At 68.6% G+C, this 447,085-nt stretch carries 445 protein-coding genes and 1 tRNA gene (1 of these 446 running past the window's edge); 159 read left to right on the forward strand and 287 right to left on the reverse strand.

The genetic code is table 11. The annotated features are described in order from the left end of the window. Together ABT313_RS25170 and ABT313_RS25175 are read left to right on the forward strand one after the other, a co-directional pair. Positions 1–787: the 3' portion of a polysaccharide lyase 6 family protein gene (locus ABT313_RS25170; RefSeq protein ID WP_350858526.1), read on the forward strand. It extends 644 nt beyond the left edge of the window; the window shows 787 of its 1,431 coding nt (coding positions 645–1,431); its start codon lies beyond the left edge, outside the window; the stop codon is at positions 785–787. A gap of 54 nt (positions 788–841) precedes the next feature. Beyond that, complete coding sequence (locus ABT313_RS25175; protein WP_350858529.1) at positions 842–1,381, forward strand: dihydrofolate reductase family protein; 540 nt, start codon at positions 842–844, stop codon at positions 1,379–1,381. Here the strand turns inward: ABT313_RS25175 and ABT313_RS25180 are convergent. After that, positions 1,378–1,671: a YciI family protein gene (locus ABT313_RS25180; protein ID WP_350858531.1), complete on the reverse strand. Its 294-nt coding sequence runs from the start codon at positions 1,669–1,671 to the stop codon at positions 1,378–1,380. The genes ABT313_RS25175 and ABT313_RS25180 overlap by 4 nt on opposite strands. Positions 1,672–1,731: 60 nt before the next feature. On the opposite strand from ABT313_RS25180, the gene ABT313_RS25185 reads away from it, so the two are divergent. Beyond that, positions 1,732–2,289, forward strand: a complete 558-nt coding sequence (locus ABT313_RS25185; RefSeq protein ID WP_350858534.1) for a GNAT family N-acetyltransferase — start codon at positions 1,732–1,734, stop codon at positions 2,287–2,289. On the opposite strand, the gene ABT313_RS25190 is transcribed toward ABT313_RS25185, so the two are convergent. Continuing rightward, positions 2,252–3,013: a methyltransferase domain-containing protein gene (locus tag ABT313_RS25190; protein WP_350858537.1), complete on the reverse strand. Its 762-nt coding sequence runs from the start codon at positions 3,011–3,013 to the stop codon at positions 2,252–2,254. The two genes, ABT313_RS25185 and ABT313_RS25190, sit on opposite strands and share 38 nt — an antisense overlap. Beyond that, positions 3,010–3,942, reverse strand: a complete 933-nt coding sequence (locus ABT313_RS25195) for an SDR family oxidoreductase (RefSeq protein ID WP_350858539.1) — start codon at positions 3,940–3,942, stop codon at positions 3,010–3,012. Before ABT313_RS25195 ends, ABT313_RS25190 begins: the two co-directional genes overlap by 4 nt. A 98-nt stretch (positions 3,943–4,040) precedes the next feature. Here ABT313_RS25195 and ABT313_RS25200 point away from each other — a divergent pair, with 98 nt between their 5' ends. Beyond that, positions 4,041–4,715 (forward strand): TetR family transcriptional regulator, encoded by a 675-nt coding sequence (locus tag ABT313_RS25200; RefSeq protein ID WP_350858542.1) that lies wholly within the window; start codon positions 4,041–4,043, stop codon positions 4,713–4,715. 21 nt (positions 4,716–4,736) lie between these two features. On the opposite strand, the gene ABT313_RS25205 is transcribed toward ABT313_RS25200, so the two are convergent. The 4 genes from ABT313_RS25205 to sigJ form a co-directional block, all read right to left on the reverse strand. Then, a complete protein-coding gene (locus ABT313_RS25205; RefSeq protein WP_350858545.1) occupies positions 4,737–5,588 on the reverse strand; it encodes an HAD family acid phosphatase in 852 nt (283 codons plus the stop codon). 104 nt (positions 5,589–5,692) lie between these two features. Further along, the gene (locus ABT313_RS25210) at positions 5,693–6,169 is read right to left on the reverse strand and encodes a GNAT family N-acetyltransferase (RefSeq protein ID WP_350858548.1); all 477 of its coding nucleotides are present in this window, start codon (positions 6,167–6,169) and stop codon (positions 5,693–5,695) included. Then, on the reverse strand, positions 6,166–6,528 hold the full coding sequence (locus ABT313_RS25215) for a DoxX family protein (protein WP_350858551.1): 363 nt from the start codon (positions 6,526–6,528) through the stop codon (positions 6,166–6,168). The genes ABT313_RS25210 and ABT313_RS25215 overlap by 4 nt, the downstream gene beginning before the upstream one ends. After that, on the reverse strand, positions 6,528–7,388 hold the full coding sequence (sigJ, locus tag ABT313_RS25220; RefSeq protein ID WP_350858554.1) for an RNA polymerase sigma factor SigJ: 861 nt from the start codon (positions 7,386–7,388) through the stop codon (positions 6,528–6,530). Before sigJ ends, ABT313_RS25215 begins: the two co-directional genes overlap by 1 nt. Positions 7,389–7,653: 265 nt before the next feature. Here sigJ and ABT313_RS25225 point away from each other — a divergent pair, with 265 nt between their 5' ends. Beyond that, entirely contained in the window at positions 7,654–8,313 is a 660-nt protein-coding gene (locus ABT313_RS25225) for a hypothetical protein (RefSeq protein ID WP_350858557.1), read from the forward strand. 47 nt (positions 8,314–8,360) lie between these two features. On the opposite strand, the gene metH is transcribed toward ABT313_RS25225, so the two are convergent. The 3 genes from metH to ABT313_RS25240 form a co-directional block, all read right to left on the reverse strand. Then, positions 8,361–11,975 carry a methionine synthase gene (gene metH, locus ABT313_RS25230; protein WP_350858560.1) on the reverse strand — a complete coding sequence of 1,205 codons (3,615 nt, stop codon included), beginning with the start codon at positions 11,973–11,975 and terminating at the stop codon, positions 8,361–8,363. Positions 11,976–12,164: 189 nt separating this feature from the next. Next, entirely contained in the window at positions 12,165–12,701 is a 537-nt protein-coding gene (locus tag ABT313_RS25235) for a TetR/AcrR family transcriptional regulator (RefSeq protein WP_350858563.1), read from the reverse strand. After that, positions 12,698–14,104, reverse strand: a complete 1,407-nt coding sequence (locus tag ABT313_RS25240; RefSeq protein ID WP_350858566.1) for an MFS transporter — start codon at positions 14,102–14,104, stop codon at positions 12,698–12,700. The genes ABT313_RS25235 and ABT313_RS25240 overlap by 4 nt, the downstream gene beginning before the upstream one ends. A gap of 134 nt (positions 14,105–14,238) precedes the next feature. Here ABT313_RS25240 and ABT313_RS25245 point away from each other — a divergent pair, with 134 nt between their 5' ends. Beyond that, entirely contained in the window at positions 14,239–15,252 is a 1,014-nt protein-coding gene (locus ABT313_RS25245) for an NAD-dependent epimerase/dehydratase family protein (RefSeq protein ID WP_350858570.1), read from the forward strand. Between the two features lie 477 nt (positions 15,253–15,729). On the opposite strand, the gene ABT313_RS25250 is transcribed toward ABT313_RS25245, so the two are convergent. Beyond that, a complete protein-coding gene (locus ABT313_RS25250) occupies positions 15,730–17,271 on the reverse strand; it encodes a S1C family serine protease (protein ID WP_350858572.1) in 1,542 nt (513 codons plus the stop codon). An 82-nt stretch (positions 17,272–17,353) separates the two neighbouring features. After that, positions 17,354–17,911 carry a TetR/AcrR family transcriptional regulator gene (locus tag ABT313_RS25255; RefSeq protein ID WP_350858575.1) on the reverse strand — a complete coding sequence of 186 codons (558 nt, stop codon included), beginning with the start codon at positions 17,909–17,911 and terminating at the stop codon, positions 17,354–17,356. A 91-nt stretch (positions 17,912–18,002) separates the two neighbouring features. Here ABT313_RS25255 and ABT313_RS25260 point away from each other — a divergent pair, with 91 nt between their 5' ends. Then, a complete protein-coding gene (locus tag ABT313_RS25260) occupies positions 18,003–18,833 on the forward strand; it encodes an oxidoreductase (protein WP_350858578.1) in 831 nt (276 codons plus the stop codon). A gap of 42 nt (positions 18,834–18,875) precedes the next feature. Here the strand turns inward: ABT313_RS25260 and ABT313_RS25265 are convergent, their stop codons facing one another. Then, positions 18,876–20,018, reverse strand: a complete 1,143-nt coding sequence (locus tag ABT313_RS25265) for an epoxide hydrolase family protein (protein WP_350858579.1) — start codon at positions 20,016–20,018, stop codon at positions 18,876–18,878. 63 nt (positions 20,019–20,081) lie between these two features. Here ABT313_RS25265 and ABT313_RS25270 point away from each other — a divergent pair, with 63 nt between their 5' ends. Both ABT313_RS25270 and ABT313_RS25275 read left to right on the forward strand, forming a co-directional pair. Continuing rightward, positions 20,082–21,038 carry a helix-turn-helix transcriptional regulator gene (locus tag ABT313_RS25270; RefSeq protein WP_350858582.1) on the forward strand — a complete coding sequence of 319 codons (957 nt, stop codon included), beginning with the start codon at positions 20,082–20,084 and terminating at the stop codon, positions 21,036–21,038. 16 nt (positions 21,039–21,054) lie between these two features. Then, entirely contained in the window at positions 21,055–21,873 is an 819-nt protein-coding gene (locus ABT313_RS25275; RefSeq protein WP_350858584.1) for an alpha/beta fold hydrolase, read from the forward strand. A gap of 7 nt (positions 21,874–21,880) precedes the next feature. Here ABT313_RS25275 and ABT313_RS25280 read toward each other — a convergent pair whose 3' ends face one another. The 16 genes from ABT313_RS25280 to ABT313_RS25355 all read right to left on the reverse strand — a co-directional run bounded on the left by ABT313_RS25280 (position 21,881) and on the right by ABT313_RS25355 (position 40,253). Next, positions 21,881–23,545: a phospholipase C gene (locus ABT313_RS25280; protein ID WP_350858587.1), complete on the reverse strand. Its 1,665-nt coding sequence runs from the start codon at positions 23,543–23,545 to the stop codon at positions 21,881–21,883. 20 nt (positions 23,546–23,565) lie between these two features. After that, a complete protein-coding gene (efeB, locus tag ABT313_RS25285) occupies positions 23,566–24,786 on the reverse strand; it encodes an iron uptake transporter deferrochelatase/peroxidase subunit (RefSeq protein WP_350858590.1) in 1,221 nt (406 codons plus the stop codon). After that, positions 24,783–25,907 (reverse strand): EfeM/EfeO family lipoprotein, encoded by a 1,125-nt coding sequence (locus tag ABT313_RS25290; protein WP_350858593.1) that lies wholly within the window; start codon positions 25,905–25,907, stop codon positions 24,783–24,785. The genes efeB (ABT313_RS25285) and ABT313_RS25290 overlap by 4 nt, the downstream gene beginning before the upstream one ends. A 104-nt stretch (positions 25,908–26,011) precedes the next feature. Next, complete coding sequence (locus ABT313_RS25295) at positions 26,012–26,920, reverse strand: ribonuclease Z (protein ID WP_350858596.1); 909 nt, start codon at positions 26,918–26,920, stop codon at positions 26,012–26,014. 14 nt (positions 26,921–26,934) lie between these two features. Further along, entirely contained in the window at positions 26,935–29,184 is a 2,250-nt protein-coding gene (locus tag ABT313_RS25300; protein WP_350858599.1) for an aminotransferase class III-fold pyridoxal phosphate-dependent enzyme, read from the reverse strand. Then, positions 29,181–29,897 carry an MBL fold metallo-hydrolase gene (locus ABT313_RS25305; RefSeq protein ID WP_350858602.1) on the reverse strand — a complete coding sequence of 239 codons (717 nt, stop codon included), beginning with the start codon at positions 29,895–29,897 and terminating at the stop codon, positions 29,181–29,183. The genes ABT313_RS25300 and ABT313_RS25305 overlap by 4 nt, the downstream gene beginning before the upstream one ends. A gap of 81 nt (positions 29,898–29,978) precedes the next feature. After that, on the reverse strand, positions 29,979–31,310 hold the full coding sequence (locus ABT313_RS25310) for a metallopeptidase TldD-related protein (RefSeq protein WP_350858605.1): 1,332 nt from the start codon (positions 31,308–31,310) through the stop codon (positions 29,979–29,981). Then, the gene (locus ABT313_RS25315) at positions 31,307–32,758 is read right to left on the reverse strand and encodes a TldD/PmbA family protein (protein WP_350858607.1); all 1,452 of its coding nucleotides are present in this window, start codon (positions 32,756–32,758) and stop codon (positions 31,307–31,309) included. Before ABT313_RS25315 ends, ABT313_RS25310 begins: the two co-directional genes overlap by 4 nt. Before the next feature lie 163 nt (positions 32,759–32,921). After that, positions 32,922–33,140 carry a hypothetical protein gene (locus ABT313_RS25320; RefSeq protein WP_350858610.1) on the reverse strand — a complete coding sequence of 73 codons (219 nt, stop codon included), beginning with the start codon at positions 33,138–33,140 and terminating at the stop codon, positions 32,922–32,924. Next, the gene (locus ABT313_RS25325; protein WP_350858613.1) at positions 33,137–33,937 is read right to left on the reverse strand and encodes a COG4280 domain-containing protein; all 801 of its coding nucleotides are present in this window, start codon (positions 33,935–33,937) and stop codon (positions 33,137–33,139) included. The genes ABT313_RS25320 and ABT313_RS25325 overlap by 4 nt, the downstream gene beginning before the upstream one ends. 154 nt (positions 33,938–34,091) lie before the next feature. After that, the gene (locus ABT313_RS25330; protein WP_350858616.1) at positions 34,092–35,066 is read right to left on the reverse strand and encodes a pyridoxal-phosphate dependent enzyme; all 975 of its coding nucleotides are present in this window, start codon (positions 35,064–35,066) and stop codon (positions 34,092–34,094) included. A 9-nt stretch (positions 35,067–35,075) separates the two neighbouring features. After that, on the reverse strand, positions 35,076–35,885 hold the full coding sequence (locus ABT313_RS25335; protein WP_350858619.1) for an ABC transporter ATP-binding protein: 810 nt from the start codon (positions 35,883–35,885) through the stop codon (positions 35,076–35,078). Positions 35,886–35,895: 10 nt separating this feature from the next. Next, positions 35,896–36,924, reverse strand: a complete 1,029-nt coding sequence (locus ABT313_RS25340) for a FecCD family ABC transporter permease (protein ID WP_350858622.1) — start codon at positions 36,922–36,924, stop codon at positions 35,896–35,898. After that, positions 36,921–37,982, reverse strand: a complete 1,062-nt coding sequence (locus tag ABT313_RS25345) for a FecCD family ABC transporter permease (protein ID WP_350858625.1) — start codon at positions 37,980–37,982, stop codon at positions 36,921–36,923. Before ABT313_RS25345 ends, ABT313_RS25340 begins: the two co-directional genes overlap by 4 nt. A 1-nt stretch (position 37,983) precedes the next feature. Further along, a complete protein-coding gene (locus tag ABT313_RS25350; RefSeq protein WP_350858628.1) occupies positions 37,984–39,006 on the reverse strand; it encodes an ABC transporter substrate-binding protein in 1,023 nt (340 codons plus the stop codon). Between the two features lie 44 nt (positions 39,007–39,050). After that, positions 39,051–40,253, reverse strand: a complete 1,203-nt coding sequence (locus tag ABT313_RS25355; protein ID WP_350858631.1) for a C45 family autoproteolytic acyltransferase/hydrolase — start codon at positions 40,251–40,253, stop codon at positions 39,051–39,053. A gap of 195 nt (positions 40,254–40,448) precedes the next feature. On the opposite strand from ABT313_RS25355, the gene ABT313_RS25360 reads away from it, so the two are divergent. After that, positions 40,449–41,375 carry a MurR/RpiR family transcriptional regulator gene (locus ABT313_RS25360; protein ID WP_350858634.1) on the forward strand — a complete coding sequence of 309 codons (927 nt, stop codon included), beginning with the start codon at positions 40,449–40,451 and terminating at the stop codon, positions 41,373–41,375. On the opposite strand, the gene ABT313_RS25365 is transcribed toward ABT313_RS25360, so the two are convergent. The 6 genes from ABT313_RS25365 to ABT313_RS25390 form a co-directional block, all read right to left on the reverse strand. Next, positions 41,372–41,941 (reverse strand): Chromate resistance protein ChrB, encoded by a 570-nt coding sequence (locus ABT313_RS25365; RefSeq protein ID WP_350858637.1) that lies wholly within the window; start codon positions 41,939–41,941, stop codon positions 41,372–41,374. The two genes, ABT313_RS25360 and ABT313_RS25365, sit on opposite strands and share 4 nt — an antisense overlap. A 10-nt stretch (positions 41,942–41,951) precedes the next feature. After that, entirely contained in the window at positions 41,952–43,712 is a 1,761-nt protein-coding gene (locus ABT313_RS25370; protein WP_350858640.1) for an FAD-binding protein, read from the reverse strand. Beyond that, positions 43,709–44,431 (reverse strand): VIT1/CCC1 transporter family protein, encoded by a 723-nt coding sequence (locus tag ABT313_RS25375; RefSeq protein ID WP_350858642.1) that lies wholly within the window; start codon positions 44,429–44,431, stop codon positions 43,709–43,711. The genes ABT313_RS25370 and ABT313_RS25375 overlap by 4 nt, the downstream gene beginning before the upstream one ends. A 95-nt stretch (positions 44,432–44,526) precedes the next feature. Further along, positions 44,527–46,299: an aldehyde dehydrogenase family protein gene (locus tag ABT313_RS25380; protein ID WP_350858645.1), complete on the reverse strand. Its 1,773-nt coding sequence runs from the start codon at positions 46,297–46,299 to the stop codon at positions 44,527–44,529. Next, positions 46,296–48,869 (reverse strand): aconitate hydratase AcnA, encoded by a 2,574-nt coding sequence (gene acnA, locus ABT313_RS25385; protein WP_350858647.1) that lies wholly within the window; start codon positions 48,867–48,869, stop codon positions 46,296–46,298. Before acnA ends, ABT313_RS25380 begins: the two co-directional genes overlap by 4 nt. Further along, the gene (locus ABT313_RS25390; protein WP_350858650.1) at positions 48,866–49,918 is read right to left on the reverse strand and encodes an isocitrate/isopropylmalate dehydrogenase family protein; all 1,053 of its coding nucleotides are present in this window, start codon (positions 49,916–49,918) and stop codon (positions 48,866–48,868) included. Before ABT313_RS25390 ends, acnA begins: the two co-directional genes overlap by 4 nt. 106 nt (positions 49,919–50,024) lie before the next feature. Here ABT313_RS25390 and ABT313_RS25395 point away from each other — a divergent pair, with 106 nt between their 5' ends. After that, positions 50,025–50,720, forward strand: coding sequence for a GntR family transcriptional regulator (locus tag ABT313_RS25395; protein ID WP_350858653.1), 696 nt, complete (start codon positions 50,025–50,027; stop codon positions 50,718–50,720). Beyond that, a complete protein-coding gene (locus tag ABT313_RS25400) occupies positions 50,717–51,739 on the forward strand; it encodes a GDSL-type esterase/lipase family protein (protein WP_350858656.1) in 1,023 nt (340 codons plus the stop codon). The genes ABT313_RS25395 and ABT313_RS25400 overlap by 4 nt, the downstream gene beginning before the upstream one ends. Here the strand turns inward: ABT313_RS25400 and ABT313_RS25405 are convergent, their stop codons facing one another. Continuing rightward, complete coding sequence (locus ABT313_RS25405) at positions 51,740–54,727, reverse strand: glycine--tRNA ligase (protein ID WP_350860201.1); 2,988 nt, start codon at positions 54,725–54,727, stop codon at positions 51,740–51,742. Between the two features lie 54 nt (positions 54,728–54,781). Further along, positions 54,782–55,315 carry a TetR/AcrR family transcriptional regulator gene (locus tag ABT313_RS25410; protein WP_350858659.1) on the reverse strand — a complete coding sequence of 178 codons (534 nt, stop codon included), beginning with the start codon at positions 55,313–55,315 and terminating at the stop codon, positions 54,782–54,784. A 97-nt stretch (positions 55,316–55,412) separates the two neighbouring features. Here ABT313_RS25410 and ABT313_RS25415 point away from each other — a divergent pair, with 97 nt between their 5' ends. Beyond that, positions 55,413–56,351, forward strand: coding sequence for a TIGR03564 family F420-dependent LLM class oxidoreductase (locus ABT313_RS25415; protein WP_350858662.1), 939 nt, complete (start codon positions 55,413–55,415; stop codon positions 56,349–56,351). 13 nt (positions 56,352–56,364) lie between these two features. Beyond that, a complete protein-coding gene (locus ABT313_RS25420; protein ID WP_350858665.1) occupies positions 56,365–57,621 on the forward strand; it encodes an RNA polymerase sigma factor in 1,257 nt (418 codons plus the stop codon). Here the strand turns inward: ABT313_RS25420 and ABT313_RS25425 are convergent, their stop codons facing one another. Then, positions 57,622–57,927 (reverse strand): DUF3618 domain-containing protein, encoded by a 306-nt coding sequence (locus tag ABT313_RS25425; RefSeq protein WP_350858668.1) that lies wholly within the window; start codon positions 57,925–57,927, stop codon positions 57,622–57,624. It lies immediately after the preceding gene. A 318-nt stretch (positions 57,928–58,245) separates the two neighbouring features. Beyond that, positions 58,246–60,546 carry a M4 family metallopeptidase gene (locus tag ABT313_RS25430; protein ID WP_350858671.1) on the reverse strand — a complete coding sequence of 767 codons (2,301 nt, stop codon included), beginning with the start codon at positions 60,544–60,546 and terminating at the stop codon, positions 58,246–58,248. A gap of 235 nt (positions 60,547–60,781) precedes the next feature. Here ABT313_RS25430 and ABT313_RS25435 point away from each other — a divergent pair, with 235 nt between their 5' ends. Next, entirely contained in the window at positions 60,782–61,564 is a 783-nt protein-coding gene (locus tag ABT313_RS25435) for an alpha/beta fold hydrolase (protein WP_350858674.1), read from the forward strand. A 54-nt stretch (positions 61,565–61,618) separates the two neighbouring features. Here the strand turns inward: ABT313_RS25435 and ABT313_RS25440 are convergent, their stop codons facing one another. From ABT313_RS25440 to ABT313_RS25460, 5 genes are all read right to left on the reverse strand, one after another. Then, complete coding sequence (locus tag ABT313_RS25440) at positions 61,619–62,245, reverse strand: superoxide dismutase (protein WP_350858677.1); 627 nt, start codon at positions 62,243–62,245, stop codon at positions 61,619–61,621. Positions 62,246–62,455: 210 nt separating this feature from the next. Further along, the gene (locus ABT313_RS25445) at positions 62,456–63,265 is read right to left on the reverse strand and encodes an alpha/beta fold hydrolase (protein ID WP_350858680.1); all 810 of its coding nucleotides are present in this window, start codon (positions 63,263–63,265) and stop codon (positions 62,456–62,458) included. A gap of 35 nt (positions 63,266–63,300) precedes the next feature. Beyond that, positions 63,301–63,669: a YciI family protein gene (locus ABT313_RS25450; protein ID WP_350858683.1), complete on the reverse strand. Its 369-nt coding sequence runs from the start codon at positions 63,667–63,669 to the stop codon at positions 63,301–63,303. 93 nt (positions 63,670–63,762) lie between these two features. Next, a complete protein-coding gene (locus ABT313_RS25455; RefSeq protein WP_350858686.1) occupies positions 63,763–64,119 on the reverse strand; it encodes a YciI family protein in 357 nt (118 codons plus the stop codon). A gap of 26 nt (positions 64,120–64,145) precedes the next feature. Next, on the reverse strand, positions 64,146–65,606 hold the full coding sequence (locus tag ABT313_RS25460; RefSeq protein ID WP_350858689.1) for an LCP family protein: 1,461 nt from the start codon (positions 65,604–65,606) through the stop codon (positions 64,146–64,148). A 166-nt stretch (positions 65,607–65,772) separates the two neighbouring features. Here ABT313_RS25460 and ABT313_RS25465 point away from each other — a divergent pair, with 166 nt between their 5' ends. Next, on the forward strand, positions 65,773–66,720 hold the full coding sequence (locus ABT313_RS25465; protein WP_350858691.1) for an NAD-dependent epimerase/dehydratase family protein: 948 nt from the start codon (positions 65,773–65,775) through the stop codon (positions 66,718–66,720). On the opposite strand, the gene ABT313_RS25470 is transcribed toward ABT313_RS25465, so the two are convergent. Next, on the reverse strand, positions 66,703–67,578 hold the full coding sequence (locus ABT313_RS25470; protein WP_350858694.1) for a hypothetical protein: 876 nt from the start codon (positions 67,576–67,578) through the stop codon (positions 66,703–66,705). The genes ABT313_RS25465 and ABT313_RS25470 overlap by 18 nt on opposite strands. A gap of 27 nt (positions 67,579–67,605) precedes the next feature. Continuing rightward, a complete protein-coding gene (locus tag ABT313_RS25475; RefSeq protein WP_350858696.1) occupies positions 67,606–68,490 on the reverse strand; it encodes a GntR family transcriptional regulator in 885 nt (294 codons plus the stop codon). A 200-nt stretch (positions 68,491–68,690) separates the two neighbouring features. On the opposite strand from ABT313_RS25475, the gene ABT313_RS25480 reads away from it, so the two are divergent. The 5 genes from ABT313_RS25480 to ABT313_RS25500 all read left to right on the forward strand — a co-directional run bounded on the left by ABT313_RS25480 (position 68,691) and on the right by ABT313_RS25500 (position 73,929). After that, positions 68,691–69,506: an ABC transporter ATP-binding protein gene (locus tag ABT313_RS25480; RefSeq protein ID WP_350858699.1), complete on the forward strand. Its 816-nt coding sequence runs from the start codon at positions 68,691–68,693 to the stop codon at positions 69,504–69,506. An 11-nt stretch (positions 69,507–69,517) separates the two neighbouring features. Beyond that, positions 69,518–70,492, forward strand: coding sequence for an ABC transporter substrate-binding protein (locus ABT313_RS25485; protein WP_350858701.1), 975 nt, complete (start codon positions 69,518–69,520; stop codon positions 70,490–70,492). Continuing rightward, a complete protein-coding gene (locus ABT313_RS25490) occupies positions 70,489–72,588 on the forward strand; it encodes an iron ABC transporter permease (protein ID WP_350858704.1) in 2,100 nt (699 codons plus the stop codon). The genes ABT313_RS25485 and ABT313_RS25490 overlap by 4 nt, the downstream gene beginning before the upstream one ends. Positions 72,589–72,609: 21 nt before the next feature. Next, a complete protein-coding gene (locus ABT313_RS25495; protein ID WP_350858706.1) occupies positions 72,610–73,200 on the forward strand; it encodes an HhH-GPD-type base excision DNA repair protein in 591 nt (196 codons plus the stop codon). Between the two features lie 138 nt (positions 73,201–73,338). Next, on the forward strand, positions 73,339–73,929 hold the full coding sequence (locus ABT313_RS25500; RefSeq protein WP_350858709.1) for a TIGR03086 family metal-binding protein: 591 nt from the start codon (positions 73,339–73,341) through the stop codon (positions 73,927–73,929). Here the strand turns inward: ABT313_RS25500 and ABT313_RS25505 are convergent. From ABT313_RS25505 to ABT313_RS25515, 3 genes are all read right to left on the reverse strand, one after another. Further along, positions 73,879–75,111, reverse strand: a complete 1,233-nt coding sequence (locus ABT313_RS25505; protein ID WP_350858712.1) for an FAD-dependent monooxygenase — start codon at positions 75,109–75,111, stop codon at positions 73,879–73,881. The genes ABT313_RS25500 and ABT313_RS25505 overlap by 51 nt on opposite strands. A gap of 196 nt (positions 75,112–75,307) precedes the next feature. Further along, the gene (locus tag ABT313_RS25510) at positions 75,308–77,323 is read right to left on the reverse strand and encodes an oxidoreductase (protein WP_350858715.1); all 2,016 of its coding nucleotides are present in this window, start codon (positions 77,321–77,323) and stop codon (positions 75,308–75,310) included. Next, positions 77,320–77,862, reverse strand: coding sequence for a PadR family transcriptional regulator (locus tag ABT313_RS25515; protein WP_350858718.1), 543 nt, complete (start codon positions 77,860–77,862; stop codon positions 77,320–77,322). The genes ABT313_RS25510 and ABT313_RS25515 overlap by 4 nt, the downstream gene beginning before the upstream one ends. Positions 77,863–77,989: 127 nt before the next feature. On the opposite strand from ABT313_RS25515, the gene ABT313_RS25520 reads away from it, so the two are divergent. After that, positions 77,990–78,466 (forward strand): cation:proton antiporter regulatory subunit, encoded by a 477-nt coding sequence (locus ABT313_RS25520; protein WP_350858721.1) that lies wholly within the window; start codon positions 77,990–77,992, stop codon positions 78,464–78,466. A 1-nt stretch (position 78,467) separates the two neighbouring features. Continuing rightward, positions 78,468–79,679: a cation:proton antiporter gene (locus tag ABT313_RS25525; protein ID WP_350858724.1), complete on the forward strand. Its 1,212-nt coding sequence runs from the start codon at positions 78,468–78,470 to the stop codon at positions 79,677–79,679. A gap of 16 nt (positions 79,680–79,695) precedes the next feature. On the opposite strand, the gene ABT313_RS25530 is transcribed toward ABT313_RS25525, so the two are convergent. From ABT313_RS25530 to ABT313_RS25540, 3 genes are read right to left on the reverse strand one after another with little or no spacing between them, the layout of a single operon-like run. Further along, a complete protein-coding gene (locus ABT313_RS25530) occupies positions 79,696–80,187 on the reverse strand; it encodes a methylated-DNA--[protein]-cysteine S-methyltransferase (protein ID WP_350858727.1) in 492 nt (163 codons plus the stop codon). Further along, positions 80,184–80,738 carry a GNAT family N-acetyltransferase gene (locus ABT313_RS25535; protein WP_350858730.1) on the reverse strand — a complete coding sequence of 185 codons (555 nt, stop codon included), beginning with the start codon at positions 80,736–80,738 and terminating at the stop codon, positions 80,184–80,186. The genes ABT313_RS25530 and ABT313_RS25535 overlap by 4 nt, the downstream gene beginning before the upstream one ends. Positions 80,739–80,741: 3 nt before the next feature. Further along, the gene (locus tag ABT313_RS25540; RefSeq protein ID WP_350858732.1) at positions 80,742–82,211 is read right to left on the reverse strand and encodes an AlkA N-terminal domain-containing protein; all 1,470 of its coding nucleotides are present in this window, start codon (positions 82,209–82,211) and stop codon (positions 80,742–80,744) included. 142 nt (positions 82,212–82,353) lie between these two features. Here ABT313_RS25540 and ABT313_RS25545 point away from each other — a divergent pair, with 142 nt between their 5' ends. The 4 genes from ABT313_RS25545 (at position 82,354) to ABT313_RS25560 (ending at position 87,808) form a co-directional block, all read left to right on the forward strand. Next, positions 82,354–83,094, forward strand: coding sequence for an SDR family NAD(P)-dependent oxidoreductase (locus ABT313_RS25545; RefSeq protein ID WP_350858735.1), 741 nt, complete (start codon positions 82,354–82,356; stop codon positions 83,092–83,094). 147 nt (positions 83,095–83,241) lie between these two features. Next, positions 83,242–84,027 (forward strand): LLM class flavin-dependent oxidoreductase, encoded by a 786-nt coding sequence (locus ABT313_RS25550; RefSeq protein ID WP_350858738.1) that lies wholly within the window; start codon positions 83,242–83,244, stop codon positions 84,025–84,027. Positions 84,028–84,094: 67 nt separating this feature from the next. Continuing rightward, the gene (locus ABT313_RS25555) at positions 84,095–85,099 is read left to right on the forward strand and encodes a LacI family DNA-binding transcriptional regulator (RefSeq protein ID WP_350858741.1); all 1,005 of its coding nucleotides are present in this window, start codon (positions 84,095–84,097) and stop codon (positions 85,097–85,099) included. A 42-nt stretch (positions 85,100–85,141) separates the two neighbouring features. Beyond that, on the forward strand, positions 85,142–87,808 hold the full coding sequence (locus ABT313_RS25560) for a glucosidase family protein (RefSeq protein ID WP_350858744.1): 2,667 nt from the start codon (positions 85,142–85,144) through the stop codon (positions 87,806–87,808). A 389-nt stretch (positions 87,809–88,197) separates the two neighbouring features. Here ABT313_RS25560 and ABT313_RS25565 read toward each other — a convergent pair whose 3' ends face one another. From ABT313_RS25565 to ABT313_RS25615, 11 genes are all read right to left on the reverse strand, one after another. Next, complete coding sequence (locus ABT313_RS25565) at positions 88,198–88,959, reverse strand: hypothetical protein (protein ID WP_350858747.1); 762 nt, start codon at positions 88,957–88,959, stop codon at positions 88,198–88,200. Then, complete coding sequence (locus ABT313_RS25570; RefSeq protein WP_350858750.1) at positions 88,956–89,849, reverse strand: ATP-binding cassette domain-containing protein; 894 nt, start codon at positions 89,847–89,849, stop codon at positions 88,956–88,958. The genes ABT313_RS25565 and ABT313_RS25570 overlap by 4 nt, the downstream gene beginning before the upstream one ends. After that, on the reverse strand, positions 89,849–90,208 hold the full coding sequence (locus ABT313_RS25575) for a GntR family transcriptional regulator (RefSeq protein WP_350858753.1): 360 nt from the start codon (positions 90,206–90,208) through the stop codon (positions 89,849–89,851). Before ABT313_RS25575 ends, ABT313_RS25570 begins: the two co-directional genes overlap by 1 nt. A gap of 59 nt (positions 90,209–90,267) precedes the next feature. Further along, positions 90,268–91,158, reverse strand: a complete 891-nt coding sequence (locus tag ABT313_RS25580) for a GOLPH3/VPS74 family protein (RefSeq protein ID WP_350858756.1) — start codon at positions 91,156–91,158, stop codon at positions 90,268–90,270. Next, positions 91,151–91,360, reverse strand: coding sequence for a type II toxin-antitoxin system antitoxin (locus tag ABT313_RS25585; protein WP_350858759.1), 210 nt, complete (start codon positions 91,358–91,360; stop codon positions 91,151–91,153). The genes ABT313_RS25580 and ABT313_RS25585 overlap by 8 nt, the downstream gene beginning before the upstream one ends. A gap of 13 nt (positions 91,361–91,373) precedes the next feature. Next, the gene (locus ABT313_RS25590) at positions 91,374–92,279 is read right to left on the reverse strand and encodes an SPFH domain-containing protein (protein WP_350858762.1); all 906 of its coding nucleotides are present in this window, start codon (positions 92,277–92,279) and stop codon (positions 91,374–91,376) included. 172 nt (positions 92,280–92,451) lie between these two features. Beyond that, a complete protein-coding gene (locus ABT313_RS25595) occupies positions 92,452–93,150 on the reverse strand; it encodes an aminotransferase class IV (protein WP_350858765.1) in 699 nt (232 codons plus the stop codon). Between the two features lie 12 nt (positions 93,151–93,162). After that, on the reverse strand, positions 93,163–94,515 hold the full coding sequence (gene pabB / locus ABT313_RS25600; protein ID WP_350858768.1) for an aminodeoxychorismate synthase component I: 1,353 nt from the start codon (positions 94,513–94,515) through the stop codon (positions 93,163–93,165). A 42-nt stretch (positions 94,516–94,557) separates the two neighbouring features. Next, complete coding sequence (locus ABT313_RS25605) at positions 94,558–94,779, reverse strand: hypothetical protein (RefSeq protein WP_350858771.1); 222 nt, start codon at positions 94,777–94,779, stop codon at positions 94,558–94,560. A 98-nt stretch (positions 94,780–94,877) separates the two neighbouring features. Then, complete coding sequence (locus ABT313_RS25610; protein WP_350858774.1) at positions 94,878–95,336, reverse strand: class I SAM-dependent methyltransferase; 459 nt, start codon at positions 95,334–95,336, stop codon at positions 94,878–94,880. A 70-nt stretch (positions 95,337–95,406) separates the two neighbouring features. Beyond that, positions 95,407–96,120, reverse strand: a complete 714-nt coding sequence (locus ABT313_RS25615) for an iron-dependent transcriptional repressor DtxR (RefSeq protein WP_502884025.1) — start codon at positions 96,118–96,120, stop codon at positions 95,407–95,409. A gap of 52 nt (positions 96,121–96,172) precedes the next feature. Here ABT313_RS25615 and ABT313_RS25620 point away from each other — a divergent pair, with 52 nt between their 5' ends. The 4 genes from ABT313_RS25620 to ABT313_RS25635 all read left to right on the forward strand — a co-directional run bounded on the left by ABT313_RS25620 (position 96,173) and on the right by ABT313_RS25635 (position 99,873). Continuing rightward, positions 96,173–97,480, forward strand: a complete 1,308-nt coding sequence (locus ABT313_RS25620; protein WP_350858779.1) for a cryptochrome/photolyase family protein — start codon at positions 96,173–96,175, stop codon at positions 97,478–97,480. Positions 97,481–97,553: 73 nt separating this feature from the next. Next, the gene (locus ABT313_RS25625; protein WP_350858782.1) at positions 97,554–97,946 is read left to right on the forward strand and encodes a GntR family transcriptional regulator; all 393 of its coding nucleotides are present in this window, start codon (positions 97,554–97,556) and stop codon (positions 97,944–97,946) included. Then, entirely contained in the window at positions 97,943–98,821 is an 879-nt protein-coding gene (locus tag ABT313_RS25630) for an ABC transporter ATP-binding protein (RefSeq protein ID WP_350858784.1), read from the forward strand. Before ABT313_RS25625 ends, ABT313_RS25630 begins: the two co-directional genes overlap by 4 nt. Beyond that, entirely contained in the window at positions 98,818–99,873 is a 1,056-nt protein-coding gene (locus ABT313_RS25635; protein ID WP_350858787.1) for an ABC-2 membrane transporter-related protein, read from the forward strand. Before ABT313_RS25630 ends, ABT313_RS25635 begins: the two co-directional genes overlap by 4 nt. Here ABT313_RS25635 and ABT313_RS25640 read toward each other — a convergent pair. The 3 genes from ABT313_RS25640 to ABT313_RS25650 all read right to left on the reverse strand — a co-directional run bounded on the left by ABT313_RS25640 (position 99,839) and on the right by ABT313_RS25650 (position 102,267). Continuing rightward, positions 99,839–101,128 carry an APC family permease gene (locus tag ABT313_RS25640; RefSeq protein ID WP_350858790.1) on the reverse strand — a complete coding sequence of 430 codons (1,290 nt, stop codon included), beginning with the start codon at positions 101,126–101,128 and terminating at the stop codon, positions 99,839–99,841. The genes ABT313_RS25635 and ABT313_RS25640 overlap by 35 nt on opposite strands. Position 101,129: 1 nt before the next feature. Then, a complete protein-coding gene (locus ABT313_RS25645; RefSeq protein WP_350858793.1) occupies positions 101,130–101,651 on the reverse strand; it encodes an HIT family protein in 522 nt (173 codons plus the stop codon). A 70-nt stretch (positions 101,652–101,721) separates the two neighbouring features. Then, positions 101,722–102,267 (reverse strand): TetR/AcrR family transcriptional regulator, encoded by a 546-nt coding sequence (locus tag ABT313_RS25650; protein WP_350858796.1) that lies wholly within the window; start codon positions 102,265–102,267, stop codon positions 101,722–101,724. A gap of 76 nt (positions 102,268–102,343) precedes the next feature. On the opposite strand from ABT313_RS25650, the gene ABT313_RS25655 reads away from it, so the two are divergent. Then, positions 102,344–102,598, forward strand: a complete 255-nt coding sequence (locus ABT313_RS25655; protein ID WP_350858799.1) for a hypothetical protein — start codon at positions 102,344–102,346, stop codon at positions 102,596–102,598. Here ABT313_RS25655 and ABT313_RS25660 read toward each other — a convergent pair. The 5 genes from ABT313_RS25660 to ABT313_RS25680 all read right to left on the reverse strand — a co-directional run bounded on the left by ABT313_RS25660 (position 102,595) and on the right by ABT313_RS25680 (position 107,184). Then, the gene (locus ABT313_RS25660) at positions 102,595–103,434 is read right to left on the reverse strand and encodes a class II fructose-bisphosphate aldolase (RefSeq protein ID WP_350858802.1); all 840 of its coding nucleotides are present in this window, start codon (positions 103,432–103,434) and stop codon (positions 102,595–102,597) included. The two genes, ABT313_RS25655 and ABT313_RS25660, sit on opposite strands and share 4 nt — an antisense overlap. A gap of 11 nt (positions 103,435–103,445) precedes the next feature. Further along, the gene (locus ABT313_RS25665) at positions 103,446–104,360 is read right to left on the reverse strand and encodes a 1-phosphofructokinase family hexose kinase (protein ID WP_350858805.1); all 915 of its coding nucleotides are present in this window, start codon (positions 104,358–104,360) and stop codon (positions 103,446–103,448) included. Beyond that, complete coding sequence (gene nagA / locus ABT313_RS25670) at positions 104,348–105,478, reverse strand: N-acetylglucosamine-6-phosphate deacetylase (RefSeq protein ID WP_350858808.1); 1,131 nt, start codon at positions 105,476–105,478, stop codon at positions 104,348–104,350. Before nagA ends, ABT313_RS25665 begins: the two co-directional genes overlap by 13 nt. Then, positions 105,475–106,422 (reverse strand): ROK family protein, encoded by a 948-nt coding sequence (locus tag ABT313_RS25675; protein ID WP_350858811.1) that lies wholly within the window; start codon positions 106,420–106,422, stop codon positions 105,475–105,477. The genes nagA and ABT313_RS25675 overlap by 4 nt, the downstream gene beginning before the upstream one ends. A 150-nt stretch (positions 106,423–106,572) precedes the next feature. Next, on the reverse strand, positions 106,573–107,184 hold the full coding sequence (locus ABT313_RS25680) for a TetR family transcriptional regulator (protein ID WP_350858814.1): 612 nt from the start codon (positions 107,182–107,184) through the stop codon (positions 106,573–106,575). 279 nt (positions 107,185–107,463) lie between these two features. Here ABT313_RS25680 and ABT313_RS25685 point away from each other — a divergent pair, with 279 nt between their 5' ends. Next, entirely contained in the window at positions 107,464–108,186 is a 723-nt protein-coding gene (locus ABT313_RS25685) for a hypothetical protein (protein ID WP_350858817.1), read from the forward strand. Here ABT313_RS25685 and ABT313_RS25690 read toward each other — a convergent pair. From ABT313_RS25690 to ABT313_RS25705, 4 genes are all read right to left on the reverse strand, one after another. Beyond that, entirely contained in the window at positions 108,183–108,788 is a 606-nt protein-coding gene (locus tag ABT313_RS25690; protein WP_350858820.1) for a CGNR zinc finger domain-containing protein, read from the reverse strand. The two genes, ABT313_RS25685 and ABT313_RS25690, sit on opposite strands and share 4 nt — an antisense overlap. A 4-nt stretch (positions 108,789–108,792) precedes the next feature. Continuing rightward, positions 108,793–109,770: an SPFH domain-containing protein gene (locus tag ABT313_RS25695; RefSeq protein WP_350858823.1), complete on the reverse strand. Its 978-nt coding sequence runs from the start codon at positions 109,768–109,770 to the stop codon at positions 108,793–108,795. Further along, positions 109,770–110,060, reverse strand: a complete 291-nt coding sequence (locus ABT313_RS25700; protein WP_350858826.1) for a hypothetical protein — start codon at positions 110,058–110,060, stop codon at positions 109,770–109,772. The genes ABT313_RS25695 and ABT313_RS25700 overlap by 1 nt, the downstream gene beginning before the upstream one ends. A gap of 269 nt (positions 110,061–110,329) precedes the next feature. Further along, entirely contained in the window at positions 110,330–111,046 is a 717-nt protein-coding gene (locus ABT313_RS25705) for a TetR/AcrR family transcriptional regulator (RefSeq protein ID WP_350858828.1), read from the reverse strand. A 103-nt stretch (positions 111,047–111,149) separates the two neighbouring features. Here ABT313_RS25705 and ABT313_RS25710 point away from each other — a divergent pair, with 103 nt between their 5' ends. Continuing rightward, complete coding sequence (locus ABT313_RS25710; RefSeq protein ID WP_350858831.1) at positions 111,150–113,330, forward strand: MMPL family transporter; 2,181 nt, start codon at positions 111,150–111,152, stop codon at positions 113,328–113,330. Here the strand turns inward: ABT313_RS25710 and pdxH are convergent. From pdxH to ABT313_RS25725, 3 genes are read right to left on the reverse strand one after another with little or no spacing between them, the layout of a single operon-like run. Continuing rightward, positions 113,279–113,920 carry a pyridoxamine 5'-phosphate oxidase gene (pdxH, locus tag ABT313_RS25715; protein WP_350858834.1) on the reverse strand — a complete coding sequence of 214 codons (642 nt, stop codon included), beginning with the start codon at positions 113,918–113,920 and terminating at the stop codon, positions 113,279–113,281. The two genes, ABT313_RS25710 and pdxH, sit on opposite strands and share 52 nt — an antisense overlap. A 9-nt stretch (positions 113,921–113,929) precedes the next feature. After that, positions 113,930–114,880, reverse strand: a complete 951-nt coding sequence (locus ABT313_RS25720; protein ID WP_350858837.1) for a hypothetical protein — start codon at positions 114,878–114,880, stop codon at positions 113,930–113,932. Positions 114,881–114,911: 31 nt separating this feature from the next. Next, on the reverse strand, positions 114,912–115,481 hold the full coding sequence (locus ABT313_RS25725; protein WP_350858840.1) for a hypothetical protein: 570 nt from the start codon (positions 115,479–115,481) through the stop codon (positions 114,912–114,914). Positions 115,482–115,608: 127 nt separating this feature from the next. Here ABT313_RS25725 and ABT313_RS25730 point away from each other — a divergent pair, with 127 nt between their 5' ends. Next, entirely contained in the window at positions 115,609–116,721 is a 1,113-nt protein-coding gene (locus ABT313_RS25730; RefSeq protein ID WP_350858843.1) for a citrate synthase 2, read from the forward strand. Here ABT313_RS25730 and ABT313_RS25735 read toward each other — a convergent pair whose 3' ends face one another. Then, positions 116,722–117,447, reverse strand: a complete 726-nt coding sequence (locus tag ABT313_RS25735) for a helix-turn-helix domain-containing protein (protein WP_350858847.1) — start codon at positions 117,445–117,447, stop codon at positions 116,722–116,724. Positions 117,448–117,575: 128 nt separating this feature from the next. Between ABT313_RS25735 and ABT313_RS25740 the strand changes: the two genes are divergently transcribed. Next, a complete protein-coding gene (locus ABT313_RS25740) occupies positions 117,576–118,427 on the forward strand; it encodes a phytanoyl-CoA dioxygenase family protein (protein ID WP_350858850.1) in 852 nt (283 codons plus the stop codon). 108 nt (positions 118,428–118,535) lie between these two features. After that, a complete protein-coding gene (serC, locus tag ABT313_RS25745; RefSeq protein WP_502884021.1) occupies positions 118,536–119,660 on the forward strand; it encodes a phosphoserine transaminase in 1,125 nt (374 codons plus the stop codon). Positions 119,661–119,716: 56 nt separating this feature from the next. Here the strand turns inward: serC and ABT313_RS25750 are convergent, their stop codons facing one another. From ABT313_RS25750 to ABT313_RS25765, 4 genes are all read right to left on the reverse strand, one after another. Further along, on the reverse strand, positions 119,717–120,661 hold the full coding sequence (locus tag ABT313_RS25750) for a GNAT family N-acetyltransferase (RefSeq protein WP_350858853.1): 945 nt from the start codon (positions 120,659–120,661) through the stop codon (positions 119,717–119,719). A gap of 49 nt (positions 120,662–120,710) precedes the next feature. Beyond that, the gene (locus ABT313_RS25755; RefSeq protein WP_350858856.1) at positions 120,711–121,811 is read right to left on the reverse strand and encodes an SdiA-regulated/phytase-like domain-containing protein; all 1,101 of its coding nucleotides are present in this window, start codon (positions 121,809–121,811) and stop codon (positions 120,711–120,713) included. Continuing rightward, positions 121,808–123,091: a class I SAM-dependent methyltransferase gene (locus ABT313_RS25760; RefSeq protein WP_350858859.1), complete on the reverse strand. Its 1,284-nt coding sequence runs from the start codon at positions 123,089–123,091 to the stop codon at positions 121,808–121,810. The genes ABT313_RS25755 and ABT313_RS25760 overlap by 4 nt, the downstream gene beginning before the upstream one ends. Before the next feature lie 83 nt (positions 123,092–123,174). After that, entirely contained in the window at positions 123,175–123,540 is a 366-nt protein-coding gene (locus ABT313_RS25765) for a hypothetical protein (RefSeq protein ID WP_350858862.1), read from the reverse strand. Between the two features lie 160 nt (positions 123,541–123,700). On the opposite strand from ABT313_RS25765, the gene ABT313_RS25770 reads away from it, so the two are divergent. Together ABT313_RS25770 and ABT313_RS25775 are read left to right on the forward strand one after the other, a co-directional pair. After that, positions 123,701–124,288, forward strand: a complete 588-nt coding sequence (locus tag ABT313_RS25770; protein ID WP_350858864.1) for a helix-turn-helix domain-containing protein — start codon at positions 123,701–123,703, stop codon at positions 124,286–124,288. Between the two features lie 20 nt (positions 124,289–124,308). Beyond that, positions 124,309–125,595, forward strand: coding sequence for an MFS transporter (locus ABT313_RS25775; protein WP_350858866.1), 1,287 nt, complete (start codon positions 124,309–124,311; stop codon positions 125,593–125,595). Here the strand turns inward: ABT313_RS25775 and ABT313_RS25780 are convergent. Continuing rightward, complete coding sequence (locus ABT313_RS25780; protein ID WP_350858869.1) at positions 125,525–126,628, reverse strand: hypothetical protein; 1,104 nt, start codon at positions 126,626–126,628, stop codon at positions 125,525–125,527. The genes ABT313_RS25775 and ABT313_RS25780 overlap by 71 nt on opposite strands. A 262-nt stretch (positions 126,629–126,890) precedes the next feature. Between ABT313_RS25780 and ABT313_RS25785 the strand changes: the two genes are divergently transcribed. Genes ABT313_RS25785 through ABT313_RS25800 form a run of 4 tightly spaced genes read left to right on the forward strand, consistent with a single transcriptional unit; the run spans position 126,891 to position 132,600 of the window. Then, positions 126,891–127,853, forward strand: coding sequence for a carbohydrate ABC transporter permease (locus tag ABT313_RS25785; RefSeq protein ID WP_350858871.1), 963 nt, complete (start codon positions 126,891–126,893; stop codon positions 127,851–127,853). Continuing rightward, positions 127,853–128,710 (forward strand): carbohydrate ABC transporter permease, encoded by an 858-nt coding sequence (locus ABT313_RS25790; RefSeq protein ID WP_350858873.1) that lies wholly within the window; start codon positions 127,853–127,855, stop codon positions 128,708–128,710. Before ABT313_RS25785 ends, ABT313_RS25790 begins: the two co-directional genes overlap by 1 nt. 19 nt (positions 128,711–128,729) lie before the next feature. After that, positions 128,730–130,040, forward strand: a complete 1,311-nt coding sequence (locus tag ABT313_RS25795; protein ID WP_350858876.1) for an ABC transporter substrate-binding protein — start codon at positions 128,730–128,732, stop codon at positions 130,038–130,040. A gap of 10 nt (positions 130,041–130,050) precedes the next feature. Next, positions 130,051–132,600 (forward strand): hypothetical protein, encoded by a 2,550-nt coding sequence (locus ABT313_RS25800; RefSeq protein ID WP_350858879.1) that lies wholly within the window; start codon positions 130,051–130,053, stop codon positions 132,598–132,600. A gap of 109 nt (positions 132,601–132,709) precedes the next feature. Here the strand turns inward: ABT313_RS25800 and ABT313_RS25805 are convergent, their stop codons facing one another. Continuing rightward, complete coding sequence (locus tag ABT313_RS25805; protein ID WP_350858882.1) at positions 132,710–134,044, reverse strand: FAD-binding oxidoreductase; 1,335 nt, start codon at positions 134,042–134,044, stop codon at positions 132,710–132,712. Positions 134,045–134,111: 67 nt separating this feature from the next. Next, positions 134,112–135,740 carry an acyltransferase gene (locus tag ABT313_RS25810; protein ID WP_350858885.1) on the reverse strand — a complete coding sequence of 543 codons (1,629 nt, stop codon included), beginning with the start codon at positions 135,738–135,740 and terminating at the stop codon, positions 134,112–134,114. A gap of 83 nt (positions 135,741–135,823) precedes the next feature. Here ABT313_RS25810 and ABT313_RS25815 point away from each other — a divergent pair, with 83 nt between their 5' ends. The 4 genes from ABT313_RS25815 (at position 135,824) to ABT313_RS25830 (ending at position 140,342) form a co-directional block, all read left to right on the forward strand. Beyond that, positions 135,824–136,909 (forward strand): LacI family DNA-binding transcriptional regulator, encoded by a 1,086-nt coding sequence (locus tag ABT313_RS25815; RefSeq protein ID WP_350858888.1) that lies wholly within the window; start codon positions 135,824–135,826, stop codon positions 136,907–136,909. A 212-nt stretch (positions 136,910–137,121) separates the two neighbouring features. Beyond that, a complete protein-coding gene (locus tag ABT313_RS25820) occupies positions 137,122–138,441 on the forward strand; it encodes an ABC transporter substrate-binding protein (protein ID WP_350858891.1) in 1,320 nt (439 codons plus the stop codon). An 88-nt stretch (positions 138,442–138,529) separates the two neighbouring features. Continuing rightward, the gene (locus ABT313_RS25825; protein WP_350858893.1) at positions 138,530–139,510 is read left to right on the forward strand and encodes a carbohydrate ABC transporter permease; all 981 of its coding nucleotides are present in this window, start codon (positions 138,530–138,532) and stop codon (positions 139,508–139,510) included. Next, entirely contained in the window at positions 139,503–140,342 is an 840-nt protein-coding gene (locus ABT313_RS25830) for a carbohydrate ABC transporter permease (RefSeq protein WP_130441026.1), read from the forward strand. Before ABT313_RS25825 ends, ABT313_RS25830 begins: the two co-directional genes overlap by 8 nt. Here the strand turns inward: ABT313_RS25830 and efeB (ABT313_RS25835) are convergent, their stop codons facing one another. Genes efeB (ABT313_RS25835) through thpR form a run of 4 tightly spaced genes read right to left on the reverse strand, consistent with a single transcriptional unit; the run spans position 140,343 to position 144,223 of the window. After that, complete coding sequence (efeB, locus tag ABT313_RS25835; RefSeq protein WP_350858897.1) at positions 140,343–141,593, reverse strand: iron uptake transporter deferrochelatase/peroxidase subunit; 1,251 nt, start codon at positions 141,591–141,593, stop codon at positions 140,343–140,345. Beyond that, a complete protein-coding gene (efeO, locus tag ABT313_RS25840; RefSeq protein WP_350858900.1) occupies positions 141,590–142,729 on the reverse strand; it encodes an iron uptake system protein EfeO in 1,140 nt (379 codons plus the stop codon). The genes efeB (ABT313_RS25835) and efeO overlap by 4 nt, the downstream gene beginning before the upstream one ends. 32 nt (positions 142,730–142,761) lie before the next feature. Then, positions 142,762–143,613 (reverse strand): iron uptake transporter permease EfeU, encoded by an 852-nt coding sequence (efeU, locus tag ABT313_RS25845; RefSeq protein WP_350858903.1) that lies wholly within the window; start codon positions 143,611–143,613, stop codon positions 142,762–142,764. Positions 143,614–143,659: 46 nt separating this feature from the next. After that, a complete protein-coding gene (gene thpR, locus ABT313_RS25850) occupies positions 143,660–144,223 on the reverse strand; it encodes an RNA 2',3'-cyclic phosphodiesterase (RefSeq protein ID WP_350858906.1) in 564 nt (187 codons plus the stop codon). Positions 144,224–144,427: 204 nt separating this feature from the next. On the opposite strand from thpR, the gene ABT313_RS25855 reads away from it, so the two are divergent. Both ABT313_RS25855 and ABT313_RS25860 read left to right on the forward strand, forming a co-directional pair. Continuing rightward, positions 144,428–145,597, forward strand: a complete 1,170-nt coding sequence (locus tag ABT313_RS25855; RefSeq protein ID WP_350858909.1) for an MFS transporter — start codon at positions 144,428–144,430, stop codon at positions 145,595–145,597. 20 nt (positions 145,598–145,617) lie between these two features. Continuing rightward, positions 145,618–147,069: an LLM class flavin-dependent oxidoreductase gene (locus tag ABT313_RS25860; protein ID WP_350858911.1), complete on the forward strand. Its 1,452-nt coding sequence runs from the start codon at positions 145,618–145,620 to the stop codon at positions 147,067–147,069. Here the strand turns inward: ABT313_RS25860 and ABT313_RS25865 are convergent. Then, on the reverse strand, positions 147,052–148,455 hold the full coding sequence (locus tag ABT313_RS25865) for a mycothione reductase (RefSeq protein WP_350858914.1): 1,404 nt from the start codon (positions 148,453–148,455) through the stop codon (positions 147,052–147,054). The genes ABT313_RS25860 and ABT313_RS25865 overlap by 18 nt on opposite strands. Before the next feature lie 144 nt (positions 148,456–148,599). Here ABT313_RS25865 and ABT313_RS25870 point away from each other — a divergent pair, with 144 nt between their 5' ends. After that, positions 148,600–149,313, forward strand: coding sequence for a DUF4429 domain-containing protein (locus tag ABT313_RS25870; protein WP_350858917.1), 714 nt, complete (start codon positions 148,600–148,602; stop codon positions 149,311–149,313). On the opposite strand, the gene ABT313_RS25875 is transcribed toward ABT313_RS25870, so the two are convergent. Continuing rightward, positions 149,310–150,656: an MFS transporter gene (locus ABT313_RS25875; RefSeq protein ID WP_350858920.1), complete on the reverse strand. Its 1,347-nt coding sequence runs from the start codon at positions 150,654–150,656 to the stop codon at positions 149,310–149,312. The two genes, ABT313_RS25870 and ABT313_RS25875, sit on opposite strands and share 4 nt — an antisense overlap. Continuing rightward, complete coding sequence (locus ABT313_RS25880) at positions 150,653–151,102, reverse strand: MarR family winged helix-turn-helix transcriptional regulator (protein ID WP_350858923.1); 450 nt, start codon at positions 151,100–151,102, stop codon at positions 150,653–150,655. The genes ABT313_RS25875 and ABT313_RS25880 overlap by 4 nt, the downstream gene beginning before the upstream one ends. An 82-nt stretch (positions 151,103–151,184) precedes the next feature. Here ABT313_RS25880 and ABT313_RS25885 point away from each other — a divergent pair, with 82 nt between their 5' ends. Further along, complete coding sequence (locus ABT313_RS25885; protein ID WP_350858925.1) at positions 151,185–152,270, forward strand: hypothetical protein; 1,086 nt, start codon at positions 151,185–151,187, stop codon at positions 152,268–152,270. On the opposite strand, the gene ABT313_RS25890 is transcribed toward ABT313_RS25885, so the two are convergent. Then, positions 152,241–152,741, reverse strand: coding sequence for a sugar O-acetyltransferase (locus ABT313_RS25890; protein ID WP_350858928.1), 501 nt, complete (start codon positions 152,739–152,741; stop codon positions 152,241–152,243). The genes ABT313_RS25885 and ABT313_RS25890 overlap by 30 nt on opposite strands. A 91-nt stretch (positions 152,742–152,832) precedes the next feature. Here ABT313_RS25890 and ABT313_RS25895 point away from each other — a divergent pair, with 91 nt between their 5' ends. After that, positions 152,833–153,783 (forward strand): LysR family transcriptional regulator, encoded by a 951-nt coding sequence (locus ABT313_RS25895; protein WP_350858930.1) that lies wholly within the window; start codon positions 152,833–152,835, stop codon positions 153,781–153,783. On the opposite strand, the gene ABT313_RS25900 is transcribed toward ABT313_RS25895, so the two are convergent. After that, complete coding sequence (locus ABT313_RS25900) at positions 153,744–155,216, reverse strand: NCS2 family permease (RefSeq protein ID WP_350858933.1); 1,473 nt, start codon at positions 155,214–155,216, stop codon at positions 153,744–153,746. The two genes, ABT313_RS25895 and ABT313_RS25900, sit on opposite strands and share 40 nt — an antisense overlap. Positions 155,217–155,289: 73 nt before the next feature. Here ABT313_RS25900 and ABT313_RS25905 point away from each other — a divergent pair, with 73 nt between their 5' ends. Then, entirely contained in the window at positions 155,290–155,601 is a 312-nt protein-coding gene (locus tag ABT313_RS25905) for a DUF2530 domain-containing protein (protein WP_350858936.1), read from the forward strand. A 39-nt stretch (positions 155,602–155,640) separates the two neighbouring features. On the opposite strand, the gene ABT313_RS25910 is transcribed toward ABT313_RS25905, so the two are convergent. Continuing rightward, a complete protein-coding gene (locus tag ABT313_RS25910; protein WP_350858939.1) occupies positions 155,641–156,417 on the reverse strand; it encodes a DUF3027 domain-containing protein in 777 nt (258 codons plus the stop codon). A 278-nt stretch (positions 156,418–156,695) separates the two neighbouring features. Here ABT313_RS25910 and ABT313_RS25915 point away from each other — a divergent pair, with 278 nt between their 5' ends. Further along, complete coding sequence (locus ABT313_RS25915) at positions 156,696–158,582, forward strand: MFS transporter (protein ID WP_350858942.1); 1,887 nt, start codon at positions 156,696–156,698, stop codon at positions 158,580–158,582. Positions 158,583–158,708: 126 nt separating this feature from the next. Here ABT313_RS25915 and ABT313_RS25920 read toward each other — a convergent pair whose 3' ends face one another. Next, on the reverse strand, positions 158,709–160,262 hold the full coding sequence (locus ABT313_RS25920; protein WP_350858945.1) for an MFS transporter: 1,554 nt from the start codon (positions 160,260–160,262) through the stop codon (positions 158,709–158,711). 185 nt (positions 160,263–160,447) lie between these two features. Here ABT313_RS25920 and ABT313_RS25925 point away from each other — a divergent pair, with 185 nt between their 5' ends. After that, positions 160,448–161,173, forward strand: a complete 726-nt coding sequence (locus ABT313_RS25925) for a TetR/AcrR family transcriptional regulator (protein WP_350858948.1) — start codon at positions 160,448–160,450, stop codon at positions 161,171–161,173. Here ABT313_RS25925 and ABT313_RS25930 read toward each other — a convergent pair. Together ABT313_RS25930 and larE are read right to left on the reverse strand one after the other, a co-directional pair. Further along, positions 161,170–161,553, reverse strand: coding sequence for a cold-shock protein (locus ABT313_RS25930; protein WP_130441062.1), 384 nt, complete (start codon positions 161,551–161,553; stop codon positions 161,170–161,172). The genes ABT313_RS25925 and ABT313_RS25930 overlap by 4 nt on opposite strands. 126 nt (positions 161,554–161,679) lie before the next feature. Then, positions 161,680–163,155, reverse strand: a complete 1,476-nt coding sequence (larE, locus tag ABT313_RS25935) for an ATP-dependent sacrificial sulfur transferase LarE (RefSeq protein WP_350858952.1) — start codon at positions 163,153–163,155, stop codon at positions 161,680–161,682. A gap of 112 nt (positions 163,156–163,267) precedes the next feature. On the opposite strand from larE, the gene ABT313_RS25940 reads away from it, so the two are divergent. The 4 genes from ABT313_RS25940 to ABT313_RS25955 are packed head-to-tail and all read left to right on the forward strand — an operon-like array spanning position 163,268 to position 165,789. Then, positions 163,268–163,798 (forward strand): TauD/TfdA dioxygenase family protein, encoded by a 531-nt coding sequence (locus tag ABT313_RS25940; protein ID WP_350858955.1) that lies wholly within the window; start codon positions 163,268–163,270, stop codon positions 163,796–163,798. Continuing rightward, entirely contained in the window at positions 163,732–164,196 is a 465-nt protein-coding gene (locus ABT313_RS25945; protein ID WP_350858958.1) for a TauD/TfdA dioxygenase family protein, read from the forward strand. Before ABT313_RS25940 ends, ABT313_RS25945 begins: the two co-directional genes overlap by 67 nt. Before the next feature lie 55 nt (positions 164,197–164,251). After that, positions 164,252–164,845 carry a TetR/AcrR family transcriptional regulator gene (locus ABT313_RS25950; protein WP_350858960.1) on the forward strand — a complete coding sequence of 198 codons (594 nt, stop codon included), beginning with the start codon at positions 164,252–164,254 and terminating at the stop codon, positions 164,843–164,845. Next, positions 164,842–165,789, forward strand: a complete 948-nt coding sequence (locus tag ABT313_RS25955) for a R2-like ligand-binding oxidase (RefSeq protein WP_350858963.1) — start codon at positions 164,842–164,844, stop codon at positions 165,787–165,789. Before ABT313_RS25950 ends, ABT313_RS25955 begins: the two co-directional genes overlap by 4 nt. Here ABT313_RS25955 and ABT313_RS25960 read toward each other — a convergent pair. Then, positions 165,763–166,920, reverse strand: coding sequence for an MFS transporter (locus tag ABT313_RS25960; protein WP_350858966.1), 1,158 nt, complete (start codon positions 166,918–166,920; stop codon positions 165,763–165,765). The genes ABT313_RS25955 and ABT313_RS25960 overlap by 27 nt on opposite strands. A gap of 88 nt (positions 166,921–167,008) precedes the next feature. Between ABT313_RS25960 and ABT313_RS25965 the strand changes: the two genes are divergently transcribed. Beyond that, the gene (locus tag ABT313_RS25965) at positions 167,009–167,887 is read left to right on the forward strand and encodes a LysR family transcriptional regulator (protein WP_350858970.1); all 879 of its coding nucleotides are present in this window, start codon (positions 167,009–167,011) and stop codon (positions 167,885–167,887) included. Here the strand turns inward: ABT313_RS25965 and ABT313_RS25970 are convergent. Continuing rightward, positions 167,884–168,306, reverse strand: coding sequence for a winged helix-turn-helix transcriptional regulator (locus ABT313_RS25970; RefSeq protein WP_350858972.1), 423 nt, complete (start codon positions 168,304–168,306; stop codon positions 167,884–167,886). The genes ABT313_RS25965 and ABT313_RS25970 overlap by 4 nt on opposite strands. A gap of 50 nt (positions 168,307–168,356) precedes the next feature. Between ABT313_RS25970 and ABT313_RS25975 the strand changes: the two genes are divergently transcribed. Next, positions 168,357–169,508 (forward strand): MFS transporter, encoded by a 1,152-nt coding sequence (locus ABT313_RS25975; RefSeq protein ID WP_350858973.1) that lies wholly within the window; start codon positions 168,357–168,359, stop codon positions 169,506–169,508. On the opposite strand, the gene ABT313_RS25980 is transcribed toward ABT313_RS25975, so the two are convergent. Beyond that, entirely contained in the window at positions 169,444–171,066 is a 1,623-nt protein-coding gene (locus tag ABT313_RS25980) for an AMP-binding protein (protein ID WP_350858974.1), read from the reverse strand. The two genes, ABT313_RS25975 and ABT313_RS25980, sit on opposite strands and share 65 nt — an antisense overlap. Positions 171,067–171,290: 224 nt before the next feature. Here ABT313_RS25980 and ABT313_RS25985 point away from each other — a divergent pair, with 224 nt between their 5' ends. Next, positions 171,291–172,748: a restriction endonuclease gene (locus tag ABT313_RS25985; RefSeq protein WP_350858977.1), complete on the forward strand. Its 1,458-nt coding sequence runs from the start codon at positions 171,291–171,293 to the stop codon at positions 172,746–172,748. Positions 172,749–172,752: 4 nt separating this feature from the next. On the opposite strand, the gene ABT313_RS25990 is transcribed toward ABT313_RS25985, so the two are convergent. Next, positions 172,753–173,562, reverse strand: a complete 810-nt coding sequence (locus ABT313_RS25990; protein WP_350858980.1) for a DUF6454 family protein — start codon at positions 173,560–173,562, stop codon at positions 172,753–172,755. Between the two features lie 63 nt (positions 173,563–173,625). Here ABT313_RS25990 and ABT313_RS25995 point away from each other — a divergent pair, with 63 nt between their 5' ends. Genes ABT313_RS25995 through ABT313_RS26005 form a run of 3 tightly spaced genes read left to right on the forward strand, consistent with a single transcriptional unit; the run spans position 173,626 to position 176,320 of the window. Further along, positions 173,626–174,228 (forward strand): SIMPL domain-containing protein, encoded by a 603-nt coding sequence (locus tag ABT313_RS25995; protein ID WP_350858982.1) that lies wholly within the window; start codon positions 173,626–173,628, stop codon positions 174,226–174,228. A 60-nt stretch (positions 174,229–174,288) separates the two neighbouring features. Further along, entirely contained in the window at positions 174,289–175,524 is a 1,236-nt protein-coding gene (locus ABT313_RS26000; protein ID WP_350858984.1) for an Nramp family divalent metal transporter, read from the forward strand. A gap of 19 nt (positions 175,525–175,543) precedes the next feature. Then, positions 175,544–176,320, forward strand: a complete 777-nt coding sequence (locus ABT313_RS26005; RefSeq protein ID WP_350858987.1) for a metallophosphoesterase — start codon at positions 175,544–175,546, stop codon at positions 176,318–176,320. Between the two features lie 26 nt (positions 176,321–176,346). Here ABT313_RS26005 and dmpI read toward each other — a convergent pair whose 3' ends face one another. Together dmpI and ABT313_RS26015 are read right to left on the reverse strand one after the other, a co-directional pair. Next, positions 176,347–176,568 carry a 4-oxalocrotonate tautomerase DmpI gene (gene dmpI / locus ABT313_RS26010; RefSeq protein ID WP_350860205.1) on the reverse strand — a complete coding sequence of 74 codons (222 nt, stop codon included), beginning with the start codon at positions 176,566–176,568 and terminating at the stop codon, positions 176,347–176,349. Positions 176,569–176,613: 45 nt separating this feature from the next. Then, positions 176,614–177,486, reverse strand: a complete 873-nt coding sequence (locus ABT313_RS26015; RefSeq protein WP_350858990.1) for a LysR family transcriptional regulator — start codon at positions 177,484–177,486, stop codon at positions 176,614–176,616. Between the two features lie 55 nt (positions 177,487–177,541). Between ABT313_RS26015 and ABT313_RS26020 the strand changes: the two genes are divergently transcribed. Then, entirely contained in the window at positions 177,542–177,919 is a 378-nt protein-coding gene (locus tag ABT313_RS26020; RefSeq protein ID WP_350858993.1) for a DUF427 domain-containing protein, read from the forward strand. Here ABT313_RS26020 and ABT313_RS26025 read toward each other — a convergent pair. Further along, a complete protein-coding gene (locus ABT313_RS26025; protein ID WP_350858996.1) occupies positions 177,906–178,673 on the reverse strand; it encodes an alpha/beta fold hydrolase in 768 nt (255 codons plus the stop codon). The genes ABT313_RS26020 and ABT313_RS26025 overlap by 14 nt on opposite strands. A gap of 104 nt (positions 178,674–178,777) precedes the next feature. Between ABT313_RS26025 and ABT313_RS26030 the strand changes: the two genes are divergently transcribed. Genes ABT313_RS26030 through ABT313_RS26050 form a run of 5 tightly spaced genes read left to right on the forward strand, consistent with a single transcriptional unit; the run spans position 178,778 to position 184,555 of the window. Further along, positions 178,778–179,560, forward strand: coding sequence for a GNAT family N-acetyltransferase (locus tag ABT313_RS26030; RefSeq protein ID WP_350858999.1), 783 nt, complete (start codon positions 178,778–178,780; stop codon positions 179,558–179,560). Next, positions 179,557–180,093: a P-loop NTPase family protein gene (locus ABT313_RS26035; RefSeq protein ID WP_350859001.1), complete on the forward strand. Its 537-nt coding sequence runs from the start codon at positions 179,557–179,559 to the stop codon at positions 180,091–180,093. Before ABT313_RS26030 ends, ABT313_RS26035 begins: the two co-directional genes overlap by 4 nt. Beyond that, positions 180,090–182,372, forward strand: coding sequence for a helicase-associated domain-containing protein (locus ABT313_RS26040; RefSeq protein WP_350859003.1), 2,283 nt, complete (start codon positions 180,090–180,092; stop codon positions 182,370–182,372). Before ABT313_RS26035 ends, ABT313_RS26040 begins: the two co-directional genes overlap by 4 nt. Next, a complete protein-coding gene (locus ABT313_RS26045) occupies positions 182,369–182,863 on the forward strand; it encodes a P-loop nucleotide/nucleoside kinase family protein (RefSeq protein ID WP_350859006.1) in 495 nt (164 codons plus the stop codon). Before ABT313_RS26040 ends, ABT313_RS26045 begins: the two co-directional genes overlap by 4 nt. A gap of 18 nt (positions 182,864–182,881) precedes the next feature. Then, positions 182,882–184,555: a DNA repair helicase XPB gene (locus tag ABT313_RS26050; RefSeq protein WP_350859008.1), complete on the forward strand. Its 1,674-nt coding sequence runs from the start codon at positions 182,882–182,884 to the stop codon at positions 184,553–184,555. A gap of 745 nt (positions 184,556–185,300) precedes the next feature. On the opposite strand, the gene ABT313_RS26055 is transcribed toward ABT313_RS26050, so the two are convergent. The 3 genes from ABT313_RS26055 to ABT313_RS26065 are packed head-to-tail and all read right to left on the reverse strand — an operon-like array spanning position 185,301 to position 188,054. Then, positions 185,301–186,011 (reverse strand): FadR/GntR family transcriptional regulator, encoded by a 711-nt coding sequence (locus ABT313_RS26055; protein ID WP_350859011.1) that lies wholly within the window; start codon positions 186,009–186,011, stop codon positions 185,301–185,303. 28 nt (positions 186,012–186,039) lie between these two features. After that, positions 186,040–186,975, reverse strand: coding sequence for a dihydrodipicolinate synthase family protein (locus tag ABT313_RS26060; protein ID WP_350859014.1), 936 nt, complete (start codon positions 186,973–186,975; stop codon positions 186,040–186,042). A gap of 14 nt (positions 186,976–186,989) precedes the next feature. After that, positions 186,990–188,054: a sialidase family protein gene (locus ABT313_RS26065; protein ID WP_350859017.1), complete on the reverse strand. Its 1,065-nt coding sequence runs from the start codon at positions 188,052–188,054 to the stop codon at positions 186,990–186,992. A 47-nt stretch (positions 188,055–188,101) separates the two neighbouring features. On the opposite strand from ABT313_RS26065, the gene ABT313_RS26070 reads away from it, so the two are divergent. The 5 genes from ABT313_RS26070 to ABT313_RS26090 all read left to right on the forward strand — a co-directional run bounded on the left by ABT313_RS26070 (position 188,102) and on the right by ABT313_RS26090 (position 194,654). Continuing rightward, the gene (locus tag ABT313_RS26070; protein ID WP_350859020.1) at positions 188,102–189,724 is read left to right on the forward strand and encodes an extracellular solute-binding protein; all 1,623 of its coding nucleotides are present in this window, start codon (positions 188,102–188,104) and stop codon (positions 189,722–189,724) included. Further along, a complete protein-coding gene (locus ABT313_RS26075) occupies positions 189,724–190,668 on the forward strand; it encodes an ABC transporter permease subunit (RefSeq protein ID WP_350859023.1) in 945 nt (314 codons plus the stop codon). The genes ABT313_RS26070 and ABT313_RS26075 overlap by 1 nt, the downstream gene beginning before the upstream one ends. Then, on the forward strand, positions 190,665–191,552 hold the full coding sequence (locus tag ABT313_RS26080; RefSeq protein WP_350859026.1) for a carbohydrate ABC transporter permease: 888 nt from the start codon (positions 190,665–190,667) through the stop codon (positions 191,550–191,552). The genes ABT313_RS26075 and ABT313_RS26080 overlap by 4 nt, the downstream gene beginning before the upstream one ends. Before the next feature lie 100 nt (positions 191,553–191,652). Next, entirely contained in the window at positions 191,653–192,441 is a 789-nt protein-coding gene (locus tag ABT313_RS26085) for a phosphatase PAP2 family protein (RefSeq protein ID WP_350859028.1), read from the forward strand. Between the two features lie 203 nt (positions 192,442–192,644). Continuing rightward, the gene (locus ABT313_RS26090; protein ID WP_350859031.1) at positions 192,645–194,654 is read left to right on the forward strand and encodes a HelD family protein; all 2,010 of its coding nucleotides are present in this window, start codon (positions 192,645–192,647) and stop codon (positions 194,652–194,654) included. On the opposite strand, the gene ABT313_RS26095 is transcribed toward ABT313_RS26090, so the two are convergent. From ABT313_RS26095 to ABT313_RS26105, 3 genes are read right to left on the reverse strand one after another with little or no spacing between them, the layout of a single operon-like run. Then, positions 194,640–196,058, reverse strand: coding sequence for a hypothetical protein (locus tag ABT313_RS26095; RefSeq protein WP_350859034.1), 1,419 nt, complete (start codon positions 196,056–196,058; stop codon positions 194,640–194,642). The genes ABT313_RS26090 and ABT313_RS26095 overlap by 15 nt on opposite strands. Further along, a complete protein-coding gene (locus ABT313_RS26100) occupies positions 196,055–197,068 on the reverse strand; it encodes a hypothetical protein (RefSeq protein ID WP_350859036.1) in 1,014 nt (337 codons plus the stop codon). The genes ABT313_RS26095 and ABT313_RS26100 overlap by 4 nt, the downstream gene beginning before the upstream one ends. A gap of 31 nt (positions 197,069–197,099) precedes the next feature. Continuing rightward, complete coding sequence (locus tag ABT313_RS26105; RefSeq protein WP_350859039.1) at positions 197,100–198,290, reverse strand: MFS transporter; 1,191 nt, start codon at positions 198,288–198,290, stop codon at positions 197,100–197,102. Between the two features lie 89 nt (positions 198,291–198,379). On the opposite strand from ABT313_RS26105, the gene ABT313_RS26110 reads away from it, so the two are divergent. Continuing rightward, entirely contained in the window at positions 198,380–198,691 is a 312-nt protein-coding gene (locus tag ABT313_RS26110) for an ArsR/SmtB family transcription factor (protein ID WP_350859042.1), read from the forward strand. 97 nt (positions 198,692–198,788) lie between these two features. After that, positions 198,789–201,035, forward strand: a complete 2,247-nt coding sequence (locus ABT313_RS26115) for an outer membrane protein assembly factor BamB family protein (RefSeq protein WP_350859045.1) — start codon at positions 198,789–198,791, stop codon at positions 201,033–201,035. Here the strand turns inward: ABT313_RS26115 and ABT313_RS26120 are convergent. Further along, positions 201,019–201,903: a Gfo/Idh/MocA family protein gene (locus tag ABT313_RS26120; protein WP_350859047.1), complete on the reverse strand. Its 885-nt coding sequence runs from the start codon at positions 201,901–201,903 to the stop codon at positions 201,019–201,021. The genes ABT313_RS26115 and ABT313_RS26120 overlap by 17 nt on opposite strands. A 176-nt stretch (positions 201,904–202,079) precedes the next feature. Between ABT313_RS26120 and ABT313_RS26125 the strand changes: the two genes are divergently transcribed. Next, a complete protein-coding gene (locus ABT313_RS26125) occupies positions 202,080–204,461 on the forward strand; it encodes an outer membrane protein assembly factor BamB family protein (protein WP_350859050.1) in 2,382 nt (793 codons plus the stop codon). A gap of 279 nt (positions 204,462–204,740) precedes the next feature. Further along, entirely contained in the window at positions 204,741–205,928 is a 1,188-nt protein-coding gene (tuf, locus tag ABT313_RS26130) for an elongation factor Tu (RefSeq protein ID WP_350859052.1), read from the forward strand. Positions 205,929–205,943: 15 nt separating this feature from the next. Here the strand turns inward: tuf (ABT313_RS26130) and ABT313_RS26135 are convergent, their stop codons facing one another. Both ABT313_RS26135 and ABT313_RS26140 read right to left on the reverse strand, forming a co-directional pair. Beyond that, positions 205,944–206,210, reverse strand: a complete 267-nt coding sequence (locus ABT313_RS26135) for a DUF4031 domain-containing protein (protein ID WP_350859055.1) — start codon at positions 206,208–206,210, stop codon at positions 205,944–205,946. Next, the gene (locus tag ABT313_RS26140) at positions 206,207–206,911 is read right to left on the reverse strand and encodes a copper homeostasis protein CutC (protein ID WP_350859058.1); all 705 of its coding nucleotides are present in this window, start codon (positions 206,909–206,911) and stop codon (positions 206,207–206,209) included. The genes ABT313_RS26135 and ABT313_RS26140 overlap by 4 nt, the downstream gene beginning before the upstream one ends. Before the next feature lie 102 nt (positions 206,912–207,013). Between ABT313_RS26140 and ABT313_RS26145 the strand changes: the two genes are divergently transcribed. The 6 genes from ABT313_RS26145 (at position 207,014) to ABT313_RS26170 (ending at position 211,124) form a co-directional block, all read left to right on the forward strand. Beyond that, a complete protein-coding gene (locus ABT313_RS26145; protein WP_350859061.1) occupies positions 207,014–208,051 on the forward strand; it encodes a LacI family DNA-binding transcriptional regulator in 1,038 nt (345 codons plus the stop codon). Positions 208,052–208,125: 74 nt separating this feature from the next. Further along, positions 208,126–208,332 (forward strand): hypothetical protein, encoded by a 207-nt coding sequence (locus tag ABT313_RS26150; protein ID WP_350859065.1) that lies wholly within the window; start codon positions 208,126–208,128, stop codon positions 208,330–208,332. Positions 208,333–208,411: 79 nt separating this feature from the next. Beyond that, positions 208,412–208,756, forward strand: coding sequence for a DUF8819 family protein (locus ABT313_RS26155; RefSeq protein WP_350859068.1), 345 nt, complete (start codon positions 208,412–208,414; stop codon positions 208,754–208,756). A gap of 57 nt (positions 208,757–208,813) precedes the next feature. Beyond that, positions 208,814–209,182: a hypothetical protein gene (locus tag ABT313_RS26160; protein ID WP_350859071.1), complete on the forward strand. Its 369-nt coding sequence runs from the start codon at positions 208,814–208,816 to the stop codon at positions 209,180–209,182. Further along, entirely contained in the window at positions 209,179–209,610 is a 432-nt protein-coding gene (locus ABT313_RS26165; protein WP_350859074.1) for a hypothetical protein, read from the forward strand. The genes ABT313_RS26160 and ABT313_RS26165 overlap by 4 nt, the downstream gene beginning before the upstream one ends. Next, on the forward strand, positions 209,607–211,124 hold the full coding sequence (locus ABT313_RS26170) for a multicopper oxidase family protein (protein ID WP_350859077.1): 1,518 nt from the start codon (positions 209,607–209,609) through the stop codon (positions 211,122–211,124). The genes ABT313_RS26165 and ABT313_RS26170 overlap by 4 nt, the downstream gene beginning before the upstream one ends. On the opposite strand, the gene ABT313_RS26175 is transcribed toward ABT313_RS26170, so the two are convergent. From ABT313_RS26175 to ABT313_RS26185, 3 genes are read right to left on the reverse strand one after another with little or no spacing between them, the layout of a single operon-like run. Further along, the gene (locus tag ABT313_RS26175) at positions 211,121–211,759 is read right to left on the reverse strand and encodes a DUF998 domain-containing protein (protein ID WP_350859080.1); all 639 of its coding nucleotides are present in this window, start codon (positions 211,757–211,759) and stop codon (positions 211,121–211,123) included. The two genes, ABT313_RS26170 and ABT313_RS26175, sit on opposite strands and share 4 nt — an antisense overlap. Beyond that, positions 211,759–212,241, reverse strand: coding sequence for a Clp protease N-terminal domain-containing protein (locus ABT313_RS26180; RefSeq protein ID WP_350859082.1), 483 nt, complete (start codon positions 212,239–212,241; stop codon positions 211,759–211,761). Before ABT313_RS26180 ends, ABT313_RS26175 begins: the two co-directional genes overlap by 1 nt. Beyond that, positions 212,241–212,465, reverse strand: coding sequence for a hypothetical protein (locus tag ABT313_RS26185; protein WP_130441176.1), 225 nt, complete (start codon positions 212,463–212,465; stop codon positions 212,241–212,243). The genes ABT313_RS26180 and ABT313_RS26185 overlap by 1 nt, the downstream gene beginning before the upstream one ends. A 125-nt stretch (positions 212,466–212,590) precedes the next feature. Between ABT313_RS26185 and ABT313_RS26190 the strand changes: the two genes are divergently transcribed. The 5 genes from ABT313_RS26190 to ABT313_RS26210 are packed head-to-tail and all read left to right on the forward strand — an operon-like array spanning position 212,591 to position 215,138. Next, positions 212,591–212,923, forward strand: coding sequence for an ArsR/SmtB family transcription factor (locus ABT313_RS26190; protein ID WP_350859086.1), 333 nt, complete (start codon positions 212,591–212,593; stop codon positions 212,921–212,923). Between the two features lie 41 nt (positions 212,924–212,964). Then, positions 212,965–213,432: an SRPBCC domain-containing protein gene (locus ABT313_RS26195; protein WP_350859088.1), complete on the forward strand. Its 468-nt coding sequence runs from the start codon at positions 212,965–212,967 to the stop codon at positions 213,430–213,432. Then, on the forward strand, positions 213,429–214,034 hold the full coding sequence (locus ABT313_RS26200) for a dihydrofolate reductase family protein (RefSeq protein WP_350859091.1): 606 nt from the start codon (positions 213,429–213,431) through the stop codon (positions 214,032–214,034). Before ABT313_RS26195 ends, ABT313_RS26200 begins: the two co-directional genes overlap by 4 nt. Before the next feature lie 2 nt (positions 214,035–214,036). Beyond that, on the forward strand, positions 214,037–214,624 hold the full coding sequence (locus tag ABT313_RS26205; RefSeq protein ID WP_350859094.1) for a dihydrofolate reductase family protein: 588 nt from the start codon (positions 214,037–214,039) through the stop codon (positions 214,622–214,624). 10 nt (positions 214,625–214,634) lie between these two features. After that, entirely contained in the window at positions 214,635–215,138 is a 504-nt protein-coding gene (locus ABT313_RS26210) for a DUF6928 family protein (RefSeq protein WP_350859096.1), read from the forward strand. On the opposite strand, the gene ABT313_RS26215 is transcribed toward ABT313_RS26210, so the two are convergent. Then, positions 215,123–215,818, reverse strand: coding sequence for a peptidyl-tRNA hydrolase (locus ABT313_RS26215; RefSeq protein ID WP_350859099.1), 696 nt, complete (start codon positions 215,816–215,818; stop codon positions 215,123–215,125). The genes ABT313_RS26210 and ABT313_RS26215 overlap by 16 nt on opposite strands. A gap of 50 nt (positions 215,819–215,868) precedes the next feature. On the opposite strand from ABT313_RS26215, the gene ABT313_RS26220 reads away from it, so the two are divergent. The 13 genes from ABT313_RS26220 (at position 215,869) to ABT313_RS26280 (ending at position 230,852) form a co-directional block, all read left to right on the forward strand. Next, positions 215,869–216,660 carry a thymidylate synthase gene (locus ABT313_RS26220; RefSeq protein ID WP_350859101.1) on the forward strand — a complete coding sequence of 264 codons (792 nt, stop codon included), beginning with the start codon at positions 215,869–215,871 and terminating at the stop codon, positions 216,658–216,660. After that, positions 216,657–217,112, forward strand: coding sequence for a dihydrofolate reductase (locus ABT313_RS26225; RefSeq protein WP_350859104.1), 456 nt, complete (start codon positions 216,657–216,659; stop codon positions 217,110–217,112). Before ABT313_RS26220 ends, ABT313_RS26225 begins: the two co-directional genes overlap by 4 nt. Positions 217,113–217,233: 121 nt before the next feature. After that, a complete protein-coding gene (locus ABT313_RS26230; RefSeq protein ID WP_350859107.1) occupies positions 217,234–218,493 on the forward strand; it encodes a toxic anion resistance protein in 1,260 nt (419 codons plus the stop codon). Positions 218,494–218,517: 24 nt separating this feature from the next. Continuing rightward, positions 218,518–219,114 (forward strand): hypothetical protein, encoded by a 597-nt coding sequence (locus tag ABT313_RS26235; protein ID WP_350859110.1) that lies wholly within the window; start codon positions 218,518–218,520, stop codon positions 219,112–219,114. After that, entirely contained in the window at positions 219,111–220,613 is a 1,503-nt protein-coding gene (locus ABT313_RS26240; RefSeq protein ID WP_350859113.1) for an AAA family ATPase, read from the forward strand. The genes ABT313_RS26235 and ABT313_RS26240 overlap by 4 nt, the downstream gene beginning before the upstream one ends. Further along, positions 220,610–221,935, forward strand: coding sequence for a GlnX family signal transduction membrane protein (locus ABT313_RS26245; protein ID WP_350859116.1), 1,326 nt, complete (start codon positions 220,610–220,612; stop codon positions 221,933–221,935). Before ABT313_RS26240 ends, ABT313_RS26245 begins: the two co-directional genes overlap by 4 nt. After that, positions 221,932–222,936 (forward strand): glutamate ABC transporter substrate-binding protein, encoded by a 1,005-nt coding sequence (locus tag ABT313_RS26250; protein WP_350859119.1) that lies wholly within the window; start codon positions 221,932–221,934, stop codon positions 222,934–222,936. Before ABT313_RS26245 ends, ABT313_RS26250 begins: the two co-directional genes overlap by 4 nt. A 44-nt stretch (positions 222,937–222,980) precedes the next feature. Then, positions 222,981–224,048: a hypothetical protein gene (locus ABT313_RS26255; RefSeq protein WP_350859122.1), complete on the forward strand. Its 1,068-nt coding sequence runs from the start codon at positions 222,981–222,983 to the stop codon at positions 224,046–224,048. Further along, positions 224,045–226,393 (forward strand): serine/threonine-protein kinase, encoded by a 2,349-nt coding sequence (locus tag ABT313_RS26260; RefSeq protein WP_350859125.1) that lies wholly within the window; start codon positions 224,045–224,047, stop codon positions 226,391–226,393. The genes ABT313_RS26255 and ABT313_RS26260 overlap by 4 nt, the downstream gene beginning before the upstream one ends. After that, positions 226,378–227,466 carry a protein phosphatase 2C domain-containing protein gene (locus tag ABT313_RS26265; protein WP_350859128.1) on the forward strand — a complete coding sequence of 363 codons (1,089 nt, stop codon included), beginning with the start codon at positions 226,378–226,380 and terminating at the stop codon, positions 227,464–227,466. Before ABT313_RS26260 ends, ABT313_RS26265 begins: the two co-directional genes overlap by 16 nt. A 15-nt stretch (positions 227,467–227,481) precedes the next feature. After that, positions 227,482–228,759 (forward strand): vWA domain-containing protein, encoded by a 1,278-nt coding sequence (locus tag ABT313_RS26270; RefSeq protein ID WP_350859131.1) that lies wholly within the window; start codon positions 227,482–227,484, stop codon positions 228,757–228,759. Continuing rightward, positions 228,756–229,490, forward strand: coding sequence for an FHA domain-containing protein (locus ABT313_RS26275; protein ID WP_350859134.1), 735 nt, complete (start codon positions 228,756–228,758; stop codon positions 229,488–229,490). The genes ABT313_RS26270 and ABT313_RS26275 overlap by 4 nt, the downstream gene beginning before the upstream one ends. Positions 229,491–229,664: 174 nt before the next feature. Further along, complete coding sequence (locus tag ABT313_RS26280; RefSeq protein ID WP_350859136.1) at positions 229,665–230,852, forward strand: Fic family protein; 1,188 nt, start codon at positions 229,665–229,667, stop codon at positions 230,850–230,852. 19 nt (positions 230,853–230,871) lie between these two features. On the opposite strand, the gene ABT313_RS26285 is transcribed toward ABT313_RS26280, so the two are convergent. Continuing rightward, entirely contained in the window at positions 230,872–231,324 is a 453-nt protein-coding gene (locus ABT313_RS26285) for a hypothetical protein (RefSeq protein ID WP_350859139.1), read from the reverse strand. Positions 231,325–231,424: 100 nt separating this feature from the next. Further along, a complete protein-coding gene (locus tag ABT313_RS26290; protein WP_350859142.1) occupies positions 231,425–232,363 on the reverse strand; it encodes a GNAT family N-acetyltransferase in 939 nt (312 codons plus the stop codon). A gap of 214 nt (positions 232,364–232,577) precedes the next feature. Here ABT313_RS26290 and ABT313_RS26295 point away from each other — a divergent pair, with 214 nt between their 5' ends. Together ABT313_RS26295 and ABT313_RS26300 are read left to right on the forward strand one after the other, a co-directional pair. Further along, the gene (locus tag ABT313_RS26295) at positions 232,578–232,982 is read left to right on the forward strand and encodes a guanyl-specific ribonuclease (RefSeq protein ID WP_350859145.1); all 405 of its coding nucleotides are present in this window, start codon (positions 232,578–232,580) and stop codon (positions 232,980–232,982) included. Between the two features lie 65 nt (positions 232,983–233,047). Continuing rightward, complete coding sequence (locus ABT313_RS26300; protein WP_350859148.1) at positions 233,048–234,043, forward strand: glycoside hydrolase family 6 protein; 996 nt, start codon at positions 233,048–233,050, stop codon at positions 234,041–234,043. Between the two features lie 76 nt (positions 234,044–234,119). On the opposite strand, the gene groL (ABT313_RS26305) is transcribed toward ABT313_RS26300, so the two are convergent. Next, positions 234,120–235,745, reverse strand: coding sequence for a chaperonin GroEL (groL, locus tag ABT313_RS26305; RefSeq protein ID WP_350859151.1), 1,626 nt, complete (start codon positions 235,743–235,745; stop codon positions 234,120–234,122). 232 nt (positions 235,746–235,977) lie between these two features. On the opposite strand from groL (ABT313_RS26305), the gene ABT313_RS26310 reads away from it, so the two are divergent. Beyond that, positions 235,978–236,562: a GNAT family N-acetyltransferase gene (locus ABT313_RS26310; RefSeq protein ID WP_350859154.1), complete on the forward strand. Its 585-nt coding sequence runs from the start codon at positions 235,978–235,980 to the stop codon at positions 236,560–236,562. Here the strand turns inward: ABT313_RS26310 and ABT313_RS26315 are convergent. Genes ABT313_RS26315 through ABT313_RS26330 form a run of 4 tightly spaced genes read right to left on the reverse strand, consistent with a single transcriptional unit; the run spans position 236,522 to position 238,508 of the window. Continuing rightward, the gene (locus ABT313_RS26315; protein WP_350859157.1) at positions 236,522–236,857 is read right to left on the reverse strand and encodes an MmcQ/YjbR family DNA-binding protein; all 336 of its coding nucleotides are present in this window, start codon (positions 236,855–236,857) and stop codon (positions 236,522–236,524) included. The two genes, ABT313_RS26310 and ABT313_RS26315, sit on opposite strands and share 41 nt — an antisense overlap. Before the next feature lie 34 nt (positions 236,858–236,891). Continuing rightward, positions 236,892–237,725 carry a PASTA domain-containing protein gene (locus tag ABT313_RS26320; RefSeq protein ID WP_350859159.1) on the reverse strand — a complete coding sequence of 278 codons (834 nt, stop codon included), beginning with the start codon at positions 237,723–237,725 and terminating at the stop codon, positions 236,892–236,894. Next, on the reverse strand, positions 237,722–238,213 hold the full coding sequence (locus ABT313_RS26325; protein WP_350859162.1) for a SigE family RNA polymerase sigma factor: 492 nt from the start codon (positions 238,211–238,213) through the stop codon (positions 237,722–237,724). Before ABT313_RS26325 ends, ABT313_RS26320 begins: the two co-directional genes overlap by 4 nt. A 49-nt stretch (positions 238,214–238,262) precedes the next feature. Then, entirely contained in the window at positions 238,263–238,508 is a 246-nt protein-coding gene (locus tag ABT313_RS26330; RefSeq protein ID WP_350859165.1) for a PASTA domain-containing protein, read from the reverse strand. Between the two features lie 290 nt (positions 238,509–238,798). Here ABT313_RS26330 and ABT313_RS26335 point away from each other — a divergent pair, with 290 nt between their 5' ends. Continuing rightward, complete coding sequence (locus ABT313_RS26335) at positions 238,799–239,149, forward strand: PspC domain-containing protein (protein ID WP_350859168.1); 351 nt, start codon at positions 238,799–238,801, stop codon at positions 239,147–239,149. Between the two features lie 75 nt (positions 239,150–239,224). On the opposite strand, the gene ABT313_RS26340 is transcribed toward ABT313_RS26335, so the two are convergent. Next, positions 239,225–240,190 carry a glycerophosphodiester phosphodiesterase gene (locus tag ABT313_RS26340; RefSeq protein ID WP_350859171.1) on the reverse strand — a complete coding sequence of 322 codons (966 nt, stop codon included), beginning with the start codon at positions 240,188–240,190 and terminating at the stop codon, positions 239,225–239,227. 169 nt (positions 240,191–240,359) lie between these two features. Here ABT313_RS26340 and ABT313_RS26345 point away from each other — a divergent pair, with 169 nt between their 5' ends. Together ABT313_RS26345 and ABT313_RS26350 are read left to right on the forward strand one after the other, a co-directional pair. Beyond that, the gene (locus ABT313_RS26345; RefSeq protein ID WP_350859174.1) at positions 240,360–242,081 is read left to right on the forward strand and encodes an ABC transporter ATP-binding protein; all 1,722 of its coding nucleotides are present in this window, start codon (positions 240,360–240,362) and stop codon (positions 242,079–242,081) included. Further along, positions 242,078–243,814, forward strand: coding sequence for an ABC transporter ATP-binding protein (locus ABT313_RS26350; RefSeq protein WP_350859177.1), 1,737 nt, complete (start codon positions 242,078–242,080; stop codon positions 243,812–243,814). Before ABT313_RS26345 ends, ABT313_RS26350 begins: the two co-directional genes overlap by 4 nt. A 32-nt stretch (positions 243,815–243,846) precedes the next feature. Here ABT313_RS26350 and ABT313_RS26355 read toward each other — a convergent pair whose 3' ends face one another. The 3 genes from ABT313_RS26355 to ABT313_RS26365 all read right to left on the reverse strand — a co-directional run bounded on the left by ABT313_RS26355 (position 243,847) and on the right by ABT313_RS26365 (position 245,965). Then, a complete protein-coding gene (locus ABT313_RS26355) occupies positions 243,847–244,389 on the reverse strand; it encodes a 23S rRNA (adenine(2058)-N(6))-methyltransferase Erm(C) (RefSeq protein ID WP_350859180.1) in 543 nt (180 codons plus the stop codon). Positions 244,390–244,450: 61 nt separating this feature from the next. Continuing rightward, complete coding sequence (locus ABT313_RS26360; protein ID WP_350859182.1) at positions 244,451–245,608, reverse strand: CapA family protein; 1,158 nt, start codon at positions 245,606–245,608, stop codon at positions 244,451–244,453. 72 nt (positions 245,609–245,680) lie between these two features. Continuing rightward, positions 245,681–245,965 (reverse strand): helix-turn-helix domain-containing protein, encoded by a 285-nt coding sequence (locus ABT313_RS26365; protein ID WP_350859185.1) that lies wholly within the window; start codon positions 245,963–245,965, stop codon positions 245,681–245,683. 64 nt (positions 245,966–246,029) lie between these two features. Here ABT313_RS26365 and map (ABT313_RS26370) point away from each other — a divergent pair, with 64 nt between their 5' ends. After that, positions 246,030–246,797: a type I methionyl aminopeptidase gene (gene map / locus ABT313_RS26370; protein ID WP_350859188.1), complete on the forward strand. Its 768-nt coding sequence runs from the start codon at positions 246,030–246,032 to the stop codon at positions 246,795–246,797. A 30-nt stretch (positions 246,798–246,827) separates the two neighbouring features. On the opposite strand, the gene ABT313_RS26375 is transcribed toward map (ABT313_RS26370), so the two are convergent. Both ABT313_RS26375 and ABT313_RS26380 read right to left on the reverse strand, forming a co-directional pair. Beyond that, on the reverse strand, positions 246,828–247,952 hold the full coding sequence (locus ABT313_RS26375) for an Rv2578c family radical SAM protein (RefSeq protein ID WP_350859190.1): 1,125 nt from the start codon (positions 247,950–247,952) through the stop codon (positions 246,828–246,830). 38 nt (positions 247,953–247,990) lie between these two features. Then, positions 247,991–248,824 (reverse strand): NmrA family NAD(P)-binding protein, encoded by an 834-nt coding sequence (locus ABT313_RS26380; protein WP_350859193.1) that lies wholly within the window; start codon positions 248,822–248,824, stop codon positions 247,991–247,993. Positions 248,825–248,894: 70 nt separating this feature from the next. Between ABT313_RS26380 and ABT313_RS26385 the strand changes: the two genes are divergently transcribed. Further along, the gene (locus tag ABT313_RS26385) at positions 248,895–249,686 is read left to right on the forward strand and encodes a TetR/AcrR family transcriptional regulator (protein WP_350859196.1); all 792 of its coding nucleotides are present in this window, start codon (positions 248,895–248,897) and stop codon (positions 249,684–249,686) included. Here ABT313_RS26385 and ABT313_RS26390 read toward each other — a convergent pair. The 10 genes from ABT313_RS26390 to ABT313_RS26435 all read right to left on the reverse strand — a co-directional run bounded on the left by ABT313_RS26390 (position 249,681) and on the right by ABT313_RS26435 (position 259,137). Further along, a complete protein-coding gene (locus ABT313_RS26390; RefSeq protein ID WP_350859200.1) occupies positions 249,681–250,652 on the reverse strand; it encodes an endonuclease/exonuclease/phosphatase family protein in 972 nt (323 codons plus the stop codon). The genes ABT313_RS26385 and ABT313_RS26390 overlap by 6 nt on opposite strands. Positions 250,653–250,699: 47 nt before the next feature. Further along, positions 250,700–251,686, reverse strand: coding sequence for an ArsR/SmtB family transcription factor (locus ABT313_RS26395; RefSeq protein ID WP_350859203.1), 987 nt, complete (start codon positions 251,684–251,686; stop codon positions 250,700–250,702). 87 nt (positions 251,687–251,773) lie between these two features. Next, on the reverse strand, positions 251,774–253,324 hold the full coding sequence (gene guaA, locus ABT313_RS26400; protein ID WP_350859206.1) for a glutamine-hydrolyzing GMP synthase: 1,551 nt from the start codon (positions 253,322–253,324) through the stop codon (positions 251,774–251,776). A 10-nt stretch (positions 253,325–253,334) separates the two neighbouring features. Further along, on the reverse strand, positions 253,335–253,532 hold the full coding sequence (locus tag ABT313_RS26405; RefSeq protein WP_350859209.1) for a hypothetical protein: 198 nt from the start codon (positions 253,530–253,532) through the stop codon (positions 253,335–253,337). A gap of 11 nt (positions 253,533–253,543) precedes the next feature. Then, complete coding sequence (locus tag ABT313_RS26410) at positions 253,544–254,629, reverse strand: cytochrome P450 family protein (RefSeq protein WP_350859212.1); 1,086 nt, start codon at positions 254,627–254,629, stop codon at positions 253,544–253,546. Further along, positions 254,626–255,282, reverse strand: coding sequence for a dethiobiotin synthase (bioD, locus tag ABT313_RS26415; protein WP_350859215.1), 657 nt, complete (start codon positions 255,280–255,282; stop codon positions 254,626–254,628). The genes ABT313_RS26410 and bioD overlap by 4 nt, the downstream gene beginning before the upstream one ends. Further along, complete coding sequence (locus ABT313_RS26420; protein ID WP_350859218.1) at positions 255,279–256,400, reverse strand: 8-amino-7-oxononanoate synthase; 1,122 nt, start codon at positions 256,398–256,400, stop codon at positions 255,279–255,281. The genes bioD and ABT313_RS26420 overlap by 4 nt, the downstream gene beginning before the upstream one ends. Further along, positions 256,400–257,671: an adenosylmethionine--8-amino-7-oxononanoate transaminase gene (gene bioA / locus ABT313_RS26425; protein ID WP_502884026.1), complete on the reverse strand. Its 1,272-nt coding sequence runs from the start codon at positions 257,669–257,671 to the stop codon at positions 256,400–256,402. The genes ABT313_RS26420 and bioA overlap by 1 nt, the downstream gene beginning before the upstream one ends. 132 nt (positions 257,672–257,803) lie before the next feature. Beyond that, entirely contained in the window at positions 257,804–258,745 is a 942-nt protein-coding gene (locus ABT313_RS26430; RefSeq protein ID WP_350859224.1) for a zeta toxin family protein, read from the reverse strand. A gap of 2 nt (positions 258,746–258,747) precedes the next feature. Beyond that, entirely contained in the window at positions 258,748–259,137 is a 390-nt protein-coding gene (locus ABT313_RS26435) for a hypothetical protein (RefSeq protein WP_350859227.1), read from the reverse strand. Positions 259,138–259,306: 169 nt separating this feature from the next. Here ABT313_RS26435 and ABT313_RS26440 point away from each other — a divergent pair, with 169 nt between their 5' ends. After that, positions 259,307–259,447, forward strand: a complete 141-nt coding sequence (locus ABT313_RS26440; RefSeq protein WP_350859230.1) for a hypothetical protein — start codon at positions 259,307–259,309, stop codon at positions 259,445–259,447. Positions 259,448–259,544: 97 nt separating this feature from the next. After that, positions 259,545–259,748 carry a hypothetical protein gene (locus ABT313_RS26445; protein ID WP_350859233.1) on the forward strand — a complete coding sequence of 68 codons (204 nt, stop codon included), beginning with the start codon at positions 259,545–259,547 and terminating at the stop codon, positions 259,746–259,748. Between the two features lie 81 nt (positions 259,749–259,829). Here the strand turns inward: ABT313_RS26445 and ABT313_RS26450 are convergent, their stop codons facing one another. The 5 genes from ABT313_RS26450 to ABT313_RS26470 all read right to left on the reverse strand — a co-directional run bounded on the left by ABT313_RS26450 (position 259,830) and on the right by ABT313_RS26470 (position 266,046). Continuing rightward, positions 259,830–260,993, reverse strand: a complete 1,164-nt coding sequence (locus tag ABT313_RS26450) for a tRNA (adenosine(37)-N6)-dimethylallyltransferase (protein WP_350859236.1) — start codon at positions 260,991–260,993, stop codon at positions 259,830–259,832. A 20-nt stretch (positions 260,994–261,013) separates the two neighbouring features. Then, a complete protein-coding gene (gene bsaP, locus ABT313_RS26455) occupies positions 261,014–261,202 on the reverse strand; it encodes a biotin synthase auxiliary protein BsaP (protein ID WP_350859239.1) in 189 nt (62 codons plus the stop codon). After that, entirely contained in the window at positions 261,199–262,194 is a 996-nt protein-coding gene (bioB, locus tag ABT313_RS26460) for a biotin synthase BioB (RefSeq protein ID WP_350859242.1), read from the reverse strand. Before bioB ends, bsaP begins: the two co-directional genes overlap by 4 nt. A gap of 562 nt (positions 262,195–262,756) precedes the next feature. Further along, a complete protein-coding gene (locus ABT313_RS26465; RefSeq protein WP_350859245.1) occupies positions 262,757–264,457 on the reverse strand; it encodes a GMC oxidoreductase in 1,701 nt (566 codons plus the stop codon). Then, complete coding sequence (locus ABT313_RS26470; protein ID WP_350859248.1) at positions 264,454–266,046, reverse strand: succinic semialdehyde dehydrogenase; 1,593 nt, start codon at positions 266,044–266,046, stop codon at positions 264,454–264,456. The genes ABT313_RS26465 and ABT313_RS26470 overlap by 4 nt, the downstream gene beginning before the upstream one ends. Before the next feature lie 93 nt (positions 266,047–266,139). Between ABT313_RS26470 and ABT313_RS26475 the strand changes: the two genes are divergently transcribed. Both ABT313_RS26475 and ABT313_RS26480 read left to right on the forward strand, forming a co-directional pair. After that, a complete protein-coding gene (locus tag ABT313_RS26475) occupies positions 266,140–267,588 on the forward strand; it encodes a hypothetical protein (protein WP_350859250.1) in 1,449 nt (482 codons plus the stop codon). A 73-nt stretch (positions 267,589–267,661) separates the two neighbouring features. Continuing rightward, the gene (locus ABT313_RS26480; RefSeq protein ID WP_350859253.1) at positions 267,662–268,570 is read left to right on the forward strand and encodes a TIGR03086 family metal-binding protein; all 909 of its coding nucleotides are present in this window, start codon (positions 267,662–267,664) and stop codon (positions 268,568–268,570) included. Here the strand turns inward: ABT313_RS26480 and ABT313_RS26485 are convergent. The 10 genes from ABT313_RS26485 to groES all read right to left on the reverse strand — a co-directional run bounded on the left by ABT313_RS26485 (position 268,567) and on the right by groES (position 277,722). Continuing rightward, positions 268,567–268,968 carry a hypothetical protein gene (locus tag ABT313_RS26485; protein ID WP_350859255.1) on the reverse strand — a complete coding sequence of 134 codons (402 nt, stop codon included), beginning with the start codon at positions 268,966–268,968 and terminating at the stop codon, positions 268,567–268,569. The two genes, ABT313_RS26480 and ABT313_RS26485, sit on opposite strands and share 4 nt — an antisense overlap. Positions 268,969–269,019: 51 nt before the next feature. Further along, entirely contained in the window at positions 269,020–269,733 is a 714-nt protein-coding gene (locus ABT313_RS26490) for an alpha/beta fold hydrolase (RefSeq protein WP_350859258.1), read from the reverse strand. After that, complete coding sequence (locus ABT313_RS26495; RefSeq protein ID WP_141854652.1) at positions 269,733–270,839, reverse strand: GuaB3 family IMP dehydrogenase-related protein; 1,107 nt, start codon at positions 270,837–270,839, stop codon at positions 269,733–269,735. Before ABT313_RS26495 ends, ABT313_RS26490 begins: the two co-directional genes overlap by 1 nt. Before the next feature lie 30 nt (positions 270,840–270,869). Beyond that, positions 270,870–272,381: an IMP dehydrogenase gene (guaB, locus tag ABT313_RS26500; RefSeq protein ID WP_350859261.1), complete on the reverse strand. Its 1,512-nt coding sequence runs from the start codon at positions 272,379–272,381 to the stop codon at positions 270,870–270,872. A 129-nt stretch (positions 272,382–272,510) separates the two neighbouring features. Continuing rightward, positions 272,511–273,887 (reverse strand): hypothetical protein, encoded by a 1,377-nt coding sequence (locus ABT313_RS26505; protein ID WP_350859264.1) that lies wholly within the window; start codon positions 273,885–273,887, stop codon positions 272,511–272,513. Continuing rightward, positions 273,880–274,503 carry an RNA polymerase sigma factor ShbA gene (shbA, locus tag ABT313_RS26510; protein WP_350859267.1) on the reverse strand — a complete coding sequence of 208 codons (624 nt, stop codon included), beginning with the start codon at positions 274,501–274,503 and terminating at the stop codon, positions 273,880–273,882. Before shbA ends, ABT313_RS26505 begins: the two co-directional genes overlap by 8 nt. A 100-nt stretch (positions 274,504–274,603) precedes the next feature. After that, positions 274,604–275,140, reverse strand: coding sequence for a TetR/AcrR family transcriptional regulator (locus ABT313_RS26515; protein WP_350859270.1), 537 nt, complete (start codon positions 275,138–275,140; stop codon positions 274,604–274,606). A gap of 12 nt (positions 275,141–275,152) precedes the next feature. Further along, complete coding sequence (locus ABT313_RS26520) at positions 275,153–275,602, reverse strand: GNAT family N-acetyltransferase (protein WP_350859273.1); 450 nt, start codon at positions 275,600–275,602, stop codon at positions 275,153–275,155. 74 nt (positions 275,603–275,676) lie between these two features. After that, positions 275,677–277,296 (reverse strand): chaperonin GroEL, encoded by a 1,620-nt coding sequence (groL, locus tag ABT313_RS26525; RefSeq protein WP_350859276.1) that lies wholly within the window; start codon positions 277,294–277,296, stop codon positions 275,677–275,679. Positions 277,297–277,425: 129 nt separating this feature from the next. After that, positions 277,426–277,722 (reverse strand): co-chaperone GroES, encoded by a 297-nt coding sequence (groES, locus tag ABT313_RS26530; protein ID WP_130384566.1) that lies wholly within the window; start codon positions 277,720–277,722, stop codon positions 277,426–277,428. A gap of 211 nt (positions 277,723–277,933) precedes the next feature. Between groES and ABT313_RS26535 the strand changes: the two genes are divergently transcribed. The 3 genes from ABT313_RS26535 to ABT313_RS26545 are packed head-to-tail and all read left to right on the forward strand — an operon-like array spanning position 277,934 to position 280,599. Then, the gene (locus ABT313_RS26535; RefSeq protein WP_350859281.1) at positions 277,934–278,524 is read left to right on the forward strand and encodes a peptidoglycan-binding domain-containing protein; all 591 of its coding nucleotides are present in this window, start codon (positions 277,934–277,936) and stop codon (positions 278,522–278,524) included. A gap of 9 nt (positions 278,525–278,533) precedes the next feature. Next, positions 278,534–279,694 carry a class I SAM-dependent methyltransferase gene (locus ABT313_RS26540; RefSeq protein WP_350859284.1) on the forward strand — a complete coding sequence of 387 codons (1,161 nt, stop codon included), beginning with the start codon at positions 278,534–278,536 and terminating at the stop codon, positions 279,692–279,694. 11 nt (positions 279,695–279,705) lie between these two features. Beyond that, the gene (locus tag ABT313_RS26545) at positions 279,706–280,599 is read left to right on the forward strand and encodes an AraC family transcriptional regulator (protein ID WP_350859287.1); all 894 of its coding nucleotides are present in this window, start codon (positions 279,706–279,708) and stop codon (positions 280,597–280,599) included. Positions 280,600–280,668: 69 nt separating this feature from the next. Here ABT313_RS26545 and ABT313_RS26550 read toward each other — a convergent pair whose 3' ends face one another. The 10 genes from ABT313_RS26550 to ABT313_RS26595 form a co-directional block, all read right to left on the reverse strand. Next, complete coding sequence (locus tag ABT313_RS26550; RefSeq protein ID WP_350859290.1) at positions 280,669–281,391, reverse strand: dienelactone hydrolase family protein; 723 nt, start codon at positions 281,389–281,391, stop codon at positions 280,669–280,671. After that, the gene (locus ABT313_RS26555) at positions 281,388–281,834 is read right to left on the reverse strand and encodes a GNAT family N-acetyltransferase (protein ID WP_350859293.1); all 447 of its coding nucleotides are present in this window, start codon (positions 281,832–281,834) and stop codon (positions 281,388–281,390) included. The genes ABT313_RS26550 and ABT313_RS26555 overlap by 4 nt, the downstream gene beginning before the upstream one ends. Then, positions 281,831–282,880, reverse strand: a complete 1,050-nt coding sequence (tsaD, locus tag ABT313_RS26560; RefSeq protein WP_350859296.1) for a tRNA (adenosine(37)-N6)-threonylcarbamoyltransferase complex transferase subunit TsaD — start codon at positions 282,878–282,880, stop codon at positions 281,831–281,833. The genes ABT313_RS26555 and tsaD overlap by 4 nt, the downstream gene beginning before the upstream one ends. Next, positions 282,873–283,322 carry a GNAT family N-acetyltransferase gene (locus ABT313_RS26565; protein WP_350859299.1) on the reverse strand — a complete coding sequence of 150 codons (450 nt, stop codon included), beginning with the start codon at positions 283,320–283,322 and terminating at the stop codon, positions 282,873–282,875. Before ABT313_RS26565 ends, tsaD begins: the two co-directional genes overlap by 8 nt. Further along, positions 283,319–283,978: a tRNA (adenosine(37)-N6)-threonylcarbamoyltransferase complex dimerization subunit type 1 TsaB gene (tsaB, locus tag ABT313_RS26570; RefSeq protein WP_350859302.1), complete on the reverse strand. Its 660-nt coding sequence runs from the start codon at positions 283,976–283,978 to the stop codon at positions 283,319–283,321. The genes ABT313_RS26565 and tsaB overlap by 4 nt, the downstream gene beginning before the upstream one ends. 1 nt (position 283,979) lies before the next feature. Continuing rightward, positions 283,980–284,906, reverse strand: a complete 927-nt coding sequence (gene tsaE / locus ABT313_RS26575) for a tRNA (adenosine(37)-N6)-threonylcarbamoyltransferase complex ATPase subunit type 1 TsaE (RefSeq protein ID WP_350859305.1) — start codon at positions 284,904–284,906, stop codon at positions 283,980–283,982. Then, positions 284,903–286,021 (reverse strand): alpha/beta fold hydrolase, encoded by a 1,119-nt coding sequence (locus tag ABT313_RS26580; protein ID WP_350859308.1) that lies wholly within the window; start codon positions 286,019–286,021, stop codon positions 284,903–284,905. Before ABT313_RS26580 ends, tsaE begins: the two co-directional genes overlap by 4 nt. Before the next feature lie 6 nt (positions 286,022–286,027). Then, the gene (gene alr, locus ABT313_RS26585) at positions 286,028–287,173 is read right to left on the reverse strand and encodes an alanine racemase (protein ID WP_350859311.1); all 1,146 of its coding nucleotides are present in this window, start codon (positions 287,171–287,173) and stop codon (positions 286,028–286,030) included. A gap of 15 nt (positions 287,174–287,188) precedes the next feature. After that, a complete protein-coding gene (locus ABT313_RS26590; RefSeq protein ID WP_350859314.1) occupies positions 287,189–287,830 on the reverse strand; it encodes an HAD family hydrolase in 642 nt (213 codons plus the stop codon). 68 nt (positions 287,831–287,898) lie between these two features. Further along, positions 287,899–289,116, reverse strand: coding sequence for a GH12 family glycosyl hydrolase domain-containing protein (locus ABT313_RS26595; protein ID WP_350859317.1), 1,218 nt, complete (start codon positions 289,114–289,116; stop codon positions 287,899–287,901). 222 nt (positions 289,117–289,338) lie between these two features. Between ABT313_RS26595 and ABT313_RS26600 the strand changes: the two genes are divergently transcribed. Further along, on the forward strand, positions 289,339–290,115 hold the full coding sequence (locus ABT313_RS26600) for an META domain-containing protein (RefSeq protein WP_350859319.1): 777 nt from the start codon (positions 289,339–289,341) through the stop codon (positions 290,113–290,115). On the opposite strand, the gene ABT313_RS26605 is transcribed toward ABT313_RS26600, so the two are convergent. From ABT313_RS26605 to ABT313_RS26620, 4 genes are all read right to left on the reverse strand, one after another. Further along, a complete protein-coding gene (locus ABT313_RS26605) occupies positions 290,116–293,043 on the reverse strand; it encodes a PIG-L family deacetylase (protein WP_350859322.1) in 2,928 nt (975 codons plus the stop codon). 101 nt (positions 293,044–293,144) lie between these two features. Beyond that, the gene (locus ABT313_RS26610) at positions 293,145–294,890 is read right to left on the reverse strand and encodes an ABC transporter ATP-binding protein (RefSeq protein ID WP_350859326.1); all 1,746 of its coding nucleotides are present in this window, start codon (positions 294,888–294,890) and stop codon (positions 293,145–293,147) included. Further along, the gene (locus ABT313_RS26615) at positions 294,887–296,584 is read right to left on the reverse strand and encodes an ABC transporter transmembrane domain-containing protein (RefSeq protein WP_350859327.1); all 1,698 of its coding nucleotides are present in this window, start codon (positions 296,582–296,584) and stop codon (positions 294,887–294,889) included. Before ABT313_RS26615 ends, ABT313_RS26610 begins: the two co-directional genes overlap by 4 nt. A 125-nt stretch (positions 296,585–296,709) precedes the next feature. Then, a complete protein-coding gene (locus ABT313_RS26620; protein ID WP_350859331.1) occupies positions 296,710–297,564 on the reverse strand; it encodes an alpha/beta fold hydrolase in 855 nt (284 codons plus the stop codon). A 71-nt stretch (positions 297,565–297,635) separates the two neighbouring features. Here ABT313_RS26620 and ABT313_RS26625 point away from each other — a divergent pair, with 71 nt between their 5' ends. Then, the gene (locus tag ABT313_RS26625) at positions 297,636–298,439 is read left to right on the forward strand and encodes a GNAT family N-acetyltransferase (protein WP_350859333.1); all 804 of its coding nucleotides are present in this window, start codon (positions 297,636–297,638) and stop codon (positions 298,437–298,439) included. Here the strand turns inward: ABT313_RS26625 and ABT313_RS26630 are convergent. Genes ABT313_RS26630 through ABT313_RS26645 form a run of 4 tightly spaced genes read right to left on the reverse strand, consistent with a single transcriptional unit; the run spans position 298,421 to position 303,108 of the window. Continuing rightward, positions 298,421–299,845, reverse strand: coding sequence for an NAD(P)H-hydrate dehydratase (locus ABT313_RS26630; protein WP_350859336.1), 1,425 nt, complete (start codon positions 299,843–299,845; stop codon positions 298,421–298,423). The genes ABT313_RS26625 and ABT313_RS26630 overlap by 19 nt on opposite strands. 2 nt (positions 299,846–299,847) lie before the next feature. Then, positions 299,848–300,198, reverse strand: a complete 351-nt coding sequence (locus tag ABT313_RS26635) for a holo-ACP synthase (protein WP_130441349.1) — start codon at positions 300,196–300,198, stop codon at positions 299,848–299,850. A 37-nt stretch (positions 300,199–300,235) separates the two neighbouring features. Next, entirely contained in the window at positions 300,236–301,240 is a 1,005-nt protein-coding gene (locus ABT313_RS26640) for a LacI family DNA-binding transcriptional regulator (protein ID WP_350859339.1), read from the reverse strand. A 32-nt stretch (positions 301,241–301,272) separates the two neighbouring features. Beyond that, the gene (locus ABT313_RS26645) at positions 301,273–303,108 is read right to left on the reverse strand and encodes an alpha-glucuronidase (RefSeq protein ID WP_350859342.1); all 1,836 of its coding nucleotides are present in this window, start codon (positions 303,106–303,108) and stop codon (positions 301,273–301,275) included. Positions 303,109–303,227: 119 nt separating this feature from the next. Here ABT313_RS26645 and coaA point away from each other — a divergent pair, with 119 nt between their 5' ends. Continuing rightward, a complete protein-coding gene (gene coaA, locus ABT313_RS26650) occupies positions 303,228–304,181 on the forward strand; it encodes a type I pantothenate kinase (protein ID WP_350859345.1) in 954 nt (317 codons plus the stop codon). Here the strand turns inward: coaA and ABT313_RS26655 are convergent. From ABT313_RS26655 to ABT313_RS26680, 6 genes are read right to left on the reverse strand one after another with little or no spacing between them, the layout of a single operon-like run. Then, positions 304,162–305,325, reverse strand: coding sequence for an MFS transporter (locus ABT313_RS26655; protein ID WP_350859348.1), 1,164 nt, complete (start codon positions 305,323–305,325; stop codon positions 304,162–304,164). The genes coaA and ABT313_RS26655 overlap by 20 nt on opposite strands. 31 nt (positions 305,326–305,356) lie before the next feature. Continuing rightward, positions 305,357–306,634: an aminotransferase-like domain-containing protein gene (locus ABT313_RS26660; protein ID WP_350859351.1), complete on the reverse strand. Its 1,278-nt coding sequence runs from the start codon at positions 306,632–306,634 to the stop codon at positions 305,357–305,359. Further along, positions 306,616–307,692, reverse strand: coding sequence for an alpha-hydroxy acid oxidase (locus ABT313_RS26665; RefSeq protein WP_350859354.1), 1,077 nt, complete (start codon positions 307,690–307,692; stop codon positions 306,616–306,618). The genes ABT313_RS26660 and ABT313_RS26665 overlap by 19 nt, the downstream gene beginning before the upstream one ends. Then, entirely contained in the window at positions 307,685–308,602 is a 918-nt protein-coding gene (gene lipP1, locus ABT313_RS26670) for a LipP1 family hormone-sensitive lipase (RefSeq protein WP_350859357.1), read from the reverse strand. The genes ABT313_RS26665 and lipP1 overlap by 8 nt, the downstream gene beginning before the upstream one ends. A gap of 4 nt (positions 308,603–308,606) precedes the next feature. Then, positions 308,607–309,806 carry a cytochrome P450 gene (locus tag ABT313_RS26675; protein ID WP_350859360.1) on the reverse strand — a complete coding sequence of 400 codons (1,200 nt, stop codon included), beginning with the start codon at positions 309,804–309,806 and terminating at the stop codon, positions 308,607–308,609. Between the two features lies 1 nt (position 309,807). Beyond that, on the reverse strand, positions 309,808–311,088 hold the full coding sequence (locus ABT313_RS26680; RefSeq protein ID WP_350859363.1) for an SGNH/GDSL hydrolase family protein: 1,281 nt from the start codon (positions 311,086–311,088) through the stop codon (positions 309,808–309,810). Positions 311,089–311,354: 266 nt separating this feature from the next. Between ABT313_RS26680 and ABT313_RS26685 the strand changes: the two genes are divergently transcribed. Genes ABT313_RS26685 through ABT313_RS26695 form a run of 3 tightly spaced genes read left to right on the forward strand, consistent with a single transcriptional unit; the run spans position 311,355 to position 314,739 of the window. Next, positions 311,355–312,824, forward strand: coding sequence for a class I adenylate-forming enzyme family protein (locus ABT313_RS26685; protein WP_350859366.1), 1,470 nt, complete (start codon positions 311,355–311,357; stop codon positions 312,822–312,824). After that, on the forward strand, positions 312,821–314,038 hold the full coding sequence (locus ABT313_RS26690; RefSeq protein WP_350859369.1) for an MFS transporter: 1,218 nt from the start codon (positions 312,821–312,823) through the stop codon (positions 314,036–314,038). The genes ABT313_RS26685 and ABT313_RS26690 overlap by 4 nt, the downstream gene beginning before the upstream one ends. Continuing rightward, positions 314,035–314,739, forward strand: a complete 705-nt coding sequence (locus tag ABT313_RS26695) for an SGNH/GDSL hydrolase family protein (protein WP_350859372.1) — start codon at positions 314,035–314,037, stop codon at positions 314,737–314,739. The genes ABT313_RS26690 and ABT313_RS26695 overlap by 4 nt, the downstream gene beginning before the upstream one ends. On the opposite strand, the gene ABT313_RS26700 is transcribed toward ABT313_RS26695, so the two are convergent. Genes ABT313_RS26700 through ABT313_RS26755 form a run of 12 tightly spaced genes read right to left on the reverse strand, consistent with a single transcriptional unit; the run spans position 314,690 to position 325,544 of the window. Next, positions 314,690–316,018: a hypothetical protein gene (locus tag ABT313_RS26700; RefSeq protein WP_350859374.1), complete on the reverse strand. Its 1,329-nt coding sequence runs from the start codon at positions 316,016–316,018 to the stop codon at positions 314,690–314,692. The two genes, ABT313_RS26695 and ABT313_RS26700, sit on opposite strands and share 50 nt — an antisense overlap. After that, positions 316,015–316,986, reverse strand: coding sequence for an alpha-ketoacid dehydrogenase subunit beta (locus ABT313_RS26705; protein ID WP_350859377.1), 972 nt, complete (start codon positions 316,984–316,986; stop codon positions 316,015–316,017). Before ABT313_RS26705 ends, ABT313_RS26700 begins: the two co-directional genes overlap by 4 nt. Then, positions 316,983–317,918 (reverse strand): thiamine pyrophosphate-dependent dehydrogenase E1 component subunit alpha, encoded by a 936-nt coding sequence (locus ABT313_RS26710; protein WP_350859380.1) that lies wholly within the window; start codon positions 317,916–317,918, stop codon positions 316,983–316,985. Before ABT313_RS26710 ends, ABT313_RS26705 begins: the two co-directional genes overlap by 4 nt. A gap of 5 nt (positions 317,919–317,923) precedes the next feature. Further along, complete coding sequence (locus ABT313_RS26715) at positions 317,924–318,709, reverse strand: DUF3050 domain-containing protein (protein ID WP_350859383.1); 786 nt, start codon at positions 318,707–318,709, stop codon at positions 317,924–317,926. Positions 318,710–318,720: 11 nt separating this feature from the next. Next, on the reverse strand, positions 318,721–319,626 hold the full coding sequence (locus tag ABT313_RS26720) for a phytanoyl-CoA dioxygenase family protein (protein WP_350859385.1): 906 nt from the start codon (positions 319,624–319,626) through the stop codon (positions 318,721–318,723). Further along, on the reverse strand, positions 319,623–320,690 hold the full coding sequence (gene hppD, locus ABT313_RS26725) for a 4-hydroxyphenylpyruvate dioxygenase (RefSeq protein WP_350859388.1): 1,068 nt from the start codon (positions 320,688–320,690) through the stop codon (positions 319,623–319,625). The genes ABT313_RS26720 and hppD overlap by 4 nt, the downstream gene beginning before the upstream one ends. Further along, positions 320,691–321,956: a beta-ketoacyl-[acyl-carrier-protein] synthase family protein gene (locus ABT313_RS26730; protein ID WP_350859391.1), complete on the reverse strand. Its 1,266-nt coding sequence runs from the start codon at positions 321,954–321,956 to the stop codon at positions 320,691–320,693. After that, positions 321,953–323,527, reverse strand: a complete 1,575-nt coding sequence (locus tag ABT313_RS26735) for a class I adenylate-forming enzyme family protein (protein WP_350859392.1) — start codon at positions 323,525–323,527, stop codon at positions 321,953–321,955. The genes ABT313_RS26730 and ABT313_RS26735 overlap by 4 nt, the downstream gene beginning before the upstream one ends. Next, a complete protein-coding gene (locus tag ABT313_RS26740; protein WP_350859394.1) occupies positions 323,524–323,955 on the reverse strand; it encodes a hypothetical protein in 432 nt (143 codons plus the stop codon). Before ABT313_RS26740 ends, ABT313_RS26735 begins: the two co-directional genes overlap by 4 nt. After that, on the reverse strand, positions 323,952–325,067 hold the full coding sequence (locus tag ABT313_RS26745) for a beta-ketoacyl synthase N-terminal-like domain-containing protein (protein ID WP_350859397.1): 1,116 nt from the start codon (positions 325,065–325,067) through the stop codon (positions 323,952–323,954). The genes ABT313_RS26740 and ABT313_RS26745 overlap by 4 nt, the downstream gene beginning before the upstream one ends. Beyond that, the gene (locus tag ABT313_RS26750; RefSeq protein ID WP_350859400.1) at positions 325,060–325,290 is read right to left on the reverse strand and encodes an acyl carrier protein; all 231 of its coding nucleotides are present in this window, start codon (positions 325,288–325,290) and stop codon (positions 325,060–325,062) included. Before ABT313_RS26750 ends, ABT313_RS26745 begins: the two co-directional genes overlap by 8 nt. Further along, positions 325,290–325,544, reverse strand: a complete 255-nt coding sequence (locus ABT313_RS26755) for an acyl carrier protein (RefSeq protein WP_350859403.1) — start codon at positions 325,542–325,544, stop codon at positions 325,290–325,292. Before ABT313_RS26755 ends, ABT313_RS26750 begins: the two co-directional genes overlap by 1 nt. 17 nt (positions 325,545–325,561) lie before the next feature. Here ABT313_RS26755 and ABT313_RS26760 point away from each other — a divergent pair, with 17 nt between their 5' ends. Beyond that, positions 325,562–326,155, forward strand: coding sequence for a 4'-phosphopantetheinyl transferase family protein (locus ABT313_RS26760; protein ID WP_350859406.1), 594 nt, complete (start codon positions 325,562–325,564; stop codon positions 326,153–326,155). Here ABT313_RS26760 and ABT313_RS26765 read toward each other — a convergent pair. Further along, complete coding sequence (locus ABT313_RS26765; protein WP_350859409.1) at positions 326,086–327,483, reverse strand: class I adenylate-forming enzyme family protein; 1,398 nt, start codon at positions 327,481–327,483, stop codon at positions 326,086–326,088. The genes ABT313_RS26760 and ABT313_RS26765 overlap by 70 nt on opposite strands. A gap of 411 nt (positions 327,484–327,894) precedes the next feature. Here ABT313_RS26765 and ABT313_RS26770 point away from each other — a divergent pair, with 411 nt between their 5' ends. The 5 genes from ABT313_RS26770 (at position 327,895) to murQ (ending at position 335,355) form a co-directional block, all read left to right on the forward strand. Beyond that, positions 327,895–330,456 carry a glycoside hydrolase family 3 N-terminal domain-containing protein gene (locus ABT313_RS26770; protein WP_350859412.1) on the forward strand — a complete coding sequence of 854 codons (2,562 nt, stop codon included), beginning with the start codon at positions 327,895–327,897 and terminating at the stop codon, positions 330,454–330,456. Positions 330,457–330,466: 10 nt separating this feature from the next. Continuing rightward, on the forward strand, positions 330,467–331,750 hold the full coding sequence (locus tag ABT313_RS26775; RefSeq protein ID WP_350859415.1) for an exo-beta-N-acetylmuramidase NamZ family protein: 1,284 nt from the start codon (positions 330,467–330,469) through the stop codon (positions 331,748–331,750). Further along, positions 331,747–333,471, forward strand: coding sequence for a serine hydrolase domain-containing protein (locus ABT313_RS26780; RefSeq protein WP_350859418.1), 1,725 nt, complete (start codon positions 331,747–331,749; stop codon positions 333,469–333,471). Before ABT313_RS26775 ends, ABT313_RS26780 begins: the two co-directional genes overlap by 4 nt. A 36-nt stretch (positions 333,472–333,507) precedes the next feature. Further along, the gene (locus ABT313_RS26785; RefSeq protein WP_350859421.1) at positions 333,508–334,395 is read left to right on the forward strand and encodes a MurR/RpiR family transcriptional regulator; all 888 of its coding nucleotides are present in this window, start codon (positions 333,508–333,510) and stop codon (positions 334,393–334,395) included. 66 nt (positions 334,396–334,461) lie between these two features. Beyond that, a complete protein-coding gene (murQ, locus tag ABT313_RS26790; RefSeq protein WP_350859424.1) occupies positions 334,462–335,355 on the forward strand; it encodes an N-acetylmuramic acid 6-phosphate etherase in 894 nt (297 codons plus the stop codon). On the opposite strand, the gene ABT313_RS26795 is transcribed toward murQ, so the two are convergent. From ABT313_RS26795 to ABT313_RS26825, 7 genes are all read right to left on the reverse strand, one after another. Further along, positions 335,329–336,504: a low temperature requirement protein A gene (locus ABT313_RS26795; RefSeq protein WP_350859427.1), complete on the reverse strand. Its 1,176-nt coding sequence runs from the start codon at positions 336,502–336,504 to the stop codon at positions 335,329–335,331. The two genes, murQ and ABT313_RS26795, sit on opposite strands and share 27 nt — an antisense overlap. A 10-nt stretch (positions 336,505–336,514) precedes the next feature. Further along, positions 336,515–337,960, reverse strand: a complete 1,446-nt coding sequence (locus tag ABT313_RS26800; protein WP_350859429.1) for a ketol-acid reductoisomerase — start codon at positions 337,958–337,960, stop codon at positions 336,515–336,517. A 75-nt stretch (positions 337,961–338,035) separates the two neighbouring features. Beyond that, positions 338,036–339,121 carry a Gfo/Idh/MocA family protein gene (locus ABT313_RS26805; RefSeq protein WP_350859432.1) on the reverse strand — a complete coding sequence of 362 codons (1,086 nt, stop codon included), beginning with the start codon at positions 339,119–339,121 and terminating at the stop codon, positions 338,036–338,038. Further along, a complete protein-coding gene (locus ABT313_RS26810) occupies positions 339,114–339,881 on the reverse strand; it encodes a ThuA domain-containing protein (protein ID WP_350859435.1) in 768 nt (255 codons plus the stop codon). Before ABT313_RS26810 ends, ABT313_RS26805 begins: the two co-directional genes overlap by 8 nt. Positions 339,882–339,909: 28 nt before the next feature. Beyond that, positions 339,910–340,710, reverse strand: coding sequence for a carbohydrate ABC transporter permease (locus ABT313_RS26815; RefSeq protein ID WP_350859438.1), 801 nt, complete (start codon positions 340,708–340,710; stop codon positions 339,910–339,912). Between the two features lie 20 nt (positions 340,711–340,730). After that, a complete protein-coding gene (locus ABT313_RS26820) occupies positions 340,731–341,669 on the reverse strand; it encodes a carbohydrate ABC transporter permease (protein WP_350859441.1) in 939 nt (312 codons plus the stop codon). A gap of 3 nt (positions 341,670–341,672) precedes the next feature. Continuing rightward, positions 341,673–342,908 (reverse strand): ABC transporter substrate-binding protein, encoded by a 1,236-nt coding sequence (locus ABT313_RS26825; RefSeq protein ID WP_350859444.1) that lies wholly within the window; start codon positions 342,906–342,908, stop codon positions 341,673–341,675. Positions 342,909–343,054: 146 nt separating this feature from the next. On the opposite strand from ABT313_RS26825, the gene ABT313_RS26830 reads away from it, so the two are divergent. Next, entirely contained in the window at positions 343,055–344,119 is a 1,065-nt protein-coding gene (locus ABT313_RS26830) for a LacI family DNA-binding transcriptional regulator (RefSeq protein ID WP_350859447.1), read from the forward strand. On the opposite strand, the gene ilvY is transcribed toward ABT313_RS26830, so the two are convergent. From ilvY to rplM, 4 genes are read right to left on the reverse strand one after another with little or no spacing between them, the layout of a single operon-like run. Next, positions 344,049–344,870, reverse strand: a complete 822-nt coding sequence (gene ilvY, locus ABT313_RS26835; RefSeq protein ID WP_350859450.1) for an HTH-type transcriptional activator IlvY — start codon at positions 344,868–344,870, stop codon at positions 344,049–344,051. The two genes, ABT313_RS26830 and ilvY, sit on opposite strands and share 71 nt — an antisense overlap. Next, positions 344,870–346,216, reverse strand: a complete 1,347-nt coding sequence (gene glmM / locus ABT313_RS26840; RefSeq protein WP_350859453.1) for a phosphoglucosamine mutase — start codon at positions 346,214–346,216, stop codon at positions 344,870–344,872. Before glmM ends, ilvY begins: the two co-directional genes overlap by 1 nt. A gap of 7 nt (positions 346,217–346,223) precedes the next feature. Further along, entirely contained in the window at positions 346,224–346,745 is a 522-nt protein-coding gene (rpsI, locus tag ABT313_RS26845; protein WP_141854750.1) for a 30S ribosomal protein S9, read from the reverse strand. A gap of 35 nt (positions 346,746–346,780) precedes the next feature. Then, positions 346,781–347,224, reverse strand: a complete 444-nt coding sequence (rplM, locus tag ABT313_RS26850; protein WP_350859456.1) for a 50S ribosomal protein L13 — start codon at positions 347,222–347,224, stop codon at positions 346,781–346,783. Between the two features lie 286 nt (positions 347,225–347,510). Here rplM and ABT313_RS26855 point away from each other — a divergent pair, with 286 nt between their 5' ends. From ABT313_RS26855 to ABT313_RS26885, 7 genes are all read left to right on the forward strand, one after another. After that, positions 347,511–348,797, forward strand: a complete 1,287-nt coding sequence (locus ABT313_RS26855; protein WP_350859459.1) for a citrate synthase — start codon at positions 347,511–347,513, stop codon at positions 348,795–348,797. Positions 348,798–349,519: 722 nt separating this feature from the next. Further along, complete coding sequence (locus ABT313_RS26860; protein ID WP_350859462.1) at positions 349,520–350,323, forward strand: SDR family NAD(P)-dependent oxidoreductase; 804 nt, start codon at positions 349,520–349,522, stop codon at positions 350,321–350,323. 1,135 nt (positions 350,324–351,458) lie between these two features. Next, positions 351,459–352,460 carry a LacI family DNA-binding transcriptional regulator gene (locus ABT313_RS26865; protein ID WP_350859465.1) on the forward strand — a complete coding sequence of 334 codons (1,002 nt, stop codon included), beginning with the start codon at positions 351,459–351,461 and terminating at the stop codon, positions 352,458–352,460. 70 nt (positions 352,461–352,530) lie between these two features. Continuing rightward, entirely contained in the window at positions 352,531–353,781 is a 1,251-nt protein-coding gene (locus ABT313_RS26870; RefSeq protein ID WP_350859467.1) for a sugar ABC transporter substrate-binding protein, read from the forward strand. Next, a complete protein-coding gene (locus ABT313_RS26875; RefSeq protein WP_350859470.1) occupies positions 353,778–354,629 on the forward strand; it encodes a carbohydrate ABC transporter permease in 852 nt (283 codons plus the stop codon). The genes ABT313_RS26870 and ABT313_RS26875 overlap by 4 nt, the downstream gene beginning before the upstream one ends. Further along, positions 354,622–355,449, forward strand: a complete 828-nt coding sequence (locus tag ABT313_RS26880; RefSeq protein WP_350859473.1) for a carbohydrate ABC transporter permease — start codon at positions 354,622–354,624, stop codon at positions 355,447–355,449. Before ABT313_RS26875 ends, ABT313_RS26880 begins: the two co-directional genes overlap by 8 nt. 9 nt (positions 355,450–355,458) lie before the next feature. Beyond that, positions 355,459–356,781, forward strand: coding sequence for a sulfatase-like hydrolase/transferase (locus tag ABT313_RS26885; RefSeq protein ID WP_350859476.1), 1,323 nt, complete (start codon positions 355,459–355,461; stop codon positions 356,779–356,781). A gap of 66 nt (positions 356,782–356,847) precedes the next feature. On the opposite strand, the gene ABT313_RS26890 is transcribed toward ABT313_RS26885, so the two are convergent. Beyond that, positions 356,848–357,303: a nuclear transport factor 2 family protein gene (locus tag ABT313_RS26890; protein ID WP_350859479.1), complete on the reverse strand. Its 456-nt coding sequence runs from the start codon at positions 357,301–357,303 to the stop codon at positions 356,848–356,850. A 121-nt stretch (positions 357,304–357,424) separates the two neighbouring features. Here ABT313_RS26890 and ABT313_RS26895 point away from each other — a divergent pair, with 121 nt between their 5' ends. Beyond that, on the forward strand, positions 357,425–357,973 hold the full coding sequence (locus ABT313_RS26895) for a TetR/AcrR family transcriptional regulator (protein WP_350859482.1): 549 nt from the start codon (positions 357,425–357,427) through the stop codon (positions 357,971–357,973). Continuing rightward, a complete protein-coding gene (locus ABT313_RS26900; protein WP_350859484.1) occupies positions 357,970–358,977 on the forward strand; it encodes a glycoside hydrolase family 18 protein in 1,008 nt (335 codons plus the stop codon). The genes ABT313_RS26895 and ABT313_RS26900 overlap by 4 nt, the downstream gene beginning before the upstream one ends. Here the strand turns inward: ABT313_RS26900 and ABT313_RS26905 are convergent. Beyond that, entirely contained in the window at positions 358,974–360,656 is a 1,683-nt protein-coding gene (locus tag ABT313_RS26905; protein ID WP_350859487.1) for an ABC-F family ATP-binding cassette domain-containing protein, read from the reverse strand. The two genes, ABT313_RS26900 and ABT313_RS26905, sit on opposite strands and share 4 nt — an antisense overlap. A 53-nt stretch (positions 360,657–360,709) precedes the next feature. Here ABT313_RS26905 and ABT313_RS26910 point away from each other — a divergent pair, with 53 nt between their 5' ends. The 3 genes from ABT313_RS26910 to ABT313_RS26920 are packed head-to-tail and all read left to right on the forward strand — an operon-like array spanning position 360,710 to position 363,220. Further along, a complete protein-coding gene (locus ABT313_RS26910; RefSeq protein WP_350859490.1) occupies positions 360,710–361,828 on the forward strand; it encodes a hypothetical protein in 1,119 nt (372 codons plus the stop codon). Positions 361,829–361,859: 31 nt separating this feature from the next. After that, positions 361,860–362,060, forward strand: a complete 201-nt coding sequence (locus ABT313_RS26915; RefSeq protein ID WP_350859492.1) for a hypothetical protein — start codon at positions 361,860–361,862, stop codon at positions 362,058–362,060. After that, complete coding sequence (locus ABT313_RS26920) at positions 362,057–363,220, forward strand: hypothetical protein (protein ID WP_350859494.1); 1,164 nt, start codon at positions 362,057–362,059, stop codon at positions 363,218–363,220. Before ABT313_RS26915 ends, ABT313_RS26920 begins: the two co-directional genes overlap by 4 nt. Here ABT313_RS26920 and ABT313_RS26925 read toward each other — a convergent pair whose 3' ends face one another. Both ABT313_RS26925 and ABT313_RS26930 read right to left on the reverse strand, forming a co-directional pair. Beyond that, entirely contained in the window at positions 363,221–363,988 is a 768-nt protein-coding gene (locus tag ABT313_RS26925) for a hypothetical protein (protein WP_350859497.1), read from the reverse strand. It lies immediately after the preceding gene. Next, positions 363,981–364,532 (reverse strand): RNA polymerase sigma factor, encoded by a 552-nt coding sequence (locus tag ABT313_RS26930; RefSeq protein WP_350859500.1) that lies wholly within the window; start codon positions 364,530–364,532, stop codon positions 363,981–363,983. Before ABT313_RS26930 ends, ABT313_RS26925 begins: the two co-directional genes overlap by 8 nt. A gap of 163 nt (positions 364,533–364,695) precedes the next feature. On the opposite strand from ABT313_RS26930, the gene ABT313_RS26935 reads away from it, so the two are divergent. After that, complete coding sequence (locus ABT313_RS26935) at positions 364,696–366,525, forward strand: hypothetical protein (protein WP_350859502.1); 1,830 nt, start codon at positions 364,696–364,698, stop codon at positions 366,523–366,525. Position 366,526: 1 nt separating this feature from the next. Here ABT313_RS26935 and ABT313_RS26940 read toward each other — a convergent pair whose 3' ends face one another. From ABT313_RS26940 to ABT313_RS26990, 10 genes are all read right to left on the reverse strand, one after another. Beyond that, a complete protein-coding gene (locus ABT313_RS26940; protein ID WP_350859504.1) occupies positions 366,527–367,123 on the reverse strand; it encodes a class I SAM-dependent methyltransferase in 597 nt (198 codons plus the stop codon). Continuing rightward, complete coding sequence (gene truA / locus ABT313_RS26945; RefSeq protein WP_350859506.1) at positions 367,116–367,928, reverse strand: tRNA pseudouridine(38-40) synthase TruA; 813 nt, start codon at positions 367,926–367,928, stop codon at positions 367,116–367,118. The genes ABT313_RS26940 and truA overlap by 8 nt, the downstream gene beginning before the upstream one ends. Positions 367,929–367,989: 61 nt before the next feature. Continuing rightward, on the reverse strand, positions 367,990–368,679 hold the full coding sequence (gene rplQ, locus ABT313_RS44760) for a 50S ribosomal protein L17, sunset domain variant (protein WP_502884022.1): 690 nt from the start codon (positions 368,677–368,679) through the stop codon (positions 367,990–367,992). A gap of 68 nt (positions 368,680–368,747) precedes the next feature. Next, positions 368,748–369,773, reverse strand: a complete 1,026-nt coding sequence (locus ABT313_RS26960; RefSeq protein ID WP_130384620.1) for a DNA-directed RNA polymerase subunit alpha — start codon at positions 369,771–369,773, stop codon at positions 368,748–368,750. Between the two features lie 103 nt (positions 369,774–369,876). Continuing rightward, positions 369,877–370,485 (reverse strand): 30S ribosomal protein S4, encoded by a 609-nt coding sequence (gene rpsD / locus ABT313_RS26965; protein ID WP_134107206.1) that lies wholly within the window; start codon positions 370,483–370,485, stop codon positions 369,877–369,879. 26 nt (positions 370,486–370,511) lie between these two features. Beyond that, positions 370,512–370,919 carry a 30S ribosomal protein S11 gene (gene rpsK / locus ABT313_RS26970; RefSeq protein WP_130384622.1) on the reverse strand — a complete coding sequence of 136 codons (408 nt, stop codon included), beginning with the start codon at positions 370,917–370,919 and terminating at the stop codon, positions 370,512–370,514. A 35-nt stretch (positions 370,920–370,954) separates the two neighbouring features. Then, positions 370,955–371,326 carry a 30S ribosomal protein S13 gene (gene rpsM, locus ABT313_RS26975; RefSeq protein ID WP_130441462.1) on the reverse strand — a complete coding sequence of 124 codons (372 nt, stop codon included), beginning with the start codon at positions 371,324–371,326 and terminating at the stop codon, positions 370,955–370,957. Positions 371,327–371,508: 182 nt separating this feature from the next. After that, positions 371,509–371,622, reverse strand: coding sequence for a 50S ribosomal protein L36 (gene rpmJ / locus ABT313_RS26980; RefSeq protein WP_008361054.1), 114 nt, complete (start codon positions 371,620–371,622; stop codon positions 371,509–371,511). Positions 371,623–371,655: 33 nt separating this feature from the next. Beyond that, complete coding sequence (gene infA, locus ABT313_RS26985; protein WP_012923661.1) at positions 371,656–371,877, reverse strand: translation initiation factor IF-1; 222 nt, start codon at positions 371,875–371,877, stop codon at positions 371,656–371,658. Between the two features lie 92 nt (positions 371,878–371,969). Then, positions 371,970–372,293: a winged helix-turn-helix transcriptional regulator gene (locus ABT313_RS26990; protein ID WP_350859514.1), complete on the reverse strand. Its 324-nt coding sequence runs from the start codon at positions 372,291–372,293 to the stop codon at positions 371,970–371,972. A gap of 76 nt (positions 372,294–372,369) precedes the next feature. Between ABT313_RS26990 and ABT313_RS26995 the strand changes: the two genes are divergently transcribed. Continuing rightward, positions 372,370–373,230, forward strand: a complete 861-nt coding sequence (locus ABT313_RS26995) for an NAD(P)-dependent oxidoreductase (RefSeq protein ID WP_350859517.1) — start codon at positions 372,370–372,372, stop codon at positions 373,228–373,230. On the opposite strand, the gene ABT313_RS27000 is transcribed toward ABT313_RS26995, so the two are convergent. The 52 genes from ABT313_RS27000 to ABT313_RS27255 all read right to left on the reverse strand — a co-directional run bounded on the left by ABT313_RS27000 (position 373,211) and on the right by ABT313_RS27255 (position 418,541). Next, the gene (locus ABT313_RS27000; protein WP_350859519.1) at positions 373,211–374,026 is read right to left on the reverse strand and encodes a hypothetical protein; all 816 of its coding nucleotides are present in this window, start codon (positions 374,024–374,026) and stop codon (positions 373,211–373,213) included. The two genes, ABT313_RS26995 and ABT313_RS27000, sit on opposite strands and share 20 nt — an antisense overlap. Next, a complete protein-coding gene (locus ABT313_RS27005) occupies positions 374,023–374,469 on the reverse strand; it encodes a DUF1707 SHOCT-like domain-containing protein (RefSeq protein ID WP_350859522.1) in 447 nt (148 codons plus the stop codon). Before ABT313_RS27005 ends, ABT313_RS27000 begins: the two co-directional genes overlap by 4 nt. A 64-nt stretch (positions 374,470–374,533) precedes the next feature. After that, complete coding sequence (map, locus tag ABT313_RS27010; protein ID WP_350859525.1) at positions 374,534–375,355, reverse strand: type I methionyl aminopeptidase; 822 nt, start codon at positions 375,353–375,355, stop codon at positions 374,534–374,536. Between the two features lie 26 nt (positions 375,356–375,381). Continuing rightward, the gene (locus ABT313_RS27015; RefSeq protein WP_198681520.1) at positions 375,382–375,954 is read right to left on the reverse strand and encodes an adenylate kinase; all 573 of its coding nucleotides are present in this window, start codon (positions 375,952–375,954) and stop codon (positions 375,382–375,384) included. Continuing rightward, positions 375,954–377,255 (reverse strand): preprotein translocase subunit SecY, encoded by a 1,302-nt coding sequence (gene secY, locus ABT313_RS27020; RefSeq protein WP_350859529.1) that lies wholly within the window; start codon positions 377,253–377,255, stop codon positions 375,954–375,956. The genes ABT313_RS27015 and secY overlap by 1 nt, the downstream gene beginning before the upstream one ends. A 135-nt stretch (positions 377,256–377,390) precedes the next feature. Next, on the reverse strand, positions 377,391–377,831 hold the full coding sequence (gene rplO, locus ABT313_RS27025) for a 50S ribosomal protein L15 (RefSeq protein WP_130441472.1): 441 nt from the start codon (positions 377,829–377,831) through the stop codon (positions 377,391–377,393). 1 nt (position 377,832) lies between these two features. Next, a complete protein-coding gene (gene rpmD, locus ABT313_RS27030; protein ID WP_350859532.1) occupies positions 377,833–378,015 on the reverse strand; it encodes a 50S ribosomal protein L30 in 183 nt (60 codons plus the stop codon). Further along, complete coding sequence (gene rpsE, locus ABT313_RS27035) at positions 378,015–378,614, reverse strand: 30S ribosomal protein S5 (protein WP_141854793.1); 600 nt, start codon at positions 378,612–378,614, stop codon at positions 378,015–378,017. Before rpsE ends, rpmD begins: the two co-directional genes overlap by 1 nt. Positions 378,615–378,647: 33 nt before the next feature. Beyond that, the gene (rplR, locus tag ABT313_RS27040; RefSeq protein ID WP_350859535.1) at positions 378,648–379,031 is read right to left on the reverse strand and encodes a 50S ribosomal protein L18; all 384 of its coding nucleotides are present in this window, start codon (positions 379,029–379,031) and stop codon (positions 378,648–378,650) included. Between the two features lie 3 nt (positions 379,032–379,034). Next, positions 379,035–379,577 (reverse strand): 50S ribosomal protein L6, encoded by a 543-nt coding sequence (rplF, locus tag ABT313_RS27045; RefSeq protein WP_350859538.1) that lies wholly within the window; start codon positions 379,575–379,577, stop codon positions 379,035–379,037. Between the two features lie 27 nt (positions 379,578–379,604). Next, positions 379,605–380,012 carry a 30S ribosomal protein S8 gene (gene rpsH / locus ABT313_RS27050; RefSeq protein WP_134107189.1) on the reverse strand — a complete coding sequence of 136 codons (408 nt, stop codon included), beginning with the start codon at positions 380,010–380,012 and terminating at the stop codon, positions 379,605–379,607. 91 nt (positions 380,013–380,103) lie between these two features. Further along, positions 380,104–380,289, reverse strand: coding sequence for a type Z 30S ribosomal protein S14 (locus tag ABT313_RS27055; RefSeq protein ID WP_012923674.1), 186 nt, complete (start codon positions 380,287–380,289; stop codon positions 380,104–380,106). A gap of 1 nt (position 380,290) precedes the next feature. Continuing rightward, the gene (gene rplE / locus ABT313_RS27060) at positions 380,291–380,863 is read right to left on the reverse strand and encodes a 50S ribosomal protein L5 (RefSeq protein WP_350859543.1); all 573 of its coding nucleotides are present in this window, start codon (positions 380,861–380,863) and stop codon (positions 380,291–380,293) included. Next, complete coding sequence (gene rplX, locus ABT313_RS27065) at positions 380,863–381,252, reverse strand: 50S ribosomal protein L24 (protein ID WP_134107184.1); 390 nt, start codon at positions 381,250–381,252, stop codon at positions 380,863–380,865. Before rplX ends, rplE begins: the two co-directional genes overlap by 1 nt. A 1-nt stretch (position 381,253) precedes the next feature. Then, on the reverse strand, positions 381,254–381,622 hold the full coding sequence (gene rplN / locus ABT313_RS27070; RefSeq protein WP_012923677.1) for a 50S ribosomal protein L14: 369 nt from the start codon (positions 381,620–381,622) through the stop codon (positions 381,254–381,256). Between the two features lie 110 nt (positions 381,623–381,732). Further along, on the reverse strand, positions 381,733–382,029 hold the full coding sequence (gene rpsQ / locus ABT313_RS27075) for a 30S ribosomal protein S17 (RefSeq protein WP_350859548.1): 297 nt from the start codon (positions 382,027–382,029) through the stop codon (positions 381,733–381,735). Next, positions 382,026–382,304, reverse strand: coding sequence for a 50S ribosomal protein L29 (gene rpmC, locus ABT313_RS27080; protein ID WP_130441488.1), 279 nt, complete (start codon positions 382,302–382,304; stop codon positions 382,026–382,028). The genes rpsQ and rpmC overlap by 4 nt, the downstream gene beginning before the upstream one ends. After that, on the reverse strand, positions 382,304–382,723 hold the full coding sequence (rplP, locus tag ABT313_RS27085) for a 50S ribosomal protein L16 (protein ID WP_350859551.1): 420 nt from the start codon (positions 382,721–382,723) through the stop codon (positions 382,304–382,306). Before rplP ends, rpmC begins: the two co-directional genes overlap by 1 nt. Positions 382,724–382,726: 3 nt before the next feature. Continuing rightward, positions 382,727–383,593 (reverse strand): 30S ribosomal protein S3, encoded by an 867-nt coding sequence (gene rpsC / locus ABT313_RS27090; RefSeq protein WP_350859554.1) that lies wholly within the window; start codon positions 383,591–383,593, stop codon positions 382,727–382,729. Position 383,594: 1 nt separating this feature from the next. Then, positions 383,595–384,194: a 50S ribosomal protein L22 gene (gene rplV, locus ABT313_RS27095; protein ID WP_350859557.1), complete on the reverse strand. Its 600-nt coding sequence runs from the start codon at positions 384,192–384,194 to the stop codon at positions 383,595–383,597. A 52-nt stretch (positions 384,195–384,246) separates the two neighbouring features. Then, the gene (rpsS, locus tag ABT313_RS27100) at positions 384,247–384,528 is read right to left on the reverse strand and encodes a 30S ribosomal protein S19 (protein ID WP_130441496.1); all 282 of its coding nucleotides are present in this window, start codon (positions 384,526–384,528) and stop codon (positions 384,247–384,249) included. Between the two features lie 15 nt (positions 384,529–384,543). Then, on the reverse strand, positions 384,544–385,377 hold the full coding sequence (gene rplB / locus ABT313_RS27105) for a 50S ribosomal protein L2 (protein ID WP_130441498.1): 834 nt from the start codon (positions 385,375–385,377) through the stop codon (positions 384,544–384,546). Next, positions 385,377–385,682, reverse strand: coding sequence for a 50S ribosomal protein L23 (gene rplW / locus ABT313_RS27110; protein ID WP_130441500.1), 306 nt, complete (start codon positions 385,680–385,682; stop codon positions 385,377–385,379). The genes rplB and rplW overlap by 1 nt, the downstream gene beginning before the upstream one ends. Further along, positions 385,679–386,371 (reverse strand): 50S ribosomal protein L4, encoded by a 693-nt coding sequence (gene rplD / locus ABT313_RS27115; RefSeq protein ID WP_350859562.1) that lies wholly within the window; start codon positions 386,369–386,371, stop codon positions 385,679–385,681. Before rplD ends, rplW begins: the two co-directional genes overlap by 4 nt. Beyond that, positions 386,368–387,024: a 50S ribosomal protein L3 gene (gene rplC / locus ABT313_RS27120; RefSeq protein WP_502884023.1), complete on the reverse strand. Its 657-nt coding sequence runs from the start codon at positions 387,022–387,024 to the stop codon at positions 386,368–386,370. The genes rplD and rplC overlap by 4 nt, the downstream gene beginning before the upstream one ends. A 16-nt stretch (positions 387,025–387,040) precedes the next feature. Continuing rightward, positions 387,041–387,349, reverse strand: a complete 309-nt coding sequence (gene rpsJ / locus ABT313_RS27125) for a 30S ribosomal protein S10 (protein ID WP_012923688.1) — start codon at positions 387,347–387,349, stop codon at positions 387,041–387,043. 359 nt (positions 387,350–387,708) lie between these two features. After that, positions 387,709–388,902 carry an elongation factor Tu gene (tuf, locus tag ABT313_RS27130; RefSeq protein WP_137258644.1) on the reverse strand — a complete coding sequence of 398 codons (1,194 nt, stop codon included), beginning with the start codon at positions 388,900–388,902 and terminating at the stop codon, positions 387,709–387,711. Positions 388,903–388,976: 74 nt separating this feature from the next. Then, a complete protein-coding gene (fusA, locus tag ABT313_RS27135; RefSeq protein WP_502884027.1) occupies positions 388,977–391,037 on the reverse strand; it encodes an elongation factor G in 2,061 nt (686 codons plus the stop codon). A gap of 122 nt (positions 391,038–391,159) precedes the next feature. After that, complete coding sequence (rpsG, locus tag ABT313_RS27140; protein ID WP_131286359.1) at positions 391,160–391,630, reverse strand: 30S ribosomal protein S7; 471 nt, start codon at positions 391,628–391,630, stop codon at positions 391,160–391,162. Beyond that, complete coding sequence (rpsL, locus tag ABT313_RS27145; protein ID WP_130384649.1) at positions 391,630–392,004, reverse strand: 30S ribosomal protein S12; 375 nt, start codon at positions 392,002–392,004, stop codon at positions 391,630–391,632. Before rpsL ends, rpsG begins: the two co-directional genes overlap by 1 nt. A gap of 279 nt (positions 392,005–392,283) precedes the next feature. Next, entirely contained in the window at positions 392,284–392,682 is a 399-nt protein-coding gene (locus ABT313_RS27150) for a hypothetical protein (protein ID WP_350859572.1), read from the reverse strand. 94 nt (positions 392,683–392,776) lie between these two features. Next, a complete protein-coding gene (locus ABT313_RS27155) occupies positions 392,777–393,901 on the reverse strand; it encodes a nuclear transport factor 2 family protein (protein ID WP_350859574.1) in 1,125 nt (374 codons plus the stop codon). Between the two features lie 309 nt (positions 393,902–394,210). Then, positions 394,211–398,071 carry a DNA-directed RNA polymerase subunit beta' gene (locus ABT313_RS27160; RefSeq protein WP_350859576.1) on the reverse strand — a complete coding sequence of 1,287 codons (3,861 nt, stop codon included), beginning with the start codon at positions 398,069–398,071 and terminating at the stop codon, positions 394,211–394,213. 68 nt (positions 398,072–398,139) lie between these two features. Then, on the reverse strand, positions 398,140–401,622 hold the full coding sequence (gene rpoB, locus ABT313_RS27165) for a DNA-directed RNA polymerase subunit beta (protein WP_350859579.1): 3,483 nt from the start codon (positions 401,620–401,622) through the stop codon (positions 398,140–398,142). A gap of 262 nt (positions 401,623–401,884) precedes the next feature. Beyond that, positions 401,885–402,571, reverse strand: coding sequence for a hypothetical protein (locus ABT313_RS27170; protein ID WP_350859581.1), 687 nt, complete (start codon positions 402,569–402,571; stop codon positions 401,885–401,887). Beyond that, on the reverse strand, positions 402,571–403,041 hold the full coding sequence (locus ABT313_RS27175) for an Rv1363c family protein (protein ID WP_350859583.1): 471 nt from the start codon (positions 403,039–403,041) through the stop codon (positions 402,571–402,573). The genes ABT313_RS27170 and ABT313_RS27175 overlap by 1 nt, the downstream gene beginning before the upstream one ends. A gap of 17 nt (positions 403,042–403,058) precedes the next feature. Further along, a complete protein-coding gene (locus ABT313_RS27180) occupies positions 403,059–404,348 on the reverse strand; it encodes an MCE family protein (RefSeq protein WP_350859586.1) in 1,290 nt (429 codons plus the stop codon). Further along, positions 404,345–405,574, reverse strand: a complete 1,230-nt coding sequence (locus ABT313_RS27185) for an MCE family protein (protein ID WP_350859589.1) — start codon at positions 405,572–405,574, stop codon at positions 404,345–404,347. Before ABT313_RS27185 ends, ABT313_RS27180 begins: the two co-directional genes overlap by 4 nt. Next, positions 405,571–406,761 (reverse strand): MCE family protein, encoded by a 1,191-nt coding sequence (locus ABT313_RS27190; protein ID WP_350859592.1) that lies wholly within the window; start codon positions 406,759–406,761, stop codon positions 405,571–405,573. The genes ABT313_RS27185 and ABT313_RS27190 overlap by 4 nt, the downstream gene beginning before the upstream one ends. Continuing rightward, positions 406,761–407,774 carry an MCE family protein gene (locus ABT313_RS27195; protein ID WP_350859595.1) on the reverse strand — a complete coding sequence of 338 codons (1,014 nt, stop codon included), beginning with the start codon at positions 407,772–407,774 and terminating at the stop codon, positions 406,761–406,763. The genes ABT313_RS27190 and ABT313_RS27195 overlap by 1 nt, the downstream gene beginning before the upstream one ends. After that, positions 407,771–408,802 carry an MCE family protein gene (locus tag ABT313_RS27200; protein WP_350859598.1) on the reverse strand — a complete coding sequence of 344 codons (1,032 nt, stop codon included), beginning with the start codon at positions 408,800–408,802 and terminating at the stop codon, positions 407,771–407,773. Before ABT313_RS27200 ends, ABT313_RS27195 begins: the two co-directional genes overlap by 4 nt. After that, complete coding sequence (locus tag ABT313_RS27205; protein WP_350859601.1) at positions 408,799–410,127, reverse strand: MCE family protein; 1,329 nt, start codon at positions 410,125–410,127, stop codon at positions 408,799–408,801. Before ABT313_RS27205 ends, ABT313_RS27200 begins: the two co-directional genes overlap by 4 nt. Continuing rightward, entirely contained in the window at positions 410,124–410,942 is an 819-nt protein-coding gene (locus ABT313_RS27210; RefSeq protein WP_350860209.1) for an MlaE family ABC transporter permease, read from the reverse strand. Before ABT313_RS27210 ends, ABT313_RS27205 begins: the two co-directional genes overlap by 4 nt. Before the next feature lie 13 nt (positions 410,943–410,955). After that, complete coding sequence (locus ABT313_RS27215) at positions 410,956–411,729, reverse strand: MlaE family ABC transporter permease (RefSeq protein ID WP_130441531.1); 774 nt, start codon at positions 411,727–411,729, stop codon at positions 410,956–410,958. After that, positions 411,726–412,673 carry an ABC transporter ATP-binding protein gene (locus ABT313_RS27220; RefSeq protein WP_350859605.1) on the reverse strand — a complete coding sequence of 316 codons (948 nt, stop codon included), beginning with the start codon at positions 412,671–412,673 and terminating at the stop codon, positions 411,726–411,728. The genes ABT313_RS27215 and ABT313_RS27220 overlap by 4 nt, the downstream gene beginning before the upstream one ends. A 387-nt stretch (positions 412,674–413,060) precedes the next feature. Next, positions 413,061–413,450: a 50S ribosomal protein L7/L12 gene (rplL, locus tag ABT313_RS27225; RefSeq protein WP_134107138.1), complete on the reverse strand. Its 390-nt coding sequence runs from the start codon at positions 413,448–413,450 to the stop codon at positions 413,061–413,063. Positions 413,451–413,517: 67 nt separating this feature from the next. After that, positions 413,518–414,141, reverse strand: coding sequence for a 50S ribosomal protein L10 (gene rplJ / locus ABT313_RS27230; RefSeq protein ID WP_350859608.1), 624 nt, complete (start codon positions 414,139–414,141; stop codon positions 413,518–413,520). 194 nt (positions 414,142–414,335) lie between these two features. After that, positions 414,336–415,523, reverse strand: a complete 1,188-nt coding sequence (locus ABT313_RS27235; protein ID WP_350859611.1) for an MFS transporter — start codon at positions 415,521–415,523, stop codon at positions 414,336–414,338. Then, positions 415,523–416,332, reverse strand: coding sequence for an IclR family transcriptional regulator (locus ABT313_RS27240; protein ID WP_350859614.1), 810 nt, complete (start codon positions 416,330–416,332; stop codon positions 415,523–415,525). The genes ABT313_RS27235 and ABT313_RS27240 overlap by 1 nt, the downstream gene beginning before the upstream one ends. 80 nt (positions 416,333–416,412) lie before the next feature. Continuing rightward, a complete protein-coding gene (locus ABT313_RS27245; protein WP_350859617.1) occupies positions 416,413–416,817 on the reverse strand; it encodes a RidA family protein in 405 nt (134 codons plus the stop codon). Between the two features lie 15 nt (positions 416,818–416,832). After that, positions 416,833–417,567 (reverse strand): IclR family transcriptional regulator, encoded by a 735-nt coding sequence (locus tag ABT313_RS27250; RefSeq protein WP_350859620.1) that lies wholly within the window; start codon positions 417,565–417,567, stop codon positions 416,833–416,835. Next, positions 417,564–418,541: a sugar kinase gene (locus ABT313_RS27255; protein ID WP_350859623.1), complete on the reverse strand. Its 978-nt coding sequence runs from the start codon at positions 418,539–418,541 to the stop codon at positions 417,564–417,566. Before ABT313_RS27255 ends, ABT313_RS27250 begins: the two co-directional genes overlap by 4 nt. Before the next feature lie 129 nt (positions 418,542–418,670). Here ABT313_RS27255 and ABT313_RS27260 point away from each other — a divergent pair, with 129 nt between their 5' ends. The 3 genes from ABT313_RS27260 to ABT313_RS27270 are packed head-to-tail and all read left to right on the forward strand — an operon-like array spanning position 418,671 to position 422,211. Further along, positions 418,671–419,975: a type III PLP-dependent enzyme domain-containing protein gene (locus ABT313_RS27260; RefSeq protein ID WP_350859626.1), complete on the forward strand. Its 1,305-nt coding sequence runs from the start codon at positions 418,671–418,673 to the stop codon at positions 419,973–419,975. A 1-nt stretch (position 419,976) separates the two neighbouring features. Then, a complete protein-coding gene (locus ABT313_RS27265) occupies positions 419,977–421,566 on the forward strand; it encodes an N-acyl-D-amino-acid deacylase family protein (protein WP_350859629.1) in 1,590 nt (529 codons plus the stop codon). A 12-nt stretch (positions 421,567–421,578) separates the two neighbouring features. Further along, the gene (locus ABT313_RS27270) at positions 421,579–422,211 is read left to right on the forward strand and encodes a bifunctional 4-hydroxy-2-oxoglutarate aldolase/2-dehydro-3-deoxy-phosphogluconate aldolase (protein ID WP_350859632.1); all 633 of its coding nucleotides are present in this window, start codon (positions 421,579–421,581) and stop codon (positions 422,209–422,211) included. On the opposite strand, the gene ABT313_RS27275 is transcribed toward ABT313_RS27270, so the two are convergent. From ABT313_RS27275 to ABT313_RS27285, 3 genes are read right to left on the reverse strand one after another with little or no spacing between them, the layout of a single operon-like run. Further along, positions 422,212–422,904: a DUF4097 family beta strand repeat-containing protein gene (locus ABT313_RS27275; protein WP_350859635.1), complete on the reverse strand. Its 693-nt coding sequence runs from the start codon at positions 422,902–422,904 to the stop codon at positions 422,212–422,214. Further along, complete coding sequence (locus ABT313_RS27280) at positions 422,904–423,557, reverse strand: response regulator transcription factor (RefSeq protein WP_350859637.1); 654 nt, start codon at positions 423,555–423,557, stop codon at positions 422,904–422,906. The genes ABT313_RS27275 and ABT313_RS27280 overlap by 1 nt, the downstream gene beginning before the upstream one ends. Positions 423,558–423,561: 4 nt before the next feature. Then, complete coding sequence (locus ABT313_RS27285) at positions 423,562–424,842, reverse strand: sensor histidine kinase (protein ID WP_350859640.1); 1,281 nt, start codon at positions 424,840–424,842, stop codon at positions 423,562–423,564. 166 nt (positions 424,843–425,008) lie between these two features. Here ABT313_RS27285 and ABT313_RS27290 point away from each other — a divergent pair, with 166 nt between their 5' ends. Then, positions 425,009–425,518, forward strand: a complete 510-nt coding sequence (locus tag ABT313_RS27290) for a hypothetical protein (RefSeq protein ID WP_350859642.1) — start codon at positions 425,009–425,011, stop codon at positions 425,516–425,518. Here ABT313_RS27290 and srmL read toward each other — a convergent pair. Continuing rightward, entirely contained in the window at positions 425,505–426,626 is a 1,122-nt protein-coding gene (gene srmL, locus ABT313_RS27295) for a PheS-related mystery ligase SrmL (protein ID WP_350859644.1), read from the reverse strand. The two genes, ABT313_RS27290 and srmL, sit on opposite strands and share 14 nt — an antisense overlap. 226 nt (positions 426,627–426,852) lie before the next feature. On the opposite strand from srmL, the gene ABT313_RS27300 reads away from it, so the two are divergent. Further along, positions 426,853–427,890, forward strand: coding sequence for an alpha-hydroxy acid oxidase (locus ABT313_RS27300; RefSeq protein ID WP_350859647.1), 1,038 nt, complete (start codon positions 426,853–426,855; stop codon positions 427,888–427,890). Continuing rightward, the gene (locus tag ABT313_RS27305; RefSeq protein ID WP_350859650.1) at positions 427,887–428,726 is read left to right on the forward strand and encodes a methionyl-tRNA formyltransferase; all 840 of its coding nucleotides are present in this window, start codon (positions 427,887–427,889) and stop codon (positions 428,724–428,726) included. The genes ABT313_RS27300 and ABT313_RS27305 overlap by 4 nt, the downstream gene beginning before the upstream one ends. A gap of 54 nt (positions 428,727–428,780) precedes the next feature. Here ABT313_RS27305 and rplA read toward each other — a convergent pair whose 3' ends face one another. The 5 genes from rplA to ABT313_RS27330 all read right to left on the reverse strand — a co-directional run bounded on the left by rplA (position 428,781) and on the right by ABT313_RS27330 (position 431,637). Continuing rightward, positions 428,781–429,503, reverse strand: a complete 723-nt coding sequence (gene rplA, locus ABT313_RS27310; protein WP_350859653.1) for a 50S ribosomal protein L1 — start codon at positions 429,501–429,503, stop codon at positions 428,781–428,783. Positions 429,504–429,579: 76 nt separating this feature from the next. Further along, entirely contained in the window at positions 429,580–430,011 is a 432-nt protein-coding gene (rplK, locus tag ABT313_RS27315) for a 50S ribosomal protein L11 (protein ID WP_350859656.1), read from the reverse strand. Positions 430,012–430,023: 12 nt separating this feature from the next. Then, positions 430,024–430,911: a transcription termination/antitermination protein NusG gene (gene nusG, locus ABT313_RS27320; protein ID WP_502884028.1), complete on the reverse strand. Its 888-nt coding sequence runs from the start codon at positions 430,909–430,911 to the stop codon at positions 430,024–430,026. 355 nt (positions 430,912–431,266) lie between these two features. Further along, positions 431,267–431,509, reverse strand: coding sequence for a preprotein translocase subunit SecE (gene secE, locus ABT313_RS27325; protein WP_134107100.1), 243 nt, complete (start codon positions 431,507–431,509; stop codon positions 431,267–431,269). Positions 431,510–431,564: 55 nt separating this feature from the next. Then, positions 431,565–431,637: transfer RNA gene (locus tag ABT313_RS27330), tRNA-Trp, on the reverse strand. 269 nt (positions 431,638–431,906) lie between these two features. Between ABT313_RS27330 and ABT313_RS27335 the strand changes: the two genes are divergently transcribed. The 4 genes from ABT313_RS27335 to ABT313_RS27350 all read left to right on the forward strand — a co-directional run bounded on the left by ABT313_RS27335 (position 431,907) and on the right by ABT313_RS27350 (position 436,183). Continuing rightward, entirely contained in the window at positions 431,907–433,100 is a 1,194-nt protein-coding gene (locus ABT313_RS27335) for a pyridoxal phosphate-dependent aminotransferase (protein WP_350859659.1), read from the forward strand. A 45-nt stretch (positions 433,101–433,145) separates the two neighbouring features. Then, positions 433,146–434,180, forward strand: a complete 1,035-nt coding sequence (locus ABT313_RS27340; RefSeq protein WP_350859662.1) for an adenosine deaminase — start codon at positions 433,146–433,148, stop codon at positions 434,178–434,180. Then, positions 434,147–434,749, forward strand: coding sequence for a histidine phosphatase family protein (locus ABT313_RS27345; RefSeq protein WP_350859665.1), 603 nt, complete (start codon positions 434,147–434,149; stop codon positions 434,747–434,749). Before ABT313_RS27340 ends, ABT313_RS27345 begins: the two co-directional genes overlap by 34 nt. Before the next feature lie 63 nt (positions 434,750–434,812). Continuing rightward, the gene (locus tag ABT313_RS27350) at positions 434,813–436,183 is read left to right on the forward strand and encodes a TrpB-like pyridoxal phosphate-dependent enzyme (RefSeq protein WP_350859668.1); all 1,371 of its coding nucleotides are present in this window, start codon (positions 434,813–434,815) and stop codon (positions 436,181–436,183) included. Positions 436,184–436,194: 11 nt separating this feature from the next. Here ABT313_RS27350 and ABT313_RS27355 read toward each other — a convergent pair whose 3' ends face one another. Next, a complete protein-coding gene (locus ABT313_RS27355; protein ID WP_350859671.1) occupies positions 436,195–436,698 on the reverse strand; it encodes a hypothetical protein in 504 nt (167 codons plus the stop codon). 279 nt (positions 436,699–436,977) lie between these two features. Here ABT313_RS27355 and ABT313_RS27360 point away from each other — a divergent pair, with 279 nt between their 5' ends. From ABT313_RS27360 to ABT313_RS27370, 3 genes are read left to right on the forward strand one after another with little or no spacing between them, the layout of a single operon-like run. Then, positions 436,978–438,288, forward strand: coding sequence for an NsdA family TPR-like regulatory protein (locus ABT313_RS27360; RefSeq protein WP_350859674.1), 1,311 nt, complete (start codon positions 436,978–436,980; stop codon positions 438,286–438,288). Beyond that, entirely contained in the window at positions 438,285–438,929 is a 645-nt protein-coding gene (locus ABT313_RS27365) for a 2'-5' RNA ligase family protein (RefSeq protein ID WP_350859676.1), read from the forward strand. The genes ABT313_RS27360 and ABT313_RS27365 overlap by 4 nt, the downstream gene beginning before the upstream one ends. Then, entirely contained in the window at positions 438,926–439,570 is a 645-nt protein-coding gene (locus ABT313_RS27370; protein WP_350859679.1) for a hypothetical protein, read from the forward strand. Before ABT313_RS27365 ends, ABT313_RS27370 begins: the two co-directional genes overlap by 4 nt. Here ABT313_RS27370 and ABT313_RS27375 read toward each other — a convergent pair. The 6 genes from ABT313_RS27375 to ABT313_RS27400 are packed head-to-tail and all read right to left on the reverse strand — an operon-like array spanning position 439,564 to position 447,023. Then, the gene (locus ABT313_RS27375; protein WP_350859682.1) at positions 439,564–441,783 is read right to left on the reverse strand and encodes an FAD-dependent oxidoreductase; all 2,220 of its coding nucleotides are present in this window, start codon (positions 441,781–441,783) and stop codon (positions 439,564–439,566) included. The genes ABT313_RS27370 and ABT313_RS27375 overlap by 7 nt on opposite strands. 11 nt (positions 441,784–441,794) lie before the next feature. Next, a complete protein-coding gene (locus tag ABT313_RS27380) occupies positions 441,795–442,715 on the reverse strand; it encodes a MurR/RpiR family transcriptional regulator (protein WP_350859684.1) in 921 nt (306 codons plus the stop codon). Between the two features lie 10 nt (positions 442,716–442,725). Continuing rightward, positions 442,726–444,102, reverse strand: coding sequence for a hypothetical protein (locus tag ABT313_RS27385; RefSeq protein ID WP_350859687.1), 1,377 nt, complete (start codon positions 444,100–444,102; stop codon positions 442,726–442,728). Further along, positions 444,099–444,929, reverse strand: coding sequence for a carbohydrate ABC transporter permease (locus tag ABT313_RS27390; protein WP_350859689.1), 831 nt, complete (start codon positions 444,927–444,929; stop codon positions 444,099–444,101). The genes ABT313_RS27385 and ABT313_RS27390 overlap by 4 nt, the downstream gene beginning before the upstream one ends. Then, on the reverse strand, positions 444,922–445,851 hold the full coding sequence (locus ABT313_RS27395) for a carbohydrate ABC transporter permease (RefSeq protein ID WP_350859692.1): 930 nt from the start codon (positions 445,849–445,851) through the stop codon (positions 444,922–444,924). The genes ABT313_RS27390 and ABT313_RS27395 overlap by 8 nt, the downstream gene beginning before the upstream one ends. Next, complete coding sequence (locus ABT313_RS27400; RefSeq protein ID WP_350859695.1) at positions 445,851–447,023, reverse strand: ABC transporter substrate-binding protein; 1,173 nt, start codon at positions 447,021–447,023, stop codon at positions 445,851–445,853. Before ABT313_RS27400 ends, ABT313_RS27395 begins: the two co-directional genes overlap by 1 nt. Positions 447,024–447,085: the final 62 nt, after the last annotated feature.

The following is a 447,085-nucleotide window of genomic DNA, read 5'->3' on the forward strand; positions in this document are numbered from 1 at the left end:
GAGCGACGCCGGCGCGTTCGTGGAGGAGAACCTGTTCGAGCGGTGCAACGGCGATCCGGAGGCGATCTCGGTCAAGTCGACCGGCAACACGATCCGCCACAACACGATCCGCGACAGCCTCGGCGGGATCGTGCTGCGGCACGGCAACAAGTCCCGCGTGGACGCGAACTTCATCCTTGCCGGAAGCAACGGAATCCGGATCTACGGCAACGATCACCTGATCGTGAACAACTACGTCGAGCAGGTCGCCGGCTCCGGGATCGTGCTCGGCAGCGGCAGCGTCCGCGACCACAAACCCGAGGACTCCCCGGAGAGCCGACGCGGCAACGACGCACCTGATCGGGTGACGATCGCGCTGAACACCATCCAGTCGTGCGGAACGGCGATCAGCGGCGAGTCACAACGGCCCTTGCCGCCGCTCGGCTGCTCGATCACCGACAACCTGCTCGTCGGAGATGCGGGCAAGCAACTGGTCTCGATGCCGTACCTGGACGGGATCGCGTTCTCAGGCAACCTCTGCTGGGGCGCCGCGTCCGACGGGACCATCCCCGCGGGCGGATCCGCCCGGAAGGACCCGAAGCTCGCGGCGGGCAGCGACGGCGTACGCCGGCTCACGGCGAGCAGCCCGGCGATCAACGCGGCCAGCAAGTCGTACCCGACTGTCACCCGCGACCTCGACGACCACCCGCGCACGGGCAGGGCGGACGTCGGTGCGGACGAGTACAGCAAGGCGACTCCGCACAACCGCCCACTCCAGCCCGCGGAGGTGGGACCGCAGGCGCGATGAGTTTTCTCCGGCTCCTTCGTCTCAACAGCTACCAACGAACGAGCAGGAGGATCCATGGCGAAGGTTCTGTACTCGGTGACGATGTCGGTGGACGGGTTCATCACCGGGCCGGACGGTGACATGCAGTGGATGCGCCCGTACCTCGGGCCCAACCCGGAGGTCGACGAGCTGATCCCGCGGATCGGATCGATCCTCGTCGGCCGCCGGTCCCACGACGGGGACGATCCGTTCAAGGGCGAGTCCGGTGAAGGCCAGGCGTTCGGCGGCGGCTGGAGCGGACCGCAGTACGTCGTCACGCACCACCCACCGGCCGAGGCGGAACCCGATGTCACGTACGTCGACGACTTCACCAAGGCTCTGGCCCAGGCGAAGGCGGCGGCCGGCGACAAGTACGTCAACGTGATCGGCGCGAACATCGCCAAGCAGTGCATCGAGGCCGGCGAACTGGACGAGGTCCTCCTCCTGTTCGCCCCGACGATGCTCGGCGACGGTACCCGCCTGTTCGACTACCCCGGCGGGCGAACAGTCCGGCTGGAACGAATGAGTGTCACCGAGACCGCCATGGCGACCAGCATGTGGTTCAAGGTCGTCTAGAAGTCCGCTGCTGTTGGGTGCATGACGGCTCGGATCTCTACGGAGCGACCGGCGGCTCGCGCGTCTGGGAGGAGGCGCGCGAGCTCGATCGCTCGGTCGCGGGTCTCCACGTCGACGACGTAGTAGCCGTCGATCCGGGTCGGCTCGGAGTCGGGGAGCCGGACGGACAACTGCGGATCGGCGAGTAGCTCACCGCCGACCAGTTCGCCGGCGTCATGGGCTACTCGCTCGAACTCGTCACGCTGCAGGCGCGGTTCACCGTCACCCTGCAGGATCAGTAGGAACTTCATCGGCGCACTCCTCTCACTCCTAGGACGGAGTCGAGCGCCCGGTTTTGACATGATGGCCGGATGTTCGTGCGTACCGAACGGCTGACGTTGCGCCGCTTCCTGCCCGCCGACGCCGAGCGGTTCGCGGCGTACCGCTCGGATCCTGAGGTCGCGCACTACCAGGGCTGGGAGGCGCCGGTGGCGCTGGCCGACGCCCAGGAGACGGTCGAGCGGTTCGGTCAGGGCGATCCCGAGGCGGCCGGCTGGTTCCAGTACGCGATCGATCTGGACGGCGTACTGATCGGGGACCTCGGGCTCAACCTGCACGAGAACCTGATGCAGGCCGAGCTCGGATTCACGCTCGCGACGGAGTACCAAGGGATGGGGTACGCGTCCGAGGCCGTACGTGGACTGCTCGAGCACCTCTTCGTCGAGCGGAAGCTGCACCGGATCTCCGCCGAGGCCGACGCGCGCAACACTGCGTCCGCACGGCTGCTGGAGCGGGTCGGGTTTACCCAGGAAGGCCTGCGGCTGTCGAACACGTGGTTCAAGGGTGAGTGGACCGACGACCTGCTGTTCGGCTACCTCCGCGACGACTACCTCAACCGACGGCGGCCCACGCCCGCGCCGTCAGCCTGATCGAGCCGTCCGCCTCGATCGGCAACCGCTCGCGGACACCCTCGCGCATCGCCTCCTGATCCGCCGGGTCGAGACTGCGCAGGTACGCCGGTGCAACGCCTGTCCCGCCGAGGAACGGCTTCCAGTAGTCGTCGAACGACGAGAACACCGTGGGTACGACGATCCCGCGCGTCCGCACGTCCGCGAACCCGGCCTCGCGGAACAAGGCTTCGAGACCATCCGCCGTACAGAAGGAGAATCGGCTGCCTTCGTCGTGGTCGCGGTCCTGCGGACGGAGGGCCAGCATCGTGTCGAAGAAGTAGCGGAGCAACTGCATGCCGGCGGCGTAGTCCCACACATAGACCGCGACCGTCGACCCGATCTCCCGCATCCGGCGCAGCGCCTCGACCCGCTCGGGAATGAAGTTGAGCACGAGTCCGGCAACCACCAGGTCGAACGGGCCGTCCGGCAGATCGGCTGCCGAGCGGACGTCGAAACTCACCCGCTCGTCCTGCACGGTCTGCCGCGCGTACTCGACGAAACCGGCCGACGGGTCCACCCCGAGCACGGCGGCCGGGTCAGCGGCGCGAAGGATCTCGCGGGTCAGAACGCCCGTACCGCAGCCGACATCCAGCCAGCGCAGGTCCGCCGACGGCTGCAGCCAGTCGACGAACTCTGCGGCGACCAGCTGGCTCCAGCGGCCGATGAACGACTCGTAGACTCCCCCGTCGGACCACAGACTCATTTGGGCAGGATAGACGGGAGCGATACGCCCGTCAGGCCCTCGGCAACCTTCCAGAGGCGGGCGCTGGTCTCAACGTCCAAAGCGGCCTTCGGCTGCTTGGCCACTGCGGTGGGACCGACGAGACCGAAGATGCCCGACGGACCGTAGTAGCCACCGGCCTCGGCGGCAGGGTCGGCGGCCGCGAACAGGAGCGGCTCGGCGCCGATCTCGACGTCCTGCTTCGGGAGCGGGTTGAAACGCATGCCGATCCGGTTGAGCAGCGACGGCCGCTCCCGGCCGAGCGCGGCACCGGCGGACTGCAGGTTGGTGCGGGTGTAGCCGGGGTGCGCGGCGACGCTGAGCAGACCCCAACCGCGATCGGCGGACAGCTTGGCCAGCTGGTTGCTCATCATCAGGTCGGCGAGCTTCGACTGCGAGTACGCCGCGGTCCGCCGGTACCGGTTGTCCCATTGCAGGTCGTCGAAGTGGATGCTGCCGAAATTCGCGGCACCGCTGGCCATGGTCGCGATCCGCGGGGCCGGCGCTGCCAGGACGAGCGGCAGCAACCGCACGGTGAGCGCGAACGGGCCGAGGAAGTTCGACCCGAACTGCAGCTCGAAGCCGTCCTTGGTAGAGATCCGGGTCGGCGGAACCATCACGCCGGCGTTGTTCACCAGCACGTCGAGATGCGACTCGTCGGCAGCGAGCTGCTCGGCGAACTCCTGCACCGAGGCCAGGTCGGCGAGATCCACCCGGCGCACCTCGAGCTGGGCATCCGGGTGCTCGGCGAGGATCTCCGCGCGAGCCGCCTCGCCCTTGGCCGGAGTCCGGACCGCCATCACCACCCGCGCACCCGCGGCGGCGAGCCGCTTGGTCGCCTCCTTGCCGGTGCCGCTGTTGGCGCCGGTGACGACAACGAGCTTGCCGGTCTGATCGGGAACGTCGTACATGATCCACACTCCATAAAAGACTGATGGTCTGTTATGGCTACGACGCTATCAGACCGCTGGTCCGATAACAACAGACCGATGGTCTGTAGAATGTGAGCGTGAAGACATTCCAGCGCGCCCGGAGCGACGAGCAGCGGGCCGAGCGGCGGCGGGCGATCCTCGCGAGGGCCGCCGCGATGCTCACCGAGATGCCGGTCGCGGACGTCAGCCTCAACGAGCTGAGCCGCCGGGTCGGCCTGGCGAAGTCCAACGTGCTGAACTACTTCGACTCCCGCGAGGCCGTTCTCCTCGAGCTGTCCAGCAGCGAGCTCGAGGCGTGGGTGAAGGATCTGGACGCCGCGGTCGGCGACGCGCTCCCCGAGCTGTCGATCGACGCCCGGGCCGAGCAGCTGATCAACGCCATCGTCGGCACGCTGTCGGAGCGTCCGGTGCTCTGCGACCTGGTCAGTGCGCAGGCAGGTGTCCTGGAGCGCAACATCTCGACGGAGACGGCGCTGGCGTTCAAGCGCGCGGCGGCGGTGTCGTACGAAGGCATGATCGCGGCGGTCGTCGGCGTACTGCCGGAGTTGGGCCGGGACGGGGCCGGCCGGTTCATCGCGACCGCAAGCCTGCTCGCGGGCGCGATCTGGTCCCACTCACATCCCGTCCCGGCCATCCTCGCCGCCTACGAGGCAGACCCGTCCCTCGCCGCCCTTCGGATGCAGTTCGAGCCGGCCCTCGCCGATTCCCTCCGCACCTTGCTGTACGGCGCCCTCCCCCGCGTCACGCGGTGAGGAGGACGCCGCCGCGCAGCATCAGGGCAGGTAGTAGTTCGGGTTCGGGAGCTTGAAGGTGCGGTCCGCGAAGCCGCCCTTCAGGTCGGAGAACTGGTCGCCGAAGTTCGCGACGATCTCGTAGCCGAGCGACTCGATGTGCGCGCGGGTCGCCGACTTGTAGTGGATCGTCGTACACGAGCCGTTCGGGTCGGCCGCGCAGGCGGTCTTCAGGTAGTCCGGGTAGTCGGCGACGGCCGGCTTGGTGAACAGGCCGTCCTCACCATTGCTCAGCTTGGTCGGGTCCGGGTAGCCGGCGTCGACGCCGATCCCGTCCGAGGTGAGGTTGCCCAGCGTGGCCTGCTCCTGCGCGGCACCGCGGCCGGTCAGGAAGAAGACCGCGTAGCCCTCACGCTTGGCCTTGTTCACCATGTCGACCATGCCCGGTACGGCCGGGAACCGCTGGTTCAGCACGTAGTCCGCGTTGGTGGTCGGGTTGAACGCCCAGTTGCTGAAGATCTCGTAGTTCCAGGTCGCCAGCGCGGTGTCGTCGACGTCCAGCAGAATCGCCTTGGTCTTGCGCGTGTGGTGCGGCGTGGCGAGGTAGCGCGAACCGGCGGCCGCGACCGAGCGGGCTTCCTTGGCGTAGTTGCTGTCGTCCGCGAACGTGCCGCTGCCGAGCGGATCGCCGTAGTAGTTGCGCAACTGCTGCCGCAGTACGTCGATGTTCGTGACCTGCTTCTCACTGCGCGGCGTCGACGTCTGGATGGCCGGCTGCGGGTTCGCGGCACCGGCCGAGTACGCGACCCCGCCGACGACCGATGTCATCGCGACTGCTGCGACGCTGGTCAGAACCATCCGGCGGGACGGCCGGCGCCAGGAACGGAATGCCATGGTGACCTTCTTCGGAGTACGGGAATGCTTGCCAAAGCAAACTAACCCGGTCCGGACCGGTTGACGGCGCGACAGCCTGAATTACAGGGGAATCCTGCGTCCGTTCAGACGGATTTCACGTAACGGTGGCACGGCACCGGTATGGTCCCGCCTTCCACTGCGGCCGGGTAGTCGAACGCGCCGGTGTCGGTCCAGCCGCTGCGCTCGTAGAACCGGCGGGCCCGCGCGTTCCCGGTCGCCACCGCAAGCCAGGCTTCCCCGTGTCCTCCTGCTTTCACCTGCCGTTCGGCTTCGGTGAGTAGCGTCCCGGCTACTCCCGATCCGCGGTGATCGCGCGACACGTACACCTGCTCGACCTCGTCCCCCACCACCATCACGAACCCGGCAACCTCGTCCCCGACCAGCGCAACGGTGGTGTCCGCAACCCGTTGCGCAGCACGTGTTCCGAACGATTCCTCGGTCCGGACCGAGACCAGCTCATCCGGCACATGCCCGAGATGCCCGTCCCGCCAACCGTCGTACCAGATCGCCGCCACAATCTCGGAGTCCCCGGCAACAGCGGGCCGCACGATCACAGTCATGCGGCCAGCGTAAGCACCAACGAGGCACACGCCATGCCCAGGAAGAACACCGCCAGGAAGAACTGTGCGGTGTAGTCCGCGGCGCGCACGTGGGTGTACAAGGCGCACACGAAGAACAACACCAGCCCGATCGCGGCGGCCACGACCAGTGCCGGTAGCTGGATCAGCAGCCCGGCAAGAAGCCCGGCCGCACCGGCCGTCTTCAACGTCCCGATCGGGAACGTCAACCACGATTCCGGTACGCCGGCCTTCACCATGCCGGGCAGGATCGGTTGCCAGTGCAGCAGCGCGGCGATCCCGGAGAACGCGTTGATCGCCACCGTCACCCCCACGATCGCCACGACCACGGTCGGCAGCATCAGTACACCTCCAGGCGGGTCAGCTTGTCCGGGTTCGTGACGGCGTAGATGCCGGTGATCTCGTCGCCGATGACGTCCAGCACGATCACCGCGAACACGGTGTCTCCGGACAGCAGGAGAGCTGACGGATCGCCGTTGATCCGGCGGTACCGCACCCCGAGCAGCTCGACCGGCCGGCGCTCGGCGTCGCCGACGATCAGTCGCGCGATCCGGTCCCGGCCGTGCACCGGACGCAGTCCGGCGGCCCGCGCCTTGCCGCCGCCGTCGGCCCACAGGGTGACGTCCGGCGCAAGCACCTGCAGCAGCGCGGCGAGATCTCCACCCACGATCGCGTCGACGAACCGCTGCGTAACCTCCTCACGCACCCGCGGATCCGCCTCGAACCGCGGTCGTCGCGCCTGCACATGCTCCCTGGCCCGGTGGGCGAGTTGCCGTACGGCGGCCGGCGTACGGCCGACCAACTCGGCGATCTCCGGGTGCGAATAGCCGAACACCTCGTGCAGGACGAAGACCGCACGCTCCAACGGTGTCAGAGTCTCGAGTACGACGAGGACCGCCAGCGACAGGGTCTCGGCCTGCTCGACCGGATCGACCGGCGTGATCAGCGGCTCCGGCAGCCACGGACCGACGTACTCCTCCTTCCGCCGGTTGATCGTCGTCCGTCGAGCCAGCGCGGCGTTGACCGCGACCCGCACGAGGTACGCCCGCGGGTTCTCGATACCGGACCGGCCCGACCAGGCCAGCCAGGTCTCCTGCAGCACGTCCTCGGTGTCGGCGACGCTGCCGAGAATGTTGTATCCGATCGAGAACAGCAACTCCCGGTGCTCGAGGAACACATCGGTCGAACTCAGCTCGTTCATACCCTCTTTGAGTCCTCCCTCCCCGGATGTGTGACATCGGCTCCCGTGGGCCGACTCGATCGTCGAAGCCGTCAGCGAGACCACGGATCGCCTCGTCCGTTGGCGCGGTATCGATCTCGTCGTCCGGGCGGACGACCGTCCGGGCAGGCTCGCCGTCGACTCGCTCCGGTCGAACGATAGTCCGCTGGTACTGCCGGAGAAGCTGGCCGATGCGGTCCGCCGGTACGGCGCGGGAGCGCCGGCGCCGGGCGACCCGGAGCGACTCGTGCAGGCCACCGGGTACACGACCTCCCAGTCGGCCGGTTTGAGCAGCCCGCTGTTCGACAACATCGGCGGACTGCACCAGCCGGAGGCCGATCTGGACGACGGACTGGCTGATGTCTGGGCCCAGGAGCGCCTGGCCGAGATCTGGCCGAAGACCGAGTCCGGCAGGTTCCTCCCGGCCGCGGAGGTGCCCGACTTCGCCTTCGCCGGGCGCAACCCGGCGGCAGCCGCGGCGGCGAGGGCGCTGATGACCGAGATCGTCCGCCAGCAGGGTGGTACGCCGGCCGAGCCCGCGGACTACGCCGCACTCTCCGAGTGGCTGATCTCGATCAAACCCGAGGAGCGGTACGGCGAGATCCTGTCGCTGCTGCCCGGCACCGAAGAACTGTCCCCGCGGGACCTGTTCCGCGCCGAAGTCGCCCTCCGGAACGGCTTCACCGAAGCCGTCGCGAAGAACGACCCGGCACTCGCAGCCGCCGCCGTGCAGACAGCGTCGGAGCGGATCGACCCTCAACTCCGCAGGCTGCTGGCGGACACCGCCCTGGCCCCTGCAACCGGCGCGATCACCACACGGGCCGGCGCAGAGACCGGCACAGCGACCGGCGCAGCCGGCCTCGCGACTACCCGCGCATCACGCGACCAAAGGGAACTCAGCAGCTAGCCCGGCCCCAAGACCACCCGGCCGGCACACCCGCGACGGAGGCCGGGTCAGTCCGGGTCATAGGACAGGTTCGGGCGGAGCCAGCGTTCGACCTCTTCGACCGAGAGGCCGCGCCGTACGGCGTAGTCCTCGATCTGGTCGCGGCCGAGCCGACCGACGCTGAAGTAGCGGGACGCCGGGTTCGCGAAGATCAGGCCGCTGACCGCGGCGGCCGGCGTCATCGCGAACGACTCCGTCAGCCCGAGACCGAGCTTGTCCGCCTCGAGCAGCTCGAACAGGTCCTTCTTCTCGGTGTGGTCCGGGCTCGCCGGGTACCCGAGGGCCGGTCGGATGCCGCGGAACCGCTCCGCGTGCAGATCCTCCAGCACCGGCTGTACGTCGGGCTCGAACCACGCCTTCCGCGCCTCCAGGTGGATCCACTCGGCGAACGCCTCCGCCAGCCGGTCGGCCAGCGCCTTCACCATGATCGCCCGGTAGTCGTCGTTCTTCTCCTCGTACGACTTCGCCAGCGCCTCGGCGCCGTGGATCGCGACGCCGAACCCGCCGAGGTGGTCACCGGCCGGCGCGACATAGTCCGCCAGGGAGCGATTGTGCCGCCCGGCCGGCTTCTCGGTCTGCTGCCGCAGCATCGGGAACGAGACGTCCAGACCGTCCAGGATGATGTCGTCACCGTCACTGTGCGCCGGCCAGAACCCGTACACGCCCTCGGCCTGGAACGACCCGTTGGCGATGATCTCGTCCAGCAACGTGTTCGCGTCGTCGAACAGCTCCCGCGCGACCGGATTGTCGAGGATCGCCGGGTACTTACCCTTCACTTCCCAGGCCAGGAAGAGGAACTGCCAGTCGATCATCGCGCGCAGCGTCTCCAGCGACGGCGTCTCCCGGCGCAGACCGGTGAACGCCGGCACCGGCAACTCGCCGTACTCGACGGGCTCCTTGTTGGCGCGCGCCTCGGCCAGCGTCAGCAACGGGCTGCGCTGCTTGTTCGCGTGCTGCTCACGCAGCCGCTCCTGCTCAATACTGTTGCTCTTGGCAAGCTCCTCGGCCCGCTCCGCGTCCAGCAGGTCGGACACCACGCCTACCACCCGGGACGCGTCCAGCACGTGCACCGTCGTCTTCTCGTACGCCGGTGCGATCCGGACCGCGGTGTGCTGTTTCGACGTGGTCGCACCGCCGATCAGCAGCGGCAGCTTCAGCCCGCGCCGCTGCATCTCGTCGGCCACGGCAACCATCTCGTCGAGCGACGGCGTGATCAGCCCGGACAGCCCGACCGCATCGGCGCCCTCGGCAACGGCCGTGTCCAGGATCCTTGCCGCCGGCACCATCACGCCGAGGTCGATCACCTCGTAGTTGTTGCAGCCGAGAACCACGCCGACGATGTTCTTGCCGATGTCGTGGACGTCGCCCTTCACGGTCGCCAGCACGACCTTGCCCTGACCGCGGACCATCTCCGCGCGGCCCTCGAGCCGGGCCTGCTCCTTCTCCGCCTCCATGAACGGCTCCAGGTAGGCGACCGAGCGCTTCATCACCCGCGCGCTCTTCACCACCTGCGGCAGGAACATCTTGCCGGCGCCGAACAGGTCGCCGACGATCTTCATACCGTCCATCAGCGGGCCCTCGATCACCTCGAGCGGACGCGGCAACTGCTTGCGCGCCTCCTCGGTGTCCTCCTCGATGTAATCGACGATCCCGTGCACCAGCGCATGCGACAGCCGCTCCTGCACCGTGCCCTCGCGCCAGGTCAGGTCGACCTCGCGCTTGGTGCCCTTGCCCTTCACGTTCTCCGCGAACGCGACCAGCCGATCGGTGGCGTCGTCCCGGCGGTCGAAGATGACGTCCTCGACCAGCTCGAGCAGGTCCTTCGGGATGTCCTCGTACACGGCCAACTGGCCGGCGTTGACGATTCCCATGTCCAGGCCGACCTTGCCCGCGTGGTACAGGAACGCCGAGTGCATCGCTTCGCGGACGACGTCGTTGCCGCGGAACGAGAACGACAGGTTCGAGATACCGCCGCTGATGTGCACGCCCGGACAGCGGGCCTTGATCAGCGGCAGCGCGTCGATGAAGTTCTTCGCGTAGCCGTTGTGCTCGGACATGCCGGTCGCGACGGCCAGCACGTTCGGGTCGAAGATGATGTCCTCGGCCGGGAAGCCGATCCCGGTCAGCAGGTCGTACGCGCGGCCGCAGATCGCGACCTTGCGCTCGACCGTGTCGGCCTGGCCCTGCTCGTCGAAGGCCATCACCACCGCGCCGGCGCCGTAGTCCATGATCTTGCGGGCATGGTCGAGGAACTGCTCCTCGCCCTCCTTCAGGCTGATCGAGTTGACCACGCCCTTGCCCTGCACGCATTTCAGCCCGGTCTCCAGCACCGACCACTTCGAGCTGTCGATCATGATCGGGATCCGGGCCACCTCGGGCTCGGTCGCGATCAGGTTCAGGAACGTGGTCATCGCCTGCTCGCTGTCGAGCAGGTCGGCATCCATGTTCACGTCCAGCAGGTTCGCGCCGCCGCGCACCTGCTCGAGGGCCACGTCGACCGCGGCCTGGTGGTCGTCACCCTCGATCAGCCGGCGGAACCGCGCCGACCCGGTGACATTGGTCCGCTCGCCGATCATCACGAACCCGGTGTCCGCGCTGATCTTGAACGGCTCCAGCCCGGAGAACCTGGTGGTGTGATCGGTCGGTACGACGGTGCGCGGGGCGAGCCCGTCGACCGCGGCCGCGATCTGCTTGATGTGGGCCGGCGTCGTACCGCAGCAGCCGCCGACGATGTTGACCAGCCCGGACTGCGCGAACTCCTCGAGCATCCCGGCGGTCTCCTCGGGCTGCTCGTCGTACCCGCCGAAGGCGTTCGGGAGGCCGGCGTTCGGGTGTGAGGCGACATACGTCCCGGCGAACCGGGCCAGGTCCGCGACGTGCGGCCGCATCTCCGCTGCGCCGAGCGAACAGTTGACGCCGACGACCAGCGGCTTGGCGTGCTCGACCGAGCTCCAGAATGCCTCGACGGTCTGGCCCGACAGCGTCCGGCCGCTCAGGTCGACGATCGTCACCGAGATCCACAGCGGCAGGTGCGGCGCGACCTCGCGGGCCGCGGCGACGGCGGCCTTGGCGTTCAGCGTGTCGAAGATCGTCTCGATCAGCAGCAGGTCGACGCCGCCCTCGGCGAGCGCGGCGATCTGCTCGGCGTACGTCGCCTTGACCTGCTCGAACGTCACCGCCCGGTACGCCGGGTCCTCCACGCGCGGGCTCAGGCTCAGCGTGACGTTGAGCGGGCCGATCGAACCGGCGACGAACCGCGGGCGGTCCGGCGTTGCGAACTCGTCAGCCGCCTGCCGGGCCAGGCGGGCGCCGGCCAGGTTCATCTCCCGCACGTACTGCTGCAGGCCGTAGTCCGCCTGGCCGATGCTGGACGCGGTGAACGTGTTCGTGGTGGTGATGTCGGCGCCGGCGGCCAGGTACTGCCGGTGGACGTCGAGGATCACGTCCGGTCTGGTCAGGTTGACCAGGTCCGGGTCGCCCGCGACGTCGTGGGTCTCGTCGTTGTAGCGCTCGGGCTGGAAGTCCTCGGGCTTGAGCTTGGCATTCTGCAGCATCGTGCCCCAGGCACCGTCGAGCACGACGATCCGCTGATCCAGCAGCTCGCGCAGCGCGGTCTCACTCATCTGCCGTCCCCTCCAGAAACGATCTCCGGAGGCGCCCTTGCAGGGTGCACGCAGGCCTTCGCCGTCTGTGCACTCAGGTCGAGCGTGGCGGACCCTCGGCCCGTTGCAGCGCCTCTCGGCCTGGATCGTCCATGTTAGCGGCGTCACTCCCTGCAGCCAGCACCCCAGATCACATTCTAAGACAGTGTCTCAAGGGGTGATCAGGTCTTGGAGGCTCGGGGCGTACAGCGCGGCGATCCGGTCCGGATCGGCGGCAGCGATCGGTCCGTCGTGGTCGATCGCGAGCGCGGCGCCGAGACCGAGCAGGTGGCCGGTGATCAGCGCGGCCCGCAGGTCGGCGTCCGGGCCCGTGAGCCGGGCAGCGAACGCGCGGGTGACCTGGTCGCGGAAGTGCTCGCGGATCTGGGCGCGCTCGTCACCCTTGCCGGCCGCGAACACGACCCGGACGAGCAGGTCCTGGTCGTTCTCGCGGCGGTACTTCACCAGGGTCCGGACGGCGTGCTCGCCGAGCCGCTCGTTCGGTGCGGCGAGCAGCAGCTGGGCGGCCTCGGTGAAGTCCGCGACCCGCTCGAACAGCGCTTCCTTGCCGCCGAAGTACTTGACGATCAGGGCAGCGCTGACGCCCGCGTCGGCGGCGACCCCGCGCAGCGTGACCGCGTTGTACGGCTCACGCGCGAACGCCTTCCGCGCGGCACGCAGGATCGAGGTCCGGCCCGGATCGGTCACGTAGCCACCTCGCGCTCCGGCTCGCGACGACGTACCGGGATCAGCAGGACCAGCCCCGCCGCCGCCAGGGCCGCCAGGCCGGCGATCACGAACACGATCAGGTACGCCGAGAGCGCGGGCGCGATCCGGCCGGCGCTGGCGATCGTGACGTTGGCCAGCACGGTCGCGACGATCGTGCTGCAGATCGCCTGCCCGACCGTGCGCATCAGCGTGTTGAGGCCGTTCGCGGCAGCCGTTTCGGTCACCGGCACAGCATGCATGATCAAGGCCGGAAGCGCCGAGTACGCAACGGCGGTGCCGGCAGAAACGACCGTCGCACCGATGACGATCCCCGCCACGTTGTGGCTGGTGAACAGCCGGACCACGTACCCAGCGGCCATCAGCACCGACGCGATCGTCAGCGTGAACCGCGGGCCGCGTGCGTTCGAGATCCGGGCGGACACGGGCGAAAGCAAGACCATCGCCACGCCGCCGGGCAGCAGACACAGACCGCTGACGACGATCGACTCACCCAGTCCGTAGCCGGTCCAGGTCGGCTCCTGCACGAGCTGCGCGGTCGACAACGAGTTGGCGTAGAACGCGAACCCGATCAGCAGCGCGCCGAGGTTGGTGAAGAGTACGGCGGGACGCGCGGAGACGCGGAGGTCGACGAGCGGGCTCTTCGTGCGCAGCTCGTACCAGCCCCACACCGGGATCAGCAGCACGGTAACGGCGTACAGGACGACGAGGGTCGGCGTACTCCAGGTTGTGGTCTTCGAGACCGCGAGGAGGAAGCAGACGAGGAATGCGCTGAGGCCGAGTGCGCCGACGATGTCGAAGCGGCCACTGGTCCGGATCGCCGACTCGGGGACGATCAGCAGCACCAGCACGATGTCGAGCAGACCGAGGCCGAGGTTGATCCAGAACATCGTGTGCCAGTTCGCGTACTCGACCACCAGCGTCGCGGCCGGGATGCCGAACGCCGCGCCGATCCCCAGCGTCGAGCTCATGATCGCGATGGACGGGATCACCCGGCGCGGGGGCAGCTCGTCGCGCAGGATGCTGATGCCGAGCGGGACCACCGCAACCGCGGCGCCCTGGAACGCCCGGCCCACGATCAGCACGGACAGGTTCGAACTGGTTGCGCAGAGCAACGAGCCGATGATCATCGAGGACAGCGCGATCAGCAGCACGCGGCGCTTGCCGTACATGTCGCCGGCGCGGCCGAGCAGCGGGGTGAAGACGGCACCGGTCAGCAGTGTGACGGTGATCAGCCAGCTCACGTCGGATGCGGGGCTGTGGGTGATCTCGGGGAGTTCGGGCAGGAGTGGAACGACGATGGTTTGGCTGATCGAGACCAGCACGCCGCAGAACGCGAGCGCGGCCAGAATCAGGCGTGGGTGAGCGGCAGGGCGGACGGTCACACGGAGTCCTCACGGGGTGAACAGTTGTTTACTCCGGAATGGTAAACGCACGTTCACCCCGGCGGGAAGTGGACCGGCGAACTGGCCCTGGATTGGACCAGCTCGCCGGCAGCGCCGCTGCCTAGGTTGGTTGCATGAGGATCTTCATCGCCGGTGCGACCGGCGTCATCGGCCGTCGTCTCGTACCGCAGCTGGTTGCCGAGGGCCATCAAGTGACCGCGTTGTCGCGGCGGTCGCAAGTCGCCGGCGTGACGACGGTGCAGGGTGACGTGTACGACGCTGCCGGGCTCCGCGAGGTGGTTGCCGCTGCCCGGCCGGATGTCGTCATGCATCAGCTGACCGACCTGACGTCGCGCGACTTCGCCGCGAACGGGCGGATCCGGCGTGAAGGCACCCGCAACCTCGTCGACGCCGCGCTCGCTGCAGGCGTACGGCGGGTGATCTCGCAGAGCGTCGCGTGGGCGTACGAGCCGGGCGAGACGCCGGCTGACGAGTCCACGCCGCTCGACCTGCACACCACGGACGAGCGCCGCCGCGGGACGGTCGACGCGATCGCCACGCTCGAAGCGATCACGGCCGAGGCTCCCGAGTGGGTCGTACTGCGCTACGGCATGCTCTACGGCCCCGACACCTGGTACACCAAGGGCGCACTGATGGCCGACCTGGCCACCTCCGGCCAACTCCCGGCCAACGCCGACGTCACCAGCTTCCTCCACGTAGACGACGCCGCCACCGCAGCCCAAGCATCCCTAACCTGGCCCTCCGGCCCCGTAAACATCGTCGACAACGACCCCGCCCCAGCCACCGCCTGGCTCCCGGTCTTCGCTGCATCCGTCGGCGCCCCAACTCCACCCGTCGACACGACGTCCACAGGTACGGCGACTCCCCCGAGCACCTCACCCGCCGGCGCCTCAACCTCGACCAGTACAACGACGCTCGGGACCACCGCGCCCGCCGGCGCCTCGACCTCCGCCAGTACAACGACGCCCGGGACCACCCCGCCCGCCGGCGCCTCGATCTCCGCCGGCACGGCGGCGCAGCCGAGCGCCCCACGTACACCCTGGGCTCGGGGCGCCACCAACGCCTATGCCAACTCCCTCGGCTGGGCTCCTGCTCACCCGACCTGGCGCACCGGCTTCCTCGCCTAACCCCACGCCGCCGCCCCCATCCCCCGGCACCTCAACCTCGACCGGTACAGCGACGTGCAGGAGCACCTCACCCACCCGCGCCTCAACCTCCGCCGGTACTGCCACGTCGCGGACGACCCCGCCCGCCGGCGCCTCGAACTCCACCGGCACGGCGCCGCAGCCGAACGCTCCGCGCACGCCCTGGGCTCGGGGCGCCACCAACGCCTATGCCAACTCCCTCGGCTGGGCTCCTGCTCACCCGACCTGGCGCACCGGCTTTCTCGCCTGACCCCACACCGCCAAGAACCCCACCACCATCGCCGAGTCGTGGCGATTGGTTGGTGGGGTGGAGCTCGAGTCGTGGATTCTGGCGAGATTTTTGCGCCTGAATCCACGACTCGGCGAAAAAGCCGATCGGGCCCGGGGCGCTCTGAGGGGGAGGAGAGCGTCGGGCCCGATCGGGGGCGGTCCGCCGGCAGCGGGGGGTAGCGCTGGGGTTTAGCGGACCGGGCCTGTGATCAGTTCGATGGTGGCCTTGTGGGTCTGGCCGGACTGGTCGACCCAGCCGACCTCGACCTTGTCGCCGGGGTGCTGCTTGTTGAGCAGCTCCGACAGCGTGTCGGGCGACTCGACGGTGTGACCGGCGAACGAGGTGATCACGTCACCGGGCTCGATGCCGGCGTCGTCCGCGTGCCCGTCGGCGAGTACGTCGCCGACGACCGCGCCGCTGGTGCCCTCACTCGTCACGACCGAGACTCCGAGCATCGGCGAGGCGCCGATGTGGACGCCGTCCGACGACTTGCCGTTCTCGATCTGCTTCGCGATGTCGAGCGCCTGGTTGATCGGGATCGCGTACCCCTCGGCCGTCGTCCCCGACCCGTTCGGCGAACCGCCCTGCCCGTTCCCGAACCCGTTGCCCGACCCGTCGCCCGAGCCGTTCTGCGAACCGGAGCCGTTGCCCGAGCCGTTCTGCGAACCGGAGCCGTTGCCCGACCCGTCGCCGAAGCCGTTACCGCCGAACGGGTTGCCGAAGCCGTTCCCGTCGCCGTACCCGGTGCCGTCGCCGGCCGCCGCCAGCGTCGCGGTCGAGGTCGCGCCGGAGGTGGCCGCCGTCTGACCCGGCCGGCCCTGGCCGCCGTTGTTCCCGTCGCCCCCGGCCACGTCCACGCCGACGACCTCGCCGTTCGCGTCCACCAGCGGGCCGCCGGAGTCGCCGGCCTGGATGTTCGCGTCGGTCTGGATCAGGTTCGTGAGGTTCTCCGGGTCCTGCCCGTTCTCGTCGGTCGCGGTGATCGCCTGGTTCAGTCCGGTGACCTTGCCGGCCGCGTAGCTCGGCGTACCGCCGACGCCGCCCGCGTTCCCGACGCCGACGACCTGGTCGCCCAGCTTCACCTGGTCGGAGTTACCGGTCTTCGCGGTCTGTAGCCCGGACGCGTCCTTCAGCTTCAGTACGGCGATGTCGTGCTGCTCGTCGTACCCGACGACGCTCGCGGTGTACGTCTTCCCGTTGCCGATGTCGGTCACGGTGATCGAGGTCGCACCCTCGACGACGTGGTGGTTGGTGAGCACCTCGCCGTCGGAGGTGAGCACGATCCCGGTCCCGGCCGCCCGGGCGTTCTCGTACCCGAGCACGGTGTTCACGTCGACCAGGCCCGGCGACACCTTGGCCGCCACGGCCGAGGCGTCGAATGCCTTCTGCGACAGCTCCGAGCTGTTCCCGGCGCTGTGCTGGTCGATGCCCCAGGCAACCGATCCGGCGACGACCACCGCGGCCAGCCCGAGCGCCCCGGCTCCCAGCAACCGCCGCCCGCGCTTCTTCGGCGGCTTCGGCGGGAACGGGTACTGCGGGTTGAACTGCGGCCCGTGCGGGTACTGCGGGTTGTACTGCCCACCCTGCTGGTACTGCGACCCCTGCTGGTACTGCGGACCCTGCGCACCCTGCTGGTGCTGCGGGGTGTACTGCGGGTACCCGCCATGCGCCGGCGGCCAATCTCCGTACTGCCCACCGTCGTACGGTCCACGTCCAGCGCTCTCGTTCATTTCCCGTGCCCTCCTCAGCCAGTTCCCTCTGCCTTCGAGTAGAGCGCGCCAGACTGAGAACTCCATCGGCCCAGCCAATGAATCAGCTGAGAATCTTCTGCACCGCCACCACCACGGCCCGGCGTCGCATGGTCGCGTTCGGTTCATCGGCGCCGTACTCCGGGTTCATCGACGACCAACTGGTCGCGATCGCCTGGATCAGCGACAACAGGCTGACCGGGGTGAACACCCGCGGGACCACGCGCCGCCGCATCCCCCGCTGCAGCTCGCCGAGCCGGCTCGCGTTGACCGCGACGATCGCCTCCAACGGCTGACCGTGCGGCCGCTCGAGCCGGTACCAGGTCGACAGCCGCAGCCGGTCCGGATGCGCCTCGAAGTAGTCGAACACCCGGCCCGCGTACGCCGGCAGATCGTCGGCGTCAAACCCGACCTCGTCGAGGTACTCCGCCACCGAAGCGCTGAACGCCGCGTCGAACAGCCCGTCCTTGTTGCCGAAGTACGCGTAGAGCATGGCCTTGTTGCAGCCTGCCACCTCGGCGATCCGGTCTACCCGCCCGCCGGCGATCCCGCGGGCGGCGAACTCGTCGATGGCGGCGGCCAGGATGCGCGCCTTGGTCCGCTCAGCGTTCCGTTCCTGCATGCAACCAGGCTAACCAACTGGTCAGTTGATTTCGACCAACTGGTTGGTTAGCTTGGGAATTAAGCAACCAACCAGTTGGTTAGGACCAAGCATGAACAAGATTTGGCTGATCACAGGCAGTTCCCGCGGGCTGGGCCGCGCCCTCACCGAGGCCGTGCTGGCCGCCGGCGAGCGGGTCGTCGCCACCGCGCGCAAACCCGAGCAACTCGACGACCTGGTCGCGAAGTACGGCGAGCAGATCCGCGCCGTCGCCCTCGACGTCACCGACACCGCGGCCGCCCAGGCCGCCGTACAGACCGCACTCGACGCGTTCGGCGGGCTGGACGTCGTGGCGAACAACGCCGGCTACGCGAACAGCGCGTCGATCGAGGAGACCCCCGACGACGACTTCCGGGCGCAGATCGAGACCAACCTCTTCGGCGTCGTCAACGTGACCAAGGCGGCGCTGCCGGTGTTCCGCGAGCAGAAGAGCGGACACTTCCTGCAGTTCTCGTCGGTCGGCGGGCGAGTCGGCGGGACCCCTGGCATGGGCGCCTACCAGACCGCGAAGTTCGCGGTCGAAGGCTTCTCCGAGGTGCTCAGCAACGAGGTCCGGCCGTTCGGCGTGAAGGTGACGATCGTCGAGCCGGGCGCTTTCCGCACCGACTGGGGCGGCTCGTCGATGCAGCTCGCGGAGGTGCACCCGGACTACGACTCCACCGTGGGCCAGATGAACCGCTACCGCCTGGAGACCGACGGCAAGCAGCCGGGCGACCCGGCGAAGGCTGCCGAGGCGATCCTGCACGTCGCGAACCTCGACAACCCGCCGCTGCGTCTCCTGCTCGGCAAGGACGCCCTCACCCACGCCGACCGCGCATCCAACTCCCGCGCCGAAGAAGCCGCCGCCTGGTCCCACCTCACAACCTCAACCGACTTCGACTGAACCCACGAAGGACTCCCGGACCACCGTCCGGCCGCCCGGCGGTCAGCGCAGGTCGCGGAAGAACTTGCGGACGTCGCCGACCAGGATCTCCGGCTCTTCCAGTGCCGCGAAGTGACCGCCGTGGTCGACGTCGGTCCAGCGGGTGATGTTGTTGTCCCGCTCGGCGTACCGGCGGATCGCGACGTCGTGGGCGAAGGCGAGCACAGCTGTCGGTACGCCGGAGTTCTCCAGCTTGGTCCCCCACGCCTCCTGCTGTGCGTACCCGACGTACGCCGCCGAGCCGGCGGTGCCGGTGAGCCAGTAGATCATCGCGTTCGTGAGCAACCGGTCCTTGCTGATGATTGCCTCCGGCAAGGTTTCGGCCGGCCACGTCCAGGCCCTGAACTTGTCCATGATCCAGGCCAGCTGCCCGACCGGCGAGTCGACGAGTCCGTACGCGAGCGTCTGCGGCCGGGTGGACTGGATGGAGATGTAGCCGAACTCCTTCTGCAGGAATTCGCCGATCCGCGCGATCCGGTCCTGCTCGAGCGGCGTCAGCGTCTTCAGCTCCTCCTCCGGCAGCGGGAACGGCGGCAGCGAGGGGCCGCCGTTCGTGTGGACGCCGACGACCCGGTCACGGGCCGCGCGCGCCACCGCCGGTGAGACGGCGCCGCCGATGTCGCCGCCCTGTACGCCGTACCGCTCGTACCCGAGCTCCTCCATCAGCAGCGCCCACACCTGCCCGACCCGCTCCCTGGACCATCCGTCGGTCGACACCGGCCCGGAGAACCCGAATCCGGGGAGCGAAGGAATCACCAGGTGGAACGCGTCCGAAGCCTGACCGCCGTGGGCGACCGGGTCGGTCAGCGGCCCGATCACGTCGAGGAACTCGACGATCGACCCGGGCCAGCCGTGGGTGAGGATCAGCGGCAGCGCGTCCGGCTCGGCCGACCGGACGTGCAGGAAGTGGATCCGCTGGCCCTCGATCTCGGTGGTGAACTGCGGGTACGAGTTCAGCTCCTTCTCGGCCGCGCGCCAGTCGTACGAGGTCCGCCAGTAGTCGACCAGCGTGGACAGCCAGGAGACCGGTACGCCGGTGTTCCAGTCGTCACCGGGTAGCGGCGCGGGGAGCCGGGTGCTCGCCAGCCTCGCGGCGAGGTCGTCGAGCGTGCTCTGCGGGATGTCGATCGTGAAGGGCTTGATCATGTCTAGAACTCTGTCATCTACTTAGGACAGCTTCAGTCCTAGCTGCGTGGCAGAATCCAAATCATGCTCGAAACCTCGGCCCGGCTCCTCAAACTCCTCTCGCTCCTGCAGCAGCCCAAGGAGTGGAGCGGTGCTGCGCTGGCCGACGAGCTCGGCGTCGGCGTCCGGACCGTACGGCGGGACGTCGACAAGCTCCGCAACCTCGGCTACCCGGTCGATGCCGTGCCGGGTGTGGCCGGCTATCGGCTCGGCTCCGGCGCGGCACTCCCGCCGCTGCTGTTGGACGACGAGGAGGCCGTCGCGGTGGCGATCGGACTGCGCGCGGCAGCGAGCGGCACCGTCGCCGGGACCGAGGAGTCGTCGGTCCGGGCCCTGACCAAGCTGGAGCAGGTCCTCCCGTCCAGGCTCCGGCACCGGGTCGCGCTCCTCCAGCAGGTCGCCGTCACGCCGGCGGGCGGGCCGTCGGTTCAACCCGACGTACTGCTCGCCGTCGCGGCCGCCTGTCGTGACCATCAGCGGCTCCGGTTCGACTACAGCAACCACGACGGTACGGCGACCACCCGGACGACCGAGCCGCATCGGCTCGTGCACACCGGGCGACGTTGGTACCTCGTCGCGTGGGACCTCGACCGGACCGACTGGCGCACGTTCCGCCTCGACCGGCTCGAGCCGCGGATCCCGACCGGCCCGCGCTTCACACCGCGCGACGAGGTGCCGGACATCGCAACCACGAACCGCGGCGTCGCGTACGGCGGCTACCGCTACCAGGCGCGCATCCTCGTCCACGCCCCCGCCGAACAGGTAGCCGACCGCTTCGGCCCCAGCGTCGCGACCGTGACACCAGTCGAGGGGGCAGAGGCCGGGGCGACTCTGGTTGAGACTGGGGCGAATACGCTCGACGAGATTGCGTTCTACCTCGGGCGGCTGGAGTACCCGTTCGAGATCTTGTCGCCGCCGGAGTTGATCGAGCGCGTCCGGGAGCTGGCGACGCGCCTGGCTGCGTCGCTCCCGCCGTCCTGACCGGTACCGTTCAGGCATGCAGGATCGGTACGTCGAGACCGTGCTTGGCCGAATCCGGCTCCGTGTCGGCGGTGAAGGGCCGGCCATGCTGTTCTGGCCGAGCCTGCTGATGGACGGCACGCTCTGGTCCGCCCAGGCCGCACACTTCGCCGGCCGCTTCCAGGTGATCCTCGTCGATCCACCTGGTCACGGCGGCAGCCAGCCGCTGACCGGCCCGTTCACGTTCGACCAATGCGCACAGGTGATCACCGAGATCCTGGACGACCTACAAGTCGGCAAGGCGCACCTGATCGGCAACAGCTGGGGCGGCATGATCGGCGGCACGTTCGCCGCGTTGCATCCGGACCGGATCGGCATCGCGGTCCTGATGAACGCCACCGCCTCACCCGCGGGCCGCCGGCAACGATTCGAGTACGGCGTACTGACCCGCTCCGCCCAGCTCCTCGGCGGGATCCGCGGACCGCTCAAAGCGCCGGTGCGGGACGCGTTCCTCGGCCCGACCACCAAACGCGAGAAACCAGAAGTCGTTGCCACGGTCAACGAACTGGCCGCAAAGGTGAACATCACCTCGGGCCGGCACGCGGTCACCAGCGTGGTCCCCCGTCGCCCCGACCAGCGCGAGCTGTTCGCAACGATCCGCACACCGGTCCTGGTCGTCGCGGGCGGCGAGGACTCCACGTTCCCGCCCAAGGAGACCGAGGAGATGGCGGATTCAATCCCCGGCGCCCGCTTCGTCGTACTCGAGCAGTCGGCGCATCTGGCCGCGCTCGAGTCCCCGAAAGAGGTGAACGCCCTGATCGACGATTTCCTCGCCGATCAGGGCGCTGCCTACTGACAGACGGTCAGTGGTTGCTGACGACCGCCCCGGTCTTCGGGTCGAGGATCAGCTTGTCGCGGTTCGGGCGCTGCCAGAAGTTGAACATGCCGTTCAGGCTGCCGGCGCGCTGGTCGAACGAGTGGTCGCCGATCCGGCCGGTGCGCCAGTTGTCCTCGATGAACTTCAGCACCGAGCTCTGGTCGGTCACCGCGTGGTCGACGTGGTTGGTCTTCGCGTACGGCGAGATCACCAGCAGCGGCAGCCGCGGACCGTAGCCGCAGCGGTCGGCGTACCCGCCGGCGACCGGGTCCTTGCCGCAGGTCGCGGCCTGGTCGAGCGCCGCGTCCTTGGAGCCGTTCACGGTCGGGGACTTCTGGTGGTCGTACCAGCCGTCGGAGTCGTCGTAGGCCAGGACGACCGCGGTCGACGACCATTCCTTCGACTTCTGCAGCTGGTTGATCTCCTTGACGATGAACGCCTGCTCGTCCAGCGGGTCGGAGTACCCGGCGTGCCCGTCCTGGTACTCACCGGCCTTCAAGAAGCTGACCGCCGGGAGGTTGTTCGCCGCAAGGGCCGCGTCGAAGTCCGAGGTGTCGTACTGGTGGTTGGCCTGGTCGGTGTGACCGATCGCCTTCACCGAGGTCGGCGGCAGGTGCTTCGGGTTCGACGTCGACTTGTAGTACTCGAACGGGTTGTGGTGCGGGCTGTAGTCGGTCGCCGCGATCCCGCCGACGTTGTTGTGCGTGGCGCCGCAGACGGACTTGCCGTCGACGGTGGCGGTCGGCTTGAAGCCGCCCTGGAACCAGCCCCAGGTGACGTGCTTGCTGTTCAGCAGGTCGCCGATGTTCTGCCCGTGCATCACGGCCAGGTTGTTCGTCGACTTGCCGTTGTTGTTCGCGCAGTCGTCGTAGTACGGGTCGGGGTCGTTGGTGATCGTCCCGATCCCGTTCTTGTCCGGCGACTGGACGGCGTACGCGTCGGTGGTCGGCTTGCCGGTCTTCGGGTCGACGGCCTGGCCCCCGTGGGTCTGGCCGGCGATCAGGTTCAGCGCGCCCGGGGTGGACGGGCCGTAGACCGTGTCGTACGAGTTGTCGCTCAGCGCGTAGTGCTGCGCGTAGTTCCACAGTGCGGTGACGGTGTTGCCGTCGTAGTAGTCCATCACCAGGCCCGGCTCACCGAACAGCACCGGCTGGCCGGTGCACTTGTCGGTCTCGGTGTTCTCGACAAACTTGTCCATCTTGCCGCCGTTGACGGCCTTCTGCTCCGGACCGTAGCCGTGGTTCTGGTCGCAGGTCATCGCCTGCGACGGCGTCAGCCGCTTCGGGTTGTACGCGTTCGGGTTGCTGGTCAGCAGCTTCTTCGACAGCCCGTTCACCTTCGGCGTGTTCCGGGCCGCCTTGAACGGCGTGCCGTCGGTGTTGGTCGCGTTCGGGTACGTACCGAAGTAGTGGTCGAACGAGATGTTCTCGCCGAAGATCACCACCAGGTGCTGGATCGGCGTCGACGGGTGGACCGTCGGGAACGAAAAGGCGGCGTCACTCACCTGTCCGCTACCGCCCTGACTGCTCACACTCCCCTTGCCGCCCCCACTGGCCACGCCCTGATTGGTGCCGCCGCCGCTACAGGCGACCAGCAACAGGCTCGTCGCGGCCACGCCGGCCGTGGCGAGCACACGGAGTCTTGCGCGCATGCCTTCTCCTCTTAGGTAAATCATGCGAGCAACGACCGCCCGAAGTGGTCGTTGCCGTCCCGAACACCGGGAAGCACAAAGAAGTAGCCGCCACCGACCGGCCGGATGTAGTCGACGAGTGGCTCGTCGATCAGCCGGGTCTGCACGGCCTCGAACTGCCGGGCGATGTCCTGCTGGTAGCAGCAGAACAGCAGCCCCATGTCCAGGTCACCGACCGCGTCGGTGCCTTTGTCGTAGTTGTAGCCGCGGCGCAGGAACTGGCTGGCCGCAGTACTGGCGGTGCGCGGGTTGGCCATCCGGATGTGGCTGGTCAACGGGATCGCGCCGCCGGTCGGATCGGCCGGGTAGTCCGGGAGATCGGTCTCGCGGTTGCCGTCCAGCGGTGCGCCGGAGTCGCGCCGGCGGCCGAACATGTTCTCCTGCTCACCGACCGACACCCGGTCCCAGAACTCGACCAGCATCCGGATCTGCCGCAGTACCTGGTAGCTGCCGCCCGCGGTCCAGGCCGGCTCGCCGGTACCCTTGCCGACCCAGACGAGCTTGTCGTGATCGGCGACCGCGGGCTTCACGATGCCGTCCTTGAAGCCCATCAGGTTGCGCTGCGTCCCGGATGGCCGCGGCGGGTTCTGGAAGCCGTCGACCCGCCAGCGCAACTGCATCGCGCCGCGGGTGTGCCGAGCGATGTCGCGCAGGGCGTGCAGCACGGTGTCGGTCTCGGTCGCGCACAACTGCAGGCTCAGATCCCCGTGACACAGGCTCTCGTCCAGGCTGTCGTTGGGGAATTCTTTCATCGGCGTCAGCTTCGCCGGCTTGCGATCCTTGAGGCCGTACCGCGCGTCGAACAGCGACGCCCCGACCCCGACGGTGACCGTCAGGTCGTCACCCGGCATATCCGGACCGAGCACGCCGGAATCGGCCGGCGGAGCAGTGATCCCCAGCGGTGGAAGCGCACCGCCCGCAGTCAGCAGCCTGGCCCGCTCGGTCACTGTCTGGAACAGCTCGGCGAGCTCGGCCTTGTTCGCCGCGATCACGTCGAACGACGCGAAGATCGCCTGCTTCTGCGGATCGTTGGTGATACCGGCCTGGTGCTCGCCGTGGAACGGTACGGCGGTCGCCGGGGCCGCGGCGGCCGTGGAACCGGCCAAGCCGGCCACTGCCGCGGTGCCGACACCGGTCACCGCTGCGGCGCCCGCTCCGGCCAGCGTGCCGCGAAGGAACGAGCGACGGTCGAAGCCGGTCATCCAGCCCTCCGAACTTCACAGATGGCAGCGACGGAGGCGAGCTTCTCCAGCAGTTCGCCGACCGCGCCGTTGAGCTGCTCGCGGGTCTTCTGGTCCAACCGGCCGACCGGCGTGTTCTGGTGCGCGGTCAGCAGCGTGCGGACCCTGGCTTCCCACTTCTGCACCTCGGGCAGGTCGGGGTCGCGGGGTTTGAGGACCGGATCGAGGATGGCCAGCACGGTCGCCGTACCGTTCAAGTTGGCCAGAGCGGTGTTCAGCGACGTACCGCTGCCCTGGTCGTTCTCGCCGGTCAGCTCGAACTGCAGCGCGTTCTCCATGATCTCGTGGGCGCGGAGCCCGAGATCGTTCGGATCGACCTGCTCGTTGGGCAGATCCTTCTGCAGGCCGTGGACGTCGGCCGCCAGTTGGTCCGCGATCGGCTTCAGGCTTGGAGCGGAGGCGTTGTGCCACAAACCCTTCTCCAATGGATGGAAGCCGCCGGATCCGTCGATCTTGTCCGCGAAGTCGCCGAACGCGTCGTACGCCGCACCGAGCGAGTTGTACGCCAGATGCGCGGCCAGCCAGTCGGCGCGAGCGGCGACCAGGTTGCCGGCGTCGACGTCGGCGCGGAGCTTGTCCGTCTTGACCACCAGACCGGCGACGCCGGTGGCGACCGCAGCCTGGTACTGCTTCACCAGCGGCAACATGTCGTTCTTGGTGACTGCGACCACGGCCGGGCCGGCCTTCCCGTCGCCCGTGACGCTGACCGTCGGTCCGGTGATCGTGTCGGTGTCCTCGATCAGGCAGCGGATCGCGTACCGGCCGGCGCCGAGCTGCACGTCCATCGGCGCGGACGTGTCCGGGCCTAGGCCCTCCACCTCGCCGTACACCAAGTTGTCGTCGACGTCGACGAGATCGACCTCGGCCGGTGCGTCACCGGTGTTGTGCAGGGTGATCGTCTGCCGGCCGGTCTTCGCATCGGTCCAGCCCTGGCCGCACGCGCTGCGGGACACCGTGACCTCTGGCGGGCCGCCGGCCGCGTCGGCGGGAGCGCCGTGCCAGGGCCGCCAGATCGCCAATGCGACAACCGCTCCTACGACTACCAGCGAGACGGCCGCCGGCAACGGACGAGGGGTGCGCACGAGATGTTGCTCCTGAGACTTGGGCAGATCCATTCGTCGCTGATATTAATCACGAGGTTGCCGGAGAAAGGGGTTGTTGGCCCGCTGGTCACCCAGTGTTCGCCCTAGCGGCGGGTGGGGACCGAGGTGCGAGACAGGTCCGAGGCGACGACGATCTCGCCGGAGAACTCGGCGGCGGCTTCGCTGAGAAAACGCTCAGGTTCCTGATAACGCTGGGAAAAGTGGGTCAGGACCAGCTTCCGTACGCCGCACTCCGCCGCGACGCGGGCTGCCTGCCGGGCGGTCAAATGCCCGAAACGACGGGCTAGATCGGCTTCCGCGGAGAGGTAGGTGGACTCGATGACGAGCAGGTCGGCGTCCTCGGCGAGGCGCAGTACGTTCTCGCACAACCGGGTGTCCATGATGAACGCGAACCGTTGCCCCGGCCGCGATTCGCTGACGTCCTCGATCCGTACGGTCCGGCCGTCCACCTCGAGGGATCCGGTCTGCTGGAGCCGACCGATGGCCGGGCCAACGATGCCGTGGGCAGCGAGTCTGTCCGGCAGCATCCGGCGGCCGTCGGGCTCGATCAACTGGTATCCGAACGAGTCCACCGAGTGCTCCAGGCGGCGCGCCCACAACTGCCCGAACGATCCGACCGACAGCAGCCCGTCCTCCTCGACCGGCTCCTCGAGCAGTTCGGCCCGCTCGTAGAACGACGCGGCGTACCGCAACCGGGTGAAGTACTTCTGGCCCGACGCCGGGTAGTGGGCACGGACCGGATGCGGTACGCCGTCCAGCGACAACCGCTGCACGATTCCCGGCATGCCCAGACAGTGGTCGCCGTGGAAATGCGTGATGCACAACCGCGTGATCGCGCCGGCCGCGACCCCGGCGTACAGCATCTGCCGCTGGGTGCCCTCACCCGGATCGAAGAGGAACCCGTCGTCGTCCCAGCGCAGGAAGTACCCGTTCTGCGTGCGTTCCCGCGACGGCACCTGGCTGCCGGTCCCGAGCACGACGAGTTCACGCACCCGCCCAACACTAGCTAACCGAGCGCCTGCCGGAACGCGACCAGGAACCGATCGACCTCTGCCGACGTCCAGATCAGCGGCGGCCGGATCTTCAGCACTCCCCCGCCCGGCCCGGTCGTCCCGACGAGTACGCCGTGAGCCCGCAACCGCTCGGCGAAGTCCGCCGCGTCGGGTACCTCGACCCCGACCATCAGGCCTTGGCCACGCACCGGCACCTCCGGCACCAGCGCCTTCAGCCCGTCCCGCAACTCCGCGCCGACCGCACCGGAACGCGCGACCAGCCCGGTCTGCTCGATCACGTCCAGCACCGTGAGCGCGGCAACACAGGACACCGGATTGCCGCCGAAGGTGCTGAAGTACTCGTCCACCTCGGTGAACGCCTGGGCGATCTCCCGCCGGGTGATCAGAGCTGCAACCGGATGACCGTTGCCCATCGGCTTGCCGAGGGTGACGAAGTCCGGTGTCAGCCCGAAGTCCTGGAACCGCCACAGGTTCCGCCCGCCGCGCCCGAAGCCGGCCTGTACTTCGTCCGCCAGGAACAACCCGCCGGCCGCCCGTGCCGCGTCCTGCAACCCTCGCATGAAATCGTCGCGTGGCGTCAGGATCCCAGCGCCGCTGAACACACTGTCCACCGCGAGCAAGGCCAGATCATGCCCGGCATGCTGCAGCTCGGTCCGGGCCGCGCCGACCCGCGCGATCGCAGCTGGTCCGTCGTCCCCGGGATCTCGCGGCGCCTGGAAGACCGCGACGTGCGGAGGCCGCGCCGAGGCCGGGTAGGTGTTGGTCGAGAACGCAGCCGTCGCCTCGCTGACCCCGTGGTACGCCAGGTCCGCGACGATCGCACCACCGCGTCCGGTCACGACCCTGGCCATCCGCCAGGCCAGATCGTTGGCCTCGCTGCCGGAGTTGGCGAACACACATGTGTCCAGTCCGTCCGGCATCGACGCGACCAGCCGCTCGGCGAGCTCGACCACGTTCGCGTGCAAGTACCGCGAGTTCAGATTCAGTACGGCGGCCTGCCGCGAGATCGCTTGTACGACGGCCGGATGGGTGTGTCCGACGACGGGAACGTTGTTGTAGGCATCGAGATACCGGCGTCCGTCGGCGGTGTGGATCCACGGACCTTCGGCGCTGACGACCTGCAACGGCTCGCGGTAGAACAGCGGTGACAGGTCGCCGCCGAGGGCTGCCTTACGGCGTACCAGCAATGTCGGGTCGGGTGCTGTGGCGACGCGTGACGTGCCACAGAGGCGATGGAAGCGGTTGGTCAGCTCACTCGGTTCGAGCTCGCCCAGCTGGTCGAGGATGCGCCAACTGCCGACGACGAGGCTGGTCAGGTACTCCTCGTTGTCGGGATAGAGCGGCGCGCGCCAGGCCGAGATGAGCACGCTGGCGGCGGAACGGGCCAGGACGAGTTCGCCGATCAGCTCGACCTCGGCGGGCTCGAGCGGCAGCACCCGTTGGTAGCCGTCGAGGAAGCGGCCGGCGTCGGCCCACAGATCGCCGGACTCCCGCAGCAACGAGGTGAGGCCGATCGCGAGGTCGGCGACGCGCGCGGTGTGGTGCATGTCGCCGAAGTCGATGACGCCCGAAATGCTGTCGTCGGCCAGCAGCAGATTGCTCAGGGTCACGTCGCCGTGCAGGGCTGATGCCGGGAGCTTGCGGGTGGCCTCGCCGAGCCCGGCGAAACGATCGAGCAGGCGCTGCATCGGGGCACGCCGCCGTACGTCCGGAAGGCTGTCCGCGTACGGGCGAAGGTCGGCGACGTGGCGTGGATCCCAGTCGAGCCTGCGATGGGCCGACGGGTGCCCGAAGCCCTGGAGAGCTCGGGCCAACCGGGCGCTGATCTCGCCGAAGCCGGTCGCGAACCAGTCCGGCAGAGCGGTCAGATCGGCCACCTCGCCGGGCAGGACGGTGATGACCCGGACCAGATGTGTTCGACCGTCGGCGGCCTGGACCTTCGTGACCGGCGCGCCGGTGGTGGCGGGGATCAGCCGCGGAATCGGCAGGTCCGGATCGACGCGCGCGACGTGCTCCATCGCGGCGCACTCCATCGCGATCTGGTCCGCATCGTCCCCCGAGTTCGACACCTTGACCACCAGCCGCCGGCTGCCGGCCTCGGCGAGGAAGTTCCGGTCACGCTCACTGCGCAACTCGGTCACCACGGCATCGAGGTCATACTCCGACCGCAGCAGCTCCGCCGCCGTCCGGGCGTCAACCTCGGGCGGATCCTCGACCATGCTCGCCGTCTGGCCCCCGGTCACGACGCCGGCTCCCAGATCACGCGACTACGTCCGACGAACGCCAGCTGTTCGGGGGTATCGAAGTACTGCGGAACGCCCTCCGCATCGAGCCTGAACGGCGCGTCGTGCCCCGGGTAGACCACGGCGGCGAGCTCCGCGACTCGCTTGATCGAAGCAACCGCTCGGGCCTCGTCGTACGGATGTCCCGGGGCGAGGTCGGTCTGCAGCGCCTCAGCAGTCGGAACGGCATCGGCGCTGAGCACGGCGGTCCCGTTCGGGGTACTCACGGCGAGGCCGATCGATCCCGGAGTGTGGCCGGGAAGGTCCAGCACCTGCACCCCGGGCAGCGGCTCGTCGCCGTCACCTGTCGTGTGGACGTCCATATCGTCGAGGATCCTCCTGGTCCACCGCGGTGTGCCCAGGTCGGCAGCCGGCGGGTCCGCCAGGTTGCGGACCTCGGCAGGGTGCACCAGCACCCGGGCCTCCCGGAAGAGGTCGACGTTCTGGACGTGGTCCCAGTGACCGTGCGACAGCACGACCGTGCCGATGTCGGCCGGCTCCAGGCCGCGCGCGGCCAAGGCCTCGAGCAACCACCGCCGCCGGCCCGCGTGGCCGCAGTCGAAGACCAGACGGCCGGCGTCAGTCTCGACCAGGTGGACGGAGCAGAATGCCGGGTTGCCCTGCGAGGTACGCAGCGAGTAGCCGCTCAGCAGAGTCGTGAGCGTCGGTTTCATCGGCCCCTCGGGGAAGATCGATGGGTGGAACGGCAGCGCCCCGCGCCGGTTATGAGCACGATGGCCCGGGGCGCTGCCGGCTCAGGTGAGGACGAGCGGGCCGGCGTCGATCAGCAACGACGGGACGACCACGCTGTCCATGAACGTCTGGTCGCCGATCTCCCGGACCGCGCCGACCGCCAGTACGGCGTTCAGCACCTCGTCCATCCGGAACGTGAAGCGCAGCTGCGGATGCCAGGCAACGAGCTTGCCGTCCTCGGCCCAGTACGTCGCGTCTCGTGTGGTGCCGGTGACCAGCGTCTGCTTCGGGTGCAGCACTCGCAGGTAGTCGAGCCGGTTGACCACCAGACCACTGCCGCAATCGGCGAGCAACTCGTCATCGCTTGCGTCACCGGCGTCCAGCAGCAGGTGGGACGGCACCGGGTCGCCGCCGAACCGCCAGCCGTCGGGTACGGCGTGACCGGTCGGGACACCACCGGTCAGCTCGGCCCGGCGCCGGTCGGACACCACCCCGGTCAGCACGCCGCGATCGATCAACGGCGTACGTCGTCGAACGTTGCCTTCAGCATCGAATCCGCTGAGCAGCCCGGCTGTGTCGGTCGCGTCGTCGACAAGGGTCAGTTGCTCACTGACCACCTGCTGCCCCATCCGGCCGGCCAGCACCGATCGGCCGCTCGCGTAGTGCTGGGCGCCGAGAGCCCAGTGCCCGAAGGTCGCGATCAGCGTGTTCACCGCGGACGGCTTGAGCAGCACCCGGCACGTGCCGCGAAAGGGCTCGCGCACCGGCAACGGGCGCAACGCGTCCCGCAGCCGGCCGGCAATGTCGCCTACCGGGATCAAGTCGGCGTCGCGATGGACCAGCTTCACACTCGCGGATTGGCCGTCCTGCTTGGCGATCGCCTGGATCGATGCCTTGGTCAACGTTTCGGAGCGGAACAGTCCGGCCGAGTCCGCGACGACGCGGTCCAGCACGTCGTACCGGATCGCGCCGCCGAGGCGGGCGGACTCGTCAAGGCCGTCGCGTACCGTGGTGAACCATTCGTGCCGGACGGCGGGATCGCAGTCCAGGATCGACTTCGCGGGCTCCACCACGACCTGCTCCAGCTCGGACGCCGCAACCGAAGGTGTCAGCTCGGGCTCACCGGCCGGGGCCGGGAGGTCGGCGAGAGCCGCGGTCAGCCGATCCGCAAGAACCTGTACGGCGGCCGGCTCGAGCGTCTCCAGGGTGCCGCCGGCGGTCCGGGCTCCCCGATTCACCTTGACCCGGACCCGGAGCCTGCGTTCGCTGTGCTGGGCGGTGATCTCGGATTCGGCGTACCGCAGCAGTTCCGCGTTCTCGCCGAGGACGTCCAGGCGGGTGCCCGGGCCGAGGATGTCCAGCGCCTGCTCGATGTCTGTCCGCTCGATGCTCATCGTCCCACCTGCACGTTCTGGAAACGTCCCGGCACGGTGCCGTGACCGACATGAGCCACCTGCAGCGGCTCGCCCTTGTTGCACGACGGGACGCCGTGCACCTTCCACTCGTCCGGACCGCCGAGCGCGTCGAGACCGGCCCAGAACTGCGGGGTGACGCTCTGGTAGCTGCAGTTCTTCAGCAACCGGCCGAGCTTGCCGTCGCGGATCTCCCAGCCGAGTTCGGTGGTGAACCGGAACGACATCCGCTGGTCGTCGATCGAGAAGCCGCGGTTGGTGTCGACCAGGATGCCGCGCTTGGTGCCGGCGATCATCTCCGCCAGCGAGGATTCCCCCGGCTCCAGGCAGATGTTGGTCATCCGGACCAGCGGCAGCCGCTGCCAGCCGTCGGCCCGGGACGCGCCGGTCGGCTGGTCGCCGAGCGCCGCCGCCGACTCACGGCCGGACATGTAGCCGAGGAAGATGCCGTCCTTGACCAACTGGGTCCGCTGGGCCGGCACCCCCTCGTCGTCGTACCCGAACGAACCCAGTCCGCCGGGGATGGTGGCATCGGCGTACGCCGAGACGATCGGCGAACCCCAGCGGAAGTTGCCGCGCCGCTCAGGCGTCGCGTACGTCCCGCCGGCCAGGCTGGCCTCGGTGCCCAGCGCCCGGTCGGCCTCCATCGGATGACCGGCGCACTCGTGCAGGACCATGGCCAGCTGGTTGCCGCCAGCAATCAGTGTGGTGACCTCGTCGGGGCACTGCGGCGCGGTCAGCAACGCGACCGCCTCGGCCGCGACCCGGGCCGCGTTCTCCACCAGGCCGAGCGATTCGACGTGCTCCCAGCCCGCGGTGGCGAAGTCGCCGCGCTGCCCGCGGATCTGCCGGGGAACGCCCTGCGGGAACGAGCGGCGCTGCAGGTCCTCGCCGTTGCCGGCGTTGACCATCAGGCCGCCGCCGCTCTCGGTCAGCGTCTGCTCGATCAGCGCGCCCTCGGTGTTCGCGAACACCTTCTCGTCGCGGTACAGGTCGATCGACGCCTCGATCTGCTGGACCAGCGGACCGGCCGTCGACGCCTCCTTGACGGCGGCGGACAGCAGGTCGAGCTTGGTGGACAGCGCAACCTCGAACGGGTCGACGCGCATCGGCGACGACCAGGTCGCCCGCGTCGTCACGGGATCGCCGAGCGCCACATGACCGCCGCCGCCGGCGGCGCGAGCTTGTCCGACCGCCTGCGCGATCACGCTGTCGAGGCCGTCCGGGTCCAGCCGGTGGGTGGCGGCGAAACCCCACTGCCCGCCGATCAGGACTCGCAGCCCGAGGCCGAGCGAGTCGTCGTACCCGACCTCCCCCGGGCCGTCGAGCTCGACCAGCACCTGCTCATGGGTACGCCGGACCACCCGGATGTCGCCGTACTGCACGTCCGCGGGCAACAGGGCCAGCACGGTCTCGGCAGTGTCTCGCATCACTCGGACCTCCGATTCGGGACGGGGTGAAGCCTCACCGTAGCAGACACTACGAGATTTTGAATAGAGGTCGTGAGTACTACAGAACTGGCTGACGGACAGCAGCCGGCCCCGGTCCGCACAGGGCGCGGACCGGGGCCGATCGTCAACAGGGGCAGGCGTTTCAGCGTTTCTTCGGCCGGACGTCGATCGCCAGGCTGATGCTGAACGCCACGACGATCAGCGCGCCGCCCAACAGGGTCAGCCCGGTGTCACCGAACAACTTGGCCGTCATCGCGGCGAACAGCACGAGCAGGGCGAGCACCACGGCGACCGCGATCTTCCAGTCGTCGCCGATGATGAAGTCGTACCAGAACTGCCCGAAGGCCTTGAGGAACTTCATTTCTTCACCTCCACCGCGATATCAGGGGCACCCACCGGCGCCGGAGCGGCCGGCTTGCGCAGGGCGGCCACGAAGATCCGGCTGAGCACCAGCCAGGCGGCGATCAGGACCAGGATCATCAGGTCGTGCCCGGGCCAGTTCAGGCTTTCGCGGCCGTCGCGGAAGATCCCGATCCCCTCGACCGCCCAGTACGTCCCGAACGAGGCGAGCAGCAGGCCGACGCCGTACTTGAGCAGGTTCTCGTTGATCATCGACAGCGGCCGGCGCAGCGCGATCGCGATACCGAGCACGATCACGACGGCCGCGGCGGCGCCGAGGCTGGCAGCCGGGATGTTGTTCGCGTTCAGGCCGAAGGTCAGCACGATGAAGACGACCTCCATCCCCTCCAGGAACACACCCTTGAACGAGACCATGAACGCGAACAGGTCCAGGCCGCCCTTGCTCTCACCGGCCGACTTGGCCGCCTCCACCTCCTCGCGGTAGATCGCGTCCTCGTCATGGACGGCCTTGCGTCCGGACGATCTGAGGATCGCCTTCCGCAGCCACTGCAGTCCGAAGATCAGCAGCAGACCGCCGATGGCGAGTTGCAGCGCAGACTCCGGGAGCCAGTTCGCCAGCGCGTAGCCGGCCGCGAGCGTCACCACCGCGAGCGCGCCGAGCGCCGCGAACGTTCCGATCAGCGCCGACTTCCAGCTCCGCGTGTAGCCCATCGCCATGACGATCGTGGTGGCTTCCACCATCTCCACGAAACACGCGACGAACGTCGCGACGATCAACCCCCACGTTGCCGCGTCCATCTCTCACATCCTCAGGTTGATGAAACATATGTTGCAAGCAACGATAGTTACGTCGTTCTAAGTGTGTCAATGCGTCGGCGTTCAGGACGGGTCCGGGCATGCCGAAGCACCCGAGGTGATCAGGGAGTCACCTCGGGTGCATCGACAGGGAGGGTCAGGCCAGGGCCGCTACCAACGTGCTCGCGGAGATGTTGCCGCCGCAGGACACCACGGCGACCCGCTTGCCCTCGAGTTCGGTACGGCGGGCCCGTGCGGCCGCGAACGCCATCGCGGCCGAGCCTTCGATCAGCTGGTGCTCGGTGTCGATCACGGTCCGCAGCGCGGCGCTGATCGCATCCTCGCTGACCAGCACCCACTCGTCGACCAGTTCACGGCAGAGGTCGAACGTGATGCTGCCCGGCTCGACGCTGCCCGCCGTACCGTCGGAGAGCGTCTGCTGGGCGTCGACCTGGATGATCTTCCCGGCCCGCACAGACGCCGCCATCGCGTCGTCACGCACGGGCGAGGCGCCGTACACCGTGATCCCCGGCAGGTGCTTCTTGAGCACGGACGCGACGCCGCTGATCAGCCCGCCGCCGCCGACCGCGACCACCACCGCGTCGAGCGGCGCACCGCCCAGCTGCTCGAGGATCTCGACGGCCACCGTGCCCTGGCCGGCGATGATGTCCGGGTCGTTGTACGGCGGCACGTAGGTCAGGTCGTGCTCGGCCGCATACGCCCGTGCCTTCGGCTCGAGTACGCCGGAATCGTTGCCCTCGGCCCGGATCTCCAGGCCGAGCCGGCGCAGCGCGGCGACCTTGCTCGGCGACGCGTTCTCCGGCAGGTAGACGATGCCGTGCCCACCTAGCGTTGCAAGCGCGTTGCCGACCCCGAGTCCGTGGTTCCCGGTCGAGGCGGTGACCACCCCAGCCTGCCGCTGCTCGTCGGTGAGGGTGAGGATCTTTGCCATCGAGCCGCGGGCCTTGAACGAGCCCGTGCGCTGCAGGTGCTCGCTCTTCACCAGCAGCTCGGCGCCGAGTTCGTCGCTCAACGCGCCGTACCGCACGAACGGCGTCGGCGGCAGGTGCTCACGCAGCCTCGGTGCGACCCGTTCCGAGCGCTCGGCGGCTTCCGCGGGGCTGAACGTCATGCAGTACTCCTATCCGGTTGCCACTGACAGCTGGGCCCGGAGCCCGGCGCGCAGCGGGATACACATCGGTTTACCACTCACCGGGTGAGGCACGACCTTGGACTCCACCCCGAAGACGTCCCGGATGGTGTCGCAGGTGAACACGTCCTCGGGAGATCCTTGCGTGACGAGGGCCCCGGACTTCATCACGAACACGTGGTCGGCGTACTCCGCGGCCATGTTGAAGTCGTGCAGCACCATCGCCACCGTCTTGCCCTGCTCCTGGTTCAGCTGGTGCAGCAGGTCCAGCACCTCGAGCTGATAGGCGACATCGAGGTACGTCGTGGGCTCGTCGAGCAGGATCAGGTCCGTGCCCTGGGCCAGGCAGAGCGCGATCCACACCCGCTGCCGCTGACCACCGGACAGTTGGTCGACGTGCTGGTGACGCAATTCTGCGGTGCTGGTCACGGTCATCGCCCACTCGACCGCCTCCTTGTCGGCCGCGCTGGGCACCTTCAGCGAGGTGCGGTGCGGGTGCCGGCCGAACCAGACCAGGTCCTCGACCGAGATCGACTCGGGCGTGACCAGGACCTGCGGCAGGATCGCCAGCAGCCGGGCCACCTCCTTCGTCGGAGTGTCGTGGATCGACTTGCCGTCCAGGATCACGCTGCCCTTGGCCGGCGGCAGCAACCGAGCCAGAGCCCGCAACGCGGTGCTCTTCCCGGAGCCGTTCGGTCCGATCAGCACACTGACCTTGCCGTCGGGGATGGTCAGGGTCAGGTCACGCGCGATGACGTTATGGTCATAGGCGAGTTGCACGCCTTGTGCCTGCAAGCGCATGGCAGGTCTCCTACTTTCCGGTCTTCACGAGCAGGTACAGGAAGTACGGGCCACCGACCACGGCCGTCACCAGCCCGGCCGGGATCTCCAGCGGCGGCGCGAGGCCGCGCCCGATCATGTCGGCGAACAGCATCAGCAGTACGCCGAACAACGCGGCCGCGGGGATCGACGCCAGGTGTCTGCCGCCGAACACACGCCGAGCCATATGCGGGGCGATCAACCCGACGAAGCCGATCGTGCCGGCCACCGCGACCGCGGCCGCGGCCAGCGCGACCGCGAACAGCAGCAACATCCGGCGGGTCTTCTCGACCGGCTCACCGAGTCCGGCGGCCAGGTCGTCGCCAAGCCCGAGTACGTCGAGCTTGCGCGCCCAGACCACGATCAGCGGCACCAGCACGAGCACCCAGGGCAGGATCTCCAGGACAGCACTCATCGACCGGCCGAACAGGCTTCCGGTCAACCAGATCAGCGCCGCACTGACATCAAGAGGTTTGCGAACCAGCAGGAACCGGATACCGGCCTCGAAGGCCGCGCTGACCGCGATACCGACCAGCGCGATCCGCACCGGTGTCGCACCACGCCGGTAGGCCAGCAAGTACACCAGCCCCGCAGCCAGCAACCCGCCGACGAAGGCCGCCGGCACGACGGCCAGCACCGGTACGCCGGGGATCGCGAGCAGCAGCAACATGCCGCCGAAGCCCGCACCCTTGGTGACGCCAATGATGTCCGGGGCCGCGAGCGGGTTGCGGATCACACCCTGCATCACGGCGCCCGACACCGCGAGCGCCGTACCGATCAACCAGCACAACAGGACCCGCGGCAGCTGGAAGTCGAACACGATCGCCGCCGCCTGGTCGGACCGGTCGCCGACGAGGGCGTGCAGGACGTTGCCGAACGACACCTCGGTCGCGCCGATCTTCAGGCTGTAGATGCTCAGCAGGACCGCCAGGACGCCGAGCGATCCCATCAGAGCTGCTGGATGCCGCTTGGCCAGCGACGTCCGCCGGACGTGCTGCGCGACGATGCTCGTGCTCGTCATGAGGTCACCTTCTGTCGCCGGGCCAGGTAGACGAAGATCGGGGCGCCGAGCAGGGCCGTGACCACGCCGGCGGGGACTTCGAACGGCGGCTTGACGTAGCGGGACACGATGTCGGAGTACAGCACCAGCACGCCGCCGCCCAGCGCACACAACGGCAGCAGCACCGTGTAGCTGGAACCGACCAGGCGGCGCATGATGTGCGGCACTACCAGGCCGATGAACGCGACCGGTCCGGCCACGGACACCGCCGCACCGCACAGCACGATCACCAGCGCCGACCCCAGCGTCCGGGTCCGTTCGACGTTCTGCCCCAGTCCGCGGGCCATGTCGTCACCCAGCGACAGCAGGTTCAGCGGCCGAGCCATGGCGAACGCACCGATCAGACCGAGGACGAGCCACGGGAGCATGTTGCGCACGTCCTGCCAGCCGGCGAAGTTGACGCCGCCGACCAGCCAGAACAGCACGCTGTCGGTGGAGTTCTCGTCGAAGATGATCAGCACCTGGGTCAACGAGATCAGCAGACTGCTCGCGGTCACACCGGCCAGCGCCATCCGCACCGGGCTGACCCGGCCGCGTCCGGAGCCGGCCAGCAGCATCACCGACACACCGGCCGCGGCCGCCCCGCCGAACGACAGCAGGATCGTCGGCGCACCCGACAGCGACGGCACGACGGTGATCGCCAGTACGACGACGAACACCGCTCCGGCGTTCACTCCCATGATCTCCGGCGCCGCCAGCGGGTTGGCCGCGACCGCCTGCATCAACGCACCGGCCACCGCCAGGGCGGCGCCGACGCAGAGCGCCAGCACCACCCGCGGCATCCGGATCGACTGCAGGATCAGCTCGTCGGAATCCTTGGCGTTGAAGATCGCTCCCGGCAGCCGCGACAACGAGATGTGCTGACTGCCGATCGACAAGCCCCACGCGATCCCGGCCACGAGCAGCACCAGGAGGACCAGCGACACCCAGGTGACCCGCTGCCTGCTGGTGACGATCTTCGGGCGCCGGTGGGCGGCGTCCTCGGTCGTTTCGGGCACAGTGCCCACGGACAGGCTCATGTCACTTCCCGTAGAGCATCTTGATGGCTTCTTTGGCGACCACTTCGGAGGCGATCAGACCCCGCGAACGGGACCACTCGTTCGGATCGACGTCGTAGCTCGCGTTGTTCTTCACCGCCGGGATCTCCTTCCACAGCGGACTCTTCGCCCACTGGTCGCGCAGCGTCGGTCCGTCGTTGGGGGCAATGAACATCACGTCCGGCTTGGTGGCGACCAGCGTCTCCAACGTGAGCGAGACCGACGCATCGCTCGAGCTGTCCGGCAGCGGCGACTTGATCCCGATGGCCGACAGCACCCCCGGGGTGTACGCCTTCGGCGGAAACCCGGTGAAGCCCTTGTCCGAGGCGCGCACGAACAGGGCCTTGCGGTTCTCGTCCGCGGGCGCCGTCGCCTTCAGGTCGGCCATCGTCTTGGCGTGCTCGGCCAGCCGGGTCTTCATCTGGTCGCACTTGTTCAGCGCGATGGCTGTGGACATCTCACTGTCCAGCACCTGCTGGTAGTTGCCGTTCAGGCTGGCGTAGGCGATCGTCGGTGCGATCTTCGACAGCTGCGCGTAGATGGCCTTGTGCCGGCCGCTGTCGGCCACGATCAGGTCCGGCTTCAGCGCAGTGATCACCTGGATGTTCGGCGTCGCTCGCAGGCCGACCGACTTGTAGGGTCCGACCTTGTCACGCAGCGCGGGGATGATCCGCTTCGGCTGGTCGTCGTCGGCAACGCCGACCGGCGACATCCCGACCGCGACGAGCGCGTCGACGAACGAGTACTCCAGCGCCACCACGCGGGTCGGCGTACCGGTGATCGTGGTGGTGCCGAGGTCGCTCTTGACTGTGCGGGTGGCCTTGCCGCACTGGTCCAGGTTCACGTCCGGGCTGACGCCTTCGGCGGCAGCGGCCCGGTCGGCGTTCGGCGCCGCGCCGGTGGAGGATGTGGAGGCGGAGCCGCCGCAGCCGGACAGGGCGACCGCGGCGGCGGTCAGGGTGACGGCGACGGCGAAACGCCGCAACCTCGAGGTTCGGTGGGACATGGCATTCGCTCCTGATGTCGACAATGCCTTGCAGGGGGTGGGTTTCAGCCAGCCGCTGTGAGGGACAGGGCTGGATCGTCGACGTCCGGGCGGTCGGACAGACCGGGGCCGTCGTAGAGGTTCCAGGGAGCCTGCCGGTAGCTGTTCGCGCAGGGCAGGCCGGGAGTCAGCCGGTAGGTGCCAGTGGTCAGATCGACCAGGCTGGACACGATCGTGGCGTAACGGTCGAGCTCGTGCCGGCGCGGATCGACGTGCTGGCAGACGGCGTTGGGATGACTGAAGTGGTCGCTCATCGTGTTCTGCACGATGGTCTCGACAGCCTTCTCGGTGGTGCCGTCGCGGCGGACCTGAGCCAGGCCCTCCTCGACGCGCGGCACCCGGTAGAGCGAATCCACCGAGAACGGCCGGTAGGTGTCGTTGATCTGCGGCGGGACGAACGCCTGGAAGTGGTTGCCGTGGACAAGTAGTCCGTCGGTCGGGTACATCCAGCCGTGACGTCCGGGCGTGGTCTCGACGTCGATGGCGAAACCGTCGCGGTGGGTCAGCAGCAGGTTGCTCGACAGGTTCTGGCGGGCTCCGAAGACGACCTGCAGGGCGTCGTACAGGTCCCAGCTCTCCAGCACCATCCGGCGGACGAACGTGCCCGGTACGGCGAGACCGCGGCCGAAGCCGGCGCCCAGACCGTTCGCGTTCAGGGACAGACCGGCCGAGTTCGCGCCGTGCCGGGCCAGCTGGCCGGCCTCGACGTGCCCGATCACGGTCGGCTTGCCCGGTTGCGAGATCCGCAGCAGCACGATCGTGTCGGCGACTCCGGCCCACAGGTCCCAGTTCTGTCCGGACCAGACGTGTCCGAGCGGATTGGCCGCCGGCAGGATCGCGAACGACGTACAGCCGTCGTCGCGCTGCTCGTCGTCCTGGTCGTCGTCCTGGTCTTCGGGTTCGAACGGGTTGCCGCGGGTCAGCTCGCCGCGGCTGTTCAGCGCGAGGATCTCGGCGAACGTGCGGCCGGAGCCGTCCGCGATCCCGCGGACCTCGTCCAGCAGCTCGGGAGCGTGCGGCTCGATCACCGGGACCCAGTGCGGCGCGCGCTCGAGGACCTCGCCCCAGCTCAGGCCGGTGGCGCGCGGGACGGACTCGGCGTAGAACGCCAGCGAGCGCTCGATCAGGGGCCGTGCGGCCTCGCCGTACTGGCGGCCGCGATCGCGGGCGTCGGCGCCGGAGATCTCGATGGTCGGAAGGTGTGCCACGGAAGTCGCTCCAGGGGCTCGGCGGAAACTGGACACGCGCCGTTCGTTGTGTTCACTACGAATATTCGTCTGACGGTAGTGATTGCTACAATCCCTGTCAACGGGTCGGCGCATCGTTTACCTGGCGGTCACACACCGGGCCGGATGACATGATCTGCGTACTGACAGGCACAACTGGGAGCCGGAGGAGCCGACGTGACCGAGACCAAGGCGCCCACCCTGCCGGAGCGGGTGGCGAGCCGGATCGACTCGCTGACCGCGACCGAGCGGAAGATCGCCGAGTACCTGTCGGCCCATCCGCAGGAGGCCGCGTTCTCCTCGGCCGAGGAGCTCGGCCGAGCCACCGGGACCAGCGATGCCAGCGTGGTCCGCACGGCCAAGGCGCTGGGATTCGACGGCCTGCCAGGCCTGAAGCGATCGCTACAGGGCGAGCTGCAGGCGCTGCTCAGCCCGGCGAACCGGCTCAGCAACAGCCTCGCGTCGTTCGAGGACGGCGCCGAGGGAATCCTCACCGCGACCCTGCGTGACCACGTGGAGCGGCTCCAGCAGGCCGAACGGACCATCGACCCGGAGGCCTTCGCGCACGCCGTCGAGCTGATCGACTCCGCCCGCGAGACGATCATCTGCGGATTCGCCGGCCTGGACGGGATCTCGGCGTACACCGCGACGCACCTGACCCGCATCGGCCGCCGGGCGCGGGCCGCGTCGGACACCGGCTACCGGTTGGCCGACCGGCTGCTCACGCTCGGTCCGGAGGACGTGGTCGTGGTGATCGCCCACAACCGGATCATCGTGGAGACGCGCGTGATCCTCGATCTGTGCGCGGAGGTCGGCGCCCGGGCCATCCTGATCACCGACACCCTCGGCGAGGCGTTGGGCGACCAGGTCGACGCCGTGCTGTCGGCGCCGACGAGCCGTCCGGGGACGTTCACCAGCCAGGCGACCGTGCTGATCCTGCTCGAGGCGCTGGTGATCGCGGTGGCCGCGCAGGACCAGGAGCGCTCGCTGCAGACGACCGACCGGATGAACCAGCTCCGGGAAGAACTGATGGGTTTCTCCCGCGCCGACGAAGTCGCCCTGAACCTGCCGGCCGCACGGCGCAAGCACAACCGCGACGCTTAGACCGTGCCTTCGGTGCGTTCGTAGACGTCGGCTTCGAACTCCTCCAGCAGGCGCTCGCAGTCGGCCACCTTGGCCCGTGCCAGCTCCTTGCCGTCGGCATCCATCCAGTCGCGGTCCTCCACCTTGGCGAGCCAGCGGCGGAGCTTCTCCAGGTCCTGGCGGATCTCCTCGGCCTCCTCGAAGGTGTAGTTCTCCCGGAACCGCTCGAACTCGATCTCCTTGACGAACTTGGTCTCGCACTCCTCGACGATCTCGGCGTACTCCTTGGCCGACTGGACCCGGAAGCCCTCGACGAACTGCTCGCGGGCGTCGTCGTCCAGATCGGTCAGGGTCAGGAACACGCTCGAGCCGCCCAGTTCGGTGACCCGCTCGCGGACCTTCTCCATCCCGGCCCGCAGATCGCCGCGGTCCGGGAGCACGCACACGGCCTGCTGCACGTAGAACCCGCCCAGGCGCTTGAGGTCCCGCCACACCGCGACCCGGGCCCGGGACGACTCGCTGGGCACCTTGTAGATGAGCAGCAGCCAGCTCTCGGGGCTCTTGGCCTTGGTACGTCGGGTCGCCATGCCGGACAGGTTATCCGCTGACACAGGACCGCAGCCCGTCGACAAGGTACGGCATCACCTCCTGCCAGTCCGCGACCAGCCCGACGTCGCAGTGCGCGAAGATCTCCGCGGCCGGGTCGGTGTTGATCGCCACGACGGTTCCGGCGCGTCCGGCCCCGGCCAGGTGGTTCAGGTTGCCGGACAGTCCGACGGCCAGGTACATGCGCGGGGCGACGCTGCGGCCGGTGATACCGATCTGGCGCCCGTGCGGGAGCCAGCCCTGGTCGGTCACCTTGCGGGTGGCCGCGAGCTCGGCGTTGAGGAGGACGCGGACCGGCTCCAGCTCGTCGTACTTCTCCGGCGGTACGCCGCGACCGACGCCGATAACGACCTCCGCACGGTCGAGCGCGTCGCCGTCGTCGCCGGTACGTCGTTCGGTCCGGGTGATCGCGGTATCGGGCTCGACATGGAGTGTGAGCTGCTCGAGCGGCCGGTCCGCCCGCGGAGTGCGCAGCGGGAGCAGACCGGTCCTCAGGGTGGCGATCTGCGGGGTCCCACGACTGAGGATCTCAGCCAGAGTGCCGCCGCCGGACGGCTTCAGCCCACTCAACCGCCCGTGCTTCGCAGACAAGCTGACAAGATCCGACATCAACCCGGCGTCAAACGCCACGGCCAGCCGCGCAAGCACTTCCCGATCCCAGGGCAATGCGGCTCCCAACACAGCCCATGGGCGGCCCTCCCCCATCCACTCCACCAACGCACGAGCCACAGCACGCGGTTCGTCCCCATCCAGCACCACAACAGAGTCAGCACCCCACCGAGCCAGGTCCTGATCTCCGGTGGTCGTGACAGCGACAACCGCCCCACCAACCTCACCTGCAAGCCCAGCCGCCGCGCCCAACAACGCCCGAGTCCCCTCAACAGACCCAGCCCCAACCAACACCACCACCGCCGCGCGGCGCCCGGAGGGCGGCGTGTGGACGGGCTCGGGTGAGGTTGCGGCGGTCTGGGGTTGGAAACAACCTCGGGCGGTTAGTTCGGCTAGGGCTCGGGTGGCTTGGGATTGGGGGTGGCCTCGGAAGATGACGGGGTTGCGGGTGAGAGGGGCCGGGTGGACCTGGGCGACCTTGGTAGGGCTGGCGGAGAGGCCCCAGGGGGCTTCGGGGAGGTCGGTGGTGGTGACCACGCGGACTGTGTCGGGTGACGGCCAGGTGTCGGCGGGGGCCTTGGCAGGGTCGCAGGAGCGTTCGGCTACTGCTACTACCGCGGGCAGGTCGATGGTGACCGACTCCGTGCCGGTGTCGTACTGGACTGTGGTGCGAAGCCGACCATCGACTGGCTCGAGAGACAAGACAGGCCCGGTGAAGGGCAGGCCGAGGAGTTCGGCGAGCATGGCGCCGACGGCTCCGGTGCTGCCGTCGACCGAGCTGTTGCCGACCAGGATCAGATCCGGCGGATCGTCCTGCAGCCGGATCGTGGCCGCCAGCGCCCGTGCGGTCACCAGACAGTCCGACCCGGCCAGCGCGGGATCCGACAACTGCACCGCGTCGTCGACACCCCAGGCCAGCGCCTCACGCAGTACGTCGACAGCCGCGGGCGGGCCCATCGTGATCGCCGTACTGCGACCGCCTGTCTCCCGCGCCAGCCGCACGGCCTGCGCCACGGCCCGGCGGCACCACGGGTTCATCTCCGCGACCGAACCGGCCCGCTCGAGCCGGCCGTCGGCGTCGAGACGCCCACTGTGATCACCCTTGGGCACCTGCTTCACCAAGGCCGTGACGACAAGATTCATGACAAGCCAGTTCCTACGGCTAGACCGATGGCGAAGGTGACGGCGGCCGACAGGCCACCGAGGAGCAGTTGGCGGCCGCCGCCGTACCAGAACGGGCGGGCGGTGATCTTGCCGACGATGCCGCCGGTGACGACCAGGCCGAGGGCGCTGAGCACCAACGCCGGCAGCACCGAGACGGCCCCGAAGATGAACGGGAGCAGCGGAATCACGGCGCCGATCGCGAACGCCGCGAACGACGAGCCGGCCGCGACCCACGGTGACGGGAGATCGTTGGGGTCGACACCGAGTTCTTCGCGCACGTGGACGTCGAGCGCGACCGCCGGGTCGGACGTCAGCTCCCGCGCCACCTCGGCCGCGAGCTCCGGACGCAGGCCCTTGGCCTCGTACATCATCGCGAGCTCGCGCTCTTCCTCGTCCGGGTGGATCTCGAGCTCGCGCCGTTCGATCGCGATCTCGGCCTTCATCAGCTCGGTCTGGGACGACACCGAGGTGAACTCGCCGGACGCCATCGAACAGGCACCGGCGACCAGGCCGGCCAGCCCGGTCATGATCACGACCTTGCCGGTCGCACCGCCGCCGACCACTCCGGCGACCAGTGCGAAGTTCGACACCAGGCCGTCCATCACGCCGAACGTCGCCGGCCGCAGCCAGCCGCCGGTCACGTCGCGATGGGAGTGGTGGAGCTCGGGGGTTTCGGTTTCCGCAACTTCCGCGGTCATGGGGGACATTCCTTCCGCAGGGTAGGTGAGCCTTCCCGCACTGAGGTTTGCGTAACCTCAGTTAATCTGCATCACCTGTTACAACAGTCTATTCGTTACTTCTCGTCAGCGCCAACGGCACCTCGGTCCGCGGCCGACAAGTGCTGCACGGTGACGCCGGTGGCGGTCATCGTGCGGGTCACCGCCCGGCCGCCGTACACCCAGTAGATGACCAGCTCATCCCTTCCACGGTTGATGAACTGGTGCGGTACGCCGGCCGGCACCCAGGTCGCGTCACCGGCCTCCAAGTCGACGCGCTCGCCGTCGATCACCGCGGTCGCCTGGCCCGCGAACACCAGCACCGACTCCTCGACGTTGTGCGAATGCATCGGGATTTCGGTGCCGACGGCAAACGTTGTGGTGCCGGTGGTGATCCGGTTCGCGTCGCAGTTCCAGGCGCCGACGTACGGGACGGTCCGGACGCCGCTGCCGCGGTCGAACACCTCGGTCTCGGCCGGCCGGATCACCAGTCGGGGTGCGGGCTCGGGTGACCAGACGGTCTTCACGTTCATGAACTCGCGCATGCCGTAGGCACCGAGCTCGCGCCCGTACCCGGACTGCTTGATCCCGCCGAACGGCAGGCGCGGGTCCGACGCGACGATCGCGTTCACGAAGACCGCGCCGGCCTCGATCCGCCGTACCAGGTCCGCCGATCGCTCGGGGGACGTCCAGAGCGAGGCGCCGAGGCCGAAGTCGGTCCGGTTCGCGAGCTGGATCGCCTCGTCGGCGTCAGCGGCCCGGACGACGGCCGCGACCGGACCGAAGGTCTCCTCGTCGAACGCCGCCATCCTCGGCAGCACGTGATCGAGCACTGTCGGCAGGTAGAAGAACCCCGGCCCGGCCGGAGATCCCCCGCAGACGAGCGTGGCTCCCGCTTTGACCGTACGGCGTACCTGGTCGTGCAACGTGTCCCGCAAACCGTCGCGAGCCAGCGGGCCGAGGGTCGTCTCGCGGCGGAGTGGATCGCCGACGACGAGCTTCTGGATCTCGACCGTGAACAGGTCGACGAACTCGTCGGCGACGGACTCCTCGACGATCAGCCGCTTCGCGTTCACACAGCTCTGGCCGGTGTTGAGGAAGCGAGCCTTCACCGCCGCCCGCGAGGCCGCTTCCAGATCGGCGTCGGCGAGGACGATGAACGGGTCGGATCCGCCGAGCTCGAGGACCTGCTTCTTCAGCGCCTGGCCGGCCTGGGTCGCGATGATCCGGCCGACCTCAGTGGAACCGGTGAACGTCACCGCGGCGATCCGGTGGTCGGTGATCAGGCCGGCGACCTGCTCGGTCTCGACCAGCGCGACCCCGATCAGACCGCTCGGCATGCCCGCGTCAGCGAGGACGGACTCGATCGCGAGCGCGCTCTGCGGCACGGTGTTCGCGTGCTTGAGGATCGCGCCGTTGCCGGCCGCGAGGGCAGGGGCGGCGAAACGGAAGAACTGCCAGAACGGGAAGTTCCACGGCATCACGGCCAGTACGACGCCGAGCGGCTCGACCTCGATCCGGCCCTGCGCGGTGACCTGTTCGGCGGCGAGGAAGCCGGCCGCGTTGGCCGCGTAGTACTCGCAGGTGATCGCGCACTTCTCGATCTCGGCCTCGGCCTCGGTGATCGGCTTGCCCATCTCGGTGCTGATCAGCTGCGCGAGACCGTCCTTGCGCGCGCGGAGGGTGTCGGCGATCGACTGCATGAGTGCGGCGCGTTCGTCGACGGATGTCAGACGCCAGTTGCTCTGGGCAAGCAGTGCGGCGCCGAGCAGGCGGTCGACGCGGTCCTCGTCGTACGGCTCGAAGGTCGCGAGTTGCTCGCCGGTGGCGGGGTTGATCGAGGCGATCACAGGGTGTGCCCTTCGGAGAGGCGGTGCAGGACATAAGGGAGGACGCCGCCGTGGCGGTAGTAGTCGTGTTCGCGGGGCGTGTCGAGGCGGACGCGGAGCCGGTAGGTGCGGCCGGCGGAACGTGCGGTGGCTGAATCGTCGTCGTGCAGTTCTATGTCGATCGGGGCCTCGCCGGTGAGGTCGTCGCCTTCGCCGGGGAGGAATTCGAGCGGGAGGATGCCGAGGCCGACCAGGTTCGAGCGGTGGATCCGCTCGAAGGACTGGGCCAGGACGGCGCGGACACCCAGCAGGGCAGGGCCTTTGGCGGCCCAGTCGCGGGACGAGCCGGTGCCGTATTCCTTGCCTGCGACAACGACGATCGGCACGCCGGCCTTTTGGTATGCCATCGCGGCGTCGAAGATCGAGGTAACTACGCCGTCGGGTCCACGGGTCAGTGGGCCTTCGACGTCGAGGAGTTGGTTGCGCAGGCGAACGTTGCCGAAGGCACCGCGCATCATCACCTCGTGGTTGCCTCGGCGGGAGGCGTAGGTGTTCAGCTCGGTCTCGCCGAGGTGTTTCAGGTAGCGTCCGGCGACGCTGTCGCGCGGGATCGCGCCGGCGGGCGAGAGGTGATCGGTCGTGACGGAGTCGCCCAGGCGGACCAGCGCGCGGGCGCCGTGGAGGTCGTTGGCCGGTTGGGTGAAGTAGTCCGGTCGCTGGAGGTACGTCGAGTTGCCCCAGGCAAACGTCTCACCCAGCGGCGCGTCGAGGTTCTGCCAGCGGTCGTCGCCGGTGAACAGGTCGTCGTACGCGTGTTTGAAAAGGTCCGGGTCGAGCACATCCCGCAGTACCGCGTCGATCTCGGCGGGGTCGGGCCAGATGTCGCGCAGGTAGACGTCACCGCTGAGCGGCTCGTTCAGCAGGTCGATGTCGATCCGCCCGGCGAGCGCGTACGCGATCACCAGCGGCGGCGAGGCCAGATAGTTGAGCTTTACGTCGGGCTGGATCCGGCCTTCGAAGTTCCGGTTGCCCGACAAGACGGCTGCCACCGTCAGATCCTGCTCGCGTACGGCGCGGGCGACGTCGTCGATCAACTCCCCCGACGCCCCGATACACGTCATACAACCGAACCCGGCCAGGTGAAACCCGAGCTTCTCCAGGTACGGCGTCAACCCCGCCGCCCCCAGGTAATCCATCACCACCCGAGACCCCGGCGACAACGTCGTCTTGACCCAAGCCCGACTGCCCAATCCCCGCTCCACAGCCTTCTTGGCCACCAACCCAGCCGCCACCATCACCGCCGGATTAGACGTATTCGTACACGACGTAATAGCCGCCACCACCACCGCCCCATGCCCCAGGCCAACGCCAGCCAACTCCCCCTTCCCCAGCGGGTCCGCCGCCTCCCCACGCTCCACCGCGTCAGCCGACTCCCCCTGCCCGAACAGGCCTACCGACCCCACTGGCTCCGGCTGCTGGTTACGTCCCGCCGCGCCGGTGCGGGGACCTTTGGGGAGTTCGGCTTCGGTGGCCTGCTTCGTGTGGGTCAAGGGGATTCGCTGGTTGGGGCGGCGGGGGCCGGCGATGGAGGGGACGATTGTGGAGAGGTCGAGAGTGACGTTCTCGTCGTACAGCAGGTTGGCGTCGGGGTCGTGCCAGAGGCCCTGGGTGCGGGCGTAGGACTCGACCAGGGCGACCTTGGCGGGTGGGCGGTTGGTGAAGCGGAGGTAGTCGAGGGTTTGGTGGTCGATGGGGAAGTACGCCGCGGTCGAGCCGAACTCGGGGCACATGTTGGCGATCGTGGCGCGGTCCGGGACCGGGAGATCGGCCAGCGCGGGCCCGGTGAACTCCACGAGCTTGCCGACGACGCCGTGCGCGCGCAGGGTTTCGGTGATCGTGAGGACCAGGTCCGTGGCTGTCGTCCCGGCCGGCAGCGAACCGGTCAGTGTCACACCGACGACGGGTGGCAGGACCATCGACACCGACTGGCCGAGCATCGCGGCCTCGGCCTCGATGCCGCCGATCCCCCAGCCGAGTACGCCGAGGCCGTTCACCATCGTGGTGTGCGAGTCGGTCCCGAGGCACAGATCCGGGAACACCCACCCGTCCCGCTCCTCGACCACCCGCGCCAGGTACTCCAGGTTGATCTGATGCATGATCCCGGCCCCGGGCGGCACGACCTTCAGCTGCCGGAACGTCTGCTGTCCCCAGCGCAGGAAGCGATACCGCTCGGCGTTCCGCTCGTACTCACGAGCCACGTTCAGCCGCAGCGCGTCAGGCCGGCCGAACACATCCACGATCACCGAATGATCCACCACCAGCTCCGCCGGGATCACCGGATCGACCAGCGCCGGGTCCTTGCCCAACGCAACCATCGCGTCCCGCATCGCCGCCAGGTCGACCAGCACGGGTACGCCGTTCGTGTCGTGCAGGAACACCCGCGACGGATACACCTCGAGCTCACCGGTCACCCCCGGCTCCCACGAACGCAACGCCTCGGACGAAGTCCCGTGCCGGAGTGCGTTCTCGAGCAGGATCCGCAGAGTCCGGGGCAGATGATCCGGCGCGACCCCTGCCAGCAGCTGGATCACGTCGCCGCACCGATGGTGGCGACGACCGCGTCGGTGAAGGCGACGGTACCGGCAGCGCCGCCGAGGTCCGCGGTCCGCGTCCCTCGCGCGACGGTGGTCCGCAGCGCCTGCTCGACGCGTTCGGCGGCCTCGCGGGCGCCGAGCCAGTCGAGCAGCATCGCGCCGGACGCGATCATCGCGGTCGGGTTCGCCAGGTCGCGGCCGGCGATGTCGGGCGCCGAGCCGTGGGCGGCCTGGGCCATCGCCCGCTCGTACGAAGCGTTGATCGACGGCGCGATGCCGAGCGATCCGGCCAGTTCGCCGGTGAGGTCGGACAGAATGTCGCCGAACATGTTCTCCGTCACGAGTACGTCGAAGTCCGCCCCGTGCCGGACCAGATGCACGGTCATCGCGTCGATGTGGAAGTCGTCGACCCCGAGCTGCGGATAGTCGGCCGCGATCTCGCGGCAGATCTCCAGGAAGAACCCGGTGGTGGTCCGCAGCACGTTCGCCTTGTGCACGATCGTCAGGTGCCGGCTCCGCCGCAGCGCCAGCTCGCACGCCTGCCGCGCGATCCGCTCGATTGCCGGCCGGGTGAAGATCCCCATCGCGATCGCCACGTCCTTGGTCGGCATGAACTCGCCGGTGCCGCGGTAGGTACTGCGATCCGCGTAGAACCCCTCGGTGTTCTCCCGCACCACGACCAGATCGAGCCCGGGCACCAGCGCCGGCGTCCCCTCGAACGCGCGCGCCGGCCGGATGTTCGCGAACAGGTCGAAGTGCTTGCGCAGGAACCCACTCGGGTTCAGCCGGGCCCGGTGTTCGGCCGGGTACGACGCACTGTCGTGCGGACCCAGCAACCATCCGTCGAGCTTGTCCAGCGTCTCGACCGTGACGTCGGGCAGTGCACTGCCGTGGGTCTCGATCGCGGCCGCACCGACCGGCAGCGGAACCCACTCGACCGGCTCGGCCCCGGCCGCGGCCAGGCCGGCGTCGAGGACCCGGACAGCCGCCGGAACGATCTCCGGCCCGATGCCGTCGCCGTCGAGAACTCCTAGTCGATGCGTCATAGCCAGGAGTTTGAGTCGTTATAACGACTCACGTCAAGACGTCACTCCATGATGTCTCGCGCCTTGATATGCTGCGATCCGGTGTTATAACCGAAAGGAGCCCGGGGTGACGAAGGCAGAAGCCGCCTACGACCTCGTCCGGGAGCAGGTGCTCCGGGGCGACCTCGTCCCGGGTGCGGTCATCCCGCAGGCCGCCCTCGCCCGCGAGCTCGGCGTGAGTACGACGCCGTTGCGCGAGGCACTGCGCCGGCTGATGACCGAGGGCCTGGTCGAGCTGGACGCGCACCGCGACGCCCGCGTCACCCGGTTGACGCTCGAGGAGGCTCGCGACCTGATCGAGGTACGCCGCTCGCTCGACCCGCTCGCTGCCGGCCTCGCAGCCGAACGCCGTACCCGCGAGGATCTCGCGCTGATCCGGCAGACGGCTGATGAGCTGCGCCCGCTGCGCACCGACCCCGGATCTGCCGAGCTGCTCACGCACCGGCGCTTCCACGTGGCGATCTACACCGCGTCGCACAACCAACTGCTGGTCCAGCACCTCGACGGGCTGTGGGACAAGGCCGACCGTTATCGCAGGCTGGCGCTCGAGGACGGCCGGACCGAGGAAGACCTGGACCGCACGCACTCCGAGCACCGCGCTCTGGTGGACGCGATCGCGGCCGGCGACTCCGCCACCGCGACGACGGTCATGCTCGCCCACGTCGAGGCGAGCCTCGGTGCCCGCGCGGTCGCTCGCCTGACGTCCGCCGCCGACCAACCCGCCGCCCGGTCGCTGCGGGGCATCCGAGGAGGCCGGTCATGAGCGACTTGTGGACCGGCTACCAGCACCGCGAGGTCGACGCCGACGGCTGGACGACGTTCTGGCGACTCGATCCCCGCGGCCGTGACCTCCAGGTGTCGGACTGGACCGGCTATCCGGACCGTGCCGGCCACCGGTTGTGGGAGCGTGCCGCGACACCGGCGGGCGTGCGCGGAGCCTGGCGTACCTCGGCGACCTCGGTGGAGCTGGAGCTCCGCGCAACGATGGGCATCTACACCAGGATCGCGCCCGTCGACGTGCTGGTCGACGGCGAGCTGCACCAGCGGTGCACGGTGCGGGAGGGCGAGCAACGACTGGTCGTCGACCTGCCGGGAAAGCCGGTCGAGGTCGAGATCTGGCTCCCGCAGGCCGGGCGGATCGCGCTGCGGGAGGTGTCCTTCGACCGCCCTGGCCGGAGCGGTGGGGTGGGAAACGAGTCGGCGACAGCCGAGCCGCTGGCGCCGACCGGGCCGCGGTGGATCAGCTACGGCAGCTCGATCACCCAGGCCGGCGGCGCGTACGGACCGTCGGAGACCTGGCCCGCGCTGGTCGCCCGGAAGAACGGCTGGGACGGCGTCAATCTCGGATTCGCCGGCGAGTGTCACCTCGACCCGATCGCGGCTCGCACGATCCGCCACCTGCCGGCCCGGCTGATCTCGCTGTGTCTCGGCATCAACATCTACGGCGGCGCGACGTACAGCGGCCGGACGCTTCCCGGCCAGGTCGAGTCGTTCATCGCCACCATTCGCGACGGCCATCCGCAGACTCCGCTGGTCGTCATCACCCCGCTGCCCGCCCCGGATCGCGAAGGCAAACCGAACGCGGTCGGCCTCACGCTCGACGACATCCGCGCCTGCGTCGAGTTCGGCGCCCGCACGGACCCCGGCGTACGCGTCATCGACGGCCGGACGATCCTCAGCTCGGACGAAGCCCGGGCCCTGTATGCCGATGAAGTGCATCCAGGGCCCGACGGCTACCGCCTGATCGGCGCCCGCCTCGCCGAACTGCTCACGCTCGACTGATCACTCGGTCGGGCTGAGGCTTGTGCCGAGGGCCTGCCAGTCGAGGACCGGCGCGGCGAGTTGGCTGATGGTGGCGAGGAGGCCCAGGCGGGCGGCCCGGATCTCGGGCTCCTTCGCCATCACGAGGATCTCGTCGAAGAAGGCGTTGACCGGCTCGACCAGGACCGACGCGGCGGCGACGAAGTCGGACAGGCCGGTCGGGGCCTGGCCGATCTTCTGCACTGCCTCGTGCAGCACGACCTCGGCCGGCTCGGTGAGCTTGCTCGAGTCGTACGACGCCTCGGTGCCCTCCGGCACGATCCGGCGTACCCGCTGGAGAACGGCGACCAGGTCGGCGAAGTCGCTGTTGCCGACCAGGCCCTGCAGCGACTTCAGCGTCTCGTCGGCCGCGGCCGGAGCAGTTGCCAACGGCAACACTGCGGCCACCTGGAGGTGGTCGTCGCCCCGGTCGAGCAGCTGCTGCTCGTACCGCCGGACGGTGAACTCGGCCACCTCGTGCAGCGACTCCGCCGGTACGTCGATGCCCTGGGCACCGATCTCCGCGGCCGCTGCCTGCAGCCCCGTCTCGAGCGTGATCGCCCGCAGCTCCGGGTGCTCACGCAGGATCGCGACCACACCGGCCGCCGCACGACGCAACGCGAACGGGTCCGAGCTACCTGTCGGCTTCGCACCGACACCGAACAACCCAGCCAGCAGATCGAACCGATCGGCCAGCGCGAGCAACGCACCCGGCGTCGTCGACGGCACCGGGTCACCAGCGGACCGCGGCAGCTCCATGTCGAACAGCGCCTGCGCGACACCCTCGGTCTCGCCGGCCCGGCGCGCGTACTCGCGGGCCATCGTGCCGGCCAGGCTGGTCAGCTCGACCACCATCTGCGAGCCCAGGTCGAACTTGGCCAGCTCGGCCGCCCGCTTCAGCGTGGTCAGGTCGTCGCCGTCGAGCTCCACCTTCCCGGCCAGGGCCAGCGCAATCCGGCCGATCCGGCCCGCGCGGTCGGCCATCGAGCCGAGCCGCTCCTCGAAGGCCAGCTTCTCCAGCTCGCCCTTCATCGACTCCAGCGGCGTATCCAGGTCGGCTCGCCAGAAGAACGCGGCGTCCTCGTAGCGGGCCCGCAGTACGCCCTCGTTGCCTGCGCGTACGACGTCCTCGTCCACCGAACCGTTGGCCACGGCAACGAAATGCGGGAGCAGCCTGCCGTCCGCGTCGCGCACCGGCAGGTAGCGCTGGTGCTTGCGCATCACCGTCGTCAGGATCTCGCTCGGCAGGTCGAGGTAGTCCGCGGCGAAACCGCCGAGGATCGCCGTCGGCTCCTCGATCAGGTTGACGATCTGGTCGACGAGCGCCGACTCACCCTCGAAGTCGACCGAGCCGTTCACACCCTTCGCCAGCTCGGTCGCCGCGGCGACGATCTGCGAGCGGCGCTTGGCCGGATCGGCCTCGATGCCGTGGATCCGGAGCAGATCGAGATACCCCTCGGCGGAGGCGATCTCGACCTTCGGCGGCGCGGCGGTCCGGTGCACCCGTGTGGTCCGGCCGGCAGCGAGCGTCGACACCGACACCGGTACGACCTGGTCGCCGAGCAGCGCGACGAGCCAGCGGATCGGCCGGGTGAACGACAGGTTGGCGTCGTTCCAGCGCATGTTCTTGTCGGAGCGGAGACCCTTGACGATCTCGCTCAGCACACCACTCAGGACCTCGGCCGCACCACGCCCCGGGTCGGGCTTGGTCACCGCGACGTACTCGACGCCGTCGACGTCCAGGTCGTGCAGCTCGCTCGGGTCGACCTTCTGACCGCGGGCGAACCCGGCGGCGGCCTTGGTGAGGTTGCCGTCGGCGTCGTACGCCGCGGCCTTCTTCGGCCCGCGGACAACTCGCTCGGCGTCCGGCTCACCGGCCTGCACGGAAGCGACGAACGCCACCACCCGGCGCGGCGTCGCGTACGTCGTGATCGCGCCGTGGCCGAGCCGGGTCGCGCCGAGTTTCTCCTCCAGCGCGGAACGCACGGCCTCGGCGGTCTTGGTGACCTCCGACGGCGGCATCTCCTCGGTGCCGATCTCGAACGTCAGCTGCCGCGTCCCGGTGATCGCCGGGAACTCGGTCGGCTCGGCCGCGGCGGGCGGAAGCTCGGCGTGACCCAGCGGGTACTCCAGCTCCTCGCGGCGCTCGGCCCACAGCCGCGAGACTTCGCGGGCCAGCGTGCGCATCCGGCCGAACGCCTTCGCGCGCTCCGTCGTACTCACGGCGCCGCGGGCGTCGAGGACGTTGAAGGTGTGCGAGCAGCGCAGTACCTGGATGTGTGCGGGCACCGGGAGCCGGTCGTCGATCATCCGGCGCGCCTCGTTCGCGTACTCCTCGAACAGCCGCTTCTGCGACTCCACGTCGGCGTCGTCGAGGTAGTACCGGCTCATCTCGTACTCCGCCTGGCCGAACGCCTCGCCGTACGAGATGCCGGGCGCGTAGGCGATGTCCTTGAAGTGCGAGACGCCCTGCAGCGCCATCATGATCCGCTCGATGCCGTAGGTGATCTCCACCGACACCGGGTCGAGCGTCATCCCACCGGCCTGCTGGAAGTACGTGAACTGGGTGATCTCGAGGCCGTCGAGCCAGACCTCCCAGCCCAGGCCCCAGGAGCCGGTCGCGGGGTTGGCCCAGTTGTCCTCGACGAACCGCACGTCGTGGGCGTGGATGTCGATCCCGAGCGCGGTCAGGCTCTCCAGGAACAGCTCCTGCGGGTTGCCCGGGTCCGGCTTCAGCACCACCTGGAACTGGGTGTGGGTCTGCAGGCGGTTCGGGTTCTCGCCGTACCGGCTGTCGTCCGGCCGGACACTCGGCTCGACGTACGCCACCCGCCACGGCTCGGGACCGAGCACGCGCAGGATGGTCGCCGGATTCAGCGTTCCGGCTCCGACCTCGGTGTTGAACGGCTGCACGACCATGCAGCCCCGGTCGGTCCAGTACTTCGTCAGCGCGAGCAGCGCGTCCTGCATGGTGAGCACAGCAAACCTCAAGCCATCTTCGGGGGCGTTTCGGAGCGAAGTCTATTAGCTCTGCGTAGGTGCTATGCCCCGCATTGCCAGGGTGAGCAATCGGTCGGCCTGGGCGGAGTCCTCGCAGCTGGCCAGTGAGATGCCGTTGACGAGCTTCAGCAGGTCCTCGATCCGGACATCCGCGGGTACGGCGCCGGCCCGCTGAGCGCGTTCCAGCAGCCTCCGGCCGGCCGTGATCACCCGGGCGTGCGCGTCCGAACCACAGGCCTCGCCCAGCACCAGCGCAGTCGCCAGACCGCGGCTACTGGTGGCGTGACCAACCATCGCGCGAAGCCAGATCTGCAACGCCTGCAAGGGATCCGGGTGATCGAGGAGCTCGTCGGCCCGCACGCAGACCGCGTCGACGCTGCTCCGGAACACCGCCTCGAGCAGAGTGACCCGGCCGCCGAAGTGCCGGTGCAAGGTCGCGGATCCGACCCCCGCCCGACGGGCGATCTCCTCCAGTGACGCATCCGCCCCCTGCTCGGCGACCACCTCGGCCGCGACCGCGACCATCCGCTCGCGGTTCCGCTGGGCATCGGCACGCATCTGTTCGCAGGTCCCTTGACTTAAGTGGGGTGGTCCCCCATATCGTAGCGGAGATTAACCGGGGGACCACCCCACTTAACCTCTCAGGAGACTCTTGATGCGCATTGGCATGGCGTTCGGCGACGTCCGTGGACCGGCCCCAGTGCCGGAGATCACCCGCCAGATCCAGGAGGCGGCCGCGGGCGGCGTGGGCTCCGCCTGGGTGACGCACGGCGTGGGCTGGGACGCGCTCACCACGCTCGCGGTCGCGGGTCCGGCAGCTCCTGGTGTGGAGCTCGGGACCGCGGTTGTGCCGTTCCCCCAGCGGCACCCGCTCGTGCTCGCGAAGCAGGCGCTGACCGTGCAAGCGGCGGTCGGCAACCGGCTCACGCTCGGCATCGGAGCCGGTATCGCCCGGATGGTCAGCACGATGTACGGACTGCCCACCGACCGGCCGGCCCGGCGGATGCGCGAGTACCTCGAAGTACTGCGGCCGCTGCTCCGCGGCGAGGTGGTCGAACATCACGGCGAGACGTACACCGCGGTCGGCTCGCTCGATCTGCCCGGGACCGAGGCCCCGTCGGTCCTGCTCGCGGCGCTGGGTCCGGCGATGCTCAAGGTCGCGGGCGAGCTGGCCGACGGCACGATCACCTGGATGACCGGACCCCAGACACTCAGTAAGCACGTCGTCCCGTCGATCACCCACGCTGCCGGGGGCCGTAATCCGCGGGTCGTGGCGGGGGTTGGTGTGTGTCTGACGTCCGCCGAGGACGCGGTCCGGGCGCGGTTCGCCGAACAGTTCGCGCTGGCCGGTCAGGTCCCGGAGTACCGCGCGATGCTCGACCGGGAAGGCGCCGCCGGTCCGGCCGACGTGCTGGTCGTGGGCGACGAGACCTCGATCGCAAAGCAGCTCGACCGCTTCCGCGACGCAGGCGCAACCGATCTGATGCTCGCCCCGATCGGCACTCCGGACGAACAGGCCCGCACGGCCGAGTTCCTCCTGGCTGCCGAGCGCCGCAGGTCCGGCACGGCGGTTGCCCCGGGGCGTGGCATGTAGTTCTATCGGCGGGGTGACGGTTACGGATGCGCACGGGGCGGTCGACGCGGTCTGGAGGATCGAGTCGGCGCGGATCATCGCGGGTGTCGCACGGATCGTGCGGGACGTCGGTCTGGCCGAGGAGCTGGCGCAGGATGCGCTGGTCGCGGCGCTGGAGCAGTGGCCGGAGTCCGGCGTACCGAACAATCCGGGCGCCTGGCTGATGGCGATCGCCAAGCGCCGGGCGATCGACCTGATCCGGCGCAAGGACACCTATCAGCGCAAGCTCGCCGAGATGGGTCACGAGCTGGAGATCGACGGCGACAGCGTCGAGGATGACGTGGAGGCGATCCTCGAGGACCACATCGAGGACGACCTGCTCCGGCTCGTCTTCACCGCGTGCCACCCGGTGCTGACGATGGACGCGCGGGTGACGCTGACGCTGAAGCTGCTCGGCGGGCTGAAGACCGACGAGATCGCCCGCGCGTTCCTCGCGCCGGAGACGACGATCGCCCAGCGGGTCGTGCGCGCGAAGAAGAACCTGGCCAAGGCCGGTGTCGAGTTCGAGGTACCGTCCGGGCCCGATCTGCTGGATCGGCTGTCGTCCGTGCTCGAGGTCGTCTACCTCATCTACAACGAGGGGTACTCCGCGACCGCGGGCGACGACTGGATGCGGCCGGCGCTGTGCAACGAGGCGATGCGGCTCGGCCGTCTGATCGCCGAGTTGATGCCGACCGAGCCCGAAGTACTCGGTCTGCTGGCGCTGATGGAGCTGCAGTCGTCCCGGGCGGGCGCCCGTACCGGACCGGACGGCGAGCCGGTGCTCCTGCTCGACCAGGACCGCCGCCGCTGGGACCGGCTGCTGATCCGCCGCGGCCTCGAAGGCATCGACCGCGCCTGGGCCCTGGAGAAACCACCCGGCCCGTACCTCCTCCAGGCCGCCATCGCCGCCTGCCACGCCCGGGCCGCCGACCCGGAAGACACGGACTGGGCGCGGATCGCCGGCCTGTACGCCGTACTCGCGCAGGTCACGCCGTCACCGGTGGTCGAGCTGAACCAGGCGGTCGCGATCTCGATGGCATTCGGGCCCGAACGCGGCCTGGAAGCCGTCGACGCCCTCGCCGACGACCCGTCGCTGAAGGACTACCACCTACTGCCGAGCGTCCGCGGCGACCTGCTGTTCAAACTCGGCCGCCTCCCCGAAGCCCGCGAGGAATTCGAGAAGGCTGCCGCCCTGACCCGCAACGAACGCGAACGAAAGCTTCTCCTCGAACGCGCCGCCGCCTGCTAGCTAGCTGTGCCGGCGGGCCATCCAGGCTGCTCCGACGCCGAGGGCTACCGCGGTGCCTCCGATGGCTGCGGCTGCCTTTGGGTGGCGTTTGGTCATCGCCGGCAGGTCCTTCATCGCGGTGGGGACTTCCTTCATCTTCTGGCCGGCCTGACCGGCGGTCTCCTTGACGCGGTGCGGGACGTTCAGCCGGCGGCTGAGCTCCTGCACCGTGTCCGCGAGGTGCTGGCGGGTCTCCTCCAGGTCGACGCGGAGCGTCTCGGAGTCCGACATCGGCTCTCGGTGCGCTCCGTTCTTGGTGGTGCTCATGACGCGACCTTCCCTTCCGGCTGGTGTCCCTTGAGCGCTTCCAGGTCCTCGTGCACGCCGTCGACGGCACGATGCGGTACGGGCGGGCCACGCGGTGGCCAGGCCGAGGACGGCCGCGGCGATCAGTACGCCGAGTCCGTGTCGCTGGTCACCTCGCTGACGAGGGCACCGACGTTCTCGTTCTGCTTCAGTTCCGGACGCGTAGTCATTGGCCGCCTCCCGTGTTCGGCTTGGCCACCCGGTACCCAGATCGCGTCACGCTACGCAGCCGAAGGCCCGGCGGAGGGGTCCGCCGGGCCTTCGTCGTACTGCGGAGGACTACTTGGAGCAGGTGTAGATGGCGGCGTTGTCGAGCCACCAGTTCGCCGGGAGCAGGTCGGCGAAGTCCTTGCCGTGCTCGGTCCAGCGGAACTTCAGCTGCTTGCCCTGGAAGTCCGTCAGGTCGAGCCGGCTGGTCTCCCAGCCGCCGGAGTTGCCGTGCCAGGCGGCCGGCTCGTCGGTGAAGTTCGGGTCCACGGTCGGGCCGTTGACCCACTTCAGGTCGGCGCTGTCCTTCCAGGTCGCGCCGCCGTTGTCGGAGTACTCCAGCGTCGACGTACCGGTGCGGACGCCGAAGATGAAGAACACATTGTAGAAGTTGTACGCGTGCGTGAAGCGAAGGTACGTCTTCGGGTTCTTGATCTTCGTACCGTTCGCCGTCTGCAGGCTGATCGACTGATCCGGCGCGGTCACCACGCCGAGCATCGAGTCGTCACCGTCCAGCGAGTACGACGTGTCGACCAGCGAGCCGTCCAGACCCTCAGCCTTGCCAAGCACCCAGCCCGCGTCCCGGACGACCTTGCCGTCCGGGTACTCGACGAAGCTGTCCTTGAACAGGTTCTTGACCTTCGCGCCCGCCGTGTCGCAGACCGGCGCCTGGGCCGGCTTGCCGATGGCCGGCTCGAAGTCCATCTCGGTCGCCTTGATCGCCAGCTCGACCTGCGCGCAGTCGGCCTTGGTCATGCCCGACTTCTTCTTCTTGGCCAGCTTGGCGCAGGTCGCGCGCAGCCCCTCGGCGAGGTCGCCGTAGTCGGCGCCCGTGGTCAGCACCTTCTGGGTCTCGTGCCACAGCACCTCGGAGCGGGCCAGCCCGATGCCGAGCATCTTCTGGCCGTTGAACGCGCCACCGTCCGCGATCAGGTACGCCGCCTTGTTGCCGACGCCGGAGTTGAAGTGCACGCCGCCGTTGTCCTGGAAGAACTCGTCGTCGAACCAGTTCGCGCTGCGCATCCGGTCCGGGTCGCCGAACTTGGTCGGGTCGGACATGCTCCGGATCACGCCCAGGCTCGAACCCTCGCCGATCTGCCAGCGGTTCGCCGCGGTGTCGTCCGCGGAACCGTTGGTCAGGTCAACGAACTCGCCCATGATGTCCGACAGCGACTCGTTGATCGCGCCGGCCTCCCACAGGTACGCCAGGCCGGAGGTGTGCTGGGTGACGCCGTGGGTCAGCTCGTGGCCGGTCACGTCGTCGGTGCTGACGCCCTCGCCGAAGGCCATCTGCTCGCCGTTCCAGAACGCGTTCGCGTACGGGCAGCCGCCGTCGACGCAGATCCGGACGGTACCGCGCAGCGCCTTGCCCTTGCCGTCGCCGTAGTCCGCGCCGATCAGCTCGGTCAGGTCGGTGCCCAGCGACGCGTAGGTGTCGGACGTGTCACCGAAGTACTCGTAGACCTGGTTGACGTCCTGGACCGACGACGGGGCCTCGCCCTCGGCGCGGGCCGACGGGAAGACGGTGCCGCAGCGGACGTCCTCGGCGCCGGTCTGGATGATCGCGTGGTTCGCGTCGCAGACCACGCGGTTCAGGTTCTCGTTCAGGCTCCAGGCGAGCAGCGCCTGCCCGGCCGAGGCATGCACCATCGCCTGCCAGCGGACGTCGCCCGGGCCGGTGACCTCGAACAGGTAGACCGGGATCGCGGCCGAGCCCGGCGTACGGGTCATCAGGCCGAGGTCGAACCAGCGCGGCCCGTCCAGCTTCGCGGTCAGCTTGCCGGCGTCGAGCTTGGCCCGATCCGCGACCGCCTTGACCGCGGCCTCGCTCGCCTTGGTCTTGGCCGCGTCGGCCCGGTCGGCGGCCGGGAACGCGCCGTACGTCGCCAGCGTGACCTCGCCGTTGGCGGACTCCAGCGCGCCGGTCTTGTCCAGGTTGGTGACGATCTGGCCGCCGTACACCGGGACGCCGTCGATGGTCTGCTGGAAGCGGGTCTGCGAACCGTACTCCGACAGCGCGCTGCTGCTCGCGACCAGGTCAGCCGGCCGGGCACCGAAGTACGGCGCGACCGCGTCGACCTGGGCCTTCGCGACCGCGAGGGCGTCGGGCTTGCTGGTTGCGGCCTTGGCGGCCTTCGCACCGACCGCGGCCGGCGCCTTGAGCGGCGTCGTGGGCCGGATCGAGTGCGCGCGACCGAGCTCGTCGCGCTTGGCGACGACGCCGGCGCCGCCACCCTTCGGGGTGTCGAGCTGCCGAATCTCGGGGCCACTGGCAACCGAGGTGGCCGTTGCGCTGTTGGCCAGGCTCGGCGATGCAAGAGTGAGTGCGACTGCGCCGGCCGCGAGACCGGCCAGCCAGGAACGAACTTTCACGGGCTTCCTCCCAGTTCCGTTGGACACCGGGAACGTTGTCTTGCCCCCAAGCTCGTTCCCGGACGGAACGCCCGAACCCCACACGCGTAAGCGGGGGCGGACGCTTGCGTTGGCTGCACCCTGTCATCCGGCGACTGCGTAGTGCGAGCATCAGTGATCTACGTCACAGGTAGTCGAGGGAGAACCTTCACGCTCGACGCAGGGGTGAGATCGTCACCCACCAGGAGGAACCACTATGAACACCGTCGTTTCCAAGGACGGCACCACCATCGCCTACGACCGGCGCGGGAACGGGCCGGCGCTCGTCCTCGTCGACGGCGCGCTCTGCTCCCGCACACAGGGCCCGATGCCCGCGGTCGCCGAGGCGCTCGCCGACCGGTTCACCGTCTACAACTACGACCGGCGCGGCCGCGGCGACTCCGGCGACACCGGTCCGTACGACGTCGACCGGGAGATCGAGGACCTCGCGGCCGTGATCGAGGCGGCCGGCGGATCGGCGTACGTCTACGGCTCGTCGTCCGGCGCCGCACTCGCGCTCCGGGCCGCGGCGGCCGGGCTCCCGATCGAGAAGCTGGTCGCGTTCGAGCCGCCGTACGTCGTCGACGACAGCCGCACCCAGATCCCGCGCACCTGGGTCGCCGATCTGGAGGCGCTCGGGCCGTCGGACGCGATCAACTACTTCTTCACCAAGGGGATCGGGCTGCCCGGGATCTTCGTCACGATGATGAAGCTGATGCCGGCCTGGAAGCCGATGAAGGCGATCGCCCACACGCTGCCGTACGACGCGCGGGTCGTCGGCGGCAACTGCTTCGGCGAGCCGATGGACGCGGCCCAGTGGGCGTCGATCCAGCAGCCGGTGCAGGTGGTGAACGGCGGCAAGAGCCCGGCGTGGATGAAGGCGTCGACCCGCGCGCTCGCCGAGGCGGTCCCGGGCGCGGGGCACACCGAAGTACCGGGTCAGAACCACGTGATCAAGGCCGCCGCGATCGCCCCGGTGATCGCCGGCTTCTGTGCCTGAACAGCACGAAGGGCGTCCGGGAGCCGGACGCCCTTCGTCGTACTGCGGGGTTTGTCAGGCGCCGGTGATCAGGGCGCCGGCGCCGGCGCGGGCCGCGTCGAAGCGCGCCTGGGCGTCGGCCCAGTTGACGACGTTCCACCAGGCCTTGACGTAGTCCGGCTTCACGTTCTTGTACTGCAGGTAGAACGCGTGCTCCCACATGTCCAGCATCGCGATCGGGGTCTGGCCGGCCGGCAGGTTGCCCTGCTGGTCGTACAGCTGGTGGATCAGCAGCTGGCTGCCGAGCGCGTCCCAGCCGAGGATGGCCCAGCCGGAGCCCTGGATCGTGGTCGCGCTGGCGGTGAAGTTCGCCTGGAAGCCGTCGAACGAGCCGAAGAACTCGTCGATCGCGGCGCCGAGCTCGCCGTCCGGCTTGTCGCCGCCGTCCGGGGACAGGTTCTTCCAGAAGATCGAGTGGTTGACGTGCCCGCCGAGGTTGAAGGCGAGCGTCTTCTCGAGTCCGACGATCGATCCGAAGTCACCCTTGTCGCGGGCCTCGGCCAGCTTGTCGAGGGTGTCGTTCAGACCCTTCACGTAGGTCGCGTGGTGCTTGTCGTGGTGCAGCTCCATGATCTCGCCGGCGATACTCGGCGCGAGCGCGCTGTAGTCGTAGGGAAGATCGGGAAGCGTGTACGTGGTCAACTCTGCTCCTTCGTCGGGGCCCGTCTGGGGCCGATATCTCCGATGTCCTGTTCTCAGCGGCACCAGCTTGAAACTTGAACCACGGTTGAGGTCAAGGAACCACGCTGACGAACGCGGCACCCCGCTTCGACCCCGGTGCCCGATGCAGGCGTCACTCACACCGAACACCCCCAGCTTCACATACTCCGCCCAACGACCGGCGAGCGAGTCTCACCGAGGCTGATGAAGGACCTTCAGCTCCGCGCGGAGGGCCTCGGCGAACACGTCCGGCTGATCGGCGAAGCCGGTGTGGCCGCCGGGGAAACGGGTGGGTTCGATGCCGAGCCGGTCGGCCAGCGCCGACGACGTCCGGTCGCAGAGCTGCCCGGTCGAGTCCTCGCCGATCCCTACGATCACTCTGGCCGCTTGCAGCTTGTCCAGGTCCGGCATCCAGGTGATGGTCTCGCGCATCTCGTGGGAGAACCAGAACTGCTCGGCCGCGACCTGCTGCGGGTCGCGGTCGCCGCTGAACATCATCTCGACGACCTCATCGGGCACGCCAAGGTTGGCCAGCCGGAAGAACTGCTGCCAGGCGCCGACCACATCACCGGCCAGGTAGTCGGCCATCAGCTTCTCGGACTTCGCGAGCAGCTCGTCGCCGTCCTCGACCAGCCGGTCGAGCGGCGGCTCGTGGGCGATCACCGCGCGTACGACGTCCAGCTGCTCCTGGGCGAGCGCCAGCACGCTGACCGCTCCCCCGCTCGAGCCGAGTACGACGGCAGGCCCGGCGTCGACGTGCCGGATCAGCCGGGCCAGGTCGTCGGCCCGCTGCTCGGGTCGCGACGTACCGCCGGGGTTGAGGGTGCTCCGCTTGATCCCTCGCGGATCGGTCGTCAGCACCGTGTAGTCACCGGCCAGCAGCTCGGCCAGGGGCGCGAACGAGTCCGCGTCCATCGGCGCGCCGACCAGGACCACCAACGGCCCTGATCCGCGCACCTCGTAGTACAACTCCGCCTCGGGAACCTTCAGTGTGTTGTTCATGCCACCTCCACGAACGACGGTGGCACGAATGGACATCAGTTCTGGAAGACGTCCGAGTCCGGGCCGAAATCGGCCTCGTCGACGACCCGGCGTACCTCGACCTCAGAGCCGAGGGCCTCGGCGAGCCGGGCGGCCCACTCGATCGCCTCGTCGCGGTTGCGGACCTCCACGACGATCACGCCGCCGACCAGCTCCTTGGTCTCCGCGAACGGACCGTCGGTGACCGTACGCCGACCGTCCTCGACCTTCACCCGGGCGCCGAGCGAGCTGCGGTGCACACCCTCCGCGAACAGCAGCACTCCGGCCTTCGACAGATCCTCGACCACGTTCCCGACCCCCTCCGCAACCTCCGGCGGCGGAAACTTCCCGGCCTCACTGTCCGCGTCCGCCTTGTTAATGATCATGTAGCGCATCGCCGCTGCTCCTCGTCGTCTCGATCGATCACTTACTCTCACGTCGATCGACCTACGGCCAGATCGACACGCGACGGCCTGCGATCAGTCGGCAGTTACTTCTGCGATCGAGCGGGGCGCCCGGACCTGGGAGAACTGCAGGTTGCCGGCCGGCATCATCCAGGTCATGACGTCGACGGCCAGGCGGCCGGCGCGGACGGCTGGGTCGGCCTCGGCGTGTTGGCGGGCGGTTTCGGGATCCACCGACCAGACGGAGAAGCCGCGGTAGCGCTCGTCGTCCTGATCGACCAGGGGTCCACGAGCGAGCACTAGGCCGCGATCCTGCAGGTCGGCGCCGTGGGCGAGATGGCGGTCCTGCAGCTCAGCGGCCTCGTCGTCGGTCATGGCCGGCGCATCCGCCCGCAGCGTCAGCAAGATCACCGTGTAACGGTCGAAACGCATGCCGTCAAGCTACTCGCTTCGGGCGCTCAGTTCGGCTGGTCGCCGTTGGGGTTGTAGGCGCAGGCGTCGGCGAGGTTCTGGGTGGGGCCGGGCGGCGGGGTGGTGGTTGTCGTCGTCGGCCGGCGGGTGGTGGAGGTCGGGGTGGTGGGCGTGACGGTCGGTTCCGGGGTGGACTCGAGGGCGTTCTCGACGGTGTCGCGGAGCGCCTGGTAGTCGGGGTGGAGGTACTTGAGCCGGAGCTTCTCCGGGTCCAGCGTGACGTTCGAGACCGTGCCCGACTTCACCCTGAGCGCCAGCTCGACCATCGCCGGAAGCAGCTCCTGTGGGATGTCGGTGCGGAGCAGGTGCTGACCGGCCTTCGCGATCGCCTTGTACTTCGTCAGGAGCGTCTGCGGATCCGCCGCGTCGACGATGCTCTTGATCACGCACCGCTGCCGGACCTGGCGCTGGTCGTCGTCGGCGCCGTACCGGCCGCGGGCGAACCAGAGCGCGTGCCGGCCGTCGAGGTGCTGGTTCGGGCCGGGCTCGATCCACTCCTTCGGCGGGATGTGCGAGCTGCTGATACCGCCCATCGCGACCCGCTCGTTGACGTTGACCTTGATCCCGCCGAGCGCGTCGACGATCTCCGGGAAGCTCTGCAGGTTGACCTGCAGGTAGTAGTCGAGCTTCAGCCCGATCGCCTCGCCGACCGACTGCTTGACCACGTCGGCGCCTTCGTTGTCCGACGGGCCGAGGATGCCGGGATGCGCGTCCGGGATGTTCTGGTACATCGCGGTCAGCATCCACTCGAGCCGGCCGTCGAGGCTGAGCCCCTCCTTGCCGAAGCCGTTCGGGTAGTACTTGTACAGCGGCGAGTCCTTCGGGAACGGCATGAAGGTCAGGTTCCGCGGCAGCGAGATCAGCGCGGTGTTGCCGGTCTTGGTGTCGATACTCGCCACGATCACCGTGTCGGTCCGCACCCCCTCGCGGCTCGGCGCGTCGTCGCCGCCGAGCAGCAGCAGGTTCAGCCGCGGTTTGTCCTCCCACGGGTCCTTGACGTTGACCGTCGTCGGCCGGGTCGCACTCTTGCTCTCACCCTGCGCCTGGAACACGTCCTGGACCAGCGTCCGCTGCGCGAGCACGCTCTGTACGCCGACCGCCGCGGGCGCCGCGATCGCGAAGCAGAGGATGCCGACGAACCCGGCCCCGAGCGCCCGCCCGCCCGCGCCGCCCGTTGCCGGACGCAACGACCGGTGCGACGCCACGATCACCACGATCCACAGGAACGCCAACGCGCCGATCAGCACCGACGTCAGCAGCAGCCGGCTCGGTACGACGGCGGCGGCGAGGACCTCCTCCCGCCGGGTCAGCCCGACGTACACGCCGAGGCCGACCAGCCCGAGGAACAGGGTGAGGACGAACGCGCCGGTCTTCCGGCGGCCGCCGACGATCAAACCGAGTCCTGGAAGCAGTGCGCCCAACAGGGTCAGCCCCAGCAACTTCGGCACCGATCGTGGCCGTCTCGTTGCCGCGCGCGCACGTCTCCCCATTGGCTCCCCTGTCGCCCGTCCCGCTTCCAGTGTGCGCCAAGTACCGCGCCCCGTACCTCTTCAGACGTGTTACAGCGTTAATCGGTTGTCAATCGGCAGGATCCGGCCGGTAGGTTGACCGATCGTGCAGATTCTGGTGCTGGGTGGAAACGGGTTCGTCGGGCGCGCGATCGTCGAGGATGCGCTGGCGCACGGGGCCGACGTCACGTCGTTCAGCCGGGGCAAGAGCGGGTCACCGCTGCCGCCTCAGGTGACGCAGCTGGTCGGGGACCGGGAGACCGGGGACTACGACGCGCTGCAGACCGGTGAGTGGGACGCGGTGGTCGACCTGAGCGGCTTCCGGACCCGCGATGTCGACCAGGCGATGGACGTCCTCGGTGACCGGGTCGGGAGGTATGTGTTCGTCTCCAGCCACGCGGTGTACGTCCGCGACCTGCCGGCCGGGACCGACGAGACGGCGCCGCGGCGCGAGCCGCTGCGCGATGCCGACGTACTGACGAACGACACGTACGGGCCGTGCAAGGTCGCGTGCGAGGACGACGTCGTCGAGCGGTACGGCGATCGGGCAACGATCATCCGTCCCGGCCGGGTGACCGGTCCGGGCGACTCCTCCGGTACGGCGTTGTACTGGATCCGCCGGGGAGCTCGCGGCGGCCGGGTCGCGCTGCCGACCAAGCCCGAGGCGCCGCTGCAACTCATCGACAGCCGCGACGTCGCGCGCCTCGCGGTACAGCTGATCACCGACGAGCAGGCCGGTGCGTTCAACGCGACAGGACCGGACTCCACGATCGCCGAGCTGATCGGGTCAGCCGCCGAACTGTCGGGCACGACGGTCGACATCGTCCCGATCCCGTTCGACTCGGTTCCGCCGCGTTTCCCGCTGATGGACCCGGAAGCCGAGTGGGGCGAACGCCGCCGCAACCCGGCCAAGGCTCGTGCCGCGGGCATGTCGGTGACACCGCTGCGGCAAACCGTCGAAGATGTACTCGCCTGGGACCGGGACCGCGGCACGCCTGAGCTGAAGATCGGCCTGACGCCCGAGCAGGAAGAAGAGCTACTCCGGCAGCGCTAACGTCCGGCCCGCATCCCGGGCCGCGTTGATCGAGCGGGTCAGGGTGTCCTTCAGCGCCGAAGCCTCGTCGGCGAAGCCCTGGACGATCGACGTGTCGCCGACCGGCTCGGTGCGGGCGAGGAGTTCGATATATCGGTCGCCGTCCTCCAGCGCTGCTTCGGCGCGGAGGGCGGCGTCGGCGGAGCGGACCCGGTCGGCGTAACGGTCGAGGAGATCGACCTTGCGTTTGATCGCGTCGACCGAGAGCGCGAGCGCGCGGCGCTGCGGCCCGAGGACGGCGTCGAGCTCGGCGGTCTGCATCCCGCGGGCGACGTCCTGCTGCCGCGCCCGCAGTACCGTCTGTTCCCGCAACACCTGCGCGATGTCCCAGAGCTGCTCCGGGAGAACCAGCTCGTTCTTCATCTCGTCGAGCAGCCCGCGGCGGGTAACCGTTGCCTCAAGCACCGTTTTCACCGCACGCTGCGCACGCCCGAGCAGCCGCGCCGCGGGCTCGTCGAAATCCTCCGGCAGCAGGTACTTCCCGTGCTGGACCCGGACCGCCTTGTGCCCGCGGTCCTCGACCATCGACTTCACCAGGATCCCGCCGGTGGCGAGGACGGCGATACCCGCCAGCACGAGCGCGGCCCACGCCGCCACCGCGGTAGGCAGCGTCGCCGCCATCACGATCAACGCGAGGATCCATCCGCCCACGCACACGGCGAGCCAGACCAGCAACGTGCCGAACGTGTTCCCGGGAGCCACCGACCACGACGTCTGCCGTTTCGGACGGGGCGCATCGGCCGCGACGAACAACTCCGGCCGGTGCTCGTACAACCGCCGTACGCCCACAGGCACACCCGGCGCGAACACAGGCTCCATCGCCACCTCCGCAGCAGTCGTCAACACTCAGCGTAGCCGTGCAGAGAGTCCGTCGAGGAAGACTTCGAGGCCGAACTCGAACAACTTGTCGAGGTCGTACTCGTAGTCGAACCCGTCCGCGAGCAGCTCGCGGAACGCGGTCAGATCTCCCATCGCGATCATCGCGCCGAGCTTGCCCGACTGCTCGGTGACCCACTCGTCCGCGGTCACGCCGGTGTCCTGCTCGGCCTGCGCCTCGGCCTCCATCACCAGCGCCACACCGCGCACGTACGCGAACAGGCTGATCATCGTCGACAGCGCCGCACTCTTCTCGAACCCGCGCAACGCCCGCAGCACCGCGTCCGTGTGCGGAAGCAACCGCGGCACCAACTGCGGCCGGCTCAGACTGATCGCACTCGCGAGCCACAGATGCCGCCGGTACGCCGCCCAGTGCACCCGCGCCACCATCGCGATCGCCTCCCGCCAATCGTCCGGCGGGGTCCCGAGCGGGAACTCCCCGATCGCCGAATCGACCATCTGTACGACGAGCACGTCCTTGCCGCCGACGTACCGGTAGAGCGCCATCGTCGACACCCCGAGCTCGCTCGCGATCCGCCGCATCGACAGCGCAGCAAGTCCTTCGGCGTCCGCGATCTCGATGCCCGTCCGGATCACCTCGTCGCGATTCAGCTCGGGTTGCTGCTGATGACGACGCGCGGCCCGGGGCGGCGGACCGACGACCGTCCCGACCCCGGGGCTGGGATGCACGAGCCGCTCGGCCTGCAACGTCTGCAGCGCCTTGGTCGCGGTCGCCATCGCCACCCCGAAGTCCCGCACCAACGCCCGCGTCGACGGCACCCGGTCCCCCGGCTTCAGCTCACCGGCGACGATCCGCCGCCGCAACTCGGCTGCGATCGTCTCGTACTGCGTCATCCGCCCCTCCCACCTAGTGCGCATACATCGTACGCGCCCTACCCCGTCCTACCTCACCCCCGGGATGGGTTCACCTACGCCGTTGTGGGTTCCACCCCGGTTGTGCGGGTGGTGAACCCACAACGAGATGGGTGAACCCATCCAAGGGGGGTGAGACGGCGCCTGGCGACGTGAGGTTAGGTAAGGCTATCCTCGTGCGCATGCAGGAGACGATGGGGCTGACCGGCGACGGGCTGAGCTTGGGCTACCACGGCCGGCGTGTCGTCGACGGCGCGTCGCTGCACCTCGAGGCCGCCCGGGTGACCGCGCTCGTCGGTCCCAACGGCAGCGGCAAGTCGACACTGCTGCGCGCGCTCGCCCGGCTCCATCACCCCGACGCCGGCCGCATCACCTTCCCCGGCGGCGGTAACGCGCTCGACCTGTCGGCGAAGGAGTTCGCCCGCAAGGTGACGCTGCTGTCGCAGTCCCGCCCGACCCCGAACGGCGTCAGCGTGCGCGACGTCGTCGGGTACGGGCGTCATCCGCACCGCAGCCGTTGGCGCAACGACGACGCGGACGGCCCGCGCGCGATCGAGCACGCGATGACGGTCACCGGCGTCACGCCGATGGCCGACCGTGCGGTCGACGAGCTGTCCGGGGGCGAGTTGCAGCGCGTCTGGCTCGCCACCTGTCTGGCCCAGGACACCGGCGTACTCCTGCTCGACGAGCCGACCACGTTCCTCGACCTGCGGTACCAGATCGAGATCCTCGACCTGGTGCGCGAGCTCGCCGACGAGCACGGGGTCGCGGTCGGCGTCGTACTGCACGACCTGAACCAGGCCGCTGCGGTGGCGGACCGGATCGCACTACTCGATCAGGGGCGGGTACGTGCGACCGGTACGCCGGACGAGGTACTGCGGGCCGACGCGCTCACCGGGACCTACGGCATCACCATCGAGGTCGGCACCGATCCGGCCACCGGCCTCGTCACCACCCGCCCCATCGGCAAACACCTCACCCGCGTCACAACGAGCTGAAAGTCATCCTGATGAGACGAACCGCCATCGCTCTGGTCGCTGCTGCCCTGCTGGGCCTGACCGCCTGCGGCACGAGTGAGCCCGCCGCCTCCAACGATGCCAGTGAAGCCGCCGCGCAGCCGGTCTCGCTGACCGACGCGCGGAACAAGAAGGTCGACCTGAAGGCACCCGCCAAGAAGGTCGTGGCGCTGGAGTGGAACGCGGCCGAGAACCTGGTCACGCTCGGCGTGATGCCGGTCGGCGTCGCGGACACCAAGGGCTACACGAACTGGGTCACCGCGGCGAAGCTCGACCCGTCGGTCAAGGACGTCGGCACCCGGGGCGAGGCGAGCGTCGACGCGATCGTTGCCCTCAACCCCGATCTGGTCATCACCACGACCGACGAGGCCGCGAACACGATCACCCAGCTCGAGAAGGCCGCGCCGGTGCTGGTGATCCGCGGCGCGGACGCGAAGAACGCGATCCCGCAGATGAAGACGAACCTGGACCTGATCGGCCAGGCGGTCGGCAAGGCGGACCAGGCCAAGCAGCTGAACACCGAGTTCGACAAGGCAGTTGCCGACGGCAAGCAGAAGATCGCGGACGCGGGCAAGGCCGGCACCGGGTTCACGATGGCCGACGGGTGGAAGCAGGGCAGCACGATCTCGATCCGGATGTACACGACCGGGTCGCTGCTCGGCGCGGTCGCGACGGAGCTGGGCCTGAAGAACGGGTGGACCGGCGCCGGCGACAAGGACTACGGGCTCGCCCAGACCGACCTCGAAGGCCTGACCAAGCTGCCCGACGGCAACTTCCTCTACATCGCGAACAAGAACGACGGCGGTGACGTGTTCGGCGGCGACCTGGCCGGGAACGCGATCTGGAAGAACCTGCCGTTCGTGAAGTCCGACCAGGTTCACCGCCTGCCCGACGGCATCTGGATGTTCGGCGGCCCGAAGTCCACCGAGCAGTTCATCGACGCCGCCGTACAGGCAGTCACGTCTTGACCCAGCAGGACACGGCCGCACCTGATACCCGGCCGGTTCCGTCAGCCGCCACGCCGGTCCGGCGGCTGCAGGTCACCGGGGTGTTCGTGCTCGCGGTGGTGGCGATCGTCCTGCTGGCCGCCGTACATCTGACCCAGGGGACGTCGAGTGTCGGCGCCGGGGATCTGGTGCGGTTGGTGTTCGGGCAGGGGACCGACAACGCCGCGAACGTGCTGGTTGCGTCGCGGTTGCCTCGGCTGCTCGCCGGAGTGCTGGTAGGTATCGCCCTGGGGGTTGCGGGAGCGGGGTTGCAGTCGTTGGCTCGCAACCCGCTTGCTTCACCCGACACGTTGGGGGTCAACGCAGGGGCGTACCTGGCGGTCGTGATCGTGGCCGCGTTCGGGGTGTCGTTGCCGGCGCTGCCTGCCGGTGGAGTCGCGTTCGTCGGCGGGCTGGCGGCCGCGGGGCTGGTGCTCGTGTTGTCGGCGGGCGGCTCCACCGGGCCGACCCGGCTGATCCTGGCCGGGTCGGCGGTCGCGATGGCACTCGCCGGCGTGACCACGCTGCTCCTGCTGCTGTACCGGGAGGAGACGGTCGGCACGTTCGCGTGGGGCGCCGGCACGCTGGTCCAGACCGACCTGCGCGCAGTCACCCAGATGGCGCCGATCGTTGCCCTCGGCATCCTCGCCGCGTTCCTGCTGGCCGCGAAGCTCGACATCCTTGCCCTCGGCGACGACACCGCGTCCGTCCTCGGGGTGAACGTACGCCGGATCCGCGTCCTCACCACGCTCGTCACCGTGATGCTCTCCGCCGCGGCCGTCACGGTCGCGGGACCGGTCGGTTTCGTCGGCCTGGTCGCACCGGTTCTCGTCCGCCTCCTCGCGCCGCTCGTTCCCGGCCTGCTCCGGCACCGCGTGCTGCTCCCGCTGTCCGGCCTCGCCGGCGTGCTCGTCGTACTCGCGTCGGACGTCGTACTGCGGGCCGCGTTCGGTGGGCAGGCCGGCGTCGAGATCCCGACCGGGATCATGACGATGGTGGTCGGCGCGATCGTCCTGATCTGGCTGGCCCGGCGGCACCGCGACTCCGGTCCCAGCCGCTCCCCCGGCGGAACGAGCTCGGGTCTGCGGAGTCGCCGTACGTTCTGGCTCGTGACCGCGGCGCTCGTCGTAGTGCTGGTCGTGGCCGGCGTCGGCGCGATGCTGACCGGCGACGCATTCCTTCGTACCGGAGACCTCGCGAACTGGATCAACGGCACCTCCGGTCGCGCGATCACCTACGTCCTCGACCAGCGCTTCCCACGCGTCGTGTCGGCGCTGCTCTGCGGGGCCGCGCTCGCGATCGCCGGTACGACGGTGCAGGCGGTCTGCCGCAACCCGCTCGCCGAACCCGGCATCCTCGGTATCACCGGCGGTGCGGGCGTCGGAGCGATCGCGACGCTGATCCTGTTGCCATCCGCAAGCATCTGGCTGCTGTCCGGTGTCGCCGCGGTCGCAGCGGTCGTGACGTTCGGCTTGGTGTACCTGATCTCGTGGCGGGGCGGGCTGAGCTCGGACCGGTTGGTGCTGATCGGGGTCGGCGTCTCGTCGGTCGCGACTGCGATCATCACGCTGCTGATCGTTGCCACCGATCCGTGGAACCTGAGTCTGGCGATGACGTGGCTGTCCGGGAGCACGTACGGCCGGACGCTGCCGCAGGTCCTGCCGGTGGCGATCGCCCTGATAGTCCTGACTCCAGTTGTCGCGCATGCCCGCCGGGAGTTGGATCTACTGGCTCTCGACGATGACGTGCCGCGGATCCTCGGCGTACGGCTGGAGCGGACCCGGCTGCTGATGCTGTTGGCGGCGGCTCTTTTGACTGCGGCCGCTGTCTCCGCGATCGGTGTGGTCGGGTTCGTCGGGCTGGTTGCCCCGCACGCTGCACGCGCCGTGGTCGGCGGCCGGCACGCGCGGATCCTTCCGGTCGCGGCCCTCCTGGGCGCGATCCTGGTCAGCGTCGCGGACAGCCTCGGCCGTACCGTCCTGGCCCCGGCCCAGATCCCGGCCGGCCTGCTGACCGCCCTGATCGGAGCGCCGTACTTCGTCTATCTGCTGTGGAGAACGCGGGTTCCGTCCCGCTGACTTCGTGTCAAGATGGTTCGCATGCTGCGCGAACTGCACCTCACCGGGAACCCGGACGCCGACAAGTTGCTCAACGACGACCCGTTCGCCTTGCTGGTCGGGATGCTGCTGGACCAGCAGTACCCGATGGAGCACGCCTTCTCCGGCCCGTGGAAGATCGCGAACCGGATGGACGGGTTCGACCTGCACAAGATCGCCGCGTCCGACCTGGAGACGTTCGTCGAGCTCTGCGTCACCCCGCCGGCCATCCACCGGTACGGCGGGTCGATGGCGCGCCGGGTGCACGCGCTGGCCCAGCACATCATCGACACCTACGACGGCGAGACCGAGAACATCTGGCTGAGCGGCCGGCCGAAGCCGGACGGCGCCGAGGTGCTGAAGCGGCTGAAGGCGCTGCCGGGATTCGGTGAGCAGAAGGCGAAGATCTTCCTCGCGATGCTCGGCAAACAGCGCGGCGTCCAGCCCAAGGGCTGGCGGGAGGCCGCCGGGCACTACGGCGACCGCGGCTCGCATCGCTCGATCGCCGATGTCACCGACGCCGCCTCGCTGGTCGAGGTCCGCAACTTCAAGAAAGCCGCGAAGGCCGCCGCCAAGGAGGTCGCCGGCGCCTGACGCGCCGCGACATCGGAGCCCGACCTGTTGCAGGTCGGGCTCTTTGCGTGCGGGTTGTCCCTTGTGAACCACGCGGTTTCCTGCAGGAGGCGGTCGACCGCCTTATGCTCGGCTGGGGCAGCCACGGGAGGAGAGCGGATGGACATCCGGGATCTGGATCGTCGTGCCGGCGCAGTGCTCGGGGAAGTCGTGATGCAGGTGCGGACCGAGCAACTCTGGTTTCCCACCCCGTGCCCCGACTGGACCGTCCGCGGTCTGCTCCGCCATCTGGTCAGTCAGAACGAGGGTCTCGCCGCCGCTGCCCTGAACGGCACCGCCTCCATCCACACCTGGAACGGCGGCCGCCTGGCCGACAACCCGGCCGGCGCGTACCGCCGGTCGAACGTGCGCGTCGCGGACGCGTTCGCCGACGGCGGTGCACTGGACCGGCTCGTGGAGGTGCGCGAGTTCGGCTCGTTCCCGCGCCGGATCGCGCTGACCTTCCACCAGCTCGACTGCGTCGTGCACGCCTGGGACCTGGCCCGCGCGATCGACGTCCCGTACAACCCGCCGCCGGACATGGTCGCGATGGCGCTCACGCTGGCCCGCCGGATCCCCGACACCGACGCGAACCGCGGCCCCGGCTACGCGTTCGACCGGACCGTGAAGGTCTCCGCGTCCGCGCCCGACCTCGACCAGCTACTGGGCCTGCTCGGTCGCAACCCGGAGTGGGTGTCCCCGCTCGACTGAGTAGTCCGGCAGCTCGATCGCGTCCGGTTTGGCCACGGCCATCTTCGCCACCACGCCGGACATCAGCTTCGACGTCATCGTCCGGAGCACGAAATCGCGGTACCGGATGCCGAACGACGACATCGGCATCGCCATCTTGATCCCGCCTGGGGGGAGCTCCATCCGCTGGTCGACGTACGCCTGCATGCGAGCCTGGTACGCCGGAAACGCGCGGGCATGATCGCCGTCGACGGCGGCCAGCTCTCCCGCCAGGACGTAGGCCCCGACGAGCGAGAGCGCCGTACCGTGGCCGGCCATCGGCGAACCGCAGTACCCGGCGTCGCCGACGAGCGTGATCCGGCCGCGGGACCACTCCGGTACGACGACGCGGCTCGTGCTGTCCAGGTAGAAGTCGTCGGCCCCGTCGAGCTGCTCCAGGATCTTCGACGTGTGCCAACCGAGCCCGGCGTACTGCTCCCGCACCAGCCGCTTCTGCGCCGCGAGGTCGCGCCGGTCATAGCTGATGACTGGCGACCGGAAGCTCAGCAACGCCTTCGCGCACTGCGGATCGTGGTCCGGCCGCAGCCCGACCCAACGCCCGCGCGGTGCCGTGTACACCTTGAACCAGTGGTCCAGCGGCTCTGGCGACTCGACGCTGAAGTACGACGTGTAGCCACCGAGGTGGTGCACGTACTCCGCCTCCGCGCCGAACGCCAACCGCCGTACCCGGGAGTGGACCCCGTCCGCGCCGACGACCAGATCGAACCGCCGGCGGGTCCCGCTCGCAAAAGTCACGTCGACGCCGCGGGTGTCCTGGTGCAGCTCGGTGATCGAGTCGCCGTAGAGGTACTCCACCCCGGCCGTGGCGTCGGTCAGGATCGCGGCCAGGTCGCCCCGCAGGATCTCGATCTCCGCGACCGGACCGGCGCCGTCCAGCAGGTCCGCGTGCATCACCGCGGACCGCGTGCCGTCGGCCCGCACGTACTCGAGCCCGCGCTCGTGCATCTTCTGCTGCGTGACCGCCGGCATCACGCCCATCCGCTCGGCGACGACCCGGGAGACACCCCGCAGGTCGACGGTCTGCCCGCCCGGCCGTGGCGCCGTCGCGATCTCGACAACCGTCGGCGCGAACCCGAACCGCCGCAACCAGAACGCCAACGCCGGCCCCGCGATGCCACCACCGGAAATCAGAACAGTCTTCATCGGTCACCCCTTGGACTAGTGCGCGTACGCTGTACACGGTGCACTAGTCGAGGGGGTGGCCGCCAGCGCGCACTAGTGCACCGGCGGCAGGTGTACCGATCGACGGGTAGTGGTGGCCCGAAGGCCGGCCGATCGCGGCTCGCTGAGCGTGAGGCTGGGCGCGGCGCACGACCACTACCCGTTGGTCGGCACAGCGTCAGAGGGTGAGCGCCAGGCGAGTGGCCTGGTCGATGGCCCGCTTGGCGTCCAGTTCGGCCGCGACGTCGGCGCCGCCGATGAGGTGGACCGGGCGGTTGGTCGCCCGCAGCGCTTCGGCGAGGTCGCGGACCGGTTCCTGGCCGGCGCAGACGACGACCGTGTCGACGGCGAGGACCTGCGGCTTCTCGTGCTTCGGGCCGAAGGTGAGGTGGAGGCCTTCGTCGTCGATGCGCTCGTAGTTGACACCGCGCAACTGCTCGACCTGCTTGTTCTTCAACGCGGCCCGGCGCACCCAGCCCGTGGTCTTGCCGAGGCCGGCGCCGATCTTCCCGGGCTTGCGCTGTAGCAGGTACACCTTCCGCGGCGACAGCTCCGGATGCGGTACGCCGAGCGCGCCTGGGACCGTCGTCGGATCGGCAACACCCCACTCACGCTTCCAGGCCTCGAGGTCCGGCGACTCCGGCGTGGTGAGGAACTCGCTCACATCCACGCCGATGCCGCCGGCCCCGATCACCGCGACCCTCTCGCCGACAGGCTTTCCGCCGCGGACGACGTCGGCGTACGAGAGGACTGTCGGATGGTCGATCCCTGGGATCGCCGGTACCCGCGGTACGACGCCGGTCGCGAGCACGATCTCGTCGAAGCCGGCCAGGTCCTCGACGGTCGCGCGGCGGCCGAGGTGCAGCTTCACGCCGGTGAGCTCGAGCCGCCGCCGGTAGTACCGGATCGTCTCGGCGAACTCCTCCTTGCCCGGGATCCGCCGCGCGATCTCGAACTGCCCGCCGATCTCCGCATCCGCCTCGAACAGCTCGACCCGGTGGCCGCGCTCTGCCGCCGTCACCGCCGCTGCCAACCCGGCCGGTCCCGCGCCGACGACCGCGATGCTCTTGGTACGACGCGTCGGCACCAGCTGCAGCTCGGTCTCGCGTGCTGCCCGCGGATTGACCATGCAGCTCGCCTTCTGCTTCGCGAACACGTGATCCAGACAGGCCTGGTTGCAGGCGATGCAGACGTTGATCTCGTCGGCCCGATCGGTCGTTGCCTTCAGCACCCACTCCGGATCGGCCAGGAACGGGCGGGCCATGCTGACCAGATCGGCGTCGCCGCGGGCCAGCACCTCCTCGGCGACCTGCGGCAGGTTGATCCGGTTCGAGGTGACGACCGGGATACTCACGTGCGGCTTGAACGCCGCGGTCACGCTCGTGAAGGCGGCGCGGGGCACCGAGGTGACGATGGTCGGTACCCGGGCCTCGTGCCAGCCGATACCGGTGTTGATGATCGACGCACCGGCCGCCTCGATCTCCTTGCCCAGCGCAACCACGTCGTCCCAGGTCTGACCGCCCTCGACCAGGTCGGCCATCGACAGCCGGTAGATGATCAGGAAGTCGTCGCCGACCCGCTCGCGGGTCTGCCGGACGATCTCGACCGCGAGCCGGCGGCGGTTCTCCGGGCTGCCGCCCCAGCGATCGGTCCGCTTGTTCGTGCGCTCGGACAGGAACTGGTTGATGAAGTAGCCCTCGGAGCCCATGATCTCGACGCCGTCGTACCCGGCCTCGCGGGCGAGCGCTGCGCAATCGACGTACGCCTTGATCTGCTTCAGCACTCCGCGGTCGGTGAGGGCGCGGGGTTTGAAGGGGTTGATCGGGGCCTTGAGGGCCGACGCCGAGACACTGAACGGGTGGTACGAGTAGCGGCCGGCGTGCAGGATCTGCAGCGCGATGCGACCGCCCGCTTCATGGACAGCATCCGTCAGCAGCCGGTGCTTCCTGGCCTGCCGGCGACTGGTCAGCGTTGATCCGAACGGCGTCAGCCAGCCGGTGCGGTTCGGGGCGTAACCGCCGGTCACCATCAGGCCGACTCCGCCCCGAGCGCGCTCGGCGAAGTACGCCGCGAGCTTGGGCAGGTCGCTCAGCCGATCCTCGAGACCGGTGTGCATCGAGCCCATGATCACCCGATTCGGCAGCACCACATGACCGAGATCCAACGGCTCCAACAGATGCGGGTACGCCGTCATGAGTTGTCCTTCCGGAGGGCTTCGATCACTTCGTCGCACCAGGCGGTGAACGACTCCTCGGCGCGGATGCCGCCCCGCAGTACGAGGTACTGGTGCAGGTCGCGGCCGTGCAGAGTGGACGGCTTCGGGAAGTCGCGCTTCTGGATGCTGCGGTACACCTCGAGCCGCGTCGCATGCTCAGCCCGGTGCCGCTCGATCTCCTTGAAGACGACGTCCACGGATCCGAGCGAGGCGCCGCGGAGCTTCACGCCGAGCCCGTCCCGCAGCACGGCGGGATCCTCGGGCTCGGCCAGCCAGCGGGTGAGCTCGGCCCGCCCGGCGGCCGCGACCCGGTAGACCTTCTTGTCCGGGCGGCCCTCCTGCGCGATCTCGGTGTGCTTCACCCAGCCGGCCTCGTCCATCCGGCGCAGCACCCGGTAGATCTGCTGGTGCGTGGCCGGCCAGAAGTAGCCGATCGACCGGTCGAACCGCCGGGCCAGCTCGTAGCCGGACCCGGCACGCTCGGTCAGCGAGACCAGGATCGCGTGCTCCAGCGCCATGACCGGAGCGTACCTATGCAACTCGTTGCACTGCACCTGATTGCAATCCGGATCACATCTCAGACCCGGAGCCGCTGGTCAGGGTTTGAGAGAATGGTTGCAGACGCCATCTATTGATCGGAGCATCATGAACCACCCGACCAAGACGACGTTGCCAGGGATCGGCACGCGGCACGACCTGGTCACCGAAGGCGGTAAACACGTCTCGGTGGTGGTACACAACGACGGCCGGCGGTTCCTCGGCTTCCACGACCCGGAGGACGACGACACCTGCCAGGCCACGGTCCCGCTCGGTCACGACGAGGCCGCCGCGCTGGCCCAGCTACTCATCCCTGAGCGGATCGACCCGGTCCGCGGCGAGATCGAGATCGATCTGGTCACCGAGCACATCCCGATCACGGCCAAGTCGCCGTACTCCGGCCGCACGCTCGGCGACACCCAGGCCCGCAGCCGCACCGGCGCGTCGATCGTCGCCGTCCTGCGGCGCACCGGCGCGACGCCTTCGCCGACGCCGGACTTCCGCTTCGCGACCGGCGACACCCTGGTCGTGGTCGGCACCCGCGAAGGCGTGGACGCAGTGGCCGACCTGATCGCTGGTGGGTGATATGCACGAGAACATCACCGCCCTGCTGATCGAGCTGGGCGCGGTCATCCTTGCCCTCGGCATCCTCGGCCGGATCGCGGGCCGGCTCGGCTTCTCCCCGATTCCCCTTTATCTGTTGGCCGGGCTTGCCTTCGGGCACGGTGGACTGTTGCCGTTGGCAGCCAGTGAGGAGTTCGTTGCCACCGGCGCCGAGATCGGCGTGATCCTGCTGCTGTTGCTGCTCGGGCTCGAGTACACCGCGTCCGACCTGGTCGGGACGCTCAAGACGCAGTACGTGTCCGGTGCGGTGGACTTCCTGCTGAACGCGTTGCCGGGTGCGGCCGTGGCGCTGCTGCTCGGTTGGGGTCCGGTGGCGGCGGTTGCGCTGGCCGGCGTCACCTGGATCTCGTCGTCGGGCGTGATCGCGAAGGTCGTCGGGGATCTGGGCCGACTGGGCAATCGCGAGACCCCCGTCGTACTCGGGATCCTGGTGCTCGAGGACCTGTCGATGGCGGTCTACCTGCCGATCCTGACCGCGCTGCTTGCGGGCGTCGGGCTGGCCGGTGGAAGCATGACACTGCTGATCTCGCTGGGCACGGTGAGTGTGGTGCTGTTCATCGCACTCCGGTACGGGCGGGTGATCAGCCGGGCGGTGTCCTCGGACAACCCCGAGATGCTGCTGCTCGTCGTGCTCGGTCTGACCTTGCTCGTCGCGGGGATTGCGCAGCACCTGCAGGTGTCAGCGGCGGTCGGTGCGTTCCTGGTCGGGATCGCGTTGTCCGGCGAGGTCGCGCACGGTGCGCGGAACCTGCTCGCTCCGCTCCGCGATCTGTTCGCCGCCGTCTTCTTCGTGTTCTTCGGGTTGAGCACCGATCCGGCGAAGATCCCGCCGGTGCTCGCGATCGCGTTCGGCCTCGCCGTACTCACCGCACTCACCAAGATCGCCACCGGCTGGTACGCCGCTCGCCGGGCCGGCATCTCGTCCCCAGGGCGCTGGCGTGCGGGTGGGACGCTGGTGGCCCGCGGCGAGTTCTCGATCGTCATCGCCGGCCTGGCCGTCGGGGTCCAGCCGAAGCTGGGTCCGCTGGCAACGGCGTACGTGCTGATCCTGGTCGTCCTCGGCCCGGTCGCTGCCCGCTATACCGAGCCGATCGCGCGGCGCCTGTTCAAGCGCGGATCGCCAGAACTCACCAAACCAGTCGTCGAGGAGCGCGACCGCCAGCCGCAAGCGTGAACCCGCCGGCGGACGATCAGTTGATGAGTGGCTGGAGTCCGCACTCGTGATCGAGCAGGGCTCGTTTGCGTTCGATACCACCGCCGTAGCCGGTAAGGCTGCCGGTCGAGCCGACCAGGCGGTGGCACGGGACGATGATGCTGATCGGGTTCTTCCCGTTCGCGAGGCCGACCGCGCGGGCCGACTGCGGTTTCAGGCCGAGCGCGGCGGCGAGGCCGCCGTACGTGGTGGTCTCGCCGTACGGGATGTCCTGGAGGGCCGTCCAGATCCGGCGCTGGAAGTCCGTGCCGACCAGGTGCAGCGGCACGTCGAACTTCGTGCGGCCCTGGTGGAAATACTCGTCCAGCTGCTCGGCGACCGCCGGCAGGGTCGAGTCGTCCCGGTCGCCGAAGTCGGCTTCGTCGGGGCGGTAACGCTGCCGGTCCATGTAGAGGCCGGTCAGCTCGCCCGCATCGGTCCCCACGAGGGTGAGGGGACCGAGCGGGCTGTCGATGACGGCGTACGTCACTGAGTGGATTCCCACTGCTCGCGGCTGATCCGGTAGAGCACGTGCCGCTGCAGGCGGTGTCCCGCGGGCAAGCGGACGTGGTCGAAGTCGCCGGCCTCGTCGTGGGTCATCCCGATCCGCTGCATCACCCGCTGCGACGGCAGGTTCGGCGTCGCGGTGAACGAGACGATCTCGTCCAACCCGGCCGGACCGAACCCGTACGCGAGCGAGGCCAGCGCCGCTTCGGTGGCGTAACCATTGCCCCAGGCACCTTTTGCCAGCCGCCAGCCGATCTCGACAGCCGGCATGAAATGCGCCTCGAAACTCGGGATCGACAGCCCGGTGAACCCGATGAACTCCCCGGTGTCACGAACCTCGAGGGCCCACAATCCCCATCCGCGCTCCGCGAAGGCGTCCAGCTGCCGGTCGATCAGCGCGTCGCTCTGTTCGCGAGTCTGCGTCGCCGGGAAGTGCTCCATCACGGCCGGGTCGGCGTTCAGCGCTGCGAACGGCTCCCGGTCGGAGTCACGCCACTGGCGGAGCAGAAGACGGTCGGTGGTCAGGTCGGTCACAGGTCACTCCGGGATCTTGTTGATGGCATGGTCACCGGTGGCCCACAGGTACTGCACGGCGTACGCACGCCAAGGCCGCCACGCGCGGGCGTGGTCGGTCAGGAGTTTGGGGGCCTCGGGCAAGCCTAGGTCACGGGCGGCGTACCGGATACCTAAATCACTGGCCACAAAGGCGTCCGGGTCACCGAGCGCGCGCATCGCGATCGACTCGACCGTCCACGGACCGATCCCCGGCAGCGCCGCGAGCTGCTCCCGCGCGCGATCCCAGTCCGCACCTGCACCGAGGTCGATCTCCCCGTCGGCCAGCGTCCGGTTCAGCGTCATCAACGTCGTACGCCGGGATTTCGGAAAGGCCAGCGTCTCCGGGTCGAGCCCGGCGAGCGCCTGCACAGTCGGGAACAGGTGCGTCAGCCCGCCGGCCGCGTCCTCGATCGGCTCTCCGTGCTGCAGCACCAGGCGATGAGCGTGCGTCCGCGCGGCCGCCGTCGACACCTGCTGACCGAGCACCGCGCGTACGGCGAACTCCTCGCCGTCGACCGTGTGCGGAACCCGGCGTCCAGGCGCCTTCGCGATCAGCGGCGCGAGCACCGGGTCCTCGCTGAGCAGGTCGTCGACCGCCACCGGATCCGCGTCGAGGTCGAGCATCCGCCGGCACCGGCTGATCGCGATCGCGAGGTCGCGCTGATCGGTGAGCGACAACTGACAAGCGATGTGGTCGGGCATCGGCCGCAACGCGACCACGCCATGACCGTGCGGGAGTCGCAGCGTGCGCCGGTAGTGGCCGTCGCGCCACTCCTCGACGCCTGGCACGCCGGTGGCGATCAGGTGACCGAACAGGTTGTCCGGCGTGAGCGGGGCGCGGAACGGGAGGCGCAGCGAGATCGTGCCGGGCGCGACAGTCGTCGTACCCCGGCGGGCGCGGCGGCGCAGCTCGGTCGGGGAGAGCGCGAAGACCTCCTGCACGGTCTCGTTGAACGTCCGCACACTCGAGAACCCGGCGGCGAACGCGACGTCCGCCATCTGCAGGTTGCTGGTCTCGATCAGCAGTCGCGCGGTCTGTGCACGCTGCGCCCGGGCGAGCGCGAGCGGGCCGGCACCGAGCTCGGCCAGAAGCTGCCGCTGCACCTGCCGCACGCTGTACCCGAGCTGACCGGCCAGCCCCGGTACGCCGTCGCGGTCGACGACGCCGTCTGCGATCAGGCGCATCGCACGGGCCACCAGGTCGGCCCGGTCGTTCCACTCCGGGGAACCCGGGCTGGCGTCCGGACGGCAGCGCTTGCAGGCGCGGAACCCGGCCTGCTGCGCCGCGGCAGCGCTCGGGTAGAACCGCATGTTCTCGACCTTCGGCGGCACGACCGGGCAGCTCGGCCGGCAGTAGATCTTCGTGGTCAGAACGGCCGTGAAGAACCACCCGTCGAACCGGGCGTCCTTGGACTGAACGGCCCGGACACATCGCTCCCTGCACTCGTACACGCCCTCCAGCATCCCTGCCGCCACCGACAGTCGCTAGCGGTTTTACGACATGGAGGTGGACCGGGTCGCGGTTTTGCGACGCCAGGATCCGGTGGCGGATTCCCGCCAGCTTCATCGTCCCGGCTCGCGTGGACTGGTCGGCATGAACGAACTGCTTGGCAAGAAGGCAATGGTGACAGGTGGCAGCCGCGGGATCGGCGCGGCCACCGCGATCGCGCTGGCGGAGAAGGGCGCCGACGTCGTGATCACCTACAACGCGTCCGCGGATGCGGCGGCAACAGTGGTGAAGGAGATCGAGAGCCTCGGACGGCGTGCCGTTGCCCTCGCGGTCGATGCGGCGGATGCGGTCGCGGTCGGCGACGGCGTACGACGGGCCGCGGAATCCCTTGGTGGGTTGGACATTCTGGTGAACAACGCCGGCGTGGGCGCGATCGCGCCGATCGGTGATCTCACGCTTGCCGATGTCGATCGGGTGCTGGCGGTCAACGTGCGTGGTGTGTACGCCGCGACCCAGGCCGCCGTACCGCTGCTGCCTGACGGCGGACGTCTGATCCGCCTCGGGAGCTGCGTCGCCGGTCGGGTCACGACGCCGGGGATGACGTTGTACGGGTTGAGCAAGTCCGCGATCGCTGGGCTCAGCAAGGCGCTGGCCCGCGAGCTCGGGCCGCGGCGGATCACGTCGAACGTGATCCAGCCCGGCCCGATCAACACCGACATGAACCCGGCCGACGGCCCTTTCGCCGCCGTCCAGCGCGCCAACCTGGCCATCGACCGGTTCGGCGATGCCACCGAGATCGCCGCCGCTGCCGCCTACCTGGCCGGGCCTGACGCCGCCTACATCACCGGCACCGAACTCACCGTCGATGGCGGCCACACCGCCTGACACCGCGCCCCGGACCTGCAGCACTCACCAGGCACCAGACTCCACCCCCGGTCGGGCGGGGGTGGAGTGGGCTCGACGCCTCCGGGGCGGGCTTGGTGAGTGGTGGAGGTCCGCGCTTTGTCCGTGGCCCCGGTTAGCGTCGTCGGCATGAAGTTCTCGGTGACGGTCGGGGCGGTGGGTGCGGGGCGCGATCCGCGTGGGCTGGCGGAGTTGGCCCGCGCGGTGGAGGACTGCGGCTGGGACGCGTTGTTCCTGGAGGACTACCTCGTCTACCAGGGCGACGCCTCCCAGCCGACGTACGACCCGTGGATCTGCCTGGCGGCGGTGGCGGTGGCGACCTCGCGGATCCGGATCGGTACGACGGTGACGCCGCTCCCCCGGCGGCGACCGTGGAAGGTGGCGGCGGAGGCGGTCGCGTTGGACCACCTGTCGGGCGGGCGGATGGTGCTGGGGGTCGGGATCGGGGATCCGGGCGATCCGTTCATGGAGGGGAAGAGCCCTCACCTGCTGGCGGAGATGCTGGACGAAGGGCTGGCGCTGATCGACCGGCTGTGGAGTGGGGAGCGGGTGAGTTTCCACGGCAAGCACTACCAGTTGGACGGCGTACAGCTGACGGCTCGGCCGGTGCAGGAGCCGCGGATTCCTGTCTGGGTGGGCGGGAACATGCTGGTGCCTGCTGTCAGGCGGAGGATTCTTCGATGGGACGGATCTTGTGCCTATAAGGGCAGTACGGATGCGCCGCAGCAGATCACGCCTGACGACGTCCGCAGACTGCTGGAGGCCGGGGCACGCGAGGTGAAGGTGAGCGGGGGTGAGCCGGCGGCGTTCGCGGAGGCGGGTGCCACCTGGTGGGGCCGGTGGATCGCACCGATGGGGGTCGAGGAGACGCTGGCGATCGTGCGGCAAGGCCCGCCGGGCGCTCTGAACCGTTGACAGGTCCGGAGACCCCGGGGCAGACTGCGGATGTTTTTAACGTTCAAAACGTCCGTGGGAGGTCGCTGTGGCTACGCTCAAGCAGGTCGCCGCCCACGCCGAAGTGTCGGTGCAGACCGTGTCGAACGCGCTCAATGCCCCGCACCGGCTCCGGCCGGACACGCTCGAACGCGTCAACAAATCGATCGAACTGCTCAACTACCGGCCCAATCGTAACGCCCGCAGTCTGCGCACCAGCGCGGTCGAGCTGATCGGGTACTGCGTCCCGAACTGGCCGAACCAGACTCATCTCGTGATGGACCAGTTCCTGCACGCCCTCTGCGCCGCCGCCGAACGCACCGGCCGGCACATCCTGTTGTTCACCGCACCGCCCGGTGTCGACGGCATGCCGACGTACGACGATCTGCACGCGCGCCGGCTTGTCGACGGGTTCGTGCTCTCGCAGACCGAGACGCACGATCCGCGGCACGGCTGGCTGAAGGAGCAGGGCATCCCGTTCGTCAGCTTCGGCCGGGTGTGGAAGCAGACCACGCAGCCCGGTCCGTGGGTGGACGTCGACGGTGCGGCCGGTTCCGCGATGGCGGTCCGGCACCTGTACGAGACCGGTCGCCGCCGGATCGCCTTCCTGGGCTGGCCGAAGACGTCCGGTCTGGCCGAGGACCGCGCGGGCGGCTGGCGCGAGGAGTGCAAGAGACTCGGTCTGCCGATCAGCGGACTGTCCGTACGCTGCCGCGAGGACAGCCTCGACGAAGGCGCCCGCGCCACCGCGGCGCTGCTCGACGCCGGCCGCGAGATCGACGGGATCGTTGCCCTGAGCGACATTCTCGCGCTCGGCGCCCTCCGCGAACTCACCCGTCGCGGCCTGACCGCCGGTCATCAGGTCGGCGTCACCGGCTTCGACGACTCGCCGCTCGCCGACGTCGTCTCCCCCGGCCTGACCAGCCTCCGGCAGCCGATGGACGAGATCGCCGGCGAGCTGATCAAGATCCTCACCGGCGTGCCCGACGGCACACCGACCGAACGCCTACTGCAGCCAGAACTGGTGATCAGGGGCAGCTCAGCCCCTGGCTGATCCGGCGCTGTCCCCCCGGCGCCGCGAGAAGGAGGAACCGCCATGACTCCCCATCCGACCAACCGCAGTAGCTCCCCGCCACCGCACCGCAGACCGGTACGCCGGACCGCCGGGATCGCCCTGCTCGCCACCGCGACCGTCCTCGCAGGCACCGCGTCCGCACTCGCCGGACCGTCGTCCGCGGACTCGGCAACCGGATCGGCCCGCGCCACCACAGCCTCGGCCGGCTCGTCTGAGTTGTCTGAGACCACGCGCCTCGCCGACCGGCGGTCGCTGGTGGTCGGCGACCGGGCCTACGCGATGGGCGACGAGACAGGCCTCTACCCCGCCTCCGGCTGGCACATCCGCGGCGAGATGGGCGGCTTCTGGACCCAGCCGATCAAGCTGCTCGACGGCATCTGGTTCGGCCTCGACGGCAACTGGCTCGGCAAGGACGTCGCCGCCGCGAAGTACACCAGCGGCCAGGGCTACAGCCGGATCGACTACTCCGGCTCCGTCAACGTCCGCCGTACCGACTTCGTCCCCGACGGGGTCCGCGCGACGCTGGTCGGCCTCACGCTCAGCTCGAGTACGGCGAAGACGGTCAAGCTCGACGTGGACGCGCACTCCGAGCTGATGCAGTCGTACCCGTGGGACTGGACCACCCCGGCCGCCGCCGACGCCAACCTGCCGGACACCGGCGACTACACCGACGGCGCGCTGCGGTTCCGCGAGCAGGGCACCCCGTCGTACCCGAACGCGACCGCCCACGACTATGCCGCGTTCGTCGGATCGTCCCTGCGTCCGACGGATCACGCGCTTGGTCCGGACCACCGCGGTCCGCAGGACCCGGCGGTGATCTGTCCCAAGGACGGTACGACGCCTGCACGCTGCGACGACTCGCTCGTCGGCAAGGGCACCGGCGGCCGGCTTACGTACGACGTGAAGCTGTCGGCGGGCCAGCAGAAGACGATCTGGTTCGCCGTGGCCGGATCAGACCAGGGCAGCCAGGCCGCGCAACGCGAGTACGGCAAGGCCCTGAGCAACCCGGAGAAGTTGCTGCGGGCAAAGACCTCGGCCCGGCAGCAGGTCGACGCACAGTCTGCAGTGGACCTTCCTGGTGACCGGCTGCTGCAGCAGAGCGTCGAGTGGAGCAAGCAGAATCTCGCCGACTCGGTGCAGGAGGCGCACAACCTGCAGATCCGGGACGTCAACGAGGGCAAGGACTACCCGGCACCGGCCGGCACGGTGCAGACCGCGCGCTGGTTCGGCGCCGGCTTCCCGGACTATCCGTGGCTGTTCGCGACCGATGGTGAGTACACCGCGTTCGCCGCAGTCGCCGCGGGTCAGTTCGACACCGTCAAAGACCATCTCAAGGCGCTGCGCGACGTCAGCGACATCCTCAACAACCGCAGCGGCAAGGTCGCGCACGAGGTCACCCCGACCGGCTCGGTGTACTTCGGTTCGAACCAGAGCGCGGGCAACACCGACGAGACGGTGAAGTTCCCGAGCACGGTCGCGCTGCTGTGGCGGTGGACGGGCGACGACAAGTTCCGCGACGAGATGTACGACTTCAGCGTGCGGAACCTGCAGTACGTGTACCGCGAACTGGACAAGGACGGCGACGGCTGGCCCGAGGGCCTGGGCAATGTCGAGCGCACCGGCATGGGCGTGGAGAAGCTGGACAACACCGTCTACCTGATCCGCGGTCTGACCGACCTCGCCGACCTGGCCGCGTCGAAGCACGACACGAAGACGCAGCAGTGGGCCACCACCCGCGCGAACGACCTCGAGTCCCGCTTCGAGTCGCAGTGGTGGGTGCCGCAGGCGAAGGGGTACGCCGACTCGATCGACGACCCGGCCAACCCCGCGAACGACAACACGCCGATCTTCCAGCGGCACTGGATCGGTGTCACGCCGATGGAGGCGATCCTGAACCGGGGCGGGCAGACGGCTTCGCCGCTCGCGTCGACGGCGCATGCGAACACCGCGCTCGACCAGCGCGAAACGGCTTGCTACACAGGCGAATTCGGCCTCTTCCACACCGGCACCGGCGCCACCTCGGACCCGGCCGGCAACCCCGGCGCAACCTGCGATCCGGTCGTGTCGCAGGTGAAGAGCGAGCGCAGCATCTTCGGTCTGAACACGTCGATCATGGCCGTTGCGGAAGGCAACTTCGGTCGGATGGGCGCGAAGCAGCAGCAGGCGTACACCACCGGCAACGCCCGGATCCAGCTCGACCCGTCGGTCTGGGAGACCCCTGGCGCGATGCCGGAGATCGCCCCGTCACCGGACTCGGCGGCGAACATCGGCCGGCCGTTCTACGACCGCTCGATGGCGCTGCAGGCGTGGGGCGCGTACGGGATCCTCTGGCCGGTGATCCACCAGCAGCTCGGCGTCGACCCCGACCTCGGGCACGGCAAGCTCGCTGTGGTGCCGCAGATTCCGGCCGGCCAGCCGAAGGTGGCCGGTAGCAACATTCGGGTCGGTCGCGGCTCGGTCGATGTGTCCGCACGCCTTACAGATAAGGCGTTGTCGACCGATGTGACCGTGAAGGGTGTCGGCGCGGCGGTCACGGTCGGCGCCGTACTCCCGTCCGGCGCGAAGGTGAAGAGCGTGTCGGTCGACGGGCACGCGGCGCAGTACAAGCTCGTCACCACCACCCGCGGGACCGAGGTGCAGGTGGCGGCGAAGGGCTCTCACACCGAACTGAGAATCACACTCCGCTGAGAGCCGCACACCCAGAACCCCGAGGTCGTTCGCGACCTCGGGGTTCTGCTTTTCGGCACTAGTCAGTTCAAGAAGGCGGGCCCCTCCGAGTATGAGTCGGAGGGGCCCGCACCAGCTGAAGGAAGGTGACGTCTCCAGCTTCCCGATACGGGTCCGTGGAGGCCGGCAGACCCCGTCACCGGTCTACCTCGGTGGGGATCCCCACCGCGAGGGCCCTCGGTTTCCGATCGACCCACCGCTCCAGTCCGAAGCGGCGTGTCGACATTTCTACGCTCTTGAACCGGGGTCGCACAAGCCTTTCCTGGCAACAGTTTTGGTCGTCCACAATGATCGCGCAACCATCCACAGAAATGGTCCCGGTTATACACACCCCCTGTGCATAACGTGTCTTAGCCCTTAGCGGGTTTGAGTGCCATCGGTTGCAGGATGCGATACCCGGCGTACACACCGACCGCGCTGACCACGAGGACGGAGGGTACGGCGACGGCGAGTGGCGGGCGGTGATATCCGGCGTTGGTGAGCACGTCGGCGAGCCACTGGGCGACCAGCAGGAACTCGGCGGCCGCCGCCGGGACCAACGCCAGCGGCAGCATCAGCAGACCGCGCCAGAAGCCGAGGCGGACGAACGTGATGCCGAGCAACCAGCCCGTCACTTCGTGGGACAGGATCAGCAGGAAGAACTCGGCGAACACCAGGCCGACCTGCGACGTACTGGTGAACAGGTGCGGGTTGTTCAGCTTGTCGGGCCAGCCCTGCCATCCATAAAGCGCATGTTCCAATTGATAGGCGATCACCCAAACGATCGACGTAGCCGCCGCGGCGCCGGTCAGGTAGATGCCTGAGGCAACCGCGTACATCCGCCGGGTGACCCCGTGCGCAACCAGCAGCACCAGGTACGCCGGGGTGAGCGTCACACCGAGCGCCAGCGAGAAGTACTTCGGCGATTGGGTTCCGTAGTCCCACATGCTGCTGGTGACGCCGCTGGTCGCGAGCTGGATGACGATCCCGATGACCAGGAACGCAACGATCATGACGATCCAGTAGCCGACGAGCATCTGCCGCAGGCCGACCACCATCGACCACAACACGGTCTTGAGCCGGCGCCAGTCGGTGGCTTCCCGCGGGAGCGTCGCTTCGACAGTGGTGGTCATGAGCGGGCCCCGGTGAGGTGGACGAAGAGGTCCTGCAGGCCGACCGGACCGATCTCCAGGCCGGCCGCGGTCGCGTCCGCGAGCAGTGCCGGATCGAGGTCGCCGAGGACCGTGGTGGACTTGGTGCCGCCCAGCCGCTCCTCCGCGAGCACGGTGAAGCCGGCGGTGAACTTGTCGACGGCCGCGGCCGGTCCGACGATCGAGGCGCCACGACCGCGCAACGAGTCCACCGGGGACTGGGTGACGAGGCGTCCGTTGTCGAGGATGACGACCTCCTCGAGCATCGCGCTGACTTCGCTGACCAGGTGGGTCGACAGGATGAACGTTCGCGGTACTTCGGTGTAGTCGGCGAGCAGCGCGTCGTAGAACAGGTTCCGCGACGGGACGTCCATACCGAGGTAGCTCTCGTCGAAGATCGTCAGCGGCGCCCGGCTGGCGAGGCCGAGGACGACGCCGAGGGCCGACTTCTTACCGCGGGAGAGCTTCTGGATCTTCTTGTTCAGCGGTACTTCGAAGCGGTCCAGCAGTTCGCCGGCGAGGTCGGCGTCCCAGTACGGGCGGAGCGCCGCGGCGAGACCGATCGCTTGTTTGACCGGCACTGCGTCGGGACGGTCGCCGGACTCGCGGATCAGGCTCACGCGGCTGGTGACGACGGCGTTCTCGTACGGCTCCTGCGCCGTACCGAGGTCGCCGCCCTCGATCAGGACACGCCCTTCGTCCGGCTGCCGAAACCCGGCCAGAACCGCGGCCAGCGTGCTCTTGCCGGACCCGTTGCGGCCGAGCAGCCCGTGGATCTTCCCGGGCGCCAGCCGCAGATCCAGCCGATCCAACGCCGGCACCCCGGCGAACCTCACCGAGAGATTCTCGGTCCTCACAGTCAGGGCGGTCATCAAGCGTCTCCGTACGTTTTGATGTGCTGGAGGATGTCTTTCAAGGGGATGCCGATTGCCTTGGCCTCGCGGATCATCGGGTCGACGACGTCGGCGAAGAACGAGTCGCGGCGGCCGGTGCGGAGCAGGTCGCGGGCGTTCGGGGAGACGAACATCCCGATCCCGCGCTTCTTGTACAGCACGCCCTCGTCGACCAGCTGCGCGAACCCCTTGGCCGCGGTGGCCGGGTTGATCCGGTAGAAGGCGGCGTACTGGTTGGTCGACATCACCTGCTCGTCCTCGGCCAGCGCGCCGGTCACGATGTCGTTCTTGATCTGCTCCGCGATCTGCAGGTAGATCGGACTCCGGTCGTCGAACACAACCCCACCCCCCTTCGCTGGTTAGTTACTTGAGTAACGAACCGTAGCACCTAGTCGGGTCACCCGGCAGCGGAGTACTGCGCCTGCTGGATCGACTTCTTCAGCGCCGGTACGACGGGGCCGATACGGACCGCGAGCTGCGCGAGGCGGTCCTTGTGGCGGATGCGCTGGTCCTTGGTGACGATCGTGCGCAGGTCGGCGGTGGCCGCGAGTACGACGATCGACGCGTCGCGCAGGTCGACCCGGGAGACGAGCCGCGAGGCGCGGAGCGTGTCGTGCGCGGCCTGCAGGAGCTGCCGGCGCATCAGCGGGTGGCGGACGGTGATGCGGTCCGCCGGGACGATCCCGAGGATGCGATGCGGCTCGACCTTGATCAGCCGCGCCCGGTCGAGCTCGTCGCGCACCCGGCGTACCGTCGCCCCCGGCCGGCGCTCAACCCAATGCTTCCACCGCCGCGGCCCCGCCGCCCGCATGTCCTCGAGCACTGCCGCCAACACCGGATCCCCCGGGGCCGGCGCAGCAGTCACCCGGGCTTTCCCGTTGTCGTCGACAAGATTCCCGGCCAGCACGAGGTCAACGAGAGCCGCCGCACGCAACACCTTCCCAACCTTCGCCCGCGCCACCAACCGCCCCCGCTCCGAATCACAAGCCAACAAGAAAACCCTCCCAACCAAACTCTCCGGCACCCGCAGATTGCCCAAAGCAACAACCTCCCGCCCCACCCGCACACCAGCACCCGCCTGGGACCTGGCGCCGGCGCCAGCCGGCCCCGCAGGCCCCCGCGGTACTCGGGGCGCGCTCCCCGCCCTCCCGGCGCTTCCCGCCCCTCGTGCGCTTCGGGCATCTCCCGCGCTGCGCAGGCTGCCGAATGCGGTCCACCGGGTGACACCCGCCATCCCCCGCGCGCCCAGTTGATCGCCCCCGGCGATTGCTGCGTACTTTCTACTCATCGTCTTCCTCCTTGGGAGGGCGGCCGGGGCGGCGGAGTTTGCCTACGCCGCCGGGGAGGCGGCCGGCGTCGGCCAGGGCCCGGCGGAGCAGGAACTCGATCTGTGCGTTGGTGCTGCGCAGGTCGTCGGCCGCCCAGCGGGCCAGCGCGTCGTGCACCACGGGATCCAGCCGGAGCAGGATCTTCTTGCGTTCGACAGCCACGGCAGACGACCACTCACTGGTAGAGCGAGCCGGCGTTGACCACCGGCTGGGCGTCACGGTCGCCGCACAGCACCACCATCAGGTTGCTGACCATCGTCGCCTTCCGCTCCTCGTCCAGCTCGACGACCTCGTGCTCGGACAGCCGGTCCAGCGCCAACTCGACCATGCCGACCGCACCTTCGACGATCCGCTGCCGGGCCGCGACGACCGCGCCGGCCTGCTGGCGCCGCAACATCGCCTGCGCGATCTCCGGCGCATACGCCAGGTGCGTGATCCGCGACTCGATCACCCGGACGCCGGCCGCGTGCACCCGCGCGCCGATCTCGGCCGACAGCTTCTCGGTGATCTCGTCCGTGCTGTCCCGCAGCGACAAGGCGCCGTCGTCGGTGTGCACGTCGTACGGGTAGCTGTTCGCGATGTGCCGGACCGCGGTCTCGGTCTGGATCGCAACGAACTCGACGAAGTCGTCCACCTCGAACATCGCCTGCGCGCTGTCCTCGACCTGCCAGACCACCACCGCGGCGATCTCGATCGGGTTGCCGTCGGCATCGTTGACCTTGGCAACGGCCGTCTCGTGGTTGCGGATCCGGGTCGAGACCTCACGCCGCGAGGAGATCGGGTTCACCCAGCGGAGACCGTTGGTCCGCACGGTCCCGGAGTACCGCCCGAGGACCTGCAGCACCCGGGCCCGGCCCGGCGACACCGCGGTCAGCCCGGCGGCGACGATCAGTCCGACCACGAACACCGCGATCCCACCCAGCACCTGCGGACCCCGGTCGTGGGTGGCGCCAATGATGATCCCGGACACCCCGGCCACCAGCAGCACGAAGGCCAGCAGCGCCATCGGCCAGCCGTTCAGATCCCGGCCGGCCCGCTCGGTCACCTTCGGCGCCGGCATCTCCACCGCGACATCCACCATCACACGCTCCCTCGCTCGAATATCGCCAAGGTAGCAAAGTGATATCACATTTACAAGCCGGTACTCCCCGGCTTGGCGCGGATGGGGCGTGGGTGCTCGGGCGCTGCGCGGGTCGGGTGCTGCGCCCGGGCGGGTGTTCGGGGGCGGCGTGGGGTGGGTGCTGCGGGGTGGGTCAGGGGAGGCGGGTTGATAGGGATTCGAGGTGGGATTGCCAGAGGGCGGCGTGGGAGTTGGGGAGGGGGTCGATGGCGGAGGCGGACCAGGCGTGGATGGGGCGGATGCCGTGGAGGGCGTTCAGGAGCCAGGCCTCGGTGGTGTTCTGTAGGTCCTGCGGGGTGGCGGCGCGCTCGGAGACCTCGACGCCCTGGTTCGCCGCGATCCGGCGCAGGAGCTGTGCGGTTACCGAGGCGAGCAGCGGGCGGTCTGACTGGGGGAAGCAGAGGGTGTCGTCGTCCCACCAGGCGACCGCCGAGTACGCCGCCTCGAGTACGGTCCCGTCGGTGTCGAGCAGCAGGATCTCGTCCGCGCGGTCGGGCGCCGACTCCCTCAGCTTGCCGAGCAGTTCCAGGTCCGGCCCCTTGACCCGCGGCGCGGTCCGCGGGTCCGGACCTTCGTGTACGGCGACGCGCACGCGCCCGCCGATCGGCGGCGCCGGCCGCAGCTGAACGGCGAGCTCACCCGACGCCTGCAGCTCGAACCGCGGGAACCACCGTCCGAACCCGGGCAACCGCCCGGCCTGCTCGTCCCAGAACCGTTCCGCGGCGACCCCCGCCGCGGCGCACGACCGGACGAACCGTTCCCGGTGCAGCTCCAGTCCCCGGACCTTGCCATTGGCAACCAGGAACGAATCCGCCACCAGCAGACCACTCATCTCCCCCACCCTTCACTCGCGGGCCGCCCGGCCCACGGCTGCCGTTGCTTTCAGCACCATTTCGTCGTACTCCGCGACCGCGTCGGAATCCAGCACGATCGCACCCCCTGCCCCGATCACAGTCTCGTCCGGAGTCAGCACCGCCGTCCGGATCACCACGCTCAGATCCGCCCGCCCGTCCAGCGACAGGTAGCCGAGCGCGCCGGAGTACACCCCGCGGGCGCTCCACTCGAGCTCGTCGATGATCTCCATCGTGCGGATCTTCGGCGCACCCGTCATCGACCCCGGCGGGAAGCACGCCCGGACCGCGTCGACCGCGGTCAGCCCGTCGCGCAACCGGCCGCGGACCGTCGTCACCAGCTGGTGCATGGTCCGGTAGCTCTCGACCTGCATCAGCTGCGGCACGGTCACCGTCCCCGGCACGCTCACCCGGCCGAGGTCGTTGCGGATCAGGTCGACGATCATCAGGTTCTCGGCCCGGGTCTTGTCGTCCTCGGCGAGCGCCTTCGCGGCGAGCTGGTCCTGCGCCGGGTCGAGGTCGCGCGGCGCGGTCCCCTTGATCGGCCGGCACTCGGCCCAGCCGTCCGCGTCCACGGTCAGGAACCGTTCCGGTGAGGAGCTCGCCACCGCGAGATCGCCGTACCGGAGGAAGGCGGCGTACGGCGCCGGGTTCGCGGACCGCTGCCAGCGGAAGAACTCGAACGGGTCCTGCACGGCCGGCAGCCGGACGCGGTTGGTCAGATTCACCTCGTACGTCTGGCCGGCCTCCAGCTCCTCCAAACAGCGCGCGATACCGGCCAGGTATGTCGCCCGGTCCTGCTCGAGGTGCGCCTCGAGGTCGAGCGTGGCGATCGCCGGGGTGTCGAGGCTGCCCATCCACCAGTCGCTGGCGGCCGTCTCGGCCCGGTCGAGCCAGTCCTCGCCGGCCCCGTTCTCGTCGACCGCGACGAGGTAGGTCCGGTCGTGATCGTGGTCGATGACGATGAACCGGTTCGCCCAGATCCAGAGTGCGTCCGGCGTCGGCGACTCGTGCGCGGCCCGGCCGCCGGTGAGCGCCTTCAGCTCGTACCCGAAGTACCCGACGTACCCGCCGCAGAAGAGCCCGGCCAGCTCAGCCGGAGGCTCGGCGGCCCGCGCGGCCAGCAGGTCCTGAAGCTCGGTGAAGACGTCGCCGTCGGCAACATCGCGAGTGATGACCTCGGCCCCGGCGCTGGTTCCGAGGACGGAGACACGCCGTGGCGACCGGTCGGTCAGGCTGCCGTCTAGCCAGAACGCGACCGGTTCGGCGGCCAGCAGTTCGCGGTAGACCGTCTCACCGTCCAGCGCCCGACCGAGCGTCCGGACCGACCAGCGCAACGCACTCACCAGCACACGGTACCGACCGCGGGCCGGAAGCGTACCCGAGGATCAGGAGATGGTCAGCGCGACCTTCGTGCGCATCGCGGTGATGCGGCGGATCGGGATCGCGACCTCGAGGCCGTCCTTCGATTCGGCCCGGTCCGCGAGCCACCCGGCGGCGGTGTCGCGGCGGACGTCCGGCGTACCCGGGAGGTAGAGCGCGTTGACCAGCCGCATCGCGTCGTCGCGGCTGCGGATCATGTACACGTACCGCTCGCGCTGGCTCTCCATCACGTCGAACCCGGCGTGCTTGAGCTGGTCCTTCAGCTCGGTGATCTCGCCGCCGGCCGGGAACTGCGGCGTCGACCGCAGCCGAGTGGTGAGACCGCTCAGCGTGCGGATGTCGCCGCGCCGCAGCGGCCGGACGGCGGCACGATCGCCGCGAGCACGCCGCCCCGCCGCAGTACCCGGGCCGCCTCCGCGAGTACGTCGGGAAGCGGCTGGAGCACCATCAGCCCCATCGAGCAGGTGACGACGTCGAAGATCTCGTTCGCGAACGGCAGGTGCAGCGCGTCGGCCTGGACCTTCGGACCGGGCGCTCCGGCGAGCTGGGCGGGGTTGTTGTCGACACCGACCACCCAGCGCCCGTACAGCTCGCGCGCGACCGGCCCGTTGCCGCACGCCAGGTCGAGCACCCGCCGGGCCTCGCCGGACACGGCCCGGACCAGCCACCGGTACGGCGTGTGGTCGCCGGCCACAGCCCGTGACAGCAGCGCTTCCGTGCTGCCGGGCGTGGCGGTGTGAAACTCCCGCAGGTACTGCGGCCAATCAATGGGGTTCTCAGACATCGCGGACCGACGCTACCGGCTGGCGACCCGGCGTGCTCCGCCGGGTGCTCAGCGTTAACGCAGAGTTGACTTACACCCTGCTGACGAAGATGTGGCCGGCCGTCTCGTCGCTGATGACGCCGCCGGCCTCGCGGCTGCCGACCAGTACGCCGTCGGCGTCCATCGTCGAGTCGACCTCACGACCGGGCAGTGCGCCGGCCTTTCGCAGTACTGCCATCGCGCCGTCGTCGGTCTGCACCGGCTCGGCGATCCGGCGGACCAGCACCCGCACGCTCTCGCCGGTGGACGCGTCGAGGACCTGGTCGAGCGGCTCGACGCCGATCCGGAAGTCCTCGATGTCGCTGGCGATACCGCTGGTCTGCAGCTCCTCCAGACCGGGGATCGGGTTGCCGTACGGCGACTCGGTCGGGTTGTCGAGGATCTTCAGCAGCCGCAGCTCGACCGCGTCGCTCATCACGTGCTCCCAGCGGCAGGCCTCGGCGTGGACGTCCTCCCACTCGAGCCCGATCACATCGACCAGCAGCCGCTCCGCGAGGCGGTGCTTGCGCATCACCCGGACCGCCTGCTTGCGGCCGACGTCGGTGAGCTCCAGATGGCGGTCGCCCTCCACCTTGATCAGACCGTCGCGCTCCATCCGCGCAACCGTCTGACTGACCGTCGGACCGGACTGGTGCAGGCGCTCGGCAATGCGTGCCCGGAGCGGGAGGATGCCCTCTTCTTCCAGTTCGTAGACAGTCCGCAGGTACATCTCGGTGGTATCGATCAGCTCGCTCACGACAACCATTCTCACCTATTGAGGCAACCCTTACCGAATCGCTGCTGGGTACTGGCGGATGATGAGCACGATGACAGCGGTGATGTGGTTCCGTCGGGACCTTCGGTTGGCAGACAATCCGGCCCTGCTCGACGCGGTGGCGGCGGGTGACGGCCGGGTCCTCGGCGTGTTCGTGGTGGATCCGTTGCTCTGGGAGCGTTCCGGCGACCCACGGCGGGACCACCTCGCGGCGTCGCTGCGCAGCCTGTCGGAGTCGATGGGCGGACGGCTCGTCGTACGGCGGGGCGATCCGGCAACCGTCGTACCGGCGATCGCGGGCGAGGTCGGGGCCGCGAGCGTGCACATCAGCGCGGACTACGCGCCGTACGGACAACAGCGCGATCAAGAAGTTGAAGCCTCATTGAAGTGTCCGCTGGTGCGGACGGGGTCGCCGTACGCCGTGGCGCCGGGGCGGGTGCTGAATCAGCAGGGGCGGTCGTACCAGGTGTTCACGCCGTACTTCAAGGCATGGCTCGCGCACGGCTGGCGACAGCCGGTGGAGGCGCCGGCGGACGTGACCTGGGTCAAGGCTTCCGGCGAGGAACTGCCGCCCGGCGAGGGCGCGGGCGAACAGGCGGCGCTCGACCACTGGACGGCGTATCTCGACGACGTTGCGGCGTACGACGACGAGCGGGACCGGCCCGACCTGGACAGCACTTCACGGATGTCGATCCCGTTGAAGTACGGCGAGATCCACCCGCGGACGATGCTCGCCGATCTCGCCCGCAAACGGAGCGCCGGCGCAGAGGCGTACCGGCGCGAGCTGGCCTGGCGCGAGTTCTGCGCGGATCTGCTCGCCCGTCACCCGCACGCCGCCTGGAAGCCGCTGCGCGCGGAGTTCGACAAGATGCAGTACGACGAACCGGGCGACCTGTTCGACGCGTGGTGCGCAGGCCGGACCGGGTACCCGATCGTGGACGCCGGGATGCGGCAGCTGGCCGAGACCGGCTTCATGCACAACCGGGTGCGGATGGTCGTCGCGTCGTTCCTGGTCAAGGACCTCCATGTGCATTGGCGGTTCGGCGCCCGCTGGTTCATGCGGTCGCTGCGCGACGGCGATCTCGCGTCGAACTCGCTGAACTGGCAATGGGTGGCCGGCTGCGGGGCCGACGCAGCGCCGTACTTCCGGATCTTCAACCCGGTCAGCCAGGGGCAGAAGTTCGACCCTGACGGTGAGTACGTGCGGCGCTGGATCCCGGAGTTGCGGCACCTCGACGGCAAGACCGCGCACGAGCCGTGGCGGTACGGCGCCGACGCCTACCCGGACCAGATCGTCGACCACGGCGAGGCCCGCGCCGAGGCCCTCCGCCGGTACGCCGCGATCCGCTGACCGCCGCCCGCTCTTGACGGGCGGCTGCGCCATACCCCTATAGTGCTAGTTACCTAGATGAATGGGGTTATGGATGATCGAGTTCCATCTGGACGGGCGGTCGGGGGTCTCGCCGTACCAGCAGATCGTTCAGCAGGTCCGGAACGCATTGCGGCTCGGACTGCTGCGGGAGGGTGACCAGCTGCCGACCGTGAAGGACGTGGTCGCGGCGCTGGCGATCAACCCGAACACCGTGCTGAAGGCGTACCGCGAGCTCGAACACGAGGGCCTGGTCCAGGCCCGGCCCGGCCGCGGCACGTTCGTCACCCGCACCCTCACCGACAACACGCTGGCCGCCCACGGCCCGCTCCGCCAGGACCTCCGCCGCTGGCTGACCAAGGCCCGCAAAGCCGGCCTCGACGACGAAAGCATCGAGGCCCTGTTCCTGACAACCTTTCGGTCCGCCGCTCGGGAGGAGATAGCGTGACCACAGTTCTGCAGGCCCATGGTTTGGGGAAGAAGTACGGGCGGCGCTGGGCGTTGACCGATTGTGAGTTGGAGGTTCCGGCTGGGCATGTGGTTGGGCTGGTCGGGCCCAACGGGGCCGGTAAGAGCACGTTGCTGAATCTGGCGGTGGGGATGCTGACGCCGACTGCGGGGAGCGTCGAGGTGCTCGGGGCACCGGCGGGGGCGCAGCAGGCGAAGGTCGGGTACGTCGCGCAGGACACGCCGACGTACGCGCGGTTGAGTATCGCGGACCACCTGCGGCTCGGGCGCCGGCTGAACCCGGCGTGGGACGAATCGCTTGCACAGCGGCGGGTCCAGCATCTCAAGCTCGATCCGAAGCAGCGGGCGGGCAAGCTGTCCGGCGGTCAGCGGGCGCAGCTCGCGCTCACGCTCGGGCTGGCGAAGCGACCCGAGCTGCTGGTCCTCGACGAACCCGTCGCCGCGCTCGATCCGCTGGCCCGCCGCGAGTTCCTGCAGGACCTGATGGAAGCGGTCGCAGAGCAGGAGCTCAGCGTCGTACTGTCCTCGCACCTGGTCTCCGATGTCGAGCGTGCCTGCGACTACGTGATCGTGCTGGTCGACTCGCGGGTGCAGGTCAGCGGCGAGATCGACACGCTGCTGGCGACGCACTACCGGCTGACCGGTCCGCGCCGCGATCCGAAGGACATGCCGCGGGATCAGTTCGTCGTCACCGCGAGCCACACCGACCGGCAGTCGACGTACCTGATCCGGACCGAGCGGCCGATCCACGATCCGGCCTGGACGGTCTCCCAACTCACGCTCGAGGACCTGGTGCTGGCCTACATGGGCCGCGACGTCCAGCCGGAGCGTCCAGTTCTGGAGGTCCAGCGATGATCTGGCTGACCTGGCGACAGTTCCGCGTGCAGTTCCTGGTCGTCGCGACCGTCATCGTCGCGGCCGGCATCACCCTGGCCATCACCGGTCCGGGCCTCGCCGACGACTACCGGCGGCTCACCACCGCGTTCATCCAGAACCTCGGCTTCGAACGCTTCAATCCCTTCCTGTACATCGCCGGCCAGGCCCTCCTGTACGTCACGCCGCCGGTGATCGGGGCGTTCTGGGGCGCACCGCTGGTCGCGCGCGAGTTGGAGACCGGCACCCACCGGCTGGTGTGGAGTCAGAGCATCGGCCGCCGCCGCTGGCTCGCGGTCAAGCTCGGGGTGACCGGTGGCGCCGCGATCGCGATCACCGGGCTGCTGAGCCTCGCGGTGACCTGGTGGGCCGTACCGATCGACAAGGCGATCAACGCCGGGCAGGACTCGAACACCTACCTGCCCCGGATGTTCCCGCCGGTCTTCGCCGCCCGCGGCCTGGTCCCCGTCGGGTACGCCGCGTTCGCGTTCGCGCTGGGTGTCGCGCTCGGCCTCGTGATCCGCCGTACCGTCGTCTCGCTCGCGGTCACGCTGGCAGCCGTGATCCTGATCCAGATCGTCACGCCGACACTGATCCGGCCGCATCTGCTGGCACCGACGGACAAGAACGTCGTCGCGAGCGCGGAGAACATCCGGGGCTTCGGACTCACCGGAGACGGGCCGAATACGACGGTCAAGGAGTTGGAGGTCGCGACCGGAGCGGTCGGTGCCTGGAAGCTGTCCGACGACACCGTGGACAAGTCGGGCAAGGTCTTGAGCACGCTGCCCGAGTGGGTCATGAAGTGCGCGCCGGCGCCGCCGCCCGGACTCCCCCAGGAGGCGACCGGGACCAGCGACGCCGATCGGACCGCCTGCTTCCAGCGGCTCGCCGATGAGGGCTACCGGCAACATGTCCGGTACTACACCGCGGACAAGTTCTGGGACCTGCAGTGGCGGGAGTTCGGCTTGTTCCTGCTGATCGCCGTCGCGCTGGGCGGGTTCAGCTTCTGGCGGATCCGGCGCGACTTGTCCTGACCCGCCGGACGAGAAGGGCTGCCGCGAGGAGCGCGGCAGCCACGACCGCGGACGTCCACGGAAGCGTGACTGCCAGTACGACGCAACCAGTCAGGCCGATCACGTTGACGGCACGCGGCCAGCGACGCTGGTCGGCCGGCTGGGTGAACGCGGAGGCGTTCGCGATCGCGTAGTACAGCAGGACGCCGAACGACGAGAAGCCGATCACCCCGCGCAGATCGGTGGTGAGCACCAGGACGCCGACGACCGCGGCGAGCGCGAGCTCGGCGTGGTGCGGCACCTGGTAGCGGGGATGTACGGCGGCCAGCCAGGTCGGGAGGTCCCGGTTGCGGGCCATGGCGAGCGTGGTGCGGCCGATGCCGGCGATCAGGGCCAGCAGGGCGCCGAGGCTGGCGAGGGCGGCGCCGATCCGGACGATCGGCGTCGCCCAGGCCGCACCGACCCCGTCGACCGCGGACGCGAGGGGCGCCGTGGTCGACGCGGGGTCGCCCGTCCGCAGCAGCGCGAACGCGACGAGCAGATAGATGCCGATAGCAACGGACAGCGCGATGGTGATCGCTCGCGGGATCGTCCGAGCCGGCTCGCGGACCTCCTCGCCCATGGTCGCGATCCGTGCGTAGCCGGCGAACGCGAAGAACAGCAGGCCCGCCGACTGCAGCACGCCGTACACCGAGGTGCTGGTCGTTGGGTGAGGCTGAGGTTCACCGGCGAACAGGACCACGAGCACGACGGCGAGCACGACGAGCGTGCAGGTGACGAGGATCCGGGTGAGGCGCGCCGTCCTGGTGACTCCGCGGAAGTTGACGGCGGCCAGCGCGATGACCGCGGCCAGTGCGATCAACCGCCGCAGCCAGCCGACTTCCGTCACGTACGTCGCGAACGTCAGCGCCATCGCGGCACACGACGCCGTCTTCCCGATGACGAAGCACCAGCCGGCGGCGAAGCCCCACCACTCCCCCAGCCGCTCCCGACCGTAGACGTATGTGCCGCCCGACACCGGGTAGACCGCCGCGAGCTGCGCGGACGAGGCCGCGTTGCAGTAGGCAACAACAGCGGCGATCACCAGGCCGAGCAGCAACCACGAGCCGGCCGCGCGCGCGGCCGGCGACCAGACGGCGAACACCCCGGCACCGACCATCGACCCCAGCCCGATCACCACAGCATCGCCAACACCGAGCCGACGGGCCAGACCCGGCTCGGTCCGGCCGCCGGGCTCGGTCCGGCCGGCCGGCTCCGGCGATCGCGCCGCGGTCATGTCAGCTGCCCGCCGCCATCGCCGCGGCAATCTTGGCCTCGGCATCTGCGACGACCTCCTTGGGCGCTTCGGGCAGCAGGTCCGCCCACAGCGGCAGCATCTCCCGTTTGGCCTCGAGCATGCCCAACGGCCGCGGGTAGAACCACACGTGGAAGTGGGCCGAACCGTCGCCCCAACGATAGACGTGCACCCGCGCGATGTCGCCGAGCGCGAGAATCGCCCGCTCGACCCGGGCGACGACCGGCCCGTAGCTCGTCGCGTGCCCGTCGGGGAGGTCGGCGAAGCTGTCGTAGTGGCCGCGGGCGGCCAGCCAGACCACGCCGGGAATCGTCACCCCGGTGGCCCGGCACAGCGCCCAGTTGTCGTCGCTCCACAGCGGCGGCTCGTGCTCGGGCCGGTTGCCGGCCAGCCAGTCGCACAGGCCACACGGATCACCACCCGGCTCACCGACCCGCGGCGGCTCCGGGATCACCCGCGCCGGCGGGTCCAGTCTGGTCAGCGGTTCGGCGTACGGAAGTGTCATGGCGGTCTCCTCAACGAGAATGATGCCGTCAGTGAAACATGGTTGTTGCACGAAATGCAACAGGTATGTTTCACGCCTCCAGCACGCCGCGGAGAACCAGGTCGAGGGTCAGGCGCCGGGCCCTCGACCGGGACCAGTGGTGGCGGCCACGCATGTGGACGTAGGTGAAGGCGGCCGAGACCATCAGCACCTCGGCCACGTCGCTGATCCGGCCGTGCGGGTGCAGCGAGCCGTCCGCCTCGCCATCACGCAGGAACCGCTCGAACGGGTCGAGGAACGAGACCGGCCCGTTGCGTGCCTGCTCCTGGTGGAAGACCAGGTCCGACGACAACATCAGCGGCAGATGCCGGTCGATCACGTCGAACAGCGCTTCCAGCGTCCGGACCAGCCCCTCCCGCCCGGTCCCGGACCCGGCCAGCACCGGCCACATCGTGTCCCGGTAGTCGGCGGCTAGCGCGTCCAGCAGCGAGCTCAGCAGCGACTCGACGGTGAGGCCCTGCCGCCAGAGTGTGACCCGCGACCGGCCGACCTTCTCCGCGACCCGCTCCAGCGTCACGCCGGACCAGCCGTGCTCGCCCAGTACGGCGATGGTCGCCGTACGCAGCATCTCGTCCACCGGCGCCACCTCACTCTTGTGCAACATGGCCGTTGCAATGCACCATGACTGTACCAACCGGCGAGGAGGAACGGGCGTGGACCGCAGGACCGAGATCCAGGTGCACTTCACCGATCAGGAGCGAGCTGGACTGGCCGCGCTCGCCGCCGGGTTGCGCGGGGTGGCCGAGGCCGACCTGTCCGAGGAGGATGCGCTGGTCGCGGCGGTGGAGATGGCGCTCACCCGGCTGATCGACGATTTCGAGGTGCCCGATCCGGTGACCCGCGGGCAGGTCCAGGCCGCCCGCGACGACCTGCGTGCGCACTGGATCCGGGGCGCCGCCGGGATCTAGACGGTCGCCTTCAGCACACCCAGCAGTCGCGCGACTTCCGCTGCCACGGCGTCGCGGGCCGGGCCGAGGTACTTCCTCGTGTCGACCAGCGTCGGGTTCTCGCCGAGCACCTCGCGGACGACGCCGGTGAAGACGTTGTTCAGGTGGGTGGCGATGTTGACCTTGGTCATGCCGGCCTCGACCGCGCGGGTGAGGTCCGGGTCGGCGACGCCCGACGAGCCGTGCAGGACCAACGGCACCGGGACAGCATCGCGGAGCTGTGTGATGAGGTCGAAGTCGAGCGTTGCGGTGCGCTCGGTCATGGCGTGACTCGAGCCGACCGCGACCGCCAGCGCGTCGACGCCGGTCGCCTCGGCGAAGGCGAGCGCCTCGTCGGGGCGGGTCCGGGCGCCGGGTGCGTGGACGCCGTCCTTCCCGCCGACCTCGCCGATCTCCGCCTCGACGAAGACCCCGTGGTCGTGGCAGTAGGCAACCACCTCGGTCGTCGCCGCCACGTTGTCGGCGTACTCGAGCTTGGAGGCGTCGTACATCACCGACGTGAACCCGAGCGCGACCGCCTCGGTGACCAGGTCCCGGTCCATCGCGTGATCCAGATGTACGACGACCGGCACGGTCGCGGCCGTCGCGGCCGCCAGCGTGGCGACCCCGATCGGCTTGAGCGCGCCGTGGTACTTCACCGCGTTCTCACTGATCTGCAGGATCACCGGTGCACCGACCTGCTCGGCGCCCGCGATCAGCGCGGTCGCGTGCTCCAGCTGGATCACGTTGAACGCGCCGACACCACGGCCGGCCTTGGCAGCAGCCAGCACAACCTCGGCCCCGGAGACCAACGGCATGAGAACTCCTTCTACTGAACAGTTACTTGGGGTTGCCAACGGCGGTAGGCGGCCAGGTCGATGTCCCCGGCAACGGGTGTCAACACCGCGGCAGCCGATGCGGCGACGGCCGACTTGAGTACGACGGACCAGTCAGGCTCGGGAGCTTCGGCAACGGCTGCGGCGACGATCGCCGTACAGGCATCGCCCGCACCGGTCGGGTTGCCGCTGACGGTCTCGACCGGCAGCGCACGCCAGACGCCTTTCTTGCTGGCGGCAACCATCCCGCGCGGACCGTCGGTGATGACCGCGGCCGACGCACCGAGCGCGACCAGCCCCGCCGCGCCCTCCTCGACTTCCGCATCGCCCACGGCAGCACGCAGCTCGGACGCATTGGCCCGCACCACCGCCCCCGCACGAGCCGCGGCCGACAACGCGTCACCACCGGTGTCGATCACCGACAGTACGTCGTGATGCCGCGCCCGCACCGCGAGCTCGGCGTACGCGTCGGACGGCAACCCCGGCGGCAGGCTGCCCGAACACGCGAGCACACCCATCCGGCCCCACGGCATCCGGTCCAGGAACGCTCGCCACTCGTCGCCGCTCACCGTCGGACCGGCCTCGTTGAAGATCGTCGCGTCACCGTCCACATCGTTGACGATGGCAACGGTACGGCGGGTCTCACCGGCGATCGGTGTGAGCAGAGCCGTCAGCCCGGCGTCGAACAACTCCTCGGCGACCAGCTCCCCCGTCACGCCACCGACGAACCCGAGCACCAGCACCTGATGACCGAGCGTGGCCGCGACCCGTGCGACGTTCACGCCCTTGCCGCCGGCCCGCCGACGGATCCGGTCGACGCGATGGCTCCCGCCGACCCGCAGTTCGTCGACCTCGTACGTCACGTCCAGCGCAAGGTTGAGCGTGACGGTCCCGATCAGTCCAGCCACGACCCGGCCCGCATCACTTTCTGCACGGCGTACTCGTCGTCGAGCAGGACCAGGTCTGCCCGCTTCCCGGTCTCGATCGAGCCGACGTGGTACCAGCCGAAGTGCTGCGCCGGCGTCGTCGAGGCCATCCGCGACGCGTCCACCAGCGACACCCCGGCCGTCACTGCGTTGCGGTAGGCAACGTCCATGGTCAAGGTGCTGCCGGCAATGGAGTGCGTGCCCTCGGCAAGCGTCACCAGACCGTTGGTGACGTCAACGGCCAGGTCGCCGAGCTGGTACCGGCCGTCGGGCATGCCGGCGGCGGCCATTGCGTCGGTGATCAGCGCGATCCGGTTCACCCCGGCGGCCGCGAGCGCGACGCGGACCACCTGCGGGTCCAGGTGCATGCCGTCGTTGATCACCTCGAGCAGCAGGCGCTGGTCGTTCAGCGCGGCGCCGACCGGGCCGGGATCGCGGTGATGGAACGGCCGCATCCCGTTGAACAGGTGCGTCGCCACGGTCGCGCCGGCGTCCACACCGGCGACCATCTGTTCGTACGTCGCGTCCGTGTGCCCGAGCGCGGCGACCTTGCCCGCGTCGCCGATCTGGCGGATCGCTTCCAGCCCGTTCTCGAGCTCCGGTGCGATCGTCACCATCCTGACCGCGTCGCCGAGCACCATCGCGACATCGTCCTTCAGCGGCGGCCGCAGCAGCGCCGGGTCGTGCGCCCCGCACCGCGCCTTGGACAGGAACGGGCCTTCGAGGTGGACGCCGGCGATCACACCGTCGGCGACCAGGTCCGCGAGGCACGCGGTCTGCGAGACGATGACGTCGAGCGGCGCCGAGACCAGGCTGGCCAGCGTCGTCGTCGTACCGTGCTTGCCGTGGAAGGCCGCGACCTTGCGCGCCTCCTCCGGATCGGTGGTCGAGTACGACGACCCGCCGCCGCCGTGTGTGTGGATGTCGACGAACCCCGGTACGACGGTGACGTCGCCCAGGTCCTCGGGCCGCTTGCCGTCCGCGGGCATCCCCTCGGACCGGCGCCCGAACGCGTGGATGTCCTCGTCGACCACCTGGATCCAGGCGTTCTCCAGCACGTCGTCCGGCGTGACCACCCGGCCCACGCGATACGTCGTCATGCCGTCTCCTCCTCGTCGGCGGTAACGCTGTCCCACGCCATCTGCGCGGCGCCCAGCATGCCCGCCTCCTCGCCCAGCACCGCGGCCACGATCTCGGGCTCACGCTGGAACGTCAGGCGCGCGTGCACACCCTCGCGCAGCGGCTGCAGCAGCGTCTCACCGGCGCCGACGAGGCCGCCGCCGATCGCGATGCGGGTCGGTGCGACCAGGGTCGTGTAGAGGACCAGAGCGTCGATCAGGGCCGCCAGCGCGTCCTGCCAGACCTTCTCCGCGTCCGGGTCTCCGGCCGCGAGCAGCTCCATCACCTCGCGGGCGCCGTCCACGCTCCGGCCGGTCCGGGCGGTGTACCGCCTGGCCAGCGCGGCGGCGGAGGCGACCGTCTCGAGGCAGCCCCACTGACCGCAGGCGCACAGCTCGGCCGCGTCGCCGTAGATGAACTTCGAGTGGCCGAGCTCGCCGGCGTACCCGTCGCCGCTGACCAGGGATCCGTCGACGATCATCGCGGCGGCGATCCCGGTGCCGAGCGGCAGGAACATCGAGTTCGTCGTACCGGCCAGGGCGCCCTGCCGCAGCTCGGCGTACCCGCCGCCGCGGACGTCGTGGGCGAGCACGATCGGCACGTCGTCGCCGACCGCCGCCTTCAGCTCGGCCAGCACCGGCGTCGCGACCCACTCCAGGTTCTCGGCGCCGACGGTCCCGTGCTCGGCGTCGATGACGCCCGGCACGACGACGCCGATCGCGCGCACCCGGTGCCCGTCGGCGGTCGCCTTCTGGCTGAGCTCGACGACGGTTTCCAGCAGCGCGTCGAGCACAGCACGTCCCCCGGCGTCCCGGGGAGTAGGCCTGGTCTCGCGGTGCAGCAGGGCACCGTCGGCGGCGACCAGGCCGCACTTCATCCGGGTTCCACCGAGGTCGACGGCAACCACGACTTCACAGGGGTCCACGGAGCGCCATTATGCAGCGTTACCCGGGGGTCCGAACATCCATGAGCAAAACACAAGACAAAACTCACTGGACCAGGGCACGGTCTGGCTCAGTGTCACCCGGGAGCCGTGGGCAGGGAATCCACGGTTTCCGGGGCCTCGGCGATGCGGTCAGGCCCGCAGGCCGCGGTCGAAGGCCGCGACCAGGAACGTGACCAGGTTCTCGGCGAGCTTGCCGGGATCCTCGGTGCTCACAGGGCTCGCTGTGTTCACGGCGCCGGCGGCAGCCGGCGTCGGGGACAGGGCCTGTGACTGGTGCAGGGCGAGCAGACCGAGCATGTTCATGTACCCGAAGGCGACCGCGTCCGGCGACGCCTGCGGCAACGCCCGTTGCAGCGCGGTCAGGTACCGGCTCTCGATCGGATCGGACTCGGCCGCGTACAACTCCCGGATCCGCCGGCTCGGATCGAACGCGATCCGGCCGATGAACCGGGCGACCACGGCACCGCGCTCGCCCCGGCGCAGTACCAGTTCCAGTCCGGGCTCGATGAAGGCCCGGATCAGCTCCTCCGGTGTCGGCTGCCCACCGGCTTCCAATTGGTCCAGCCGGCGCCGCCGTTCGGTGTTGACCGGCGCCATCGCGCGCGCCACGGCAGCCCGTAGCAGCGCTTCCTTCGAACCGAAGTGATAGTTGACCGCGGCGATGTTCGCGGCGGCCGCGACCGTGATGGCGCGCAGCGACGTGCCCTCGTAACCCCCTTCTCCGAATCGTTGCTCAGCCACGTTGAGCAATCTCTCCCGGGTCGTTTCGACCGGTGTCTCCACAGAGTTCTCCTTCCCCCCAGCTACCGCTCGCGCAGGCACCCCACCTGCTCACGCGCAGTAGCCTGCAGTCAGCATAGTTCAAACGGTCGTTTGAACTGGAGGGCTCAGCTCAGTTGTTGCGAGAAATCCTCAGATTTCTCTGAAACCCTTTCCTTCCCACGGTTCTCGGCACTCACACCTCCACCACAGCCCGTGCTCGATCGGGTGAAACCTGTTATTGGGTTAGGGTCCGGAGCCATGACTTTCGTGCGGGTCGACCAACGATTCCGGGGGCCGGAGCGATCGGGGAACGGCGGATACGTGGCCGGCCTGGTCGGAACCGCGTTGACTGGGCAGCTCACCGACGGACAGGTACCGCGGGTTCGCCTGCGGATGCCGCCGCCGCTGCAGAAGGACCTCGCGCTGTCGGCCGGCAGCGAGGGTGCCGCGTTGACCGACGGTGACGAACTGGTCGCGGACGGAGCAGCGGTCGACAGCGGCTTCCTCGCCGACGCGACGATCGATCCGGTCGCTCCGGACGAGGCCCGCGCGGCAGAGGCGGCGTACCGCGGGTTGCAGGATCACCCGTTCCCGAACTGCTTCGTCTGCGGCCCGTCGAACCAGGCCGGTCTGCAGCTCAGGCCGGGGCCGATCGGCGACGGGCGTACGGCGTGCACGTGGCAGCCCGCGGCGGATCTGGCGACCGACGGGCTGGTCGACGAGCTGTTCCTCTGGGCGGCGCTCGACTGCCCCGGCGGCTGGACGATCGACCTCGAAGGCCGGCCCTCGGTGCTCGGCCAGCTGACCGCATGCATCGACGCGCGTCCGCAGGTCGGCGAGGAATGCGTCGCGCTCGGCCGCTACCTCGGCGAGGACGGCCGCAAGACGTTCACCGCGAGCACCTTGTACGACGCCGACGGCCGCGTCCTCGCCCGCGCGAAGCACACCTGGATCACGGTCGACCCGGCGGCGTTCAACTAACGACCTCGCGCCGCGTGGGCGCGGACCTTGGCGCGGTTGCCGCAGGTCGCCATCGAGCACCAGCGCCGGCGCCCGCGCGGGTCGAGGAACAACCAGCCGCAGGACGGGCAGGTGCGGACGTGCTCACGGGACGGGCCGGTGAGCAGGTCGCCGGCCAGCAGCGCGAGGTTGTGCAGCGGGAGCGCAAGGTCCTCGCGCAGCTCCCAGGCCAGGCCCTCGTCGGTCGGCACCAGCCGCCGGCCGCCGTACGCCTTCTCGATCACGCGCGCAGCGGCCTCGAAGGTCGTCCCGGCGGCCTGGTCGGTCAGGACGTCGTACAGATCGACACGGAAGTCGAGCGTGGCCTGCAGCCGCCGCGACACCTCGGTCGGACTGCTGCCGGCCTGCTCGATCAGCCGGAACACGGTGGCCGGCGACAGCAGGCCGACGTACGAGTTCCAGATGAGGAAGGCCTCGTACGACGTCAGCCACTCGGTCCGGGCGGGGCCACGGGTGGTCCACTCGGACCGGGTGTTGACGAAGTCGAGCACCGGATGCGCGCCGACCGGCCTCGGCAGGACGACACCCTGCACGAGATCAAGATGGGACGGCAGCGCGTTCATGGGGTCAGCCGCCGGGCTGCGTGGTCGGCGTGGTCGGGGTGGTGGTCGGGGTCGGCACCGGGATGCTGACGTTGCCGTTCTGCGGGATCACCATGAACTGGATCTTGCCCGACTCGATCGCGGTCTTCAGCAGGTAGCCGTTGGCACCGAGCAGCGCGACCTGCTGCTTGACCGACTGCAGCTCGACGTTCACCTGCTGGTTCTTCTGCTCCTGGGTGGCCTTGGCCAGCTCGGCTCGCTGCTTGGCCTCGAGGCCGTCGATGATGCCCTTGTCCAGCGGCATCGGCTTCTGGATCGTGAACGACAGCTCGCCGCAGTCGTTGCTCCCGTTGTAGCCCGGGCCGCAGAAGTAGTCCCCGCCGACCGCGGCCGGCAGCAGCCGGGTGAACTCCTTGGCCGCCGCGCTCTGGAACGCGGACTTCTTCGCCTCGTTGTTGTAGAGCTCGGCCCAGTTGTAGTTCGTCGCCACCGCGGACAGCGCACGATCGATCTGCGGCCGGAAGTAGCTCTGCAGCATGTCGTTCCAGCCGCTCTCCTCGTAGGCCTCGGTCTTCAGGCCGATGCGCTCGTGGAACGACTTGATCACGTCCTTGTCCCGATTCAGCGTGAAGTAGACCTGCACGCGGACGCCGAGCCGGACGTTGTCCTTGCTGACCACGGTGACCTCGTCGGCCGCGTCGGTGTCGGCGCCGTCACCGCCGATGATGTACGAACGCTGGTCGATCGGATACGTGTAGAGCGTGTCGCCGGGGCCGATCAGCTTGTTCGTCGAGCCCGGCGGGACGATCGACTTGAACTTCTTGTCCTCGATCACGCCGCCGCCGTAGTGCAGGCCGATCCGGTTCGCGTCGGTGTTCGCGAAGTTGAAGATGTTGAACAGGATGATCAGCGCGATCACGGCGACGATCAGCCCGCCGATCACCTTGACCTTCGCGTTGCCCTTGGGCTTGATCGCGGCGGCTGCGTTCCCCAGTTTTGCCATCAGTCGTCGAGCTCCTTGCGTTCCACCAAGCGCCGTACGTCGGCGAGGGTCAGGTCGGCGGTGACCGCGACGTCGCGCGGTACCGACGGATGCGAGCTGAGCGTACGCAGGCCCTGCTCGGCAGCCGCGACCGCCCGCTCGAGCGACCTGACCTCGTGCATCAGCGCCCGGTTCTCGGCATTGACCTCGGTCAGGGCCCGCTCCGCCTGGGCGGCCCGGCGGTACGACGCCCACCCGAACCAGCCGGTTCCGATCAGGATCAGCAGCGGGATCAGCCCCAGTTCGATCATGTCCCGATTCTCGTTCATCCCTGGGCGAAAAACGGTTGAACGGCGTACCGCCCGGCAGTAGGTTCTGAGTACACGCGAAGGGAGGTGGTCCAACGCATGAATTGCTATCGGACTCGTGAGGTGGCGGCGGGCTAACCGCCAACCACAGTTAAGTGGGCAAGTGGTCGGCCAATTCAACGCCAGCCACCGGGCCTGCGGGCAGTCAGGTAGTCCGCCTGACCCTGAGTTCGGCCACCCGGTCGTGTCTCCGGAAGCGCCCGCAGGCTTTCTTATGCCTCCGCTGGTGGGCAATCGAGCCCGAGGGCCTCGCCGATCTCGCGGAGCTGGGCCTCGAAGTACGCGCCGGCATCCGGCAGGACCCAGTGCAGCTGGCCGAAGACCTCCATGCAGATCAGGCCGTAGAGCCTGGTCCAGTAGGTCAGCGACAGGTAGATCGCGCCGGGCGGCATGCCCTGGAAGTGCTCGGACTCCTGGGTGAGCTGGGCGATCAGCTCCGCCCCGAGCAGCTCGTCGCGCGGGTACGGGAACGGCTTCCAGTGCCAGATCTGCGCGACCAGTTCCTTGAACACGTCGCCGAACCGCATCGCCGCCTGGTGACCGGGCGTCTCGTCGTGGTCGTCCGCGTCGGGCTGCGGGACCGCCGAGCCGAACAGCAGCGTGAACTCGGCCGGATGCGCGAGACCCCAGTTCCGTAGGCCGTTCGCGAGCAGGTACAGCCGCTCACCCAGGTCGGGCACCTCTTCGGTGGTCTGCAGCTGCATCAGCGCGGTCGTCAGCTCGTCGTACAGGTCCGCGATCAGCGCGCCGATCAGCGCCTCGTGGCTCGGGAAGTACCGGTACAGGGCCGGTGGGGTCAGCTTGAGCTCGCGCGCGACCGCGCGTAGCCCGACCGCCGCCGGGCCGCCGCTCACCAGCAGCCTGCGGGCCGCCGTCTTGATCTCGACGACCGTCGCCGCTCGGCGCCGGTCGCGTCCGGACTCTGCCAACCTGCGAAACCTCCTTGACATCACCTCGGCGCAGGCGTTTACAGTGTTAACAGTTAACGCTGTTCACTCAATGCCCGCTGCTCCAATCTAACGCCCCTGGAGGATGTCCGTGTTCGAGACGCTCGGCCACTTCACCTACCGCCGCCGCCGTCTGGTGCTCGCCCTGACCGGTGTCTTCGTCGTCCTCGGGCTGGCCTGGGGCACCGGCGTGTTCGGGTCGCTCGCGAACGGCGGCTTCGACGCGCCGGACACCGAGGCCGCGAACGCGGTCGCGACGATCGAGCAGAACGTCGGCCGCACCGGCACCGACGTCGTCGTGCTCTATCGCAGCCCGTCCGCGACCGTCGCCGACCCGGCCTTCAAGCAGTCCGTCGAGAGCCATCTGGCCGGCTTGCCGACCAGCGACGTGACCGCGGTGTCGACGTACTGGAGCACGAAGTCGCCGGTGTTCGTGTCGAAGGACCAGCACAGCACGTACGCCGTGCTCACGCTGGCCGGCGGCACCCAGGAGGCGCGGCTGGACACGTTCCACCGGATCGCCGCGAAAGTCCGGACGGCGCCGGACGGGCTGGACACGAAGGTCGGCGGCGAGATCGCGGTGTTCGACGAGGTGAACACGCAGACCGAGCACGACATCGTCAAGGCGGAGTCGATCTCGACGCCGATCGTGCTGGTGCTGCTGGTGGTCGTGTTCGGCGGTCTGGTCGCGGCCTCGCTGCCGCTGTTCGTAGGCGCGCTCGCGATCCTCGGCTCGTTCGTGCTGCTGCGCGGGTTGTCGGCGGTCACCGACGTGTCGATCTTCTCGATCAACATCGTCACGATGATCGGGCTCGGGCTGGCGATCGACTATGCGTTGTTCATCGTCACCCGGTTCCGCGAAGAACTTGCTCGCGGCAACGATGTCGAGACCGCGCTGACCGCGACGATGGCGACGGCCGGGCGGACGGTCGCGTTCTCCGGCGTGACGGTCGGCGTGGCGATCAGCAGTCTGGTCCTGTTCCCGGTGATGTTCCTGAAATCGATGGCGTACGGCGGTGCTGCGGCCGTCGCGATTGCGATGATCGCGGCGCTGACCGCGTTGCCGGCGCTGCTCGGCGTACTGGGTCATCGGGTGAACAGCCTGCGGATCTTCAAGGCACGCAAGACTTCCGGTTCGCAGGGCACCTGGTACCGGCTGGCGCACAGCGTGATGCGACGGCCGGTGCGCTACGTGCTGGTGCTCGTCCCGGTGCTGCTGATTCTCGGGATCCCGTTCCTGTCGGCGCAGCTGGGCGGCGTGGACCATCGATCGTTGCCGCCGGGCGCTACCTCGCGGACGGTGACCGAGACGCTGCAGCGGGACTTCCCGGGGGCCGGCGGGTCCGACATCTACTCGGCTGTGCGCTTCGATTCCGCACCGGGCGATCCGGCGGCGGCGCTGGCGCCGTACATCTCGCGGCTGCAGCAGGTGCGGGACGTGGAGAACGTGCGGATTGGTGGCTATGCGCATGGGGTTGCGTCGGTTGTCGTGCACACGCACTACACCGCGCAGGAGTTGGCGGCGCGGGACGTCGTCCACGGCGTGCGGGCGGTGCCGGCGCCTGCTGGTACGCAGGTGCAGGTCGGTGGAGAGACGGCGGCTGTGATCGATCTGCTGGATGTGCTGAAGGAGCGCGCGCCGTACATGGCCGGATTCATCGTCGTGGTCACGTTCGTGCTGCTGTTCGTTGCCTTCGGCTCCTTCGTACTGCCGGCCAAGGCGTTGCTGATGAACGTGCTGTCGTTGTCGGCGGCGTTCGGGGCGATGGTGTGGATCTTCCAGGACGGACATCTGTCCGGGTTCCTCGGGTTCACGCCGGCCGGGTTCCTGGACGCGACCAACCCCGTGCTGCTGTTCGCCGTACTGTTCGGGCTGTCGATGGACTACGAGGTGTTCCTGCTCAGCCGGATCCGGGAGGAGTACGACCGGACCGGCGACAACACCGAGGCGGTCGCGCACGGGCTGCAGCGGACCGGCGGGATCATCACCAGTGCCGCGTTGCTGCTGATCATCGTGGTCGCGGCGTTCTCGACGTCGGGCATCGTGTTCGTGAAGATGATCGGCGTCGGGCTGGTGATCGCGATCGCGCTGGACGCGACGATCGTCCGGGCGCTGCTGGTGCCGGCGACGATGCGGTTGCTGGGACGCGCGAACTGGTGGGCGCCGAAGCCGCTGGTGCGGTGGTGGGAACGCAACGGCTTCCGCGAGACCGATCAGGGCTGGAGCCGGACCAAGTCCCAGGAGCCGGAGCTGGCGGGGCGGTAGGCCAAGCGGTCGTGCAACCGGCCGACGCGGCCCTGCCAGAACTCGATCGCTTCTGGGGCGACCAGATAGCCGCCCCAGAAGTACGGCGTGGAGATCTCGGTCCCTTCTGGCCACTGGCGCTCGTACGACGCGTACTGCAGGTCGAGCTCCTCTCGCGACTGCACGGGCTGGCTCTGCTGCGACGCCCATGCGCCGAGCTGTGACTCCCGCGGCCGGGTGGCGAAGTACTCGTCGACCTCTTCGGTCGGGAGCTTGGTGACCGTGCCCTCGATCCGGACCTGGCGCTCCATCGCGTGCCACGGGAACACCAGCGCGCAGCGCGGGTTGTCGGACAGGTCGTCGGCCTTGCGCGACTGCTGATTGGTGTAGAACACGAACCCGCGCTCGTCGACGCGCTTGAGCAGGACCGTCCGCGCCGACGGCCGCCCGTCGCCGTCGGCCGTGGCCAGCACCATCGCGTTGGGCTCCGCCAGCCCGGCCTCCCGGGCCTGCTGCAACCAGGTCTCGAACTGCTTGATCGGGTCAGAGTCCATCTGATCCTCGAGCAGCTCCCCCAGCCCGTACGTCCGCCGCATCTCCGCAAGATCCACGCGTCGAGCCTACTTGTTGACCTCGGCCAGGTGCTGATCGAAGGTGGCTCGCCACAGGGCCTGCCGGAGCGTCGCCTCGCCGGCGGCCGAGCTCGCACCGGCGACCGACGCGGCCCAGAGCGTGCTGAGATCGCCGAAGCCTTCGACGTCGGCCAGGAGCGGCTCGATCAGGTCGCGGTCGGCAGCCGAGGCGAGGGTCCTCCGGACCGGAGTGAACGGCGTACCGCCGCGGCGAAGGGGCTCGACGGCGTAGAAGTAGTCGAGCATGGTCGCATCCTCGATGCCGCTGTCGACGGCTGCCTGCAGGACGCGGTCGATCTGCTCGGCGACCGCGTCGCGGGCCGCCTGCGTGGGACCCGCGGCCGGGATCAGGCGGGTCCGCAGGTGGTTGCTGAAGGCACGCAACTTGTCGGCCAACGGGAGCGCTTCGAGCTGCTGTATGTCGCGTGGATAGAAGTAGCCGTTGGCAACCTCACCGACCGGTGGGATCGAGATGAAACCGTCGGGCGGCGCGTCGAACAGGCTGCTGGCCGGCTGCAGGCCCTCCGCGTACCTGTGCCAGCCGACCGCACGCTTGATCAGCTCCCCCGGCTCTCGCCCAACGTTGGTCGTCCCTTGCTGATAGTGGCCATCGGCAACAATGGGTGTTCGTCCGGGCACAGCCAGCACACCGTCGTACGGCGTGCTGTCGTCCATGAACCATCCGCAGCCGGCGGCGAATGTCCAACCCCGCGTCGACGCGACGGCCGGTACACCCGCGAACAAGAGCGTCGCGACCGGGCGATTGCTCCACACAGACCCGTCCGGCAGTTGCAGCTCGAACAGCGGCCACGATTCCGGCGGCCGCTCTGCCGGGATCACCTGAGGCCGAGCGCCGTAGTACGCCTCTACGCGCGCACGGCCGGCCGCCGCGCGGGCGGCGGTGTCGTGCGCGAAGGTGTAGGCGACCAGCGTTTCCATGCAGAGCCTGATGCCAGCTCTGCGGCGAAAGTTATTGCGGTGGTTGCTGGCCGGGGTACTGCGGGGGTTGTTGCTGTTGGCCCGGGTATCCGCCCCACTGCTGCGGCTGCTGCTGCGGGTAGCCGGGCTGGTACCCAGGGCTGTCCTGCAGTTGCCCCGGGCCCGCCATGAGCTTGGCCAGCTTGGCTTCGACGGCCCACCGGCGCAGGCCGACCAGCAGCAGCGGTATGCCGAGCAGGATGACCGAGCCGTCGTACAGCAGGTACGAGCCGTTGAAACGCGTCCCCGGGAACTGGAACAGCTTCACGAGGTCGAAAGCCTGCCGCACCGGGAGCAGGAACACCGCCAGCCCGGACACCGTCAGCAGGAGCCCGGCCCCGGTGGTCACACCGGCTCCGATCGCCGGAGCCATCATCAGCAGCCCGAGCACGAGCGCGATGGCGACCAGCGCCGCCAGCCACGGCAGCATCTGGCCGACGTCGGTACGGAAAGTCTGGACACGGAGCAGCAGCCGGGCGGTGGCGTACGACGCGCCGACCACCCCGGCGTACGCGACGATCACGCCGATCACGAGCCCAAGGGCGGGGAGGGGCTTGGCCATGCCGTCGACACTAGACCTGTGAGCGGTCCACCGGGTGCCGACCGGCTCGAACCGGTCACAAAGCTGTGTTGTCATCAGTTTCGAGAACTATGCTGCGGGAGCGCCGACACGAGGACGAGGGAGTCGCATGTCTGATCCGAGGACCGAGGTGCAGCACGGGCTGGAAGGCGTGGTCGCCTTCGACACGCAGATCGCCGAGCCGGACAAGGAAGGTTCGGCGCTCCGCTATCGCGGCGTGGACATCGAGGACCTGGTCGGTCGCGTCCCGTTCGAGAACGTGTGGGGCCTGCTGGTCGACGGCACCTTCACACCGGGCCTGCCGCCGGCCGAGCCGTTCCCGTTGCCGGTGCACACCGGCGACGTGCGGGTCGACGTACAGTCCGCGCTGGCGATGCTCGCGCCCGCCTGGGGGCTGCGGCCGCTCTACGACATCGACGACGTCCAGGCGCGTGACGACCTGTCCCGGGCCGCGGTGATGGCGCTGTCGTACGTCGCCCAGGCCGCTCGTGGCGTCGGGCACCCGATGGTGCCGCAACGCGAGGTGGACAAGGCGAAGACGATCACCGAGCGGTTCATGATCCGCTGGCGCGGCGAGCCGGATCCCAAGCACGTGAAGGCGGTCGACGCGTACTGGACGTCCGCGGCCGAGCACGGCATGAACGCGTCGACGTTCACCGCGCGGGTGATCGCATCGACCGGCGCGGACGTCGCCGCGGCGCTGTCCGGTGCGGTCGGCGCGATGTCCGGCCCGCTGCACGGCGGCGCACCGGCCCGGGTCCTGACGATGATCGAAGGCGTCGAGCGCTCTGGTGACGCGCGGGCCTACGTGAAGGGTCTGCTGGACCAGGGCGAGCGGCTGATGGGCTTCGGGCACCGCGTGTACCGGGCCGAGGACCCGCGCGCCCGCGTGCTTCGTCGTACGGCGCGTGAGCTGGACGCCCCGCGGTACGAGGTGGCCGAGGCGCTGGAGCAGGCCGCGCTCACCGAGCTGCGCGAGCGGCGGCCGGACCGCGTGCTGGAGACCAACGTGGAGTTCTGGGCGGCGATCGTCCTCGACTTCGCGGAGGTGCCGCCGCCGATGTTCACGTCGATGTTCACCTGCGCGCGGACGGCCGGCTGGAGCGCGCACGTGCTGGAGCAGAAGCGCACCGGCCGCCTGATCCGGCCGTCGGCGATCTACTCCGGCCCGGCCTCCCGGCCCGCTGACGCGATCGAGGGCTGGAACCCGGACTGGGCCTAACTAACGGTCTTGGCTGGGGGTGCGGCCGGTGCGTTGCTTGTACTGGCGGCTGAAGTACGGAACGTCGGTGTAGCCGAGGGCGGCGGCTGTCTCGGTGACAGTCATGCCGCTCTCGGTGAGCAGTTGATGTGCGCGGTCGATCCGGGCCTGGATGAGGTACTGCGCGGGTGACATCCCGAGCTGCGCGACGAACCTCCTCGTGAACTGCGCCCGGCTCAGTGAAGCCTTGGCCGCCATCTCCGTGACGGTCCAGTCGTGGCCGGGATCCTGACGGAGCTGGCGGGCGATCTCGTCGACAGCGGTGTCGGTCACGCGTCGGCCGGGATTGTGGACGGCGTCCCAGATCAGCGCAATCAGTTGCTCGAGGCACAGTTCCGCCTGGCGCAGACCGAGCGCGTCCTGCCGGCGGTACGACGCGTCGCTCGTGCGGGCGAGGACGCCGAGCAGCTCGCGGTCCGCCACCTCGCCCCAGCGGGGGTCGGGCGCCGCCCCCGTGGTCTGGAAGTGCATGCCGAAGACCAGCAGCCGGCGATGCGGGTCGTGGGTGGCCCGCGGGGCGTCGCCCGGCTGGAAGACCGCGCAGATGCCGGGGTGCAGCTCCTGGCGTTCGTCGTTGAGCACCAACTCGCCGCGGCCGTCCAGCACGCACCAGAGCAGGTGGTCCTTGAGCACCGGTGACGTCCAGGACCATCTGGGCTCACACCGCCAGAACGTCGGTGCAGACATCCGATCGAGCTCCAGCCGTTGCAACAAAAGTTCAACTCCTCGCGCGAATCCTCCGTGGTTCGACGCCGGTACCGGGCAGGAGAATTGGTTCCGACAAGCAGCGTAGGGCAAATCCGCGGGAGTCGTGCATGAGCGTTTCATCCACCATCGACGCCGTACTTCGGGAAGAGTTCGAGCAGACCGGCTACACGCTGGTGCGCGGGCTGTTCAGCACCGACGAGGTCGACCGGCTGCGGGACCACTACATGGAGGTCCGGCAGCACGGACCGCGGTCGCACGACTTCGCGGGGCATGACTCCACCGACCGGGACCCACTGAAGCGGTACCCGCGGATGGCGCAGATGCACCGCTGGGACGAGGCGTCGCTGCAGTGGATGATCGACCCGCGGATCGACGAGGTCATGACGACGCTGCTCGGACGGTCGCCGTACGCCGTGCAGACGATGGTCTACTTCAAGCCGCCGGGCTCCCGCGGGCAGGCGCTGCACCAGGACAACTTCTACCTGAAGGCCGATCCAGGGACGTGCGTCGCGGCGTGGATGGCACTCGACCGGGTCGACGAGGCCAACGGGTGCCTCGAGGTCGTGCCCGGGTCGCACCGGTGGCCGATCCTGTGCACGGAGAAGGCCGACACCACGGTCAGCTTCACCGATGTCACGGTGCCGCTGCCGTCGACCGGGACCGCCGTGCCGGTGGAGATGGAGCCGGGTGACGTGCTGTTCTTCCACGGGGCGCTGGTGCACGGGAGCAACCCGAACGTCACCACGGACCGGTTCCGGCGGGCGCTGATCGGGCACTACATCGAGGGCGAGGCGGAGCGGGTCGCGCAGTACTACCACCCGGCGCTCCGGATGGACGGGACCGAGCTCACGCTCGAGGTGGCGGAGGGCGGCGGCGCCTGCGGCGAGTGGACCGAGACGCCGGACGGTCCGGTCGCCGTACTGACCGGCCTGCAGACCATCACCCGCAAGCACGAGTAGTCCGCGCGGTGAGCCCCGGGGTAGTGGGTTGGGCCGGGTGTGCGAGACTAGAGCGCGCTGACAGCGTCGTCGGCTTTCTGAGATGCAGACGACGAAGGGAACACGCTGGTGACCAGCGACATTGTGATTCCTGCAGAGCTCAAGCCCGCTGACGGCCGCTTCGGATCGGGTCCGTCGAAGGTCCGTCCGGAAGCCGTCGCCGCGCTGGCGACCGAGGGCGCGAAGCTGCTCGGCACCTCCCACCGCCAGGCCCCGGTCAAGAACCTGGTCAAGCGCGTCCAGGAAGGCGTGGCCGACCTCTTCCAGCTGCCCGAGGGCTATCAGGTCGTGCTCGGCAACGGCGGGTCGACGGCCTTCTGGGACGTCGCGACGTTCGCGCTGATCCGGGAGAAGAGCCAGCACCTGAACTTCGGCGAGTTCTCGTCCAAGTTCGCGAAGGCCGCGCAGCAGGCGCCGCACCTGGCCGACCCGTCGGTGATCAAGTCCGACCCGGGCACCCGCCCGGTCGCGGTGGCCGAGGCCGGCGTCGACCTGTACGCGTGGCCGCACAACGAGACCTCGACCGGTGTGATGGCGCCGGTCAAGCGGGTCGAAGGCGCCGACGAGGGTGCACTGGTCGCGATCGACGCCACCTCGGGTGCCGCCGGTCTGCCGGTCGACATCAACGAGGCCGACGTGTACTACTTCGCACCACAGAAGGGCTTCGCGTCCGACGGCGGCCTGTGGATCGCGCTGATGAGCCCGGCGGCGCTGGCCCGGGTCGAGGAGATCACCGCGTCCGGCCGCTGGATCCCGGCCTTCCTGGACCTGGCGACCGCGGTCGACAACTCGAGCAAGAACCAGACCTACAACACGCCGTCGCTGGCCACGCTGTTCCTGATGGCCGAGCAGACCGACTGGATCAACAACCAGGGTGGCCTGGAGTGGTCGGTCGCGCGGACCACGGACTCGAGCAACCGGCTGTACACGTGGGCCGAGAAGTCGGAGTACGCCACGCCGTACGTCGCCGACCCCGACGCCCGCTCGCTCGTCGTCGGCACCATCGACCTCGACGACGCGATCGACGCCACCGCGGTCGCGAAGGTGCTGCGCGCCAACGGCATCGTCGACACCGAGCCGTACCGCAAGCTCGGCCGCAACCAGCTGCGCGTCGCGATGTTCCCCGCGGTCGACCCCGACGACGTCGAGAAGCTGACCCAGGCCATCGACTACGTCGTCGAGAACCTCAAGTAGGACCGCTTGCAGCCGCCGCTCCCCTCAGCTCGGGGAGCGGCGGCTGTTTCGTTCGGTCAGAAGTCGACGCGGAGCACGGCGCGACGGTTGCCGGGGCGGGCGACCTCGGTGAAGCCGGCGTCGGCGAACATGGCGAGGGTGCCGACGGAGCCGCCGTCGACGAGGTCGGGGTAACCCTCGACGGCTTGCGCGCCGGCCTTGCGGGCGAACGGGACAGTGGCGCGAGCGAGGGCGCGGCCGATCCCTCGCCGGCGGTAACCGGCGCGGGTGACGAAGCAGGTGACGGCCCAGACGGTCGGATCGGTCCTGTCCTCGTCACGGCCGAGCCATGGGACGCGGAAGTCGCGCACCAGCCTCGCATGGTCCGCCCGCGGCGCCACGGCACACCAACCAACCGGCGCACCGTCGAGGTACGCAACCAGTCCGCTCGTCTCCTGTGCCCTGCGGTCGCCGCAGGCGGTCTGGTCGCGGAGGCGGGCTGCTAGCTCCTCGGGGCCTTCGGACGCCCACGACTCCTTGGGCAGCATCCGGAATCGCTGGCACCAGCATCGTGCGGGATCGCCGGCGCCGAAGATCGCCTGCAGGTCCTGCCATGACGCCTCGTTCGCCGGAACGATCGTGAGCTGCTCGTCGGTGACCGGCTCCCGCGAACCCGTCGTACGCGGAACCGGAACCCGTTTCGCCGCCTTCCGCTGGGCGGGTTTACGAGCCGGCTCCACGAACGTGAGCCGCAGGTCGACCGTGTCGCCCGCATCCAGCCCCTGCGGCTTACGTACGCCGTCCTTCAGCGGCAGCAGGTAGCCGCCGTCCCTCGACCACAGCGACGTCTTCCACTCCGTGTCCCCGAGGCGAGCACGGATCGGCAGCATGCCCCAGCTGTTGTGCCCGGCGGCCGCGGCGGCCGCCTTCAGCGCGGCAGCGTCATCGTCCGGGACGGGAACGAAGTAGTACGGCGCCGGTCCGCGCCACTCGATGACCTCGCCGCTGAACTCATGCTCCATGCCCCGATGCTAGGACTGGTTCCGGACGTACGGCTTCCGGATCCGGGGATCAGACGTGCGGGCGGCGATGTCCGGTGGGTGGGCCCTGGCCGGTCAGGCGGTCGTTCTCGGCCTGGCGGTCCAGGCGTTCGCGGCGGCCCGGCGGGAACGTGACGATCGTGATGATCAGCGCAAACAGGCTGGCACCGATGATGATCCAGCGGAGGTTGTGGCTCTTGCCCGAGTCGGAGTTGTTGGAATCCGACGCCGTGGCCGGCTTCGGCGTCGCGCTGGCGGACGGCGGGGTGGACGCGACTGCCTTGGCGGGGGGCGTCAGCTGGTAGACGGCCGAGTTGGCGCCTTCGCTGCCGACAAGGACGGTGTTGTCGGTCGGGCCTACCGCCACGGTCTCGCCCTGGCCCAGGACCGCGGCGCCGCGCGCGACGACGGTGGGGGTGTCACCCCAGGCGACGGTTGCGACGTCGGTGTATGTCCGGAGCACCACGCGCTGCCCGTCCGGCATGAACGTGCCGTCGGTGATGATCCCGGACGGGGCGGGCGCGAGCTTCGAGAGGTCGTTGGTGCCCTGGCGGCTCGGCGCCGGCGGCGCGGCGTAGATCGCGCCGGTGCCCTTCAGCTCCTTCGTCACGATGTACAGCTGGCTGGTGCCCGGCTCGATCAGCAGCGTCTCGGCGTCGTGCGCGCCGTCGGGGTACTTGAAGTCGAACTGGTGGTACTTGAGGTCGGCGTCCTCGAGGGTCGCCGGCTCCGGGATCGTGTAGATCTCGATCTGGTCCCGGCCGGCCTTGTTGTCACCGATGTCCGCGATGTAGATCGTGCCGTCCCGGTCGACGCCGAGCGCCTCGACGTCGGTCACCTTGGCGCCGAACCGCAGTACCGCCTCGACCTTGCCGGTCGTCCCGTCGATTGCGAACACCCGGCCGGTGTCACCGGAGTCGTTCACGGTGTAATACGTGCCCGGGTGCTTGACGCTCTTCGCCAGGCCGGACGACTCCTTGATCCGGTCGTCGCGGATCGTGAACAGCTTCTTCGGAGCGGCCCCGGTCGGGTCGGCCGCCACCGACGCCGAGGCCGTTGTGGGAAGTGCCACACCCGCGAGCGTGCAGAGCGTCGCCCCCACCAGCGCGAACGCAGTCCGAAGTCGCGTCACAAGCCCACCTCGGCGCCCGCGCCCCGCCCGCCGGGCGGCGTCCCGGCCGCGCCCGTCGCGGCCGGTAGGAGGAGCTGGGCGAGGCGGGGGTTGACCTGCCACTCGGTGACCAGGGCGTCGTACTCGGCCTGGAGCTCGGCGGTCGGCTTCGCGCCGGTCCGCGCAGCGCGAAGCAGCAGATTGCGCGGCGTGTGCTGACTGTCCACGAACTGCACGACCTCCACCCGGTAACCGACCTGTCGGAGCACCGCCGCCCGCAACGAATCCGTCAGGACGTCGGCAAACCGCTCACGAACGATGCCATATCGCGTCATCAGCGCATAAGGCGCCGGTGGTGTGACGCTCTTGAGCTGCTTTTGGATGTCGTGATGACAACATGGGGCCGCGAGCACCAGCGGAGCCTCCCAGCCGACGGCCCGCGCGAGCGCGTCGTCGGTCGCGGTGTCGCACGCGTGCAGCGCCAGTACCACGTCGGGCCGGACGTCGAGCTCGGCCGCCTGGATGGTCGCGTCGACGAACCGCAGGTGGTCCTGCCAGCCGAGCGCCTCGACCACCCGGCCGTTCCGTTTCCGGGCCGCCGGGTTGTGGTCGACACCGGTCATCCGGACGTCGTGCCCGGCCGCGGAGAGCAGGTGGTACGCCGCCAGCGTGAGGTACGCGTTCCCGCAGCCGAGGTCGACCACCTGCAGCGGGCGGCCGGTCGCGATCCGGCCCGCCCCGATCGCCTCGTCGAGCGCCGGCGCGAGCAGCTTGCAGAACTCCTCGATCTGCTTGTACTTCGCCTGCCGCGACGGCTTGACCCGGCCCTGGTGGTCGCTGATCCCGAGCTCGATCAGGAACGGCGCGGCCGGGTCCAGCACCCGCTGCTTCACCCGGTCGTGCCCGGTCTCCTGCTCCCGGCTGTCGTCCTGCCGGTGCAGCAGCTCCTTGCCCTTCTTGGTGTACCGCAGCCGCAAGGTCTCGCTCGTCGTCTCCACGTGCCACGACCCGTACGGCAGCTCGAGGAGCTCGTCGACCGCCTTCTCCACGTCGCCCGCGGCAACATTCCGCGTGTGGGCCTGCCGCTCGTCGAACTCGGTGATCTGCAGGTGCCGCTCGCCCTTCAGGTCGACGTACCGCACCTCGACCCGCAGGTACGCCGGCGGGTCGAACCCGCGCCGCCGCCCCGACGCCAGCCCTCGCACCAAACTGCCCTGCTCCAGCAGGGCAGCACGAACCACCTCCAGCGCCCCGGCCTCCGCCGACCGCGCCGGCTCGCCCGACCGCACCACTGGTTGCACCGCGCCATTGTCGCCGACCTCCACCCCGGATCTCAAAAGGGTCTCGAAAACCCACCGTCGCCGCTCCAGAACTCCCCGCGACGTTATTCGAGTCTCTGGTCGTCGGTGAGGAGGCCTAGGGAGCGGAGGCGGGTGGCGATGCCGCCTTCCTGGCGGCCGAGGGTGGTGACGAGGGCGTCCTTGGTGGCGCCGTTGTGGAACATCTCGATCAGGATCTGTTCGTCCTCGGGGGACCACTGGGTGAAGGCTTTCGGGTGGTTCTTGCGGGCCTGCTCGATCTTGCGGGTCATCGAGCGCGGGTTGAGCAGTTCGAGGGAGCGGATCCGGGCCTGGCGGTGGCGGCCGACCTCCTCGCCCTCGCGCCAGAACACCACCGCCCCGTCGTCGAACGTCATCAGGTCGGCGGGGACGTCGCAGTAGTCGGCGTCCTCGAGCATCACGCGCATCATTGCTGGTTCTCTCCATTCACGGTCGATGCGTGGTCGACAGAGAAGATGCCGCGATCCGGCCCGCCCGGAGCCGCCGATCCGAAACCTGTGGACAACCAACCACAGAAACTCTTTGCAAAACCTCTTTGCAAAGAGTCTTTGCAGTCCTATGCTCAACACCATGAGCGATGACACGACCCCCGAGCCGCCCCGGACGATCCGGCTGGACCGCCACCTGGTGCGCGCCCTGGCCCACCCGATGCGGAACCGGATCGTCGGCCTGCTGCGGGTGTACGGCCCGCAGACCGCCACCACCCTGGCCGGCCGGCTCGGCGTGAACACCGGCGCGACCAGCTACCACCTCCGCCAGCTGGCGGAGGCCGGTCTGGTGGTCGAGGACGACAGCCGCGGCAATGCGCGCGACCGCTGGTGGAAGGCCGCCCACCAAGGCACCGAGTTCAACAAGGCCGAGCTGCTGGAGCAGGAGCCCGAGCTGGCCCTGGGCTTCCTGCACGGCGTCGGTCAGTCGTACGCCGAGAACATCTTCAGCTTCATCGACTCGATGCAGACGATGCCCGAGGACTGGCGCGACGCCAGCTTGCTCACGGACTACTTCTTCCACCTGCGCGCCGACCAGCTCGACGCGATGATGCACGAGGTCCTGGCGGTGCTGGAGAAGTACAAGACGCCCGACCTGACGGCCCCGCTGCCGGAGGGCGCCGAGCAGGTGACGGTCCAGATCCAGGCCTTCCCGCGCGAGACGCGGTAGCGGGACAAGGGGTGAGGCAGATGAGCGACAAAGGAAACCGGGCGCCGCTGATCGCGTTCCTGGTGGCGAACGTGGTGTCGGTCTGCGGCACCAGGGTGAGCGCCATCGCGATCCCTTGGTTCGTGCTGATCACCACGGGATCGCCGGTGAAGACCGGACTGGTGGCGATGGCCGAGATGACGCCGTTGGTCCTGGTCAAGATCGCCGGCGGGCCGCTGATCGACAAGGTCGGAGCCCGCCGCATCAGCGTGGTCGCAGACACAGCCAGTACTGCGGTAGTCGGCCTCGTCCCACTCCTCCACACACTGGGCCTGCTGCACTTCCCGACGCTCCTCGTACTGGTCGCCATCGCCGGCGCCTGCCGCGGACCGGGCGACTCCGCCAAAGAGACCCTGATCCCCGACATCGCTCGCGCAGCAAGGGTTCCGCTGGAGCGAGTGACAGGCCTGGAGAGTACGACGGAACGCCTCGCCGGCTTTTTCGCGTACGCACTGGCCGGCGGACTCATCACCCTCGTCGGAGCCGTCAACGCACTCTGGATCGACGCCGCGTCGTTCGGCGTGTGCGCCCTACTGATCGCCCGCTGGATCCCCAAGCTCACCATCAAGCAGCCGACCACCGCCGGACCCGAACAGGGCTACGGCCACAGACTTCTTGAGGGCTGGCACTTCCTCCGCACGGACAAGCTGCTGCTTCCGCTGGTGACCATGATCGCCGTGACCAACCTGCTCGACGCCGCGACCAGCACGGTCCTGCTACCCGTCTGGATCAAGGACCACGGCTACGGCCCCGGACACACCAGTCTGATCCTCACCGCGTTCGGAGTGACCGCCACAGCGTTCGCCTTACTGGCTTCGGCAATCGGCGACCGGATCCCCCGCAAGCTGGTTTTCACCGTGGCCTTCCTCATCGCCGGAGCACCGCGCTTCATTGCTCTGGCAGCGGGCGCACCGATCTGGGTCCTGATGGCGGTGTACGCCGTCGGCGGCATCGGCGCCGGCTTCATCAACCCTGTACTCGGCGCGATCCGCGTCGAACGGATCCCGAGCCACCTCCTCGGCCGGGTCAACTCCCTGTCGAACGCAGCCTGCTGGACCGGCGTACCGCTGGGTGGCGTGGTCGCCGGGCTGGCCATCGCGGCCGTCGGCTTCTCGCCCGCAGTGCTTGCCGGAGGCGCCATCTACCTGATCGCGACCATGTCACCGGTGCTGATCGGCCGGCACGAGAGCTGGAAGGCTACACAGGATCCGACGGGTCCTCAGGAAACGGTGGCAGATCCGGATCGGGTGGCAGTCGCAGCGCCTTAGCCTTGGTGCTGCTCTCGACCTCGCGCCGCATCCGGTCTCGCTCCGCCCGCAGCAGACCGAGCATCACCAGGTCCAGCAACATCCCGCCGGCGGCCGCGAACTGCGTGGCTGCGAACTGGAAGACCTGTGTCATCAGCAACGACACCAGGACAGCCAGCTCGAACAACCGCACCGCCCGGGCGCGATTGCCCTTCCGCAGGGCCAGCGCACCCCGCACCGTGAACGTTGCTGACAGCAAGCTTCCGGCCGTAACACCCAGCACTGGCAGGTGATTGAGCCCATCGCCGACGACGATCGCGATGACCAGCGCACCGACCACCTGCAGCGCCAGTACGGCGACAGCGATCCGCGGCGCCTTCGGGTGCGTGGCGAGCCGCTCGAACCCACGCTGCAGCGCCTGCCACCCGGCATCGACCGGAGCAGCCAGCTCGACCTCGTCGGCGGGGCAGGCGGCCAGCAGATCCCTGGTCTCCTGCCGACCCTGCACCTGCCGGGGAACCGCCCGCAGCAGCTCCGACGCCTCCGCCCGGCGTCGCCGGGACAGGCCGCCGGCGACGCCCTCGACAGCGTGGTCGATGACGTTGGCCAGCTCCTCCCGCGGGTCGATCGGCCGCCGGGTGGTGAGGAACCGGAAGCCCAGCACGATCAGCACGAAGACGACGTACACGATCGCCGCGGTCGGCTTGTAGAAGTAGTTGTTGTCCGAGGTGACGAACTTCCCCACCTCGTCGATGAACAGCCCGAAGCCGATCCCGCCGACCGTCGCGGCGGCCGGCCGGACGACGGGTCCGACGTACCCGAGCAGCAGTGAGATCGAGATCAGCATCAGCAGACCGCCGGGCAGCACGTGCGCGATGTGCAGGCCCTTGCCGCCGATCTGCGGATAGCCGCTCAGGCTGAGGATCAGCCGGGTCACCAGGACCGTTGCCACCCCCGACACCACGAACGTGGTCAGGTGCTCTCCGGACCGGACGTTGCGGACCAATCCGGCCCGCATCAGGTACGACGACCGCGCGGCGGTGCTGTTCGTCATTGGCGGGACGTTACCGGGGCCCGGGAGCCTGCACAGCCGCAGAGCGTTTTAGACGTGTGAATACGAATCCACTTCGCTATTGCGCTTCGTCCACTGGCGGCTTAATCTCTCGCGTAGCGGAATACCACTTCCACTAAGTGGTACCCGTCCGCACCGCCCACTGCCCGGCCGAAGTCCTTCCAGATCCGCGCCCCGAAGGCTTCGGCCGATTTTCCGGCCAGTTTCTACATCGGTGAAGAAGGACTCCTGAGAGGAGGCCACCATGAGCACGAGCACCGAGATCTCTGCTCCGGCAGGCCGTGAACCGACAGCTGAGGTCCCTCCCCCGGCACCACGTCGCAGACCCGGACGGCGCACGGACCGGGTCGCCTACCTCTTCCTCGTCCCCTGGTTCACGGGACTACTGCTGCTGACCGCGGCGCCCCTGCTGGGATCCCTGTACCTGTCGTTCACCAGGTTCAACCTGCTGCAGGCGCCCGCCTGGAACGGCTTCGGCAACTACGTGAAGATGTTCACCGACGACCCGCGCTACCTGCAGTCGTTGAAGGTCACCTTCATCTACGTCGCCCTCACCGTCCCGCTGCAGCTCGGATTCGCGCTGGCGGTCGCCGTGATGCTGAACCGCCCGATGCGCGGGATGGCCTTGTACCGCTCGATCTACTACATCCCCTCACTGCTCGGCGGCAGCGTCGCGATCGCGGTGATCTGGGGCCAGCTGTTCGACGACGACGGCGTACTGAACGCCTTCCTCGCGTTCTTCGGCGTCGGCGGCCGGAGCTGGATCTCCAACCCTGACACGGCTCTCTACACGCTGGTGCTGCTGAACATCTGGCAGTTCGGCTCGCCGATGGTGATCTTCCTGGCCGGCCTCAAGCAGATACCGCAGGAGCTGTACGACGCCGCGTCGGTCGACGGCGCCAACGCCTGGCGCCGGTTCTGGTCGGTCACCGTACCGCTGCTGACGCCGATCATCTTCTTCAACGTGGTGCTGCAGATCATCCAGGCCTTCCAGGCCTTCACCCCGGCGTACGTCGTGAGCGGCGGCACCGGCGGCCCGTCGGACTCCACGTTGTTCTACACGCTTTACCTGTACCAGCAGGGTTTCGCGAACCTGAACATGGGCTACGCCTCCGCAATGGCGTGGGTGCTGCTGCTGATCATCGCGATCTTCACGCTGATCAACTTCGGGCTCGCCCGCCGCTGGGTCTACTACGAGGACCGCTGATGACGACGCTGCTGCAAGCTCCCGTCCGTCGCCGCCGCCGGCGGTGGCTGACCCACCTCGCACTGATCGCCGGCACGCTGGTGATGGTCTATCCGCTGCTGTGGATGGTCGGCGGGTCCTTCAAGGACGAGTCCGACATCTTCTCGCAGCTCAACCCGTTCCCGAGTTCGCTCGACCCGCGCAACTACATCGCCGGCTGGACCGCGACCGACCCCACCTTCACCCGGTTCTACCTCAACTCGATGCTGATCGCGGTGCTCGCGGTGGCCGGCAACGTGTTCGCCTGCACGCTCACGGCGTACGCGTTCGCCCGGCTGGAGTTCCGCGGCAAGAAGGTGTTCTTCGCGATCATGCTCGGCTCGATCATGCTGCCGGCGCACGCGCTGCTGATCCCGCAGTACGTGCTGTTCTTCCACCTCGGCTGGGTGAACACCTATCTCCCGCTGGTGGTGCCGAAGTTCCTGGCCACCGACGCGTTCTTCATCTTCTTGATGGTCCAGTTCATTCGCACCATCCCGCGGACGCTGGACGAGGCCGCGATGATCGACGGCTGCGGCAAGGTCCGCATCTTCAGCCGGATCATCCTGCCGCTGACCGGACCGGTGCTGATCACCACGATGATCTTCACCTTCATCTGGACCTACAACGACTTCTTCTCCCAGCTGATCTACCTGTCCTACCCCAGCAGCGAGACCGTGCCGGTCGCGTTGCGGCGGTTCGTCGACGCGACCGGCGACTCGTCGTACGGGCAACTGCTGGCCATGTCGGTGCTGTCGCTGGTGCCGACGTTCATCGTCTTCCTTCTCGCCCAGCGCCGGATCGTCGAAGGCATCGCCACGACCGGCCTGAAGGGCTAGCCCCGAAAGGACCCCAGTCATGACCACACAGATCGACCGGCGACGCTTCCTGCAGGCCGGACTCGCGGCCGGCGTACTCGCACCTCTGCTGGCCGCCTGCAACCTCGACCCGGCGCAGAAGGAGGCGAAGAACTCGGTCCGGTTCTCCAGCTACGGCGACCCGACCAAGCTCGGCCTGCGCAGCAAGCTCGCGGACCAGTACACCGCCAGCCACCAGAACGTGAAGATGGTCTTCGAGGGCACCGCGACCGCGGAGTACTGGGACAAGCTCGCCACCCAGATGGCGGGCGGCAACGCGCCTGACGTCATCAACATCGACGCCCCGCGGATCGGGCAGTACGGCGCGGCCGGGGCCTTGCAGTCCCTGGCGAAGTACACCCCGGACCCCATCGACACGAAGCCGATCGACCACAACCTCCTGGTCCAGGGGCAGCTGAAGGGCGAGCAGTTCGGCATCCCGGTCGCGATGAGCACTTACAGCATGGGGTACGACGTGACCGTGCTCGACCAGCTTGGTCTCGAGCACCCGCAGGAGACCTGGACCTGGGCCGACTTCGCGGAGCTGGCCAACCAGGTCCGGCTGAAGTCCGGGAAGAAGATCTACGGCGCCGAGGACCCCAGCGGCGACACCGCGTCGCTGCAGATCTTCCTGCGCGGTATGGGTCAGGACCTGTACAAGGACGGCGCGCTCGCCTTCAACGAGGCAGCGCTGACCGAGTGGTTCGAGTTCTGGGCCGCGCTGCGGGCGACCGGCGGCACGATCCCCGCCGATATTGCCGCCCAGTCCGAGTACGGCGACTGGCCGAACAGCCCGCTGGTCAAGAAGCAGGCGGTGCTCGCGCACATCCAGACGCCCAACCTCAAGGGCGGTTTCCAGGATCTGACCAAGAACACCATCGACATCACGCTGCCGCCGCGGAACACCAAGGGCGGCAAGTGCGGGACGTTCCCGGCGCCGAGCAGCTTCCTGTCGCTGAATGCCAAGAGCCAGCGCGCGGACGACGCTGCCGCATTCATCAACTGGTTCGCCAACGGCGCGGAGGCCGCGAAGACGTTGCGGCTGATCAGCGGACCGCCGGCCTCCTCGGAGGGCCGTGACGTCCTGCTGAAGGGCAGCGACCTCTCGGCGAGCGAGAAGCAGGTACTGGCCTACACCGACCTGGCGCTGAAGAACTCCTCCGCGCCGCCGCAGGCCAGCCCGGCCGCGTCGACCGCTGTCGGCGACCTGTTGCTGAAGGTCAGCCAGGACATCGCCTTCAAGAAGATCTCGATCAAGCAGGCCGTGCCGAAGTTCATGGCCGACGCCGGCAAGACCCTCGACGGCAAGTGATTGGAGCCCTATGAACGAGCAGAACCCCGTCACCACCGGCCACACCGCCACCTGGGCGATGGAGCAGCTCGTCCGAGCCCTGGCAGAGAAGGGGATCACGGCCGCCGAGCCGCCGGTCCGGCTGGCCACCCCCGACGAGGTCCCCACCGCGGGACTCGCAGACGTGCCCGAGTCGTACGCCGTACTCCGCGTCGACGACGAGATCGTTGTCGTCAGCAACGACGAGACCGGCCTGCGCTGCGGCGTACTCGAACTCGCGGACCGGGTCGCCGCGGGCGAGGAGCTGGCTGGTACGACGCCCTTCGCCGAGCAGCCCGCCGTACCTGTCCGCGGCGTGGTGCGATCGTTCTCGAGCGTGGACGAGGACACGCCCTGGTTCCACGACAAGCGGTTCTGGACCGAGTACCTGACCTGGCTGGCCGCGTCCCGGTTCAACCGGTTCCACCTCGCGCTGGGCATGCAGTACAACTACGGCGCCGATCGCCATGGCGCGACCGACAACTACCTGTGCTTCGTCTACCCGTTCCTGTTCGACGTGGACGGCTACGACGTCAAGGCTGAAGGGGTCGGCGCGGACGAGCAGAAGCGCAACCTCGACACGCTGCGCTTCATCGCTGCCGAGAGCAAGCGGCGTGGGCTGAAGTTCCAGCTCGGTCTGTGGAACCACGCGTACGACTACGGCCGCGACTCGGTGCACCGGTACCCGATCACCGGGATCGGTCCGGAGACGCACGCGGAGTACTGCAAGGCCGGTATCGCCAAGCTGCTCACGGAATGTCCCGACATCGACGGGCTCACCTTCCGGGTGCACTACGAGGGCGGCATCCCCGACGACAAGCACGAGATCTTCTGGCGGGCGGTGTTCGAAGGCGCAAACTCGGTCGATCGGCCGCTCGAGATCGACATGCATGCGAAGGGCGTCGACCAGGCCCTGCTCGACGCCGTCGACCTGCCGAACCTGTCCCCGGTGCTGTCGGCGAAGTACTGGGCCGAGCACGTCGGCCTGCCGTACCACCAGGCCTCGATCCGGGCCAAGGAGACGGCCAAGCCGATTCCGGCCGGCCACGAGATGAAGGGCATCACCGAGTTCTCCCGCCGGTTCACCCGCTACGGGTACGGCGACTTCCTGCACGAGGACCGGAACGTAGACCTGATGTTCCGGGTCTGGCCGGGAACCCAGAAGCTGCTGGCGTGGGGCGATCCCGCGATCGCGGCCGGCTACGGGCGGTTGTCGACATTCGGCGGATCCCGTGGCGTCGACCTGTGTGAGCCCTTGTTCTTCAAGGGACGCAAGGGCAGCGGCGAGGTCGGCGGGCGCGACCCGTACGTCCGCGAGGACCTCAGGTTGTCTGACAACCGGGAGTGGACCAAGTACCGCTACGGCTACCTGTTGTGGGGCCGGCTGCTCTACAACCCCGACACCGAGCCCGAGACCTGGCGCCGTCACCTGCGCTCGACGTACGGCGAGGCCGCGGCGCACGTGGAGGACGCGCTCAGCCCGCTGAGCCGGATCCTCCCCCTGGTGACCGTGGTCCACGGCGTCGGCGGATCGAACAACGGCTACTGGCCGGAGGTGTACCTCAACCTCCCGATCTCGTCGCAGGTCGAGTCCCCGCACTACGCCGGTGACACCGACCCGCCCGCGAACTGGGGCGGCGTCAGCCCGTTCGACCCGACGACGTTCTACGCCATCGACGAGTACGTCGCGGCGCTGGCGAGCGGCGAGGTGTCGGCGAAGTACACACCGCTCGAGGTGGCTGGCTGGATCGAGCGCCTCGTCGACGACGGACAGCAGGCCCTCGACCGTGCCCGGCAGACCGCAGACACGTCGGACGCGCAGGTCCGCCGGGTCCTGATCGATCTGGAGATCCTGGTCAGGCTGGGCAGGTTCTTCGCCGGCAAGTTCCGCGCCGCCGTCGACTACTCGACTTATCGGACAACCGGACAAGTCGCACTGCTGGAGTCGGCCGTCAGCACCTATCAGTCGGCGCGGGACGCATACGCCGAGATCCCGGCCATCGTCGACGGCGTCTACCAGACGGACCTGCGGTTCGGCGTCGAGTCGTCCGAGCACGGCCATTGGGCGCACCGGGTCCCGGACATGGACACGGACCTGGCCGCCCTCACCAAGGAACTGCAGCAGGCGGCCGACGCAGAGGCAACCGGCAGCGAGGCGAGCGGCAGGCGGACGGCGTCGCGGTTGCCGGCGGCACCGGTGCGGCCGGCAGGCCCTGGAGTGGAGCACGCCGTACCGCAGAGCTTCGATCGGGGTAAGCCGGTCACACTGTCGCTGGAGGTCGTGGATCCGGATGTGACTGGCGCCACCCTGCACTACCGGCACGTGGACCAGTCCAAGCCCTGGCAGCAGGTCCCGATGGAGCTGTCCGGTCAGACGCTGTCCGGCACGATCGACGGCGAGTACACGGCGTCGACGTACCCGCTGATGTACTTCTTCAGCGTGCAGCACCGGTCCGGTGGGCAGGCGCTCTACCCCGGTCTGGCGGCCGACCTGTCCAACCAGCCGTACGTCGTGCTGGGGTCCGCGACCATCACCGGATGATCGCTGCGATCACGACGATCGCGACGAGCGCTGCCAGCACGACAGAGGTGATGAGGCGACGGGTCCGGGGGTCCACTTGCTCAGGCTAGTGGACCCCCGTCCGGGTCCTTCACACCAGTGGGTAGTTGCCGACCAGGACGCCGAGCGGGTCGACCCGCTGCTTGATCTCCCGCAGTCTGGCCAGGTCAGGCTCGCTGATGGAGTCCTGTAGCGACTCCCAGGCCGGCAGCCCGGTCGGTGGCATCTCATCGGCGTGCCAGGGCGCCAGCCTCTCCTTCAGCGCTCGCAGTGCTGCCACTGCCGACTCCTGCAGCTCTGGCACCGGCACGATCGACACGGCAAGCACCATGTACTGCGCAGCCGGGTCAGCCGCGGCCACGCCCGCGTGACCAACCTCACCGCTCGCCCGCAGGTGCCGGATCTGCACCTGGAAGATCAGCGACGGCTGGCCGGCGTACTCGAGCAGTGTGGCGATCAGCTCCGGCGTGAGCTCGTCGAACGTGCTGGTGATGAGTGAGAGCGCCTGCGGCGGCGCAGGCACCGCATTCATCTCCGCCACTCCACTGGGCGATAGCGGAGTGAACGTGTCAGCCACAGGCGTCCCGGCCGCACGGATGGTCGAAAGCACTCCCTCCAATGCTTCCGGGGCGTAGGGCGTCATCCCGTCGACCATGGCGAACGACTTCCCTCGTACGGCGTCCGGCAGCGCCGGCGAGTGCGGGTAGTGGATCAGGTACGCCCACAACGTCACCTGCTCCGGCGCCTCCTGCGTCGCCTTCGCGTACGCCGTCAACACCGCCTCAGACTGCTCGATCGGGAACATCAGCCGCGCACCCGCGATCTCCGGCGCCGGATGCAGATCCACCTCGATCGACGTCACCACGCCGAAGTTCCCGCCGCCACCGCGCAACGCCCACATCAGGTCCGGGTCGACAGCATCGTCGATCCATCGGCGGGCCCCGGCCCCGTCGACGATCTCCGCGGACCGCAGACTGCCCGAGCCGCTCCCGAACGGGCGGGAGAACCACGAGAACCCGCCACTCGTGCAGAAGCCGGTCACCGAGATGTTGCTGCTCGTACCGGGCAGTCCGGTGAGCCCGGTGCCGTCCAGTGCGCTCTGCACAGTCCCCCAGCGCACTCCGGCGCCCAGCCGCGCAATTCGGGCGTGTGAGTCGACCCAGACGTCGTCCAGTGCGTCAGTACGCACCACGATCGTCCCGTCGAGCGCCCGGGTTGCACCGTGGCCCCCCGCTTGCGCAGCCACCTTCAGCCCGTGCGCACCGGCGTACGCGATCGTGTACTCGACATCACTCGGCCCAGCCGCCTCGACCACAGCTATGGGCTGCTGGTCGACGGACAGGTTCCACGCGCGTCGCACCTGATCCCATTCCGGGTCACCCGGCATCACCAGCCGCCCACTCAGCACCTGACGTAGCTCGTGCATCGCCACCACGATCCAGCCACCCCTCCCCCAGTGGTATCCCAGGTTTCTGGGATACCACGCGGCTGGTTCAGTGGAGGGTGATCAGGGGTTCGGGGCGGTGTACGCCGCGGGGACGGTAGCCGAGGGCGTCGGAGAGGCCGAGGTAGTCGGCGAGGAGCCAGATGATGGCCAGCCACATCTCGGTGCCTTGCAGGCCGGGGATTGCGCGGTCGTCGGTGCCGTCGGGGGCGAACGCGAAGCCGGCGCCGTCGACCCAGCGCGGGAGGATCGCGCGGAGCTGTTCCTCGGCCCAGCGGCGGCCGTCCTGCTCGCCGTACGTCGTCTGCTTGCGGGCCAGCCACAGCGGGTGGATGACGTCGAGGATGTTGCAGGAGTTGTAGTTGTCACCGGTGAACATCCGGCGATCGTTGCTGTGGGCAAGGACGGTGGCAACGGCCTGTTCGGGGTACGGCAGCGGGAGGCCGAACTGGGCGTAGGTGCCGCGGGTGAGGCGGTAGAAGCCGTTCACGACCTGCAGCCAGCCGTCGTCGGGATGTTGGTGGCCCCAAGCACCGGTCGTTGGGTCGACCCGCGTGACGAGCCAGCCCATCAGGGCCTCGAGCGGACCGGATTCGCCGTGGTCGTGGAGATTCCGGGCCAGAGCGGTGCCGAGATGGTCGATACCGGACCCGGCCGACCAGGACCTTCTTGCCCAGGGCAAGTTGTCCAGGTCCGCGAAGGTGAAGCTGGTGTCGATCAGGTGCTCGAAGCTGCTGCCGAGGACCTGGAGCGCATACCCGACACACAGCACGTGGTAGCCCGCCGGGCCTTCCAGCACAGAGAGTTCGGTCTCGTCCGGGAGGTCGAGCCCGGCATCGGACAGGTCTCCCGGTGCGACCAGTCCGGTCTTCGGGTCCTGCCGGTGACGCAGCCGGCGGACCAGGTCGTCACGCGTGTGCCCGAGCGGAGTACGACATACCAGCAGGTCTGCGATCTCGATCGCGTCGCACCACGGACGCACGGCCGGCTCGTGAGCGAGGTCAGGACGGTCGACGAAGCGCTCACCGTCCCAGCATCGAGCGAGTACGTCGTCCACCTGCGAGCGAGCCTTGGCGGCGAAGGCGGTCAACTGGGTCCGGAGGTCACCTGACATGGAGGATCCTGTTCGCGAGCGAAGGACACGGGCGGGATTGCCGGCGGCGACCGAGTTGGCCGGGATGTTCTTGGTGACGACCGCGCCGGCGCCGATGATCGTGTGCGGGCCGACGGTGACGCCGTCGAGGATCGTCACGTTGGAACCGATCCAGACGTCGTCGCCGATCGTGATGCCGACAGCGGTGTGAGGCTGCTTGAAGATCGGCTCGCCGGGAGCCGTGCCGTGGTTGAAGGCGAGCAGCGACGTGTGCGCGCCGATCCGGACGCCGTCGCCGATCGTCACGACACCGCGGACGACGGAGAACGGGTTGATCGTCGAGTCGGAGCCGAGCGTGATCGTGCCGGTGACGTAGGCATGCGCGGCGATGTAGGAGCGCTCCCCCAGCGTCAGCTCGTCGCAGAACACGGCGGCCGACTCCGCGACGTACACGTCGGCGGCGAGCCGGACCGACCCGCCGAGGCCCGCCTGCCGCTCGGCCTGGCGTTCGCGCTCGGCGTCGGAGGCCGTTCGCTTGTACTCCCACGGCAGGAAATCGAGGCGCAACGGCTCGTTCGGCAGCATGGGAAAACGCTATCCAAAACACCGCGAGCCCGCCAGCCCCGAAATGCCGCTGCTAATCTCCCGTCTGTGCGGGGAGCCAGGCGATGACGACGAGCGGATCTGTGAGCGATGGCGGTGAGGTCGGCGACGACGGCCCACAGAGCAGCACGCGCCGCACTCATCGGGTCACGATCAGCGATCTCGCGCGCCGCCTGCACATCTCCAAGGCCTCGGTCTCGTACGCACTGAACGGCCGGGCCGGCGTCAGCGAGGAGACCCGGCAGCGGGTGCTCGACCTGGCCGAGGAGCTGGGCTTCCACCCGAACTCCGCCGCGGTCGCACTGTCGGCCAGCCGGACCCGGACGATCGGGATCGTGGTCGCCCGCGACCCGGCGCTGATCTCCACCGAAGCGTTCTACATGCGCACGCTCGTCGGCATCGAGCAGTACCTGAACGAGGTCGATTCGTCGCTGCTGCTGCGGCTCACCGGCGAGCACGGCGAGGATCTCGACGTACTGCGGCGATGGTCGCGGCAGGGACGCGTCGACGGGTTCATCCTGTTCGACGAGCACGACGACGACCCCAGGATCCCGCTGTTGCAGGAGCTCGGGGTGCCGTGCGTGGTGGTGAGTTCGAACGCGCCGGACGACTCGGTCGGGCGGTTGATCAGCTCGCCGGAGGAGACGGTCGGGTTGCTGCTCGATCATCTGGTCGAGCTCGGGCACCGCAACGTCGCGCATATCAGCGGGCCGTTCACGTTCGTCCACGAGCAGCTGCGGGTGCAGATCCTGCAGGAGCAGGCCGAGCGGCGCGGCGTCGCCGTACGGCACATCGAAGGCAGCTACCGGTACGACGACGGCGCCGAACTGACCCGGCAACTGCTGGCCGGTCCGAACCCGCCGACTGCGATCGTGCTCGGCAACGACCTGATGGCGGTCGCGGCACTCCGGGTGGCGATGGATCTCGATACGGCGGTGCCGGGCGAGGTCTCGATCCTCGCCTGGGACGACTCGCCGCTGTGCGAACTCGCCCGGCCCGGCATCACCGCGGTCGACCAGAAGACGATGGAGCGCGGGCGGGCAGCCGCCGATCTGCTGCTCCGGATCGTCACCGGCGAGGGCGAAATGCACGAGGAGGCCCCGGCCGGCGAGCTGCGGGCCCGCGATTCCAGCGGTCCGGCGCCTTTCTGACCAGTTTCAAGACTCTGTGAATTCATTCGGATTCGGAGAGTGTTGGATTGCGTTTGCCGTAGCCCCGCGAGAGGTTGGATCAGTCACGAGGTCGTAACGAAGACCCCGGAACTGAACCGGTTAGGGTTTCGAAACTTAACCGGTTAGGTCAGTATGGGGGCCGATCCGCCTTCGCAGCTCTGTGGAGGCTCGACGGGACGAGGGAGTCCGACGTGAGACTGCGTTCGTTAGTAGCCGCGGTGGCGGCGACCGCCATGGGAATCAGCCTCGCCGCGTGTGGTGGGGGCGACAAGAACGACTCCTCCGGCGGCGGCTCGGGTGGTGACCAGACGCTGACCTACTGGGCCAGCAACCAGGGCACCAGCCTGGACAACGACAAGGAGGTGCTGACCCCGGTCCTGCAGAAGTTCACCCAGGACACCGGCATCAAGGTCAACCTCGAGGTGATCGGCTGGAACGATCTGCAGACGCGGATCCAGACCGCGATCACCTCCGGCCAGGCGCCGGACGTGGTCAACATCGGCAACACCTGGGCGGCCTCGCTGCAGGCCACCGACGCGTTCCTGCCGTTCGACGGCGACGCGATGACCGCCATCGGCGGCAAGGACAAGTTCGTGCCGACGGCCCTGGCGACCGGCGGCAAGGAGGGCACCGACCCGACCTCGGTCCCGCTCTACGGTCTGGCCTACGGCCTGTACTACAACAAGGCGATGTTCGCCGCCGCCGGTCTGCAGCCGCCGAAGACCTGGGAAGAGATGGTCACCGACGCGCAGAAGCTGACCGTCCCGGCGAAGAAGCAGTGGGGGATGGCGCTGGCGGCCGGCAGCTACACCGAGAACGTGCACTTCGCGTTCATCAACGCCGCGCAGAACAAGGCCGACTGGTTCGACGCCGACGGCAAGCCGACCTTCACCGGTGACGGCAACGTGCAGGGTGTCCTGCGGTACCTCGACCTGATGCAGAAGGACAAGGTCGCGAACCCGTCGAACGCGCAGTACGACAACGGCACCAAGTCGGTGAACGACTTCGCCACCAAGAAGGTCGCGATGGTCATCAACCAGAACAACGCCGACTCCTCGATCGTTGCCAACGGCATGAAGGCCGGCGAGTACGGCGTCGTGCCGTTCCCGGCGCCGTCCGGCGCCGAGCAGGTGGCCAGCCACGTGGCCGGTATCAACCTGTCGGTGTTCAAGAACACCAAGCACAAGGACGCGGCGCTGAAGTTCGTCAAGTACATGACGGGCGCGGACACCCAGACCACGCTGGGCAAGCCGTTCTCCTCGCTGCCGGTGCTGAAGGACGCGAAGCCGGTCTTCACCACCGACGCGGCCGAGGCCGCGACGTTCCAGGACGTCTACAACACCAAGTCCAAGCCGCTGCCGCTGGTGCCGGCCGAGGACCAGTTCGAGAGCACCGTCGGCAAGGCGATGAACTCGATGTTCGCCAAGATCGCGACCGGTGGCACGGTCACGGCCGACGATGTGAAGGCGGCCTTGAAGACCGCCCAGGATCAGGTGGCCGCAGGTAGCTGACCCGTGATCGGTGGCCCGGACGACTCGTCCGGGCCACTGCCCGCGTCAGCCCCACCCACCGATCCGACAGACAGGAGGCGACCAGTCGATGTCCGTCGCCACACAGGAAGCGACGCCGGCCGCCGCGAAGCCTGCGAAGAAGAAGACCAAACGCGGCCCCGAACACCGCCCCGGCCTGAACCGGTGGCTGCCGTATCTGCTGCTGGCGCCGGCCGTGCTGGCCGAACTGCTGATCCACATCATCCCGATGGTGGTCGGCATCTGGATGAGTTTCATCAAGCTGACCAAGTTCTTCATCGCGAACTGGTCCGCGGCGCCGAGCGCCGGGCTCAACAACTACAAGGTCGCGCTGGACTTCAACAACGCGGTCGGTGAGGGCCTGCTGAAGTCGTTCGGCGTCACCGTCGCCTTCTCGCTGATCACGGTCGCGCTGTCCTGGGTGCTCGGGATGGCCGCGGCCGTCGCGCTGCAGCCGCCGTTCCGCGGTCGCGGCATCATCCGGACGTTCTTCCTGGTGCCGTACGCGCTACCGGCGTACGCCGGGATCCTGACCTGGAACTTCATGCTCCAGCGCGACACCGGCGCCGTGAACCACGTGCTGAACCAGCTGCACCTGAGCGACGGGCGGACGTTCTGGCTGATCGGCAGCAATGCGCTGGTCTCGCTGATCACGGTCGCGACCTGGAAGCTGTGGACATTCGCGTTCCTCACGCTGATGGCCGGCCTGCAGAGCATCCCGGGCGACCTCTACGAGGCCGCGTCGGTCGACGGCGCGGGCAACCTCCGGCAGTGGCGCAACATCACGCTGCCCTCGCTGCGGCCGGTCAACCTGGTGCTCGTCCTCGTCCTTTTCCTGTGGACGTTCAGCGACTTCAACACGCCGTACGTGCTGTTCGGTACGGCGCAGCCGCCGGCCGGTGACCTGATCACGTTCCACATCTACAACGCGTCGTTCCTGACCTGGAACTTCGGCACCGGTGCGGCGATGTCCGTGCTGCTGCTGATCTTCCTGATGATCGTCACCGGCGCGTACCTGCTCGTCACCGGAAGGAGGTCGCGTCGTGCGTGAGACCCAGGGGTTCAAGATCTACCGCGGTGTCGTGCTGACCGTGCTCGGCCTGTTCGTGCTGGTCCCGCTGTACGTGATGATCACGTCGTCGCTGAAGCCGCTGAAGGACGTGCAGGGCGCGTTCAGCTGGTGGCCGTCGAACCTGACGCTGGCGCCGTTCGTGGACATGTGGAAGACGGTGCCGCTGGCCCGGTACTTCGTGAACAGCACGATCGTCTCGGTGTCGGCGACGGTGTTCTCGGTGGCGATCGCGATCCTCGCGGCGTTCGCGGTGTCGCGGTTCCGGTTCCGCGGACGGACGGCGTTCACCACGACGGTGCTGTCGACGCAGATGTTCCCGGGTGTGCTGTTCCTGCTGCCGTTGTTCCTGATCTTCGTGAACATCAACAACTCGTTCGGGCTGCAGCTGGTCGGGACGCGGCTCGGGTTGATCATCACGTACCTGACGTTCAGCCTGCCGTTCTCGATCTGGATGCTGGCCGGGTACTTCGACAGCATCCCGCGCGAGCTCGACGAGGCCGCCCTGGTCGACGGCTGCGGACCGATGGGCGCCCTGTGGCGCGTCGTACTGCCGGCCGCACGACCTGGCGTGATCGCGGTCGCGATCTACTCGTTCATGACCGCGTGGGGCGAGGTCCTGTTCGCCTCGGTGATGACCACCGAAGCCAACCGCACCCTGTCCGTCGGCCTACGCCAGTACTCCACCCAGACCAACATCTACTGGAACCAGATCATGGCCGCGGCCCTGGTCGTCAGCGTCCCAGTAGTAATCGGCTTCCTCCTCGCCCAACGCCACTTCGTCGCCGGCGTAACCGCCGGTGCCGTGAAGTAGTCAGACGAAGAGCTTCTCGCCCCAGTAGCCGCCGGGGGTCACCCCCGGCGGGCAGGCGAAGATGGCGGAGCCTACGTGGTGGATGTACTCGTTCATCGTGTCGTTCTTGGCCAGTTGGTTCTGGATCGGGATGAACTGTTTGCGGGGGTCGCGTTGGTAGGCGAGGAAGAACAGGCCGGCGTCGAGGCGGCCTAGGCCGTCCGAGCCGTCGACGAAGTTGTAGCCGCGGCGGAGGAGTTCGGCGCCCTTGTTGAAGGTGGGGTGGGCGAGGCGGACGTGTGAGTCGGCCGGGATCTTCGGTTGGCCGTCGGCCTGCTTGGCGTTGAAGTCGAGGGTGTCGAACTCGTCGGACTTGCCGAGCGGGGCGCCGGTGCCCTTGCCGCGGCCGATGATGCCTTCCTGCTCGCCGAGCGACGTGCGGTCCCAGATCTCGATGTTCATCCGGATCCGGCGCGAGACCAGGTACGAGCCGCCGACCATCCAGTCGGGGCCGTCCTCGGGCTGCACCCACAGTTGCTGCTCGAGTTTGTCGGCGTCCTCGAGTTTGAGGTTGTTCGTGCCGTCCTTGAAACCGAACAGGTTCCGCGGCGTGGACTGCGCCCGCGACGTGGACGACGTACGGCCGAAGCCGAGCTGGGAATACCGTACGGCGACGCGTCCGAAGCCGATCCGGGCGAGGTTGCGGATCGCGTGGACGGCGACCTGCGGGTCGTCGGAGCAGGCCTGTACGGCGATGTCGCCGTACGAGCGGGTCGGGTCGAGGTCGTCGCCGATGAAGTGCGGCAGGTCGACCAGAGCCTTCGGGCGTTTCGCGGCGAGACCGAACCGCTTGTCGAACAGGCTCGGCCCGAATCCGACGGTGATCGTCAACCGCGCCGGCGGCAGACCGACCGCCTCGCCGGTGTCCTCCGGCGGGGCCTCGTCCGGCCCGTTCACCGCGCCGTACTGCCCGATGTCGCGCCCGGCCGTCAGCAAGGCTGCCGCGGCGGTCCACTCCTTCAGCAGACCGATCAGGTCGTCGCGGCTCGTCGTCGTCACATCGAACGCGGCAAAGTGCAGCCGGTCCTGCGCCGGTGTCGTAATCCCCGCCTGATGCGGCCCGTGAAACTCCACCGGCCCCGAGTTGTCAGCCGCCTGCGACGGTTCGCTGGCGAGGGCCGAGTGTGCGGCGTACCCGGCAACTCCGGTCGCCACCGCTGCCCCCGCGGCCCCGAACAGGCCGCGCCGCGAGATTCCTTTGCGCTCGGTCATTTCTGTGCGATTACTCCTGCTACTTTGCTGACCGGTTCGGCGAGGCCGTCGACTACTGATCCGAGGGCCTTCTTCTCGGACTCGGAGGCGGTGTAGGGCTTGAAGCCGTCGCCGGCGCGGTACTTGTCCAGGGCTGCGAAGACAGCCTTGAAGTTCGTGTCGAGCTGGGTGACGAGCGCCGCGTCGCGGGACTGCAGCGCCGGGCGGAGCGCCTGGACGGCGGCCTGTGAGCCCTCGACGTTGGCCTGGAAGTCCCACAGGTCGGTGTGCGAGTAGCGGTCCTCCTCGCCGGTGACCTTGCCGGTCGCGACCTCGTCGAGCAGCTCCTTCGCGCCGTTGGCCAGCTGCAGCGGGGTCAGCTTCACGACCTTGGCCTTCGCCACCACCGTCTTCACGTCGGTCAGCAGCTGGTCGGCGTACTTCTCCATGCCCTTGGTCGAGTTCGACACCCAGAGCGCCTGCTCGATCCGGTGGTACCCGGTCCACTCGGTGCCCGGCTCCACGTCGTTCACCCGCGCGTCGATCTTCGGGTCCAGATCGCCGAACGACTCCGCGACCGGCTCGATCCGCTCCCAGTAGGTCCGCGACACCGGGAACAGCGCCTTCGCCTTCGCGACGTCGCCCGCCTTCACCGCAGTGACGAACTCCGTGGTCTTCTGCTCCAGCGCGATCGCCTGCGAGTTCACGTAGCGCTGGTAGCTGGTGGTCGCCTGCTTCAGCTCGGTGTCGGTGTCGACCTGGGCGGGCGCGTCACCGGTGACGGTGAGGTCGCCGCGGATGCCGTCGCCGACCATGCCGGGCTTGCAGACCGCCTGGTACTTGCCGGTCGGCAGCTCGACGATCAGGTCCCGCTTCAGGCCCGGGCCGATGTTCTCGACCTCGCCCATCACCCGGTCGCCCTCGGCGTACACGTAGAACTCGGTGATCTTGCTGCCGCTGTTGGAGACCGAGAACGTGCTGGTGCCGGACTTCACGTCGCGGCGGCTCAGGTCGCAGCCCGAGTCGGACGCCTTCACCGAGACCGGGCCGGTGCCGTCGTCCTTGGCCGCGGGCTCGTCCTTCGCGCACGCGGTCAACGCGCCCAGACCGATGACGACGCCGAGAACGGCGGCCCGACGGGGCAATGAGGTGGACATGGTTCTCCTGAGCGGGGATGTGAGGGGGTGGTTCAGGCCGCTTCGCCGGCGGTCTTGGCCGCTGGTACGGCGGGAGGCGTGGAGCTCTTCACCGGACGGAAGTAGAGCACCATCACCGGGACCAGATAGACGACCCACGCGGTTGCCTCGAGCACGGTCGGGGTCGGGTTGAAGTTGAAGATGCCCTTGAGCAGTACGCCGTACCAGCTGTCCGGCGGGATCACGTGCGAGATGTCGAAGGCCAGGTGCTGGAGACCGGGCAGGATGCCCGCCTCCTGCAGGTCGTGGAAGCCGTACGCGAAGATGCCGGCCGCGACCAGGATCAGCACCGCGCCGGTCCACTTGAAGAACACGGCCAGGTTGATCTTCACCGCGCCCTTGTAGATCGCGACCCCGAGCAGCACCGACGTACCGAGGCCGAGCAGGACGCCGATCAGCGGTACGGCGGTGGTCGCGGTGGCGGCCGACGCGTACACGATGAAGGCGGTCTCGATGCTCTCCCGGAACACCGCCAGGAACGCGAGCAGGACGACGGCCTGCGGACCGACCTCGAGGGCCTGCCCCATTCGCTCCCGCAGTTCCTTGGCGATGCTGCGGGACGCCTTGCGCATCCAGAAGATCATCCAGGTGACGAAGCCGACCGCGAGGATCGACATCACCCCGCCGACGGTCTCCTGGGTGGTGAACGACTTCGCGGTCAGCGCGGTGACGAACTGGAGCAGGCCCCAGGCGACCGCCGCGACGCCGAGCGCCGAGGCGACACCGATCCAGACCAGTTTCAGTCGATCGCGATGCCCGGACTTGACCAGGAACGTAGCGAGGATGCTGACGACCAGCGAAGCCTCGAGTCCTTCACGGAGTCCGATCAGATAGTTCGCGAGCATGGCGGCGACACTTCCATAGCATTAGGTACGGCTAACCTTGCTGAGGTTAACCTAAGAAGTCCCATTCGCCTACTGTGTCGTACGCCGCACTGTGGCCCGGCCCCTCACCGAGCCGGGATTCGATCAGTCGCAGGCTGCCGGCGGTCCAGACCGGTCCGTCGTAGGTGTCGAAAACCCTGACCCACCTGGTCACGTCGATCGGCCGCCGCAGCCGGGCCAACGTGACATGCGGGGTGAACTTCCGCCCCTCGACGGTGACGCCGGCGCGACTCGCCGCCGCCCGGGTGGTCATCGACAGGTGCTTGAGCGATTCGGAGTCGTCGCGCACTCCGGCGTACAGCACCCGGGCGTCCGGCACGCCGGGGAACGCGCCCGCTCCGGTCAGCTGCAGCTCGAACGGCTTCTGCCGCTGCGCAGCCGACTCCAGCCGCTCCTCGAGCTCCTCGGTCTTCCAGTCCGGTACGTCGCCGAGGAACGCCAGCGTGATGTGCCAGTGCTGGTCCGACGCCCACCGGATGTCGTCGTCCGGATGCTCCCGCCGCGGCTCGACGAACTCGTTCAGATCCTCCACAACTTCGATGGGTGGCACCACGGCCACGAACAATCGCATCCCCTGAGATTAGGCGGTCCGAGGTGCGGCCCGCGTGCTAATTTGAAGCTCGATCGACAGGACGTGGCTAGGGTTCCGCCGCCCGCGGGCGGGCTGGTCCGAGCGCCACGACCCACCGCGACGGTGGGCATCTGAAGGGGCAAAAGCCTGGTAGGGCGACGTCGGCGCACTTGACCGTGCCGTCGAACGCCCGAGGTGATGTCCGTGTTCCGCCGTCCTGCCGCCTTTCGTTCCATCCTTGCGCTGCCCCGGATCAAGTCCCTGGCCCTGAGTTCGCTGCTGGCCCGGATGCCGAAAGGCATCATGCCGCTGACGCTGGTGCTGCTCGTGACGCAGCGGACGGGGTCGTATGCCCTGGCCGGCACGGTGACTGCGCTCTTCGCGCTGGGCGACGCGGCGACCGCTCCCTGGCAAGGTCGCCTGGTCGACCGGTACGGGTACGCCCGGGTGCTGATCCCGATCGCCGCGATCCACCTGGCGGCAACGATCGGTCTGGTCAGTACGACGGCTCCCGCCGCCCTCGGGGCAGCGGCCGTTCTGGCCGGTCTCGGCGTACCGCCGATCTCCGGAGCCGTGAAGGCGTTGTGGGCGGAACTGGTCGCCGAGAACCAGTTGCCTGCGGCATATGCGCTGGAATCCCTGCTGCAGCAGAGCTTCTTCCTCTTCGGACCGCTGCTGGCAACCGGACTGATCGCACTCGCCGGGCCGGCCGTTGCCGCACTCACAGCCGCCGCATTGGTTGCCGGCGGCACCTTTGGTTTCTTCCTCGCAGCTGGTCCGCGTCGGCCGCGACCGCACGACCGTGTGCGCCACGGCGCGCTGCGGATACCCGCCGTACGGATCCTGAGCACGAGCACCCTGCTGCAGAGCTTCACGTACGGCGTGCTGCCGATCGCGCTCGTCGCCGCGGCCGCACGGGCCGGCACGCCGACAGCCGCCGGAATCGTCCAAGCGACGCTGACCCTCGGTGGGGTGATCGGCGGCCTGCTCGAGGTATCGAGGGACTACGTCCGGCTGATGGTTTGGTTCGGCTGCGGGCTGGTACCACTGTCGGTGTTCGCGGCGATCGAGTCCCCGGCCGGTCTGACCGGGCTGGCGGTCACGCTGACGGCTACCGGCCTGCTGGCGACCCCGCTCGCCACGTCCGGATACCTGTTGATCGGGCGTGTGACGCCGGCGGAAAGCCGCACCGAGGCGTTCGCGTGGCAGTCGACCGGGCTGGCGATCGGTACCGCGCTCGGATCGGTGGTCGGCGGCGCCCTGGTCGACCGTGGCGGCCCGGTGCTCGCGTTCGCCGTACCGCCCGTCGCGGTGGGGCTGGCTGCGGGCCTGGCGGCGACGCTCCGGCGGCGGATGCCTTCCGTCTTCGGCTGATGTCGGGTCAGACTGCGGCAATGGACGAGTTGAAGCTGCCATCGCCGTGTGTGGTGATTCTGGTCGGGCCCGGGGCGTCGGGGAAGTCGACGTGGGCGGCCGAGCGGTTCGCGGCGGAGCTGATCGTGTCGAGTGACCGGCTTCGGTCGTTGGTAGGCGCCGGTGAGGACGATATTGCGGCCAGCACGGATGCGTTCGCGTTGCTGGATGTGGTGGTGCGGCAACGAATCGGCCGCCGCTTGACCACTGTCATCGACACCCTGGGGATGGATCGAGACAGACGCTTGGCGTGGCTCGGGTTGGCGCGGCAAGCCGGAATGCCCTGTGTAGCCGTGGCTTTCGACACCCCGGCCGCGGAGTGCCGGAGGCGGAATCGGGAGCGCGAGTCGAAGCGGATCCCGGCCGATGTGCTGACCTCGCAGCTCAAGTCGTGGACGGTGGCCAAGAAGGAACTGCCGGACGAGCGATACGACCAGCTTCTGCAACCGACGGCTGTCCGTGTGGTTCCCGAGGCATTTGTCGAGGCTGGCGCGGCGGCCGTGCGGCAGGCAGAGACGCCGAGCGGACTGCGGTTCGGGCTGCAGCTGAGCAGCTACACGCATCCGGGTGGTCGGGCCGGGATTGCGCAGTGGGTTCGGGAGGTGGCGGCGCGGGCCGAGGCGGTCGGGTTCGACTCGATCTACGTGATGGACCACTTCCGGCAGATTCCGCAGGTCGGGCGGGCGTGGGACGACTTCCTGGAGAGCTGGACGACGCTCGGGTATCTGGCTGCCTGTACGACGCGGGTGCGGCTCGGGACGCTGGTCTCGGGGATCACGTACCGCAACGTCGCGCACCTCGGGAAGATCGCGGCGACGCTCGACGTGTTGAGTAGTGGGCGGGCGGTGTGCGGGGTCGGGCTCGCGTGGTTCGAGGCCGAGCACAAGGCCTATGGATGGTCGTTCCCGCCGGTCGGTGAGCGGTATGCGCTGCTCGAGGACGCGTTGCAGTTGCTCCCGGTTTTATGGGGACCAGGCAACAAACCGTTCCACGGCAAGGTTCTCGACGTACCGGACACCACGTGTTACCCGCGGCCGTTGCAGGACCACCTGCCGGTGCTGGTCGGCGGGAGCGGGCCGCGGACCCTGCGACTCGCCGCGCGGTACGCCGACGCCGTGAACGTGTTCGGCGACGTCGCCGCCGTACGGAAGGCTGCCGGCCACCTCGGGGACCGGCCCGTCGAGCTGACGCATCTGTCGACAACCCTTGTGGGCAAGGATTCTCACGATGTCGACCAGCTCGTCCAGAAGCTGCGACCGCGCAACGTGAACCCGGCGCGGTACGCCGCGATGGTCAACGCGGGCACAGTTGACGATCAGATCGGGCGGTTCCGCGAGCTGTCCGAGGCGGGTGTGGCCGAGGTGATGATCAGCCTGCCCGACCTCGAGACGCTCGACACGGTCGCCGACGTGATCTCAGCCTTCCGGGTGTAGGTCCAGTTTCAGCAGGGCGTTCTCGATCAGTTCGGGCATCGCCGGGTGGATCCAGTACTGGCCGCGGGCCATCGCGTACGCGTCCAGCTCGAAGCTCATTGCCTGGATGATCGGCTGGATCACGGTGGGCGCCTGCGGGCCCATGATGTGCGCGCCGATGATCTGCCCGGTCTTCGGGTCGGCCAGGATCTTCGCGAACCCGGTCGTGTCCTCCATCGCCCAGCCGTACGCGATATCGGCGTACCGCTGAACCGCTTTGACATAAGGGATCCCGCGTTCCTTCGCCTGCTCCTCGGTGAGGCCGACGGAGGCGATCTGCGGCGCGCTGAAGACCGCGTGCGGGACGAAGCGGTGGTCGGACTCGATCCGCTCGTCGGGGTTCAGCAGGTTGTGCTTCACCACCCGCGCCTCGTGGTTCGCGACATGCTTCAGCTGGTGCGGGGTGGTCACGTCGCCAAGCGCGTAGATGCCGTCGACGGTGGTCTGCTGGTACGCGTCGACGACCACGCGCGCCTCGTCGTCGACCTCGACACCGGTGGCGGCCAGGTTCAGCAGGTCCGAGTTCGGTTCGCGGCCGACCGCGACCAGCAGCTCGTCGACGATCAGCTCGTCGGCGCCGTCCGGGTTCAGCATCCCGACCAGGATCGAGCCGTCGTTGCGCCGCTCGACCCGGATCGTCTCGTGGTTGAGGCGTACGTCGTACAGCTCCTGGGCGATCTTCGTGTACGCCGACGCGACCTCGCCGTCCTCGTGCCGCAGCAGCAGGCTCGAGCGGGCGACGATCGTCACCTCGACCCCGAACGAGGCGAACACGTGCGCGAACTCGGCCGCGACGAACCCGCTGCCGATGATCGCCAGCCGGCGCGGCAGGTCCTCGAGCCGCATGACCGTGTTCGAGGTGTGGAACCCGGTCTGCTCGAGCCCCGGGATCGGCGGCACGATCGGCCGGCTGCCGGTCGCGAGCACGAACTGGTCGGCGCTGAACACGCTCGTCGACCCGTCCTTGTTATCGACGGTCAGCTCCTTGAACCCGGTGAACCGCCCGGTCCCGTCGTACACGGTGACGTTGGCGTTGTCCGGGTCGTGGTGCCGGTACTCCGACCCGCCCGCCGCGATCGGGTCGATCCGGCCGAAGATCCGGTCCCGGACGTCGGTCCAGCGGACGCCGAGCAGCTCCTCGTCGACGCCGTACCGCGAGCTCTCCGACGGGGTCGCGGCGACGTCGGCAGCGTGTACGAACATCTTGGTCGGGATGCACCCGAAGTTCAGGCAGGTGCCGCCGAAGGTGCCGCGCTCGACGATCGCGACCTTCCGATCCGCGAACCGCCGGTTCACGATCGTGTTGCCGGATCCGGTCCCGATGACTACCAGGTCGTAATGGGTCACACCCCATTGTGGCGCTGACACGCAAGTCCGCTTGGTTCAGGGCGGGAAAGAAAAGAAGAAGGAGCGAAGGAAGGGTGGCGCTGACACGCAGGTGGGTCGGCGCTAGCGCGCAGGATTCTGCGGTGGACCCGATGAGAGGGGAAGATGGGGAGGGTGGGTAGCGGTGAGCTGACAAGCACGAGCGGCACGGTCGTCTGGGACGGTATCGGGGTCCTCCGGCTCCGGTACGACGGAACGCAGGCCGGGCTGGATCCGCTGACCAGCTCGCTGCGGACCCGGCTGGGCGAGCGGATCCTGCCGGTCGAGGCGCTGCAGTCGGTCGAGGTCGGAGCCGCCGGCCTGAAACTCGTCCTCCGCGACCGGGCCGACCCGCTGCAGTCCGTGACCGGCAGTCAGCTCGTCATGGATCCGTACGACTTCCCGGGAGTCGATCAGGCGCTCGCGGAGCAGATCGCCCGCGACGTCCGCAGTACGCTCGTCCGCCGCGACGTACCGGCGACGCCGTCGGCCCGCTGGCTACTCGCGCCGCCGCCCGCGCCGGACCGGCTGGAGGGCCGGGACGCGATCCTCTCGGTGGCGAGCGGGCGGCTCACATTCGACTACAAGCGGTCCGCGGGCCGGAAGAAGAAGGCCCTCGGCCAGCCGTGGTCGGTGCTCCTGAGCGAGATCGTCGACGTCGAGTGGACGCCGAACGAGGGACGCTTCGGCGCCCGCGGCTTCCTCCGCGTGGCCACGCCCGGTACGCCGGTCGAGCGCCCGAAGCCCAAGCACGACCCGGCGGCGATGCTCATCGACACCGGCACCGACGTCGACGCCCTGTTCTTCGCCGCCCGCCTGCTGACCCGGATCCGGCCCTAAGCCACCCTCGGCCCGACGTCCTGCTTCGGTGCGAGTCCGGGCTCGTCGTCGAGCGGGACCGTCTCCAGGACCGCCTTGTCGCCGAGCAGTTCGGTCTGCGGCAGCACCTCGAGATGCGGGCGCGGCAGCAACCGCGGCCGGATCGCGAGACCGCGCCGGCGGGAGAAGTACAGCACCGAGGCAACGGTCCCGATCACGGTCAGCCCACCGCCGACGATCAGCGAGTACCGCGCGCCGAACACCTGGCCGATCCAGCCGATGAACGGCGACCCGATCGGCGTACCGCCCATCAGGACCGTCATGTACAGCGCCATCACCCGGCCGCGCATGGTCGGCTCGATGCTCAGCTGCATGGTCGCGTTCGCCGAGGTCAGCATGGTCAGCGAGGCCAGGCCGACGATCGGCAGCACCAGCGCGAAGGTCAGGTACGTCGGCATCACGGCGCTGACGATCTCGGCGACACCGAACGCGAGCGCGGCGCCGATCACCAGGCGGGCCCGGATCCGGACCCGGCGGGCGGCGAGCAGCGCGCCGGCCAGCGAGCCGATCGCGAGCACCGAGCCGAGGATGCCGTACTCCCCCGCGCCCTTGTGGAAGACACTCGTCGCCATCAGCGCTGAGGTGAGCTGGAAGTTCAGGCCGAACGTGCCGGCGAAGAACACCGCGACCAGGACCATCATCAGGTCCGGCCGGCGCCACAGGTACCGCATGCCGTCGCGGATCATGCCCTTCTCACGGCCGGCGGGCTTCGGGGTGTGCAGCTCGGAGACGCGCATCAGCCGCAGCGAGAGGATCACCGCGGCGTACGTGAAGCCGTTGACCAGGATCACCGGACCGGTGCCGATCCAGTTGATCAGCAGACCGGCGAGCGCCGGGCCGAGCAGCCGGGCCGCGTTGAACGACGCCGAGTTCAGCCCGACGGCGTTCGACAGCTCGTCGCGGCCGACCATCTCGACGACGAAGGCCTGCCGGGTCGGGGCGTCGAACGCGGTGCCGATCCCGAACAGCAGCGCCAGCAGGTACACGTGCCAGGTCTGCACGACACCGCCGATCGTCAGACCGCCGAGCGTCAACGCAACGGTGGCCATGAAGATCTGGGTGACGGTCAGCACCTGCCGCTTCGGGAAGCGGTCGGCGACGAGTCCGGCGTACGGCCCGAGCAGGAGGGCGGGGAGGAACTGGAGACCGGTGACGATGCCCAGCGCCGTACCCGAGTGGGTCAGCTCAAGGACCAGCCAGTCCTGGGCGACACGCTGCATCCAGGTGCCGACGTTCGAGACGATCGCGCCGGAGGCGTAGAGCCGGAAGTTACGGACTTTGAACGCGCGGAAAGTGGGGCTCACTGGGCCGCCAGGCGTTCGAGAACAGGTGCTGCCTTGCGCAGGATGTCGCGCTCCTCGGGGGTCAATTGCTTCAGCTTGGTCTGCAGCCACTCGTCGCGGCGGCGCCGGTTCGCCAGGATCAGCTCGTCGGCGCGGGAGGTCAGCTCGACGACGATCTGGCGCTTGTCGGTCGGGTGCGGGCGGCGGATCACCAGACCCGCCTCTTCCATGTTCGTCACGATCCGCGTCATCGACGGCGGCTTCACCTGTTCGTGGGAAGCCAGCTCGCCGATCGTCATCGACTCGTGCTTGGACAGCGCGCCGAGCACGCTGAGCTGGTTCGCGGTGAGGTCGTGACCGGGCTCACGCTGCCGCCGGATCTGCCGGGACAACCTGAGCGTCGAGGACCGCAGGGCACTGGCCAGCCCGACGTCACTCTTCACCTGCTGGGCTACGACTTCGGGCATGTCTTTACCTTAACTCATTACCTTTGCTAACTAAAACCGATTACCCGGGGCTGGTATTCCGGGCCCGCTAGAGTTCCGGGTCATGAGCGTCGAGCTGGAGCGGTACGAGCAGGGGTTCCGGCGGGCCGGCCTGCCGCTGTTCATCGAGGACTTCTCGCCGACGCACGACATCTTCACGCGGGCCACGCCGCTGCTCGTGCTGGTGTTCCTGGCCGAGATGCTCGGGGCAACCTCACTGGACTGGCGCTGGTGGCAGAATCTGCTAGCCGCGCTCGGCGGACTGGTCGCGCTGGTGGCCGGGTTCGGCCTGCTGAACCGGTCGCGCGGCCGGCCGTTCTGGTCGCTGCCCACCCGCTTCGGCATCCCGGAGCTCGCGGTGTTCGTCCTGCTGCCCGCCCTGCTGCCGCTGGTCACCCAGGAGCAGGTCCGGCAGTTCTTCGGGATCGCCGCCGGCAACCTCCTGCTCGTCGGCCTCGTGTACGCCGTGGTCGGCTACGGCCTCATCGGTACGACGCTGTGGGGCCTGCGCCGGCTCGCCGGCGAGCTGGCGAACTCCGTGGCCAGCCTCGTCCGGGCGCTGCCGCTGCTGCTGATCTTCTCGCTGGTGCTGTTCATCACCGCGGACACGTGGCAGGTGTTCGCGGGCATGCCGGTCGCCTTCCTCGTGCTGCTGGCGGTCGGCTTCGCCGTACTCAGCAATCTGTTCCTGATGCTGCGGTTGCCCCGGGAGCTGGAGGCGATCGAGCGCGACGTCAGCTCCGGGCCGCCGCTGCGCCGCGTCCAGCGGATGAACCTCAGCCTCAGCCTGGTGATCCGCCAGTGGATGCAGGTCCTCGTCGTCAGCGCCGGGGTCGGTCTGTTCTTCGTTGCCTTCGGCATGCTCGCGATCAGCGACCACATCTACCAGCAGTGGGGTATCGACCACGGCCACTGGTCCCACACCCTGCTGGTCCTCGACCACCCGGTGGTGATCAGCTCGTCCCTGGTGAAAGTTGCCATCGGCCTCGCGACGTTCACCGGCCTGTACTACTCGATCGCCCTGCTCACCGACGCGACCTACCGAGCCGACTTCCTCGAGAACCTCACCACCGAACTCCGCACCCTGTTCGTCACCCGCGCCGAGTACCTCGAGCTGCGCTCACAGCTTCCGGACCACGCGGGCGGGTGAGCCGACGACGAGCGTCGCCGGTGGTACGGAGCGGGTGACGACCGCGCCGGCGCCGACGATCGCGTCCGCGCCGATCGTGACACCCTGCAGGACGATCGCTCCGGTGCCGATCCAGACGTTGCGCCCGATCCGGATCGGGGCGGCCGTGATGCCCCGCCGGCGGTCGGCCGGCGACGTCGAGTGACCGGCGCTGATCAGGCTGACGTTCGGCCCGAGCATCACGTCGTCGTCGATCTCTATCCCGCCGATGTCGTTGAACCGGCAGCCCTGGTTGACGAAGACGTTCCGGCCGAGGGTGATGTTGATGCCGTGGTCGCAGTACACCGGCGGGATCAGGCGGAAGGTCTCGTCGACCTCGCGGCCGGTGAGGTCGCTCCAGGTCTTCCGGATGCTCTCCTGGTCGTCGTACGGGATCGTGTTCAGACGCTCGGTGGTGCGGATGGCTCGGGCTACTTTCTCGACGAAGGTCATGGTGGGGATGCAACCCGTTGGCCGTCTCCGCCCGCAAACAACCAGCCGACCGGCGTGCCACAACCCTGTGTTGTCTGCCTAGAGTGAGGGCGTGGACCTGGCGGCTGTGCGGACGTTCGTCGCGGTGGTCGAGGCGGGGCAGTTCCAGGCTGCGGCAGACGAGTTGCGGGTGACCCAGCAGGCGGTGTCGAAGCGGATCGCCGCGCTGGAGCGCGACCTCGGCGTGCAACTGTTCGTCCGGTCGGCGCGCGGTGCGCGGCTGAGCGTCGACGGTACGGCGTTCCTCCCCCACGCCCGCGAACTGCTCCGCGTGGCGGATCGCGCCCGGGCCTCGGTGCGGCCGGTAAGCCGATCGCTGCGGGTCGACGTACTGAACCGCCGTACCGCACCGGCGACCGCGCTGCACGCCTTCCACGAGGCGCATCCTGAGATCGAGCTCGAGGTGGTGACGATGCCTGAGGTGTCGGCTACCGAGGCGGTCACGGCCGTTGCCGACGGCACCATCGACGCCACGTTCCGGGCGGTGCTCGGAGTGCGGCCGGATCCGCCGCTGCGCGTGGCCCGGGTGATCGACGACGCGCACGAGTTGCTCGTCGGACCGCGACATCCGCTGGCGGCAGCGGCGTACCTGACGCCGGCCGAGCTCACGCCGTACCCGATCTGGATGCCGGGGCTGCGTGGGGACACCGAGTGGGGCGTGTACTACGCCGAGCTGGCCGCCGCGTTCTCGCTCCGCATCGACACGGGCGGGCCTGTGTTCAGCGCCGAGGTGTTACTGGACCAGCTGGCCCGGTCGGACTCGCTCGCCACGTTCGTCGGCAGCGGGTCGCGCTACCTCTGGCCGGAGGCGTACGACCTGCGCCGGATTCCGGTGGTGGATCCGACGCCGGTGTACCCGCACTCGGTCATCTGGCGGGCGGACAACGCGCATCCCGCGCTGACCGCGTTCCTCGATCACCTGCGGACCGGGTTCACCCCGGTCCGCGACGCGTGGGTGCCGACTCAGGTGAGCCAGTCGGTGAGCGGGCCGATGGCGAAGTAGATGACGAAGAGCGCCGCGACCACCCACATCAGCGGGTGGACCTGGCGGGCCTTGCCGCGGACGGACTTGAGGATGACGTACATGACGAAGCCGGCGCCGATGCCGGCCGAGATCGAGTACGTGAACGGCATCAGGACGATCGTCAGGAACGCCGGGAACGCGACCTCGATGTCGTCGAAGTCGATGCCCTTGACCTGCGTCATCATCAGGAAGCCGACCAGGATCAGCGCGGGCGTGGCCGCCTCGTACGGGACCAGTGTGACCAGCGGCGCGACCACCATCGAGATCAGGAAGCAGATCCCGGTGACCACGCTGGCCAGACCGGTCCGCGCGCCCTCACCGACACCCGACGCCGACTCGATGTACGACGTGTTGCTGGACACCGACGCGGCACCACCGGCGGCGGCCGCGACGCTGTCGACGATCAGGATCCGCTGCGAGTTCGGCGGGATGCCGTCCTTGTCGAGCAGACCGGCCTCGGCGCCGATCGCGGTCATCGTGCCCATCGTGTCGAAGAAGTCGGCCAGCATCAGCGTGAAGATCAGCAGGATCGCCGACACCACGCCGATCTTCTCGAACGAGCCGAACAGGCTGAACTCGCCGATCGTGTCCAGGTTCGGTTTCGTGAACCACTGGTCCGGCAGCTTCGGCACGCTCAGGCCCCAGCCGCCGGGGTTGTCCGCGGTCCGGGCCCCGATGTTCGCGATCGCCTCGATGACGATCGCCAGCACGGTCGCGGCGAGGATGCCGATCAGGATCGCGCCCTTCACCTTCCGCGCGTACAGCGTGACGATCAGGATCAGGCCGACCACGAACACCAGCACCGGCCAGCCCCGGAGCGTGCCGCCGACACCGAGTTCGACCGGCGGACCGGTCGGCGCGGCGGGACGGCGTACGAACCCGGCGTCGATCACACCGATGAACGCGATGAACAGGCCGATGCCGACGCTGATCGCGATCTTCAGCTGCAGCGGGACCGCCTCGAAGACTGCCTTCCGGAACCCGGTCAGCACCAGGATCAGGATGATCAGGCCCTCCAGCACGACCAGGCCCATCGCGTCGGCCCAGGTCATCTTGGTCGCGACCGAGAACGCGATGAACGCGTTCAGGCCGAGCCCGGTGGCCAGGGCGAGCGGGAAGTTCGCGACCACGCCCATCAGGATCGTGACCACACCGGCGACCAGCGCCGTCGCGACCGCGATCTTCGCGATCGCCGCCGCCGGGTCGGTGCCGCCGCCGACGAACTGGCCGGCGCCGTCCTTGACGGTGCCGATGATCAGCGGGTTCAGCACGACGATGTAGGCCATCGTGAAGAACGTGACCAGCCCGCCGCGGATCTCCCGTCCGAGCGTGGAACCGCGTTCGCTGATCTTGAAGAAGGAGTCCAGAGGACCGGTGCCGGAGCGGGCCGTCGAGGCCTGGGGCGAGCTCATGACCGCATCGTGCCAGTTCCTACCGGGCAGTTGCGAGCACTTACACCAATCCGTTGCGCGTTAAGGTGGGGGCGTGAGCGAGGAGCAGGGCGGGGCCAAGAAGCGCAACGACCCGACGAGCCAGTTGGCGCGTGGGGAGCTGGTGCACGCCGAGGTCAAGCCGCTGGACCTGTCCGGCATCCCCAGCGTCATCACCGGGATCGCGCTGTGGGCGGTCGCCTTCGTCGTACTGCTGATCTTCCGCGACGACCTGAAGGCCAACGGCCTCGACTGGTGGCTCTGGGTCCCGGTCGCCGGCTTCGGCCTCGGCCTGATCGGCCTCTGGTACTGCAAGCGCCGCTGGGCCGCGATCCAGGCCGGCCACCGCGCCCCCACCGAGGACTGAATCAGGCAGGATCGCCCGCCGGACCCGGTGAGCGGGGTGTCAGTCCTCGGTGAGTTCGAGGGTGTCGTAGCCGGTGGTGTCGAAGGCGTGGTCCGGGGTGGGCGGCTCGGGGATGTCGATGGTGGCGTCGGAGTGGGCGCCGCAGCCGTAGTCGTAGGCGACGACGCGGGCCTCACCCGGGGCCATCTCGTTGGCGCAGACGCCGAAGGCCTGGCCGAGGCTGTCGGCGAGGCGGATCCAGTAGCCGCAGGAGTGGCACTTGTACGGAACGGCCTGCGCGATCGGGGACGTCGGCCCGAAGTCACCGCCGTACCAGCGCTCAGCAGCTTCCTCGCGGCCGAACGGCGACAGCACCCGCTCGCGGCCTAGACCGAGCTCCTCGACCACGGTCAGCACGTCTTCAGGCGCGTCCGAGGTGTCGGTGAAACCCGGCTCGAGGCGCGGGTCGTCGGGGTGCGTCGGGAACAGGTCGCCGGGACGAAGGTCGCCGGGCTGGACGCGGTCCGACCACGGGACCCATTCCGGGGCGACGATCGCGACGTCGCCGGGCAGCATCACGACCTCGTTGATCGTGACGGTCTTGGCGCGGGAGGCGCGCGTGACGGTGACCGCCCAGCGCCAGCCGCGGTACCCGGGGTGGGTGGAGGCGAAATAGTGCGTGACCAGGCGCTCACCCTCGACCAGATGACCGAGGTGCTCGCCGACCTGCGCGGCGCCGGCCTCGGCGATCGCAGCTTCACGGGCCGGTTCGACCGCCGCGACGGCAATGGCGTCGGGCTTGGCGCGGACCGGTTCCGGAGCTCTGACGGGAGTCACAATCGCCCATTCTCGCACGCCCGCCGCAGTACTCCGAACCGCCGTCGATCAGCTGGTCGTACGCGCGGTGACTGCGCTCTGTCCCCGGCGCGAGGCAGGATGGTTCCATGCACTCCCCCGACCCCGACGACCCGACCGTCGGCCCACGCAGGCGCGAAACCGCCGCCTCGGGCCACTCGGACGGAGCCGCGGGCCGAGACCGCGGGGAGAATGGAAGCCGGCGGGGCGCCGAGCACGCTTCGGACCCGGGTGCTGCGGACAAGCGGGCGGGTGGTCGCATGGGGGGCAACGCTGACGGGGCCGGCAGCGCGGGGGGCGGCGACGCGTCGGGGAAGTCGGCCGGGGATCGGCTGAGTGATGCTCGGGAGCGGGTGGGGTCGGCCGGTAAGAAGGTCGGGCATGCCTCGAAGGTCGGCGCCGAGGGTGTTGCTTCGGCGTCCAAGAAGGCAGCTGAGGTCAGCGGCAAGGTCGGGCGGGCCACCGGGCGTCGGATCCGCGGGCTGACCGGTGCGCAAGGCGCCGGTGAATCAGGGCTCTCGCGGCTCATCGAGCTGGGCGCGGTCAACGCGGCCGGTGATACGGCGTTCGCGGTGTCGCTGGCCGGGACAGTGTTCTTCACGGTGCCGAGCGACCAGGCGCGCGACCGGGTGGCGCTGTTCCTGCTGCTGACGATGGCGCCGTTCGCGTTGATGGCGCCGCTGATCGGCCCGATCCTCGACCGGTTCCGGCACGGCCGTCGCTGGGCGATCGGCGCGACCCTCGGCGTACGCGCGTTCCTCGTCTGGAGCCTCGCCTCCTCGATCGCCGGCCACGGCTCGGCGTGGTTGTACCCGGCGGCCCTCGGCTGCCTCGTGGCCTCCAAGGCGTACGGCGTCACGCGCGCCTCCGCCGTACCGCGTCTGCTGCCGAAGCAGATCACGCTCGTCACCGCGAACTCGCGCATCTCGCTGGCCGGTGTCGCGGGCGCGACGATCGGCGCCGGGATCGCCGCCGGGTTCGCCTCGATCGGCCCGCAATGGTCGCTGCGCTGGGCCGCGCTGGTGTACATCGTCGGCCTGATCCTCGCGATCCGTCTGCCGAGCGCGGTCGACTCCCCCGCCGACGAAGAAGTCACCGGTACGGCGGGACGCGACGCTCGGCGGCGGGCAATCACCGCGGCAGTCGCACGCGGGATCCGCTGCAACCTCGGACTGCGGTTCGTGTCCGGTTTTCTGACCATGTATCTGGCGTTCCTGCTCCGCGACCAGCCGATCAGCGGCGTGAAGGGCGCGGTCGCGGCCGGTGCCGTGGTCGCCGCGGCCGGCATCGGCAACAGTCTCGGCACCGTGCTCGGATCGTTGCTCAAGGCACGTAAACCGGAAGCGGTCGTGCTGGTGGTGCTGCTCGCGGACGCCATCGTGGCAGTCGCGGTCGCGGTGCTGTACGGCTTGCCGATCCTGATCGCGCTCGGCCTGGTCGCCGGTCTGTGCAGTTCGCTCGGCAAGCTGTCGCTGGACGCGATGATCCAGCGCGACGTCCCGGAATCCGTGCGTACGTCGGTGTTCGCGCGCTCGGAGACCGTGCTGCAACTGGCGTGGGTGATCGGCGGCGGCTGCGGGATCGTGCTGCCGCTGATCCCGCGACTGGGATTCGGCTTCCTCGCGGGCGTGCTGGTGATCGTGGTCTTCCTCGTACTGCGGATGCGCCCCGCACCCCACCCGGCCCAAGGGCCGCTGCGGCCGGGCGGTCTCGGCGGTCCCCGCACCGACGCGCACCCGCACGACCACCCGCGTGATCGGCGCGACGAGCCCCCGTCGTCCGGCGGTGGGCGCTCCGAGGGCACCACCCGCACAATCCTCACCACCAGCGTCGCCGAGCAGCGAGCCAACCGCGCCCGCCGCACAGACTCCGGTGAAGAACCAACCATCGAATGGCGCTCAGGCGACCAGCCTCCCGGCCCACCCCCAACTCGCGATCGGCACCCCGACCCGCCCCGCGACAGTCGTCCGGAGGCCGACGGTCGCTCGGGGCAGGCGGCGGGCAAGTGGTGGAGCGGCCAACCCGACGAGGACGACGACACCCAGAACCAAGCCCCGTGGGCCGAAGAGCCGACCGAGGAACGCACCCGCGGCGGCCTGTTCAAACGCCGCCCCGGCGGCGACAACAACCGCCGCCCACCCCGCTGACCCCCGCCCACGGCCCCCAGTCGGCTGGCGGGTTTCGTGCCGGCTGACCGGATGTAGACCGCCCAACCTGCCAGCAAGAAGCGGCGGCCGGTGGGATTCACCGGCCGCCGCTTCTAGGCATTGGGGTTAGAGGGCGGGGGTTAGGTCGGCCTCCTCGGGGACTGGTTCTGGGGTTTCGGTGGGGGTCGGGTGGAGGGTGCCGCGGAGGGTGAGGGTGGCGGTGAGGGCGGTGGTCAGGAGGAGGAGGGTGCCGACTATCGCGACCACGTTCATGCTGTGGGTGAAGGCGTGGCGGGCGGTGGTTAGGACGGTGTCGGCCAGCTGACCGGGGAGGTGGGCGGCTGCGGCGGTGGCGGCCGGTAGGCCTTCGCGGACGGGGGCGGCGACACCGGCGGGCAGGTTGGACGGGAGGTCGGCGCGGTACGCCGCAGTACCGATCGAGCCCAGGATCGCGATCCCGAGTGCCCCGCCGAACTCCGAGCAGGTCTCCATCACCGCGGACGCGGATCCGGCCCGCTCCGGCGCAACCGATCCGACGACCGCCTCGGTCACCAGAGTCATCACCATCACCAGACCGGCAGCCAGCAGGCCCGCACCGGTCAGCGGGACCGCGAGCGACGAGTCGACCCGCACCTGAGTCAGTACGGCGTACCCGGAAGCAGCGAGCACGAACGCTCCACCGATCACGTACGCACGGTCCATCTTCCCAGCGAGCGCAGTGGCCAACGGAGCCGCGCCGCCGACCAGCACCGACGGGGCCAGCGACCACAGCGCTGCCTTCAACGGCGACAGGCCGTGGACCAGCTGCAGGTACTGGGTCAAGAAGACCGCGTTACCCACCAGTGCCAGAGTCCCGACAGTGTTGGCAGCCAGCGACCCGCTGAAGGCCCGGTTGCGGAACATCGACAGATCGACCATCGGGTACGCCGCGGTCCGCTGCCGCTGCACGAACAGCACCCCGAACACAAGCCCCGCCACGATCGCCACCACAGGCAGCACCGACACACCGTTCGCCGCGAGCTCCTTGATCCCCCAGATCACCGGCAGTACGGCGGCCAGCGAGAGCACCGAGCCCAGCAGATCGAACCGTCCACGCGAAGGGGTCTTGAACTCCGGCAGCAGGATCGGCGCAAGCACCAGCAGCAGGACCATCGCCGGGGTGTTGATCAGGAACACCGAACCCCACCAGAAATGCTCCAGCAGGAACCCGCCGAGCACCGGCCCCAGAGTGATCCCGCCCATCATCACCGCGCTCCAGAACGCGATCGCCTTCGACCGCTGCTTCGGGTCGTGGAACATGTTCCGGATCAGCGCCAGGGTCGACGGCATCAGGGTCGCGCCGCCGATCCCGAGGATCGCGCGGGCCGCAATCAGCTGCTCCGGGTTCTGCGCGTACGCCGCCGCGACCGAGGCGAGCCCGAACCCGACCGCCCCGAGGATCAGCAGCCGCCGGCGCCCGATCCGGTCACCGAGCGAGCCCATGGTGATCAGCAGGCCGGCCAGCACGAACCCGTAGATGTCGAAGATCCACAGCTGCTCGGTCGCCGACACGCCGAGGTCCGCGCTGATGAACGGGACCGCGAAGTACAGCACCGACACGTCCATCGAGACCAGCAGCAACGGCAGCGCGAGCACGCCGAGCGCGATCCACTCCTTGCGTCCCGCTCGTTCTGCACTCATGACACCCTCCCAGGCGATCTGTCTATGCCGCACACTGTGTGCGCCATACACAGACCATACACATGACTGTCTATGCTGTAAACAGATAGGATCAAGAGCCAGAAGAAGCCTCGCTCCGCTCGGCGGTGGGACGGGGAGAAGAAGCCTCGCTCCGCTCGGCGGGAGGGGCGGGAGAGGTCGTGAGCATGGACGAGATCGAACTGCCGAGGGTGCTTCAGCAGCTCTGGGGGATGGAGGTCCGGAGCAGGCCGGGCCCGAAGCCGGCGTTCCAGGTCGGTGACATCGGCCGGGCGGCGATCAAGCTCGCGGATGCGGGCGGGCTGGGCGCGGTCTCGATGAGCAAGGTGGCCGCCGAGCTCGGCGTGACCACGATGGCGCTCTACCGCTACGTCGAGGCGAAGGACGACCTGTACGTCGTCATGCTCGACGAGGCGTTCGGCCTACCGCCGGACGTCAGCGAGACCGAGGAATGGCAGGACCGGATCACGACCTGGGCCGAGGCGTTCCGGTCCGCGCTGCAGGCGCATCCGTGGATCCTGCAGGTCCCGGTGTTCGAGCCCCCGCTGTCGCCGAACCAGCTGGTCTGGATGGAGGAGGGCCTGCGCGCGTTCGAGGACACGCCACTCACCCCGAGCGATCGGCTGTCCGCGATGCTCCTGGTCAACATCTACGTCCGCGGTACGACGGGCCTGAGTGTGAACATGCTCAGCCTGCCGCCCCAGGAAGCCGCAGCCGCCGGCCAACGTTACGCCAACCGCCTGCGCGCGCTCGCCACACCGGAGCGTTTCCCCGCGATCAAGGCGACTCTCGACCAGCCGCAGGACTTCATCGACAACGACCCGACCGAGTTCTATTTCGGGCTGACCACGGTCCTCGACGGCATCCAGACGCTGATCAGCCGACGCACCTAGAAGTCGAGCTTGTCGGCAACTCCGCGGAGCACGGTGGCGACCTGCTTCGCGGACTTGTTGTCGGGCTGGCGGCCGCGGCGGTAGTTCTCGCCGATCCGGTCGAGGAGTTTGATCAGGTCCTCGATGACGACCTGCATCTCCTCCGGCTTCGGGCGCATCGCCTTCGCGACCGACGGCGGCGGGTCGATCAGCCGGACCTGCAGGGCCTGCTCGCCCTTGCGTCCCTCGACGACACCGAACTCGACCTTCTGCCCGGGCTTCAGGTTGGTGACACCGGCCGGCAGGGCCTCGGCGCGGACGTAGACGTCCCCGCCCTCCTCCTTGCTGAGGAAACCGAACCCCTTGTCGGAGTCGTACCACTTCACCTTGCCAACGGGCACGGGAACCTCTTCATCAGTATCGTCGGAAGCGACCGAGCCGTGAGACCCGATCAGGAAACCCAGCGTACGTGACGCGGCGCAACAGCGCCTCCGGGAAACTACCTGATCCGGCAGTCTTCCCGCACCTCACAAACTCCGATACTTTTCGGGATCTGCGAGCCGCTCGTTCATCGACCCGGACCGGAACCCGCGCGGGTCCACCTGCGCCGCCGTGAACCCTTCGGCCATGACCGCATCGACCAGCTCCTGGTGGTCGACCCGGTCGAGCAGCTCGGCGTCGATCTCGATCGACGCGCTCTCGCCGAGATCGCGTACCCGCACGTTCTGCACGTCGTACGACGCGAGCCGCTCGCGGACCGCCTGCTCGGCGCGGTCGACCCGGACGAGCAGGTTCGGCGTGATGCGGATGCCGTACGCGATCCGGCTCGACAGGCAGGCCGCGGCCGGCTTGTCCGAGGTCTCGAGCCCCCAGCTGCGCGACGCCGTCCGGATCTGGGCCTTGGTCAGCCGGGCGTCCCGCAACGGCGTCAGCGCGCCGCGCTCGAACGCGGCCCGGATCCCCGGCCGGAAGCCGGCGATCGCGTCGTCGGCGTTGGTCCCGGTGGCGATCGCGGTGATGCCGAACTCGTCCGCGATCGGCTGCAGCGTCTCGATCAGCTCGGCCTTGCAGAAGTAGCACCGGGCACCCGAGTTGGCCTGGTACCCCTCGCGCTCCATCTCGTGCGTGTGCGGGCTGACATGCCGTACGCCGAGGTGGTCGGCGAACCGCGCCGCCGGCTCCAGCTCCGCCGCCGGCAGCGACGGCGACACCGCGGTGGCCGCAACGACGTTGGCGGGCCCGATCGCACGGGCGGCGGCCGCGAGCAGGAACGCCGAGTCGGCGCCACCGCTGAACGCGACCACCATCTTGTCGTACGACGAGAGCCGCTTCATCAACGCTTCCAGCCGCTGCTCGAGCACGTACTCCTCGAGCCACGCCGGGAACTCGGTCAGCGAGTTCAGTACGACGTCGGCGCCGTACGCCCGCAGCTCGTCCGCGGTGAACGGACCGGTCGCGACCGACACCGCGAGGGCGCCCGCCGCGTGCGCTCCGTCGATGTCGGCGGTGTGGTCGCCGACGTAGATCGTGGCCTCGTGCTCGCGCAGCGCCGTACCCTTCTCGGCACCGTGAAGGTCTCCGACCGGCTCGTCGATATCGAACCCGAGGTGCTCCAGGTGCAGCCGGACCGACGGGGTGTACTTCGCGGAGACGACCATCGTCCGCCCGCGCAGCGCCCGGATCGCGGCCAGCGACTCGGCCACGCCCGGCAGCGGCAGGCTGCCCGTGATCGCGTGCGACGGGTAGTGCTCGCGGTACCGCGCGACCATCGCGTCGACCTGCTCCGGCGGGAACCAGTTCGCCATCTCCCAGGTCAGCGGCGGCCCGAGCCGGCTCACCACCAGGTCGGTGTCGATAGGCACCCCGGTCTCGGCGGCCAGCAGGTCCCAGACGGCCTGGATCCCCGGCCGGGAGTCGATCAGCGTCATGTCCAGGTCGAATCCGACCACGAGCTCCGGCACATCGGCGGCGGTCGGGGCGGGCTGGATCTCGGCGGTTGACACGTCCCCAACCCTACGTGCTCCGGCCGACCGAGGGGTCTCGCATCCCGAAACGGCCGATAAGTCTATTAATTGAATCGGATTACATATATTTACCGACAGTGAGGGAGCACCCATGACCACGCAACTACAGGCACCGGAGATCACCGTCACCAAGGCCGGCGGAGCGCTCGGCGCCGTGATCGGCAACGTCGAGCTCGGCGGCGGCCTGGCGCCGGAGACGGTGGCCGCGATCCGGCAGGCGCTGCTCGACCACAAGGTGATCTTCTTCCGCGAGCAGCATCACCTCGACGATGCCGGCCAGCTCGCGTTCGCCGAGCTGCTCGGTACGCCGACGCTCGCGCACCCGACCTCGAAGAGCCTCGACGGCGCGGCGAACGTGCTGCCGATCGACTCCGACTACAGCAAGGCGAACAGCTGGCACACCGATGTCACGTTCGTCGACCGGATCCCCGCGATCAGCCTGCTCCGTGCCGTCACGCTGCCGGCGTACGGCGGCGCGACCACCTGGGCGAACACCGTGGCGGCGTACGCCGGGCTGCCGGTCCCGCTCAAGGGCTCGTTGATCGGCTCTGGGCCGTGCACAGCAACGTGTACGACTATGCCGGTCACGCGGACGAGGGCCGGATCGGCGGGGTCGACGTGAAGTTCGAGGAGCACCACAGGCAGTTCGAGTCCAAGCGCTTCGAGACCGAGCATCCGGTGGTTCGCGTCCATCCGGAGACCGGCGAGCCGTCGCTCGTGCTCGGCCACTTCGTCCGGCGCTTCGTCGGCCTGACCAGCGCGGAGACCACCGCACTGTTCCAGCTCCTGCAGAACCGGGTGACCAACCTCGACAACACCGTCCGCTGGCAGTGGCAGCCGGGTGACCTGGCGATCTGGGACAACCGCGCGACGCAGCATTTCGGGGTCGCCGACTACGACGACCAGCCACGCCGGCTGCACCGGATCACGCTGGCAGGCGACGTCCCGGTCAGCGTCGACGGCGTCCGCAGTACGCCGCGAACAGGCGACGCGTCGCACTACTCATCACTTGACAGTTGAGGACACCCTGTCCGTGCACTTGACATCTGAGGACGTTTTGTAAACCATCGATGTCATGACCTCGTTTGCCGATCGGACCAAACGCCGGCTGCGTGACGAGCTGCTCGACGCGGCCCAGGAGGCGGTCGTCGCCGGTGGGTACGACGGGCTCCGGATGGCCGAGGTGGCTCGCCGGACCGGGGTCTCGCGGCAGACCGTCTACAACGAGTTCGGCGACAAGTGGGGTCTACTGGAAGCGGTCGCGGCCCGTGAGACCGAGCGCTTTCTGCTGGATGTGAACACGGCGATCGCCGAGCAGTCCGACCCGATCGACGGCCTGCGGGCCGCGGTCGACCGGGCGCTCACCCTGGCCGGGGAGAACCCGCTGATCAAGGCGGCGCTCAGCCAGCCCGGATCCGACCAGGCCAGTCAGCTGCTGACCACACGGGGGCAGCAGGTTCTCGAACTGGCCCACCTCCGGCTGGGTGCCCACGTCAGGGAGCACTGGCCGGAGGTTCCCGCAGAGGACGCGACCAGCTGCGTGGACGTCGCCTTGCGCGTCGTCATCAGCCACATCGTCACGCCGGGCCCTCCCCCGGCGGCGGTGGCCGATCAGCTGGCTCGCGTCCTCTCACCCTTCTTGTCCGAGTCTCGGAGGCTGCACGTATGAACGACCTGCACAGGCAAGGCTTCACCACGCTGAAAGCCGGCGGCCTGAACTGGGACGCCCTGCCGTTGCGCCTGTTCGACAAGGGCAACCGCAAGTTCTGGAACCCCCGTGACATCGACTTCAGCCAGGACGCGAAGGACTGGCAGGAGCTGAGCACGGACGACAAGGACAACGCGTTGATGCTCTGCTCGCAGTTCATCGCGGGCGAGGAGGCGGTGACCGAGGACCTGCAGCCGTTCCTGCAGGCGATGGCTGCCGAGGGCCGGTTCGGCGACGAGATGTACCTGACCCAGTTCTGTTTCGAGGAGGCCAAGCACACCGCGGTCTTCCGGCTCTGGCTGGACGCGGTCGGCGTCACCGATGACCTGCACCACTACGTCGAGAACAACCCCGGGTACCGCGCGATCTTCTACGAGGCCCTGCCGGTCGCGCTGAAGTCGCTGGCCGACGACCCGTCACCGGCCAACCAGGTCCGCGCCTCCGTCACCTACAACCACGTGGTGGAAGGGACGCTGGCCCTCACCGGCTACCACGCATGGAACCTGCTCTGCACGGCACGCGGCGTACTGCCCGGCATGCAGGAGCTGATCCGCCGGATCGGCGACGACGAGCGCCGGCACATGGCGTGGGGCACGTTCACCTGCCGCCGGCACGTCGCCGCGGACGAGGGGAACTGGAAGGTCGTCACCGACACGATGGAGGAGCTCCTCCCCCACGCGCTGACGCAGATCCAGTGGGCGATGGACAACACCGCCGCACTCCCGCCGGAGATCAACCCGACCGCGCTGATGACGTATGCCGGCGACCGCGCGACGCGTCGACTCGGCGCGATCGAGTCGGCCGTCGGCGCGGACGTGGCCGGGATCGACCTCGACTACTCCCCTGAGAAGCTCGAGGACGACTTCGGCGACGAGGACTCAGCCGCGCTGGCGGCGGTTCGCTAGCAGGACGATCAAGGCTGCGGTCGCGAGTACTGCGGGGAGCCAGGTGACCGTCGTCGTACCGAGGTGGTCGACGACCTGGCCGCCGGTGACGGCGCCCAGTGCGATCGATCCGTTGTAGACGGCAACCAATACGGCGGACGCGGATTCGGGGGCATGGGGCGCCGCGGCGTGCCCCCAGGCTTGCGTGCTGACGCTCGTTCCGCCGTACGCGAGGCCCCAGATCATCAATAGAACAAGGGATCCGGCGACGGTGGTGCCGAGGACGGGCATCGCGAGGGTCGCGAGCGCGATGCCCGAGGTGATGACCGCGAGGGCGCGGGCCGGGCGGAGGGCGCCGGTGAGGAAGTTGCCGACGACACCGGCAACGCCGTACGCGAGCAGCAAGGTACCGATCAGCGCCGGACCGGTGTGCGGCTCGAGGAGCGGACGGACATAGGTGTACGCCGCGAAGTGGCCGGTCACGATCAACGCGACGAGGACCAGACCGACGCGAATGTCCCTGATCTGCAGGACTTCTCGCACGTCGGCCCATCGCACAGCCGTCTCGGGTGCGAGGGACGGGAGCTGGGTGGTCAGGGCGACAGCCAGCACCAGGGACAGCAGTCCGACACCGGCGAACGCCCAGCGCCAGCCGACCAGCTGACCGACGTACGCACCGGCCGGAATCCCAAGCACAGAGGCGATTCCGATGCCACTGAAGATCAGGCTCGTTGCGGGTCCGGCCGCATGTTCGGGTACGACGCGACGCGCGAGGCCGATCGTCAGCAGCCAGACGCCGCCGATCGAGATGCCCATCAAGACGCGCGCTGCGATGAATACCCAATAGACCGGTGCGATGGCGGCGACGAAGGCTGCGAATGCGAGCAGCACCATCAGTCCGCCGAGAACTGCCCGGCGGTCCAGCTTGCCCAGGACCAGCGGCAGGACGGGCGCGGCCAACGCGGAGACCACGCCGGTCGTGGTGAGCGCCAGACCTGCGGTGCCTTCCGACACGTGAAGTGATCCGCCGATCGGAGTGAGCAGGCCCACGGGAAGCATCTCGGCCGTCACCACGGTGAACACCGTCGCCGACATGACCACGGGCGCAGTCCAGCCCCGGGTGTCCACTTCGTCCACGCAGATCGTCGTCATACCTCCAGTGAGCGGCCTGCAACGGGGGTGGAACAACGGCGATCTGGTGATGCTTGTATTAGCTGAGCTAATCGATGAAGGTGGAACCATGGCCGTCGAGATCCGTGAACTGGAGTGCTTCCTGGTGCTCGCGGACGAGCTCCACTTCGGCCGTACGGCGGAACGCCTCTACCTGTCGCAGAGTCGCGTCAGCCAGCTGCTCCAGTCGCTGGAGCGCCGGATCGGCGGCCCACTGTTCGAGCGCACGAGCCGCCGGGTCGCGCTGACGCCGCTCGGCAAGGAGTTCCTGACCTCGCTGCGCCCGGCGTACGCCGCCCTGGAGCGGGTCGTCGACGGGGCCCGCGAGTACGCCGCCGCCACCAAGGGCAAGCTGCGGATCGGCTTCCAGGGCACGGCGAACGACGAGATCCTGAGCGCGGTCGGGGCCTTCCAGTCGCGCAACCCGAACTGCTTGATCGACGTCTGCGAGATCCCGCTGAACGATCCGTTCAGCGCGCTCCGCCGCGGTGCGCTCGACGCCGCCGTCGTCCTGCTGCCGGTCGCGGAGGACGACCTCGTGGTCGGCCCGATCTTCTCCCGCCAGCCGCAGACCCTCGCGGTGTGCACGCAGCACCGGCTCGCCGGCCGCGCCTCGATCGACGCCGAGGACCTTGCCGGCGAGACCCTGATCGCGTTCGCCGGACCGGCACCCGGCTACTGGCGCCAGGCCCAGGCGCCGACGCAGACACCCGGCGGAGCGCTGATCCACCGCGGGCCGGACGTCAAGACCCTTCAGGAGGGCCTGTCGCTGATCGCCGCCAACCGTGGCGGCATGATCATCTGCCGGCCCACCGCCGCCCTCAACGACCGCGCCGGCATCGCCACGGTCCCGCTCACCGGCATCCCGGACTCCGCCCTCGCCCTCATCTGGCGCCGCGGCGAAGACACCTCATCGGTCAAGGCCTTCGCCGAACACCTCAAGGGTTAAATCTTGTGGACCTCGGTGTCGGCCGGGGCGAGGAGGCGGCCGTCGGCGGCGTGGACCTCGAGCGGTTTCAGCGGCTTGTGGTTGCGGCGGTCGAGAAGTTCGGAGTGGGGCTCGCTGGGGGCGAAGGCGAAGGCCTCGCCCCACTGGCGCAGGGCAACGATCACCGGGAACAGCGCCTCGCCCTTGGCAGTCAGCGCATAGCCGGCCGGAACCTGTTCGAGGATCCCGTTCTCGACCAGCGCGCGCAGGCGGGCGCTGAGGATGTTCTTGGCCACACCGAGACTGCGCTGGAACTCGCCGAACCGCCGGCTGCCGTCGAACGCGTCCCGCACGATCAGCAGCGACCACCAGTCGCCGACCGCGTCCACCGAGCGCGCGACCGGGCAGCTCTCCTCGTCGAACCGGGTCCGTTTGACCACCGTCCACCTCCTGGTTGCAACATGCTACCAACTTCTCCTACGGTAGCAACATGCAACCAAGCAGGCTGTTCCTTGCCGCCGCGGCCGGCGTGGCGGTCGCGACCGTGTACTTCGCCCAGCCGCTGCTCGTGACGATGGGCACCGATCTCGGGATCGCTCCGGGAACGGTCGGAGTGTTCGTCACCGTCACCCAACTCGGGTACGCCGCCGGCCTGTTCTTCCTTGTCCCGTTGGGCGATCTGCTCGACCGTCGCCGGCTGATCCGCCTGCAGTTCATGCTGCTGGCAACCGCTCTGTTGCTGACCGGTCTCGCCCGGAACGCCGCGATGCTGCTGGTCGGCCTCGCCGCGGTCGGCGCACTCGCCGTCGTCACCCAGTCCCTGGTCGCGTACGGCGCTTCACTCAGCGCACCGGCCGAACGCGGCCGCACGGTCGGCGCGATCACCAGCGGGATCGTGCTGGGCATCCTGCTCGCCCGCACGGTCTCCGGCATCGTCACCGACCTCGTGGGTTGGCGAGCCGTCTATTTGATGGCGTGTGTCGCGTGCCTGGTGATCACAGTCTGTCTGAACGGCACTTACCAGCGCCCCTCGTCGCGTCTGACGTACGGCGCATTACTCCGCTCAACGGTCAATTTGTGGAGCGAGCGGTCGTTCCGAGAGAGCGCGATCCGCGCCTTCTTCATCTTCGGCTCGTTCAGCACGCTGTGGAGCTCGATCGCGCTGCCGCTGACATCGCGATCGTTGTCGCACACGGAGATCGGCGCGTTCGGTCTGATCGGCGCGGCCGGTGCGCTCGCCGCCGGTCCGGCCGGTCGGCTGGCCGATCGGGGCCGTGGGCAACTGGTTCTCCTGGTCGCCTCGGTGCTGCTGGCAACGAGCTGGCTGGCGACGGCACACCTACTGGTGGGGTTGGCGATCGGCGCGGTGCTGCTCGACCTCGCCGTACAGGCCATTCACGTGACGAACCAGAGCATGATCTATCGGCCGGAGCTCGGGAGCCGGCTGATCGGCGGGTACATGGTGTTCTACTCGCTGGGCAGCGGGGTGGGCGCGATCGCGTCGACCGCGCTCTACGAACGGGGCGGCTGGAGCGCCGTCTGTCTGCTCGGCGCGGCCTTCGGAGCCGGCAGCCTGATCACGTCAGTCCGAGGATCTCGACGGAGCGCTCGCGCATCTCGACCTTGCGAATCTTGCCGGTGACGGTCATCGGGAAGTCGTCGACGAGCAGGACATACTTCGGGATCTTGAAATGCGCGAGCTTGCCGGTGGCAAAGGTCTTCACCGCGTCGGCGTCGAGGGGGTCGGCGCCGGGCTTGAGTTTGATCCAGGCGCAGAGTTCCTCGCCGTACCGTTCGTCGGGGACGCCAATGATCTGGACGTCGGCGATCGACGGGTGGGTGTACAGGAACTCCTCGATCTCGCGCGGGTAGACGTTCTCGCCGCCGCGGATGACCATGTCCTTGATCCGGCCGACGATGTTCACGTAGCCGTCCTCGCGCATCGTCGCGAGATCGCCGGTGTGCATCCAACGGGCCTGGTCGATCGCCTCCGCGGTCTTCTCCGGCTCGTCCCAGTAGCCGAGCATCACGGAGTACCCGCGGGTGCACAGCTCCCCCGGCTCGTTCCGCGGTACGACGAGACCGGTGGCCGGGTCGACGAGCTTGACCTCGACATGGGGCATGACGCGGCCGACCGTCGACGTACGGCGGTCGAGGTCGTCGTCGCGCCGGGTCTGCGTGGACACCGGCGACGTCTCGGTCATGCCGTAGCAGATCGCGACCTCGGCCATATGCATGTCCGCGACACAGCGCTTCATCACCTCGACCGGACACGGCGATCCGGCCATCACGCCCGTACGCAGGCTGGTCAGGTCGTATTCCGCGAAGTCCGGCAGCCCGAGCTCCGCGATGAACATCGTCGGTACGCCGTACAGCCCCGTGCAGCGCTCGTCCTGCACGGCCTTCAAGGTCGCGGCCGGATCGAACGCCGGGCCGGGGATCACCATGCAGGCGCCGTGAGTGGTGCAGCCCAGATTGCCCATCACCATGCCGAAGCAGTGGTAGAAGGGCACCGGGATGCAGAGCCGGTCGTCGGCGGTGAACGCGATCGTCTCGGTGACGAAGAAGCCGTTGTTGAGGATGTTGTGGTGGCTGAGGGTCGCGCCCTTCGGGAATCCCGTCGTACCGCTGGTGTACTGGATGTTGATCGGATCGTCGAACGACAGCTCGGCCTCGCGAGCGTGGAGCGCGTCGAGGGTGATCCGGCTCGCGTCGTCGCGGAGCGCGTCCCAGTCGCCGGTGCCGAGGTAGATCGTCTCCTCGAGCGCCGGGCACTTCGGCCGGACCTCCTCGACCATCTCGCGGTAGTTGCTGGTCTTGAACTCGGTCGCCGAGACGAGCAGCCGGACGCCGGACTGGTTCAAGGCATAGGCCAGCTCGTGGGTCCGGTACGCCGGGTTGATGTTCACCAGGATCGCGCCCATCAACGCGGTCGCGTACTGCGTGATCGTCCACTCCGCCTGGTTCGGCGCCCAGATACCGACCCGGTCGCCCTTCGCGATCCCCCGCGCCAGCAGGCCGCGTGCGACCAGTTCGACCTCCGCGCCGAACTCGTCGTACGTCCAGCGTCTACCGGTCTGGACCTCCACCAGGGCCTCGCGATCGCCGTACTCACTGATCGTTCGCCGCAGATTGGCGCCGATCGTTTCACCCAGCAACGGAACCTCAGACACCCCGGACGCGTACGACGAAAGGCTCATCCTTTTATCGTCACCTCGCCCAGAACCCCCTGCAAGTGCACATGCCACGGAAACAGGGGCCTCCCCTTCCCCTCCTCTTTCCTTCCCTCAACGTGACACACGGGAACGTGCACGTGCGGCAGGAAACAGGGGGTGGACGGCAAGCAATGTCCTTACCAACTCTCCGTCATTTTGGTCGCGGAGCGTGGTTGGACCGTTACATTGGTGCTGAGAGGTGTGAGGCGATGGACCGATCGATGGAAGGTCACGCCCGCAGCGACCGTCCGCCCGGGCGAACCGCCGAGGCGGCCCAACGTACCGCTGCGGTACAGGAACGCGTCCAGCTCCTGGAAACCATCCTGGCCGACGCGCTCGCGGTCGATGTCAACGGCACCGATCTGCAAACTCTCAAACGCGCTCCCCGCCGAGCCCCGCCGACCGTCTCGCCGGCCGATCTCGCAGCGCATCCCGGACCGGTCTGGGATGCGTTCGTGCCCCACCCGCCGTTCCGCTGGTGGGGCGCCCAGCGCCGGTACGCGCGCCGCCTCGCCGACGCGGAGGACCGGTTCGCGGAGGCGATCGAACGGCACCGGGCGTCGGAGGAGACCCGTCGCGAGCGGGTCGCCAAGGCCCTGCGGGAGCAGGTCGAGCACCAGCGCCGGCTCGACGAGACGACCGCGGAACAGCATGCGCGGATCGACGCGTACCAGCGCGCGGTCGAGAACCGCGGGCGAGCAGCCGTCACCCGCTACTTCACCAAGGCGCTGGACCGGTTCCCGGAGCCGCTGGACTTCCCACGCCGGCGCAAGGTCAGGTACGTGCCCGAGTCGACCCTGCTCGCGGTCGAGTGGGACCTCCCCGACGTCAGCGTGGTGCCGGCCGAGGCGTCGTACCGCTATGACCGTGCTCTCGACACGGTGCTCGCCGTACCGCGCGATCCTCTCGAGCTGCGGCGGCTCTACCAGCAGCTGGTGGCGCAGCTGGCCCTGCGAGCGTTGCACTTGGTCTTCGGCAGTGACAGGTACGGCGTGGTCGACACGGTCGTGTTCAACGGGATGGTCGAGTCGGTGGACCTCACGACCGGGCAGACCGTGCGGCCATGCCTCATCACCTTGCGGGCAACGCGGGAGCAGTTCGAGGCACTGGTGCTCGACCAGCTCGATCCTGTCGCCTGCGTCCGGCACTACTTCGCCGCGGAGGTCTCACGGCACCCGGAGGAGCTGCAGCCGGTGGAGCCGGTGCTCGAGTTCGACCTGGCCGATCCACGCACCATCGAGGCGGTCGACGTGATCAGCGAGATCGACGTCCGCCCGAACCTGCTGGACCTCAGCCCCGAGTCCTTCGAGCACCTGGTCCACAACCTGCTCACCCGCATGGGCCTGGAGACCCGCCTGTTCCGCCGCGGCACCGACGGCGGCATCGACTGCGTCGCCTACGACCCCAGGCCGATCACCGGCGGCAAGTTCGTCGTACAGGCCAAGCTCTGGACCCGCACCGTCCCTCCGTCCGCCGTCCGCGACCTGTTCGGCACCGTAGTAGACGCCGGCGCCACCAAAGGCATCCTCATCACCACCTCCGGCTTCGGCCCCACCAGCTACCAGTTCGCCAACGGCAAACCCCTCCAACTAATAGACGGCACCGCCCTCCTCTCCCTCTGCCACCTCCACAACATCCCCGCCCGAATAATCCCCAGAGCCAGCTGACGCGTCACTTGAGTGGGGTTTCGTAGATCTGGAGTTCGGTGCCGGTAGGCGGGTTGCCGTCGTCGGGGGCGGTGTGGAGGCGGAGGGTGGTGGGGGTTAGTTCTAGGGCTACCGGGTTGCGGGTGGCGTTGTGGTTGGTGGTTGGGGAGAAGTAGGGGAACGGGATCTCGTGGAGGATGTGGTTCGTGTGGAGGTCCCGGAGGGCCAGGCCGCCTAGGTCGTACGACGTGTTGTTCGGGCCGGGCAGCGTGGTCACGCCACCGCACAGCTGCTTGCCGTGGGCGACGTAGCTGCAGTCCTGGTAGTCGAGGAAGTGTGACTCGTTGGGGACCTTGCTGAGCTGCTCACCGGTCGGAGTCCAGCTGTACAGCGTGCGTGAGCCCCAGCTGATCCCGTGCACGTGACCTGTCGTCCGGTCGCGCACCACTCCGCCTACGTGGTCGGCCACCCGGAAACGCTCGGTCACGTCGTACGACGTCGGGTCGACCGTGTAGACGATCGCCCGCGAGTCCGGCCGGTACTCCGCGACCGGCACCCACAGGTCCTTCCCGTCGAAGTCCAAGCCGCCAGGGTGGTACGCCGTACCCTCGCCGAGCCGGATGTCCTCTTTCAGGTTCCCCTGCCGATCCATGGCGAACAGGTGCCCGATCCCCGTGTCCTCCAGCACTTCCACGCTGGACATGAAGATCAGCTCCCCCACCAGCGCGAACCCCTGCGGGTGGTACGTCGGGAAATTCAACGGCACCCGCTCCACCAGCGTCCACGCAGTACTGCGGTCGACGGCGAGGAATGCACGCACCAGGTCAGAGTCCATGGTGAAGTGTGCGACGCCCAGATGACATCCAGGTAATGCAGACTGGCAGTTATGGATACAGGGGTGACTGTCGTCGGGTCCGGGCGGGTCAGCGGTGCGCCGGATGTCTTGCGGGCCACGTTCGGGGTTGAGCATTTCGGGCCGGATGTCGCGGCGGCGGTCGCCCGCGTCGGTGAGCGGACGGACCTGGTGATCGCGGCTCTGCGTGCACACGGGGTCGAGGAGTCGCGGCTGGGCACGAGTACGGTGAACGTGTTCCAGCACTACCGGGAGCCTGGCGCCGATGTCGGGTACCAGGCGTCGCACACGATCCAGGTCGAGTCGAAGGACCTGGGCGGGTTCGGCGCGCTGCTGAACGCGGCAGTGGATGCTGCAGGCAACAACCTGACCCTGAACGGAATTCAGTTCGACATCGAGGACAAGTCCGAGCTCCTGACGCAGGCCAGGGAACTCGCTTTCCAGCAGGCGCGCGCGAAGGCCGAGCACCTGGCCGGACTAGCCGGCTTCTCACTCGGTTCGGTCTCCGCGATCGCGGAGAACCAGGGCCACTTCCCGATCCACCGGGCCTACAACGCCAGCAAGGCGGCCCTCGACTCCGCGATCAACGTCGTACCGGGCGACAGCAGCGTCGAGGTCACGCTGGAAGTTCACTTCGCCTGGGCGTAATGCGCGTCTCAAAAGCAGAACAAGGGTTGCGTTGTCGGTGCCTTCGTAGAGACTTCTCTCATGTACGCACCGGCACCGCTGCGGCGGCAACTGAGTCGGTCCGGGCTGTTACTGCTCGGACCGGCCTTCGTTGCGGCAGTTGCGTACGTCGACCCGGGCAACTTCGCCACCAACATCGCGGCCGGCGCTACGTACGGTTACCTGCTGTGCTGGGTGGTCGTCGGCGCCAACCTGATGGCCGTCCTGGTGCAGTATCTCGCCGCCAAGGCGAGCATCGCGACCGGGCGGACCCTGCCGCAGCTGTGCCGTGACCACTTCCGCCGGTCGACGTCGACCGGGCTGTGGGCGCAGGCCGAGGTGGTCGCGATCGCGACCGACCTGGCCGAGGTCGTCGGCGGTGCGATCGCGCTGAACCTGCTGTTCGGGATCCCACTGCTGCTCGGCGGAGCGATCACCGGCGGCGTCTCGTTCGCCTTGCTGATCTACCAGTCGAAGCGCGGTCAACGCCCGTTCGAGGCAGCGATCATCGGCCTGCTCGCCGTCGTACTGATCGGCTTCGTAGTGTCGACGGCGAAGTCGGACCCGTCCGCGTCCGGCGTGGTCGGCGGCCTCGTGCCCCGCCTCGACGGGACGCAGTCGCTCGTGCTCGCGGCCGGCATGCTCGGCGCGACCGTGATGCCGCATGCGATCTGGCTGCACGGCGCGCTCGTCACCGACCGCCACTGGAAGAGCATCCGCTCCCAGGAAGGCAAATCCCGCGTCCTGCGTGCCACCCGCCTCGACGTCGCGATCGCGATGGCGCTGGCCGGCGCGGTGAACCTGGCGATGGTCGTCCTGGCCGCGGCCGCCTTGAAGGGCACCGGCGCCGACTCGCTCGACGCGGCCCACATCGCGATCGGCGACCGCCTCGGCCAGCTCCCTGCCCTGCTGTTCGCGCTCGCCCTGCTGGCCAGCGGTTTCGCCTCCTCCTCGGTCGGGACGTACGCCGGCTCCGTGATCCTGGACGGTTTCTGGCGGCGGCACGTCCCGCTGGCGGCCCGTCGCCTGATCACGCTGATCCCGGCCCTGCTGGTCCTCGCGATCGGCATCGACCCGAGCCGGGCGCTCGTGGTTTCACAGGTGGTGCTGAGCTTCGGCATCCCGTGTGCGCTGTGGCCGTTGGTGAGATTGACCGCATCCCGGCGCGTCATGGGCGACCTTGTCAACCGCTGGGCGACTACTCTCGCGGCATGCCTGGTAGCGACCGCCGTCACGGCCCTCAACGTCGTCCTGATCGTGCTGACCATTCGGGGATGACGTGACCCGGGTGTTCGCCGTGAGCGACATCCACGGCCACCTGGAGAAACTGACCGCCGCCCTGCAGGACGCCGGCCTCACCGATGCCGACGGCAACTGGGCCGGCGTGGACGCCCGGTTGTGGTTCCTGGGCGACTTCTTCGACCGCGGCCCGGACGGCATCGGCGTACTGCGCTATGTCCGCAAACTGATCGATCAGGCGCCCGACGGCGCGATCGAGATGCTGCTCGGCAACCACGAGATCCTCGCGCTCGGGATGCGGAAGTTCGGCGACACGTTCGTACCGCACGACGGCCTCACCCTGCGCAGCTTCGAGCGTTCCTGGGCGTTGAACGGCGGGCAGGACCGCGACCAGGAGCTGCTCACCGACGACGAGACGGCCTGGTTGCTCGACCGGCCGATGCTCGCCGTCGACGCCGGTCACCTGCTGATGCACTCCGACACGTCGGAGTACGTCGAGTGGGGCGACTCCATCGACGCGATCAACGCCGCGGCCGGCCGCGAGCTGCACTCCGACGACATCGAGGTGTGGTGGGAGATCTGGCGCCGGATGACGTCCCGGTACGCGTTCCGCGGTGACGGCGGTCCGGAGATCGCCCGGATCATGCTGCAGCACCTGGGCGGTCACCGGATCGTTCACGGCCACAGCATCGTGGCCGACCAGCTCGGCATCGACCCGCAGTACCTGACCGAGCCGCTGCTGTACGCCGACGGGCTGGCGCTCGGCATCGACGGCGGCGCGTTCGACGGCGGGCCGTGCCTGGTCGTCGAGCTGGAAGAGCTCACCGCGGAGTGAGCTGACCACAGAGCCGACGGGGGCGGCTATTTGTCGGCGGTGAGTGTGCCGCCGACGGCCCAGCTGTCCGGCGGCGTCTCCTGGATCCAGACCTGGACGCTCTCGGCCGGGACGCCGAGGCTGTCGACGAAGGCGTCGGTGACCTTCTGGACGAGTTCGCGCTTGAGCTCCGGGGTCCGCGGGCCTTGCAGAACGGTGACGATGGGCATCGGATTGCCTCTCTCTGGTGGGTTGTGAGCCCATTCCAGTCGTCATTGCCGCCGGGAACGAGACGCACATCCGATGTGCAGTTATCACTCGAACTGATCGGACGCCTTGCGACAGGCCTCCAGCAGTACGGCGAGGTCGCCGTTGACCGTCGTACCGGCCGGGACCGCGAGGCTCGTGGTGAGGGCGAGTCGCGGGCGTGGCCGCCGGAACACCACTCGGCCTTCGCGGAGCAGGCGGGCGTGGGACTCGTAGATCACCGTCCAGCTCGGGGCACCGGCGCCGATCGCGGCGTGGGTGTCCTGGAGGCTGCTGGAGCGAGGGCCGAGCACGGGCTCGAACCCGGCAGCAGCGCAGGCCGACATGACGAGGTCGACCAGCGGCGGATTGGTCCGGCGCTGGGTGATGCGGAGTGGGAGGTTGCGCAGGTCGGTCAGGTCGACCTCACTCGGCGGTGCGGTCGCGGCAGGCAGCGCGATCAGCAGAGCGTCTTCCCAGACCGGTACGAACTCCAGACCGGCTGCTTCGTCGAGACCGCGGACGAAGGCGGCGGCCAGCTGGCCACTGCGGACCCGGTCGAGCCTGGCGCGGGTCGAGGTGCTGACCAGGTCTACGTGCAGGCCTTGGGCCGAGAGCTCCGCCACCACGGTCTCCAGCCGCTCTCCTAGTCCTGTGCTGGTGCCGAGCCGGAGAGTCCGGCCCGGGGCCCCGGTTGCTGCGGCGCGGGCGGTCTCCACAGCGGCCAGGACCGCGCGTGCGGCCGGGAGGAAGCGCTGGCCGGCTTCGGTGAGGCGGATGGCGCGGGCAGAGCGGTCGAACAGGAGTACGTCGAGCTCCCGTTCGAGGCGGGCGATCTGCTGGCTCACGCCGGGTTGGCCGATCCCGAGTTGTTCGGCGGCGCGGCCGAAGTTCAGCACCTCGGCCACGGTCACGAAGTACTGGATCTGCCGGAGCTCCACGCTGAACATGATCTACCCGGGAATGACCCCGCGGCGACCGGGGTTGTCAGCAGGTATGGCGGACAAGACTGTGAAGATTCCTGGCCCGGACCACCCGATCACCGTCGGGAAGAACCCGGACCGTGTGGTCGTGAAGGTTGGCGACCTGGTGATCGCGGACACCCGCGACGCGCTGTCGCTGCAGGAGGCCAGCTATCCCGCGGTGCAGTACATCCCACGCAAGGACGTGGACCTCACCCAGCTCGAGCGGACCGACCACGCGTCGTACTGCCCGTACAAGGGTGCCGCGGCCTACTACAGCGTCGTCCCCGCCGGCGCCGACGGGGTGAACGCGGTCTGGACGTACGAGCAGCCGTACGACGCGGTCGCGGACATCCGCGAGCACGTCGCCTTCTACCCCGACAAGGTGTCGATCGAGATCATCGCCGACTGACGAAGCCGGCAAGCACCGGGGCGAGCTGCTCCGGCGGTACGACGTGGTGGTGGCCCGCGAGTTCGACGAGTTCGGCCGCGGGCAGGATCGTCATGATCCGGTGCGCGGCGTCGACCATGAACGGCGCTGACGCGGTCCCGGCGAGGACCAGCGTCTCCGGCTTGATCGAGCGCAGCAGCTCGACCGGAGTACCGGTGCCGGCGAGGCCGTGTTCCATCACCGCGAAGTCGTAGGCGAGCGTGGGCGCGCGGTCCGCGACGCCCGGTGCGTACTCGAGAGCCTCGGGCTTGGGCATGCCCGCCATCATCAGGAACAGCTCGACCGCCTCCCGGTTCTGCCCGTCGCGGATCAGCTCGAGCACCTGCTCGCCGTCGTCGGACGGATCGACGTCGTCCGGCCCGTACGGCGGCTCGTGCAGCATCACGTGCGTGAACGGCAGCCCGGTACTCGCCGCGATCGCCGTGAGCCCTGCACCGGACGAGTGGCCGTAGATGGCCGCCGTACCGCCGAGGGCTGTCACCAGCGCGGCGATGTCGTCCACCTCGCGCTGCACGGCGTACGGCGTACCGTTCCCGGAGTCACCGCGACCGCGGCGGTCGTAGGTGACCACGTCGAAGTCGCTAGCCAGTACGTCGGCCAGCGGCCGGAACGAGTGCCGGTCGCACAGCGCTCCCCCGACCAGGACCAGCGGGTGCCCACTGCCCAGCCGGTCATAGGCGATCGTCGTACCGTCCGCAGACGTCACTGTCTCCATGCTTGTCCTCCCAGGTGGTGTCGACGCAGCGACGTCGGAGCAGGTGCGCAGCTTTCGACATATCCGTTGGCAGTTGACCGGTCCGGGTGATTCACTGCCAGGCGATGATCACCAGAGTCGACACCTACCTCCATAGCGTCCCGCTGTCCGGTGCAGTCGCCGAACAGGTCGGGCCGTTCACCCTGTTTCGCAGTACGACGATCTGGCCGTACTACGCCCGCCCGGTGCCGGGCTCCGGCGTCACGATCAAGCCGGACGATGTCGACCTCGTGCGGGAACGCTGCGCCGAGCTGGAGATCCCGCTGAGCTTCGAGTGGGTCGTCGACACCTGTCCGTCGCTGGGACCGGCTGCGGCTGCTGCGGGCCTGACTGTGGTCGAGCATCCGTTGCTGGTACTCGAGCGCGACGACTTCCAGCCTGTGGTGGCTGATGCTCGCGTGGAGATCCTGTCCGCGGACGAGGACGTGGTCCGGCAGTGTCGTGCGGTCGCCAACCTGGCCTTCAGCGACCCGGGTACTGCGGTCGGCACCGCCGGCCCGGCTGAGCGGGACGCGGCCGCCGCAGAGACGCGGGACGAGCTGGTTGCGACGCTGCGGGACCGGGCGCTCCGAGGCGTCTCGGTGAACGCCGGAGCGTTCACCGAGGACGGCATGGTCGCCAGCGGAACGCACCAGCCGGTCGACGCCACCACTGAGGTCGTTGGCGTCGGCACACTCCCGTCCGCACGCCGCCGCGGTCTGGGTGCGGCAGTCACGTCGAAGCTGGTCGAGCACGCGTTCGCCAACGGAGTGGACCTCGTGCTGCTGTCAGCCGAGTCCGATGCCGTCGCAGCCGTCTACGAGCGGGTCGGATTCCACCGGATCGGGAGCGCTGGGGCAGCGGAGTGACGGGCAGTCCGACCTCGCGTCTCGTCGTACTCCGCGGGAACTCGGGCTCCGGCAAATCCACCACCGCCAAGGCCCTGCGCGAACGCCTGGGCCGCGGTACGGCGTGGGTCGAGCAGGACCACCTTCGCCGCATCCTGCTGCGCGAGCACGACCTCCCCGGCGGCGTGAACATCGGACTGATCGACCTGAACACCCGCTACGCGCTCGACCACGGGTACGACGTGGTGCTCGAAGGCATCATGCACGCCGGCCGGTACGGCGACATGCTCCGCCGGCTGACCGCAGACCACCTCGGCACCACTTTGCACTACTACTTCGACATCCCGTTCGAGGAGACCGCGGTCCGGCATTCCACGCGAGCGCTGGCTGGAGAGTTCACCGTCGACGCCATGCGGGAGTGGTACCGCGAGCGGGACCTGCTCGGCCTGGAGCACGGCGTGATCGGCCCGGACAGCTCGGTGGAGCAAACCGTGGGACAGATCCTGACCGACCTTGGGGTGGAGACCAGCGGGGCCGTACCGTTGGAGGGATGAGCACTACCGAGCCGACCCGCCCCCGTACCCTCGCTGAGGCGCTACGGACCTGGGACGACGCCGGGCTCGGTGAGCTGCTGCGACGGCGGCCCGATCTGGCCCTGCCGATCCCTGCGGACACCGGCCAGCTGGCGGCGCGGGCGACGAGCAACGCGTCGGCCGCGCGGGCGGTCAACCGCCTGGACGAGTTCGGTGTGGACCTGCTGGAGGCGCTGTCCGCGCTCCCCGAGCCGGTCGACCTGGAGTCGTTGGCGCGGGGTGTGGATCAGCCGGTGGAGGTGGTCCGGCCGCGGGTTGAGGAACTGCTTGACCTCGCCCTGGTGTGGGGCACCGAGGACGACCTGCGGCCGATCCGTGCGGTGCACGAGCTGCTCGGTCCGACACCTGCCGGGCTCGGTCCGGTCACCACACGGCACTTCGGTGACCTGGACAAGCTGATCGACGAGGCGGGTCCGGATGCGCGGGCCGTGCTCGACAAGCTGACCTGGGGTCCGCCGACCGGCTCGGTGGAGAAGGCCGAGCGTCCTGTGACGATCGCCTCGGCTCGGACGCCGGTGGAGCGGTTGCTGGCGCGCGGTCTCGTCGTACCCAAGGACGCCAACACAGTAGTGCTGCCCCGGCAGATCGGGCTGCATCTGCGCGGTGGGCGCGTGCTGGCGTCGACCAGGCCGGTGCCGCCTCCGCTGGACGGCAAGAAGGTGTCCGCCACGATCGCCGACCGGGCTGCTGCGGGCGCCGCGCTCGACCTGGTGCGTCTGGTTGACCGGGCGCTGGAGCAGCTGGGGACGGAGCCGCCGCCCGTACTGCGGACTGGTGGCATCGGTGTCCGGGAGTTGCGCAACGTGGCCGGCAAGATCGGTGCGGAGGAGCAGAACACCGCAGCGGTTCTGGAGATCGCGTACGCCGCTGGGCTCGTCGCGGCGGTTGAGGTTGGCACCAGCGAGCTATGGCTGCCCACTAGTGCCTATGACGACTGGCTGGAGCTGGACCTGGCGCATCGGTGGGCACAGCTCGTCATCGCTTGGTTCTCCGGGCTCAGAGCGATCGGACTGATCGGACGACGGGACAGTGGCGCTGGTACGGCGGCTGCCCGAGAGCGGCTGATCAACGCTTTGGCTCCGGATCTGGAGCGGTTACTCGCTCCTGAGATCCGCATGCTGGCGTTGCAGGCTTTGGCCGAAACGGGAGCTGGCACTGCGCCTGCTCCGGAGACCGTGGTCACGTGGGTCGCGTGGCATCGGCCGCGGCGTGGTGGGCAGTTCCGGGACGAGTTGGTCGAGTGGAGCGTGTCCGAAGCAGCCCTGCTCGGGCTGACCGGTCTGGGTGCGCTGGCGAGCCATGCCCAACCGCTCTTCGGTGCTGAGCCGACTGCTGACGAGTTGGCCGAGGCGATCAGTTCGCTGATGCCGGAGCCGGTCTCAGAGGTGCTGCTGCAGGCTGACCTCACTGCGATCGCACCCGGTCCGCTGGTGCGGGTTGTGCAGGACGAGCTGTCCGCAATGGCAGATGTCGAGTCGGACGGCGGTGCTGGGGTCTACCGGTTCAGTGAGAGCTCGGTGCGGCGTGCGTTCGACCTCGGCCGTACGGCGGAGCAGCTGCACACCTGGCTGGTCGAGCACTCGCGTACGCCGGTGCCGCAGCCGCTCACGTACCTCATCGACGACGTCGCGCGGCGCCACGGCGTACTGCGGCTCGGCACGGCGTCGACGTACCTGCGGTGTGACGACGAGACCGTGCTGACCCAGCTGCTCAACTCGAACCTGCCCGGTGTCCGCTTCCGTCGGCTGGCGCCGACCGTGGTGGTGTCGCCGTCCCCGCCGGACATGGTGCTGAGCCGACTGCGCGACGCTGGGTTGGCGCCGCTGGCGGAGACGTTCGACGGGGCGCTGCACGTGACCGGTACGCCGCGACGGGGCGAGGCTCCACGTCGACGTACCAGCAGGGACTTCAACGAGAGCGCGTTCGACCTGACCGACGACCAGGTCAAGGCCGTCATCGAGAAGGTCCGCGCCGGCGACCGCATCGCCGCCGAACGCCCCGGCGACCAGGGCCTCGTCGAACCAGCGGCGCCCGCCGAGACCATCGCCGTACTCACCAACGCCGCGGAGTCCCACAGCCGCACCTGGATCGCGTACGTCGACCACAACGGCACGGCCTCCGAACGCATCGTCGAACCGGTCCGCGTCGCCGACGGCTGGCTGACCGCCTACGACGACACCACCGACAACCCGCGCACCTACGCCCTCCACCGAATCTCCGCCGCCCGAGGTGTCGATTGACCCAGCAGCTGATCATCCTGACCGGCCTGCCGTACTGCGGAAAGACGACGCTGGCGCGAGCACTCGAAAGGGCCGGCGCCGCCGTGGTCGAGCTGGATCACATCAACCGCGAGCGCGGCTTCCGGATCGAGGACGGCGTACCGATGGCGGAGTGGCCGGAGACGATCCGGCAGGCAGAGGGGCGGATCTCGGAAAGCGATGCTGGGGTGATCGTTCTCAGCTGGGTCAATCCGGCTGAACGCGACCGCCAGCGCTGGCGAGACTTCGCGTCGGCACGCGGGATGCGCCATCTGGTCGTGTACCTCGCCGCTGACCAGGAGCTGCTCGACACCCGCCGTAGCGTCGCCGTTGCCGCGCCGGACCGCCACCCCCTGTCGGACGAGGTTCTGCAGCGGGTCCAGCGTCGGTTCCAGCCGCCGACCGAGGGGCTGGTCCTCGAAGCGGGCTGGAGCACCCAGAAACAGGTGGAGCTTGTGACCGCAGCCCTGTGAATTGACCGCTCAGGCACAATGGAAGGTCGGGGCGAGATTGAGGAGCAACGGGTGACAGACGGTCCACTGATCGTGCAGTCGGACAAGACGTTGTTGTTGGAGACCGCACATGCGGACGCCAACGAGTGTCGGAAGGCCATTGCGCCGTTCTCCGAGCTGGAGCGGGCGCCGGAGCATGTGCACACCTATCGGCTGACGCCGCTGGGGTTGTGGAACGCGCGGGCCGCCGGGCACGACGCGGAGCAGGTGATCGACGTACTGCTGCGCTACAGCCGCTACCCGGTCCCCCACTCGCTGCTGGTCGACATCGCCGAGACCCTGGATCGGTACGGGCGTCTCCGGCTGGAGAAGCACCCGCAGCACGGACTGGTTCTGGTGACGACCGACCGGCCGGTGCTGGAGGAGGTGCTGCGCAGCAACAAGGTCAAGCCGATGCTGGGCGCGCGCATCGACGACGACACCGTCCTGGTGCACCCGTCCGAGCGCGGTCACCTCAAGCAGACCCTGCTGAAGCTCGGCTGGCCGGCTGAGGACCTGGCTGGGTACGTCGACGGCGAGGCGCACAAGATCGAGCTGGAGCTGGACGGCTGGGAGATGCGTCCGTACCAGCAGCAGGCGGTCGACTCGTTCTGGCACGGCGGCTCCGGTGTCGTCGTACTGCCCTGTGGGGCCGGCAAGACGATCGTCGGCGCGGCTGCGATGGCGCAGGCGTCCGCGACCACGCTGATCCTCGTCACCAACACCGTGTCTGCCCGGCAGTGGAAGGACGAGCTGCTCCGGCGGACCAGTCTGACCGAGGAGGAGATCGGCGAGTACTCCGGTGCGCGCAAGGAGATCCGGCCAGTCACGATCGCGACGTACCAGGTGATGACCACGCGCCGGAAGGGCGTCTACACGCACCTGGAGCTGTTCGACGCCCGCGACTGGGGCCTGATCGTGTACGACGAGGTGCACCTGCTGCCCGCGCCGATCTTCCGGATGACCGCGGACCTGCAGACCCGGCGCCGGATCGGTCTGACCGCGACGCTGGTCCGCGAGGACGGCCGCGAGGGCGACGTGTTCTCACTGATCGGCCCGAAGCGGTACGACGCTCCGTGGAAGGACATCGAGGCGCAGGGCTGGATCGCGCCGGCCGACTGCATCGAGGTGCGGGTGGATCTCGAGCAGACCGAGCGGTTCGTGTACGCGACCGCCGAGCCCGAGGACCGCTACCGCCTGGCCGCATCCACGCCGGCGAAGTCCCGGCTGGTACGCCGGATCGCCGACCATCACGCGGGTGAGCCGCTGCTGGTCATCGGTCAGTACATCGACCAGCTGGACGAGCTCGGCGAACGCCTGGAGTGCCCGGTGATCAAGGGCGAGACGACGGTCCGCGAACGCCAGCGGCTGTTCGACGCGTTCCGCCACGGCGAGATAACGCGCCTGGTGGTCAGCAAGGTCGCCAACTTCTCCATCGACCTGCCAGAGGCGTCGGTAGCCATCCAGGTCTCCGGCACCTTCGGCTCCCGCCAGGAAGAAGCCCAGCGCCTCGGTCGCGTCCTCCGCCCCAAAGGCGACGGCCGCACCGCCCGCTTCTACTCCATCGTCGCCCGCGACACCATAGACGCCGAATTCGCCGCCCACCGCCAACGCTTCCTAGCCGAACAGGGCTACGCCTACACCATCATCGACGCCGAAAACCTCTTCGCCTGAACCAGACAAGGAAAGAAGAGGAATTTCAGAGTCATGGCTGGCTCCGGCGGTCGGCCGGAGGTTCGCCAGCGCGCCGTGGTCCGGTCGAACCCGGCTCGATCGAGGCGAGGTTGGGACCGGTACGTCGTACTCGCGCTGACGTAGGCCTGAGCCGAGTGGTCGAGCAGTCATGCGGCACGGTCAATCCTGTCCGTCCGCCGAGTCGTGGAAAGTGGTTCAGAGAATCTGCCGGGATCCCTGGACGACCGGATTTGGGGAGGATCCTGCACCGATTCGGGCACAAGATCCTCCCCAACCACGACTGCCCGCGGCGCGCTCCGGGCCGCGTCGACTACGCGCAGACAACCTCCGGTGCGCCACCGAAGCCAGCCACCACTCCACATCTCGCTTCCCGGTCCTGGGGAACCGACGCCAGCCGGGGTTTGCCGGAACGACGTCGACACTCGGGTGGGCCTGCGGAACCGGCAGGTCGAGCGTTCAGGCTGTGACCGGCCGAAGGAAGTCTGCACTCAGCGGCAAGTAGGTCCGGACAGCGGTCGGTCGGCAGTCGCCTGACCAAGTGGCCAGTGATCTGAGCGAGACCGAGCATGCCTCGCTCAGCGAACCCAGCACGGACGTTGGGCCGCGAGGACCGCGAACCTCCACCTGGCCAGCTCGCGGCTGATCACCGAAGCCGGCAACTCTCTAACCCTCTGTTCTCTTTCTTTCTTCTTTTCTTTTTGCTTTCTCTTCTTTGCCTGGCGGCCTATTCGCCCAGGCGGGTGTGGATGCCGTTGAAGTGGCTTTTCATGGAGTGGGCGTAGGTGTCGGGGTTGGCGGATTCGAGGGCGTTGAGGAGGTCTCGGTGCCAGGCGGCGGCGTCGGCGGGGGTGTAGCGGGCGCCGGGGAGGCGGGCGTCCACCTGGGCGAAGGTTCGCCAGAAGACCGACAGCAGGTCGATGACGAGCGCGTTGCCGAGCGGCTCGTAGAGGGCCTGGTGGAAGGCCCAGTCCTCGTCGGGGAAGTACTCGCCGTCGGCGGCCTTCGCCTCCATGCGCTGGACGATCGGCTCGAGGGCGTCGTACCCGTACTGCTTGAAGTGGGCGACCACGTCGTCCGCCAGGCCGACCTCGATGGCCTGGCGGACCTCCAGGACGTTCTGTACGTCGCGGAGGTCGCCGGCCATCGACTGTGACATGCGGAAGGCCAGCCCGTCCTCGAGCGACTGCAGGTTGACCTCGCCGACGTACGTCCCGTACCCGTGCCGGATCTCGATGATCCCGACGGCCTGCAGTGCCTTCATCGCCTCGCGCAGCGGGTGCCGGCCGACGCCGAGCTGCGCCATCAGTTCCTGTTCGTTGGGCAGCGGGTCACCCGCCTTCAGCCCGCGCTCCAGGATGTACGACTTCATCGCATCCCGGATGAACGTCTGATTCCCTGCCGCACCACGTGCCCGGCTGAGCCCACCCGTTGTCACTGCCGGCCTCCCTGTAGTTAGGAACCGCTCAGTGTAATCCGGCGCGGTCCAGTAGCGGCCGGATCGCGGCGATCTCCGTGTCGTCCAAAGGAATGCAGGGGTACGCCGTGATCGGGCAGTCGATCACGCCGAGCAGATGCAGTCCGGCCTTGAACGCGCCCAGTGCGGCCGAGCTGGCGCCCATCCGCTTCCGGTCGGCCACGTTGATGATGTCGAACAGCCGGAACAGCCGGTCCTGCTCCGCCCGGGCAGCCGCCGCGTCCCCTCCGGCAGCCGCCTCGAACAGCCGCACGTACCCGGCCGGGTCCACATTGCCCAGACCAGGTACGACGCCGTCCACGCCGAAGGCCAGCGAGGAGTCGACCGTCACCTCGGACCCGGTCATGATCGCGAAGTCCTCCAGCTCCCTCTCGCGGCGCGAGAGCACCAACTCGCGCAATGAGGTCTCCTGGCCGGACGAGTCCTTCACACCAGCGATCACGCCCTGCTCGCCGAGAGCCATGACGACGGACGCGGGGAGCTTGGTGCCCACACGCGACGGGATGTCGTAGGCATAGAGCGGCACGTCACCGGCCAGACCAGACAGCTTGACGAAGTGCCGCTCGATCTCCGCGCGATGCGTGGCTGCGTAGAAGGGCGCCGTGGCGACCAGTGCGTCGACACCTGCCTTGAGAGCAGCAGAGACGTGCGCAGCGACCCGGTTGGTCGACGTGTCGATGACGCCGGCCAGCACCGGCACCTGTCCGGCCACCTCCGCCACCGTCGTCTCCAGCACGACCTGCCGCTGCTCGTCGGTCAGGAACGTGCCCTCACCGGAGGTGCCGAGCACGAACACCCCGTTCACACCCCCGCCCAGCTGGTACTGGATCAGCCGGGCCAGTGATGCGGTGTCGACGTCGTACGACGGGGTGAGCGGGGTGACGAGCGGCGGAACGACGCCGGTCAGACGGGCGGACTCGGTCAAAACAGCTCCAACCTCTAGAGGGCGAATGTGGCGAAGCGCAAGGTCGCGAACGAGGACGTCTCACCGGCCTCGTAGAAGATGCCGACGGACCCGTCGGCCAGCAGCACCAGATCGGAGTAGCCGGCCATGCCCTCGTGTACGACCAGGCCCGGCTTCCACGTCTCGCCGGAGTCCGACGACACGAAGACGGTCAGCTCACGGCGGGACGTCGGGTTGACCGGTGTGGACAGCAGGAGCCGTCCGTCGGGCAGACACACCACGCTGCCCTGGATACCCGGTGCGGTGATCTCAGGAATCCCGGCGTACGGCGCATCGAGGGTCTGACCGTTGTCGGACGACCAGGCGTGTACGCGGGCAGGTCCGGCGCCCTGGTGGTTGCGGGCGTTGAAGTAGAGCCGTCCGTCGGGCAGCTCGGCCACGGTGGTCTCGTTGGCGTTGATCTCGGCGCCGTCGTTGCGATCGACGAAGCCCACCGACCAGGTGACACCACCGTCGTCGCTCACGATGCAGTGCCCACCGTTCAGCCGGATCAGGTCGTCTACGGGCTCAGACGGCACGAAAGAGTGGTTCGCCGGTACGACGAGACGCCCCGAGCGCAGCGTGATCCCGTGACACGGCCCGGTCGCGTACCAGCCCCAGACCGCCGGCTTGACCTGCGAAGTGATCTCCACAGTCGGCGTCCACGAAACACCGTCGTCCGACGACCGCTGCACGAACACGCGCCGCCCCGACACCGGATCGGTCCCACGGGCCAGTGACATCTCGACGGCGTCCGCCCCGTTCTCGACCGTCACCAGCACGACGTCGCCGGACACCGGGTCGAACAGCGGCACCGGGTTCCCACAGGTCTTGCCGGCGACCGCCGACACCACCTGCAGCGGTAACCAGGTCTGCCCGCCGTCCAGCGAGCGCCGCAGGACGATCTCGATCTCACCCGCGTCGCCGGACCCGTGCAGCCGCCCCTCGCAGAACGCCAGCACCAGCGAACCCCGCGCCGCCACGGACGGGATCCGGAACGTGTGATAGCCGCTCCCGGCGGGGTCGAAGACGATTTCCATCGCGCCGACTCTTGAAGACATAGGACGTACTATGTCATGGTGTGGCCCTCCGATGGAAGTGAGGCCCAATGCCAGTCAGCAGAAGATCTTTCCTCGGCGGTGGCCTGGCCGCCGCCGCTGTCGCGGTCACGGGTACGCCGCTGCTGGCGGGGTGCGCGTCGGACAAGAAGAACACCGCGGCCGCCAACTCGGCGGTGAAACTGCCCACGTACACGAAGTACGGCGAGATCAAGCCGGACCTACCCGGCACCGACGTGGTGCTGGACGGATTCCTGAAGTACCCGGCGAACCCGGTCAAGGCGATCACCGAGGTCCCCGGCGACGGCAAGCCGATCACGTTCATGACGAACATCCCCGGCGCGATCCCGCCAAGCGTCGACAAGAACCAGTTCTGGCAGGAGCTGAACAAGCGACTCGGCTCCGAGCTGCAGATCAGCATGGCGTCGAACGACGAGTACAACGACAAGTTCGCCACCCGGATCGCCGGCGGCGACCTGCCGGACATCCTGAACGTCCCGCCGGGCACCCCGCAGATCCCCGGACTGCTCAAGGCCAAGGCGATGGACCTGACCGAGCACCTGTCCGGTGACGCCGTGAACAAGTACCCGTTCCTGGCGAACATCCCGAGCCTGTACTGGAAGGGTTGCGTCTTCAACGGCGCGATCTACGGCGTCCCGGTGCCGCGCGGCATGTCCCGGACGTCGCTGCCGCTCTACCGCACCGACCTGCTTGCCGCGAAGGGCATCAAGGACCCGGCGCCGAAGAACTTCGAGGAGTTCTTCGACATCTGCAAGGAGATGACCGCGGCGAAGGAGAACCGCTGGGCCTGGACCCGCGTGCCCACGTCGTACATCCGGATGATGCTCGGCCTGCCGAACAACTGGAAACAGGAGGGCGGCAAGTTCACCTCGGTGTTCGAGGTCGACGGCAACGAGGACGCGCTCGAGGCGTCCCGCAAGATGGTGGCTGCCGGGGTCGTCAACCCGGACACGTTCAGCGCCAAGGCCGCGGCCCGCAAGCAGTGGTTCAACGGCGGCACCGCAGCGTTCGACTACGACAGCTTCGTCGCCTGGAACCAGTACTACTCGGACAACACCGCGGGCGACGCGTTCGGCGTCAACATGCTCGACGTACCGGGTTTCAGCAGCGGCGACGGCAAGGTGTGGATGGGTGCGGCGCTGAACAACGTCACCGCGTTCAACAAGTCCACCAAGCACTCGGTGGAGACGCTGCTCAAGGTGGCCAACTGGATGGCCGCACCGTTCGGCACGGAGGAGTACCTGTTCCGCAAGTACGGCGTGGCGGGCCGGCACTACACCATGCAGGGCACGGACCCGGTCCCGACCAAGACCGGTGTCGTGGAGACGGGCATCGGCCTGCAGTACATCTCGGACTCGACGCTGGCGCTCTACTGGGCCGGCAAACCCGACGTACCGCAGAACCAGCACAAGATTCAGCAGAAGATCGCGGACCGGCTGCTGTACGACGCGTCGTACGGCCTGTACTCCGAGACGCAGTCGAAGCAGTGGGGCCAGCTGACCGGCGTACTGACCGACCTGGAGAACCAGATCGTGCAGGGCAAGAAGCAGGTGTCGGAGTGGGCGCCGGCGGTCAAGACCTTCCTGTCCTCAGGCGGTGAGAAGATCCGCGGCGAGCTGCAGGACGCCTTCGCCGCGACAGGCGGGAAGTAATGCTGCAGCGATCCTCGAAGCGCCCGCAGCAGCAGCTCAGCCTCGGCCGGCGGCTGCTGCGGGATCGTGTCCTGCTGCTGTTCGCGCTGCCGGGTTGTGCGCTGATCATCGTGTTCCACTACGTGCCGTTGCTGGGCAACGTGATCGCGTTCAAGGACTACCAGCCGTTCCTCGGGATCACCAGCAGCGACTGGTCGGGCTGGGAGAACTTCAGCGTGATCTTCAACGGCGACCCGGCGTTCCTACGGGCGTTGAAGAACACGCTGATCCTCACCTGCCTGCAGTCGATCTTCGTGTTTCCGGCGCCGATCCTGCTGGCGCTGCTGCTGAACTCTCTGTTCTCCGAGCGGATCAAGCGGATCGCGCAGAGCATCCTCTACCTGCCGCACTTCATGTCCTGGGTGATCGTGGTCGCGCTGTTCCAGCAGATGCTCGGCGGCAGCGGGTTGCTGAACAACTACCTGCGGTCGCACGACCTGGCCACGATCAACATCATCGGGAACTCCGAGCTGTTCCACGTGCTGCTGACATCGCAGATCATCTGGAAGGACACCGGGTGGGCGACCATCCTGTTCCTGGCGGCGCTGTCGCAGATCGACTCGCAGCTGTACGAGGCGGCCAGTGTGGACGGCGCGAGCCGGATGAAGCAGCTGTGGCACGTCACGCTGCCCGGTCTGCGCGGGATCATCATCCTGCTGTTCATCCTGCGGCTCGGGGACTCGCTGACCGTCGGGTTCGAGCAGATCATCCTGCAGCAGCAAGCGGTCGGCCGGGACGTCAGCGAAGTACTCGACACCTACGTCTACAACAACGGCGTCCTCGGCGGCGCCTGGGGCGTGGCGGCCGCGGTCGGCCTGGTGAAGGGCGTCGTCGGCGTGATCCTCGTCCTCACCGCCAACAAGGTCGCCCACATCTTCGGCGAGCAGGGGGTGTACCAGCGATGAGTACCAAGATCGTCCAGGGCGTGCCGATGCCCGGCTGGCCGATGCGGATCTTCAAGGGCCTCGTGCTGCTGGTCTTCTGCGCGGTCGTGATCATCCCGTTCGTCGGCGTGATCTCGACCAGCGTGGCGCCGAATAAACAGATCAACGAGTCCGGCGGTCTGGTGCTGTTCCCGAAGTCGGTGAACTTCGCGGCGTACGAGTCCCTGTTCGCCGGCGGCGTGGTCACCCAGGCGCTGTTCGTCAGCATCTTCGTCACCGTCGTCGGCACGCTGCTCAGCCTGACCGTGTCGTGCCTGCTGGCGTACGCGCTGGCCCGGCCGAGCTTCACGGCCGGGCGGCCGATCCTGCTGGTCGTGCTGTTCAGCATGTTGTTCTCGCCGGGCATCATCCCGACGTACCTGACCGTGAAGGGCGTCGGGCTGCTCGACAGCATCTGGGCGCTGATCGTGCCGACGATGATCAGTGCGTTCAACGTCGTCGTCCTGCGGGCGTTCTTCATGAACCTGCCGAACGAGATCACCGAGAGCGCCCGGATCGACGGCGCGGGTGAGCTCAAGACGTTCACGTACATCGTGCTGCCGCTGTCGAAGGCGGTGCTGTCGGTGATCGGCCTGTTCTACGCGGTCGCGTACTGGAACGCGTTCTTCTCCGCGCTGCTGTACCTGAACGACTCCAAGCTGTGGCCGTTGCAGCTGGTACTGCGGACGTACGTCATCAACGACACCCAGCTGGGCAGCGCCGAGCTGGGTACCGAGCTGCTCCCGCCGCAGGCCTCGATCCAGATGGCGATCCTGGTCGTCTCGATCGTGCCGATCCTCGTCATCTACCCGTTCCTGCAGCGGCACTTCGCGAAGGGCGTTCTCACCGGCGCCGTCAAGGGCTGATCACAGCTCCGTCTCAAAGTGTGTTTCGGGGGTTGCCCAGGGCAACGCCAGGGTTGCGCCTGGGCAAACCCTGTGGGAACGGCGGGTACCGTCGAAAAGTATGGGGATCGAAGCGCTGGAGCGGGTGGGGCAGGGCGGGGAACAGCAGCAACGAGGAGTCCAGGTCTTCTGGAGGGTGGTACGGGAAGCAGTCCTGTTGGCCACCCTTTTCCTCGTCTACAGTGCGGGCCGGCAGATCGCGGCCCGCCATACCGGCTCCGCGTTCGACCATGCACACGAAGTGCTGTCGTTCCAGAACTGGCTGCATCTGCCGAACGAGGCGACGATCCAGCACTGGGCGCTGCAGTTCCCGCATCTGGTCGAAGGCGCCAACCTGTACTACGCGAGCGTGCACGCGCCGCTGACCGCCGCCGTACTGCTCTGGCTGAGCATCTGGCGGCCGAAGGCCTACTCGCATGTCCGGTGGACGATGGTGTCGCTGACCGGACTCGCACTGATCGGTCACATCGCGTTCCCGCTGGCGCCGCCGCGGATGATGCCGGGCTTCGTCGACACCGGACTGCGGTTCGGCCAGTCCGTGTACGGGCCGGACCACACCGGTGGCCCGGCCAACCAGTTCGCCGCCATGCCGAGTCTGCACGTCGGCTGGGCGGCGCTGATCGCGCTCTCGATGATCCTGATCACCAGGTCGCGCTGGCGCTGGCTGTGGCTGCTGCACCCGATCATCACGTTCAGCGTGGTCGTCGTGACCGGTAACCACTACTGGCTGGACGGCATCGTCGCACTGCTCCTGCTCGCGGCCAGCCTGCCGTTCCTGCTCCGGTCCGGCCTGCACGCCGACCAGCCGCGCTCGCGTAATTCGGTACCACCGCGGAAGGTGCTCAAGTAACGTAGCAAGGCTGTGTCGGCTCGTCCCCTGCCGTAGCGAGCAGGTGCTCGGCGGAGTGCCTCGGCGAGCGGGAGCGGAGGGGTCGATGTGGTTTCATCGTTCCCTTCGCTCCCGCTCGGCGAGGTGCCCGCCGAGCGCCGCGCAGTAGGCAGGGGACGAGCCGACACAGCCCCTGCTCCCCCACTGCTGCCGGAGGTTTCCGCATGCCCCCCGATACGTCCGACACCCTCCAGGCCGAGAAGGACTACCTCAAGAACTCCCGAGCCGCGCTGGCGGTCATGCGGGAGAAGACCGGCGCACTGGAGGTCCACAGCGCGGACCGGGTCAACCAGGAGTTCCTGATGGCCGCGATCTTCCGGCGGATGAAGGAACTGGAGGACGACCCGGACGTCCCGCTGTTCTTCGGGCGGCTGGACTACATCGAGCCGACCGACGAGACGTTCCATATCGGCCGCCGACACGTGAACGACGAGTTGGGCGAGCCGCTGGTCGTGGACTGGCGAGCAGACATCTCGGTGCCGTTCTACCGGGCCAGCAAGACCGAGCCGATGGGCGTGGGGGTACGCCGCCGGTTCGGCTTCACGCACGGCGAGATGACGGCGTTCGAAGACGAGGACCTGACCGCGACCGGGCAGGTCGAGCAGCACAGCAACATCCTGGACGCCGAGATCGAGCGGCCGCGTTCCGGCCCGATGCGCGACATCGTGGCGACCATCCAGCCGGAGCAGGACGTGATCGTCCGGGCCGGTGTCGACGACACCATCTGCGTGCAGGGAGCGCCCGGCACCGGTAAGACCGCGGTCGGCCTGCACAGGGCGGCGTACCTGCTCTATGCGTACCGGGACCAGCTCAGTCGGGCCGGCGTGCTCGTCGTCGGTCCGAACGCGAGCTTCCTGCGCTACATCGGCGACGTCCTCCCGGCATTGGGTGAGATCGAGGCGAAGCAGACCACCGTCGAGGAGCTCGTCGCGCGGGTGAAGATCGCGGGGCCGGGGCCTGCGCTGGTCGACGTACTCAAGGGCGACGCGCGGATGGCCGAAGTACTCCACCGAGCGGTCTGGGCGAACGTCGACCTGCCCAAGGATTCGCTGGTCGTCCCACGTGGAGCGCACCGCTGGCGCGTCGCGGCGTACCAGGCGGAGGAGCTGATCACCGAGCTGCGCAACCGAGGCATCCGGTACGGCGCCGGCCGGGCGATGCTGCCCCAGCGACTGGCCCACGCGGTGCTGCTGCGCATGGAGGCGGCCGGCGACTCCCCCGACGACCGCGTGCAGGACTCGGTGGCGCGGAGCCGACCGGTCAAGCAGTACGCCGAGGCACTCTGGCCGGCCGTCGACCCGGCGAAGCTGCTGTTCCGCCTCTTCACCGACCCGGAGCTGCTGGCCGAGCACGCCGACGGCATCCTCACCCCGGACGAGCAGGCGATGCTGCTCTGGGACAAGGTCCCTCGGTCCGCCGGTGCGGCCAAGTGGTCCGTCGCCGATGCCACTCTGATCGACGAGATCGCCGATCTGGTCGACCGCACGCCGTCACTCGGCCACGTCGTACTGGACGAGGCCCAGGACCTCTCCGCGATGCAGCTGCGCGCAGTCGGACGACGCTGCTCGACCGGTTCGATGACTGTCCTCGGTGACATCGCGCAGGGCACCACGCCGTGGGCCACGCCGTCCTGGGACGAGGCGTTGAAGCACCTGGGCAAGACGGGCGCCCACACCGAGGAGCTGACCGCTGGTTTCCGCGTCCCCGGCCAGGTGATCGAGTACGCCGCCCGCCTCCTCCCGACGATCGCACCGCACCTCAAGCCCCCGACAGCGGTACGACGGGCGCGTGGTGAGCTCACGATCTCCCGCGTACCGGACAGCCTCGCCGCCGCGGTCACCGCCGTACGGGAGGTGTCTGAGCGGCTCGGGTCGATCGGACTGATCGTGCCGGACGCACTGGTGCCAGCGACCCGGAAGGCGCTGCACGGCATCGCCTTCTCGGTCCTTGGCGACGAAGACGACGTGGACGCCCACCTGGACGTCGTACCGGCGTCGCTGGCCAAGGGTCTCGAGTTCGACCATGTCGTACTGGTGGAGCCGGCCGGCATCGTGGCCGGTGAGGCCGACGAGCGGACCGGTCTCCGCCGGCTCTACGTCTGCTTGACCCGTGCCGTGACCTCACTGGTCGTGGTGCACAACGAAGACCTGCCCGTGGTGCTAGAAGCCTCGTGAGCCGCCCGATCGGCGCGACGAGCGCCGGGACGAACCGCCACCGCTGGAGCGGGTCCGGGAGGACCAGGAGCTCCGCTGGCTCGAGCCGCTGTACCAGCTGCTCCCGCTGTCGTCCCCCGAGCTGCTGCTCGACGAGGCTGCCCAGTCGCCGACCGAACTGCCGACGTCCGAGCTGAACCGGCTGAAGCGCGCACCTGGCCGACGGGCCCGCCAGCGCGACCGCATCTCCTCGCTGCGGCGCCGGAAGTCGGAGTCCGGGAACCACCACACCCGCCCGTCACCCTGCGACCAGTAGCCGTCGACGTACGCGGCGAGGTCCTCGGCGTGCTCCCAGTACGGCGTCGAGAGCTGCCAGCCCTTCACCATCCGGATCTGCGGCTCCTCACCGGCCTCGTCGCGTTGCTTGCAGGCGGCGCAGACGTCGACAGCACGCGCAGCTCCGTCCTCCGGCTTCCACTCGATCTGGTCCGTGCTCGGTCCGTGCCGCGGGTCGAAGAAGCAGGGCGCGGTCGGCTCCGGGATCGGCTTGCCGGCCCTTACCGCGTCCAGGCACACGAGCCCGTAGCGGGCGGAGCCGAGCAGTGTGGTGACTGCCTCGATGTCCTTGTCACCCTTGGCCTCGTCCAGCCGGTGCCGCGCCTTCTCGACCGTGTCGAGCACGTCCTTCGACAGGAGGGACTGTTGCGGGTCGGACACCGTCGGAAGCGCGGAGACCTGTTGCGAGAGCGCGATGATCTCCTCGTCGAGCAGCGGCTTGCTGACGCCGAGGTGAGCCTTCTCGTCCTTGCGTCGCGTCCTGCGAGCACCCCACGCGGTCAGGCCGTACCAGAGCCCGATCACCCCGGCCAGGCCACCGGCGTACGGCGCCGCGTCGACGTAGAACGGCTTGTTCACCACCTGTGCGCGCTGGATGAACCGCTCCAGCATCGGCTCGTACTCCGGCGCGCAGCAGTCGACCGCCTGGTCCACAGCGTCGCCGACGAAGTACGTCGGTCCATGGTCGGCCCGTTGGACGGCGTGGAACCCGCGTCCCGCGGACTCCGACTTCGCGTCGACGAGTACGCCGTACACGCCCTCGACGCCGACCCGGTCGTACAACTGGTCCGCGATCTCCTCACCCTCCCAGGCGAGGTTCACGTAGTACCCGCTGTCCGACGTGTTGATCTTCGACGCAGGAATGACGGCGATCCGGATCGGCGCGGACGCATCCTTGGCAGCGGCGTCGAGCTCCGCGACCTCGCTGCTGGTCAGCTCCTTCACGTCCGGGTCGACCCAGACACCGGCGTCGCCCAGGTGACTGGCCACGGTGTTCATGTAGGCGTCAGGGTCCGTGGCCGCGTGTGCCGGCACTGCGGGCAGGGCCGACAGCGCGATGATGGCGAACACACCGAGCAGACGTTTCATCGTGATCCTCCCGAGAGGCGGTCGCGGCAGGCACTACAGACCGGGACTTCCCGTGGCCTGCCGCCGGGTGGCGTGTACATCCAGTCGGTCACGGACGTGCCGTGGCTGGGGTCGAAGAAGCACGCGGCTCTGCGCGCCGGAGCAGGTGTGCCGGCGACCTTCGCCTGCGCACAGGCCAGTCGCCAACGGCCGTACTCGACCGTGGCCCGGACCTCGCGCAGCTTGTCGTCGTCCGGCTCACCGTCGACAACGCGACCGGCGTCGGCGTACGCATCCATCGCCGCCTGCACATCTGCCGCAGTGTCAGTGATGTCATGGCCGTCCAGACGCACGTCCGCAGCATCCAGTTCCTCACCGAACCGCGTGACGTCCTCACGCGCAGCCGAACGCCGCTCGTCGACGGTGTCCACCTCGTCCGGCAGCACCTCGTACGACGGCCGGTAGAGCGCAGGTCCTTGGTCCTTCTTGCGCGACATCGAACGTATCGAGCGGGCGAGGAACAGAGCAGCCGCGAGCATCACCAGGACGCCCACCCCAGCCCATAACCATCCCGGGCCCGACGACGTCTTCGGTATGTCCAGTTGGTCGAGCACGCCGTTGAGCATGCCGACCGGATCGGAGCGGCTGTGCTTGCCCAGCTCGTCGGTGAGGATCTCCGCGATCGGGGTGTCCACACCGACCGCACTCCCCCAGCTGATCGCGCCGCCGAACACCACCAGGTAGATGCCGTCCGCCTGCTGACGATCGACCAGTTGGTCGACGTACCTATGAGCTGCAGCGCTCTGGTCGCCGGCCCCGAGTACGGCGGCGGGCACGACCGCGATGCGAATCGCCGGGTCGCGCCCGTTCACCCGATCAGCCAGCTCGGCGGCGTCCTTGTCCGGTACCAGCGACCGTTGCGACGGATCGACGTACACCGGCGAGGTCTTCCAGCCGTCGACCACTGCCGCCGGATCGCTGGAGCCCGTCAGAGTGGAGGCGAGCAACAGCACACCGGCAAGCAGACGCATGGGCAGAAGCCTGCCCTACCGCAGGGCCGTGTCAGTCGACAGCGGCTGTGACGTAGATGTCCTCCTCGCGCTCGAGCTCCTCGACCCGCTGCAGCGCGGAGTCACGCCAAAGCGCGTAGACCAGGCCGAGCACGACCAGCGACAGTGCGGTCGCCAGCACCGGCAGATAGCTGACGCCGAGCGACTGGATGACCAGTCCGCCGACTACCGCCGACAGTCCGGCGCCCAGGTAGATCGCGGAGGCGTTGAGCGAGATCAGCAGACCGCCGCCGAGCTCCAGCAACAGGTTCTGGATCGGTGGGTTGAAGGACCACGTGAACATGCCCCAGACCAGCAGGGCGGCAGCGGCACCCACCTCCGTCGTCAGCGTGACATCCAGGGTCGCGAGGAGGGCGGTGATGCCGATCATCAGAACGGCCAGGGTCCGGAGACTGCCGAAGCGGTCGGTGACCCGTCCGCCGAGGAAGTTCCCGATCACCGCGCCCACGCCGTACAGCAGGAGCAGCAGGCTGGTGGCGTTGCCGGTCAGACCGGCAGCGTGCTTCAGCAACGGGACGATGTAGATGTAGACGCTGAATGCGGCGAGCACTGCGAGGACTGTGATCGCCAGGATGATCTGAACGCGACGGTCGGCTACACCGGCGAAGCGCTCGCGCAGACCGACCGCCGGAGGTGCGTCGATCGTGGGCAGCGCTGCCCGCTCGACGATCGCCACCAGCACGGCGACTGCGGTGATCAGCGCGAAGACGCCCTTGTAACCGAGGCTCGGGCCGAGGAAGGTGCCGGCCGGTACGCCGAGCACCAGCGCGAACGTCAGACCGCCGAACACGATGGCGACGGCCCTACCGCGCTCCTCCGGTCGCATCAGACTCGTGGCGAACAGAGTGGCCGCCGGCGTGTACATAGCAGCGCCGAGCGCGGCCACGACCCGGCCGGCGATCAGGATCGGGTAGTTGACGGCCAGCGCAGCGATCAGGTTGCCGAGCGCGGCCAGCACCAGTGCGGCGATCAGGAGCGTACGGCGCTCCCACCGGCCGGTCAGCGTGGCCAGGATCGGCGCACCGATCGCATAGGACAGGGAGAACGCGGTGGCGAGCTGGCCCGCGGCAGTCAGCGAGACATGCAGCTCGGAGCTCACGTCGGGGAGCACACCGGACACGACGTACGCGCTGGTGCCGACCGCGAACGCACCGGCGCCGAGCAGGTAGATCCGTGCGGACATCGAAGGCCTTCCGGGGAGAGGTTCACTAGTTCGATCGTCATCGTACTACGATCTTCATCGAACTTCGACCGACGTCGTACTATGGATTCATGGCCACAAAGGTTCTCCCGCAGCCGGAGCGGGACGAGATCCGCGTCGAGGCGGTTCTGCAGGCACTGGGCGAGCCTGTCCGGCTCACGATCGTCCGTGCCCTGGCCGACAACCCGGCAGGTGTCTGCTGCGGCGAGATCGAGCTGCCCGTTACCGCATCCACCCGCGCCCACCACCTCAAGACGCTCCGCGAGGCCGGCGTGCTCTCCACCCACACCGACGGCACCCGCCGGATCAGCATCCTGCGCCGCGAAGACCTCGAGGCCCTCTACCCGGGCCTGCTCACCGGCATCCTGGGCGCGAAGCAGTAACCACACGCACACGCCTGGTGAACCTGCACCTCAACCGCAAGATGCCGGTGGGGTGATCGAGGGCTGGTTGTAGAAGTGCTGCTGGCAGACTGAAGCAGTGGTGGAGCTTCGGGCGCAGTGGGCCGACCTGGTGCCCGGTTCTGCCGCGCTCGCGGACGAGCTCGTCGCACGGTACGTCGAACGCAACCGCCGCGCGTACCGCGACCAGTATCTCGCGATCGTCCTCACCGCACTGGACTCGTTCATCCAGCTCTCGACCGACCCGACCAGTGTCCGGCTCGCGGCCTGGTTCCACCGCGCTGTCCACGAGCCGGGCGGCACACCGTCCGAGGACGCCGAGGCGTCGGCCCGGTTGGCCGAGCAGCTGCTCCCGCAGTACGGCGTACCGCCGATCCGGATCGCCGAAGTCGCCCGGCTGATCCGCCTGACCGGCGACCTCGCCGCACCCCCGCCGGATGCCTACGCGCCACCCCGCCGGGACGCGAACGGCGACGTGCTGCTGGATGCCGTCAACGCGATCCTCGCCTCCGACCCCAGCCGCTACGCCGTCCACACCGCCGAAGTACGCCGGGACGCCGGCGACCGCAAGGCCGCACTCGAGCACCGGTACGACGACGTACGCGAACTGCTCGACGGCCATCTGTACCGCACGCAGCTGGCACGCCAGCGACTCGGACCGGTCGCCCGCGTCAACCTCGAGTCGGAGCTGGCCGGACTGGACAGCGAACTCCCTGCTCCGTGGCGCGGTTGGCAACAGGCCGCACTGACCGCGACAGCCACCTTCACCGCGATCGCTGCCGCAGTAGTCGCTATCGCCGCCTCTGGTGCGTCCTGGCAAACCCCAGCAGCGCAAGACGAACCAGGCTGGCCACCCATCGCGCTGGCAGTTCTGTCGTTCTTCAGCGCACCGGTCCTGTTCCGCTGCGCTCGTAGCGCCAGTCAGCGCGCCCGCCTCATCGCCGGCGCCGTACTGGCGATCGCCGTCACCGGACTGCTCGTCGCCTGGGCCCAGGCACCCCGGACGAACGTTGCCGTCGGCGTCGGTCTCCGCGTTCCGTTGATGATCTCCGCCCTGCTGCTGTTGCTGATTGCCGGCACCGCAGCTCTGGTGGCCTCGCTGCTGCGCACCAGGACGGCCCGCTTCCTGCCGGCACGCAACCTCGGCCAGCAACTCGCCTGGCTCGCAGCACCGGCCGCAGTCGCTCTCACGTTGTTGCTGATCGTCCAGCCGCTGTCACGCAGCTATGTGCTCGGCTCGAACGAGCGGGTCGAAGGCACACCGGGCCAAGCAGGCAAGGCTGTGCCGTCGGTCCTGGACGGCAGCGTCGCCTGGGTCAGTGAGTCGGTTGCCGGCACCGGCGCCGAAGAAGCCATCGGCACCCGCTACGGCATCGCGATCCCCCGGCCGAGCGGTGTGGTCGAGATGCTCGATGCAGCCACGGGCGAACTGCGCTGGCGCTACAGCCGATCCGATTCCGACGAGAAGCCGGTCATCGCCGCGACCGGCAACGGCGACTACGTGCTCGCCCAGTTCGCCGACGTCGGCTATCTACTGCTCGACGCGAACACCGGCCGGCGCAAGGCCGCTTGGCCCGGCCGGACGCGGGACCGGTTCATCCAGCAGTCCCAGCCCCTCCTGACCGGCGAACGCTCAGGCAAGCTGCACGGCGTGGACCCGACCGGCCAGGAACGCTGGACGTACGACTCCGGCGACTGCACCGACCTGGGCGCGATCGCCACGGCCGAGACAGTAGTCACGTTCGTCAGCCACACCTGCGACGACCGTCCTGACGAGATGGCTGCACTCGACGTCGAGTCCGGGAAGAAGCTGTGGACGAAGACGTCGGACACGTACCGGCGGCCAGTCGTCGTCGCCGGTCTGGTCGTCGTGGCCGAGCCCGGCGGGGACTCCGACGTACCTGCTGCGCTGACGGCGATCGAGCCGCGGACCGGTGACGTCCGCTGGCGTTGGGAAGTGCCCAGGACCTGGTCGTGCCGGACGCTGCTCAACACTGCCGGGAAGTACCTGATCGTCGTCGACTGTCCCGGCCCGAGCAGTCTGGAGAACCGCAAGACCATCGTGACCGCGATCGACGCGAACACCGGTCTGACCGCTTGGCAGACCCAGGCGCCCGTCAGCCCGCGCGTGAAGGTCACCGTGACCGCGGACGGCCGCGTCATCTCGCTGGGTCGCGCCGCGGCCGGCTGCGTCGCGAACGTGATCAGCCAGACCGGCTTCCGTCAGGTCCGCCTGCCCACAGGCATCTCCTGCAATCGGGATCCGCGTGCCGTGGGCAATCTGGTGCTCACGTCCGGCACGGACACCGTCATCGCCCTGCGCTGAGCTGCTTCTGCGCGGAGGCCAGTAGCTCGACAATGCGGGTGCCGAAGGCCACGTCGGTCGGGTGGGACTCGCCTGACTCGGCTGCCACGACCAGCTCCTCGGCGGCGAGGCTGAGTGCGTCAGCGGCGAGGGTCGTGCGCTCCGGGAGCAGCGCCGTACCGGACTCGCCCCAGACGCCGGTCTCGAAGTTGCTGCCCGACGGTGGCGCGAGCAGGGTGATGCTGGCCGTGCTGGTCGCGCCGGACTCGTGCGTGAGGACCATGTGGATCAGACCGTCGCCGCCACCGACAGCCGTGAGCTCACCGATCGGACCGAGCATCGCGGCCAGGTTGGACAGCGCGTGCGGGCCGACGTCCCAGAGCGATCCCCACTGCTCGCGCCGCCAGACCGAGTTGGTGTAGCGGTTGCCCGGTGCGTCCAGCGAGGCAAGCATCCGGCTCCAGCCGCCCTGCCAGCCGCCAGTGGCCTCCAGACCGGCGAAGAACTCGCGCATCGGCGGCTCGAACCGCTGGGTGAGGAACACGACCGACGCGATGCCCTCGTCTTCGGCCTCCTCGACCAGCGCCCGGGCGTCGTCCAGCGAATCGGAGACCGGCTTGTCGAGCAGCAGGTGCTTCCCGACGGCCGCTGCCTCGAGCGCCATCGACGCCTGCACCCTCGGCGGTACGGCGAACGCGACCGCATCCACGGACTCGAGTAACTCCGCGTAGTCGTCGTACGCCGTCAGCCCGAACTCGCCCGCGAACGCGGCGGTTTTGTCCGGATGCCGCCCCCAGACGCCGGCCAGCTCGACCCCGGCGGCCGCCGTGAGCCCCGGAGCGTGCGTGCGCGCCGCCCACCCGCCCGTCCCCACCAGACCGAACCGCATCTAGCCCTCCCAAGCCGGAAATGTGATCTGCACCGCAATCCCACTGGTGGAATTCGATGCCGGACGCACCTGTCGAACCGGTCAGGTGACGAGCCGATATCGCTTTGGCCACGACCCTATCCGGGAACCCCGGATCGGTCGGTACAGGCTCCTGCGGGGTGCCAGACTCCTTAGCCATGGACCTGCGCGACCAGTGGAATCGCCTGCTGCCGCACGCGCAGCCGTTGGGCGACGATCTGCTGGCTCGTTACGCAGAGCAACATCGCCACTATCACGACCAGCGCCACCTCACCGAGGTGCTGGAGACCATCGACGATCTGGCCGAGTACGCCGACGACGCGGACACGGTCCGGCTGGCAGCCTGGTTCCACGACGCGATCTACGACCCGCAGGCCGACCCCGGCGAGAACGAGGAGGTCTCGGCCCAGCTGGCCGAGCTCGAGCTGGCGGCGTACGGCGTCGAGGCCGCGCGGGTCGAGGAGATCGGCCGGCTGGTCCGGCTGACCGCGAAGCACGACTGTGCACCGGACGACCGCAACGGCTCCGTGCTCTGCGACGCCGACCTGCGGATCCTGAGCCTGCCGCAGCACCGCTACGACGAGTACGCCGCCGGGATCCGGCAGGAGTACGCGCATATCGCGGACCGCGACTTCGCCCGCGGCCGGATGACGTTCCTGCAGGGCCTGAGCGAGACGAGTCTGTACGCGACACCGCGAGGCCATGAGGAGTGGGAACGACCGGCCCGGGACAACCTGACCCGGGAGGTCGCGGCCCTGGGCCCTAGGGGGGCCCGACCGATCGGCGGGCTGATCCCGGTCATCTACTTCGGTGCTGCCCTCGGTGCGGTCGTCGCGTCCTCGGTCCTCCTGGGCCGCGGCCTCGGTGCTGCCGCCAAGTGGCCGGCCGACCCGTCGGACGCCGGCGGCTTCCCGGTGTGGGCGCCGATCGCCGGTACGGCGGTGGCCGCGGCACTGACCTGCGCGTGGTTCCGGCGTGCCCAGCAGCGGCTGGTGACCATTCCGGCCGTTGTTTTCGCCGTTGTCGGCCTGGTCGCTATCGGCGTGTGCTGGTGGCGGTGGCCGGCCGCACAGCCCGGTGCAGCCATGTCGGAGCGCTGGCCGTACCTGATGCTCGCGTCCGTGGCTCTGGTGCTGTCGGGCGCACTGTTGGCGTTGGCGAGGCGGCTGCGGCTCGCTCCGCCGTACGCACAGGCTCCTCCGCGCTGGCTGGGCGTCGGTGCGACCGCTGTCTGCGGCGCGCTGCTGGCGTGGGTCGTGGTGTCGGCAGGCGAGCCGTTCGTGCAGGCCCGGCTGGAGACCGCCAACACAGTCAGTACGACGACCACGATCGAGCCGACCCAGCTCCCCGTGCAGCTCGACGGGACGCTCGCGTGGAGCCGTGAGGTCCCCGCGACCGGTGCGATCACAGGTACTGCGGGTGGAGTTGCCGAACTGCGGTCGGACGGTGTGGTGATGTCCGACGCGGCCACCGGTCAGATCCGCTGGCGCTACTCGCGGGCCGACGTACAGGACGCCGCGTCGAGTGGCGCGAAGGGCCTGCTGGTGTCGGCAGATACCAGGACGATCGCAGCGCATCTCCCACACTCGGAGTACCGCGAACCCGCGGGCATCGACCTGCCGACGTACGCCGTGTTGGATGCGGTGAGCGGGAAGGTGCTGACCGAAGTACACACCGACGGTACGGCGCTGGCGGTCGACGAGAACCAGCTGCTCGTGGCTGAAGGCAAGTACGTCGTAGCGCACGGCGTGAGCAACCCGACGCACTGGCGGGCGCAGGTGCGCTGCAACGTGACCCAGGGCGAGCTCGTCGGCGACCAGGCGGTTGTCGTGGACGCCTGTGCCGGCAACAGCGCCGTCGTACGCGGGCTGGATCTCAAGACCGGCGCTCAGCGCTGGGAGGTTGATCTCGGCGCACGGATCGACCTGAGCGCGGAGCTGGACCCGTCCACCTGGGTCGGGGACCTGGTCTCCGTACCGGACACCCGTGAGGTGTCCGGGCTGATCTGGACCGGCGCGGCCGGCGGGACGCTGTACCAGTGGAGCGTCGACGTCGGTGAGGGCCGCATCATCTGGACCACGCCCGTGCCGGGGACACCACGCCCGCGGCTCGGCTCGTCGTCATGCGACGCACAACTGGCCGCGACCCACGCATCGCTCGTACTCATCACCTGCCGCACCGGCAACGACCCAGGCCAACCGCAGACGTACGACGTGTCGTCGTCGAGCCCTGCCGACGGCACGCCGCAGTGGCACCACCTGCTCCAGGTGCCGCCGAAGCTGCAGCAACCGGAGTACCCGCGGAACGGGTTCGGACTGCTGCCCGACGGGCGCGTGGTGACTCTGATGCCGCAGCCGAACGGCAGCTGCTCCCCCGTCATGATCGGCACCACCGGCGTCCAGCCACGACCGATCCTGCCGAGTGTGAACGCCCAGCCGGTCGCGAAGTCCGAAGAGGTCACCTGCAACAAGCCGGCCGTAACGGTGGCCGCCGCGCGTCCCGTCTTCTCCGACGGCACCCGGCTCTTCGCGCTCAACTAGGGAATTACTTTGCCGCGGGCACGGTTGTTGAATACCGTGATGCCCATGTTCCGCGTGGTTCTCGAGCACAACCTGTCAGGCACCGGCCTGACGGGTGCTCCCGCGTGGGCATTGTCAGTCGATTCAGCCACCGGCACTCGAAGCTGACCCTCCTCCTGCTGAGCAGGACCCGCGGAGGAGGGTGGCTCTCACCGGCCCCCTCCGTGTGGTGACAGCACTGGAGGGCTTGCCGGAGGGTCCTGGCTCTCACCGAATCCTCTGACATACAAGGACATACTCATGGCCAAGAGCCAGTTCGTGCGGACCAAGCCGCACCTCAACATCGGCACGATGGGTCACGTCGACCACGGCAAGACCACGCTGACCGCCGCGATCACCAAGGTGCTCGCGGAGCGCGACCCGAGTGTCAACCGCTTCATCGCCTTCGACGGCATCGACCGTGCGCCGGAGGAGATCCAGCGCGGGATCACGATCAACATCTCGCACGTCGAGTACGAGACCGCGACCCGCCACTACGCGCACGTCGACATGCCCGGGCACGCCGACTACGTGAAGAACATGATCACCGGCGCCGCGCAGGTGGACGCCGCGATTCTGGTCGTGTCCGCGCAGGACGGCGCCATGCCGCAGACGCGGGAGCACGTGCTGCTCGCGCGCCGGGTGGGTGTGCCGTACCTGGTGGTCGCGCTGAACAAGGCCGACACCGTCGACGACCCCGAGCTGCTCGACCTGGTCGAGCTGGAGGTCCGTGAGCTCCTGTCGGAGTACGGCTTCCCGGGTGACGACGTACCGGTCGTGCGCGTGTCCGGTCTGAAGGCGCTGGAAGGCGACTCGAAGTGGACCGCCGCGATCGGCGAGCTGCTGGACGCGGTCGACACCTACGTACCGGTCCCGGACCGTGAGCTCGGGCAGCCGTTCCTGATGCCGATCGAGAACGTGTACACGATCAGTGGACGCGGGACGGTCGTCACCGGTGCTGTCGAGCGCGGTTCGCTCAAGCTGGGCGACGCGGTGGAGGTCGTCGGCCTCGGTCCGACCGTCGTGAGCACAGCGATCGGCATGGAGACGTTCGGCAAGTCGCTGGAGTCCGCGGACGCGGGCGACAACGCGGCGGTGCTGCTGCGTGGCGTGAAGCGCGACGAGGTCCGTCGCGGCCAGGTGGTGGCGTTGCCGGGCAGTGTGCAGCCGCACCGGAAGTTCCGGGCGACCCTGCACGCGCTGTCCACGGCGGAAGGCGGCCGGCACACCCCGTTCGCCGCGGACTACCGCCCGCAGTTCTACTTCCGTACGACGGACGTGTCCGGCGGCATCGACCTCGGTGAGATCACCCTGGTGATGCCCGGCGACACGATCGACCTCGGCGTGGAGCTGGAGAAGCCGATCGCGATGAACGTCGGCCTCGGCTTCGCGGTCCGCGAAGGCGGCCACACCGTAGCCGCCGGCACCGTGACCGAACTGCTCGACTGAACAACGGCCCCCGATCTATCCGGTCGGGGGCCGTTTTCTGTGGCGGAGCCCGGCGGCGGTGATCCGGCGGACGAGCTCGCGGCTGGACACCGGTACTGCGCCGGCGGCGACCAGGTCGTCGTACCGGTCGCTGGGTACGTCGTAGTGGTCGCGGTCGAAGCCCCGGGAGGGGATGCCGGCGGCCTTCGCGAAGGCGTGGAGCTCCTCGTAGGACTCGTCGCTGACCAGGTGGGACCAGACTCTGTTCCACGCCGGCCACGCGGGTGGGTCGATCAGGATCATTCGCGGGCGTCCTGCGCGTCGAGCAGATTGCGCCATGAACGCACGAACCGGGAGTTCACGTAGGCCTTCGTCCACGAGCCGTCCTGGCGCACCGACGTACCGACGTGGAACCGGCGTACGCCGCTCTGGAACAGCCACGGGACATGCTCCGGCTGGAGACCGCCCCCGGCCATCATCACGCCGGCCACGGCGGAGTCCTCCTTCGCGAGCTTGCACAGGTCGTCCAGCCCGTGGCTGACACCGATCGACGAGCCGGCCGTCAGCACGCAGTCCAGACCCGGCAGGGTGCGCAGTGCAGTCCACGCCCGCTGCTGCTCGAGCACGGCATCGATGGCGCGGTGGAACGTCCACGGCGTACCCGTGAAGGTGCTGGTCAGTGCGGTCACCGACTCGACATCAACCTGGTTGTCGGGTGTCAGGAAGCCCAGCACGAACCCATCCGCACCGGCTGACAGGTAGGACTGCGCCATGGCGGTCAGCCGGTTCAGCTCGGCGCCGTTGGTGGTGAACGAGTTCTCCAGCCGCAGCATGACCCGCAGCGGCAGATCGGTGACGCGGCGGATCGCACTGACCGTCGACACCGACGGGCACAACCCGTCCGCCTCCATCGAGGCGCACAGCTCCAGCCGGTCCGCCCCACCCTCCTGCGCCGCCTCCGCGTCCGCCGGATGCAGCGCGATGATCTCCAGCAACGAACCCATGGGGGCCATCATCTCCCATATTGCTGTTGCACTCTCCGAAGACCTTCTGTATCGTTTTTCTAGATCGATTTAGTAGAACGATGCAGAAGAGGTGGACCCGAGATGGCAGGCGTGACGCTGAAGACCGTGGCGAAGGCCGTCGGCGTGTCACCGTCGACCGTCTCGAACGCGTACAACAAGCCCGACCAGCTCTCCACCGCGCTCCGCGAGCGGATCCTGGCCACCGCCCACGAGCTCGGGTACGCCGGGCCGGACGCCTCGGCCCGGGCCCTGCGCAGCGGGAAGGCCGGCGCGGTCGGGGTGCTGTTCACGGACAAGCTGGCCTACGCCTTCTCGGACCCGTACGCGGTCGGTTTCCTGGCCGGGCTCGCCGAGGTCGCGGAGGAGTTCGCCACCAGCCTGCTGCTGATGCCGCTCAGTTCGACCGACATCGCCGGCGGCAGCAACGCAGTACAGCAGGCGGCCATCGACGCGGCGGCGATCTTCTGCGTGCCGGGCGGTCACCCGGCGCTGGACATCCTCGCCAACCGCGGGATCCCGGCCGTCTCGACCGATCGGGGCGACCATCCGGACCTGTCCTGGGTAGCGATCGACGAGGTCGAGGCGGCCGCGCAACTGGGTGAGCACCTGGCCCGGCTCGGTCACCGCGACGTCGTCGTCCTGGTCGACAACGCCGAGGCGGCCGGCGGCCGTCCGGTCGAACTGTCGCCCGACGAGGTCGGGTACACCGACTGCGAGCTGCGGATCCAGGGACTGCAGAAGGCGATGCCGGACGCGCGGCTGCGCATCGTCTCGGGCGGGCACAACGCGTTCGCATCCGGAGTGCGCGGCGCGGAGTACGTGCTCGACTCACAGGACCGCCCCACCGCGATCGTCGGGCTGAGCGACGTCCAGGCGCTCGGCGTGATGGAAGCGATGAAGGTCCGGGGACTGACCCCGGGTCGCGATCTGACCCTGGCCGGGTTCGACGACATCCCGGCCGCGGAGGCTGCCGGGCTGACCACGGTCCGCCAGCCGATCAAGGACAAAGGACGCGCGGTCGGACGGATCCTGCTCGATCCGTCGGCCACCGAGCGCCAAGTACTGATGCCGACGCAGCTGATCGTCCGCTCCAGCAGCGGGCCGGCTCCGAAGCGCTGACAAATCCACACACACCACCTGGGACCGACCGGTTCCCGGGCTGATCAACCACGCTCTCAGGAGGGAGCAGCACCATGACGTACTTCATCCCCGGCAACACCGCGGTCGAGAACGCCCGCAACCTGGCCCAGTCCGCTCTTCCGAACGCTCCCCAGGAGGAGTACGACGAGCCCCGCCGCCCGCTCGCGATCCGCGCCCGGCTCAGCGCCGTACTGCGCTCCGCCGCGGAACGCGAGCTGCGCCTCGCCAACCGCATCGACCCGACCTGCACCGTCAGCTGACAACTGCGAGGTCCTCGACAAACCCCACGCCCGATCGGGCGTGGGGTTTTGTCGGTGTTGTCTGGCACTCTGAAGGGCGATGAACGAGCCAGGGGTGTTACTGACCGCGCGGGCGATGGTGCTGCACGACCTCGGCGCGCGGGGCTTCGACGACGCCGTGATGGTGTCGCTGCTGGAGGACGCCGTGGCCGGTCGTCAGTGGTGGCTGGACCAGTGGCCCGACGGCGCCGAGCACATCGCCGGCCTGGTCGCGCAGGACGTGCAGGATCGCCTGGTCGACTCCGGGGTCCGCTGGCCGCGCTGCACCGCCTGCGACGACCTCCACGACCACGAGCTCCGGATCGAGCCGGAGCTGGGCCCGGATCCGCACTGGGTCTGCGAGCGGGCCGGCATCGCGGTCGCACCCCTGGGGCACCTGACCTGACCCTCCGGGTAATACCTGATTGATCTACATGTAGCCAGACTACTATTGTCTGTCTACATGAAGGCTTTGATGCTGCTCCGCGTGACGGCCGGGCTGCATGCGGTCGCGATCTGTCTGCAGCCGGTGTTCGCCGGGATCTACCTGGACGGCTCGCCCGGCGGCATCCGCATGCACGAGCCGACCGGACTCGCGATCGTCTTCCTCGGCCTCGCTCAGTTGCTAGCGGCAACGATCTGGTGGCGGGCCGGCGGACGGTGGCAGGCAGTCCCGGTGAGTCTGGTGATCTGGGCCGGCGAGGTCGTCCAGGTCGTGATGGGTTACAGCCGCCAGCTGGCGATCCACATCCCGCTCGGCATCGCGCTGGTAGCGAGCACGGTCGCCTTCGCGGTCTGGGTCAGTCGGCAGCGAGTGCGGGTGGCAGCATGACCGCCACCATCGAGCAGCCGGCCAAGGTACGCCGTCCGCGCGTCACGCTCCAGCTTCTCCGCATCACCCTGGTCCTGCACGCGGTGCTCGTGGTCGCGCAGCCGATCGCCGCCGGGTACTTCCTGTCCGGCAACGTCGACGCGATGACCGACATCCACGCCACGATCGGCGGATCCGTCTGGATGGTCGCGTTCCTCCAGACCATCGTCGCCGCGGGCTACACGATCGCGGGCCGCGGCCGGCTCTGGCCGACCATCGCGTCCGCCGTACTCGTCGTGGCCGAGTTCGTCCAGCTGACATTCGGCTACCTGCAGAACTTCGCCGTACACATCCCGCTCGGGACCGCCATCGTGACCACCGTCGTCTGGATGGCGGTCTGGTCGTTCCGCTCCACCGCACGCCTGAGCCGCCGGGAGGCCAAGCGATGAAGATGTCCCGCCGAGGGTTCCTGGCCGCCAGCGCCGCGAGCGCCGCCGTGACCCTGACCAGCTGCGGACAGGAGGCGAAGCCCGCGCAGGCCGGTGAACTCCTGCGCAGCAAGGCGAAACTCCCCGCGCCGTTTCAGGTCCCGCTCCCGATCCCGCCGGTCAAGAAGCCGGTCCGCTCGGATGCGAAGGCCGACTATTACCGCGTCGTCCAGCGCAAGGCTCGCCTGGAGATCCTCCCGGGGCTCACGACCGAGGTGATGGGGTACGACGGCCTGTTCCCCGGGCCGACCTTCGACGTACGCAGCGGTCGCACGACCGTCGTCGAGCAGGTCAACGAGCTCGATGTGTCCACCGTCGTCCACCTCCACGGCGGCCACACCCCGGCGCCGAGCGACGGCTGGCCGCTCGACCTCGTCATGCCCGCCAACGGCGGCCACAGCGAACACCACATGATGGCCGGCGGTGAGATGACGATGGGCAAACGCACGTACACATACCCGAACACCCAGCGCGCCGCGACCCTCTGGTACCACGACCACACGATGGACTACACCGCGCCGCAGGTCTATCGCGGGCTGTTCGGACTGCACCTCATCCGCGACGACGAGGAGGACAATCTTCCGCTCCCGAAGGGTGATCGGGAGATCCCGCTCGTGATCGCGGACCGCGCGTTCGACGCCGACGGCTCGTTCCTGTACCCGGCTGCCAAGGACGGCCCTGGCGTGGAACCGGCGTACATGGAAGGCGTTATCGCGGACGTGACGCTGGTGAACGGTGCGCCCTGGCCGGTGCACGAGGTCGATGCGGTCCGGTACCGCTTCCGCATCCTCAACGCCGGCAACGCCCGCCGATATGAGCTTGCCTTCAGCAACGGACCGGCGACGTTCGTGCAGATCGGCAGCGATGGCGGGCTGCTCGACGTACCGGTCGAACACAAGACCGTCGTGATCGCGCCGGCCGAGCGGTTCGACGTGGTCGTGGACTTCTCGCAGTACCAGCCGGGCGACGAGGTCACGCTCGTCAACAAGCTCGACAACAACGCGAACGTCATGCGGTTCAAGGTCGCCCGCAAGGCCGTTGACGAGAGCAACATCCCGGCGAAGCTCTCGTCGTACGCCGTGACGCCGCGACCGGCCGGCGTGGTCCGGCGGGAGTGGCGGTTCCGCCGTGGCAGCGCCGGCGACCACCGGGGCTGGACGATCAACGGGAAGGCGTTCGATCCCGCGGTCATGCAGGCGCAGGTCAAGCTCGATCAGTACGAGATCTGGACGTTCGTCACCGACGTCCACCATCCGGTGCACGTCCATCTCGCGCCGTTCCAGGTGCTGAGCCGCGGCGGGAAGACGAAGGTCGCGGAGTTCGACCACGGCTGGAAGGACACCGTCGACATCCGCCCCGCCGAGGTCGTCGAGGTTCTCGTCAAGTTCACCGCCCACAAGGGCAAGTACCTGATCCACTGCCACAACCTCGAGCACGAAGACATGGCCATGATGGCCGCCTTCGAAACCATCTAGGTACGCCGCAACCGCACGGCAAGCGCGGCCAGGTACCCCCACCCGACGACAACCGCGAGCCGCTGGAACAGCCCACCCACCGTCACCAAACCTGCTGTCTGGTTGAAGCCCGCGCTGGCGAGGAAGAAGCAGGCCAGATACGCCGTTGCGCTAAGCAACGAATACACCAACCACCTTCGGCCGTTGCCGCGGGCCAGCACAAGCTGCGCAACGAACAGAGCCAGGAACGCGGGCAACGAGAACCCGTCGTGCAGTGCACCGGAGGTGGTGTAGTCGGACGTAGCCGGCGTGCCGAGCGGGAAGCCGCTCACCGGGTCGGTCGTGAACGCACCCGCGCCGAGCAGCCCGACTCCCCAAACACCGATCAGTACGGCGCCCGTGCGATAGCCGGATCGCCAGATGCCAAGGGCGAACGCGATCGTGAGCACGCCGGCGACGAGGAAGTTGAGGACCTGCACCCAGCCGCCGGCGCCGAGCTCCAGCGAGCTGGCCGGATGCCGGAGAGCGCTGTATCCGGCGCCCTTGAACGCACTCTCGAGCATGAAGACGACGACGAAGAGCGGACCGGCGATCACGCCGCAGGCCAACAGCCGATCCGTCAGCGTCCGGCGCTCGGCGACCATCGGCGCGGACATCAGCGTGTGCCTGCTGCTAGCGCTTCTGCAGCCTTGGAACGAAGGGCGGCGAGGTCCACGCCGGCGGCTTCGAGAGTCCGCGCGACGCGGCCGCGTTCGGTCGCGAGGAGGCCGACCAGGATGCGCATCGGGCCGATCCGGCCGCCGCCCAGCTTCGGCGCGGCGTCCATCGCGCGGTGCAGCAGGAGCTTGGTCGACTCGCCGATGTGCGGGTCGCGGCCGCGTTCAGGTGTTGCTTCGGGCAACAGTCCCATCCGGACCGCGATCCCGGCGACGGCCAGGCTCTGCTCCCACTCGCGATTGAGCGCGGTCCGGATCGCGTCCTCGGTCAGGCCGGCCTCGGCCAGCAACTGCGCGGCCGCGGAGTCGTGCAGCCCGGCCAGCGCCAGCAGGACGTGCTCGGCCTCGATCGTCCGGGAGCCGTCGCGGCGGGCCTCGGCGCGGGCCGACCGCACCAGGATCGAGCGAACATCGGTCGACATCAGCGCCTCCTCAGGGCGACGCCGGCGGCGAGCAGCCGCCGGGCATGTTTCTTGTGCACCGCCTGCCGGGTGACCCCCAGCACCTCGGCCACCTCGGCCCAGCTCCAGCCGGACCGCATCGCGCGCTCCACCTGGCTGTCCTCGAGCCGGTCAGCCAGCCGGCGCAACGCCACCACCGCGGCCAACCCGGCCGCGGGGTCCTCGGGATCCACCAACTCGGTCATGCAAGCAACTTAGGTTGACAAGCTCAACCTGTCAACCAAAGTTGCTAAAGCTGACGGGGTTGACGACCGCGAAAGACGGGTCCTATATTCAACACATCGGTTGATCAAGGGAATGGTTGATAAACATGAGAGTTGACGATGATCAGCTCGACCGGTCGTTCGCGGCACTCGCCGACCCGGTCCGGCGGGCGATGATCGCGCGGCTGTCGCGCGGACCGGCCACGGTGAACGAGCTGGCCGAACCGTTCCCGATCACCAAGCAGGCGGTGTCGCGGCACATCCAGGTGCTCGAGGCCGCCGGGCTGATCACCCGGACCCGGGACGGCCAGCGCCGCCCGTGCCACCTGGTGCCGGCCGCGCTCGAAGCGCTGACGAGCTGGATCGACAACTACCGGCTCGAAACCGAACGCCGCTTCCGCCGGATGGAAGCGCTGCTGCGCAGCACGGAAGAGCAGTGAAAAGACAAAGACAGTAGTGAGTGGGAGAAGGAGAAGGAAGCATGACCGGAACCGTCATCAACACCCCGGCCGGCACCCCGTTCGTCGAGGTGACCCGGGAGTTCGCCGCGACGCCGGCGCAGCTGTTCAAGATCATGACGGATCGCGACCTGGTCGCCGAGTGGCTCGGCCCGCGGAACCTGGACGCGACCATCGAGGAGTACGACGTACGCCCCGGCGGCACGTATCGCTACATCCACCGCGACGACTCCGGTGAGTACGCCTTCCGCGGGGTCTTCCACACCGTGGAGCAGGACAAGCTCGTCATCCAGACCTTCGAGTGGGAGGGCGCGCCGGGCGAGGTCTGCCTGGAGAAGATGACGCTGGAGCCGACCGAGAACGGCGTACGGCTGCACCAGCAGTCGGTGTTCCCGTCGGTCGGCGCCCGCGACCAGTCGATCGAGTACGGCATGGAGAACGGCATCAACGACTCCATGGACCGTCTCGCCGAACTGCTGGCGAAGTCATGAGCGCGGTCGTCGTCGACATCTCGGTGTCCCTGGACGGCTACGTCACCGGGCCTAACGTCGGCCTGGACAACGGGCTCGGTGACAACGGCATGGCCCTGCACGACTGGGTCTTCCACGGCAACGACGCGGACCGCGCGGTCCTCGACGCCGCCTTCGAGAGCAGCGGCGCCGTGATCCAGGGCCGGAATCTGTTCGACATCATCGACGGGCCTGGCGGCTGGAGCGACGAGATGGGGTACGGCGCGAAGCCGACCGGCGAGGTGAACCCGCCGATCTTCGTCGTCACCCACACGCCGCCGGAGAAGACTCGCCTCGGCGACCGGTTCCGGTTCGTCGGCAACCCCACCGAGGCGGTCGCGCAGGCGCTCGAAGTTGCTGATGGCAAGGATGTTGTGGTGATGGGCGGCGGCCAGATCTGTCACGAGGTCCTGGCCGCCGGGCTGGCCGACGTACTGCGGTTGCACGTGGCAACCGTCGTACTCGGTGACGGGACGCGACTGTTCCCGGCCGAGCCGGCCGGCGGGCTGACACTCGAGCTGGCCGAGGCCGTCTCCACTCCGAGCGCGCAGCACCTCACCTACCGGATCGTGAAGGAGAAGTAGCCATGGGCAACGTCATCGCCACTGCGGCGGTATCGCTGGACGGGTTCGTCGCGGACACCGAGGACGGGGTCGGGCCGCTGTTCGACTGGTACAACAACGGCCCGGTCGAGATCTACGGGACCGACCCGGGCCGGCCGTTCCACGTCAGCCCGGCGAGTGCGGAGTACATGCGGTCGACGTGGCCGAACGTGGCTGCCTCGGTCATCGGGCGCCGGCTGTTCGACATCACCAACGGGTGGAACGGGGTACCGGCGGCCAGCGACCACGTCTTCGTCGTCACCCATGAACCGCCGGCCGACTGGCCGTTCCCCGACGCCCCGTTCACCTTCGTCAACGGCATCGAGGACGCCATCGCGCAGGCCCGCAAGTACGCCGGCGACCGCGACGTCAGCCTTACCGGCGGCAACCTCACCGGCCAGGCGATCGCGGCCGGGCTGGTCGACGAGATCGCGTACAACCTGGTCCCGGTCCTGTTCGGCACCGGCGTCAAGTTCTTCGGCGAGTACGTCGGCCCCCAGGTCCTGCTCGAGGACCCCCGCATCGTCCAGGGCGACCGCGTCACCCACCTCCAGTACCGCGTCATCCGGTAGAAAGTCCTGCATGGGTGCCAAGGACTGGATGATCATGTACGCCGACACCGACGTCGCCGGCGTACTCCGCCGGCACCCGCCGATCGACCGCGCCGCCTGCCGGGCATTCGTCGAACGGCTCCACCCGGGCGCCAGCGTGATCCCGTTCGAGGACGGCACGCTCGCAGATCAGTCGAACCCGGAGGACGGCACGGTGTACGCCGGGGTCTATCCCGGGCTCAGCGTGCTGCTGACCGAAGAGGCTGCTCAGGACATCGGTGACCCGCTGCCGTTCGAGCAGCCGTTCTGGGCCGGCGAGCGAGCCGGGGAGGACGACGCCGACTGGGCCGAGTTCACCAAGTTCGTTGTCGTCGAGCGGCCGGTCGCGGTCAAGCAGCAGCCGTTCGACTTCAACCCGCTGGAGCTTGGCGAGGATGCGTTGAGCGCGTTGTTCGGCTTCGTGTACGAAGGGACGCCTCCGGACGACGCTCCTGATCTGGAGCAGGTCGTGCTGGCTGGCTATCGGTTGAGCTGAGGGTGATCCGCGATCACCGTGCGGGAGCCGGGCTCGATCTCGGTGAAGCCGGCGTCCTGGACCACGGGCAGGTCGGTCGCCAGTAGCTCGGCCCAGTGCGCGCGGGTCGCCGTACGCACGGCCAGCGCAAAGTCCGACGCCGCCCACTCCTTGCGGGCCCCGTCGGACAGCTCCCACCAGGCGAGCTGCGCCGCGTGACCGCACTGCGCCATCGCCTTACCGCTGGACATCTCCAGCTCCGGATTCACCCAGAGCACAGGCACACCGGCCTCAACCGCGGGCAACTTCCCGGCGTCCACAAAGTCCGTCCCACTCACCTGCAGATTGGCGATCTCGGCCGGCACCGCGTCCACGGCCGTCGGCGGAAAGACCCGTACCTCGGCGCCCGGTACAGCCGATTCAGCAGTCTCCGGCGCGTCTGCCCCTGTCCCGTGTCCGTGCACGGTGATGCCCGGCAGACCTTCGGCCCGGCGCCACTCGGCTCCGCGGGCGCGCTTCACGATCTTGCGGATGCGGTCGTCCTGCCAGGACGTCATCGCGTCCGCCCACTCCCCCTCGCCGTACGAACGCTCATCCGCAAGGATCGCCAGCACCGCCCGAGCGGCCGTCTCCAGAGCGTCTGTCTGCGCCGGCCGCGCCCTCTTCTCCACTCGCACGACGAGCGTCAACACGTGTTCCACGAGGCGAGTCTGTCAAACGTCCGCCCGTCCGATGGGAGTAGGTTGGCGGCATGCAGCAGTACCTGGACCTCTTGCGGCACGTGCTGGACAACGGGGCGGAGAAGGGGGACCGGACCGGGACGGGCACGTTGAGCGTGTTCGGGTACCAGTCGCGGTACGACCTCACCCAGGGTTTCCCCGCGGTGACGACGAAGAAGCTGCATCTGCGGTCGGTGATCGGCGAGCTGATCTGGTTCCTCAGCGGCTCGACGAACATCAAGTGGCTGCACGAGAACAACATCTCGATCTGGGACGAGTGGGCCGACGAGGACGGCGAGCTGGGTCCCGTGTACGGCTACCAGTGGCGCTCGTGGCCGACGCCGGACGGCCGGCACGTCGACCAGATCGCCAAGCTGATCGAGTCGATCAAGAACAACCCGGACTCCCGCCGCCACATCGTCAGCGCGTGGAACGTGGCCGACGTGGACGACATGGCGTTGCCGCCGTGTCACACCATGTTCCAGTTCTACGTCGCGGACGGCCGGCTCTCCTGCCAGCTGTACCAGCGGTCCGCCGACATCTTCCTCGGCGTGCCGTTCAACATCGCGTCGTACGCGCTGCTCACCCACATGGTCGCGCAGCAGACCGGGCTCGAGGTCGGCGACTTCGTGCACACGCTCGGCGACGCACACCTGTACCTGAATCACCTCGACCAGGCCCGTCTCCAGCTCACCCGCGAGCCGCGGCCCCTGCCGACGCTGCAGCTCACCAAGCGCGATTCGATCGACGGCTACGAGATCGCCGACGTCGAGCTGATCGGATACGACCCGCACCCCAGCATCAAGGCGCCCATCGCGGTATGAGCATCATCCTCATCGCCGCGGTCGGGCAGAACGGCGTGATCGGGCGGGACAACGACCTGCCCTGGCGAATCCGCGAGGACCTGCAACGGTTCAAGCAGCTCACGCTCGGCCACACGCTCGTGATGGGCCGCAAGACCTACGACTCGATCGGCCGCCCGCTCCCGGGCCGCCGTACCGTCGTCGTCACCCGCCAGCCCGACTGGACCGCCGACGGCGTCGCCGTGGCCCACTCCCTCGACGAGGCCCTGCAGTACGACGGCACGCTGTACGTCGCCGGCGGCGGCGACATCTACCGCCAGGCCCTCCCCCACGCCCACGCCCTCGAACTCACCGAGGTCGCCCAGTCACCCGACGGCGACGTCACGTTCCCTCCCGTCCACCCGGCACACTGGACGGAAACCGCACGCGATCCCCGCGACGGCTTCACCTTCGTTAGCTATCGCCGCAGCTAACAACGAGTAGGCAACAGGGCCACCACGGGGACCTGGAACCGACTAGATTGTGTGCGCGTCACGGAGGTGACAGGGCGCGGGCGCGGGGACGCCTCGCGGAGGCCACCGGAGGGGAACGACGATGACCGAAGCAGATAACACCGCAGGTGCGGCCGCGGCGCAGCCGGCTGCTGCACCGCTCCAGCCGCCGACGGCAACGGCGCCGGGGCTGATACTGACCGCGCCGCCGCCGTCACAGCCTGTCGCCGAGACGGCCGCGCCGAGTATGGCGCCTGCCGTCGACCCGGCCGCGTTGCCGGGGCTCGACGCGAAGGTCGACACGTTCCTGACCTCGTTGATGGCGGCCGAGCCGCGGTCCCCGGAGTTCGCGGCGAAGGCGAGTGACGTCCGCAGCATGGGCGACGTCGACATCCGCGCCGCGGCCGAGAGCTCCAACCGGTTGCTGCAGCAGCCCGTGAAGGCGCTGCAGAGCGGCGGCCTGTCGGAGGGCTCGACCGTCGGCAAGACCCTGCTCGAACTGCGTCGTACGGTCGAGGACCTGGACCCGAAGGAAGCGACCGGGCCGAAGAAGCTGCTCGGGATGATCCCGTTCGGCGACAAGATCGAGGACTACTTCCGCAAGTACCAGAGCGCGCAGACCCACCTCGAGGGCATCCTGCACAGCCTGCGCAACGGCCAGGACGAGCTCGGCAAGGACAACGCCGCGCTGAACCTGGAGAAGCAGAACCTCTGGGACGCGATGACCCGGCTGAACCAGTACGTGTACGTCGCCGAGCGGCTCGACGCGCGGCTGTCCGCGGCGATCGCGGAGCTCGAGGCGACGAACCCGGACAAGGCGAAGGCGTTCCGCGAGGACGTGCTGTTCTACGTCCGGCAGAAGCACCAGGACATCCTCACCCAGCTGGCCGTGTCGATCCAGAACTACCTGGCCATCGACATCGTGATCAAGAACAACATCGAGCTGATCAAGGGTGTCGACCGCGCCTCGACCACCACGGTTTCGGCGCTGCGTACGGCGGTCATCGTGGCGCAGGCACTGGGCAACCAGAAGCTGGTGCTGGACCAGATCACCGCGCTGAACACAACCACCAGCGGCATGATCGAGCGCACCTCGCAGATGCTGCGGGACAACTCGGTCGCGATCCAGCAGCAGGCCGCGTCGGCGACGATCGGGCTGCCGCAACTGCAGGCCGCGTTCGCGAACATCTACGCGACCATGGACGCGATCGACACGTTCAAGGTCGAGGCCCTGGACAACATGGCCGCCACGATCGGCACGCTGGAGACCGAGGTGACCAAGTCCCGCGGCTACCTGGACCGGGTTGCGCAGCAGAACCAGCAGGTCGTGCACGGCAGCCTCGACCTCGACCTCGGTCGCTGATCCGTATCTCACTGGGGGAACTGCATGGCGATCGGTGACTTCTTCGCGCGGCTGACCGGCCGCAAGCAGGAGGCGCCCGAACCTGCCGCGGTCCCCCGTCCGCCGACCACCGAGGACCTGCTCGCGTCGCTGGTCCGGGTCGAGCAGTTGGTTGCCAACGGCGCCGTACCGGCCGTCGTCGCGTCCCGCGTCGGCCGGGTGGTCCGCGTCGTACGGGAGACGATCCCCCGGCTCGGGAACCTGGGCGGCAGCGCCCAGGCGTACTCCGTGATGGCGACGGCGACCGACTACCTGCCGGAGGCGATCGGCGGGTACCTGCGCCTGCCGCGCCAGTGGGCGGACACCCGGCCGGTCGACCGGGGCAAGACCTCGCTGATGATCCTGATCGATCAGTTGGACCTCTTGGCCGCCACGATGGACAAGGTGTTCGACGCGGTGAACCGGGCCGACGCGGCGGCGTTGATCGCCCACGGCAGGTTCCTGCAGGAGAAGTTCGGCACCGGCTCCACCGGCGGAGGCTTGGCCCTCGGCCCGACCGAATCAACCCCGCCACCGGACCTCGGCCCGAGCCCCGGCGGGGCAGGACCACTGGCACCACCACCTGGACGAGGAGGGTCATGAGCACCGCGGGGGGACTACAGGACGCGCTGTCCGGCTTGCTCGCCGTCGCCGCTCGTGCCGGCGTCGCGGAGGAGCAGGCCCGCGCGGAGGCGCTCTCACTCGCCGCCGCTCTGGCAGAGTCCGCGCCAGGTGCGCCTGCTGACTGGGCCAAGGCGGTCCCGGGTGGGACAACACAGGACTTCTTCGACGCCGCGGTCCGCGGCCGGCGGTGGCGGGGCGCACCGACCGCCGTACTCACCGAGCTGATCGCCAGCAGCTCGGCGGAGAAGGCGGCGTACGCCGAAGCGCTCGCGGAGATCGCCTCTGCAGCATGCACGCTTGGCGAGCCGACCATGCGGGTCGTGGGAAACGCATCCGTGGCGGCTGCCGCGCAGCTGCAAGCCGCGGGCGCACGACCGCTCCAGGTCGGGTCGGTGCCGACCGACAGCCGTACGACGCTCGGTACCCGCGACACCGGCGACACCGGCGACACCGGCGACACCGGCGACACCGGCACGGTCGGCACCGGGACGGGTGCGACGGCTGCCACGGCTGCCACGGCTGCCACGGCTGCCACGGCTGCCACGGCGCAGGCCACCCAAGCGGAGGTTGAGCCGGCGAAGACGGTTGAGGAGTTGCTGGCGGAGCTGGACGAGTTGACCGGGCTGGAGCGGGTGAAGCGGGAGGTGCACCGGCAGGTCGCCGTACTGCGGGTCGAGAAGCTGCGGACCGAGGCGGGGCTGAAGAGTCCTACCATCACGCGGCACCTGGTGTTCGTGGGGAATCCGGGCACCGGGAAGACGACCGTCGCGCGTCTGGTCAGCGGCATCTACAAGGCACTCGGTCTGCTGTCCAAGGGCCAGCTGGTCGAGGTGGACCGGTCTGAACTGGTGGCCGGTTACCTCGGCCAGACCGCGACGAAGACGGCTGAAGTGGTCGCGTCTGCGGCCGGTGGTGTGCTGTTCATCGACGAGGCGTACAGCCTGACCGCGGGCGACACCGGCGCCGACCAGTACGGGCGGGAGGCCGTCGACACGCTGGTCAAGGAGATGGAGGACCGGCGGGACGACCTGGTCGTGATCGTTGCCGGGTACCCCGAGCCGATGGAGGCGTTCATCGCCGCGAACCCGGGGCTGGCCAGCCGGTTCCGGACCACGATCGAGTTCGAGAACTACACGGACGACGAACTGGCCGACATCCTCACCGGGCTGAGCGAAGCGGCCGACTACGAGCTGGTCCCGGAGTCGCTGGTCAGGTTCCGGGAGATCCTGGTCGCGACACCGCGGGACAGCTCGTTCGGCAACGGCCGGTTCGCCCGCAACGTCCTCGAGGCCGCGATCGGGCGGCACGCCTGGCGCCTCCGCGACGTCACGGCACCAACCACGGACCAGCTGCGTCAGATCCTCCCCGAAGACCTCACCGACGAGCCGACGGACGCTGCTACGTCCGAAGATCCGAGCTCTATAGGCCACACATCTTCGGACGTAAACGACGAGGAAGACCAAGGAGATCAGGCGTGACACAGACCCAGAGTGCGCCGCCCGCGACCTGGTCGCCGCCGGCGCCACCAGCAGGTACGACGCAGCCGGGCACCCGGACCGCGAGCCGCCGCAACGCGATCGCCCAGTGGTTCGAGGGCACCCCGGGCCGGATGCGCGCCTTCCTCATCCTGGCCGCGGTGGTCAGCATCCTGTTCGGCATCGCCGCCGCGCAGGGCCACGCCCAGTCGAACGGCGCCTTGAAGCGTGCCGAGGCGAACGCCGCCCAGCTGGTCCGGATCCAGGGGATCCACACCAACCTGGTCAGCGCCAACGCCGACGCCACCAATGCTTTCCTGGTCGGCGGTCTCGAGCCGCCCGCGCAGCGCCAGCACTTCGTCGACTCGATGGCCGCGGCCGCCCGGCTGATCTCCGAGGCCTCCACTGCCCAGCCGGCCGACCAGAACGTCCTCGCCCAGCTGAACACAACTCTCCTCACCTACAACGGCCTGATCGAGCAGGCCCGCGCGAACAACCGGCAGGGCCTCCCGATCGGCTCGCAGTACCTCAAGGACGCCAACGCCGTACTGCAGGACGACTCGCTCCCGCTGGTGAACGCGCTGGTCCAGGCGAACGAGAAGCGGGTGGACGACGAGTTCGACGGCGTCGCTCACGGGACGATCTGGGTTCTCGTCGGCGGTCTGCTGGCGCTGGTGGTCTTCGTGATCACGCTGCGCTGGCTGGCCCGGCGTACCCATCGCTATCTGAACATCCCGATCGTGGTCGGTGCCGCGCTCATCCTGATCGTGACGATCATGGGCGGCGTCTCCCTCTCGTCGGCGTCCAGCGCCGCCTCCGACACCCGGTCCGACGCGTACGCGAAGACGCTGGCGTTGTCGACGGCCCGGATCGCGGCGTACGACGCCCGCTCGAACGAGAGCCTGACACTGATCGCCCGCGGCTCCGGCGACGCCTTCGACAAGGCGTTCAACACCGCATCCGCCACGGTCGACGACCAACTCGGCAAGGCATCGGGTACGACGGATGGGTTGCAGGACCTGTGGTCCGAGTACAAAGCCGACCACAAACAGGTGCGCGACAAAGACACCAGTGGCAACTGGGACGAGGCCGTGAACATAGCCGTCGGCACGTCGAAGTCCGAGAACAACTCGGTCGAGACCTTCAAGGCCTTCGACACCCAGTCCGCGAGCCAACTCCAGTCCACCAGCGACGACGTCTCGGCGAAACTGTCCGACGCCCGCAGCAGCATCCGCTTCTTCGGCTGGCTGGGCCTCCCGATCGGCATCCTCGCCGCCCTACTGGTCGCCTGGGGCATGTCCCAGCGCCTGGAGGAGTACCGATGAAGAAACTAATCCCCCTCGCGGTCGCCACGGCCCTCCTTCTCACCGCCTGCAGCTCAGGCAACTACGCGGCCACACAACTCCCGGCCGAGCCGCAAGCTGCTCCCACCACGTCGACCACGCCGGCGCCTCCCCGGCCGTGCCCGGACGGCGTGGACACGCTCGCGTCGTACGCACCGGACGCCAGCACGCCGGCCCCCGGCGGGGAGATGCCCGCCAAGTCGTTCATGGCGGATATCAAGGCCCGCGGCCGGCTGATCGCCGGCGTGTCCGCGGACAGCCTCAACCTCGGCTACCGGGATCCCCTCACCGGGCAGATCCAGGGGTTCGATATCGACATGATCAACGCAGTGGCCGACGCGATCTTCGGTCCGCCTGCGCCGGGACAGCCGCACAAGGTCGAGCTGCGGGTGATCTCCAGCCCGCAGCGGATCCCGTCGCTGACGGCCACCAAGAACCCGGTCGACATCGTGGCCCGCAACATGACCATCAACTGCGACCGCTGGCACGACATCGCGTTCTCGGCCGAGTACTACCGCTCCGGCCAGAAGACGCTCGTGCCTCGGGACTCGACGGCGACCAGCGTCACGGAACTGAACGGCAAAACAATCTGCGCACCGGCGGGCTCGACCAGCCTGGCCAACCTGAAGAAGAAGAACCCGAAGGTCGTGCCGATCACCGCCGACACCGACACCGGCTGCCTGGTGCTGTTCCAGCAGGGCAAGGCGTACGGCATCAGCGGTGACGACACTGTCCTCGCCGGCGATGCCGCGCAGGACCCGTACGCACGCGTGATCACGACCGAGCGCTTCAGCGAGGAACCGTATGGTCTGGGTATCTCGCTGCTGCACCCGGATTTCGTCCGCTTCGTGAACGTCGTCCTCCAGCAGATGAAGGACAGCGGCGCCTGGAAGATCTCCTACGACAAGTGGCTGAAAGCCGCGCTGGGCCCGGCTCCGGTTCCGCCGAAGGCGATCTACGGCCGGGTCCCGGTGAAGCAATGACAGTTCGTACGCCGACCGTCTCGGCTCCTCCGCCGCCTGGGCGGATGGGGAGCAGTGTTGCGGCGACGGAGTTGCTGTCTTTCCTCGGTGCGCTTGGGGAGTGGCGGGATCGGCGGAAGGCTGAGCTGGACGAGCTTGATCAGGCGGCGCTGCACTCGCCGGATGCGGATGCGTTGAGTGCAGATGTCGTGCTCAGCATGACTGTGTGGAAGGCGGTCTCGGATCGGTACGAGTTGATCCTGGTGACGTGGGACTCGGGGCGGGTCGGACCGACGGAGACCGAGCGGATCTCGGCGCTGATCTGGGGCGGGCTGGATGCCGGCGGCGCGGGCGGATCGCTCGCAGTCTCGTTGCCTGAGGCATGCAAGTTGTCGGATGCGCTGGCGGCGACCCTGCGCGGGAAGCTGGCGCTGGAGCCCGGTGACGCCGACCTGGCTGCTCGGCTGCGGCAACTGCGAGCGCAGGTCGAGCGGATCAGCGACCTGGTGAAACTAGAGCCTGCGAACGTCCGCGACCAGGCACTCGCCACCCACCACGACCTCGATCGCCGCCTCACAGATCTTGCCGACCGCAACAAACGCGGCGCGGACATCGGCGGTCTGATCGGCCCGTTCGAGATCGACGCCGCCCGCACCGAACGCGACCTGATCGTCGGCGCCGCCACCCGCAAGGAACGCGCCGCCGACGTCGCCCGGGCCCGGACCCTACGCGGCGAGCTCGAAGCGCAAGGCACGGCGGTCCGCGCGCTCGCGGACAAGGCTGTCGCCGCGGTCACGCCGGCCCCGCGCCTCGCCGTACCGGATGTCACTGCGCTGGGACCGGTGCCGAACACGCCGTCCGAGCTGGAGAAGTACCTGACCCGGCTGGACGCCGTACGGCGGGCGCTCGGTCAGGCGCAGGCGGCGTACGGCGCCGCGCTGGGCAAGCGTGACGAGCTGACACAACTGCTGGACGCCTATCAGGTGAAGGCGGCAAGTGTTGCCAAGGGCAACGAAGATCTCGCCGAGCTGTACCGGCGCGGCCGCGCGGTGATCGAGGCTGAGCCGGTGGACCTGGCTCGCCTCGGCGCACTGGTAGCGGCCTACCAGGCCTACCTGGAAGGGACGAAATGACGACCTGCACTCAACCGGGCTGCACCGGCTCCATCGTCGACGGGTACTGCGACGTCTGCGGCTCACCCGCCGCACCGAGCCAGGCCGCGAGTGCCCCGGCGACCGGTGCCTGCACGCAGCCCGGCTGCACCGGCACGTACGTCGACGGGTACTGCGACGTCTGCGGCTCCCCTGCTTCCGCCAGCGCGAACGCCGCCCCGGACCCGGACCCGGACCCGGACCCGATCAGCTCGGTCTCGACCGTCTCGCGCGCATCGAACCGCCTGGCCTCCACACCGCTCGGCTCGGCCCGCGCCGCCCAGGCCGGCTCGAAGCTGACCCGCAAACTCGGTACGTCGTCCACCCGCCTCCGCGGAGCACGACTCGGCGCCGGGCTGACGCACGTACCATCGATCCCCGCGATCGACGCCAGCAAAGCGATCCTGGCCAACCCGATGGTCCCCGAGGACCGTCGCAACTGCCCCAACTGCGGCAACCCTGTCGGCCGCTCCCGCGACGGCCAGCCCGGCCGGACCGAGGGCTTCTGCCCGCACTGCCGCAGCCGGTACTCGTTCTCGCCCAAGCTGAAGGCCGGCGACCTGGTCGGCGGGCAGTACGAGGTGCGCGGCTGCCTCGCGCACGGCGGCTTCGGCTGGATCTACATGGCCCAGGACCGCAACGTGTCCAACCGCTGGGTGGTCCTGAAGGGTCTGCTGAACTCCGAGGATCCCGACGCCGTCGCGGCGGCGATCGCCGAGCAGCAGTTCCTGGCCCGGGTCGAGCACCCGCTGATCGTCGAGATCTACAACTTCGTCACCCACGACGGCGCCGGCTACATCGTGATGGAGTACGTCGGCGGCACCTCGCTGAAGACGTTGCTCAAGCAACGGATGATTGCCAACAACGGCCAGTACGACGCACTCCCGATCGACCAGGCCATCGCGTACCTGCTGGAGATCCTGCCCGCGTTCTCCTACCTGCACGATCTCGGCCTGGTGTACTGCGACTTCAAGCCGGACAACATCATCCAGGTCGGCGACGCGGTCAAGCTGATCGACCTCGGCGGCGTCCGCCGGATCGACGATCTCGACTCGGCGATCTACGGCACGGTCGGCTTCCAGGCGCCCGAGGTGGCCGAGGTCGGCCCGTCCGTTGCCTCCGACATCTACACGCTCGGCCGCACGCTGTGCGTGCTGGCGATGGAGTTCCGCGGCTACCAGGGCCGGTACGTCGACTCGCTGCCGCCGGTGGGCGAAGTACCGCTGTTCCAGAAGTACGACTCGGTGTACCGCCTGCTGGCGAAGGCGTGCGCGAAGGACCCGGCGGACCGCTTCCAGTCCGCCGACGAGTTCCGCGTACAGCTTCTCGGCGTACTGCGTGAGGTCGTGGCAGACAAGCAGGGCGTCAAGGCGGCCCAGCACTCCGCGTCGTCGCTGCTGTTCGGCACTCCGGGTGACAAGTCGACCGGGCTGGGAGACGTGGCCGAGCCATGGCAGCAGCTGCCGTCGCTGGTGCCGGACGAGAGCGACAAGATGGCTGGCTGGCTGAAGACCGTCAGCGTGCCGGATGCGGCCAAGCGGCTCGAGCTGCTGATCGACGCGCCGGAGCAGTCCGCGCAGACGCTGCTGGAGGTCGCGGAGGCCGCGCTGGAGGTTGGACCCGAGCGCTACGACATGGTGGACACCGCGGTCGCCGACCTGCTCAACGCCGACCCGTGGGAGTGGCGGGCGGTCTGGATGGCCGGACTGGTCGCTCTGGCTCGCGGGGACTCGGCCGCTGCGCAGTCCGCGTTCAACGCCGTCTACGGCCAGGTGCCAGGCGAGCTGGGGCCGAAACTGGCGCTGGCGATCGCCTGTGAGCACAGCGGCGAGTACGACGTTGCCGAAGGCCTCTACCTGACCTGTGCGCGCACGGACGCCAACTACATCGCACCGTCCGCGTTCGGCCTGGCCACGATCCGTACGTCGCGCAACGACCTCGACGGTGCGCTCGGCGCGCTGGACCTGGTCCCCCGCACCAGCGGCGCGTATGTGCGTGCCCGTCGCCAGCGAGCCGGTCTGCTGGCAGGATCGGGGCGTGGCCTACCCGCGCTCGCCCAGGCGATGGACAGCATCACCGCGCTGACCATCGACCCGGTCGACCGGGCCAACCTGGCCGCGGACGTGTTCCGGACCGCGCTGGCCGAGGTCCAGCAGTCCGGTCCGCAGGAGGCTCTGCGGATCGACGGGCGGGCGGCGACCGAGTCGGCCCTGCGGGACGGGCTCGAGGCGACCTACCGGTTGCTGGCCGACCAGGCCGAGACCCGGCCGGAACGGATCGCCCTGGTCGACCAGGCCAACGAGGTTCGAGGATGGACGTTGCGATGACGAGTACGACGGAGTCGACTGGGACGGTCTGCCCCAGCTGTGGCGGTCCGGTGTCCGAGGCCGATCGCTTCTGCGAGGCCTGCGGCGCCGAGCTCACCCCGGCGGCTGTGACCGCTGGGGCCGCACCCAGCTCGACGGCCCTGGACACCGACACCGAGCCGACGATCGAGATCACCGCGGCCACGGTCGAGGAGGCCGGTCCGTGCAAGTCGTGCGGCGGCGTCGTCGGCGCGGACGGGTACTGCGAGACGTGCGGGGTCAAGGCCGCGAAGGTCCGGGACCACTTCGAGGAGCAGCCCGCGCCGTGGGTGGCCGGCGTGTGCGACCGCGGCATCCGGCACAGCCGGAACGAGGACGCCATGGCGATCGCAGCGGACGCTGAGCCTGGCAGCCGGGCACTGCTCGTGGTCTGCGACGGTGTCAGCTCGTCGCTCGACTCCGACGTGGCGTCACTGGCCGCGGCCCGGGCAGCGTGTGAGGTGCTCCAAGCCGGGCACGCACAGGGGCTTGGAACGGACTCGTCAAGGGGCAGTGCGATCGCTGCGCGACTCAAAGCAGCGGCTGACGCGGCGAGTGACGCCGTACTGGACAACACGAGTCCCGACAGCCCCAACCCGGCGTCCTGCACGTTCGTGGCAGCGGTCCTGGAGGACGGGCTGCTCGTAGCGGGCAATGTCGGAGACAGCCGGGCGTACTGGTTCCCTGACGACGCTGAGGCGGTCGCACTGACCGTCGACGACTCGTGGGCGGCCGAGCTGATCGCCACGGGCATCTCGCGCGAGGAGGCCGAGTCCGGTCCGCACGCGCATGCGATCACCCGCTGGCTCGGCAAGGACGCGCCGGACCACACCCCTCGGACCACGACGCTGCACGTCACCGGGCCGGGCTGGCTGGTGGTCTGCTCGGACGGTCTGTGGAACTACTGCTCCGAGGCGGCACCGCTGGCCGACCTCATCCGTCAGACAGCTGCGGGGTGTGGTGGCGAGCCGAGGGCCACCGCGTCCGCACTGGTCGACTGGGCCAACGCCCAGGGCGGCCAGGACAACGTCACCGTCGCGCTCGCACGCGTATAAGGAGAGGGACCCGAGATGGCCGACTTCACCGCCAGCGTCTACCAGAACGAGTTCCTGCCCGACGGCGGGACCGACGTACACGCGATCGTCACGGTGAACTGCACAGGCGCCGGCGCGGCCGGCCAGTCCGGTAGCGGAGACGCGGGCGAGATCATCATCGTCGACACGTCCGGCTCGATGGGCCGCGACGGCGTGCAGGCAGCGGCGTACGCCGCGCAGACCGCGCTCGACCAGATCCTCGACGGGGTCTGGTTCGCGGTGATCTCCGGCAACGACCGGGCGCAGCTGGCGTTCCCGCCATCCGCGGAGCCGGTGATGGTCAGGATGGACCCGTACACGCGGCAGGCGGCCAAGGACGCGGTGTCCCGCTTCTACGCCGACGGCGGTACGGCGATGGGCACCTGGCTGCGACTGGCCTCGCGGGTCTTCGCGACCGTGCCGTCGCTGTCCCAGAAGCACGCGATCCTGCTGACCGACGGCGAGAACCAGCACGAGACGCCGGAGGCGCTGACCCAGGCGATCGAGTCCGTGACCGGCCAGTTTCAGTGCGACACCCGCGGCGTCGGCGTGGCCTGGCAGGTGGACGAAGTACGGCGGATCGCGCAGGCGCTGCTCGGCACCGTCGACATCATCCCGGCGCCGGACCAGCTGGCCGCGGAGTTCTCCAAGCTCATCCAGAACGCTATGAGCCGCGGAGTCGCTCAGGCGGACCTGCGGGTGTGGGCGCCGCAGGGTGCCGAGGTGCTGTTCGTACGGCAGGTCGCCCCGACGGTCGAGGACCTGACGTCCCGTCGTACGGCGGTCAACCCGCTCACCGGCTCGTATCCGACCGGCTCGTGGGGTGACGAGTCCCGCGACTACCACGTAGCGATCCGGCTGGCTGCGAAGGCGATCGGGCAGGAGCAGCTGGCTGCCCGGGTGCAGCTGGTGATCGGCGACCAGACCGTCGCGCAGGGTCTGGTCAAGGCGCTCTGGTCGGCCGACGAGGCGCTCACCACCCGCATCAGCCCGGAGGTCGCGCACTACACCGGGCAGACCGAGCTGGCGCAGGCGATCCAGGACGGTCTGGCCGCCAAGGCCGCCGGTGACACCGCGACCGCGACCACCAAGCTTGGCCGGGCGGTCCAGCTCGCGGCCGCGACCGGCAACGAGGAAGCCACGACGCGGCTGCGCAAGGTTGTCGACATCGACGACCAGGAAACGGGTACGGTGCGGCTGAAGCGGACCGTGGAGAAGGCCGACGAGATGGCGCTCGACACGGCCTCCACCAAGACCACCCGGGTGAAGAAATGACCGTCAACTGTCCGAGTGGGCACCCGTCCACCTCGACCGACTACTGCGACGTCTGCGGGCTGCCCATCGGCGCCGCTGCCACTCCGGAGGCAGCCGCCGTACCTGCGTCCGCCGTCGCCGCGCCTGGTCCGGCTGTCACGCCGGCCCCGGCCCCGGCCGGTCAGTCGTGCCCCAACTGCCAGGAGCCGGCGTCTGCCGACGCACTGTTCTGCGAGAACTGCGGCTACGACTTCACGACCGGCACCATGCCGCGGGCCGCGTCCCCGCTGGACCTCCCGTCGGCCGGGCCCACACCGCCTGCACCGCCCGCTCCTGTCGCGGACTGGGTCGTCGAGCTGTGGGTCGACCCCGACTGGTACGCCGTACAGCAGAGCGACGACCCGTGTCCGTCGCCCGGTCTGCCGAAGGTGATCCCGTTGACCGAGAAGAGCCTGCTGATCGGGCGTCCGTCGCGCAGCCGGAACATCAACCCGGAGATCGACTGCGGTGACGACACAGGCGTCAGCCGCCGCCAGGCGCAGCTCACCACGGACGGCCAGCGCTGGTGGGTCGAGGACCTCCAGTCCTCCAACGGCACGTACGTCGCCTCCGCCGCCGGGCCGCTGCCCGAGGACCCGATCATCCCCGGCCAGCGCCAGGAGCTGAACCCGGACGACCGCATCTACGTCGGCGCCTGGACCCGCCTCGTCGTCCGCAAAGCCACCCCGGAAGAACAAGCCGGCCAGGCCTGAAATCTGCGCCGGAACCTGGGCTTACATTCAGCTAAGTCCAGGTTGTTAAAGTAACCTGGACTTAAAAGAGAGGAAGTCCAGGTCTTGAGCCAGCAGATCACGGCTATCTGGCGGGCGAATTCGGATGCCTTCGGTCCGCGCAAATACCGGCGGCCGTGCGAATACACCGCGTACGTGCCCGATCTTCTGCGTGCCCACGCTCTGGACCTGAGCACGGAACTGGCGGCCGATGTCGCCGACACAGAGCGAGCGCTCGCCGCATTCGAGGGGGCGCCGGACCACGGACTCGAACAACTTGCTCGCTTCCTGCTGCGTGCGGAGGCGGTGGCGTCGTCCAAGATCGAAGGTCTGCAAGTCAACAGCAGGCGCCTGGCGCGCCATGAGGCGCGGGTCGCGGCCGGTATACCCGACCGGGATACCACCGCAGACGCCGTCCTGGGCAACGTACTGGCCATGCAGCACGCAGTGGACAAGGTTGCAACCGCCGCGGCCGTCGAACCGCAGCACCTGCTCGACATCCACTCGGCGCTGATGGAGCACTCGGACCGGCCGGACATCGGCGGTCACGTTCGCAGTACACAGAACTGGATCGGCGGGAACGATTTCAACCCGTGCCAGGCAGTATTCGTACCACCTCCACCCGACTACCTTCCGCAACTGCTCGATGATCTCTGTGACTTCATCAACCGAGACGACCTCCCCGGCACGGTTCAAGCGGGGCTCGTGCACGCGCAGTTCGAGACCATCCATCCCTTCGCTGACGGCAACGGCCGTACTGGCCGCGCTCTGATCCAGGTCGTCCTCAAGCGCCGTGGCCTGGCCCAGAACTACGTGCCGCCGATCAGCCTCGCTCTTGCCACTCGAGCCGCCGCCTACGTCGGGGCTCTGACCCGGTTCCGGTATGTCGGTGACGCTGCCGGCCAAGAAGCCCTCGCCGGCATCCGCGATTGGCTCGATCTGTTCCTCAGCGCCGTCCGACGAGCGACTGCCGACGCCGTGAACCTGCAAGGCCTACTCGAGCAGGTGCAGCGGGACTGGCGCACGAGCGCGCGTCCTCGGAGCGGAAGCGCGGCGGATCGGCTGCTGTCCCAATTGATCGCCAACCCCGTCGTGACCGCAGACGATGTCATCCGACTGACCCAGGCCAGTCGGTCCGCCGCCTTCGCGGCAATCGACAGTCTCGCGGCCAGCGACGTGATCCGGCCAGTTGGCGACCAGCAGCGCTACCGAATGTTCGAAGCCCCTCGCGTCTTCGAGGTGCTGACCGACTACGAACGCGCGGCCGCAACCGAGTCCGGCGACACCCGGGAGGAGCGGCCGAAGCGAGCGGTCCCCTACCGACAGGATTCACCCAAAACCTAGGCAAGTTTGCGGCATCTCCTCACACGCCGTGAGGTAATTGCGTCCAGGTCGGTGACGGGTTGAAGCAGAGCCATTCGATGATGGTTGAGCCGACGACGATCGGGATCGCCCAGGTCCACGGGTGGTGCGGGAGGCTGACGACCGCGACGGCGGTCAGGAGTGCGACCCAGCCCCCGCCGTACCCGCGCAGGACACCGCGGTACCAGAGGCCGCCGGGCGCCTCGGCGGAGCGCTGGCCGAGGTAGACGAACAGGTACGACGCGATGGTGATCGGCCAGAAGTACCAGAGCCGGCCCCAGTCGTACGGGACCATCACCAGCGCGGTCAGACAGACCAGCGCGATCGTCCAGTGGTAGACCTCGCCCGCCCAGTTCAGCCCGCGCCGCCGCAACGTCAGCACGATCGCGAGCGGGCCGAACAGGACACTGAGAATCCCTGCCGCCACATGCAGAATCAACGCGATGTCACGCATCGCCGCGACTCCCCCGCTCCCCGCTCCCCCCGGAGCTATCTGACATGTCAGGGAGCATAGGGGGCGGGGCGTCGCTCGTCAGTACCTCGGCCGGGCGAGTTCAGCTCTCCGGGAAGGACAGGACCCGACGGACTGCGAAGTTCCGATATCCCATGCGTTCAAAGGACTTCGCCATCGGCACGTTGCCGAAATCGGTGTCGGCTCTGATGTGCTCGGCGCCCAGCTCGGCGTGCATGTGGGTGATCTCGGCGAGCAGCTCGTCGATGTACCGGTGACCGCGATGCTCCGGCAAAACGCCGAGGTACCCGACCGTCGGTCCCCCCGCATTCGCCGACGGAAGCGCGAACCCGATCAGCTTGCCGTCCTCGTTGTACGCAAGCCGCCACCAATCCCGGTCGCTGTTCGGCATCGACTTGTAGAGGTCGAGCTCCTCGCGAGCTGCGGCCTCGACCCCGACCCGCGCGATCTCCCGCGCCGTGGCGGCGTCCAGACTGCCCTGGCTGACCTGCATGAACACGTCGACGAACGCCTCGTCGTCGGCCGGCTCGAACCGCAGCCGGGTGGAACGCGGCGGCAGGCCGTCCTCCGGCCTCCACTCGTACCGCAGCCGGTCGGTGATCGCGGTCAGCCCGGCCGCCGCAGCCGCCTCGGCCCGCGGCTCGAGACCCGCGACGACGTCCGGCTGCTCCTGCCAGTCGCTGTCGAGGAAGAAGTGGTACTCCGGTTGCTCGGCATCGGCCGGCCTCGCCGCCAGGGCGTGCTTGATCAGCTCGGTCCACGCCGGGACCGGGTCGCCGTCGCCGGCGTAGTACAGGCCGTCGATACTGAACGGCAGTTCCTCGCCCGGGGCGCCCCACCAGATGGCGAGCGCCCGGATCACGCCGTCCTCCTCGACGACCCAGGTCCACTCGTCGCGGTAGTAGCCGGCGGCAACATATTCGACGTACCGCTCGTGGGTCACGGTGTTGACGGACTTCTGCTGCTCGATCAGAGCAAGGATGGTGTCGAGGTCGGCCTCGACGGTGGTGCGAATCGTCACAGATCCTCCAGCAGGAGGCGCGGATCCGCTCAGTGCGAGCTGTGGGAGCGGACCGGGTGCGCCGGGAAACAAGTCGGTGTGCTCATCGGTCGCTCCTTCCACTCCAAGGTTGGTCTCGCCGGGGGAGACTCTAAGGGCCGGACGGGGTCATAGTCCACCTGTTATTCACACCTGGGATGTACGAACGTTTGTTTGCCGGGGAAGCGTTCCAGACATGAGAACCCTCATCGCCGCCGTGGTCCTGGCGACCACCGCCGCCTTCGGCACCACGGCCTACGCCGCCCCGACCACCGCCCCCACCTCCAGCAGGTACGTCGTCAGCGCGATCGACACCTGTGCGCTCAGCTCGCTGCCGTCGCAGGCCGCCGACACCCTCGGCCTGATCCACTCCGGCGGACCGTTCCCGTACCGGCAGGACGGGACCGTCTTCCAGAACCGCGAGGGCATCCTCCCGGACGAGTCGAGCAGCTACTACCACGAGTACACCGTGAAGACGCCCGGCTCGTCGGACCGCGGCGCCCGCCGGCTGATCGGCGGCGGCGCGACCACCGACCCCGAGCACCTCTACTACACCGGCGACCACTACGCCTCGTTCTGCGAGGTCGACGAGAACAGCTGAACCCCTGAGAGTAGTCTCGTCGGCACGTTGAGTGATCACTCCATGGACGGAAGGACGCCTCACCGATGCCGACTCTGCGACCCGACCGTGCTCGTCCTCAGGGCCGTGCCGGCCGTGTTGGCCGTTTGGTAGCTGCCGGTCTGGCGCTGTCCGCGGCGCTGCTCGCCTTCGGCCGGCCCGAGCCCGGGCTGGCCGAGGCGACCGGCGACCCGCTGAAGCTGACCGACGGGTTCTACGTCGACCCCGCCTCGGCCGCGGCGGCCTACGTACGACGGCATCCCGAGGACACCGAGCTCGCGTCGAAGATCGCCGGGCAGGCGTCGGCGCGCTGGTTCGGCGTGTGGAGCGGGGACGTGAAGGCAGCCGTTGCGACGTACACGATGGCCGCGGACCGGGCCGGCAAGCTGCCGGTGCTCGTCGCGGACAACCTCCCCGGCGGACCGTGCGGGGTCGGCGGTGGCGCAGCGTCGGAGGCGGCGTACCGGGCTTGGATCGGCGGCTTGTCGGACGGTATCGGCGTACGTCCCGCCGTCGTCGTGCTCGAGCCGGACGCGCTCGCGCGACTCGACTGCTTCCCGCCGGCGGAGTGGGACGGCCGGATCGCGATGCTGAAGTACGCCGTTGGGCTGCTCGCGGCGAAGAATGTGAACACCTGGGTGTACCTCGACGCCGGGAACGTGGCGTCCGGCGACCCGAAGGAGATGGCGCGCCGGCTCCGGCTCGCCGACGTCGGGAAGGTCCGCGGCTTCGCGCTGAACACCGCGAACTACTACACCACGGCCCAGTCGGTCACCCGCGGTACGGCGATCCTGCAGGCGCTGGGCGGCGGGTCCCACTTCATCGTCGACACCAGCCGCAACGGCAACGGCTCCAACGGCAGCTCCTGCAACCCACCGGCCCGCAAACTCGGTACTGCGCCGGTCGAGGCAGCCTCCCCGGTGGACCTCCAGCTCTGGCTCCGCACCCCGGGCGAGTCCGACGGCCCCTGCGGGCTCACCCCCACGCTCCCCGTCCGCACGTTCTCCGCGGTGCTGGCCCACCACCTCATCGCCGGCACCTAGACGTCCCACAAAGCAAGCGGTCCCGAGCCTGAGGCTCGGGACCGCTTGTTGTGTGCTGTGCTGTCGGACTACTGGATCAGAAGTCCATGCCGCCCATGTCGGGCGCGCCACCCGGAGCGGCCGCGGCCTTCTCCGGCTTGTCGGCGATGACGGCCTCGGTGGTGAGGAACAGGGCCGCGATCGACGCTGCGTTCTGCAGCGCGGAGCGCGTCACCTTGGCCGGGTCGATGATGCCGGTCTTGATCAGGTCCACGTACTCACCGGACGCGGCGTTCAGACCGTGACCCGGCTCGAGGTTGCGAACCTTCTCCACCACGACGCCGCCCTCGAGGCCGGCGTTCACGGCGATCTGCTTGAGCGGAGCCTCGACGGCCTGGCGCACGATCTGCGCACCGGTCGCCTCGTCACCCTCGAGCTCCAGCTTCTCGAACGCCGCGACGGACGCCTGCAGCAGAGCCACGCCGCCACCGGCGACGATGCCCTCCTCGACGGCCGCCTTCGCGTTGCGAACGGCGTCCTCGATGCGGTGCTTGCGCTCCTTCAGCTCGACCTCGGTGGCCGCGCCGACCTTGATCACCGCAACACCGCCGGCCAGCTTGGCCAGGCGCTCCTGCAGCTTCTCGCGGTCGTAGTCGGAGTCCGACTTCTCGATCTCGGCGCGGATCTGGTTGACCCGGCCGCCGATCTGGTCCGCGTCGCCCTCGCCCTCGACGATGGTCGTCTCGTCCTTGGTGACGACGATCTTGCGGGCCTGGCCGAGCAGCTCCAGGTCGACCGAGTCGAGCTTGAGACCGACCTCCTCGGAGATCACCTCGCCGCCGGTGAGGACGGCGATGTCGACCAGCATGGCCTTGCGGCGGTCACCGAAGCCCGGCGCCTTGACGGCGACGGCCTTGAAGGTGCCCTTGATCTTGTTGACGACCAGGGTCGCCAGCGCCTCGCCCTCGATGTCCTCGGCGATGATGGCCAGCGGCTTGCCGGTCTGCATGACCTTCTCCAGCACCGGGACCAGGTCCTTGATGCTCGAGATCTTGCTGTTCACGATCAGGATGTACGGGTCGTCGAGGACGGCCTCCATCCGGTCCGTGTCGGTCACGAAGTACGGCGAGATGTAGCCCTTGTCGAAGCGCATACCCTCGGTGAGCTCGAGCTCGAGGCCGAAGGTGTTGCTCTCCTCGACGGTGATGACGCCTTCCTTGCCGACCTTGTCCATCGCCTCGGCGATGATCGAGCCGACCTGGGTGTCCGCGGCCGAGATGGACGCGGTCGCCGCGATCTGCTCGCGGGTCTCGACCGGCTTCGCGAGCGACAGCAGCTGCTCGCTGACGGCCTCGGTCGCCTTCTCGATGCCCTTCTTCAGGCCCATCGGGTTGGCGCCGGCCGCGACGTTGCGCAGACCCTCGCGGACGAGAGCCTGGGCCAGCACGGTGGCCGTGGTGGTGCCGTCACCGGCGACATCGTCGGTCTTCTTGGCAACTTCCTTGACGAGCTCGGCCCCGATCTTCTCGTACGGGTCCTCGAGCTCGATCTCCTTGGCGATGGAGACACCGTCGTTGGTGATCGTGGGGGCGCCCCACTTCTTCTCCAGCACGACGTTGCGGCCCTTCGGGCCGAGCGTCACCTTGACGGCATCGGCGAGGGTGTTCATCCCCCGCTCGAGGCCACGGCGCGCCTCTTCATCGAAAGCAATCAGCTTGGGCATTCTCCGCGAGTCCTCCCGCGTCGAGTCTTTGTGGTCCAGCCGGCCCGGATGCCCGCGACGGACGGCACCGGCCCGCGACGCTCATGTCCCGCCACGCTCCGGCACCTCATCGAGGCCGTCTTCTTGCACACTCCGAGGCACGAGCACTTATCACTCTCGCCCTTGGAGTGCTAACCAAGTATTAGCACTCGACCCAAACGAGTGCAAGCCAGGCCCCGGCTACGGTGAACCCATGGTGACGCTGCGTCCGGCCGCCCCGGACTCCTGGCCCGACGTCGCGGCGGTGATGGGTGAGCGCGGCGACCCCTCCCGCTGCTTCTGCCAGTACTTCCGCCTCCGCGGCAAGGCCTGGTCCGACAACCCGCCGGCCGCCAACCGTGCGCTGCTCGAGACGCAGGTCGTCGACGGCGAGCGTCCTCCCGGCGTCCTGGCCTACGACGGAGGTACGCCGGTCGGCTGGTGCGCGGTCGCCCCGCGGACGGCGTACCCGCGGGTCGTCGCATCGCCCAACTGGCGCACCGACCACCCGGACGCGTGGGTGATCACGTGCTTCGTCGTACCGGTCGGCCACCGCCGCCAGGGAGTCGCCGCGGAACTGGTGTACGGCGCTGTGGAGCTGGCCGGCTCGTACGGCGCCACCGTGGTCGAAGCCTGCGCCGTCGACACCGGCGTGGCCGGCCGGGTGCCGTCCGCCGACCTGTACCGCGGCCCGCTGTCGGTCTACCTCAGCGCCGGCTTCACCGAGGTCAGCCGCACCAGCCCGCAGTGGGTCCTGGTCAGGCGGTCAGCTGGGCAACCAGGTACTTCGGGGCGGTGAGGCGGTACGCCTCGGTGATGAGCTCATGCAGCTCCTCGCCGTCAGCCAGCTCGAGCCGGATGAGCACCCAGGCGAACCGGCCACCGGCCCAGGACGGCGCATACGCCTCCGGATCCTCCGCGACCAGCGCTTCCTGCTCCTCCCGGAGAGCCTTGAGATGCAGGTGGGTCTGATCCTCGGACATGTAGGCGAAGCTCTTGTTCCGCACCTTGAAGACAGGCTGTCCCGCCCACCCCTCATGCTCCTCGGCGCCCGGCAACCCCGCCATCACCTTCACCACCGCCTGCGCATCCATACCCCCACGCTAGGCACCGCCACCGACAGTTTCCTCAGCGCGCGATCGTGACGGTCACCGTCGAGCCGACGGGCAGCATCGTGCCCACAGCAGGCGAAACACCCAGGACCGTGCCGGCTGGGTAGCTGGGCGACTTCACTCGGTTGTACTGCACCTTCAGGCCGGCTGTAGTCAGCAGCGGCGCATAGCTGCTCACGAGCGGGCCGGTCGGCGGGCCGACGTCTCTCAACGGACTCAGGACGCCGGCCTCGCCCGGCATAATCTGAATCCGCTGGAGTAGGTGGTCGACCTCCGCAGCGCTCGTGGAGGATTCGGCGCGGAACCACACCTTGAGGGACGGGATACTCACTGTCCCGTCACAGGTCGTCGTGTTGCGCTTGGGGTAGTTGGACGTCGAGCAGGTCGTCTGCTGCCGCTCGGCGCGTACTCCGCCGATCTGGAACCTCTCGTCGGCACGGAAGTCTGCTCGCGGGCTTCCGTAGTACAGCCCCACGCTCTCGACCCCAGCCGGACGGAAGGCCATGCAGTAGAGCGCCGCGCTCGGGTCGTCGATCAGAACCGTGTCCTGCATCGGAGTACCGCACCGGCTCTCGTTGGTCGGCCACTCCGCCGGGACAGCGATGGCCGCGTGACCGAAGCCGACCAGCCTCATCGCCGGAGCGACGGGAGCTGGTGACGTGACCGGAGCGCGAGATGTCAGCAGGGTCGACCCGGCGATGACGGCCCCGACAGCTACTACGGTCGCGGCGACGAGCCCCGCAGTACGGCGGTGGCGTCGGCGGGCTGCTCCGGCGTACAGGGTGTCCAGTGGGGGCGGGCCGACCGGGGTTTGCTCGGCGGTGCGTTCCAGCAGGTCTGTCAGCTTCATCGGGGGTCTCGCAGTTCTGCCAAATGTGGGTCCTGTGCGAGGGCCTTCACTGCACGGGACAGGCGGCTCTTGACTGTGCCGGCGGCTACACCCAGGACAGTCGCCATCTGTAGTTCGGTCAGGTGCGCGTAGTACCGCAGTACGACCGCTGTCCGTTGGTCGTCGGGCAGTCCGTCGAGTGCGCGCATCACGGCGTCGGTTTCATCGATGCCGGCGGTCGGATCGACGTCCGCGTGCTCAGGGAGTACCTCGGACGGTCTCTCTCCGTGCCAGCGGCGCCGTCTGGAGGAGCGGAAGCAGTTGACCAGGACCCGGTGCACGTAGGCGTCGCGGTCGTCAGCTGCGCGGACGCGGTTCCACCTGACCAGGCAGCGCTCCAGTGCGGTCTGAACGAGGTCTTCAGCTTCCGGCGGGGTACAGCCGAGCAGAACCGCACTACGCACCAGCGTCGGCCAGCGTGCGGTCACATACTCGCTGAAGTCGTCCATACCCCCTCCTCACCCCTACAGACAGGGTGATGTGCACTGCAGGTTCCCTCTACTTGATGACTGTCAAGGTGACTGTCTCGCCTGGAGTCAGGAGGGTTCCTGGGGACGGGTAGATGCTGACCAGGCGGCCAGGCTTGTAGACAGTCGATGTCCTGGTGCTGATCTCGCTCCTGAGCCCCAGCTCGCGGAGGCGCTGGGCGTACGCCGTACCGGCCCGGCCGTCGTCGAGCGACCGGGAGCTGGGTACGCCGACCCTGTCCGGCAGGATCTCGATCCGCGCGAGGATCTCGTTCACCGTGCCCGCACTGGTGGACGAAGAGGCACGGAACCAGACGTGCAACGAAGGCAGGCCGACTGCACCCCAACACACCCCGTCGCTCGCACAGGTCGTCCGACGGCGCTCGGCCCGTACTCCGTTCAACGATGCCAGCACGCTGCGGGTCCTACTGGTGCGCACGGGCTCCACACCCCTAAGTGTGAGTGCTGACGGCGTACTCCGATAGCGAAAGTCGTCAGGGGTGGATCAGGGGTCGGTCGGTACGGATCCGGATGCCGCGGGCGGTCGGGAAACGGGACAGTGGAGCCATGACGAACTCCAACGCACCGTTCCAGAACCTGTCCGGCAAGGTCCTCCGTCGTTCCTCGAACCAGCGGATGCTCTCCGGTGTCTCCGGCGGCATCGCCGAGTACCTCAACATCGACGTGACGCTGGTCCGCCTCGGCTGGGTCGGCCTGACCCTCATCACCGGCGGCGCCGCGATGATCGGCTACGCGGTCGCGTGGATCGTGATCCCGGAGTCCGACGGCAAGGCCGTGTGGCAGAACGTTCAGCAGTCGGTCAACCAGAACCAGCACCAGGACGCGACCGAGAACGACATCGCCTCCCGCATCTACGACGACACCACAACCACCAACAACAAGCCCCCGGCCGCATGACCCTCTCTGCGCCATCGAACGGCGCAGAGACCCCGGCGGGGTGATCGCACCGGCGGTCACCCCGCCTGCGGCTGTCTAGACCTTCAGGGCCGGCCTGCGGAGTGCTGCCAGCGCCTGGTCCGGGTGGTCCGCGAAGACCCCCTGCAGCCCCAGCGCGGCGAAGCGCTTCAGCTCGGTCGCATAGTCGGTCGCAGTAGGCAGGAAGCGGCGCTCCGCCCGGAACGTCCAGGCCTGCACAGCCAGACCGACCCGGTGAGCCTGCTCCACCAGACGAGTCGGCTCCCCCAGACACCCGTCCGCAGTCCGTGGAATGACCAGGTCCTTGTGCGGCGCCAGCACCTGGGCGTACGTCGCGATCTCCCGCAGTCCGGCCGGCTCGATCAGGTCGGCGTACGTGCGACCGTCACCGGTCCGCAGGAAGTCGTTCGGCGCGCTCTCGGAGTCGATCAGCTGCACCAGCGGCACCCGCGTCATCACCGACAGCCGTCGCAGGCTGCTCGGCTCGAACGACTGCACCATGATCTCGCCGTCGCGCAGTCCGAGCGCGAGGATCCGCTCGGTCAGCAGCTCCTCCAGCGGCAGTCCGAGCCGCCGGAAGTACGCCGGATGCTTGATCTCCGGGATCACCCCGATCGGATGACCGAGCCGCGCCGACTCCCAGCGTGCCAGCCCGACCACCTCGTCGAAGGTGGGGATCGCCTCCAGGCCGTCGTACGCCGTGTTGCTCGCCCGGAGTGCTGGCATCCGTTCCCGGGCACGCAGTGTGCGTAGCTCAGCCAGCGTGAAGTCCTCGACGAACCAGCCGGTGACTGCTGTCCCGTCAACGATCTTGGTGATCTTCCGGTCCGCGAAGACCGGGTGCTCGGCGACATCCGTCGTACTCGAGATCTCGTTCTCGTGCCGGCAGACCAGGATGCCGTCGAGGGTCGCGACCAGGTCCGGTTCCAGGTAGTCGGCGCCCTGTGCCGCGGCCAGCCGGTAGGCCGCCGGTGTGTGTTCCGGGCGGTAGCCACTCGCTCCCCGATGCGCGATCACCAACATGGATCCAGGACAGGGGCCGGACATTGCCCGACGGGAACCCGTTGCCCAACGCAAGGTGAAGCTCTACCGACTGTCACCGTCATGCCCGCGGCGGTGCCGTTCGGAGCGTCCACAGGTGCGAGTAATTCGCATGCGGACTGTCGGAGGCGCGACCTAGCCTGAGGGGGCCATGAGACAACTTCCGCTCGCCGATCCAGGCTTCCCGATTCATCGTTCGCCGGCCCGCTACCTGTGGTGGGTCGCCGGCGGTCAGGCCCGCACGCTCGCCGGCGGGATGGCCTTCGGCATTCTGTGGATGGGCGCGCAGGCGTTCATCCCGGCGATCCTCGGGCGGGCGATCGACGAGGGCATCGCGGCGCAGGACGGCAAGCGGCTGCTGCAGTGGACCGCGCTGCTGTTCGCGGTCGGTGTGGTGCAGGCGCTGGCCGGCATCATGCGGCACCGGTTCGCGGTGACCAACTGGCTGATGGCGGCGTACCGGACCGTCCAGGTGGTGACGCGGAAGTCGGCCCACCTCGGGGCGACGCTGCCGAAGCACCTGGCCACCGGCGAGGTCGTCAGCGTCGGCGCGGGCGACCTGTCCTACATCGGCAACCTGATGGAGGTCTCGGCCCGGTTCGCGGGTGCGATCGTCGCGTTCGTCGTGGTGGCCGCGATCCTGCTCTCGTCGTCGACGGCGCTCGGCCTGGTGGTGCTCATCGGCGTACCGATCATGCTCTTCGGCCTCGGGCCGATGCTGCGGCCGCTGCACCGGCGGCAGTCCGCGCAGCGCGAGGCTGTCGGCGAGCTGAACTCGTTGGGTTCGGACATCGTGGCCGGGCTGCGGGTGCTGCGCGGTATCGGCGGCGAGGAGTCGTTCTCCCGGCGATACCGGAGTGAGTCGCAGGAGGTGCGGAAGGCGGGTGTGCGCGTCGCGGGCATCCAGTCGATGCTGGACGCTGCCCAGGTGCTGCTGCCGGGGATCTTCGTGGTCCTCGTGGTCGGCCTGGGTGCGCACTTCGCGCTGCGCGGCGATCTGAGCGCCGGGTCGCTGGTGGCCTTCTACGGGTATGCAACGTTCCTGGTGCTGCCGCTGCGGACGGCGACGGACTTCGCCAACCAGCTGATGCGTGGGCTGGTCGCGGCGGGTCGAGTGATCCGCGTGCTGAAGCTCGAGCCGGACGTCACCGATCCCGCAGCGCCGCTGCAGCTGCCCGGCCACGGCGACCTGGTCGACCCGGTCTCCGGCGTCCGTGCGCGCGACGGACTGCTCACTGCGGTCGTCTCCGCCGAGCCGGACAGCTACGCCGAGCTCGCGGACCGCCTCGGGCGGTACGACGATGCCAGCGAGGTCAGGTACGGCGGCGTGACGCTGGCCAGCGCTACCCGGGCGGACGTGCGGGAGCGGATCCTGGTCAGCGACACGGGCTCCCAGATGTTCACCGGAGTACTGCGGACCGAGCTGGACCCGGACGGCCGCCGTACCGATGACGAGCTGATGGCCGCGCTGCGCACTGCGTCTGCCGAGGACGTGTTGGTCGCGCTTCCGGACGGGCTCGACTCCGAGGTCGAGGAGAAGGGCCGCTCGTTCTCAGGTGGTCAGCGTCAGCGGCTGGTGCTCGTGCGGGCGCTGCTCGCGGACCCGTCCGTGCTGGTCCTCGTCGAGCCGACGTCGGCCGTCGACGCCCACACCGAGGCGCGGATCGCGGACCGGCTGCGGGACTACCGGCCCGGCCGGAGCACCGTCGTACTGACCGCGTCCCCGCTGCTGCTCGACCGCGTCGACGAGGTGATCTTCGTTGCCGCCGGCCGGGTGGTTGCCACCGGCAAGCACCGTGAACTGCTCGAGAACGAGCCGCAGTACCGCCGTACCGTGACCCGCCAGACCGAAGAAGAGGAGGCCCTCCGATGAGGCAGATCCTGCCCGTTGCCGGGCCGGCCGAGATTCGGCAGCACGCCCGCCGGCTGGCGCGCCGGCACCCGCGCAGCCTGCTGATCGCACTAGTGCTGCATGTGCTGGCGGCCGTGTCGGGGCTGGCGGCGCCACGGCTGATCGGCAACCTGGTGGAGGACGTGCAGCACGGCACGACCGCCGCGAAGGTCAACGAGGTCATCGTGGTGATCGCGGTCTTCATCGTCGCGCAGTCGCTGTTGACCCGCTGGGCGCGGTACCGCTCGTTCGCGCTGGGCGAGCAGGTGCTGGCCGAGCTGCGTGAGGAGTTCGTGGACAACGCTCTGGCGCTGCCGATCGGCACGGTGGAGCGGGCCGGCACGGGCGACCTGCTGTCGCGGACGTCGCGGGACGTCGACACGTTGTCGCGGACGGTGCGGTTCGCCGTACCGGAGACGATCATCGCGTTCGTCACCGTGATCTTCACGGCTGTCGCGACGGTGCTCGTCGGGGTGTGGGTGCTGGTGCCGCTGGTCGCGATGGTTCCGCTGCTGTGGCTGAGCACGAAGTGGTACCTGCGGCGCGCGAAGGACGGTTACCTTCGCGAGAACGCGGCGTACGCACAGATGACCAGCTCGCTCGCGGAGACGGTCGAGGGTGCGCGCACGGTCGAGGCCTTGCGGCGGTACGACGATCGCGTACGCCGCGGAGACGTGGACATCCGCGGGTCGTATCTTGCCGAGCGGTACACTTTGTTCCTGCGGACCGTGTACTTCCCGGTCGCCGAGCTGGGCTATCTCGTGCCGGTAGTCGGCACGCTGCTGTTCGGCGGGTGGCTGCACCTGAACGGTCATGCTTCGCTCGGCGCGGTGACAGCCGCCGTGTTGTACGTGAACCAGCTGATCGATCCGGTGGACCGGTTGCTGTCGTGGCTGGACGAGCTCCAGTCCGGTGGTGCCGCGTTCGCCCGGCTGCTGGGGATCAGCGACGTACCGGACGACAGGACGCCGTCGGGGAAGGAGCCGTCGTCGGAGCTGGTCGAGGCGCGCGATGTGCGGTTCTCGTACGTCGACGGTCGCGACGTACTGCACGGTGTCGACCTGACCATCCAGCCTGGTGAGCGGATCGCGATGGTGGGACCGTCCGGCGCCGGCAAGTCGACGCTGGGACGGTTGGTCGCGGGCATCCACCCGCCACGGACTGGTTCGGTGACCGTCGGCGGTGTCGGCATGACGGAGCTACCGCTGGACGAGCTCCGCAAGCAGGTTGCACTGGTCACGCAGGAGCACCACGTCTTCGTCGGCACGCTCCGGGACAACCTGTCGATGGCGCGTCCGGCGGCTTCCGACTCCGAGTTGCTGGAGGCGTTGGCAGCAGTCGACGCGCGTGAGTGGGCGCAGGCGCTGCCGGACGGGCTGGACACGCGAGTCGGCTCCGGCCAGCTCGCGCTCACACCTGCCCAGGCACAGCAGCTGGCACTGGCCCGCTTGGTCCTGGCTGACCCACACACGCTGGTGCTCGACGAGGCCACCTCCCTCATCGACCCCCGTGCAGCTCGCCACATGGAGCGCTCGCTGGCCGCCGTACTAGAAGGCCGCACAGTCATCGCGATCGCCCACCGCCTCTACACGGCCCATGACGCCGACCGCGTAGCAGTAGTAGAAGACGGCCAAATAACAGAACTAGGCAGCCACGAAGACCTAGTAGCCCGCCAGGGTTCCTACGCCGCCCTCTGGACCTCCTGGCACGGCTGATGCAAGACCCCCGCCATGTCGGCGGGGGTCTTCTAGCGTTTGCGTAGTTGGAGGACTGATGAATCTACGTGTGGGGGTGGGGTAAAAGCCCTGCGGGGAAGGCGGAGCCCGATCGACGGGTCGTAGTAGCGGTACCACCGGTTGGCGCCCGGCGCCTCGCCGCGAGCCCACCGGTTCGCCACCTGCCGCTGGAGCACGAGGTCCGCCGACACCAGGCGTGAACCCGGCGCGAGCAACCGCTTCAGCAGCAACGTAGAGATGTTGTACGGCGGACTGGACACCACCCGGAACGGCCGCGACGGCAACCGAAGATCACCGGCATCGGCACGAACCACGGTCACCGGCGCATCCGCGAACCGCTTCCGCAACCGATCGGCACGACCCGGATGGAGTTCGACCGCGACCACCCGGGCACCGGCCCGGACCAGCGGTGCAGTCAGCGCACCGAGCCCGGCCCCGACATCGAGGACGAGCTCACCGGGCTTGATCCCGGCCGCGTCCACGACCCGTTGGGCCCAACGACTATCGAGCGGATGCCATCCCCAGGCACCCCTCGCCTGCCCGGAGCCGGGCACGACGGACCATCACGAAGTACGTAATCATGCAACGGACCCTAGACCGTCGAACCCCAACCACTCAAAGCATTTTCGGCGCCGCACCCAGCGACAGAACCGTCTCCGTCGTCCGCTGCTGCGCCAGCTCGAGCCGGCTCTTCTTCGCCACCGACGTGCCCTTCGCGAGCTCCCGCCGTACGTCGAGAACCCGTACCGGCAGCACGTCGGTCATCAGCAGCGGCGCGAACTCGGCCTGCTCGGTCGACCATCGATCGCCGTCACGCTTGAACGTGAACCGGGTGAGCAGCCCTTCCGCCTTCCTGCTCTCGGGTTCGCGATGCGCGGCCACCAGGTTGCCCAGCCCGTACGCGACCCACTTGCCGTTGATCTGCTCCATCGGCTGCACGACATGCGCATGGTGACCGATCACCAGATCAATGTTGCTATCAGCAAGCAGTTGCGGCGCGACCTCCCGCTGCTGGTCGTTCAGCTTGCTCGAGTACTCCGTACCCCAGTGGCAGCTGACCAGCACGAGATCGGCGCCGCGGTCCTTCGCCTCCTGCGCCTTGCGGGCGATCGTCTTCGCGTCGATCGTGCCGGCACGCCAGGTCTGACCGTTCGGGTACGGCAACCCGTTGAACCCGAACGTGAAACTGAGCGACGCGATCTTCACCCCGCCAACGTCGACGATCGTCGTCTGCTCCGCCTCGGCCCGCGATCGCGCCGTACCCGCATGCTTCAACCCCGCCTTCTCCAACGTGTTCAGGGTCCGGTCGACCCCGTTCGCGCCGCCGTCGAAGCTGTGGTTGCTGGCCGTCGTGCACAGGTCGTACCCGGTCTGCTTGAGCGCGGTCGCGATCTGCGGCGGCCCCTGGAAGAGGGGGTAGCCGTGGTACGGACCGCCGGCAGGTGCGAGCGGAGTCTCCAAGTGCGCGATGGCCAGATCCGCCTTCTGCACAAGGGGTTTCACGCTTCTCATCAGCGGCGCGAAGTCCCACTCACCGCCCTTGCCGTCCCGTTTCGCCGTCGTCCACAGACGCTCGTGAAGCAGTACGTCGCCGGTCGCAACCACGGTGATCCGATCAGTCTGATCACCGTGCTTCGGCTCCGTCGCCAGAGCGGTCTTCGGACCATGCTTGTCGGTGGTATCCGCGTAGGTGTCCGCGATACATCCGGTCGTCGCCATCGCCGCGGCGCCGGCCAGCAGGCCCCCGAGCACCGCACGTCGTCGTACTGCCATCCCCACCCCCTTTGTCGCCGATGAAGACGCAGGCCCGGGGGTGTTGGTTGGGACGGAGATCCGATCGTGTCCTTAGGCGATCAGATTCGAACTGCCGGCTCTGCTCTCGGGCCGACTGTCCTGGCAGGCGTCGACCAGATCGTCGAGGGAGATCTCGAGGGTGGCGGCGACGGCGGCCACCGTGAACAGCGCCGGGGTCGGGATGCGACCGGTCTCGATCTTGCGGAGCGTGTCGACCGAGACGCCGCACGCCGCAGCCACCTCGACCATGCTGCGCTCGCCGCGGGCCTCGCGGAGCAGACGGCCGAGCTGACGACCGCGTTCGCGGTCCCAGGTGGACAGAGGTGGTCGGACCATGAGTGTGATAATAGTACCGGTATAGTTATCCGGGGTAGTCGAGTCGTGAACGAGGAAGCAAACGATGGTCGAGTTGAAGACGGCGGCGGAGATCGAGCAGATGCGCGAGGCCGGGCGGGTCGTCGGTACTGCGTTGGCCGCGGTGAAGAAGCAGGCCGCGGCCGGGGTCTCGCTCCGCGAGCTCGACGAGGTCGCCCGGGACGTACTGCGTTCCGCCGGTGCGGTGTCGCTGTTCGAGGGGTACCAGCCGGGGTTCGCGACGTCGCCGTTCAGCGGGGTGATCTGCACGTCGGTGAACGACGCCGTACTGCACGGGTTGCCGAGTGACCTGCGCCTGGAGGACGGGGATCTCCTCAACGTCGACTGCGGCGCGTCGATCAACGGCTGGTGCGCGGACGCGGCGACCAGCTTCTGCGTGGGTACGCCGCGACCCGAGGACCTCGAGCTGATCGCGACCACCGAGGAGGCACTCGCCGCGGGGATCGCGACCGCCGTCGAGGGCAACCGGATCGGCGACATCAGCGCCGCGATCGGCCGCATCGGCAAGCGCGACAACGTCGGCACCAACCTCGACTTCGGCGGCCACGGCGTCGGCCGCCGCATGCACGAGGACCCCCACATCGCCAACGGCGGCCGCCCCGGCCGCGGCCTCAAACTCCGCGCCGGCCACGTCTTCGCCATCGAACCCTGGTTCTGGTCCGGCCCCGGCTCGACGTACGTAATCGACGAAGACGGCTGGACCCTCCGCTCCGCCGACCACACCCGAGGCGCCCACGCCGAACACACCGTCGCCATCACCCCCGAAGGCCCCCAAATCCTCACCCTCCCCTGACCACCACAGGGCAGCCGAAGTCTGCTGGCCTTAGAACAGGGGTTGTTGGGTTGGGGGTTCGGGGGGTGGGGACGGTCGGCGGGGTGGGGAGCGGAAGCGGGCGGTGGTGGGGTCTGGTTCACCCCAGCCGGAGTCGGAGATGGGGCCGGGGGCTTCGACGATGCCGGTGGGATGCATGCCGTTGATGGGTTTGGAGCGGTGGGAGGAGCCGCGGCCGAAGCCGTGCTTGTCGAGGAGGGGGCGGGCTTTGTCCTCGAAGGCTTTGCGGTAGCTGGGGCTGGCGTAGGAGCCGTGGGCGTACAGGGATTCGTAGCGGGAGACGAGGTCGGGGTGGTCGTGGGCCAGCCACTGCATGAACCAGCCTTTGACGCCGGGGCGTAGGTGGAGGATCAGGGTGGTTACGCCGGTGGCGCCGGCGTCGGCCAATTGGGCAAAGAGGTGGTCCAGCTGGTCCGCGGAGTCGGTGAGCCACGGGAGCACCGGGGCGACCATCACGCCGCATGGGAGACCTGCCTCGCGAATGGCTCGGATCAGGTCCAGCCGACCTCGGACCGAAGGGACACCGGGCTCGAGGCGGCGGCGCAGCTCTTCGTCGCCCAGAGCCAGCGAGATGCCGATGCCGACCCGGACCTCGGCGGCAGCCGCGGACAGTAAGTCCAGATCCCTGCGGAGCAAGGTGCCTTTGGTCAGGACCGACAGCGGTGTGCCGGAGGCGGCGAGCGCTTCGATGATGCCGGGCATCAGGCGATAGCGGCCCTCAGCGCGTTGGTAGGGATCCGTATTAGTGCCCAGGGCAACTTGTTCGTGACTCCAGGACGGGCGGGCGAGCTCGCGTCGGAGTACGTCGGCGACATTGGTCTTCACCACGATCTGCCGGTCGAAGTCCTGGCCGGTGTCGAGCTCCAGATACATGTGGGTCGGACGGGCGAAGCAGTAGCGGCACGCGTGTGTGCACCCGCGATACGGATTGACCGTCCAATTGAACGGCAGTCCCGTGCCTGGCACCGAGTTCAGCGCGGAGCGGGCGACGACCTCATGGAACGTGATGCCCTGGAACTCCGGCGTCGTCACCGACCGGACCAGGCCCGCAATCATCCCGAGCCCCGGCAACGTCCCCGGGGTCTCGACGTCGATTTGCTGACCGGCCCATCTCATGTCGTATAGTCGAACACATGTTCGAGCTCACAAGCAAGTCAGCGGAATGCGGCGGCGTTGGCCACCGCCCACTCGCGGTAGGTCACCGCGGGTCTGCCGATGAGCTCGGGCACCGCAGGCTCGGGCTTCATCGGATACTCCGCCATCATCCGGAAGCCATCAAGCAACCACTGCGCGGTCTCCAAACCGATGGCCGGCGCAAGCTCGTCGAGGTACTCCTGCGGCGTCTGCTCGACAAAGCGCACCGGACGTCCGATCGCCTCCGCGATCTGCTCGACCTCCTCCGGCGGCGTCAGAGCCTCCGGCCCGCTCATCATGATCTTCTCGCCGGTGAAGCGCTCCGACAGCAGCACCACCCGCGCGACCGCAGCGATGTCCGCCAGGTCGATCGGCGTCTGCACAGCCCCGGCGTACGGCGCTCGCACGACGCTCTCGGCCTTGATCGACGGCGCCCAGCCAAGCGTGTTGTTCATGAACTGCCCCGGCCGCAGGAACGTCCAGTCGAAGCCGCCCGCCTCGATCGCGCGCTCGATCCGGTAGTAGTGCCACGCCGACGGATCCCCCTGCGCCTCGTACTCGGCCGGCTCCCCCGAGAGCACGACGACTCGTCGCACACCCGCCTCCTGAGCGCTACGGACGAAGTCGTCGACGTACGCCGGAAGCGGCGCGAGGTAGACCGTGTCGATGCCGGCCAGCGCAGCCGGCAGCGTCGAAGACCTGCCGAGATAGCCGCGGGCGACCTCCACCTCGTCAGGCAAGGCCGCGCGGGCCGGGTTGCTGGTCAACGCGCGGACCGGCGCGCCCGCCGATACCAGTTCGTCCACGAGCAACCGGCCCACGCTGCCGGTCGCCCCTGTCACCAAGATCGTCATGCCGTTCCTCCCTCACCGACAATTCTCGTAGGGTATACGAGAATTCAACCGAGCGCCTATCGTTAGCGGCGTGAGTGAACGGCGAAGCGGTCAAGGTCAGCCGGACAAGACGCTGGCGTTGCTGTGGCGCAACCACCGGCGCCCCACGCCGGAACCGCCCGACGAGCCACTCACGGAGCAGCGTGGGGCGGGGCGGCGGCCGTCGTTGAGTGTGGATGACGTTGTGCAGGCAGGGATCCGGCTGGCGGACGAGCGCGGGCTTGCGGCGGCGTCGATGGGTGGGGTTGCCAAGGAGCTCGGCGTCGGCACGATGACGCTGTACACGTACGTGCCGTCGAAGGACGAACTGCTCGACCTGATGGTCGACCAGGTCCTTGTCGAACGCGAGCTCCCCGGCCCGGATGCACCACGCCCAGACGACTGGCGCGAACAGGTGGAGATCTACTCGCAGCAGACCCGCGCGATGTTCCAGCAGCACCTGTGGCTGTCGCAGGTCTCGACGGTCCGTCCGCCGGTCGGCCCGGGCATGCTGGCCGGCCGCGAGTACCTGCTGTCCGCAGTGCTCGGCCTCGGCCTCAGCGCGACCGAGACGAACACGGCTGCCCTCGCGATCACGACGTACGTCGATTCCGCCGCTCAGCTCGAGGCGGAGAGCCTGCTGGTCGAGCGCACCACGGGGCAGACCAACGACTCCTGGTGGTTCGAGCGGAACGACCTGTGGGAGACGTACTTCGACGTCGACAGGCATCCGGCGATGACGACGATCTGGCACGCGAAGGGGTACGAGTCGACCGCCGCCGACTCGTACCGCTACGGCCTGGACCGTCTCCTCGACGGCATCGAGGCGATGAAACCCCTATAGATCAAGGGAGATCCACGCCGGGTCGTGGTCCGTCCCGTCCCGGGCCAGCTTGCGTCGGCGACCGATGAACGACCCCGTCAACCGCGGCGCCAATGCCGGCGACATCCAGATCTGGTCGATCAGGTCAAACGACCGCGGCTGCCCCGTGTCCTTGAACGTCGACGTCCACGCAGGGCTCGCCGGCAACTGGACCGTCGTCTGCACAGTGCCGATCTCGGTCGGCGCCGTGAGCGCGCTGACCAGCCCGGCCTTCTCGTAGGCGACCAACGCGGACGAGTCCGGGGTGTCGTTCATGTCCCCGCAGAGCAGGTACCGCTGACGCGTGCTCATCCGCGACGCCATGATCCGCACGATCGTCTCGGCCTGCCGGGTCCGCAGCAGGTGCGACGCCGCCTCGGCCGCGGCCTGGTCCGCCACCTTGAAGTCGACGAACTTCGACTTCAGGTGCGTACCGAACACCGTCAGGATCTTCCGCCCGCGAGCGTCCAGGATCTCCGCCTCGACCAGATCACGCGAGAAGATCGGCCGGTCCGGTACGTCGGGATGGAACGTCCGCTGATAGCTCGTCACCCCGCCGATCGGCCGGCGCGACAGCAGCCCGATGTCGATGAACCGGGTCGAGTCGTTGCCGTCGATCACCATCACGTGCTGGTACGTCCCGTTCAGGTGGTCGCGGTTGAACTCCCGCAGTACGTCGACGTTCTCGACCTCCTGCACGATCCAGACGTCGACGTCCGCGCCGAGCAGACGCTCGGCCACCCGGTTGGTGTCCTCGGGCTTCTTCGCCGTCAGCAGCTTGCCGTTCCCGTCGAGTTGCAGCCGCCGCCGGTGCTCGTCGTCGAACGTGTACGTCGCCGGCACCGACCCGGTCCCGCTCGCCAGTACGTCGACCGCGCCCTCGAAGTTCCACCGGTCGAACAGGTTGTTCAGGTTGAACGTGCCCACCGTGAGAGCCGTGTCCCCCACCTCCCCTAACGGAAAGGTACGCCGCCGTCACGCATTCCGGACACTGTTCAGGTGCGGATGCCCGACAGGACATCGGCGCCGACCGGGTTGAGGCTGTGCCGGACGGAGCTGCCGATGCGATGCGTCGTGACGAGGCCCGTGTCGTGCAGGATCCGCGCATGCTCGCTGGCCGACGCGAGAGAGATGCCGACCCGCGCGGCCAGCTCACTCGTCGAGCACGCACCGACCGAGATCCCCTTCAGAACAAGCGCTCTGGTCTTCCCCAGCAGGTCGGCGACCGCGCGCTCGCGATCGGGCCGCCGTACGACGACTTCAGGCTGACCGGGATCGGGCCGGACTGGATACACCAGCACCGGCGGCAATGAAGGGTCGAGCAGCATCATCGGATACTTCCAGCAGAAGAACGACGGCACCAGCCGCAGGCCGCGACCGTTCAGGTAGAGGTCGCGGTCGATGTGCGGCGTGTCCACCGACAACACCGGCGCCGACCAGCGCAGCGATTGATGCAGCTCCGGAATCAGCGACTCGAAGCCGTTGCTGGCCACCGTGTCGTTGTGTCGCGCGACCGCCGACTGGATCGTGGTCGCGATCATCGGCATCTGCGGCGCGATCTTGGTCCGGTGGAACGACCGTAGCCCGTGCACCAGCCGCGACATCACCTTCGCGTCGCCGGTCGCGAGCCGCCGGGTCCAGGCCGGCAACCGCACGCTGTCGGACAGCCGCCGCAGCTCCGACCTCAGTTGAACGGCCGGCGTCGCCGCGACCGCGGTCAACCCCGCGTCGAGCCCGTCCCCCGCCGCCCGCGGCGTGAGGAAATCCGGCGAGTATCCGACCGGCGGCGTCAACGCGAGCAACTCCTGCTCGAGCGCACTCAAGCGGGACCGGGCCCGCTCCCGCCAGGCCCCGTACACCTCCGGCTCTTCGTCCCCTTGCAGGACATGAAGCCCGAGTAGTACCTCCCACAACGGATCCGGCCGCTGCGCGATCGTCGTCCTGGCCAGGTCCGTGCATTCGAAATGAATGCGGAACGCCACGATGCCCTCCCCCGAGGAAGTCACCCACCGTGGTCAGCAGGCGACCCTCCGACGATAACAGCCGTCGGGTTCACCCGCTGTGACGCGTTACTCCCACTCGATCGTGCCCGGGGGCTTGCTCGTGACGTCGAGCGTGACCCGGTTGATCTCGTCGACCTCGTTGGTGATGCGGGTCGAGATGCGCTCGATCACGTCGTACGGCAGGCGGGCCCAGTCGGCGGTCATCGCGTCCTCGCTGGTGACGGGCCGCAGTACGACGGGATGCCCGTAGGTGCGGCCGTCGCCCTGGACGCCGACCGAGCGGACGTCGGCCAGTAGGACCACCGGGAACTGCCAGATGTCGCGGTCGAGGCCGGCCGCGGTGAGCTCCGTACGGGCGATCAGGTCGGCCGCGCGGAGGATGTCGAGCCGCTCGCGGGTGACCTCGCCGATGATCCGGATGCTCAGGCCGGGACCGGGGAACGGGTGCCGGTAGACCATCGTCTCGGGCAGGCCGAGCGCCAGGCCGAGCTCGCGGACCTCGTCCTTGAACAGCGTCCGCAGCGGCTCGATCAGGCTGAACTGCAGGTCGTCGGGCAGACCGCCGACGTTGTGGTGCGACTTGATGTTCGACGTGCCCGCGCCACCACCGGACTCGACCACGTCCGGGTACAGCGTGCCCTGGACCAGGAATTCGATGTGCCGCTCGGCGTCCACCTTGCGCGCGGTCGCCTCGAAGGTCCGGATGAACTCGCGGCCGACGATCTTGCGCTTCGTCTCGGGATCTGTGACCCCGGCAAGCGCGCCCAGGAACTGGTCGGAGGCGTCGATCGCCTCGAGCCGGATCCCGATCGCGGCGACGAAGTCCTTCTCGATCTGCTCGGACTCACCGGCCCGCTGCAGACCGTGGTCGACGTACACGCAGGTCAGCTGGTCGCCGATGGCCTTGTGGACCAGGGCCGCCGCGACCGCGGAGTCGACGCCGCCGGACAGCGCGCACAGGACCTGCTTGTCGCCGACCTGCTGCCGGATCAGCTCGACCTGCTCGTCGACGACGTTCGTGGTCGTCCAGTCGCCGGCACAACCGGCGATCTCGTACAGGAAGTGCTCGAGCACAGCTTGCCCGGCCTGCGAGTGCAGGACCTCGGGGTGCCACTGCACGCCGGCCAGCCGCCGGTCCAGGTCCTCGAACGCCGCGACCGGAGCGCCCTCGGACGCCGCGAGTACGGCGAATCCGGCGGGCGGCGCGTGAACCGCGTCACCGTGCGACATCCACACGTTCAGGTCCTCGGGGATGTCGGCGAGGAGCGTGCCCGGCTCGCTGACGGTGACCGGCGTGCGGCCGAACTCGCGCAGCCCGGTACGCCGTACGTCGCCGCCGAGCGTCTGCGCCATCGCCTGGAACCCGTAGCAGATCCCGAACGCCGGCACGCCGGCCTCGAACAGTGCGGTCTCGACCCGGGGCGCGCCCTCGGCGTACACCGACTGCGGACCGCCGGACAGGATGATCGCCTTCGGCTCGCGCGCCAGCATCTCCTCGACCGGCATCGAGTGCGGCACGATCTCGGAGTACACCTTCGCCTCGCGCACGCGGCGCGCGATCAACTGCGCGTATTGGGCACCGAAATCGACGACCAGAACCAACTCATGCTGCGTCACCCGGCAAAGCCTATCGGTGCAGGTCAGCAGGGCTGTAATCCGCCGGACGCGCGGTCATCGGCAGCGGGTCGTTGGTGATCTCCAGCCCGGGGAACCGGCGCCGCATCGCGGCCTCGTACCGGGCTGCGCCGGGCTGGTCGCCGATGTAGTCGGCGATCGGATGGGGTCCGAACCACAGCCGCACCCGGCGGCGGGAGGTTGAGCTCACGGGAGGCGACGCTAGCGGCGGAAGTTGTCCTCGGCGTTACCGTCCGTTACAACCATGAGACGCCTCGGCGCGCGGAACGAGAGCAGGTCGATCATCGGCGGCTCCGCCACCAACCGCACACCGGCCAACAGCGCCTGAGCGCATTCCAGCGCAACCCGGGCCTCCAGCCGAGCCAGCCCTGCACCCAGGCAACGGTGGATCCCGATCCCGAACGCAAGATCGGCCGGGCCGCCATGTCCGGAAAGTCCGAGCAGAACCGGCGCGCCGGCCGGAAGCTCCAGATCACCGACGGTCGTCGGCGCCGACGTGACGCGCCGCCAGGTCGGCACCGAGGACGCCTCCGCCAGCGTCCGCTCGACCACCTCACGCAGGTCAGCGGGGTCAGGGTTCACCAGGAGCCAGTGGAAGGCGGTGGAGATGAGCTGGGTGGTGGTCTCCTGGCCGGCGATCAGGAGGAAGTAGGCGACGGCGCAGATCTCCTCGTCGGTCAGGCCGAGGGTTACCAGTACGCCGAACAGGTCGTCGGCCGGCGCCTTCCGGGCGGCCGTCGTACGCGCACGCAACCAGGCGTAGAACTCGGCCGCGCTGTGAGCCAGCTCCAACTGCCGGTCCTCGTCCGGCCAGCCCCAGAACAGCTCGAGCGAGTCCAAGCTCCAAGCTTTCAACGCAGGTACGTCGACATCGCGCAGCCCGAGCAGATGCAGTACGACGAGCGCCGGCGGCTCTGCGGCGATCGCCTGCACGAGGTCCACCTGCTCAGCGGCCGCGAGGCGTGCCGAGGCCGCAGCGACCCGGGCAGACGTCAGCTCGCGGGCGAGCGGCTCTACCGCGGCGACCCGCGCAGGACTGAAGAATCGGGCCACGGCAGCCCGGATAGGCCGATGGGACTCGCCCGCGTTGTTGGCCAGCGTCGGCGGCAGCGCGAACCCGACCCCGGACAGCACCCGCAACGCTTTCACCGACAACGGGCTGTGCGCGAGTACGGCGTTGTCCGGCCGGAACGTCGCCGGATCCAGCAACACCTGCCGGGCCAGCGCCGGGTCGTCGACGACCCAGTACCCGAGCGCCTCGTCGTACCGGGCCGGGCAACCGCTCACGCGAACCAGCTAGGGACCGCGGCCCGGAACGCCTCCTGGTCGAGGGCCCCGGCGCCGGCCGGGATCCGCGCGATCACCGGCACGCCGGTCACCGCCGGCAGATCCTCCAGGTTGCACTCCTCGGCGAGATCCGGCTCAGCCGGCCACGAGCCGATCACCAGCCCGTCGACGGGCAGCCCGCGGGACCGCAACGCCTCGACGGTCAGCCCGGCATGGTTCAGCGTTCCCAGCCCGGCCCGCGCCACGACAACGAAACCGAACGGTGTCGCCAGCTCCGCGGCCAGGTCCGCCAGGTTGTTGCCCTCAGCATCCAAGCCGACGAGGATCCCGCCCGCGCCCTCGACCAGCACGGTGTCGTTCGTCGCCGCCAGCTGATCGATCGCCTTGGCATGCGACGCGATCGGCGGCAGCACGACCCCCTCCCGCCGAGCCGCGGTGGTCGGCGCCAACGGATCCCGCAGCCGCACCCCTTCATGCAACTTCGTCAGCCCACTCAGCCGATGCACATCGTCAAGATCCCCGTGCTCATCCGGCGCCACTCCGGTCTGAGCGGGCTTCACCACCGCAACCGACCCAACAGCACGAACCGCCAGGGCAGCCGTCGTAACAGTCTTCCCGACGCCGGTATCGGTGCCGGTAACAAGCAGGATCATGAAACCTGTCCGATCGCGTCGACAATCACGGTGCACGCACGGTCGAGGTCGACGCCGGACAGACCTGCGTGAGCGGTCAGACGCAGGCGAGACACTCCGTCCGGAACCGACGGTGGGCGGAAACTGCCGACCCGTACGCCGTTGTCCAGACACAGCTCGGCGGCTCGGACGGTCTCCCGGGGGCCTGGCATGGGGATGGAGACCACCGGGCCGGCGGGGGCCGGGACGCCGGTCGCGGCGGCCAGGTGGGTGGTCGCGGCGTGGATCGCGGCTGGGCGGTGGGGTTCGGCGGTCAGGATTTGGAGGGCGGTGAGGGCGGCGGCGCAGGCGGGTGGGTTGAGGCCTGTGTCGTAGATGAACGGGCGGGAGCGGTTGATCAGGTGGTTGCGGAGGATCGCCGGGCCGAGGACCACGCCGCCCTGTGAAGCCATTGCCTTGGACAACGTCATCGTGACGGCGACGTGGTCGAGGCCGGACAGGCCGGCGGCGTGGACGGAGCCGTGGCCGTTGCCGGTGACGCCCAGGCCGTGGGCCTCGTCTACCAGCAGGAGGGCGTTGTGGGCTGCGGCGACTGCGGCCAGGTCGGTCAGGGGGGCCTCGTCGCTGAGGACCGAGAAGACGGACTCGGTCAGGATCAGCGCGTGCGGTTCGTTGCGTTCGGCAAGGAGTTTTTCGACGGCTTCGACGTCGTTGTGCGGGACGATCTCGACGCGGGAGCGGGACAGGCGGCAGGCGTCGACGAGGGAGGCGTGGACGTGTTCGTCGGAGACCAGGAGTGTGCCGGGTCCGCCGAGGGCGGTGACCACGCCGAGGTTGGCGAGGTAGCCCGAGGAGAAGACCAGTCCGGACTCCTGGCCCACATAGGCAGCCAGAGCGGACTCGAGCTCGTCGTGCAACGCCGTCGTACCGGTGACGAGGCGGGAGGCGGTGGAGCCCGTACCCCACACGCAAACGGCCTCGGCGGCGGCCTCGATGACCCGGGGATCCCGCGAGAGGCCGAGGTAGTCGTTGCCCGCGAGGTCGATCAGGTTCTCGTCGGCGGGCCGGGGGCGGAGGCGGCGGGTGAGGCCGCGCGACTCCAGGGCGGCGGCCTTCGGGGCGAGCCAGTCCTCGAGCATCAGCCGGCCTCCTCGACCGCACCCGTGATCGCAGCCGCGATCGTGGCGATCTCCTCGTCGGTGCACACGTACGGCGGCATCGTGTAGACGAGGTCCCGGAACGGCCGCACCCACACCCCACGCCGCAAGGCTGCTTCAGTCATCCGCGGCAGATCCACCGGCCCACCGAGCTGTACGACGCCGACCGCGCCGAGCACCCGCACGTCCTTCACCGCGGGCAACTCCCGCGCGCCGGCCAGCCCGGCCGACAACCCCGCGGAGATCGCACCGACGCGAGCAGCCCAGTCCTGCGACAACAGCAGATCCATCGAGGCCAGAGCGACCGCGCAGGCCAGCGGATTCGCCATGAAGGTCGGGCCGTGCATGAGCGCGCCACCCGGACCGTTCGAGACGGTTCGCGCGACGTCCGTCGTACAGAGCATCGCTGCGAGGGTGAGGTAGCCGCCGGTCAGCGCCTTGCCGACGCAGAGGATGTCGGGCTCGATGCCCGCGTGTTCGGAGGCGAAGAGGGTGCCGGTGCGGCCGAAACCGGTGGCGATCTCGTCGAGGATGAGGAGGAAGCCGTGGCGGTCCGCGAGTTCGCGCAGTACGCGCAGGCAGGCCGGGCTGTACGGATACATACCGCCGGCGCCCTGGAGGATCGGCTCGACGATGATCGCGGCGATCTCGCCCGAATGGTGCTCGGCGAGCGCAGCGATGGAATCAGCCCAGGCCTGCAACTCAGGATCGTCGGCAGGGCGGTCGAAGCCGGCGGGTGGCTGTGGGCCGAAGACTTGCTCCTTGAGCGCGCCGGTGAACAGCGAATGCATGCCGTTGACCGGGTCGCAGACGCTCATCGGCGCGAAGGTGTCGCCGTGGTACCCGCCGCGAACGGTCAGCATCCGCGTCCGCCCATTGTTGCCGCGGGCAACCTGGTACTGCAGGGCAAGCTTGATCGCGACCTCGACCGAGACCGAACCCGAGTCGCAGAAGAAGACATGCTGCAGCGGGGCCGGTGTGATCTCCACCAGCCGCTCCGCCAGCCGGATCGCCGGCTCGTGCGTCAGTCCGCCGAACATCACGTGGCTGAAGTCGTCGACCTGACTCTTCACTGCGGCGTCCAGCACCGGGTTTCGGTAGCCGTGGATCATGCACCACCACGACGCCATCGCATCGATCGCCTCGACGGTCCCGCCGGCGCCGTCGTCGAGCTGCAGCCGTACGCCGGACGCGCCGCGGACCAGCCGCACCGGTGACGGCGCGGTCAGCGAGGAGTACGGATGCCAGAGCAGCTCCGAATCCTGCTGTAGCAGCGCATTGACCGACTGTGACACCGTGTCCGCCTCCGTCCTGAGGACCCACCACGGTAATCGCTGCGCGCCGGCCGCGGCGTCGCGGGTGGTCAGGATGTGGGCGACATCTCCCTACTGCTGGGTGCCGGCCGTTGCGATATGCAACGTCACCGCATCCGGATGCAGCCGCGACCGAGCCATCGCGGTCACCGTCTTCCCGCCTTCGACCGACTCGTCGCGGATCCACTGCACCGGCGCCGCCAGCCCGATCCGGGCCACCTGCGAGGCGGTCTCCAGGAAGTTCCGCGACTCCACCACGGTCCACGGACGGTCACGCTCGTACGCGATCGCCTCGCCGGTCCGCACCGGTCGCTGCCACTGCCCGTCGACGGTGCGCTGGTTGCCATACAGCAACTGCCCGTCTGGACGCAGTACGGCGATCCGGTCGGCCCAGTCGCCCACGTCGATCAGCTCGGCGGCACGCAGCACACCGGCGTACCCGGCGTCGTGAAGGCTTTGCGGCGCGAGCCGGGCGAAGCCGTAGGCCTCCAGAGCACGCAGGTGACGCTCGAGCACGCCGAGGCGGCTGAGGGCTTCGGCCACGGCCAGGATCGCGACCTCGACCTGGTACCCGGCTGCCTTGAAGCGCTGGGCCGAGGCCGCGAAGGCCTGCGGGTCGATGAGTTCGGTCTCGACGATCACGTCGTACCGCTGCTCGAGCACGTGTGTCTCGGCCATCCCGTACCAACGCCGGCCGTCGGCTTCGACGTCCGGGCTGGGCGTCGGCGGATCGTCGGTGATCGGCTGGTAGAAGCGCGGGTGGTACGGCTCGTAGGCGGACGGGTTGAGGACGATCGGACGGCCGCGGTGGCGCAACAGAGCGGCGACCAGCGCGGTGATCGTGGCCTTGCCGTCACCCGGCTGACCGCCGACGAACACCACCACCGGCTGCTCCTGCCGGCTCCCGGCGAGTTGGTCGGGCACGATCAGCTCGCGGAAGATCCGCGCGCTCTCCCCGGCATCCAGCAACTCCCGGTCGGCCGCCGCCGACCCGGTCCCCCACAGACTCGTCACGACTACTCCAGTGTCCCGTCGTCGTCCTCGTCTACGTCACCCTCGTCGTCCGCGTCGTCCTCGTCCAGGTCATCATCGTCGTCGACTTCTTCGTCTTCGTCTTCGTCGTCGATGATCAGGAGGTCGTCGGCCTCTTTGCGGATCCGCTTGATCGCCCGGGTGTCCAGCGGGGTGAGCTCCTGCCCACGCGCGGCCCAGGCCTGCTGCTCGGTCCGCCGGGCCACCGCGACGTCGGGATCGGCAGCCGTTTCCTCGGCCGTGATCGGGCGGGCGTAGAAGCCGATCGCCTGTCGCACACCCTCCTGGGCGATCTCGTACGCCATCGCTTCGGGTGCCGACCATCGCGCCGTACCGAGCTCGGTGAGCACGTTGACGGCGGCGACGTTAACCACGCCCAAACGATAGCCGACGCGTCAGGTCAGTCCCCCACTCGGCCACCTGCGATGTGAACGCAGAGTGAACCCTGGTCGTGGTTAATCTTCCGATGCTTCGAACCAGCGGGGAACCGGCCGGCGACACCCGACGTCTGCTGGAGACAAGAACGATCACGAGGAGCATCAGATGCCGTTCGGCGAGAAGAACAGCGACAAGCCAAAGGGTGGGAAGAACGAGGGCGGGAAGGCAACGCCCTCCAAGGACCTGCCGATCCTGACCCCGGCGCGCCCGCCGCGGCGACAGGCACAGGGGCAGGGCCGGGGCTGACCGCCTCCTGCCTGCGACCCGGCCCGCGGTGCGGGCCGGGTGCTGCACCGACCGATCATCCGCCGCGGCTCGCGGCTTCGACAGGAGGAAACCTGATATGCCCTTCAGCAGAAAAGGCAAGGACCAGGAGCACGACAGCAACCAGCGGGAGAGCAACCGCAACCGGCACGAGCGCGGCGCGTCCCGCAAGCAGGCCGACCAGGCCCGCTCCACCAACCCCAACACCCGGCGCGGCCGCGACGCAGCCGCCGCGAAGAAGGCAGCCCAGCAGGAGCAGAAGAAGAAGGGCAACGGCCGCTGAGAGGCCGAGCCGTCCATCACGGACGACTGCACTGGCCGGGCAGACCGCATCGCGGTCTCCCCGGCGTGCTGCTTCGGTAGCTCAGCGGCGACGCGAACCGCGTCTGGAGTCGGGCCGCCCGGCCTGACCGGACTGTCCGGCGCGGCCGCCTGTGCGCTTGCTGCCGGCCTTACCTGAGCTGCCGGCCTTACCGCCGGACCTGGGGGCCTTGCCGGCGTCGCCGGAGCCGCCGGCCCGCCCGGACTTGGCCGGCTTGCCGGCCGCAGCTCGAGCAGGCGGGGCTTCGAGGGCCGCCTTCACCATGGTGAAGGCGTCGTTGGCGTTGCGGGCCGGGCGTACGCCGGTGAGCTTGGGGATGGCCGCGCGCTGGCGGCGGGTGTGAGTCTGGATCCGTTCGACCACGCGCTTGCGCACCTCGACCAGGTCGTCCGCGGTCAGGTTCTCGACCGCCTTGCCCCGGTCGAGCGCCACGTCGAACCACTCGGTGTACCCGTGGGTGTGGACGACCTGGTTCGGCGACTTCTGCCCCAGCCGGCGGTACTGCGACAGCACGTCGTACCGCTCGTCCAGCCCGAGGACCTCGTCGCGCAGCCCGCGCTCGACCTGATGGTCGTACGTCGCCGCGACCCGCTGGTCGATCTCGCTCGCGGACCGGTCGACCGAGAACACCACCTGCCGGGTCGCCGGCGCGACGGCCCGTTCCGGATCGTTGCCCATGGCCCGTGCCAGCGCGTTCACGATCGCGTCGTAGTTGTTCTCGTGGATCTTCGCGGCGCCCTTCGGGTCGAGCCGGCTGAGTACGGCGTACGCGTCCTCGGCCATGCTGCGGGGGAAGTCGCGGCGGATCGCGTTCCGCGCCTCGGCGACCGCGTCCACCTCCCAGCCCTCCAGCAGCGAGCGGACGTAGACGCTGGTGCCCCCGACAATCACCGGCACGCCGCCGGACGCCCAGGTCTGCTCCATGTGCCCGCGCGCCTGGGAGACGAACGTCTCCAGCTCGAGCTTCCGCACCGGTTCGGTGACGTCGATCATCGTGTGCGGGATGCCGCGCATCTCTTCCGGCGTCGTCTTGCTCGTGCCGATATCCATGTACCGGTACACCTGCCGCGAGTCCGCGGAGACGACCATCGTCGGCAGCCCGAGCTCGTCCTGGATCCGCAGACACAGATCGACCGACACCGCGGTCTTGCCCGCCGAGGTCGGCCCGTAGAGAGCGACCAGCAAACGAGGCGCGGCATCAGGCATGCGTACCAGCCTAGCGGGGCTCAGCTGGAGGTCAGTTCACCGTGGACGGAGCAGCGGGCCGACCAGCCCATCGGGTGGACCTGGACGACCATCCGGCGGCGGCACTCGGCGCAGTACCTCGGCGGCTCCAACGCCAGCGCCCGGCGGCAGTCGTCGTGCTCGCCGTCCGCCACGGGACGGCCGCAGCGGCCGCAGTAGGTACCAGTCACAGCGTCTTCTGCAGCTCTTTCACCGGCATCTTCAGCTCGGTGAGCAGGTCGAGGTCGGCGGTCGCCGGGCGGCCCAGGGTGGTCAGGTAGTTGCCGACGATCATGGCGTTGATCCCGCCGAGCAGACCCTCCCGCGTGCCCAGGTCGCCCAGCGTCAGCTCGCGGCCGCCGGCGTACCGCAGGACGGTGCGCGGCATGGCCAGCCGGAACGCGGCGATGGTCCGCAGCGCGTCCTTGCCGTCCATCACCTCAAGGTCGCCGAACGGCGTCCCCGGTCGCGGGTTGAGGAAGTTCAGCGGGACCTCGTGCGGGTCGAGCTCGGCCAGCTGCGCGGCCAGCTCGGCGCGCTGCTCGAGCGTCTCGCCCATCCCGACCAGGCCGCCGCAGCACAGCTCCATCCCCGAGTCGCGCACCATCAGGCAGGTCTCCCAGCGCTCCTCGAACGAGTGCGTGGTGACGACGTCGCCGAAGTACGACCGGGCCGACTCGAGGTTGTGGTTGTAGCGGTGCACGCCCCACGACTTCAGCTCGTCGACCTGAGCTTGAGTGAGCATGCCGAGCGAGCAGGCGATGTTGATGTCGACCTCGGCGTTGATCGCCTCGATGCCGGCCTTCACCTGGCTCATCAGCCGCTCGTCCGGCCCGCGGACGGCGGCGACGATGCAGAACTCGGTGGCCCCGGTCTTCGCGGTCTCCTTGGCGGCCTCGACCAGCTCGGGGATGTTCAGCCAGACCGACCGCACCGGCGAGGTGAACTGACCGGACTGGGAGCAGAAGTGGCAGTCCTCGGGGCAGCCGCCGGTCTTGAGCGAGATGATCCCCTCGACCTCGACCTCCTCGCCGCACCACTTCACCCGGACGTCGTGCGCGAGCGCCAGCAACTCCGGCAGCCGGTCGTCGGGCAGCTGCAGCACCTCGACCAGTTGCTCCTGGCTCAGCCCGCTGCCCTGCTCCAGAACCTGCTCACGCGCCACGTCCAGGATCTCGCTCATGCCTTCTCCTGCCTCATCAGAACGGTCGGCTCAGAGTAGGTCAGACCGGTACGCCGGTTCTGCGGCGGGCGTCACGTGCAACACCTCGGACCGAAGTGCCTCACAACCACTCTCCGCACTTCCCCGGAAAAGTTTTCGGACTTTTCTTTGGAACCTCGTAACCCGGAGTAGATGGGCTCGTTGATGTGTACGAAGGCGGTTACCGCAAGGAAGACCGCCACCCGGTTACCAGGAGCAACAAAAGCTGATCATTACGATCAGCACGCAGAGTGGTCACAAGGCCTCGAAGCGCTGGGAATCGGATGTAAGGTAGTAACCAAGAGCTCGGGTCGCCAGCCATGGTTGGTGACCCGATCCCAAAGCGCCGGGCGCCTCACCCCGGCTTGAGTGGGTCCCTCGGGAAACGATTTGGGCGGAAACGTTCCCGAGGGACCTGCTCCCTTTTCTGGCCGCTGTCAGAAACAGCCCGGACCTTTTCGCTAAGCCTCAGCAAACTTACTGCTGAGGCTTATTCATTTCCCCGGCCGCGCATTCTTTCCAATCTCCGGAGATCGCGAAGACGTTACGGCTTCGTCACAGACTGTTTCGGGATGATCGGAAGCCGGAGAGCGCCGGGGGCATCGGCCGGAACGACCGGATGCGCAGGCTTCACCGGTTGCACCCGTTGGTACGCCGATCCGATCGCCGGCCGCGGGTCGTCGCCGCCCTTGTTCGGCCAGAACGACAGCGCCCGCTCGGCCTGGGCGGTGATCGTCAGCGACGGGTTGACGCCGAGATTCGCGGAGATCGTCGAGCCGTCGACGATGTGCAGGCCGTCGTACCCGTAGACGCGGTGGTACGGATCCACCACCCCGGTCCCGGCCGAGTCGCCGATCGCGCAGCCGCCGATGAAGTGCGCGGTCATCGGCACGTTGAACGGCTCCCCGATCGTGCCGCCCGGCGTACCGTTCATCAGCTTCGCCATCCGCCGGACGACCTGGTTCGCGACCGGGATCCAGGACGGGTTCGGGGCGCCGTGGCCCTGTTTGGACGTCAGCCGCCAGCGACCGAGCCGGTCCCGCTTGCCGTACGTCGTGATCGAGTTGTCCGCGGTCTGCATCACCAGCGCGATCACGGTCCGCTCGGACCAGTGCTTCAGGTCGTACAACTTGCGGATGTTCTTCCGCTGGACGCCGAGCTCGCGCAGCCAGGTCCGCCAGCGCGGCTTGTCCCCGTCGCCGTCGGTCAGCACGGTCTGCAGCAGCGACATCACGTTGCTGCCCTTGCCGTACCGCACCGGCTCGATGTGGGTGATGTCGTCGGGGTGGAACGAGGACGTGATCGCGACCCCGCGGCTGTAGTCGACGTCGCGGTCCTTCGAGATCGCGCCGAGCAGCGACTCCGAGTTGGTCCGGGTCAGTACACCGAGGCGGTCGGACAGCCGAGGCAACTTGCCCTCGTCGCGAAGCCGGTGCAGGAGTTTCGCCGTACCGAGGGCCGAGGCGGCGAAGATCACCTGCTGCGCGGTGAAGCGGCGGGTGAGCTTCTTGTTCGACGTACGGCGGGTGTCCACGGCGTAGCCGCCGTCGGGCAGCGGCTCGACCGAGGTGACGGTGGTCAGCGAGTACACCTCGGCGCCGGACTTCTCGGCCAGGTACAGGTAGTTCTTCGTCAGCGTGTTCTTCGCGTTGTGGCGGCAGCCGGTCATGCACTCGCCGCAGTCGATGCAGCCGGTACGACGGGGGCCGGCGCCGCCGAAGTACGGGTCGTCGACCTCGACACCGGCCTCGCCGAAGAACACGCCGACCGGCGTCGGGTGGAAGGTGTCCCCCACGCCCAGATCGTCGGCGACCTGCTTCATCACCTTGTCCGCCGGCGTGAAACCCGGGTACGTCGTCACGCCGAGCATCCGCTTCGCCTGGTCGTAGTACGGCGCCAGCTCGGACTTCCAGTCGGTGATGTGGGCCCACTGGCGGTCGGTGTAGAACGCGGGCAGCGGTTCGTAGAGCGTGTTCGCGTAGACGAGGCTGCCGCCGCCGACCCCGGCGCCGGAGAGGATGATCACGTCCCGCAGTGCACTGATCCGCTGGATGCCGTACATGCCCAACCGAGGCGCGAACAGGAACCGCTTGGTGTCCCACGAGTTCTTCGCGAACCCGATGTCCTCGAACCGGGCGCCGGCTTCCATGACCGCGACGCGGTACCCCTTCTCGGTCAACCGCAGCGCCGACACGGATCCGCCGAAGCCGGACCCGACGATGACGGCGTCGTAATCGAAATTCACGGCCGGCCGATCTTCTTCAGCACCCGCAGGGCGCCGGTCATCAGCTCGGCGAACTTCTCGTCGGACAGCCCGTGCGAGGCCGCGATCGGGATCAGCCGTTGGGTGGCGATCGCCTGCGGTTCGACGTACCGGCGGATGCCCTCGACACCCTGGCGGCGGCCGAGGCCGGACGACCGCATGCCGCCCATCGGGGTGTCGATCGAGCCGAACGTCGCGCCGTACCCCTCGTTGACGTTGACCGTGCCGGCCATCAGCTGCGCGGCGACCGCTCGACCACGCCGGCCGTCGCGGGTCCAGACGCTCGCGTTCAGGCCGTACTCGCCCTCGTTGGCGCGCTGGACCGCCTCGGACTCGTCGGAGAACCGGTAGATCGACACGACCGGCCCGAAGGTCTCGTTGTCGAAGCACTCCATCGCCGGGGTGACGCCGGACAGCACGGTCGGCTCGTAGAACAGCGGCCCGATGTCCGGGCGGGGTTTGCCGCCGGCGAGCACGGTGGCGCCCTGCGCGCGGGCGTCCTCGACGTGCCGGGTGACCGTCTCGAGCTGGGCTTTCGAGATCAGCGAGCCCATGTCGACGTCCCAGCCGGTGCCGGCGCTCAGGCGGAGCTTCTTGACCCGGTCCACGAAGGCGGTGACGAAGGCGTCGTACACCTGGTCGGCGACATACAGCCGCTCCATCGAGACGCACAGCTGGCCCGCGTTCGCGAAGCAGGCCCGGACGGCGCCCTCGGCGGCACGGTGGATGTCGGCGTCACGCAGTACGAGCATCGGGTTCTTGCCGCCGAGCTCGAGGCTGCAGCCGATCAGGCGCTCGCCGCACTGCTTCGCGACCAGCCGGCCGGTCCTGGTCGAGCCGGTGAAGCAGATGTAGTCCGCGTTCTGGATCAGGGCGCCGCCGACGGTCGGGCCGTCACCGTTCACCGCGAGCCAGGCCTCCCGCGGCAGACCGGCTTCGTACAGCAGCTCGATCCCACGGAGCGCGGTCAGCGGGGTCTGGCTGTCCGGTTTGTGCACGACCGTGTTGCCCGCCAGGATCGCCGGCAGGCCGTCGCTGATCGCCATCGTCAGCGGGTAGTTCCACGGCGAGATGATGCCGACGACACCCTTCGGCACGAACCGCTCCTCGGCCCGGGTCAGCACCGGGAAGATGCCGAGCTTGCGCTGCGGCTCGAGCAGTTCCTGCGCCTTGCGGCCGTAGTACCGCGCCGTCAACGCGACGTGGGCGAGCTCCTCGAAGGCCTGCTTCCGCGCCTTGCCGGACTCGCGGATGATCAGGTCGACCAGCTCGTGCCGGTGGTCGAGGACCAGGTCGTGGTAGCGCAGCAGGATCGCGGCGCGCTCGGCGAGCGGCACCCGGCGCCAGCTCTGCTGGGTCTTGCGGGCCAGCCGGACCGCCGCGACCACGTCGTCCTCGCTCGACACCGGCAGGTCCGCGATCGGCTGCCCGGTCGCCGGCGCGTACGACGTCCTGGTGCCCGCCGTCGCCCGCAGCAGCCCCGACAACCGGCGGATGACCGACTGGTCGGTCGCGTACGACGCGGTCGGATCGAGCTCCGGGTCCGCAGGAATCGACGTCTGCTCGCTCATCTGCCTAGGCTACCTGCCGGTAATCGGCAGTGTCAGTATCAGATCCCCGTTAAGCTGTGCGGCTGAAGCCGGTGAAGGGGTGGGAACGTCAAGATGGTGGACAGCGGGGGGCTCTGGACGCCTCCTGAGGACGAGCTCGGCGAGGCGCTGCAGACAGCCCAGGTGCTGATCGAGGAGGGTCGCGCCGACGAGGCCGGGCCGTACCAGCAGCGGGTCATCGAGCTGGCCAGGGAGCGGGCCGAAGGGTCCCCGAACCACTACGAGGCCAAGCACCTGATGGCCGCGACCCAGTACGAGCTGGCCGGTTCGTTGAACGCCTCGGGCCAGCACGAGCAGGCGCTGGCCGCGCTGCACGAGGCCCAACTCGGCTACACGGAGCTGCAGGACGCCGGCGTACTGGATGCCACCAGCTTCCTGGCCGACATTCGCGCCCGGCGGGCGATGACGCAGGCGCATCGCGGTCATGGCGCCACCGCCGTACTGGAAATGGACGGCGCGGTGATCGCCTACGGCCAGCTGGTCGGCGGTGCGGACGGGCTCAAGCACCAACCCGACTTCGCCCGCGTGCTCGCGATGAACGCCCTGATCCTGCGACGGTACGGCGATCCCGCGCTGGCCGTCGCCTCCGCGGACGCCGCGACCCAGCTGTTCTTGCAGCTCGCGGACCAGATCAACGAGAGCCCGCAGTCCCTGTCGTACGCCCGCTACCTGTGTACGGCGACCGCGGTGTCGGCCGACGTACATGCCGCCGAGGGACGACTGGACCTCGCGCTCGAGGCGGACGAGATCGGGCTGACGACGGCGGACACGCTCGCCGACTCGGACTCGGCGACCGACATGCGCACGCTGGTCGCCGCCCTGGTCAGGAAGGGCAAACACCTCGGCATCGTCGGCCGCCTCGAGGGCGAGGCGTGCCTGCGTACGGCGTACGACACCGACGGCGAGACGGCCGTCCGGGTGGTCGAGGAGCTGGACCGAGGGCTGCCGCCGACGCTGGTCGCGGCGCTGGAGAACGCGGAGATCAAGCTCGGCCCGTTCGAGCAGTACCACCGGCTGCTTGCGTTGAGCGAGCCCGCGCCGGGGATGACGCTGGCGACAGTGTCGGGCCGGACCGACCCGGAGTCGGCGGCCGTCCGGGCGACCGAGCTGGCCGAGCTGGTCCGGCCGTTGCTGATGCAGGACGCCGATGCCGGGTTGACGCTCGGGCTGGAGGCGCACTACCTGTTCGCGATCTCGTCGGAGCGTGAGTCGCACCGGATGCGGTACGAGACCAGCACGTACGTGCCGATCTGGGCGCAGCTCCTGCTCGACGTCTCGGCGGCGTACTACCAGGCCGGCCGGACCGAGATGGCGCTCGACCTGGGCGGCTGGTGCGCGGAGGTCGCGACCGCGCTGATCCCGTTCACCGACGACAACGAGGCCATGAAGGAACTGGCCGGCTCCTGCTACCGCCACCACGGCGACCTGCTCGCGGCCGCGGGCGACCTGACCGCGTCCCACCACGCCCACGAGGCCGCCCAGCAACTCCAGCTCGGCCGGTAGGTAGGTAACCCAGCGGTAATTGACCGGATCCCTCTCGCGGGCGGACGCTGACGCTTGGGAGGGGGTGCGGGTGATGGATGTCGTAGAGCTGCACAACCGCACGGTCACGAACTTCGCCGAGCTGGTCGCCGAGGTCGCGGACAACCAATGGGCGGAGCCGACGCCGTGCTCGGACTGGGACGTCCGGGCGCTGGTGAACCACGTGGTCGGCGAGGAACGCTGGACCGTTCCGCTGATGGAGGGCAGGACGATCGCCGAGGTCGGCAACTCGCTCGACGGCGATCTTCTCGGGGACGATCCGTCCGGTACGGCGTCGGCCGCGGCCCGCGAGGCGACGGCCGCGGCGTCCTGGTCGATCGAGAAGGTGCACCTGTCGTACGGCGACGAGGACCCGCAGGAGTACCTGCGCCAACTCGCCGCCGACCACCTGATCCACGGCTGGGACCTGGCCGTCGCGATCGGCGCACAACCGCGGCTCGACGCCGACGTGGTCGCCGAGGTCGCGAGCTGGTTCGCCGAACGCGAGGACATCTACCGCTCGGTCGGCATGATCGGCCCGCACCTCGAAGGCTTCACCGCCGAGGCCGACCAGCTGCTGGCTGCCTCGGGGCGCGACCCACGCTGGAGCCCGCCGCTCAGTGTGCTCGAACGGTTCGGGAACGCCTTCGACACAGGGGACCTGGACACGGTGATGTCGCTGGTCACCGACGACATCGTGTTCGAATCCACGTCGCCGGCGCCGGACGGCACCCGGCTCGAGGGCGCCGACGCAGTACGGGCGGAGTGGGCGCGGCTGTTCGCCGACACCGACGACCCGCACTTCGAGACCGAGGAGATGGTTGTGCTCGGTGATCGGGCCGTCGTGCGGTGGCGCTACTCGTGGCGTGAGGCCTCCGGCGATCGCGGGCATGTCCGCGGGGTCGACGTACTGCGGCTGCGCGACGGGAAGATCGCCAAGAAGCTGTCGTACGTGAAGGGCTAGAGGTCCTGGGCGTCGGCGCGGAGGGCGCCGACGAAGAGGCCGGCCTCTTCGTCGGTCATGCCGGTCTCGGAGACGACCAGAGCGGTGGCCTGGTGGAGCTCACCTGCGGCCTTGAGGGCGCGGGTGCGTTCGGCCAGGTTCGTCCCTGGGCGGCGGACGAGCGGCGTCCCGGTCGTCGGCGGCACGTAGCGGCCGAGGCGGATGTCGTCGACCAGTTCCTTGGAGTGCTTGAGGTCGAGCCCGGTGCGGTCGCGGATCAGCTTGACCGCGTGCACCGCCTTCTTCGTGGTGATCAGGAACCGGACCTGGTCCACGTCATCGGGAGACAGTCGGCCCCGCGCTGCGGCGAGGGCAACATTGTCCGTGTCCTGGCTGCTCCGTCGGCTGAAAAGTCCCATGCCGCAATCCTTCCAGAACGCTCCAAGCTCTGGGCACTCGTAGCATTTCGCTCAGCCTGCGAGCAGATTGCGGATCTCGTCCCAGGCTCGGGCGCCGAGCTCCCGATCGGCCGCCTCGGTGCCGCCGCGCGCCATTCGCTGCCCGGCCGACTTCGGCTCCTCGCCCGGCAGCACCGGACGATGACCAGCCTCCGGCCCGACCAGGAGCCGGGTCGGACGCTCGCCGCGCCGGCGGACGATCTCCTCGGCGAAGTCGACAGCCGGCCACACCCGGTCGTCACCACCGGCGATCAGCAGTACGTCGTTGATGCGCTCGACCGGGATCCGCGTTTCCTCTGCCGCACCGAGCAGGCTTTGCCGGTACAGGCCGGTGTAGCTGGGCGGGTCGTCGTCCGCCTTCCACTCCTCGTCGAACGGCACGAACGGCAGCGGCTCGCCGCGCCAGGTCCACGCCGACCGCTGGCTCCCGTCCTCCAGGACCCGACCCCAGACGTACGCGCTCGGGGCGAACGCGACCACCGAGTCCACCCGCTCGTCGAGCGCACCCAGCAACAGCGCAGCCTCGGCACCCCACGAGCTGCCCATCACGACCAGCCGGTCGTTGCGGGCTGCCAGCTCGTCCAGCGGGAACGACTCCAGCGGCACCTCATGCGTGACCGTCCACCGCGGCGCGAGTACGTCGCACCCCTCTGCCTCAAGCAGACGGGCACGCTGGAGGTCCGGCGTACCACTCGATCCATGCAGGAGCAGTACGCCGGTGCTCATCAACCGACGACGACCTCGACCCGCTGGAACTCCTTGAGCTCCGTGTAGCCGGTGGTCGCCATCGCGCGCTTGAGGGCGCCGACCAGGTTCATCGTGCCGTCCGGGACCCAGGACGGGCCGAACAGGATCTGCTCCATCGTGCCGGTGACGCCGACCTCGACCCGCTCGCCGCGCGGCAGGTCCTGGTGCCAGGCCTCGGCGCCCCAGTGGAACCCGCCGCCCGGAGCGTCACTCGCCCGCGCCAGCGGCGAACCGACCATGACGGCGTCCGCACCGCAGGCGATCGCCTTCGCCACGTCGCCGGACCGCCCGACCGAGCCGTCCGCGATGACGTGCACATACCGCCCGCCGGACTCGTCCATGTAGTCCCGCCGCGCCGCCGCTACGTCAGCCACCGCGCTCGCCATCGGCACGGCGACACCGAGCACCTTGCGAGTCGTGTGCGCCGCGCCGCCGCCGAAGCCGACCAGCACACCGGCCGCACCGGTCCGCATCAGGTGCAGGGCCGCCTGGTGCGTCGCGCAGCCGCCGACGATCACCGGCACGTCGAGGTCGTAGATGAACTGCTTGAGGTTGAGCGGCTCCGCCTGACCTGACACGTGCTCGGCGGACACCGTCGTCCCGCGGATGACGAACAGGTCGACGCCCGCGTCCACGACGTGCTTCGCGAACTGCTTGGTCCGCTGCGGTGACAGCGCACCGGCCACGGTCACGCCCGAGTCGCGGATCTCCTGCACCCGCTGGGAGATCAGCTCGGGTTTGATCGGCGCCGCGTAGATCTCCTGCAGCCGGTGCGTGGCCTGCTTCTGGTCGAGGCTGGTGATCTCCTCGAGCAGGCTTGTCGGGTCCTCGTACCGCGTCCAGAGGCCTTCGAGGTTCAGGACGCCGAGACCGCCGGCCTTGCCGATCGCGATCGCGGTGGCCGGCGACATCACCGAGTCCATCGGCGCGGCGAGGATCGGCAGCTCGAATCGGTACGCGTCGATCTGCCAGGCGACCGAGACCTCCTCGGGGTCCCGCGTCCGGCGCGACGGCACGATCGCGATGTCGTCGAACGCGTACGCCTGCCGCCCGCGCTTGGCGCGGCCGATCTCGATCTCGGTCATCTAGTGGTTCCTAACGGGTTGCAGGCGGTGTCAGCGGCCGGAGTAGTTCGGGGCCTCGACCGTCATCTGGATGTCGTGCGGGTGGGACTCCTGGAGGCCGGCGGAGGTGATGCGGACGAAGCGGCCCTTGTCCTGGAGCTCCGGGACGGTGCGGGCGCCGGTGTACCACATCGACTGGCGCAGGCCGCCGATCAGCTGGTGCGCGACGGCCGACAGCGGGCCCCGGTACGGAACCTGGCCCTCGACGCCCTCGGCGATCAGCTTCTCGTCGGAGCCGCCGTCGTGCTGGAAGTAGCGGTCCTTCGAGTACGACTTGCGCAGGCCGCCGGACTGCATCGCACCGAGCGAACCCATCCCGCGGTAGGCCTTGAACTGCTTGCCGTTGATGAACACCAGGTCGCCCGGTGACTCCTCGCAGCCGGCCAGCAGCGAGCCCAGCATGACCGTGTCCGCGCCGGCGACGAGCGCCTTGGCGATGTCACCGGAGTACTGCAGGCCGCCGTCGCCGATGACCGGGACGCCGGCCGGCTTGCACGCCAGCGACGCCTCGTAGATCGCGGTGACCTGCGGTACGCCGACGCCGGACACGACTCGCGTCGTGCAGATCGAGCCCGGGCCGACGCCGACCTTGACGCCGTCCGCGCCCGCGTCGACCAGCGCCTGGGCGCCCGCGCGGGTCCCGACATTGCCGCCGACGATGTCCACGCCGCGGGTGGCCGGGTCGGCCTTGAGCTTGCGGATGATCTCCAGCTGGGCCTGCGAGTGACCGTGCGCGGTGTCCACCACGAGCACGTCGACACCGGCCTCGACCAGTGTCATCGCCCGCTTGTAGGCCTCACCGAAGAAGCCGATCGCGCCACCGACGCGGAGCCGGCCGGTGCCGTCCTTGGTGGACAGCGGGAACTTGTCCCGCTTGACGAAGTCCTTCAGCGTGATCAGACCGGTGAGCTTGCCGGCGTCGTCGACCAGCGGCAGCTTCTCCACCTTGTGCTTGTGCAGCAGCGCCATCGCGTCGTCGGCGGAGATGCCCTGCCTGCCGGTGATCAGCGGCTGCTTGGTCATCACCTCGCGGACCGGGCGGGACAGGTCGTTCTCGAAGCGCATGTCACGGTTCGTCACGATGCCGACCAGGACGCCGGCGTCGTCCACCACCGGGACACCGGAGATCCGGTACTGCCCGCAGAGGGCGTCGGCCTCGCCGATGCTGGCGTCGGGGCCGATCGTGATCGGCTGGGCGATCATGCCGGACTCGGAGCGCTTGACCAGGTCGACCTGCTGGGCCTGGTCCTCGATCGAGAGGTTGCGGTGCAGGACGCCGAGGCCGCCCTGGCGGGCCATCGCGATCGCCATCCGGGCCTCGGTGACGGTGTCCATCGCGCTGGACAGCAGCGGGATGTTCACCTCGACGTTGCGGCTGACCCGGGACCGGGTGTTCGCCTCGGAGGGGATGACGTCGGACTCGTTCGGCTGCAGCAAGACGTCGTCGAAGGTGAGGCCGAGGACGGCGAACTTGTCGGGAACTCCAGCGGGTGTGATGTCCATGGGGAAAACGAGCACCTTTACACGGCGAGAACGGAACCCCATCCTATCCGCGCGCCCACCGACCCCCGAATCGGCCGTCCACAGCCCTCCGCCCGCCGCGGACTCGCGGCGGGCGGAGCGGGTGGACTGCTACTTGTTGACCGGTGCGTTGACGACCTGCAGGATCGCCAGGACGTCGGCGTCGGCGGTGGACCCGTGGGTGCGCTCGATCGCCGCGTGCTTGCCCTCGGGGTACGCACCGGTGGAGTGCTTGCCCTTCGGGTAGGCCTTGCGGACCGAGCCCGTGCTGGTCTTCCCGCTGGAGTGCTTCCCGGTGGCCTTCTTGGCCGCCGCGGTCTTCGCCGTCGGCGGCTTGCCCGCCACCTGCGAGTCGCCGAAGAACTGCTGCGCACTCTCGATCGTGATCGGCTCACCGGTCGGTGTCGGCAGCACCGGCAGGACCTTCTCGAGCGCGTCCGACACGGCCTGCGGGATGTCCGGAACCTGGGTGCTCTCGTCGCCCGGCTTCTGGTCGCCACCCGGCGTGCTGGTGTCCGCGCCGCTGGTGTCGCTCGCGCCGCTCCCGTCCGTCCCGGAACCGTCGGTCTGGCCGGTGTCGCCGGTCGGCGTGCTGGTCGGCGTACCCGTCGGGTCGCCGGACACCGTGTTGTCGCCCGTACCGCTGTCGTTCGCCGGCGCCGTCGTAGTGGTGTCGGTCGGCGTCGACGGCGGGTCGGTCGGAGTCGCCGGCGGCGGCGTTTCCGTCGGCGTGGACGGAGGCGGCGTCGGCGTGGTCGTCGTCGTACCGTCCGTGCCGTCGCCGGTGGTGGTGTCCGTCGGCGGATCCGTCTTCGTGTCGGTCGGCTTGCTGACGTTGTCCGGGTCGTCGGTCTTGATGCCCGTCGGCACCGGGATCGTCGGCTTCTCCAGGACCGCCGTCGGCTTCTCCGGCACGATGACCGACGGCGTCGTCTTGATCGTCATCGAGTTCGGGTCGAGGGCGGCGAGCGAGCCGTCCTTGGCCGTCGTCTGGCCGTCATGCTCGGCCTGGACCTGCTGCTTCTTGTAGTCCTTGCCGACCTTGACGATCTTGGTCTTGTCCATCACCGGCAGACCGTCGAGGTCTTCCTTCGGGAAGCTGGTCTGCGGACGGACCGCGTCGACCATCTTCTCGATGACCTTCTCGTACGGCGAGAGCGGGTCGCCGTTGACCGCGGCCGCCACCCCGGAGACCGACAGCGCGGCTACCGCCGCCACCCCGAGCGCCAGACCGCGCGTCGCCATCTTGCGGGCGAACGGGTCGGTGATCGGGTTGAGCGCGGCGCACCGCGCCAGGAAGCTCTCCGGATCGTCGATGGTCTCCACCGGGAGCTCGTCCTCGACCTCCACCGCCAGCCGTAGATCGGCCAGCAGCGCGACGGCCAGGTCGTGCTCGCCCGCCGCACGGGCGGACTCCCCACCGGCGGCCAGAAGATCGAGCAGTGCGTCATCAGCCTCGATCGCGTCCAGGTCGAAACGGTCAGCCATGATGCCCCTCCCCTGCTCTTCCTCGTTCCAGCTGTGTTTCATGCCCCACATACCCCCTGAGCGTGTTCAACGCCCGATGCTGTGCGACCCTCACCGCCCCCGGTGTCATCCCCAGTGCCCGGCCGGTCTCCTCGGCTGACATCCCCGCTACCACCCGGAGCCGCAGGATCTCCCGCAGCTTCTCCGGCAACTTGTCCAGCAGCCCCATGATGTGCTGGACCTCTGATTGCCGGACCGCGCGCTCCTCCGGCGTCGGTGACTCGTCCGCGCCGTCCGGCAGGTCCGGCGTCGAGACGTCGGCGACCGCGAACGCACGCTGGGCATCGGCGACCTTGCGAGCCGCGATGCCGTAGACGAAAGCCTCGAAAGGCCTCCCCTCGTCGCGGTACCGGCCCAGCGCGCCGAACACCGCGACACAAACCTCTTGTGCGACGTCGTCGACCATGTCGGCGCCGCCGGGATAGGTCCACAGACGGGACCGTACGTATCGGTGCGCCACAGCGCGCACTCTGGTGAGCAGGTCGTTGAGAGCTGTTCGGTCCCCGTCGCCGGCCAGCGCGGCAAGATCCCTAAGCTCGACCCGGTCGTGGGTGTCAGGTACTCGGACCTCGGTCACCCCTCGCCCCCTCGTGTTCAGACCGGTTCAGCCTGAAAGATGGTACGGCGCTCAACTCTTCTTGCCTAGTGGCAATTCGTGGTCACTACCGGCCACTTGATCACGATCTGTCACTACTCACGAGTTCACTGATCTCGCTCTCGACCAGCCCGGCGGGATCCACGTCCGTACCGGCGAAATGTCCCGTCAACTCAAGGGAAAGGACCCCGTGCAGCCGGGTCCAAAACGAGACTGCCCGGTCCGCGCCGACGCCCTCGGCAAGGAGCGCGATGGTGGCGGCGGTGTCGTCGGGCGCCTGCTCGCTGGACACGGGCGTCCCGTAGATCAGCAGGTACCGCTGCGGGCCGGCCAGAGCCCAGGCACGGATGGCCCCGGCCACCGCGATGGCGTCCGCGCCTGCGTCGTACGCCGATCTGACCGTGTCGGCGAGGCTGCGGTGCGCGTCCCGGACCAGCTCGGTGATCAGCTCGTCACGGCCGGCGTAGTACCGGTAGAGAGCAGGCCCGCTGACGCCCATCTGTTTGGCGATCGCGTTCAGGGACAGGGCGGAGACGCCTGCTTCGGCGATCTGCGCCCAGGCGTGCTGCTTCACCTCGTCGCGCATCTGCGCCCGGTACCGCTCGCGTGGGCCGCTCATGGTGAGAACCTCTCACGGCGCGGTGAAGCGGATCAGTTCGGTGGCGTGTTCACCACCCCAGTCGATCGGCGTACGGCCGGTCTCCAGCCAGCCGGCCCGCCGATAGAGATGTACGGCGGCGCCGCGGTTGTCGACCACCTCGAGCGAGAGGTCGCGGCCGAGGGCAGCCGCGGCGGTGACGCACTGCTGGAGGAGCTGGCGCCCGAGCCCCCGGCCGGTCGCCTTCGGGTCGACGAAGAGGCGCTCGACCTCCGCGCCGGGGCCGGCAGCGGTGAGGACGACGTGCCCGACCACCTGGTCGCCGTCCACCACCACCCAGATGCCGAGTGCTTGCTCCGGGGTCAACCACCGTGCCGGGTCGGCCGGCCAGTTGATCGGATAGCCCGCCTGCTCGTGGACATCCCGCAGGATCTCGATGCAGACGGGCAGGTCACTGTCTCGACGGTCTCGGATCACTGCCATATACAAACACCGCCCGGCAGATGACCTGCCGGGCGGTGCTGGGTACTACGGGTGTTGCGGGGTGCTGCGAGGGATCAGTGACCGTGGCCGTGGCCGTGACCGGCCGCCGCGGGCTCCTCTTCCTCGGGCTTGTCGACCACCAGGGTCTCGGTGGTCAGCAGCAGCGCGGCGATCGAGCCGGCGTTGGCGAGCGCGGACCGGGTCACCTTGACCGGGTCCAGCACGCCGCTGCCGAGCAGGTCGCCGTACTCGCCGGAGGCCGCGTTGAAGCCGAAGCCCGGCTCCAGCTCGGACACCTTGGCGACGACGACATAGCCCTCGTAGCCGCCGTTCTCGGCGATCCAGCGCAGCGGCTCGACGACCGCCTTGCGGACGATCCGGACACCGGTGGCCTCGTCACCGTCGAGCTCGAGGTCCTTGTCCAGCACGGTGGCCGCGTGCACGAGGGCCGAGCCGCCGCCGGCGACGATGCCCTCCTCGATCGCGGCCCGGGTCGCGGACACGGCGTCCTCGATCCGGTGCTTCTTCTCCTTCAGCTCGACCTCGGTGGCCGCGCCGACCTTGATCACGCAGACGCCGCCGGCCAGCTTGGCCAGCCGCTCCTGCAGCTTCTCGCGGTCCCAGTCGGAGTCGGTGCGCTCGATCTCGGACTTGATCTGGTTGACCCGGCCCTCGATGTCCTCGCCCTTGCCGGCGCCCTCGACGACGGTCGTGTTGTCCTTGGTGACCACGATGCGGCGCGCCGTACCGAGCACCTCCAGACCGACCTGGTCGAGCTTGAGGCCGACCTCCGGGGCCACGACCTGCGCGCCGGTGAGCGCGGCCAGGTCCTCCAGCATCGCCTTGCGGCGGTCGCCGAAGCCCGGCGCCTTGACGGCGACCGAGGTGAAGTTGCCGCGGATCTTGTTCACCACGAGGGTGGACAGGGCCTCGGCCTCGACGTCCTCGGCGATGATCAGCAGCGTCTTGCCGGACTGCACGACCTTCTCCAGCAGCGGCAGCAGGTCCGCGATCGCGGAGATCTTGCCCTGGTGGATCAGGATGTACGGGTCCTCCAGCACCGCTTCGCCGGCCTCGGCGTCGGTGATGAAGTACGGCGAGATGTAGCCCTTGTCGAACTGCATGCCCTCGGTGAACTCGAGCTCGGTCCCGAAGGTGTTCGACTCCTCGACGGTGATCACACCGTCCTTGCCGACCTTGTCGAACGCGTCCGCGATCAGCGTCCCGATCTCGGCGTCACGCGCGGAGATCGTCGCGACGTGGGCCATGTCGCCCTTGTCGTCGACCGCCCGCGCGGTGTCGACCAGCTTGGCGGAGATGGCCTCGACGGCCGCCTCGATACCGCGCTTGAGGCCCATCGGGTTGGCGCCGGCGGCGACCGCCCGCAGGCCCTCGTGCACCAGCGCCTGCGCCAGCACCGTCGCGGTGGTGGTGCCGTCACCGGCGATGTCGTTGGTCTTGGTGGCGACCTCCTTGGTCAGCTGCGCACCAAGGTTCTCGAACGGGTCGTCCAGCTCGACCTCACGGGCGACGGTGACACCGTCGTTGGTGATGGTCGGGGCGCCCCACTTCTTGTCCAGGACGACGTAGCGGCCCTTCGGGCCCAGCGTCACCTTCACCGTGTTCGCGAGCTTGTCGACGCCGCGCTCAAGCGCGCGCCGGGCGTTCTCGTCGAACTCGAGGATCTTCGGCATGAAAAATCCAGTCCCTCTCTGAAATTCGCTCTCGTTACAGCAGACACGTGCTCGCTGTCCCGGACCGACTCCGCCCCGGCGCCGGCGTACGGCACCAGGGCGGTGTCAGTCAGGAACAGCGAGCGGTCGTCACTTGCTGACGACTGCGAGGATGTCGCGGGCGCCCAGGATCAGGTAGTCCTGGCCGTCGTACTTGACCTCGGTGCCGCCGTACTTGGAGTAGATGACCTTGTCGCCGACGGCGACGTCCAGCGGGACGCGGTTGCCGTTGTCGTCGATCCGGCCGGGGCCGACGGCGAGGATCTCGCCCTCCTGCGGCTTCTCCTTGGCGGTGTCCGGGATCACCAGGCCGGACTTCGTGGTCTGCTCGGCTTCGAGCGGCGCGACGAGGACGCGGTCCTCGAGCGGCTTGATCGTGACCGACACTTGCTGACCTCCACGGTCGATTTGCTTGTCTGGTTCATGGTGGTCGCGCTCCCCTGCCGTCGCGGGGGTCAAGGGCCGGACCGCTGGCACCCTCACACAGAGAGTGCCAACACCGAATCTAGGCCGCGATTAGCACTCGGTCAACTCGAGTGCCAAAGGATTCTCAGCCTGAGACGTAGGCCCGGTGACGACCCGGGTACAGAATGTGGTCATGGCTCTGCCCAAGCTGTCCGGCCGGACGATCGCACTCCTGGCCGCCGTCGCCGCGGTCGCGGTCGGAGCCGTGGCCGCCAACGCCTCGAAGCACGAGTCACCGGCGGCCGCTTCACCCGCGGCTGCTCCGGCCCCGAAGGCCTCGACGACCCCGACCGACCAGGACGTCTCCCATGACGCCACCGCCGCCGAGTTGAAGGCAGCCGCTGCCCTACCGCAGTGCAGGTCGGCCCGGCTCGTCCCGGTCAACCGCAGCTGGGGCATTCCGATGCCGTCGATCTATGCCAGCACCAGCACCACCTGCAACCTCATGTACGGCGACGACCCCTACCGCGGCTCCAACCGGTACGGCGACCCGGACACCGCGATCCGCGTCCTCCAGCGCAACCTCAACTTCTGCTACGGCAGCAAGCTCGCCGTCGACGGCATCTATGGCAATAACACCCGCGCAGTGGTCAAGCAGGTCCAGAGCAAGCACCACCTGGTCGTGGACGGCATCTACGGCCCGAAGACCCGCTCAGCGATGAACTGGCGGCTCTACTCGATGGCAACGAGAAGCTGGAGCAGGAGCTGTTCCAGCCCGCTCTAGAGTTGCCGGGTGACAGTGACGGTGTTGCTCGACGAGGCGGGTGCGGAGGTGCTCGCGGCGGCGTGTTCGGAGTACAAGCCTGGGCGCGAGCTCCCGTTGGTCGAGAAGCTTCGACGGCGGTACGACGCGACGCTGGTGACTACTGCTGTCACGCAGGCTGCGCTGCGGCACCGGGCGGTCGCCAAGTTCGGCGCGGACGCTTCACGGATGTTCTTCACCCCGGACGGCCTCGAGCAGGCGACGCGGACCACGGTGGGCAGACATCGCGCCGTACGACTCGCGACCACCATGCCCGGCGCCAGCGTGGTCGACCTGGGCTGCGGGATCGGCGGTGACCTCATCAGCGCTGCCCGTGCCGGACTCCGAGTGACTGGCGTCGAACGCGACCCCGAGACCGCAGCGACCGCCCGCGCCAACCTGGCCGCCCTCGGCCTCACCGGTGAAGTAGTAGTAGGTGAAGCCGAGTCGACCGACCTCACGCCGTACGACGTGGTGTTCGCGGACCCGGCGCGGAGAGCGGACGGACGGCGGGTGTTCGACCACAACGCCTACTCGCCGCCATGGACGTTCGTACTGGACCTGCTGGAACGCACCGCCTGCGTGAAAGTTGCCCCTGGCATCCCACACGACGCGATCCCCGCCGGCGTGGAGGCCGAGTGGATCAGCGACTCCGGCGAGGTGAAAGAGGCCGCACTGTGGTCCGGCCGGCTCTACGGAGGTACGCCGCGCCGAGCGACCCTCCTACCCAGCGAGGCCACCGTCTCGGACGCACCAGAGGCTGAGGCCGGTCCAGTCGGTCAGTACATCTACGAGCCTGACGGTGCGGTCGTACGAGCCGGCCTGGTCACGGCGGTCGCAACAGCGGTGGACGGGTGGCTGCTGGATCCACGCATCGCTTACGTCACCGCAGCGAAGTACGTCGCAACTCCGCTGGCCTCGGCGTACGAGGTGGTGGAAGAGCTGCCCTACAAGGAGAAAGCGCTCCGCTCGTGGGTTCGTAGCCAGGACATCGGGACGCTGGAGATCAAGAAGCGCGGCGTGGACCTGGACCCCGCCCAACTGCGGAAGAAGCTCGCTCCGAAGGGCTCGGCCTCAGCGACGCTGATCATCACCAGGATCGGCCGGGACGCGGTCGCCTACTCCTGCCGCAGGCTGGCCGATCACCGATAGAATCCTCAGCTATGCCTGATGACGGCCAGCCGATCCGCTCGGAGCTCTTCCCCTCTGCGGGAGCGCACGAGTGGGCCTCGGGCGGCACCAGCTCGGTGCAGACCCACGAGGAAGGTCATCTGGTGTACGCCGCCCGCGGCGTCCTGTCCGTCCACACCGAGCGGGGTACGTCGATCGTCCCTGCCAACCGGGTCGCCTGGACACCGGCCGGTTTCACGCACCAGCACCGGGCGCACGGCGAGACCGACATGCGCATCGTGTTCCTGCCGCCCGCACTGGCCCGGCGGATCCCGGATCGCCCTGCCGTGTTCCTCGCATCCGGACTCGCCCGCGAGGTCCTGCTCGCCCTCACGAGTCGCCAGCTCGACGAAGCCGCCCGCGCCCGCCTCCAACGAGTCCTGGTCGACGAGCTCCACGAAGCGACCGAGCAGCCGCTGCAACTGCCGGAACCGCGCGACGACCGCCTGCGTACGATCGCGCAGCATCTCCACGAGAATCCCGCCGACAACACCTCGCTCGCCGAGCTGGGCCGGCAGGCCGGAGCCGGCGCCCGCACCCTCAGTCGCCTCTTCCGCGACGAACTCGGGATGACGTACTACGAATGGCGCACGCAGCTGCGGATCTACCACGCCCTCGTCCTGCTCGCGGACGGCCACGACACGACGTACGTCGCACACGCCTGCGGCTGGGCGAATCCGAGCGGCTTCATCGCGGCGTTCGCGGCCGTCGTCGGAACAACTCCCGGACGCCACTTGCGCTCGGCGCATATTCGAACATATGATCGATCTCGCGAGCGGGTCTCCGGGCGACAAGCCGGCGGACGAGGTGCTGCGTCTGCTGCTGCAACTCCCCGGAGGCCCGCCACTAATCGTTCAACGGTGATTCATCTGGGTGGGGGAGGCTAAGAATGGAACCGGTTGGCCGCTGACCGTTCGCCTGGGGAGCAAGCGGTGTGTCAGACCCCCGGGCCTCTGTCACCCGTTCTGTGCAGTCGTTCGGAACCGCTCCTTCACCGGCAACCGGAGCCGCGCCAGCGCGATGCCGCCGATCGCTCGCGCGACCTGGGCGCCCGCCTCCGGCAGCTGTTCGCTGCCACCACCGGCCGGGACCTGACCGACGAAGTCGGCCACCAGACGATCCCAGTCCTGAGAGCGCCGCAGCATCGCATGTCCTTCGCCGGCAAGCGAGTACGTCGTCACCGTCACGCCGGCCGCCCGCAGCCTGGCCGCGTACCCCGCAGTACCGGCCGGATCGGTGACCGTGTCGTCGGCACCGTGGACGAACGTGACGGTCCCCCGCATCGCGACGAGAGGTTCGTCCCGCGGCAGCCACGGGGCCAGCGCGAGCACACCCGCAACCCGCGGATGATCGCCGGCAGCGACAACCGCACGCCCGCCCATGGAATGCCCGATCAGCCACACCCTCGAGATCACCGGCGGCAGCTCGTCCAGGACGGTCCGCAGGTCGACGGCCGCGTCACCGCCGTCATTCCATCCCCGGAAGCGGTACCTCAGAAACCCCACGGCGGCGTCCGGTGCGGCCGCCCGAACGACCGCCGCGAAAGGCCACATCCGCAGCAGTGCAGGCCGCCACAGATGCGGGTCGGCATGTGAATGTTCCTGCCCGCCGTGCGCGAGCAGCACGAGCTCCGTCGCCCCTGCCGGGTGCCGGACGAGATCGACACCCGGGCACCTCACGGCTGCGAGTACAGCTCGGTCGGATCCTGCCGGATGGCCATCATCCGCCCCGGCGGCGTCTCGGTGAACCCGTACGAACGGTAGAGCTCATGCGCGTCGGCAGTCGCCAGCAGCACCGAACGCAGGCCCTTGAGCTCCGGATGGTCCAGCAAGGTCGACACGACGAACCGCCCCAGACCGTGCCCGCGGTGCGACTCCAGGACGAACACGTCAGCCAGCCACGCGAACGTGGCCCGGTCCGTCACCATCCGCGCGTACGCGACCATCGCCCCGTCGGCGTCGTACACCCCGAGGTTCAGCGAGCCCGCGATCGCCTTCTCGACGATGTCGCGCGGGATCCCGGCCGCCCAGTACGACGTACTCAGGAAGCCTTGCACCACGCCGGCGTCGATGCGCTCCGCGTCGTCGTCCGCCTCGAAGCCGTCAGGTCCGGTCCACCTCACTTGTTCAGCACCTCCGTGATCGGCATCGACGAGTCGGCCGGAAGATCCAGCGGCGACGGCGCCCGGCCGGCCCGGACCAGCTCCGAGCCCAGCGCGGCGACCATCGCGCCGTTGTCGGTGCACAGCCCCGGCCGCGGCACCCGTACGGCGATACCCGCTGCCGACGCCCGCTCCTCCGCCATCGAGCGGAGACGTGAGTTGGCCGCGACACCGCCGCCGATCAGCAGGTGCTCGAAGCCGCGGTCCTTGCACGCGTCGATCGCCTTGCGGGTCAGTACGTCGCAGACCGCTTCCTGGAAGGCCGCCGCGACATGGTTCACCGGCACGTCCTCGCCGTCCCGCCGCCGCGCCTCGACCCAGCGCGCGACCGCGGTCTTCAGACCGGAGAACGAGAAGTCGAACCGGTGCCGCTCGAGATCGCGCTGCGACGTCAGCCCGCGCGGGAACGTCACGTACATCCGGTCCCCGCCGTCCCGCGCCGCCTTGTCGATATACGGACCGCCGGGGAACGGCAGGCCGAGCACGCGCGCGACCTTGTCGAACGCCTCACCCGCCGCGTCGTCGATCGTGCTGCCCATCGGCTCGACGCCGTCAGTGATGTCCTCGACCGACAGCAGCGACGAGTGCCCGCCGGAGACCAGCATCGCGACGCAGCCCTTCGGCAGGTCACCGTGCTCCAGCGTGTCCACGGCGACATGGGCCGCCAGGTGGTTCACGCCGTACAGCGGCTTGCCGAGCGACAGCGCCAGACCCTTCGCGGCGGCGACACCGACGAGCAGCGCGCCCGCGAGCCCGGGTCCGCTGGTCACCGCGACCGCGTCGACGTCGGCCGGCTTGATGCCGGCCGTCTCGCACGCCCGCCGGATCGTCGGCACCATCGCCTCGAGGTGCGCGCGACTGGCCACCTCCGGTACGACGCCGCCGAACCGGGCGTGCTCCTCGACACTCGACGCGATCGCGTCGGCGAGCAGCGTCTGCCCGCGCACGATCCCGACACCGGTCTCGTCGCACGACGTCTCGATCCCCAGGATCAGGGGCTCACTCATCGATCCTCCACCGCATGATCACCGCATCCTCGCCGTCACCGTAGTACCCACGCCGCCGGCTGATCTCCTCGAACCCGAAGCTCGCATACAGCCCCCGCGCCGATTCGTTGCTCAGGGCAACCTCAAGCAGCACGGTCCGGCCCGCGCACCGTTCCAGGGCCGCCGTCATCAGCTGCCCGCCGATCCCGGTCCGCCGCTCGTCCGGCGCCACCGCGATCCGCAGTACCTCGACCACATCGAGCGCGACCGGCGGCACCAGCAGTACGGCGTACCCGACGACAGCGCCCTCGTCCGCGACCAGGATCACCCGGTTCTCTGACAACCGCTCGAACTCGTCCGACCAGCCGACCGTACTCCAGGCCTCCGCCCCGAAACACAGCTCGTCCAACGCGACCAGCGCGGGTTGATCGTCCGCGCGAGCCGCTCTGATCGCAGGTCTCACAGCACGCTCTTGGGCCCGGCAGACATCGTCACGTCCGGCCGGCGCAGGTACAGCGGCTCCGGAGCAACGACCTCGAGCGTCCGGGTCGCGACACCGGTCGCGAGCACCTCGGCCGACGGGTACTCCGCGACGGCGGCATCCGCGGCGCCCAGGACGTCGGCGTACAACACCGCTCCGCGACCGATCACCGGCAGGCCGGACAGGACGTGCGCGACCTCGGCCGGCTTGTCGACCGCGGGTCCCTCCAGCCGGCGACGGCTGCCGTCCGCGGCCGGGCCGTCGTACAGCGCCCAGTAGATCTCCTTGCGCCGGGCATCCGTCGCAACCGCGACAGGCAACGACAGCGACGACTGACGCGCGAGGATGTCCAGGCTGCAGACGCCGGAGACCTCGATACCGAGCACCTCACCCATCGTCCGCGCGGTCACCAGACCGACCCGCAGCCCGGTGAACGGGCCAGGGCCGACTCCGACCGCGATGCCGGTCAGGTCTCGCGGTGTGACACCGGCTGATTCCAGCGCCGCCGCGATCGCGGGCGCGAGCAACTCGCCGTGACGCAGCGCGTCGACAGTCGTCGACGAGGCAACGATCTCGCCGGTCGGCGTGGCCAGCGCGACCGTGACCGCGGCGCTCGAGGTGTCAAAGGCAAGCAACATGTCAGTTCTTCTCCAGTACAGACACCCGGACGCCGGACGCGGCCCACCGCGAACCCACCGGCGTGATCCGCACCGCCCGCGTCTCGTCGCTGTCGTCGTCGCCCCGGGTGATCACGATCTCGATGCGGTCCTGCGCCAGCGACTCCGCGATGCCGTGGCCCCATTCGACGACCGTGACCGCGTCCTCCAGACTCGCGTCCAGATCCAGGTCGTCGAGCTCGGCGAATCCACCGAGCCGGTAGGCGTCGACGTGCACCAGCGCCGGCCCGCCGGACAACGAAGGATGCACCCGCGAGATGACGAAGGTCGGCGACGTCACGGCGCCCCGGACCTTCAGCCCGGCGCCGAGGCCCTGAGTGAACGTGGTCTTGCCCGCACCGAGGTCGCCCGACAGCACGAGCAGGTCGCCGGCCCGGAGCTGTCCGGCCAGCTCTTCGGCGATCGCCTGCATGTCCTCGGCGGTCGGGACCGTCAGCTCGACCGGCAGGGCCTTCGCATAGATCAGGTTGTGCGCTTGCTGGTCGACCACGGAGTACCCGCGGCGGCGCCAGAACTCGACGGTGTCCGGCAGTTCGACGCGCGCGATCAGGTTCACCCGGCTGAGCCCACGCCGTACGGCGACCTCCTCGGCGCAGCCGACCATCGCCGAGGCGACGCCCCGGGCCTGGCTGCGCGGGTCGACGGAGACGCGGCGCAGGTTGAGGATGTCGCCGGTCTGCTCGAACAGCATCGCGCCCACCGGGGCGCCGTCCCGCAGCACCAGCAACCCGCCGTGCTCGGCAACGGCGACGGCAACGGTGGTCGCGTTCTCGCTCAACGCGGTCGACGGCGGGTCGAGCACCCGCCGCGCAGAGAAGGCGTGATGAATCACGGTCACGATGTCGTCGACGTGTTCGGCGGTGGCATCGACGACGTGCAGGTCTGTCATTGGGGTCCTAGAGATTGTTCGGCTCTCTCGATCATCCCAAGGAGGGCTGCGGTGAATTCGCGGTGGTGCTCGATCAGGCCCAGGTGGCCGCAGTTCTTCACCTCGACGAGCTCGGCACCGGGCACCCGGCGGACGATCTCCTCGGCATGCGCGAACGGCGTCAGATGGTCCTTGTCGCCGCCGATCACCACACACTCGACCTTCTGCAGCGGCTCCAGGGCGTCGAACTTGTCGTGCAGCGCGAAGATCGGATAGAACTCCGCGATCACCTCGATCGGCGTGGCCGCGATCATCTCGTTGACGAACTCGGTGAACGCCGGCGGCACCTCGGAGCCGAACGAGTACTTCCGGGTCAGCAGGTAGCTGATGTCCGAGCCGGCCTTCCGGCTGCGCTCGACCACGTCGGGGATCCGCGCCAGCGCGGCGACCGTCGGCGTCGCCAGCGACCGCGCAAGCATGCCGAGCTTGCCCGGGAACACGATCGGTACGCCGTCCAGCCCGCCCGCGCTGGTCGAGCACAGGCCGACGCCGATCACCCGGTCGCCGAACAGCTCCGGGTGCTGCTCGGCCATCGCCATGATCGTCATGCCACCCATCGAGTGACCGATCAGGATCACCGGACCGGTCGGCGCGAACTCCTCGATGATCCCGTACAGGTCCCGGCCGAGCTGCTCGATGCTGACGTGCTCCTTCGGCGACCGGCCCGACCGGCCGTGCGAACGCTGGTCGTAGAACACCATCGTGCCGATGCCGGCCAGGTCGCGGCGCTCGAAATGCCAGGCGTCCATGTTCAGCCCGTAGCCGTGCGCGAAGATCACAGTCAGGTCCTCGGGCGGCAACGGAAGCTTCCGGCCGAGTCGGCGCTTCGGCGGCGGTGCGGGTCGTCGGGAGCGCTTCAGCTCGTCGACTTCGACGTACAGCTCGACGCCGTCGTCGGCGGTGAAGACATGCGGCGTGCCACGTTGGGACCCGAACGGCTCGGCCTCGAGCTGCTTGCGCTGCCCCGAGCGCCGGCCGATGACAGTGCGCTCGACCGCGACTCCGGCTGCGGCGCCGGCCGCCAACACACCGACCGCGGCCCCGATCAGACCAGCAGTCCGTCCCGCTTTGGACATGCCGGTCTACCTTTCCGTGTCTACGTACCTGCGCGGGATCCGGGCGCCCAGGCGGGTGACGATCTCGTAGTTGATGGTGCCGGCCACGTCGGCCCAGTCGTCCGCCGTCGGCTCGCCCGACGTACCCGGACCGAACAGCACGACCTCGTCGCCCGCAGCAGCCTGGTCGTCCTCGAGGTTGACCACACACTGATCCATACAGATCCGGCCGACGACAGTACGACGTCTGCCGCCCACCTGGACCGGGGCGCCGTTCGACGCGTGCCGAGGCAGACCGTCGCCGTACCCGAGCGGGATCAGGCCGAGGGTCGACGGTCGCGGCGCGGTCCAGGTCAGGCCGTACGAGACGCCGGCGCCGGACGGGACGCGCTTCACCATCGCGAGCCGGGCCTTCAACGTCATCGCCGGCTTCAGCCCGAGCTCGGACGACGGCAGCGCATGCCCGAACGGCGACAGCCCGTACGTCGCGACGCCGGGCCGGACCAGGTTGAAATGCGTCTCCGGCAGCGCCAGCGTCGCGCCCGAGTTGGCCAGGTGCTTGAACTCGGCGTCGATGCCGAACGACTCCGCGACCTCGACCGCCTCGGTGAACGTCGCCAGCTGGGACTCGTTCACCGGGCTCTTCGGCTCGTCGGACGAAGCCAGATGCGACCAGATCCCCTTGACCTCGATCCGCCCGGCCGCCTGCTCGCGCACAGCGGCCCGGATCAACGCCGGCCATTCCTCGGGTACGGCGCCACCGCGCGACATGCCCGTGTCGATCTTGAGGTGCACGCGAGCAGGCCGATCCGTCACACCCGCCGCCAGCTCGTCGATCTCCCACGGCGCACCCGCCGACAGGTCGATACCGGCGTCGATCGCGTCGGTCAGCGGCTCGCCCGGCGTGGTCAGCCAGCAGAAGATCGGGCCGGTGTCACCGGCCTCGCGCAGCGCGAGCGCCTCCTCGAGCACGGCGGCGCCGATCCAGCCGGCGCCGGCCTCGCGGGCAGCGCGAGCGACCTGCACCATCCCGTGCCCGTAGCCGTCGGCCTTGACCACGGTCATCACCTGCGCGCCCTCGGCACGGGCACGCAGCGTCGTCACGTTGTGGCGGATCGCAGCGAGATCGACGACCGCCTCAGCGCGGACCGGGTGTGACTGAGGAGTAGACATGGTCCATCCAGTGTCTCAGGCGGCGTCGATCAGGTTGGCCAGGGCTGCCATGTTGTGGAAAACCGTATCCGCATCGGAAAGTTTCGCCGGGTCCGTCATACCGGCGTACCCGAACACCTTCATACCGGCCGCGACGGCCGCCGCGACGCCGAGCGGGCTGTCCTCGATCACCAGGCACTCGGCCGGCTTGACGCCCATCGAACCGGCCGCGTGCAGGAACAGATCCGGCGCGGGCTTGCCGTGCGCAACGTCCTCGGCGCTGAAGATCCGCCCCTCGAACCGGTGCAGGAACCCGACCGCGGTCAACGCCGTACCGATCCGCTGATGCGTTCCGGATGACGCCAGGCAATAGGTGACGCCGCGGGCGTCCAGGTGATCGAGGACAGCCTCAACGCCCTCGATCGCCTGAAGCTGGGCGAATCCTTCGAAGAGCCGCTGGTGGTACCGGTCCTCGAGATCCGCCGGCAGCGGGTGCCCCAACTGCGCCTCGGCCTGCTTGCGCATCGAGGCCATCGAGCCGCCCATGAAGTCCCGCACGGTTTCCTCGAACGTGTACGGCAGTCCCGCCTCGGTCAGCAGCTCGGCCAAGATGGTGTTGGCCAGCCGCTCGGAGTCCACCAGCACACCGTCGTTGTCGAAAATCACGAGTCCGATCACGACAGAAACCCTAAGCGGCCACCACCAAGAGGTGGCGGCCGCAGGGGTACGCGAGAGCGAACCGGGGGTCAGTTCTCCTGGATGGAGAAGTCGGTGAAGTTGAAGCGCTGCTTGGTGTTACCGGTGGAGACGACCTCGACGCCGTAGTCGACCTGCCAGGTGGTGGCCTTCGGGGCCCAGCCACGGGTCTGCATGTCGTTGAAGAAGCTGGCCAGCGGCATCGTGCCGGACTTCTGCGTCACCTGCGACACGTAGGCGGTGTAGCCGTTCTCGTGCCAGACGTCGTAGGTGAACCCGCCGAACGTCACGGTGCCGATCTTGTTGCCGGCCGGGACCTGCTTGGAGTTGTCGGTCCAGATCATCAGCTCGTTGTTCAGGCCGTCACCGATCCAGACGTCGAACGCGACGTTGTAGATGCAGGCCGAGCAGTTGGCCGGCGTAGTGGCCGCGAACTTGGCCGACTGGATCTTCGACAGCGGCACGTCGTTGTAGTCCTTGTGCACGTTCGGGTACGCCTGGACACCCTTGTCGCCGGGCAGCGGCTGGGTCACGTCGAGGAACCAGTTGTTGTAGTTGCAGGCGCTCAGCGTGTAGGTGCCGTTGTCGTTGTTCCACATGTTGTTGTGGACGTAGTACGCACCGAACGTCCGGCCGTCACCCTGGTTGTTCGTCGAGGTGGTGACGAACGACGGGTTGGTGCAGGTCGCGCTCGGGCTGCCGGTCGACGTGGGCGTCGTCGTGGTCGGCGGTGACGTCGGAGGGGTCGACGTGGTCGGGGGCTTGGTCGGCGTCGTGGTGGTGTGCGTCGGCGTCGCCGTCGGGGTGGTGGTCGTCGGCGGCTTCGTCGGCGTCGATGTGGAGGTCGGCGTCGGCGTGGTCGGCTGCGAGGCCACGGCCGCGAAGTCGTAGTGAACCGTGTACGTCAGCTTGGCGCCGGCGCGGTAGTTCTTGCCGTCGTACCGCAGGGCGCGCAACCGGTAGCTCTTGTCTGTGGTGCGGCTCGGGTCGATCGACACCATTGCGGGACCGGAAGCGGTCGCGGTGATCGCGACGGGCTTCTGGCCGAAACCGTGCAGGACGGTGCAGCCGGAGTACGCGTCGATGACGCAGGTTTCGACGCGTCCGACGCTCGGGAGGGCAGTGACCGTGCTGTCCGCTGCGTTCGCGGTCGATACCGGCGAGTCCTTGGCCGCATGAACGACGATCGGCGCTGCGACGAGCGCGCCGACTGCGAGGATCACCGCCGGGACCAGCTTGCGACTCCGGGCAGTTCGGGTGGGGGGCATGCGAAGAGATCCTTTGTGTGCTCGACGGGTCGCCCTGTTGCCCCAGAACTTCAGTGCGGCCCTCAACTGTTCGATTGAATCCCCAGTAGGGCCGGTTCGTCCGGCCTTGTCGTGCTATTCGCTCTCGCGTACGGCCGTGACGTTATCGAACCGTGATCAGGCCTGCCAACACTGGGTCCCGATTTAACGCAACGCGAACATGCCCGCTGACGTCCTCCGGGTGTGAACAAACGGATGATCGCTCTGGCCGGAACCGTGCTTCTGCTGGCGGGCTGCGGGCAGGACACGGACCCGGCCGCCGGCGCCTCGCCGGTCGGCAGGACGTACCTGTCCACCTCGGTCACCGAGGACGGAAAACCGAAGCAGCTCGCCCCGAAGACGCGGGTCCGGCTGCAGTTCACCGACGACGGACGGCTGGTCGCGGACGCCGGTTGCAACTCGATGCAGACCAAGGTGTCGACCAAGGACGGCAAGCTCACGCTCAACGGCGAGCTGGCATCGACCGCGATGGGCTGCCCCGGTCCCCAGCAGGGCCAGGACCAGTGGCTGGCCGGCATCATCAGCGCGAAGCCGACCTGGAAGCTCGACGGCAACAAACTCGATCTCACCGCGGGCAGTACGACGATCTCGCTGACCGACCGCAAGATCGCCGAGCCCGATCTGGCCGTCGACGGCACGAAGTGGGCGCTGTCCACGGTGATCAACGGCGAGGCCGCCTCGCACCAGGCCGGATCCGAGAGGGCGTGGATCACCCTGAACGGCGAACGTGTTACCGGTTCAACCGGTTGCAACGACTTCCAGGGCACGGTCGCGCGGTCCACCGGCAAGCTCACCTTCGGCGAACTCGCCACCACCCGGCGGGCCTGCGCCGGCGACGCCGCGACGCTGGAATCCCAACTGCTGCAGGGATTGCGGGGCGAGGTGACCTACCAGGTCACCGGCGCGGAACTGCAGCTGCGTTCCGCGACCGGCGGCCTGGACTTCACGGCGGTGCGCTGACTACCCGATGCGGAGATCGAAGGCCTGCACCTCGTTCTGGGTTGTTTCGTAGGACACGAGCAGGTGGCCCTGGTCCTTCAGTTGGGCGCGTTGGGCCGCGGTCAACGGGATCGTCCAGTGCTGGACCCCGCGGGTGATGGCCTGCGTGGCCTGGTTGACCAAGTGGCCGCTCATGTTGGGAGACCACGGCGGAGTGGCGCCGTCAGTGATGGCGCACGGGGTGAAGCCATAGTCGGGTGGCGGGTCGGTCGTGCAGGACGTCGTCCAGACCGGGATAGCGGCGATTTGCCCGCTGGTCAGGAAGGCCCTTGCGGTACCTGAACCCTTGGACGAGGTAACCAGGTCGACTCCGGTCGGGCGGACCTTGCTCGACAGGATCTTGAGGTCGTCGGTCGGGACGCGCCCGGAGATCGGTACGCCGTTGCGTGCCGACTGCGCGATCGTCTGCGGCGACAGCGCGCCGTTGAGGTTCGGGTTCGAGACGTTCGGCGGCGTCGGTGTGGTCGAGCGGTCGGACGGCGGCGTGTAGCCGGGCAGCGTCGCCAGGCCCCAGCGGTACGGGTCGGACTGCACGGATCCGAGCGCCGACCACGCCAGTCGCGTACTCATGTCGATGTGCCGCAACGTCGTCGTACCGGGTGCTGACGTGTCGTCGTTGTCGTACGGCGTGATGTTCAGACCGAGCCGGGACGGGTCTACGGCGGCCGGGAGGTCGGCGAGCGGGATCTTCACCTCGAGGTCGTACCCGCCACCGGCATACGCGTGCGGCACCGTCGTCTCGTTGCTGCCCACCCACTGCGCGGTCGACGCTACCTGGACACCCGGTGCGTTGCCGGTGTCGAGGGCGCCGCTCGAGTAGCCCTGGTGGTTGTCCGCGTCGCGTTCCCAGCACGGTCCGCCGCTCTGGGTGAACGGGAAGATGCCGAGCTTGAACGTGTTCGCGGTGTCCTTCAGCGCCTCGGAGGCGTTGCCGCGCGGGTCCAGCAGGATCTCGACGGAGTCGGCCTGCCAGTGACCGACGCACTCCGCCGGGGTCACGGCGTACGACTGGTAGTCGTCGCGGATGTGGATGAAGAAGAACAGCGCGTCATCGGACCAGCTGACCTTCGCCGTACTGCCTTCTCCTGTTGACGAAACGCCGCAGTCGTCGACCCCGGTGCAGGTCGCCGCGCCCTGCCAGATACGGCCGAGATCGAGGGTCTGGCCCGGATACTCACCCGGCTCGGCCTTGCCGTCGACCACTGGCGTTGCCTGTGGGATGACGGTGGTCGGGACGAGCGTGAGAGTCAGCGTCTCGGTGCCGGTCGCGGTGTGGATCGGGATGCTGACGTTCTGGTTGGCGGGCAGAGCTGTGTCGGTGTTGGTCAGCTTGAACGTGACGGTCTGGTCGGCTCCGGGCTGTACGTCGTACGGCTTGGACGCCGCGTCGATGGTGAAGTCCGCCGGCAGGTCGAGCGAGACCGCGCCGGTCTGCGGTTGCGTCGACCAGTTGTGGACGACGACCGGGATGTCGATCGTCTGGCCGATGCCCATCGACTGGATCGCCTGGGAGCGGCCGAGGCGGTTGGCCTGCGGGGCGGTGTTCTGCAGCCACTGGTCGTACTCGGCCCAGTTGCCCCACCGCTGGAAACGTCCCTCGGCGGCGGCGACGATGCGTACGACGTTGTCGGTGTAGCCGGTCGCGTGCTTGGTCGTGTAGAGCGCGGAGACCTTCGCGTTCTGGTCGACTGTCGCGTTGGCGGCCGGGGTGACGGTGAACGTCAGGTCGGCGGACGGCTTGTCCTTCACCTGCTGCGGGCCGCTGACCGACCAGCCGGCCGGCACCGTCAGCGCGACGTTGCCCTTGGCAAGCTTTCCGTTCGGGGCCTTGAGGTGGACGGTCGCCTGGAAGGGCTCGCCGGCGACGTTGTAGAAGCGGCTGAAGGTGATGTACTCGAGGGTCCCGAGCGGGAGTCCGCCCGGGTCCGGCTTCTTCGCGCCGAACAGGATCGCGTCGTCACGACCGGCCGCGGCGTTGGTGTTCGGCTGGAACGGTACGAACGACTCGGTCATCCCGAACCGCGGGCAGGCCGGCACCGAGACACCCTTGTACATCACCCGGCTCTGCGTCGGGTACGCCGCGCGTCCCTCGTCGGCCACCTGCTGCCAGATCTTCGGCGTACCAGCGGTCTGTGCCTGCGAGTTGCCGGCCGGCCAGGTGTACGGCGAGTTGTAGCCGGTCCACACGCCGGCGACGGTGTCGAGGCCGGTCGGGGTGAATCCCGTGGTGCAGTTCGCGGCGGTCGTCGTACCGCCGGTGCCTGCTGTGGCGCCGCCGGAGAAGACCTTCTTCACCTGCCACGTGCTGAGCGCGTGCGGGCCTTTCAGCTGCTCCGGGAACATGTTCGGGTCGGCGGCCGCGAGTACGCCTTCCCAGATCAGGCGGCCGGCCTGCTGGTGGTTGCCGTGGCCGGCGGCGAGGGTCGGCGTGAAGCCGATGTAGATCTCGGGCTGCGTCTCGCGGATCACGCGGGTGACCCGTCGCAGCGTCTCCTGCTCGTCCCAGAAGTACTGCGTCAGCGGCGCACTCTGGTTGTAGAAGAAGTCGATCCGGTCGAGGTTGAAGATGTCGACGGTGCCGGAGCGGTAGTGCGCGACGCGGTCCTCGTTCTCCCGGCGCAGGCCGAGGTCGGGCCCGAGCTCGTTACCGGCCGCGTTCCCACCACCCTCACCGCGGGTCACCTGGATGACGCCGCACTTGACGCCGTACAACTGATGCCACACCCCGCACGGCCCGATGATGCTCGTGTCGTCGTCGGGATGGGCCCACTCCCCCATCACATCGATCTTCGTCTGACGATCAGCCACATAAGGCCGCGCCGTGGCAACCGCCGGAACCGGCAGCACCGCAAGCAGAACCAGAACCAAAAACCCCACAAGTCGCTTCACGTGCACACTCCAAAGGCGGCGGAGGCACTAGCAAACCCAGTCCTACGTCCGACCCCCCCACCCCCGCAACAGGAATCGCGTGGCGCACAAGTTGCTGGGTATCAGGTTTCGGTGTGCCAGGTTTGCCAGAGTTGGCCGTAGGGGCCGTTGGCGGTTACTAGTTGGTGGTGGGGGCCCAGTTCGACCAGGCGGCCGGAGTCCATGACGGCTATTCGGTCGGCGTCGTGGGCGGTTTGTAGGCGGTGGGCTATGGCTATGACGGTGCGGCCTCGGAGGACGGCGGCCAGGGACTGCTCTGTTTGGCGGGCTGTTTTGGGGTCCAGGAGGGAGGTGGCTTCGTCGAGGATCACGGTGTGGGGATCAGCCAGGACGACTCGGGCCAGTGAGAGTTGCTGGGCGCTGGCGTCGTCGAGTTTGGTGTCTTCGCCGAGGTCGGTGTCCAGGCCGTTGGGTAGGTCGTTCCACCACGTGGCGCCGACGGCGTTCAGGGCGGCGTGGAGTTCGGCGTCGGTTGCGGTCGGCTTGGCGATGAGCAGGTTGTCGCGGACGGTGTCGTGGAAGACGTGATGGTCCTGGGTGATGAGTACGACGTGCTCGCGCAGCTGATCCGGCGGGAGGTCGGCAACCGGCGTACCGCCGATCGTCACCGACCCGATGTGCGGACGGTCGAGCCCGGCGAGCAGACGCGCGAGGGTCGACTTGCCCGCTCCGGACGTGCCGACGACGGCGAGGCGTTCGCCGGGTTGCACGACCAGGTCGATGCCGTGCAGTACGTCGCGGGCGCCCGTGTAGCTGTAGTGCGCGTTGTCGACGCGGATGCGATCGCCAGCGACGCTCTCGGTCCGCGGTGCCGACTCAGCTCGCGGGATGTCCGCGAGACCCTCGACGCGGGCGTACGACGCTCCCGCGCCTTGCAGCTGCTCGATCCAGAGCATCAGCGTGTCGAGCGGGCCGACGAGTTGGCGCAGGTACACCGTCGCGGTCACCACGATGCCGAGGCTGACCATGTCATGGAGGTAGAGGGCGCCGCCGATCAGCAGGACCCCGACCACCGGGAGCCCCAGCGCAATCTCGGACCACGGGAACAGAACAGTTCGCAACCACAATGCCGACAGCCGCGCGGACCGGGCTTCGGCGATGGACTCCTCCGTGGCCTCCGTACGCCGACGTTCCAGCCCGAGCAGCTCGACCGTACGCGCGCCCTTCGCCGTACTCGCGACCACATCGGCCATCTCCGCACCGGTCGCCGCGACCGCCAGGTAGACCGGCCGCGCACGTCGTACGTACCACCGCACTGCAGCCCCGACGCCGAGCAAGCACACGAGCCCGCACAGCCCGAGCCGCACGTCCAGCACGAGCACCGCGACGATCAGGAACAACGCGTGCACGCTCGCCACGAGCACCTCGGGTACAGCAGATCGCAACGTCACCGCGACGAGAGACGCATCCGTACTCCCGCGCGCAATCAGGTCTCCCGTCGGCAGATGGTCGGCAACGCGCGGAGGCAACGCCAGCGTCCGCTGCAAGAAGCGCTCCCGGACGCGCGCCGCCGTACGCTCGCCGAACCGATAGCCGATCTTGAGCGCCCACCACGCCAGAACCATCTGTACGACGGTGAACACCAGCGCACCGAACGCGAGTCGATCGACAGAACTGAGCACGTCACCGGAGCCGGCGCGGATCGTGTCGATGATGCGGCCGAGCAGCCAGGGCCCGACCAGACCAGCCGCGGCCGCAAGCCCGTTCACCACGACGACACCGACAACGGAACGACGGTCCGCACCGAGGTCACGGATCAAGGCAGCACGTACTTCGGCAGGCCCCGCGACCGGCAGCTGCGTACTCACGAGGCATCACCCTGAGCCCGCGATACCAGGTCGCGATAGTACGGATCGCTGCGCAGCAGATCCGCGTGCGTCCCGGCCGACGACACCTTGCCGTCGACCAGGACGATGACGTCGTCGGCACGGTCCAGCGCGAGGGGCGACGTGGTCGTGATGACCGTCGTCGTGTCGCGCCTGACTTCGCGGATGCGGTCGATCATCGCCGCTTCGGTGTTCGCGTCGACGGCAGACGTCGGTTCGACTGCCAGCAGTACGTCGGGTGTTGCGTAGATCGCGCGAGCGAGCCGGATCCGTTGCCGTTGGCCACCGGACAGGTCGCTTCCGCCGGCGGCGATCGTCGAATCCAGACCCCTAGGTAGCGCCTCGACAATGTCCTCGGCGACGGCCACGCGAAGCGCCGTACGAATCCGTTCGTCGTCCGGCTCGATGCGCCCGGCAACAACCTCTCGAACCGTACCCGCGAACACCTCGGCGTCGTTGTCGGCAACAACTAAACGGCGCCTGAACTCCTCGCGCGCGAGCTCGTCGATCTCCATACCTGCTTGGGAATCCGTGTGCACCTGCCCGAGCCGTTCGATCACCGCAACCGCCTCCGCCGGGCGCGCAGTGACCAACGCAGTCAGAGCACCAGGCCTCACAACCACGCCCGACTCCGGGTCGGCCAACGGGACGTCGCCGATCGATTCGGGATTGCCATAGTTGCGCTTGGCAACCGGCAGGTTGAGCAGATCGACGATTCGTTGCCCCGCCACCCGAGCTCGTGCAATGTCCCCGCCGCCCTCGATGAAGAACGACACGGGTACGACGAGCACCGCGACGTACCCGTAGACGGCGACGACATCGCCGATCGTGATCGACCCGGTGGCAGCCATTCGCGCCGACAGCCACACGACGGCGGCAAGGAACAGCGCCGGCAGACCCGTCGAGAGCGCGACGACCCAACTGGTCGGGCCGGCGACCCGGTAGCCGCGTCGTACCAACCGCTGCGACTGGTCTTGATACCGGTCGGCGACGAACTGCTTGCCGCCGAGACCGTTGAGGACGCGCAGTCCGGCGAGTACGTCGACCAGCCGGACCGTCAACCGTCCTTGGTGCACGCGGTACTCCCCGCCTGTGCGTTCGATGCGCTGCAGGAACGGGCCGACGGCGATGGCGAGCAGCGGTACGCCGGCGAGGACGACCGCCGCCAGCAAGGGGTTGATGGTGAACAGCACGACTGCGACAACGGCGTACGCGATGACCGCGCCGACGCCGGGACCGGTGACGGTCAGAGCCATCGCGACCGTGTACACATCGGCGATGCCGACGGTCACGACCTCGCCTGCGGTCACCCGCTTGGCCAACGAGGCACCCAGGCGGCTCGTGTGCCAGACGGTGGCGCGGACCGCGCGGAACGACGCGTCCATGCGGATCTTGGTCATGGTCCGATGCCGCGCGATCCCGAGCAGCGCGTTCATCACGCTGACCGCGAGCAGGACCAGAGCCCAGCCGACGAGGGCGGAGGTATCGCGGGCCACAAGCCCGTCGTCGACAGCGCGGGACAGCACCCATGGCGGCACGGTCAGGCCGACCGTCCAGCAGGTGCCGAGCACCGCGCCCAGCGCGATCCGCCGGCCCTGCGAGCGAGTGAGCCAGTAGAGGAACCGCATGGGGCTCGCCAGATCGGTTGCGGTCGGCGGGACCCACGTCTCGTTCATTCGGTCCAGCCAAGCACGCACGGCCGCCCCTCGCCGCCGCCTACGGTCGCTGGCCATGCCCCAGATCCTTCCAGCAATGCCGGACCATCCGCGCCTTTGTGATTGGCTTCACAAAGGCGTTGCGGTCAGCTGTGGCGGTCGAGGAACGCGGTGAGTACGGCGACGTACTGCGCGCGCTGGTCGCGGCGTACGGAATGGCCGGCACCGGCGATGTGCGCCGACTGGAACTCGCCGGCGGCCGCTTGGGCGCAGCGCTCGGCGTACTCGGTGGAGATCAGGCCGCCGCGTTCGGTGTCGCCGTGGATGAGCAGGACCGGGCAGGTGATCTCGGCCAGGAGGTCGGTCAGCGGCCGCGGGTCGCGGTACGGCAACTCGAACAGGTGCGGGTTGACCTGCGCCTTGGACACGGCCCACGGCTCGAGCTCGTCCTCGGGCCAGTCAGGGTCACTCGCCCGCCCCCGTGCGATCCGCGCCGGCACCTCAAGCTCGCGCAAGTCCGCGAGCCAAGCCGGCATAACCATTGGCCCGTCCTCCTGCTCACCATCCGCCGACTGCTGGTCGGCGACCGGCGCCGGCTCGTCGGCGGCAGCCGCTTGCGGGTCGGTGGGCGGCGGGCCGGTTGGCGGGTCCTCCAGTACGACGGCGCGGACCAGGTCCGGCCGCGCGGCCGCCAGGTGCGCGGCCGACATCGCGCCCATCGAGTGCCCGACGACGACAAACCCGCCGTCGGCCGGCTGGCTCGACAGGACGAGTGCGGCATCGTCGCGATGAGCTGTGTAGCTGACGGGTTCCTCCGGAAGGCCGGACTCCCCGTGCCCGCGCGCGTCGATCGCGAGCGCCTGGATCCCCGGCATCGCTGCCATCAACGGCTCCCAGCACTGCGCCGAGTCCGAAAACCCATGCAGGAAGGCAACCTCGCCCGCCGCCTCACCAGTCCGGTACCACGCCAGATGACCAGTCCTACCTCGCACCGTGAACATGCCTGCGGACGATAGCGCACCCCGAACACCGACGCCGGTCGGCCGGAGTGCCGCGGTTAGAGTTTGGCGGCATGGATCCTGCCGAGCTGCTCGAGGCTGCAGACCGGAACGTGGCGGCGGTATTGCGGCATTTCGCGGCCAACGCCGAAGGTGCCGTGACGTCCGAGGGCTCAGCAGCCCTGCTCGTGGCAGCCGACGTGCCCTACCCCGGCGCGTTTCACAATGCCGCGTTTCGCCTTGATCCGAGTTCCGACGCCGAGACGGTTCTGGACGAGATGAGCACCTTCTCGGCCGAACACGAACGCGACCTGATCCTGTGGGCATCGACCGACCGGGACAAGGACCTACAGCGAGCCGCGGAGGACGCCCGCCTGCAGTTTCGCTCGACCGCGGTCGGAATGGCGATCGAGACAGCTCCCGACAAGCCGGCTGTTGCGGGTGGCGTCGAGCTCATCAGCGTCACCGACTCGGCCGGCGTAGAGCAGTTCGCCTCGGTTCATGAACAGCTGTTCCGCGATTCCCGCCGCCCTCCCGAAGCGGTCGCCCACTTCGCCTCGCCAGGCGCGCTGCTCGCGCCCAACACTGCAGCATTCGTAGCCCGGTTCGAGGGGCGGCCGGTGGCTTGCGCGATGACGGTGACATCAGGCCCGGAGGCCGGTGTGTACTGGGTCGCAACCCGGACGGACGCCCGCCGCCGAGGTTTCGGCGAGCTGGTGACGCGGGCGGCCGCGCGGGCCGGGTTCGAGCTCGGCGCGCGGGTTGTGGTCCTCCAGTCGACGGACCAGGGCATGCCGCTCTATAGACGGCTCGGGTTCACCCCGTTCACTTCGTACGCGAGATATCTCGCCACGCCCGGTCAGCCGCCGAGCAAGTAGCGCGTGACTTCGGGGAGGGCGGCGGCGACGGACATCGCGGTGACCGGGCCGGAGGACGATGCGAGGTTGGCAGCGGACGCGTGCAGGTAGGCGCCGACGCTGCCGGCGTCCAGTGGGGTCAGGCCGCTGGCCAGGAGTGAGCCACAGAGGCCGGCGAGGACGTCGCCGGCGCCGGCGGTGGCCAGCCAGGGGGTGGCGTTGGTGTTGACGCGGACCTGGCCGTCGGGGGCTGCGATGACGGTGGTGGCGCCCTTGAGGAGGACGGTTACGTCGTACCGTTCGGCGGCCAGGCGGGCGTGTTTGAGGCGCTCGGCTTCGACGGTGGCGCGGTCGACGTCGAGGAGTCGGGCCAGTTCGCCGGCGTGCGGCGTGGCCAGTACGTCGACGTGGTCGCCCGAGTCGTCCAGAGCCTTCAGCCCGTCGGCGTCGAGTACTACGGGCTCCTCGGCGTCCAGCAGTTCGCGGATGCGCGGGATGTCGAGCTCGTCGCCCAGGCCCGAGCCGATCGCCCAGGCCTGCACGCGGCCGACACCCGCGACGATCTCGGGATGGGCGGCGCGGACAGCTTCCGCGACGGCGTCGGGGCCGACGTACCGGACCATGCCGACGGGGCCGCCGAGGGCGCCGGAGGTGGCGATGACGGCGGCGCCGGGGTACTGCGTGGAGCCGACCATCAGGCCGAGTACGCCGCGGGAGTACTTGTCGGACTCGCCGTGCGGGACCGGGTAGAGGCGGCGGATGTCGGAGGTCTGGAGGGACTCGACTTCGGCCGGTGGGAGGTCGAGGCCGATGTCGACGAGGTGGACCGGGCCGCAGGCGGTCGCGGCGGGGTCGACGAAGTGGCAGATCTTGTGGGTGCCGAAGGTGACGGTGAGGGCGGCGTTGACGTGGGGCTCGGGGGTCTCACCGGTGTCGACGTCGACGCCGGACGGGGTGTCGACAGCAACAATCGGTACCCCGAACCGCTCCGCAAGCCGCACAACCGCCAGCGCATCCGGACGAAGCCCCGGTCGCCCACCAATCCCCACAATCCCATCCACAACCACATCCGCACTCCTAACAACACCTTCCACACTGCTGTCGGTGTTGGTGGTTAGGGAGATGGGGCGGCCGCCTGCCGTTTTGAGGGCGGCGAGGCCTTCTGGGTGGGTCTTGTCGGAGAGGAGGATGGCGGTTACTTGGGCGCCGCGGCGGGCGAGTTGGGCGCCGGCGTACAAGGCGTCGCCGCCGTTGTCGCCGGAGCCGATCAGGAGAACCACCCGGGCGCCGTAGGTGCCGCCGAGGAAGTTGCTGATGGCAACTGTCAGGCCGGTGGCGGCGCGTTGCATCAGCGTGCCTTCGGGGACGCGGGCCATCAGGTCGGCCTCGGCGGTACGGACCTGCTCGACGGTGTGCGCGCTGCGCATGGTCAGCCCTCCAGGATCACCACGGCCGAGGCGATGCCCGCGTCGTGGCTGAGCGACAGGTGCAGGTTCTGTACGCCGAGCCGCGACGCCTGCGCCGCCACGGTCCCGCTGATCTCCAGCCACGGCCGGCCGGTCTCGTCGGTCTGTACTTCGGCGTCGTGCCAGTGCATCCCCGCGGGAGCGCCGAGCGCCTTGGCCAGCGCCTCCTTGGCCGCGAACCGCGCCGCCAGCGAGGCCGGCGGCTTCACCGCCTCCAGCGGCGTGAACACCCGCTCCCGCAAGTTGGGTGTCCGCTCCAACGTCCGCATGAACCGATCCACGTCGACCACATCGATACCCACGCCGACGATCATGCGGGCCAGCCTACGACGCTGGATCAGCAGACATGCTCTAACCCCGGGGTTCCGCGGTGGAGTTGCGGACTCGCATGTCTACGGCGAGGTCGAGGCGGAGGGCGGCGGGGGTGCGGCCGCGGGAGAGGTCGAGGACGACGCGGGCCGCGAGCTCGGCCATCTGGTGGAGCGGTTGGTGGACGGTGGTGAGAGCGGGCGTGACGAATTGGGCGATCGGGAGATCGTCGTACCCGACGACCGACAGGTCACGCGGGATGTCGAGCCCGAGTTCGCGAGCGGCCTGGTAGACGCCGAGCGCCTGCATGTCACTGCCGGCGAAGATCGCGGTGGGGCGGTCGGGCAGGCGCAGCAGGGCGAGCGCCTCCCGGTGTGCGCCGACGACCTCGAAATCGCCGTACCGGATCAGCGACGGATCGACCTCGAGGCCGGTCGACCGCAAAGCGTCGGTGTAGCCGTCGACGCGTTGCCGTGAGCAGAGCGTCTCGATCGGGCCGCCGATCATCGCGATCCGGGTGTGGCCGAGCGTACGGAGATGGGTCGTCGCCATCCGCCCGCCGTTCCAGTTGGCAGAGCCGATCGACGGTACGTCGTCGCCCACGTCGCCGACCGGATCGACGACCACGAACGGGATCCGCCGCGCCTCGAGCTGCGCACGCTGGTCCGCGTCGAGGTCCGAGAACACCATGATCACGCCGAGCGGCCGCCGGTTCAGCACGGATTCGATCCACTGCTGCCGTGGCCGCAGCGCCCCGCCGCACTCCGACAGCACGAGCTCGACACCCTCGGCCCGGGCGACCTCCTCGACGCCGCGGATCAGCTCCATCGCCCATTCGCCGCCGAGCTGGTTGAACACCAGGTCGATCATCGGACTGGCCTGCGTCCCCGGACTGCGCCGCCGGTACCCGTACTCCTGGATCAGGCTCTCGATCCGGGCCCGGGTCGCCTCGGCCACGTCCGCGCGCCCGTTCAGCACCTTGGAGACGGTCGGCACCGACACGCCCGCCTGTTCCGCAATTTTCGCAATGGTCGGTCGCTCGCTCACCACACCCCCTGGCTCGAAACTTTCGAGACAGCTTAGCGGTGGATCGTGCGACCTTGGGTATCCGGTACGCCGCTGAGGCGGTAGAAGAACGTGTTCACCTGGTCGCGCCACGCCCGTGCGTTCGCGAGCTGCGCCTCGAATCGGGCGGTGATGTTCTCCCGCACCACCGGCTCGAACCGCTCGGCGATCACCCGCCAGCGGGCGACCATCGCCTCCACCTCGGCGTACCCCTGGAAGTGGGTGTCGTAGATGTGCTGCAGCACCGTGCTGCCGTTGTGCAGAACGTGGTCATAGGCAACGTGATGGAAGAACAGCAACAACTCGTCCGGGCAGGTGGTGACGTCTTCGTACGTGCCGGCGAGGGGCTCCGGATACTGCCCGGTGAACCCCGATCCGGTCTTCACGGTCCTGTCCACGCCGACGCCGTACCGATCGGCGAAGTGGTACGTCCCCCGCCCCGAGTACTCGTATCCGTTGACGCTCGGCCCGTAGTGCGTCCGCGGCGTGACCATGAACCCGACGCCCAGCGGCGCGGTGTACCGCTCGTACGTCCGCCACGACCCGGACATGATCGTGACAAGCTCGCTGCGCGTCCGGTCGTCCATCGCGAACGTCGCCGCGGCCCACTCGTGCAGCAGGCTGACCGGATCCGTGGCCGGCTCCCAGGCCAGCCGGCCGAAGGCGTAGAGATTGCTCTGGGCAAGTTTGTGGCCGGTCCAGTTGGCGGCATCGCCAACGTTGGACACGGCAACGATCGCACCGATGCGGTCGGCAACCGTCGTACCGCCGCCGCCGGTGGTGTCGAACTGCAGGATCTCCCGCCACCAGGGCGCGAGGTAGCAGAGATCCTGCTGCTGCCCGGAGTACTCCTGCGTCACCTGCAACTCGAGCGCGAACACGGTCTCCTGCAGTTCGCCGAGCAGCGGCGACACCGGCTCGCGGACCTGGAAGTCCGTCGGCCCGTGCTTGACCTGCAGTACGACGTTCTCCTCGAACCGCCCGTCGAGCGGGATCAGGTGGTCGTACGCCGCCCGCGCCCGGTCCGCGCCGCGATCACGCCAGTCGTGCGCCTGCTCGTCACCGGAGTACCGCCAGAACACCGTCCCGCCGTACGGCGCCACTGCCCGCGCGAGCAGGTTCGCGCCCTCGGCGTCCCGGCCCGCCCGCACCACCAGACCGCCGAAATCCGGTACGGCGTCGTACACGCGCCCGATCGTCGCCGACCACCACCGAGCTACCCGCTCGTCCGACGGATCGTCGGTGAACTCGACCGACAGGCTGACCGCGATCCCGTACTCGCGGAACACCGCGGCCAGGCGGGCCACTTCGGGCAGGTCGGCGTTCGCGAGGGCGACCGCGTTGATCCCGATCGAGGCCAGCAGCCGCGCGTACGCACGGACCCGGGTCAGGTCGGGCACCACGCTGCCGTCGCGGAAGAATATCGATCGCCCGGAGTACCCGCGCTCGACCGCGCCGGACAGCTGGTCCCAGTGGTCGAGCATGCGGATCGGCACGGCCGGCTGCTCCACGACGGTGAAGTCGCCGCTCATCCACTCGAAGTACCGGAGCAGGTAGAAGTAGCCGTAGAGCAGTCCGTGTCCGCCCTCGGCCGCGACGACGAGATCGTTGCCGCGTCGTACCACCACGAATCCTTCGACGCCCAGGCCGTGCTCGGGTACCGCCGCCTCGACCTCGCGCCACAACGGGGTCTCGCGGACGCGGGTCATGATGCACACGGCAACTTGTACGTCGGTGCGGAACCGCCGGGTCTGCCGGAGCTCGGCACGGATCGTCTGCGCCAGCGCTCCGGAGGCGTGCACAGTCACCTCGGGGAGCCGCTGCGTACCGAGCCAGGCGGAGTCATCCATCGGTGAGTGATCTTCGCACATCAGCCGGTCACCGAAAGTTTCGAACATCGCGAAGCTGAGACAAAGGCCACGTCGGCCCGATGTGGGTGCAATCCGCGCCGATGGGAAGAATGGGCCACATGCTGCAGCCGTCGCGGGAGGTGACTCCCTACACCGAGCTCGACCGGGCCACCTGGGCGCAACTGGCCGAGACCACCGTCTCCCCGCTGACGGCGGACGAGGTCGAGCGGCTGCGCGGTCTCGGTGACGAGATCGACATGGACGAGGTCCGCGAGGTGTACCTGCCGCTGTCGCGGATCCTCTCGCTGTACGTCCGGCACGCCCGCGCGCTGCACGCCGACACCGAGAGCTTCCTCGGCAAACCGGCCGCGACCCGCACCCCGTTCGTGATCGGCATCGGCGGATCGGTTGCCGTCGGCAAGTCCACGACCGCGCGGCTGCTGCGCGAGTTGCTGGCGCGCTGGCCCGAGCACCCGCGGGTCGCGCTCGTCACCACCGACGGCTTCCTCTGGCCGAACGCCGAGCTCGAGCGCCGGAACCTGATGCAGCGCAAGGGTTTCCCGGAGTCGTACGACCGCAAGGCCCTGCTCCGCTTCGTGGTCGAGGTGAAGTCGGGTATGGACGCGGTCGAGGCGCCGGTCTACTCCCACCTGCACTACGACCGCATGCCCGGCGTCCGGACGACGGTCGAGCAGCCGGACATCCTGCTGCTCGAAGGGCTGAACGTCCTGCAGCCGGCGCCCCGGCACGCGGACGGGAAGAGCGGCCTCGCGGTCAGCGACTTCTTCGACTTCTCGGTGTACGTCGACGCCGCCGCCGACGACGTCCGCTCCTGGTACGTGGCGCGCTTCCTCAAGCTGTGGGAGACGGCCTTCCGCAACCCCGAGTCGTACTTCGTCCGGTACGGCGAGCTGAGCCGCGAGGAAGCGATCAAGAAGGCCGAGTCGCTCTGGGACGGGATCAACGGCCCGAACCTGCGCGAGAACATCCTCCCGACCCGCTCCCGCGCCACCCTGGTCCTCCGCAAGGGCCAGGATCACGCTGTGCGCTGGGTCAGATTGCGGAAGCTCTAACCGCCGGTACGACGGCCACCGCGACGACTGCTGCGGTCAAGGCGAACGCGACCGAGAAGCCGACGCCTCCGACGACCGCGCCGAAGATCATCGCGCCGGCACCCCAGCCGCCGTCGTACGCGAGGTTCCACAGCGCGCTGACCTGGCCGTAGCGCGAGCGGTCGACGCGGTTGTACATGAGAGTCAGGGTGAGGTTCTGCGCGGCGCCGAACCCGATGCCGAAGCAGGTCGAGCCGATCAGGATCGCAACAGCGCTGGGCAGGAAGACCAGCGATCCGGCACCGACCGCAGCCAGGATCAACGCGGGTGCGAGCAGCTTCGCCGGGCCGACGCGATCTGCGTACCGCCCCGCCAGCCACCGCGCGATGGGTGCTGCGATCGCCTGCAGTAGAAGGGCTGTGGCGACGAGCGACTGCTTGTCTCCGGCAACGGCCAGCGGCAAGAAAGTGACGCTGATGCCCGCGGCAACGGTCACTGCGGCGAAGATCAGGGTCGGGCTCAGCAGCCCGCTGCGCCGTACGCCGCCGAGCACCTTCACGTGCTGCTCTTCTTCGGAAGCGTTGGCAGGCAGACCGATCAAGGCGACGAGCCCGGCGAGCGACGCGACCGCGGCCAGGACGAACAGTGCGCCGAAGCCGATCACGTTGGTCAGGTAGACACCGAGCGGCAGGCCGATCACCGCTGGTACGCCGACAGCGACGCCGTACACGCCGAGCGCCTCACCACGGCGGGTGGATGGGGTGAGATCGGCGACCAGGGCGACTGCCCCGACGACCAGGATCGCCAGCCCCGCACCGCGGACGATGCAGACGGCGAGTACGACCGGCAGCGCGGCGGAGGTCAGCAGCACCAGCGAAGGTGCGCCGAGGAGCACGAGCCCGAGCCCGAGGACGACCTGGTAGCCCCAGCGGGCCAGCATCCGCGGAACCATCAGCTCCACGGCCACCGCGGAGAACATCATCGCGGCGGTCGACAGCCCCGCGCCGACTCCACCGGAGCCGTTCGCGGCCAGGTAGAGCGGGACGACCGAGGTCAGCAGATACATGCTCAGCCCCGAGCCGAACACCATCGCCAGCAGCCGGCCGAACTGGCTGGTCAGCAGCCGCTCGGTAGTCGGAATCGCAATCTCACATGTGGTCGCCATGTGATTCACCGTAGGAACAAACCGGTACGTCCTACAGATCCAGTTCTGAACCGTCCGAGAGGACCAGTTGGTCAGTGATGAAGGCGGCCAGGCGGTTCAGTGCCGCGTCGATCTGCGCCAGGGTGACCGCGCTGCACGACAACCGGAGGGCGTGGACCGAGGTGCCACCGGCGTAGAAGTGGCTCATGGGAGTCCACAGCACGCCGTACTCGCGGGCGGACTTCTCGAGGAGCACGTCGTCGACCGGAAAGGGGACCGTGACGACGACGAAGAAGCCCCCGGCCGGAGCGGTCCAGGCGATCTCGCCGTCGCGGAAGCGGGCGCCGAGTCCCTCGGTAATCGCCCGCAGGTTCGCGGCGTACACCGCGCGCTCGCGCCGATTGGCCGCTACCAGGCTGCAGTCGTTGGCAAGGAGCTTGCCGCCGACGACAGCCTGGGCCACGGGCGAGGTGTTGACAGTCAGCATGCTCTTCAACTTCGAGAGCTCGTCGGCGAAGAGCCCCGCGCCGACCGTCTGATCAGCCACCACATAGCCGACCCGCGCCCCCGGTAGGCCGGTCTTCGCGAACGAGCCGAGGTAGACGACTCGGCGGGACGCGTCGAGCGACTTCAGCGTCGGCATGCGCTGATGACCTTCGGCCGGGAAGAGGCCGTACGGGTTGTCCTCGAGCAGCAGGAGGTTCTCGGCGGCCGCGATCTCGAGCAGACGGCGCCGAGCCGGGAGGTCCATGCTCAGACCGGACGGGTTGGCGAAGTCCGGCATCACGTAGCAGGCGCGCGGACGTCTGCCCTCGGCACGGACCGACTTCAGCACAGTGACCAGATCGTCCTCCTCCCCCACCGGCACGACGGGGAGGTCGACGAGGCGGGCCGCGCCAGTGATGCCGACGTACGTCGGGGAGATGGCGAGCAGCACATCGTCGGAGGTTGCTCGGAGGGCGCGCAGCGTGAGGACCATCGCCTCCTGGCAGCCGACCGTGACGACGATCGCTTCCGGATCCACGTGGATGTCCTCGTCGATCGCGAGGTTGCGGGCGACCAGATCCTGGATGATCCCCTTCGTCCGCCCGTACTGGAAGATCGTCCGCCGGACCGCGGCTTCGTCGTACCCCTGGTCCCGCAGGTACTGCGCGAACAGGTCGAGGTACCGGTGCAGATCCTCGAGCGCGAAGAACTCCTCGGTCGGCCGGCCCGCGGCCAGCGAGATCGCGTCCGGGTAGTGATGCGAGATCTCGTTGAGGAAGTTCATCGAGTTCAGCGCCCGGTCGGTGAGCGAGCCGTGCAGGTCACTCAGCTCGAGATCGGCCATGTCGCTCTCCCCACGTTCAGTTCCCGTACAGCGGCCAGGTCCGCGCATCCCGCGAGCAGCATCGCGTCCCGCACCTCCCGGTCCAGTAGCGCCAGCGCTTCATCCGCCGCGCCGACGGCAAGGGCCCAGAGCAGCGGTCGTCCGATCAGCACACCGGAAGCGCCCGAGGCAAGCGCCTTCAGCACATCGAGACCGCTGCGTACGCCGCTGTCCAGCAGCACGACGCAATCTTTGCCAAGGGCATCTACAACCGGGCCCAGAGCATCGATCGAGGCGATCGCGCCGTCGAGTTGACGGCCGCCGTGATTCGAAACGACGACCCCGTCGGCACCGATCTCGATCGCGCGGCGCGCGTCGCGAGGGTCCAGGATCCCTTTGATGACAAGTGGAAGCGGGCACACCGACCGCAACCACTCGAGGTCCCGCCAGGACACGGCGGGTTCGAAGGCGGAGGCGGTGTGCGCGGCGACCGCGGACAGGCCGGGAACCACGTCGTGCGCCTCTGTCACTTTGTCGACAAGGTTCTCCGGGGCGACCTCCGGCGGGAGCGTGAACTCGTTGCGGATGTCCCGCAATCGACGGCCCATCACCGGTACGTCGACCGTCACCATCAACGCGCCGCAGCCCGCGGCGACCGCTCGCTCCACCAGGCTGGTGACCGCCCGGCGGTCTCGCAGCCAGTAGAGCTGGAACCACGACGGGGCCGCACCGGCGATCTTCTCCAGCGGAACGCTGCTCAAGGTGCTGATCGTGTACGGGACGCCGGCCCGCGAGGCGGCCGCCGCCAGGAGCAACTCGCCCTCGGGGTGGACGAGCTTCTGGTAGGCCATCGGAGCCACCGCGAACGGGAGCTCCCACCGCATACCCAGGACTGTCCAGGACGAGTTCGGCTTTGCCGTGCCAGTGAGGATGCGGGGTGTCAGCGTGATCGCGTCGAAGGCGGCACGGTTGAGCCGAAGCGTGTGTTCGGAACCGCTGCCCCCGGCAACGAAGTCGTACACGGCCGGCGGGAGCACCTCACGAGCAAGCGGCTCGAAGTCGGCGAGGGTCTCAGGCATCTGCGAAGGTTCTGGCAAGCCAGGTCGATGCCTCGGCCATCGCCTTCTTGCCGCCGTCGAGGATGCCGGACATCGCGAAGAAGCCGTGGACCATGCCCTCGTAGCGGCTGAGAGTGGTCGGTACGCCGGCGGCGTGGAGCTTCTCCGCGTAGTACTCACCCTCGTCGCGGAGCGGGTCGTACTCAGCGGTGATCACCAGCGCCGGCGGAAGGTTGGCGTGCGACTCCGCGAGCAGAGGAGACGCCAGCGGATTCTGGCCGTCTGCGGGATCGGTCAGATAGTGCTTCCAGTACCAGCCGACCGAGGTGTTGTTGAAGAGGTACGGGTCGGTGCCTTTGCGCATCGAGATCGTGTCCGAGCCGTACAGCGTGTTCGGGTACACCAGCAGCTGTCCGGCCAGCTCCGGACCGTTGTCGCGGGCAAGCAAAGTCACCGCGGCGGCCAAGTTGCCGCCGGCACTGTCTCCACCGACCACCAGGCGCGCCGGATCAACGTGCGGCTGAGCTGCGATCCACTGCGTCGCCTTGTGGCAGTCGTGAACCGCGGTCGGGAACGGATGCTCGGGCGCCAGCCGGTACCCGACGGTGACCACCTGACAAGGAACGGCGTTCGCCAACTGTCGGCTGATGCCGTCGGCGGTGTCGATGCTGCCCAGCGTCCAACCACCGCCGAAGAAGTACACCAATGTCGGCAGCGGTCCTGCCAGGTCAGGGCGATAGACCCTCAGCGGCAGCCCGTCGTCGGTCGTCACGTCCTCGACGTGATGGACCGGCTCGACCTCGCCGCCCGCGGCCCGGATCGAGGCGAGGTCCGCCTCCCGGGCCTCGGCCAGCGTCTGGGTGTAGAGCTGTGGCACCTGGTGAGACTCACGTTCGGCGCGCATCGCCTCGACCTGCGGGTCCAACGGCATCGGTTCACCCCAATCGGATCGGCATGGACGCATGTCCACGCAGCAGCAGGCTATGACTGCGAACCGGCTCGCCGGCCAGTTGCAGCTGCGGGAAGCGCTGGAACAACTGCCCGAACGCCGCTCGCCCTTCCATCCGGGCCAGCCCGGCGCCGACGCAGTAGAACGGTCCCGCACCGAAGGACAGATGCTGCAGATCCGCACGATCCGGGTCGAACGCGTCGGCGTCCGGATGCTTGGCCGGATCGCGGTTCGCGGCGCCCGGCAGGATCAGCACCAGACTTCCCTCGGTGATCGTCTCGCCGGCCAGTTCGAGGTCGACCGACGCCTTCCGGCTGATCAGCTGGACCGAGCTCTGATGCCGCAGGATCTCCTCGACACAGTCGGACGCCCGGGCCGGTTCGTTGCGTAGGGCATCGACCAGGGCGGGTTGGGCGAGCAACAGCTCGAGTCCGTTCGTCAGCAGGTTCATCGTGGTCACGAAGCTGGCGTTGACCAGGACCAGCAGGTTGTCGATCAGCTCCTGCTCGGCGAGCTCCGAGTCGACCAGCGAACTCACCAGATCGTCGCGCGGCCGGATCCGGCGATCGGCGAGCATCCGCGCGTAGTAGTCGTTCAGCTCGTCGGCGGCCTGGTTGGCGGCGGCCAGGCGCTCCGGCGCCTTTCCGCCGAGGTCGAGGTAGTCGTCGATGGCCTTCGTCCGGTCCCGGAACCAGCCGAGGTCCGACCGCGGGATGCCCAGGAACGTGCCGATGACAGTGATCGGCAGGCGATACGCGAAGTCCAGGAAGTCGATCACCTGCCCGTCCCGGCCGGCCTTGCCCAGGTCGTCGAGCAGCTCGGTGGCCAACGCCTCGACCACCGGTTCGAACCCGGTCAACCGGCGCGGCGTCAGCACCGCCTGGAACACCTTGCGCATCCGCAGATGCTCGGGTTCGTTCTTGAACATCATCGACCCGCCGAGCCGGCGCAGCACCGCGTCCTGGGGGTCGGGGTCGGCCGTCAGCAGCCGGCCGAACCGCGTGTCTTTCAAGGCTTCCTGCGCCGCGTCGTACCCGTTCACGACGACCGCGTACGGCGAGGTGCCGGGCTCGAGGCGGCAGACCGGGCCGATCCGATGCAGCTCCGCGAAGAGCGGCATCGGATCGCGACGGCCCTGCTCGGAGCCGAGGGCGGCGAGAATCTCGTTCGCACTCCGAGCAGCCATCTCAACGCACCAGGTTCAGCGGGACCGAGGCCGCCATCAACTGGTAGCCGGCGTCGTTCGGGTGGATGTGGTCACCCGAGTCGATGTCCGCCCGCAGCTTCGACGGCGCCGCCGGGTCGCGGACTACCTTGTCGAAATCGAGCACGCCGTCGAACTCGTGGCTCGACCGCAGGTAGCTGTTCACCGCCTGCCGGGTCGCTTCCTTGGCCGGCGTCCAGCTGTCCGTGCCGGAGAGACCTTCGAACGGCGTGATCGTCGTGACCAGGCTGCGGATCCCGCGCTCCTTGGCCTGCACGTTCACCTGCCGCAGCGCGCCGATGATCTCGGCGGCCGAGTCGTCGGACATCCAGATGTCGTTGATACCGAGCTCGGTGATCACGGTGCGTACGCCGGTCTGCGCGAACACGTCCTCGTTCAACCTGGCCAGCGAGTTCACGCCGACCTCGCCGAAGCCGGGGAACGCGCCGTTGTCGGACGGCTCGGTGCCCTCGTGGTTCAGCCGGCTGCCCGCCAGACCGGCATTGAGCACACTCGGGAACGGCTTGTGCCCGGCCGATGCGGCCAGCCTCTCGGCGAGCTGGTCCGGCCAACGGTTGTTGGCGTTCGGGGTGCTGTTCGTACCGTCGCTGATCGAGTCGCCGAGGACGACGATCGAGCCGGCCGAGTCGTCGGTCTGGACGTCGACGCCGGACAGGAAGAACCAGCAGCAACGACGCGTGGTCGGGTAGTTCGCGCCGCCCGGGTCGGTGACGTGGTTGCCGGTGCCGACGAAGTTGTCCTGGATCGACGAGCCGTGGAACGTCGTCGGGCCGGTGTTGTCCTGGAAGTACAGGCTGACGACGAGGTCGTCGAGAGTGCCGATCCGCAGGTTGACCGGGTCGCTGAGCAGCTCGCTGCCCTTGACCATCGACGCGCTTCCCGATCCGTTGAACGTCAACGTCCGCAGGGTTGCCGGGTCGATGTCGGACAGCTCCGGCGTCGCCTTGTTGGGCTTGGCAACGGTTGCGGCGGCGACCGTGACGGTCTTCTCGCCGTAGATGTTCGACAGCCGGACGCGGATCCGGTTGCCGCCGACGGTCGGGCGGATGTTCAGGCGGACGCTCTGGTCGGTCAGCCCGAGATTCGTCGATCCGGTGGCGTCGCCGTGGGTGACCGCGGTCGCCCAGGTCCCCACCCACTCGGCGTCGTGGTGGCCGGTCAGGGTCGAGCCGGCCAGGCTCGATCCGGCGAGAGTGAGAGCCGCGGTGACCGCAACCGCGCGCCAACTGCTGGAAATGGACATGAACTGACCTCCAGGCGGAATGGATGCGGACGGAACGTAATACGCCGGAAGGAATCCGGTCAATGAATCAGAATGCATTTCTTCCAGGCCTGCCGGAGGGGTTAGCGGATCGGTTCCGCCTACGAATCGCAGGGGTATTCCTTCACACCGCGCGGGGCGCCGATCGAGTAGAGTCACAAGGGACGGCTGGGGGTGGCCGGAGCCTGAGGGGAACCAGACGAAGAATGCCGCCTGAATTCGTCCTGCCCGCTAACAGTAACAATTACGTGGGTCAAGTCCTGAAGCTGTTCCAAGAATTCTCCGAGCGCCCTGCGCTGGCCCGAGGTAACCGGACCGCCACGTACGGTGAATTGATCGCCGACGTGCTGCGCTTTGCGGCCGCATTTCGCGATGCCGGCGTCCGGCCGGGCGGCAAGGTGCTGGTGATGGCGGCCAACTGTTTCGACGGTCCCGCGCTCCAGCTCGCCCTGCACCTGCACGGTTGCCGCGTGCTGTGGAGCGCGCCGATCACCTCCCGCCGCGAGATCGACCGCTTCGCGGCACTGGCTGACGCCGACCTGTTCGTGTACGACGGTGCAAGCGAACTCGGCCGGGAGCTGGCGGACTCGCTCGCCCCGATGCCGGCGTACCGGATCGACGAGCTCGACTCCTCGACGCCGTACGAGATCGGTGCAACAACAGCGCCCGATTCGGTGCTGCAGACCAGCGGGACGACCGGCGATCCGAAGCTGGTTCATCACACGCAGGCGTTCTACGAGCAGATCCTCGAGTTGGCCGCCGCCTTTGTCGCACAGGGGTTTCCGATGCTCCGGCACTACTCGGGCTCACCGCTGTGGCTGGCGAGCGGGCAGATCACCACGTTCTTCAACCTGTTCACCGGCGGCGTGCTGTTTCTCACCGACACGTGGTCGCCGGAGGAGTTCTACCGGATCGTGCCGGCCGAGCGGATCACGTCGACGTACGTGACGCCGCCGATGTTGTACGAAGTGCTTGATTATCCCGGTGGCACGGACGTCGATTGCAGCAGTTTGTTCATGTTCAACGTCGGCGCGGGTCCGGCGACGCCGGCGCGGTTACGGCAGGGGATCGAACGCTTCGGTCCGGTACTGCGGATCGTGTACGGGCTGAGCGAGTGCGTCGTGGTGACCGCGCAGCCCGGGTTGACTGTGGACTCGCGGCTGGCGTCCGCGGGTACGCCGTACGGCGATGTCCGGATCGAGATCCGCGACGACGACGGGAAGGCGCTGCCGAACGGGCAGACCGGTGAGGTGTGGGTGCAGAGCAACCTGGTCTTCGCCGGGTACTTGAACCAGCCGGAGCTCACCGCCGAGACGCTTGTCGACGGTTGGCTGCGGACACGCGACCTCGGGTACGTCGACGACGGCGGTTTCCTGTTCCTGGTCGACCGGGTGCACGACATGATCGTCACCACCCGCCGCAACTGGGCGATCTTCTGCCGGCCGATCGAAGACGTGCTGAGCAGTCACCCAGCGGTCAGCACGGCCGCGGTCATCGGCGTGCCCGACCCGGTCGTGGGCGAAGCGGTGCATGCGTTCGTCGTCGCCCGTTCGCCGGTGGCAGCCGAAGAGCTGCAGCAGCTGGTGACCACGACGCTGAACGAGATGTGGGCCCCCGCGGCGATCGACTTCGTCGGCGAGCTGCCGCTGACGAGGATCGCGAAGGTCGACAAGGTTGCCCTCCGCAAGCTCTACGCCGAACTGCACCCGCAGTCATGACGCCCAAACGCGGTCTGGTCATCCTGTTCGTCGCGGACGTGTTGTCCGCGGTCGGCAGCCGGATCACGATGGTGGCGATCCCGTGGCTGGTGCTCGTCACCACGGGCTCCGCAGCCCGGATGGGTCTGGTCGCGGCGGTCGAGCTCGTGCCCTACATCATCGCGAGCATCATGGCCGGCCCGGTCATCGACGCGCTCGGCCCGCGCCGTACGTCGATCCTCGCGAACCTCTCGAGCGCGGTCGCGGTCGCGGCGATCGCCGCGACGACCAGCCTGGGCTTCGCCGCCCTGCTCGTGCTCGTCGCGGTCGCCGGCGCACTCCGCGGTGCGGCCGACCGCGCCAAGGATCTGTTGGTACGTCCAATGGCCGAGGCCGCGAACGTCGAACTGATCCGCATCACCTCGCTGCACGAGGCCTTCGCCCGCGGCGCGACCCTGCTCGGGGCGCCGCTCGGCGGGCTGCTGATCTTCTGGACGGACGCCGCCAGCGTCCTGTGGATCGACGCGGTGACGTTCGTGGTCTGCGCCGTCCTGGTCGCCGCCTTCGTCCGTCCGCCCGAGGTCGCCGCAGACGCCCGCCGGGACAAGTACTTCCGTTCCCTGGCCGAAGGTTTCTCGTTCGTACGACGCGACGAGCTGCTCGCGACGATGCTGATCACGACGTTCACGATCAACATCTTCGCCAGCGCGAGTACGGCGGTCTTCATCCCGGTCTGGGTCCGCGACGAGCTCGGCTCACCCGCCGGACTCGGCCTCACGCTCGGCGCGTTCTCCGCCGGTGCACTGCTCGGCAGCATCACGTTCGCCGTACTCGCCACCAAGGTGCCGCGCTACCTGACCTTCGCGATCGGCGCGTTCGTCGGCGGCAGTCCCCGGTTGCTCGTCCTCGGTCTCAGCGACAACCTGGCGCTGGTCATGGTGATCACGTTCCTCTCCGGCATCGGGATCGCCGCGATCAACCCCGTCTTCGGCGCCGCGCTGTACGAGCACGTCCCGAAACATCTCCAGGCCCGGGTCATCGGTCTGGTGGCGGCAACGTCGTTCGCCGGCCTTCCGCTGGGTGCCTTGCTGGCCGGCGAGTTGGTCAGCGGCCTCGGTCTGACTCCTGCTTTGATCTGGTCAGGCATTGCCTGCCTGGTGGTCAGCGTGTTCCCCTTGATCCGCCGCGGCCCCGGGAAGGTCCTCGACGCGCCGAGTCCAGTGGAGGCAACATGAACGAAGCCACTGACCCCTACTGCCTCCGCCCCGGCGAGAGCCTCGAGCTCCTCGCAGACCATCCGTGGCGGAGGTTCGTCGTCCTGGGCGACAGCGTGGCCGAGGGATTGTGCGAGCCGGTCGAGGGCTACAGCGAGCTCCAGTGGGCGGACCGGATCGCCGCCGAGCTCCGCGCCGTACGTCCCGAGCTCGCCTACCACAACCTCGGCGTGAGCGGACTGCGGACCCGCGAGATCCTCGCCACGCAGCTCGAGCCGGCCCTTGCCTTCGGTCCGGATCTCGCGCTGGTCGTTGGCGGAGGCAACGACGCGTTCCCGGCGACGTACGACGCGGAGCGGGTCGACCGGGAACTCACGCTGATGATCACCACACTGCAGGGTTCCGGCGCGGAGGTGATGACGCTCGGTATGTTCGACATCTCGTACAGCCCGGCCATCGCCGACTGGCTGCGTCCGGGCCTCAGGCAACGAATGCGTACGCTCTCCGGTCGAACGGCCGAGATCGCCGAGCAGCTCGGCACGATCCACATCCACCTGACCGACCACCCGCTGTCCACCGACCCGAGTCTCTACAGCAGCGACGGCCGCCACGGCAACGCCCGGAGCGATGCCGTCGCGACCGCCGAAACCGTCCGCGCGATCGGGCGCCGGCTCAAGGCACCAGCAGCAGACCGCTCGTCAGCGCGCCCTGGCCAACGTTGACCACCGGCCCGGCACCCGGGACCGTGAAGCGTAGGTAGGCACCGGCCGGAGTGCCTCCGAACAGGTACGGCGCGACGCAGAACGGCACGTCCGCCTCCTGCGTCTGCTCGGTATCGAGGTGCACGAACTGCATGGTCAGCCGGTCCACGTCGATGTGCTGCTGGACGATGTACCCGCCCTCGCTCAGGGCCTCCTCGATCGCGTTCGCCCAGGTGGCCTCATCGACCTCGGGGCCGACGACCACGCCGACGCCGCCGTACGAACCGTTGGGCTTGAGCACCAGCTGGTTGCGGTCGGCAAGTACTCGTTCGCGCAGTCCCGCCGACAGGATCTCGGTCCGCGGCACGTGCTGCCGGACGACCTCGGCGTCCGCCGGGTCCAGCTCGTAGAGATCGCTCCACAGCCAGGCCAGGATTGTCTTGCTCGCCAGCAACCAGCTCGCGGTGTCGGTGAACATCCGCACCGACCCGGCGGCGACCGCCGCCCCCAACGCATCCAGCCCGTCGCTCGGCTTCATACCTTGTGGGACGAACATCCGCAGTACGGCGTCGATCGGGCCGTCGTCGACGCAGAGCCGGCCGTCGGCGTCCAGCGTGAGCCACTCGACCGGATACACCCGCATGTCCAGGCCGAGCTCCCGGCCGCGCTCGCTGAACGGTTCGAGCAGCTTGATCATCGCCATGCCGTCCTGCGAACCCGGATACGTCCCACCGGTGGTGAAGACCATCGCCAGTCGATCGTCCCCGGTCAGCTGCAGCGCGGACCGGACTGCCTCATACCGCGCGTCGACCGCCGACGCCGGCGCGGTCAACCCGAGCTGGTCCAGCACAGGGGCACCCGCATAGCAGTCGAGGAACCGGCGAGCGATCCCGTCCGAGTCATGCGCTCCACCCAGCGCGCTGTCGATGTTGGCCTCCACGACGTACGGCGTCCCGTGGCTGAGCAGGATGTCCGCGCGTACGCCGCCGAGCAGGTCCTCGCTCAACGGCAGGTCCTCGTCCAGCAGGTCGATGTACCCGACCGGCATCCCGAGGGCTCGCCGCAACTCCCCTGCTGTCGTTGCCCGTCGCAAGCACGCGCCGAGGATCAACCGCGCAACGGTTGCCGACAGCTCCGTCATCGATCGGTAGCTGCTCGCGGACATGATCGGCGGGCGGAGCGGTCGCCACTCCTTGTTGTGCGTCGCGACCCCGTCGTACACCTCGCGCCACGCGGCAGTCCCCCGCTTCACCAGCGCCGTCCGGGTTGCTTCGGGCAACTGGTTCCACACGTCGGTCATCGGTCCTCCAGTACGGCGTTGATCGCGGCGACGAGTTGGTCCCGGTCGGGCTGGATCGCTCGGTCGAGGGCAAGGGCGAAGGGCAGGACGGCACCGTCGGGCCGGGTCACCCGGCGAGGTGGGGCGTCCAGGGTGAAGCGTTCGGCGGCGACCGCGAGGATCTCGGCGGCGAATCCGCTCGTGCGGTTGGAGTCGTCGATCACCACCAGCCGGCGGGTCTTCGCGACCGACGCCGTCAAGCCGTCGAGGTCGAGCGGGTACACGGTCCGTGGATCGAACACCTCTACCGAGATCCCAAGACCGGCCAGCTCGTCCGCGACCGAGAGCGCATCGTGCACGAGGTGGCCCAGAGCAACGACTGTCACGTCGTTGCCGGACCGCGCTACCCGGCCAACGCCGAGTCGAACCGGTGCCAGCGTGGTGAAGTCGACGTCTTCCCGGACTCCGAGTGCGCCCGAAGGTGCGAAGAAGACCACCGGGTCGTCGTCGCGGATCGCGGACACCAGGAGACCGTAGGCGTCCGTGGGAGTCGCAGGAACGACTGTCTTCACGCCGACGTGGGCGAGCAGGGTGTACGGATGATCCGAGTGCTGGCCGGCCCAGCCGGTGCGGGAGCCTGACCCGGTGACGACGTACGTCACAGGGACCTTGCACTGGCCGCCGGTCATCAGCGAGAACTTGTGCGCCTGGTTCGCGATCTGTTCGAAGACCAGGAACAGCAGTGACGGGATCTGGAACTCGATCACCGGGCGCATCCCGGCCAGCGCCGCGCCGGTCGCGAAGTTCGTGAAGGCCTGCTCGGAGAGCGGGGTGTCGAGCACACGGTCCGGGCCGAAGCGCGTGAGCAGGCCGGCGGTCAGGTTGGAGGCGGCGACCCGGATGTCCTCGCCGAGCAGGAAGACCGACGGATCGGTGTCGAGGGAGTCGGCGAGAGCGCGGTTCATCGCCTTCAGGTAGGAGAGCTTCACGGCATCACCGCGTAGAGGCACTCAAGCGCGTCGGCCGGATCCGGATGCGCGCTTCGCAGCGCGAACTCGGCGGCCGCATCGAGCACCGCCTCAACCTCGGCGTCGAGCCGTGCCCGCTGGTCATCAGGCAGCCGCGAGCCCTGGATCACCACCGGATCCCGCGACCGGCCGAAGGCGAGCTGGTCGGCCGAGCGGTAGTCGAGCCGGGCGCGATGCTCGAACGTGTGATGCGCGTCGAAGCGATACGTCATGCACTCGAGGAACGTCGGCCCATCGCCGGCCCGAGCCCGCGCCACCGCCGCCATCGTTGCCTGCAGCACCGTCTCCGGGTCCTGCCCGTCCACCAGGTACGCCGGGATACCGAACGCCTCGGCCCGTCCGGTGATACTCCCGGCGACCGCCGACTCGACCGGCATCGTGGTCGCGTACCCGTTGTTCTCGCAGACGAACACGACCGGGACCCGCCAGAGCGCGGCCAGGTTGAAGGCCTCCAGCAACATCCCTTCGTTCATCGCACCGTCGCCGAAGAACGTGATCGCAACCGTGTCCCGGCCCTGCTGCCGATAGGCCCAGGCGGCTCCGGTGGCGATCGAGGCGGCCGCGCCGACGATCGCGTTCGCCCCGAGGATCCCCAGGCTGAAGTCGGCCGCGTGCATCGAGCCGCCGCGTCCCTTGTTCAGCCCGGTCTCCCGGCCCATCAGCTCGGCGAGCAACCGGCTCGGGTCGGCCCCGCGGGCAAGCACATGACCGTGCCCGCGATGCGTACTGGTGATCACGTCGTCCGGTGTCAGCGCCGCGCACACGCCCGCCGCGATCGCCTCCTGCCCGACGTACGGGTGGATCCCGCCGACGATCTCGCCGGACCGCACGAACTCGATCGCCCGCTCCTCGAAGCGGCGGATCAAGCGCACGGTCCGGTAGAGATCCTTCATCGGGGTCAGGCCTTCACAGCCACGAGGATCGCGTCCCAGAGCCGGGCCCGGGCGGCGAGTGCGTTGTTGATCGTGTCCGCGCAGGCGTCCCACTTGGCCTGGTCGTCGCCGCAGAGGTCGGTGACCATCTGCATCGCCATCGGGGTGTGCTGTTCGCCGTCCACCTCGATGTGCCGCTCGAGGTAGTCGACGAAGGTGTTCAGCCGGTTGGACCGCTCGTTCACCGCGACGACCTGCTGGAACATGTCCGGGATCAGGTCCTCGCGCCCGAAGGCGAACGCCGCCGCCTGGCAGTGGATCGGCGCGTTCTCGATGATGTCCCAGGTGGTGCCGGCGAAGTCGATCGACGCCTGCGGTACTCCGGCGGCCGTCAGGGAGTCGACCACCGCGCCGCCGTCGCGGAGCAAGTCGATCAGGTGTGTGATCGCCGAGGTGTCGGCGCCCGCCTCGACCATTCCGTTCAGGTACAGCTCGAAGTGGCTGATGAAGCCGTCACCGAGCTCGTCGCTCTCCTCGACCATCACGATGTCGTTGATCAACCGTCGGCTGCCGGTGTGCGCCGTCGGGATCCACGGCACCGTGACGCAGGTGAGTTCGCGTTGCAGAGACTTGAGCAATGACATGAAGTCCCACACCGCGAAGACGTGGTGCTCCATGAAGGTCACCAGCGCTTCGTGCGTGTCCAGGTTCGCGTACAGCGGGTGCTGCACGACCTTGTCACGCGCATCGCTGACAGCCTTCTCCAACTGCTCGATTCCGGGGTGGGTCTGACCCCAGTCGTAACGGGACATGTCCTGATCTCCTAGCGGTCGGCCCAGAGGGTCGGGCAGTAGTCGGGGTCGGCGTAGTCCGGGTGGCCGGCGGTGGTCCGGCGTACCAGGGCGTCGTGGTTGTAGGCGGCGAGGCTTCCGTCGCTGAGCGGGAACTCGCGGTAGGCGTTGGCGCCGTCCTGGAGGTGCAGCGAGATGGCGCGGCGGGGCCGGTCGGTGACGTTGGCGCCGCTGCCGTGGTACGTGCGGCAGTGGTGGAAGTTCATGTGACCGCGCGGAATCGTGATCGGCACCTTGGTCACCTCAGCGCCGTTGTACGCCGCGTTCTCGGCCAGCATCTGGTCGAGCTGCGACCGGTCCCGCTCCGCGAAGTGGCGTACGACGGTGTCGTCGGAGCCGATCTCCTGCCAGCGGTGGCTGCCGTCGACCATCGTGATCGTGCCCATCTCCGGCGGGCAGTCGTGGAACGGGACGAACGCGGTCAGCATCTTGTCCGAGGACGACGAGGACCAGTAGTGCTTGTCGAAGTGCCAGGGGACGATGTTCGACGGCTCGCCGGAGATCGGCGGCTTGTAGATCAGCGTGGACTGGAAGATCCGGATCTCGTCGGTCTGCGCGAGCCGGGCCGCGACCGCGCCGATCAGCGGCTTACGAAGGATCTTGGCCAGGCCGTCGTGCTCGTAGTGCACGTAGTCGTTGTGCCGCTGGACGGCGCCTTTCGACGGGTCCCAGTACGCGAGCTTCGGCGGCGCCAGCGGGAGCGTGCGGTCGCGCTCGCCGGCGTAGTACCGCTCGCTGGCGTTGACGAGCTCGTCGGTCTCGTCGTCGGTGAGCAGCTTCTTCGACAGGTACCAGCCGTGCTCGTTGTAGAAGGCAACATCCTCGTCGGTCGGCAGCAGCTCCGTCTCCGCCTCCGACAACCTGAACTCCAACGTCATGAGACCCCCTCGAGCTCGCGTTCCTTCGCCTCGTACAGCGCCTTGATGTTGCCGCTGCCGAACGTCATCGCGCCGCGGCGCTCGATGATCTCCAGGAACAGCGTGCGGCGGACGTGCATCGACTCGGTGAAGATCTGCAGCAGCTGTCCCCAGTGGTCCCGGTCGACCAGGATGCCGAGCTTCTCCAGGTCCTCGATCGGCGTCTCGACCTCGCCGACCCGCTCCGGCAGCGCCTGGTAGTACGTCGACGGCGACGCGAGGAAGTTGACGCCGCGGCCGGACAATGTGCTGACCGCCTCGACGATGTTGCCGGTCCGCAGGGCGATGTGCTGTACGCCGGCGCCCGCGTGCCAGCTGAGGAAGTCGTTGATCTGCCCGGGACGCCGATTCGGGTCCGGCTCGATGAGTGTGAACGTGACGTGCTTCGACGGGCTCTGGACGACGGTCGACTCCATCCCCTGACCTGCGACCTCTATCGTTTCCTCGAAGATCGGCAGGAAGCCGAACACGGTCTCGTAGAACCCGACCGTCGGCTTCAGCTGCCCGGACGGCACGCAGATCGCCAGGTGATCGATCTCGCTGAACAGCTTCTCGTCCGGCCCGCTCGCCGGCTCGGTGATCTGGATCGCGCCGGGCAGGAACTCGTGCCGCGGTCCACGCCGTTCGACGAGCCGATGGATCACGTCGCCGAACCCACCGACCTCGGCGATCACGACCGTCGTCTCCTGGTCGGTGTAGATCACCGGGGCGGCGATCGATTCGGCGCCCCGGGCAAGCAGTTCGGTGTAGGCGCCGGCCGCGTCGTCGACCTCCAGGCCGACCACGGCAACCCCGTCACCGTGCCGCTGGACGTACGCCGCCGCCGGATGCTCGGCAGCCAGACCGGATGTCAGCACGATCTGTACCGCGTCCTCGCGCAGCAGCAACGAGCGCTGGCCGGGCAGGCCGGTCTCGGGTCCGCCCTGGCCGTGTATCTGCAGGCCGAACGCGTGCCCGAGGTAGAACGCCGCCTGCCGAGCGTCGCCCACGTACAGCTCGACGTGGTCGATCCCGTAGATCTCCATTTACGCCAACTCCTCACTGTTGATGTCGCGCCTGGTCGGCGTTGTGGCGGTGCCGAGGAGCAGGCTGACGTTCTGACCGCCGAAGCCGAACGAGTTGGACAGTGCGTACTCGAGCCGGACGTCGCGGGGTTCCTTACGGACGTGATCCAGCGGGCAGGCCGGATCCGGGTCGTCCAGGTGGTACGTCGGGGGCAGCAGACCGGTCGTGATCGCACCGACCGCGGCGATCGCCTCGACCACTCCGGAGGTGCCGAGCATGTGCCCGGTCAACGCCTTCGTCGAGCTGACCGCCGGCTGGTGCTCGCCGAATGCTTTGCCGATGGCAACCGATTCGGCGACGTCGCCGAGCTTCGTGCTGGTGCCGTGGGCGTTGACGTAACCGACCTGCTCGGGCCTGATCCGGCCACTCGCCATCGCCAACCGCATGCACGCCGCCGCGCCCTCGCCGTCGGGCCTCGGAGCAGTCGGATGATGCGCGTCGGAGTTCACCCCGTAGCCCGCTACGTCCGCATACCCGGCCGCACCCCGGGCTGCGGCGTGCTCTGTGCTTTCCAGCACCAGTAGCGCTGCGCCTTCGCTGAGGACGAACCCGTTCCGCCGTACGTCGAACGGCCGACTCGCCTCGGTCGGTTCCTCCCAGCCGCGGGCCAGCGCCCGTGCGTTGGCGAAGGTCTCCGCGAAGGTCGGGAAGAGCGGCGCCTCGCTCGCCCCGCACACCACGACGTCGAGCTCGCCCGAGCGGATCAGCCGTACGGCGTCCGCTATCGCTTGCGCGCCGGAGGCACACGCCGTACCGACTGAAGACGTGTACCCACGAATGCCGTGGCGGATGGCGACCCGGGCGGCCGGCATGTTCGGGAGGATGCCGGTGAGGAGGTACGGGCTGACGGCGGCGCGGCCGCGTTCGGCGCGGGACAGGACCTGCTGCTCGAGGGTCGCCATCCCGCCGACCCCGCCGACGATGATGCCGATCCGCTCGGGATCGACGGTGTCGCCGACGATCAGGCCGGCATCCGCGAGCGCGGCCTCGGCCGTCAGCTGGGCGAGGACGACGGTGCGGTCCATCACCTTGCCGTCCGGGCCCTTCGTCAGTGAACCGGCGTCGAAGTCCGGCAGGATTCCCGCCAGCTCGATCGAGTCGGCGATCGGGTGGTCCGCGGGCGGTTTCACGATCCCGGATCGACCGTGCAGCAAGGCGTCGTACGCCTCGCGGGGAGTCCGGCCGACCGGCGTCATCAGGCCGATGCCCGTGATCGTGGCGGTCATGAGCGCCCCTCCCGGAGGGCGACCTTGCGGACCTTTCCGGTCACCGTGACCGGCACCTCGCCGGTGCCTACCACGGTGACGTTGCGCAGGATCGCGGCGACCTCGTCCCCGACGGCTGCGCGGACGTCGGCGGTGCGGTCGCGGTCGGGTGCGTCCGGGGAGAGTTCGAGCAGTACGTCGGCGACGTACCGGCCGTCGTCCGGGGTGATGATCACCGTGCAGTCGTCGACCTCGGGGAGTGCGGCGAGGATGCGTTCCTCGGACATCGAGGTGAACAGTTGCGGGCCCTCGAAGCCGGCAACGGCGTCCGGTACGCGGTCGAGGTGGAAGTAGTGGCCGGTGCCGTCGCGGTACACGAGGTCGCCGGTCAGGAACCAGCCGTTCGAGCGGAAGCGGTACGTCGTCACCGAGTCGTTCCAGTAGCCCGGTGACACCGATGGCGAGCGGAAGCCGAGCAGGCCGACCTTGCCCGGCGGCAGCTCCCCGCCGGTCGAGCTCAGGACGGTGGCCTGCGCGAACTCGTACGGCCTGCCGATGCAGCGGCCGTAGTGGTCGCTGTCGATCGTGTGCGTGATGTGGAAGCCGTTGTGGCCCATCTCGCTGGAGCCGAGGCCGTCGATGAAGTGACTGCCGGGGACGGTCCGGCGTCCTTCCCGGGTCACCGTCTCGCGGGTGCCGACGGCAACGAGTTTGCGGATGTGCGGTTCGTGCGCGCAGTCGCCGGTGTTGAACCACATCCGGACCGAGTCGAGGTCGTGGGTGCTCAGGTCCTCGCGGGCGAGCCCGGCCCAGGTGACCGCGAATCCGTAGACGGAGTGCGGCTTCCAGCGCTCGATGTTCTGCAGGACGTACGGCGCGTCCTGGCTGGAGAGCAGCAGCATCTCGGCGCGGTTGCCGAGGACCTGGTTGACCATCAGGACCGTGGCGGTGTGCGGGATCGGCAGCGCGTTCAGGATCCTGTCGGTGCCTTGTGCCTGCGGCATGGTGAGGAGATGTTTGAGGGCGGCGTACAGGGTGGTGTGGGTGTGAAGGACAGCCTTCGGTACGCCGGTGGTGCCGCTGGTGTGGGTGATGACGACCGGGTCGTCAGCGTGGTGCTGGTAGTGCTCGGGTGCCTTCGCGGGATCGCCGACGGCCTCGCGCGGCTCGGCCAGGACGTCTACTTGCAGGAGCGGCTTGTGGGCAGCATCCGCGAGAACGGCGGTCGCGCGCAGCCGACGGATGTACTCGTCGGCGATGGCCGGCGCCATCTTGCCGTTCAGCAGTGCCGGGATGGCGCCGATGCGGGTGAGGGCGAGGAAGCTGAGGACGATGTCCTGCGCTTCGGTGGCCCAGATCGCGATCACGTCGCGGCGGCCGATCCCGTGCTCGTGCAGCCACGCCGTACGCGCTTGGACGCGTTCGTCGAGTTCGCCGAGCGTCAGCGGGTGCTCGGCCGGGAAGTGGTCGACGGGGGTGTCGAAGGTGAGGCCGGGGCCGCCGGGGTCGGCGCCGTACTTGAGGACTGTTGCGAGGACGTTGCCGGTGCCGATGCCCGGGTCGGCGGCCAGTTGGGCTCTGAGGCTCTTCACGTCGGATCTCCCCCACTCACGATCTGTGCGAACGCGCGGTCCGCGGTCACCTGCACGATCAGCACCTGCTCGGCGTCCCCGTCGGCCAGCAGCAGCTCGGCCTCGTCGGGTCCGCCGTTCGTCACGCACACCACCGGGCCGCGCAGCTCCCACTTCGCCGCGATCCACCCGGCGATGCTGTTGGGCACCGACTGGAAGAAGTACAACGGGCCGATGCGCTTGCCCTCGGCAACTGCTTGTCGTACGTGGTCCGCACTCGCGCGGTCACCGTCACTCACGAGCACGATCCCGGTCAGCGGTTCGGTATCTACCTGAGCCAGACACTGCTCGGCGGCCGCAACCACCATCGGGTTGAACGCCGACCCGACAAACCCCGGCACCCCCGGCAGCTCGCCGCCGTCCCATCGCCCTTCGGCCAACGTCTTCATCCGACCCGCACCACCACTGCGGTGTTCGCCCCACCGAACGCGGAATTCAGCGACATCCCGTACGGCGAGGTCACCACCCGCGGCGAGTCCAGGATCAGGTCAATCCCACAAACCGGATCCGCCGCCAGGAACCCCGCATTCACCGGCAGCTTCCCGGCCCGGAGCGCCGCCACCATCACGACGAACTCCACCAACCCCGAGGCCTCCAACGCATGCCCATGCAACCCCTTCGTAGACGAAACAGCAGGCCCGGCCGCAGTACGCATTTGGTGGGTAGACCCATCAGGTTGTGGGTTCGTGACCCCTGTTCCGGGTGTAGAACCCCCCAATTCATGGGTGGACCAGGCAAATTGGTGGGTGGGCCAGGCAACTGCGGTGGTGAGGGCGGCGGCTTCGGCGGCGTCGGCGTAGGTGGTGCCGGTGGCGTTGGCGTTGACGTAGCCGACGTCGGGTGGGCTGAGGTTGGCTCGCCGGAGGGCGGTTGTGATCGCGGTGGCTAGGCCTCGGCCGTCGGGGGCTGGTTGGACGGGGTGGTGGGCGTCGCCGGTGCGGGAGCAGGCGAGGAGTTGGGCCAGGCCTTCGCCTGGTTGGAGGACCACGGCAGCTACGCCGTCGCCCAGCAGCGTGCCCGTTCGGTTCAGCGAGAAGGGGCGTACGGCGCCGTCGGTCGACAGAGCTCGGCCGGCGTCGAAGAGGGCGTACTGGCAGGGCTCGACCAGGTACGCCGCGGCTACGACCACGCGGTCCGCGCGTCCCAGCCGGATGAGGGTGGCGGCGTCAGCCAGGGCCGTGGTGGCGGAGACGCAAGCTGACGTGTACGTGCGCAGTTGCCCGAAGTTGCGAGCCGGCACCGAGTGGAGGGCGAGCAGGAGCGGTGTCGTATTGCGGTCGACACCAGCCTGCGCACACGCCTCGGCGATCGCCTGGTCGACTTCTTCCTCCAGCGTGCCCGCGTCCGCGGCGATCGCGGCGTGGTGCGTACGACGGTTGCTCGTGTCGAAGCGCGTGACCTCGGTGAAGGCCGGCGTACCCGACAACTGAGCCGACGGACCACGGCCGAGCGCAGTCATGATCGACATCCCGGTGACGGCGACCGGAAGCGGCTCAGACATGGCTGGTCAGCACTTCGGCGAGTACGGCGACCGCGTCGTCGATCGTGCTCATCCGTTCGAGCTGGTCGTCGTCGAGCGCGACGCCGTACTGCTGCTCGACCTGATGGACCAGCCAGGCCAGTTCCATCGAGTCGAGCCGTTCGGCCTCCGGTGGGCGCGGACCGAGGCCGGCCAGCCAGGTGAGAATCTCGGCCCGCCCGGGCGGGGGTGGGGTCGAGTTCATCAGACCTGCTGAGCTACCCGGCCGGCCACCTCGGTGGTGAACTCGCCGACCGTCATCAACGCCAACTGCTCGGACTCGTCGTCGGAGAACCTGACCCCGAACTTGTCCTCGACCCGCACCGACAGGTCAGCCAGCGCCAACGACTCCAGATCCACTCCGGCCGGGCCGAGCGTGGTGTCGTCGTCGATTCCCTCGGTGTCGTAGTTCATGTCCTGCAGCTGCGCGATGACGAATGCGCGAACCTCGTCCTTCATGGGGTTACCTTCTTTCGGTGGGAGCTCCGGTACATGTCTGGGTGGCGTCGGCCGGCGCCGAGCCGCGCGCGGCGGCTCATGCCCTGCTGCTCGAGTTGGCGGGCACGCTCGTCGGTACGCCTCGACTCAGCCACAGCGCGGACGGGCAGCCGCTCGTCCCCGGGCTGGCAGTGAGCGTGAGCCACACCCATCACCTGGTTGCCGTCGTCGCGTCGTACGACGGGCCGCTCGGCGTGGATCTTGAGGAGGTGTATCCCCGCCAGGTGCAGGCGCTGGCCACGCGGTGGTTCGGCGCGGAGGAGCTGGCGTGGATGGGTCGGCAACCTGATGAGCTGATCGCCTTCCTGCACCTGTGGACGGCGAAAGAAGCCGTGGGGAAGGCGACGGGACATGGGTTGCGACGCGCGGGTCTGCGCCGGGTGATGCCGCTTGGAGGCGGGGTGGTGGAGTCGGAGCCGCACCTGCTGGTGACGTATGTGCCGTGGCCCGGTGCGGTCCTGGCGCTTGCGGCGCCGGTCGGCCTGACGGAGATCGTCATCCATCACGAGACCGCTTTGCGCAACGTGGACAGGTCGCGGACGAGCTTGCCGGTAGTTGTCCGAGGCAACTGATTGAGCACGTGCACGGTGCGCGGCCGTTTGTACGTCGCCAGCTGCTGCGCCAGCTCCGCCTCGAGATCCACCAACGACAGCGGCTCGCCCAGCTGCACGTACGCCGTGATCGCGCCGTCGAAGGCGACCACCGCGGCCTCGACCCCACGCAACGACGCGAGTGCCGCCTCGACCTCCGTCAGATCGACCTTCAACCCGCCGACAGAGACCTGCGAATCCAGCCGGCCCTTGATGCTGACCAGCCCTGTCTCCAGATCGACGACACCGGCGTCCCGCGTATGCAGCCAGCCGTCGGCCCACCGGGTCGGATCGGACAGACCGAGGTACGGCGATTCCGCGCGCGCCACCTGGAGTTCGCCGTCGACGGCGCGGACCGAGATCCCCGGCGCTGGCTGGATCGCGGGCCGGTGCGCGCCGTACAGGTCGGTGCCGATGACCCCGACCTCGGTCATCCCGTACATGTTCCCGAGCGGTACGCCGTACTTCTCCTCGAACGCCTGCGACACCGCCGGCTGCACCAACTCGCCACCCGTGGTCATCCGCTTGAACTGCGGTAGCCACGGTGGATCCTGCACCGACGCGAGGAGCCCGATGTGGAACGGCACCCCGAGCACGGTCGCCGGTGTCGTCGCCGCGCCGATCGCCTCCACGATGGCGTCGCCCGTGAGACGAGCCGGCGGTTGCAGCTCGACGCCGGCATGCAGTCCGTAGAGCAACCCGCCGACCAGACCGAGGACGTGCACCATCGACGGCAGCAGGATGAGCCGCTCGCCCCGCTGCGGTACGCCGTCGATCTGCGTGTACCGCAGTACCTCCGCGACCAGGTCGTCCGCCGTACGGCCGATCACCTTCGACGGACCGGTCGATCCCGAGCTCAGTTGTACGACGGCATGCGCGGTGCCGGCCGGATGGCCCGAGTAGCTCGCCACATCCGTGTCGACCTCGACGAACGTCCGCAACCCGGACTGCACCGGACGCTCCGGCGACACGACGACCTGCGGCACCAGCCGTTCGATCGCCCGGCGAACCTCGTAGTCGGTCAGCCGGTGGTCGAGCAGAATCGCCTGCCCACGGCCGCGCCAGATCGCCAGCAAATGCGTCACGAACGCCATCGACGGCGGCAGCCGCAACGCCACCGCACCACCCGGCCGGAAACCGGACTGCGCCAATTCGGTTTGCCGTTGGAGCACCAAACGGCGTAAATTCAAACGATCAATAGGATCCGGCAGCCGGAAACACACCTCGTCGTCCGGCCCGGCCAGCAAGACCTCGTCGACCCACCCGGCCCCGTGGGTAATTCCAGGCGTCAAGACAGCACCTGTGCCCATGCTTTCCCCACCCCACCGCCCCGGTCAGGGGTCATCCGAGCTCCAAAGTTCTTTACACACAAAGGATTCGAAGACCAGCGCCCCCACCAAGGCCTGGCGATGACGCGACGATACGACACGATCACGCAAATGCGCCATGAACCAGCGGTTCTGAAAAGCCCTCGATCGAGTCGTTCGAATATCCGAATTGAAAACCGCTCGAATTCGCGGGAGCGGTTAGAAATGCAGTCGCCCGCATCGAGCGGATGCAGGATTCCCCCGCACCAGGCGGCCCCGACCCGAGACCGCCGCGCGTCACCGACTCTTGACCCACCGTGCGCGCGTGGGTAACTTTCGCGTCGCGGGGGAGTATCTGTAATTCAATTACCTTGGCGCTCGCCCCTGCCCGCCCCGCACAGAGTTGGTGACCCGATGGAACTGACCCGCCGCCAGACCCTCGGCCTCGCTGCGGCGACCGTCGCCGGGACGACGGTCGCTGCCGCCACGAGCGCCCCCAACGCCACTGCCACCCCGAACCGCTGGGTTCGCGACACGATCCGCCGGATGACGCTCGAGCAGAAGGTCGGCCAGCTGTTCGTCTGCTACGCCTACGGCCCGACGGCCGGCACCGCCGACGCCCGCAACACCAGCCTGTACGGCGTGGCCACGCCGGCCGAGGTGGTCGCCAAGTTCAACCTGGGCGGCGTCATCTACTTCACCTGGACCGACTCGACGAAGGACCCGCAGCAGATCGCGCGGCTGTCGAACGGCCTGCAGGAGGCGTCGCTCGCCGCCACCGGCATCCCGATGCAGATCGGCACCGACCAGGAGCACGGATCGGTCGTCCGGGTCGGTCCGCCCGCGACCCAGTTCCCCGGCGGGATGGCGCTCGGCGCGACCCGCTCGGCGGCGTACGCACGCAGCGCCGGGGCGATCGCCGGCCGCGAGCTGAAGGCGATCGGCATCACCACCGACTTCGCCCCGGACGCCGACGTCAACGTGAACCCGCTGAACCCGGTGATCGGGGTCCGCTCGATCTCCTCCGAACCGGCGCTGGTCGCCGAGCTCGTCGCCGCACAGGTGAAGGGCTACCAGCGGGACGGCCGGGTCGTGTCGACCGCGAAGCACTTCCCCGGTCACGGCGACACCGCGACCGACAGCCACACCGGCATACCGGTGATCGGCCACACCCTCGAGGAGTGGACCCGGATCGACCTGCCGCCGTTCCAGGCCGCGATCCGGGCCGGCATCCAGTCGATCATGACCGCGCACATCGTCGTACCGGCGCTCGATCCGTCCGGCGATCCGGCGACGTTGAGCCGGCCGATCCTGACCGGGATCCTGCGCGAGCAGCTCGGGTTCGACGGGGTCGTGATCACCGACTCGCTGGGGATGCAGGGCGTCCGCGACAAGTACGGCGATGCCGAGATCCCGCTCCGCGCGATCGAGGCCGGCGTCGACCAGCTGCTGATGCCGGTCGATCCGGGGCTCGCGTACAACTCGGTCCTCGACGCGGTCCGCAGCGGCCGGATCAGCGAGGCCCGCATCGACGAGAGCGTCGAACGCATCCTCACGCTGAAACACGACACCGGCCTGGTCGATCACCCGTACGTCGACCTCGCCCGGGTCGCAAAGATCGTCGGTACGCCGGCCAACTACGCCGAGGCCCAGCGGATCGCGGACCGCAGTACGACGCTGCTCCGCAACGACAACGCCCTGCTGCCGCTCTCCCCCGCGCCGCGGACGATCCTCGTCGCCGGCTACAGCCCCACCAACCTGGCGACCGCGCTGCAGTCCCGCGGCGCGACCACGGTCGTCAAGGACACCGGCACGACGCCGACCGACGCCAAGATCGCCGATGCGGTGGCGACGGTCGCGGATCTCACGGTGGTGCTGACCAACAAGGCGTGGGACACCGCGGTCACCGACAAGCAGGCCAAGCAGCAGAAGCTCGTCAACGCGCTGCTCGCCACCGGCCGGCCGGTGATCGTCGTCCCGGTCCGCGACCCGTACGACGTCGCGTACTTCGACCCGGCACCGACCACGCTGGTCACCTACGGCAGCACCGTGCCGTCGATGGAGGCCCTCGCGAAGGTCCTGTACGGCGAGATCGCGCCGACGGGCAAGCTCCCGGTCGAGATCCCGGCCAAGCCGGACCCGGGCGACCCTGGCCCCGCGCCGATCCTGCACCCGTTCGGCCACGGCCTGACCTTCGACCCGAAGCAGACCCGGTTGACGGTTGCCTCGTACAACATTCACGCCGGCGCCGGCGAGGACAACGTCTTCGACCTCGACCGCACCGCGCAGGCCCTGAAGGCGCTCGACGCGGACGTGATCGGGCTGCAGGAAGTCGACGTGCACTGGGACGCCCGCAGCCAATGGCTGGACACGCTCTCCGAACTCGCGACCAAGCTAGGCATGCACTCGGCGTTCGCCCCGATCTACGACTTCGACCCACCGGCGGCCGGTCAGCCGAGGCGTCAGTACGGCGTCGGGCTGCTCTCGCGCTTCCCGCTGATCCGCACCGAGAACCACCCGATCACCCGGCTCTCCACCCAGGACCCGAACCCGGTCCCCGCACCAGCCCCCGGGTTCCTCGAAGCAGAGCTCGAGATCCGCGGCCGTCGCGTCCACGTCTACTGCACGCACCTGGACTACCGGGCCGATCCGGCCGTCCGGCAACTGCAGGTCGCGGACACGCTCAGGATCCTGGCCCAGGACCGCAAGAAGGACCTGCAGGTCCTCGTCGGTGACTTCAACGCAGAAGCAGACGCGCCCGAGCTGGCCGGGTTGTGGACGCGCCTGCGCGACTCGTGGACCGCGGCCGGTTCGACCGTTGGCGGACCCAACACGTATCCCGCGGTGGCACCCAACAAGCGGATCGACTTCGTCACGGTCGGTACTAGCCTGAATGTGCTGCGTGCCGAAGTGCCTGCTCAGCAGGCCGCCAGTGACCACCGCCCGATGATTGCCGACCTCTCGTTCCGTCCCTGAGGAGATGTCCATGAAGCGACGTAGTTTGCTAGCCGGCGCCGGTGCGCTGGCCGCCGCACCGCTGATCGACCCACCGGCCGCCCAAGCCTCAGACCCTGCGTCGAAGCGCAAGGTGATGACCGGTGCCGAGGTGCTGGCGAAGGACGGCTGGCGGGCGCTGGCCGGGCAGAAGGTCGGCGTGATCAGCAACCCGACCGGGATCCTGCCGGACTACCAGCACATAGTCGACACGATGCACGCGTCCGGGAAGGTGAACATCGTCGCGGTGTTCGGCCCCGAGCACGGCTTCCGCGGCAGCGCGCAGGCCGGCGGTTCGGAGGGCGACCACGTCGATCCGCGGACCGGGATCATGGTCTACGACGCGTACGGCGCGGCCGCGGACAAGCTGGCGGGCCTCTACACGAAGTCCGGTGTCGAGACGGTCGTCTTCGACATCCAGGACGTCGGCGCACGCTTCTACACCTACATCTGGACGATGTTCGAGGCGATGCTGGCCGCGGTCCGCACCGGCGCGAAGTTCGTCGTCCTCGACCGCCCGAACCCGGTCGGCGGCTACGCGCGCGGCCCGATGCTGAAGCCCGGCTACACCTCGGGCGTCGGCAAGAAGGAGATCGTCCAGCAGCACGGGATGACCGTCGGCGAGCTGGCCCGGATGTTCAACGCGGAGTACCTGCCGCTGGAGCCCAACGGCGGCCGGCTGAAGGAACTCCAGGTCATCGAGGTGTCGAACTGGAAGCGCGACCAGCTGTACGACGACACCGGCCTGACCTGGGTGATGCCGAGCCCGAACATGCCGACCCCGGACACCGCACTGGTGTACCCGGGCCTGTGCCTGTTCGAGGCGACCAACATGTCCGAGGGCCGCGGTACGACGCGGCCGTTCGAGCTGATCGGCGCGCCGTACGTCGACTATCGGTGGGCCGAGGCGCTGCAGACCAAGCACATCCCGGGTGTCGCGTTCCGGGAGGCGTACTTCACGCCGACGATCAGCAAGAACGCCAACGTGCTCTGCGGCGGCGTCCAGGTCCAGATCACGGACCCGCACAGCGTCGAGGCGATCACCGCGGCGACGCACATGATCGTCGAGGCCCGTAAGCTCTACCCGGAATTCACCTGGCGGGAGGAGACCCCACCCGGGCGGTGGATCGATCTCCTGACCGGCTCCGATCGGTTCCGGACCATGCTTTTGGCGGATGCGACCGCCGAGGAGATCGTGGCAGCCTGGAAGCCCGAGACCGACGCCTGGACGGCGCGGCGGGCGAAATACCTTCTGTACAAGGGCGCGCACCGATGAAACGACTCGCTGCGCTCACGATTGCTTCGGCGGTGATGCTGACGATGGGAACGCCTGCGGTTGCTGGCAGCAACTACTCGGGCCGGTTCGACCACCCCTACGACGGGTACGCACCGAAGACCACGCTGTTGCGCGACTCGACCCGGGCCGCCGCCGGGCTCGACCCGGCGCCGATCGACGCCGCCCTGGCCCAGGTCGCCGGCTGGACGCACCCGAGCGGGACGACGAAGCCGTTGTACGCCGGTGCGGTCACGCTGCTCGGCCACGACGGCAAGGTCGTCACCCGGACGGCCACCGGCCTGGCGCTCAAGTACGCCGACGGCGCCGGCACCGAGCTGCCGCCGGACCAGCAGATCCCGATGCGGACCGACACGATCTTCGATATGGCGTCGGTGTCCAAGCTGTTCACGTCGATCGTCGTGATGCAGCTGGTCGAGAAGGGCAAGATCGCCCTGGACGCGCCGATCGCGACGTACGTCCCGGAGTTCGCGGAGAACGGCAAGGAGTCCGTGACAGTGCGGATGGCGCTCACGCACACCAGCGGGTTCCCGTCCTGGCTGCCGCTGTGGAGCTCGCAGCCGGACCCGGCATCCCGTCTGCACATGGCGCTGACCGCGAAGCTGCAGAACCCGCCCGGCTCGACGTACCTCTACAGCGACCTGAACCTGATCTCGCTCGGCGAGGTCGCGCACCGGGTGACCGGCAAGACCCTCGACAAGCTGGTCGCCGACGGCATCACCAAGCCGCTGCAGATGCGCGACACCGGCTACAACCCGGACCCGAAGAAGAAACCCCGGATCGCCGCCACGGAGTACCAGACCTCGCCGCCGCGCGGGATGGTCTGGGGCGAGGTGCACGACGAGAACGCCTGGTCGCTGGGCGGCGTCGCCGGCCACGCGGGCGTTTTCAGTACTGCGGACGACCTCGCCGTACTGGCGCAGACGTTCCTGAACGGCGGCAGCTACCGCGGCGCCCGGATCCTGAAGGAATCCTCGGTGACCGCGATGATCACGAACTTCAACCAGGGCTTCCCGGGCAACGACCACGGCCTCGGCTTCGAGCTCAACCAGCGCTGGTACATGGGCGGCCTGTCCGGGCCGCGCGCCGCCGGCCACACCGGGTACACCGGCACGTCGATCGTGATCGACTTCGACTCGCGCTCGTTCGCGATCCTGCTGACCAACCGGGTCCACCCTTCGCGCGATTGGGGCAGCAACAACCCGGCCCGCCGAGCGGTTACCCAGGGCCTGGCGCTGGCGCTCGGCGTCGGACCGCGGCACGGCAAGGACGCCTGGTTCTCGGGTACGACGGACAACGCGACCACGACGCTCTCGACCAAGGTCGCCGTCCCGGCCGGGGGGGCCAAGCTGGCCTTCGACCTGTTCGTCGACACCGAGGACACCGATCTGCTGTACCTGGAGACGTCCCCGGACGGGACGACCTGGACGAAGGTTCCGTTCTCGGTCCGGGACCGCGGCTCGGTGACCGATACCGACGGCTCGATCAGCGGTTCCGGCGACCGGCACTGGCATCAGGTCACCGCGGAATTGGGCGCCGGAGACCAAACGATCCGCTGGCGCTACACGAGCGACCCGCTGTACCAGGGCCGCGGCGTCTACGTCGACGGTGTGAAGATCACGGCCGGGGATGGTGAACTTCTCGACGGTGAACGAACGCCTGAGTCATTTACCGCAACAGGTTGGAGACTTTCGCGTCGGTGACCCCACTTCGTGCATAGTCGCCGTACCGTGGCTGTCATGAATTCAACAACCTCTCCAGAACCCACGGGGCCGCTGCTGGTCCGGGTCCGCGCGGTGATGCCCGCGCTGGCGCCGGCCGAGCAGCGGGTGGCGAACGCGGTCCTCGCGGACCCGGGCGGAGTGGCGGCGATGACGATCTCCGAACTGGCCGAGGTGGCCTCCACCTCGGAGACCACGGTCATCCGGTTCTGCAAGCAGATCGGCGTCCCCGGCTATCCGCAGCTGCGCCTGCAGCTGGCGGCCCAGTCGGCGCAGGAGAGCATCCGTCCCGAGGTGGGCGGTGACATCGAGCCCGGCGACTCGCTGGCCGACGTTGTCAGCAAGGTCGCGTTCGCCGACGAGCGGGCGGTCCGCGAGACCGCCCAGCAGGTCGACGTGGACGCGCTGGCGAAGGTCGTCGACGCGGTCGTGAAGGCGCCGCGGGTGGACCTCTACGGTTTCGCCGCGAGCGCGTTCGTGGCGCTGGACCTGCAGCAGAAGCTGCACCGGATCCGGCGGGTGGCTTTCGCGTGGTCCGACGTACACATCGCGCTGACCAGCGCCGCGCTGCTCGGTGCGGGTGACGTCGCGATCGGCATTTCGCACACCGGCACCACGGTCGAGGTCGTCGAGGCGCTCGAGGAGGCGGCCAAGCACGGCGCCACCACGGTCGCGGTGACGAACTTCCCGCGGTCCCCGCTCGCCCGGACGGCGGATCTCGTACTCACCACGGCGGCGCGCGAGACGACGTACCGCTCGGGGGCGATGGCTTCGCGGATCGCCCAGCTGACCGTCATCGACTGCCTGTTCATCGGGGTGGCCCAGCAGGTGCTGCCGGACGCCCGGAAGGCGCTCGAGGAGACCGCCAGCGCGGTCCGGGGCCACCGGCTCAAGGGATCCGAGTAACCTGAACTGTTCCGTCAAAGATCAACGGAATTGAAAATCCTTCAGTAGAAAACTAACATCGATCCTGTGACCTCACCGACCGAGCAGCGCAACCCGAGGACGCTTGCCATCGATGCGGTGGGCACGTCCGAGATCCTGCAGATGCTGAACAACGAGGACGCCCGTGTCGCGGGCGCCGTCAGCGCGGTGATCCCGGAGCTGACCAAGGCCGTCGACGCCGCCGTCGAGGCGGTCCGCGGCGGCGGCCGGGTGCACTACTTCGGCGCCGGTACGTCGGGACGCCTGGCGGTCCTGGACGCCGCCGAGCTGCTGCCCACGTTCCACGTGCCGGACGGACTGGTGGTCGCCCACCACGCCGGCGGGATGGAGGCGCTGCTGCGCGCGGTCGAGAACGTCGAGGACTCCGAGGACGGCGGTGCCGCCGATGCGGCCGCGGTCACCGGTCAGGACCTCGTCGTCGGCCTCGCGGCTTCCGGAAGCACGCCGTACGTCGCCGGCGCCCTGAAGGCCGCCCGTGCGGCCGGGGCGACCACCGTGCTGGTCACGTCGAACCCGGACGCCCCGCTGGCGCCGCTGGCCGACGTCGTGATCGCCGCGGACACCGGCCCCGAGGTCATCGCCGGCTCGACCCGCCTGAAGGCCGGCACCGCGCAGAAGATGATCCTGAACGCGTTCTCGACGACGCTGATGATCAAGCTCGGCCGCACCTGGTCCAACCTGATGGTCGACCTGGTGGCGACCAACAAGAAGCTCCGCGGCCGGATGCTGCGGATCCTCGCCGAGGCCACCGGCGCCGACGAGGCAGCCTGCGAGGCCGCGCTGGCCGAGGCCGACGGCGAGCTCAAGCCCGCCCTCGTGCACCTCCTGACCGGATCACCCGTCGCCGAGGCCCGCGCCGCCCTGGAGGCCGCTCACGGCCGCGTGGCGACCGCCCTAGCTGAGCTCCGCAGCCCCGCCTGACCGCTGCACCGGCGGGTGTACGACGAGGGTCGCCACGATCAGCGCCATGAACACGGCGGTGAGGGCGAACGGGATCGGGATCAGCGGATCCAGCAGAACCAGGACAGCGCCAAGCGGTACGACGAGGTTGACGGTCCGATCGGCGTTCTCGCGGATCGCGATCCACCAGATGCCGAGGACGAAGATCGCGATCGGGATCGTCACCGTGTAGGACGCGGCGACGTCGCTCAGCTCGGTGTGGTGCGTGATGCTGTCGATCTCGACCTCGATTCCGGCCGAGAACGCACCGGCCGCGGCGAAGACGAAGTAGTGCACGTAGCCGTAGCGCAGTGAGCTCGCGAACGACCTGATCGCGGTGTGGTGCGGCGGCCAGAAGTAGATCCACCACATCGCCGCGGTGACGACGAGAGTTAGCACCGAGAGCGCGATCAGCGGGCCGAGCGACTCGTGGTCGTGGACGGCCTCGATGATCGCGTTGGCGGACGCGAGCAGGCTCTCACCGAGCAGGATCAGCGTGAACAGGCCGTACCGCTCGGTGATGTGGTGCGGGTGCCACGGAGTTGTCCAGCGCCGCTCAGCCACGACCGGTACGGCGAGCTCGGCGAGCACGAAAATGCACCAGGCGACCACCACCACCGGCCCGGACATCACCAGCGTGGTCAGCCAGAGCACCTGCACGATCGCGATGCCGACGGCGTACCGCAGGGTTGCCTGCCGGCTCTCCCCGGTCCGGTGGGACGCCCGCAGCCACTGCGCGATCATCGCGACCCGCATCACGACGTAGCCGAACACCACCACTGTGAAATCGCGGTCGACGAAGACCTGCTCGATGCCTGCGGCGAGCACGAGCACACCGCTCATCTGGAGGATCGTGAGCAGCCGGTAGAGCCAGTCGTCGGTGGCGAACGAGGTGGCGAACCAGGTGAAGTTCATCCACGCCCACCAGATCGCGAAGAACACCATCGCGTACGACGCCAGCCCGTCGACGATGTGCTTGTCCGACAATGCGTGGTGCAGCTGGGCCGCGGCGACGCTCACCGCGACCACGAACACCAGATCGAAGAACAACTCGAGCGAGGAAGCCGTGCGACCAGGCTCGAGCGGATCCCTCGGGCGCATAGGGATCAGCCGTGACCGCGTCATCGTCATGGCGCTTAGGCTAAACGGAAATATCCACCGAGGGGCGGAGCTCGGCGGCCGCGGCGAGGGCGGCGTGGGCCGGGTTGTCCTGGAAGTCCTTGAGCAGCGTCGCGTCGGCCGGGGTGTGCAGTTGCGGGAGCGCGATCTGTTCGTACGCCGCCTGGAACCGCGGGCCCCAGCGGCGGGTGCCGAGGCGGGCGGTGCGGGAGCAGTTGTCGACCATGTACGCGACGTCGCGGGCGTGCATGTACGGCAGCAGCGAGTCGACCGCTTCGATCACCGACTCGTTCACGATCTCCGACCACGCGTGCCCGCGGGCGGCGAACTCGTCGACCTGCGCCATCATCGTCGCGACGAACAACCCCGCGGTGACCGGGTCGATGGTCTGGTCCGCCGTCGTCCGGCGGGAGTGCACCGCACTGCTGTACGACCACATCGGGCTGCCGCCGATCTCGGTCATCGGCCGGGTCGCGAGCCGCTGCTCGGCCAGGATCACGCTCCGCAGTTCGGTGCCATCGGCAACCTCATCGTAGATCTCCGCGACCAGGTCCCGGGCCGGCCGGTACGCCGCGGAGTACGCCCGGTCGAACAGGTCCCGATCCCCGCAGGCCGCCCGGACCGCGACCAGCCCGTCGGCCGAGATCGTCCGCGCGATCGGCCGGGTGATCGCCTCGGTGGAACGCTCGTACGCCGTCACCGGATCAGCCCCGTCGATCCGGAAGTACCTGTACAGCGCTTCCACCAGCCCGTGGACCGCGCCGAGCAGGATCGCCCGCTCACCGACGATGTCGGACCGGTACTCGTCGGCCAGCGTGGTCGCGAACGTGTACGGCGACCCGAGCCCGATCGACCACGCCAGCGCCCGGTCCCACCCATGCCCGTCGGGATCCGCGTGGACCGCGATGCTCGCGTTGATGCCGGCCCCGTTGATCGTTTCACCTTGCCGGTAGAGCCGTCGGACGGAATCTCCCATCCCCTTCGGACAGACCGCGATCACCGGATGCCCGTCCGGGAAGGCGCTCCCGATCGCTGTGAGGTGCCCGAGGAGGAATCCGTGGGACAGGCCAATGGTCGCGCCCGGCTTGAGTACACCGAAGATCTGCTCGTGGTTCGCGGCCAGCGCCGCATCCGCGATCAGCAGGATCACCAGGTCCGACGAGGCCGCAACCTCCAGCCAGTCCCCCAGTGTCCCGTCGTCCTCGCTGAATCCCTCGGCCCGGGCATCCGCCGCGGACGCCGATCCCGGCCGGAGCCCGACGCTCACAGTGATCCCGGTCCCGGCGAGCGAGTCCCGCAGGTTCAGCGCCTGCGCTCGTCCCTGCGGCCCCCAGCCCAGTACGCCGATGCGCTCCACCCCGTGCAGCGCCTGCGGCAGCAGCGGGAACAGGTTCCGCCCACCCCGCACGATCGACTCGGTCCCACCCGGCACGACCATGCTCTCGACCCGAAACACCGAACTCTTCATGTTCCCAGTCAACGGCCGGTGCGCACATTGCAGCAAGCGCAATGTACGCACCGCCCCGTTGCAGGAACTGAAAGGTTAGAGCCCGACCGCCTTCAGCGGGTCAGGCCAGGCCTTCAGGGCCGCAAGCAACGCCGGGTCCTCGGTGGTGGCGATGGCCTCGGTGTGGGCCTCGGTGATGACGTCGGCGATGCGGACCGCGGCCCCGGTGTTGGCGGAGCGTACGGCGGCTTCGACCATGGCCAGGCTTACGACGTTGGAATGGACCTCGGACTGTGGGGTCGTCGACGTACGGACCGCGTTGACGAACTCCACCAGCGAGCCGGCGATCTCCTGCGGCTCGTCAGACAGCGTGGCATCGAGGGTCTCGCCCGAGGCGAGCTCGGCGGCGGGTGGGTTGTCGCCGTCCCAGGTCGCCGTACCGCCCGCGGTGCTGGCCCGCCACAGGCCGTTCCAGGACGTCTCCAGGCCCGGCGCGCACCAGCTGCCGACGAACGAGAAGCGGGTGCCGTCGGCGTACGTGAAGATCGCGGTCGCGGCGGCGTTGCCGTCGAACCAGCTCCACGGCGGGTTGTACGAGTCGCAGTACACGCTGACCGGCTCAGATCCGATCAGCTTGCGGGACAGGTCGAACTGGTGGATCGCCATGTCGACCAGGAGCGGCTCGGCCATGCGCTCGCGGAAGCCGCTGAAGTGCGGGGCCTTGTAGAACTCACACGACAGTGAGCCGATCGGACCGAGCTCGGCGAGCTGGCGCTGGAAGGCTGCGACTGCGCGGAAGTAGCGGCGGGACTGCGAGACCATCAGCAGCTTGCCGCTGACCTCCGAGGCCGCGACCATCTGGAGGCACTCGCGCACCGTCTCGGCCAGCGGTTTCTCGCACAACACCGGGAGGCCGCGGAGGAGTGCGTCGACGCTGACTTTCGGATGAGCCACCGGGACGGTCACGTCGATGACCGCCTCCGCGTTCTTGCTCAGCTCGTCGATCGAGGTCGCGACGGGGAGGTCGGCGAAGCCGTGTTCGTCCGCAGCGGCCCGGGCGGTCGCGAGGTCGAGGTCCACCAGGCCGACCAGTTGGACATCGGGGTTCGCGGCGATGGTGCGGAGCCAGGCCCGGCCCATGCCGCCGGCGCCGACCTGGAGGAGGCGCAAGGGGTCAGGCATCCGCGGGCTCCTCGATCGGGCCGTTGTACCCGTGACCGTTGAAGAAGTCGTCGGTCTCGTAGCGCAGCAACGTCGGCAGCGCCCGCGTCGGCCGGTCGGACCGGGCCCAGGCGACGCCGTTCGCGATCACCTTGCGGACGTCCTTGTGGTGGTACACCGGGTAGTCCTGGTCGCCGGGTGAGAAGTAGAAGATCTTGCCGTGCCCGCGGCGGAACGTGCAGCCCGAGCGGAACACCTCGCCGCCGGAGAACGAGGACACGAACACCAGTTCGTCCGGGACGGGGATGTCGAAGAACTCGCCGTACATCTCCTGCTGCTCGATCACGATCGGATGCGGGACGCCCTGCGCGATCGGGTGCGTCGGGTTGATCGTCCACACCAGCTCGCGGTCGCGCTCACTGCGCCAGCGCAACGTGCACGTCGTTCCCATCAGCTTGCCGAAGATCTTCGACCAGTGACCGGAGTGCAGCACGATCAGCCCCATACCCGAGAGCACGTGCTGGTACACGCGGTCGACCACCTTGTCGTCGACCTCGCCGTGGGCAGCATGCCCCCACCACACGAGTACGTCGGTCTCCGCGAGCACCTCCTCGGTCAGACCGTGCTCGGGTTCGTCCAGCGTGGTGGTGGACACCTCCGCGTTGTCGAGGTTCTCGCGGATGCCGGCAGCAATGGTCTCGTGCATGCCGTCGGGATAGATCTCGCGGACGTGCGGCTCGATCTGCTCGTGCCGGTTCTCGCCCCAGACCAATATCTTCATCGTTGTCCTTAAGGGTTTTATTTGACGGCTATTTGACAGCGCCGCCGATGGCGCCGGCGGCGATGTACTTCTGCGCGGCGACCAGCAGCACGATGGCCGGGACCGCCGAGAGCACCGCGGTCGCCATCACCGCGTTCCAGTTCTGCACCTGGGTACCGAGGTACTGGTAGATCCCCAGCGTCACCGGCCGTACGCCGCCCTTGGTGGTCAGCGTCAGCGCGAACAGGAAATCGCTCCAGGAGAAGAGAAAACTGAACAGTCCCGCGGTGATCAGCGAGTTCTTGCTGATCGGCAGCACGATCGCCACGAACGCCCGGAACAGCCCGGCGCCGTCCACCCGCGCGGCCTCCACCAGCGACGGCGGCAGCGAGAGCATGAACGAGCGCAGGATCAGGATCGCGAACGGGATCCCACTGCTGCAGTTGGCCACGATCAGCCCCGGGATCGAGTTCAGCAGGCCGATCCGCTCGTACGCCGTGTACAGCGCGTTCGCGATCACGATCCCCGGGATCATCTGCGAGATCAGGATCGCCAGCAGCCCGATCGACACCCAGCGGGACCGGAACTGCGAGAGCGCATAGGCACACGGTGTCGCGATCGCGAGGCTGAGGACGACGGTCCCGGCCGCGATGATCATGCTGGTGACCAGGTTGCCGCCCTGCTCGTCGAGTGCGCGTTTGTAGCCGGTGAACGTCGGGTGCAACGGCAGGAAGCCCGCGGTCAGCGTGTTCCCGGACGGCTGCAGCGACGCGTTGACCATCCAGTAGACCGGGAACAGCATCACGGCCAGGATCACGATCCCGATGACGGTGTACGCCGTACGTCGCATGGTGCCCTCCTCCTCGTCTGTTATTCGTCAACGGCGCGGCGGGTGCTGCGCAGGTAGAAGATCGCGAACACGAACGAGATCGCGATCAGGATGTTGCTCAACGCGGCGCCCTGGCCGAACTTGAAGTCCACGAAGGACTTCTCGTACGACTGGGTCGCGAGCGTCTGGGTCGCGTTCGCCGGTCCGCCGCCGGTCAGGCCGAGGATGATGTCCAGCACCTTGATCGTGTAGACCACCCCGAGCATCAGCACCACGCCTGCCACCGAGCGCAGGTTCGGCCAGGTGATGTAGGAGAACGCGCGCCATCCGGTCGCACCGTCGAGTTGGCCGGCTTCATACAGCTCGTCCGGGATCTCGGCGAGTCCGGAGTACAGCAGCGTCACGTTGAACGGGATGCCGATCCAGATGTTCACCCCGATCACCGCGATCAGCGCCACCGACGGCGAGTTCAGCCACGGCACCGGATCGTTGACGATGTGCAGGCCCATCAGGGTCCGGTTCAGGATGCCGCTGTCCTGCTCGAGGATCGAGCGCCAGGTCGCGCTCGACACGATCAGCGGCAGCAGCCACGGCAGCAGGAGCAGCGAGCGCAGTACGCCGCCGAGCGGGAAACGCTTGCGGAAGAACAGCGCCAGGCCGAGCCCGATCACGAACTGGAACGCGATCGACCCGACCGTGAACAGCGCGGTGTTGAGCATCGCGTCCGAGAACAGCTTGTCGTGCACGACCGCGGAGTAGTTCTGCAGCCCGACCCACGGCGCGGCCCCGGTGAAGAACGTCTTCAGCGTGTAGTCCTGCAGACTCATCAGCAGGTTCTTCACCACCGGATAGCCGAACAGCGCGACCATCGCCACCGCGGCCGGCAGGACGAACAGGATCTTGGTCAGGTCCTCACCACGGTGGCGCCGGCCGCGAACGCGCTCGCGGCCGGCCACCGTCGTACGTGTCAGAGCCACCATGGATCAGCCGCCGGAAGCCTGCTTGAAGGCGTCCTGGGCCGAGGCCTTACCGGTCAGCGCCAGCTGGATCGCCTGGTAGATCACCTTGGCGGCGTCCGGCCACTTGTCACCCAGCTTGCCGGTCCGGGCCCGGGCCGTCTTCACCTGCTCGGCGAAGGCCTTCATCGAAGGCACGTCCTTGGCGTACTGGTCGAGCAGCGCGAGCTTGGTCGGGAGGGTGAAGCGGGCCTTCGCCCAGGCCAGCTCGTTCTGGTCCGAGTTCAGGCACTTCACGAAGTCCGCGGCCTTCTGCTGCTTGGCCTGGTCCTTGTTCAGCGGGACCGTCCAGGCCTCGCCGCCGAGCGGCGCGACCGGGGTCTGGTCCGGCTTGTTCAGCGGGAACGTGACCACGTCCCACTTGATCTTCGGGTTCTTGTTCAGCGCCGGGATCTGCCACGGGCCGTTCACCATCATCGCGGCCTTGCCGGCGATGAACTGGTCGTTCACGTCGCCCTGCGTCCAGTTGATCACGCTCTTCGACGCCGACCCCGACTGCACCAGATCCACCCACAACTGCAGGGCTTCGGCCACCTGCGGGCTGGTCAGGTCGGTCTCGTCACCGCCGTTGGTCCACATCGCCGGGAGGAACTGCCAGGAGCCCTCATACGTCGCATTGGCGTTGAACGCCATCCCGTACCGGCCGGGCTTGGTGAGCTTCTTGGCCGCGGCCTTCAGCTCGTCCCACGTCTTCGGCGGCTGGACGCCGGCCTCGGCCAGCATGTCCTTGTTGTAGAACAGCGCGATCGTGTTCGTCACCGGGGCCAGTCCGTAGAGCTTGCCCTGGTACGACGTCGCGTCGACCATGCCCTTGATCACCCCGTCGCCGCTCAGCCCCATGTCGTTCAGGGGCGCGAGCGCACCGGTCGCGGCGATCTGCTGTACGTCGGGGTTGTCGAGCATCAGCACGTCGGGCAGCGTCTTCGACGACGCCTGCTGCAGCACCTTCTGGATCAAGGTGTCACCAGGCACCGTCTCCCGCTGGATCGTGATGCCGAGCTGCGACGCGCACGAGTCAAGTCCCTTCTGTACAAGGGATTTGTCCGGCTCGTTGTTGTAGTAGTCCAGGATCGTGAGGCTCTTGACGCTGTCGCCGGACGAGGACGACGACTGCCCGCCGCCGCCGTTGTCGCCACAGGCGACCAGCAGGAGCGACACCGTCGTCGCACCCGCCAGCGCGGCGGCGATCCGCTTGCTGATCATGACATCGGACTCCTTCTAAGCGTTTAACCAGGGGACGAGGAAAACCGGTGCTGCACTTGTCGTTGGGGCGGTAAACCGCTTAACTGAGGCGTTGAAGGACTATGTTCCCTACGTCACATCGCTGTCAAGAGTTCAGAGGAGGATCGATGGTCACGATGCGGGACGTCGCTCAGCGTGCCGGGGTGTCGATCGCGACCGTCTCTTTCCTGCTGAACGACACCAAGCCGGTGACGGCGGCGACCCGGGCGCGGATCGAGCAGGCGATGGTCGAGCTCGGCTACCGGCGCAACATGGTGGCCCGCGCGCTCGCCAGCCGGCGTACCCACATCATCGCGATGGCGTATCCGGCGCTCGAGCACCGGTTCGGGATGTCCACGGCGGAGTTCTTCACCAGCGCGGCCGAGGCGGCACGCAAGGAGGACTACCACCTGGTGCTGTGGCCGGTCGGCAACGACGGGGTCGAGTTGCGCGAGCTGCTCGGGCAGGGCCTGGTCGACGGCGTCGTACTGATGGAGGTGCAGCTGGACGATCCGCGGGTCGACGTACTGCAGCAGGCCGGTACGCCGTTCGCGTTGATCGGCCGGACGACCGAGCTCGAGGGGCTGTCGCACGTGGACATCGACTTCGACACGACGGTCGAGGACGCGGTGCAGCATCTGTACGACCTCGGGCATCGCGAAATGGCCTTGATTTCGGGCGATCTGGACGACCCGCGGTTCCACGCCTATGGTCCCTGGGTGCGGACCGAGGACGCCTATCGCCGGGTCGCCGCGTCGTACGGGCTGCCCGTCGTCGTACGGCCCTGCTCGGACACGACCCAGGCCGGCAAGCTCGCCGCGGAGGGCTTACTGGCCGAGCATCCCGAGACGACGGCTCTCTTGGTCCTGAACGAGTACGCCGCGCTCGGCGTCGTGTCCGGCCTGCGGCGCAGCGGCCGCGACATCCCTGCCGACGTGTCGGTCCTGTCCCTGCTGATGGTCCCGGAAACCGCGGCGATGACGGACCCCGAGCTCACGATGATGCGAACCCCGGGTCCCGAGCTCGGCCAACTGGGCACCGAAGCGCTCATCCGCGAGCTCGAAGGCGCCGACCCGCTCCCGCCCCAGCTTGTCCCCGCGAAGCTGTTCCCCGGAGCGACGGTCACAGGCCCCAGAGCGCCGCAACCAAAGGCCTCCGCAGGTCGCCGCGCCGCACGCAAAGCCCGATCGTAAGCGGCTCCAACTCCCCCGGAACCTCGACAAGCTGCTCCCGCACCACCGACGACTCGAGCACCAGCCGCGGCACGACGCCGGTCCCACATCCCAGCGCCACCAGGGCGAGCAGCGCTTCATGCCCGTCCGGCTCCGCGGCGATCGTTGGCTTGACCCCCGATGTGCGGAACCACCGGAACGCGGCCTCCCGCACCAGCCCGCGGGCCGGCACGACGTACGCGCCATCGGGCCGGCTGTCGCGTGCGTGCACCAGGACGAGATCTGTGACCGCGACCGGTCGACTGACCAACGTCTGCGGCAGGCGCTTGGGGATCCCGGCGACGGCAGCATCGACCTCGCCCTCGTCGAGTCGCGCGAGCGCGGCCGCGGCGTCCCCCGTCCGTACGTCGAGCCGGATCTGCGGATGCGTTGCCCGCAACGGCTTGAGCAGGTCAGGCAGCAGCGTCTGGCAGGCGGTGACGGTGGCGAAGATCCGCAGGTCCCCGGTCAGCCCGGCCGGCTCGCCGGATCCGGCCCGGTAGTCGTCCCACAGCTCCAGCGCCTGCTCGGCGTACGCCGTGAACCGCCGGCCCGCTTCGGTCAGTACGACGCCCCGCGGCCCGCGGTCGAGCAACCGCGCGCCGACCCGCGTCTCCAGTCGCTGGATCGTGCGGGTCAGCGTGGCCGCGCTGACGTGGCATTCGAGGCTGGTGCGTCCGTAGTTCAGCGTCCGCGCCAAATGCAGGAACAACTCCAGCTCTCGATGCTCCACTACAACTTCAGCGAAGTCGCAACCACGTCGGCCAGTGAATGGGCGATCTCGTGTGCGGTGTCCGAGGACTCGGCCTCGACCATGACGCGGACCAGCGGCTCGGTGCCCGACGGGCGCAGCAGCACCCGGCCCGAGTCACCCAACCGGGAGGTGGCTTCCGCGACGGCGGACTGGACGGCGGCATCGGTGCCCGCGCGGTTCTTGTCGACGTCCTTCACGTTGACCAGCACCTGCGGGAGGCGGGTCATCGCACCGGCCAGGTCGGCCAGGCTCTTCCCCGTCTGCGCGACCCGGGCCAGCAGCATGACCGCGGTCAGCGTGCCGTCGCCGGTGGTGGCGTGGTCGGACAGGATCACGTGCCCGGACTGCTCGCCGCCGAGCTTGTGGCCGCCGGCCTTCATTGCCTCGAGCACGTACCTGTCGCCGACCTTGGTCTGCTCGACCGCGATCCGCTCCCGCACCATCGCCTGGACGAAGCCCAGGTTGCTCATCACGGTCGCGACGACCGTGTCGTTCGACAGCCGGCCGCTGTCGCGCATCGCGAGCGCCAGCACGGCGAGGATCTGGTCGCCGTCGACGAGCTCGCCGTTCGCGTCCACCGCCAGGCAGCGGTCCGCGTCGCCGTCGAGCGCGATACCGACGTCGGCGCGGTGGCCGATCACCTCGCGCTGCAGACCCTCGATATGCGTGGATCCGCAGTTCAGGTTGATGTTCAGGCCATCGGGAGCCGCGGCGACCGTGACCACCTCGGCGCCGAGCCGGCGCAGTGCCTCCGGCGCGGTCTGCGAGGCCGCGCCGTTGGCGCAGTCGATCACGACCTTGAGACCGTCGAACCGGTTCGGGGCCGAGCGGACCAGGTGCGAGACATATGTCTCGAAGCCCTGCCCGTCGTCGGTGACCCGGCCGACGTCAGCGCCGGTCGGGCGCTGCCACTCCTCGTTCATCCGGGCCTCGATGGCGTCCTCGATCACGTCGTCGAGCTTGATCCCGCCGCGGGCCAGGAACTTGATGCCGTTGTCCGGCATCGGGTTGTGGCTGGCGGACAGCATCACACCGAGATCGGCGCCGGTCGAGCCGGTCAGATACGCGACGGCCGGGGTCGGCAGTACGCCGAGCCGGACGACGTCGACGCCGGCGCTGGCAAGACCAGCGACCACGGCGGCTTCGAGGAACTCACCACTGGCACGAGGATCCCGGCCCACAACGGCGCGCGGCCGGTGCCCTTCGAAGGCACCGGCCTCGCCGAGTACGTGAGCTGCCGCGACCGAGAGGTCGAGCGCCAGCTCCGCGGTCAGGTCCACGTTCGCCAGGCCACGGACTCCGTCCGTACCGAACAAACGCCCCATCAGGTGATCAGCGCTTGCTGTACTGAGGCGCCTTACGGGCCTTCTTGAGACCGGCCTTCTTCCGCTCCTTGATCCGCGCGTCGCGGGTGAGCAGACCGGCCTTCTTCAGACCCGGGCGGTTGGCCTCGAGGTCCGCTGCGTTCAGGCAGCGGGCGACACCGAGCTGCAGCGCACCGGCCTGGCCGGTGATACCGCCGCCGTTGATCCGGGCAATCACGTCGTACGAGCCCTCGAGGCCCGCGACGACGAACGGCTCGTTCACGTGCTGCTGGTGGACCTTGTTCGGGAAGTAGACGTCGAGGTCCTTCCCGTTGATCTTCCACTTGCCGGTGCCCGGGACGATCCGCACGCGGGCGACGGCCTCCTTGCGGCGACCAGTGGCGCCGGCCGGGTTGATGACCGCGACCCGACCCGTCTCGGCGCGCTGCTCCGGAGCCGGGTTGGTCTCGGAGGTGTAGGCGACCGGGCCCTCGCTGTCGATGGGGACCTCGGGGTCGAACTCTTCGGTCTCGGTGGTGATGTCGCTCACGCTGTGAATCCTCGTTTACCTGGTTCGTCGATCGCTTACTGGGCGATCTGGGTGATCTCGAACGGCTTCGGCTGCTGGGCCGTGTGCGGGTGCTCCGGACCGGCGTACACCTTCAGCTTGGTCAGCAGCTTCCGGCTCAGGCGGTTCTTCGGCAGCATGCCCCAGACGGCCTTCTCGACGGCCTTCCGCGGGTCCTTGTCGAGGATCTCGCCGATCGGCGTGGCGGTCAGACCACCCGGGTGACCCGAGTGACGGTAGGCCATCTTGTCGGTCCGCTTGGTGCCGGACAGCGCCACCTTGGAGGCGTTGACGACGATGACGAAGTCCCCACCGTCCACGTGCGGCGCGTAGGTCGGCTTGTGCTTGCCGCGCAGCAGGGTGGCGATCTGGACGGCGAGCCGACCGAGCGTGACGTCGGTGGCGTCGATCACGTGCCACTCACGAGTGACGTCAGCAGGCTTCGGGCTGTACGTGCGCACGGTCGTTGACCTTCGTTTCTCAGAGGTTGAACAAAACAGGACGTCGGCGAGCGGTCAGCCGACACGACGGTGCCATCGCAAGACCTGGAACGCACAACAGCAGCCCAGAATACCGGCGACGGCACGCGTGGGTCAAAGCGAGCCCACACGCCGAGGGGACCCCGGCTTGGAAGCAGCTGAGGACCGCACTAGTTTAGCGGTGAAGATTGCAGTCCGAACCCGCGTCCCGCCGGCTGATCTACCCTCATTCATCCAGGCGATGACGCCAGCTTCCGAAGAGGGCATTGTGACCGAACAGTCGCTCACCGTCCGGGACAACCGGACCGGCAAGGACTTCGACCTTGCCATCACCGATGGCACTATCCGTGCCGCCGACCTCAAGCAGATCAGCGCATCCGACGGCGACGGTGGCCTGGCCACCTACGACCCCGGCTTCGTCAACACCGCGTCCTGCCGCTCCTCCGTCACCTTCATCGACGGCGACAAGGGCATCCTGGAGTACCGCGGATACCCGATCGAGCAGCTCGCCGAGCAGTCCAACTACCTCGAGGTCGCGTACCTCCTGGTGAACGGCAAGCTGCCCAACAAGGCGGAGTACGAGGCCTGGGCGCACGACGTGACGTATCACACGTTCGTGCACGAGAACCTGAAGACCTTCATGCAGGGCTTCCGGTACGACGCGCACCCGATGGGCATGCTGCTGGCCTCGGTCGGCGGGCTGTCCACCTTCTATCCCGAGTCGCGCAACATCTTCGACGAGGAGTCGCGGGCGCTGCAGATCCGCCGGCTGATCGCGAAGATGCCGACGCTCGGCGCGTTCGCGTTCCGGCACGCGCAGGGCAAGCCGTACGTGTACCCCGACAACGAGCTCAGCTACACGGCGAACTTCTTGTCGATGCTGTTCAAGATGAGCGAGCCGAAGTACGCCGCCGACGACCGCCTGGTGCGGGCGCTGGAGATCCTGTTCATCCTGCACGCCGACCACGAGCAGAACGCGTCCACTAACGCGGTCCGCGCGATCGGCTCCACCCAGGTCGACCCGTACACCGCGGTGGCCGGCGGGATCGGCGCGCTCTACGGCCCGCTGCACGGCGGCGCCAACGAGGCGGTGCTGAAGATGCTCCGCCGGATCGGCTCGGTCGACAACGTGCCGTCGTTCATCGAGGGCGTGAAGAACGGCGAAGAGCGGCTGATGGGCTTCGGCCACCGGGTCTACAAGAACTACGACCCGCGCGCCAAGATCATCAAGAAGGCCGCCGACGACGTCTTCGAGGTCACCGGCATCAACCCGCTGCTGAAGATCGCCGTCGAGCTGGAGAAGATCGCGCTGGAGGACGAGTACTTCGTCTCCCGCAAGCTCTACCCGAACGTCGACTTCTACTCCGGCCTGATCTACGAGGCCCTGCAGTTCCCGCCGGAGATGTTCACGGTCCTGTTCGCCATCCCCCGCACCTCCGGCTGGCTGGCCCAGTGGCTGGAAATGCTCGGCGACAGCGACCAGAAGATCGCCCGCCCGAAACAGATCTACACCGGCGAACGAGGCACCCAGTACGTCCCCATGGGCGACCGCTGACCCTCGACAGCCCGAAACGGCCCCTCGACCACACCTGGCCGAGGGGCCGTTCCACGTCTTCCCCCCACGCAGCCGATTTGTCGTCCTTTCCCGCCGAGTCGTGCGAATCGACGGGCGCCGGTTCCCCGAGTCGTGCGATCTGGCGGACGCCGGTTTCGCCGAATCGTGCGAATCGGCGGACGCCGGTTCCCCGAGTCGTGCGATCTGGCGGACGCCGATTTCACCGAGTCGTACGAATTGGCGGACACCGGTTTCATCGAGTCGTGCGATCTGGCGGACGCCAGTTTCGCCGAGTCGTACGAATTGGCGGACACCGGTTTCATCGAGTCGTGCGATCTGGCGGACGCCAGTTTCGCCGAGTCGTACGAATTGGCGGACGCCGGTTCCCCGAGTCGTGGATTTGGGCGCGCTGCGGGCGCCGGAATCCACGACTCGGCGCGCTGCGGGCGCCGGAATCCACGACTGGGCGATCCTGATCCCCGCCAGATCACACGACTCGGCGGAGGGTAGTCGTCGCCGGAGGCGACGCTGCGGAGCGCGGCGGCTGATGGCCGGCGGCTGACGGGTCGCGGCTCACGGGTCGCAGCTCGCGGGTCGCGGGTAGCGGGTCGCGGGTCGCGGGTCGCGGGTCGCGGGTCGCGGGTCGCGGGTCGCGGGTCGCGGCTGGCGGCTGGCGGCTGGCGGCTGGCGAGTTTGTCGGTGGGCGCTGTTAGCTTCGGTGGATGGCGCCGTTGGTGGGGAAGGTTGCGCTCATCAGGGGGGCGAGTCGCGGGGTTGGGAAGGGGATCGCTCTCGGGCTGGCCGAGCAGGGAGCGACTGTGTACGTGACCGGGCGGACAACAGCCGGGGCCGCCCCGCCCACGCCACTCCCCGGGACGGTCGAGGAGACCGCGGCGGAGATCACCTCGATGGGCGGGGTCGGGGTGGCGATCAGCTGCGACCACCGCGACGACGACCAGACTCGGGCGGCAGTACGGCGGGTGGTCGACGAGGCCGGGCGGATCGACGTACTGGTCAACAACGTGTGGGGCGGATACGAGTACTTCTGGGACGGCACGCCGTTCTGGGAGGAGGCCGGCTTCTGGACCCAGCCCCTCGAGCGCTGGGATGCGGCGTTCCAGGCCGGGGTCCGCGCTCACTACGTGACGAGCGTGGCGGCCGTGCCGACAATGGTTGCCGCTGGCTCGGGCCTGATCGTGAACGTGTCGTCGGAGGGCGCGGAGAAGACCGACACAGGTGTCGCGTACGGCGCGGCCAAGGCGGCCACCGATCACCTGATCGCCTGCATGGCCCACGAACTCCGCGACCACGGAGTCGCCGCAGTCTCCCTCTACCCCGGCCTCGTCCGCACCGAGTCCGTCCTCAAAGCCGCCGAGTTCATCGACCTGACCGACTCAGAGTCCCCACTCTTCGTAGGCCGGGCCGTCGCCGCACTCGCCACAGACAAAGCCGTCCTCCGCCACACCGGCCAGGTAGTCCGCACCAACTCCCTCTCCAACGAGTACGGCTTCACCGACCCCGGCTGACCAGGCCGGCCCTCAGCCCTCGAGTCGTGCAAAACGGCTCGAGGGCATCTCGCCGAGTCGTGGAACAAGGCGATGGATTTCAACCGAAATCCACGACTCGCCAGCCAGCCGGCCGACCGGCTCGCCAAGTCCGCACACGACAACAACCCGTACCTCCGCCGATCAGCTCCCCACGATGAACCCCGGAGTCGGAGCGGGCCCAACCGGTGTGGTGGGGGAACCGCTCGCCGAATCCGCACACACGGCAACGACCCCAACAGATCCCGGGGATCAGCTCCCTGCAACCCGCTCCCGGCAACCAACTCCCGGCGATGACCCCCGGGGCAGGCGCAGCAGGTGCGGTGGCCGTCGGTTGATCCGCTCGACACGCCTGCACACGCGGCAACAACCCGCAGTTCCCGGCGATCAGCTCCCGGCGATCAGCTCCCGGCTTTTGAGCTGGCTTAGCAGCTCCCGGTCGCAGCCGGAGGATCCGCTCGACACGCCTGTACACGCGCAACAAGCCGCCGGCCCCGGGACGAACTCCCGGGGTCGGGAGCGGGCGTAGCAGGTGCGCTGAGGAGCGCAGCGACGAAGAAACACACACGGCGCACGCGGGCGCCCTCGACCAGGGGCGGCAGCCCGTACCCCCGGCGGCAGCCGGGGGGTGGGTGGGCGTCGGGCAGAGTGGGTGCGCTGAGGAGCGCAGCGACGAAGGAAGCACCCGCGGCGCACGCGGGGGCACTCGACCACAGGCGGCAGCCCGCACACCCCGGCGACAGCCGGAAGATCCGCGCGACAAGCGCGTCCCCCGCGGGCGGCAGCCCGCAGATCCCGGCGGTAGCCGGAGGTCCCGGCGGTAGCCGGAGGTCCCGGCGGTAGCCGGAGGTCCCGGCGGTAGCCGGAGGTCCCGGCGGTAGCCGGAAGGGATGTACCGGCGATGAGCCGGGGGGTGGGTGGGCGTCGGGCAGAGTGGGTGCGCTGAGGAGCGGAGCGACGAAGGAAGTACGCGCGGAGCACGCGGGGGCTGTTTCTCCGGCGTACGTGGAGGGCTGCTTGTCCGGCGTGCGCAGCAGGTACCCGCCTGGTTAATGTGTAGGAAATTAACCAACTTAGAGGTATTGCTTGGTTCTCTGGGTAGGTTAATGCTTTCACCATGGTTCGGGAAGGGCGGACGACGCTCAGGGATGTGGCGGAGGCGGCGGGGGTTTCCGTTGCTACCTGCTCCTATGTGTTGAGCGGGCGGGCCGATCGGACCACGCCGTTGCCGGAGGTGACGCGGCGCAGGGTGGAAGCGGCGGCGCGGGAGCTTGGGTACAAGGGGAACACCGCGGCGCGGAGCTTGCGGCGGCAGCGGTCGGAGTTGATCGCGATCGTTTATGCGCCGCCGGTGGGACCGTGGCTGGACCGGCTGACCTGGGAGTGCGAGGACGTCGCCGCCGCGCACGGGTACTCCGTGATCGGCGTTCCGGTACGACGGATCGACCGGGCAGCACAGTCCCTCAGGGTGATCACGCGCGGCCATGTCGACGGCGCGATCTTCACCCCGGGCCTCAGCGACGACCTCGACCTCACCGCCGCGCGCCGATCCACCCGCGCGCTGATGGCGTTCAGTGACACGCTCGCGATGACCGGCGTCGACGTAGTGCGCAACAACGTCAGGCAGGCGCTGGTCGAGGCAACGACGTACCTGATCGACTCCGGCCGCGAGCGGATCGCGTACCTCTCGCACCACGGCAACCCGGAGGACCGTTACCTCGGGTACGTCGATGCGCTCCAGCGCGCAGGCCGCAGAACAGACCCCGCGCTGGTCCGGGTCGGAGCCGCCTCCCGCGAGGACGCCGTACTCGTGGTCCGGGAGCTGCTCGACTCGCCGAACCCGCCGGACGCGATCGTCTCCGAGTCCGACCGGGGTGCGTTCGCCGCGTTGCAGGCGGCCGCCGACCGGGGCGTCAAGGTGCCGGACGACCTGGCCGTGATCGGTACCGGCAACACCCGGGAGGCGACGTACTCCCAGCCGCCGCTGACGAGCGTCGGCATGCATCAGCTCGACTTCACCGAGATGGTCGAGGCGCTGTTCGCCCGGATCGACGATCCCACCAGGCCCGCCAGAGAGCTGTTCATGCCCTGGGTCCTGAACCACCGCGCCTCCGCCTGACCCCCGACACCCCGACACCTGCGCCACTGCGCCACCCCGCGCCATCGAATGACCGTCGAAAGGTTTTGTCATGCCCTCCTTCAACCGCCGCTCGTTCCTCCAGCTCGGCCTCGGCGCCACCGTGCTCGGCGCCGTCGGCTGCTCGCCCGCGAAACCCGCCTCGAAGCAGGCCGACAGCCACACGTTCACGATCTACTGGAACGCCGGCCACGGATACCAGGCCTACAAGGAGGTGATCGACCAGTTCGGCAAGGACCACGACCTGCAGATGAACTGGCAGAAGTTCCAGTGGCCCGACCTGACCACCAAGCTGACCGCGGACTTCCGCTCTGGCAACGTGCCCGACCTGGTCGAAGAGGTCAGCGCCGGCACCGGGACGCAGTACGGACTGGCCGGCAACGTCCTCGCCCTGGACGACTTCGCAAAGGACGACAAAGCGTTCGGCTTCCCGGACGACTTCCTCGACCAGGCCGTCGTCGCCCGACAGTACGAGGGAAAGACGTACTCGATCCCGCTGCACCTCACCGCCAACGGCCTGCTCTTCTACAACAAGGCGATGATCGACACCCCGCCGACGACCTGGGACGAGTTCCTCGAGGCGGCCAGGTCGAACACCAAGGACAAGATCTCCGGCTGCGCCCTGAACTCGGATGCGAGCTACGCGGCGCCGTTCTACAACCAGCAGCGCGTGGACTTCAGCAACGTCGGCGCCAAGCAGTTCATGATGCCGGACGACGCCGCGTTGAAGGCGCTGCAGTTCATGCAGGACCTGGTGTACGCCGACAAGGTCTCCCCCGCGCCGGTCGCGACCACCGACTACTCGGGTCCGCAGAAGCTGTTCTCCGCCAAGCGCGCCGCGATGTTCGTCTCCGGTCCGTGGGACATCGGCCCGATCCGGCAGGGCAGTCCGGACATCGAGCTCGGGGTCGCCGTACCGCTGACCGGCGCGGTCCAGTCCGCGGCAATGGCCGGATCCGGGTTGATGATCCCGTCGAAGGCCAAGGACCCCAAGCTGTCCTGGGAGTTGATCACCAAGCTGGCCGCGGTGAAGGTCGAGCTGGCCGCCACCAAGGAGGCCGGCATGTCGATGCCGCGGAAGAGCTGGGCCGCGGACCCGTCCGTCACCGCCGATCCGAACCTGGCGGTCATCGCCAAGTCGCTCGCGGTCGTGGCCAAGCAGGACATCGCACTGTCGGCGAGCGGCAAGGCCGCGCAGATCAACGAGCTGTGGAAGAAGGCCTACCAGCAGATGATCATCCAGCACGCGCCGGTCGGGCCGACGCTGGACGACTTCCGCAAGCAGGCCGGGGCGGCGCTGTGATCCGTCGCCGGCAGGCGCTGACCGCATGGCTGTTCCTCACCCCGGCAGTGCTGTTCTTCGTACTCCTGTTCTTCCTCCCGATCGGCAACCAGCTGCTGACCGGCGCGTACGACGCCGACGGCACCTCGTTCGTCGGCTTCGGCAACTTCAGCCGGGCCTTCGGCGATCCCGAGGTGGTGCACTCGTTCCTGATCACGCTCGCGTACGCCGCCGGGACGCTCATCGTCGGTACGGCGGTCGGCCTCGGGCTGGCCGTGATCCTCAACCAGTCCCTCCGCGGCCGCACGCTGTTCCGCTCGGTGCTGCTGATCCCGTACCTGACGTCGGTGTCGATCATCGGCCTGCTCTGGCGCAACATCCTCGACCCGCAGGTCGGCATCCTGAACCGGTTGCTCGAGGCAATCAACCTGCCCGGTCAGACCTGGCTCAGCACGCATCCGTTGTCGACGATCGTCGGCATCACGGTCTGGTCGAGTGCCGGCTACACGATGGTCCTGTTCCTGGCCGGCCTGCAAGGCATCCCCGGCCTGTACTACGAGGCCGCGCGGATCGACGGCGCCGGGCCGTGGCGACGGTTCTTCGCGATCACGCTCCCGCTGCTCGCGCCGACCACGCTGTTCGTCTCGATCATCGGGCTGATCAGCACGCTGCAGCAGTTCGCGCTGCCGTACATCGTGACCGGCGGCGGCCCGGGCAACGCGACTTCCCTGTACGCACACCGGCTGTTCATCGTCGCGTTCAACGACAACGACTTCGGCTACGCGTCGGCGCTTTCGCTGCTGCTGCTGGTCGTCGTACTGATCCTGTCCCTCGTGCAGCTGCGGATCGGAGACCGGACCGATGCGTGAACGTCTCTTCCCCGGCGACCGCATCGCGGCGTACGTCGTCCTCGTCGCGCTCGCCCTGGTCACCGTGCTGCCGCTGCTGTACATGATCGTGCTGGCGCTGCAGAGCGACGGCGAGGTGCAGTCGGGTGATCCGGTGCTGTGGCCGGCCCATCTGCAATGGGACAACTTCAGCCGGCTGTTCGAGGCCGCGCCGTTCGGGCGGTTCTTCCTGAACAGCCTGGTGATGGCCGGCGCGATCACGGTCTCGCACCTGATCTTCGACCCGCTGGTCGGCTACGTGTTCGCGAAGATGGACTTCCCGGGCAAGCGGATCGCGTTCGTCGCGGTGCTGTCGACGTTGATGGTGCCGTTCTTCGTCCGGATGCTGCCGATCTACTCGATCTTCGCGAGTCTGGGCTGGATCGACAGCTATCAGGGACTGATCGTGCCGTTCCTGATGGATGCCTACGGCATCTTTCTGATGCGGCAGTTCATCCGGCCGCTGCCGGACGAGCTGATCGAGGCGGCCCGGGTGGACGGCGCCGGCGAGTTCCGGATCTACCTGCGGGTGATCCTGCCGCAGGGCAAGCCGGCGCTGGCCGTGCTCGGCCTGTTCACGTTCGTCTTCCAGTGGAACGAGTTCCTCTGGCCGCTGATCGTCACCAGCCGGACCGAGATGCGCACGCTGCCGATCGGGTTGACCCTGTTCAACCAGGAGTACTTCACGCAGTGGAACCTGACCGCCGCCGGCGCGCTGATCCTGTTCATCCCGACCGCGATCTTCTTCGTCGTCACCCAGAAGTTCCTGGTGGAGGGCATCGCCCTCTCCGGACTGAAATGAGAGCTCTTGATGCGCCCTAATGTGATCGTCTTCTTCACCGACCAGCAGCGCTGGGACACCGTCGGGAGCCCGTTGGGTATCACGCCCAACCTCGACCTGATGGCCCGCCGCGGCACGACGTACGAGACCGCCTGCACCACCAACCCGGTCTGTGCGCCGGCGCGCGCCGCGATGCAGACCGGCATGTACCCGACCAACGCCGGCGTCTACCGCAACGACGTACCGCTGCCGACGGACGCACCGACGCTCGGACGCCTGTTCGGCGACGCGGGCTACCAGACGGCGTACATCGGCAAGTGGCACCTGGGTACGCAGGATCCAGTGCCACGCGAGGAGCAGGCCGGGTACGACCACTGGCTGGCCTCGAACCTGCTCGAGTTCACCTCGGACGCCTATCGGACCGTTGTGTACGACGCCGATGGCGAGCCGGTCTTCCTACCCGGCTACCGGCCTGACGCGCTGACTGACGCAGCAATCCGCTTCATCACCAAGGCCGACGGCCCCTTCATGTTGTTCCTCTCGCTGATCGAGCCGCACCACCAGAACGAGCACGACGACTACCCGGCACCACAGGTCTACCGGGACACCTACGCCGGAGCATGGCTGCCACCTGATCTGGCGACCCTCCCTGGTACGGCACACCAGCACGCAGCTGGGTACTACGGCCAGATCAAGCGTGTAGACGAATGTCTGGGCAGACTGCGCGACGCACTCGTCAGCCTCGACCTCACTGACGACACCGTCCTGCTGTACACGTCCGACCATGGCTCGCACTTCAAGACCCGCAACAGCGAGTACAAGCGTTCTCCGCACGACGGGTCGGTCCGGGTGCCGCTGGTGGTCGAGGGACCCGGGTACCGCGGCGGCGGGCGCGTCAGTACGCCGGTCAGCACGGTGGACGTCGTACCGACGCTGCTGGACGCGGCTGGGATCGCACTCCCGGACCACCTGGACGGAGTACCGCTGCGGGAGTCTGCACGCGACGGTGTGCTGATCCAGGTGAGCGAGTCCGAGGTCGGCCGGGCGCTCCGGACAGACCGCTGGAAGTACTACGTGCACGCGCCCTCGGCCGGTGACGTACCCGCGGCGGACACGTACGTCGAGCGGGCGCTCTACGACCTCGACGCCGATCCGTACGAGCTGGACAACCTGATCGACAGCGTGAACCACCAGGAGATCGCTGCCGAACTACGAGAGCAGCTCGTGGCCGAGATCGCCCGGGTCGAAGGGCAGTCCGCGGCTGTGACGCCGTACCCGGAGACGCGGGAGCGTGGGCGCTTCCCGGAGACCACAGTCCGCCGGCTGAAGCTGGACGGGCGCCGGCTGGAGTAGCTGGATTGGAGATGGCCCCGGGCGGGCTCAGTGCCTCGGTCCGGGGCCATCCGGCGCCTCTGCGGACTAGGACGCCGCCGGAGCGGTGGCCGGTTCCCGCAGATGGCTGACGAGTTCTTCGACCTGGCCACGGGCGCGGATCATCGCCAGGTGGTCGATGTAGTCGCGGGACTCGACGATCAGGCCGTCGCGGACACGGAGTACGAAGATCGCGGGGACGGTGAACGGCTCGCCGCTGGCCAGGACGGTCCCGGCGTACTCGAACTCGGCGACGATCACCTCCGGGTCGGCGGTCTGGTGGACCCGGATGTTGACCGGCTGGAAGCTGACCACCTCGGTCACCCGCGGACCGGTCACGCCGAAGTGCTCCTCGAGGGCGGCACGAGACAGCAGCGGGTGGTCGCCGTACGGGTTCATCGGGTGGCGGACGTCGGTCTGCTCGGCGTACAGCCCGGGCAGGACGGCGAAGTCGCGGTCGGCGACGCCGTGGACCAGCTTCAGGAAGACCTCTTCGGGAGTCATCGGGTTCCTCACACGAGATAAACGGAGTGATGACTTCGAATATATGGAGTAACGACTTCGTTTACAACCCCCGGCCGGTTCCGCGCGTCTCTTAGGCTGAGAGCGACGAAGGGGAGCTGGGGTGCGAGCAGACGCGCGCGACAACCGGGCCAGGATCATGACCGCGGCCGACGATGTCTTCGGGCGATCGCCGAGCGCGTCCACCGACGATGTCGCGCGGCTGGCGGGGGTCGGGATCGCGACCGTGTTCCGGCACTTCCCGACCAAGACCGAGCTGCTCGAGGCCGTGCTCACGTTGCGGCTCGAGCGCTTGCGGGACCGCGCGCTCGAGCTGGCCGGCAGCGACGACCCGGGCAAGGCATTCTTCGAGTTCTTCACCCAGGTCGTGTCCGAGTCGGCGTCGAAGCTGGCGATCGCCGAGGCGCTGACCGGGGCCGGCGCGGCCGCCGGCGAGGAGGCACGGGCGGCCGGGCGCGGCATGCGGGAGGCGTTCAACGGCCTGCTCACCGCGGCGCAGCGGTCCGGCGCGGTGCGGCCGGACGCGGAGATGGCCGAGGTGTACGCGCTGATGATCGGCGCGTCCCGCGGCGCGACCGCCGCCAGGCTCGAGCCGCCGGTCCGCGACCGGATGCTCGCGCTGATCTACGACGGCCTGGCGCCGCGTTCGTGAGACGCCGCTGGCGCTCCTGGTCCCGCCTCCGCCGAGTCCTCGTCTCGGTCGCGCTCGCCGTGGTCGTGCTGGTGATCGCGCCACTGGGCACGTATGCAGCCTCGCTGAGGGTGCAGTACGCCGGTGAGCCGTCCGCGCAGGCGCGAACCCGCAACCACGACGCGCTCTGGCTCGGGCATGCCTGGGTCGACGGCCGGAAGACCGACGCCGACGTCACCGCACTCGCCCAGCGCCTGCAGACCACCGGCATCCGCGACGTCTACGTACACACCGGCCCGCTCGAACACGACGGTTCGTTGCCGTTGGCAAAGGTATCGCCGAAGGCACGCTGGTTCGTCGAGGCGATGCACGCGGCGGCCCCCGCCGTACGCGTGCAGGCGTGGCTCGGCGACGTCGTACAACCGGGCAAGAACCCCGGCATGAACCTCGACGATCCAGCCGTCCGCACGCGGGTGGTCGCATCGGCGAAAGCCGTGCTGGCACAGGGTTTCCAGGGCATCCACTACGACTTCGAGCCGGTCCGCTCCGGCTCCAAGGGCTACCTGGCCGTGCTGGACGAGACGCGCGCGCTCGGCACCACGCTGTCGGTCGCCGCCGCGCAGATCGACCCACTCTGGTACCTGCACGCGATCCCGATCGACAAGTGGTGGTCGCAGGAGTACTTCGCCAAGGTGGCGAGCCGGGTCGACCAGATCGCCGTCATGTCCTACGACACAGCGATGCCGCTGGAGTCCCTGTACGGCGGGTACGTCGCCAAGCAGACCAAGCTGGCGCTAGAGGTCACTCCCCCGAACACGGTCCTGCTCATGGGCCTCCCGGCGTACTGGGAGAGCAACCCGTCCCACTGGGGCCACGCCGAGACGGTCACCGCGGCAGTCCGCGGTGCCCGCCTCGGCCTGGGCAACTCAACCCGCCAGAACTTCGGACTGGCTCTGTACGTCGACTTCGCCGCCACCGAAGACCACTGGACCGCCTACCGCGACGGCTGGTGCCTGGTGGACTAGCGAGCCCGTTCGACGCGGCCCTCGTCCCAGACTGGTTCGTCGGGCTCGTAGACGGAGCCATCGGCGCCGAAGACGAGGTACCGGTCGAAGCCGCGCGCGAACCACCGGTCGTGAGTCACGGCGAGCACTGTGCCGTCGAAAGCGTCCAGCCCCTCCTCCAGCGCCTCCGCGGACTCCACGTCCAGGTTGTCGGTGGGCTCGTCGAGCAGGAGCAGCGTGGCGCCGGACAGCTCGAGCAGCAGGATCTGGAACCGGGCCTGCTGCCCACCGGACAGACTGTCGAACGTCTGCTCCGCCGCATGCGCCAGCTCGTACCGGTCCAGCTTCCGTGACGCCAGCTCGCGACCCATGCCCTCACGGTGGTCGTCACCGCGGTGCAGGATCTCCAGCAACGTCCGGCCCATCAACTCCGGGTGCTCGTGCGTCTGCGCGAACCAGCCAGGCCGCACGCGCGCCCCCAGCTTCGCGTTGCCGGTGTGAGCGACCGGAGCGATGTTCACCTCTCCAACCGGCTGGTGCTCGACATCCGGGTCCGAGCCGCCGTTGGCGAGCAGGCGCAGGAAGTGCGACTTCCCGGACCCGTTCGATCCCAGTACGGCGACACGTTCGCCGTACCAAACCTCCAGGTCGAACGGCTTCATCAGACCGGTCAGCTCGAGTTGGGTGCACACGACGGCCCGCTTGCCGGTCCGACCGCCGGTGAGGCGCATGCTGACCTTCTGCTCGCGCGGCAGCGCCTGCGGCGGCCCGGCCTCCTCGAACTTGCGCAGCCGGGTCTGGGACGCGCGGTAGCGCGACGCCATGTCGGAGTTGTACGCCGCCTTCTGCTTGTACATCAGCATCTGGGCGCGGAGCTTCGCGTGCTCCTCGTCCCACCGCTTGCGCAGCTCCTCGAACCGCTCGAACCGGTGCCGCCGAGCCTCGTGGTACGTCGCGAAGCCGCCGCCGTGCGTCCACGCCGTATTGCCGGCGGCACCCAGCTCGACGGTGACGATCCGGGTAGCGGTGTTGGCCAGCAGCTCCCGGTCGTGGCTGATGTAGAGCACGGTCTTGTCGCTCGTGCGCAGCTGCTCCTCGAGCCAGCGCTTCCCAGGTACGTCGAGGTAGTTGTCCGGCTCGTCCAGGATCAGCACCTCGTCCGGCCCGCGCAGCAAGGCCTCCAGCACCAGGCGCTTCTGCTCGCCGCCGGACAGCGTCTTCACCTCACGCCAGCGGCATCGATCGAACGGCACACCGAGGGCAGCCGTCGTACACACGTCCCAGAGCACCTCGGCGTCGTACCCCCCGACCTCGCCCCAGTCGGACACGGCCTGTGCGTACTTGAGCTGGGTCTTCTCGGTGTCGTCCTCCATCATCGCCAGCTCGGCCTTGTCCAGCTTGGCCGCGGCCTGCTGGATCCGCTCCGGCGCGACGGCCAGCAGCAGGTCCCGGACGGTCGACGAGTCCCGCACCGACCCGACGAACTGCCGCATCACGCCCAGCCCGCCGGACCGCGAGATGCTGCCGCTGTGGGCCTTCAGGTCGCCCGCGATGATCCTGGTCAGCGTGGTCTTCCCGGAGCCGTTCGCACCGACCAGCGCAACCTTCGCACCGTCTCCGACGCGGAACGTGATGTCGTCCAGCAACACCCGCCCGTCCGGCAACTCGAACCCCACTCCACCGACATCCACGTGACCCATGCCCCCAGTCTGACCGGCCGGGCCCGCCCCCGGCGACCGGTTATCGTTTGCCGGTGCCGCGCAACCTGAGAGGACGCGAGATCCTCCCCGAGACGCGGGAGTACCAGTGGGTCGCGAGCGTCGTGGCCGCGGTAGAGCGCCGTACCGGCGTGCCGTCGTCGTGGAACCGCCGGCTGTACGACGAGCACAGCGGCACCGGCGCGACAGCGGAGTACAACGGGCCGATGACGGTCAGCCGGCAGCTCGTCCTCGAGCCGGTGATGCGCGCGTACGACGCAACCGGACCGCTCGACCTCGACACGGTCGGCTGGGCCCGGATCGGCGCGATGACCGTGGTCCACGAGACCGACCACCACCAGCACCCGGCCGGCGACGAGCACGCACCCGACGCGGTCCGCTTCTACTCCCCGGAGGCGGAGGCGGTGATCGAGGGCCTCGCCGACAGCAACCGGGACCGGCTCGCCGACCCGGTCATCCGGGACATCGGGATGGACAAGGCCGTCCCGAGGATCCTCGAGGTGCAGGCGGTGATGCCGTACGCCGGCTACCAGGCCGCCGTCGAAGGGGCGCTACACGGTCTGCACACGATCAGCGGCCGGTCGCAGCATGAGGTCTGGACCGCCGTCGACCAGACTCCGTTCGTACAGCGGTACAACGCGATGGCCGATGTCGTCATCGACTCCCGGCTGAACGGTCTGATGCCGCCGGAGCACCGGTCGCAGATCAGGCTCCGGCTGAGTCAGCCGTTGAAGGAGGAGCTCGGCGGGCTCACCGCCTACACGACGGAGACGGAGCTCCCGGTCCAGCTGGCGGCACGGGGTCGTGAGACCGCGACCAGAGCAGTGCGGCGGCTGGAGCAGGAGCTGGGCAGGATCGAGGCGCACTACCGGCAGTACAGCGAGCACCCGCCGCGGATGCCGATGTCTGCCGAGCAGACGGCGTTGGTGCAGCGCATCGAGGCGCACTACGGCCGGTCGACCGACCTGGATACCGCACACCTGCGCCGGTTCGTGGACAGCTCGGCGACTGCCCGGCTGGGCGGTGCGGCGGCAGGTGGGGCTGGTGCGGCGTCAGGGGCCGCTGCGTCAGGAGGCGCCGCGTCAGGTGCTGCAGCGGCCTGGGACGGGTGGCGGCCGGACAGGTCTCGTTCAGCCGGCGGGCCGGGCCGGTAGGCGACCCTCTGGCGCGGGATGATCGGCGTCGATGGATGCTTATCGTGAGGCGCAGCGGCTGTACGCCGAGGCAATGTTGTCGACTGCCACCGGGCCGGAGCGGGTCGCCGTGCTGGAGCAGACGCTGCAGCGGATCGGCGACCTGGTGCCGCAGGCCGCTCCGGACGAGCGGTCCGCCGTACTGCTGATGAACAGCTCGATCGCGCAGCTGATCGCCGGGGAGAAGCGATGAACGAGCTCGAGCGCGGTCCGGAGATCCTCCCGGGCACACCGGACTACGAGTGGTTCGCATCGGTCGTCGACAGGACCGAGGAGTTCGCCGGACGGTCCTCCCACTGGAACGGGAGGCTGTACGAGCAGCCGGGCGCGGTAGCCGGCGTCGTCGAGGCCGACGGCAGCATGACGATCAGCCGGGAACACATCCTCGACCCGGCCCGTCCCGGTTACACCGAGGGCCGTTCGCTCACGCACGACGAGCGCTACGCGGCGGGCGCTGCGACGCGGATGGCGGTGTTCCAGGCGCGAGCCTCGCTGTCCGGACTGGGAGACGACACCGGCCCCGGCGCCTCGCCGATCGGGTCGCTCGAGGACATCGCCCTCGAGAACGCACTCGCCGACCGCTTCACGGGGAGGTACGGCGGGCGGATTGCCGAGAGCCTGACCGAGCAGAACCTGCCGGTGGACAGTTTCCCGGCGTTCCCGGCGTACACCACGGCCACGGACCGGTTGATGTACTCGCTAAGCAGACCCACCGGGATGGGACCGGGCGAGCTCCGCGACCTGCTCGAGGCCACGGATCGTTCACAGCGGTTCAACGTGATCGCCGACCGGGTGATCGACACCCAGCTCGGCGACCGAGTGCCGGAGTCGCACCGGAACCAGCTGCGCCAGGACCTCACCGGACCGCTGCGGCGTGGGCTCAGCGGCCTGACCATGACCGAGTACAGCCAGCTGACCCACCAGGGCTCGAAGCTGAACTGGGGCCACGAGTCCGCCGAGCTGACCGAGTTCGAGTTCGAGCTGAACCTCGAGGACATCAAGACCCACTACGACTCGTGGGGCGCGGAGCACCCGGGCGTGGAGCCGCCCGAGCTGCCCGACGAGCTGCGGGAGACGTTCCTCGACCGGGAAGAGGGCATGCGGCAGATCTGGGCCGACCGGGGTTGGCCCGCTCAGCAGCCCGTCCCCGGCCGCGAACAGGAGTACTACGAGAGCCTCAACGAGCAGGTCTACCCGAACGAGCGCGAGCAGGAGATCGCCAGGCTGCAGCAGTTCCTGTGGTCGCACACGGCGCCGAGCCAACACACGGATCCAGCAACTGGTGCCGGCGAGCGACCCAACAACGTGCGCGAGATCGGTTCGGCCCGCAAGGGACAGCGCGGGATCGAGTAGCTACCAGTCCTTGAGCGCGTCCAGGTAGGTGCCGCCGGACGGGCGGACCGACCCGGTCATGAACAGCTTGAGCGGTGCCGAGAACAGGCCGTACGTGTGCGTGCCGGTGAAGAACCCGGCCGACTCGCAGCCGTCGTACTCGACCCAGATCTCGCGGGTACCGGCCGCGGTCTCGAACCGGAGCACGATCGCCTCGGACGGCTTGGACACCTGCGGCGCGCACTTGAACACCGGGAGCTTGGGGTTCCGCTCCGGCAGCACCTTGATCTCGTTGACCACCTGCTGCGCGGTCGCGGCGTTGAACGACTCCTGCCCGAGCAGGCCGGTCCCGCCCTCGGCGAAGCCGTAGCGGCAGGCACGCAGCCCGGTCACCATCGTGTTCAGGTCGAGCCCGGTGCCGGCCGGCAGAGCGTCCGGACCGGGAGCCGTCAGGATCGGATGGTCGACCGGACACCCGGCCACCGACTCGTTGGAGGGCGCCACGCCTTGTGCTGTGTTCGGCGCCGCAGCCTTGCTGTCCCCACTGGAGTCGCTGTTGCTGGTGGCAACTGGCGACTCCCCGCCGGCGAAGCTCCACACGCCCCCGATAGCAGCAGCGACCAGCACGGCGCCTGCTGCCACCGACCAGGTCTGACGACGCCGATGCACACGTCGACGGGCCTCGTGAGCCATACGGCTGTTCTGCGAGTGGGTCTGTCCGGCGGCCTGGTTGTGCAGAGCAGCTGTGAACTTGGGGCCGAGCTCCTGCTCTGGGTCGTGCTCAGGCATCCTCGGCTCCTTCCGTGCTCTCAGTGTTGTCGGTGCTCAACGTCGTCTTCAAAGCGGCCAATGCTCGATGGACGTGGGACCGGGCGGTCGCCTCGGCGCAGTGCAGCAGTTGCGCGATCTCGGCGTACGAGAGCTCTTCGTAGAACCGCAGTACGACGGCAGCTCGCTGCTTGTCGGGCAGCGTCGCGCACAGTGCCCAGATCGCCTCCGACTCGGCGCGTGCCGCCGTACCGTCCGAAACAGCCCGTGCCGTCCGCACCGGGTCCGCAGCGGGCGCCTCGCGGCGACGGAACCTGCGCCACCAGGAGATGTGCGCATTGACCACCATCCGCTTCACGTACGCCTCTGGGTCGTCGGCCCGGCTGACCCGGCCCCACCGTGCACAGGCAGTCGTGAGGGCGTCCTGCACGGCGTCCTCGGCCAGGTTGGAGTCGCCGGTCAGGACATAGGCGAACCTCAGCAGGGCGTCGGCCTTCTCGCTGACCCACACCTCGAAGTCGAGCGGCCCTGTCCGTGCCTCCGCTGCCACCAAGGCTGCCTCCATACCTCCAGGACGGCGCCGGTGGCGCGTTCGTTGCAGCAGGACCCTGGATCCTGCCGCCGGACGGTCCGCAGCGTAACCCAATCGGTGCTTGACGCCTGCTGTTCATAGCCCGTTCCGTCGCTAGTCTGGCGCGGTTCTTCCCCCGAGAACGAAGGGCTGCGGCATGCCGGGCAGATACCAATTCATCGATGGCCGCTTCAGTCGCGGTGACCTGCAGGCGTTCGACTGGGCGGACCACGTGACTGCCGTCCTGGGCCACAACCGCCGGCCGGCCGGGTTCGACCTGTACCGGAGGGCCGACTGGAACGACAACCGGAGCAGGGTACGGTCCGACGGCTCGATCCTCCTCGGCGCCCGGACCGCCCACTGGCTCGAGACGTGCGGCAACCGGATGTACAACGCGCACTACCCGGGTCAGTATCAGCCGACCCGCGAGGAAGCCCTGAACGTCCGGCAGGCGCTGGACGAGTTCATCACGGTCTACCTCGACAAGGTGCAGCCGCCGCACCCGGCTACGACACCCGCGTTGCAGGCCCTGGACTCCGGACTCCGCGACACCGTCGTCATCCCGAAGGTCATCGAGGGCTCGCTGATCGATCGCGCCTTCCCGGATATCACGCGGCTGGAAGGCCGGCAGCCGTTCCTGCAGGCAGCGACACGAGGGCTCACCGAACGGCTCGGCAACCATGTGGGGATGCAGGCCGGCGAGCTCGCGGACCTGCTGGTGAAGACGCCACCCGCCCAGCGCTTCGAAGCGCTGGCTGATGTCCTGGTCGAGAGGGACCCGCTGCAACGACGGCTACCGGACGGCTCTGCGCGGACTCTCCCGGCTGATCATGTGGCTCGCCTGAAGGCAGCCCTGACACAGCAACTCGACCAGGCCTTCCAGCGGGGTGGGGAGTCGAGCCGCCAGGTCGGTCAGGACGCCCGCGGCCTCGGCAGGAGCTTCGGCGAACAGCGGGCGACGAAGTTGCTCGGGCGGTGTGCGAACGCACGGAGCGCGATCGACACCGAGCAGCCCGGCTACCAGCAGGTCTCGGACCTGATGTCCGTCGTACAGGACGATCTCGCCACCGGCCGGGCTTCAGCGAGTCAAGGACGCGACAGTGAAGCGCGGGTGCTGCAGCTCAAGCTCAACACCGACTACTGGAACGGCGAGCTGCACACGTCAGGCCTGCCCGACGGCGCATCGGGGTACGCCGGTACCGATCGCTCGCTGACCTTCGACCGGGAGAAGGTGATCGACGTCCTGGCAAGCGTCGGCTCAGCCAAAGGACCGTCGCCGGAGCTTCGGGACGCGGTCGGCGTCGTCGCGACGCAGGCAGCGCGCCTGTGCAATCCGGTCGCTCCTGGAACTCAGCAGAACGGGCCTGGCGGACAGGCGTTCGAGGACCAGCTGTGCCGGGACTTCGTCGGCCAGGAACAGGACCGCCTGTTCGCGACTCTCGGATTCGCCGAGGTGGACAGTGCTCCGCGCAGCCAGACCGCGACGGCACAGGTGGTTGCGACCCTCACGGAGGCAGCCGCGCGAAGGCTGGGCCTGGAGCCGCAGGAGCTCACGGCCAGGTTGCTCACAACACCTTCAAACGAACGCATCGAGCGGGCGGCCGCCCTCACCCTCGGCGAACCCGGCATGGCTGTCGACCGCAGCAGATGGGACGAGGCCACCAAGACCCTGGCCGGGAACATCGACGCCACCCTCGCGAAGGCGGCGGAGGCCGACCGAACCGGCCAGACCAAGCTGCACGCCTGGAACCGGGCCACGGCCGGCGAACGGCTGAGTCATCAGCTCACCACGGCGATCGAGAAGGCCGGCCGACCTGTCAGACAAGCAGACATCTCCGCTGACCAAGCATTGCTGAAGAGCGTCGCCGCGGCGACCAGCGGCCAGCCACGACCGGGAGGCGATCCGGCCGGCCGCGCGGATCCCGCGACCCGACGCGGACCTCAACCCGACAACGGAAAATCCACCCAGCGGTCCACCGGGCGTTAGGTCAGCGGGTGGCGCGGAGGACGCGGAAGCCCTTTGCGCTGCCGATCCGGTCGCAGGGGTAGCCCTGGTCGGTCATCCAGCGCTGCAAGGAATCGCCGCCCAGGTTCTTGCCGACGACGAACCACGCCACGCCCTCGGGCGCGAGCCGTTCCAGCCAGCGCAGCAGCATCTTGTGCAGCTCCGGCTTGCCGATGTGGATCGCCGGGTTCGACCAGATCTGGTCGAACCGCAGGTCCTCGGGTACGTCGTCCGGCAGCACCGCATGCACCCGCTTGCCAACCCCCGCAGCCGCCGCGTTCACCCCGGTCAGCTCAAGCGCGCGGTTGTTCACGTCGACCGCCCACACCGTCGCCTTCGGGACCTCCACCGCCAGCGCACACGCGATCGGCCCGTAGCCACAGCCCAGGTCGAGGAACGTGCCGGCCTGCTTCGGCGGCTCGGTCTCCCGCAGCAACACCGCCGTACCGATGTCCAGACGGTCCCGGGAGAACACACCGGTCGCCGTCGTGAAGACGTACGGCTTCCCCCAGATCCGCGCCTCGACGGTACGCCGTACGTCCGCCGACTGCGGGTCCGCGGAGAAGAAGTGGTCACCCACGCTGATGCACCTCTCCCCTGACCTGCCTGGCCTGCAGTGCCCGTGCAGCCAGCTCACCGTCTGCCGGGTACCGCACTTCTTCCAGCGTCAGCCCGTGTGCCGGCAGCACGGACACAGCCGAGTCCCGCACCTTCCCAGCCAGTACGACGCCCGGCCACTCCACGTCGCGCCGTCCGTCGCCCACCGGGATCATCGAACCGACCAGGGCTCGCACCATCGAGTGACAGAAGGCATCCGCGATCACAGTGCCCTCCAACTGACCGACACCCGTCCGCCGCCACGAGAAGTCCAGCAGCGCCCGCACTGTGCTGGCCCCCTCCCGTTTCTTGCAGTACGCCGCAAAGTCGTGCTCGCCGAGGAGTCCGGCCGCGGCGGCGTTCATACGATCCACGTCGAGCGGTCGCCCCACCCGGAGTACATGTCCCCGGGTCAGCGGGTCCCAGCCGGCCGGGTCGTCACACAGGCGGTACACGTACCGGCGGGCCAGAGCGGAGAACCTGGCGTCAAAGCCCTCTGGAGCCGCCGTGACGGCCGTGACAGCTACATCCTCGGGCAGGACGCCGTTAAGCCCTCTCAGGAGCCTCAGCGGGTCTACAGCGCCTTCGACGTCCACATGGGTGACCTGGCCGCGGGCGTGGACGCCCGTGTCGGTCCGGCCGGCGCAAGTCACGGTCAGCGGCTCCGGCAGCCGCAGTACGACGCGGAGCGCTTCTTCCAGCGTGCCCTGCACCGTACGGAGTCCCTCTTGACGCGCCCAGCCGTGGAAGCCGGTTCCGTCGTACCTGAGGTCTATCCGCCAACGCACACGGCAATCTAACGCAACAGAGCCCCCTCACCATGCGGTGAGGGGGCTCTGGAGGTGATGCTTACTTGTCGTCGTCCTCGGTCTCGCCGGCCTTGGCGAAGCCCGCGGCCTCGGCGTCCGCCTCGGTCTTGAACCAGACCTCGGCGACCGTCTGGTCGTACCACGGCGACTCGGTGGTGTGGTACTTCATCGAGTTCTCGTTGCCCTTGATGGTGAAGCCCTCGGGCGCGGAGCCGTCCTCGAGCGGCGCGGCGGAGTTGTCGAACTTGCCGGCCACGACGTCCTGGACCGGAGCGTCCTCGACGGTGTCCTCGACCTTCTCCTCGGCCTTCGGAGCGGCCGCCTTCTTGGCCGGAGCCTTCTTGGCGGTCTTGTTCGCCTTCGGCGAGTCGGCCAGCGCCTCGACCAGCTCGATCTTCACCATCGGCGCGTTGTCGCCCTTACGCGGACCGAGCTTGGTGATCCGGGTGTAGCCACCCGGACGGTCGGCGTACCGCTCGCCGATCTCGGTGAAGAGCACGTGCACGACGCTCTTGTCCTTGATCCGCTTCATCACCTGACGGCGCGAGTTGAGGTCACCACGCTTCGCCTTGGTGATCATCTGCTCCGCCAGCGGCTGCAGGCGCTTGGCCTTGGCCGCGGTGGTGGTGATGGCGCCGTGCTCGAACAGCGACGTCGCGAGGTTGCTGAGGATCAGCTTCTCGTGCGCCGGGCTGCCGCCCAGCCGGGCACCCTTGGTGGGGGTTGGCATCTCATAACTCCAGGAATCTAAGGCTCGTCGAGCCGTTGGGTTTCGGGCCCGACGGGCCGCAGGTCAGCTCAGTACTGCTCGGTCTCGGCGAAGCTCTCGTCCTCGTCGTCCGCCTCGTTGCCGTAGGCACCGGACGCGGCGCGGAGGTCGAACCCGGGCGGGGAGTCCTTCAGCGACAGGCCCATCTCGGCCAGCTTCAGCTTGACCTCGTCGATCGACTTGGAGCCGAAGTTCCGGATGTCCAGCAGGTCCTGCTCGCTACGCGAGATCAGCTCACCCACGGTGTGGATGCCCTCACGCTTGAGGCAGTTGTACGACCGGACGGTCAGCTGCAGGTCCTCGACCGGCAGGGCCAGGTCGGCGGCCATCTGCTCGTCCACCGGGGACGGGCCGATGTCGATGCCCTCGGCCTCGACGTTCAGCTCGCGGGCCAGGCCGAACAGCTCGACCAGGGTCTTACCGGCCGACGCGACGGCGTCGCGGGGCAGCATCGACGGCTTGGTCTCGACGTCGACCACGAGGCGGTCGAAGTCGGTGCGCTGCTCGACGCGGGTCGCCTCGACCTTGTAGGTGACCTTGAGCACCGGCGAGTAGATCGAGTCGACCGGCATCCGGCCGATCTCGGCGTCGGCGGACTTGTTCTGGACGGCCGACACGTAGCCGCGACCGCGCTCGACGACCAGCTCCATCTCGAGCCGGCCCTTCTCGTTCAGCGTGGCGATCTTCAGGTCCGGGTTGTGCACCTCGACACCGGCCGGCGGCGCGATGTCGGCGGCGGTCACGTCACCGGGGCCCTGCTTGCGCAGGTACATGGTGACCGGCTCGTCGTGCTCGGACGAGACGACCAGGTCCTTCAGGTTCAGGATCAGCTGGGTGGCGTCTTCCTTGACCCCGGCAACGGTCGAGAACTCGTGCAGGACACCGTCGATCTTGATGCTGGTGACGGCGGCGCCGGGGATGGAGGACAGCAGGGTCCGGCGGATCGAGTTACCGAGGGTGTAACCGAAGCCCGGCTCCAGCGGCTCGATCACGAACCGCGAGCGGTACTCGTCGACGACCTCTTCGGTCAGGGTGGGGCGTTGTGCGATAAGCAACTTCGTGTTCCTTCTCTGTCGCGACGACCACTATTTGAGGTCGCGAGGGGTGAAGAAGACACCGGACCGGCCGGCGGCCCTGGAGCCACCGGCCGGCACGCGGTCAGTTCTTCGAGTAGAGCTCGACGATCAGGTGCTCGGCGACCTGGGTGTCGATCTGCTGCCGGGTCGGCAGCTGGTGGACGAGGATCCGCAGCCGCTCGGGCATCACCTCGAGCCACGCGGGGACGACGCGCTCGGCGTGCGTCTCGCGGGCGACGATGAACGGCGTCGTCTCGGCCGACTTCTGCTTGACATCGATGATGTCGTGCGCAGCCACCCGGTACGACGGGATGTTCACCTTGACGCCGTTCACGGTGAAGTGACCGTGGACGACGAGCTGACGGGCCTGCCGACGGGTCCGGGCCAGGCCGGAGCGGTAGACCACGTTGTCCAGGCGGGACTCAAGGATCTGCAGCAGGTTGTCACCGGTCTTGCCGGAGCGCCGCGAGGCCTCCTCGTAGTACCGGCGGAACTGCTTCTCGAGAACGCCGTACGAGTAACGCGCCTTCTGCTTCTCGCGCAGCTGGAGCAGGTACTCGCTCTCCTTCGGGCGGCCGCGGCCGTGCATACCCGGCGGGTACGGACGACGCTCGAACGCCTTGTCGCCACCGACGAGGTCGACCCCGAGACGGCGCGACTTCTTGGTCATAGGTCCGGTGTAACGGGCCATGGTTCGCTACCTTCCTCTCTCTGGGGTCAGACCCGGCGCCGCTTCGGCGGGCGGCATCCGTTGTGGGCGACGGGGGTGACGTCCTGGATGGTGCCGACCTCGAGGCCGACCGCACCCAGCGAACGGATCGCGGTCTCACGGCCGGAGCCGGGACCCTTGACGAACACGTCGATCTTGCGCATGCCGTGCTCCATCGCGCGGCGTCCGGCAGCCTCGGCGGCCATCTGCGCGGCGAACGGGGTCGACTTGCGCGAACCCTTGAAGCCGACGGTTCCCGCGGAGGCCCACGAGATGACCGCGCCGGTCGGGTCGGTGATCGTCACGATCGTGTTGTTGAACGTGCTCTTGATGTGCGCGTGGCCGGCGGCCACGTTCTTCTTCTCCTTGCGGCGCACCTTCTTCGCGCCGGCCGCGCTGCGGCTCTTGGGAGGCATAGGTCAGTTGCTCCTGGGGTCGACGGTCATCCGGGTCACTTCTTCTTCTTGCCGGCGATCGCCTTACGACGACCCTTGCGGCTGCGGGCGTTGGTGCGGGTGCGCTGACCGCGCACCGGCAGGCCGCTGCGGTGCCGGCGACCCTGGTACGACCCGATCTCGATCTTGCGGCGGATGTCCGCGGTCACCTCGCGACGGAGGTCACCTTCGATCTTGTAGTTGCCTTCGATCCAGTCCCGGAGCTTCACCAGCTCGTCGTCGCCCAGTTCGTGGACGCGCTTGTCACCGGAGATCCCGGTGGCTTCGAGCGTCTTCAGGGCGCGAGTACGACCTACACCGAAGATGTAGGTGAGAGCGACCTCGATGCGCTTGTCGCGCGGCAGGTCGACCCCTACGAGGCGTGCCATGTGGCGGTGTTCCTTTCGTCAGCAGAGGTGTGGTGGCGCGCCGCGTCCCCGCCCGCCTCGGTGAGAGTTGTTGTTCACCGGCGGGGCCCCGGCCTCTGTTCCGGGGGCAACATCCGGGACGTTCTCCCGGATGAGCGTGCGCGCTGTGGTGCGAAAGTGCCTGTGTACTGCGTCGAGCTTTGTCAGCCCTGCCGCTGCTTGTGCCGCGGGTTCTCGCAGATCACCATGACCCGGCCGTGACGGCGGATCACCTTGCACTTGTCGCAGATCTTCTTGACGCTCGGATTGACCTTCATCGAGCTACTTTCTTCGACAGGTGTTGGTGGGTGTTACTTGTACCGATAGACGATCCGACCCCTGGTGAGGTCGTACGGCGACAGCTCCACGACGACCCGGTCCTCGGGGAGGATCCGGATGTAGTGCTGCCTCATCTTGCCGCTGATGTGCGCGAGCACCTTGTGCCCGTTGGACAGCTCAACACGGAACATCGCGTTCGGCAGGGCCTCGACGATGGTGCCCTCGAGTTCGATTACTCCCTCTTTTTTGGGCATGTCCTCGCACTTCTGTAGACGTGACTGGCTATGGCTCCAAAGAGCCAAGGAAAAAGTCTACGCCACGCACGGCGAAGAACCCAATTGAGCCCTCAGCGGGTACTCTCCAGCTCCTTCAGGTGCTCGGCACCCCATTCGTCGAGTGGCATCAGTGCGACGTTGAGTGACTCACCGAGTGCGGTGAGTGAGTACTCGACCTTCGGCGGCACCTGATGGAAGACCTCGCGGTGCACGATGCCGCGCGCCTCCAGCTCACGCAACTGCTGGATCAGCATCTTCTCGGTGACCCCGGACACCTCCCGGCGCAGCTCGCCGAACCGCATCGGCCCATGGTGCAGCGCCCAGAGGATGCGCGGCTTCCACTTCCCGCCGATCACGTCGGCCGCGGCGTCCAGCCCACAGGTGTACGGGCGCATACTTACCTTTCCGTCAGTACCTGACTATTTAGTGGGTACTTGCCCATTCTAAAGCTTCGCCGCGAGGGTTGTCGGCATGAAGACACCCGTCACGGTTCTGGGGCTCGGGGCGATGGGGACTGCTCTCGCCCGGGCCTTTCTGTCCGCCGGCCATCCGGTCACCGTCTGGAATCGGACGCCCGGGCGCTCGCCCGAGCTGGACGCACTGGGCGCCGGCCGGGCCGCGAGCGCCGCGGCGGCAGTGGCCGCGAGTCCGCTCGTCGTCGTCTGCCTGCTGGTCGACGCCACCGTCCGCAGCACACTCGACGGCGTCGACCTCGGTGGCAAGACCGTCGTCAATCTGACCAACAGCACGCCGGAACAGGCCCGCGAGACTGCCGCGCTGCTCGGCGCCGCGGAGTACCTGGACGGCGGCATCATGGCTGTCCCCGCCATGATCGGCGGACCGGCGGCATTCATCTTCTACAGCGGATCGGCAGCAGCCTTCGAACAGCACCGGGATGCCCTGGAGGCCCTGGCCAGACCGGAGTACGTCGGCGCCGATCCGGGCCTGGCCGCGCTCTACGACATCGCCCTGCTGACGGGGATGTACGGCGTCTTCGCGGGAGCCACTCACGCGCTGGCGCTGGCAGGGAGCGAGCAACTCGCGGCCGGACCGTTCACCGAGCGCTTCCTGCTCCCCTGGCTGACCGCGATGCTCACCAGCCTCCCCCGCATCGCCAAGGATCTGGACGGCCCTCGGTCCGAGACGGCCGGGTCGAACCTCGCGATGCAGTCGGCGGCGTACGACAACCTGATCGACACCTCGGTCGCCCAGGGAATCGACCCCTCGCTGATGGAGCCGATGGGTGAGCTGTTGCGGAAGGCGGTGGCGGCCGGATACGGAGACGCGGACCTGGCGGCGCTGGTCGGCGTACTCAGGACTGCTGCTGGTTAGCGGCCCACTGCTCGCCGGCTCGCCAGATCTGCTCGGGCATGAGGTCCAGCAGGTCGCATGCGGCATCGAGCTGGGCCAGTGCGGTGACGGAATCGCGGTATGCCGGGAGGATCGCGACGAACCGCCGCCCCTCGCAACTGAAGCCGAACGGGGGTACGGCGGCCAGCGCCTCGATCGCTCGCGGGTGCAGGATCGCCAGCGCGTGGTCCTCGCGGCCGTTGTACAGGCGGTACTGCCCCGGCAGCTCGTCGATCGCGAGCGGGATCGGCAGCAGACTCGCCGCCGCAACGGGCGAGAGGCCCGCCGGCAGCACCTGGAGCGGCGGTAGCGGTCGATCCACCTGCAGGTCGAGGAAGTCGAAGCCGAGCTCGCGCCGCCGCACCTTGTGCCGGAACCGCCCGGACCAGAACTCGCGGCCGCGGTGCCGGCCCGTGGTCACGTCGACGATCGCGGCGCCCGGATCGACGTCGAACGGTGGGAAAGGCCAACGATCCCGCAGGCCCTCCCCCGATGCGCTGATCCGCCAGCCGAGCTGCTGTGCCGCGTCGGCCCACGACTGCCTGCGGCGGCCGTCGGCGATCCGTAGCGCCACCGTGAACCCGATCAGCACCAGGAACCAGGCCAGCACGAACCAGCCCACCCAGCGCGGCTCCAGCAGCAGCCCGAGGATCGCCAGCGGTACCGCGATCACGAACCAGAGCACATAGACGACCGCAGCCCCCTGATGCAGCTGCCACGCCCAGTCCGGCCGCAGCCGCGGGGCAGCAATGCGGCGACTGACCGGGGCCGCCGTCAACGGCGCCTGCCGAGGCCGCCGAGGGCGATGATCGCCCAGGGAATCAGCAGCCAGACCGGCCAGAAGTGGGGCCAGTGCCCGCCGTTGCCGAGCCCGATCACGAACCAGATCACGACGTTGATCATCACCACGCCGGTGAAGCCGCCGATCGCGTTACCGCGCTTGTGCGGGTGGTTGTCCTTCTTCCGCTCCGGGAAGTCGCCGGGCGCGGGCGCCGGCTTGGTGTCCTGCACGACCTCGGGCGTCTTGTACGTGCTCACCGGCGGCAGGTCCCGCACCAGCGGCTCGAGCTCACCGTAGGTCTGCACGGTGTAGAGCTGGTCGAGGCGGGAGGAGAACTCGGGCTGATCCAGCCGGCCGTCCGCGAACGCGTCCCGCAACCGTCCGGCGATCTTCTCGCGGTCGGCTTCGGTGAAACGCTGGTACGGCTGGTACTGAGGCATGTCTCAAGTGTGCCTCAGCTCCGGTCCGCTCCGCGTCCCCCGACGGGTGGACCCATGGGGTCCGTCAGTCGGCCAGGGGGCCGAACTTCACGCCGAGCTCGGCGAGTTCGGACTCGCCGCCGTCGATCGCGGTCAGCACCCACGGTCCTTGCGGAGTGAGAGTGAACGTGTGCTCGGTGTGTGCGGCCGACCGGCCGTCGTCGGTGACGACCGTCCAGTCGTCCTCGAGCGTGTGGTTGTCCTGCTTGCCCAGGGTGAGCATCGGCTCGACGGCGAGCGCCATCCCCTCGACCAGCTTCGGGCCGCGGCCCGGGCGGCCGAAGTTCGGCACGTTCGGCGGCTGGTGCATGGCCGAGCCGATCCCGTGCCCGACGAAGTCCTCGACGATTCCGTACGACGAGTTGGCGCGGACATGTCCCTCGATCGCCGCCGAGATATCTGTCAACCGCCCGCCGAGCCGCGCCGCGGCGAACCCACGCCACATCGACTCCGCGCAGATCCGGGCCAGCTCGAGCAGCTCGTCCGCGACCTCGCCGACACCGACGGTGATCGCGGCGTCGCCGTGCCAGCCGTCGACGATCGCACCGCAGTCGATCGAGATCAGGTCACCGTCGGCCAGCACCCGGCCGCCCGGGATGCCGTGCACGATCTCGTCGTTCACCGACGCGCAGATCGAGCCGGTGAAGCCGTGGTACCCCTTGAACGACGGGGTCGCGCCGGAGGACCGGATGTTGTCCTCGGCGATCGCGTCCAGCTCGCCGGTGCTGATCCCGGCCTTGACCTGCCCGCGGAGCAACTCCAGCGTGCGGCCGACCACCAGGCCGGCCTTGCGCATCGCCAGAATCTGCTCGCGGGTCTTGATCTCGATTCCGCGGTCCCTGAACATCTCGCCTTACTTACTCGGTGACGGTCTTACTCGGTCACGGTCTTGAGCGCGGCGAGCACCCGCTCGCTCACTTCGTCGATCTCGCCGACACCGTCGACCTCCACCAGCAGGCCGCGCTCGGCGTACACCTGCAGCAGCGGCTTGGTCTCGGCGGTGTAGACGTCCTGCCGGTGCCGGACGACCTCCTCGGAGTCGTCGGTCCGGCCTTCGATGTGCGCCCGCTTGGTCATCCGCTCGACGAGTACGTCGATATCGGCGACCAGCGCGACCACGGCGTCCAGCTTGTGGCCGTGGTCGGCCAGGATCTCGTCCAGCGTGCCCACCTGGGCCAGCGTCCGCGGGTACCCGTCGAGCAGGAAGCCTTCGCCGGCGTCGGCCTCGGACAGCCGGTCACGCACCATCGAGTTCGTGACCTCGTCCGGGACGTAGTCGCCGGCATCCATGTACCGCTTGGCCTCGACGCCCAGCGGTGTCTCGTCCTTCACGTTCGCACGGAAGATGTCGCCGGTGGACACGGCCGGGATATTCAGGCGGTCCGCAAGCACCTTTGCCTGCGTGCCCTTGCCCGCCCCGGGCGGACCCATCAGCAACATTCTCATCAGCGCAGGAACCCTTCGTAGTTTCGCTGCTGCAGCTGAGACTCGATCTGCTTCACCGTGTCCAGACCGACGCCGACCATGATCAGGATCGACGTACCGCCGAAGGGGAAGTTCTGGTTCGCGTTCAGCAGGACGAGAGCGACCAGCGGGATCATCGAGATCGCCGCGAGGTAGATCGCGCCGGGCAGCGTGATGCGGTCCAACACGTACTTGAGGTATTCCTCGGTCGGCCGACCCGCCCGGATCCCGGGGATGAAGCCGCCGTACTTCTTCATGTTGTCCGCGACCTCCTTCGGGTTGAAGGTGATCGAGACGTAGAAGTACGTGAAGAAGATGATCAGGGCGACGTACGTCACCATGTAGATCGGGTGGTCGCCCTTGACCAAGTTGCCCTGGATCCAGTTCGACCAGCCCTTGCCTTGCTGGAACTGACTGACCAGAACGGGGAGATACAGCAGGCTGGACGCGAAGATCACCGGGATGACGCCGGCCTGGTTGACCTTCAGCGGGATGTACGTCGACGTACCGCCGAACATCTTCCGGCCGACCATCCGCTTGGCGTACTGGACCGGGATCCGGCGCTGGGCCTGCTCGATGAAGATGACCGCGGCCATGATGACCAACCCGATCGCGATCACCACGACGAACGTGGTGACGCCCTTCTGCTTGCGGATGCTCCACAGCTGGGTCGGGAAGGTGGCGACGATCTGGGTGAAGATCAGGATCGACATACCGTTGCCGACGCCGCGGTCGGTGATCAGCTCACCGAGCCACATGATCACGCCGGTGCCCGCGGTCATCGTCAGCACCATCACGCTGACGGTGAACCAGTCGTCCTTGTACAGCAGCGGCTCGGTGCAGCCCTGGAACAGCCGGCCCGGGGTCCGGGCGAGCGCCACGAACGCGGTCGACTGCAGGATCGCCAGACCGACGGTCAGGAACCGGGTGTACTGGGTGATCTTGGCCTGTCCCGCCTGGCCCTCCTTCTTCAGCGACTCCAACCGCGGGATCACCACGGTGAGCAGCTGCAGAATGATGCTGGCGGTGATGTACGGCATGATGCCGAGCGCGAAGATCGCGAGCTGCAGCAGTGCTCCGCCGGAGAACAGGTTGATCAAGTTGTACAGGTTGGCGTTCTGGCCACCCTGGGAGATCTTGATACACGTGTGCAGAGACTGAACGTTGACGCCGGGTGCCGGTACGACGGAGCCGATCCGGAAGATCACGACGATGAAGAGCACGAACAAGATCTTCCGGCGCAGGTCCGGAGTCTTGAACGCGTTGGCAAAGGCGCCTAACACCCTGTCCTCCCACAAGTTTCCCTTGCCGCGGGCACGGCAGGGGCCTAGCTAAGCCGCTGGGCAAGAGACGAGCCAGGGCTCGTCCGACCGGCGCAGGATATCAAGCACCGGGCGTTACGAGCCCTGGACCACGTGTCACACCTCGGTCGTGGTCCCCCCAGCCGCCTGGATCTTGTCCGTGGCGGACTTGGAGAACTTGTGAGCCGAGACCTGCAGTGCCACGGTCAGTTCGCCGTCACCCAGTACCTTGACCGGCTGACCGCGACGGACCGCGCCCTTGGCGACCAGTTCGGCCACGCCGACCTCGCCACCTTCGGGGAACAGTTGTCCGAGCTTGTCCAGGTTAACGACCTGGAACTCCACCCGGTTCCTGCTCTTGAAGCCCTTCAGCTTCGGGAGCCGCATGTGCAGCGGCATCTGGCCACCCTCGAACCACTCGGGGATGTTGTTACGGGCCTTGCTGCCCTTGGTACCGCGGCCGGCCGTCTTGCCCTTGCTGCCCTCACCACGACCCACGCGGGTCTTGGCGGTCTTGGCTCCGGGCGCCGGACGCAGGTGATGAACCTTGAGCGCCATATCAGTCAACCTCTTCGACGGTGATGAGGTGGCGAACCGTGCGGACCATGCCGCGAACCTCGGGCTTGTCCTCGTGGACGGCGGTGTCGCCGATCCGCTTGACGCCCAGGGTGCGCAGCGTGTCGCGCTGGTTCTGCTTGCCACCGATGCCGGACTTGGTCTGGGTCACCTTCAGGCGTGCCATCAGGATGCGACCTCCGCCCGGGCCTTCAGCAGGGCCGCCGGAGCGACGTCCTCGACCGGCAGGCCACGGCGCGCGGCCACGGCCTCCGGGGTCTCCAGGCTGCGCAACGCCTCAACGGTGGCGTGCACCACGTTGATGGAGTTGGACGAGCCCAGCGACTTGCTCAGGATGTCGTGGATCCCGGCGCACTCCAGCACTGCGCGCGCCGAGCCACCCGCGATCACACCGGTACCGGGAGCGGCCGGACGCAGCATCACAACGCCTGCGGCCTTCTCGCCCTGGACCGGGTGCGGGATGGTGCCCTGGATCCGCGGCACCTTGAAGAACGCCTTCTTGGCCTCCTCGACACCCTTGGCGATCGCCGCGGGCACCTCCTTGGCCTTGCCGTAACCCACACCGACGGTGCCTTCACCGTCACCGACGACCACGAGGGCGGTGAAGCTGAAGCGACGACCACCCTTCACGACCTTGGCGACACGGTTGATGGCTACCACGCGCTCGATGTAGGCGGTCTTGTCCGCCTGCTGACCGCGACCACCGTCGCGGCCACGGCGCTCACCACCGGCGCCGCCTCCGCGACGCTGCTGGCCTCCGCTCATTTCGAACTACCCTCTTCCTTGTACGTCGCCATGTCAGAACCCGAGCCCGCCCTCGCGGGCGGCGTCGGCCAGGGCTGCGATGCGGCCCTGGTACTTGTTCCCGGCCCGGTCGAACACGACCGAGTCGATCCCGGCAGCCTTGGCGCGGTCGGCGATCAGGCCGCCGACGGTCTTGGCCTTGTCGGTCTTGTTGGCCTCGGCGCCGCGCAGGTCGGCCTCCATGGTGGAGGCGGAGACCAGCGTCTTGCCGGCCACGTCGTCGATGACCTGAACGAACAGGTGCCTCGAGGACTTGGTGACCACCAGCCGCGGCCGGTCGGCCGTGCCGCTGATCTTCTTCCGGACCCGGATCTGCCGACGCAGCCGGGAAGCCGTCTTCTTGGCGGAGTGCTTGTGCGGACGCAGTCCGATCGCCATGGGTTACTTACCAGCCTTTCCGACCTTGCGGCGCACCTGCTCGCCGGCGTACCGCACACCCTTGCCCTTGTACGGCTCGGGCTTACGCAGCTTGCGGATGTTGGCGGCGACCTCACCGACCGACTGCTTGTCGATGCCGATCACCGAGAACCGGGTCGGCGCCTCCACGTTGAACGTGATGCCTTCCGGCGCGTCCACCGTGATGGTGTGGCTGTACCCGAGCGAGACCTCCAGCTGGGTCGGTCCCTTGGACAGGACGCGGTACCCGACGCCGACGATCTCGAGCTTCTTCTCGTAGCCGTCCGTCACTCCGGTCACCAGGTTGGCGATCAGGGTGCGGGACAGACCGTGCAGTTCCTTGCTCTTGCGCTGGTCGTCCGGACGGGTGACGGCGATCGCGCCGTCCTCGTCGCGGTTGACCGCGATCGGCTCAGCGACGACGTGCGACAGCTGACCCTTCGGACCCTTCACAGTGACCGTCTGGCCGTCGATCGTGACGTCGACGCCGGACGGGACCGTGACCGGGAGCTTACCGATGCGAGACATTTCAGTGGTCCTCCTTCCGGTTCTTCGTCACCAGACGTAGGCGAGGACTTCCCCGCCGACGCCCTTGTTCTTGGCCTGACGGTCGGTCAGCAGTCCCTGGGACGTCGAGATGATCGCGACGCCCAGGCCACCGAGGACCTTGGGCAGGCTGGTCGACTTCGCGTAGACCCGCAGGCCCGGCTTGCTGATCCGGCGTACGCCCGCAATGGAGCGCTCCCGGCTCGGGCCGAACTTGAGGTCCACGATCAGGGTCTTGCCGACGGCGCCCTCCTTGGGCTCCTCCACCTTGTAGGAGGCGATGTAGCCCTCCTGCTGGAGAATGTCGGCGATACCCTGCTTGATCTTGCTGTACGGCATCGCGGTCGACTCGTGGTACGCCTGGTTGGCGTTCCGCAGACGCGTCAACATGTCTGCGATCGGGTCGGTCATCGTCATGGCCTGGGGCCTCTTTCCCGCCGTGGTTTCGCCGTTCGGCGACCTACGGTGACTAGATGGTGAATGGGGAGAAGTTCGGGGGTGGAGACGGTCACCAGCTGGACTTGGTCACACCGGGCAGCTCGCCCCGGTGCGCCATCTCCCGCAGGCAGATCCGGCACAGGCCGAACTTGCGGAAGACCGCCTTCGGCCGGCCGCAGCGCTGGCAGCGCGTGTAGCCACGCACCGCGAACTTCGGCTTCCGGGCCTGCTTGACCTTGAGTGCTGTCTTCGCCACGTCAGTTCTCCTTGAACGGGAAGCCGAGCGCCCGCAGCAGGGCCCGACCCTCGTCGTCGTTCTTCGCGGTGGTCACCACGGTGATGTCCATACCCCGGACCCGGTCGATGCGGTCCTGGTTGATCTCGTGGAACATCACCTGCTCGGTCAGACCGAAGGTGTAGTTCCCGGTGCCGTCGAACTGCTTCGGGGACAGACCGCGGAAGTCGCGGATCCGGGGCAGCGCGAGCGCCAGCAGCCGGTCCAGGAACTCCCACATCCGGTCGCCGCGCAGCGTCACGTGGGCGCCGATCGGCATCCCCTCGCGCAGCTTGAACTGCGCGATCGACTTACGGGCCTTGGTGACCTGGGCCTTCTGGCCGGTGATCGCGGCCAGGTCCTTCACCGCGCCCTCGATCAGCTTGGAGTCACGCGCCGCCTCGCCGACGCCCATGTTCACCACGATCTTGGTGAGCCCGGGCACCTGCATGACGTTGGCGTAGTGGAACTCGTCCTGCAGCTTGCCGACGATCTCCTCGCGGTACTTCGTCTTCAGCCGCGGCTGGACCTTGTTCTCCGATACTGCGGTGGTCATCAGATCTCCTCGCCGGTCTTCCGAGCGATCCGGACGCTCCGGAAACCGGTGTACGTCGAACCGTCCGGCCGGCGCTTCTGCACCTCGACGCGGTTGTAGCCGACGCGGGTGGTCACCTTCTGCTTCTTGCCGTCCTTCTCGACCTCGACCAGAAGCGCCACGTTCGAGACGTGGATCGGGGCTTCCTGGGTGACGATGCCACCGGTGGTGCCGCCGCGCTGGGCCTGCTGCACCTTGGTGTGCTTCTTCACCCGGTTGACGCCCTCGACGATGACCTTCTCGTCGTCGGGGAAGACCTGGATGATCTTGCCCTCGAGGCCCTTGGACTTACCGGCGATCACACGAACCTGATCGCCCTTCTTCACGTGCAGCTTCTTCTGCTGGGCCATCTCAGAGCACCTCCGGCGCGAGCGAGATGATCTTCATGAAGCGCTTCTCCCGCAGCTCCCGGCCGACCGGCCCGAAGATACGGGTGCCGCGCGGCTCACCGTCGGCCTTCAGGATCACCGCGGCGTTCTCGTCGAAGCGGATGTAGGAGCCGTCCGGACGCCGGCGCTCCTTCACGGTCCGCACGACGACCGCCTTCACGACGTCACCCTTCTTCACACCACCGCCGGGGATCGCGTCCTTGACGGTGGCGACGATCGTGTCACCGACACCGGCGTAGCGCCGACCGGAGCCACCGAGAACGCGGATGCACAAGATCTCCTTGGCACCCGTGTTGTCGGCGACCTTCAGTCGCGACTCCTGCTGGATCATCTGTTGATCTCCTGGTTGTCTCGCTGGTTCTCACGTCCGTGAGCCTTGCGGAACGAATAATTTCGAATGGTTGCCGATCGCACCTGGGTTGCCGGTGCGGACGGGAACAGCTACTTGGCCTTCTCGAGAATCTCGACGACGCGCCAGCGCTTGGTCGCCGACAGCGGCCGGGTCTCCATCAGGAGGACGCGGTCGCCGATACCGGCAGCGTTCTGCTCGTCGTGCGCCTTGAGCTTGCTGGTCCGGCGAATGACCTTGCCGTACAGCTTGTGCTTGACCCGGTCCTCGACCTCGACGGTGACGGTCTTGTCCATCTTGTCGCTCAGCACCAGACCCTCACGGGTCTTGCGGCGGCCTCGCGCCTCGGGGGTCGTGCTCACGGTCTCGTCCTTCACGTTCTCGGTCATGCGTTGGCCTTCTCACTGTCGTCCGCAGTCTCGTCGGCCTCCGCCTCGGCGACCGGGGCGTCGACCTCCTCGGTGATACCGAGCGCACGCTCGGACAGCACCGTGTAGATGCGGGCGATGTCCTTGCGGACGGCGCGCAGCCGGCCGTGGGACTCCAGCTGGCCCGTGGCAGCCTGGAACCGGAGGTTGAACAGCTCCTCCTTGGCTTCACCGAGCTTGGTCATCAGCTCGTCCCGCCCGAGGTTCCGCAGCTCGGCGGCGGTCAGGGTAGCCATCAGTTCTCACCTGCCTCTCGGGAGATGAAGCGGCACTTCATCGGCAACTTGTGGATCGCGCGGCGCATCGCCTCGCGAGCGATGTCCTCCGGTACGCCGGAGAGCTCGAACAGCACGCGACCGGCCTTGACGTTGGCGATCCACCACTCCGGCGAACCCTTACCGGAACCCATCCGGGTCTCGGCAGGCTTCTTGGTCAGCGGACGGTCCGGGTAGATGTTGATCCACACCTTGCCGCCACGCTTGATGTGCCGGGTCATCGCGATACGCGCGGCCTCGATCTGCCGGTTGGTGACGTAGTGGCTCTCCAGGGCCTGGATGCCGAACTCACCGAAGGCGAGCGTCGTACCGCCCTTGGCAGCACCGGTCCGCTTGGGGTGGTGCTGCTTGCGGTGCTTGACCTTGCGGGGGATGAGCATCGGTCAGCTCTCCGTTCCGGTCGTCTCGGCGGCCTTGTCGGCAGCCGGCGCAGCAGCCTCGGCGGCCGGAGCCGCGTTGTTGTTGCGCGCGTTGTCCCGACGGTCGTCGCCACGGCCGCCACGGCCGCCACGGTCTCCACCGCGACCACCACGGTCGCCGCGGTCGCCACCGTCACGACGGGCCGGACGGCCACGCTGCTGGGTGGCGGCGCGGGCAGCGGCCTGCGCCTCCCGCTCGGCGCGGGTACCGGCGACGTCGCCCTTGTAGATCCAGACCTTCACGCCGATCCGGCCGAAGGTCGTCCGGGCTTCGTAGAAGCCGTAGTCGATGTCGGCCCGCAGCGTGTGCAGCGGGACGCGGCCCTCGCGGTAGAACTCCGACCGCGACATTTCCGCGCCACCGAGCCGGCCGGAGCACTGGATCCGGATGCCCAGGGCGCCGCCACGCATGGTGGTCTGCATCGCCTTGCGCATCGCGCGGCGGAACGCCACGCGGCCGGACAGCTGCTCGGCCACACCCTGTGCGACCAGCTGCGCGTCGACCTCGGAGTTCTTCACCTCGAGGATGTTCAGCTGCACCTGCTTGCCGGTGAGCTCCTCCAGCGAGCCGCGGATGCGGTCCGCCTCGGCGCCACGGCGGCCGATCACGATGCCCGGACGGGCGGTGTGGATGTCGACCCGGACCCGGTCACGGGTGCGCTCGATCTCCACGCGGGAGATGCCGGCGCGCTCCATGCCCTTGCTCAGCAGGCGGCGGATCTTGACGTCCTCGCCCACGTAGTCCTTGTACAGCTTGTCGGCGTACCAACGGCTCTTGTGGTCGGTGCTGATGCCGAGACGGAACCCGTGCGGGTTTACCTTCTGTCCCACGTCAGGACTCCTTCTTCTCAGCGGTGGCCTTCTTGGCGGCCGACTTCTTGGCGGTCGCCTTCTTGGCCGGCTTCTCGGCGGCCTCTGCCTTGTCGGCGGCCTTCTTGGCCGTCTTCTTGGCGGGGGCCTTCTTCGCCGTGTCCGCGGTGTCCGCGGACTTCTTGGCGGCCGTCTTCTTGGCCGGGGCCTTCTCGACCGGCTCGTCGGTGACGCGCGGGGTGACCACGATGGTGATGTGGCTGGTCCGCTTGTCGATCCGGGTGGCCCGGCCCTGCGCACGCGGGCGGTGACGCTTCAGCGTCGGACCCTCGTCCACGAGGACCTTGGCCACGACCAGGTCGGCCCGGCTCAGGTGCTCGGTGCCCTCGGCGTTCGCCGCGGCGCTGTCGACGACCTTGTACACGGTCGCGGCAGCGGCCTGCGGGGCGAACTTCAGAGTGGCGAGTGCGTCGTCGACGCCCAGACCGCGCACCAGATCACCCACGCGGCGCGCCTTCATCGGCGTCACGCGGACGAAGCGCGCGACCGCGAAGGCCCCGGGCTGCTCGCCCAGCAGGCTCTCGCGACGGGCGCTGATCGCCCTACGCTCTTGAACGCTCATGATGTTCGAATCTCTCCGTAGGTTGCTTTCGCTTCGTCACTGTCCCTGAGGATCAGCGACGCCGTGACTTCCGGTCGTCCTTCTCGTGACCCTTGAACGTCCGGGTCGGTGCGAACTCGCCGAGCTTGTGCCCGACCATCGCGTCCGTCACGAACACCGGCACGTGCTTGCGGCCGTCGTGCACCGCAATCGTGTGGCCGATCATGTCCGGCACGATCATCGATCGGCGGGACCAGGTCTTGATGACGTTCTTGGTGCCCTTCTCGTTCTGCACCTCCACCTTCTTCGCGAGGTGGTGGTCGACGAACGGGCCCTTCTTCAGGCTGCGTGGCATTCTGGCCGGCTCCTATCAGCGCTTCTTGCCGGCCTTGCGGCGCCGGACGATCATGCGGTCGCTTTCCTTGCGGGTGCGGGTGCGGCCCTCAGGCTGACCCCACGGGGACACCGGGTGGCGACCACCCGAGGTCTTACCCTCACCACCACCGTGCGGGTGGTCGACCGGGTTCATCGCGACACCGCGGACGGTCGGGCGCTTGCCCTTCCAGCGCATCCGGCCCGCCTTGCCCCAGTTGATGTTCGACTGCTCGCCGTTGCCGACCTCACCGAGGGTGGCGCGGCAGCGCACGTCGACCATCCGGACCTCGCCGGACGGCATCCGCAGGGTGGCCATCCGGCCTTCCTTCGCGACCAGCTGGATGCTGGAACCGGCGGAGCGGGCCATCTTGGCGCCGCCGCCCGGCCGCAGCTCGACCGCGTGGATCGTGGAACCGACCGGGATGTTGCGCAGCGGCAGGTTGTTGCCGACCTTGATGTCCGCGGCCGGGCCGTTCTCGACGACCGTGCCCTGCTGCAGGTTCGACGGGGCGAGGATGTAGCGCTTCTCGCCGTCCACGTAGTGCAGCAGCGCGATCCGCGCGGTGCGGTTCGGGTCGTACTCGATGTGCGCGACCTTGGCCGGCACGCCGTCCTTGTCGTACCGCTTGAAGTCGATCAGCCGGTACGCCCGCTTGTGACCGCCACCGTGGTGCCGGGTGGTGATCTTGCCGGAGTTGTTCCGGCCGCCCTTCTTGGGCAGCGGACGCAGCAGCGACTTCTCGGGGGTCGAACGGGTGAGCTCGACGAAGTCGGCCACACTCGAGCCACGGCGGCCCGGGGTCGTCGGCTTGTACTTGCGGATTCCCATTACGACTGGCCTCCGAAGATATCGATGCGGTCGTCACCCTTGAGGGTCACGATCGCCCGCTTGGTGTCGGGCCGCTTGCCGAAGCCACTGCGGGTCCGGCGGCGCTTGCCCTTGCGGTTCAGCGTGTTGACGTCGGCGACCTTGACCTTGAAGACCTTCTCGACCGCGAGCTTGATCTCGGTCTTGTTGGCGTCCGGGTCGACCTCGAACGTGTACTTCTGCTCGTCCAGCAGGCCGTAGCTCTTCTCGCTCACGACCGGCCGGCGCAGCACGTCACGGGGGTCCTTGTTGACTCCGTGGCTCATGCCTCTACCTCCTCGGCCTCAGTCGACGTGGCGACGGCCTTGACGGACTTGCCCTTGGGCGCGCCGGCGACGAACGAGTCGAGGGCGCTCTTGGTGAACACCACCGCGTCGCTGCACAGCACGTCGTACGCGTTGAGCTGGTCGGCCGCGATCAGGTGCACGTGCTGCACGTTGCGCAGGCTCAGCCAGGTGAGCTCGTCGGCGCGGTCGACCACGACCAGCGCCTTACCCGGGTCGGTGACCTGGGAGAGCACGTTCAGCGCCGACTTGGTGGAGGGCTTGTCGCCGTCCACGAAGCTCTCGACGACGAACACGCGGCCGTCGCGGGCCCGGTCCGACAGCGAGCCGCGGAGCGCGGCGGCGATCATCTTCTTCGGGGTCCGCTGGCTGTAGTCACGCGGCACCGGGCCGTGGACGACGCCACCGCCGGTGAACTGCGGCGCGCGGGTCGAACCCTGACGGGCGCGACCGGTGCCCTTCTGGCGGTACGGCTTGGCGCCACCGCCGGACACCTCGCCCCGGGACTTCGCCTTGTGCGTACCCTGCCGGGCCGCGGCCAGCTGGGCCACCACGACCTGGTGGATCAGCGGCACGTTGACCTGGACGTCGAACAGCTCGGCCGGAAGCTCGGCGGAACCCTTCTTGCTGACCTTGTCGCCCTTCACGGCGACGACGTCGACGGTGCTCACTTCGCAGCTCCCTTCGCGGCGTTGCGGATCAGCACGAGGCCGCCCTTGGGGCCGGGAACCGCACCCTTCAGCAGGATCAGGCCGCGGTCGGTGTCGATCGCGTGCACGGAGATGTTCTGCGTGGTGACCTGCTCGCCGCCCATCCGGCCGGCCATCCGCAGACCCTTGAAAACCCGGCCCGGGGTGGCGCAGCCGCCGATGGAGCCCGGCGAACGGTGCTTCTTGTGCACACCGTGGGTGGCCCGCAGACCGCCGAAGCCGTGGCGCTTCATGACACCGGCGAAACCCTTGCCCTTGCTGGTGGCGGAAACGTCGACCCGCTCACCGGCCTCGAAGGCCTCGGCCTTGATCTCCTGGCCCAGCGTGTACTCGCTGGCGTCGGCGGTGCGCAGCTCCAGCAGGTGGCGCCGCGGCGTCACGCCGGCCTTGTCGAAGTGGCCGCGCAGGGGCTTGGTCACCTTGCGCGGGTCGATGTCGCCGAAGGCGATCTGGACGCCGTCGTAGCCGTCCCGGTCCGCGGTGCGGACGCCGGTGACGACACACGGCCCCGCCTGGATCACGGTGACGGGGACGACACGGTTGTTCTCGTCCCAGGTCTGGGTCATGCCGAGCTTGGTGCCCAGCAGACCGCGCGTGTTCTTGGAAATGCTCATTGGTTGTTCGCGTCCCTCAGAGCTTGATCTCGATGTCGACGCCGGCCGGCAGGTCGAGACGCATCAGCGAGTCGACGGTCTTCGGCGTGGGGTCGATGATGTCGATGAGCCGCTTGTGGGTGCGCATCTCGAAGTGCTCGCGGCTGTCCTTGTACTTGTGCGGCGAGCGGATGACGCAGAACACGTTCTTTTCCGTCGGCAACGGCACCGGGCCAGCAACCTTCGCACCAGTACGCGTCACCGTGTCGACAATCTTGCGTGCCGAGCTGTCGATGACCTCGTGGTCGTAGGCCTTCAGCCGGATGCGGATCTTCTGTCCCGCCATCGCTTCGCTTCGTCCTTCTCTATCGTCTTTCGGTGCGTTGCTCCGACCCCCGCGGTCGGGTGTGTCGCGTACGCGGCACGCGCGTGACCCACCGCTTCTTCGACCTGGGATGGTGATCGGGGCCCGGTCTCGGACCGGAACCTCGGCATGGTCTCCGGTCCGGCGCACCAGCCAGATCGGAAGGATCTGGGGCGCGCCCCGGCGGCCTCGCCTGAGCAACCTGAATATTGTGCCATCGATCGGCGCCTGAACGCCAATCGGGTGGCTCCACGCCTGATCCGGAACCACCTGAGCGCCGGATCAGGCGCAAAGCAGAGGTCCGCGGGGCTCAGACTGCGAGTCCCGCGGACCTCGTGAGATCACTTGAGGATCTTGGTGACCCGGCCGGCGCCGACGGTGCGGCCACCTTCACGGATCGCGAACTTCAGACCCTCCTCCATGGCGATCGGCTGGATCAGCTCGACCGACATGTCGGTGTTGTCGCCCGGCATGACCATCTCGGTGCCCTCGGGCAGCGTGACCACGCCGGTGACGTCCGTGGTCCGGAAGTAGAACTGCGGACGGTAGTTCTGGAAGAACGGCGTGTGCCGGCCGCCCTCCTCCTTCGAGAGGATGTAGACCGAGGCCTCGAAGTTGGTGTGCGGGGTCGTGGTGCCCGGCTTGATGACAACCATGCCGCGCTCGACGTCCTCGCGCTTCGTGCCACGAAGCAGCAGACCGACGTTCTCACCGGCCTGGCCCTCGTCGAGCAGCTTGCGGAACATCTCGATACCGGTGACCGTGGTGGTCTGCTTCTCCGGACGGATGCCGACGATGTCGACGGTCTCGTTGATCTTGACCACACCGCGCTCGATCCGGCCGGTGATGACCGTACCGCGACCGGTGATGGTGAAGACATCCTCGACCGGCATCAGGAACGGCTTGTCGACCTCGCGCTCCGGCTGCGGGATGTAGGAGTCGACCGCGTCCATCAGCTCGATGATCGACTCGCCCCACTTGGCGTCGCCCTGCAGCGCCGGGTGCGCGGCAACCCGCACGATCGGCGCGTTGTCGCCGTCGAACTCCTGCTCCGAGAGCAGCTCGCGGACCTCGAGCTCGACGAGCTCCAGGATCTCCTCGTCGTCGACCATGTCGCACTTGTTCAGCGCGACGACCATCGCCGGCACGCCGACCTGACGGGCGAGCAGCACGTGCTCACGCGTCTGCGGCATCGGGCCGTCGGTGGCGGCGACGACCAGGATCGCACCGTCCATCTGGGCCGCACCGGTGATCATGTTCTTGATGTAGTCCGCGTGACCCGGGCAGTCGACGTGGGCGTAGTGCCGGGCCTCGGTCTGGTACTCGACGTGCGCGATGGAGATGGTGATACCGCGCTGACGCTCTTCGGGCGCCTTGTCGATCTGATCGAAGGCCGACGCCTCGTTGAGGTTCGGGTACTTGTCGTGCAGCACCTTGGTGATCGCCGCGGTAAGAGTGGTCTTACCGTGGTCGATGTGACCGATGGTGCCGATGTTGACGTGCGGCTTAGTCCGCTCGAACTTCGCCTTCGCCACTGGGGCCCTCCTAGATAAATGTTGACTACGCCGTACGCCGACGCGCTTGGGGTGTGGTGGTCAGGAGCGAGAGGTTACTCGCCCCGGGCCTTCTTGATGATCTCTTCCGCCACGTTCTTCGGAACCTCGGCGTAGGAATCGAACTGCATCGAGTAGGACGCGCGGCCCTGGGTCTTCGACCGCAGGTCACCGACATACCCGAACATCTCGGACAACGGCACCAGGGCCTTGACCGCCCGGCTGCCGCCGGGACCCTCGTTCATGGACTGGATCTGGCCACGGCGGGAGTTGAGGTCGCCGATCACTTCACCCATGTAGTCCTCGGGGGTGATCACCTCGACGTCGAACATCGGCTCGAGGATGACCGGGGTGGCCCGGCGGGCGGCGTCCTTGAACGCCATCGAACCGGCGATCTTGAACGCGAGCTCGGAGGAGTCGACGTCGTGGTAGGCGCCGTCCTGCAGCGTCACCTTGACGTCCACCATCGGGTAGCCGGCCAGTACGCCGAACTCCATCGCCTCCTGGGCGCCCTCGTCCACCGACGGGATGTACTCGCGGGGGATGCGGCCACCGGTGACGGCGTTGACGAACTCGTAGCCGCCCTCACCACCGGCCTCGACCGAAGTCGGCTCGATGTCGATGATCACGCGCGCGAACTGACCCGAACCACCGGTCTGCTTCTTGTGCGTGTAGTCGACCTTCTCGACCTTCTTCTTGATGGTCTCGCGGTAGGCCACCTGCGGCTTGCCGACGTTCGCCTCGACCCGGAACTCGCGCTTCATCCGGTCGACCAGCACCTCGAGGTGCAGCTCGCCCATACCGGCGATGATGGTCTGGCCGGTGTCCTCGTCGGTCCGGACCTGGAAGGTCGGGTCCTCCTCGGCGAGCCGCTGGATCGCGACGCCCAGCTTCTCCTGGTCGGCCTTCGACTTGGGCTCGATGGCGACCGAGATGACCGGGGCCGGGAACTGCATCGACTCCAGCACGACCTGCTTGGCCGGGTCGCACAGCGTCTCACCGGTGGTGGTGTCCTTCAGGCCCATCACGGCGACGATGTGGCCGGCGCCGATCGACGCGATCTCCTCACGCTTGTTCGCGTGCATGCGGTAGATCTTGCCGATCCGCTCCTTGCGGCCCTTGGTCGGGTTCATCACCTGGGTGCCGGTCTCGAGCTTGCCCGAGTACACCCGGATGAAGGTCAGCTTGCCCAGGTGCGGGTCGGCCGCGATCTTGAACGCCAGCGCCGAGAACGGCTCGTCGTCGGACGGCTTGCGCAGTACGACGGCCTCCGGGTCCTTGACGTCGTGGCCCTCGATGGCCGGGACGTCGAGCGGGCTCGGCAGGTAGGCGTTGATCGCGTCGAGCAGCGGCTGGACGCCCTTGTTCTTGAACGCCGTGCCGGTCAGCACCGGGGTCAGCTTGCTGGCGATGGTCGCCCGCCGGATACCCGCGACGATCTGCTCCTGGGTGGGCTCGTCGCCCTCCAGGTACATCTCCATGATCTCGTCGTCGGCCTCGGCCAGCGTCTCGATCAGCTTGTCGCGCCACTCGGCGGCGATCTCGGTGTGGGTGGCCGGGATCTCCTCGACGGTGTAGTCCTCGCCCATCGTGGTCTCGCCGCGCCAGGTCAGCGCGCGCATCCCGACCAGGTCGACGACGCCGATGAAGTCGGCCTCGGCCCCGATCGGCAGCTGCAGCACCAGCGGCACCGCGGCCAGCCGGTCGACGATCATGTCGACACAGCGCATGAACTCCGCGCCGGTCCGGTCCAGCTTGTTGACGAAGCAGATCCGCGGCACGCCGTACCGGTCCGCCTGGCGCCATACGGTCTCGGACTGCGGCTCGACACCGGCGACACCGTCGAACACCGCGACGGCGCCGTCGAGGACGCGCAGCGAGCGCTCCACCTCGACGGTGAAGTCGACGTGCCCGGGGGTGTCGATGATGTTGATGGTGTGGTCTTTCCAGGTGCAGGTCGTCGCGGCGGACGTGATCGTGATGCCGCGCTCCTGCTCCTGCTCCATCCAGTCCATCGTGGCGGCGCCGTCGTGGACCTCACCGATCTTGTAGGTGATACCGGTGTAGAAGAGGATCCGCTCGGTCGTCGTCGTCTTGCCGGCGTCGATGTGGGCCATGATCCCGATGTTGCGGACCTTGGCCAGGTCGGTGGTGATTTGTACGGCCACCTCGGTGGTCTACCTCTCGATTCTGTCTTGCGTCAAAGGGGTGAGCACTGGGGTCCGGATCGGACCCCGGATCACCAGCGGTAGTGGGCGAAAGCCTTGTTGGCTTCGGCCATCTTGTGCGTGTCCTCGCGGCGCTTCACTGACGCACCGAGACCGTTGGACGCGTCCAGGATCTCGTTCATCAGCCGCTCGGACATGGTCTTCTCGCGACGGGCCCGCGAGTACGTCGTCAGCCAGCGCAGCGCCAGCGTGGTGGACCGGCCGGGCTTGACCTCGATCGGCACCTGGTAGGTGGCACCACCGACGCGGCGGCTCTTCACCTCGATGCTCGGCTTCACGTTGTCCAGCGCACGCTTCAGCGTGATCACCGGGTCGGTGCCGGTCTTGGTGCGAGTGCCCTCGAGCGCGCTGTACACGATGCTCTGCGCGATCTGCTTCTTGCCGTCGACCAGGATCTTCGAGATCAACTGGGTGACGAGCGGCGAACTGTAGACCGGGTCGATGATGACCGGGCGCTTCGGGGCCGGGCCCTTGCGCGGCATTAGCTCTTCTCCTTCTTCGCGCCGTAGAGGCTGCGAGCCTGCTTCCGGTTCTTCACACCCTGGGTGTCGAGCGAACCGCGGATGATCTTGTACCGGACACCGGGGAGGTCCTTCACGCGGCCGCCGCGGACGAGCACGATCGAGTGCTCCTGCAGGTTGTGGCCGACGCCGGGAATGTAGGCGGTGACCTCGATACCGCTGGTCAGGCGGACACGCGCAACCTTACGAAGCGCCGAGTTCGGCTTCTTCGGCGTGGTCGTGTAGACGCGCGTGCACACACCACGACGCTGAGGGGAACCCTTCAGGGCCGGCGTCTTGTTCTTGGACACCTTGTCCTGGCGGCCCTTGCGGACCAGCTGGTTAATGGTGGGCACCGCGTGGGTCTCTTTCTGTCGTCCGGCTGGGTTTGTTGCTCTTAGCCTGACCCCCGCGGTCGGGTGTGTCGCGTGCGCACGGGCGTACCGAGGCCTTAATCTCAAGACTGTCGGCAAGAAGTCCCGTGCCACGCGGCCCGACCCGTTGGACGAGGGGCACGCATGACGGCCCAAGGAAGACCCCGGGCACGATCGTTAAGACTAGCGGGTGCCTCAAGCACGGTCAAAATGAGTAATCAACCACGGTCGAGGCGCTTCCGCGTTTCTAGTGTACTAGGCCTACGGAGTGGCTCGGCCGGCGAGGAAATCGCTCGCCACGGACGCATCCCCGTCGACCCTCAGAACGCTCCCCGGCAAACGCTTCCACAGGCACAACTCAATCTCCGCCGCAGTCCCTGACAACACCGCTTCCCCAACCGCCCGGCCCCGCTCGACCCGCTGCCGATCCCCTTGCTGCACAGGGCTCAGCGTCCATTCGTCGCCGGTGTCGGTGGCCCGTACGCCGACCTGCCGGGTGACCACCGGCGCGAACCCGCGCGCCATCATCCGGGGCAGGAACACCCCGAACACCTCGTCCACCCCGTCGGCCGCGATCGCGGGCGGTACGACGGCCAGGCCCTCGTCGACCTGCTCCCCCGCAGCCACACCGGCCTGGACCACGTCCACCAAGTGGATCACCGTCTCATGCAGCCGCCGCCGGATCTACCCAGCCGAGGGCGGCCGAGAGATTCTCGGCCGCTCGGGCGAACTCGGCGGGGTGGTCGAGCACCGGTCAGGCGCGGAACTCGACGTCGGTGATCAGGCCGTCGGTGACGCGGTAGAGGCCGAGTTGCGGGGTGGGACCGCCGTCGTCGTACGAGACGACGTGCTCGACGACCCACTCCCCCAGCATCAGTCGCTGGACGACCTCGGTCTTGCACTGGCCGGCGTTGAAGCGCGGGCTGTAGTGCTCGCGCAGGAACCGGCGGCCCTTCAGTTCGGTGCCGTCGGCGAGCAGGATCCGCGCGGTCGGCGAGTACATCGCCAGGAACGCCTCGAGATCGTGCGCGTCGAACGCGGCGTGCTCGCGACTGACCACGCGGGCGGCCGGGGTGTCGGCGGTGACGGCCGCGACCGTCGCCATCCCCAGGTCGGCCAGCGGGGCCTGCACGGGAGCTGCAGGAGGAGCTACAGAAGGGGCTGGAGTGGCCTTGGGGGCCGGGGGTGGCGTCTGCCGGGTAGCGGGGCCGGCAGGTGCCTCCTTGACCGCTGTGGCCGGTTTGGCGGCGGCCGTCGTCCGCCGGGTCGAGGTCGTCTTCTTGGTGGCCGGGGGTGGTGGGACGAGGAGCTTGCCGTCGTCGCCGGGCTCTTCGCCGAGGTGGGCAATAGCCCAGTCCAGAGCCTTGGTGACGGCGGCGCGTGATTCTTCGGTGTGGTCGAGCATGTCGAACCCGTGGTGCCCTTTCGGTACGTCGATGATGTCCAGCGCGGCGCCTCCCGCGGATACGAACTCCGCGACCGGACCGGCGAGCTCCTCACGCTCGAGTCCAGCTCTGGTCAGCAATACCGGCAGGTCCTTGTGTTTGCCGATCACCTCGGCAGCAGTTACCAAATCGTCGACACCGGGCGGGGTGGCGAGCAGGGGGTAGGTCAGGGCGACGAACCGTAGCCAGTCGGGGCGGCTGTCCAGCCACTCCCCGGCCAGCAGGCCGGCGCCGGAGAAGAACCACAGGCCGACCCGATCAGGGTCCACCCGCGGATCCGAACGCAGTACGCCGACCGCGGCCTCCACCTCGTCCGCGGCCGCGACCAGCCGGTCGAGTCCGTGGATCAGGCTGTGGTCGACAACCGCCGCGACCAGGCCACGCCTGGCAGCCGCGGTCGCATATCCGTTGTAGACCGGCCAGTCCCGGGGCATGACCTCGAGACCGGCGGGTCCAGGACCCCCGTGCACAAAGAGAATTGCACCGCCTCGGGCGGTCCCGGGCGGGCGGTACAGGTCGATCTCCCCCAAGCGATCGACACGTACGTCAGGACCATCCAGAACCCCCAGGACGAAAGGCCGCAGGTAGGCCGGCAGATCCGTCATGCACCAATCTTGGCCTATCCCGCGCACACTTTCAGCCGCCACCCCGAGTGTCTTTTCCAACCGCCCGTGTCAGGGCCCGCAAATGCCGCAAGGGCGGCACCCCCGGATGGGGTGCCGCCCTTGGCGGAGTGACTCGAATCAGTTCTGGTAGGAACCGAGGTCGAAGTCGTCGAGCGGGACCGACTGGCCCGAGGACGGGCCGAAGTCGTAGTCGTACGACTCGTAGCCGACCATCGAGTACATCGCGGCCTTCGCCTCCTCGGTGGGCTCCACCCGGATGTTGCGGTAACGGTCCATGCCCGTACCGGCCGGGATCAGCTTGCCGATGATGACGTTCTCCTTCAGACCGACCAGCGAGTCGGACTTGCCGTGGATCGCGGCCTCGGTGAGGACGCGGGTCGTCTCCTGGAAGGAGGCGGCCGACAGCCACGACTCGGTGGCCAGCGAGGCCTTGGTGATACCCATCAGCACCGGACGGCCCGAGGCCGGCGTACCGCCCTCGGCCACGACGCGGCGGTTCTCCGCCTCGAACATGATCCGGTCCGCGAGCTCACCCGGCAGCAGCTGGGCGTCGCCCGACTCGATCACCGTGACCCGGCGCAGCATCTGCCGGACGATGATCTCGATGTGCTTGTCGTGGATGGCCACACCCTGCGACCGGTACACCTCCTGGACCTCGTCCACCAGGTGCTCCTGCGCCTTGCGGACACCCAGGATCCGCAGAACCTCCTGCGGGTCCGGCGTACCCTGCGTCAGCTGCTGACCGACCTCGACGTGCTGACCCTCTTCGATCAGCAGGCGGCCACGCTTCGACACCGGGTAGGCGACCTCCTCGGAACCGTCGTCCGGGGTGAGCACCAGCTTCCGGGTCTTGTCGGTGTCCTCGATCGAGATCCGGCCGGCGGCCTCCGAGATCGGCGCCTTGCCCTTGGGCTGGCGGGCCTCGAACAGCTCGACCACACGCGGCAGACCGTGGGTGATGTCATCACCCGCGACACCACCGGTGTGGAAGGTACGCATCGTCAGCTGCGTACCCGGCTCACCGATGGACTGGGCCGCGATGATGCCGACCGCCTCGCCGATGTCGACCGGCTTGCCGGTCGCCAGCGAACGTCCGTAGCACTTCGCGCAGGTACCGGTCTTCGCGTCACAGGTGAGCACCGACCGGACCTTGACCTCCTCGATCCCGGCCGCGACCAGCTTCGCGATCGACACGTCGCCCAGGTCGGCGCCGCCGGCGAGCACGACGTTGCCGTCGGCGTCCAGGGCGTCGGTGGCCAGGGTCCGCGCGTACGCGCTGGTCTCGACGTTCTCGGCGTGGACGACCTTGCCGCTCGGGTCCTTCTCGCCGATCTGCTTCGGCAGGCCCCGCTCGGTGCCGCAGTCCTCCTCGCGGATGATCACGTCCTGCGAGACGTCCACCAGACGACGGGTCAGGTACCCCGAGTCGGCGGTCCGCAGCGCGGTGTCGGCCAGACCCTTCCGCGCACCGTGGGTGGCGATGAAGTACTCGACCACCGACAGGCCCTCACGGAAGTTGGACTTGATCGGCCGGGCAATGATCTCGCCCTTCGGGTTGGCCACCAGACCACGCATACCGGAGATCTGCCGGATCTGCATCATGTTGCCTCGCGCACCGGAGTGCACCATCATCCAGATCGGGTTGTCCTTGGCGAAGTTCTCCTCCATCGCCTTACCGACCTCGGCGTTGGCGCCGGTCCAGATCTCGATCAGCTCCTGACGCCGCTCGGACGAGGTGATCAGACCCCGCTCGAACTGCTTCTGGACCTTCTCGGCCTGGGCCTCGTACCGAGCCATGATCTCCGGCTTGGACGGCGGCGTGCTGAAGTCGTCGATCGACACGGTCACCCCGGAACGGGTGGACCAGTAGTAACCGAGGTCCTTCAGCGCGTCGAGGGCGTGGGCGACCTCGACCTTGGTGTACCGCTCCGCCAGGTCGTTGACGATCCCGCCGAGCTGCTTCTTGCCCACCTCGGTGTCGACGAACGGGTAGTCCGCCGGCAGCGCCTCGTTGAACAGCGCACGGCCGAGCGTGGTCTCCAGCGCGAAGCCGCCGTCGGCCAGCTCGATCGCGTCGGCCGGGGCCGCCGATCCGCTCAGCCGCAGCGAGATCTTGGCCTGCAGCGACAGCTCGTGGCGGTCGAAGGCCATGATCGCCTCGGCCACCGAGCTGAACGCCCGGCCCTCGCCCTTGGCGCCGTCCTTCAGCATCGTCAGGAAGTAGATGCCGATGATCATGTCCTGCGTCGGCATCGTGACCGGACGGCCGTCGGCCGGCTTCAGGATGTTGTTGGTCGACAGCATCAGGATCCGGGCCTCGGCCTGCGCCTCGGCCGACAGCGGCAGGTGCACCGCCATCTGGTCACCGTCGAAGTCCGCGTTGAACGCGGAGCAGACGAGCGGGTGGATCTGGATCGCCTTGCCCTCGATCAGCTGCGGCTCGAACGCCTGGATACCCAGCCGGTGCAGGGTTGGTGCACGGTTGAGCAGAACCGGGTGCTCGGTGATGACCTCTTCCAGCACGTCCCAGACCTGGGCGCGCTGACGCTCGACCATCCGCTTGGCGGACTTGATGTTCTGCGCGTGGTTGAGGTCGACCAGCCGCTTCATCACGAACGGCTTGAACAGCTCCAGCGCCATCGCCTTCGGCAGACCGCACTGGTGCAGCTTCAGCTGCGGGCCGACCACGATGACCGAACGGCCCGAGTAGTCGACGCGCTTGCCCAGCAGGTTCTGACGGAACCGACCCTGCTTGCCCTTGAGCATGTCGGACAGCGACTTCAGCGGCCGGTTGCCCGGGCCGGTGACCGGACGACCGCGGCGGCCGTTGTCGAACAGCGCGTCGACGGCCTCCTGCAGCATCCGCTTCTCGTTGTTGACGATGATCTCCGGCGCGCCCAGGTCGAGCAGCCGCTTGAGCCGGTTGTTCCGGTTGATCACCCGGCGGTACAGGTCGTTCAGGTCCGAGGTGGCGAACCGGCCACCGTCGAGCTGAACCATCGGCCGCAGGTCCGGCGGGATCACCGGGACGCAGTCGAGCACCATGCCCATCGGGCTGTTGTTGGTGGCCAGGAACGCCGTGACGACCTTGAGCCGCTTCAGCGCCCGCGTCTTGCGCTGGCCCTTACCGGTCTTGATCGTCTCGCGCAGGTTGTCCGCCTCGGCCTTCAGGTCGAAGGTCTCCAGCCGGCGCTGGATCGCGGCGGCACCCATGGCGCCCTCGAAGTACTTGCCGAACCGCTCCTTCATGGCGCGGTAGAGGATCTCGTCGCCCTCCAGGTCCTGGACCTTGAGGTTCTTGAACCGGGTCCAGACCTCGTCGAGGCGGTCGATCTCGCGCTGCGCACGGTCGCGCAGCTGCTTGACCTCACGCTCGGCGCCTTCCTTCACCTTGCGGCGTACGTCGGCCTTGGCGCCCTCGGCCTCGAGCTGCGCCAGGTCCTCCTCGAGCTTCTTCATCCGCTGCTCGATGTCGTTGTCACGACGGTTCTCGAGCTGCTTGCGCTCCACGTCCACCCGGCCCTCGAGCGAGGACAGGTCGCGGTGCCGGGCCTCGTCGTCGACGTCGGTGATCATGTACGCCGCGAAGTAGATGACCTTCTCCAGGTCCTTCGGGGCGAGGTCGAGCAGGTAGCCGAGCCGCGACGGGACACCCTTGAAGTACCAGATGTGGGTGACCGGGGCGGCCAGCTCGATGTGGCCCATCCGCTCCCGGCGCACCTTGGAGCGGGTGACCTCGACGCCACACCGCTCGCAGATGATGCCCTTGAAGCGAACGCGCTTGTACTTGCCGCAGTAGCACTCCCAGTCCCGGGTGGGACCAAAGATCTTCTCGCAGAAGAGGCCGTCACGCTCAGGCTTGAGCGTCCGGTAGTTGATCGTCTCCGGCTTCTTGACCTCGCCGTGCGACCACTGGCGGATCTCATCCGCGGTCGCCAGTCCGATCCGAAGCTCGTCGAAGAAGTTCACGTCGAGCACGATGTGTTATCTCCCGTTGCTAAAAGTGGTCTGAGTGAGTTGGTTGTTGATCTCAAGCGGCAACCCGCTCAGACCTCCTCGACGCTGTTCGGCTCCCGCCGGGACAGGTCGATGCCCAGTTCCTCTGCCGCCCGGAAGACGTCCTCCTCGCTGTCGCGCATCTCGACCCGGCTTCCGTCGGACGAGAGCACCTCGACATTGAGGCAGAGGGACTGCATTTCCTTGACCAGAACCTTGAACGACTCCGGGATACCCGGCTCCGGGATGTTCTCGCCCTTGACGATCGCCTCGTACACCTTGACCCGGCCGACGACATCGTCGGACTTGATCGTCAGCAGTTCCTGCAGCGCGAAGGCGGCACCGTAGGCCTCGAGGGCCCACACCTCCATCTCGCCGAACCGCTGGCCGCCGAACTGGGCCTTACCGCCCAGCGGCTGCTGCGTGATCATCGAGTACGGACCGGTCGACCGTGCGTGGATCTTGTCGTCGACCAGGTGGTGCAGCTTCAGCATGTACATGTAGCCGACACCGATCGGGTCCGGGAACGGCTCACCCGAACGACCGTCGAACAGGCGCGCCTTGCCCTGCCCGTTGACCATCCGGACGCCGTCGCGGTTCGGCAGCGTCGAGGAGAGCAGGCCGGTGACCTCTTCCTCGGTGGCGCCGTCGAAGACCGGGGTGGCGACGTTCGTCATCGGCTCGGCCGCACCGGCGCCGATCTTGATCAGCCGCTGCGCCCACTCCTCCTCGTTCTCCGGGTCGACCTCCCAGCCGCGGCTGGCGATCCACCCGAGGTGGGTCTCCAGCACCTGGCCGACGTTCATCCGGCCGGGCACGCCCAGCGGGTTCAGGATCACGTCGACGTGGGTGCCGTCCTCGAGGAACGGCATGTCCTCGACCGGAAGGATCTTGGAGATGACGCCCTTGTTGCCGTGCCGGCCGGCCAGCTTGTCGCCGACCGAGATCTTCCGCTTCTGGGCCACGTACACGCGGACCAGCTGGTTGACGCCCGGCGGCAGCTCGTCGCCGTTGTCGCGGTCGAAGACGCGGACACCGATGACGGTGCCTTCCTCGCCGTGCGGCACCTTCAGCGACGTGTCGCGGACCTCGCGCGCCTTCTCACCGAAGATCGCGCGGAGCAGCCGCTCCTCCGGGGTCAGCTCGGTCTCGCCCTTCGGCGTGACCTTGCCGACCAGGATGTCGCCGGTGGTGACCTCGGCGCCGATCCGGATGATGCCGCGCTCGTCCAGGTCGGACAGCATCTCGTCGGAGACGTTCGGGATGTCCCGGGTGATCTCCTCCGGCCCCAGCTTGGTGTCGCGAGCGTCGACCTCGTGCTCCTCGATGTGGATCGAGGTCAGCAGGTCCTGCTGGACGACGCGCTGGCTGAGGATGATCGCGTCCTCGTAGTTGTAGCCCTCCCACGTCATGAACGCGACGAGCATGTTCCGGCCGAGGGCCATCTCACCCTCGTCGGTGCACGGCCCGTCGGCCAGCGGCGTACCGATCTCGACCCGCTGCCCGGCGTCGACCAGCGGGCGCTGGTTGATGCAGGTGCCCTGGTTCGAGCGACGGAACTTCGCCATCCGGTAGGTCTGGTACGTGCCGTCGTCGGCCGCGATCTCGATCAGGTCGGCCGAGACCTCCTTGACCACACCGGGCTTGTCCGACACGACCACGTCGCCGGCGTCGACCGCACCGCGGAACTCCATGCCGGTACCGACCAGCGGGGCGTCCGAGGTGATCAGCGGCACCGCCTGGCGCTGCATGTTCGAACCCATCAGCGCGCGGTTGGCGTCGTCGTGCTCGAGGAACGGGATCAGGGCCGTCGCGACCGACACCATCTGGCGCGGCGAGACGTCCATGTAGTCCACGTCGTCGACCGGCACGAGCTCGACCTCACCGTGGCGGCGACGGACCAGCACGCGCTCCTCGGCGAACCGGTTCTCGTCGTTCAGCGCCGCGTTGGCCTGCGCGATGACGAACCGGTCCTCCTCGTCGGCGGTCAGGTAGTCGACCTGGTCGGTGACCTGGCCCTCGACGACCTTGCGGTACGGCGTCTCGACGAAGCCGAACGCGTTCACCCGGCCGTACGACGCGAGCGAGCCGATCAGGCCGATGTTCGGGCCTTCCGGGGTCTCGATCGGGCACATCCGGCCGTAGTGGGACGGGTGCACGTCGCGGACCTCGAAGCCGGCCCGCTCACGGCTCAGACCACCCGGGCCGAGCGCGTTCAGCCGGCGCTTGTGGGTCAGACCCGCGACCGGGTTCGTCTGGTCCATGAACTGCGACAGCTGGGAGGTGCCGAAGAACTCCTTCAGCGCCGCCACCACCGGACGGATGTTGATCAGGGTCTGCGGCGTGATCGCCTCGACGTCCTGGGTCGTCATCCGCTCGCGGACCACCCGCTCCATCCGGGCCAGGCCGGTGCGGAGCTGGTTCTGGATCAGCTCGCCGACCGTGCGCAGCCGGCGGTTGCCGAAGTGGTCGATGTCGTCTTCCTCGACGACGATCTCGCCCTTCGGGGCCGGCAGCTCGGTCTTGCCCTCGTGCAGCGCGACCAGGTACTTGATCGTGGCGACGATGTCGTCGACGGTCAGCACCGCCATGTCGTGCGCCTCGTCACGGCCGAGCTTCTTGTTGATCTTGTAGCGACCGACCTTGGCCAGGTCGTAGCGCTTGCCGTTGAAGTAGTAGTTCTCCAGCAGCGCCTGCGCGGCCTCGCGGGTCGGCGGCTCACCCGGACGCAGCTTGCGGTAGATGTCCAGCAGCGCGTCGTCCTGCCCGGAGGTGTGGTCCTTCTCCAGGGTCAGCCGGATCGACTCGTACTCGCCGAACTCTTCGAGGATCTGGGCGTCGGTCCAGCCGAGCGCCTTGAGCAGGACGGTGACGTTCTGCTTGCGCTTGCGGTCGAGGCGGACGCCGACCATGTCGCGCTTGTCCACCTCGAACTCCAGCCACGCGCCGCGCGACGGGATGATCTTGGCGGTGAAGATGTCCTTGTCGGACGTCTTGTCCGGCGTGCGCTCGAAGTACACACCGGGCGAGCGGACGAGCTGGGACACGACGACCCGCTCGGTGCCGTTGATGACGAAAGTGCCCTTGCGCGTCATCAGCGGGAAGTCGCCCATGAAGACGGTCTGGCTCTTGATCTCACCGGTTTCGTTGTTCATGAACTCGGCGGTGACGAACAGCGGCGCGGAGTACGTGACGTCGCGCTCCTTGCATTCGTCGACCGTGTTCTTCGGAGGCTCGAAGCGGTGGTCGCGGAACGACAGCGACATGGTGCCGCTGAAGTCCTCGATCGGGGAGATCTCCTCGAAAATCTCTTCCAGGCCGCTGGGGCCGGACAGGTCCGACCGCCCCTCGGCCTCGGCGGCGGCCACCCGGGCCTGCCACGTTTCGTTACCGACCAGCCAGTCGAAACTGTCCACCTGAAGCGCAAGCAGATCCGGAACCTGGAGCGGTTCGGAGATCTTTGCGAAGGAGATGCGGCGGGGGCCGGTGACGTTGGAAATGCTGTCGGACTGGGGGTTGCGCGAGGCGACCAAGGGGCGTCCTTCCACGGGCTCGCAAAATCACATCGGTGCTGGGAGCGCACGCCAAGCCGCCCCAGTCAAGTCGAGACCCGAAGCCGAGGCGAGGAAAAGGCAGCGCAAAGCAATAGGCTACATGATCCAGGCAAGCCTGTCCAATGGGGTCCAATAGTTTGCCGTTGGACCACCCACTCCGTCAAGGACCGACCCGGGATCTCCAGCAGGTAGATCACCCACGAGCCACCCGGCGTCCTCTTGGTGCGGAGTCACCTAGAGGTTACAGTCCGGCGATCTCCTGGACCAGCCATCGATCGCCGTTTCGGACCATTGTGAACCGGGTCCGGTTCAGGTCCACCCGGGGACTACCCTTCGTGATCGTGCTGGTGGTGGTCTGGTTGACGAAGATGATCAGCGTGACCCGGTCGGCGTCGCCGTCGCGGACCCCGACCTCGCGGACGTCGGCCTTCACCGTGGCCTTGGTCTTGGTCGCCAGCTCGCCGGCCACCTTGGCGGTGGCGTCGAACTTCTGGGCGAAGTCCGGGGTCATCGTCGCCCGGGCCGCGGCGAAGCTTTTGTCCAGGTCACGGTAGTCATAGCTGAGTGCGGTCTCGGCCGCCTTCCGGCCCGCGACGGCGGCTTGGTCGCGGGCGTCCTCGGCCTGCTTCCCGTGCCACGCCTTCACGCCGAGGATCCCGGCGACGACCAGTGTGAGGACGACAACCAGGCCGAGGGCGGCGAGCAGTACGTCGCTCTGCCGGCGCTCACGCTGTGTGACGACAGGGGCCTCAGGTTCTGGTGCCGAGGGCTCGGGTGTGGTTGGTGTCACATCCTCCGGAGCAGTCTCCGGCGCCTTCTCGTCGACTTCCTCGACGTCCTGGACGACCGGGGTCTCGTCCAGCGTCGGCGTCGCACCGGCGCTGCGGCGCTGGCCGGCGATGCGGGGACGGTTGCGGCGCTCTGCCATCAGCCCACCACCTGCAGGTCGGCGGTCAGCCAGTGGTTCTTCTCCCGGACCAGGTCGAGCTTGATCCGGTACCGGCGTTCGACCCCGTCGGTCGAGGCCGTGTTCGTCACCACTGCGTTCACGATCACCAGCACCTGGGCGGAGTCCTTGTCGTTCGAGACCACGGCGGCCTCCTTCACGTCCCCCTTGGAGGTCGCCTTGTTGGCCTCCACATCGGTCTTCACGGCCGCGATCCCGTCGGCGAACTCCTGCTTGAACTGCCCGGTCGAGTCGTCCAGCACCCGCTTCGAGTCCGCGTCCCAGGTCTGGTAGTCGTACGTCGTGAAGTCCAGCGCCAGCTGCCGCGCCGCCTTCATCGCGCCGTCGCGCTGCGAGTCGGCGGCCCGCTGCTTGCTCAGGCCGACCACCGACAGCGTCAGCCCGGCGAGCGCCACCAGGAGCAGGACGCTGAGCGCCCACGCCAGAATCATCCGGCCGTTCCGTGCGATCACTTGCTCGTCACCGGTCCGAGGATCAGGGCCTTCCAGGAGTCGCTGCCGAGCAGCTCCTCCTGACCGCCGGTCGAGCCGAGCGTCAGCGCCGGCATTCCGTCCGACCCGCCGGCCGCGCCGGTCACCGGGTCGTACCCGACGCCGTAGCCGGTCCGGTTCAGGTCGCGCGACGACGGGGCCGGCTTGTTCTGCGAGCCGCGGACGTTGATCCCGCTCGACGGGCTCGCCGTACAGCCGGCCTTGGTGTTGGCCGGGGTGTTCGTGGTGTTCTGCGGGACCCGCTTGTCGGTGCCGCCGTACCCGGGCCGGCAGGCCGGCGGGGTCAGGCCGACGACCAGCCCGAAGTGTGCGTCGTAGTGCCCGGTGCCCGGATCCTTCGCCGGTACGACGTACCCGCCCATCGCCACCGCCGGGTAGACGACGAACAGCTGCTCGACGGCATCCAGCCGGACCGCGGTCAGTTCGCTCACCGTCAGCAGGTTACCCAGCAGCACCGCGATGTCCGCGCGGTTGTCCTGGATCAGGCCGGTCAGCTGGGTGGAGGCGAGCGAGCCCTGGTCGATCACCTTGCGCAGGTTCGCGTCCGAGCTGACCAGGGTGTCGGACAGCAGCGCGAGGTTCTTTGCCCAGGTCTTGATCGCGTCGCCGCTGGCCACCTGGGTGGCGAGCACGGTGTCGCCGTCGTTGATCAGCTTGATCGTCTGCAGCACGTTCGCGTCCGCGGTGTCGATCAGCTGACCCGAGCTGTCGATGATCTTCTGCAGGTCGGTGCCCTTGCCCTTCAGGGCCTCGCCGAGCTCGCGGACGGTGGTCCGCAGGCTGTTCTTGTCGACGGAGTTCACCAGCTGGTCCAGGTTCAGCAGCAGCTCGGTGGTGTCGATCGGCACGGCGGTGTCCTGGCGCGCGATCTTCGAGTTGTTCTGCAGGTACGGCGCTCCGTCGCGGCGCGGCTGCAGGTCGACGTACTGCTCGCCGATGGCCGACCGGTTCGCGACCACCGCCAGCAGGTCGTTCGGGATCTTGAACTTCTTCTCGATCACCAGATTCACGTCGACGCCGTCGGACAGCAGCTTGAGCTGACCGACCCGGCCGACCGGCTGGCCGCGGTACGTCACCTCGGCGCCGGAGAAGATGCCGCCGGACTCGGCGAAGCTCGCGCTGACGGTGTAGTCGGTGTCGACGACCAGCTTGTCGACCTGGGCGTACTTCGCGCCGACGAATGCGACGCCGACGACGGTGATCAGCAGGAACACCATCAGCTGGATCCGGACCGCTCTGGTGATCATTTGACCGCCCCCGGCATCAGCGCGCGGGCCAGGTCAGGATCGAACCCGGACCGCTTCAGCTGCGGCGTGCAGACCGGCAGCCCGAGGACGGTGATGCAGGTGGTCGCAGTGCCGGTCGGGACCGGGAGCGTCGGCAGGATGCCGCCGCCCGTGCCCTGGCTGGTCGGCAGGTGCACCGGGAGGCTGATCCGGCCGGTCGGCAGCGCGGTCGGGCCGACCGTCGGCAGGTTCAGACCGAGCAGGCCCTTGAGTGCCTTCTGGGTGTTCACGTCGACGGTGATCCCGAGGTTGGTGTAGTCGCCCTTCGCGGCGTTGGCGGCCTGGTCCGGGAACGGGTAGGTGAACAGCAACTCGAGCGACTTCGGCAGGTTCGCCCCGGCCTCGGCCAGATTGGTGAGGATCGGGTACAGCGACTGCAGGTTGGCGACCAGGTCCTTCTGCGCCGAGGTGATCACCCGGGTCGCGGTGTTGCCCAGCGTCGCCAGCGCCTGCAGCGTCTTGACCAGCGCGGCGCGCTGCTTGTCCAGGGTCGCGATCGACTTCGGCAGCGAGTCGATCGCGGTCGCCAGCGTCGCCTTCTGCGCGTTGAGCTTCTTCGCGAGCGCGTCCACCGAGGTGATCGCGGTGACGATCCGGGCCTTGTTCGCATCCAGGGTGCCGACGAAGGTGTTCAGCTGGGTCAGCACGTCCCGGATGGCCGGCTCGTTGCCGGTCAGCGCCTTGTTCAGCTCCTGGGTGATGATCTGCAGCTGGGCCACACCGCCGCCGTTCAGCAGCAGCGACAGGGCGGACAGGACTTCCTCGACCTCGACGTTGCTGGTCGTCCGTGACAACGGGATCAGCTCGCCGTTCTCGAGCTTGCCGCGCGGCTGCTCGGACCCGGTCGGCCGCGACAGCGACACGAACTTCTCGCCCAGCAGGCTGGTCTGGCGGATCGTGGCGTGGGTGTTGTCCGGCAGCGCGAGGCTTTTCGGCAGCTTGATCCGCACCTTCGCGATGTACCCGTCCAGCCACACCTTCTCGACCGTGCCGACGGTGACGTCGTCCACCTTCACCGTCGACTTCGGCACCAGGTCCAGGACGTCGGCGAACTCGACGGTGACCGTGTACGACGGCCCCTTGATCTTCGCCCCGCCCGGCAACGGCAGCGAGTACACGCTGAAGTCGCACCCGGTCAGCAGGGTCGCCAGTGCGAGCACACCCGCGACGATCGACGTACGCCTCATTTGACCAGCCCCCCAAGCGTCGGATCCACGGGGTCGGGGCTGTTCAACGGCGCCTTCGGGAGCGGGGCCCACGGCGTACCGGCAGGTCCGCCGCTCACGGGCGCGTTCGCACCGGTGAGCTGGGTGATCAGCGGCAACTTGGCGAGGGCATCGAGCACCGGCTTCAGTGCCGAACAGGTCGACATCGGCTGGTTCGCCTGCAGCAGGATCGAGCAGACGAAGGTCGCCGGATCGTCGAGCTGGCCGGGGTTGATGCGCTGGTCCAGGGTGCCGTACTGCGGGTTGTAGATCCGGGCCAGGTTCCCGAGGCCGAGCGGCGCGGTGTCGAGCACCTCGGCGATCGCGGCCTTCTCCTTGACCAGGATCTGCGACAGCTGGGTAGCGCTGCTGACCGTGGTCTTCACCAGACCGCGGTTGTCCTTGACGAACGTCGCGACCTCGCCGAGCGCGGTCGCCAGCAGCGCCAACGCGTTGCCCAGGTCCGTGCGCTCGCCGGCCAGCGTGGTCGAGACCGAGGCGAAGTTCGAGTTGAACTGCCGCACGAGCTGGTCGTTCGCAGCCAGCGCGGACACGAACGTCTGCAGCTGCCGGATCGTGTTGAACAGCGCCGACGAGTTGCCCGACAGCGTGCTGGTCAGCTTCGAGACGTCGGTGATGGTCTGGTTCAGCTTCGCGCCCTGGCCGTTCAGGTTCTTCGCCGAGACGTCCAGCAGCCGTGCCAGCGCACCCTGGTCGTTCGCACCCTTCGGCCCGAGCGCCACGGACAGGTCGTTCAGGCTCTGGTAGATCTGGTCGAGCTCCAGCGGTACGGCGGTGCGCTCGATCGGGATCTGCGCGCCGTCGGCCATCACGGCGCCCTTGGAGTACACCGGGGTGAGCTGGAGGTACCGGTCAGCGACGATCGACGGCGACGCGATCACGGCCTTCGCGGTCGCCGGCACCTTGTGCTTCGCGTCCCACCAGAACTTCACCCGGACGGTCCGGCCGGCCGGGGTGATGCTCTCCACCTCACCGACCTTGATGCCGAGGATGCGGACGTCGGAACCGGGATACACCGAGACGGCGCGCGGGAAGTACGCCGTCGCACTCACCCGCTCGGGCTTCGGCCACAGCGTCACGGCGCTGACCGCGAGGATCACGACGACCACGCCGATCGCGATCAGCCGGGACAGGGCGTTGACCTTCATCAGCCGCCACCTCCCAGGATCGCCGGCAGGCCGGGGATCGGCACCTTCGGCAGCGGGATCTCCGGGACCGGCGCGAGGTTCTGCAGGTAGGTGTCGAACCACGGCCCGGTGCCGAGCGTGTTGGTGAAGACCCGGACGAACGGCGCCAGACCCTTGATGCTCGCATCCAGCGACGTCTGGTTCTGCAGCAGTACGGCGAGCACCGCGTTGACCTTCTGCAGCGTCGGGGCGAGGTCCTTGCGGTTCTCCCGGACCAGCGCGGTGATCTGCGAGGCGAGCTGCTGCGTCGACACCAGCAACTGGTGGATCAGCGCCCGCCGCGCCTGCACGGCCTGGAAGACGGTGTTGCCGTCCTTCATCAGCTTGATCAGCTGCTGGTTGCGGTCGGCAAGGACCTTGGTGACCACGTTCGAGTGCTGGAGCAACAACTTCAGCTGCGCGTCCCGGGCGGCCACGTTGCGCGACAGCCGGGACAGTCCGGTCAGCGAGGCCTGCACCTCCTCCGGCGTGTTCTTGAACGTCGCCGACAACGTGTCCAGGGCCTTGGCCAGCTGGGCGGTGTTGATCCGCTCGGTCGTGTTGGCCAGATCGGTGAACGCGTCCACCACGTCGTACGCCGAGACCGTCCGTGCCAGCGGGATCTCCGAACCGGGCTTGAGCTGTCCCTGGCCGGCCGGGTCGAGCTTCAGGTACTTCTGCCCGAGCAGGGTCTTGATCTTCATCTCGGCGCCGGTCTCGTCGCCGAGCTTCACGCCCTTGTCGACGACGAAGTCGACCCGGACGTGGGTGCCCTCGAGCTCGACCTTGCGGACCTTGCCGACGCGGACGCCGGCCACCCGGATCTCGTCGTTCGCCTTCAGGCCGCCGGCCTCGGAGAATTGCGCGGAGTACTTCGTCCCGCCGCCGATCAGCGGCAGGTCCTGCGCCTTGAACGCGGCCAGCATGATCAGGCCGATGACGGTCAGGCCGATCACGCCGATCGTCACCTGGTTCTGCTCGCGGAAGGGCTTCACTTCTTGCACCTCGCGGAGTTCAGGTCGTAGGCGACCGGGACGCGGGTCCCCGTCGGCAGCGTGACGTTGCCGTCGAAGTTGCACAGGTAGAAGTTGAACCAGGAGCCGTACGACGCGGTGCGGGTCATCGTGTTCAGCTTCTGCGGCATGAACTGCAGCGTCTTCACCCAGATCGCCTGGGTGTCGTCGAGCGTCGACGCGGTGATCCGGAGCTTGTCCAGGTCGGCCTTGATCGGCACCCGGGTCTGCTGCAGCAGGCCGGCGGTCTTGGTGTTCAGCGAGTTGATCGAGCCGAGCGAGTTCAGGATCGGGGTGACGTCCTGGCTCAGGCCGGTGATGAACTGCTGCAGGTTGACCAGCAGCTGGGAGAAGTTCTGCTGCCGCTGCGAGACGATCTGCAGCGTCGAGGTCAGGTTCGTGATCAGGTCGCCGATCACCTGGTCGGCGTCGGCCAGCGTGGTGGTCAGCGACGCGGTCTTGGCCAGCAGCGACTCGATCGTGCCGCCCTCGCCCTGCAGGACCTTGATCACCTCGAACGCGAACTGGTTCACGTCCGCCGGCGTCAGCGCGGTGAACAGCGGCTTGAAACCGTTGAACAGCACCGACAGGTCCAGCGCGGGGGTGGTGTGCTCCTTCGGGATGATCCCGTTCTTCTTCAGCCGCTGACCGCCGCCGACGCCGTCGGTCAGCGCGATGTACCGGTTGCCGACCAGGTTCCGGTAGCGCAGCGTGGCGTGCGTCGAGGTGTCGACGACCTGGTCGGAGTCGACGCTGAACGTCACCATCGCCAGCGTGTCCTGGTACAGCTGGATCTTGTCGACCTGGCCGACCTTCACACCGGCGATCCGGATGTCGTCACCCTGGTTCAGCCCGACCGCGTCGGTGAACACGGCCCGGTACTTCGTCGTCGAGTTGAAGGTGATGTTGCCGATCGTCACCGCGAGCAACGCGGTCGCGATCGTGGTCACCACCACGAAGATCCCGAGCCGGACGGTGTCGAACGTCGTCTTCTTGTCGAAGAAACTCACTTCAGGTTCACCTGGCCTCCGCGCAGGAGCGGGCCGACCATGAGTGTGGTCAGGTCCGGTACGTCGCTCGGGGCGAGGCCCATCTCGGGGGCGACGACCGCGTCGACGACCTTCTGCTCGGCCGGCGTGCCGACGCCCTGGGTGTCCATCGCGAACCCGGGCATCGCGCGGTTCAGCTGCACGTTGAGCGGGAAGCGCTGGTTCTTGTTGTGGTCGCCGATCACGCCGTCGTCACCGGTGATGTACGGCGCCGGGTTGTCCTGCGTGTACGGCCCCGGCTTCGACCCGGGATGGCTGTAGTTCCTGCCGACGCAGGTCGGGCCGCGGTGGTCCTTGTAGGCCGGGAGCTCGTTCGGCTCGTACGGCGTGGGCTGGTTGGTGATCAGCTCGAGGTTGATGTTCAGCCGGCCGTCGCGGAACGTGTCGTTGAGGATCGGGGCGGTGTCGGCCATCACCTGCAGGAAGCACGGCACCTCGGGCGAGTATTTCTCGAGCAGGTCGAGCACCGGGCGGCTGACCTGGCCGAGCCGGATCACGCGGTCCTCGTTCTCCTTGAGGAACGCGTTGCCGGTCGTCGACAGGTTCTGCACGTTGCCGAAGAACTGCTGCAGTTGCTGTTCCTTCTCCACCACGGTGTTGCCGGTGATGGTCAGGTTGCGCAGGGCACGGACCAGGTCGGGCGTGACGTCGCCGTACAGGTCGGAGGCCTGGGTGAGTTTGACCAGGGCGTCCATCAGCTTGGGGATGCTCGGGTTCAGCTTCTTCAGGTAGCCGTCGAGCTGGGTCAGCGTGCCGGCGATCTCGGTGCCGCGGCCCTCGAGCGCGGTCGCCAGCGTGTTCAGCGTGGCGTTCAGGTCGGCCGGGTCGACTGCCTGCAGCAGCGGCAGCGCGTCGTTCAGCACCTTCTCGATCTCGATGCCGACCGCGGTCTTGTCCCGGCTGATCACGTCGCCGGCCTTGATGTGGCGGCCCTCGGGTCCGTTCGGCGGGACGAGTGCGACGTACTTCTCGCCGAACAGCGTCTTCGGCAGGATCCGCGCGCTGACCGCGCTGGAGATCTCGTCGACCTGATCGGGCTTCAGCGCCAGCTTGACGGTCGCTTCGTCGCCGTCGGTGGAGACCCCGCGGACCTCACCGACGATGATCCCGCGCAGCTTCACGTCCGCATGGTCGTTGAGCTGCAGACCGATGTGGCTGGTCTTCAGCTCGATGTCCACGGTCTTGGTGAAGACCTTCGCGTAGAACGCGTAGGTCAGCCAGAGCAGGAAGCACAGCACGCCGATGAAGGCGACGCCGAGGATCTTGTGCGAAATGAGTCTGGTCATCCGGCCAGCCTGACGGTGGTCGTCGTACCCCAGATGGCCATCGACAGCAGCAGGTCGACGACGTTGATCACGACGATCGACGTCCGTACGGCGCGACCGACCGCGACGCCCACACCCGCGGGACCGCCGGTCGCGTGGTAGCCGTGGTAGCAGTGCACCAGGATCACCAGCACCGAGAACACCAGCACCTTGCCGAACGACCAGAGCACGTCTCCGGGTGGCAGGAACAGGTGGAAGTAATGGTCGTACGTGCCCGTGCTCTGCCCGTAGAACGTGGTCACGGTGAGCCGGGTGGCGAAGTACGACGCGAGCAGGCCGACGACGTACAGCGGGATGACGGCGATGAGCCCGGCGATGATGCGGGTCGTGACGAGGAACGGCAGCGACGGGATCGCCATCACCTCGAGCGCGTCGATCTCCTCGCTGATCCGCATCGCGCCGAGCTGCGCGGTGAATCCGCAGCCGACCGTCGCGGCGAGCGCGATACCCGCGATCAGCGGGCCGATCTCGCGGGTGTTGATGTACGCCGACACGAAGCCGGCGAACGCCGACGTACCGATCTGGTTGAGCGCCGAGTAGCCCTGCAGGCCGACCTCGGTGCCAGTAAAGAACGCCAGGAACGTGATCACACCGACGGTGCCGCCGATGACCGCGAGCGCGCCGGTGCCGAGCGTCACCTCGGCCAGCAGCCGGAAGATCTCCTTGCGGTACCGGGTGACGGACTTGCCGGACCAGGCGAGCGCCTTGATGTAGAAGGCAAGCTGCTCGCCGAGGTGGTCGAGCGAGCTCAGCGGCTTCTTGACCAGGTTGTCCATCAGGGCCGACACGTCACGCCCCCTTCGGCGGGACGAGCTGGAAGTAGATCGCGGTCATCGAGAAGTTCGCGACGAACAGCAGCATGAACGTGATGACGACGGACTGGTTCACCGCGTCGCCGACACCCTTCGGACCGCCGCCCGCGTTGACACCCTTGTACGCCGCGACCACGGCCGCGATGAAGCCGAAGACCAGCGCCTTCACCTGGCCCTGCCACAGGTCTGGCAGGTGGGCGAGCGCGGTGAACGACGCGATATAGCTGCCCGGGGTGCCGTCCTGCAGCACGACGTTGAAGACGTAGCCGCCCATCACGCCGACCACGCTGACGAACCCGTTCAGGAAGAACGCGACCAGCATCGTCGCCAGCACCCGCGGTACGACGAGGCGCTGGATCGGGTCGATGCCGAGCACCATCATCGCGTCGAGCTCTTCCCGGATCTTCCGCGAGCCGAGGTCCGCACAGATCGCGGAACCGCCGGCCCCGGCGATCAGCAGCGCGGTCGCGATCGGCGACGCCTCGCGGACCACGGCCAGTACGGCGGCCGAGCCGGTGAACGCCTGCGCGCCGAACTGCTTGATCAGGCCGCCGACCTGCAGCGCGATCACCGCACCGAACGGGATCGCGACCAGCGCGGTCGGGATGATCGTCACGCTCGCGACGAACCAGGCCTGCTGGAGGAACTCCTTGACCTGGAACGGCCGGCGGAACGTGGCCCGGCCGGTGTCGAGTGCGAAGGCGAACAGCGAACCAGCATGCTTCAGCGGGGCGGTAGCGCTCACAGTCACCTGGCGCCCACCACATTTGTTTCGAAGGAACCCGGCGGCGGGACGACACCGTTCTCGCGGCACCATTCGCCCGGTTCGCGCTGGGTCGGGCGGAGCATGCCGCTGCTGGGCAGCTGCTGGATCGGGATCGGCGGCAGCGGCGGCAGCTCCTGACCGGCTTCGGCGGCCAGCTCCTCGGCGTCCTTCTCCTCGGACATGCCGATCGGGCCGACCATCTGCGCGTTCAGGAACTGGCGGACCACCGGCTCCTCGCTGGACAGCAGCATCTCCCGCGGACCGAACATGGCCAGGTGCCGGTGGTACAGCATGCCGATGTTGTCCGGGACCGTGCGCGCGGTGTTCACGTCGTGGGTGACGATCAGGAACGTCGGGCTGAACGCCTCGTTGAGGTCGATCATCACCTGGTTCAGGAACGACGTCCGGACCGGGTCGAGGCCGGAGTCGGGTTCGTCGACGAGCAGGATCTCGGGGTCGAGGACCAGCGCGCGGGCCAGGCCGGCCCGCTTGCGCATCCCGCCGGAGATCTCGCCGGGCAGCTTCCGCTCGGCGCCGACCAGGCCGACCATCTCCATCTTCTCCATCACGATGGAGCGGATGTCGGACTCGGACTTCTTGGTGTGCTCGCGCAGCGGGAACGCGACGTTGTCGTACAGGTTCATCGAGCCGAACATCGCGCCGTCCTGGAACAGCACGCCGAACAGCCGGCGAATGTCGTACAGCTCGCGCTCGCTGCAGGTGGCGATGTCGGTGCCTTCGATCCAGACATGTCCCTTGTCCGGCTTGAGCAGCCCGATCAGCGTCTTCAGGAACACCGACTTCCCGGTGCCGGAGGGGCCGAGCATGACGCAGATCTCACCGGCCGGCAGGGTCAGGGACACGTCGCCCCAGATCAGCTGGCTGCCGAAGGACTTGGTGAGACCCTCGACGCGGACTTCTACGCCCACCGGTCCTCCTCACGGGAATGTTCTGGCTGCCCCGAACCGACGCGTACGCGGGTCCAACGAGGGAGCAGTGGCCTAGGTTACGCACGAGTACGGTTTTCCGTAACCCCTAGCTGTCAAGCGGTTGCGATACTAACCATCACGTAATGCAAGAAGGGCGGCCCCCTTGCGGGGACCGCCCTTCTCTACACATTCGTTACGCTCCTTGACGGAACGTAACTGGAGGGTGCCTGGGCACTCCGCGCCGTAGCGAGGAGGTGCTCGGTGCGGTGCATCGGTGCGCGGGGGCGAAGGGGTCGATGCGGAGCATCGTTCCCTTTGCACCCGTGCCGCGAGGTGCCGTGCCGAGTGCCCCGCAGCAGGCGGGGAGTGCCCAGGCGCCCTCCTAGGTCACTTCAGGGTGACGGTGGCGCCGGCGCCCTCGAGGGCCTCCTTGGCCTTCTCCGCGGCAGCCTTGTCGACCTTCTCGAGGACGGCCTTCGGGGCCGACTCGACGAGGTCCTTGGCCTCCTTCAGCCCAAGGCTGGTGAGACCGCGCACCTCCTTGATGACCTGGATCTTCTTGTCGCCGGCGCTCTCGAGAACGACGTCGAACTCGTCCTGCTCCGCGGCCTCTTCGGCCGGGGCGCCTCCACCCGCGGCCGGGGCAGCGGCAACGGCGACCGGGGCGGCGGCGGTGACGCCGAACTCCTCCTCGAACGCCTTAACGAACTCCGACAGCTCCAGCAGGGTCAGTTCCTTGAACTGGCCGAGGAGCTCTTCGGTGCTGAGCTTCGCCATGATGGCGGTCCTTCCTGACAAATGTTGCTTGGTGATCACTGATGGGGTGTTGCGGATGAGATCTGCCTCAGCTCTCGGCTGAAGCGGTCTCCTCGGTGCTCGCCTCGGCAGGTGCCTCGACCGTGTCCTGCACGGCCGGCGCCTCGTCCGCCACTGCGTCCTGCACAGGAGCGGCTTCGGCCGGCAGCTTGTCCTGCAGCGCCGCGAACAGGCGCGCGGCCTGCGACAGCGGAGCAGCGAACAGCGACACCGCTTGCTGCGGGGCCGCCTTCATCGCACCTGCGAGCTTCGCGAGGAGGACCTCACGCGACTCCAGGTCAGCGAGCTTGCTGATCTCGTCAGAGCCGAGTGCCTTGCCTTCCAGCACTCCACCCTTGATGACGAGCAGGGGGTTCGCCTTGGCGAAGTCACGCAGTCCCTTGGCCGCAACCACCGGGTCGCCCTTGATAAAGGCGATCGCGGAGGGGCCTTCGAGCAGCGAGTCGAACGAGTCGACACCTGCGTCCTTGGCCGCGATCTTGGTCAGCGTGTTCTTCACCACGGCGTAGTTCACGTCGTCACCGAGCGCGACTCGCAATTGCTTGAGCTGCGCGACGGTGAGACCGCGGTACTCGGTCAGCACGGCGCCGTTGGAGCTACGGAACTCGTCCGTCAGCTCCGCGACAGCGGCTGCCTTGTCCGGCCTCGCCATGGGGGTCTCCTTCTATCGGCTTCCACGCCGTAGACCCCTGCTACAAAAGAAACGCCCCTGCGCAGGCGCAAGGGCGTGAACATTCGTGCTTCACTTTCCTAGTCACCTGCGCGGGCCGCCCACCTGAGTGGGACTTTCAGCTACCTGGGGTAGCAACCAGCGGTCTTCGGCAATGTCCAGGGTAATAGCTGAAGTCACTCTGACAAAATCGGTTGTGGATGCGGTGGGATCCACCGATGCATCGCAGTGGCCGCTGCCCAGCCTGTTCCGGCCATGATGACGATCGCCGGGCCCAGCCCGAGGAGCGCTGTCGCCCCGGCCAGCAGCAACGGCCCGGCCCCGTTCCCGGTGTCCGCGAAGAGCCGGAACGCACCCAGGAACTGCGCCCGTCCGACCGGCGGCGACGCGTCCGCACCCAGCGTCATGATGACGCCGGCGCCGAGCCCGTTCCCGATCCCCATCAGCAGCGCGACCAGGGTCAGCGTGACGGTCGTGTGGGTGAGCGGTAGTAAGAGGTGTGCCAGCCCGAGCACGAACATCGACGGTACGGCGACCCACTTGCGCCCCAGCCGGTCCATCACGGATCCGGCTGGATAGAACAGCAGCATGTCGACCGCACCGGACAGTCCGAAGATGATGCTGGTCGTCTGCGGATCCAGTCCGATGTGGAGCGCCCACAGCGGGATCACCACCTGCCGGGACGCGCGGACTGCCCCCACGAGCAGCGCCCCGACACCGAGAGTCCGCAGTACCGGGAAGTGGTCGCGGATCACGACCCAGGTGGACTCCGCCGACACGGGACGGCTCCCGCGAGTGCGGCCTTCGACATCGGGCAGGCTCAGCAGCACTCCGCATGCGAGCACCGCGCAGACCAGGTGCACCCAGTAGGCACCATCGGTACCCAGGAACTTCATCGCGCCCGCACCCAGGAACGGACCGATGAAAGAGCCGATGCGCTGCACTCCACCGAGCGTCGACAGGGCCCGGGCACGCAGTTCGATCGGCACGGCTTCGCTGAGATATGCCTGCCTGGCAAGGCCCCAGACGGCCCCGGCCAGTCCGGTGCAGCCGATCGCGATCGCGAGACCCCATGCGTTGGTGACGAGCAGACATGCAGCCAGCGCGACCGCAACCAAACCGGTGGCACCCAGCATCGCCTTGCGCTCACCGATGCGGTTCGTGAGCGCCCCCGCCGGGATGTCACCGATCACCTGCCCCAGACCAGCCGCAGCAACAACCAGCCCGGCCGCAGCCACTGAGGCACCCAGATGTGTCGCCGACAGTGCGACAACGGGTGCGATGGCGCCCTGACCGATTCCGTACAGCAGTGCGGGTAGATAGACGGCAGGTGCGATCTTCAGGAGACTCCGCGCCTGGGACATCACCGGCCGCCGGCCAGCGCCGTACTGCGGTCCCGTGCCGCCGGGGTGGCCCCCAGCAACTCCGACACCGACCAGGCACCCGCGACGACCCTCATCCCGAACTCCTCCATCCGCTCCACCGGCATCCGCATCTCGGGGCCGGACACACTCAGACAACCCGTGACCTGTCCGGAGTAGCCGAACACCGGCGCCGCCACACTGCAGATCCCTGCGGTCCGCTCGGTCCTCGACATCGCGTACCCGCGCCGGCGGATGTCCGCGAACTGCTCGGCCAGTACGTCGGGATCCGTGATCGTCGCCGGCTGCACCTGCTCGAGCGGGCCCTTCAGAACCTCCTGCTGCCGCTCGAACGGCAGGAACGCGAGCAACGACTTCCCCGGCGCACCGAGCGGTAACGCGACCGGCAGGCCGAATTCCGTGTAGGTACGGCGCAGCTGGTGGTGACTCTCGACCTGGTCCAGTACGACGCGCTGCCCGGACGGCAGCAGCTCGTGCACAGCCGCGGTCTCCCCTGTGTGATCGCGGAGTGCCCGGAGCACCGGCATCGCAGCGTCCCGCAGGCCGGCCGGAATCCCACCGCTGTGCGCGAGCTGAACGACCAGCGGACCGATCGCGTACCGCCGGTGAGCCGTCTGCCGGACGAGCCCGTTCTCCTGCATCGCCAGCAACAGCCGATGCACCGTGCTCGTGGACAGCCCTGTCGCCCGGGCCAGATCACTGATCCCGAGATCCGGAGTCCGCGCGTCGAAACACCGCAGGATCGCCACAGCCCGGTCGATCGACTGCACCGAACCCCGGCTTTCCTGCATTGCGAAATCTTATCCCGCCATACGGGAAAGCGCGCGGGCATTCCAAAGCCCGGACCACTCGGTCCGGGCTTCGGGGTGAATCAGCTGAGAACGGCCAGCGCGTCGATCTCGACCAGCATGTCCGGCAGCGGCAGGCCGGTGAAGACGGTGGTGCGGGACGGCAGGACGCCGCTCGGGGTGCGGGTCGACACGAACTCGGCGTACGCCTCGTTCATCGCGGCGAAGTTGTCGCGCTCGGTGAGGTAGACGCGGAGCATCACCACGTCGTCGATACTCGCTCCGCCGGCCTTCAGGATCGCCTCGATGTTCTGCAGGACGCGGGTGGTCTGGGCCTTCACGTCGCCGTGGAACACGAAGTCGCCGCTGGCCGGGTCGACCGAGCCCTGGCCGGACACCTGCAGGATGTTGCCCTTGCGGACGCCCTGGGAGAACACAGGCATCGGCGGCGGCGCGTCGGTGGTGGAGACGACGGTCTTGTCGGACATCAGGTCTGACACCTCTCAGTTGTAGTCGGCACTGATCGCGTGGGCGGTGGCGAGCAGCTCGGGTAGCAGTTCGAGCACCTGCTCATAGTTCAGCAGTACGTCGGGAACCGACAGCGACACGGCCCCCACAACGCGGCCGGTGCCGTCCTTCAGCGGCGCACCGATGCAGTTGATGAACGCCTCGTGCTCCGCCTTGTCCTGGGCCCAGCCACGCCCCAGCACTGTGTCCAGCTCGTCCCGCAGCTGGTCCGGGTCAGTGATCGTGTTCGGCGTGTACACGTGGTAGTCCAGCGAGTCCACGATCGCCTCCCGCCGCCGCTTGGGCTGCGCGGCGAGCAGGACCTTCCCGACGGCAGTGCAATGCAGCGCCGCCGGTACACCGATCTGCGAGTACATGCGGACCGATCGCACGCTGTCGAGCTTGTCGACGTAGATGACCTCACCGTTCTCCCAGGCCGCCAGGTGGACCGTCTGGCCGGTCTTCTGGTTCAGCTCTCGCAGATACGGCGCAGCGACTTCACGTACGACGTGTTGCTCGCGCGCCACGTCCGCGAGAGCGAACAGGCGCGACCCCAGCCGGTAGCGGTGCGCGGCGTCCCGTCGTACGAAGCGGTCTGCCTCCATGGTGCGCAAGAGCCGCAGCACTGTGGTCTTGTGAACGCCCAGCTCCGTGGCGAGCTGGTCCAGTGAGCGCTCGCCCTCACCGAGACTGGTGAGGATCTGCAGCGCCCGACCGAGGCTCTGACTCATGCGGGACCGATCTTCGTCGCCGCCCACTCCTCGTCGGTGCAGTGCAGCAACCGCTCCCGCACCTCCGGCGCCGGGGGCGGCGCATGGTCCTCGGGCGCCGTCAGCACAGCCGCCGCCGTCAGATGCCCCAACCGCAGCCGCTGCGCCATCGGCAGTTCCTGCAACGTGCCGGTGAGGAACCCGGCCGCAAACGCATCCCCGGCCCCGACGGTCTCAACGACGTCAACGGTCAAGGCAGGGACCTCGGTGCGTCCGTCCGGCTCGAGCACCATCGCAGTGTGCGCGTCGTCCTTCACCACCAAGGTCTTCGCGCCCAGACGCTCGTACAGCTCGTCCGGATCGCTTGTCCCCGCAAAGACCCCCGCCTCGTCCGCCCCGATCAGCACGATGTCGGCCGCCTTCAGCAACCGCCACAGCGGCGCCGGATCTTTGTCCCGCCACAGCATCGGCCGCCAGTTCAGGTCGACACTCAGCAGGAACGACCGCGGCTCCGTGGCCAACCGCTCCAGCATCTCCGCACTGCTCGAAGAGATCGCCGCAGTGATGCCAGTCGTGTGCACGAGCCGCGCTTGCCTGAGGCGTTCGCTCACCGCGGGCCGGTCCAGGAACCCGGGGTCCATAGCGGCAGCTGCGGAGCCGGTCCGGTAGTAGTGCATCCGCGACCGACCGTCCTCCGACTCCTTCACATACAGAGCCGTCGGCCGGACCGCGTCGACCTCCACACCCCCGACGTCGACACCCCGCTGCTGCAGGTCCCGCAGTACGTGCTGGCCGAACCCGTCATCGCCCAGCCGCGAGATCCACGTCGTCGGAACACCCAGCGCCGCCAACCCGCCGGCCACGTTGCACTCCGCGCCGCCGACCGACCGCCGGAACACCTCGACGTCCGCAAGCGGCCCCGGCCCGCCGGCCAGCATGATCATCGCCTCACCGATACAGACCGCGGCTGCCGTCTCAGGGAGCGGTTCAGTCATCGGCACTCCTTGGCGGCGGGGTGATGGGATGGGGTGCGTTGACGCAACTTTGGCCGCGATGCTACAACCGACGAGTCAGAATACGCAATGAGCGTTGCGTATTCTGCAACTTCGACCCCAGGGGATCAGATGCCTGCTTACGATGCCGCCGCCGTCGCCGCTCTCGCTGACCAGCAGGTGAGCTGGCGGGACAAGGCCCTGCCGCCAGGGTTCTGGGGCCGGACCGTCGCCGAGATCGTCGCCGACCGGCCGCGGCTCTCCCAGCTGCCCACGCCGCTGATGACGCTGTCCGCGCCGGGTCTGCGGCACAACGTCGACACCCTCGACACCTGGTGCAAGCGCCACGGCGTCGAGCTCGCACCGCACGGCAAGACCACGATGGCGCCCGCACTGTGGGCGATGCAGCTGGACGCCGGCGCCTGGGCGATCACGCTCGCGAACGGCTTTCAGCTCGGCGTCGCCCGTGCGTACGGCGTACAGCGGGTGCTGATCGCGAACGCGGTGATCTCGCCGCTGCAACTGCGCTGGATCGCGGACGAGCTCGCGGCGGACCCGTCGTTCGAGGTGTTGGTGTGGGCCGACTCGGTCCGCACGGTCGAGATCATGGAGGCAGCCCGGTCGGCGCACGTCGGACCGGACGCGCGCCCGCTCGATGTGATGGTGGAGGTCGGCGGCATCGGCGGCCGGACCGGTGCGCGCGACGCCGAGACCGCCCTGGCCGTCGGCCAGGCGATCGCGGACGCGTCGACGCTGCGGCTGGTCGGCGTGGCCGGGTACGAAGGTGCGATCGGGCACGGTGTCGACGAGGCCAACCTCGAGGAGGTCCGTGCGTACCTGCGGGATCTGGCCGAGGTTCATCACCGGCTCAAGGGCATGTACGACGCCGACGTCGTGCCCATCGTGAGTGCGGGCGGGAGCCAGTACTTCGAGCAGGTCGCGAAGGTCCTCGCATCGGAGGCCGGCGACGGCGCCCGCGTCGTATTGCGGTCCGGCGCGTACATCACCCACGACGACGGGCTGTACCGCCGGGTGTCCCCGCTCGGCGAGCACCCGCGGACGGACGGCGAGCAGCTCGTCGCGGCGATGCACGGCTGGATTCGGATCACGTCCCAGCCCGAGCCCGGTCTGGCGATCTTCGACGGCGGGCGGCGCGACTTCCCGTTCGACCAGGACTGGCCCGAGCCGCAGCTGATCCGGCCGCGGTCCGAGGGCGCGCCGATCCTGCCGGCCACCGGGATGACCGTCACCAACCTCAACGATCAGCACGGCTTCCTGCACTTCGGCGACGAACAGTCGGTGGTGATCGGCGACGAACTCCGCGTCGGCCTCTCCCACCCCTGTACGGCGTTCGACAAGTGGGGCCTGATCCCGGTTATCGACGACCCGGACGCGGCCGATCCCGTCGTCGTCGACCTGGTCCGGACGTTCTTCTGAGATGACCGATCTAGCCATCACGGGGGCGCTGGTCATCGACGGCTCCGGATCGCCCGGGTACCACGCCGACGTCGCGGTCGACGCCGGGCGGATCGTGGCCATCGGCAACGACCTGCCGGCCGCGGACCGGACGATCGATGCCGACGGGCTGGTGCTGTCGCCCGGGTTCATCGACATGCACTCGCACTCCGACCTGCAGATCCTGGTCAACCCCGACCACACCGCCAAGGTCAGCCAGGGCGTCACGCTCGAGGTGCTCGGCCAGGACGGGCTCTCGTTCGCCCCGATCGACGATCCGACGCGGGCCGTCGTACGACGTCAGATCGCCGGCTGGAACGGTGAACCGGACGACTTCGACTTCAGCTGGTCGACCGTCGCCGGGTACCTCGACCGTCTCGACGAGGGCATCGCCTGCAACGCGGCGTACCTGGTCCCGCAGGGCACGCTACGGATGATGGTCGTTGGCACCTCCAACCGTCCGGCAACCCCCGCAGAGCTTGCGACGATGAAGCAACTGCTCACCGACGGAATGCGCGACGGCGCGGTCGGGATGAGCAGCGGGCTGACGTACACGCCTGGCATGTTCGCGAGCACCGACGAGCTCGTCGAGCTGTGCGAGGTCGTCGCGCAGTACGGCGGGTACTACGCACCGCATCAGCGCTCGTACGGCAAGGGCGCGCTCGAGGCGTACGCCGAGATGGTCGAGGTGGCCCGTCGTTCCGGGTGCGCGCTACACCTCACGCACGCGGTGATGAACTTCGCCCCGAACGCCGGCCGCGGGGTCGAGCTGGTCGCGATGATCGACGAGGCGCTCGCCGCCGGGATCGACCTCACCACCGACACCTATCCGTATTTGCCTGGGGCAACCACTCTGTCCGCGATCCTGCCGAGCTGGACCGCCGAGGGCGGGCCGGACGCGTTGCTGGCCAGGCTGCAGGATCCGGCGGCCCGGTCGAAGATCACCTACGAGCTGGAGCAGGTCGGCTCGGACGGCTGTCACGGCTGCGTCGTCGAGTGGGACACGATCGAGATCGGCGGCGTCCGCAACCCGTTGCTGTCCGACGCCGTCGGCCACACCGTCGCCGAGCTCTCCAAGCGCTCCGGCACTCCCGCCGCCGACATCTTCTTCGACCTGCTGGTCGGCGACGATCTCGCCACGTCGATCCTGCAGCACGTCGGCCACGAGGAGAACGTCCGCGCGATCATGCGGCACCCGTCGCACACCGGCGGCTCGGACGGGATCCTGGTCGGCGGCAAACCGCACCCGCGTTCGTGGGGCACGTTCCCGCGGTACCTCGCGCACTACGTCCGCGAGCTCGGAGTACTCGAGCTCGCCGACTGCATCCACCACCTGACCGGCCGCCCGGCGCGCCGCCTCCGGCTGCCCGACCGGGGCTTCGTCCGCGAGGGGTACGCCGCCGACCTGGTGCTCTTCGATCCCGGTGCTGTGCGCGACGCCGCGACCTTCCCCGAGCCACGCCAGCAGGCCGAGGGCATCCCGTACGTGTTCGTCAACGGCGTTCCCGTCATCGACGACTCACACCGAACGACCGCCCGCCCCGGCCGCGCCATTCGCCGTACCACCAGCTGAGAGGAACTTGTCGTGAACACCGTGGAGCTGCTTCGAGCCGACCGGGTGCTGACCGTCGTCCGCGCCCCGGAGATCTCCGACGCCCGCGACCTGTGCGCCGCACTGGTTGCCGGCGGCATCCATGTCGTCGAGCTCACCTACACCACCCCTGACCTCCCGCGGCACCTGGAGCGCGCCGCGTCCACCGCCGCCGAGACCGGGGCAGTGGTCGGCGCCGGCACCGTACAGACCGCGGACCAGGCAACTCAGGCGATCAACGCGGGCGCCCAGTTCCTCGTCACGCCAGGCCAGGGCCCCGAGGCCGCCGCCGTCGCCGAGGCAGCGCGCGCCGCGGGGATCCCCGTCGTACTAGGAGCATTCACCCCGTCCGAGGTGATGACCGCGCTCGCGCTCGGCTCGGCCGCGGTGAAGATCTTCCCGGCGCACCAGCTCGGCCCGAAGTACTTCAAGGACCTGAACGGCCCGTTCCCCGGCGTACCACTGATCCCGTCCGGCGGCGTCAACGCCACGAACGCCCACGACTTCCTCGCCGCCGGCGCGCTGGCGGTCAGCGCGGGCACGGATGTCGTCTCGCCTGCCGACGTGGCCGCCGCCAACTGGTCGTCGATCACCACCAAGGCCAAGACCTTCTGCGCTGCCCTGTAGCTACTGCACGGTGATGCTGCCGTAGCTGGACCGCAGGTGGAGGTGGCGGGTGGCACTGGGATCGTTCGGCACGTGGAGGTCGGTGGAGCCCTGTGCGGCGACCGCGTCGATCGCGTACGTCGCGGTCTGCGGCACCAGGACCGTCAGAGATCCATCGCTCGTGGTCGCCGACACCTGGTCGGGTGCGCTGTCGAAGCCCAAGGTGGCCGAACCGCGCTGGACGTCCACCGACACCCGAGGACTCCGCGCCCGGACCAGATCGACTGACCCGTCACTGACCGCCAGGTTCAGCGGCGACGAGACGCCGACCACGTTGATCGAGGCCGTGTCGACCTTCGCCTGGACCGCCTCGGCCGCTGGGACCTCCACCGTCAGGTCCACCGAGCAGTGCAAATCCGGACACCTGGTCTCGACGAGCAGCTGACCGCCGACCGTCGACACCTTCACGTCCGGCATCGCCGCGGCATACGTCCCGTCGACGCTCACATGCACCTTGCCGTCGACGCTGGCCAGCACCTCGGTCGGCACGTCGGCCGTGATCTTCGCCCCGTCGGCACCCGGCGCGAACGCGGCCGAGTAGCTGTACGGCAGCTTGCCGCGGATCACCGACACCGTCACTGCGGCAGCAGCGATGACAAGGACCAGCAACGGAACCAGTCCGATGATCAGCATCCTGCGCTGTGCGCTCGTCATCACGTGCCCAGGAACTTGAGGACAGCCAGCACCCGGCGGTGCTCGCCGTCGGTCGGCGTGAGGTTGAGCTTCAGGAAGATGTTGCTGATGTGCTTCTCCACGGCGCCTTCACCGACCACCAGCGCCTGCGCGATCCCGCCGTTCGACTTGCCCTCGGCCATCGCCCGGAGAACGTCCTGTTCCCGCGGGCTCAGCACCGCCAGCGGATCCGCGCGCCGCGAACGGACCAGCAGCTGCGAGATCACCTCCGGGTCCAGCGCGGCGCCACCACCGGCGACCCGGCGCAGTCCGTCGATGAACTGATCCACGTCGGCAACCCGGTCCTTCAGCAGGTACCCGACACCACCTGGGTTCCCACCGATCAGCTCGCTCGCATACCGCTCCTCGACGTACTGCGACAACACCAGTACGCCGACATCCGCGTACTGCTCGCGGATCACCAACGCCGCCCGCAGCCCTTCGTCGGTGAACGTCGGCGGCATCCGTACGTCGACTACGCACACGTCGGGCCGATGCGCCTCGACCGCTTTCAGGAGCGCGTCGCCGTCCCCGACCGCCGCGACCACCGTGCAGTCCTGCTCCTCCAGCAACCGCACGATGCCTTCACGCAGCAGCACCGAGTCCTCGGCGATCACCACCCGAAGCTCAGCCACGGTGTCATGAACCACAAGGCACCTCCGCGATCAGCGTGGTCCCGCCACCGAGCGGGCTGTCCACCGTGAGACGTCCGTCCACACCGGCCACCCGGTCCGCCAGTCCGCGCAACCCGCTGCCTTTGGCCGGATCGGCACCACCCTGCCCGTCGTCGCGCACCTCGACCCGCAGTACGTCGCCGGCCCGTGTCACCTGCACCTCCGCTTGTGCCGCTTGAGCATGCTTGGCCACGTTGGCCAGCGCCTCCGTCACCACGAAGTACGCGATCGACTCGAGCGTCAGCGACGGCCGGGGCTGTACGTCGACACTCAGCCGGACCGGCACCGGCGAGCGGGCCGCCACCGCCGACAGCGCCGCATCCAGCCCACGGTCGGTCAGCACCGGCGGATGCAATCCTCTCGTGAGATCACGGATCTCGGCGATCGCCTGCATTGCCTCCGAGTGAGCCTCCTCGATCAGCGTGCGTACGTCGGGCTCCTTGTCGCCCAGCCGGTTCTTCGCCCGGCCGAGCGTCATCGCCAGCGAGACGAGCCGCTGCTGCGCGCCGTCGTGCAGGTCGCGCTCCATCCGGCGCCGCTCGGCCTCGACCGAGTCGACCACCTGCTGCCGGCTCGTCACCAACTGGGAGACGCGCTCGGCCAGCGCGCCGGTCTCGGACCGGCCGAGCAGCGACCGCGCGAGCTCCGCATCCAGGGCCGACGCCGCGCGGATCAGCCAGGGCGACGCCAGCAGCAGGAACAGCGCCGCGATCGCTGCCACCACCGACGCCTTCGTGACCGTGTCGATCACGAACGGCCCGAGCTGCGCCTGCGCGGCAGCGAACTGCGAGTAGTACGCCGGCAGCACGATCAGCACCGGCGGGATCGACCAGGCGACCACGATCAGCATGACCCAGGTGATTGCCAGCGGCAACAGCAGGACGTAGTACAGGAACTGGCGCCAGAGTCCCTGGTCGGTGATCGCCTGCCGGGCGTCGGTGATCCGCGAACCGGTCGGCAGCGGCGGGACCAACGGCTGGATCTGCTGCCCGCGGGTGATCCGGGCCCGGGCCAGCTCCCAGCCGGCCACGGTGTAAACGAATCGGTTTGCGCCGACGCTCAGCGGGATCCCGATGTACGCGAGCGGCCAGGCCAGCAAAGCGACCGCAACAGTGAACAGCACCAGCAGCCCGGAGGTCAGCACGACCACCGCGTCGCCGAGCAGATGGATCGTTGCCAACCACAAGTACGGCGAACGCCACAGCCGCCACGGAGCCCGGGGAACCGGGTTCGCAGCAACCGTCATCCGGACCACCTCCCCGTGTCAGCGCCTGCTTGCCGTCACAACCTACGTCGTCGGCACGGACGGCCGGCAGGAGGACAGCCCACGGAACCGGCCGGGGGTTATCCCCACCCCCGTTCGTGGGCTGACCGGACTGTGCCGGGCGGCCGCCGCCGGGATGCTCGAAGACATGACGACGACACTCGCAAACAGGTCTTCCGACACCTTGGACGGCACGCTGGGCGACGCGATCGACGACCGTGTGGCCGACGCCCTTGAGGACTACATCGCGGAGGGCCGCCTGGACGGCCGGATCCGTCCACGCCGCTCGCCTCAAGGTCTGGCCGCGCTGGTTGCCGCCGGAGTCGCGGCAGTGCTGCTTCCGTGGTGCCTGATCCTCGCGGCCACGCTGCCGAGCACCTACCAGGCCGGCCACTGGAAGCTGACCTGGATCGGGCTCGACTGCGGTACCGCGGTCGCTGCGGGCCTCACGGCGTACCTGCTGCACAAGCGCAACAGGTACGCCGCTCTGACCGCGATGGCCGCCGGGACGCTGCTGACGGCCGACGCCTGGTTCGACGTGAGTACTGCGTCGGCCGGCTTCGACCGCACCCTCTCGCTGACCGAGGCTCTGCTGCTGGAGCTGCCCCTGGCCGTGTGCGCGTTCGTGGTCGCGGCCCGCGAACTCAAGAGGCGATGAGCTCCATCACCGGCCCTTCGTGCAGCGCCCGGTACACCTTGTCCCGCAGGGAGTTGGCCTCCGCGTCGGTGAGCGTACGGTCCACCGGCCTCAGTACCAGCCTGACCAGCAGATTGCGTTGACCCGGTGTCAGCTGGAGGCGTTCGCGGGCGGCCGTCGGCAAGTCGTCGTACGACGTTTCGCCCAGCACCTCCAGCGACTCCGCGGCATCGGCGTCCGGGCCGAGCGCAGCGCGGACCTTGTCACCGAGGACCTCCGCCGATACATCCGCTGACGCGCCGACCACGACCGACAGGTCGCGTCGTACCGGCGGCATCGACGAGACCGGCTTGTACGGCGAGAGATCCAGCATCTGGTTCGCCACCCGCGGCTCCGTCGACCTGAGCAGGCGGATGTCCCGGATGCCCTTGCGCAGCATCATCAGCCGGTCGAGACCAGGTCCCATCGCGAGCCCGGTCCAGCTCTCGTCCAGCCCGGCCATGCGCAGGACGTGCGGCGCCGCCACCCCGCACTCACCGATCTCGATCCACTGATCGTCCAGCAGCACATCGATCTGACGGCCGTGGATCGTGTACGGGTGCACCGCCGGCACAGTGCGATAGGTCTGACCGGGGAGGATCGTGTCGACCAGCCGGGCGATCATCTCCTCCAGCTCCGGCTCCCCCAGCGTGACGTTGCGACTGACCCGCCACAGGTCGAGCTGGTGCGGGGTCCCGGTGTGCTGCCAGTCGACCGAGTCGCGGCGGTAGCAGATGCCCGCGCAGATCATCAGCACATCGGATGCCTCCGACGTCGCCAGCTCGCGGAGCGCGGGCGGGATCATCGCGGACGTGTGACTTCGCAGTACTTCGGAGTCCGAGACGTAGCGCGTGTACCGGGCCTCGCGGGTCACCGCGTCGGTCGCGTACCCGAGGTTGTCGTAGTTGTCGGCCAGCGGTACGACGGGATGGTCGCGGCGCGTCCAGATCTCGGTGTACGGCCAGGCCGCGCCCAGTGCCGTACGGATCGAATCGACGACCAGCTGGACGGCGTGTGGTCCCTGGGCGGGGTCGGTGAGGTCGCGGAGCGCCAGGGCAGCGTGCAGTTCTTCAGCAGTGAGGACAGACATGAGTTTCTCTCCAGGATGACGGTCTCGACGGGGGTCCACCCCGGTCGGCCGCGGTCACCTCAGGAGAGAGCGCAGCAGCAGCTCACCCCGTCGGCACCGTCGTGCCGGCCGGGGCGCAGAAATCGCCGCCCGTACTGCGTCATACCGTCAACTGTACCCGGCGCACACCAGCCTCGCCCGCGAAATTCGCCCCGCCCCGGCCGCGGCGAGTGCGACGATGGGCCGCATGCGATGGATCGACACTCTGGAAGCTGCGGCCGCCGAGAAGCTGCCGGAGGCCGTGCACCGCTACTTCCGGCAGGGCTCGGCCGGTGGCGTCAGCGTCGCCGAGGCAACCGACGCGTGGTCGGCGTACCGGTTCCGCCCGCATGTGCTGAACGACGTCTCCGCGATCGATCTGCGGACGACAGTGCTCGGCGTACCCGTCGACGCGCCGGTCCTGGTCTCGCCGTCGACGATGCACCGGATGGCCGACCCGGACGGTGAGCTCGCGATGGCGCGCGGCGTCGGCGCGGCGAGATCGCTGCTCGGGATCTCCAGCAACGCGGGCACGAGCTTCGCCGAGCTCGGCGCGACCGGGGTGCCGTGGTGGCTGCAGATCTACATCCTGCGGAACCGCGAGATCACCCGGCGGATGCTCGACGCCGCGGTCCAGGCCGGCGCGCGTGCCGTCGTACTGACCGTCGACACCCCGGTGGTCGGCCGCAAGGAGGACGACGGCGATACGGTCTGGGACCTGGCGCAACCCGGGCAGTTCCTGGCCAATCTGCCCGACGGCGAGTGGAGCGACGACGACCTCGACAAGGCCGACGACCTGAACCCCGACGTGATCGGCTGGCTCGCCGACCGAACCGGCCTGCCGGTGGTCGTGAAGGGTGTGCTCCGCGGCGACGACGCGAAACGCTGCGTGGACGCGGGCGCCGCCGGAATCATCGTCTCGAACCACGGCGGCCGCCAGCTCGATGCCTCGATCCCGACCGCCCAGGCCATGCCCGAGGTCGCCGAGGCTGTGGCCGGAACCGGCGTCGAGCTGTACGTCGACGGCGGGATCCGTCGCGGCGAACACATCCTCGCCGCCCTGGCCCTCGGCGCCCGAGCCGTCTTCGTCGGCCGGCCCGCGCTGTGGGCACTGACTGTCGATTCGTCCGCCGGTGTCACCCGGCTGCTCACCGAGCTCGGCGAAGAGCTCGAGCACACCCTGAGCCTGGTCGGCCAGCCGACGCCGTCGTCGCTGACCCCTGACCTTGTCACCCTCAAGAAATGACGTTGCGGATCGTTGGCCTGAACGCGTTCCTGCCCGGCTTCCGGCTCGTCCACGAGTTCGCCGAACAGCACGGGCATGAGCTGGTGCTGGTGGTGACACTGCCCGAGACCGGCCGGTACGGCGCCGCCGATCCGATGGTCGCCGGCCTGCCGGACCAGACGAACGTGCTGATCACCCGCAAGCTCCGCGCCGTCGCCGCCCCGGTGATCGCCGCGCTCCGGCCGGACGTGGTCATCTCTGCCGCGTTCCCCCGGCTGATACCGGACGAGATCCTCGAGATCCCGAAGTACGGCGCGATCAACTGCCACCCGTCGCCGCTGCCCGCCGGACGCGGACCGACCCCGCAGCGACTGATCTACGAAGGCGACGAGCGAGTCGGGGCAACGGTGCACCGGACCGCGTCAGAGTTCGACACCGGCGCGATCCTCGCCCAGCGCATCACGCCGCTGCCGGACGATCTCAACGGCACCGGGCTGATGCAGTCCTGGGGAACCCTGCTGCGCCAATGCCTGGCCGAGGCCGTACCGCGGCTGGTGGCCGGTGATCCCGGCGAGCCGCAGGATCCCGCCCTGGCCTCCGAAGCGCCGTTCTTCACCGATGCCGAACGGGTCCTGGATCTGACCGAGCCGTCCCGCGTCATCCGCCGCAAATGCGCCGCCCTCAACGTCACAGCTCCCAGCGCGCTGGCCGAGCTGGACGGCACGACCCACCTCATCATCCGCACCGACCCGACCGACCTCCCCAGCTCCGCCACCCCCGGCACCATCCTCGAGCGCCACGACAACGGCTGGACCGTCCAGACCGCCGACCACCCCCTCCGCCTCACCCGAGCCTGAACATGAGAAAACCCCCGGGAGACCCGGGGGCTTTCTGGGTGAAGAGGGTGAGGCTCAGGCCTCGACGGACTCCTCGGTGAGGTTGCGGGACAGGTTGGGGTCAACCTGGACGCCCGGTCCCATCGTGGTCGAGAAGACCGTCTTCTTGATGTAGCGACCCTTCGAGCTGGCCGGCTTGAGCCGGAGGATCTCGTCCAGCGCGGCGCTGTAGTTCTCCACCAGCTGGGCCTCGTCGAACGACGCCTTGCCGATGATGAAGTGCAGGTTCGCGTGCCGGTCGACCCGGAACTCGATCTTGCCGCCCTTGATGTCGTTGACAGCCTTCGTCACATCCGGGGTGACCGTGCCGGTCTTCGGGTTCGGCATCAGACCACGCGGGCCGAGGACCCGGCCGAGGCGGCCGACCTTGCCCATCAGGTCAGGGGTCGCGACGACGGCGTCGAAGTCGAGCCAGCCGTCGGTCACCTTCTTGATCATGTCGTCGTCGCCGACGAAGTCGGCGCCGGCGGCCTTCGCCTGCTCGGCCTTCTCACCGGTGGCGAAGACGAGGACCCGTGCCGTCTTGCCAGTACCGTGCGGAAGGTTGACGGTGCCGCGCACCATCTGGTCGGCCTTGCGAGGGTCGACCCCGAGACGCATCGCGACGTCCACGGTCGAGTTGAACTTCTTGCTGCCGGCGGCCTCCTTGGCCAGCCGGATCGCCTCGAGCGGCGTGTACAGGTGATCGAAGTCGATCTTCTCCGCGGCGGCGCGGTAAGCCTTGCTGCGCTGTGCCATAACTACTGTTCCTCTCCGGGATGTGGTCTCCGGGCGGCGCTTCGCCCTGCCACTACTTCAATGATTCGGGGTGTGGTCAGCCGTCGACGACGACGCCCATGGAGCGCGCCGTACCCTCGATGATCTTCATCGCGGCGTCGATGTCGCGCGCGTTCAGATCCGGCATCTTGGTGGTGGCGATCTCGCGGACCTGGTCCTTGGTGATCTTGCCGACCTTGTCGCGCTGCGGAACGGCGGAGCCCTTCTGCAGCCCGGCGGCCTTCTTGATCATCTCGGGCGCCGGCGGCGTCTTGGTGATGAAGGTGAAGGTCCGGTCTTCGTAGATCGTGATCTCGACCGGTACGACGTTGCCGCGCATGGATTCGGTCTGGGCGTTGTACGCCTTGCAGAACTCCATGATGTTGACGCCGTGCGGACCGAGCGCGGTACCGACCGGCGGGGCCGGCGTCGCGGCACCGGCCTGGAGCTGCACCTTGACCAGGGCAGCGATCTTCTTCTTGGGAGGCATTCTGTCGGGTCCTTAGACTTTCTGGATCTGGTTGAAGCTGAGTTCCACCGGGGTCTCCCGGCCGAAGATCTCCACCAGGGCCTTGATCCGCTGGGCCTCGGCATTGATCTCCGTGACTGTGGCGTGCAGGGTCGCGAACGGCCCGTCGACCACCATGACCGAGTCTCCGACACCGAAGTCGGCGACCTCGACCTTCTTCTTGGCCGCGGTCTTGGCGGGTGCGGCGCCGGCTTCGGCTGCCGCCGCCTCGGCCGCCGCCACGACGGCCGGAGCGAGCATCTTCTCAACCTCTTCGAGGCTGAGCGGGACCGGCTTCTGGCTGTTCCCGACGAAACCGGTCACCGACGGCGTGTGCCGCACGGTCGACCAGGACTCGTCGGTGAGGTCCATCCGGACCAGCACGTAGCCGGGGAGGACGGTGCGCTTGACCATCCGGCGCTGACCGTTCTTGATCTCGGCGACCTCTTCGGTCGGCACGATGATCTCGAAGATGTAGTCCTCCATGTTCAGGGAGTTGATCCGGTTCTCCAGGTTGCCCTTGACCCGGTTCTCCATCCCTGAGTACGTGTGGACGACGTACCAGTCGCCGATCTGCGAACGCAGCCGGCTGCGGAGCTCCTCGAGCGGGTCGCCCGGCTCCTCCGGCTCCGCCTCCTCGGCGTCCTCGGCCTCGTCGTCGGCCTCCGCAGCGGCGGCGGCCACGGCCAGCGCGTCGTCGTCGGCGTCGTCGTCGGCCGCACCGCTGGAGAAGACCACCTCGTCGGCAGCGGCGGGCTGCTCGGCGGTGGTCAGCGGCGCGGTCTCGGCAGTCTCGTCGGCCAGCTCCTCGGCGGCGTCCTCGACGTCGTCGGAGGTCACCACCTCGGCGTCCTCGGCCTCGTCGTCGGCCGGGACGACCACGACCGGCTCGTCGTCGGAGGTGTCGGCGTCGGCCGGCGACTCCTCCGCCTCGTCGTCGGCGGAGTACTCGCTCTCGACCTGGTCGTCGTCTCCGTCGCTGTCCTCGTCGTCGTCATCGTCGTCGAGGTCCGCGAACGGGTCGTCGTCGTCATCGTCGTCACCGAACAGGTCGTCGTCGGTGGCGTTCTCGTCGAACTCGAGGTCGTCGTCGGAGTCGGATACGTCGAACTCGTCCTCGTAGTCGAGGACCTCGTCGTCGCGCTCGGACACGTCGTACTCCGTCATCTGGATCGGGGCTTGTCTGCTTCGGGTCGGGCCGGGGCCCGGGTGCCTGCGGTGGGTCGTTCGGCGAACCTCAGCCGAAGATCTTGAACATCGCCCAGCCGAAGGCGAGGTCGAGGACCGAGACGATCGCGATGACGAACACCACGAAGGTCAGCACGACCACGAAGTAGGTGGAGAGCTGCTTGCGGGTCGGCCAGACGACCTTGCGGAGCTCGGCGACCACCTCGCGGTAGAAGCGCACCAGTCCACGGCGCTGCTTGCCTTCCGCAGGCTTGCCGGCGCCGGACGGTGCCGGGGTGCGCGTCTCCGTCACGACCTACCTCTTTCGCTAGCGGCGGCCTGACCGGCCCTGCGCCGGTCAGGATTTGCAGGGCACGAGGGACTTGAACCCCCAACCTTCGGTTTTGGAGACCGATGCTCTGCCAGTTGAGCTAGTGCCCTCTGCAATCCATCCGGACGCCGCGTCGGACCTGATCTCAGGCATGCCGGATCAGGGCCACCAACGCCCGGACTAGAAGAGTGTACGGGGTCCGAGCCACCTGGTCGAACTGAGGCTCTACCCGAACGACCCCTTACCCGGGCGCCGCACCGCGACCAGAACCATACAGCCTCCAACCGGTCCCAACGGACCACACCCCCCGCGTGTTCCCGGCAACCGGTCCGTGAAACCGCCGCGCGTCGCCGTCTGGCCTGATGCCAGGATGGAGGCCATGGGTTCCAGGATCTCGGCGCGGATCGGCGCCATCAGTGAATCGGCGACGCTGGCGGTCGACGCCAAGGCCAAGGCACTCAAGGCGGCCGGGCGCCCGGTGATCGGGTTCGGCGCGGGCGAGCCGGACTTCCCGACGCCGGACTACATCGTGGAAGCAGCGGTCGAGGCGGCCCGGGATCCCAAGAACCACCGGTACAGTCCGGCCGGCGGCCTGCCCGAGCTGAAGCAGGCGATCGCGGCCAAGACCAAGCGGGACTCCGGCTACGAGATCGAGCCGGCCCAGGTCCTGGTCACGAACGGCGGCAAGCACGCGGTGTACAACGCGTTCGCCACGCTGCTGGACCCGGGTGACGAGGTGCTGCTGCCGGCGCCGTACTGGACGACGTACCCGGAGACGATCCGGCTGGCAGGCGGTGTGCCGGTCGAGGTGTTCGCGGACGAGTCGCAGAACTACTCCGTCACGGTCGAGCAGCTCGAGGCGGCCCGGACCCCGCGGACCAAGGCGCTGCTGTTCTGCTCGCCCTCGAACCCGACGGGCGCCGTCGACAGCCCTGAGACGGTCGAGGCGATCGGCCGCTGGGCGCTCGAGCACGACCTGTGGGTGATCACCGACGAGATCTACGAGCACCTGACGTACGGCGATGCCCGGTCGACCTCGATCCCGGTCGTCGTGCCTGAGCTGGCTGACAAGACGGTCGTGCTGAATGGGGTCGCCAAGACGTACGCGATGACCGGCTGGCGGGTCGGCTGGATGATCGGTCCGTCGGACGTGATCAAGGCCGCGACCAACCTGCAGTCACACCAGACGTCGAACGTCTGCAACGTCGCCCAGCGGGCCGCGCTCGCCGCGGTGTCGGGCGACCTGAGTGCGGTCGACGAGATGAAGAAGGCGTTCGACCGGCGCCGTCGGACCATGGTCCGGATGCTCAACGAGATCCCCGGCGTCGAGTGCCCGGAGCCGACTGGCGCGTTCTACGCGTACCCGTCGGTGAAGGGCGTGCTCGGCAAGCAGATCAACGGGCGGACGGCTTCCACGTCGGCGGAGCTGGCCGATCTGATCCTGGACGAGGTCGAGGTGGCTGTCGTGCCAGGTGAGGCCTTCGGCGCGCCGGGGTACCTGCGGCTGTCCTACGCGCTCGGCGACGACGACCTGGCCGAGGGGCTGAGCCGGATCGCCAAGCTGCTCGGTTAGCACCTGGATTTCGCCGGGCGGGTAGGGCCTCGGTAACCTTCGGTAATGACGCAGCGGGATCTGCGGGTGCTGCCGAAAACACACCTGCATCTGCACTTCTCCGGGTCGATGCGGCACCTGACGCTGGTCGAGCTGGCGGACAAGCACGGGGTCCGGCTACCGGACGCACTGCGGACGGACTGGCCGCCGGAGCTGTCGGCGGCCGACGAGCGCGGCTGGTTCCGGTTCCAGCGGTTGTACGACATCGCCCGTTCGGTGCTGCGGACGGAGGACGACGTACGCCGTCTGGTCCGTGAGGCGGCCGAGGACGACCGCGCCGACGGATCCCGCTGGCTGGAGATCCAGGTCGACCCGTCCGGGTACGCGAACCGGTTCCACGGGATCACCGAGTTCACGGACCTGGTGCTGGACGCCGCGCGCGATGCATCGGAGTCGACGGGTATCTCCGTCCAGGTGATCATCGCCGCCAACCGGACCCGTCATCCGCTGGATGCACGGACGCTGGCGCGGTTGGCATCGCAGTACGTCGGTCGCGGGGTGGTCGGGTTCGGCCTGTCCAACGACGAGCGGCGCGGTACGACGTCGGAGTTCGCTCCGGCCTTCCGTATCGCCCACCACGCCGGGCTCCTGGCCGCACCGCACGGCGGCGAGCTGTGTGGTCCGGCCACGGTGCGGACCTGCCTGGACGAGTTGGGCGCCGGCCGCATCGGTCACGGCGTACGTTCCGTCGAGGACCCCGACCTGTTGAAGCGCGTGGTCGACGCCCAGATCGCCCTCGAGGTCTGCCCCGCCTCCAACGTCTCGCTGGGTGTTTACCGCCGGCCTGAAGACGTTCCCCTCCGCTACCTCTACGAGGCCGGCGCCCGGATCGCCCTCGGAGCCGACGACCCCCTGCTCTTCGGCTCCCGTCTGGCCGAACAGTACGAAACCGCGCGCACGGTCCACGGCTTCACCGACGCCGAACTGGCCGACCTGGCCCGGAGCTCGGTCCTGGCCTCCACCGCGCCGCCCGAAACCCAGCAGTCCCTCCTCACCGAGATAGACCAATGGCTAGGCACCCCGGCGACTGTCCCGGTCTGACCATCTACCTCGCCCGGCACGGCCAGACAGAGTGGAACGTCGCGGGCCGCCGCCAAGGCCGCTTGGATTCACCACTCACGGATCTCGGCCTGCAACAAGCTGGTCAGAACGCCGTATTGCTGTCCGATGAGGGCATCGATGCGGCCTTCGCCAGCCCACTCGAGCGGGCGGAACGGACTGCTTCGATCATCGGATCGACGCTTGGTTTGGGCGTGACGGTGCTCGACGAGCTCGCTGAGATCGATCACGGGTTGTGGTCGGGTCTGACGTCCCTGGAGATCGACGCGGGCTGGCCGGGGCAGCGTGGCGTTCGTGAGCGGGACAAGTACGAGTTCCGTTTTCCCTCCGGCGAGAGCTACGCGGACGGAGATGTGCGGGCCGGTCGGGCGCTGGCTGAGGTCGCGCGGCGCGGCGTACGGCGGCCGTTGCTCGTGTCGCACGAGATGATCGGGCGGATGCTGCTGCGGCAACTCGGCGTACCGGATGCGCTCGGGACGCGGCAGCCGTCCGACGTGGTCTACCGCGTGCAGGCCGACGGCACGGTCGAACGGTTGACGAGTGCAAATTAAGTGCGCGGAGAGTTCCGGTTCAGGTCGTTGCCTGGGGAATTGGGCAGGCCTAACTTTGCTGGCATGACGCCGACGAAGATCCTGCTGCCAGAAGACGAAATGCCCACCCGGTGGTACAACGTGCTGCACGATCTGCCGACGCCCCCGCCGCCGGTGCTGCATCCGGGGACGGGGCAACCGATCGGGCCGGACGATCTGGCGCCACTGTTCCCGATGGACCTGATCATGCAAGAGGTCTCACCGGAGCAGTATGTCGATATCCCGGGCGAGGTCCTCGACGTCTACCGGCTGTGGCGACCCAGCCCGCTGTACCGCGCGCATCGGCTGGAGAAGGCGCTCGACACACCGGCACGCATCTACTACAAGTACGAAGGCGTCTCCCCGGCGGGATCACACAAGCCCAACACCGCCGTCCCGCAGGCGTACTACAACGCGAAGTCCGGCGTGCGGAAGCTCACCACCGAGACCGGCGCGGGCCAGTGGGGGACGGCGCTGGCGTTCGCCTGCGCGCAGTACGACCTGGAGTGCGAGGTCTGGCAGGTGCGCGCGTCGTACGACCAGAAGCCGTACCGGCGGACGATGATGCAGGTCTTCGGCGCGACCGTGCATCCGAGTCCGTCAGAGCTGACGGAGGCCGGGCGGAAGATCCTTGCCGAGCACCCCGATTCCACCGGCTCGCTGGGGATCGCGATCAGCGAAGCGGTCGAGGCCGCGGTCCAGGATCCCGAGGTGCACTACGCGCTCGGCTCGGTGCTCAACCACGTGCTGCTGCACCAGACGATCATCGGCGAGGAAGCGCTGATCCAGCTCGCGATGGTCGGCGAGACCCCCGATCTGCTGGTCGGCTGCACGGGCGGCGGTTCGAACTTCGGCGGCCTGGCGTTCCCGTTCCTGCGGGAGAAGTGGGCGGGCCGGATGTCACCGGTGGTCCGCGCGGTCGAGCCCGCGGCCTGCCCGTCACTCACGCAGGGCACGTATGCGTACGACTTCGGTGACACCCTCGGCATGACACCGCTGATGAAGATGCACACGCTCGGCCACGACTTCATCCCCGACCCGATCCACGCCGGCGGCCTGCGGTACCACGGGATGAGCCCGCTGATCAGTCACCTGTACGAGTCCGGCGAGATCGAGGCCGTCGCCAAACCGCAGTCCGAGTGCTTCGCCGCAGGCATCCAGTTCGCCCGCACCGAAGGCATCGTCCCGGCCCCCGAGCCCACGCACGCCCTCGCCGCCGCCATCGAGGAAGCCCAACGCTGCAAGGAGTCCGGCGAGGAGAAGGTCATCCTCACCGCCCTCTGCGGCCACGGCCACCTGGACCTCGCGGCGTACGACGCGTACCTGTCCGACGCGATGACGGATCGCAACTGGGACGACGCCGAGATCCAATCAGCAGTCGCCGAAGCCCTGACCCGCCTGCCCGCCCTTGGCTAGCGTCCCCTTGGTTAGCGCCCGCCGCGTTTCCACCATGGCTTCGGGCGCTTGGCGACCGCGGTGAGCCAGTCGGGCGGGATGGCCCAGCCGCGCGAGCTCAGCGCCTCGAAGTAGTCGGTCTTCAGGCTGTCCGGCAGCCAGTACGTCGCTCTGCGCTGCCCGGACGCCTCGAAGTACGTCGTCCGGTGGCGACGGCTCCACACCGTTGCCTGGCTGGAGCTGTACGCGAGCCGCACGTAGTCCCAGCGCGCCTGCTCGTCCTCCATGTCGAACTCACGCTCGGGCACGCGCGCCGTACCGCGGGGTTCCCGGTCGATCTCGTCGATCAGCTTCTGGACCACGGCGCGGTCGTCGGTCATCTCGTCCGGCAGCCGCAGCCCGACCGGATCCAGCACGACCGCGCCCAGCCGCAGCCGAGCCACGTCCAGAAACACCTCGAGCAGCGCGAACCCTTCCTCAGCCCGCCCGAACAGCTCCAGCTCGGCCCGCAAGGTAGTAACGGCTTCCTCAACCACCTGACAACCCTAAGCGCTGCGGACCCCGGACGGAGGGGCTGCCCCTATCTGCCCCGGGTTGCCCCGCGATGCCCCGCCGTGCTCACGCTCAGCAAGCACGACGGCGAGGCTTCACCCGGCCGGGCGGCGCCGATTTACGGCCACGAAGCGGTCCGTGATTGCGGCCAAAACCCTTTCCCAGCAGCGTTTTCGGGGCAGCTCGGGGCATCGCGGGGCAGATCATCCACAAGGCCCGATTTCGTGGTCGCAGAGGGTGTTCGGCGTCTTACAGTTACCGCCATGTCAGAGCCCAACGAGATGTTGCGCGGCGCGCGGGAGCGCACACCGTCGCGCCGCGCGCCGGGCGAACACATGTCCCGGGCCGAGCTCGCCGACGCGATCTGCGCCTGGCTCTGGGACACGACCGAGGTCAAGTACGAGCTCGACGGCCACTACATCGCCAAGCTGGAACGCGGCGCCGTCCGCTGGCCCGGCGCCGCCTATCGCTCCGGTCTGCGTCACGTCCTCGATGTTGCCGCCGACAACGAACTCGGGTTCTTCCCGCCATCCGGTATCGCCGTCACCGAGCCGGAGCCGACACCGCCCTCGATGGTCGGCCACGACGACGACCTTATCCACGCGAGCGACGAGTCCATCGCCCTGTTGTCGTTCGCCGAGGAGTCGAACGTCGGCGAGCTCACCGTCGAGCAACTCCAGGCGGACATCGAGCGCATCGCGCAGTCCTACCTCCGCACGCCGACCAGGCCGTTGTTCGCCAAGAGCCGCGCGATCCGCGACCGCGCCTTCGGGCTCCTCGCCGGCAACCAGTCCCCCCGCCAGTCCCGCGACCTGTACTCCGCCGCCGGCTGGGCGATCACGATGCTCGCCTGGATGTCGGTCGACCTCGGCCGCCCCGACATCGCCGAGAGCCACACGCGCACCGCGTGGGCCTGCGCCGAGGCCGCGGACCACGACGTACTGCGCGGCTGGATCCGCGCGACCCAACACACGGCCGCCTTCTGGCAGGAGGACTTCGCCCGCGCCGCGACGTACGCCGAGGACGGACTGCGGTACTCCGCCGGCACCTCACGACTCTTCCTGGCCAGCGCAGCGTCGGTCGACAACGCCCGCGCCGGCCAACCCGACAAAGCCCGCGACATGCTCGACCTCGCCCAACAGCTGTCCGTGCGCCAGGCCGATTCCGAGCCGGGCGGCCTCCTGCTCTGTACGCCGGAACGCGCCGAGGGCCTGTGGGCGGACACCTACCTCGCCTTCGGCCAGCCGGAGCACACGTCGAACCACGCCGATCACAGCGTCGCGCTCTTCGAGGCAGCGCCGTACGTGCTGCGGAACCCCGGATCGGAACGCATGGCCCGCCTGCAGCAGGCGAAAGCGCGACTGCTCCTGGGCCAGCTCGACGGTGCGATCGAGGCCGTCGAGCCGGTGCTCGAGCTGCCGATGGAGTACCGCGTCCGCCCGCTGATTCATCGCCTTGCCGAGGTCGCGGCGCTCACCTCGCCGTATGCCCGCACGCCGAAGGCGCGGATGCTCCGCGCGCGCATCGCCGAGTTCACCCAGCTCCCGGCACGGAGGAAAGAGGACCAGACATGATCAAGGACGTCCGCGATCACTGGTACTGGCGCCCCAACTGGCGGCCCGGGCGATCGTTCTACACCTGGCATGTCGTCTTTCCGGAAGACTCCGTGGTGACGGACGTGCATGCGGCGTACCAGCACCTGGTCGACTCACTGCCCGGGATCACCCCGGTCCCGGTGCGATGGCTGCATCTCACGGTGCAGGGAGTCGGGTTCACCGACAAGGTGCCGCGGGCGGATCTCGACCTCATCATCGAAGCCACGCGCCGACGGCTCGAGCACTTCCGGCCGTTCGAGCTCAAGCTCGGCTCGGCCGTCGTGGATGTCGAGAGCCTGCAGCTGCCGGTGGAGCCTGTCGACCGGATGCGCCGCCTCCGCGCCCAGCTGCGCGCCGCGATCACCGACGTATGGGGCCGCGACTCCGTGCCCGCCCTGCCGGAGCTCGATCCGCACATCTCGCTGGGCTACTGGAACCAGGTCGCCCCGGCCGAGCCGCTCGAGAAGGTCGTGAAGGCACTCGGCGGCGGTGTCGCCACGACCGAGTTGACCGACGTCACGCTGATCGAGCTCAACCGCGACCACAATCAGTACGAGTGGACGACGTACGCGACCGTCCCGCTGGGCATTCAGGTATCACGTGACGGGACCGGCGGATGAACGCCACCAGCCCGTACGCCGGGGACGCGGCCGCCCACGTCATCCGAGCCCTCCTGGACTTCCGCAGCCTGTGGACAACCCACGATCTGGTAGCCACCAGCGGCGTGCCGGCCCCATCGGTACGCCGCATCATCGACGCCCTCGACCAAGACGACCTGGTCGAACGCCGAGCGCCGGGAGTAGTCACCGTCCCCAGCTGGCTCGCCCTGGTCCGCCGCTGGAGCCGGGACTTCCGCTTCGCCCAGACCAACCAGCACACCTACTGGCGCCCGAACCTCGGAACCGACCAGTTCCTCGACCGAATCCCCACATCCTCGATCCGCCACGCTGTGACCGGCACGGCCGCAGCCCGACACTGGTCCCCGGAAACCCTCACCGGCCGCACAGTCATCTACACGCCAGACGCCCAGGCAGCCGCAACCGCCTGGGACCTGATCCCAAGCAAGACCCGATTGGTCGTCCTCGCCGAGCCGACCACCGACGTCGTCTTCACCCGCTCCCGCAAGACCTCCACCGGCCTCCGCCTCGCCGCCCCCGCCCAGGTCCTGGTCGACCTCCTGACCGGAGCAACCATCCCTCGCCGAGCCGCCGACCCCCTCACCCGCTGGATGCAGGAGCACGAACTCGAATGGCGCTACTGACCGTAGGCGCGAATCGAGACGACGTGAGCGCGGGAGGCTCCGTTGGTGCGGTGTGCGGTCAGGCGGAGGTCAGTCACTCGCCTCGTCGCTTCCAGCGGGTGGTGTTGGGTGCGGTGATGGTTGGCGGTGACGGTGGCGATGGGTTCCCACGGGACGTCAGGGCCGTCGCGGGATTCGAGGGTGTAGTCGGCGAGGAGGGTGGGCAGGGACTCGAAGGGGGTGCGGTGGTGGTGGAGGTTGATGAGGTCTTCCTGGACGTCGGCGTCAAGGATGACGACGACCTCCGCGAGTTCGACCGGCTCGGGCCAGCTGAGTTCGAGCCACGGGTTCGGGTCCCACGCGAGGTCTTCGGAGACCCAGAGGTTGGGCCCGCCGTAAGGGCGCGAGTAGCCGCCGACCACCTTCGAGGGCGCGTACGCCGCGGTCTCGCCGAGCCGGATGCACAACCCACCGCGGGGCAGGATGTGCTTCCACGCACGGAACTGCTCGGTCCACTGCTCATCCGGACCAGGCTCGCGATGGGCGAAATGCACCGTGCCCGGTAGCGCGGTCGACGCTGTGTGGACGGAGATGTCCGGCGTCTTCCGCAGTACGACGAAGGCGTTGGCCGGGGCAGACGGGTGCCATGACAGCGGCACCTGGATCCAGCGCTTCTCGCCGGCGGGTACGTCGATCGTGCAGGAGTCGACGAGTGCCGCGGGCAGGTAGTTCTGCGGCTTGACCGGATCATGCAGCTCGACGGTCAACGACCCGCCGGCGGAGTCGACGAGCAGCTCGAAACCGTCCAGCGCCGGGTCGACCGGGATGACCATGCCGAGATCGTCAGTCAGCGGCAGCGTGCCGGACGACACCTCGACCGTCGGGCGGGTCAGACTCGACGAAGCGCGCACCGAAGCAGACAGCGCAAGGTTCTCTGGATCGTCGTCGACCACACCGAGGACCGACGAGTCCGCGCGGGTCAGTGCATGCTTCACCAGGTCGAAACGCGAGCCGGCCAGCTCCCGCGGCGACAGACCGTTGCGCAGGGCAACAGAAGCGCCGATCCCGGCCGCCTCGCCGAGCAGCGCACACGTCGCCATCACCCGCGTCGTACCGAACGCTACGTGACTCGCGCTGATGTTGCGGCCGGCCATCCACAGGTTGCGCACGTTCCGCGAGTACAGCGACCGCAACGGGATGTGGTAGTTCCCGTCCGGATGCCAGTGCTTCGACCCGCGCTCGGCCGCGTAGACCCCGCCGGGCGGGTGCAGGTCGATCGACCAACCGCCGAAGGCCACGCGGTCCTCGAACACCGTCTGTTCGAGGACGTCCTGCTGGGTCAGGACATGATCGCCGAGGAACCGCCGGTACTCGCGCTTGCCTGGCACCGACCCGATCCACTCCAGCGTCAGGTTGTCCGCGTCGAACCGCCCGGAGTTCTTGATGTAGTCCCAGATCCCGTACACAACCGCCTGCAGCTCGTCCCGGATCGCCTCGTTGTCGTCGACGACGTCGAGCGAGCCGCCCCACTCGATCCACCAGAACGCGCAGCCGTTCATATCGGTCCGGATCACCCGGCGGTCCGGGATCGCCGTCTCGGTCACGTCCTTCGCGAACGACGGCGGCACGAACCGCACCGGCTCCCCCGCGTCCTTGCTGTAGAAGAGGATCGTGCTGCCGAGCGTGTTCGAGTCCGGTACGAGCGGCGCCCACGACTCGTCGTACTCCGATCGCGGCTCGCGCCCGGTCCGGAAGTCCGCGCCGGCCAGTAGCCCGACGAGCCCGTCACCCGAGCAGTCGACGTACGCCGGGCTGACGAACCGGATCTCCTTCTCCGACCCCATCTGCCACCCGGTCACCGAGCGGATCTCGCCGTCGGCCGCGTCGATCGAACGGACATCGGTGTTGAGGTAGAGCGTGATCAGCGGCTCGGCGCGGACGGCCTCGAGCAGCACGAGATCCCAGTAGTACGGGTTCCCGAGCGGGTTCTGGTACTGGTTCTCGACGAACAGCTCGCCCATGATCCCGGTCTCGCGGGCGAAGCTCTGGACGCCGTGCGCGGTCGCCCCGCACACCCACACCCGCACCTCGCTGGACGAGTTGCCGCCGAGCACCGGCCGGTTCTGCACCAGCGCGACGGTGCTCCCCTGCCGCGCGGCGCCGATCGCCGCGCAGATCCCGGCGAGACCGCCGCCGACGACGGTCAGATCGGTCTGGACCTCGAGCTGCTGCATACAGAGACCTCTCAGGTATCAGGATTGACGAAGGTGTCGGGATGGAGATCGGTGTCCGGACGGACGACGGGCTGGCCCGGCCCGTTCGGGTGATTGGCGGTGAGGTGATCGGGCACCCGCTGCGCGACCAGCACGAACAGCAGGCCGGCCGTCAGGACGTCGCTCGCGCGGCCGGCGAAGAACTCGGTCCAGTTGGCGCCGTTCGGCGTACCGGTGTCGAAGGTGACGTCGGCCAGCCGCGCGATCGGCGAGTCGACCATCCCGGTGATCGCGACCGTCAACGCGCCCTCGTCGTGCGCCCGGCGGACGAACTCCAGCGTCGTCGGATCGGTCCCCGAACGGGTGACAGTCAGGGCCACGTCCCCGGCGCCGAGCAGGCCGGCGCCGATCTGCGAGGACTGCGGTCCGTCGAAGAACCACACCGGGATCCCGATCCGCAGCAACCGGATGTAGAGCTCCCGGGCCGGGACGGCGTCACCCCATTCGCCATAGATATGCGTACGGCGGGCGCCCGCGATCGCGTCCGCGACCCGGGTCGCCGCGGCGAGGTCGATCGCGGCCAGCGCGTTGCGCAGCGCATTCGCCTGGGTGGACGCGAGCACGTTCAGCACCTGCTCGGGCGGATCGGCCGGCCCGATCGCCATGCCGATATCGCTCGCCCACCCGGCCTCCAGCCCGCGGCCGACCTCCATCGCCAGCGCGGCCCGGAGCGCGGGGTACCCGGCGTACCCGAGATGCGTCGACAGGCGCGTGACGGTCGCGGCCGAGGTCCCGGCGACCTCGGCCAGCTTGGTGATCGATCCGCGCGCGACCTCGTCCGGGTTCGCCAGGATGTGCTCGGCGACCCGTTGCATCGCGCCGTTCAGCTCGGGCAGGGCCCGCTTGACCAGCTGCAACGGACTCGGGCTACCGGCTCTCTCCATGTCTGCCATCCCGTTATCGTCACGTATAGACGAACTGCGCACTCGCCACACCGTCGGTGTCGCTCACCACCCGCACCCAGTGCGCACTGAACCCGGGCGGGAACACGTGCGTCCGCACCTGCCCCGGCTCAACGGTCAACGTCTCCACCGCGCCGAACCGTCCGTGCCCATGGAAGTCGATCTCGACCGTCACGTTGAGCGGTGCCTCGCCGAAGTTCTCCAGGTGCAGGCACTTCCCGTCGAACCCGGTCATGAGGTACGGATCCGACGGCACCCCGGCCTCGACCGGCGTCTCCCACCACGGCCCGCCCCAACCGGCCGGTTTCCCGAAGCTCCACAGGTCGTCGGTCTTGCCGAACCACAACCCGGACTGCGGCTCGGCGGTCGTCGGATTCAGCCCGTGACTCGGCGACGCATTGTCGGCGCCGGCAACCAGCATCCCGCGCCAGGAGCAGAAGTCACCCAGCACCCACAAGTGCGTCGAGATCGGCCGCACGCCCCAGATCCGCCCGCCGTACGCCCACGGCGACAGCTCGTAGAACATGCCGTGATGGTCGAGCAGCAGACGCTCGTGCTCGACCTCCCGGATCCGCGGCCACTCGGTCTGCCACTTGTGGTCGAAACAGTGCGACGCCTTCGGCAGCCGGTACCGCGTCCACTTCTGGTCCGCCTCGGTGAACACCTCCAGGATCGCCGATGCCCGGTCCCACCCAGTCGCGAAGATCGTCCCGCCGAATTCGTGCCGCCCGCCGATCGCGGTGAACGGGTCCTCCCGCAGTACCTTCCACGTGCTTCCGTCGTACTCCGCCAGCCGGCCCCGGGACCGCTCGCCGGCCCACTCGGGTTCGGCGTACTCGTTGGAACACACGACCAGCCGGCCGAACGAGGTGTAGCAGTCCTTGTAGTGCACCTTCATCTCGCCGTCGGTGCCGAGCTCGTCGTTGAGGTCGAAGAGCTGCGTGCACTCGTACGTCGTGAGGTCGAGCTCGAGCAGCTCTCCCTCCATCGCGAGCACGTACACATGCGTGTCGGGCTTGGTCAGGTGCCGCGCCGTACCGCAGACGCGCAACGGTTGCAGCTCCGGGATCGTGACGATCTTGTGGTGCTCGTCGATCACGTGCGGACCGAGCACGAGCTTGGACGTCGGGAAGTGCACGAACCGGTTGGTGTACGTGCCGTCGACCCCGAGCGTCTCGGCGACGATCTCCATCGAGAAGTCGGCGTCGATCCGGCGCAGACTGACGCCCGCGCCGGACGGAGCCTTGTGGGAGTTGTAGTTCTGGACGTAGAGCTTCCCGTTCCACGGCATCAGCGAACCGACGCCGAGCTCGCTGCGTGGCGGACCGAAGTCGCCGATCTGGGCGAGATGCGGGAAGACACCGGAGACGTTGTTCATTTGATCCCTGTGTGAGTCATGGCGGCGATGAACCGGCGTTGCAGGACGACGAACACGATCAGGACCGGCACGATCGAGATCACCGAAGCGGCCATCGTCAGGCCGGGTGCGATCTGTCCCTGTTCGTCGACGAAATTCGTCAGGCTGAGCGGCAGCGTGTAGCGGTCCGGGTTGCTGATCAGCACCAGCGGCGTCTCGTAGTCGTTCCACGACCAGACGAACGCGAGGATGCCGAGGGCACTCATCACCGGCGTTGCCAGCGGCAGGTAGATCCGGGTGAACACGCGCCACTCGTTGGCGCCGTCCATCCGGGCCGCCTCGGCGAACTCGGCCGGCTGGCTGATGAAGAACTGCCGCATCAGGAACGTCCCGAGGACGGTGAACATGCCGGGCAGGATCAGCGCCCACAACGTGTCGTACAGGCCGAGCTTCTGGAAGTAGATGAACCTCGGCACGAGCAGCAACTGCGCGGGGATGATCGCGGTCGCGAGATAGAGCAGGAACAGCCTGTCGCGGCCCTTGAACGACATCCGCGCGAACGCGTAGCCGGCCATCGTCGCGGTGATCAGCTCGCCAGCGACCCGCAGGACAGCGACAAAAACTGAGCGACCGAACGCCGGGAGTACCGAGGTCGCCCCGGTCAGCACCGTGCTGAAGTTGTCCCACTGGAACGGGTTCGGGATCCACTGCATCGGGATCTTGTAGGCGTCCACGTCCGGTTTCAGCGCGGTCGAGATCATCCACGCGAACGGCGCGAGGAACGCCAGCGCCAGGATCCAGAGCGGGATCCCCCACAGCCATTTCTTGTTAAGGGTGAGCTTACTCATTGAGGGCCCTTCCTCGCTGCGCCCGCCAGGTCAACAGGGTCAGCACGAGCACGCCGACGAACGTCACCAGGCCGATCGCGGACGCATAGCCGAACCGGTAGAACTGGAAGCCGGTCTGGTACATGTAGTAGGAGATCGTCGTGGTCGAATCGCCCGGCCCGCCTGCGGTGATCAGTGCGATCAGACCGAAGCCTTGCGACGCCCCGATGATCAGCGTGACCAGCAGGAAGATCGTTGTCGGAAGCAACGACGGCCAGGTGATCACGCGGAACTTCGCCCACGCGGAGGCGCCGTCGATGTCAGCGGCTTCGTACAGCTGCCGCGGCGCGTCCTGCAGCGCGGACAGGTAGATCAGCGAGCAGTACCCGACACCGCCCCAGATCGCCATCACGATCAGCGCGGGCAGCGCCCAGTGCGACGAGGCGAACCAGCCCGGCCGGAGGCCGAAGACGTCCAGGACCTGGTTGACCAGGCCGGCCTTCGGGTTCATCAGCATCAGCCAGGTCATGCCGATCGCGACCACGTTGACGATGTACGGGAGGAAGAAGATCGCCCGCAGTACGGCGCGGCCCGGGAGCGGGCGGTTGAGCGCGATGCCGAGCCCGAGTCCTCCGATGACGGTGAGCGGGACGGACACCACGACGTAAACGAGCGTCAGGCCGATCGCGTGCCAGAAGCCCGGGTCGCGGGCGATCGCGACGAAGTTGTCGATGCCGTTGAAGGTGATGCCGCCGAGACCGGAGACCAGGTTCCAGTCGGTGAAGGCGAGGACGACCACGCTGATCAGCGGAATCAGGGTGAACGCGATCACGCCGAGCAGGTTCGGCGCGATGAACAGGAAGCCGATCCAGCCGCGCGGCTTGATGCCGGGCGCCTTCTCGGTCCGGACCGCGGAGGCGGTGGCGACGGCAGCGGTGGCCATCAGGGCCTCCTCTCGTTACGGGCGATCGCGGCGTCGGCAAGCCGCCGTACCTCACGGATCGCGACGCCCGGGTCCTTCTCACCCAGCCAGCACAGGTCCCGCTGCTGCTTCACGGCGAGCGTGATCTCGGGGAACCCGGTCAGCCGGGTGTCGGTCGCGAGCTTCGGGTCGGCCTCGAGGACGACGCGGCGGAACGAGTCCATGTCGAAGTACTTGTCCGGCTCCTTGCCGAGCATGCCGGTGATCACCTGGCCGTCGGTGACGCCGCCGAGCGCGGGCAGTTTGCCGCCCTTGAGCATCGGCGTTGCGCCCTCGGTCAACCAGAACTTCACGAACGCCCAGGCCGCCTCGAACTTCGGCGACTTGGGGTTGATCATGATGAAGTTGCTGTAGGAGCCGCCGTTCCAGTCCTTGCCGTCGACGGTCGGCGACGGGGCGAACGCGACCTTGAAGTCGTGCGGGTACTTCTTCGCGTCGTACAGGTAGCGCAGGTTGAACGGCGCGGTCGACCAGAGGTGGAACTCCTCGGTCAGGAACGAGTTCTGCTGGTACGCGTCGAGGTGGCGGGCAAGGACCTCGGTCCACGGGAACGCCGTACCGTCGGCGATCATCTCGCGGCCGGTCCGGAAGCCTTGCTCGAAGTGCGGGTCGCCGAAGTTGCTGCGGTTGCCGTCGTACCAGTAGTTGGGTCCGAGGGCGATCCGCGCGATGTCCGGGACCGTGTAGGCGCCGACGGTCTTGGCGGTGGTCAGTCGCTTCGCCGTACTGCGGAACTCGTCGATCGTCCACGCGTCCGGGAGCTCCACGCCGGCTTGCTGCCGGAGCTTCTCGTTGAACAGCACGAAGAACGGCTCGCGGGCGGTGGCGAGCGCTTTGACCTTGCCGTTGTCGATGTACGACCGCGGCTGCTCGGTGTCGAGGAACACCTTCAGCTCCGGCTCGCTGCTCACCCGGTCGGTCAGGTCCGCCGCCAGTCCGGACCCGGCCCTGAGCGCCATCGCACCTTGCGAGTAGGTGAAGTACACGTCGATGTCGACGCCACCCTGTAGCGCCGTATCGAGCTTGAGGTTGCCGCGATCGTCGTTCACGAACCGCGTGTAGTTCACCGCGTACTGCGGAAACTTGGCCTGGAACGCCTTCACCACGTCCCCCGGCCCTGACGCCGCCGGCACCCCGCCCCACACCTGCAAAGCCCCCGACCGCCCACCCCCGTCACTCCCACACCCCGGCAGCA

It is taken from the genome of Kribbella sp. NPDC000426, assembly GCF_040300265.1.
Lineage (GTDB): Bacteria > Actinomycetota > Actinomycetes > Propionibacteriales > Kribbellaceae > Kribbella.

Excerpts from the sequence above, each read along its gene's own strand:
- rplA (WP_350859653.1), bottom strand. The coding sequence starts at position 429,503 with ATGGCACAGCGCAGCAAGGCTTACCGCGCCGCCGCGGAGAAGATCGAC.
- ABT313_RS26135 (WP_350859055.1), bottom strand. The coding sequence starts at position 206,210 with ATGATCCTGATCGACCCACCCGCGTGGCCGGCGTGGAACAGAGTCTGG.
- ABT313_RS25365 (WP_350858637.1), bottom strand. The coding sequence starts at position 41,941 with ATGGCGACCCGACGTACCAAGGCCAAGAGCCCCGAGAGCTGGCTGCTG.
- ABT313_RS26250 (WP_350859119.1), top strand. The coding sequence starts at position 221,932 with ATGAAGAAACTAATCCCCCTCGCGGTCGCCACGGCCCTCCTTCTCACC.
- ABT313_RS25700 (WP_350858826.1), bottom strand. The coding sequence starts at position 110,060 with ATGATCGAACTGGGGCTGATCCCGCTGCTGATCCTGATCGGAACCGGC.
- efeB (WP_350858590.1), bottom strand. The coding sequence starts at position 24,786 with ATGACCGGCTTCGACCGTCGCTCGTTCCTTCGCGGCACGCTGGCCGGA.
- ABT313_RS25825 (WP_350858893.1), top strand. The coding sequence starts at position 138,530 with ATGTCCGTCGCCACACAGGAAGCGACGCCGGCCGCCGCGAAGCCTGCG.
- ABT313_RS25400 (WP_350858656.1), top strand. The coding sequence starts at position 50,717 with ATGAGCGACTTGTGGACCGGCTACCAGCACCGCGAGGTCGACGCCGAC.
- ABT313_RS27345 (WP_350859665.1), top strand. The coding sequence starts at position 434,147 with ATGGCTAGGCACCCCGGCGACTGTCCCGGTCTGACCATCTACCTCGCC.
- ABT313_RS27015 (WP_198681520.1), bottom strand. The coding sequence starts at position 375,954 with ATGAGAATGTTGCTGATGGGTCCGCCCGGGGCGGGCAAGGGCACGCAG.
- ABT313_RS25900 (WP_350858933.1), bottom strand. The coding sequence starts at position 155,216 with ATGAGCTCGCCCCAGGCCTCGACGGCCCGCTCCGGCACCGGTCCTCTG.
- ABT313_RS26880 (WP_350859473.1), top strand. The coding sequence starts at position 354,622 with ATGCGTGAACGTCTCTTCCCCGGCGACCGCATCGCGGCGTACGTCGTC.
- ABT313_RS26270 (WP_350859131.1), top strand. The coding sequence starts at position 227,482 with ATGGCCGACTTCACCGCCAGCGTCTACCAGAACGAGTTCCTGCCCGAC.
- ABT313_RS26630 (WP_350859336.1), bottom strand. The coding sequence starts at position 299,845 with ATGCGCAGCGCGCACACCGTCGAGCAGGTCCGTACCGCCGAGGCCGAC.
- ABT313_RS26730 (WP_350859391.1), bottom strand. The coding sequence starts at position 321,956 with ATGACCGCCACGATCACGGGCATCGGCCTGATGACGCCGGTCGGCCGG.
- map (WP_350859525.1), bottom strand. The coding sequence starts at position 375,355 with ATGTTCAGGGACCGCGGAATCGAGATCAAGACCCGCGAGCAGATTCTG.
- ABT313_RS26580 (WP_350859308.1), bottom strand. The coding sequence starts at position 286,021 with ATGTCCAAAGCGGGACGGACTGCTGGTCTGATCGGGGCCGCGGTCGGT.
- ABT313_RS26595 (WP_350859317.1), bottom strand. The coding sequence starts at position 289,116 with ATGCCCCCCACCCGAACTGCCCGGAGTCGCAAGCTGGTCCCGGCGGTG.
- glmM (WP_350859453.1), bottom strand. The coding sequence starts at position 346,216 with ATGGGGCGTTTGTTCGGTACGGACGGAGTCCGTGGCCTGGCGAACGTG.
- ABT313_RS26235 (WP_350859110.1), top strand. The coding sequence starts at position 218,518 with ATGGCGATCGGTGACTTCTTCGCGCGGCTGACCGGCCGCAAGCAGGAG.
- groL (WP_350859276.1), bottom strand. The coding sequence starts at position 277,296 with ATGCCGAAGATCCTCGAGTTCGACGAGAACGCCCGGCGCGCGCTTGAG.
- ABT313_RS26365 (WP_350859185.1), bottom strand. The coding sequence starts at position 245,965 with ATGGTCCGACCACCTCTGTCCACCTGGGACCGCGAACGCGGTCGTCAG.
- ABT313_RS26090 (WP_350859031.1), top strand. The coding sequence starts at position 192,645 with ATGCCCCCCGATACGTCCGACACCCTCCAGGCCGAGAAGGACTACCTC.
- ABT313_RS26830 (WP_350859447.1), top strand. The coding sequence starts at position 343,055 with ATGGTCACGATGCGGGACGTCGCTCAGCGTGCCGGGGTGTCGATCGCG.
- ABT313_RS25780 (WP_350858869.1), bottom strand. The coding sequence starts at position 126,628 with ATGACGAACAGCACCGCCGCGCGGTCGTCGTACCTGATGCGGGCCGGA.
- ABT313_RS26440 (WP_350859230.1), top strand. The coding sequence starts at position 259,307 with ATGCCGTTCGGCGAGAAGAACAGCGACAAGCCAAAGGGTGGGAAGAAC.
- alr (WP_350859311.1), bottom strand. The coding sequence starts at position 287,173 with ATGTCTACTCCTCAGTCACACCCGGTCCGCGCTGAGGCGGTCGTCGAT.
- ABT313_RS27250 (WP_350859620.1), bottom strand. The coding sequence starts at position 417,567 with ATGAGTCAGAGCCTCGGTCGGGCGCTGCAGATCCTCACCAGTCTCGGT.
- ABT313_RS26795 (WP_350859427.1), bottom strand. The coding sequence starts at position 336,504 with ATGACGATGACGCGGTCACGGCTGATCCCTATGCGCCCGAGGGATCCG.
- fusA (WP_502884027.1), bottom strand. The coding sequence starts at position 391,037 with ATGGCCCACATCGACGCCGGCAAGACGACGACGACCGAGCGGATCCTC.
- ABT313_RS26515 (WP_350859270.1), bottom strand. The coding sequence starts at position 275,140 with ATGAGCGGCCCACGCGAGCGGTACCGGGCGCAGATGCGCGACGAGGTG.
- ABT313_RS25390 (WP_350858650.1), bottom strand. The coding sequence starts at position 49,918 with ATGACGCATCGACTAGGAGTTCTCGACGGCGACGGCATCGGGCCGGAG.
- ABT313_RS26645 (WP_350859342.1), bottom strand. The coding sequence starts at position 303,108 with ATGGATGACTCCGCCTGGCTCGGTACGCAGCGGCTCCCCGAGGTGACT.
- ABT313_RS26340 (WP_350859171.1), bottom strand. The coding sequence starts at position 240,190 with ATGTTGGTGATCGCGCATCGGGGAGCGAGTGGCTACCGCCCGGAACAC.
- ABT313_RS25640 (WP_350858790.1), bottom strand. The coding sequence starts at position 101,128 with ATGACCGCGGCGCGATCGCCGGAGCCGGCCGGCCGGACCGAGCCCGGC.
- ABT313_RS25985 (WP_350858977.1), top strand. The coding sequence starts at position 171,291 with ATGGACCGATCGATGGAAGGTCACGCCCGCAGCGACCGTCCGCCCGGG.
- rplQ (WP_502884022.1), bottom strand. The coding sequence starts at position 368,679 with ATGCCAACCCCCACCAAGGGTGCCCGGCTGGGCGGCAGCCCGGCGCAC.
- ABT313_RS26075 (WP_350859023.1), top strand. The coding sequence starts at position 189,724 with ATGCTGCAGCGATCCTCGAAGCGCCCGCAGCAGCAGCTCAGCCTCGGC.
- ABT313_RS25310 (WP_350858605.1), bottom strand. The coding sequence starts at position 31,310 with ATGAGCATCGAGCGGACAGACATCGAGCAGGCGCTGGACATCCTCGGC.
- ABT313_RS26240 (WP_350859113.1), top strand. The coding sequence starts at position 219,111 with ATGAGCACCGCGGGGGGACTACAGGACGCGCTGTCCGGCTTGCTCGCC.
- ABT313_RS25695 (WP_350858823.1), bottom strand. The coding sequence starts at position 109,770 with ATGGCAAAACTGGGGAACGCAGCCGCCGCGATCAAGCCCAAGGGCAAC.
- ABT313_RS26745 (WP_350859397.1), bottom strand. The coding sequence starts at position 325,067 with ATGTCTGAGCCGCTTCCGGTCGCCGTCACCGGGATGTCGATCATGACT.
- ABT313_RS25445 (WP_350858680.1), bottom strand. The coding sequence starts at position 63,265 with ATGAACAACACACTGAAGGTTCCCGAGGCGGAGTTGTACTACGAGGTG.
- ABT313_RS26740 (WP_350859394.1), bottom strand. The coding sequence starts at position 323,955 with ATGAAGACGTTGGCCGAAGGGCGATGGGACGGCGGCGAGCTGCCGGGG.
- ABT313_RS27205 (WP_350859601.1), bottom strand. The coding sequence starts at position 410,127 with ATGACCAGACTCATTTCGCACAAGATCCTCGGCGTCGCCTTCATCGGC.
- ABT313_RS26635 (WP_130441349.1), bottom strand. The coding sequence starts at position 300,198 with ATGATCGTCGGCGTGGGTATCGATGTGGTCGACGTGGATCGGTTCATG.
- ABT313_RS25765 (WP_350858862.1), bottom strand. The coding sequence starts at position 123,540 with ATGATGCGCGTGATGCTCGAGGACGCCGACTACTGCGACGTCCCCGCC.
- ABT313_RS27210 (WP_350860209.1), bottom strand. The coding sequence starts at position 410,942 with ATGGACAACCTGGTCAAGAAGCCGCTGAGCTCGCTCGACCACCTCGGC.
- ABT313_RS25570 (WP_350858750.1), bottom strand. The coding sequence starts at position 89,849 with ATGACCGCCCTGACTGTGAGGACCGAGAATCTCTCGGTGAGGTTCGCC.
- ABT313_RS27170 (WP_350859581.1), bottom strand. The coding sequence starts at position 402,571 with ATGGCAGAGCGCCGCAACCGTCCCCGCATCGCCGGCCAGCGCCGCAGC.
- ABT313_RS26925 (WP_350859497.1), bottom strand. The coding sequence starts at position 363,988 with ATGCCTGAGCACGACCCAGAGCAGGAGCTCGGCCCCAAGTTCACAGCT.
- ABT313_RS25915 (WP_350858942.1), top strand. The coding sequence starts at position 156,696 with ATGGGGGGCAACGCTGACGGGGCCGGCAGCGCGGGGGGCGGCGACGCG.
- ABT313_RS26275 (WP_350859134.1), top strand. The coding sequence starts at position 228,756 with ATGACCGTCAACTGTCCGAGTGGGCACCCGTCCACCTCGACCGACTAC.
- ABT313_RS27190 (WP_350859592.1), bottom strand. The coding sequence starts at position 406,761 with ATGAAGGTCAACGCCCTGTCCCGGCTGATCGCGATCGGCGTGGTCGTC.
- rplJ (WP_350859608.1), bottom strand. The coding sequence starts at position 414,141 with ATGGCGAGGCCGGACAAGGCAGCCGCTGTCGCGGAGCTGACGGACGAG.
- efeO (WP_350858900.1), bottom strand. The coding sequence starts at position 142,729 with ATGTCCACCTCATTGCCCCGTCGGGCCGCCGTTCTCGGCGTCGTCATC.
- ABT313_RS25785 (WP_350858871.1), top strand. The coding sequence starts at position 126,891 with ATGAGCACGAGCACCGAGATCTCTGCTCCGGCAGGCCGTGAACCGACA.
- ABT313_RS25660 (WP_350858802.1), bottom strand. The coding sequence starts at position 103,434 with ATGCCGTTGGTCTCCGGGGCCGAGGTTGTGCTGGCTGCTGCCAAGGCC.
- rpsK (WP_130384622.1), bottom strand. The coding sequence starts at position 370,919 with ATGCCTCCCAAGAGCCGCAGCGCGGCCGGCGCGAAGAAGGTGCGCCGC.
- ABT313_RS25410 (WP_350858659.1), bottom strand. The coding sequence starts at position 55,315 with ATGCGTGCCGATGCCCAGCGGAACCGCGAGCGGATGGTCGCGGTCGCG.
- rpsG (WP_131286359.1), bottom strand. The coding sequence starts at position 391,630 with ATGCCGCGCAAGGGCCCGGCCCCGAAGCGCCCGGTCATCATCGACCCG.
- ABT313_RS27155 (WP_350859574.1), bottom strand. The coding sequence starts at position 393,901 with ATGCCCCGGGACTGGCCGGTCTACAACGGATATGCGACCGCGGCTGCC.
- ABT313_RS27245 (WP_350859617.1), bottom strand. The coding sequence starts at position 416,817 with ATGTCCGACAAGACCGTCGTCTCCACCACCGACGCGCCGCCGCCGATG.
- ABT313_RS26920 (WP_350859494.1), top strand. The coding sequence starts at position 362,057 with ATGAACGAGCTCGAGCGCGGTCCGGAGATCCTCCCGGGCACACCGGAC.
- ABT313_RS25635 (WP_350858787.1), top strand. The coding sequence starts at position 98,818 with ATGATCTGGCTGACCTGGCGACAGTTCCGCGTGCAGTTCCTGGTCGTC.
- ABT313_RS26085 (WP_350859028.1), top strand. The coding sequence starts at position 191,653 with ATGGGGATCGAAGCGCTGGAGCGGGTGGGGCAGGGCGGGGAACAGCAG.
- ABT313_RS26065 (WP_350859017.1), bottom strand. The coding sequence starts at position 188,054 with ATGTCTTCAAGAGTCGGCGCGATGGAAATCGTCTTCGACCCCGCCGGG.
- ABT313_RS25250 (WP_350858572.1), bottom strand. The coding sequence starts at position 17,271 with ATGAACGAGAGCGCTGGACGTGGACCGTACGACGGTGGGCAGTACGGA.
- ABT313_RS25860 (WP_350858911.1), top strand. The coding sequence starts at position 145,618 with ATGGACGAGTTGAAGCTGCCATCGCCGTGTGTGGTGATTCTGGTCGGG.
- sigJ (WP_350858554.1), bottom strand. The coding sequence starts at position 7,388 with ATGAACGAGCTGAGTTCGACCGATGTGTTCCTCGAGCACCGGGAGTTG.
- ABT313_RS26220 (WP_350859101.1), top strand. The coding sequence starts at position 215,869 with ATGCAGCAGTACCTGGACCTCTTGCGGCACGTGCTGGACAACGGGGCG.
- guaB (WP_350859261.1), bottom strand. The coding sequence starts at position 272,381 with ATGGACATCACACCCGCTGGAGTTCCCGACAAGTTCGCCGTCCTCGGC.
- ABT313_RS26770 (WP_350859412.1), top strand. The coding sequence starts at position 327,895 with ATGGAACTGACCCGCCGCCAGACCCTCGGCCTCGCTGCGGCGACCGTC.
- rpsH (WP_134107189.1), bottom strand. The coding sequence starts at position 380,012 with ATGACGATGACCGACCCGATCGCAGACATGTTGACGCGTCTGCGGAAC.
- rpsJ (WP_012923688.1), bottom strand. The coding sequence starts at position 387,349 with ATGGCGGGACAGAAGATCCGCATCCGGCTGAAGGCCTACGACCACGAG.
- ABT313_RS26020 (WP_350858993.1), top strand. The coding sequence starts at position 177,542 with ATGGCGGACAAGACTGTGAAGATTCCTGGCCCGGACCACCCGATCACC.
- ABT313_RS25955 (WP_350858963.1), top strand. The coding sequence starts at position 164,842 with ATGAACGACCTGCACAGGCAAGGCTTCACCACGCTGAAAGCCGGCGGC.
- ABT313_RS27305 (WP_350859650.1), top strand. The coding sequence starts at position 427,887 with ATGACGTTGCGGATCGTTGGCCTGAACGCGTTCCTGCCCGGCTTCCGG.
- ABT313_RS25280 (WP_350858587.1), bottom strand. The coding sequence starts at position 23,545 with ATGCGCGCAAGACTCCGTGTGCTCGCCACGGCCGGCGTGGCCGCGACG.
- ABT313_RS26100 (WP_350859036.1), bottom strand. The coding sequence starts at position 197,068 with ATGCGTCTGCTTGCCGGTGTGCTGTTGCTCGCCTCCACTCTGACGGGC.
- ABT313_RS26260 (WP_350859125.1), top strand. The coding sequence starts at position 224,045 with ATGACGACCTGCACTCAACCGGGCTGCACCGGCTCCATCGTCGACGGG.
- ABT313_RS26255 (WP_350859122.1), top strand. The coding sequence starts at position 222,981 with ATGGGGAGCAGTGTTGCGGCGACGGAGTTGCTGTCTTTCCTCGGTGCG.
- ABT313_RS25815 (WP_350858888.1), top strand. The coding sequence starts at position 135,824 with ATGACGACGAGCGGATCTGTGAGCGATGGCGGTGAGGTCGGCGACGAC.
- ABT313_RS27240 (WP_350859614.1), bottom strand. The coding sequence starts at position 416,332 with ATGCAGGAAAGCCGGGGTTCGGTGCAGTCGATCGACCGGGCTGTGGCG.
- ABT313_RS26420 (WP_350859218.1), bottom strand. The coding sequence starts at position 256,400 with ATGCTCGAGGACTGGCTCGCCCCGAAGGCCGCCGCCCTGGAGTCGCGC.
- ABT313_RS26680 (WP_350859363.1), bottom strand. The coding sequence starts at position 311,088 with ATGTCCATTTCCAGCAGTTGGCGCGCGGTTGCGGTCACCGCGGCTCTC.
- ABT313_RS25750 (WP_350858853.1), bottom strand. The coding sequence starts at position 120,661 with ATGGAGCATGAGTTCAGCGGCGAGGTCATCGAGTGGCGCGGACCGGCG.
- ABT313_RS26195 (WP_350859088.1), top strand. The coding sequence starts at position 212,965 with ATGACCGGAACCGTCATCAACACCCCGGCCGGCACCCCGTTCGTCGAG.
- groL (WP_350859151.1), bottom strand. The coding sequence starts at position 235,745 with ATGCCCAAGCTGATTGCTTTCGATGAAGAGGCGCGCCGTGGCCTCGAG.
- ABT313_RS26040 (WP_350859003.1), top strand. The coding sequence starts at position 180,090 with ATGAGCACTACCGAGCCGACCCGCCCCCGTACCCTCGCTGAGGCGCTA.
- ABT313_RS25525 (WP_350858724.1), top strand. The coding sequence starts at position 78,468 with ATGCACGAGAACATCACCGCCCTGCTGATCGAGCTGGGCGCGGTCATC.
- ABT313_RS26140 (WP_350859058.1), bottom strand. The coding sequence starts at position 206,911 with ATGGGTTCGTTGCTGGAGATCATCGCGCTGCATCCGGCGGACGCGGAG.
- ABT313_RS25495 (WP_350858706.1), top strand. The coding sequence starts at position 72,610 with ATGCTGCGCGAACTGCACCTCACCGGGAACCCGGACGCCGACAAGTTG.
- ABT313_RS25375 (WP_350858642.1), bottom strand. The coding sequence starts at position 44,431 with ATGACCGCGGAAGTTGCGGAAACCGAAACCCCCGAGCTCCACCACTCC.
- ABT313_RS25335 (WP_350858619.1), bottom strand. The coding sequence starts at position 35,885 with ATGCGCTTGCAGGCACAAGGCGTGCAACTCGCCTATGACCATAACGTC.
- ABT313_RS27265 (WP_350859629.1), top strand. The coding sequence starts at position 419,977 with ATGACCGATCTAGCCATCACGGGGGCGCTGGTCATCGACGGCTCCGGA.
- ABT313_RS26070 (WP_350859020.1), top strand. The coding sequence starts at position 188,102 with ATGCCAGTCAGCAGAAGATCTTTCCTCGGCGGTGGCCTGGCCGCCGCC.
- ABT313_RS27365 (WP_350859676.1), top strand. The coding sequence starts at position 438,285 with ATGATCAAGGACGTCCGCGATCACTGGTACTGGCGCCCCAACTGGCGG.
- ABT313_RS25580 (WP_350858756.1), bottom strand. The coding sequence starts at position 91,158 with ATGAGTAGAAAGTACGCAGCAATCGCCGGGGGCGATCAACTGGGCGCG.
- ABT313_RS26660 (WP_350859351.1), bottom strand. The coding sequence starts at position 306,634 with ATGGCCGATCTCGAGCTGAGTGACCTGCACGGCTCGCTCACCGACCGG.
- ABT313_RS25265 (WP_350858579.1), bottom strand. The coding sequence starts at position 20,018 with ATGATCAAGCCCTTCACGATCGACATCCCGCAGAGCACGCTCGACGAC.
- ABT313_RS26030 (WP_350858999.1), top strand. The coding sequence starts at position 178,778 with ATGATCACCAGAGTCGACACCTACCTCCATAGCGTCCCGCTGTCCGGT.
- ABT313_RS25370 (WP_350858640.1), bottom strand. The coding sequence starts at position 43,712 with ATGAATCTTGTCGTCACGGCCTTGGTGAAGCAGGTGCCCAAGGGTGAT.
- ABT313_RS27005 (WP_350859522.1), bottom strand. The coding sequence starts at position 374,469 with ATGCCTCAGTACCAGCCGTACCAGCGTTTCACCGAAGCCGACCGCGAG.
- ABT313_RS26625 (WP_350859333.1), top strand. The coding sequence starts at position 297,636 with ATGGATCCTGCCGAGCTGCTCGAGGCTGCAGACCGGAACGTGGCGGCG.
- ABT313_RS25505 (WP_350858712.1), bottom strand. The coding sequence starts at position 75,111 with ATGAAGACTGTTCTGATTTCCGGTGGTGGCATCGCGGGGCCGGCGTTG.
- ABT313_RS25515 (WP_350858718.1), bottom strand. The coding sequence starts at position 77,862 with ATGGCGCTGGAGCACGCGATCCTGGTCTCGCTGACCGAGCGTGCCGGG.
- ABT313_RS26810 (WP_350859435.1), bottom strand. The coding sequence starts at position 339,881 with ATGAAGATATTGGTCTGGGGCGAGAACCGGCACGAGCAGATCGAGCCG.
- ABT313_RS26230 (WP_350859107.1), top strand. The coding sequence starts at position 217,234 with ATGACCGAAGCAGATAACACCGCAGGTGCGGCCGCGGCGCAGCCGGCT.
- ABT313_RS26350 (WP_350859177.1), top strand. The coding sequence starts at position 242,078 with ATGAGGCAGATCCTGCCCGTTGCCGGGCCGGCCGAGATTCGGCAGCAC.
- bioB (WP_350859242.1), bottom strand. The coding sequence starts at position 262,194 with ATGAGCGAGATCCTGGACGTGGCGCGTGAGCAGGTTCTGGAGCAGGGC.
- ABT313_RS26620 (WP_350859331.1), bottom strand. The coding sequence starts at position 297,564 with ATGTTCACGGTGCGAGGTAGGACTGGTCATCTGGCGTGGTACCGGACT.
- ABT313_RS26930 (WP_350859500.1), bottom strand. The coding sequence starts at position 364,532 with ATGGAGGCAGCCTTGGTGGCAGCGGAGGCACGGACAGGGCCGCTCGAC.
- ABT313_RS25510 (WP_350858715.1), bottom strand. The coding sequence starts at position 77,323 with ATGACGGCGTACCCGCATCTGTTGGAGCCGTTGGATCTCGGTCATGTG.
- ABT313_RS25735 (WP_350858847.1), bottom strand. The coding sequence starts at position 117,447 with ATGTCTGCACCGACGTTCTGGCGGTGTGAGCCCAGATGGTCCTGGACG.
- ABT313_RS26210 (WP_350859096.1), top strand. The coding sequence starts at position 214,635 with ATGGGTGCCAAGGACTGGATGATCATGTACGCCGACACCGACGTCGCC.
- ABT313_RS26915 (WP_350859492.1), top strand. The coding sequence starts at position 361,860 with ATGGATGCTTATCGTGAGGCGCAGCGGCTGTACGCCGAGGCAATGTTG.
- tsaB (WP_350859302.1), bottom strand. The coding sequence starts at position 283,978 with ATGTTGCTTGCCTTTGACACCTCGAGCGCCGCGGTCACGGTCGCGCTG.
- ABT313_RS26285 (WP_350859139.1), bottom strand. The coding sequence starts at position 231,324 with ATGCGTGACATCGCGTTGATTCTGCATGTGGCGGCAGGGATTCTCAGT.
- rplE (WP_350859543.1), bottom strand. The coding sequence starts at position 380,863 with ATGACCACCGCAGTATCGGAGAACAAGGTCCAGCCGCGGCTGAAGACG.
- ABT313_RS25455 (WP_350858686.1), bottom strand. The coding sequence starts at position 64,119 with ATGCGTTTCGACCGTTACACGGTGATCTTGCTGACGCTGCGGGCGGAT.
- ABT313_RS26105 (WP_350859039.1), bottom strand. The coding sequence starts at position 198,290 with ATGTCCGCACGGATCTACCTGCTCGGCGCCGGTGCGTTCGCGGTCGGC.
- ABT313_RS25870 (WP_350858917.1), top strand. The coding sequence starts at position 148,600 with ATGGGGAGGGTGGGTAGCGGTGAGCTGACAAGCACGAGCGGCACGGTC.
- ABT313_RS26800 (WP_350859429.1), bottom strand. The coding sequence starts at position 337,960 with ATGAAGAGTTCGGTGTTTCGGGTCGAGAGCATGGTCGTGCCGGGTGGG.
- rplN (WP_012923677.1), bottom strand. The coding sequence starts at position 381,622 with ATGATCCAGCAGGAGTCGCGACTGAAGGTCGCCGACAACACGGGTGCC.
- ABT313_RS25320 (WP_350858610.1), bottom strand. The coding sequence starts at position 33,140 with ATGAAGTTCCTCAAGGCCTTCGGGCAGTTCTGGTACGACTTCATCATC.
- ABT313_RS25450 (WP_350858683.1), bottom strand. The coding sequence starts at position 63,669 with ATGATCATTAACAAGGCGGACGCGGACAGTGAGGCCGGGAAGTTTCCG.
- ABT313_RS26145 (WP_350859061.1), top strand. The coding sequence starts at position 207,014 with ATGGCAGGCGTGACGCTGAAGACCGTGGCGAAGGCCGTCGGCGTGTCA.
- ABT313_RS26295 (WP_350859145.1), top strand. The coding sequence starts at position 232,578 with ATGAGAACCCTCATCGCCGCCGTGGTCCTGGCGACCACCGCCGCCTTC.
- ABT313_RS26990 (WP_350859514.1), bottom strand. The coding sequence starts at position 372,293 with ATGCGCCCGTACACCTGTGGGCTGGACGCCGCGGCCGACGTGATCGGC.
- ABT313_RS26315 (WP_350859157.1), bottom strand. The coding sequence starts at position 236,857 with ATGGATGCGCAGGCGGTGGTGAAGGTGATGGCGGGGTTGCCGGGCGCC.
- ABT313_RS25255 (WP_350858575.1), bottom strand. The coding sequence starts at position 17,911 with ATGCAGGAACGGAACGCTGAGCGGACCAAGGCGCGCATCCTGGCCGCC.
- ABT313_RS27385 (WP_350859687.1), bottom strand. The coding sequence starts at position 444,102 with ATGAACAACGTCTCCGGTGTCTTCCCGCATCTCGCCCAGATCGGCGAC.
- ABT313_RS25175 (WP_350858529.1), top strand. The coding sequence starts at position 842 with ATGGCGAAGGTTCTGTACTCGGTGACGATGTCGGTGGACGGGTTCATC.
- ABT313_RS25775 (WP_350858866.1), top strand. The coding sequence starts at position 124,309 with ATGAGCGACAAAGGAAACCGGGCGCCGCTGATCGCGTTCCTGGTGGCG.
- ABT313_RS26825 (WP_350859444.1), bottom strand. The coding sequence starts at position 342,908 with ATGATCAGCAAGCGGATCGCCGCCGCGCTGGCGGGTGCGACGACGGTG.
- ABT313_RS27350 (WP_350859668.1), top strand. The coding sequence starts at position 434,813 with ATGACGCCGACGAAGATCCTGCTGCCAGAAGACGAAATGCCCACCCGG.
- rplP (WP_350859551.1), bottom strand. The coding sequence starts at position 382,723 with ATGCTCATCCCCCGCAAGGTCAAGCACCGCAAGCAGCACCACCCCAAG.
- ABT313_RS26470 (WP_350859248.1), bottom strand. The coding sequence starts at position 266,046 with ATGAGCGAGCAGACGTCGATTCCTGCGGACCCGGAGCTCGATCCGACC.
- efeB (WP_350858897.1), bottom strand. The coding sequence starts at position 141,593 with ATGACCGAGCGCAAAGGAATCTCGCGGCGCGGCCTGTTCGGGGCCGCG.
- ABT313_RS25690 (WP_350858820.1), bottom strand. The coding sequence starts at position 108,788 with ATGAACGCGCTGCCGTCCCATCTTGATCTCGTGCAGGGTGTCGTCCTG.
- ABT313_RS25480 (WP_350858699.1), top strand. The coding sequence starts at position 68,691 with ATGCAGGAGACGATGGGGCTGACCGGCGACGGGCTGAGCTTGGGCTAC.
- ABT313_RS25990 (WP_350858980.1), bottom strand. The coding sequence starts at position 173,562 with ATGGACTCTGACCTGGTGCGTGCATTCCTCGCCGTCGACCGCAGTACT.
- ABT313_RS26225 (WP_350859104.1), top strand. The coding sequence starts at position 216,657 with ATGAGCATCATCCTCATCGCCGCGGTCGGGCAGAACGGCGTGATCGGG.
- ABT313_RS25800 (WP_350858879.1), top strand. The coding sequence starts at position 130,051 with ATGAACGAGCAGAACCCCGTCACCACCGGCCACACCGCCACCTGGGCG.
- ABT313_RS26000 (WP_350858984.1), top strand. The coding sequence starts at position 174,289 with ATGTACGCACCGGCACCGCTGCGGCGGCAACTGAGTCGGTCCGGGCTG.
- bioD (WP_350859215.1), bottom strand. The coding sequence starts at position 255,282 with ATGATCCTGCTTGTTACCGGCACCGATACCGGCGTCGGGAAGACTGTT.
- ABT313_RS27180 (WP_350859586.1), bottom strand. The coding sequence starts at position 404,348 with ATGATCACCAGAGCGGTCCGGATCCAGCTGATGGTGTTCCTGCTGATC.
- ABT313_RS25770 (WP_350858864.1), top strand. The coding sequence starts at position 123,701 with ATGAGCGATGACACGACCCCCGAGCCGCCCCGGACGATCCGGCTGGAC.
- ABT313_RS25325 (WP_350858613.1), bottom strand. The coding sequence starts at position 33,937 with ATGGACGCGGCAACGTGGGGGTTGATCGTCGCGACGTTCGTCGCGTGT.
- ABT313_RS25810 (WP_350858885.1), bottom strand. The coding sequence starts at position 135,740 with ATGCTGCCGAACGAGCCGTTGCGCCTCGATTTCCTGCCGTGGGAGTAC.
- ABT313_RS27275 (WP_350859635.1), bottom strand. The coding sequence starts at position 422,904 with ATGACGAGCGCACAGCGCAGGATGCTGATCATCGGACTGGTTCCGTTG.
- ABT313_RS25270 (WP_350858582.1), top strand. The coding sequence starts at position 20,082 with ATGCTCGAAACCTCGGCCCGGCTCCTCAAACTCCTCTCGCTCCTGCAG.
- ABT313_RS26520 (WP_350859273.1), bottom strand. The coding sequence starts at position 275,602 with ATGGCAGTGATCCGAGACCGTCGAGACAGTGACCTGCCCGTCTGCATC.
- ABT313_RS27255 (WP_350859623.1), bottom strand. The coding sequence starts at position 418,541 with ATGACTGAACCGCTCCCTGAGACGGCAGCCGCGGTCTGTATCGGTGAG.
- ABT313_RS25415 (WP_350858662.1), top strand. The coding sequence starts at position 55,413 with ATGCGCATTGGCATGGCGTTCGGCGACGTCCGTGGACCGGCCCCAGTG.
- ABT313_RS25350 (WP_350858628.1), bottom strand. The coding sequence starts at position 39,006 with ATGTCCCACCGAACCTCGAGGTTGCGGCGTTTCGCCGTCGCCGTCACC.
- map (WP_350859188.1), top strand. The coding sequence starts at position 246,030 with ATGGTCGAGTTGAAGACGGCGGCGGAGATCGAGCAGATGCGCGAGGCC.
- ABT313_RS26785 (WP_350859421.1), top strand. The coding sequence starts at position 333,508 with ATGAATTCAACAACCTCTCCAGAACCCACGGGGCCGCTGCTGGTCCGG.
- ABT313_RS25305 (WP_350858602.1), bottom strand. The coding sequence starts at position 29,897 with ATGAAACCGACGCTCACGACTCTGCTGAGCGGCTACTCGCTGCGTACC.
- ABT313_RS25920 (WP_350858945.1), bottom strand. The coding sequence starts at position 160,262 with ATGAGTGCAGAACGAGCGGGACGCAAGGAGTGGATCGCGCTCGGCGTG.
- ABT313_RS27175 (WP_350859583.1), bottom strand. The coding sequence starts at position 403,041 with ATGATTCTGGCGTGGGCGCTCAGCGTCCTGCTCCTGGTGGCGCTCGCC.
- ABT313_RS25190 (WP_350858537.1), bottom strand. The coding sequence starts at position 3,013 with ATGAGTCTGTGGTCCGACGGGGGAGTCTACGAGTCGTTCATCGGCCGC.
- ABT313_RS25205 (WP_350858545.1), bottom strand. The coding sequence starts at position 5,588 with ATGGCATTCCGTTCCTGGCGCCGGCCGTCCCGCCGGATGGTTCTGACC.
- ABT313_RS26095 (WP_350859034.1), bottom strand. The coding sequence starts at position 196,058 with ATGAAACGTCTGCTCGGTGTGTTCGCCATCATCGCGCTGTCGGCCCTG.
- ABT313_RS26120 (WP_350859047.1), bottom strand. The coding sequence starts at position 201,903 with ATGCGGTTCGGTCTGGTGGGGACGGGCGGGTGGGCGGCGCGCACGCAC.
- ABT313_RS26775 (WP_350859415.1), top strand. The coding sequence starts at position 330,467 with ATGAAGCGACGTAGTTTGCTAGCCGGCGCCGGTGCGCTGGCCGCCGCA.
- ABT313_RS25215 (WP_350858551.1), bottom strand. The coding sequence starts at position 6,528 with ATGCTGCCGACCGTGGTCGTGGCGATCGTGGGGGTGACGGTGGCGATC.
- ABT313_RS25545 (WP_350858735.1), top strand. The coding sequence starts at position 82,354 with ATGAACGAACTGCTTGGCAAGAAGGCAATGGTGACAGGTGGCAGCCGC.
- ABT313_RS25435 (WP_350858674.1), top strand. The coding sequence starts at position 60,782 with ATGAACACCGTCGTTTCCAAGGACGGCACCACCATCGCCTACGACCGG.
- ABT313_RS25620 (WP_350858779.1), top strand. The coding sequence starts at position 96,173 with ATGAGCACGATGACAGCGGTGATGTGGTTCCGTCGGGACCTTCGGTTG.
- ABT313_RS26905 (WP_350859487.1), bottom strand. The coding sequence starts at position 360,656 with ATGGGTCACGTGGATGTCGGTGGAGTGGGGTTCGAGTTGCCGGACGGG.
- ABT313_RS26325 (WP_350859162.1), bottom strand. The coding sequence starts at position 238,213 with ATGGACGACTTCAGCGAGTATGTGACCGCACGCTGGCCGACGCTGGTG.
- ABT313_RS25345 (WP_350858625.1), bottom strand. The coding sequence starts at position 37,982 with ATGAGCCTGTCCGTGGGCACTGTGCCCGAAACGACCGAGGACGCCGCC.
- rpsM (WP_130441462.1), bottom strand. The coding sequence starts at position 371,326 with ATGGCACGCCTCGTAGGGGTCGACCTGCCGCGCGACAAGCGCATCGAG.
- ABT313_RS25185 (WP_350858534.1), top strand. The coding sequence starts at position 1,732 with ATGTTCGTGCGTACCGAACGGCTGACGTTGCGCCGCTTCCTGCCCGCC.
- ABT313_RS25605 (WP_350858771.1), bottom strand. The coding sequence starts at position 94,779 with ATGGAGAGCCAGCGCGAGCGGTACGTGTACATGATCCGCAGCCGCGAC.
- ABT313_RS26335 (WP_350859168.1), top strand. The coding sequence starts at position 238,799 with ATGACGAACTCCAACGCACCGTTCCAGAACCTGTCCGGCAAGGTCCTC.
- ABT313_RS26710 (WP_350859380.1), bottom strand. The coding sequence starts at position 317,918 with ATGAAGGATCTCTACCGGACCGTGCGCTTGATCCGCCGCTTCGAGGAG.
- ABT313_RS26170 (WP_350859077.1), top strand. The coding sequence starts at position 209,607 with ATGAAGATGTCCCGCCGAGGGTTCCTGGCCGCCAGCGCCGCGAGCGCC.
- rpsE (WP_141854793.1), bottom strand. The coding sequence starts at position 378,614 with ATGAGCGGAGGCCAGCAGCGTCGCGGAGGCGGCGCCGGTGGTGAGCGC.
- ABT313_RS26450 (WP_350859236.1), bottom strand. The coding sequence starts at position 260,993 with ATGCCTGATGCCGCGCCTCGTTTGCTGGTCGCTCTCTACGGGCCGACC.
- ABT313_RS25965 (WP_350858970.1), top strand. The coding sequence starts at position 167,009 with ATGGCCGTCGAGATCCGTGAACTGGAGTGCTTCCTGGTGCTCGCGGAC.
- ABT313_RS26995 (WP_350859517.1), top strand. The coding sequence starts at position 372,370 with ATGAAGACACCCGTCACGGTTCTGGGGCTCGGGGCGATGGGGACTGCT.
- ABT313_RS26535 (WP_350859281.1), top strand. The coding sequence starts at position 277,934 with ATGGCTCTGCCCAAGCTGTCCGGCCGGACGATCGCACTCCTGGCCGCC.
- ABT313_RS26505 (WP_350859264.1), bottom strand. The coding sequence starts at position 273,887 with ATGGCTGACCGTTTCGACCTGGACGCGATCGAGGCTGATGACGCACTG.
- ABT313_RS25795 (WP_350858876.1), top strand. The coding sequence starts at position 128,730 with ATGACCACACAGATCGACCGGCGACGCTTCCTGCAGGCCGGACTCGCG.
- ABT313_RS26445 (WP_350859233.1), top strand. The coding sequence starts at position 259,545 with ATGCCCTTCAGCAGAAAAGGCAAGGACCAGGAGCACGACAGCAACCAG.
- ABT313_RS25590 (WP_350858762.1), bottom strand. The coding sequence starts at position 92,279 with ATGGTGGATGTCGCGGTGGAGATGCCGGCGCCGAAGGTGACCGAGCGG.
- ABT313_RS26720 (WP_350859385.1), bottom strand. The coding sequence starts at position 319,626 with ATGACGTTGGAGTTCAGGTTGTCGGAGGCGGAGACGGAGCTGCTGCCG.
- ABT313_RS26780 (WP_350859418.1), top strand. The coding sequence starts at position 331,747 with ATGAAACGACTCGCTGCGCTCACGATTGCTTCGGCGGTGATGCTGACG.
- ABT313_RS25500 (WP_350858709.1), top strand. The coding sequence starts at position 73,339 with ATGGACATCCGGGATCTGGATCGTCGTGCCGGCGCAGTGCTCGGGGAA.
- ABT313_RS26655 (WP_350859348.1), bottom strand. The coding sequence starts at position 305,325 with ATGGCGACCACATGTGAGATTGCGATTCCGACTACCGAGCGGCTGCTG.
- ABT313_RS26320 (WP_350859159.1), bottom strand. The coding sequence starts at position 237,725 with ATGAAGCTGACAGACCTGCTGGAACGCACCGCCGAGCAAACCCCGGTC.
- ABT313_RS25195 (WP_350858539.1), bottom strand. The coding sequence starts at position 3,942 with ATGTACGACGTTCCCGATCAGACCGGCAAGCTCGTTGTCGTCACCGGC.
- ABT313_RS26870 (WP_350859467.1), top strand. The coding sequence starts at position 352,531 with ATGCCCTCCTTCAACCGCCGCTCGTTCCTCCAGCTCGGCCTCGGCGCC.
- ABT313_RS25565 (WP_350858747.1), bottom strand. The coding sequence starts at position 88,959 with ATGACCACCACTGTCGAAGCGACGCTCCCGCGGGAAGCCACCGACTGG.
- ABT313_RS25730 (WP_350858843.1), top strand. The coding sequence starts at position 115,609 with ATGTCTGATCCGAGGACCGAGGTGCAGCACGGGCTGGAAGGCGTGGTC.
- ABT313_RS26110 (WP_350859042.1), top strand. The coding sequence starts at position 198,380 with ATGGCCACAAAGGTTCTCCCGCAGCCGGAGCGGGACGAGATCCGCGTC.
- rpsS (WP_130441496.1), bottom strand. The coding sequence starts at position 384,528 with ATGCCACGCAGCCTGAAGAAGGGCCCGTTCGTCGACCACCACCTCGCG.
- rplF (WP_350859538.1), bottom strand. The coding sequence starts at position 379,577 with ATGTCTCGCATCGGTAAGCTCCCGGTCACGGTCCCGTCCGGCGTCGAC.
- ABT313_RS26375 (WP_350859190.1), bottom strand. The coding sequence starts at position 247,952 with ATGAGATGGGCCGGTCAGCAAATCGACGTCGAGACCCCGGGGACGTTG.
- rpsD (WP_134107206.1), bottom strand. The coding sequence starts at position 370,485 with ATGGCCCGTTACACCGGACCTATGACCAAGAAGTCGCGCCGTCTCGGG.
- ABT313_RS26665 (WP_350859354.1), bottom strand. The coding sequence starts at position 307,692 with ATGCCTGAGACCCTCGCCGACTTCGAGCCGCTTGCTCGTGAGGTGCTC.
- ABT313_RS25625 (WP_350858782.1), top strand. The coding sequence starts at position 97,554 with ATGATCGAGTTCCATCTGGACGGGCGGTCGGGGGTCTCGCCGTACCAG.
- ABT313_RS25560 (WP_350858744.1), top strand. The coding sequence starts at position 85,142 with ATGACTCCCCATCCGACCAACCGCAGTAGCTCCCCGCCACCGCACCGC.
- ABT313_RS25260 (WP_350858578.1), top strand. The coding sequence starts at position 18,003 with ATGAACAAGATTTGGCTGATCACAGGCAGTTCCCGCGGGCTGGGCCGC.
- ABT313_RS26165 (WP_350859074.1), top strand. The coding sequence starts at position 209,179 with ATGACCGCCACCATCGAGCAGCCGGCCAAGGTACGCCGTCCGCGCGTC.
- tsaE (WP_350859305.1), bottom strand. The coding sequence starts at position 284,906 with ATGACAGACCTGCACGTCGTCGATGCCACCGCCGAACACGTCGACGAC.
- ABT313_RS25740 (WP_350858850.1), top strand. The coding sequence starts at position 117,576 with ATGAGCGTTTCATCCACCATCGACGCCGTACTTCGGGAAGAGTTCGAG.
- ABT313_RS26615 (WP_350859327.1), bottom strand. The coding sequence starts at position 296,584 with ATGAACGAGACGTGGGTCCCGCCGACCGCAACCGATCTGGCGAGCCCC.
- ABT313_RS25710 (WP_350858831.1), top strand. The coding sequence starts at position 111,150 with ATGTCCGTGTTCGAGACGCTCGGCCACTTCACCTACCGCCGCCGCCGT.
- ABT313_RS26150 (WP_350859065.1), top strand. The coding sequence starts at position 208,126 with ATGACGTACTTCATCCCCGGCAACACCGCGGTCGAGAACGCCCGCAAC.
- rplL (WP_134107138.1), bottom strand. The coding sequence starts at position 413,450 with ATGGCGAAGCTCAGCACCGAAGAGCTCCTCGGCCAGTTCAAGGAACTG.
- ABT313_RS26310 (WP_350859154.1), top strand. The coding sequence starts at position 235,978 with ATGGTGACGCTGCGTCCGGCCGCCCCGGACTCCTGGCCCGACGTCGCG.
- ABT313_RS26755 (WP_350859403.1), bottom strand. The coding sequence starts at position 325,544 with ATGAAGGACGAGGTTCGCGCATTCGTCATCGCGCAGCTGCAGGACATG.
- ABT313_RS26890 (WP_350859479.1), bottom strand. The coding sequence starts at position 357,303 with ATGACTCCCGAAGAGGTCTTCCTGAAGCTGGTCCACGGCGTCGCCGAC.
- nagA (WP_350858808.1), bottom strand. The coding sequence starts at position 105,478 with ATGACGACGTATCGCGTGGGCCGGGTGGTCACGCCGGACGACGTGCTG.
- ABT313_RS26050 (WP_350859008.1), top strand. The coding sequence starts at position 182,882 with ATGGAAGGTCGGGGCGAGATTGAGGAGCAACGGGTGACAGACGGTCCA.
- ABT313_RS25485 (WP_350858701.1), top strand. The coding sequence starts at position 69,518 with ATGAGACGAACCGCCATCGCTCTGGTCGCTGCTGCCCTGCTGGGCCTG.
- ABT313_RS26025 (WP_350858996.1), bottom strand. The coding sequence starts at position 178,673 with ATGGAGACAGTGACGTCTGCGGACGGTACGACGATCGCCTATGACCGG.
- ABT313_RS27335 (WP_350859659.1), top strand. The coding sequence starts at position 431,907 with ATGGGTTCCAGGATCTCGGCGCGGATCGGCGCCATCAGTGAATCGGCG.
- tuf (WP_350859052.1), top strand. The coding sequence starts at position 204,741 with ATGGCCAAGAGCCAGTTCGTGCGGACCAAGCCGCACCTCAACATCGGC.
- ABT313_RS27260 (WP_350859626.1), top strand. The coding sequence starts at position 418,671 with ATGCCTGCTTACGATGCCGCCGCCGTCGCCGCTCTCGCTGACCAGCAG.
- hppD (WP_350859388.1), bottom strand. The coding sequence starts at position 320,690 with ATGGAGATCTACGGGATCGACCACGTCGAGCTGTACGTGGGCGACGCT.
- ABT313_RS27390 (WP_350859689.1), bottom strand. The coding sequence starts at position 444,929 with ATGAGTAAGCTCACCCTTAACAAGAAATGGCTGTGGGGGATCCCGCTC.
- ABT313_RS26180 (WP_350859082.1), bottom strand. The coding sequence starts at position 212,241 with ATGTCGACCGATGTTCGCTCGATCCTGGTGCGGTCGGCCCGCGCCGAG.
- rplX (WP_134107184.1), bottom strand. The coding sequence starts at position 381,252 with ATGGCCCAGCAGAAGAAGCTGCACGTGAAGAAGGGCGATCAGGTTCGT.
- rpsQ (WP_350859548.1), bottom strand. The coding sequence starts at position 382,029 with ATGACCGAGAACGTGAAGGACGAGACCGTGAGCACGACCCCCGAGGCG.
- tsaD (WP_350859296.1), bottom strand. The coding sequence starts at position 282,880 with ATGAGTGAGCCCCTGATCCTGGGGATCGAGACGTCGTGCGACGAGACC.
- ABT313_RS26860 (WP_350859462.1), top strand. The coding sequence starts at position 349,520 with ATGGCGCCGTTGGTGGGGAAGGTTGCGCTCATCAGGGGGGCGAGTCGC.
- lipP1 (WP_350859357.1), bottom strand. The coding sequence starts at position 308,602 with ATGCCGTTGGACCCGCAGGTCGAGGCGATGCGCGCCGAACGTGAGTCT.
- ABT313_RS25685 (WP_350858817.1), top strand. The coding sequence starts at position 107,464 with ATGACTTTCGTGCGGGTCGACCAACGATTCCGGGGGCCGGAGCGATCG.
- rplR (WP_350859535.1), bottom strand. The coding sequence starts at position 379,031 with ATGGCGATCGGACTGCGTCCGCACAAGCACTCCGCCAAGAAGACGGCT.
- ABT313_RS26175 (WP_350859080.1), bottom strand. The coding sequence starts at position 211,759 with ATGTCCGCGCCGATGGTCGCCGAGCGCCGGACGCTGACGGATCGGCTG.
- ABT313_RS27360 (WP_350859674.1), top strand. The coding sequence starts at position 436,978 with ATGTCAGAGCCCAACGAGATGTTGCGCGGCGCGCGGGAGCGCACACCG.
- ABT313_RS26765 (WP_350859409.1), bottom strand. The coding sequence starts at position 327,483 with ATGGGCACAGGTGCTGTCTTGACGCCTGGAATTACCCACGGGGCCGGG.
- ABT313_RS26300 (WP_350859148.1), top strand. The coding sequence starts at position 233,048 with ATGCCGACTCTGCGACCCGACCGTGCTCGTCCTCAGGGCCGTGCCGGC.
- srmL (WP_350859644.1), bottom strand. The coding sequence starts at position 426,626 with ATGTCTGTCCTCACTGCTGAAGAACTGCACGCTGCCCTGGCGCTCCGC.
- ABT313_RS27395 (WP_350859692.1), bottom strand. The coding sequence starts at position 445,851 with ATGGCCACCGCTGCCGTCGCCACCGCCTCCGCGGTCCGGACCGAGAAG.
- ABT313_RS26080 (WP_350859026.1), top strand. The coding sequence starts at position 190,665 with ATGAGTACCAAGATCGTCCAGGGCGTGCCGATGCCCGGCTGGCCGATG.
- rplK (WP_350859656.1), bottom strand. The coding sequence starts at position 430,011 with ATGCCTCCCAAGAAGAAGATCGCTGCCCTGGTCAAGGTGCAGCTCCAG.
- ABT313_RS26700 (WP_350859374.1), bottom strand. The coding sequence starts at position 316,018 with ATGACCGACGTGTGGAACCAGTTGCCCGAAGCAACCCGGACGGCGCTG.
- ABT313_RS25880 (WP_350858923.1), bottom strand. The coding sequence starts at position 151,102 with ATGCCCGAAGTCGTAGCCCAGCAGGTGAAGAGTGACGTCGGGCTGGCC.
- ABT313_RS27375 (WP_350859682.1), bottom strand. The coding sequence starts at position 441,783 with ATGCAGCAGCTCGAGGTCCAGACCGATCTGACCGTCGTCGGCGGCGGT.
- ABT313_RS26380 (WP_350859193.1), bottom strand. The coding sequence starts at position 248,824 with ATGACGATCTTGGTGACAGGGGCGACCGGCAGCGTGGGCCGGTTGCTC.
- infA (WP_012923661.1), bottom strand. The coding sequence starts at position 371,877 with ATGCCCAAAAAAGAGGGAGTAATCGAACTCGAGGGCACCATCGTCGAG.
- ABT313_RS26545 (WP_350859287.1), top strand. The coding sequence starts at position 279,706 with ATGCCTGATGACGGCCAGCCGATCCGCTCGGAGCTCTTCCCCTCTGCG.
- ABT313_RS25980 (WP_350858974.1), bottom strand. The coding sequence starts at position 171,066 with ATGAGCCTTTCGTCGTACGCGTCCGGGGTGTCTGAGGTTCCGTTGCTG.
- ABT313_RS25890 (WP_350858928.1), bottom strand. The coding sequence starts at position 152,741 with ATGACCTTCGTCGAGAAAGTAGCCCGAGCCATCCGCACCACCGAGCGT.
- ABT313_RS25340 (WP_350858622.1), bottom strand. The coding sequence starts at position 36,924 with ATGACGAGCACGAGCATCGTCGCGCAGCACGTCCGGCGGACGTCGCTG.
- ABT313_RS26360 (WP_350859182.1), bottom strand. The coding sequence starts at position 245,608 with ATGGCAGTACGACGACGTGCGGTGCTCGGGGGCCTGCTGGCCGGCGCC.
- ABT313_RS27380 (WP_350859684.1), bottom strand. The coding sequence starts at position 442,715 with ATGGCAGACATGGAGAGAGCCGGTAGCCCGAGTCCGTTGCAGCTGGTC.
- ABT313_RS26190 (WP_350859086.1), top strand. The coding sequence starts at position 212,591 with ATGAGAGTTGACGATGATCAGCTCGACCGGTCGTTCGCGGCACTCGCC.
- ABT313_RS27340 (WP_350859662.1), top strand. The coding sequence starts at position 433,146 with ATGACGCAGCGGGATCTGCGGGTGCTGCCGAAAACACACCTGCATCTG.
- ABT313_RS25475 (WP_350858696.1), bottom strand. The coding sequence starts at position 68,490 with ATGACGCAGTACGAGACGATCGCAGCCGAGTTGCGGCGGCGGATCGTC.
- ABT313_RS26495 (WP_141854652.1), bottom strand. The coding sequence starts at position 270,839 with ATGACCGAGATCGAGATCGGCCGCGCCAAGCGCGGGCGGCAGGCGTAC.
- ABT313_RS25615 (WP_502884025.1), bottom strand. The coding sequence starts at position 96,120 with ATGGTTGTCGTGAGCGAGCTGATCGATACCACCGAGATGTACCTGCGG.
- ABT313_RS25180 (WP_350858531.1), bottom strand. The coding sequence starts at position 1,671 with ATGAAGTTCCTACTGATCCTGCAGGGTGACGGTGAACCGCGCCTGCAG.
- rplV (WP_350859557.1), bottom strand. The coding sequence starts at position 384,194 with ATGAGCGTTCAAGAGCGTAGGGCGATCAGCGCCCGTCGCGAGAGCCTG.
- ABT313_RS26935 (WP_350859502.1), top strand. The coding sequence starts at position 364,696 with ATGCCGGGCAGATACCAATTCATCGATGGCCGCTTCAGTCGCGGTGAC.
- ABT313_RS26815 (WP_350859438.1), bottom strand. The coding sequence starts at position 340,710 with ATGCGACGTACGGCGTACACCGTCATCGGGATCGTGATCCTGGCCGTG.
- ABT313_RS26750 (WP_350859400.1), bottom strand. The coding sequence starts at position 325,290 with ATGAACTCGACCCCACCCCCGCCCGGGCGGGCCGAGATTCTCACCTGG.
- ABT313_RS26345 (WP_350859174.1), top strand. The coding sequence starts at position 240,360 with ATGAGACAACTTCCGCTCGCCGATCCAGGCTTCCCGATTCATCGTTCG.
- ABT313_RS26820 (WP_350859441.1), bottom strand. The coding sequence starts at position 341,669 with ATGGTGGCTCTGACACGTACGACGGTGGCCGGCCGCGAGCGCGTTCGC.
- ABT313_RS26265 (WP_350859128.1), top strand. The coding sequence starts at position 226,378 with ATGGACGTTGCGATGACGAGTACGACGGAGTCGACTGGGACGGTCTGC.
- ABT313_RS26690 (WP_350859369.1), top strand. The coding sequence starts at position 312,821 with ATGACGCCCAAACGCGGTCTGGTCATCCTGTTCGTCGCGGACGTGTTG.
- metH (WP_350858560.1), bottom strand. The coding sequence starts at position 11,975 with ATGAGTGAGACCGCGCTGCGCGAGCTGCTGGATCAGCGGATCGTCGTG.
- ABT313_RS26200 (WP_350859091.1), top strand. The coding sequence starts at position 213,429 with ATGAGCGCGGTCGTCGTCGACATCTCGGTGTCCCTGGACGGCTACGTC.
- rplO (WP_130441472.1), bottom strand. The coding sequence starts at position 377,831 with ATGGCGCTCAAGGTTCATCACCTGCGTCCGGCGCCCGGAGCCAAGACC.
- ABT313_RS27290 (WP_350859642.1), top strand. The coding sequence starts at position 425,009 with ATGACGACGACACTCGCAAACAGGTCTTCCGACACCTTGGACGGCACG.
- ABT313_RS25720 (WP_350858837.1), bottom strand. The coding sequence starts at position 114,880 with ATGGAAACGCTGGTCGCCTACACCTTCGCGCACGACACCGCCGCCCGC.
- ABT313_RS25885 (WP_350858925.1), top strand. The coding sequence starts at position 151,185 with ATGAGCGTCGAGCTGGAGCGGTACGAGCAGGGGTTCCGGCGGGCCGGC.
- ABT313_RS25275 (WP_350858584.1), top strand. The coding sequence starts at position 21,055 with ATGCAGGATCGGTACGTCGAGACCGTGCTTGGCCGAATCCGGCTCCGT.
- ABT313_RS25425 (WP_350858668.1), bottom strand. The coding sequence starts at position 57,927 with ATGAGCACCACCAAGAACGGAGCGCACCGAGAGCCGATGTCGGACTCC.
- ABT313_RS25790 (WP_350858873.1), top strand. The coding sequence starts at position 127,853 with ATGACGACGCTGCTGCAAGCTCCCGTCCGTCGCCGCCGCCGGCGGTGG.
- ABT313_RS25210 (WP_350858548.1), bottom strand. The coding sequence starts at position 6,169 with ATGACTGTGATCGTGCGGCCCGCTGTTGCCGGGGACTCCGAGATTGTG.
- ABT313_RS27300 (WP_350859647.1), top strand. The coding sequence starts at position 426,853 with ATGCGATGGATCGACACTCTGGAAGCTGCGGCCGCCGAGAAGCTGCCG.
- rpmC (WP_130441488.1), bottom strand. The coding sequence starts at position 382,304 with ATGGCTACCCTGACCGCCGCCGAGCTGCGGAACCTCGGGCGGGACGAG.
- ABT313_RS25405 (WP_350860201.1), bottom strand. The coding sequence starts at position 54,727 with ATGCAGGACGCGCTGCTCGCGCTGACGAAGTACTGGACCGACCGGGGC.
- ABT313_RS27185 (WP_350859589.1), bottom strand. The coding sequence starts at position 405,574 with ATGAGGCGTACGTCGATCGTCGCGGGTGTGCTCGCACTGGCGACCCTG.
- ABT313_RS26205 (WP_350859094.1), top strand. The coding sequence starts at position 214,037 with ATGGGCAACGTCATCGCCACTGCGGCGGTATCGCTGGACGGGTTCGTC.
- ABT313_RS26125 (WP_350859050.1), top strand. The coding sequence starts at position 202,080 with ATGGACCTGCGCGACCAGTGGAATCGCCTGCTGCCGCACGCGCAGCCG.
- ABT313_RS26695 (WP_350859372.1), top strand. The coding sequence starts at position 314,035 with ATGAACGAAGCCACTGACCCCTACTGCCTCCGCCCCGGCGAGAGCCTC.
- ABT313_RS25610 (WP_350858774.1), bottom strand. The coding sequence starts at position 95,336 with ATGTCTGAGAACCCCATTGATTGGCCGCAGTACCTGCGGGAGTTTCAC.
- ABT313_RS27235 (WP_350859611.1), bottom strand. The coding sequence starts at position 415,523 with ATGTCCCAGGCGCGGAGTCTCCTGAAGATCGCACCTGCCGTCTATCTA.
- rplC (WP_502884023.1), bottom strand. The coding sequence starts at position 387,024 with ATGAGCATTTCCAAGAACACGCGCGGTCTGCTGGGCACCAAGCTCGGC.
- ABT313_RS25550 (WP_350858738.1), top strand. The coding sequence starts at position 83,242 with ATGAAGTTCTCGGTGACGGTCGGGGCGGTGGGTGCGGGGCGCGATCCG.
- ABT313_RS26805 (WP_350859432.1), bottom strand. The coding sequence starts at position 339,121 with ATGCCTGACCCCTTGCGCCTCCTCCAGGTCGGCGCCGGCGGCATGGGC.
- ABT313_RS26490 (WP_350859258.1), bottom strand. The coding sequence starts at position 269,733 with ATGAGCACCGGCGTACTGCTCCTGCATGGATCGAGTGGTACGCCGGAC.
- ABT313_RS26865 (WP_350859465.1), top strand. The coding sequence starts at position 351,459 with ATGGTTCGGGAAGGGCGGACGACGCTCAGGGATGTGGCGGAGGCGGCG.
- ABT313_RS25470 (WP_350858694.1), bottom strand. The coding sequence starts at position 67,578 with ATGGAGCCTGTGTTCGCGCCGGGTGTGCCTGTGGGCGTACGGCGGTTG.
- ABT313_RS26485 (WP_350859255.1), bottom strand. The coding sequence starts at position 268,968 with ATGGGACTTTTCAGCCGACGGAGCAGCCAGGACACGGACAATGTTGCC.
- rpmJ (WP_008361054.1), bottom strand. The coding sequence starts at position 371,622 with ATGAAGGTCAATCCGAGCGTCAAGAAGATCTGCGACAAGTGCAAGGTG.
- ABT313_RS26885 (WP_350859476.1), top strand. The coding sequence starts at position 355,459 with ATGCGCCCTAATGTGATCGTCTTCTTCACCGACCAGCAGCGCTGGGAC.
- rplB (WP_130441498.1), bottom strand. The coding sequence starts at position 385,377 with ATGGGAATCCGCAAGTACAAGCCGACGACCCCGGGCCGCCGTGGCTCG.
- ABT313_RS25940 (WP_350858955.1), top strand. The coding sequence starts at position 163,268 with ATGACCACGCAACTACAGGCACCGGAGATCACCGTCACCAAGGCCGGC.
- ABT313_RS26185 (WP_130441176.1), bottom strand. The coding sequence starts at position 212,465 with ATGACCGAGTTGGTGGATCCCGAGGACCCCGCGGCCGGGTTGGCCGCG.
- ABT313_RS27370 (WP_350859679.1), top strand. The coding sequence starts at position 438,926 with ATGAACGCCACCAGCCCGTACGCCGGGGACGCGGCCGCCCACGTCATC.
- ABT313_RS25315 (WP_350858607.1), bottom strand. The coding sequence starts at position 32,758 with ATGCGAGACACTGCCGAGACCGTGCTGGCCCTGTTGCCCGCGGACGTG.
- ABT313_RS25595 (WP_350858765.1), bottom strand. The coding sequence starts at position 93,150 with ATGAGTGGTCTGCTGGTGGCGGATTCGTTCCTGGTTGCCAATGGCAAG.
- ABT313_RS25925 (WP_350858948.1), top strand. The coding sequence starts at position 160,448 with ATGGACGAGATCGAACTGCCGAGGGTGCTTCAGCAGCTCTGGGGGATG.
- ABT313_RS26155 (WP_350859068.1), top strand. The coding sequence starts at position 208,412 with ATGAACGAGCCAGGGGTGTTACTGACCGCGCGGGCGATGGTGCTGCAC.
- ABT313_RS25520 (WP_350858721.1), top strand. The coding sequence starts at position 77,990 with ATGAACCACCCGACCAAGACGACGTTGCCAGGGATCGGCACGCGGCAC.
- ABT313_RS25960 (WP_350858966.1), bottom strand. The coding sequence starts at position 166,920 with ATGACGACGATCTGCGTGGACGAAGTGGACACCCGGGGCTGGACTGCG.
- rplW (WP_130441500.1), bottom strand. The coding sequence starts at position 385,682 with ATGAGCCACGGAGTCAACAAGGACCCCCGTGACGTGCTGCGCCGGCCG.
- ABT313_RS25805 (WP_350858882.1), bottom strand. The coding sequence starts at position 134,044 with ATGCACGAGCTACGTCAGGTGCTGAGTGGGCGGCTGGTGATGCCGGGT.
- ABT313_RS26475 (WP_350859250.1), top strand. The coding sequence starts at position 266,140 with ATGGTGGACAGCGGGGGGCTCTGGACGCCTCCTGAGGACGAGCTCGGC.
- ABT313_RS25975 (WP_350858973.1), top strand. The coding sequence starts at position 168,357 with ATGCAACCAAGCAGGCTGTTCCTTGCCGCCGCGGCCGGCGTGGCGGTC.
- ABT313_RS25725 (WP_350858840.1), bottom strand. The coding sequence starts at position 115,481 with ATGGCCAAGCCCCTCCCCGCCCTTGGGCTCGTGATCGGCGTGATCGTC.
- rpmD (WP_350859532.1), bottom strand. The coding sequence starts at position 378,015 with ATGGCACGCCTGAAGGTGACCCAGACCAAGTCCGGCATCGGTGGCAAG.
- ABT313_RS26715 (WP_350859383.1), bottom strand. The coding sequence starts at position 318,709 with ATGTCCCGTTACGACTGGGGTCAGACCCACCCCGGAATCGAGCAGTTG.
- ABT313_RS26675 (WP_350859360.1), bottom strand. The coding sequence starts at position 309,806 with ATGGCTGCTCGGAGTGCGAACGAGATTCTCGCCGCCCTCGGCTCCGAG.
- ABT313_RS27285 (WP_350859640.1), bottom strand. The coding sequence starts at position 424,842 with ATGACGGTTGCTGCGAACCCGGTTCCCCGGGCTCCGTGGCGGCTGTGG.
- ABT313_RS25245 (WP_350858570.1), top strand. The coding sequence starts at position 14,239 with ATGAGGATCTTCATCGCCGGTGCGACCGGCGTCATCGGCCGTCGTCTC.
- ABT313_RS25330 (WP_350858616.1), bottom strand. The coding sequence starts at position 35,066 with ATGACGTTCAGCCCCGCGGAAGCCGCCGAGCGCTCGGAACGGGTCGCA.
- coaA (WP_350859345.1), top strand. The coding sequence starts at position 303,228 with ATGCTGCAGCCGTCGCGGGAGGTGACTCCCTACACCGAGCTCGACCGG.
- thpR (WP_350858906.1), bottom strand. The coding sequence starts at position 144,223 with ATGCGATTGTTCGTGGCCGTGGTGCCACCCATCGAAGTTGTGGAGGAT.
- ABT313_RS26160 (WP_350859071.1), top strand. The coding sequence starts at position 208,814 with ATGAAGGCTTTGATGCTGCTCCGCGTGACGGCCGGGCTGCATGCGGTC.
- ABT313_RS26480 (WP_350859253.1), top strand. The coding sequence starts at position 267,662 with ATGGATGTCGTAGAGCTGCACAACCGCACGGTCACGAACTTCGCCGAG.
- efeU (WP_350858903.1), bottom strand. The coding sequence starts at position 143,613 with ATGCTCGCGAACTATCTGATCGGACTCCGTGAAGGACTCGAGGCTTCG.
- ABT313_RS25645 (WP_350858793.1), bottom strand. The coding sequence starts at position 101,651 with ATGACACTTCCGTACGCCGAACCGCTGACCAGACTGGACCCGCCGGCG.
- ABT313_RS25950 (WP_350858960.1), top strand. The coding sequence starts at position 164,252 with ATGACCTCGTTTGCCGATCGGACCAAACGCCGGCTGCGTGACGAGCTG.